The following is a 351,076-nucleotide window of genomic DNA, read 5'->3' on the forward strand; positions in this document are numbered from 1 at the left end:
TCTCGACAGGCTTCACGGTCTCCAACTCCACGGCGGTGTCAGTCACTTGACGTCTCTCCCATGATCGTCAGATCCGCCGTTAGATTTACACTCCCGGGGGATCAGCCGATGATGTCCGTGTAGCCGTGTCCAGTGACGGTGTCGCCGGCGAGGGTACCGGTGACGGTGCACACGCCGCCGTAGAAGCCTACGTCGGCGGCGGACAGCCGACGGTGGGTGATCTCGAGGATGCCATCGAGGCTGGGGACGGTCAGCGTCCAGACACCGTTGCTCTCGGTGCGTCGGGCGCCGGTGATGATGTGGGTGCCGTCGGCGGTGAGTTCGGTGAGCCAGGAGGTGCCGTCGCCTGTTGTGTCCCAGACGCTCAGGTAGCGGCCGGCACCGAGATCGAGGCCGAGCCAGGTGAAGCGCGGGGGATGCGTGCCGGGCGACACCCACTGGCGGTCGAACCAGGTGCGCCCGTTGACCTCGTACGTGGTGCCGTCGGCGGTGAGAGTGCCGGAGGTGGTCAGGCCCGGCAGGGCGTACTGCCCGGTGGTCCCGCCGAAGAAGGGGAAGATCCCGGATCCGCCGCTGTAGAGCACGGGCTCGTCCCGTCGGAGGGTGAGCTGGGCCGATGCGCTGTCCGTGGCACCGGTGAGCTCCAGCTTGTTCAGGTCTCCGGCCATCCCCAAGAGCGGGGTCCGGATGTCGAAGCAGTCCGTGGACAGCGTCACGGTCCCGGGGCTGTCGATGCTCCTCAACTGGCTGGTGTGGCCGTCCGGCTCCTGGAAGAAGGCGACTGTGCTGTGCACGGCGTCGTGCATCGTCATCGTGTGGATCTTGGCCCAGAACACGGTGTCCTCGGCCTGGAGCCTGGCGGTGAACCACCAGGAATCCATTGCCCGAGCAGAGGCTGCGGGGAGTGTTTCGGCGGCGTTGATCAGGGTGGGGTGCGCAGTGTTCATGGTGTCTCCCGAGGTGGGTGGCCGTGACCGGCCGGAGCGGTCGCGTCAGACGGCGGCGATGTCGATGGACTTCTCCTTGAACCGTCCGGCGAACAGTGTCCGCACCGCGTGCTTGCCGATCCGGGTGCCCAGTAGCTGCTGCATGGCGGTCCGTACGGTCTTGTCCCTGCGGCTCTGCGGGACGAACATCGTCAGGCCCTGAGCACGGCCGGCCTTCTGCTGGATGGCGATGAAGGGGCGCAGCCGTTGCTCCCATTCGCGCAGCGCCCGGGTGAGGTTGCCGGGGTTGCGCTGGATGAGGGTGCCCAGGAGGTCGGCGCCGGCCATCGCGGTGGAGGCGCCCATGCCGGAGTAGAGCGTCAGGCACCAGGCGGCATCGCCGAGCAGGACGATGCGGTCGGTGTGCCAGGTCGGCATCTCCACTTGGTGGACGGAGTCGAAGAGGTGGTCGTCGGCCTGCTCGAACTGGTCCAGGAGGTTGTTCAGGATGGGCCCGGCGGGTTCAGGTCCGAAGGCCCGGCGCAGTGAGTCGATGGGAGGGCGCCGGAACTGGGCGTCCTCGTCGTCGGTACGGTAGTTGAACAGCACGCCGGGCTCGTGATCCGCGAAGGGAAACGTCCAAACGGATCGGCCCGGTTCGGCCAGTACGAGCCCGTCGTTGGGCCGGTAGCCGGGGACGGGCTCCTTGAGGATGGTGGCGCCGATGATGTGGTTGAGCGGCCGGAGGTAGTCGCTGTCGGGGCCGAAGGCGAGGCTGCGCGTGGTGGAGCGCAGGCCGTCGGCGCCCACGACGAGGTCGAAGCGCTCGGTGACTTCCGGCGCGACCTGTTCGCCGGTGGCGGTGTGCAGGCTGACGTCGACGCCGTCGGGGTGTTCGTCGATGGCGACCGGTGTGGTGCCGAAGCGGATCTCGGTGAGGGGCGCGACGGCGTCGTACAGGGCGCCCTCGATGTCGCCACGGAGTAGCAGGCGGGGCGCCCCGGGCAGGTCGCCGTAGCCCATGCCAGGCCGGCGGCGGCCTGTCCGGTCGATGTCGTAGGTCTTGCCTTCGTGGTCGGTGCGGTCGCCGATGGCGTCGAGCACGCCCATGCGCTCGGCGGTGGCGCGGCCGGTCTCGAAGAGGCCGACGAAGTATCCGGCGGGGCGGCGTCCGGAGGCGCGTTCGACGATGACGGGTTCCCAGCCGACTTCGCGCAGGCGCATCGCGGTGGCCAGGCCGCCGATGCCCATGCCGACGATCAGGGCGCGGGGTGTGGGGGTGTGCATGGCGTCCTCTCTCGTTCTTCCGTGTCCTTGGCAGGTGTTCTTGATCAGAGGTGGAAGGGCCCAGCGGTTCTTGCTCAGGGCCCTTGCTCCGCCGGCGCGGTCACATGTGGACGGCGGGTGCGGCGTGGGGGTCCTGCTTGGGGGCGCCGGGGCGGAAGAGCAGGCCGCAGACGATCGCGCCGACGGCGAAGAACGCGGCGGACCATGTGTAGGCGGTGGAGTAGCTCTCGAGGGCGGACTGGGCGACCACGTCCGGCGTCGGGGTCTTGCCGGCCATGAAGTCATTGGCGGCACTGGCTGCCAAGGTGCTGAGCAGGGCGACGCCGATTGAGCCGCCGATCTGCTGCATGGTGTTGACGCCGGCGGAGCCGACCCCGGCGTCGGCCGGTGCGACGCCCTTGGTGGCGGTGCTCATGGCCGTCGACATGACCAGGCCGAGACCGACGCCGAAGACGATCAGCGGAGGCAGGATGTGGGCGGCGTAGCTGGAGTCGGTCTCCAGCGCGGTCAGCCACGTCAGGCCGGCGGCGGCGAGGAGCATGCCGAGCGGAATGACCACCTTCGGGCCAAGGCGCGGGGTCAGCATGCTCGTGGCCAGCGTGGCGGCGACCATCGTGGAGCCGATCATGGGCAGGACGGACAGTCCGGTCTGGACCGGCGAGTAGCCGAGGGACTGCTGCAGGTAGTAGGTCAGGAACAGGTTGACGCCAAACATGCCGGCAGCGCAGATGAACATGGCGAGGAAGGCGGCACCGCGGTCCCGGTCGAGCAGGATTCGCAGCGGCAGCAGCGGGTGCTCCACTCGGGTCTGAAGCCATACGAACACCGCCATGAGCACCGCGCCTGCGGCCAGGAAACCCCAGGTGCCCGCCGCGGCCCAACCAGCCGTCTCAGCGTTCGCAAACCCGTAGACCAGGGAGAAGAGCCCGACGGTCACGGTGATCGTGCCGGGCACATCGATCTTCACGTTCCTGTCGCGGGCCTGGTCGGGCAGGAACACCAGGGCACCGATGAGCGCGATGCCGGCGAAAACGAGGTTCACGTACAGGCACCAGCGCCAGTCGAGGTGCTCGGTGAGCAGACCGCCGAGAAGGAGGCCCACGCCGCCGCCCGCACCGGCGACCGCGCCGTAGATGCCGAACGCCTTCGCGCGCTCCTTGGCGTCGGTGAACGTGGTGGTCAGCAGGGCAAGCGCGGTGGGGGCGAGCAATGCGCCGAAGGCGCCCTGCAGAGCCCGGCCGGCGACCAGGATGCCGAAGCTCGTGGCGGCGCCGGCCAGGACAGATGTCGCGGCGAAGCCCGCGAGTCCGATGATCAGGGCGCGCTTGCGGCCGATGAGGTCCGCGATGCGCCCGCCGAGCAGGAGCAGGCTGCCGAAGCCGAGGGAGTAGGCGGTGACCACCCACTGGCGGTTGTCGGCGGAGAAGCCCAGATCGGCCTGGGCTGAGGGAAGGGCGATGTTCACGATGGTGGCGTCGAGCACCACCATCAGCTGGGCGATCGCGATGACCGCCAGGATCAGCCAGCGGTGACTGTGCCGACGGCCATCGGCCCTGTGCCTGGCGTGGTCGGCCTGCGGCGGGCTCGGTGCGTGGGTGAGGGGCGTGCTCATTGGCTTCTCCGAACGGGGGAACACTAAATGGAGATTAAATCTCCGGTTGCCGAGTCCACGATAGCACTAAGATGGAGATACTTTCTCCACTTAGCTGGGTACAGTGGAGCCATGAGCCGCCGAACCCCCTCCGCCCCGCCCTCCGAGAACACGTCGCCCCGCCCTCTGCGGGCGGATGCGGAGCGCAACAGACGCCGCATCATCGCGGCAGCTCAAGAGGTCTTCGCCAAGCGGGGTCTGGAGGTCACGCTCGACGACATCGCCCGCCACGCGGGCGTTGGCGTCGGCACCGCCTACCGCCGCTTCGCCAATCGTGAGGAACTCATCGAGGCCGTCTTCGACGACGCGTTGCAGCACCTGAACGGCCTGGCGGAGGCCGCCCTGGCCCATGAGGACCCCTGGGAGGGACTCGTGCAGCTCTTCCAGGCCGCCGGACAGGACTTCGCCCGGGACCGCGGACTGCGCGAAATCCTGCTGGAGAGCGCGCACGGCAAGGCGCGGGCTACCACCGTCCGGGAGCGGCTCACCCCTGCCATCAGCCTCGTCATCGCCCGCGCCCAGCAGGCCGGTCAGCTACGTGGCGACATCCAGCCGACCGACTTTCCCCTCATCCAGCTCATGCTCGGGGCCGTCGTCCAGCGCAGCCAAACCGTCACCCCCGACCTGTGGCAGCGCTACCTCGTCGTGATCCTCGACGGTCTGCGTCACAAACGCGTCGGCCCGACACCGCTGCCGCAGCCGCCCCTCAGCGAGGCCGAGTTCGACCGGACGCGCACCTGACGCTGCTCTCAGGTTTAGGTTTACCCTTTGTGAGCTTGGTGTTCCTTGATCGATTCGGCGCGTTTGACGGTCTTGCCGACGCCATGGCGTCTGGCTCGGTGTGAGTTCTTGGAACCGAAAGGAAAGCCCGGGTCGGTACGGGTTCGGTGCGGCGTTCCCTGTGCTCCAGTTCCGCCAATGCCGACGGCATACGGCATTGGCTCCAGGTCGAATCTCCGGAGGAACGACTGCCACCAGCGGTCGATGGCCGCCGGCGTGACGCTGTCCGCCGAGGACCACGGCCAGACGGGTTTCGGGGCGCGGTCGCCCGGCAGATGCTCGGCCTCCAGCCGGATCAACGTGCCGTGCAGGATGGGCAGTTCTTCGTGTACGTGGTCGAGCCAGGAGCCGCGATGGGTGAGCCGGGGGCGCATCCGGTCCCAGGCGGTCGCCTCGGCTGTCCCGTAGCGGGTGGTGTCGGTGGATGAGGTGACGTCGGGAGTGTGCCAGGTGACCGGCCTGGCAAGGGTGAGGACGCCGCCGTGTCGGCGGGCCGCCCGCCACGCGGTCCGGAGCGGGTCGGGTCGGCGTCGCGGACCATGACGCGGTCCGAGCGCAGTGCCCGACCAGCACCACCGGCAGGCCGGCCCGGGCGTGGGAGCGGTAGGCGGTGTCATATCCGGAGTTCATGACGATCAGAATCTCGGGATCACCCGGTGGACGAGGTCGCGGAGTTGGCGGGCGGTGACCCGGGTGGCGTCGTCCGCCCGGCCCAGGAGGTGCGGGCCCTTTCCAGGGCGGCGAGGAAGGAGGACGGCCGGCGGGGCACGAACTGCTTCGAGCCGCGGTCCCCGCCTCCGTAGACGTGGCAGAACAGCCGCTCGTCGCTGGTCGGCGCGTCGGGTCGCAGCCAGTGCGACACGTCTACGAAGGGCATGATCCGCCCGTCGGCCGCTCTCGGCAGTGGCAGGCTCGGCCAGGACCCGGCGCAGCCGCGCGGGCTCCAGCCAGCCCCGGTCCAGTGCGCCGTGCAGGGCTCCGTGCCTGCGCCGGTGGACGGCCGCCAGCGACAGCTCCACCAGTGTCCTCACCGGCCCCTCCGCGCAGAGCACCGCGTCGGTGAGTTTGAAGAATGCGTCCGCTGGCTTGCAGAGACGCTCGTAGAACTCGACCCGACAGCAGAACAACAGGCCCAACGGCTCGCTTGCGGGCACATCGACGGGCCGACTCATGCGCAGCGGCCGTTCCCTCGCCTTCGTGACTCGACATCCCGAAGCGTGGAGAACAGGCCGCCTCAGCTGTTTTGGGAAGAGCCGCAGGTCGGCAGGACAGTGACCCGCGATGCAAGACGCCCAATCTTAGCTGCGGTCGCCCAACCAGTGCTGGTCAGCTCCCAGATGAACTGGAGATCATGCGTCTCGTCCCACCCTTTCCGGTGATCGTCCCCGGCGACGGTACAGCGGGGCGGCAGATGCAGAGCTTCCCGTCCCGACTCCGACGCATTCGATCTCGCGGATCAAAAGCTCTGTCCGCCCATCTGATGAGCCGTCGATGGGAGCCCGGGCCGCCGCCGGGCTCGTCGTCGGTCGGGCAGCGATCGCGATACAGACACATGCTGTGTGAGTCGGCGGCGGGCAGAGCTGGGTCAGCAGATCGCAATCCTACCTGGATGTGTCGGCGGTATGCGCCGCGAAAGAGGCGGGATGTACCTGCTCGGCGCTGTCTCGGACGCAATACATGGTCCAGTAGCGCTCGGCGAGCTCGTCTGGGTCGACGACGGTGATCGGCGCCCCGTTCGGGAGTGTCGGTGGCGAAGTGCCGGCAGCCAGTGCCGAGGCTGCCTCTCCGAGCTCGCTGCGGGCGATGATCGATCCCACGGTCAAGGTCCCCGCGTAGACGCCGCGTTCGGCAAGTTCGCCGTACAGGGAGTACCAGTAGTTGCGAGCTGCGGCCATAACAGGGCCCAGCCCGCTCATGAACGGCATCGGCTGCAAGGCTGAATAGCCCTGGGTCAGAAGAAGAGCGCCGTCGCCTCGCTCGAGCATCTCTGGCAGTACCGCTCGGACAACCTCGACCGGGGTGAGGAGCAGCAGCCGGGACAGCCTGACAACAGCCGCCGCATCCAGCTCGGTGGCCGGGACCATGCCGAGCTGGCTGCCGATCGGCCCGTACTCAACCACGTCGATCCGGCCCATCCCGGCCTGGATCGAACGGATGAGGTCGGTGACGTCCTCGTACGCAGCTAGGTCGCCGGGGAACGGGGTAGCGTCGACACCGTCGGCGGCCAGTGTCTTGACCAGAAGGCCGAGGCGCTCGTGACGCCGAGCGACGAGGGCGACTCGGAAGCCTTCTCGGCCGAACCGGCGGGCGACGGACAGGCCGAGGCCCGTTCCGCCGCCGAGGACGGCAATTACGCGATTCACGTGTTGACTCCTCAAGTTACTGATTGGTGGCGGTCGCCGTGAGGGCCGTAGCAGGTGGCAAGGACGGTACGGTGACCGCGACAACACACAGCGAGTTGGGTATTGCTCCCGGCGAAGACCACCCACGCGACTTCATCCGTGCCCCAGCCGCGCATGTACTGCTGTGACGGCGACCAAGGCGCAGGGGCCCGGCCCTGACGTACCGAGCGCCTGCTCCACTCGTTCGTGAAGTTGTACCGGCCGGTGTCGGAGGCAGTTTCCGAACTGGCGACATTGGCACGAGACCATCCGGGGACCAGAGCCGCCGTGCCCCAGGATCAGCTGGGCACGGCAGCGAGGTTCCGCGACGCGATCCAGTCCCGGTGGAACCGGACGGCTTCAGGGTCTGCGTAGTAGACCCGTTCACCCTTGATGCGGCCGTTCTCGTAGGAGATGACACTGCAGAAGGACCACGTTGGCCTCAATCCGTCATTGAGGTCCAGTGTCATCGTCCCCTCGTCGATCAGTACGTCCGTTCCAGCGCTCCGTGCCCTCAAGTTCGTGCCGATGACACGCGGAATGATGTCCTCGATCAACGCGGAATAGAATCGGCGGATCGCGGCCGTTCCGGCAAGGGCTACGCCACAGAATTCGTATTCCGGAGAGTCGTCCAGGGTGGCCATCACCCGTTCGACATCGAGCGCCATTTCGGCCACGACATGCTCGAGGTGCAGGTCGAGCATGGCCTTCTGCTGCGCAGTGGCGGGGGTGTCGTCATTCACGGTAGAACTCCACATCGTCGGGGTGATCGAAAGGAACTCTTCGGCACAGGGGAGGTCGTCACTTGTCCCTTTGGGTTGCTGGGATGCGGCCGATGGCGGGGTTATTGTCCTTCTCCTGGGACCGTGCAGGGCCCTTGAGATGCCGATCGAAGAATTCCCTGATGACGTCGAAGGAATAGATACCCGGGACAGCGTCCGCGGGGGACCTCGTGCCGCTGCTCAGCACCCTGCTCGGAGCCTCGCCCTCAGCTGCCAGTCGCCCGGCGTCGAACAACGGGTGCGTCGAGACGTCGCCGACGCCGGCCCGGTTGAGGAAGCCGTGCCGGTAGCCATCGAGCAAGTACAGCGTGGACTCGACCTGCTGAACGCTGAGCGCCTTGTGCAAGAGGATGCTGTGGCTCGGCGGCACCAGCACATCGGCGTCTCCGTGAGCGATCAGGAAGGGCGGGGCGCCGGCGGCGACCCACGTCACGGGATTCGCCATCTCCGCCAACTCGCGACATTCGGCTGGGGCGCCGCCCAGGAGACGTGCCTCGGGCGAAGGTCCTGAGCCGAACCCGGCCCCATCTGCGGCGGCCAGGATGTCGACCGGCCCATAGGCGTCGGCCACGGCCTGCACCGCGCAGCTTCCCAGTCCGTCCGGCTCTCCCGCGACCGTGTCCACCGTGCCTGTGACGCCGGCCAGCGCGGCCAGGTGTCCGCCCGCGGAAGACCCCCACAATCCCATCGCGGAAGGGTTGATCCCGTATTCCCGGCTGTGCATGCGCAGGTGTCGGACCGCGGACCGTACGTCGATGAGCTGGGCGGGGAAGATTGCCTGCCCGCTCAGCCGGTACTCGATGCTGGCCATGACGTAGCCGTGGGCGGCGAACCAGCGGTGCAGGCCCGAGGTCAGTGTGCGGTCGCCGGCCCACCATCCACCGCCGTGCAGCCAGATGATCGCGGGATCGTTGCCCGTGGGCCGGTCCGGAAGGACCAGGTCCATGAGCAAGGGTCCCGTGTCCCGCTGGGCGAAGACCTGGTCCTTGAGCTCGCGGGTCACCTCGGACCGCCGGAGCGGTAGTGGCGGACGGCGGCCTGTATTGGGAGGACCGGTCGCCTTCCTGCAAGGGAGGACCGTTGGGGCAGGGCAGCTGACATTTCTGTCTCCTCGATTCGGATCGGCCGGGGTCCCGACACCGTCGGCACCCCGGCTCGGACGCTGAGTGTCGCGGGAGGTACTGACCTCAAGGGTGGGTGATCACTCTGATCAAGCCACCCGCCAGTGCCGCGTTCTTCGTGAAATCGGCGTTCATCCGGATGCGCTCAGGGCCGGGTTCCGCCTCCCAGAAGGGGAAGCCGGCGAGGGTCGTCGGGATCAGCGAGCCGACCAGTACTGCCGCCGCCACCCGCGGGATTCGTCCGGCGATGAGGCTGGCACCGGCTGCGCACTGGACAGCGGCGTTCAGGCGGACGAGATCGCGGTCCTCGAAGCGATTCAACGGCGCGACCCGCTTCTTCAACTTCCCCAGGAAGTTTCCGGCCGCGTGGGTGGGGCCCTCGGGATGACGGAATACGAGGGAACCGCCCATCAGGAACACCGTGCCGAGAGCGGCTCGACCGGCGAAGCCACCGACCGACCGCGCCGACGAGAGCAGCGGGACGGCGACCGCGTCGTACTTGCCGGCGGTCATCGTGCACCAGCGGGAGTGATGGTGAGCATCAGCTTGCTCCGCCTCTCTTGTCGATGGCGTTCGAGTCGCTCGCGGTACCGCGGCGAGAGATCGTCCTCGGACCACTGCAGGTCGCCCAGAACCTTGACGTCCACGCTGGACACGCCGTCCAGAGCGGAGAGCCGTTCGCGGGTCTCGTTCGCGAATGAACCCAGGAGGACACACGTCGGCTCCGTCACGCCGACAGCCACCGAGACATGGCAGCCGCCCTCGGGATCGTCGTCGACACGTACGTCCCGTACCAACCCCATGTCTACGAGGCCTGCGGGTGCCCCTGCGTTTATGCTGCACGGATCGATGATCGTGTTCAGGACATCCTGGACCTGCTCTGTGGTGACGCTCACGACACACCGCCCAACTGCGACACGCGGGCCACAGTGTTGCCTCCCCAGGCAGGTGCCAGTTCGGCCGTGTCGAACTCGTCGCCGGACACCCGGTCGCGCAAGTCCTGCTCGTCGATACCGTGCATGCGCAGGAAGTTGCTGCCGAGGATCTTCGCCTTTCGCTCCTTCGTCAGCTCCGGGTACCCGTGGCCCTCGACGAGATCGCGAGGCATCTCGAAGTTCCAGAATGCCTTGAGCAGGGGCTGCGGGTGTGCCGCGTCGCAGCCGGTGGCCCAGATGATCCGGTCCTCGGCGAACGCTGCCAGGAACGCTCCGATGGCCTCGGCGAACCGGCGCGGCGCGGTGTTGACCATGAAGGACGTGCCCTCGAGGTTGACCACCACGTTGGGCAGGCTCTGCAGCATCACCGCGGTCTCCTCGACGAAGGCCATGCCACCGTGCACGATCTCGAAGGTCAGGTCGGGGAACGCCAGCGCGGCACCCTCCACGTCACCGAGCCCGAGGGCTGAGACGGGGCCCGGGCCGAGCGGAAGTGCCTTGTGGATGCCGATCACCTTGAGGCCGCGCTCACGGGCCCGCTGAAGGACTGGGAAGCACACCTCCGGATCGGACAGGTCGAGCCCGAGGGTCCGTCCGTCCACGGTGTCGATCGGGTAGAGCTTGAGCGCCTGCACCTTGTGCACGTCCACCAGTTCGTCGACCCTGTCGACAGCCCCCGGGCGCAGCGGGGCGACCGCACCGTAGATCAGCGTCCGCTCGGGCCACAGCTCCCGCATGCGCAGGCCGGCCGCGAGGTCCGACCCACCGTCCACGAACTGCGAGTAGATGGGCGTCTCGTGGTAGACGATGACGTCCGACCAGCTCTCGGCGAGGATGGCGCGTCCGATGGTCTCCGCGCCCGCCCCGTCCATGTAAGTCTTGCGGTCAAGCGCATACTCCGGCCCGCCGGCCCCGCAGTGGCCGGCGTAGAGTACCTCGCCGATCATCGGCCCGATGTGCGGTTGGACGATGTTCTCCGGACGGAAGTTGTACTGGTGGGCGACGCCCTCCACGACGAGGTGGTTCTCAATCATTACTGCTCCTTGTGGTGGGTGGGCCGATCGAGCAACTCGGTGACGGCCTCGATGGCGCTTGCGGCGTGCTTTGCGTCGGTGTCTCCGTCGGCACCTCCAACGCCGATGCCGCCGATGACCTCGGCACCGTCGACGACGATCGGAAGCCCGCCCGGCACGGCCAGGAGCTGTGAGTCGATGAGGTGGGGCGGGGCTGCGGCGAGCGCCGGAGTGACCGCGAACTGGGCGAAGAGCGCAGTGTCGGTGCCCATGACCGCCGCGGTGTAGGCCTTGCGTCGGGCCGTCTCGATCCCGACGGGCCCGACACCGTCGTCGGCGAGCAGCACCCGGGTGATCCCGCCGCGATCCACGACGGCGACGGCGAGGTGCAGACCCTCGCTCCGCCCGGCAGCGATCACGGCATCAGCGGCCACGCGGGCGGCGTCGAAGGCGAGTGGCGCTCTCATGACGCATCACCGGTCGGCTGCGACCAGGGCGAGTCCGGGGTGGTTGACCTGCCGTGTATGGGCATCATCAATGTCTCCTGCCTGGTGAGGTGGCCGACCGCGCTCGATGGTCGGCTGCTTTCGACTCCCTGGGTGCGGCCCACTGGGCGGTGCACTCCGAGGAAATCCAGATGCGGCATCCTGCTGGGCTGCTTCCCGGAACCCGTCGTCAGGGCCTCTTGCCATGCCGCGTCGTCGGCCTCGGCGGTGGTGGGTACGCCGGTCACGATGTCGATGCGGCTTGGCGGTCGAGCGCCTGGTCTTTCGATGCGGCCGTGAGCGGGCCGGAGTTCTCGGACGGCTCGCCGAACCAGCGCCGCACGACGCACCGGAGGGCTTCGTGCGAGTCGGGTCCAGCATCGCCTGCCCACGCGACGTAGCCGTCGGGACGGATGAGCATCGCCTTCGGCGCATGGCCGCAGGGTGCGACGACGACGTCGATGCGGTCGCTCCAGGGCGCCACGACCTCGCCTGTGGTTCCGTCTGCGGTGTCGAGCAGGACGGGACGGGCTTGGCCGAGGAGGTCGGTGACCTGTCGACCGTCGTCCAGCGTCCAGTCGGGAACGAAGAATCCCGCCAATGCGTGGTGATCACCGGTGTCGTAGCGCACGTCGCCACCGCCAACCATGTGGGCCAGGTAGCTCGCGACGTCGGGAATCGCGAAGACTTCCTCCAGCAGGGACCGGAGCGCGGTCACCTCACTGCCGGGACTCATGAGCGCGAGTTGTGCCATGGAGTGCCTCATGAGGCGTTCACCCACCGCATGTCGCTCCGTGAAGTAGGTGTCGAGCAAGTCGGCCGGTGCCCAGCCTTGGACCGTGGCAGCGATCTTCCAGGCCAGGTTCACGGCGTCCTGCAGGGCGAGATTCAGCCCCGGTCCGCCCATCGGCGAGTGGACGTGCGCGGAGTCCCCGACGAGGAACACGTTGCCGGATCGGTAACTGTCGGCCAGCCGAGTGTTCTGACCATCGATCTTTCGCAGCGCGTGGGGCCCCGGCCCCGGCGGCACGTCGAATTCGATCTCGGTCCCGACGACACGGGCGACGCTTTCCCTGAATTCGTCGAACGTGACCTCCCGCGAGCCGTCAGGCGCTCTGAACTCGACGGTGCCCATCAAAGTCCGACCGGGCTGCGGTTCGATGAGCAGCAGGCAGCCACCCTCGAACCGGGTGTGCCCGAGGTTGGCCTTTCCGACACCGGGAATCTCCAGACCGCCGTCGGGGGTGCGGTTCCGCTCTGGCAGCGAGACCTGGCCACCGCAGCCGACCGTGTCGTGGGTGGTGCCGGGGAAGCCGATGCCCAGCTGCTTCCGGAAGACACTTCGGGCGCCGTCGGCCGCGACGACGATGTCCGCCGTCAGCTCGACCACCTCGTCACCGCGTTCCGCCTTGAGCCAGACCTTTTCGTTCCGCTGGTCGAACTCCAGGAGTCGATGGCCCCATCGGATGTCGACGCCCAGTTCCTCGGCCCGGTCGACGAGGTGACGGATCAGTTTGGGCTGAGGAATGAACTCGGTGTACATCGGGTGGTGGGGCACCTGCTGCAGCGGGACTGGGATTCCACTGAAAGTGAATGCCGTGTTTTTGGTCGGCCTCTTCTGCGTACCGGTGATCCGGGTGTAGAGCCCGCGCATGTCGAGCATGCGCAGGACCTGGCCGACCAGTGCGTTCGCCTTCGGCTCCGGGCTCGGACCGGGACCCGACTCCAGGACCACCGCCGTGATGCCGGCGAGGGCGAGCTCATCGGCCACCATCAGACCGCTCGGTCCCGCTCCTACGATGACCACACTGTGGTGTGGACGAGCCTCCCCCGTGCCGTCCGCGCTACGTCCCCTTGCCTGTGCGATCTGCATCTTCGCCTCGTCTCCTTTGCTCGACGTGGTCCCGAGGACCCGACGAGCGGTGTTTTCGGGGCACATTGCGTACCGATTGGCCGCGTTGTGGCACTTTCGGAACCACAGTCGGCACCCGGCCCCGGGGCAACGCTGCCTTTCGTCACTCAAATGCTAAACAGGCGTCGGCGCTTGTTCCAATGGGTGTAGGTGATGAACAACAATCAGCAGATCTATACAAGGGCTTTCAGTAGTGCGCCGCGCAGCCATTCACATCCAGGATCCCCGGCGTTTCGCGGGTTCCACACCATGTCGACTGCCTGTGATGGAAGAGGTATCGGTGACTCGTGCACCCGAAGGCCGCCCTGCTGGGCAAAGAATTCCGCCAGTCTCCGTTGCAGGAGTGCCACCATTCGGGTATGACGTACCAGGGCGGGAATCATCATGAAGTCGAAGACGCTTATCTGGACGTTCAGGTCGGGCAGCGTGCTTTCCAGGGTCCGTTGGGCGTCAAGACGAATTCCGTTGTATTCGAAGACGACGTGAGGCAGCCCTGTCAAGTCATCGACGGTCAGCGTGTCTCCGATGTGCCGATTGGCGGCATCGGCCACCACGACCACATCCTCGCGATAGAGCCGATCGCGGGGAAGGGGAGTTCCGATGCTCGCCGGCAGCAGGGCGACGTCCGCCGACCACGGGAACGTGGTGAAGTCCGCCATGGAGCTCTGCGGCTCCATGAGGACCTGCACTCCCGGAGCGGAGCTCGCGATTGTGGCGCTCAGTGACGGAAGGACCACCACACACGTTGCGCTCGAGGCGGCGATGCGAAAGGTACGACGGGTCGTTGCGGGGTCGAAATGGCCGGGAGACAGGACCTGGCTCCTGACACTCTCCAGGATCGAATTGACCGGCGCGATAAGCGCCTCGGCTCGCGCGGTGAGGACGCTCTCGCGGCCGACCCGGACCAGAAGCCGGTCCCCCAGCGTACGCCGCAACCGGCTCAACGCGTTGCTCATGGCGGGCTGGGTCAGTCCGACCTCCTGGGCGGCTCGCGTGACGCTCCGGTGCTCGAGCAGTGCCGCCAGCATCGGCAACAGGTTCAGGTCCACCCGGTTGAGGTCGGTCATTTACCCTCCGTTTTCGCCTACTGGGTCGAACTGGGTCTGCTCGGTATATCTCCCGTGACGTCGACCGGTACTTCCCTGCTCCTCCGCTGCTCGCCCTGCGAGGCCTCCGCTCGCCGCGACTCGTATGAAAGGGGGCCGACGACCTGGCGTCGAGCGTTGAGGCGCCGCCATCGCCAGTGGCCGCACAATTCCGTGATCGACGCACGGGGCTTGTCGTTTCTCCGTCGCCGACGAGGCCGAGACCGGGCGCGTTTCCCAATCCTTTCGCCTCTATCCTTTCGCCTCTATAGTTCCTCAGAAAGAGGACGGATCAGTTGCCCGCTGCAGTGGCGAGGCGCGGTACCAGTTTCATCGCGTTGCCACTCATGACCTGATCGTGAATCGCGGGTCGATCGGCATAGTAATCGTCGACGTTGCGTGCGTACCAGCGCGCCACATGTGTCGGCACGGCCGGAAAGTCGGTTCCGAACAGAATCTGATCGACCGGAACGAGGCTTTCGAGCGCGATCAGATTGGTGCGGAAACCGCTCAGGGCCGTCTCGTAGTAGAACGTGCGGAAATCATCGACGATCTCCTCCGGAGTCAGTTCGCAGCCCAGGAGGGGTGCCAAAGCGGCAACTCTGGCCGCGAGCAGCGGCGTACTGCCGCCCGAGTGGGAGAGGATGATACGAGCGCGTGGAAACTGGCGCTTGCACCCACTCGTGACGAGGTCCGCTGCGGCTTTGTACGTCTCGTTCGGCACCTCGCTGACGGGTACCGGCATGAATCGATTCGGCGCCGCATTGCGTCCCGGCGTCTGCTCGCCGTGGACGAACACGAGAGCGGCGCGGCGGTCCAGCTCTGCCCACAACGGTTCGAGCCGTGAGTTGCCCAGCGAGCAGGCATCCGCACCTTGGCCGTAGACGTTGGCGAGCGTGACCCCGTCAGCGCCCAGCTCGTCGAAGGCGTAGGCGAGCTCCTCGAGCGCGTCGTCCACGGTGGTCGGCGTCGGCAGGTGCGCGAAGAAGCCGAACCGGCCGGGGTGCTCCTCGGCTATCTGCGCGGCGAGAGTGTTGACCTCCCGGGCGAAACCGCGCCGGTCCACCGCGGGCAGATCGTGCTCCACGTCGTTGGGCAGAGACAGAATCGCCGTTGCTATGCCCAACTCGTCCATGCACTCCAGGCTTGTTTCCGGCTTCCAGCCGGCCATGGGTAGTGGGCGGTCAGCGGGCCATCCCGACCTGACGATCAGTTCGCGCATCAGGTCACCTGCCCGTCCGCGGGTGGGGAACAGGTGATGATGGAAGTCGACTCGACCAGTGTTTGTCATGCCCATGATTTCACCTTGTCTCGGTGTCACAGCATCGTGTTGCCCGCAACCGGGCTCCGTGCCTTGTGGCCGACCGCGGGGCGGGAGCCGAGCCGACCGCATGGTCTCCGGCCGAGCGGTCAACAACCCTTCGGGCCGGACAGGCCGACGGGCGCGCCGCGCGGGACGGTCCGTGTCGGAGGAGCGCTCACGGTGGACCGGCCCGGAAGGGGCTCCGCCGGCCGTGAGCCTGAGTGCCGTTCGGTGCAGGCCGCGTTGTCGCCGGTCCGCGCACGGACCCCGCGCTGACCGGCGGGACCGCCGCCCCTTCATCGGCGACCAGACGGTCGCCGAGTACTTGCCCGGCCGCGCCCGCGCCGACCACGGCGTGATCGTGGACGCATTCTGCCAAGGCGTTGACAGAGGTCCCGCGGAAGGACGACGGCATTGTCGACTCCTGACTGAGTGGTACTCGTCGTGGGAGCGCGGCGGGCAGTCGCTGCATCGACGCAGATGGGGTCACGACCGGCTCTCCGCGGACGTTAGCAACGAGGAGCAGATATGAAAACAGTTATTGACAAAGTTTCATCAGGGCGTGACCGTGGGCTAGCGACAGTCGAACGGCCGACTCCGCCGTGACCCCGAACGTCCGCCGACCTGACAGCACTGGGCCTCAGTGGCGCGAGCGACCTGGTTGATCTCAGAGGAGAGAGCGTGACCACCGCAAACCCCTCCGTCGACGCCGCTGAAGCGGCCTGGCTCGCCGCTCTGACGGCGCCATCGGGCGACGCGACCGCCGCGTTGCTGCACAAGGAGTTCGTCGCGATCCACGGGCCGACGGGCCTCATCCAGGACCGCGAGACATTCCTCGCCGGCCTGGAGGGACGCCCTCCGACGCTTGAGGCCACCACCCTGCAGACGACCAGGCGGGAGTTCACTGACACCGTGATCGTCAGCAGCCTTCAGCAGCTCTCGATCCCCTTCGTGCCGGACGCTCCGCCGTTCGTCGTCCAGGCGGCGGTGACCCGGGTCTGGGTGCGACACGACGAAGGCTGGCTGCTCGGTCATCTTCAGATGTCTCGTCGGTTCCCGCCCGGGTGACGGTCCGACGCGTCGGACCGTCGATCCGTCGGTTCGATGTATGTTTCGCCGCTGGTCGACACCCGGCACCGTAGGCCGCGGGCCCGCCGGCCGGCACCGGACCATGGTTGGCAGAGGGACGGAGGTCACGGCACTTCCGAGCGCTTCTCCGGCCACGGCCGGGGCCGGTCTCGCCGACCTCACGGTCCGGCTGCCGACGCCTTTGCTAGTGTTTGGGTAACCATGGCCAAGAAGTCATCAGAGCGATCCGCGGCAGCGTCCCAGAGGCGTAGACGTTCGGCGGATCCCCGCAGGAATGACCCCGAACGCACCCGCAGGTCGATCCTCGCGGCTGCCAAGGAGGAGTTCGGCCGGTACGGTTTCAAGGACGCGCGTGTCACTCGCATTGCCCAGGCGGCGGGGGTGGGTCACCAGCTCATCACATACCACTTCGGGAGCAAGCAGGGCCTGTTCGAGGCCCTGCAGGACCAGTGGATCGATCGACATTTTGTGGTCGAGTCGGCCAGCGACAGCCTAGTGGCCAGCGTTCGAGAGTACGTGCACTGGGCCCACGAGGATGAGTCGTGGGCCAGGGCGTTGACCCGCCAGGCGCTCGAAGGCAGTTTCCCGATCAGCGACGAGCGCGTCGCACGGCTGATCGAGCTGATGGAGAAGACCAGGCTTCGTCAGAAGCGAGGCGACGTTCGCGAAGACATCGACGTGGGGGCGGTCAGTCTCGCCTTCTTCGCCGCCTCCATCGCTCCCGCGATCTTCCCGGCGTTCGCGCGCGCGTTTATCGGAGTGGACCCGTCGTCGGCACATTTCGCGGAGCTCTACGCTGAGCAGTTGAGCCGCATGGTTGCCGCGCTGGCGCAAACTGAGCCCAAGCCTGCCTCAGATCCCGGTGAAGCAAGGCCCAGCGCCACGGCGCCTGAGCCGTCCCAGCCCGACAGCAGCGTCTGACAGCTGCGTGCGTGACGTCCGCGGTGCCCAGGATGCGCGCACCCGCGGCCCCCACAGCTGGGGCCGCCGTCCATCCCGCGGGCAGCCCGGTTCCCCAGCCGCGCGTCCACACGCTCATGGCACCTGCCGCAGATCCACGAACAGGTCGGGTTCCGGGTCCTGCCCCCCGCCGTACCGGGCAAGATCTGTGATACCGGCCTCGGCCAGGACATCGGCGTCGATGAGGGCCTTGCCGGACTGTTCGCGCGGCGGGCGGGAGAGGACCGCGAGGGCCGCATCGGCCATGATTTCGGGGCTCCGTGACCGCGACGTCATCTCGTCACCGCCGAGGATGTTGGCCACCGCGGCAGTCGCGATCGTGGTCTGCGGCCAGAGGCAGTTGGCGGCTATGCCGTGATCGGCGTACGCGGCTGCCCAGCCGAGGGTGAGCAGCGTCATCCCGTACTTGGACAGCGTGTAGGCGGGGTGGGCACCCAGCCAGCGCGGGGCAAGGTTGAGCGGCGGCGACAGAGTCAGGATGTGAGCGTGATCCGACCGCCTCAGGTACGGCAGACAGCACCGTGTCAGCAGGAAGGTACCCCTGCTGTTGACCGACTGCATGAGGTCGAAGCGCTTGACCGGCAGTTCCTCGGTGTCTCTCAGGTCGAGGGCGCTGGCGTTGTTGACACAGATGTCGACGCCACCGAACCTTTCGACCGCGGTGGCGACCGCCCGCTCGACGTCGGCCTCCTCGCGGACGTCTCCGACCACGGCGACGGCGGAACCGCCGGCGGCCTCGATCGCGGCGACCGCCGAGTGCACGGTGCCCGGCAATCTCGGGTCCGGCGTGTCGGTCTTGGCCAGCAACACCGCGTTGGCGCCCTCGCGTGCCGCGGCGCGGAGAATGGCGAGTCCGATACCGCGGCTGCCGCCGGACATCACAATGGTCCGGCCCTTCAGCAATGCCTCCATGCCCGGGTGCTCCCCTCATCGGTCTTCCGGTGGGTGTCAGCGGCCCGTGAAGTGCGCGGGCCGCTTCTCCAGGAAAGCGAGGGCGCCTTCACGGAGGTCGTGCGAGGTGCGACAGCGAGCGACGGCCTCGGTGGCGAGACCCAGTGCGGCACTGCCTGCCGCTGCGTCGCCCTCGCTCAGGCGGCGCACGGCCCGAATGGACGCCTTCGCGGCGCGGACCGAGAGCGGCGCGTTCGCCGCGATGGTCTCGGCGACGTCGTCGACGATCTTGCCCAGCTCAGCGGGTTCGACGACTCGGTCGACCAGTCCCATGGCGTACGCCTCGACGGCCGCGATCCGGCGTCCGGTGAAGAGCAGATCGCTCGCCGCGGCCGGCCCCACGGTCTGGACGAGTGCGGCGGTCTGTTCCAAGGGGTAGCCGACGCCGAGGCGGGCGGCTGGGATGGCCAGAACGCTGCGGGTGTCCGCGTAGCGGAGGTCCGCGCCCAGGGCGAGGGCCATCCCCGCACCGAGGCAGTACCCGTGGATGCGGGCGATGACCGGCACCGGGAGCGCGGACAACTGCGTGAACAGAGTCGTGGCCGCGTCGTCCGCCGCCTGTCGTGCGGCATCGTCCTGCCGGCTCGGGAATTCACTGATGTCCGCGCCGGACACGAAGGCCCGCTCGCCGGCGCCACGGAGGACGACCACCCGTACGTCCGAGTCCTCGGACAGCGCCCTCAGCGCGGCGGCGAGTTCAGTCATCATCGCCACGGACAGCGCGTTGTGCCGCGCCGGGTTGCTGATCTCCACGGTGCCCACCGCGTCCCGGACCTCGATGCGGATCCGTGGTGCGGGCGAGGTTGTCATCGCGGTCATCCGGCCGGTCACTTCTCGTCCACGAAGTGGTTGCGCAGTGCGCCGATCCCCTCGATGCGCACCTCGAACTCCGAGCCGTGGCGCAGCAGGATTTTCGGATCGCGTGCGAACCCCACCCCGGACGGTGTGCCGGTGAGGATCAGGTCACCGGGCTCCAGGGACATAACCGTGGTGATGTAGGCCAGCATCTCCGGTATCCCGAACAGGAGCGAGGAGGTGCGGTCGTCCTGGACCACCTCACCGTCGAGCGTGCCCGTGATGGCGAGGTCGGGCCGGACGCCACCGAGTTGGGTGGCGGGCACGACTACCGGGCCCAGGGGGGTGAGACCGTCCCACGCCTTGCCGGCGGCACGTTGCGTCGTGTGGAACTGGAAGTCACGCACTGAGACGTCGTTGGCCGCGGTGTAACCGAAGATGACGCTCCCCGCATCCTCAGCCGCGATTCGACGTGCACGGACACCGATGACCACGGCGAGTTCGCTCTCGTAGTCGATCTGGTCCGATTCGGGTGGCAGTGCTACGTCCGCGAATGGTGCCGCCAGCGACGTGTGCCACTTGGGAAAGAAGTCGGGGTGAGACGGCCCGGTGCCGCGGCCGCCCTCGTGCACGTGTGCGAGGTAGTTCTGGCCGAGACAGATGATCTTGCCTGGCCGTCCGACGGGGCTCAGGAGCTGATGGTCGGGAGCATCGATCACGGTGCCGGCCTCGATGGCCGCCAAGTCGCCCCCGGCCGCTTCGAGCAGCGCGGGGAGGTCGTCGAACACCTGGCCGTTCACCACGGCCAAGCGGGCCTCGTCCGTCCCGTGCCGTCGCAGCGCGACCACGGGACGGCCGCCGTGCGGTACGCGGCCGAGGCCGAGCCCGTTTGTCCAGTCCACCGGTGACAGGTGTGTCTCAGTGGTCACGAGAGTGCCTTCCTGGTTCATGCCTGCGCCTCAGCGCCGCGGCCGGCAGCGGGGGCCGCTTCCGTCCCCAGGCGCACGGCGCCGGTTGCGTTCTCGCCGGCATCGTGCACAGCGACCACGCCTTCCTCCACCAGGTCGGCGATGCGCTTGTCGTCGTATCCCAGTTCTGTGAGGATCGCGATCGTGTCCGCGCCCACCGCGGGTGCGCGGCCACGGGCGCGCGGCGCCCCGTCGGCGACGATGGGGGTGTTCACGATCGTCGGCTGCGCGAAGCGCTCCTCGTCGTGCACGAACAGGCCACGTGCGGCGAACTGTTCGTCGGTGAGGATGTCGCCGATGCTGTTGACCGGGCCGCAGGGAACCCCTGCCGAACGCAGCGCGCTCATCCAGTGATCCCGGGGAGCTGTGGCGAATCGCGCCTGGATGATCTCCGCGAGGGGCGCCCGGTGAAGGAAGCGTTCGTACTCCGTGGCGAAGCGTGAGTCGTCGCGCAGATCGAGCTCCAGGACGGTGCACAGCGCCTCCCACGCCCGGTCGACCGCACCGAGCACGAGGGTCGCGCCGTCGGAGCAGGTGAACGCCTCGTAGGGTGCTGCCAGGCGGTGTGCCGTGCCCAGCGGGGCCGGTTCCACCCCCGTCGCCACGTAGTCGGCGACCTCCCAAAGCGACCAGGCGGCCACCGAGTCCGCGAGCGCGACGTCGATGTACGCGCCACCGCCACCAGCGCGGGCGCGGAGCAGAGCGGCCAGGACTCCTATGGCAGCCCACATGCCTGTCCCTACGTCGGACACGGGGAAGCCGGCCTTGGCAAGTCGTCCGTCGGTGGTGCCGGTGACGGACAGCAGGCCGCTGTAGGCCTGTGCGATCAGGTCGATGCCCTTCGCGTCGCGCATGGGCCCGAACTGCCCGAAACCGGAGATGGAGCAGTAGACGAGGTCGGGGCAGGCTGGCCGCAGGTCCTCGTAGCCCAGCCCCAGCCGCCGCATCGCGCCCGCCCGGAAGTTCTCCACCAGGACGTCGCTGCGCCGTGCCAGAGAGCACACGATGTCGGCACCCGCGGGTGACTTCATGTCGACGGCGAGGCTCCCCTTGTCGCGGTGGGTCAGGTCGAAGGGGACGGGTTTGCGGTCCGGGCCCATGCGTCGTGCGCGCATTCGGTCGCCCGTGATCGGCTCGATCTTGAGGACGTTCGCACCGAGGTCGGAAAGGATGGTCGTGCAGTAGGGCCCGGCCAGGGCACCTGTCACATCGAGGACGCGTACGCCTTGCAGGAAGGCCGATCCGGGTCGGGTGGTCTCCGTCGTCGCTGTCATCGTGCCCTTCGTTTTCCTTCGCCGGTCCGCCGTGGGGGCCGGTGGGCCATAAATGGGACTCTCGGCACAGTTGGGCCGACCTCAGCGGCTGCGGGCGTGCTCACATTCGGCTGGGCCCGGGGCATGTGCAAGCTTCCGCTTCTGCCGGCTCAGGGAGCCCGGCCGGGCGCGGTGACCATCGGACGCGGTGGTTGTCATGAGTTCTCCTCTCACCGGTTCCGGCGTGGGCGATAGGCGTCGAGAACGGGTTCGAGCTCGTCGGGGGTCGCGCCGTGAAGGATCACCCGGTCGACGCCACAGCCGAACTCACGCCTGATACGGGTCGCGCACTCCTGGGGCGTACCCGTGGCACAGGTGTCGAGCCATTCTCCGGGCACGAGTCGGGCGATGTGACGGATCTCCTCCGGCGTCGCCGTGCCCTCGATCGGCTCGGTGAAGGAGGAGACCAGAGGGTCGGTGAGGAACCGTCGCAGGACCGCGGTGTCCCATCCGTTGCCCCCGACGAACTCGTCGCCGATGTACTGCAGGTAGGTGGCCAGGCGGGCAACGGTCTTCCGTAGGCGGACGTCCTCAGGGAGGTGGTCGCCGGCCGTCACCAGGCAGGACCACACCCGGACCGAGGCCGGGTCGCGTCCCGCGGCCTCGGCGGCACCCTTGACGGTCTTGACCGCGTGCCGAAGAGCCTCCTCGCTGAGGAACGTGTGCAGGACGACATCGTCGAAGATCTCTCCGCCGAAGGCCAGGTCGTCCTCCTGGAAGGCGACGAGGCCGAGCGGGACGGGGGTCTCCAGCGGCTCGGAGTCGATCCGAAGGAGCGGGTAGTTCCCCGTCGGCCCGTTGTGGTCGCGGATGGTCTCGCCGTTCCACAGGCGGCGCATCAGCCCGGCCCAGTCACGCATTTGCTCCGTAGTCACGGGCGGCAGCCCGAAGGACCGGTAGACCTGGGCCACACCCGGGCCGATGCCGAGCGTGAACCGCCCCTTGGAGAGCCGGTGCATGGTCACCGCCCAGGACGCGTTGACAACGGGGTGGCGTAGATGGTGATTGGTGGCCGCCGTGGCGACTCGCAGGCGAGTGGTGGCCGTGGACGCGGCGCCTGCCAGGGTCGCGGCTTCCGCGTTCATCTTCCAGCGTTCCGCCAGGAACGCCGTGCCCAGCCCGAGTTCCTCGGCTCGGCGCGCCTCGTCGACCAGGTCCGAGGGACCGGCGGAGGCGCCGGCGAGCAGGTAGAAGCCCAACTCGTCGAGAACGTGCTCATCCATGGTGCAGCTTCTCCCCGATGCTTTCGCCGCGGCTCATGCGTGGATGCCGTCTTGGGGACGGATCATCAGCTTGCCGACGGTGCCCCGGGACTCCAGGTCCCGATGGGCGGCAGCGACGTCGTCCAAGGAATAGGTGGCACCGATGTGAACCCCGATCACACCGTCTGCCAGCCAGTCGAAAAGCTCCGTGGTGCGCTGGAGCATCTCTGTCCGGCTGCTGATGAAGTCGGCGAGCCCCGGCCGGGTGAGAAAGATCGAGCCGGAGAGACCGAGTTGACGCACGTCCAGCAGCGGGGGTTCGCCGCCGGAGGAGCCGTAGAGCACGACGCAGCCACGGGGACGCACACTGGCGAGGCTGGACGGAAATCCGTCGCCTGCCACGCCGTCGAACACGACATCGACTCCGCGGCCCTCCGTGAAGTCTCGGGCCATAGCCGCGATGTCGTCGTAACCGACCAGGACTCGTTCCGCGCCCGCGGAACGGGCGTATTCCGCCTTCGCCTGACTGGACACCACGGCCAGCACCCTGGCACCGCGCGCGCTCAGGACCTGTGTCATCAACAGGCCAACGCCGCCGGCCGCCGACAGCACGAGCACGCTTGCGCCTGTGTCGATCGGCCAGACCGAGGTCGTCAGGTAGTGCGCGGTGAGGCCTTGAGCCAGTACCGCCGCCGCGTGCTCCGTCGACACTTTCGCCGGTACGTGCACGGCGGCCGACGCCGGGACTGCGACCGACTCCGCGTAACTGCCCTCGACGTTGGCCCAGGCCACGCGATCACCGACGGTGAACCCGGTGACACTGCTGCCCACCTCGGTGACCGTGCCCGCTCCCTCACCGCCCATCGGCAGAGGAGGTTTCGGCAGCGCCGGGTAGGCGCCGCGCCGCACCATCACATCGCGGAAATTCACCCCCGCCGCCTCGACACGTACGACCATCTCGCCAGGGCCGGGTCGCGGATCGGACCGCTCGACCACCGTCAGCTTCTCGGGGCCACCGAACTCGTTCACGAAGACAGCTCGCATCAGTGCCCCACCAACCGGACGCCGGTCGACGGCGCTGCAAGGAGCTCGGCAGACAGCTCGGACAAGCGCTCGCGATACCGCGCCACATTGCGCAACTTGACCTCCTCATAACCTCGGACGATGTCGGGCAGGTTCGCCAGTTCCACTGTCCGGGCATGGGTCTCGGGATTGACCACGGCAGCGACAGCCTTCACGGTGTCCTGGTACTCCACGACCAACTCCCGCTCGAGCCGGCGTACCTCGGTGTGACCGAAGGGGTCCCAGAAGGTACCGCGGAGGAAGCGCGATGCCGCGAGCGCTCGGAACACCGGGCGGGACCACGGGCCCAAGGCGATCTTCTTCTTCATACCCAGGGCCCGCAGCACAGGCGGGTGCAGTCGGTACACCATCTGGGCGTCGGCGCCGAACACGGCACGGGTCCGGCTCTCGACCTCCCTGTCCAGGCACAGGCGCGCGACCTCGTACTCGTCCTTGTAGGCCATCAACTTGTACAGATGACGGGCCACAGCCGCCGCCAGCTCCTCGCTGCCCTGCACCCGGGTGGCTTCGGCACTGCGGATCCGTTCGACGAACAGCGCGTAGCTTCGTGCACAGGCCGCGTTCTGGAACGCGACGAGTTCTGGGACGCGGACGCCCACCACCTGGGCGAGGGAAGAGTCCGGGCTGGTCTTCACGAGTTCGGCGATGGCTCGGTACTGCTCCGGAACGGGGCGACGCATGGGTTTGCCACGCAGACCGCTCACCGTCGCGTCCAGGTCCGCCGGCGCAGCGACCGTCTGCCGACCGCGGCGGAATGCCTGCAGGTTCTCCTCCACTTTTACGCCACCATGTCGGATCGCATCCTCGACATGCTCGGGTCTGACCGGGAGCCGACCCGCCTGGCAAGCAGCGCCAAGCAACAGCATGTTGGCGTACTGACCCTCGCCGAACAGGGTCACTGCAAGGTTCCGGGCGTCCAGGAAGACCGCCCGCTCAGCGTCAGTGGCCTCCACGATGGGCGCGGACACTTGGCTGATCGCCGGATACGTGACATCAGGGTCGGTCACCATGCGCCCGGTCGGCACTTGCGAGGTCGAGATCACCGCGACCGTGCGGCCGGGCGCGGCCGCCTTGAGATGACGCGGCTCAGCCGCCACGAGGAGGTCGCAGCCGAGGTACAGGTCGCACACGCCCTCGCCGGCTCGGTTGGCCTCGGGCGTCGGCCGCTCGAAAACCTTGATGTCGGACACCACGGCTCCGCCCTTCTGGGCCAGGCCGGTCTGGTCCAGTGTGCGCACAAACCGTCCCGCCAGGGTCGCTGCGGTGGCGAGCACCTGGGACACCGTGACCACTCCCGTTCCTCCGATGCCGGTGATACGGGTGGTGTGCGATGTCGCGGGCATGACCGCCGGCTCAGGCAGCGCGGCGGAATCAAGAGGCGGTGCCTGCTTCTTCGGAGGGTTCTTGCGGGAAGGCGTGACCGTCATGAAGGCCGGGCAGTCGCCGGAGAGACAGGAGAAGTCGAAGTTGCAGGTGGACTGGTCAATCTGCGTCTTCCTGCCGAACTCGGTGTCGACGGGCTGCACAGACAGGCAGTTCGACTTGACTCCGCAGTCACCGCAGCCTTCGCACACCCGCTCATTGATCATCACGCGCTGTGCGGGCTGGACGGCCTTGCCCCGCTTCCGTTTGCGGCGCAGTTCGGTGGAGCACTCCTGATCGTGGATGAGGACGGTCACCCCCGAAGTCCCCGCCAGCGTCCGCTGCGCCTCCTCAAGGCGGTCGCGATGCCAGCAGTCGACCCCGCGTGGCAGGCTCCCGCGTCGGTGGCGTTCCGGCGCCTCGGTAGTGACGATGATGCGCGTGACACCTTCGGCCAGCAGCGAGCGCGCCATTTCCGCGACGGTGAGTGCTCCAACCGGGTCCTGCCCCCCGGTCATCGCCACGGCCGAGTTGTACAGCACCTTGTAGGTGATGTTCGATCCGGCGGCGACGGCCGCGCGAATCGCCAGGCTGCCGGAGTGATGGAAGGTGCCATCGCCGAGGTTCTGCAGAAGGTGCTTCTGCTTGACGAACGGACTCATGCCGATCCACTGGGCCCCCTCACCACCCATCTGGGTGAGGCCGGTCACGTCTCCTACCAGGTCCGAGTCCATGATTGCGACAAGACCGTGGCACCCGATGCCCGCGCCCACCAGGGAACCGTCCGGCACCTTCGTCGAGGAGTTGTGCGGGCAGCCGGAGCAGAAGTAAGGACTGCGGGAGATCAGGGGCAGTTGCAGGCGCATGGCGGCGGGGCTCTTGCTCCGCCGAGCCGCCGGAAGCCCACGCTCCGTGAGGTGGTCGACCAAGGCGTCGGCGATGGTGTCAGCAGTAAGCTCGCCATTCTGGGGAAACAGTGGTGCTGCCCCGGTGACTCGTTTGCCGAGGACCACCGGCGCGCCCCTACGGCCATAGAGCAGGTCGCGAATGGCCGTCTCGACGAACGGGCGCTTGTCCTCGACCACGATGATCTCGGTGAGTCCCTCCGCGAACTCGGTCACGATCCCTGGCTCCACCGGGTCGATCATGGCGAGCTGAAGCAACCGCACGCCGTGGCGAGCCAGTTCGGCCTCAGTCAGCCCGAGCTTGTGCAGCGCCTCCCGGACGTGGAGGAAGGTGGGCCCGGCCGCGACGATTCCGATCGCATCGTTGGCGCCATGTCCCGTGATGACGTCCAACTCGTTGCGCGCGGCATAGGCGAGCGCCGCCTGGCGGCGCTCGCCGTCTCGGCTGGCCTCCAGGATCCCCAGGGTCGGCTGCAGCATCTTCGCCGTGACCTCGTGCGCGACAGCCCGCCGGGGCCCGACCAGGCGTAGCCTGCCTGGACTGACATCGACGGTCGCCGAGCCATCGGCGACATCGGTGGAGATCTTCAGCGCGATCCACAGACCGCTGGCCCGGGACATCGCCGCGGCGTGCATCCCGAGGTCCAGGACCTGCTGAGGATCGGCCGGATACAGGGTAGGGATACCGAGATCGGCGAGCAGACGTTCCGAGGCGCCCGGCACAGTCGAGGACTTCGCCGCGGCGTCGTCACCCACGAACACCAATGCACCGCCGTTCTCGGGAACGCCCATCATGTTGCTGTGACGCAGCGCGTCGGACGCCCTGTCCAGTCCCGGCGATTTGCCGTACCACATACCGATGACGCCATCGACTGTTCGGTCGTGCGAAGCCGCGGCAAGTTGACTGCCCTGTACGGCCGTGGCGGCCAGCTCCTCGTTGACGCCGGGCTGGAAGACTATGTTGTACTCGCCCAGGAGGGCGTTCTGACGGCCGAGTTCGAGGTCGTACCCGCCCAGCGGTGATCCCTCGTAGCCCGATATGAAGCCGGCTGTACGCCGCCCCTCGCTCCGCTCCAGACGCATGATGTCCAGTGGTAGACGGGCCAGTGCCTGCACTCCGGTCAGCCGGACCCGCTCCGGCTCCACCAGGGGTTTTCCGTCGGCTCCTCGGGAAACGGCCTGAGACATGGAAAGCTCCTTCAGCGGCAGGGCGGCACACGGACTTCACAGCCCTGCAGCCCGGCCACCGCGATTTCGTCGTGAACGGGCCCGTGCAGGGTGGACTTCGTACCCACGGTGTCCAGTTCCCAGCCGTCGTCCCATTGAGTGCCGGGGCCCGTCCGTTCTGGCATCCGGGCAACGCCGGCGGCCGCGACAACTGGTTGGGCTGACGTGTGCTGAAGCGAGTTCGACATGTTTCTCCTTTGATCGGCCCCGCGCAGCAGTGGCCGCAGAGCCGATACAGCAGACGTCCACTGTCTCGTCGGCACCGAGTGCGCAGGGATGCGAATCCCATCGCTCTCGCAGGTCCTTGGTCCGCCGCCCCGGCAGACGCGGCGTGGGTTGAGGCGGATATCCCGGCGACCGCATCGGGCCAACGACTCCGGATGCAGCGTAGAGTCGACCCATCACACGGTCAAGCGGTCCACTATGCAGACCGCCCATTCGGCTCGGCTGCGATCAGGGATACTGCTCGTGGTGCCCTCACGAGAACCACAACCGGAGGAGAGAGCGTGAGCAAGCCGTCGGACACGCGGCAGGGAATGCAGTCGGTGCTGCGGGCCCTCGACGTCCTGGAGGCCGTGGCCCTGTCGCAGCCCGTCGGCATCAGTGCCCTTGCCAGGTCGCTGGGAATTCCGAAGGCGACGGTCCACAGGATCCTGCGCACTCTCGGCGAGGCCGGCTGGCTGGCTCCGCAGGGGGTGCCAGGAGAACAGCGCTGGGTCCTCACTGCCCGGGCGCTCGCGGTCGGAGCAAGGGTCATGACTCAGGATGATCTACGGGAGCGGGCCCGCCCTGTCCTCGAAGAACTCGGCCGACGGACCGATGAGAACATCCACTTGTCCGTCCCGGACGGTGAGTTGCTGGTTCTGATCGACAAGGTGCCGTCCACCCGGCCCGTTCAGACGGTTGCGCAGGTCGGCGAGCGGGTTCCCATGGTCCTTACGGCGTCTGGGTGGGCCTACCTCTCCCGCCTCCCGGCTGCCGAGCTCGCCGGTCGAGTCCCGCCCGTCGTCGATCTTGCCAACGGCGCCCGCCTTACCCGCAACCAGGTTCTCACCGAGTTGCAGGCCGTCGCGGAACAGGGGTTCGCTGTCAATCCAGGGCGGTGGCGACCGGATGTATCCGCGATCGGCTCGGCCATCAACGATCGGGAGGGGCGGCCCGTGGCCGCCCTGTCGATCTCATTGCCCAGCTACCGGCTCACGGACGATCTGCACAAACCCTACGGGCAGTTGGTGATGGAGGCGACGGAGCGGATCTCGGCGGAACTCGCCCGCCGCTGACAAACGCCTGACGACTGTCAGGTGCGGGCCGGACATACCTGGGCATCCGGGTGTCGCTGCGAGAGCGCGCCGGGCGTCGCTGCGGCGCGCGAACCGCGTCCCTCTTCACGTACGGCGCTGTCCTGGCGCATCTCCTGGCGAGTCTGGAGCGCTCGTAGGCGAGCGTTGACAACCTATTGACGGCAGCTCAAATGCAGCCCTACGTTCATCGCGTTCTTCTGCGGAACCTGCCGCTCTTCTCGTGTGTCCCTCCTCGCCCTTCTTGCGGTGATCACGCATGTCACAGGCGCGGAGGCAGACTCAGCACCTTGCCCTGTCGGGGCCACTTCCCTCACTCCACGGCTACAGGGGAGCACCTGTGTCCATTGAGACAACGCCGTCCAAGGGTCAAGATCCAGCGAACGAACTGTCCAGAGGCACCTTGATCGCCGCATGTCTGGCTGCATGCCTGGCCCAGGCTGCCCTCACCGTTCCCGCCTCCGTCTCCGGTCTCCTCCAGACCGCTCTCAAGCCTGTGGGCAACCAGCTTGTCTGGACCTCGAACGCCTTCCTGCTGCCAATGGTCGCGCTGTCCCCGGCCTTCGGTGTGTGGGGCAACCGCCTGGGTCTGAAGCGCCTGCTGGTCGGCGGTGCAGTACTGATCACGGCCGGCGAGTCGGTGACTGCTGCTGGTGATGATGTGCATCAGGTCTGGGCCGGTCAGGCCATCGCCGGGGTCGGTGCCGCCGCGCTGCTTCCTGCCTCACTGACCGTGGTCACCCGCGGTACTGGCACCACCCGGGCTCGGGCCGGTGCCTTCGCCACTTATGCCGCCGCTTTGGGCGGCGGCATCCTCCTGGCCCAGGCGCTGCGTGGCGCCGGCGGAGACGACGGCTCGTGGCGTTGGCCGTTTGCCCTGACAGCCGGCCTCGGCGTTCTGAGCGCCTTGCTCGGTCAACTGCTCACCCGGAACTCCGGCTCGGTGTACGGCCGCTCACTCGATGTCGTGGGCCAGTTGTGCATCGGCGTCGGCCTGCTCGCGCTGCTCTACTCCGTCGTCGAGGGCGGGGCTGGGAGGTGGAGCGAAACCGACGTCATCCTCGGCTTCCTTGTTGCCGCGGTCTTCCTCGGCTTGTTCATCATGGTGGAGTTGCACACGCCAGTTCCGCTGCTGAGACTCGGCCTTTTCGCCGATCGGGCCTACGCGGTCAGCTCCTTCGCCGCCGTCGTCGGTATGTTCGCCTACTCCGGTGTGGTGTACGCGGCCGGCATCCGGGTGGGGATCGTCCAGGACCAGTCCCTTTCCCACCTCATCGGCGCGTTCTGCCTTCTCAGTGCCTTCGCCGTGGTCCTGCTGCCGCTGACCTCGCGGCTTCTGGAGCATGTCAGCTCCCGCTGGACGCTCGCCGCAGGGCTGTTCCTGATCGCGGGCGGCGCCTTCGTCGCGGCAGGCTTGTCGATCAGTGACAAGTCCCTCGGCTCGATCGTCCTTGCCCTGACCCCGGTCGGCATCGGCTTCGCCCTCACCCTGGCATCCACCACGTTTGCGGTGAGCATCGCCCCCGTTCGAGAGGCGGGCATGAGCAGCGCTGCCGTATCCATGCTGCGCAACCTCGGCTACACCGTCGGCCCCGCCATCGTCGGGGGCATCGCCCTGCGTCATGCCGCTTCCCGGCTCGACAGCGATCTGGCGTCCGCCCCGCTGCCTCCCCTTGCGAAGGGCGCTGTTGGCGCCATCGCCGATGCGGGCGGCCCGCTCGCAGTCAATGCCATTCCGCAGTCCTCGCCCGCGGGCGCGGCCCACTCGATCGCGTTCGAGGCGCTTGGCCGCGGCTACTCTCTCGGGTTCACGGTGTGCGGCATCGCGGCCCTCGTTGCTTGCCTCATCGCGGTAGTGGTCCGACCCGGGCCCGGCCCTGGTCCCGAGGACAACGGATCGCCCCGGAAGGCGAGGCAGACATCGGCCTGACTCGCTGCCGCCGGCCCCGGGCGGCGGTCGGCCTTGCTTGGCAGCGTGCCACCGCTCGTCCACCTTGGTGACAGGCACCGTCAGCGCCTTCGTCGGCAGATCTGCAGGCAACGCTCCATGTCGCAGAAGGCGCAGGCATCTGGACAGAGCCTCCCTTGTGGTCCACAATCCAATCCATGGTTCCGTGTTGTGGACCGATGACGCTCCCTCTGCGGCGGAGGAACTACAAGCCCGGACACCGAGCGCGCGGGCCGTCAAGGCGTTCAACCTCGACCGGGCGTGTACCCGGAGGACGGACAAGACCCTCTTGAACGGCCGCCTTCTGCCGGTTCCCGTCGAGGGTGACGGCGGCGGGGCCAAGGCCGTCATTTCCGAATCGGCCGCTTCGATCGGCTGCGCCGCGAGAGACCCCGGTGCCGGCCCGGGAAAGCGTTTCGCGCCCGAAGCTCCACCGACCGGTTGTGCGGGCACTGAAAGCGAATGCCCGGGCAGAAGAGCCGATTTCACACGCCGCCGTGAAGTCGGTGCCGCCACCGCCGTAGATCCATGACCTTTTGCTGATGGAGCCGGGCATCCGAATCCCCTGATGTCCGTTCAAGCAAACCGCCCGAAGGAGTTTGAATGACCACATGGCAACGTCAGTACGACGGCAAGAATGTCCAGCTCGCTCCGTTCGACGGGCTGCGCCCGTTCCACGGAATCTTGCTGAACGCGCCGCAGGACGTCGTCGCAGCGGTGCAGTCGACTGCGCAAGCGCCCTTCGTCGGACTGACCACGGACGGGAATCCGAGTCCGGACCTGTACTCCGCGGATGGCGCCATTCCTTCGGTCAAGCCGATCGTCGACACCGCTCAGACCTTCCTCGACCTAGTCGACCAGCAGGACTACCGGCAGTACGTGCAGCAGCCGTTCGACAGCTGGCACCGCCGTAGCTGGTTCAACGCGGCACCGCTGTATGTTCCGGCAGGAGTCCTGCTGGACGACCTGCGGCCCGAGCAGCGCGAAGCGGCCCTCGCTGTGGTCAAGCAGTGCCTGAGCCCTTCCGGCTACGAGCTCCTGCGCAAGTCGATGCTGGTCAACCAAGCGATGGGGCAGCTCTTCAACATCTACACCGACACTTTCCGCGAATGGGCCCTGTGGTTCACGATCTTCGGCACCCCGTCGACGGACCAGCCGTGGGGCTTGCAGCTGATGGGCACACACATCGACGTGAACTGCACCATCGTCAACGGTACGGTTCTGCTTGAGCCCTTGTTCCTCGGTGCCGAACTCTGCGAGATCAAGTCGGGGCCGCACGAGGGGCTGTCGGTCTACGGAGCTGAACAGGACGCGGGGCTCGCGCTCGGCCGTACACTGAACGGCGGCCAGCGCAACCAGGCCATCCTCCACCCCTCGATGCTCTCAGCCGATCTTCCCCCGGAACTCGGCGGGCCGATCGATGGCCGGCACATCGGCGGTGCGGGCCGTGACAATGAAGTAGTGCCCTACGCGGGGGTCCCAGCGAGCGAGTTCACCGCAGAGCAGCGCGCTCTCCTGCTCGATCTGATCGATGTCTACCTCAGCAGGCTCCCTGAGGAGCGCAGGCGTCGCAGGGAGCTTGAGGTACGGGCTCACCTCGACGAGACACATGTTGCCTGGATCGGGGACCCGGAGAAGGTTCCGTTCTACTACCGGGTGCACAGTCCGACCCTCTGGATCGAGTTCGACCACCATCCGGCGCTGATGCTGGAGGGCCCCTTGGAGCCGACGCACGACCACGTTCACACCATCATGCGGGCACCCAACGGCGGTGACTACGGCATGGCCCTCATGCCGGGATCCGCTGGCTGAAGGCGAAGCCGGGACACGGGAACCAACCGTTTCCTCGGCACGCCCTTAGCAACGGATCAGGGCCTCCTGGCGGCTCGGGGTGCGACCCCATTCCGAGCGATTCCCGGAGGCCCTGTTGCCGTTGTTGTACGCACCCGAGCCCGTTCACTTCAACTCGCCCGCCATGTCGCGCGATTGCGGTATGAGCGTCCTGCGTCTCGGCGGTGTCGCGTGTTCCGGTCAGCGGTGACCAGTCGTCCTGTTCCTTGCTGCGTCGCGTGTCACCGACGGGCTGACCCCGTACCGGAGGCGATAGTCGCGTGCGAAGCGGCCGAGGTGAGTGAATCCGCTGTCCAAGGCGGCGTCCGTGACGCTGGACGGCGGCTCTCCGGTGAGAAGCGCATGAGCCACGTCCAGGCGTGCATCCCGCAGGAAGGCTGAGGGTGATTGGCCATGGCGGAGGCGGAAGCCATTCTGGAGCGTCCGAAGGCTGATGCCTTGGCTCTTCGCCAGCGCGGTGAAGTCGACGGCGGTCTCAGGAGCCGAGCGGATGCGGTGCGCGATGGCGGTGACGGCACGCTCGGCGCGGCTGGTGACCGGCCGCGTCATACGATGGGTGGCGGAGTGGGAGTGTGTGAGGAGCAGCGACGAGATCAGCATGCGCTCAAGCTCTTCACCGATGCGTGGCGGTGGCGATGTGCCGACACTGAGGTCATCGACGGCGGTCACGGCCAGCCGGAGTGTGCTCAACCACGGAGCCGGCGCCGGAGCGGAAAGACCGAAGACGATGCCGTCGTCGCTCTCACCGGTAAGACGGCCCAAGCCTCTTTCGATCGCGAGGTTCGGTATCCGGACGGCAAGCTGGCGCGTTCCTGGCGCGAAACGCAGCCAGAGCCGCTCGGTCGGTGACACGACGCACACCGATCCCGGTTTCGTCAGTCGCACAGTGCCGAGGTCGGTGGAGACATCGACGCGGCCTCGCAGGACGACATGGAGCGCGACATGATCGGTCGGCTCCGAGGCGATGATCTCCACTGCGCTTCGGGTGCTGTGATAGATCAAGGTCGACTGGCCGATCTGCGCGGCATGCATGGTCCAGCCGAACTTGCGAACGGCGTCCGGCTTCAGCACGTGCGGCGAAAGCGGCGAAATAAGCCGGTTGCTGGCTTGCTCGGCTCGTCCCACATCGTCGGTGCGCACGAGCAGATGTCGCTCCAGCGGTGGTGACTCAGGGCGGCTGTCCGGGTCCGTGACTGACATGAGCTGCTGTACCTCGGAGCTTTCCGACGGGACGTTTTCTCGGAATGAACGACACGGAGCATGGCGCAGTTTAACGACCAGAAGAAGTTGATGCACCCCTCACGACAAGGGCTGAATCGCTGCTTCCTTTTGCCGGATTGCCGGCGCGGACAGTGACTTAAGTGCCATGTCGACCCATGCCGGCGGTCACGCAATTCGGCTCTGGCGGGGATCTTGTGACGACGAGTGTGTCGAATCGCCGCGGCCTACGACGGAAGCGGCGAGGCCCCGGCCCGCTCAGGCGGCTAACTCGCCATCGCGTGGGCCGCGGATCTCGTGGAAGAAGTTCGGCACGTGGCACGCGGCGGCGTCGAGGTGCCCTCCGGCGGAAGTAGGTCTCCTTGATCGGACGGTCGCGTAGGCCTGGCCCCGGCGGCAGAGTGCAGCCGTTCTCAACGGGGTGCGTCGAGTGGATAGCCGGACGCCAACCGGATAGCGGCCAGCGTGTGGAACTCGCAGGGTGTCAGTGGTCACGGCAGGAGGCAAAGATGCCATCGACAAGTGTGCCGCCGCAGCCAGCACGGCGTGCCGCCGGCGTTGTTCCGGACGATCGCGCGAGCCGCACCGCCAGGCCTGCCGGGGACGCACACTGCCGAGTCGGGCACCCGATTTGTGCCGGCCATGGGCGAAGCGGGAACGGGGACACCTCAGGCTCCGGCTCCGCTTCGGCCGCCGACGGGCCAGGTCACTGTGGTGGTGGCCCGGCAGCGTCTCCTGACCCGGTCGGCCGCAAGCCTGCCCGGTATCGGGCCTACGCCCTACCACGTCCGCGTAGCCGCCCGGTCTGCCGCCCGAGGCGCCTGTCACCTGCGCGATACCTCATCATCCATGCACTCCGGCTGCGCAATGCCGGCAAGCGAGAGGAACATCCGACGTGCCACTGCGGTCAAAGCCCCCGGTGTCCGATATCGACCTCTTCACCGACGAGGCCCTTCGCAATCCGTACCCGCTCTACGACGAGCTGCGGCACATTGGCCCTGTCGTCCACATGCCGCAGCACGGTGTGTACGCGATCCCCCAGTACGAGCCCGTGCGGGAGGCGAGCCTGAACTGGGAAGTGTTCACTTCGACCCGCGGAGTCACGTTGAACGACGGGTTCAACAAGGCCACAGAGGGCGTCCTGATCTGCAGTGACCCGCCGGACCACCGTACGATGCGCAAGGTCTTTGAGCGTCCCTTGCTGCCTGCCGCCTTGAAGAGCATAGAGCCGGCTCTCAAGGATGAAGCCGCGAAGGTCGTGCAGCGGCTGGTCGAGCAGGGCCGCTTCGACGCCGCCACGGAACTCGCTCAGCACCTGCCCCTGACGATCGTTTCCAAGCTCGTCGGGCTCGGGGACCGCGGCCGCGAGCAGATGCTCGACTGGGCCGCCGCCAGCTTCGATGCGAGCGGCCCGATCAACAAGCGCACGACCGCGGCGTTGCCCAAGGCCCAGGAGCTGATCGGGTTCGGGCTGAACGAGGCACGGCCGGGCACGATCGACCGTGACGGTTGGGCCGCCGCGTTGTTCACGGCGGCTGAGCGGGGCGAACTGCCCGCCGAGAAGTGCCCGTTCATGGTGCTGGACTACACCGCGCCCTCGTTGGACACCACGATCCTGGCCACCGGCAGCATCATCTGGCTCTTCGCACAGCACCCCGACCAGTGGGACCTGGTGCGGGAGAAGCCTTCACTGATCCGTCACGCGATCAACGAGGGGCTGCGGCTGGAGTCTCCGATCCAGCGGTTCACCCGGCTCACCACACGTGAGCACGAGCTGGGCGGTGTCGTGATCCCCGCAGGAGCCCGGGTGATGCTGCTGTACGGGTCGGCCAACCGCGACGAGCGGAAGTACCCGGCAGCAAACACCTTCGATGTGAACCGGAAACCGAGTGACCATGTTGCCTTCGGCACTGGGGAACACGCGTGCGTCGGCATGAACCTCGCCAGGCTTGAAATCCGTTTGCTGCTGGAGGAACTGGTACCACGAGTGGAGCGCTTTGAGCTGGTGTCAGCCGAGCGGAGGGTCAACAACATGCTGTGCGGCTTCGACAAGGTCGAGGTACGCGCGGTCCCCGCCGCAGGCGCATGAGCCCGCAGCTGACGGCTACTCCCCCTCTTGCTGGAGTGTCAACGATGGCACGAGCCACCCCTACTCTGGACCTGCGCGTCGCGGACCGCCACAAGGCGGCCGACGGGGTCGTGGCCCTTGAGTTGGTTCGGCTGGATGGCGGCGAACTGCCCGCCTGGGAGCCGGGTGCACACATCGACCTGCACCTGAAGCCCGGATTGACGAGGCAGTACTCGCTGTGTGGCGATCCGAACGACCGTGCCCGGTGGCGCATCGCGGTGCTGCGCGAGCCGGAGGGGAGAGGCGGATCGGCGTTCGTCCATGACGAGCTCGTACGGGACAGCGTGGTGACGGCAGGCGAGCCGCTCAACAAGTTCGCGCTCGAACCCGCTTCCCGCTACATCTTCATCGCAGGTGGTATAGGAGTCACCCCAATCTTGGCGATGGCGAGGTCGGAACGGGCCGCGAGCACGGACTGGGAGTTGCACTACGGCGGCCGGAACACACGGTCGATGGCCTTCACGGACGAAGTCGTCGAGTTCGGTGGGCACCGGGTGACGCTCTATCCGCAGGACCAGGTGGGTCTCCTCGACCTGGAGAAGATCCTGGCGATGCCCCGTCCCGGCACGCTCGTCTACTGCTGCGGGCCGCAGCCGCTGCTTGACGCGGTCGAGCAGCAGTGCAGGACCTGGCCGCACGGGCACCTGAGGGTGGAGCGGTTCCAGCCGAAGGACATCGCCGACCTCACCCAGGATGGCAACTTCGAGGTCGAGTTGCGTGACTCCAGGATCACAGTCCAGGTGCAGGCCGGCGAGAGTGTGCTCGACGCGGTGCGGGCAGCGGGTGTTCCGGTTGTCTCTTCCTGCGAGGAGGGCACCTGCGGAACATGCGAGGTCGCGGTTCTGGAGGGCGAAGTAGAACACCGCGACAGCATCCTCTCCGAGGACGAACAGGCTGCCAACGACACGATGTTCATCTGTGTCTCCCGAGCCCGCTGCCCGCGCCTGGTTCTCGATCTGTGAGCGACTTCTGCACCCGGTCGTGGCAACGGCCGTGCTGACCCGCACTTCCCATCATTCGCCGAGGACGGTGTCATGACTCACTCAGACCGCGCCGATCACAAGCCCCCCGTGCTGGTCATCGGCGGCGGGCCCGTAGGTTTGACGGTGGCCTTGCTGCTTGCCAGACACGACGTGCCCACGGTGGTGCTGGAGCAGCGTCGCGAGCGTTCCGACGCGCCGAGGGCGCACGTGATCAATCCTCGTTCACTGGAAATCTATCGGTCACTGGACTTCGACGTGCCCGCCATGATCGAGGGCTCGGCGGCTCCGCAGGACGACACCGTCTCCCATTTCGACTGGCGGATTACGGGGGCACGTTTCGGCAGCGTCCCCTTCGAGCGGCACGACGACACTCACACACCCCACCCGCGGATCAACCTCAAACAGCCGGACCTGGAGCGGATCCTGCTGCGTGAGGTGGCGCGGTCACCACTCGTGGACCTCCGTGTCGGTCACCGCGTCACCGGGCTCGTGGACGAGGAGAAGATCGCCGTCGCGACTGTTCTGGACGACGACAAAGAGTACGAGATCAGCGGTGAGTACGTCCTGGCGTGCGACGGAGCCAACAGCGAGGTGCGTGAGCGACTGGGCATCGAGATGCACGGTCAGCCGGACGTCCAGTCCTGCTTGACCATTCACTTCGAGGGCAGTCTGCGCAACTTGGTCGGTGACCGGCCCGGCATGTTCTACTGGGCGGTAGGCGCGAAGCTCCCCGGCCTCTTCCTCGCCTATGACATCGACAAAACCTGGGTCTATATCAGCCTCATGGCTCCCAAGGTGGTGCCGTCCGCGGAGGAGGCCCGCGACATCGTCCACGACGCGCTCGGCACCGACCGGGTGGACATCGCCGTCCGGCACGTCAGCCCTTGGCTCATGACGGCCCAGGTGGCCGATCGCTACCGTGACGGCCGTGTCTTCCTCCTGGGCGACGCGGCGCACCGATTCCCGCCGAGCGGCGGGCTGGGGCTCAACACAGGCATCCAGGACGCCCACAACCTCGCCTGGAAGATCAAGGCCGTCATGAGCGGGTGGGCCGGCGATCAGCTCCTCGACACCTATGAGGCAGAGCGCCGCCGGGTAGCCGAGATCAACACCGAGCAAAGCCTGGCCAACGCGGCATCCGCGGTTCAGGTGTTCCAACTGCGCGAGAACTCCCCGCAGGAGGAGTGGGACCGGGCCATCGCAGGGATGTACGACAGTCTCAACAGCCTAGCCCTGCAGATCGGTTTCACCTACGCGGAGGAGCCCGCCCCGCACAAGAGCGTGCAGGAGTACGTGCCGCGAGCGGTGCCCGGCGACCGCTTGCCGCACGCCTGGCTCGATGGGCCGGGGGAGCATCGCTCGACCCTGGACCTGCTCGACCCGCGCTCCTTCACCCTGCTGCTCGGCCAGGGCGGTGCGGCGCCCGAGGCGGACCTGGGCGACGCCCCGCTCACGGTGGTCGCCCTCGACGCCGAACTCGGGTTGCCGTCCTGGTGGATGGGGCTCACTGGCCTGGACGGAGCCGGCGCGGTACTGGTGCGTCCTGACGGTCACATCGTCGCCAGGACGACTGACGCCGGGGCGGCAGGGCAGGACTCGTTGCGCCGCAGCCTTCGAGCACTGCTGGGCAGCTGACAGGCAGTACTCGCAAGAGGTGGCCGGTGACCCGGTACAGGCACTTCGGGACGGATGGTCGGAGGCCCTCGGGCCTGGCCGGCTTCGCCGGCTGCGCGAGGGTCTCGCCGGGTACGTGGGGAACGTGAGCCGGGTCGACGGACTCGGGCCACTGTGGTGACCGGGACCGCAGCGTTCCGCACGGCTCGCCGCGAACACGGACAGCACCGACCGCGGCGCCGGATGTGTGTGCCAGGCCGAGGGATCCCTCGTCGCTGATCAGGGCAGGACCGTTGGCCGCCGGTCAGGACCGTCGGTTAAGGTCATTCCTGTGGCAGAGGAGGAAGCGCCGTCCGGTAGGTCAAGGTCGCCGCGCCGTCACCAACAGCGTCGTCGGCAGGCCACCGAACCCGGTCGCCGACGAGACCCCGTGGGCACGCGCAGGGCGATTCTCGAAGCGGCGAGTCAGGAGTTCGCCACCCACGGTTTCGAGGAGGCGCGTGTCAGGCGCATCGCCTCGGCGGCCGGTGTGGGGCATCAGCTGATCACCTATTACTTCGGAGGAAAGCAGGGGCTCTACGAAGCCCTCACCGAACATTGGATGGCCGCGGCGATGCCGCTCGTGCACGAGGACACCCCGTTTGCGGAGGTCGTCCGCCAGTACGTCCACCTGGCCTGGGAAGATCCTTCCTGGTCTCGCATGCTGATGCACGAAGATCTCGGCAGTCGGCCGCCCGCGGAGGACGAGCGGGCCGCCGAGCTGCTCAAGGCCGTCGCGAAGCTGCGAGAGCGCCAGGCGAATGGAGAGGTCCGTGGCGACATCGACGTCGGATTCCTCGGCCTGGTGTTCTTCGCGGCCACCATCGCCCCGAAGGCCCTGCCCTGGATCGCCCGCGAGCTGACCCAGCAGGACCCCACGTCGCAGGAATTCATCAACGACTACGCCGAGAACATGGCCCGGATCATGTCGGCACTGGGCGAGCCCTCCACGACGACCGACGCCGAAGGACGAGACACGGCCCCCTGAGACCGTCGTCTCAGCGGGCCGAGGGCGAGTGCCGGAACCAACCGACGGTGAGGCAGGTGTTCAGCCCGGCGGCAGCCGACGAGCCATCGGCAAGGGGCGAGCATCCAGCCCTCCCCCGGCCTCACCTCAGACCCTGGTGACAACGGTCTGAGTGACGAAGCATGTCGCGTCCGGAACGAAGGCGAGGCGGGACGCCTGCGGGCAGGAAACGAGGGCCGTGCCTCCTGCGCCGCCTCCACCAGGACGGAGCCGCGCCCGCCAGGGCCTTGCCGTCTTCTGGCGTGGATATCACAGATCCACCTCCAGGTGGGGGGAACGCGCCCGCGAGGAGCACAAAGTAAACATGCCGTCCGCGCGCTCCGCGTCGGTCAGGACATCGTCCCGGTGGTCGGGTTCGCCGGCGAGCACACGTACAACGCACTCCCCGCAGATGCCCTGCCGACAGGAGTAGGGCGCGTCCACGCCGTTGTCCAGCAGGACGTCGAGGATGGTCTCTTCCCCGCCGATCCGGTACTCCGCCCCGGTGGAGGCCAGGCGCACGGTGAAGGCGCCCGAAGCCGGTGCTCCGTCCTGCAGGTCGGCGGCCGCCGCGGAGAAGCGCTCCTTGTGCAGAGCGGACGGCGGCCATCCCAGCTCCGCCGCACGTCCGAGCACATGGTCCATGAAGCCGCCCGGACCGCATGCGTACAGCGCGGTGTCGGACTGAGGCGGTCCCAGGTCACGGGCCAGGTCCAGGCGCTGGCCGGCCGGCTCGTCGTCGAAATGCAGACTGACCCGCGGGTTGTTCTGCAACTCGGTGGCGAACGCCGCCTCGGCGCGGGTCCGGGCGCAGTAGTGCAGGTGGTAGTCGCCGCCGGCGGCGTCCAGTGCCAGGCTCATCGCCAGCAGCGGGGTGATGCCGATGCCCCCGGCGAGGAGGACGTGCCGCCTCACCGGGGCCAGACCGAAGCGGTTGCGCGGCGCGGAGATCCGTACGGTGTCGCCCTCGGCCAGGGCGTGCATCGCGCGCGACCCTCCACGTGAGGCCTGCTCATTGAGTACAGCCAGGCGATACTGCTTGCGCACGCCCGCAGGACCGCACAGGGAGTACTGCCGGATCAGGCCGTCCGCGCCGGCCATCACGTCGATGTGCGCCCCGGGCTCGTAGTCCCAGAGCTCCGCACCATCGGCTCGGGCCAGCTCGAAGACGGCGATCCTGGGAGTGGGGTCCTGGCGGGTCACGACGACCGACTCGGTCCAGGTGGTGGTCATTCGCGGGTCACGCTCCCGCCGTGGCGGCCTCGGTCCTCGCGGCGGTGAAGACGCCGGACTCGACACGGCGGATCTCTTCACCGGCCGCATGCACGCCCAGCGGATCCCGTCCTGACTCCACGTCGTCGACCATGGTGCGCAGCATCCGGCGGAGCATCACGACGCCACGGTCGGAGGGGGCCAGTGTCTCCTCCGAGTGCTGGGTGATGTCCCCCTGTGACCGCTGGGCCTCGAAGTCACCGGGGAAGCGCCGGCTCTCCTCCGGGCTGAGTTCCCACGGGAACTTGCCGTTCTGCTTGATGCCGAGAGCCAGACGTGCGACCCGACCGGGGTCTGAGGCGCGGGCGGAGAAGAATGCCCGGTGGTGGGTGTCGTCGACCGGGACGACCCAGATCAGCATGTCGTGCGGGGCGTCAGGGATGACGTTGACGAAATCCGGGAGGGCGATGACGTTCGGCAGCTGGACTTCCACCCGCCACTCCAGATCGACCGGTTCCTGGTCGGCGTCGTCCTGGTAGGCCTGGACATACTTCACCCCGTAGTCGGTACGGGCATAGGTGAGGCGGTCGGCGATGGTCCGGTGGTCGAAGTAGCTCTCGGGAAATCCGGTGGTCCCCACTCCTTCGAACTGGTAGCCGCTGTGCGCCGAGTGCAGCCAGGCGGCGTGTACCGGGTCGACCGCGTTCTCGTAGGCCTGGAGCCAGTTGAAGTCGCCCACCGCACCGGTGACCTCTGAGCCCGGGATCGGCCAGGTGCTGTGGTACGTCTCCCCTTCCTGAAGATGCTCGAGGCAGTCCCAGCGTGGGAGGGCGGGTTTGCGCTCGGGCGGTCCCATGTAGACGAAGACGAGACCGTACCGCTCCTCGACGGGATACCACGGCTGGCGGGCGAGATGGCGGCGCAGTCCGCCACCGGCCTCGCATGCCTGCTCCACGCAGTGGCCCTGCACGTCGAACTTCCAGCCGTGGTAGCAGCAGCGGATGCCGTCCTCCTCGATCCGCCCGTAGTACAGGCTGCTACCGCGGTGTGCACAGCGTTCGAAGACGACACCGGGGCGTCCCTGGCCGTCACGGAAGACGATCAGGTCCTCTCCCAGGATCCGGGTGCGGTGCGGAACGTCACTGGTCAACGCGGCGGAACTGGCGATCGGCTGCCAGTAGCGGCGCAGCGCCCCGCCCATGGGCGTGCCCGGTCCGACCTCGGTCAGTCGTGCGTGGTGGGTGGGACGCGGCCGCCCGTGGCCGGTTCCCGTGTCGATCGCGGTGTCGCTCATTCTCGACCATCTCCTCGTTGGTGCAGGCGGCAGGAAGGCCGCGGACTCAGGTCCGTATGGGGGCGCGGCTCCTGAAACTGGGATGTGAGAGGTCGGCCTGTGCCATGGCTGGGCCGGGTCGTCCGGCGGCACGCCGACGTAGTCGGTCAGGCCGCGGTGCAAGGTCGCCCATAAGACGGTTTCATCCGGTTCTACGGCCTGGATGAAAAACTGTCAACGCCTCTGACCTCGCTGGATGAAAAACTGTCCATCCCCTGTGCGCCGAAGCGAGCGGCTGTTACGTTGGGTCCGTGCTGAGGTAGGGGCCGGGTCCGGACCGCGCCGTTGCCTCGTGATCCCCCTTCCACCGTGCGACGCGCACCACAGGAGAGTCCGGCACTTGCCCGTGCGGTCCCGCCACCACGTGCCCTCCTCCCCCGCAGACCGCCCCCAAGATCGAAGATCGGGGTCCGTAGAAGGAGACGATGATGTCTGGACCTTCCTCATGACCGCCGGAAGCGACGAGTACGACTACGTCGTCGTCGGAGCCGGCTCCGCCGGGTGCGTCATGGCATCGCGACTGTCGGCAGCCGCCGACGCGACCGTTCTGCTGGTCGAGGCCGGGCCGCCGGCCGACCGGAGTTGGATGGTCAGGTTTCCGCTGGGGGTCGGCCTCCTGTCCGGCCGTGAGGACATCAGTTGGAGCTACCGGACGGAGCCCGAGCCGGGACTGATGGATCGTCAGGTACCGGTGCCGCGCGGTCGTCTGGTCGGCGGCAGCGGTTCCATCAACGGCGCGACACATGTGCGGGCGCACCGCCTGGACTATGACGACTGGGCGAACAACGGTGCGCCGGGCTGGGGTTGGGACGACCTCCTGCCGTACTTCCGCCGCTGTGAGACCAGTTGGCGCGGCAGTGACGAGTACCACGGTGGCAGCGGGCCCATCACGGTCTCGACCCGGTCGGGCGTCGGCGTCTTCGGGCACCGCCTGGCGGGTGCCGCGCGCACACTGGGCATCGGTTTCCCAGCCGACACCCAGGCCGGAGACCCGACGGGCGTGGGGCCGAACGAGGTCGCGCTCCGACGTGGCCGGCGGCACAGCACCGCCGCCGCCTACCTGCGCCCCGCGCTGCGCCGACGCCCGAATCTGACGCTGCTCACCGGCGCGCTGGTGGACTCGCTCGTCCTCGACGGCGGCCGCGCGACCGGTGTGCGCGTCGTCGAGAACGGCCGACAGCGGACCGTGCGTGCGGCCCGCGAGGTCGTGCTGTGCGCGGGTACCTTCAATTCCCCGCAGCTGCTGATGCGTTCGGGTATCGGGCCCGCCGACCAGCTGCGCGAGAACGGCATCACCCCGGTGGTCGACCTCCGGGGCGTCGGGGCCAATTTGCAGGAACACCCGTCGGCTCCGGTGCTGTTCAACGTGACGGAACCGGTGACCTTCCACGAGCACCTCCGCGCCGACCGCCTGGTGCGGAGCATGGCTCGCTGGCTCGTGGCCGGAACCGGTCCCATGGCCGAGATGCCGGAGTTCCTCTCCGTCTACACGCGTTCACGCGAGGGCCTCGACCGCCCCGACGGATTCCTCGGAATCATCGCCGGAGGATTCGACGCCCGGCCCTGGTTCCCCGGGCTGTCGCCCCTGACCTCCCGCCACTGCCTGGCCCTCAACGCAGTGTGCAACCCGGTGAGCCGCGGCAGGGTCGAACTCGCCTCCGCCGACCCCATGGCGGCGCCCCGCATCACGTTCAATCTCCTCACCGAGCACGCGGACCTCGTCGCCCTGCGCGAGACCATACGCACCACGCGGGAGATCCTGGCGGCCCCCGAGATGGCCCCGATGATCTCGGCAGAACTCGCCCCCGGTCCCGACGTACGCAGCGACCGCGAGTACGAGGAGTTCCTGCGCGCCCACGCTGGCCCGGCCAACCACTCCTGCGGCACCTGCGCCCTGGGCACCGGCGAGGACGCCGTGGTCGACCTCGACCTTCGGGTCCGCGGCGTCACAGGCCTTCGAGTGGTCGACGCGTCGGTGTTCCCGAGCGTCCCGGGAGCCAACATCAACGCCACCATCATCGCCATCGCCGAGAAGGCGTCGGACCTCGTCCTCGGCGTGCCCACCACTGGTCTTGATCCACTTTCACGGACATCGAAGATCAGGGGTATCGGCCTCAGGAGGACGCTGTCCGTCATCAGGTCGCCAAGGACTTCGACCTGACCGAGACCGCGGTGCGCGACCGGATGAAGCAGGCCAGGGTGATGCCGACGAACGCTTGGCGCACGATCTGACGCGGATGTTCCTAAGACCCCAAGGCCCACACAGCCACCGTGGCCGGCATGCCGACCTCACGGTTCGCGGGCTTCGCCGCGACTCTGGCGAGGGCCGTCGCCAACCCGCAGCAGATCGACCCCCTCCTCCCGGTGGTCGGCCCGCTCATCGGCGAGCACATGTACGCCACCCACAAGCGGGTGAGCGGCCCCGCGTACAGCCTGGACCGCGCCCCCTACATGAACGGGGCCTGCCCCCGGCCACCACCGCGCGGGGCGCCCTCTCCGCTGGCCATCACCCGGCAGCACAGGGCTGGTTCCTGGCTGAACAGCGCGCCAGGTGTCACCGGGGCGGGCACGGCGGCTGACGCCGCCAACGCCTGCCATCGATCGGTCGGCGACGTCCCGCCCTTACGTCATTTGTCTCGCCGCGAGCCGCTCAAAGCGGCGTATCGAGAAGATCACCGGCGCGTCGAACCGACGGGACACCGAGTCCATCAGATCAGTGAACCTGAGTGCTCGCCTTGAAAGCCTGGCCCGTCGACGGGGAGAGTGTCCCCCATTCCGCTCCGTCAGCTGTGACGCAGGCCGCTCGTGCCGGCATCGGACTCACACGGGCCCATGGGCTTGGCCGGGGCGAGGACATCCGCAGGGTCGGCGGGGAAGCCGGTGACATCGGCGCCGAACCGGTTCGCGGCCGGACCCTACAGGTCAATGGCCTGCTCATCGCCCTTCCGGCCAGCCGGTGTAAGCCTCGGCGAGGTAGGCCGACCCGGCGGTGGAACCGGTCACCGCGGCCAGCTCGCCCTCCTGGCGCCGGAGGTCGAACGGGGTGGAGCCCGGCAGCGTGTGCAGCATGGTGGTCATCCAGTAGGAGAAGTGCTGGGCCTTCCAGACGCGACGCAGTGCCCGCTCGCTGTAGGCCGTGAGCGGTGTGGTGGCACCGTCCGCGACCGCCTTCTTGAGCTCCTCGGCCAGCACGCGTACGTCGGCGAGGGCCAGGTTGAGGCCCTTGGCACCGGTCGGTGGCACCGTGTGCGCGGCGTCGCCAGCCAGCAGCAGCCGCCCGTGGTGCATCGGCTCCTGGACGAAGCTGCGGAAAGGCAGCACGGTCTTGGAGGTGATCGGCCCCTCCATGAGACGGTGGCCGTTGGCCCCGACCCGTGACTGGAGCTCGTTCCAGATCCGGTCGTCGGACCAGTCGTCGGCGTCCTCCGAGGGATCGCACTGGAAGTACATCCGCTGGAGGCTCTCGGTGCGCTGGCTGATCAGCGCGAAGCCTCTCGGGGAGTGGCTGTAGATCAGCTCTGGTGCGCTGGGCGGTGCCTCGGTGAGGATCCCGAACCAGGCGAAGGGGTATTCGCGGAAGTACTGCGTGCGCGCGGCTTCCGGCACCGCCAGGCGGCACAGGCTCCGCGATCCGTCGGCGCCCACGAGGAAGTCGGCGCGAACCTCGTGGCCGACGCCGTCGGCGTCGGTGAACCGCATGACCGGAGCATCGGAGAGGATGTCGTCGACCGACACGTCGGTGACGCCGAACCGGACGTCGCCCCCGTCGCGCATCCGGGCGTCGGCGAGGTCGATGAAGACGTCTGTCTGCGGGTAGAGCTGGGTCGAGGCACCGACCAGGCTCTGGAAGTCGATCCGATGGCTGCCCCCGCCGAAGGCCAGTTCGATGCCGTCGTGGCGGTAACCGTCCCGGTGCACCCGGTCGGAGACGCCGGTGCCGACCAGCAGGTCGACCGAGTCCTGCTCAAGTATCCCGGCGCGGTGGGTCTCTTCGATCTCCCGGCGGCTCCGCAGATCGACCACTACCGAGTCGATCCCGGCACGGGCGAGCAGGTGGGAGAGCATGAGCCCGGCGGGGCCGGCCCCGACGATTCCGATCTGCGTGCGGCTTTGAGTACGCGAGGAGGTCATGGCGCATTCTTGAGCCGCCGGGCCGGCCTCGGCCACCATGTTCTTCCGTCCAGTGGAAGCCGGTCAGCCGACGACCGGTCCGGGGATACTGCGCCCGATACCCCGGGCCGCCACCTGCAGGGCGCCGACCAACCGTACCCGGTCCTGTTTGAGGCTGGGTACCACGACCCCGAGCGCCGCCACGACGTCACCACCGGCCCGGATCGGCACGGCCGCCGAGCACGCGCCCAGAGTCATCTCCTCCACCGTCGTGGCGAAGTCGTCCTCGCGTATCTTCTCCAGCTGGCGACGCAACCGGCCTGGCTGGCTCACCGTGTACGGCGTCATCCGTGGCAGGTCGTCGAGCACCTCGCCCTGGACATCGGCCGGCGCGTGCGCGAGCAGTATCTTCCCGACTCCCGTCGCGTGCAGCGGCAGGCGTGAGCCGATCGCGCTGACCACCGGCACCGAGGCATGTCCGGAGAGCCGGTCGACGTACAGCGCCTGTCGGCCGTCGCGTACCGCGAGGTGCACGGTGGCCCGAGTCGCGCCGTACAGATCGTGAAGGTACGGCGAGGCGATCTGCCCGAGCCCCGTGTGCACCGGCGCGAGCAGGCCGATGTCCCAAAGTCGGCGCCCGACAACGTACTTCCCCGACTCGGCGCGGCTCAGCGCCCCCCAGGCGACGAGTTCAGCGACGAGACGGTGCGCGGTCGCGGCAGGAAGGTCGGCCCGGGCGGCGAGGTCGGTGAGGCCGAGCTGACGGTGCCGCTCGTCGAAGGACCCAAGAATCGCCAGCGCACGGCTGGTCACTGAGCGCCCGGGTCTCGCAGCGTTGCCTGCCATGGCCGGCATCCTCCGATCGATGGACGGTGAGCGCGGGCAGCGGCTCATCACCGCTCCGCACGGACTGCCTGCCGCGGCCGACAACTGCCTCCCGTACGGCCTGTACACCGGTCGGCCGAACCGTGCTGTGACGCGGCCGCATCATCACGCCGGCTGCGATTTCCGCTGCGGCGAACGGCGACGAAGTTCACCGGCGGCCAGGCGTGAGTGGTGTGGCCCAGCCCGACCATAGGTGGATCGCCTTTCTCAGGTTCGCGTGACGAGGTGGTCCGCCGGAGCGCGGAGCTCATCAGCGGCGGAGGCCACGCGCTGGATGAGGGCGAGGAACAGGGTCTGCTCCTCGGCGGAGAGCGGCGCCAGGAAAACCTGGTTCATCCGCGCGGTGCGCACTGTCAGCTTGCGGTGGACACGTGCGCCGTCGTCGGTCAGACGCAGCAGGAAGCGTCGGCCGTCCTGCGGATCACGGACCTTGTCGAGGAACCCGCGCCGGATGAGTCGGCTGATCACCTCGGCGATGGTGGAGCGGTCGAGGCCGACCCGGTCCCCCACCGTGCGCTGATCGAGACCGGGTTCGGCGACGAGTGTGTTGAGTACGGCGAACTGCGGTGAGGTGATCTCCTCGGAGACCATCGTGTTCCACAGCAGGTGGTGCGCCTGCTGGAGCCGCCGGGCGAGGTGCCCGGGGTGGGAGTTCAAGTCCACCGCCGCCATCTGTGCTCCTCGAATCAGGCATCCGCGCGGCGATCCTCCCGCGGATTCATTCAGTGCACTGAACGATAACAGGCGACTGATGTGTGCGCTGCAGGTTCTTTGCGGGTCGTACACGCTTGACCAGGTTTTCCCTGAAGTCTTGACGGCCATCCCGGGAAGTGGCAGCGTACGGAAACCTCACCAGAACAATCAGTACACTGACTATCCCGCCCACGGAGAGATGAGGCTGCACCGATGGACAAGGTGGTGCCGACAGCCGCTGAGGCGGTGACCGACGTGCCGGACGGCGCGTCGCTGGCGGTCGGCGGATTCGGGTTGAGCGGCGTACCGAATGTACTGATCCATGCGCTGTACGAACGCGGGGTCGGCGGACTGGGCGTGGTGTCCAACAACTGCGGAGCGCTGGACTCGGGACTCGCGGTGCTGCTGACGGCCGGCCGGATCGCACGCGTGACCGGGTCGTACATCGGGGCGAACAAGGAGTTCGCGCGGCAGTACCTGGCCGGTGAGCTGGAGGTCGAGATGATCCCTCAGGGCACGCTGGCCGAGCGGCTGCGCGCCGGCGGTGCCGGGATCCCCGCCTTCTACACCCCGGCCGGTGTCGGCACGCAGGTCGCCGACGGCGGGCTGCCGTGGCGCTACGACGGGAACGGCGGAGTGGAGCTTGCTTCGCCGCCGAAGGAGGTCCGCGAGTTCGACGGCACCGAGTACGTGCTGGAGCGTGGCATCCGCACCGACTTCGCCCTCGTACGGGCCGCCAGGGGTGACCGGCACGGCAACCTCGTCTTCAGCAAGTCCTCGCGGAACTTCAATCCGCTGGCCGCGATGGCCGGGCGCGTTACGATCGCCGAGGTCGAGGAACTCGTCGAACCCGGCGAGATCGATCCGGACGCGGTGCATCTGCCGGGCATCTTCGTGCAGCGGGTGGTCGTGCTCGCCCCGGAGCAGGCGGCGGACAAGCAGATCGAACGGCGCACGATTTCCACGCCTTTGGCACGAGGGACGGTGAGCGGCTGATGGCCTGGACACGCGAGGAGATGGCCGCCCGCGCGGCCCGTGAGCTGGAGGACGGCCAGTACGTCAACCTCGGCATCGGCCTGCCGACATTGATCCCCAACTGCCTCCCGGCGAACGTCCAGGTGGTCCTTGAGTCGGAGAACGGCATCCTGGGCACCGGTCCATACCCGACGGAGGACCAGGTCGACCCAGATCTGATCAACGCGGGCAAGGAGACCGTCACGGTCCTGCCGGGCGCTTCCTTCTTCGACTCGTCCCTGTCGTTCTCGATGATCCGCGGCGGGCACATCGACGTCGCCGTGCTCGGTGCCATGCAGGTCTCCGAGAAGGGGGACCTGGCGAACTGGGCCGTCCCCGGCAAGATGATCACCGGTATCGGCGGCGCGATGGACCTGGTGCACGGCGCCCGCTCCGTCATCGTCGTCATGACACACACCGCGAAGGACGGCTCACCGAAGATCCTGACCACGTGCGCACTGCCGCTGACGGGCAGGGCGTGCGTCAACCGGATCATCACCGATCTCGGTGTGCTGGACGTGACCCCCGACGGGCTGGCGCTCGTGGAGAGGGCGCCGGGCGTCACCGTGAAAGAGATCGTCGCGAAGACCGCCGCCGAGGTCCGCGTCGCGGAAGAACTCGAAGAGATCACCGAGGAGGTCGCGTCATGAGTCTGCGTGACGTCTACATCGTCGATGCCGTCCGCACTCCCATCGGCCGCTACAACGGCGCCCTTGCCTCGGTCCGCCCGGACGACCTCGCCGCCCACGTCATCCGCGAACTCCTCGCCCGTACGCCCGACCTCGACCACTCGCGCATCGAGGATGTCTGCTTCGGCAACGCCAACGGCGCCGGCGAGGAGAACCGCAACGTCGCCCGCATGGCCGCCCTGCTGGCCGGCCTGCCCACCTCCGTGCCCGGTGCGACCGTCAACCGGCTGTGCGCCTCCGGCCTTGAGGCCGTGATCCAGGCGGCCCGCGCCATCGCCTGCGGCGACGCGCACATCGTCCTTGCCGGCGGCGTGGAGTCGATGACGCGCGCCCCGTACGTACTGCCCAAGAACGACAAGCCTTTCCCAGCCGGGCACACCGAGCTGTACTCCACCACCCTGGGCTGGCGCATGGTCAACCCGAGGATGGAACCACAGTGGACGATCCCGCTGGGCGAGTCGGCCGAACTCATCGCCGACAAGTACAAGATCGGCCGTGAACAGCAGGACGAATTCGCCCTCGGCTCCCACCGCAAAGCGGCCAAGGCGCAGGCCGAGGGCCTGTTCGACGCCGAGCTCGCTCCGGTACCCGTACCTCAGCGCAAGGGCGATCCGGTGCTCCACACGGCCGACGAGTGCGTCCGCCCCGACACCTCTCTCCAGAAGATGGCCCAGCTCAAACCGTCGTTCCGCAAGGAGAACGGCACCGTGACAGCGGGCAACGCCTCACCGCTCAACGATGGCGCTGCCGCGCTGCTGCTGGTCGATGAGCAGGGTCTGAAGGCCACCGGCCGCCAGCCACTCGCCCGTGTCTCGGCGACCGGAGTCTCCGGCATCGACCCGCACTACTTCGGACTCGCCCCCGTGGAGGCCACCGACCGCGCCCTTGCCAAGGCCGGGAAGTCCTACGCCGACCTGGACGTACTGGAGCTGAACGAGGCGTTCGCCGCCCAGGTCCTCGGCTGTGTGGCCGAGTGGCCGGAGTTCGACCCGGCGATCCTCAACCCGCGGGGCGGCGCCATCGCCCTCGGTCACCCGCTCGGCGCCTCCGGCGCGCGTCTCGCCGGCACCGTCGCGCACCAGCTCGCCCGCAAGGGCAGCGGCACCGGCGTCGCCGCCCTCTGCATCGGCGTCGGCCAGGGCCTCGCCCTCGTCCTCGAACGCTGATCCAAGGCCCACGCGCATCAGGACAAAGGAGTTCGGCCGCCCATGGCCCTCACCCAGCACGACATCGACCAGGAAATCGCGGCCGAGCACGCCGCGTACCAGAAGCGGGTCGCCGACGGCGCACCCGTCGAACACCACCCGCGCCGCGACTACGCGCCGTACCGCTCCTCGGTGCTGCGCCACCCCAAGCAGCCGCCAGTGGCCATCGACGTCACCAAGGACCCGGAGCTGGCGGAACTGTCCTCCCCCGCCTTCGGGGAGCGCGACATCACCGAGATCGACAACGATCTCACCCGGCAGCACACCGGCGAGCCCGTCGGGGAGCGCATCACCGTCTCCGGCCGGCTGCTCGACCGCGACGGCCGTCCCGTGCGCGGCCAGCTGGTGGAGATCTGGCAGGCCAACTCGGCAGGGCGGTACGCCCACCGGCGCGAGCAGCACGACGCCCCGCTGGACCCGAACTTCACCGGTGTGGGCCGCACCCTCACCGACGCGGACGGCTTCTACCACTTCACGACGATCCGGCCGGGCCCGTACCCGTGGCGCAACCACGTCAACGCCTGGCGGCCGGCACACATCCACTTCTCCGTCTTCGGCTCGGCATTCACCCAGCGGCTGGTGACACAGATGTACTTCCCGAACGACCCGCTCTTCCCGTACGACCCGATCCTGCAGTCCGTCACGGACGACGCGGCCCGGCAGCGGCTGGCCGCCACCTACGACCACAGCCTGTCGATGCCGGAGTTCTCCCTCGGCTACCACTGGGACATCGTGCTCGACGGGCCGCGGGCCACCTGGACGGAAGAGGGGCACTGACCGCCATGACGAAGATCGACACCGGGGCCCCGGAGCGCGTGCTGCCCACCCCCTCGCACACCGTCGGCCCCTTCTACGGCTACGCACTGCCCTTCCCCGGCGGCGAGGACATCGCGCCCGCCGGCCACCCCAGGACCATCACCCTCCAGGGCCACGTGTACGACGGCGAGGGCGAGCCGCTGCCGGACGCCTTCCTGGAACTGTGGGGCCCGGACCCGGACGGCAACCTGCCCCGGGTCGACGGCTCGATGCGGCGCGACCCGGCGAGCGGCGGCTTCCTGGGCCGCAACGGCGTGGAGTTCACCGGCTTCGGCCGCATCCAGGTGGATGCCAACGGCCACTGGGCGGCGCGTACGCTGCGGCCCGGCGCCCGCGGGCAGAGCGCGCCGTACATCAGCGTGTGCCTCTTCGCACGTGGTCTGCTCGTCCACCTGTTCACCCGGATCTACCTGCCCGGCAGCAACGCGGCGTGGTCCACGGACCCGCTGCTGTCCCGGCTGGACGAGAAACGACGCGGCACGCTGATCGCCGACGACGAGGGCAACAGCACCTACCGTTTTGACATCCGCCTTCAAGGCGAGGACGAGACGGTCTTCCTGGAGTTCACGTGACATCAGCCGACACCGAGGGCATCGCTGGCCACGGAGGCGGTCTGCTCGGCCACGGAGGCGGTCTACTCGGCCCCGGCTGGACGGGCTCCCCGGCCGCCGCCGAGACGGGCGACACCGCGTTCCTGCGGGCGCTGCTCGACGCGGAGACGGCACTGACCCGGGCCCAGGCGTCCCTGGGGCTCGCCCCGCACGAAGCCGTGGCCGCGGTGTCGGAGGCGGCCGTCCAACGCCTCGACCTCGCGTCCCTCGCCGAGCGGGCGCGGGCCGGCGGGAACCCGGTGATCCCGCTGGTCGCGGACCTGACCCGGGCGGTCGGCGATCCGTACGGCACGTATGTGCACCGGGGCGCAACCAGCCAGGACATCATGGACACGGCGATGATGCTGGTCGCCGCGCGTACCCTGGCCCCGCTCCTCGCCGATCTCGACCGCACCCAGCGGGCCCTGGCCGGCCTGGCCGCCGAGCACCGCGACACCCCGATGCCGGGCCGCACACTCACCCAGCACGCCGTACCCACCACGTTCGGCCTCAAGGCCGCCGGATGGCGGTCGCTGGTGCTGGACGCCCGGGACCGGGTGACATCGGCACGCGACTCGCTGACCGCCCAACTCGGCGGCGCGGCCGGGACGCTGGCGGCGTTCACCGCGTACGGGGCCGACGACGCGACCGCGCTCCCCGCCGCCTACGCCCGGGAACTCGGGCTGCGGGCGCCGGTGCTGCCCTGGCACACCCTGCGCACACCGATCGCCGACCTCGCCGGATGCCTCGCCTTCACCACCGGCGCGCTGGGCAAGCTCGCAGCGGACGTCCTCATCCTCTCCCGCACCGAGATCGCGGAGGTCGCCGAGGGCAGCGGCGGCGGCTCCTCCGCCATGCCGCACAAGGCGAACCCGGTGCGCTCGACGCTGATCGCGGCCGCCGCCCGGCGCGCACCACAGCTCGCGGCCACGCTGTACGGCGCGCTGGTGGCCGAGGACGAACGGCCGGCCGGGGCCTGGCACGCCGAGTGGGAACCGCTCAGGGACCTGCTCCGGCTGGCCGGCGGTGCCGCCCGGGACGCCGCCGAACTCACCGAGGGCCTGCGGGTGCACCCGGACGCCATGCGCGAACACCTCGGACTCACCCACGGACTGATCGTCTCCGAGCGGCTCTCCGCCGAGCTGGCCCCCGTACTCGGCCGCACCCGCGCGAAGGAACTCCTCACCGAGACCGCCAAGCGTACGTATACCGAGGACCGGTCCCTGGCCGAACTCCTCGCCGAGAAGCCGGAGCTGACGGACCTCGACCTCGGCCGGCTGACCGACCCCGCCCGTTACACCGGCTCCGCCGGAGCCCTCACCGACCGCGCCCTGGAGCGACGTTGACCTCCTCCGCCTCCGACAAGATCCTCAACCACCGCGCAGAAGGATCCAAGACCGCTCCCCCGCTGCTCCTCGGACCCTCGCTCGGCACGTCCTACGCCCTGTGGGACAAGGTGGCGCCCGAACTGTCCATCACACACAGGGTCCTGCGCTGGGACCTGCCCGGGCACGGCGGCTCGGCGGCCGGGCTGACCGGCCCCGGCGCGACAGTGGCCGACCTGGCCGGCCTGGTGCTGCGGCTCGCCGACGCCCTCGGCATCGAACGGTTCGCGTACGCCGGAGTCTCACTCGGCGGTGCGGTGGGCCTGCACTTGGCACTGCACCATCCCCAGCGCGTGTCGTCCCTGGCCGTCATCTGCTCGTCGGCCCACTTCAACGGGGCAAAGGCGTGGAAGGAACGCGCTGCGCTGGTTCGCCGCGAGGGACTCGCCAGGCTCTCCGAGTCCGCGGACGCACGCTGGTTCACCCCTGGCTTCACCGTTCCTCGGCTGGTGGACGACCACCGAAGAACGGACCCGGAGGCGTACGCCGCCTGCTGCGACGCACTGGCCGCATTCGACCTGCGCGACCGCCTTCCGGAGATCACCGTCCCCACACTGGCCATCGCCGGACGCCAGGACCCGGCCACGCCGCCCGCACATCTGCGGGAGATCGCGGATACGGTACCCGGCGCGGCCCTCGTGGAAATCCCCGGCGCCTCACACCTGGCGCCCGCCGAACGCCCTGAGGCCGTCCTGACGGCGCTGCGCGCCCATTTCTCCGGCGACGCCCGGCGTGGCATGGAAGTGCGCCGGGAGGTTCTCGGCGACGTGCACGTGGACCGCGCGCAGTCCCGGCAGACCGGATTCACGGCCCGGTTCCAGGACTTCATCTCCCGCTACGCATGGGGCGAGATCTGGACGGATCCGACACTGACACGTCGTGAACGCAGCATGATCACCATGACGGCGCTCGTCGCGCACGGCCACCACGACGAGCTGGCCATGCACGTCCGCGCGGCGCGCCGCAACGGCCTCACCCCGGAGGAGATCAGCGCAGTGCTGCTACAGACGGCCGTCTACTGCGGCGTCCCGGCAGCCAACTCGGCGTTTGCGGCGGCACAACGGGCACTCGCACAGAACGACGGAGACCGGGCCTGACAAACAATGAGGGCGGAACGCGGATCTGCGTTTCGCCTCCACCCGGGCACGCGTCCAACTACTTTCGCAAGTATGCTCGATTCGCCGACATCGGCGGTAACGGCAGAGCCGATTGTCTGGTCGTCTACGACGGCCGGGCAGTCCGAGCCTGTGAACCGCGGCGGCAACTGTCCACGGACCACGGTCACAGTCCGCAGGGGCTTGACCCAGGATCGTGGACACCGGTTGTTATGCGGCAGTGGTCAGAGTAACTGATCGTTGTTCGAAGGCGTTCGGGCTGATCTGGCCGATGCTGGAGTGCCTCCTTCTGGTGTTGTAGCGGGTGGCCCGTCGGAAGACCGCGAGGCGGGCTGCTCGGGCTTCTGACCAGCGTTTCCCTCCCTGAAGCGTCTCGCGTTTCAGGGTCGCGTTGAACGACTCGGCGGCGTCGTCCGCGCTCGTGCCCACCGCGCCGCGCGATCTGACCACGCCGAGGCCGGCGCAGACCTGGGCGAACTCCTTCGAGGCTTATTGCGCCCCGTTGTCGCTGTGGAAGGTTGCTCCGCGCAGGCCGTCGGCGCCCCGGGCCGCCGCCGCAGCCTTGAGCGCGTCGGTGACCAGCCCGGTGCGCATGTGGTCGGCGATCGACCAGCCCGCCAGGCGTTTCGAGCGCAGGTCCAACACCGTTGCCAGGTAAAGGAATTTGCCGTTCCCGATGGGGAGATACGTTATGTCGCCCACGTACTTCGTGTTCGGCGTCTTCGCGGTGAAGTCGCGCCGTAGCAGGTCGGGAACCGGTGTCGCAGAGGGCTCGGGGATGGTGGTGCGGACCTTCTTGCGCAGGTGGAAGCCGACGATGCCTCGCGCACGCATGACCCGTGCGACGCGTTTGTGATTGACGCGTACTCCGGCGTCGCGAAGCTCGGCGGTGACCCGCGGGGCGCCGTAAGTCCCGTCGGACTCGGCGTGGATGGCGGTGATCTGCTCGGCGAGGCCGGCATCCGCCCGGACCCGCCCGGCCCGCGCGTCCGCGCCGGCGATCCACCGGTAGAACCCGGACCGCGAGACGGCCAGGATCCGGCACAGCCGCTTGACGCCGAAGGCGCCACGATGATCGTCAACGATCTGGAAGCGGCTGCTCACCAGCTGGTCTCCGCCGCAGAATACTTCGCGGCCCTCCGCAGGATCTCCCGCTCGAACTCGAGTTCCTTCACTCGCGCCCGCAGCTGCCGGTTCTCCTTCTCCATCGCGCCGGCCTCGCCGGCGCCGGGCCGGGCGGCCTGCTCGGCGTCCCGCACCCAGGTGCGGAGCGTCTCGTGGTTGACGCCCAGGTCCTTGGCCACCGACGCGTACGTCCCACCCGGGCCGGCGTGGTACAGCGCGACGGCATCAGCCTGGAACTCAGGCGAGTACTTCGACGTCCCCAACGGGAACTCCTGTTCTTCGGATCCTCACGATCCAATGATCAGGGTGTCCCCGATCAAGGGCTAACCCCCGTCGCGCTCATGACCCTTCTCGCGCTGCGCCCGCCGCGACCGCGGCGCACGACTCCTTCACTCTGAGCTTCTTCCTCACGTTCCTGATCAACGAGCAGCCGTTTCCCGCCCTGGATGTGCTGGCAGCCGGTGCGTTACCGCCTCTGCTGGCCGGAGAGACGGGAACGCCGTCGTGGTGGCTGGGCGCGGGCGTGGCCGCGGGCACCGCGGCCGGACTGCTGGTGCTCGTGGTGCGGGCCCGTACCGCCCGGCCCCGGCTGACCACGGCACTGCGGCAGGCACTCGGGCCGCAGGCGGTACCACAGCGACGGCGGCACGGCCTGCAGCGCGGCCTGGTGCGCGGCTGACGAAGCTGCCGTGGATCCCTGGCGAACAGGAGTGGCTGCGCATTCTGGAGGTGGCCCGGCAGGAGCCGGTCCGCAACCGTGTGATGCTCGCGCTGGCCTACGACGCCGCGCGCTGCGGCGCGAGGAGCTGTGCTCGCTACGGACCGATGATCTGGATCCAGCCCACCGCACGCTGCGGATACGGGCGGAGACGACGAAGAATCGGCTGGAGCCGGTGGTGCCCTGCTCGGCGTCGACCGGCGTGCTGATGTCGGCCTACCTCGCCCACCGGGCCACCGTCAGCCGGGCGCGAGGGCCGCTGTTCCTGTCGGAGTCGCGCCGCAACTACGCACAGCCGCTGAGCCTGTGGACATGGTCGAAGGTGGTACGCCAGATCGCCGTGACGGCCGGTGTCCCGCGCTTCTCCACGCACACCACCCGGCACCTGTGTCTGACCGATCTGGCCCGGATGGGATGGGAGTTGCACGCGATCGCCACCTTCGCCGGCCACCGCCACACCGGCTCCACCCTCCAGTACATCCATCTGTCCGGCCGGGACCTGGCCGTCGCTGCCGGCTCTCGCCGCAAGGGACGAAGACGGATGCTGGTCCTGGCCGATCGCCCCGCGTCGCTATGACACCACCATCGCGGTCCGGCCCGCGAGGCGGAGGCCGTGCACGAACTGGGGGTACGCAATGTGCGCCGACTGCAGTACCAGGACCCGTCCGCCCCCGGCTGGCGAAAGATCCACCGACTGCTGAAACCGGTGGAGGCGGTCAACGCCGCGCTGGACTCACCTCCCACCCCGCACCGCCGACGCGCCATGCTTGACGTGATCGCCGTGCTGCTGACACACAGCGCCGAGACCGGCCGGACCTTTTGGGGCTGTAGCACACAGGAGTGGATCCAGCTGCTCGGCCGCACTCAGACCGAGTTCCGGCAGCACGCACCCGCCTGGGCCTCCTCAAACGCCTGGAAGCGTTCAGTGATTTCGAGGTCCACCAGGCCGTTGACGAGTCGTCCCTGGGCCGTGCCGGCAAGCGTCCCGCAGCTGGCGAGCAGAACCTGGTAGCGGCTGGTGAAAACCACAGTGTCGATGTCCTTGGCGCTGACCTGGGTGCGCAGGACACTCGCCGTGTCCGTGGCCCGGTTGAGGTACCGCAGGAGGCGCTTGTAAGCGTTCGCCTCTGGAAGCCGGAGGTTGAGGGCGCTGGTGTGGATCTCTGCGAGTAGGCGGCGGATGTATTTCCGGTCAGCCCGCCAGGTCGGGGGGTTATGAGCATGGCGCTGATCCTGTCAGGGAGGACCGACAGCGTCGTCCTGGTGGGGGCGGCCCTCGCCGACTGCGGAGTTCACACCACGCAGCGTACGCACCGACAGGAGCCGGGCCTCCTTCTCCGCGTCGTTGATGCCACTGATCAAGGAGTGCCGGTCACCGTAGTTGCGGGGGTTGAAGGTGCGGTCCAGGCTGGTCACGTGGATCAGGTATCCGCCCGCCTCCGCCGCGTCGACCAGGGCCACGCCCCGGCCGGTCTCACGGGCGATCCTGGACACCTCCCACAGCACGAGCACGTCGCCGGGTTCGCCAAAGGCGCCGGACGTCAGGTCGGCCAGCAGCTTCTCGAAGTCGTCGCGCACCTTGGTCGCGAACTTGGAGGCCGAGCCGGTGTCCCTGTACGGCTCGCCCCACGCCCACGGGCCGTGGTCGGCTTCGGTAGCGATGTTGTCGCGGTGCTGGTCAGTGATGCTGCGCGCGGTCTTGCCCTTGCCCTTGGACACACGCAGGTACTCGCGTGCTGCCCTTGTCACGGCTCCCGTGGCCATGGCCCCTCCCCGTCCCTTACGGTCGCGTTATGTCTCCTTCACAATCAACCGTAGGTGTAATTCTGACCGTGGACGACGACCCGGGTGTGTCCCGTGCCGTCGCCCGGGACCTGCGGCGCCGCTACGGCCAGTCGTACCGGATCGTGCGCGCGGAGTCCGGCGAGTCCGCGCTGGACGCGCTGCGCGAGCTGAAGCTGCGCGGCGATCTCGTCGCCGTGATCCTGGCCGACTACCGGATGCCGCAGATGAACGGCATCGAATTCCTGGAACAGGCCCTCGACGTGTACCCGGTCGCCCGGCGGGTGCTGCTGACGGCGTACGCGGACACGAACGCGGCGATCGACGCGATCAACGTCGTGGACCTCGACCACTATCTGCTCAAGCCGTGGGACCCGCCGGAGGAGAAGCTCTACCCGGTGCTGGACGACCTGCTGGAGGCGTGGCGCGCCAGCGACCACCGTCCCGTGCCCAGCACCAAGGTCGTGGGCCACCGCTGGTCGGCCCGGTCCTCGGACGTACGGGAGTTCCTGGCCCGCAACCAGGTGCCGTACCGCTGGTACTCGGTCGACGAGCCGGAGGGCGGGCGGCTGCTGGCCGCGGCCGGGCAGGACGGTCAGCGGCTCCCGCTGGTGATCACGCCGGACGGGGCGGTGCTGGTCGAGCCGGAGGCGCCCGAGCTGGCCGCGAAGGTGGGCCTCGCGACGACACCGACGGCCGACTTCTACGACCTGGTCGTCATCGGCGGCGGCCCTGCCGGGCTCGGCGCGGCCGTGTACGGGGCCTCGGAGGGGCTGCGGACGGTGCTGGTGGAGCGGTCGGCGACCGGCGGGCAGGCCGGGCAGAGTTCCCGGATCGAGAACTACCTGGGTTTCCCGGACGGCGTCTCCGGCGCGCAGCTCACCGACCGGGCCCGGCGGCAGGCCGCCAAGTTCGGTGCCGAGATCCTCACCGCGCGTGAGGTGACCGGCCTGGAGGTCAACGGGGCGGCCCGGGTGGTGCGGTTCGCGGACGGCTCCGCGGTGGCGGCGCACAGCGTGATCCTGGCGACCGGGGTGCAGTACCGGCAGCTGGCCGCCGACGGCTGCGAGGGCCTGACCGGCTGCGGCGTGTTCTACGGCTCCGCGCTGACCGAGGCCGCCTCCTGCCAGGGGCAGGACGTGTACATCGTCGGCGGCGCCAACTCGGCGGGCCAGGCGGCGATGTATCTGGCCCGGGGCGCCAAGTCGGTGACGCTGCTGGTGCGCGGCCCGGATCTGTCGGCGTCCATGTCGTACTACCTGATCCAGCAGATCAACGAGGCGCCGAACATCTTCGTGCGCCCCCACACCGTCGTCGATACCGCGCACGGCACGGACCGTCTGGAGCAGCTGACGCTGCGCGACTCGGTGACCGGTGAGACCGAATGCGTCGACGCCCAGTGGATGTTCGTGTTCATCGGCGCGGCCCCGCTCACCGACTGGCTGGACGGCACGGTGCTGCGCGACGGGCGCGGGTTCATCCTGGCCGGGCCGGACCTGACGGCCGAGGGCCGGCCCCCGGCGGGCTGGGAGCTGGACCGGCCGCCGTACCACCTGGAGACCAGCGTTCCCGGCGTGTTCGTGGCGGGCGACGCCCGCGCCGAGTCCGCCAAGCGTGTCGCGTCGGCCGTCGGCGAGGGAGCCATGGCCGTGATGCTCGTCCACCGGTATCTGGAGCAGTCATGAGCGGTCGTGCGATGCCGTGCAGTCCCAAGGAGATCGGTTCGCTGTTCCTGTTCGAGAAGCTGGATCAGGAACAGCTGGGCCGGTTGTGCCGCGAGGGGCGGGTGGAGCTGTTCGAGCCCGGCCCGGTGTACACCGAGGGCGAGCCCGCCACCTGTTTCTACGTCATGATCGAGGGCACCGTCGTGCTGTCCCGCCGGGTGGCCGGCGACGACATCGAGGTCACCCGGACCTCGCAGCGCGGGGTGTACGGGGGCGCCATGCAGGCCTATCTGGGCGACCGGGTGCGGCAGGTGTACAACAACTCGATGCGCGTCACCGAGCCGACGCGGTTCTTCGTGCTGCCCGCCGACACGTTCGCGAGCATCATGGGCGAGTGGTTCCCGATGGCGGTGCATCTGCTGGAGGGGCTGTTCTTCGGTTCGAAGAACACACAGGCGGCCGTCGGACAGCGTGAACGGCTGCTGGCACTCGGCTCGTTGTCCGCGGGTCTCACACATGAGCTGAACAACCCGGCGGCCGCCGCCGTGCGGGCCACCGCGACCCTGCGCGAGCGGGTGGCGAAGATGCGGCACAAGCTGGCCGTGATCGCCGAAGGCCCGTTCTCCCGTGAGGTGTTGGCGGACCTGGTGGAGATCCAGGAACGCACCGCCGAACGGGTCGCCAAGGCGCCCGCGCTCAGCCCGCTGGAGGCCACCGACCGGGAGGACGCCCTCACCGACTGGCTCGACGACCACGGCATCGACAACGGCTGGCAGCTCGCGCCCACCTTCGTGCAGGCGGGGCTCGACGTCGACTGGCTGGAGCAGGTCGGGGCCGCGGTCGGCGAGGAGATCCTGCCCAATGCGGTCGGCTGGCTCAACTACACCGTCGAGACCGAGCTGTTGATGAACGAGATCGAGGACTCCACCACCCGCATCTCGCACCTGGTCGACGCGGCCAAGCAGTACTCGCAACTGGACCGGGCGCCCTACCGGGTGGTGGACGTGCACGAACTCCTCGACAGCACGCTGCTGATGCTGTCCGGCAAGATCGGCCCGCGGATCGAGGTCGTCAAGGAGTACGACCGGACGCTGCCGCCGGTGCCGGCCTACCCGGCGGAGCTGAACCAGGTGTGGACCAATCTGATCGACAACGCGGTCGCGGCCATCAACAGCGCGGGCGGCGAAGGCAGGCTGACGGTCCGCACGGCGCCGGACCACGAGCGGATGCTGGTCGAGTTCCGCGACACCGGGTCCGGTGTGGCGCCGGAGATCCGCGACCGTATCTTCGACCCGTTCTTCACGACCAAGCCGGTCGGCGAGGGTACCGGGCTCGGCCTGGACATCTCCTGGCGGATCGTCGTCAACAAGCATCACGGCACCCTCCGGGTGGAGTCGGTGCCCGGCGACACCCGCTTCCAGGTGCTGCTCCCGCTGACCGCGGAGACCCCCGCCGAGACCCCCGAGGAGTCAGCATGACCGACGCCGCCATCGACCCCGCCGTCCCGCCGAGCGGCACCGGCTGCGTGGAGTGCGACGAGACCGGCGGGTGGTGGTTCCACCTGCGGCGCTGCGCGGTGTGCGGGCACATCGGCTGCTGCGACGACTCGCCCTCCCGGCACGCCACCGCCCACTACGCGGCCACCGGCCACCCGGTGATCCGCAGTTTCGAGCCGGGCGAGGAATGGTTCTGGAACTACGCCACGAACGAGTTGTACGAGACCGGCCCCGAACTGGCGCCGCCGACCGCCCACCCGGCCGACCAGCCGGTCCCCGGCCCAGCCGGCCGAGTCCCCGCCAACTGGGCCCAGAGCCTCCGCTGACCCGTCACCACGCACAACCGGACACCGGGCGGTGCCGACTTGCGGCTCCGCCCGGTGGCGCGATCAGCCACAATGCACCCGCGGCCGAAACATGGTGAGGTCGCGGCAGTCGGCGAAGTCGACGTGGGTGCCGCGTACGCTCACCCGGCCGCCGTCTCCGTACGCGGTGACCGTCACCCCTTGGCGCAGCCCGTTGGGGAGACGGGCGCCGAACCACACGCCCGTGACCGGGGCGTCGGCGGGCCGGGCGGGCTGCTCGGGGGCCGCGTGGGCGGTGCAGGCGGGCGGGGAGGCGAGGGTTCCGGTCGCGGCGGCGAGGGCGAGGAAGCCGCGTCTGCTCCGAGGCTGGGTCATGGCGGGCACCGAGGGGGTGCGGCGGGGGGTCGACGTGGGTTTCCGGGGACGTCGATGCGGTCGATGTCCGACGCGTAGCCCGAACCACTGTCGAAGGTACGGGAGTTGGCGTCGGCCTTCAGCCTCACGGGCGCGCTGACGGTCTCGACGGTGCCCCGGTCGCCGAGGGAGCAGAACGTGTGCCGACCGGCGCCGCCGGAGCCCGCGCGTAGCTCGACGGAGCGGGCGTCGCCGCTGATGCAGGCGATCCGCACCAGGCAGATACCGGGCCGGTCGACGACGTCCTTGAAGCGGAGCGTGCCGCCGAGGCAGAGGTCGCCGGCCTTCTCGCCGCCGGAGCAGGCGGCGCAGCCGGCGACGGAGGCGTTGCCGGCGAGGGTGTCGGCGGCCGACTCGGCCTCGTAGCCGGTCGTGGTGAGCGCGCCGCCGCGGGGGTGACGGTGAACAGCCGGAAACCGTGGGCGGGCAGCGCCTCGGTGATCCGGTCACGGTGCGTACCGGGATCCTCGTGGTTCCCCAGGTCGCGGACAACCGCGTTGCCGGTGAAGCCGAGCGGGGACCGTTCGGCGGTGACGGCGGCGGGGCAGCCGACGCGGTCTTCGGCCGTCCCGGCGACCCGGCACCCGGTGGGCTGCCGCGCCACCGGGTGAACGGCGGCCGGCCGACTGTGTGTCAGCCGCATTGCAGTGACGGCCCGCGAGAAGGTGGCCTCGCCCGAACCCGGGCGGCCCGAACCCGGGCGATTCAACGCCGAACCGTCACAGATGGGAGTGGAGATCGGATGATCTCAGCAACCGTGGGCAGGGGCGCGGTACTCGGAGCGGTGACGCTGTCGCTGCTCGGCGTGCCCGCACAGGCCGTGCCCGGCCAGGCCCGCGCCGAGGCCACGGCCGCGCTGCCGGCCCCGGACACCGCGGCGCTGCGCGAGGTGCTGCGCTCGGCGGTGACGCAGGGCGCCCCCGGCGCCATGGCCCGGATCGACGACAGCGGAGCCTTGTACACGGCGGCGCGGGGCTTCGCCGACCGGGGCACCCAGCGGGCCATCGACGTCACCGACCGCTTCCGTGTCGGCAGCGTCACCAAGACCTTCTCGGCCGTCGTGCTGCTGCAACTGATGGACGAGCGCAAGCTCAGCCTCGACGCGTCCGTCAACCGCTACCTGCCCGGCCTGCTGCCCGACGACCGGATCACGGTGCGGCACCTGCTGAGCCACCGCAGCGGCCTGTACGACTACACCAACGACCTGTTCGCGAAGACCGTCTCCGGCTTCGAGGCGGTGCGCCACAAGGTCTACACCTACCGCCAGTTGGTGAACCTCTCCCTGAAGCAGCCGCGCACCAACGCCCCGGGCGCCGCCTACTCCTACTCGAACACCAACTTCGTGGTGGCCGGGATGCTGATCGAGAAGCTCACCGGGCACTCGGTGCGCTCCGCGTACGAGAAGCGCATCTTCAAGCCGCTGAAGCTGAACGACACCTCCTACGTGCACCCCGACGTGAAGATCCCGGGCCGTTACGCCCGCGGCTACCTCACCCCCGACAGGGCCGGGGCCGCCCTGGTCGACTCGACCGAGCAGACCGCCTCCTGGGCGCAGAGCGCGGGGGCCATCATCTCCAGCCCCCGGGACCTCAACACCTTCCTGTCGGCGCTCGCCGGCGGCAAGCTGCTCTCGTCCGCCGCGCTCGCGGAGATGGAACGCTTCACAAAGGTGAACAGCACGACGGCGTACGGTCTGGGGCTGCGCCGCCGCGACCTGTCCTGCGGCGTCTCGGTCTACGGCCACACGGGCGTCGTCCAGGGCTACTACACCTACGCCTTCACCAGCAAGGACGGCCGGCGCAGCGTGACGGCGCTCGCCAACACCTCGAACAACACCACGGTGCTCAACACGATGGCGGGCACGCTGGAGTCGGCGTTCTGTGGAAAGCAGTCGAATCCGAAGCGGGCCAAGGCGGTCTTCGAACGCGCCGAGGACGTCGCTCCCTCGGTGGTGCGTCACTGAGCGACCCGCGGGAACCCTCGTGCGCCGCCCGGGCGTTGTCCACAGGGACCCACCGGGCCCGATCCTCCACTTCTCCTGGGCGGCGCGATGAGCGAGCTGGTACCCGGGGGCAATCTGCCCCTGCCGGACGGCATGCTGACCCTGCGGGTGCCCGGCCCCTTCGACGTGTCCGCCCTCGTCACCGGTGCGAGCGGAAAGGTCGGCGGCGACGCCGACTTCGTGTTCTACAACCAGCCGGACGCCCCGGGCGTCCGGCTGCGCGGCGACACGCTGAGCGTGGAACCGGCCCGGCTGCGTGCGGGGGCGGTCCGGGTCACCGTGGCCGTCAGCGCCGCCGAGCCCGGCACGCCCCTCGGCCGGCTGCCCGCCGCCGCCCTGCGGGTCAGCGACCGACAGGGCCGTCCCCTCGCCCGGTTCGAACCGCCGCGCCCCGGGCCCGAGACGGTGCTGCTGCTCGCCGAGCTGTACCGCCGGGGCGCGGTCTGGAAACTCCGGGCGATCGGGCAGGGGTACGCCGACGGACTGGCCGGGCTCGCCCGGGACTTCGGGGTGGAGGTGAGCGACGATGCCCCGGCGCCGGCTGCCCCGGCCGCCGCACCCAGCGACCTCACCACCTCCGCCGCACCCGCCGGCCTCACCGCCCCCGGCGCACCCGCCTCCGGCCCCACCGCCACACCCAGCGGCCTCACCATTTCCGCCGCACCCGCCTCCGGCCTCACCGCCGCACCCGCCGGCCTCACCACCTCCGCCGCACCCGCCTCCGGCCGCGCCACCCCCGGCGCCGGCCTCACCGCCCCCGGCGCGCCCGGCCTCGCCGTCTCGTCCGCGCCCGATCCGGAGGGCTGTCTCGCCCTCGTCAACCCCGCCCGCGCCCGGGCAGGTGCGCCGCCCGTGGTCCTCGACGCCCGGCTGACCGCCGCCGCGCGCGCCCATGCGGTCACGATGGCCGAGGCGGGCCGCCTCGCCACCGACAGCCGGGACGGCACCTCGCTCCACCAGCGGATCACCGCGACCGGATTCGCGTACGCGACGGTCGGCGAGCACCTGGTCTCGGGACCGCGCACCCCCGCCGAGTTCGTCGCCTACTGCCTGCGCACCGAGCAGGCCCGGCGCACTCTCCAGGACCCGGCCCTCACCCACGCCGGACTCGCGTACGCCATCGGCCCCCGCACGGGCGACACCTACTGGACGGCGGTGTGGGCCAGGCCCCTCACCCCTGAGAACCTGGCGCGCACCCGCGCGGACGTGGTCGAGCTGACCAACCGCGAGCGGGGTCGGGCGCGGCTCGCGCCCCTGGCCGTGGATCCGCGGCTCACGGCCGCCGCGCAGGCGCACAGCGCGGACATGGTGGCCCGCGACTTCTACTCCCACACCTCGCCCGAGGGCACGCAGCCGTGGGACCGGGCCGCCGCCGCGGGCTCCCGGCGGCGCACGATCGGCGAGAACATCGCCTGCGGTCAGCGCTCCGCCGCCGAGGTGGTGGAGGGCTGGATGAACAGTCCGGGCCACCGCGCCAACATCCTGAAGCCGGACTTCACCCACATCGGCGTCGGCTTCGTCGGGGGCGGCCGGACGGGCACGTACTGGACGCAGCTCTTCGGTGCCTGAGCGCGACCGTACGACCACACTGCGTGATCTTGGCGGAACGGAGCGCTCCGGGACACCATGCCCCCATGAAGGGTGATCTCTTTTCCAGTGAGCACATGGTGCGCCCGGCCGTCGAGCCCGGCATGTCCGTCGAGAACGCCAAGTGCATCAAGTACGCGGTAGACGGCGAGATGCTCGCCCGCCAGGGGGCGATGATCGCGTACCGCGGCGGCCTCCAGTTCGAACGCAAGGGCCAGGGCGTGGGCGGCATGCTCAAGCGCGCGGTCACCGGGGAGGGACTGCCCCTGATGACGGTGCGCGGGCAGGGCGAGGCGTGGTTCGCGCACGAGGCGCAGAACTGCTTCGTCGTCGAGGTCGAGCCCGGCGACCAGTTCACCGTCAACGGCCGCAACGTGCTGTGCTTCGACGCCTCGCTCTCCTACGAGATCAAGACCGTCAAGGGTGCCGGCATGACCGGGGGCGGCCTGTTCAACAGCGTCTTCAGCGGGCAGGGCCGGCTCGGCCTGGTCTGCGAGGGCACCCCGCTGGTCATCCCGGTCGCCCCGCAGTACCCGGTGTACGTGGACACGGACGCGGTGGTCGGCTGGACCGCGCGGCTTCAGACCTCGCTGCACCGCTCGCAGTCCGTCGGCTCGATGCTGCGCGGCGGTTCCGGCGAGGCGGTGCAACTGCTGCTCCAGGGCGAGGGGTATGTCGTGGTGCGTCCGAGCGAGGCGACCCCGCAGAAGGCACAGCACTGACGCGCCCGCCGGCGCGGGCCGCGCGGCCCGCGCCGGCCCCGGGCGGTCTTGATCCGTTCGAAGGGAGTTGACCTGCCCGGCGCCCCCGGGTGAAGGTGCCCATCGGCGCGGTTTCCCCCGCCCTCCACCGCGCCGGAAAGGGTGACAGCCTTGATCGGCATCCCGGACATCGAAGCCGCGGCGCACACCATCGCCCCTCACGTCGTACGCACCCCGACCGTGCCGAGTCCCGGCCTGTCCGCGCTGCTCGGCGCCCCGGTCACCGCGAAGCTCGAACTGCTCCAGCGCACCGGCTCCTTCAAGGCGCGCGGTGCCACGGCGAAACTGCTGTCGCTGAGCGAGGCCGAGCGCGCGGCCGGGGTGGTCGCGGTCAGCGGCGGCAACCATGGCGTCGCCCTCGCGGTGATGGCCGCCGCCCTCGATGTGAAGGCGACGGTCGTCATGCCTCGGACCGCGCCCGCGCGTTCGATCGGGATCGCACGGGAGGCCGGGGCGACAGTCCGGCTGACCGACGGCATGGACAGCGCGTTCACGCTGGTGAAGGAGTTGCGGGACGAAGGTCTTACCCTGGTCCACCCGTTCGACGACCCCCTCGTGATCGCCGCGCAGGGCACGGTCGGGCTGGAGTTCGCGGACGACGCCGACGAGCTGACCGACGTGATCGTCAGCATCGGCGGCGGCGGGCTGATCGCCGGGGTGGCCGCGGCGCTGCGCGCCCGCCGGCCTGACGTGCGGGTGTGGGGTGTGGAGACGGAGGGCGCCCAGGCCATGTCCGAGGCGCTGGCCGCGGGCGGGCCGGTGCCGGTCACGCTGTCCTCGGTGGTCACCACGCTGAGCGCCCCGTCCGTGTCGCGGCTGACCTACGACCATGTCAGCGCGTTGGTCGAGGAGGTCCTGGTGGTGTCCGACCGGGAGGCCGTGCGGGGCTGTCTCGACCTCGCCGAGCACGCCAAGGTGTGGGCCGAGCCGGCCGCCGGCTGCCTGCTGCCCGCGGCCCGTCGGGTACGGGAGCGGGCGGGCGACGGCGCGCGGCTCGGACTGGTGGTGTGCGGGGGCAATGCGACGCCCGGGGAACTCATGGGCCTGGCGGAGCGGTTCGGGCTGCGCTGACGGGCGGCCCGGCGCCGCGATACCCGCCGCCTTCACCTGTGGGACAGCCCGCGGAAACCGCCCGTTCGACCGGAACGCGCGGGCCACGCCGACGGGTTGAACAAACGGCGGGAATCGCCCCCGAGTTGCGGCCGCGTTGAACACTGGGCGTCGCGCCCCGCGTACTCCTGGGAAAGACCGCGCAGGGGTTCAGCGAGGGATGGCCATGGCCAAGACACACGTCCGCGCGCACGAGTGGGTGGCCGGACGGTACCGGCTCCTGGAGGTCGTCCAGCGCGGGACCAACCGCGTCTGCTGGTACGCCGAGGACGTCGGGACGGGCCGGCCCCGCCTGGTGACCCGGGTGGAGCTGCCGGCGGACGGGACGCCGGAGACCGGGCGGCGGACCGCCGCCCGGCTGCTGCGCACCTGCGGGGTCATGGCGCGACTGCGGCCCGGCCGGGTCGCCGCGGTCGTCGACGCGGTCGAGGAGGCGGGCGCGCTGTGGACGGTCGCCGAGTGGATCGACGGCACACCCCTGGACGAACTCCTCGCCCGGCAGGGCGCGCTTCCCTACCCGCGGGCCGCCCGGATCGGCCTCGAACTGCTCGACGTACTGGAGGCCGCGCACGGCGAGGGCGTCACCCACGGCGAACTCAGCCCCGGCCAGGTCTTCGTCCGGGACGAGGGCCCGGTCGTGGTCACGGGGTTCGGCTGGGCGGGCACCACCCTCGTCCCCCGGGTCACCGCACCGTCGTATGCCTCCCCCGAGCAGGCCCGCGACCAGCGGATCGGCCCGGCCGCCGACCTGTGGGCGCTCGGCGCCATCCTCTACACCATGACCGAGGGCCGGCCGCCGTTCCGTGACCGGGGCGGGCCCGAGGCCACGCTCGGGGGTGTGGACCGGCTGCCGCTGCGCACGCCGCTGCGCGCGGGCCCGCTGACGTCGGCGGTGCAGGGGCTGCTGCGCAAGGAGTCATGGGAGCGGCTGCCGCGGACCGAGGTCCGCGAGGCCCTGACCCGCGTGCTCGCCGAGGACACGGGGGACGGTGCGCCGACCGGTCCCGGGTCCCGGCCGCGCGTCCGCCGGGGACGGAGCGGACGGGCCCTGGCCGCGGGGACCGCGCTGGCCGTCGTCACCGTGTCCGGGGCCGTCCTGTACGCGACCCGGGGCCTGCCCGCGACCGAGCCCTCCGCCGCCGCCCCGCCGCCCGAGACGTCCGCCGCGGCCACCCCCACCGGCTCCTCCCCCGCAGCCCGCCCCACCGGCTCCTCTCCCGCGGCCACCACCGCCCCGACCGCCTCCGCCACCGCGCCCGCCCGCCCCGGGCCGGGCGTCCTGCCGAACGGCTACCGCGGCCACACCGCCCCGGAGGGCTTCACCGTGGCCCTGCCCGACGGCTGGAAGCGGCTGCGCACCACACGCGGCAGCGACCTCTCCTACCGCGTCACCTACGGACCGGGCGGATCCGACCCGCGCACCCTGGCCGTCACCTACAGCCGGCGGCTCGGCCCGGACCCGGTCGCCGTCTGGCGGGACGACGTGCAGCCCGGCCTGGAGCGGATCGGTGGCTTCCGGCGGATCGGCGCCATCAGGGCGAGCACGTACCAGGGGTACGAGGCCGCCGACATGGAATGGCTCTCGGGTACCGGAAGCGACCGGGTGCGCACCTTCGGCCGGGGTTTCCTGCTCGGCGGCCACCACGGCTACTCGCTGCGCTTCACGACCGCGGCCGGCGCCTGGGACGCCGCCGACAGCCGGTCCGCCCTCACCACGTTCCTGCGCACGTTCCGCGCGCCGAAGGACTGAGCCGCCCTCACCGGACCGCGTGAACGCCGGAGGCCGGCGAGGCGAGTTGCGCGGGATGCGGGGCGCGGGAAATTCCGGCACCCGACTGAGCAACTTGCGCTCCACAGGGGTACTAGAAGGCACTACGTCGACCGTCCTGGGAGGTGCTGAGGTGGCATCCCGTGTGCACAAGACCCTGGTGGTGCAACTCCGGGCGGGCGGCACGGACCGCTTCCCCGTGCTCGCCCATCTGACCTACGACGCCGGTGATCCGTTCGCCGTCACGGCGGTGTTCGCACACGACGGCCATGTCCTCGCCCGCTGGCGGCTGGACCGCGAGATGCTGGCCGACGGCCTGCGTGGGCCGGTGGGCATGGGCGACGTGCGGCTGCGCCCGGTCTCCACCGGGATGTGGCAGGAACTGCGCATCGACCTCCTCGGCGACGTCAGGCCCGACGGCGGCCGGCACCACGCGGTGGTGTTCGCATGGGCGCCCGCCGTCGCCGCGTTCCTGCGGGAGACCCGCGAGGTCGTGCCGCCGGGGCGGGAGGAGGTGCCGGTCGACGATGTCGTGGCCGAGATCCTCGCCGCGGGCTGAGCGGCGCGCCTCATATGCGGGCTCAGCGCGAGGTGTGGCGGCGGCGCACCCACAGCGGTACCAGGTACCAGCACAGGACGTACCAGGCCACCACCGCGGCCACCAGCCACACCACGGCGGGGTGGTGCTTCGTGGCCACCCGGAGGATCAGCAGCAGCGAGGCGGACATGGTGGCCAGCAGCAGGAACAGGCCGACGAAGGTGAGCCGGGACGCCCAGTCGACCGCCCGGGGTTTCACGCGTCGCCCCGAGACGATGCGGTGCAGCGAGACCGGTCCGATCAGGGCGCCGGTGGCGCAGGCGCCGAGCACGACGGTCACCGTGTAGATGACCCGGTCGGCGTGGGCCAAGTGGTCGTACTTGCCGCTGAAGACGACGGTGAGCAGGAAGCCGAACAGGATCTGCACACCCGTCTGGGCGACGCGGACCTCCTGGATGAGGTCGCCCCACATCCGGTCGGCCCGTTCCTCCGCGCTCTCGTCCCGCCCCGTCCGGCCACCCGCCTGCGTCATGCGGTGCGGGTAACCGCACCACCGGTCGTTCAAACGGCGGAGGCACCTACCAGCGGTCCTCCACCCGGGCCTTGATCCGGCGCTCGTACAGGGCCCCGATCGCCGCGAGGGTCTGCGCGGACAGGGGCGGCAGTCCGGCGGCGGCCGCGTTGGCACGGGCCTGGTCGGGCGTGCGGGCGCCCGGGATCACGGTGGTCACGCCCGGCTGTTCGACGATCCAGCGCAGGGCGAGCTGGGCCGGTGTGTATCCCTCGGGGGCGAGGGCGGCGAACTCACCGGCGGCCTCGACGCCGGTGTCGTAGTCGACGCCGGAGAACGTCTCACCCTGGTCGAAGGCTTCGCCGTGCCGGTTGAACGTGCGGTGGTCGTTGGCGGCGAAGACCGTGTCCTTGGTGTACTTGCCGGACAGCAGGCCGGAGGCCAGCGGCACCCGCGCGATGATGCCGACGCCCGCCTCCCGGGCGGCGGGGAGCACCTGGCGCAACGGCTTCATGCGCAGCGGGTTGAGGATGATCTGCACGCTCGCCACGTTCGGCCGGGCGATCGCGGTCAGTGCCTCGGCGCAGGTCTCCACGCTGACGCCGTACGCGGCGATCCGCTCCTCGGCGACCAGGGTGTCCAGCGCGTCGAAAACCTCGTCCGAGGAGTACACGGGCGTCGGCGGGCAGTGCAGTTGCACCAGGTCGATGCGGTCGACTTCGAGGTTGCGCCGCGAACGGTCGTTCCACGCGCGGAAGTTGTCCAGAACGTAGTTCTGCGGGATCTGGTCGACGCGGCGGCCCATCTTCGTGGCCACCAGCACCCGCAGGTCCGGCCTGCCGCGCAGGAAGCCGGCGATGGTCTGCTCGCTGCGTCCGTCGCCGTAGACGTCGGCCGTGTCGAAGAAGGTCACTCCCGATTCGGCCGCCGCCTCCAGCACGGCGCGGGCCTCCTTGTCGTCCACGTCGCCCCAGTCGGCGCCCAGCTGCCATGTGCCGAGGCCGACGACCGATGCCCGCTGCCCCGACCTGCCGATTACGCGTTCGTCCATACGGTCAGTCTGTCATCCGCCGCCGACCCGCACGGAACGGCCCGCTCCGCGGCGCACCACGGGCCGGCCCGGACCGGTCCTCGGGACCCGACCGGGCCTGCGCGACGGGCCCGTTGGGATCGTGACCGGCGGTGCGGGGTGTGGGTCGCGGGCGATGCCGTACATGACACCGACCGACGAGCGCGGCGAGGGCGCGTTCGCCGTCCGGGCCCGCGTCGGGGCCGGTGAGCCGGCCGGCCCGGCGGTCACCGGGCGCGGACGGCGGCGCGCGGCACGTCGCCGTAGCCGCCGCGCGGTGCGTGTGCAGCGCGCGGCCGGTCGGGCCTCGGTGGTGCGCCGCCGCGGGCCGCGGCCGGTCAGGCCTCGGTGGTGCGGCACTCCGGGTGGCCCCAGCCCTGGGGGTTCTTGGCGATGGGCTCGCCGGCCGCGTAGGGGCGGCCGCACACGCAGCGGCCGGCGAACTTGGCCTTGATGGTGCGGGCGGAGGATCCGCCGCCGGACCGGCGGGGCGCCTTGCGCCGGGGGGCCGCGGACGGGGTGTCGGGCGACGGCGGCGGCTGGGGCGAGCCGAGGGCGCTGCCCGCCGGCTCCTGGGCCAGGGCCGCCTGGCTGGCCGCCCGGTCGGCGAAGTCGTTCAGCGGGTCGCCGTCGACCTGATGGGCGGGGACGTAGCGGAAATCGACCGTGCGGCCTTCCAGCAGCCCGTCGATGCGCACCACCAGGTCCTGGTTGGCGACGGGCTTGCCGGCCGCCGTACGCCAGCCGTTGCGTTTCCAGCCGGGCAGCCAGGTGGTGACGGCCTTCATCGCGTACTGCGAGTCCATCCGGACCTCAAGCGGGACGCCGGGATCGGTCGCGGCCAGCAGGCGTTCCAGGGCGGTCAGTTCGGCGACGTTGTTGGTGGCCCTGCCGAGCGGTCCCGCCGCCCAGCGGGCCGGCGCCTCCGCCTCGTCGGACACCACCCAGGCCCAGCCGGCCGGGCCGGGGTTCCCCTTGCACGCCCCGTCGCACGCGGCCACCACACGTTCACGCATGGGCACGATCATGCCATGGCCGCGCGGGCCGTCCGTGCGGGGCCGGTCGCGGAGGGCGGTGACCGGGCCGAAGTGACCGCGGAGCCGTCCCGGCGGCGGCTCGCGCGCCGAACCGGCCTGCCTGCCCGAGACTGGAAGCGGCGGGCGGGCTGCGACGGGACGGGGCACGGCATGACGGACTCGACGGCGGCAGGCACGATGCGGGCGTGGTCGGTGACCGCTCCGGGGCCGGTGGAGGGGGAACCCCTCCACCTCGTGACCCGGCCGGTGCCGGTCCCCGGGGACGACGAACTGCTGGTGCGGGTGCGTGCCTGCGGGGTGTGCCGCACCGACCTGCATGTCACCGAGGGGGACCTGCCGGTGCACCGGCCCGGGGTGACACCCGGGCACGAGGTGGTCGGGGAGGTGGCCGGGGCGGGCGCGGCCGTCGAGGGCTTCACCGTGGGCGACCGGGTGGGTGTGGCCTGGCTGCGGCGCACCGACGGCACCTGCGCCTACTGCCGGCGGGGCGCGGAGAACCTGTGCCCGCGGTCCGAGTACACCGGCTGGGACGCGGACGGCGGGTACGCCGAGTACACGACCGTGCCGGCCGCGTTCGCCTACCGGCTGCCGGAGGCCGTCGCGGACGTGGTGCTGGCGCCGCTGCTGTGCGCCGGGATCATCGGCTACCGCGCGCTGCGCAGGGCCGCGCTGCCGCCGGCCGGCCGGCTCGGCCTGTACGGCTTCGGGGGCAGCGCGCATCTGTGCGCGCAGGTGGCGCTCGCCCAGGGCGCCACGGTGCACGTCCTGACCCGCGGCGCGCAGTCCCGGCGGCTCGCCCTGGACCTGGGTGCCGCCTCGGCGCGCGACGCGTACGAGGCGCCGCCCGAGCCGCTGGACTCCGCCGTCCTGTTCGCCCCGGTGGGCGATCTGGTGCCGGTCGCCCTGCGGGCGCTCGACCGGGGCGGTGTGCTGTCCGTCGCGGGCATCCACCTCAGCGATGTGCCGGCGCTGCACTACGAGACCGACCTGTTCTACGAGAAGGAGCTGCGCAGCGTCACCTCCAACACCCGTGCGGACGGCCGGGAGTTCCTGGACCTGGCCGCGCGGCACGCAGTCCACGCGACGACCCACCCCTATCCGCTCTCGCGGGCCCCGCAGGCGCTCAGGGACCTCAAGGCCGGCCGCTTCGACGGTGCGGCGGTCCTGGTCAACGACTTCTCCTGAACCCGAGCGCCGGCCACGACCACCGGGTCCGGACCGCGGCCGGGCAGGTCGTGCCCGGTCCGCTCCCCCGGCGTCCCGCGCCGCCGACGGACGTCGGCGCAGGGCGCCCGGACCGGGCACGGGTCCGGGCGGGTCACTCGCCGGCGTGCGCCTTCCTCAGCTCGGCGATGTCGAGCTTGCTCATCGCGTACATGGCCCGGGTGGTGCGGAGCGCCTTCTCCGGGTCGGCGTCGTTGAGCATCTCGACGAGCCCGTCCGGGACCACCTGCCAGGAGACGCCGAACCTGTCCTTGAGCCAGCCGCAGGGCCCTGCCGTGCCGCCGTGCTCGGTGAGTTTCGCCCAGTAGTGGTCGACCTCCTCCTGGTCCGCGCAGAGGACCTGGAAGGAGATCGACTCGTTGAAGACGAACTCCGGGCCGCCGTTCAGCGCGACGAACTTCTGGCCGTTGGCGGTGAACTCGACGGTGACGACGGAGCCGGCCGGGCCGGGACCGGCCTCGTTGTAGCGGCCGATCCGGCCGATGCTGGAGTTCTTGAAGATCGACACGTAGTGGTGGGCGGCCTCCTCGGCCTGCCCGTCGAACCAGAGACAGGTGGTGAATCCGTCGGCGGTCATGGGTACCTCCTGGGACGTGGAACACGGTCACCCATACCGACCGTCCCACGCCACGAAACTCATCGGCCCGCGATCCGGCACGTCCCGCGGAGCGTCAGGCGGCCAGGCACAGCCCCCGGGTGGGCGCGGCGGACGGGCGGCGGGCCGCGGCGGTCTGCCGGGCCAGCTCGCTGTGGGCCCGGGACAGCAGGTCACCGAGGCCCAGCCCGAGCGCCCGGGCCGCCGCCGCGAGGACCTCGGAGGATGCCTCCTTGCGTCCGCGTTCGACCTCGGAGAGGTACGGCAGGGAGATCCGGGCCGTGTCGGCGACGTCCTTCAGCGTGCGCTCCTGCGCCTGGCGCTCACGGCGCAGGACGTCCCCGACCAGGTCGCGCCACAGGGGTTCGCCGGGCGCGGGGGCCGGGGTGTCGGGGCGGTCGGCCCGGGGACGCAGGGGCACGACTCGGGCATCGTTCGGCGTGTGGCTGCTCATCCGATCAGCCTAGAGTTCCCGGGAGGCCGGGAAGGGGCCCGGTGTTGTGCCCTGGGTGGAATCGTGGGCGGAAAGGGGTCCGGGGACCGTGCTGCGAGACACGTTCGACGAGGCCGCCGAGCTGTATGAGCGGGCGCGGCCCCGCTATCCGCGGTCGCTGGTGGCGGCCCTCGGCCGGCAGGCGGGCATCGGCTCGGGCAGCCGGGTGCTGGAGATCGGCCCGGGGACGGGCAAGCTCACCGTCGACCTGGCCGAGGCGGGCTGCCGGATCACCGCCGTGGAACTGGGCCCGGCGCTCGCAGCCGTCGCCCGGCGACGGCTGCGGGCCCACCCGACGGCGAAGGTCGTGGTGGCCGATTTCGAGCGGTGGGAGCTGCCGGCCGAGCCGTTCGACGCGGTGGTGTGCGCGACCGCGTTCCACTGGATCGACCCGGCGCTGCGCGTGGTGAAGGCGGCTCGGGCGCTGCGCCCCGGCGGGTGTCTCGCCCTGGTCACGACCCACCATGTCGCGGGCGGCACCGAGGAGTTCTTCGAGCGGGCGCAGCGGTGCTACGAGCGCTGGGACCCGGCCACCCGGCCGGGTCTGCGGCTCGTCCCGGAGTCCGAAACGGCCACGGACAACCGTGAGTTGACCGATTCACCGGACTTCGGCGACGTCACGGTGACCGGGCATCCGCAGGAGATCACATATACGTCCGACGCCTACGTCGACCTCCTGCTCACCTACTCCAACCACCGGGCGATGGAGGGGGCCGGCCGGCGTGGACTGCTGTCCTGCATCCGCGAGTTGATCGACACACGGTACGGCGGCAGCATCACCAAGCGGTATCTGCACGAGCTGATCACGACGCGCCGCCGGACGGACTGAGTCCCGCGGCACCCATTTCGCGCCACGCCGTCGCACGGGGCGCATGCCCCGATGAGCCTCGGGTAGGCGAACCGCGAACGAGGAATGGCGTGCCGGTTCACGGGTACCGGAGCCGGCACGACAGGGCACTTGGACCGCGGTCGCGGCACCCGCGCCGCGGATCCGGACAACGCACGGGACGTTCGTGGGGAGAGGGCAATGGACACCGCCGGGATCCGGTCGGAAGCAGTCGTCGTCGAGAAGACCGCCGAGGACGGAGCGGGCGAGCAGCCACTGCCGGGGATCGAGGATCCGAAGTCGGTAGCGCCGCGTGACGCGCGGGAACTGTCACGCCAGTTCTTCCAGCGACTGACAGAGCTGGAGGAGGGCACGCCGGAGTACCAGTACGCGCGCAACACGCTCATCGAGATGAACATGTCGCTGGTGCGGTTCGCGGCCGGCCGGTTCCGGGGCCGCGGCGACGACATGGAGGACATCGTCCAGACCGGGATGATCGGTCTGATCAAGGCGATCGACCGGTTCGAACTGTCCCGTGAGGTGGAGTTCACCTCGTTCGCGGTGCCGTACATCGTCGGCGAGATCAAGCGGTTCTTCCGCGACACCACCTGGGCGGTGCATGTGCCGCGGCGGCTTCAGGAGTTGCGTGTCGAACTCGCCAAGGCCCGTGAGGAGTTGTCCAGCCGGCTGGACCGCGATCCGACGGCCGCGGAGCTGGCCGCGCTGATGGACATCTCCGAGGACGAGGTGGTCGAGGGTCAACTGGCCGCCAACGGGTACAACTCCGCGTCTCTGGACGCGGCGCTCACCGGTGACGGCCCGGAGGACGGCGAGGCGGTCCTCGCCGACTTCATCGGCATCGAGGAGGAGGGGCTGCGGCTGGTCGAGGACTTCCAGTCCCTGGCCCCGCTGATCGAGGACCTCGGCGAGCGCGACCGGCAGATCCTGCATCTGCGGTTCGTGGAGGAGGCCACCCAGGCGGAGATCGGCGAGCGGCTCGGTTGCTCGCAGATGCATGTCTCACGTCTGATCAAGCGGGTCATCGCCCGGCTGCGCCGGGGCATGCTGGGCGAACTCGGCTACGCCTGAGGCCGGGATCGGCGCCGCGCCCCGGCCGGGCGGATCGGTGGCCTCAGCGGGCCAGGGTGAGCAGGGCGCGTACCCGTTTGCCGACGGGTACGCGCTCGGCGGTCACCTCGGCGGCCAGGGCGTGCACGATCTCCAGGCCGTGCCGTCCGACGCGTTCTGGGTCACGCGGGTAGCGCCGGGGCAGTGCCACGCTGCTGTCGTAGACGGAGACCGTGACCGCCGCGTCGGTGCCCTCCAGCTCCAGGATGTACGGGCCGTTGCTGTGCCGGTCGGCGTTGGTGACCAACTCGCTGACCACCAGGAGCAGTTCCCCGTCGGTACGGTCGTCGATGGTGGCCCGCCAGGCGGTCCTGAGCTGTTGGAGGAAGAGCGCGGCGAAGGACCGTGCCGCTGCGATGCATCCCGGCTCGCCGGTGTAGTGCGCCGCCCGCCGAAGCGGTTCCACGGGCACATCGAAACCAGTCGATATCACTGCCCCGTCCAGGTGCTCGTACATCTTGTCTCTCTCGGAGGCCGATCTGGCCGGTCACTGCTGCTTCAGTGCTCGTACCCCGAGCGGGACCCCGCAGTCCCGTCGCGCGTTCGCCCACCGCGCACAGCGGAGATCATGACGGCACCGAGGGACACCTGGAGGGTATCCGGTCCGGGGGCGGCGGACCGGGCCCACCGGCGAACCCCGGCGCAGGCCCGTTCGGCGGGGCCGCCGCCGAGGGCCGGGCGGGCGGTGGCCCGCGACCGCGGCCCGGACGGCACACCCCGCGGCCCGGACGGCGCACCCCGCGGACGGACCACCGAGCGGGCGGCCGGCCCGGAGGCTGCTTAGCGTGGCAGCGTGCGCTCCACAACCGTCGCCGACCGGGCCGTGAGCCGCCACGGCTGGGTCCAGGCCGTGGCCGCGGTGCTGGCGGCGCTTGCCACCATGCTGGGGATGGCGGCGCTCGGCCTGTGGGCGGCCGGGGCCGCACGGCTTCCGGACGGCGCGTTCGCCCGGGTCGTCGTGGCGACCGTGGTGACGGCGGTCGGCGGCAGCATCGAGCTGTCCGGGAACGCCGGGGTGTTCGCGCAGACGCGGGCGGGGCTTGCGGTGCTCCCGCTGTCGGTCACCCTGACCGGGGTGCTCGTGATCGCCTGGGCGTTCCTGCGTCCGCTGCGGCACCGGGCGGTCACCGGCGCCGGGCAGCTGGCCGGGTGGGCCGCCCGGATCGCGGTGCTGTGGCTGCTCGCGCTGATCGGTCTGGCCCTGGCCGCCCGACACACCTTCGCCGTCGACGTCCGCAACGGCACGCTCAGCGACCTCACCGGCCTGCTCGGCGTGGCGCCGACGCTCGGGTTCACCACGAACGTGCCGCTGACGGTGCTGTTCGGTCTGCTGTGGCTGGCCGGTGTGCTGCTGCTGGCGCTGCTGGTGTCGCGCGCGCCGCCGCTGCCCGGCCGGCCGGCGCGGTTCCAGGAAGCGGCGCGCCCCGCCGCGTCCGCCGCCGTCGCGCTGCTGCTCGCGTACGTCGTGCTGGGTGCGCTGGCCGCGTTGGTGACGGCGGCCACGCGCGGGCACGCCGCGCAGACCTTCGCGGTGCTCCTGCTGGGTCTTCCGAACCTGGCCTGGCTCGCGCTGACCCTCGGTCTGGGTGCCACCTGGCACGGCCGGGTGGACGGCCCGTTCGGGCTGCCCCTGCCGCACGTCCTGGACGAGGTGCTGCGCACCCCCGACGTCTCCACGCTGAACCTGCGCACGCTCACCGAGCACGACGGCAGGGCGTGGTGGCTGCTGGTCGCGGCCGTCGTGCTGGTGCCGGCCGCCGCGTTCGTGACGGCGGTGCGGTCACCGGTCGGCGCCCCGCCGCGGCGGCACGCGCTGTCCTTCGCCGTGGCGCTCGCCGCCGCGGCGTTGATGACCGGTCTCGTCGGCCGGATCTCGGCGCACTACGGCCTGTCGGTGCTGGGCATCGGCGATCTGGGCGGCGGGCTGTCCGGAGAGCTGCTGCTGCGGCCCGAGCTGGGGCCGGCGGTGGGCATCGCGGCGCTGTGGGGGCTTGTCGCCGGGTTCCTCGGTTCATTGCTGGCGCTGCCGGTGCGGCGGCGGGCCGGGACCGGGCGTGGGCGCGGTACGCGAACGCGGTGACCCGGGCCGGCCGGGCGCGGGTCCGTGGCCGGCCCCGGGTGTCTCATGGGTCGCCGTCCGGTGCCACGGCGCCGGACGGGTCATGGCCGGCCGGCGGGTGGTCCGGGTGCTCGCGGTCGGTGGCGTAGGTGCTCAGCCGTCTGCCGTCGGCGTACAGCCACCGGCCCTGGCCGGCGTCGTACAGCCACATCGACTCCCCGTCGATCACCACCCCGATCCGCAGGCCGCGGGTGCGTTCGCGGAAGGCCTCGCCGTCCAGGGCGCCGCCGGCGAGGTCCGCGACGGCCGCCCGGTAGTCGGCGAGGGCCCGTTCGGCGCGGGTGAGCAGCGGGCGCGGATCGGCCGTGTCGCCGGGCGGGCCGCCCTCGTCGGGCGGATCCTGCGGGAGGGCGAGGAGATGACGGCCGTCGACCCAGGCGATCCAGTCGTTGGCGCACCGGATGTGCGCCCAGTCGCCGCGCCGTTCGACGAGCTGGACCGGCAGCAGCGGGTCGAGGAGCACCGTGGGCCGGGTGGGGTCGGGCGTCTCCCAGGCGGGGAGCCCGGACCGGGGGGCGACATGGGTGGGCCTGAAGCCTGGGCCGGTCATCGCGCACCGCCCGCTTCCGTGCCACGACGGTCCCGGGCCGTCGCGCGGTCGCGGAACCGGGGACCCGTCCGGCGCCGGCGTCCCCGGTTCCGCGGTACGCGCGCACACCTCGGCAGGGGGCCCGGGTCGGTCTCCGGGACCGGTCCGGGCGCCGAAGGGGCGACCAGCCGCTCCACCATGCCGGGAATTCTACCGATTCACCCATATGTGTGCCGCTCGGTCGGGGCGCGGACGGGCCGGTTCCGGACGGCCGCCGCGGCATGTCAGGCGACGGGCAGGACGAGCCCCGGGACGGTGCGCTGCATCCGCAGGGCGTCGACGGACTCGGCGAGCAGTTCGTACTCCGTGGTGTCGTCGCCGGTGGCGATCCGCACCAGCCGTCCGCCCGCCAACTCGTCCGCCACCAGCTCCTGTTGGACGTCGTCGGCACACCAGGCGCGAAGCAGTCCCGGCACGTCGGGCACACTGTCCGCCACCGGGACGAGCGCGCCGGGCGGCACATGGGGGTTCTCGGGGCGCGGATCGAGGCGTTCGGCGATCCAGGAGGCCCGGTCCCGCAGCCACCACAGGGCGAGGGCCAGGGTGGGCGCACGGTAGGTGCCCAGCGGTACGCCGATGCGCTGACCGTCGCACATCCCGTACGCCGTGACATGGCACAGGAATTCGTCGTGCACGCTCACTCCCCCGTCGCCTCGCTGGTCCGTGCCGGCTGGTCCTCGCCTTCCGTGCGGCCCGCATGCGGTGAAGTGCCCCTGACGTTCGAGTATCTTCACTACTGAAACACTGTCACCATGGCTTTCCGGCCACTCTCCTGGCATGTTCGGGCTCTCGCATGGCCTGAATGCGATCCCTGATGCGGGGCCGTCGTCATGACCTGAGAGGTAATCGACCCGGCCCACGGCGACGGGCAGGGTGGTCACACCGGATCGGCACACCGGCGATCCGGCTCCCGACCAGCAGGGACGACCTCGATGGAGGCTGATTCGCCATGTCCGTGAACACCGAAGGTCACCGCGGCGCCGCCGCTCGCTACTTCGAGGCATGGAACGCCACCGAGCCCGAGGCCCGCGCCAAGGCGGTCGCCGCGGCCTGGGCCGTGCAGGGCGGCTACACCGATCCCCTCGCCGACGTCCGGGGGCACGAGCAGATCGCGGCCGTGATCGCGGCGGCGCAGGGGCAGTTCCCCGGTTTCGTCTTCCGCCCGCTGGGCGCCGTGGACGGACACCACGACACCGCGCGGTTCTCCTGGGAACTGGTGAACGAGGCGGACGGCTCGGCCCCGGTGTCCGGCTCCGACGTGGTCACCCTGGACGAGGAGGGCCGGATCATCCGGGTCCTGGGCTTCCTTGACCGGGTGCCCGCCGGGGCCTGACGGCCCGCCCGCCGGACGGACCCGTACGACGGCTCCACGCGACGGCTCGTCGCGCGCGGGAGCCGTCGGCCCGGCCGGCGCCGCACGGGGGCGGGCGCCGGCTTCGGGGGATCCCTACGCGGTGACGATCGCGTCGATCCGGGCCAGTTCGTCCGCGTCGAAGTCCAGGTTGCGGACGGTCGCGACGCTGTCCTCGATCTGCTGCGGGCTGCTCGCACCGACGAGCGCGGAGGTCACCCGGCCGCCGCGCAGCACCCAGGCGAGGGCGAGCTGGGCCAGGGTCTGGCCGCGGCCCTTGGCGATCTCGTCCAGGGCGCGCAGCTTGCCGACCAGTTCCCCGGTCACCGACTCGGCCGTCAGGAAGGGACTGTCGCCGGCCGCCCGTGAGCCTTCCGGGATGCCGTCGAGGTAACGGGCGGTGAGCAGGCCCTGCTCCAGCGGGGAGTAGACGATCGAGCCGACCTCCAGCTCGTCCAGGGCGTCCAGCAGTCCCTCGTCCTCGGGGCGGCGGTCGAGCATCGAGTACCGCGGCTGGTGGATGAGCAGCGGGGTGCCCAGCTCGCCCAGGATGCGGGCGGCCTCACGGGTCTGCTCGGCCGAGTAGTTGGAGACGCCCACGTACAGGGCCTTGCCCTGCTGGACCGCGGAGTGCAGCGCGCCCATCGTCTCCTCCAGGGGAGTCTTGGGGTCGAAGCGGTGCGAGTAGAAGATGTCGACGTACTCCAGGCCCATCCGCGCAAGGCTCTGGTCGAGCGAGGAGAGCAGGTACTTGCGCGAGCCCCACTCGCCGTACGGACCGGGCCACATCAGATAGCCGGCCTTGGTGGAGATGACGAGTTCGTCGCGGTACGGCCTGAAATCCGCCGCCAGCGCCTCCCCGAGGGCTGACTCGGCGGCGCCGGCCGGCGGACCGTAGTTGTTCGCCAGGTCGAAGTGGGTGACGCCGAGGTCGAAGGCGCGGCGCAGGATGGCGCGCTGGGTCTGTGCCGGACGGTCGGGGCCGAAGTTGTGCCACAGGCCGAGGGACAGGGCGGGGAGCTTCAGGCCGCTGCGTCCGGTGCGCCGGTGGGGCATGTCGGCGTAGCGGTCGGGGTGTGCGGTGTACAACGCGACTCCAGAGGGGTTGGCACACGATCGGTCCCACTCTTGCCCGGCCCGCGGGCAGCGGTCCAACAGGCGAATCCGATGGAATTCAGCGATTAGGCTTCTCAATCATGGAACTGCGTCACCTCCAGCACTTCGTCGCGGTCGCCGAGGACCAGCACTTCACCCGGGCCGCGGAGCGGCTGATGGTCTCCCAGTCGGGTCTTTCGGCGTCGGTCCGGGCGCTGGAGCGCGAACTGCGGGCGCCGCTGTTCGTGCGCACCACCCGCCGGGTGACGCTGACCGAGGCCGGGCGCGCGCTGCTGGCCGAGGCGGAACGGATCCTCGCCCAGGTGCGGGCCGCGCACGAGGCGGTCGCCGCCGTGCAGGGCGTACTGCGCGGGACGCTGGCGCTGGGCACCGAGCAGTGCATCGCCGGGGTGCATGTGGCGGCGCTGCTGGCCGCGTTCCGGCGGCGCCACCCGGACGTGGAGATCCTGCTGCGGCAGGCGGGCTCCGGCGCGCTGGCCGAGGACGTCGCGGCCGGCCGGCTCGACCTGGCCTTCGCCTACCGCACCCAGGACGACACGGACCAGTTGCGCTCGGTGGCGCTGACCAGCGAGCCGATGACCGTGCTGTGCCATCCCAGCCACCGGCTGGCCACGGCCGGGGCGGTGCTGGTCCCGGCCGACGTCGGCGGCGAGGTCTTCGTCGACTTCCACCCGGACTGGGGGCCGCGTCGCACCACCGACCGGGTGTTCGCCGCGGCCGGGGTCCGCCGTACGGTGTCGCTGGAGGTCAACGACGTGCACAGCCTCCTTGACCTGGTCGACGAGAACCTGGGGATCGCCGCCGTGCCCCGTCACTTCCGCCACAAGCGTTCCGCGCTCACGGCGCTGCCGCTGAAGGGCACCGGCGAGGCGGAGTACGAGACGGTCGCGCTGCTGCCGTCCGAGCGGGCCACCAGCCCCGCGGCCCGGGCCCTGATGACCCTGCTGGAGACAGGGAGCCCGGTACCACACCAGGACGAAGCCCACCCCTGCTGACCGCGCCGGCCGCAGAGTCGTATCCGCTCCGCACGGAGACCGGACGCCGACGGACCCTCGGACGGCGCCGGGAACCGGGGCCCCGTCGGACGAAGCGGCTCGGCGCGTCCTGCCCGGGCCCGGTGCCGCCGGACCACTTGCCGTGCGACACGCGCGTCGTCCCGTGCCGGGGCAAGGCGCTCGCGCTCCGGCAGGAACGGACCGCCACCCGGCCGCGCGGCGCCGGGCCGCTTTGGAAGCCGGATTCCGGACGCATGACGGTGGGCGATGCGCGATGGTGGACGTATGCATGCCAGGGACATCCTCATCGACGGCTACGGCCGCATCCAAGAAGAAGTCCATGCCGCCCTCGACGGCCTCGGGCCGGACGAACTGAACGCCCGCCCGGCCCCCGACGCCAACTCGGTCGCCTGGCTGGTCTGGCACCTCACCCGGGTCCAGGACGACCATGTCGCCGACGCCTTCGACCTCGACCAGGTGTGGCCGGCCCAGGGCTGGGAGAAGCGTTTCGGCCTGGGCCTGCCGCGCCATGACACGGGCTACGGCCACAGCGCGGCGAAGGCCGCCAAGGTACGGGTCGACGCGGCCGGCCTGCTGACCGGGTACTACGACGCGGTGCACGAGCAGACCCTCGGGGTGCTGCGCGAACTGCCCGCCAAGGACCTCGAACGGATCGTGGACGAGCGCTGGGACCCGCCGGTCACCCTGGGCGTCCGGCTGGTCAGCGTCCTGTCCGACGACCTCCAGCACGTCGGGCAGGCCGCCTATGTGCGGGGGCTGCTGCGCAGCGCCGCGACGTAACCCGGCAGGACGACGTCCTCCTGGTGTCTGTGCCGACGCGGGCCGCGGTCATGCGGAGGTGTCCTCGGGCCGGTGGTGCGGCACCGGCGGGCGGGACCGGACGGCGGGCTGGAGCAGGTCCCAGCGGTTGCCGTACCGGTCCTGGAAGACGGCGACGGTGCCGTACGGCTCGTTGCGCGGCTCCTCCAGGAAGGTCACGCCGCCCGCGCGCATCCGGGCGTGGTCGCGGGCGAAGTCGTCGGTGTGCAGGAAGAAGCCGACCCGGCCGCCGGTCTGGTCACCGATCCGGGCGCGCTGCTCCGCGTCCTTCGCCCGGGCCAGCAGCAGGCCGGTGCCGTGCTGCTCCGGACCCGGCGCGACGACGACCCAGCGGGAGCCGTCGGGCCGGGGGGTGTCCTCGACGAGCCGGAAACCGAGGGCCCGGGTGTAGAAGCCGATCGCCTCGTCGTAGTCGTCGACGACGAGGGTGACCAGGGCGATATGTCTCATCGGGGCCTCTCGGTGGGGTGGACGGTGGCCGAGGTTATACGTAAAACGCGAGGGGCGCCAGTCACCTTCGGCAGCCGCTCGGACAGGGCGACCGGCGCTGTCCGGGCCGGGTTCGGGTCAGCGGCTCTCCTCGCCCTGGGCGACCTCCACCCGGTGGTGGAAGTCGATCGTTCCGGACCCCGCGGCGACGCAGGAGACGGCGGCGCAGGCGGCCAGCAGGACAGCGATCCAGGGGACGGCCCGGTGGGCGGCGTGCGGCGCGGACAGAAGGGCCTGGACGCGCCGGGGCACGGGGCCGGTCGTCGCGGCGGGCGCGAAGTCCGGGCGGGCGGAGCGGGCGTTCTGGCCGGCGAGGGCGGCTCGGGCGATGGCGCGGGCGGTCAGCCGCCGGTCGCCGACGGCGCCGGCCGCGGCCTCGTCGGCGGCCCGTTCGGCCGCGAGCCTGATGCTCTCGCGGACCGGGCGCAGCGCGGGGTGGCAGTGTGCGGCGAGTTCGGCGGCGGCGAGGAAGAAGTGGTGGCCGGCCGCGTTGTGCGCCCGTTCGTGGGCGAACAGCGCCTCGCGTTCGGCGGCGTCCAGGCTACGCAGCATGGCGGTCGTGACGACGATGCGATGCGGTCTGCCGGGCAGCGCGTAGGCGTCCGGCCGCGGCGAGTCGACCACGCACAGGTCGCCGGCGGCGGGACCGTGCGCGGCCTCGGTGCGGGCGGTCCGGAAGGCGCGCAGTTGGCGCAGTACCGAGCGCACCAGCGTCCACGCGCACACGGCGAGCACGCCGACGGAGGTCGCGGCGAGCGGCACGACGAGGAGGTCGGAGGCGGTGCGCAGGGGGTGGACCAGCTCGCCGAGCGCGGCGAAGAGGGGCAGTTTGAGCAGTCCGGTCAGGACGAACGCGCCGAGCGCGGCCAGGGAACAGCCCGCGAGGACGACCGTCGGGACCGTGATCGCCCAGAGCGCCGCGGCGGGCGCTAGCCGGTCGAGGGCACGGCGGGCCAGCGCCGGCACGGCGAACGGCAGCAGCAGCGGAAGCAGCAGCGCCGCGGTCATCGCTCACCGGGTTCGAGCAGGTCGCGCAGGACGCGTTCGTCGTCCGGGCTGAGCTGGGCGACGAAGCGGGCCAGCACCGTCTCCCGGTCGCTGTCGCGGTCGAGTTCGGTGTGCATACGGCGGGCGGTGAGGCCCTGCGCGTCCTGGACCGGGACGTACGCATAGCCGCGGCCCTGGCGGTGCCGGTCCACGACACCCTTCTCGTGCAGCCGGGACAGGATCGTCGTGACGGTGGTACGGGCCAGGTCCGCGCCGAGGCTCCGCTGCACCTGACCGGGCGTCTGCGGCCCGTCGGCGGCCCACAGGGCGGCCATGACGCTCGCTTCCAGCTCGCCGGCCGGCCGGCGTTCGTCCTTCGAGTCGCCCATGGGAACGCCCCTCACCTCCGTCTTCGCCCACCGTCCAGCGGAACGTCCACACGATTGCATTGACGTGCTCCCTGGCCAAAAGTCCAGGGATTCCGGCGCGGGTCGTCTGACCCTTCCGGGGGCTTCCTGCTTCACCGCGCTGTGCGGGCACGTGTGCCCGTCTTACCGGCACTCCACAGGCGTTTGGCGTCTCCACCCGCCCGGCGGCGACGATACGGCGTCCTTCGAAGAGGACGTTGCGGGCTGCGTTGTGGTCGCGGTCGTGCACAGTGTGGCACTCGCCGCACGTCCACTGCCGGACGTGCAGGGGCTTGGGGCCGTCCCGGAATCCGCAGGCGGAGCAGACCTGGGAGGACGGGAAGGCCCGGTCCACCTTGGCGAAGGTGCGGCCGTGCTTGACTGCCTTGTACTCCAGCATGCCGACGAACGCGGACCATCCCGCGTCGTACACGGACTTGGCGAGCCGACCGCGCCCGAGGCCGGACACCGCGAGGTCTTCCACGTACACCGCTTGGTTGTCGCGAATGATCTGTGTGGATGCCTTGTGGTGCCAGTCCCGGCGCCGGTCGGCGACCCTGGCGTGCTGGCGTGCGACCTTGATGCGGGCCCTGGCCCGGTTCTTCGATCCCTTGGCCTTGCGGGACAGCTCCCGCTGAAGGCGCTTGAGCTTCTTCTCGGCCCGGCGCAGGAAGCGGGGGCTGTCGATCTTGCTGCCGTCGGACAGGACGGCGAAGGCGGACAGGCCGAGGTCGAGACCGGCGTCGGTCTGAAGGCCGGGGAGGATGTCCGGCTCGGTGTCCACGACGAAGCTGAGGAAGTACCGGCCGGAGCTGTCTTTGGTGACGGTCAGGGACGTGGGCGCGGCCGGAAGCCGGCGGGACCACGTGACCTTGAGGTTGCCGACCTTGGCCACGTACACCGTGCCGTCGCCCTTCAGGGAGAAGGCGTTGGTGTTGAGACGGATGGACTGCCGGGTGTCCTTCTTCGACTTGAACCGGGGAGGGCCGACCTTGCGGCCCTGCCGCTTGCCCTTGATCGAGTCGAAGAAGTTCTTGTAGGCGGCATCAAGGTCCCGCAGGGACTGTTGCAGGACGACCGCCGACACGTCGGCGAGCCAGGCGCGTTCCTCGGTGCGCTTGGCCTGGGTGATGCGAAGCCGGGACAGCTCGGCCGACGTCACGTACGGCAGTCCTGCCGCGTGTGCTTCCCTCCGGTCGCGCAGGCAGTCGTTCCACACCACACAGGCGCACCCGAACGCACTCGCCAGCGCACGGCGCTGGGCGGCATCCGGGTAGGCCCGATAGTTGTAGCGGAGCTGCATGACCAAGACCCTATCCACCACTGATCGCATGGATGAGCAAAACGGACTACAAGCGGGGCAGGCACGTCATCTCGGCGATGCATGGGCACGTGGTCTCCGTGACGAAGTACCGCCCTGGAATCGTCAGCGACGAGATGCTGACACGCTGCGAAGAGATCATGCGGACTCGTATGTCTCCGCATCATGCGGCGGAGCACCGTCGGCGATCGTCCGCCAGTACATCGAGCAGCAAAAACGTCCGCTCCAAGATGCACATCAGAGCAGTCTTGAGATGCATTCATCCCCGGCGTGAACGCCAGGGCTTTCTGCAAGAGTCCCGGTAAGCGGATCACCATCGTACGGCCGCGCCCGCACGCCCATCATGAAAGGCAGGGCGACCGGGACGGCGAGGAGCGACCGAGGTGCCGGATCAGGCCCGCCTCCCGCAGCCCGGCGAGGGCGTCGACGTGCTCGGCGATCGAGTCCTGCCGCATCCGGCGCAGATCAACCACGTCGAGGTGGTCGCGGACGGTCCTGCGCGGGTTCTTCTGGACGTGGCCGCGCAGCCGGCCCGGCCGGGCCGCGGTGCCCCATGCGCCGTGCAGGCCGCGGTACGGGCCGGCCCTGGTCACGATGCCGAGGTCGTCCGGGGTAGGGGCCGAGCGCGCTGCCGGCCGCACCCGCCCCAGGGCGGGTGCGGCCGGTTCACGGGCGAGCAGGGCCTGGGGGTGCGGGCCTGTCGCCTTGGTGGGGTGCGGGACGCATGCCCCGCGGTGTCAGCAGTAGAGGTTGGCGCCGGGTGTGACGCCGAGGATCTGGGTGAAGCGCTGGTAGGCGTCGACGCGGCTTTGGACCTGGGCGGGGTTGCGGCCGTCGCATTCGAGGGAGCCGTTGATGGAGCGGATGGTCTGGCCGAAGCCGGCGCCGCCCACCATGGCGTTGTGCGGGGTCATGGTGCCGGGTCCTGACTGGGTGTTCCAGTACCACAGGCCGGTCTTCCAGGCGACGGAGGCGTTGTTCTCGACCTGCCAGGGGTTGTTCAGCAGGTCGATGCCGAGGGCGTCGCCCGCGGCCTTGTAGTTGAAGTTCCAGCTGAGCTGGATCGGGCCGCGGCCGTAGTAGGCGGCCTGGCCGGCGGGGCAGCCGTAGGGCTGGTTCCAGTCGCAGTAGTGGGGGTAGTTGGCGGTGTTCTGCTCGACGATGTGGACGAGGCCGCCGGTCTCGTGGTTGACGTTGGCGAGGAAGGCCGCGGCCTCCTGCTTCTTGACGGTGTCGCCACCGGTGGTGGCGAAGCCGGGGTAGGCGCCGAGCGCGGCGGTCAGCCCGCTGTAGGTGTAGAACGGGTTCCGGCTCGGGAACATCTGGTTGAACTGCGCCTCGCTGACCACGAATCCGGCGGCGGAGGCGGTGGGGGCCGACTGGAACACCAGCGCGGCGCATCCGAGGGTGAGTGAGGCCAGCAGTGCGGCGATACGGCGCCTGAACATGCGTCAACTCCTCTGCGGGAGCACGGCCGTACCCGGTGGGGCACGGCCGTGGTGGGGGGTTGGGGCACACTCAACCGCGTTGGTCTGTACCAGTCAAGGGTGTAGACCAGTCAAGCGCGAACGAGCGCCGGTGCGCAGCACGTCCGGGGCCGGCCGACGCCGGGCAGGCGGTGCGCCACGACGTCTCGCCGGGCGCCCGGGGTCGCCATCTCCTACACGAACGGCAGACCCCCGGATCGGCACCTCGCTCCCCCCGACCGGGAGAATCGCCGCATGACCATCGCAGCGCATCCGCTCGTCGCCCGCGCCCGCCGTATCGCGGACGAGTTGCTCGCCCCCGCGGCGGAACGCGTCGACCAGGAGGGCGTGCCCGCGGGCCACATCGAGGCGATCAAGGACTCGGGCCTGCTCGGAGTGGGCGCACCGGTGGCGTACGGCGGCTCGGCGGCACCCGCGGCCGTCGTCCGGCGGACCGCGGAGATCCTGGCCGGGGCGTGCTGTTCGACGTGGTTCGTGCAGACCCAGCACCACACGCCGGTGCTCACCCTGGCGAAGAGCGAACGTCCGGTGCGTGAGCGGCTGTTGGGCCCGCTCTCCCGCGGTGAGCTGCTGTCCGGGGTGGCCTACGCCCATCTGCGGGCCCATCCGCGCACCCCGGTACGGGTGACACGGGAGCGGGGCGGCCGGCGGTTCACGGGCACGGTCCCCTGGTACACCGGCTGGGGGCTCAACGACGTCATGCTGCTGGCCGGGGTGACCGACGCCGACGAGGCGCTGTTCGCCTTCGCCGAGGCGCGGGAGCAGTCGGGGCTGCGGGCCGCACCGCCGATGCGGCTGGCGGCGCTCACCGCCTCCCGCACGGTGTCGCTGGAGCTGACGGGTCTGTGGCTGCCGGAGGAGGCGGTGGTGCTGCGGATGCCGTACTCGCGGTGGGCGGCGACCGACCGGCCGAAGACGCTGAACACCAGTCCGGCGGTGTTCGGTATCGCGGAGGCGGCGCTCGCCCTGCTGGACGACGGCACCGCGGGGCCGCTGCTGGCCCGGCTGTCCGAGGTCCGCGGCCGGGCCTACGCCCTCGCCGACCGGCCCGTTGCGCACGGGGACCCGAGGGAGCGGCTGGCGGTGCGCGCCGAGGCGTACGAACTGCTGCGCACGGCCACCACCGCGGCGGTCGTCGCCGGCGGCGGGCGCGCCATGTCGCTCGCCTCGCCCGCCCAACGGCTCGCCCGCGAGGCCCTGTTCCTCCTGGTCCAGGGCCAGACGGCGGAATCCCGCCGAGCCCACCTGGACGCCCTCACCGCAGCAGCGCCCTGACCGAAGCCCGCCGCCGACCCGCCCGCACCGGTCTCCACGGTGGCGCAGCGCCCCCGCGAGCGGGATACGCCGTCCCGGCTTCCGAGTCGGTCACAGGCCCGACGAGTCGTCGGCCACCGTCACACCGGGCGCGTCCCGGGGGACGTACGCCACGTGCAGACGGTCGTCCTCGGCGCGGGCCGGCACCGGGATCCGGTCGGCGAACAGCGCGCCGGTGCAGTAGTGCTTGACGCCGTCGAGGACGTACGAGCCGTCCGGCCGGGGCCGCAGCCGGGTACGGATGTCCCGGACGTGCCGGGCGCCCGCCTCGGACTGGACGTTGCCGAAGCGGCGACCGGCGAGCAGTTCGGCGAAGAAGAACGTGCGCTGGTCCGCGGGCCCCCTGACGGTGGATCACCTGCACGTAGGCGAAGTGGCTCTGCAGGATGGGCGAGGGCGGCGTCGGCCGAGCCGAGCAGCCGGAAGACCTCCGCGCGGGTTTCTACGGTTCCGCGCGGGTTTCTGCGGACATCGGCACCGCCGTGCTCGGCGGGCACGGTTCACGGTGAGCAGACCGGAGGCGCGAACCGGGTCATCTCCCGCCGCGGGAACCGGCGTTCGGCGTCGCGGGTGGCGGCGGCGCGCCGGAACTCGTCGGCCGGCGACATGGCGACCGCGACGGCCTCGGCATCGTCGGCGATCACATGGGCGGTCACCGTGCTCAGCCCGCCGCGGCCAGCAGCGGGGTGCGGCCGAGGGCGGCCGAGAACCGGTCGACCGCCTGCCCCAGGGCCTCGGCGGCGGCCGGCGCCACGGTCAGTGAGCCGTCCTCGTGCACGGTGATGTCCTTGTCGAGGGTGAACCAGCCCTGGACTATATGGTCGGCGCCCATGGAGGTCAGGACGGGGCGGAGCGCGTAGTCGATGGCCAGGACGTGGGCGGTGGTGCCGCCGGTGGCGAGCGGCAGCACGGTCTTGCCGGCCAGCGCGTACTGCGGCAGCAGGTCCAGGAACGCCTTGAGGACGCCGGAGTACGCGGCCTTGTAGACAGGTGTGCCGACGACGACACCGTCGACGCGGGCGAACAGCCCGGTGGCCGCGGCCACGGCCGGGTGGCGCAGGTCGGCGCCGAGCAGGGCCTCGGCGGGGAGGGTGCGGACGTCGAGCGGGATCACCTCGTGGCCGTGGGCGATCAGCCGCTGGTCGAGATGGCGCAGCAGACGGCCGGTGCGGGAGGAGGCGGACGGGCTGCCGGAGACGGACAGGACGGTGGCCATGGGGTCCCTCTTTCTGGGGCCGGGGCGCCCGCACGGGACGGGCCCCCGGGCGGGCGCGGTCAGGAGTACCAGGTGGTTCCGGCAGTTCGCCGTCCAGGACCCGGCGGCCGGCCTTGCGCAAGGGAGTCAGGGACGCCGGTCCGGCGGGCGGGAGACACGGGAGATTCAGGCGTGCGGTACGGGCCCGGCGCGGCACCGCCGGGGGTCCGGTGCGGTGCGGGAGACGTGCGGCGGATCGGTACGGGGATCAGGCCACGGCGCGACAGGAGGCGCTGGAGACGCGCGCGAGGTCGACATGGCGTCGCCGCGTGAGGTCCAGTCGCATCTGCATGCCGTCGATCGTGACAGCCGCCCGCGAGAGCAGTCAAGGAATACCCGACCGGTCTCGCATCGCGGACCAGGGCTTCCGCACTGCGGGCTCGCCGCCTTCTCTCCCGCGCGGATCTGACGCACAGTCGCACGGGCCACAGGGGACCGACCACTACACATAAAGGTAAAATAAGAGCAGAATGCATATAAGCGGCTCTTACCGCATAGGACGCGGTCCAGCCTGCAAGTCAAGAAGGAGACGAGTCATGGCCGATGTCTCGCGCACCAGAGGTGACTTGACGAGCCACCCTGATGTCTCCGAAATGCGGGAACGCTACGCCCGCATGCTCGGCGGTCGCGATGTGGCACTCGTGGACGGACCGGTGTTCCTGCTCGGTCTGTACTGCGCGGCGTCCCCGTGGATCCTGCACTACACGACCAGCCAGCCCGCGCTCGTGGTCCACAACCTGATCATGGGCATCGCGATCGGGCTGCTGGCCCTGGGATTCACCAGGGCACCGGAGCGGATGTACGGGCTCAGCTGGGCCATGTGCGCCCTGGGTGTCTGGATGATCATCGCGCCGTGGATCGTCGGCACGAGCCCCGACGCCGGCGTCGTGGCCAGCAACGTCGTCATCGGCGCACTGGCCTTGTTCCTCGGGCTGATCTGCGCCGGTACGGCGGCCAGGAGCAAGCCCAAGCTGTAGCGGCACCGAAGCGCTCTTCGGAAGGGAGGACGCGGTGCCGGTCCGGGGCGGCCGGACCGGCACCGCCGACCGCTCAGCGGCCCGGCACCAGCCAGGGCTCCTGAGGCAGCGGACTGCCGGTCTCGATCAGGGACTTGACGCTGTCGGCGTATCCCGGGGCGACGGACACGGCCCGTGCGGTGATTGACACTCCCGGCGGCGGAACCTAGCTTGGCCGAATTAGTAAGGTTTCCTAACTTTGCGAGGCTGGAGACGCCGTGTTCCCTCTCCCCGCCGCCCGGCACCGCCTCGCCGCCTCCGCCGTGGCCCTCGGCCTGCTCTGCCCGCTCGCCTCCGGTGCCTGGGCCGGACCCCACGATGCGTCCCCGGCGGCGCAGCACCCTCCGCCGCTGACCCGCGTCCCGGCGGCGGCGGGCACGGACACGCCGCTGGCCGGCTACGCGATCCAGTCGACCGCGAAGGTGGCCGACTCCCCTGCGGCCGTGTCCTCCCCCGGCTATCACGCGGCCGGCTGGTACCCCGCGGGCCCCCGCTCGACCGTGCTCGCCGCGCTGCTCGCCGCCGGCGTGTACGCCGACCCGTTCTTCTCCACCAACCAGCGGAAGATCCCCGCGGCGGACTTCCGCGTCCCATGGTGGTACCGCACGGACTTCACGGTCACCGACACCTCCCGGCGCACCTATCTCGACTTCAGCGGCGTGATCTCGGCGGCGGACGTCTATGTGAACGGGCACCGGGTGGCCGCGGCGAAGGATGTCACCGGCGCCTACACCCGGCACGAGCTGGACCTCACCGCACTGGTGCGCACCGGCACCAACACGGTCGCCTTCCGCGTCCTGCCCAACGACCCGACCCGGCAGCTCACCATGGGCTGGCTGGACTGGCTCCAGCCGCCGCCGGACGCCAACATGGGCATCGTGCGCGACGTCCGTCTGCGCCGCGGCGGCCCGGTCGCGCTGCGCGACGCCCATGTGCTGACCCGGCTGGACGTGCCCTCGCTGGCCACCGCCGACCTCACCGCCGAGGCCCAGGTCCGCAACGACTCCGACGCGCCCGTCACCGCCGAGGTCACCGGCAGCGTCGCCGGGATCGCCCTGCGCAGGACCGTACCGCTCGCCGCGCACGAGACGACGACGGTCGCCTTCACCCCCGCGGACGTCCCCGGCCTGCACCTGGCCTCACCCCGGGTGTGGTGGCCGGCCGGTCTCGGCGGTCAGCCCCTGTACGACCTCGATCTGACCGTGTCCGTGTCCGGCACCGCCTCGGACACCGCGCACGAGACCTTCGGGATCCGCGACGTCCGGGCCCCCCTGAACGCCGACGGCGCCCGCGCGTACCGGATCAACGGGCGCAGGCTGCTCATCAAGGGCGGCGGCTGGTCACCGGACGAGTTCCTGCGCTGGGACCGCACCTACGCCGAGGACCGCCTGAAGTACGCACTCGACCTGGGCCTGAACACCATCCGTCTGGAAGGCCACATCGAGCCCGACGAGTTCTTCGTCCTCGCCGACCGGCACGGTGTCCTCACACTGCCCGGCTGGGAGTGCTGCGACAAGTGGGAGGGGCAGGTCAACGGCGACGAGCTGGGCGAGCGGTGGAGCGCCGCCGACTACCCGGTCGCCAAGGCGTCGATGGCCGCCGAGGCCGCCCGGCTGCGCAACCACCCGAGCGTGATCTCCTTCCTCATCGGCAGCGACTTCGCGCCCGACGCCACGATCGAGCGGAACTACCTTGACGCCCTGACGGCCGCCGACTGGCCGACCCCGGTGGTGCCCGCCGCCTCCGACAAGTCCTCCCCACGGCTGGGCCGTTCGGGCATGAAGATGACCGGGCCCTACGACTGGGTGCCGCCGGCGTACTGGTACGCCAAGCGCGAGGGCGGGGCCACCGGCTTCAACTCCGAGACCAGCGCGGGCCCGGACATCCCCACCCTCGACACCCTGCGCCGGATGCTGACCCCCGCCGAGCTGGACACCCTCTGGAAGGACCCCGGAGCCCGGCAGTACCACCGCTCCCCCTCGGCGACGTTCGGCACCCTCGGCATCCACAACGCCGCGCTCGTCGGCCGCTACGGCGCCCCGAGGGACCTCGCCGACTATGTGCGCAAGGCGCAGCTCGTGCAGTACGAGAACGTGCGGGCCCAGTTCGAGGCGTACGGGCGGGCCGCCACGGACGCCTCGAAGCCCGCGACCGGGCTGGTCTACTGGATGTTCAACAGCGGCTGGACGTCCCTGCACTGGCAGCTGACGGACCGTTACCTCGACCAGGGCGGCGCCTACTTCGGTGCGAAGAAGGCGAACGAACCGCTGCACGTCCAGTACTCGTACGACGACCGCTCGGTGGTCGTCGTCAACAACCGCCGCTCGACGGCCGGTCCGCTCACCGCGCGAGCCACGCTGTTCACCACCGACGGCACCCCGAGGTACGACCGGACCGTGTCCGGGGTGCGTGTACCCGGCGGCGGGGCGCACTCCTCGGTGCTCACCCTGCCCGCGTCGGTGAACAAGCTGACGCCGACGTATCTGGCCCGGCTGGTCCTGACCGACGCGGCGGGCCGGGAGGTGAGCCGCAACGTCTACTGGCTCTCCACCCGGCCCGACACCCTCGACTGGGCCCGCACCGACTGGTACCACACGCCGACCACGAGCCACGCCGATCTGACCGGGCTCGGCCGGATGGCCCGGGTCCCGGTGGCGGCAACGGCGGCCACGGTGTCGGCGCGCGGCACGTCGACCACGACGGTGACGCTGCGCAACGCGGGCCGCGGGCGGACGCCGTCGCTGCTGACGGACGTCCATCTCGTCGACGCCGCGGGCGTGCCGGTGCTGCCGGTGCGCTGGTCGGACAACCAGGTCACGCTGTGGCCGGGCGAGACGGCGACGCTGACCGCCGTCTACCGGACGGCCGATCTGCGCGGCTCGGCGCCGCGGGTGCGGGTCTCGGGCTGGAACACGCCCGCACGGACCGTGCCCGCGCACTGATCGCGGGGGCGGCCCGGTGTCGCCCGAGGAAGGGCGCGGGGCGCGTCCGGCGGGTGAACACAAGGCCCGGACCCTCGGCGGGGCGGACTGTCTCCGGATCCAGCGGGCACATTGCACAGCAGCGGGGGAACGCGACGAAGAGGGGTGGAGATGGAGATCTCAGGCATCATCAGTGCCATCGTCATCGGTGTCGTCATCGGTGTGCTGGGACGGCTGGTCGTCCCGGGCCGGCAGCGCATCGGCGTCGTGCTGACGATCGTCGTCGGCATTGTGGCCGCGCTGCTGGGTTCGGCGATCGCCGCGGCATTCGGCGTCGCCGACACCAAGGGACCCGACTGGATCGAGTGGTTCATCCAGATCGGCCTCGCCGCGGTCGGCGTGGCGGCCCTGGACCGGACACGGGCGCGCCGCTGAACCACCGGCGCCGGCGCCCGCGTTCGGCCGTGACCGGGCCCGGCCCGGCCGCCGGCGGGCGCTACCTCCCGTACAGGTAGGGCGTCGTGGTGGTCAGGGCGTGGAAGCCGAGGCGTTCGAGGACACGACGGCTCATCGGCAAGGCGTCGACCTGGAGATGGCGGTAGCCGCGGGCCGCGGCGGCCCGGGCGCGGTGGGCGACCAGGGTGCGGTAGAGGCCGCGGCCCCGCCAGTGTTCGAGGGTGCCGCCGCCCCACAGCCCGGCGAACCGCGTCCCGGGCACCGGCTCCAGCCGGGCGGCGCTCACCGGTTCGTCCCCGGCGAGGGCGACGACCACGATGAGCGAGCCGGGGTCGGCGGCGAGCCGGGCCAGCAGCCGGTGGCGCAGCCCGCTGCCGTCCGCGCCGAACACCTTCTCGTGCACCTCGACCATGCGCTCGACGCCGGCCGCGTCGTCGGCCCGCAGGACGCGGACGCCCTCCGGCGGTGCGGCGCCGGCGGTCAGCGCCACCACCTCGGCGGTCTCCGCGACCATCAGTGTCTCCTCCGGTTCGGGCGTGAACCCGGCGGCCAGGAGCCGGGATCCGAGGTCGGCGGGGAGGTCGTGGCCGTGCAGCTTCCACTCGAACGGGCGGCCCAGCGCGCCGTAGTACGCGATCTGCGCGGCGATCGCCGCGTCGGCGTCCGTCCCGTCCGTGCTGTCCAGGCCGGACCACAGGACGCCGTTCCAGCCGTGGTCCGGGGCGACCTGCCGGACCACCTCCGCGGTGCGCTCGATCCGGGCACCCGGCCCGTCGGGCCGTGCGTCCCTGCGCATGTCCTGGTCGTATCGGGCGAGTACCGCGGCATGATCCATGCGCCCACTTCAGCAGCGAAGAGCCGGCACGGCAACGGAATTGATCGCGGTCAGCGCCCGGCGCGGGCGTCCGTCTCCGGACGGACCGCCACGAGATACGCGCTCAGCCGGTCGCGGTGGCGCTCACCACGGTCGCCCTGCCGGACCGGCACGCTTTCCCGGCGGACCGGCACGCCTTCCCGGCGGGGCGTCACGGCGCGCCGTCCACCGCATCGCGTGGCCCCGGCGGGTCCGACGGCCGTGGCGTGCGCCCGGAACCGTGCCCCGAGAAGGGGCGTACGCCGTGGTGAACGTGGTGAAGGAGGCGAACCGCCGTACCTGCGGCGGTGGATGGAGCCGGCTGCCGGAGCGTCGGGGGCGGGCGGCAAGCCGTTCGGCTCGGTCCTGATCCCCGCGGACGGTACCGTCCTCGCTGCCCGATGTGCGCGGCGGCGCATGCCCCGGGCCGGGCTCGGCCGGATCGGCTATGCGGCGTTGTCCGGGCAACTGGTCGGCCGGCTCCTGAGGTTCCACGGGGCCGGGGTCTGTCCGGCGCGTCGGCCCTGAGCACGCCGGCCGGCTCGGGCGGTGTCGCCGGGCCGTGCCGGAAGGGCCGTGGGCCACGTCCGGTCCCCCGGGGTTCCGTCCTGCGGGGTTCCGTCCTCCGGGATCGTGGCCGGGGCCTCCGCCGGTCGGCGTCCGGCGGAGGCGGCGGCCCCGGGGAGGGTCAGCGCCGTGCTCCCGGGCGGTAGCGGCGGTACAGAGCTGCGCCCGAGAGCAGCAGCGCCCCGCTCGCCGCGAGCGCGGGGCCGGTCAGGTCCGTGCCCGTGTGAGCGAGGGCGACGTCGGCCGTCTGGGCGGCGCCGAGGGGCTCCGGTGCGACGGAGTGGTGCGCCCGGGGCGGGACCGTCGTGGGCGGCTCGGCGGGCGGCTGCGGGGTGGGCTTCGCCGGGTGCCCGTTCACGGACTCGTTGCCGACGGCCGGGTTGCCGACGCCGACCACGTTCACGGTGTTGCCGCTGACATTGACGGGGACATGGACCGGCACCTGGATGGTGTTCCCGGACAGCAGGCCCGGCGAGTCCGATCCTCCGCCCTGGGCGCTCGCCCCGCCCGAGGAGGCCGCCCTGTCCGAGGATGCCGCGTGGCCGGACGAGCCGCCCGCGCCCGATCGGGTCGCCCCGCCGCTCCCGGCGCCGGTGCCGCCCTCGTTGGCGCACGTGTTGCCCGCGGCCGGGTTGAGGAGCCCCGCCACGTTCACGGTGTTCCCGCACACGTTCGCCGGGACATGCACCGGGAGCTGGATGCTGTTGCCGGAGATCACGCCGGGCGAGCCGACCGCGGCGCCGTCCGCCGCGGAGTCCGCGTGCGCCGGCATCGTCACGGCCATCGCGCCGGAGGCGGCGGCGACGGCGATCACACCGTTTCGGGTAAGCCGTTTCATCGGCTCCCTGCCTTCCTGACATGGTCACGGGCGCTCGCCCGCACCGGATTAAACGCGGCTGAGCCATCCGAGTTATGGCTTATCGGCCTTTCACTCCATCGAGCGACACGGTTGTCGAACCCTTCGTGAAGCCCCTCGAATGCGCCCTCCACCGCGTCCGGAGGCGAGCATTCCGCGGGCCGCCTATGGTGATCGGGAGCGCTGCCCCGGCCCGCAGCGGGGCACCCTTGGAGGCATCGATGCTGGCCAAGCTGTCCACGCGGCCCACCGTCCGGAGCTGTGCGGGTGCCGGAGCCGTCGCGCTGGCGCTGCTCGGCGCGGGACTGACCTCGGGGACCACCGCACCGCCCCAGCCCGATCTGACCCGGTTCTACCGTCAGAAGGTCACCTGGTCGGCCTGCGGGGGCACCGCGGCCGCCAAGAACCTGCAGTGCGGAAAGGTAACGGTCCCGCTCGACTATGCGCTGCCCGGCGCGGGCACCCTCGACCTGGCGCTGGCCCGCCGCCCGGCGACCGGGAGGTCGCAGGGCTCCCTGCTGCTGAACTTCGGCGGCCCGGGCGGCGCGGGCATCAGCACGCTCGCCGCCTCCGGCAAGGACTACCTGGCCCTGACCGACGGCTACGACGTGGTCACCTTCGACCCGCGCGGCGTCGGCCGGTCCTCGCCCGTCAGCTGCGGCGACGGCACCGGCGAGGCCTCGGCCGCGGCGGGCAACGGCGCCGGCCGGCCCGATCCCCAGGCGCTGCTCGCGCTGCTGCGCAAGGCCGCGGCCGAGTGCGCCCGCTACTCCGGCCCCGTCCTGCCCCACATAGGCACCGTCAACGTCTCCCGAGACCTGGATGTCATCCGCCAGGCCCTCGGCGACGACAAGCTCAACTACCTCGGCTTCTCCTACGGCACCCGGATCGGCGCGGTCTACGCGGCCCAGTTCCCGGGGAAGGTGGGCCGGATGGCGCTGGACGGCGTGGACACCCTCACCGAACCCCTGTCCGAGCAGGGCCGGGCGGGCGCCGAGGGGCAGCAGACCGCGCTGGACGGCTTCCTGGACTGGTGCGTGAAGGACCGCGGCTGCCCCTTCGGCCGGGACCGGCGCACGGCCGGGCAGCAGGTCGAGAAGCTGGTGCGCTCGCTCGACGCGCGTCCGGTGCCGACCGGCTTCGGCGGCCGGTTCTCCGGCCGGGATCTGGTGGGCGCCATAGGGCAGGGCCTGTACAGCAAGGAGCTGTGGCCCTCGCTCGAACGCGCCCTGCTCTCCCTGGTCGACAACGGCGACACGCGTGGGGTGCAGACCTTCGCGGCCGGCGGGGCGGCGCCGGCACACCGTTTCGGCGGCGGACTCGTGGACGAGGCGGACGTCCCCCTGGACAACCTGTCCGCGGCGCTGATGGCCGTCAACTGCGCGGACGACCCGGACCGCCCCGGCGCCGGGCAGATCACCAAGGACATCGCGCGACTGCGCGCCGACTACGAGAAGGCGTCACCGGTCTTCGGCCGGTACCGGCTCGCGGAGCTGCTGATGTGTTACGGGCGGCCCAAGGGCACGGATTTCATCCGCGACCGGGTCAAGGACGTCGACACGCCGAAGATGCTCCTGGTGGGCACCCGCGGCGACCCCGCCACGCCGTACCGCTGGACCGTGGAGACCGCCCACAGGCTCGGCGCGTCGGCAGTGGTGCTCGACAACAAGGGCGAGGGCCACACCGGTTACTCGTCCTCCAAGTGCGTCCACCGCAAGGTCGACGACTTCCTGCTGTACGGCTCCCTGCCCGCCGACGGGAGTTCCTGCCCGGCGGACCGGGCCGAGTGACACCGCGCCCGGCGCCGGCCGGCGGTGACCCGGGCGGGTGACGGGCGCCGCGGCCGGCACAACCTCCCGGCCCTCCCGGCCGTCACACCCTGTAGGCGGGTGTGACCCGCCGTTGGGGTACCGACCGACCCAGGGGGAAATCCATGATGCGCATCCGTACCGCCGCGGCCGTGCCGGCCGTCGCTTTCGCCGCGGCGTCCCTGCTGCTCGTCGCGCCGCACGGCGCGGCGGCCGCCCGCAACACCGTCTGCCCGGAGCGGTCGCTGACCGTGCGGGCGGCGGTGGTGCCCGCCGATCCGGCCGTGGTGCGGATCGATGTCACCAACCGTTCCGGCCGTGCCTGCACCGTCGGCGGCTACCCCACGGTCACCTTCGGCGACCTGGACGGCGCGGCCGTGCCGGTGCCCGACGGCGCGGACGGCAGGTACCGCATCGGTGCCGGCCGGACCGCGTACGCCGCCGCGCGGACCATCGCCGACCCCGCGGACCCGCAGGCCCGCCGGGTGGACGCGATCGCCGTGGCCGCGGACCCGGCCCACCGGGGGCGCGCGTTCACGGCGGCGGAGATCGACGCGGGCGAGGCCGTGCGGGTGTGGGAGCCGGTGACGACCTGGTGGCAGCCGTCGGCGGCGGCCGCGGACCGGGCGATCGGGCTCAGCTGAGCGTCAGCTCGGGCGCGTACATGTCCAGCCAGAGTGCCAGGTCGAGGGTGCGCTCCAGGCCGCGCCGGGCCGCCTGGGAGCCCGCGGGCAGCTCCCGGTGGGTGGCCAGGTCGAGCTTGTCCCGGTCGACGAGTTCGAAGACCGGGTGGTCGGGCCTGGCCACCAGGTCCTTGGCCTGTTCCTGGAGGGCGAGGCCGTACTGGGGGTCCTGGGTGGACGGGTAGGGGCTCTTGACCCGCTCGTACACGGACCGCGGGATGACGTCGGCGCTCGCCTCGCGGAGCAGGCTCTTCTCACGGCCGTCGAAGGACTTCAGCGACCAGGGCGTGTTGTAGACGTACTCGACGAGCCGGTGGTCGCAGAAGGGCACCCGGACCTCCAGGCCGACGGCCATGCTCATCCGGTCCTTCCGGTCGAGCAGGGCGCGTACGAAGCGGGTCAGGTGCAGATGGCAGATGCGGCGCATCCGGTACTCGAAGTCGCTCTCGCCGTCGAGGCGGCCGATGCCGTCGACGGCGGTGCGGTAGGCGTCGGCGATGTACGCGTCCAGGTCCAGGTTCCCGGCCAGGTCCGGGCGCAGGACGTCGGTGTCCTTGCCGAAGTGCCGGTTCGACATGGCCAGCCAGGGGAAGGTGTCGGCGCCTCGCACCTCCTCGTCGAAGAACTGCTGGTAGCCGCCGAAGACCTCGTCGGCGGACTCGCCGGACAGGGCGACCGTGGACTGGTCGCGGACGGCCCGGAAGAGCAGGTAGAGCGAGGAGTCCATGTCGCCGAAGCCCGCGGGCAGGTCACGGGCGCGCAGCACCTTCGCCCGCACGGCGGGATCGGCGAGGGCCTCGGCGTCGAGGACGATGTCGTGGTGGTCGGTGCCGGCGAGGCGTGCCACGTCGTGCACGAACGGGGTGTCCGGGGTGGCGCGCAGTCCGTCGGGCACGAAGTGGTCGGTCTGTCCGACGAAGTCGACGGCGAAGCTGCGCACCTTCTCGCCCTGCTCGGCGAGTTGCCGGGCGGCGAGCGCCGTCATGGCGGAGGAGTCGAGGCCGCCCGAGAGCAGGGTGCAGCGCGGCACGTCGGCCACCAGTTGGCGGCGCACGATGTCGTCGAGGAGGTCGCGGACGCGGGCCACGGTGGCGGCCCGGTCGTCGGTGTGCGGCCGGGTCTCCAGCCGCCAGTAGGTGCGGGTGTGCAGGCCGGAGCGGTCGACGGTGACGACGGTGCCGGGCTCCACCTCGCGCATGCCTTCCCACACGGCGTGTCCGGGCGTCCTGACCATGGTGAACAGCTCGCGCAGCCCGTCCAGGCCGACCCGGGGCCTGACCAGCGGGTTGGCGAGGATCGCCTTGGGTTCGGAGCCGAACAGGACGCCGTCGGGCGTCGGGTGGCAGTAGAAGGGCTTGATGCCCATGCGGTCGCGGATCATGACGAGCTTGCCGTGGCGGCCGTCCCAGATGGCGAAGGCGAACATGCCGTTGAGTCGTTCGGCGAGTGAGTCGCCCCATTCGAGGTAGCCGCGCAGGACGACCTCGGTGTCGGAGTCGGTGCGGAAGCGGTGCCCGCGTCCGGCCAGTTGCTGCCGGAGTTCGGTGAAGTTGTAGGCCTCACCCGAGTAGACCAGCGCCACGGTTCCCTCGGGTGTGGTGACCGTCATCGGCTGCCGTCCGCCGGGCAGATCGATGATGGCGAGCCTGCGGTGGCCCAGGGCGGCGGGACCGTCGATCCAGGTGCCGCGGTCGTCCGGGCCGCGGCAGGCCATCGTCTCGGTCATCGCATCCAAAGTCGCGGCCTCGGTATGCAGGTCGCGGTCGAAGGAAACCCAGCCGGTGATGCCGCACATGCCTTTCCTCCTGCCTCCGGACCGGCGTCGGTACCTCGCTCACCTGCGTTTTCGTAGGCGGGTTCCGTCGACCACCGAACCAGTTGTATGGAGCATCTATGTTACGAGCGTGGGTCCGCGGGGCCGGGTCGGTCAACGCGGGCTTAACGTGCGCGGGCCCGACGGGCCCGCGCTTTCGGACGCGGTTTACCCGGGCGAGGCCCGCGTTCCGGGGCCCTGCCGGGCCCGGCCCGCCGGGAACCGGCCACGGGCAAAAACTTCCCCAAACCACCCGACGCCACCGTCCGCCACCGCATCGCCCACCGATTCAGGTGACGATGGGTTTCCTTTCGGATGCACCCGGTCTCCGGGATGCGCCCGGTTCCGCGGTCGCTCGTCGCCGCGGGGCACGGCCGGGTTCCTGGAAGCTGCGGGCCGCGTGGGCGATCTCGCTGTGCGGCCCCGCCCCGCGGACGGACCGCCTTCCTGATCCCCCAACGTCCGGCGAAGACCACGAGGCGGGCGCAGGGAGCACCAGAGGGCCCAGGCCGACCACGACGACCGGGCCGCGCGGCGCGTGCCACCGGTCGGGTTCGACCGTCGCGTCGCGCACCGCCGCCGACGGGATCCGGACCGCCCGCACGCGCCGGACCGTCAGCCGCTCCCGTCCGCCGAGGCGGACGACCAGGTCCCGACCGCCGGGGACCGGCCGAGCCGTGCGCGCGCCCCCGCACGGCGAGCGGATCGCGGCCCTCGGGGTGACGCCGCTCGCCCGCGCGGAAGCGGTCGGGCAGCCACCGGTCGAAGCACGGCGGGCCGCGCGGCGCGTGCCACCGGTCGGGTTCGACCGTCGCGTCGCGCACCGCCGCCGACGGGATCCGGACCGCCCGCACGCGCCGGACCGTCAGCCGCTCCCGTCCGCCGAGGCGGACGACCAGGTCCCGACCACCGGGGACCGGCCGAGCCGTGCAGCCGACGGCGCCGCACCCACCGAGCCCGCCACCACCTTCCTGCTCAGGTTCGCCTCCCGACCCGCACCCGTCGGCCGTGCCGGACCGGCGAGGGCCCGCTCGGGACATGCGGGCACCCACAAGGCATGCCCATGAATACCCCATATGCCCGATCCATGAATCCGCCCTATCGTGCTCTTATGGAGCACGCACTCAGCCCCGCGATCCTCGCCGAACTGCGGCGCCCGCGCCCGTATCCCGCAGTGTCCGTGCTGACGCCGACGCACCGCCGCGAACCCGACAACACCCAGGATCCGGTCCGGCTGCGCAATGTGCTGGCCGAGGCCAAGAAGCAGCTGGAGTCCGACCCTGCGGTGACCCGGGAGCGACGCGCCGACGTCGCCGACCAGCTCGACCGGGCCCTCACCGAGGTGGACCTGACGCACTCCGAGGACGGCCTGGTGATCTTCGCCGCGCCGGGCGAGCACCAGGTGTGGTCGCTGGCCCGTGCCGTCCCGGAGCGGGTGGTGCTGTCGGACACCTTCCTGACCCGCAACCTCGTCTCGGCGCGGGCGGCCGAGCGGGCGTTCTGGGTGCTGTCGGTCTCCGCCGACCACGTCACCCTGTGGAACGGCGCGGGCGACCGGGTCGTCGAGGCACGGGCCGGCGGTTTTCCGCTGTCCCGCAACCGGGAGAACTTCGACGCCGAACGCCAGGAGCGGATCGGCAACTTCCCGAGCACCTTCCGCGACGAGGGCACCCGCCACTTCCTGCGAGAGGCCGATATCGCGATGACCGCGGTGCTGCGCGAGCACCCGAGGCCCCTGTACGTCACCGGCGAGAAGGCCGCGCTGTCCCTGCTGGACGAGGTCGGCGGGCTCGCGCGGGAGGCCGTCCACATCCCGCACGGCGGGCTGGCGAACAACACCCCCGAAGCCGTGTGGCAGGCGATCCGGCCGGTGGTCGACGCCGAGGCCGCGAAGGCCGCCGACCGCGTGGCCCGGGAGCTGGACGCGGCCCGTGGCCGCAAGGAGTTCGCGGCCGGTGTCGACGAGGTCTGGCAGAACGCGCGCGAGGGCCGGGTCCGGCTGCTCGCCGTCGAGGAGAACTACCGGGTGACCGTCCGCGACGACGGCGACCATCTGGTCCCCGCCGAGAGCGGCGACCTCGACGCCCGCGAGGACGTCGTGGACGAGATCGTCGAGCAGTGCCTGGAGACCGGTGCCGACGTGCGCTTCGTGCCGGACGGCACGCTGGACGACGCGCGTGGCATCGCGGGGGTGCTGCGGTACTGACGGCATGCCGCACGGCCCTGCCGGCCCGCTCCCCCGGCGCGTACGCTACGGCGTGATCATCGGCCGGGAGAGAGGGCGCGCATGGGTGAGGTGCTGGGTGTCGCGGTACTGGGTGCCGGACACATGGGGGCCGACCATATACGTCGCCTTGCTCACGTGGTGAGCGGCGCCAGGGTGGCCGCCGTGGCAGATCCCGACACCGGGCGGGCGAAGGAGGCGGTGGCGGGCCTTGACGGCGTCTCGGTGCACGCGGAGGCGGCGGCCGCGCTGGACGCGCCCGGTGTGGGCGCGGTCCTGATCGCCTCGCCCGGACCCGCGCACGAGGAGGCGCTGCTCGCCGCCTTCGACCGCGGGCTGCCGGTCCTGTGCGAGAAGCCCATGGTGCCCGACTCCACAGGGGCGCTGCGGGTGGTGGAGGCGGAGGCCGGGCTGGGCCGGCGGCTGGCGCAGGTCGGGTTCATGCGGCGCTACGACACGGAGTACCAGCGCCTGAAGTCCGTGCTGGACGGCGGCAGTCTGGGCCGTCCGCTGATGCTGCACTGCACCCACCGCAACGTCTCCTCGCCGCCCGGCTTCACCAGCGCCATGCTGATCGACAGCTCCGTGTCGCACGAGATCGACGCGGCCCGCTGGCTGCTCGGACAGGAGCTGACCGCGGTGACCGTGCTGCGTCCCATGTCCTCCTCGGGTGCCCCTCGGGGCCTGACCGACCCGCAGTTCGTGGTCTTCGAGAGCGAGCGGGGCGCCCTCGTGGACGTGGAGGTGTTCGTGAACTGCGGCTTCGGCTACCAGGTGCGCTGCGAGGCCGTCTGCGAGGCGGGCAGCGCCCGGATCGGCGAGGAGCACACCATGGTGGTCACCGCCCGGGGCGGCGCCCGCGAGGACGTGGCGCAGGACTACATCGTCCGGTTCGCCGACGCCTACGACCGTGAGCTGCGGGCCTGGGTCGACGCCACCCGCCGGGGACGGGTCACCGGCCCGAGCGCGTGGGACGGCTACGCCGCCTCCGTCGTCGCCGAGGCCGGGGTCCGGGCGCTGAAGACGGGCCGCCGTACGACCGTCGAACTCGCCCCGCGGCCCGGCCTGTACGCCGAACCCGGTCACTGACCCCGCGCCCCGCCTGCCCACCGGTCCGGCCCGTCGGCCAGGGGGCGAGCCGTCACCACGGGCCCGCGGGGCACGGGTCCGCGAGTCGCGGATCGCAGATCGCGGATCGCGACCAGAGGGCGGGCCGTCACCTCGGACCCCGGAGCCGCTGGTCGCGGGCGCGGGGCGCGGGCCTTGTGGCGCCGACCCCGGGCCCGCCGGGGCGCGGCCAGGGGGCGGGCCCCGGCATATCGGCGGACCTCGCAGCCGCTGGTCGCGGGCGCGGGCCTCGGGCCTTGTGGCGCGGGCCCCGGGCCCGCCGGGGCGCGGCCAGGGGCAGGCCGTCATATCGGCGGACCTCGCAGCCGCTGGTCGCGGGCGCGGGGCGCGGGCCTTGTGGCGCCGCCCCCGGGCCCGCGGGACGCGGCCAGGGGCGGGCCGTTATATCGGCGGGCCGCTGGTCGCGGGCGCGGGCGGCCTTGTCGTCACACGCCGCCGAACAGCGCGCCGAGCCCGCGTTCGACGGCCGTCACGACGTCCTCCTCGCCCGCCGCCACCACGGCGTAGCTGCGCCGCAGGAAGCGGCGCAGCGCGCCGGTGCCGAAGCCGAGCAGGGCGACGCCGTGCGGCGAGTGGAACTCCAGCAGCGTGCACGTGGCGCCGCACGGCCGCACGCGCACGTCCCCGTTTCCGGCGGGGCCGGCCAGCCCCGCGTCGAGCAGGGAACGGGCGAAGGTCCAGGTGACGCCTTCGCCGTCGAGGGCCGCCTCCGGTGGGAAGTCGACGAACACTGCGAGCGGATCCTGCACGGTGTACCGAAGCGTGGCGGACACGGGGACCTCCCGGTCCTCGGCCGTGATCAGTCGCGCGCGGGCGGGCTGCCGGATGCTGGTGTCCATGTAGGTACGAGCACGACGGACCCGGCCGTATGACACGTTGCGGGGCACCGTGCGACGTGACGTGCATCACTGTGCGAAACAGGCTTGAGCACGAAGGAAGGCCCCCAGGTCGAACACGTGGCCGGACGCCGTGCCGACAGCCCTGACGGTCCGTCAACGCGCGTAGCCGGACTACGACTTGCCGGCCCCGTCGGGTACGCCGATGACACCGGCCGACCACGACGTGAAGACTCTGGCATATGCCAGAAGCACCACCGTATCGTGTGTTGCCAAATCCCTTACAGCGCGTCGCGGGCTGTGCAACAGTCGTAACCGGTCCCCCGGCCCTCCTCGGCCGTACCGTCCCCGCATCGGAGTGCGTCATGCCGTCCCACCTCTCTGCGGACCGCCCAGCCGCCCAGCCGCCGGGGCGCGGCTCGGTCGAGGCGCTGATATCGCAGACGCGGCGCCTGAAGGGCGAGGTGGACGCCGTACGCAGAGACACGCACGGCGACGGCACGGACCCGCACGAGCGCTGGCAGCGCGCGCTGTACGACCTGGCGCTGCACCAACTCGACGACCTGGACGTGCACTTGGCACAGCTGCGGGACGGCCCGCCGCCGGTGCCGCCCGCCCCGGCCGAACCCGCGCACCGCTCCGCGGAACCGGTGGTGCCCGCCCAGGCGCCGACCGGCTCGCTGCTCAGCCGGGTCGGCAGCGCCGAGTGGAACCTGCTGACGGACGAGGTCAGTTGGTCCGGGGAGCTGTACCGGATCCTCGGCCGTGATCCGTCCACGCCCGCGCCCACCCTGGACGAACTGCCGTCCCTGGTCCTCGAAGAGGACCGCCCCAAGCTCACGGCGATGGTCACCGACTGCCTCGTCGACGCCAAGCCGATCGACGGGGAGTTCCGCGTCGTACGGCCCGACGGCTCCGAGCGGACCGTGCACATGATGGGCGAGCCCGTGCTGGACGCCGACGGCGGTACCACCTCGATGTGGGCCGTACTGCGCGACGTCAGCGAACTGCGCCGCAGCCAGCGGACGGTGCGGGAGAGCCAGGACTCGTTGCAGCGCCACCGGCAGCGGACGCAGACCGAGCACCGGTTCGCGGCCGAGTTGCAGGATGCCGTGCTGCCCCCGTGGCACGGCCTGCCGGGACCCGCGCACCGAGGGCCGGGATCCCTGGACGTCGCGGCCCGCCGGCTGCCCGCCGCGGCGACCGCGCCGACCGGCGGCGACTGGTACGACGCGCTCCAACTCCCCGACGGCGACACCGTGCTGGGCGTCGGCGACCTCACCGGACATGGCGTCACCGTCGGCTCGGGCAAGGCGATGCTGATGGGCGCCGTGCGCGGGATGGCGATGGCCGGCACCCGGCCCGGCCCGCTGATGAGCTGGCTGAACCAGTTGCTGGAGACCACCGCACAACCCGCGCTGGGCAGCGCCGTCTGCTGCCGCTACCGCCCCGCCGACCGCACCCTGGAATGGGCACAAGCAGGACACCCCGCCCCGCTGCTGTACCGCGACGGGACGGGATGCCTGCTGGACGCACCCGAGGGAGTCCTGCTCGGCGCGACACCGACAGCCGCCTACGGACAGGCCGTCACGACCCTCGAACCGGGCGACCTGCTCCTGCTGCGGACCGACGGTCTGACCGGTGGGCACGGCGGAACGGACGCCGTGGACCGCCTCCTCGGCCTGGCCCCGCGTCTCGCCGCGGCGCGCACCGCACAGGACTGCGTGCGGGTGGTCGTGGAGGAGTTCGGCGTGGGCGACCGCAAGGACGACGCCTGCCTGCTCATCGCCAAACTCTCTTCCTAGGGAGCACGGACAAGAGCACCGACAAGAGCACCGACAACAAGGAAGAACCAGAATCCGTCCTCAAGCCTGCGCGCTGCTGCCGCCCTTCTTCTTCTGCTTCGGCAGGGCCAGTTGGATCTCCTCCCGCAGTTCATTGATCTTCGGAGAGTCGGCGTACTCGGCGGTCAGGCGGTACATCTGGCGTAGCCGGTCCCAGGTGCGGTGGGAGGAGTTGGCTCCCATCGACATCAGGGCCAACCGGGCGTAACGGTCCGCCTGTTCGGGGTCGTCCGCGATGAAGCACGCGGACGCCATGGACAAGAAGTCGAAGATCTTCGACCGCTGCCGCCCGTCCACCCGCAGGGCCAGGGCCTTCTCCGCGAAGTGCTGGGCGTGCACGGCCGCGCCCGGCTCGAACTCGGCCAGGGTGCGGTAGGCCAGGGCCTGCATGCCGTACAGATCCTCCTCCTTGAACGTCTGCATCCAGCTCGGCGGCGGCACGTCCCCGCGGTCCGAGACGAAGAGGTCCTCCGCCTGGCCGAGGGTGCGGCGCATCGCCTGCCCCTTGCCCATCGACGCCTGTGCCCAGGCCTCGATGGTGTGGAGCATGGCCCGGGTGCGCGGCAGCACCTCGGGGCCCGAACCGGTCCGGGCGAGCTTCATCAGGTCGAGTGCGTCGTCGGGCCGGCCCAGATGCACCATCTGGCGAGCCGCTCGGGAGAGCGCCTCCCCGGCGCGGGGCCGATCGCCGCCCTCCCGGGCCGCGTGGGCGGCGATGACGAAGTACTTCTGGGCCGTTGGCTCCAGGCCGACGTCGTGCGACATCCAGCCCGCGAGGACGGCGAGATTGGCAGCGACGCCCCACAGGCGCCGCTGGAGATGGTCGGGGTGGCGGTAGGCGAGCATGCCGCCCACCTCGTTGAGCTGGCCCACCACCGCCTTGCGTTGCAACCCGCCGCCGCGGGCCGCGTCCCACGCCCGGAACACCTCGACCGAACGCTCCAGTTCCTCGATCTCCTGCGACCCGATGGGGGCGGCCTCGTAACGGTCGAACCCAGCGGGGTCGGCGTGCAGGGAGTCGTCGAAAGCAGGGGCGTCGGCCCTGAGTGTGGGGTCGGTGTGCAGCCAGTCGTGCATGGCACTGCTGAGTGCGGATCCCGCGGCGAGCGCTGCACCCGCGCCCACCAAGCCGCGTCGGTTGAGCATGAGGTCCATTCCCGTGAATTCGGTGAGGACCGCGGCAGTCCGTTCGGGCGCCCACGGCACACCGTCGGGATGTTGTGCCTTCCCGCCGTCGGGCCGTTTCCCCGTACGCCCGTGCCGCACCAGACCGAGGTCCTCGATGGTCACGACACGGCCGAGACGCTCGGTGAACAGGGCAGCCAGCACCCGCGGCACCGGATCGCGCGGGATCTCCCCCGTGTCGATCCACCGCCGCACCCGGGAGGTGTCGGTCGCCAGCTGGGGGTGGCCCATGGCCGCCGCCTGCCGGTTGACCAGCCTCGCGAGTTCGCCCTTGGACCAGCCGGCCAGGCCGAACAGGTCCGCGAGGCGGGTGTTTGGTTGTCCGCTCACGTCAAGCCCCCAGGTTCTCGGCTGAGTTGACAGTAGTCCTCGTGGGGTTGCCGGGCGACTATTCGCCAGGGTTCGCCAGGGTGCGCCAGATGGTGTGCCACTGGGCAGCGGGTGTCGGGTAGGAACGCGCCACCCCGACCCGGTGGCCGCTCGGCTGAACGGGCGCATTCCCCAGGATGCTCCCGGGCGACCGGGCCGGGTGGGCGCGCGCACCAGGCAGACACCGCAGGTACACGAAGGGATCTGTATCGCCCATGTACGCAGCATCGTCCTCCGTGTCCGCCCCGCCCCGGCCGCCGCGCTCCCGCCCGGCGGGCGGCGGCCCCTACCTCGCTCCCGCGCATCCGGGAGCCGCCGTACCGGGCATGGGGCGACCACCGCGCGCCATGGGGCCGGCCGGCCAACCGCTCAGCGGGAGACTCGACTTGTCCGGCCCCCAGGGCGCCCAACTGCGCACGGCGATCGCCTCGGTGCACCGGATCTGCCCGGAGTTCGCTCCGGTGCAGGTGCTGCGCCGCAGCGGGCGGGCCGTGCTCCTCGTCGGCACGACGGGGCGCAGCACGGTCGTCGCCAAGTGCCTGCTGGACCACTCACCGGCCTGGGCGGAGCGCACCCGCCACGAAATAGCGGCATACCGCTCGTTCGTCCGGCACCGGCCGCCGGTCCGGGTGCCCAGACTGATCGCGGCGGACCCGGACAACTGCACACTGGTGATCGAGCGGATGCCGGGCCGGGTGGCGGCGCTGCAACGGCATCCCGCGGAGGCCCCGCCCCGGGCCGACATCCGCGCGGCGCTCGGCGCGATCTGCCGGCTCAACGCCTGGCGGCCCCCGGCGGGCACGTTCGACGCGCCCCTCGACTATGCGGCCCGTATCGCCCGGTACCACGAGCTGGGGCTGCTCACCGACCGGGACCTGGGCGACCTGCAGAAGCTGCTGCACGGCATCGCGCAGGCGGCGGGCCGGCAGGGCATGGGCCAGTTCTGTCACGGCGACGCCCTGCTCTCCAACATCCTGCTGTCGCCCGCGGGTCCCGTGCTGGTGGACTGGGAACACGCGGGCTGGTACCTGCCGGGGTACGACCTGGCCGTGCTCTGGTCGGTGCTCGGTGACGCCCCGGCGGCCCGGCGGCAGATCAGCCAGATCGCCCAGTCGGCGGGCCCCGTCTCGCGGGACGCGTTCCTGGTGAACCTGATGCTCGTGCTGACCCGGGAGATCCGGACGTACGAGACGGCCGTGCAGCGCTCGATCAACGACGCCACCCCGGTGCCTGCGGGCCCGGCCCAGCCGGGGGGCACCCCGTGCGGCGAGGAACAGCGGCTGCTCCTGAGGAGGCTGCACGACGACTGCCAACTGGCCCGCCGGGCCGTGCGCGCGGCGGTCGGCACCCGCTGACGAAGCAGCGGTCCGCGGGGCGCCCAGGACCGCGGGCCGAGCCGACCGTGTGCGTCGGTTCGGCCCGCGGCGTCCGATGCCGTGCATCGCAGGGCACAGGGCCGTCCGCGCACCGGACGTACCGTGGCGGGCCCGACGGCGCGGCGCGAGGTGCGTCGGGCGTCGCGGGTCTTCCCGCCGCGCGAGGCCGGGTCATTGGTGTACGCCACTGACGCCCCGCAGGCCCGCGCACCACCGGCACGAAACTCCCGCGCGCCCCGTCTGACGTGGGAATTCGCGCCGTGTTGGGCATGATTGACGGATCGTCGGCAAGCCGGTACCACTGAGCAACGCTCAGCCCCGCACCCCCACCGCGCCGGACCGTCCCAGGAGGCCGCATTGCGAGGATCCGCCACCGACCCCACGTCCGCGCCCGGCGGCAGACGCACGCGCAGGGCGGCCGGAGGCATCGCCGCCGCGGCGCTGCTGCTGCCGCTGCTCGGCGCCGCCCCGGCCCCGTCCGCGGCCGGCTCCGCCACGGGCGGACTCCAGCGCGCCTTCGCCTCGGCCGCCGCCGAGTACCACGTACCGCAGAGCGTCCTGCTGGCCGTCTCCTATCTCCAGTCCCGCTGGGACACGCACGCCGGGGCGCCGAGCGTGACCGGCGGCTACGGCCCGATGCACCTCACCGACGCGCGCACCGCGCTCACCGCAGTGGGCCACCACAGCGAGGGCACCGAGGACGCCCGCGGTGACGGCGCCCGCCCCGCCCGGCACCCGGAGGCGGGCGTGCCCGACGCGTCCGCGCTCCCGGCCCGTCTCGAAACGCTGCCGCGGGCGGCCCGGCTGACCGGGCTCCCGGCGGCCGAGCTGCGCACCGACCCGGCCGCCAATGTGGCCGGCGGCGCCGCGCTGCTCGCCACCGCCCAGCAGGAGCTGCACCGCCCCCTCAGCCCGGACCCGGCCGACTGGTACGGCGCGGTGGCCCGGTTCTCCGGCGCCGCGGACACCGCGACCGCGGCGGCGTACGCGAACGACGTGTACGACGTGCTGCGCGCCGGCGCGGAGCGCACCACGGACGACGGGCAGACGGTCGCGCTGGCCGCGCGGCCGGGCCTGGCCGCGGACACCGGGCAGCTGAAACGGGCCGGTCTGGCGCCGGCCGCCGAGGACGGCACGGAGTGCCCCGCCGCGGTGTCCTGCACCTGGGTGCCGGCGCCGTACGAGGAGTTCGGGGACGACGACTACGGCAACCATGACCTGGGGGACCGGCCGGCCTCGCAGAGCATCAGATACATCGTCATCCACGACACCGAGGGTGCCTGGGACGGCGTTCTCGACCTGATCAAGGACCCGACCTATGTGTCGTGGAACTACACGATCCGCTCCACGGACGGGCTGATCGCCCAGCACGTCAAGGCCAAGGATGTGGCGTGGCACGCGGGCAACTGGTACGTCAACGCCAAGTCGATCGGCATCGAGCACGAGGGGTTCCTCGCCTCGCCGGACGCCTGGTACACGGAGGCGATGTACCGGTCCTCGGCCCGGCTGGTGGGGTACCTCGCCGCGAGGTACGGCATCCCGCTGGACCGGCAGCACATCCTCGGCCATGACAATGTGCCGGGTCCCACCACCTCCACCGTGCCGGGCATGCACACGGATCCGGGTCCCTACTGGGACTGGCGGCACTACTTCGAGCTGCTGGACCGGCCGTTCAAGCGCACGGCCGGCACGAAGGGCGGTCTCGTCACGATCCTGCCCGACTACGCGCGCAACCGGCCGGTGTACACGGGGTGCACCACCGCGGGCGAGCCGTGTGCGGCGCACGGGTCCAGCGAGGTGCGGCTGTACTCCGACCACGACGAGAACTCCGCGCTGATCAAGGACATCGGCCTCGGTACGGCGCCGACCACCGGGGTGAACGACCTGTCCTCGCGGGTCTCGACCGGGCAGCAGTACGCGGTGGCCGACCGCTGGGGCGAGTGGACGGCGATCTGGTACCTGGGCCAGAAGGCCTGGTTCAGGAACCCGGTCGGGCAGCCTGCGGCCGTGGCCGCCATCGGACGTGTGATCACGCCCAGGGCGGGGCTCGCGAGCGTTCCGGTGTACGGCAGGGCGTACCCGGAGAAGGACGCCTATCCGGCGGACGTGCCCGCGCAGGCGGTGTCGTCGTTGCCGTACACGATCCCGGCGGGTCAGAGGTATGTCGTCGGTGACGAACTGCCCGGCGAGTACTACTACGCGGTCACGTTCACCGCCGGCTCGCACCGGGTCGTGGTCGGCAAGGACCTGTACTACCAGATCCAGTACGGTCACCGGGTGGCGTATGTGCGGGCCGCCGACGTGGACGTGCGGTCGTCGGCCGGATAGCGGCTCTGCGGGCCGAAGGACCGCCGGTCAGCCCTGTTGGAAAAGCTCCGCCGGGAGCGGCTTCAGCAGGGCGTACAGGTCGTCGGTGATGGGGCGGTCCCAGGCGGCGATGGTGACCAGGACGCCGTCGCTGCGGTCGAACTGGACACACGAGATGCGGGTCTCGGAGAGCTTCAGGCGGCGCACGATCAGCAGGTTGTCGCCCTGGAGCACCGGCATGTCCTCGCTGCCGGTGACGGTGACCTCCTCGTCGTTCTCCAGCGCCAGCAGCAGCTGGGCGACCTCGAAGGGGATCTCCCCGTCGGCGGTGTCGCGGGCCGGGGAGCCCTCCGGGAGATTGCCGATGATCATGGCGGGGCCGCGGCCGCCGAACAGGTCGTAGCGCAGGAAGACGCCCTGGCAGGTGCCGTCGGGGGCGGGCAGCAGACCCGCGCCCAGATTGCCGGGCCAGTCGCCCGGGTCCATGGCCAGCACGTCGAAGTCGGGCCCGGCGGGAGTGGCGCTGCGGCGGCGGAGGAACGACATGCCGCCATGGTACGTGCCCGGCCCCGGTCGACGGCGCCCGGGCGGCGTCCCATCAGGGGAGCCGCGCCGCCCGGACCGCCCTGCGCGGACCGGGCCGGGCGGCGCCCGACCGGGCGGGGACGCCGGCCCGGGTCACTCCTCCGGAGGGGGCGCGTCCTCCTGGGAAGACGGGGGCACGACGGCGATCGGACAAGCCGCGTGCAACAACACGGCATGAGTCACCGAACCCATCATCCGGGCCGGCGCGAACAACCGCCGCCGATGCCGCCCCACAACCACCAGCCCAGCACCCCCGGAAGCCGCGACGAGGCTGCCCGCGGCGTCTGCGGGCAGTACGCGGGTCTCGGCGCGGACGTCCGGGTGCCGGGCGCGGTGCGGGGTGAGGAGTCCCTCGGCGAGGGCCCGGGTCTCGTTCTCCACGGCGTCCTGGTCGATGACGGGCGGCACGAGTTCGCCGGGCGCCATCAGCGGCTGCGCGGGCCACCGGTAGGCGGCGATCACCTGGAGGAGCGCACCGCGCAGATCGGCCTCGGTGAATGCGAACGCGAGCGTGACGTCGTCGGGGTGGTCGACGTCCACGCCGACGACCACCCGGGACCCCGGCCCGGCCGGCGGCTCGCCCTGGTCCCCCGCTGCCGGAGCCGCGGGGGTGGTTCCCGCACCGCGGCCGGGCCGGGGCACGACGACGACCGGGCACGCCGCGTCGCGTGCGGCGGCCATGCCGTTGGAGCCGAGCAGCAGGCTGGCGAAGCCGCCCCGCCCCCGGGAGCCGAGCACCAGCACCTGCGCCTCGGCGCCCAGCGCGGGCAGCACCGCGGCGGGCGCGCCCTGAAGGGTGACGTACTCGACGGGCTGTGCCGTCGCGAGCCCGCGCAGCCGGGTGCGCACCTCGTCGAGGACCCGGTCGTCGTCCGGTTCGGGCGGGCCCGCGGCCGGGGCCTCGGGCCGGCCCCACGGCGCGTACTGCCGCACGTGCACCACGCGCAGGGGTGCCGCGCGCCGCCGGGCGGCGTCGAGGGCCCAGTCCAGGGCGCGCAGGCTGTCCTCCGAGCCGTCGACCGCGGCGATGACCGGCTGGGTGTTCGTCGTCCTCACCTCCGGGATGCGACCTTGCCTTCCGGGGTCAGCCTCGCTCAGGCCCCGGTCCCGGAAGGGTCCTGTCGGTCGCGTGTCCGGAAATCGGCGCGGAACACCCCCGGATCGGCTCGCCGCCGCGCGGCTCAGGTCAGGTCGAACTCGCCTTCCCGCGCGCCGGACACGAAGGCGCCCCACTCGGCGGGCGTGAAGATCAGGGAAGGGCTCCCGGGACGGCCGCTGTTGCGCATCGCGATGAACCCCTCGACGAAGGCGATCTGGACATCGCCAAGGCCTCGGCTGCTGGACTGCCACTGCGCGGTGCTGAGGTCCAGTTCCGGCTTGTCCCAGCCCATGCGCGGCGGCTGCTGGATGGTGCTCTCGGCCACGTCCGTGCTCCTCCCGATTCGTCGTCCGCGGTCAGCCTAGCGACCGGTTCCGACCGCCAACAGGCCACGTCCGGGGGACCTTTCAGGAGTCGGGGGGCCGCGAGCCCACCAGCCACATGGAGAAGAACTGCGAGCCGCCGCCGTAGGCGTGCCCGAGCACTCTCCTGGCCCGCTCCACCTGGTGTTCCCCGGCCTGTCCGCGCACCTGGAGCGCGGCCTCCGCGAAGCGGATCATGCCGGAGGCGCCGATCGGGTTGGTGGACAGCACGCCGCCCGACATGTTGACGGGCAGGTCGCCGTCGAGTCCGGTCACGCCGGACTCGGTGAGCTTCCAGCCCTCGCCCTCCTCGGCGAAGCCGAGGTTCTCCAGCCACATGGGTTCGTACCAGGAGAACGGGACGTACATCTCGACGGCGTCGATGTCCCGGCGCGGGTCGGCGATGCCGGCCTGCCGGTAGACGTCGGCGGCGCAGTCCTTGCCGGCCCGCGGGGAGACGAAGTCCTTGCCGGCGAAGAGGGTGGGTTCGCTGCGCATGGCGCCGCCGAGCATCCAGGCGGGCGGCCGGGGCGCGCGGGCCGCGCCGGCCCGGTCGGTGAGGATCATCGCGCAGGCGCCGTCGGAGGAGGGGCAGGTCTCCGAGTAGCGGATGGGGTCCCACAGCATCGGGGATGCCTGGACCTTCTCCAGGGTGATGTCGTGTTCGTGCAGATGCGCGTACGGGTTCTTCAGCGCGTTGCGCCGGTCCTTGTAGGCGACCAGGGAGCCGATGGTGTCGGGGGCCCCGGTGCGCCGCATGTAGGCGCGTACGTGCGGGGCGAAGAAGCCGCCCGCGCCGGCCAGCAGCGGCTGCTGGAAGGGGATCGGCAGGGACAGGCCCCACATGGCGTTGGACTCGGACTGTTTCTCGAAGGCGAGGGTGAGCACGGTGGTGTGCACGCGGGCGGCGACGAGGCCGGCTGCGACCAGGGCGGTGGAGCCTCCGACGGAGCCCGCGGTGTGCACCCGCAGCAGCGGCTTGCCCACGGCGCCGAGCGCGTCGGCCAGGTACAGCTCCGGCATCATCACGCCCTCGAAGAAGTCCGGTGCCTTGCCGATGACCACGGCGTCGACGTCGGACCAGGTCAGTTCGGCGTCGTCCAGGGCGCGGCGGGCCGCCTCGCGGACCAGGCCGGCGATCGACACGTCCCGGCGGGCCGCCACGTGCTTGGTCTGGCCGATCCCTACGACGGCCACGGGCTCCTTGCTCATCGGGGATCCCCTTCGAGGACGGCGACCAGGTTCTGTTGCAGACAGGGACCGGACGTGGCGTGGGCGAGCGCACGGTCGGACGCTCCGCGTCCGATGCGGGCGGCGGCCTCGCCGATGCGGATGAGTCCGGCGGCCATGACGGGGTTGGCGGCGAGTGCGCCGCCGGACGGGTTGACGCACACGTCGTCGCCGAGCCGCAGCGCCTTGCGCAGCACGACCTCCTGCGCGCTGAACGGCGCGTGCAACTCGGCTGTGTCGACGGGCCGTTCGAAGGCGCCGGCGCGCTCGGCGGCGAGCCGCGCGGAGGGCGAGTCGGTCAGGTCGCGCAGGCCGAGCGCGTGGGCCTCGACGCGGTGGTCGATGCCCCGGATCCAGGCGGGCCGCGGGCACAGCCGGCGGGCCCGGTCGCCCGCGGCGAGGACCACGGCGGCGGCGCCGTCCGTGACGGGCGGGCAGTCGCCGGTGCGCAGCGGCCGTACGACGTACTCCCCGTGGGCGACGGAACCCCGCAGCCGGGCATGGGGGTTGGCGGTGGCCGCGGCCCGGTTGCGGGCGGCGATCGCGGCCAGCGCCTCCTCATCCGTCTCCCCCGCGTCGATGAGCGTCTGCGCCTGGAGCGCGGCGAGGGCCACGGTGTCCGGCCACAGCGGGGCGAGGTAGTACGGGTCGAGCTGGCGGGTCAGCACGTCCCGGACGGAGCCGGGCGAGGACTTCCCGTAGGAGTAGACGAGGGCGGTTTCGGCCTCGCCGGTGAGCAGTTTGGTCCAGGCCTCGTACAGCGCCCAGGCGCCGTCCGCCTCGACGTGTGACTCGGAGATCGGCGGCCAGGCGCCGACGCCGTCCAGGGCGAGGGTGAAGGAGAAGGCCCGGCCGGCCAGGTAGTCGCTGGATCCGGAGCAGGTGAAGCCGATGTCGGAGGTCTTCAGGCCGGTGCGGTCCAGCACCTCGTGCAGCACCGGCATGAGCATCTCCACCTCGGAGTTCTCCTCGTCGGCGGCGCGGTGCCCGGTCTGGGCGAAGGCGACGACGGCGATCCGACCGGGGTCCGGCACAGGTGCGCGGGTCACAGCAGCTCCTTGTAGGTGTCGTAGTCCGCGTCGGGTTCGCCGGTCGGCCGGTAGTGGTCGGGGTGGCGGGCGCCCTCGGTCCACACCGGTTCGACGCGCAGGCCCATGCGCACCTGGTCGTAGGGGATGCCGCCGATGCGGCCGTGCAGGGCGAGGCCGGCGCCGTCGAGGGCGATGTGCGCGTACACATAGGGCACGTCGATGTCGAGGTTCTTGGCCTTGATGTTGACGATGCAGAAGGTGGTGACCGTGCCCCGGGGCCCCACCTCGACCTGTTCGGCGGTGGCGACGCCGCAGGTGGGGCAGGCGCCCCGGGGCGGCACGTACACCTTGCGGCAGGACGGGCAGCGTTCGCCGACGGTGCGGCGTTCGGCGAGCGCCCGGATGTGGGCGGACTGGGCGCGGCCGGGCGTGTAGGTGTAGTCGAGGCGGGCGGGCGCGACGATGCCGGTGACGGGGTCCGTGAACGCGCCGCTGTGCCCGGCGGGTCGGGCGGCGGGGCCGTCGTACGGTTCGAAGCAGGCGATGTCCGTGATGGCGCCGGTGCGCTCCTCGGCCCAGCGGATCCGGACCCGCATGCCGGTGTGCACGGTGTCGGGGCCGGGCGCGTCCAGGGCGTGCAGCAGGGCGGTGTCGGCGCCGTCGAGGCGGACCAGGGCCCAGGCGAAGGGGGTGCCGAGGGGCTGGCCGGGCCGGGGCCGGTGGTTCCAGGCCCAGGTGGTGACCGTGCCGGTGGGGGCGACCTCGACGAGGTCGCGGATCTCCTCGGCGGTCACGGGGTCGTATTCGACGGGCGGGACGAGGGTACGGCCGTCGTCCGTGCGCACCCCGAGCACGACGCGTTCGCGCAGGCCGGTCAGGAAGGCGCTCTGGACGGGGCCGAGGGAGCGGGTGAAGGGGAATTCCAGGACGAGGGGGGCCTTGAGGACGTCGGGCATCGGCGGCTGTCTCCTTCGCGGGTCGGGCGGGCCGGCACGGGTCAGGCGCGCTTGTAGACGGGGGGCCGCTTCTCGGCGAAGGCGCGGGCGCCCTCCTTGGCGTCGGCGGTCTCGAAGAGCGGTCCGCCGCGTTCGAGTTCGGCGGCGAGGCCGTCGGTCTCGGTCATCTCGGCGGTCTCGTACACGGACGCCTTGACGGCCTCGACGGCGAGCGGGCCGCAGGCGTTGATCCGTTCGGCGATCTCCAGGGCGCGGGCGAGCGCGGTGCCGTCGGGGACGACATGCCCGACGAGTCCGATGCCGGCGGCCTCGCGGGCGCTGTACGGCCGTCCGGTGAGCAGCATCTCCAGGGCGTGGGTGCGCGGGATCTGGCGTTGCAGCCGGACGGTGGAGCCGCCGATCGGGAACAGTGCGCGCCGGACCTCGAACAGTCCGAAGGTCGCGGACTCGCCGGCCACCCGGATGTCGGTGCCCTGGAGGATCTCCGTGCCGCCGGCGACGCAGTGCCCCTCGACGGCGGCGATCACCGGTTTGCGCGGCCGGTGGTGGCGCAGCATCGCCTTCCAGTGCAGGTCGGGATCGGCTGTGAGCCGGTCCCGGTAGTGCTCCCCCGCCATGCCCCGGCCGGCCAGGGCCTTGAGGTCCATCCCGGCGCAGAAGGCGCCGCCGGCCCCGGTGAGCACGATCGAGCGGACGGTGTCGTCGGCGTCGGCCTGGAGCCAGCCGTCGTACAGGCCGACGAGCATCGGCAGCGAGAGCGCGTTCTTCGCCTCGGGCCGGTTGAGCGTGAGGACCAGTGTGGCGCCTTCGCGCCGCACGGTGAGGTGTTCCGTGCCAGCCATGACCCATCTCCCCTCTGCCGGAACGAGAACAGGTTGCAGTAGGCGGGTGGGCACTTCAAGGGTTTTCTGACAGTCAGTCAGATTTCTTCGCGCGAAGCCTTCACAGTTGCGGCGCCCTTTGCTCTGATGACCGGCGAACCGTCGGATGCCAGGTACGCCCGGGTCAGGAGGAACCGTGGAGTACAACCTTGCCGACCTGTTCGAGTCGGTCGTCGACGCGGTCGCGGACCGCGAGGCGCTCGTGTACCTCGACCACCCGGGTACGGGCGCGGAGCGCCGTCTGACGTACGCGGAGCTGGACGCGGCGGCGAACCGCATCGGGCACCATCTGCTCGACAGCGGGATACGTCCGGGCGAGCATCTGGGGCTGCACCTCTACAACGGCGTCGAATACCTCCAGACGGTGCTCGGCTGTCTGAAGGCACGGATCGTCCCGGTCAACGTCAACTACCGTTACATCGAGGATGAGTTGGTCTATCTCTACCGGGACGCCGACCTGGTGGCGCTGGCCTTCGACTCGGAGTTCACGGGCCGGGTGGCGGCGGCGCTGCCGCGGGCCGGGGGGCTGCGGCATCTGGTGCGGGTGGGCGAGCCGGCGCCGGGCGCCGCCGGCGTGCCCGCCGTCGCGTTCGCGGACGCGGAGGCCGCCGGTTCCCCGGAGCGCGGCTTCCCGGCGCGCTCGGGCGACGACCAGTTCATCATCTACACGGGCGGTACGACGGGGATGCCGAAGGGCGTGATGTGGCGTCAGGAGGACCTGTTCTTCGCGGGCCTCGGGGGTGGCGCGCCGACCGGAGAGCCGGTGGGGGCACCGGAGGAACTGGCGGAGCGGGTCGCGGCCGGCGGTGCGGGGATCACCTTCTTCCCCACTCCCCCGCTGATGCACGGCACCTCCACCCTCACGGCGTTCATCGGCTTCAACTTCGGGCAGCGCGTGGTGATCCACCGCAAGTTCGTGCCCGAGGAGGTGCTGCGGACCATCGAGCGGGAGAAGGTCACCAGCGTGTCGCTGGTCGGGGACGCGATGCTGCGGCCGTTGATCGACGCGTTGCGGGGCCCCATGAAGGGCACGGACTGCTCCTCGGTGTTCAGCGTCTCCTCGTCGGGGGCGATCATGTCGGAGACGGTGCGCCGGCAGTTCTGCGAACTCGTCCCGAACGCGATGCTGTTGAACAACTTCGGGTCCTCCGAGTCCGGGTTCAACGGCACGGCGACCGATGACTCGGGCCAGGAGCGCGGATTTCGCATCCAGGTCAACTCCCGTACCCGGGTGGTGGATCCGGCGACCCATGAGCCGGTGGCGGCCGGTGCGGTGGGGCGGGTGGCGCAGTGCGGACATGTGCCGCTCGGCTACTACAACGACCCGGTGAAAACCGCCGAGACCTTCTTCGAGAAGGACGGCGAGCGCTGGGTGCTGCTGGGCGACATGGCGACCGTGGACGAGGCCGGCGTCGTCACCGTGCTCGGCCGCGGCTCGCAGTGCATCAACACGGGCGGCGAGAAGGTCTACCCGGAGGAGGTCGAGCAGGCGCTCAAATCGCATCCCGACGTGTACGACGCGCTCGTGGCCGGGGTGCCGGACGCCACCTGGGGCAACCGAGTGGCGGCGGTCGTGCAGTTGCGGGAGGGCGCCGCCGCGTTGTCCCTGGCGGACGTGCAGCGCCACTGCCGCACCCAACTGGCCGGCTACAAGATCCCCCGCCGGCTCGTGCTCACGGAGACCATCCAGCGCTCCCCGAGCGGCAAGGCGGACTACCGGTGGGCGCGGGAGGTGGCGAGGGCCGCGGACCGGTAGGGCGGGGACGCCGCGGGTGCCGGAACATACACCGGCGCAAAGCGGGGCGCTCGGGCCGCTACACCGGCTCGGCGTGGCGCGGTCGGGCTCGTGCCGAGGAAGCCGGCGATCCGGCGCACGAGCCGTTCCGGGTCGTGCGGCCGGGGCCAGTGGCCGGCATCCGGCCGGATGTCGCACACTGCGTTCGGGAAGGCTGCGGTGCGGGGGGGGGCGCCGTCGAGTTCCCCGGCGTACACGAGGTCGGGGGCGTACACGAGGTCGGGGGCCGCCGGGCCGCGCAGGGCGGCCCGGGTCGTCGGTCTGCTCGTCGGCCGCGGTGTCACCGGCGGGCGCGGCCTCGTCCCGGCGGCCGTGGAAGAACGACGCGCAGGCCGGTTCATTTCTGCTCTCGCCCGCAGCCGGGCCGCCGGCCGACGGGGTGGCGGTGATCAGGACCAGCCGCCGCTGTCGCGCCCGGGTCCGCGAGAATGTGCAGGCAGACCTCTTGCCCGGGGCCGTCCGGGGCTGAATTACTGATCCCGGACACGGCAACCGAATGATCGGTCGTCCGAATTGACGCGATCGGTGAGGGAGAGGTGCCCCATGACGGAGGCGAGGGAGCTGTTCGACGCGGGAGAACGGCTCGACGCAACGGCCCTGCGGGCGCTTCAGCTGGAGCGGCTGCGGACCACGCTGCGGCGCGCCTACGACAACGTGCCCTTCTACCGCCTGGCCTTCGGCAAGGCCGGTGTCCGCCCGGAGGACTGCCGGTCCCTGGACGACCTGGCCCGCTTCCCCCTCACCAGCAAGGCGGACCTGCGCGAGAACTACCCGTACGGGATGTTCGCCGTGCCGCGCGACCGGATCCGCCGCATCCATGCGTCGAGCGGCACCACCGGACGCCCCACGGTGGTCGGCTATACGGACAACGACCTTTCCGTGTGGGCCGACATGGTGGCCCGTGCCATCCGTGCGGCCGGCGGCCGGCCCGGGGACACGATCCATGTGGCGTACGGCTATGGGCTGTTCACCGGCGGTCTCGGCGCCCACTACGGCGCGGAGCGGCTGGGGTGCACGGTCGTCCCCGCATCCGGCGGGATGACCGCACGGCAGGTCCAGCTGATCCGGGACCTGGAGCCGCGGATCATCATGGTCACGCCCTCGTACATGCTCACCCTGCTCGACGAGTTCGAACGGCAGGGTGTGGACCCGCGCGGCACGTCGCTCAGGGTCGGCATCTTCGGCGCCGAGCCGTGGACGGAGGAGATGCGCGGGGAGATCGAGGAGCGGTTCGGGATCGACGCCGTCGACATCTACGGGCTGTCCGAGGTGATCGGACCGGGCGTCGCCCAGGAGTGCGTGGAGACCAAGGACGGCCTGCACATCTGGGAGGACCACTTCTATCCCGAGGTCGTCGACCCGGTCACCGGCGAGGTGCTGCCCGAGGGCGCGGAGGGCGAACTGGTCTTCACCTCGCTCACCAAGGAGGCCATGCCGGTGATCCGGTACCGCACCCGTGATCTGAGCCGGCTGCTGCCGGGCACGGCCCGGGTGTTCCGGCGGATGCAGAAGATCACCGGCCGCAGCGACGACATGGTGATCCTGCGCGGTGTCAATCTGTTCCCGACGCAGATCGAGGAGATCGTGCTGCGCACCCCGGGCGTCGCCCCGCACTTCCAGCTCCGACTCACCCGGGAGGGACGCCTCGACGCCCTCACCGTGCGGGCCGAGGCGCGGCCCGGCGGGACGCCCGAGGCACGCCGGGAGGCGGCCCGGGTCATCGCGGCGGCCGTCAAGGACGGCATCGGCGTGTCGGTCGCCGTGGAGATCGTCGAACCGGAGTCGCTGGAGCGGTCGGTGGGCAAGATCCGCCGGATCGTGGACCTGCGCCCACGCTGAGCGCTCCGCCGGCCTGGCCGTGCTGCGCCGTCGGGCGTCCGCGGCGGCACCGTGGCCGGCCGCGCCCGGACCTAGTGCAGCTGCCCGCCGCCGAACCGTTCGCGCAGTTCCCGCTTGAGGATCTTGCCGCTGGCGTTGCGCGGCAGCCCGGTCACGAACAGCACCCGCTTCGGCGCCTTGAACGGGGTGAGCTTCTTGCGGGCGTGGGCGATCAGTTCGGCCTCGGTGACCTCGCCGCGCGGCACGACCACCGCCGTGACGGCCTCGACCCAGCGCTCGTCGGGCAGTCCGATCACGGCGGCCTCGGCGACCGCCTCGTGGGTGTACAGGGCGTCCTCGACCTGCCGCGAAGCGATCAGCACGCCACCGGAGTTGATGACATCCTTCACCCGGTCGACGATCGTGAGGTATCCGTCGGCGTCCCGCACCGCGAGGTCGCCGGAGTGGAACCAGCCGTCGCGGAAGGCCGCTGCACTCTCCTCGGGCTTGTCCCAGTAGCCCTCGCACAGCTGCGGCGAGCGGTAGACGATCTCGCCGGGCGTGCCGTCGGGCACGTCCGCGCCGTCCTCGTCGACGACGCGCGCGTCCACGAACAGCACGCTGCGGCCGCAGGAGTCGAGCCTGCCCTTGTGTTCGTCGGGGCCGAGCACGGTGGCGAGGGGTCCGATCTCGCTCTGCCCGAAGCAGTTGTAGAAGGCGAGGTCCGGCAGCCGTTCGCGCAGCCGCTCCAGGACCGGTACGGGCATGATCGACGCCCCGTAGTACGCCTTGCGCAGACCGCCGAGGTCCCGGGTCGCGAAGTCGGGCCGGTTCGCCAGCGCGATCCACACGGTGGGCGGCGCGAACAGGCTGTCCACGCGGCCCGCCTCGATCAGGTCGAAGAGGGTGTCGCCGTCGGGCGCGTCGAGGATGATGCCGCTCGCTCCGACCGCGAGGTACGGCAGCAGGAACACATGCAGCTGGGCCGAGTGGTACAGCGGCAGGGCGTGCGCGGGCCGGTCGCCGGCGCTCAGGTCGAGGGCGGTGATCGCGCTCAGGTACGCGTGGACCAGGGCCCGGTGGGTCATCATCGCGCCCTTGGGCAGCGCGGTGGTGCCGGAGGTGTACAGCAGTTGCACCAGGTCCTCGGCGCGCGGTTCCAGGCCGTCGTACGGGGGTGTCGCCGCGAGCGAGGCGAGAAGCGAGTCGTCGGTGTCGCGCAGCGGCAGCACGGGGACGCCGTCCGGGAGCCGTCCGGCCAGGGCCGGGTCGGCGAGCACCAGGGAACTGCCCGACTGTCGGACGATGTAGGCGAGGTCGTCGCCGGTCAGATGGTGGTTGACCGGCACATGGACCAGGCCGGCGCGGGCGCAGCCGAGGAAGGCGATGACATAGGCGTCGGAGTTGTGGCCGTAGGCGCCGACCCGGTCGCCGGGGGCGAGGCCCCGGGCACGCAGCAGGCCGGCGGCGCGGGAGACGGCGTCGTCGAGTTCCGCGTAGGTCCAACGGCGCTCGCCGTACTCGACCGCGATCCGCGCGGGTGTGCGCCGGGCGCTGCGCCGCAGCACCCCGTCGACCGTGCTGCCGTGTCCCTGCGTCATGGCACCCGATCCTCGGGCCGGCGCGCGGGGAGGTCAAGATTCCGCGGCCGGTTCGCCGGGCCGCGCCCGGTCACACCGGGCGGCCCCGGCCCTGCCAGTAGGGGTCACGCAGCCGCCGCTTGTACAGCTTGCCGTTGGGGTCGCGGGGCAGTTCGGCGACGAAGTCGACGCTCTTCGGCCGCTTGTAGCCGGCGAGCCGTTCGGCGCAGTGGGCGAGCAGGGCGGCAGCCAGGTCCGGGCCCGGCTCTTGCCCGGGGGCCGGTTCCACCACGGCCTTGACCTCCTCGCCCCAGTCGTCGTGCGGGACGCCGAAGGCGGCGGCGTCGGCGACGGCGGGGTGGGCGAGCAGCGCGGACTCGATCTCGGCCGGGTAGATGTTGACGCCGCCCGAGATGATCATGTCGATCTTGCGGTCGCGCAGGAAGAGATAGCCGTCCTCGTCCAGGTGGCCGAGGTCGCCGACGGTGAAGAAGTCGCCGATGCGGTTCTTGCGGGTCTTGGCCTCGTCCTTGTGGTAGGCGAAGCCGCCGGTGTTCATCTTCAAATAGACGGTGCCGAGTTCGCCGGGCGGCAGCCGGTTGCCGTCGTCGTCGAAGATCGCGAGTTCGCTGATCGGCCAGGCCCGGCCGACCGTGCCGGGTTTCTTCAGCCAGTCCTCGGCGGTCGCGAAGGCGCCGCCTCCCTCGCTGGCCGCGTAGTACTCCTCGACGGCGTGCCCCCACCAGTCGATCATGGCCCGTTTCACATGGTCGGGGCAGGGCGCGGCGCCGTGGATGGCGTGCCGCATGGAGGAGACGTCGTACGACTGCCGTATGTGTTCGGGGAGCGCCAGGAGACGGTGGAACTGTGTGGGGACCATATGGGTGTGGGTGCACCGGTGGGTGTCGATGAGGCGCAGCATCTCCTCGGGCGTCCACTTGTCCATCAGCACCAGGTGGTGCCCGATGTGCAGGGACGCGCCGGCGAACTGGAGCACGGCCGTGTGGTAGAGCGGCGAGCAGACCAGGTGGACGTTGTCGTCGAACGGCTTGATGCCGAAGATGCCGAGGAACCCGCCGAGGTAGGCCTCCTCGGGGGGCTTGCCGGGCAGCGGGCGCCGGATGCCGCGGGGCCGGCCCGTGGTGCCCGAGGTGTAGTTCATCACCCAGCCGAGGGTGCGCTCGGCGGGCGTCGACTCGCTGTGTCCGTCGAGGAGTTCGGCGTACGGCCTGAAGCCTTCGACGGTGCCGGCCGCGTACCGGTGGCTCGCCGGGAGGCCGGCCTCGTCGGCGGCGCGGCGGGCGGGGCCGGCGAACCGCTCGTGCGCGATGAGCACCTTGGCGCCCGAGTCGGCGACGATCCAGGCGATCTCGGGGCCGACGAGGTGGTGGTTGACGGGCACGAGGTAGAACCCGGCCTGGCTGGTGGCGAGATAGGCAGTGAGGAACTCGACGCCGTTGGGCAGCACGACGGCGAGGGCGTCGCCGCGCTCCAGGCCCGCGGCGCGCAGGCCGTGCACGAGCCGGTTGGCGGCGGCGTGCAGCCGCCCGGCGGTCCAGTGCTCGCCGTCGGGGGCGACGAGGACGGTGCGGTCGGGGTGTCGGGCGGCCTGGGCCCAGAAGCCGGTGGGGGGTGTGTTCACGACTGGCCGCTCCTTCCGGCGATGCGGTTGATGCGGTCGACGGCCCGCTCGAAGCCGCGGGTGAGGTCGTCGAGGACGGCCCGGACGTCGCGCCTGGTGGTCATCCGGCCGACGATCTGGCCGACGGGGGTGCCGAGCAGCGGCTCGACCTCGTGCTTCTGGATGCGGGAGACCGCCTCGGCGACCAGCAGGCCCTGGAGCGGCATGGGAAGGGTGCCTGGCCCCTCCGGGTCGTCCCAGGCGTCGGTCCACTCGGTGCGCAGCTGGCGCGCGGGCTTCCCGGTGAGGGCGCGCGAGCGGACGGTGTCGCCGGACCCGGCGGCGAGGAGCTTGCGGGTGAGAGCGGGGGATTGCAGCTCCGCCTCTGTGGTGGTCAGCCATATGGAGCCCAGCCACACTCCTTGGGCGCCCAGGCTCAGTGCCGCCGCCACCTGCTGGCCGCTGCCGATGCCGCCGGCCGCCAGCACGGGCAGCGGATCGACGGCGTCGACCACTTCGGGGGTCAGCACCATGGAGGCGATGTCCCCGGTGTGACCGCCCGCCTCGTAGCCCTGTGCCACGACGATGTCGATGCCCGCGTCGCGGTGCTTGCGGGCGTGCCGGGCGCTGCCGGCGAGCGCGGCGACGAGCACGCCCCGCTCGTGGGCGCGGGCCACGACGTCGGCGGGCGGGGAGCCGAGTGCGTTGGCGAGGAGCCGGATGGGGTAGTCGAAGGCGACGTCGAGCTGGCTGCGGGCGACCTGCTCCATCCAGCCGGTGATGCGCCAGCCGGACGGCTCGCCCGCGGCGAGTTCGGGCACGCCGTACTTGGCGAGGGTGTCCGCGACGAACCGGCGGTGACCCTCGGGGATCATGGCCTCGACGTCGGCCTCGGTGACACCCTCGACCTTCTTGGCGGGCATGACGACGTCGAGGCCGTAGGGCCGGCCGTCGGTGTGCGCCTCGATCCAGTCGAGGTCGCGTTTGAGGTCGTCGGGGGCGGTGTAGCGGACCGCGCCGAGCACGCCGAAGCCGCCGGCCCGGCTGATGGCCGCGGCGACGGCGGGGAACGGCGTGAAGCCGAAGACGGCGTGCTCGACTCCCAGTTGCTTGCTCAGCTCCGTCTGCATGGGCGCAGGATGCCGCAGTCCTCGGAACGACGGAAGCCCTTTTCTGATACAGCGTCAGATTCTTTGGAGAGCGCGCGCACCGTTGACAGATTCCGCGCCTGACAGGAAAGTTTCACCGCGCACGGCAAGCCCCGAAAGATACTTTCAGATGGGAGGGCCCCACATGACCGACGATGCTCCGGGCACAACGGCGGCCGGGCTGACCCGGCGCCGACTGGGCATCGGCGCCATGACGCTGGGCGGCGCGCTGACCCTCGGCCCCCTGCCCGCGGGTCCGGCCGCCGCCGCCCCCGCGGCCGGCCACCCCACCCTGCGGTACGGCTCGGCCGAACGCGCCGGCCTGCTTTCCGAGCATCTCGGCCTGCTCGTGGCCGACGCCGAGACGTTCCTCGGCCCCTCCCCCGCGCACCCCTGGTACGCGGGCGCCGTACTGCTCGCCGGGCGCGGCGGCACCGTGGCCCTGCACCGGCCCATCGGGATGGCGGTGCGCTACGCGGCCTACGACGAGAAGACCGACACCGGCGTGGAGTTCCCGGCCGGCCGGCAGATCCCGATGGACAAGGACACGGTCTTCGACCTGGCCTCCGTATCCAAGCTCTTCACCTCGCTGCTCGCCGTCCAGCAGCTGGAGCGGGGCGCCGTCGAACTGGAGCGGCCCGTCGCCTCGTACCTCCCGGAGTTCGGCGCCGCCGGCAAACAGGAGGTGACGATACGTCACCTGCTCACCCACACCTCGGGACTCCGCGCCTGGATCCCGCTGTACGACGCTCCCGCCTACGAGGACAAGCTCCGGCTCATCTGGAACGAGGCGCCGGTCGGCCCGCCGGGCACCGCCTACCTCTACTCGGACCTGAACCTGATCTCCCTCCAGCTCGTCCTCGAACGGGTCACCGGCCGCCCGCTGGACGTCCTCCTGCGCGACGGGATCACCGCCCCGCTCGGCCTGCGCCGCACCCGCTACAACCCGCCCGCCTCCTGGAAGCCGCGGATCGCGGCGACGGAGGACGCGCGCAGACCGTGGTCCGGCCTCGACCGGGGACTCGTATGGGGCGAGGTGCACGACGAGAACGCCTACAGCCTGGGCGGTGTCGCGGGCCACGCGGGGGTGTTCTCCTGTGCCTGGGACCTGGCGGTGCTCGCCCGCACGCTGCTCAACGGCGGCGCGTACGGGCGCACACGCATCCTGCGGCCGCAGTCCGTGGAGCTGATGTTCACCGACTTCAACACCGGCTTCCCGGGCGACGAGCACGGCCTCGGCTTCGAGCTGTACCAGCACTGGTACATGGGCGCGATGGCCACTCCGCGCACCGCCGGGCACACCGGCTTCACCGGCACCTTGCTGGTGCTCGATCCGACCACCGACTCCTTCCTCGTGGTGCTCGGCAACTCGGTGCATCCCGTGCGCACCTGGCGGTCCGGTTCCGCTCCCCGGGTCGCCGCCGGCACCCATCTGGCGCGGGCCGTTGCGGTCCGGCCCGCCAAGGGCCGTACGGCCTGGTTCTCGGGCCTGGTGAACGCCACGACCGCCACGCTGGCCCTGCCCCCGCTCGACACCTCCTTCGGCGGGGCGCGGCTGCGCTGTGCCCTGTGGTGGGACACCGAGCCCCGCTCGGACGCGCTGGTCCTGGAGGCCTCCACGGACGGCGGCGGCTCCTGGCGTCCGGTGCCGTTCACCACGGGCCGGCGCGGCGAGGAGTCCCGGGAGCACCCGGACGGTACGGCCACCGGCTGGTCGGGCCGCGTGTGGCACCGGCTGACCGCGGACCTCCCGGCCGACCGGCGGCTCGTCCTGCGCTGGCGGTACACCACCGACCGGCTCTATGTGGGCCGCGGCGCCTACGTCGACGCGCTGCGCGTCGAGGCCGGCGATGCCATGCTCTTCGACGGCGCGCGCCCGGCGGACGCGGCCCGCCTCACGGCGGCGGGCTGGCGGCCGTCGGCCGACTGACGGACCTGGCCGGGCCAGGCCGCGAGGCCCGGCCCGCACCGCCGTGTCCCGCCCTCTCCCCCGTCTCCCCCCGTCTCCCCCTCTCCTCAGGCCCGCTCCAGCACCGCCATCGCCGCGTTGTGCCCCGGCACTCCGCTCACCCCGCCGCCGCGCACCGCTCCCGCCCCGCACAGCAGGACGTTGGCGTGCCGGGTCTCCACGCCCCAGCGGCCGGTGCCCTCCTGGGCGTAGGGCCAGGCCAGCGCGCGATGAAAGATGTTGCCGCCGGGCAGTCGCAGGTCGCGCTCCAGGTCGAGCGGGGTCTTCACCTCGATGCACGGGCGGCCGTCGGCGTCGGTCGCCAGGCAGTCGACCAGGGGCTCGGCGAGGTGGGCGTCGAGCTGCGCGAGCGTCGCCTTCAGCAGTTGACGGCGTACGGCGTCGTGGTCGCCCGCGAACAGCCGGGCGGGGGTGTGCAGGCCGAACAGGGTGAGGGTCTGGTAGCCGCGGGCGACCAGGTCGGGGCCGAGGATCGAGGGGTCGGTCAGGGAGTGGCAGTAGATCTCGCTGGGCGGTGCGGCGGGGAGCCGGCCGGCGGCGGCCTCGGCGTGGGCGGCGGCCAGCTGCTCGTAGCCCTCCGCGATGTGGAACGTGCCGGCGAACGCCTCCCGCGGGTCCACGGTGAGGTCACGCAGCGCGGGCAGCCGCTTGAGCAGCATGTTGACCTTCAGCTGGGCGCCCTCGGCGGGGGCGGGCCGCGGGTCGCCGGTGAGGGCGGCCAGCTCCTGCGGCGAGGCGCCCACGAGGACGTGCCGGGCGGCGACGACGCCCTCGCCGTCGGCCGTGCGGTAGGCGATCTCGGCACGGTGTCCGTCGGTGTCGATACGGACGGCCTCGTGCCCGGTCGCGAGGGTCGCGCCCGCCGTGCGCGCGGCGGCGGCCAGCGCGTCGGTGAGGGCGCCCATGCCGCCGACGGGCACGTCCCAGGCGCCGGTGCCACCCCCGATGACGTGGTAGAGGAAGCAGCGGTTCTGCGGCAGGGCGGGGTCGTGGGCGTCGGCGAAGGTGCCGATGAGGGCGTCGGTGAGGACGACGCCCCGCACCAGGTCGTCCTCGAACTCCCGCTCGATCGCGACCCCGATGGGCTCCTCGAACAGGGCGCGCCAGGCGTCCTCGTCGTCGATGCGGCGGCGCAGCTCGTCGCGGGTGGGCAGCGGTTCGGTCAGGGTCGGGAAGACCCGCTGGGCGACCCTGCCGGTCATGCCGTAGAACCGCTGCCAGACCGTATACTCGCGCGCGCCGCCGGTGAGCCGGGCGAAGGCCTCCCGGGTGCGCCGCTCGCCGCCGCCGACCAGCAGCCCGGTGGGGCGCCCGGCGCGCACCGCCGGGGTGTAGGAGGAGATGGTGCGGCCGCGGACGCGGAAGGTGAGGCCGAGGTCCCGCACGATCTTCCGGGGCAGCAGGCTGACCAGGTAGGAGTAGCGGGACAGCCGGGCGTCGACGCCGGTGAACGGGCGGGTCGACACGGCCGCGCCCCCGGTGCGGCCGAGCCGTTCCAGGACCAGCACGGACCGTCCGGCCCGGGCCAGATAGGCGGCCGCGACCAGCCCGTTGTGGCCGCCGCCGACGATGACGGCGTCGTACGCGCGGGATCCCTCGTGTGCAGGCATGGTTCTTCGTAACACGTGATGATCTACGTGGGCCAGAGGCGTGCCGGGGCGGAGTGGCGCGGGGCTGTGGTGGCGCCCCGAAGGGGCGCGGGGAACCGCGCGCCCAGCCACCGCACCGCCGCACCCGGCTGCCGGTGTGCCGTGCCACGGTGAGCGCCCGACCCGGCAGGTCCCATCAGGCGTCGACCGGCGGCGCGGCGGCCAGCCGGCGCCGTGCCGCCGCGTGGATCTCGGACGGGCCGCGCGCCCATTCGATGGTGCGGCCGACCGCCAGTGCCGCCGGCCGGTCCCAGCAGCAGCGGACCGCCGCCGGGCGGCGGATGCCGAGTTCGGCCCGCGCCCAGTCCGGGAGGAGCCCCACCGAGGCGTTCATCAGATGGCGCACGACCAGCCGCTCCCGTCCGCTCCGGCCGAAGCCGCGGAGGAACCGCACGGAGTCCAAGGCCGCCGGCGTCGCCCTGAGTTGGGGGCGCATGCGATCCAGGTGGCGTTCGACCTCGCGCACGCTGCGGGGCACCTGACGCGCGCCCAGCAGTTCGGCGACCGGGGCGACCTGGCGGTAGTACGTGTCGCACTCGGCGGGCGTGAGCCGGCACCGCTGTGGCGCGTACGCCTGGTAACCCGCCAGGAAGCTGCGCACCTCGGCGGTGTGCACCCAGGTCAGCAGCTCGGGGTCGTCCGCGCGGTAGGGCCGGCCGTCGGGGGCTGTGCCCCGCACCCGGGTGTGGATGCGGCGTACCAGGGCGATCGCCTCATGCGCGGCCGGTGCCGAGCCGAAGGTCGTCGTGGTGACGAACCGCGCGGTGCCGGTCAGCCGGCCGACCGGGTCGGCGCGGAAGTCCGAGTGCTGGTCGACCCCGGCCATCGCCAGCGGGTGCAGTGACTGGAGCATCAGCGCCGCGAACCCGCCGGTGAGCATGCCCGTCGGATGTCCGTGCACCCGCCAGGCGGGGTCGCCCGGCGCGATCCCGAGCAGCCCGGGATCGCCCGCGGGCCCCTCGTACCGTTCCAGTTCGAGGTCACCGCCGTGCACGGTCGCCTTGAGTTCGTCCGCGATCCGGGTCCGCAGCCCCATGACCACCTCCGCGATCCCGTGCACGGATCCGATGCCACGTGCCGCTCCGCCCACCATTGTCCCCGGCCGGCGCGGCGACGGCCCGGCCCGCTTCGTACCGCGATCGCGTCGCGGATCAGCTCTCCTTCCACACGAGCAGCGTCAGTACGGAACTGCTGACGGTGACCGGGGAGTCGGACTGGTTGAGCAGACGGACGCGCATGCCGCGTCCCTTCGCGAGCCGCTTCGTCAACGGGATCACGGCGAAGGCGCCGCCGGCGGTGCCGATGATCTCGTGAATGGGGTGGTCGGCCTCGTGCTGGTCGCCCTGGTACTCGGACATGCGGGCCTGGACGACCGCGCCGGCCGGCAGCCCGGTGAGGTACAGGCTGATGCTGCCGGTGAAGCGGGCCGGGCCGCGCGCCCAGACACTGCCGTCGGTGGCGTGGTCGCCGGTCTCGTCCGACCACTCCTTGGTGAACTCGATCGAGTCCCAGGAACCCGGGCTCAGCTTGTAGGGCCTGGCGAGCCCGAGGTTCACGTACTGGGGCATCTCGTCCTCCTCGGAGGTGTCGCCCGCGGCCCAGGCGCGCAGGCCCGCCTCGGACAGATAGGCGATGGATCGGTCGACGGGCAGGCTGGTGAACTGCCAGATGAGCGGGGCCCGTCCGCTGGGCCTGGGCCGGGCCGCGGCCTCCGCCTTGCTGTACGGGGCGGCGCCCCAGGGATAGGCCGGGTACCAGAGGGGGACGCCGTCGGGCACGCGGCCGGCGGCGAGGTCGTCGCCGCTGGTGTAGACGCCGACGCGCTGCCCGGGGAACGCGGCCCGTACGGCGGCGATCCAGGCGGCGGCCCAGGCCTTGATCTGGGCGGCGCTGCGGCCGCTGTAGTTGCGGCCGTCCGCGTAGCGTTCGAGGTCCAGCCAGTGGGTGAACCCGTTCTTGGCGTGGGCCCGGACCGCGCCGATGTAGTTCGCGGCCTCCTGGTCGACGTCCTGGTTGGGCCAGGCGAAGTGGTAGGCGCCGGGCACCAGGCCGGCCCTGATGATCCCGGTGATGTGGCTGTCGAACTTCGCGTCCCGGGAGTGCCGGCCCTCACTGGCTTTGGCGAAGGCGAACACGACGCCTTCGCCCTTGTGGGCGGCCCAGTTCTGGGTGCCCTGGTAGGCGGACACGTCCATGCCGCGGCAGGTGGCCATCCGCACCTCCTTCTGTGTCCGGCGCAGCGCGGACACCAGGCCTGCCGAACCACGCCCAGGCCGCAACTGACGTGTCCGTGAGACTACTTGAAACGATCCTCAGCGCCGCACCCGTGGCATCCCCAGGCCGATCCACGAGATGATCTCGCGCTGGATCTCGTTGTTGCCGCCGCCGAAGGTGAAGATCACCGCCGAGCGGTAGCCGCGTTCCAGCTCGCCGTGCAGGACCACGCCCGCCGAGCCCTCCTTCAGCGGGCCCGCCGCGGAGACGACCTCCATGAGCCAGGCGTAGGCGTCGCGGCGGGCCTCGGATCCGTACACCTTGACCGCGGAGGCGTCCTGCGGGGTGAGGGTGCCGTCCTCGACGGCGTTCACCATCCGCCAGTTGAGCAGCTTCATCGCGTCCAGCCTGGTGTGGGTCCTGGCCAGCCGGTTGCGCACCCAGGAGAGGTCGATCACGCGGCGGCCGTCGGCGAGCTTGGTTTCTCGCGCCCAGCGCTGGACGTCGTGCAGGGCGCGGATCGCCGTCGTGCCGTGCGCGGCGAGGGTGACGCGTTCGTGGTTGAGCTGATTGGTGATCAGCCGCCAGCCCTGGTTCTCGGCCCCGACCCGGCGGGAGACGGGGACCCGGATGTTCTCGTAGTAACTGGCCGTCGTGTCGTGCGAGGCGAGGGTGGTGATGAGGGTGCAGGAGTAGCCGGGATCGGAGGTCGGCACCAGGAGCATGGTGATGCCCTTGTGCGGCGGGGCGCCCGGGTCGGTGCGCACGGCCAGCCACACCCAGTCCGCGGTGTCGCCGTTGGTGGTCCAGATCTTCTGCCCGTTGACGACGTACTCGTCGCCGTCGCGCACGGCGCGGGTCTTCAGGGAGGCGAGGTCCGTGCCGGCGTCCGGCTCGCTGTAGCCGATGGCGAAGTCGATCTCGCCGGAGAGGATCCGCGGCAGGAAGTACGCCTTCTGTTCGTCGCTGCCGAACCGCATCAGGGTCGGGCCGACCGTGTTCAGCGCCATGAGCGGCAGCGGTACGCCGGCCTGCGCGGCCTCGTCGAAGAAGATGAACTGCTCCATCGCCGTCAGCCCGCGCCCGCCGTACTCCTCGGGCCAGCCCACGCCGAGCCAGCCGTCCGCGCCGAGCCGCCTGATCGTGTCACGGTAGAACCGCTTCTGCGCGGCCGGGTCGGCGTAGCGGGCGTACGCGTTGTCCGGTACCAGGTCGGCGAAGTAGGCACGCAGTTCGGTGCGCAGCCGTTGCTGCTCGGGGGTGTGGTCGAGGTGCACGGCGCCTCCAGGTTTCCCGTTGGCCGGTCCTGACGGCGCACACCGTAGAACGTGTTACAGAAATTGGGAATGGCGGCCCTCGGAGAAGTCATGCGAAACCCGGAGGCCGCGAGCGCGGGCGCAGGTGCGGAAGCGCAGGACTGCAGAGGGGGCCGGGGCAGTCGCGGAAGTCAGCCGAGTGCCGCTGCGAAATCGGCGCAGGCCCGGGCGCAGGCGCGGCACGCCTCCGCCGCCGCCCGGGCGCCGGACCGCCCCTCGAAGGCCTCGGCACTGTCGAGGCAGACCGCGCGGCACCACTCCAGCTGGATCCGCAGCCCCGTCTGGTCCTGGCAGTTCTGCTCGGTCAGCATGCGGCAGGTGGTGTCGCACACCTCCGCACACAGGATGCCCTGCCGCCGCACCCGCTCCGGCCCCTCGGTCCCGTCCGCATCCAACAGGCTCGCGCGCACCGCGCAGGCCCGCGCGCACTCGGTGCACGCCTGCGCACACGCGAAGCGGTCCTCCAGGAAGCGGTACAGCTCCTGCTCGGAAGTCGTCGGTGCCACAGGGCCCGGGTAGCCCCGTCGGGACGGGTCAAACCCGGGACCGGTGCGGGTTGGGCGGGTGCGGACGGCTCGGGCCGGGGGCCGGTCAACATCGTTGGGACAGCGTCACTTTACGTAGGCGACGGGCGACGGAAAGCGTCCGGTTCATCCCGTTATGGCAGGGGTATGCCAGTGCTATGAGTACCGTATCCATGCAGATGGCCGCACCGAGTGGCCTGCTGAGTCTCGGGCTCTTCGTGGTGGCTGTGGCCGTCCTGGCGCTGCTCGCCGGGGGCTTCTGGCTTGGCTCCCGTGTCAAGTACCGCGAACCGCCCCGGCCGCGCCCCCAAGAACAGCCGCATCTGCCTCCGGGCGGTGCGGTGCGCGAGGTCCGGCAGAACCGGGAGTCCGAAGAGGTGCCGAAGACGCCCGAAGGCGGCCGTCCGCTCACCCCGTACGAGCTGAGCAACCAGCAGACCCGGCCCAGCGAGTCGAAGGACCGGCCGCGGTGGAGCAAGGGTTCAAGCGGCTCGTTCGGTGGGGGCGGGCTGGGCGCCCACTGACGCCTACGGCGTTTCGGCGGTCGTCGTGCTTGGTGTGCTTTTGTGCGGGGTCGGGCGGTCGCCGTGGTGCGGTATGCCGTCCGGCGGGTGCGGGTCCGTTGCGGCTGAGCGCGCCGTTCCCCGCGCCCCTTCAGGGCGCCATCACAACCCCCGTGCCACCCCTACCAGGCCCGGCGGTCACCGTGGTGCTGTACGCCGGCCGGCGGGTGCGGGTCCGTTGCGGCTGAGCGCGCCGTTCCCCGCGCCCCTTCAGGGCGCCATCACAACCCCCGTGCCACCCCCACCAGGCCGGGCGGGCGGCGGGTGCGGGTGTGGTGGGGCTGAGCGCGCCGTTCCCCGCGCCCCTTTGGGGCGCCGCCGGTCGGCTTCAGGTGGGGGGGCGGGGTGCGTCGAGGCAGGCTATGTGGGCCATGTTGTCGCGGTCCTCGGCGTCCTCGCTGGGGGCGGTGGCGAACCAGGCGTCGAGGATCTCCTTGAGGACCGGCTCGGAGGTCAGGCGCAGACCTAGGGCCAGCACGTTGGCGTCGTTCCAGCGGCGGGCGCCCTCGGCGGTGTAGGCGTCCGTGCACAGCGCCGCCCGTACGCCCGGCACCTTGTTCGCGGCGATCGAGGCGCCCGTTCCGGTCCAGCAGCACACGACGGCCTGGTCCGCCGTCCCGGCGGCGACGTCCCGGGCCGCCGCCTCGGAGCAGACCGCCCACTGCGGGTCGGCCCCGGGCACCAGGGCACCGTGCGGGCGCACCTCGTGCCCGCGCCGGCGCAGCTCCGCGACGACGAGCCGGGCGACGGGTTCGTCCATGTCCGAGGAGACTGAGATCCGCATGCCGCGGAGCCTAGCCGACCGGGTGACCCGCCGCCCGGGGCCGGACCGGGATGCGACCGGGGTCAGTGCGCGGCGAGGGCGCGGGCGGCCGCGACCAGGTCCGCGTTGTGCCCGGCCGGGGTGGCGTCCGGGAGGTGGATGCCGTCCTCGAAGCCGATGCGCATCTGGTGCCCGTCGTGGACGGCGGCGCGCAGCACCGGCCAGGTGGTGGCCGCCTCGCCGTGGTAGAGCAGCGGGCAGCCGACCCCGGCGGCGCGGATGCGGGCGGCCATCTCGCGCGCGTGCGCGACCGCCGTGTCCGCGTCCTCGTCCATCGGCTCGATCAGCACGCGCGCGTTGTCCGCCAGCGTCGGCGAGGCGAGCAGCGCGGGCACGTCGTCCGTGCTCCACACGGCGCTCTCCAGCGTCATGCCCCGGGCGGTGACGAGCGCGGCGGTCTCCGCCGCGCCCTCCTCGCTGAAGGCCACCGAGGCGAAGTCCGGCAGCACCTCCCACGCCTTGACCAGGTCGTACCGCTCCTGGGGTCCGGAGCAGGTCCACAGTCCGGTGGTGGTGCCGACGACCGCGGCGGGCGCCGCGGAGCGGATGGCGCGCAGGACGTCGGCGAGGGCGTCGGGCTCGATCGTCTGGCCGCCGTCCGCGGTGCGGACGTGGAAGTGGACGACGTCGGCGCCCGAGGAGAGCACCGCGGCGGTGTCCGCGGCGATCTCCTCGGGGGTCAGCGGCACGGCGGGGTGCTCGGTACGGGTACGCCCGCCGTTGATGGCTGCCTTGAGGAACATGGGTGCTTCCTTGCGAAGGGGTGGGTGGCCGGAAAGGGCCGCGGTCACGCTGGGGTGGAGGCCGGGTGCAGCAGGTTCTCGACGGTGCGGGTCGCCCCGGTGAGGGCTCCCAGCCGCTCTCCCCGGTGCAGCGCGGCGATGAGATCCGGCTCCTCGGCGTCGTCGGCGAGGGCCTCGTCGACGACGGCGGCGAGCCGGGCGGCCGGCGCGACGAGCAGGCCGTTGTCGTCGCCGAGGACCAGGTCGCCGGCGCGCACCGGTACGCCGCCGCAGCTGACGGGCGCGTTCAGGGCTCCGTCGGCGATGCCGTGCAGCTTGGTGGTGAGCAGCGAGGTGCCGTACGCGTGCACCGGCAGGCCGATCTCGCGCAGGGCGCCGATGTCGGTGCAGACGCCGTCCACGACGGCGCCGGCCGCGCCGCGGGCCGCCAGGGCGTGCGCCACGACCTCGCCGAGCGGGGCATGGCGGCGGTCGCCGCCGCAGTCCACGACCACGACGTCGCCCGGTCCGACGAGGGACGCGGCATGGTGCAGCAGGGTGGAGTCGGTGGCGGTGATCCGTACGGTGACGGCGCGGCCGACCATCCTGCCCCGGCCGGTGATGCGGCGCAGCGCCGGATCGCAGAAGCCCTCCTCCAGGTAGTGTCCGAGGGTGGGGAAGTCGACGTCGGCGAGGCGCGCCGCCAACAGGGCGTCCAGGGGCGGTATCTGCGCCAGATCGCGGATGTCCAGGGGCATGATCGTCACCTCGGTCCGATGATGATGCGGCGGTTGCGCAGGACGGGCAGGATGGTGCGGGCCCGGTCGATGCGGTGCTTGTCCGCCTCGACCACGCACAGGGCGCGTTCCTCCTCACCGAGCGAGGCGCGCACGACCCCCAGCGGGTCGATGGCCATGCTCATGCCGATGCAGTCGGGTGTGGTGAGCGAGGCGGCCACGACCCAGCAGGTGTTCTCGATCGCGCGGGTGCGCAGCAGCGTCGTCCAGTGGTCCTCCTTCAGCGGGCCGCGCACCCAGGCCGCGGACACGGACAGCAGGTCGGCGCCCATCTCGACGAGGGTCCGGGTGAACTCCGGGAAGCGCAGGTCGTAGCAGTTGACCAGGCCCACGTTGAACTCCCCGATCCGCACCACGCAGGGGCCCTCGTCGCCGCGCTGCACCTGACGGGACTCGCGGTAGTCGAAGGCGTCGTAGAGGTGCATCTTGCGGTAGCGGCCGAGGAGTTCGCCGTCCGCGGCGACGGCGGCGATGGTGTTGTACGGCAGGGAGTCGCCGCTCGGTTCGTAGCCGCCGGCGATCACGGCGATGCCATGGGCGGCGGCGATCCGCGACAACTCGCCGAGGAAGAAGGGCCAGTGGGCCTCGGCGGTGCGGTGCAGTGGCCCGGCGGCGGCCTCCGCGGGGATCATCGCCTCCTCGGGGAAGACGATGAGTTCGGCGCCCGCGGCCACGGCTTCACCGGCCATGGTCTCGACGACTGCGAGGTTCCCCGCGATGTCGGCGGTGGGGGCGTACTGGGCGGCGGCGACCTTCACGGTCGTGTCTCCTTGCTGTGGTGGTGGTCGGGCGGGGCCGGGAGCGGGGCGGTCATTCGGCGAGCACGCGGGAGGCGTCCGGGTCCCAGTGCGCCCACACCCGGCCGCCGGGGGCCGGATGGGCCGCGTCGGTCGGATGCGTCTCGGCGACGAACGCGCTGCCGTCGTCGAGGGTGAGGTGGTGGCGGACGGCGCTGCCGAGGTAGACCGACTGCCGCAGGGTGCCCCCCAGCGCGGCGCGGCCGGCCGGGATTGCGCTCTCCTCGCGGCAGACCCGGATGTGTTCGGGGCGCACCGCGAGGTGTGCCTCGCCCGTGAGGTCCGTGCGGGGCACCGGCAGGGTGCCGAGCCCCGGTACGGCGAGACGGGTGCCGTCCGTGGCGCCGGTGAGGAAGTTGGAGGTGCCGATGAAGGAGGCGACGAAGCGGGTGGCGGGCCGCTCGTAGACGCCCTCGGGGGTGTCGATCTGGACCACCCGGCCGCCGTTCATGACGGCGATCCGGTCGGACATGGTCAGCGCCTCCTCCTGGTCGTGGGTGACGGTCACGAAGGTGACCCCGACCTCGCGCTGGATCTTCTTCAGTTCCAGTTGCATCTCGGCGCGCAGCTTCTTGTCGAGGGCACCGAGCGGCTCGTCGAGCAGCAGCAGAGAGGGGCGGGCGATGAGCGCGCGGGCGATCGCGACGCGCTGCCGCTGGCCGCCCGAGAGCTGTGCGACGGCCCGGTCGCCGAAGCCCGTCAGCCGGACCAGGGCCAGCGCCTCGTCCACCGCGGCGGAGATCTGCGCCCTCGGCCGCAGCTTGCGCACCTTCAGCTCGAACGCGACGTTGTCGGCGACGCTGAGGTGCGGGAAGAGGGCGTAGCTCTGGAAGAGCATGTTGAGGTCGCGTTTGTGCGCCGGGAGACCGGTCGCCGGGGTGCCGCCGAGTTCGATGCTGCCCTCGGTGGGCTCCTCGAAGCCGGTGATCATCCGCATCAGGGTGGTCTTCCCGCAGCCCGACGGGCCGAGGATGGAGAAGAACTCGTTCCGTTGGATGTCGAGGGTCACACCGCGCACGGCGTGCATGGTGCCGAAGGCCTTTCCGACGCCGGAGAGACGGACGGCCACGGTCTTGGGGTCGGCGGACACAGAGTGCGGCGATGCCATGTCAGGACGCCTTGACCTTGGTCCAGCCCTGCTGGAAGTACTGCATCGCGGTGCCCGGGTCGAGCAGGAAGTCCGCCTTGGCAATGGCCGCGTCGGGCGCGTAGATGGCGGTGTTCTTCAGGGCCGCCCTGTCCTTGATCAGCTTGCGGGCGGCCTGGTTGGCGCTGGCGGAGGAACCGTCGTCGGTGGCCTTGGCGGCGACCTCGGGACGCAGCGCGTAGGAGATGAACTTGTACGCCGACGTCAGGTTCTTCGCACCCTTGGGGATGGCGAAGCCGTCCGTCCAGATGGAGCCGCCCTCCTCCGGGATGACGTAGTGCACATGGGGGTCGGACGCCACGACCTTGGCCATGGCGGTGCCGCTCCACGCCTCGGCCGCGCACGCCTGGCCCGTGGACAGCAGCTGCGGGTAGTTGGTGGAGTTGTAGCCGGCGAGGATCTTCTTCTGCTTCTGCAGCGCCTCGGTCGCCTGCGCGATCTCGTCCTTGTCGGTGCTGGTGGCCCGGTGTCCGGTGACCTGGAGGCCGGCGATGTAGGCCGCGAGCATGTTGTCGAGCATGTACAGCTTGCCCTTGTACGTGCCGTCGAAGAGCGTCTTCCAGCTGGTCGCCGACTTGATACAGGTGTCGTTGTAGGCGAAGCCGGTGGTGCCCCAGATCCACGGGACGCTGTACTTGTTTCCCGGGTCGTAGGACGCGGTGCGGAACTTGGGCGCCAGGTTGCCAAGGCCCTCGATCTTCGAGTGGTCCAGCTCCTGGATGAGGTGCTGCCCGATCAGCTGCTGCACGGTGTACTGGCTGGGTTCGACCAGGTCGTACCCGGAGGAGCCGGAGCCCAGCTTGGCGGTCATGGTCTCGTTGCTGTCGAAGGTGTCGATCGTGACCTTGATGCCGGTCTCCTTCTCGAAACCCTTGACCACGGAGTCGGGGATCTCCCCGGCCCAGGCGTAGACGTGCAGTTCCTTGCCGCCGCCGGAGGACGAGACGGCGTCGGAGCCGGAGCCGGAGCAGCCGGTGGCGAGCACGGCGGTGACGGTGAGCACGCCGGTGGCGAGAAGGGTTCTCGGGACGGTGGTACGGGGCATGACGAGACCTTTCGGGAACGTGCTGGGGTGTGCGAGGACGTACGGGGCGCGGGCATGAGTGCGGGCGCGGGCGGGGACGGCGCAGGGCCGGGGCGGGATGGCGCGATGGGCGTGGGACGGGCGGGGCGGGGCCGTGCCGGGGCGCGGAGAAGCAGGGGTCGCGGAGGAACAGGCGTCGCTTAGGAGCAGGGGGCGCGCGATGAGCGCGCGGTGCGCAGGAGCGCGGCGGCCGGTCAGGTGCGGTCGTCGACGAGGACGCGGCGCATCTGTCGCAGCCCGGCGCCGAGGATGATCAGGAAGGTGAACAGCACGAGGAGGGTGCCCAGTGCGTTGATCTCCGGGGTGAGTCCCGTCTTGAGCAGGGAGTACACCCGCAGCGGCAGGGTCGTGGTGCCGACACCGCCGGTGAAGGTGGACATCACGATGTTGCCGAAGGAGATCGTGAAGCACAGCAGCCAGGAGGCCAGCAGGGCGTGCTTCAGCAGCGGCAGGGTGATCAGGCGGAACCGCTGCCAGGCGCCGCAGCCGAGGTCGGCGGCGGCCTCGTCGAGGGACGGGTCGAGGGCGCGGTGCGCGCCGATCACGATGAGGGCCGCGTAGGGCAGGGTCACCACCAGATGGCCGAGGACGAGCGAGGTCAAGCCGAGGCTCGCCCGCAGGGTGCCGAACACGGACAGCAGGGCGACGCCGAGCACGATCTCCGGGATCACCAGCGGCAGGAACAGGCTGCCGGAGAACAGCGCCCGCCCGCGCGGGCCCAGCCGGGCCATGCCCATCGCGGCGAACAGTCCGCCGAGGGTGGCGAGGGTCGCCGAGACCACCCCGGCCTCGGCGCTGACGCGCAGCGCGGTGAGCAGATCGGTGTCCCCCGCCAGCACGCCGTACCAGCGGGTGCTGAACCCGCCCCATCTGTAGGTGAGATCGGAGTCGTTGAACGAGAGCACCACGACGACGACGATCGGCACGTACAGGAAGACGATGACGCCCCGGGCGAGCCAGCCGGTCACGGCGTCGGGCAGGCGCCCGGTGCGGGCGGCGCGGCTTCTCATGACGCCTTCCTCCTCAGCCGGCGGGCCGCGGTGCCGAGGACCGCCACCGACACGGTCATCAGGGCGAGCAGCACGACGGAGGCCGCCGCGCCCATGGGCTGGTTGCGGAACTCGGTGTAGAGCGTGACGATCAGGTTGCCGACGAGCTGGTCCTTGCCGCCGCCGAGCAGGACCGGGATCACGAAGACACCGAGTGTCGGGATGAAGGTGAGCAGCGCCGCGGCGAGCAGACCGGGCCGTACGAGGGGCAGCAGCACCTTGGTGTGCACCCGCCACCAGCCGCAGCCCAGGTCCTGGGCGGCCTCGCCCAGCGACGGGTCGACGCCGCGCAGGGTGGCGTAGATGGGGAAGACGGCGGTGGGCAGGAAGGCGTAGACGAGACCGATGAACGAGGCGCCCTGGCTGGGGATCCACTGGGCCGGTCCGTCGGTCAGGCCGACCGCGTCGGTGAGCGCGTTGACCGGGCCGCCCGGGCTGAGCAGGTTGATCCAGGCGAAGGTGCGTACCAGGAAGTCCGTCCAGAACGGCACGATGATCAGCAGGAGCAGGATGCCCTGCCGCCGCGGCGGCCGGCCGGCCAGGTAGGTGGACACCACATAGCCGAGGACCAGACAGACGGCGGTGTTCAGGGCCGCCATGCCGAGGCTGTAGCCGAAGACCTTCAGGTACACCGGGTCGATCAGCTCGCGGTAGTTGGCGAGGGTGAAGCCGCCCTGTACGCCGCCGTAGGCGTCCGGCGCGGCGAAGCTGTTGCGCACCACCAGGGCCAGCGGCAGGAGCACCAGTGCCACGACGGTGACCCCGGCGGGCGCCAGCAGGGCGAAGGTGGCCCCGTGGTACCGCAGGCGGCTCCGGGACGCCGGGGCGGTCGGCGGCGCGGTGGCGAGCGCCGGCGGCGCGGCGGTGACGGTCACCGCGGACGCCGCGCGGCGGACGGGGGTTCCTGCATGGGCTGTGCCTCCTCACGAGCGGACCCGCACGGCCCAAGTGATCACCCGGCCGTGGTGTGCGCACCAGCTTCCGCCCGCCCGTGCGGCCCTGAACAGGGGCATTGACATCGAATCCAGTGGAAACGCAGCCTGAATTCCGCGCATCTCGCAATCGCCGCGCAACAACGGAGGGTGATGATGGCGCGAGGCACGGGAACGGAGGTATCACGGTGATCGACGACCTGGACCGGCAGATCATCGACCAGTTGCGCGTCGACGGCCGGCGGTCCTTCGGGGAGATCGGCCGGTCGATAGGCCTGTCGGAGGCCTCGGTGCGGGCGCGCTTCCAGCGGCTGCAGCGGCGCGGCGCGATGCAGGTGGTGGGCATGACGGACGCCGTCCGGCTCGGGGAGGTGGAGGTCCACCTCGCGGTGCGGGTGCAGCACATCCCGGTGGCGCTGGTCGCCCGGGAGCTGTCACGGATGCCGGAGGTGCGCTATGTGGCGTCCTGCGTGGGCCCCTACGATCTGATCACGGATGTCCGCTGCCGCGATCTGGCGCATCTGTCCGAGTTGCTCACCGAGCGGGTGCGGCGGGTGAACGGCGTCGCGCACGCGGAGGCGCTGACCGTGCTCGAAGTGGTGAAGGACAGCTATCTGTGGGCGGGCTTTCGTGATCTGCCCGCCTCGCCCGACCAGCGCATCCTGCCGCCGTGACCCGGGCGGCGGCCGCCCGGCGGGCCGTTCAGTCGTCGGCGACGGCCTGTCCCACGGCGCTGTTGAGCCCGTTCCAGGAGTAGTCCTTGAACAGCTCCAGGAGCAGCAGCACCTGTACCCGGGACACCCCGGGCAGCATTCTGATCTCGTCGAGCAGCTGCACCAGCTGGGCCTGGTCCCGGCAGGTCCCCTCCAGGAAGATGTCCTGGCTGCCCGCGCAGAGCGCCACATGGTTGATCATCGGCATGTCGGCGAGGCTCTTGGCGACCGCGCGAGGGGTGAGGTCCCGCACCCGGATCATCAGCCGGACGGACTGGTGGCCCAGGGTGAGCGGGTTGCACAGCGCGACGATGCGCAGCGCGCCGCTGTCCTGGAGCCGCGACACCCGCTGACGCACCGTGGCCTCGGAGACCCCCAGCTCGCGGGCGAGCGTCGTGTAGGGGGTGCGTCCGTCGCGGGTGAGGGCCCGGACGATGTTCCGGTCGACTTCGTCGATCAACGAGGCCACCTCCTTCCGGCGCGGTGCCTTCTTGCGCTTCATGCGCTTCTTGCGCCTCTTACGCTCCGTGTGCTCCCGACCGTACGCGACCGCCATGGGCGCGGTAGGCGGGGGGTCACGGAAGCGGCGCGGAGCAGAAGCGCCCGCCGGGAGGCCGCTCCGGCCGCGCGAACGGGGCGGAGCCGGCCTCCCGGCGGGCGGGGCGGCACGGGTGCCGCCCCGTCGGCGCGCGCGGCCGGGTCCCTGCGGTCAGGAGGTGGTGGCGGTGGTGCGGAAGTAGTGACCCTTGTCGAGGTCTTCGAGCAGGCCGGGGCCGGTGGGCCGCCAGTCCAGCAGCTCGCGGGTCAGGGCGTTGGACGCCGGGGCGTCGAGTCGGAGGAAGCCGCCCAGCCAGGCGAAGTGCTCGGCCGCGGCCTTCGGGGCCACGGAGGTCACGGGCACATCGAGGTGGCGGCCGATCACCTCGGCGACGTCACGGATCGCGACGCCCTCCTCCGCGACGCCGTGCAGCACCGTCCCCGCGGGTGCCTGCTCGACGGCCAGGCGGAACAGCCGGGCGGCGTCGAGGCGGTGGACGGCGGGCCAGCGGTTGGTGCCCTCGCCCACATAGCCGGAGACGCCCTTGGCGCGGGCGGTGGCGACCAGGGCCGCCATGAATCCCTTGTCCCCGTCGCCGTGGCAGGTCGGGGAGAGCCGCACCACGCTGGAGCGCACGCCGCGTGAGGCGAGGCCGAGCACCGCCGCGGCGGTGGCCGCGCGCCGGGACACCGGCGAGCCGTCGGCGGTGGGCACGTCCCGCTCGGTCGCCACCTGCCCCGGCTTGAGACCGGCGAAGCCGGAGGCGAGGACGAAGGGACGGTCGGTGCCCGCGAGGGCGTCGCCGAGGGCGTCCACGGCGCGGCGGTCGGCGTCGGCGGCGCCCTCGAAGTCACCGCTGAAGGCGATGTCGTGCTTGAAGGCGAGATGGATCACCCCGTCCGACGCGGCGGCTGCGCCGGCCAGGACGCCGAGGTCGTCGAGGGTGCCGCGGACCGTTTCCGCCCCGGCGGCGGTGAGGGCGGCGGCGGAGGCGTCGGAGCGGGCGAGCCCGACGACCCGGTGGCCCGCGTCGATCAGTTCGGGGACGAGGGCGGAGCCGATCCAGCCGGAGGCTCCGGTCACGAAGATACGCATGGGAGAGACCCCAGAAAGTTGACGTCAGTGACTGTCATCGACACTAACACGCGATGTCAGGCACTGCCATCACGTAGGATCCGCCCATGGGCAGATGGGAGCCGAACGCGCGCGGGCGCCTGGCGGAGGCGGCCTTGGCGCTGTACAGCGAGCGTGGCTACGAGCAGACGACGGTGGCGGAGATCGCGGGGCGGGCCGGCCTCACCGAGCGGACCTTCTTCCGGCACTACGCCGACAAGCGCGAGGTGCTGTTCGACGGCTCGGGCGCGTTGCAGGAGCTGTTCGTGAACGCGGTCGCCGGGGCCGCGCCGGCCGCGGCACCGATCGACGCGCTCGCCGCGGGGCTTGAGGCGGCCTGCGCGGTGTTCCACGGCCGCCGCGAACACGCCCGGCGGCGACAGGCCGTGGTCATGGCGAACCCGGAACTGATGGAGCGCGAACTGATCAAGCTCGCGTCGCTGTCGGCCGCGCTCGCCGACGCCCTGCGCCGGCGCGGCGTCGCGGAGCCCGCGGCGAGCCTGACCGCCGAGGTGGGGGTGGCCGTCTTCAAGGTCGGTTTCGAGCGCTGGACCGCGGCGGCCGAGGAGCGCGAACTGTCACAGGTGCTGCGCGAGTCGCTGGCCGAGTTCCGGGCCGTGGCCGCGGGCGGCGGGGCCGATCCGGCGCTCCGGTCGGGGCCCGCGGCCCGCTGACCGCCACCCGTCTCGCCGCCCGCCGTGACCTTCGCTGTCCCAAGGCCGATACTGCCAGGGGAACACATGCGCCAAGCACGTACGACCGCCCCGACCACCTGACAGGCCATCACCACGAGAGCACCGAGTCCGCGCCGGCACCGCCCGGGCCCGCTGCCGAGCGCCGCGGCCCGCCGCGCCGGCCACCGGGCCCACCCGTACCGACCAGCTGAAAATGCAGGTCAGAGGGCCATCTGTTAGCGTCAATTGGAGGTACCCATGAGGATGCTCATCAACGTCCCGGAGACCGTGGTGGCGGACGCGCTGCGGGGGATGGCGGCAGCCCATCCCGAGCTGACCGTGGACGTGGAGAACCGGGTGATCGTACGGCGGGACGCCCCGGTGGCCGGACAGGTCGCGCTCGTCTCCGGCGGCGGGTCCGGGCACGAGCCGCTGCACGGCGGCTTCGTGGGGCCCGGGATGCTGTCGGCCGCCTGCCCGGGTGAGGTGTTCACCTCGCCGGTGCCCGACCAGATGGCGCGCGCCGCCGCGGCCGTGGACAGCGGGCAGGGCGTGCTGTTCGTCGTGAAGAACTACACGGGCGACGTCCTCAACTTCGACATGGCGGCCGAACTGGCCGAGGACGAGGGCATCCAGGTGGCGAAGGTGCTCGTCAACGACGACGTGGCGGTCACCGACAGTCTCTACACGGCGGGGCGGCGCGGTACGGGAGCCACCCTGTTCGTGGAGAAGATCGCGGGGGCCGCGGCCGCCGAGGGGCAGCCGCTGGAGCGGGTGGAGTCCATCGCGCGGCAGGTCAACGAGAACGCCCGCAGCTTCGGCGTCGCCCTCAGTGCCGTCACCACCCCCGCCAAGGGCAGCCCCACCTTCGATCTGCCGCCCGGCGAGCTGGAGTTGGGCATCGGCATCCACGGCGAGCCGGGCCGCGAGCGGCGGGCCATGATGACCTCCGGTGAGATCGCCGACTTCGCGGTGGGCGCGATCCTGGACGACATGCCCCCGCGCAACCCGGTCCTTGCCCTGGTCAACGGCATGGGCGCGACCCCGCTGCTGGAGCTGTACGGCTTCAACGCCGAGGTGCAACGGGTGCTCGGCGAGCGGGGCGTGACGGTGGCCCGCACCCTCGTCGGCAACTACGTCACCTCCCTGGACATGGCGGGCGCCTCGGTCACCCTGTGCCAGGTCGACGAGGAACTGCTGCGTCTGTGGGACGCGCCGGTGCGGACGCCGGCCCTGCGCTGGGGGATGTGACCCGGCGTTCGCAGCGACCAACGTACCTACGACGCAAGGAGATCCCGTGCTCGACGCCGATTTCTTCCGCCGCTGGATGGCCGCCGCCGCCGCGTCCGTCGACCGTGAGGCGGACCGGCTCACCGCTCTCGACTCGGCCATCGGGGACGCCGACCACGGCGCCAATATGCAACGCGGGTTCACGGCCGTGACGGCCGCTCTGGAGAAGGCGGCGCCCAGCACACCGGGCGACGTCCTGACGCTCGCCGGGCGGCAGCTCATCTCGACGGTCGGCGGCGCGTCCGGGCCGCTGTACGGGACGCTGCTGCGGCGCACGGGCAAGGCGCTCGGCGACGCGGCCGAGGTCAGCGAGGAACAGCTCGCCGACGCGTTGCGGGCGGGCGTGGAGGGGGTGATGGCGCTCGGCGGGGCCGCGCCGGGCGACAAGACCATGATCGACGCGCTGATTCCGGCCGTCGACGCGCTCGGCGACGGCTTCGGCGCGGCACGGGCCGCCGCCGAGGCGGGAGCCGTGGCCACGGTCCCGCTGCTGGCCCGCAAGGGCCGGGCCAGCTACCTCGGGGAGCGCAGCATCGGGCACCAGGACCCCGGGGCCACCTCGTCCGCGCTGCTGATCGCCGGGCTCGCGGAGGCCGCCGATGAGTGACGAGCAGCGGGTGGGCATCGTGCTGGTGTCGCACAGCGCCGAGGTGGCCGTCTCGGTCGCCGAACTGGCCAAGGGCCTGGCGGGCGGCGCCGCGGGGGTGCCCGTCGCGTCGGCGGGCGGTACGGAGGGCGGCGGGCTCGGCACCAGCGCCGAGCTGATCTCCGCCGCCGCGGCGGCCGTGGACCGGGGCGCCGGGGTCGCCGTCCTCACCGACCTCGGCAGTGCGGTGCTGACGGTGAAGGCGCTGCTCGCGGAGGGCGACGAACTCCCGGACGGCACGCGGCTCGTGGACGCCCCGTTCGTCGAGGGCGCCGTGGCGGCGGTCGTCACCGCGTCCGCGGGCGGCGACCTGGACGCGGTGGAGGCGGCGGCGCAGGAGGCGTACACCTACCGGAAAGTGTGAGCCCCCCGCCCGGGGCGGGTGGCCTTCAGGCGAGTCCGGACGCCACGAGGGCGAGGGCCGAGCGCAGGGTCGCCGCCAGCTCGGCCTCCGCCGTCGTGGCGTCGGCGGCCCCCTCGTCGATGCGCCAGGCGTAGTGCTCGATCGCCGCGCGCAGCGCCGCGTTGAACATGGCGGCCTGGACGGTCGGCCCCAGTTCGTCGGCGGGGACTCCGGCGCGTTCGGCGAGGGCGTGGGCGAACGCCGGCTCGGCCTCGTCGTACGACTGGAGCCAGATGGCCCGCAGCCCCGGCTCGTCGCGGGTCAGCCGGACCAGTGCGCCGAGGGTGGCGCGGTCGGGGCCGGTCACCAGGCGGCTGTCGGCGGGTACCGCGCGGATGAGGACGTCCTCCAGCGGCCGGCCGGGGCGCCAGGCGCGCAGACCGGCGGCGACCCCCTCGATCCCGGCCTCGAACAGCGGCCGTACGCAGGCCTCCTTGCTCGGGAAGTAGCGCCACACCGTGCGCGCGGAGACGCCGACGGCCCGCCCGATCTGTTCCCCCGTGGTCGCGGCGACGCCCTGTGCGACGAACAGGTCGACCGCGGCCCGCGCGATCTCCAACCGGATCTCCGCCTTGCGCTCCTCGGTCAGGGGTGGTCGTCCCGTGCGTCCGCTGGCTGCGGTCATCTGTCCCTCCGGCTCGGGCTGCTGCTGCCACGGGAATTCTCCACCCCGACTTTATGTCACTCACAGACAATAAGTCGTAGGGTGGGCGCGTGCGCCGGGCGCTCGGCCCGGCGCGTCACGTGAGCAGGACCAACTGATGGGGAGCGGATCATGGCCAGCGGACTGGACGGCCGGAGCGTCGTCGTCACCGGCGCGGGATCGGGCATCGGGCGGGCCGCGGCGCTGGCCTTCGCGGCGGAGGGCGCCCGGGTCGTGGTGGCGGACCTCGACGCCGAAGGGGCGGGCGCGGCCGTCGAGGAGATCACCAAGGCGGGGGGCACGGCCGTGGCCGTGATCGGCGACCTCAGCGAGCAGGCGGTGGTGGACCGGCTGGTCGCGACCGCCGCGGAGCGCTTCGGCGGGGTGGACGTCCTGGTGAACAACGCCGGGATCATGGACCGCATGTCGGCCCTCGCGGAGGTGAGCGACGCCGAGTGGGAGCGGGTCCTGCGGGTCAATCTGACCGCCCCCTTCCTGCTCACCCGGGCGGTGCTGCCGCACATGCTGGCGGCGGGGCGGGGCGTCGTCGTGAACACCGCATCCGAGGCCGGCCTGCGGGGCAGCGCGGCGGGCGCGGCGTACACGGCCTCGAAGCACGGGGTGATCGGCCTGACCAAGTCCCTCGCGGTGATGTACCGCAATCAGGGCATCCGCGCCAACGCGATCGCCCCGGGCGGGACCAGGACCGCCATCACGGTGGACACGCAGGACGGGGCGCACGGACCGGCCGCCCTCGGCCCGTACTTCGGCAACATCGGCCGTGCCAGTGAGCCGGAGGAGCAGGCGGCCGCGATCGTGTTCCTCGCCTCGGACGCGGCGAGCAACATCAACGGCGCGATCCTCCCGGTGGACAACGGCTGGTCGGCGGTCTGACGCCACCCAGGGCCCCTGGGCGCGCGCACCACGGCACACGGCACGGGAATATGTTCGCGCCCCACGGCGGCGGCCGACAGGGGCCGGGGGCCGGGTCCGTGTCGGCCCCCGGCCACCCCGGCCACCCGCGCACGGCGCGGGATCAGCGACGACAGCGTTCCGCGCCACAGGCGCGAACTCCCCTGTGTTTCCGGAGAGTTCGGCCGTGAGGAGCTTCAGCATACGTAACGCCCCTGGGTGGTCACCAACACGGCCCTCTTGATGAGGTCGCACCGGCCGTGCATATTGGTCCGGACCATTGCCGTGTTGCCGTTCCCGGGGAGGCACAGCCGTGCGACGCGTTCCCGTACCCCACGCACTGGTCCTGGCGGCACTGGCGCTGGTCACGGCCTGCGGCTGGGGCGGCGCGGCGGACGACGGGGCCGAACGGCCGCCCGGCGCGCCGACGGGCGTGACCGCACAGCCCGGCAGCGCCACGAGCGTGCACGTCATGTGGAACGCGGTGTCGAGCGAACCGGGCATCGACTCCTACGAGGTCTATCGCGGCACCACAAAGGTCGGCGAAGTGCCGGGTTCCGAGCACATGGTGGACGTCACCAGGCTCAGGCCGTCCACCATGTATGTCTTCACCGTGCGGGCCCGGGACGGCGAGGGACGGCTCGGCCCGAGCAGCCAGGAGGTGCGGGCGCGGACACCGGCCGCCGTCGCCGCGGACCGCTCCGCGCCCGCCCGCCCGGCGAAGCCGACGGGCCGGGCCGTCGGCAGCCGGGCGGTCCAGCTGTCCTGGGGCGCGGCGCGGGACGACCGGGCCGTGGTGTCGTACGACGTCTACCAGGCGACCACGAAGGTGCACAGCGTCGGCGGCGGCCAGACCGCGACCGTGGTGACCGGACTGCGCCCCGGCACCCGCTACACGTTCACGATCCGGGCCCGCGACGCGGCCGACAACGTCTCGCCCGCGAGCACCGCCGTCCGGCTGACCACACCGGGCACCGACGACGGCGGCGACCCCGCGCCGACCGGCTTCCGTGTGACGAGCCACCGCGCGGACGGGGCGTACTACCTCGATCTGTCCTGGGTAGCGCCGCGCACCGACGGCGTGGTCACGGAGTACCAGATCCAGCTCGACCGCGGGCAGCCGACCTCGCTGGTGTGGGGTGCCACCCCGCCCGAGGGCCGGGCCACGCACAGCTTCTACGTCGGCCGTGAGGCCGGGGCCGGCCACCGGGTGCGGATCCGGGCGAGGCTGCCGGACGGCACCTGGGGCGGGTTCTCGGCGGAGCGGACGGTGACGACGGGTCCGGCACCCGGCGCCGCTCCCTAGACACGCGGAAGGTGCCCCGGACGGAGCATCCACTCACCCGGACGGTACCGGTCCGGCTGCGGGACGGCCCGGGGCCGCGTGGGATGCGGGGGAGGCAGCACGGACGTTTCCCGACCCCCGGCGGCGCATGGGACGTTCCGCCAACCGTGCCGCCGGAGGGCAGCCCAATGCGCACTACTCGACTCCTCTCCCGCTCCGGCCCGGTCCTGGCCGCCGCCGCGGCGCTGCCGATCGGGCTCGCCGGGCCGTCCCCCGCGGCCTCCGGCATCTCAGTGAGCACGAACGGGTCCACCGTGTCGGTGGTCACCAGCGCCTGCACCCAGATCAACGGCAGTTGGGGCAATGCCTCTCTGCTCACCGGGAGCCAGGCGAACTTCGCCGAGGGACGCCAGGCGGCGCTCACCGGCACGACCGTCAGCCAGTCCGCGGCCTGGTCGAACGTCACCCCGGGGACCTACACGGTCGTCGTGGTGTGCTCGAACGGCGGCACCGCCGGTTCCCAGTCCGTCATCGTCTCCTCCGCGAAGGCACCGAATCCCTCGCAGGCCCCCCAGGGCGCCGCGACTCCCGCCCCGCAGCGGGGCGTCGCGGGCGGTGAGGGCGGCACCGTGCACGACTACGGACCGCTCACCCTCGGCATCGGCGCGACCCTCCTGGGCGGCGGCGTGATCGCCACGGCCTGGTACCTGCGACGCCGTTCAAAGCCCCGCCGCCTCTGAAACCCACCCGCCCCGGGCGCGGGGAACTGCGCGACCAGTAACGACGGTGCCGCAGACCGCCGACGGCCGACGGCCGACGGCGGCACATCGCGGCACGCCCGGCGGAGCGCTCACGCCTCTGCGGCCGGCTCCCTGCGCCCGGGGAGTCCGTCGGGCGGCAGGGTCCCGATCTCCGCCAGGGCGTGGGCGAGCCACCGGGTCCAGAAGATCTCCAGGTCGATGCCCGCGCGCAGCACCAGGTGGCGCAGCCGGTCCTGCGGTTCGGCCCTGGCCGGCGGGAAGTCGCGGCGCTCGATCTCCTCGTACTCGGCCAACTGCCGCCGGTGCAGGTCGAGATGGCGACGCAGATCGGTTTCGAGGCCGGCCGTGCCGACCACCGCGGCGGCACGCAGCCGCAGCAGCAGCGCGTCCCGTTGCGGCTTCGGATCCTGGGACGCGGCGGTCCAGCGGGCCAGCTCGGCGCGGCCGGCGGGCAGCACCTCGTAGCTCTTCCTCTGCCCGCGGGACGGCTGCTCGGCCGGCCGGGCCCGGATCTGCCCCTCGGCCTCCAGCCGCCCCAGCTCCCGGTAGATCTGCTGATGCGTCGCCGACCAGAAGTAGCCGATCGACTTGTCGAACCGACGGGTCAGCTCCAGCCCCGACGAGGGCTTCTCCAGCAGGGCGGTGAGGATCGCGTGCGGGAGTGACATGGCCCCATCCTAGGGCCGCGCCCCTACAGCGTCGCCGCCAGCTCCGTGCCCTGCCTGACGGCGCGCTTGGCGTCCAGTTCGGACGCGATGTCGGCGCCGCCGATCAGATGCGCGTCGCGCCCGGCGGCGACCAGCCGCCGGTACAGGTCCCGGCGTGGCTCCTGCCCGGTGCACAGGACGACGGTGTCGACCTCCAGGACCGTGCCGCGCCCGTCGACGGTGATGTGCAGCCCGGCGTCGTCGATGCGGTCGTAGCGGACGCCGGGCACCATGGTGACGCCGCGCCGCCCGAGTTCGGCGCGGTGGATCCATCCGGTCGTCCTGCCGAGGCCGGCGCCGACCTTCGTGCTGCTGCGCTGGAGCAGGTGGACGGTGCGGGGCGGGGCGGGCCGCCGGGGCGCGGTCAGTCCGCCGGGCGTCCGGTAGTCCGGGTCGACACCCCAGTGCCGGAAGTACGTCGCCGGGTCTTCGCTCGCCCGGTCGCCGCCGTCGGTGAGGTAGGCGGCCACGTCGAAGCCGATGCCGCCCGCGCCGATGATCGCTACGCGGTCGCCGACGGGGGCGCCGTCGCGCAGCACGTCCAGGTAGCCGACGACGCGCGGGTGGTCGACGCCTAGGATGTCGGGGATGCGCGGGGTGACTCCGGTGGCGACGACGATCTCGTCGTACCCGACGAGATCCTCGGCCCGCGCCCGGGTGCCGAGCCGTACGTCACCCGCTGTTCGTCGAGCCGGTGGCGGAAGTAGCGCAGCGTCTCGTCGAACTCCTGCTTGCCGGGCACCTTGCGGGCCACGGTGAGCTGTCCGCCGATCTCGCTCGCGGCGTCGAACAGCGTGACGTCGTGGCCGCGTTCGGCCGCGCCGACGGCGCAGGCGAGCCCCGCAGGTCCGGCGCCGACGACGGCGATCCGCTTGCGCAGCCGGGTCGGGGCGAGGACCAGTTCGGTCTCGTGGCAGGCCCGCGGGTTGACCAGACACGAGGTGATCTTCCCCTCGAACGTGTGGTCGAGGCAGGCCTGGTTGCAGCCGATGCAGGTGTTGACGGTCTCGGGGCGGCCCGCGGCGGCCTTGGCGACGAAGTCGGGGTCGGCCAGCATCGGGCGGGCCAGCGACACCAGGTCCGCGCCGCCGCCGGCCAGCAACTCCTCGGCCAGTTCTGGGGTGTTGATGCGGTTGGTGGCCACCAGCGGCACGGCCACCTCGCCCATGAGCCGCCGGGTGACCCAGGCGTACGCGCCGCGCGGCACCGAGGTGGCGATGGTCGGGATCCGTGCCTCGTGCCAGCCGATGCCGGTGTTGATGATCGTCGCCCCCGCGGCCTCGACGGCTCGGGCGAGCGTGACGACCTCGTCCAGCGAGGAGCCGCCCGGGACCAGGTCCAGCATGGACAGCCGGTAGATGATGACGAAGTCCTCGCCGACCGCCTCGCGCACCCGGCGGACGATCTCGACGGGCAAGCGCATGCGGTTCTCGTACGGGCCGCCCCAGCGGTCGGTACGGTGATTGGTCCGCGCGACGATGAACTCGTTGATCAGATAGCCCTCGGAGCCCATGATCTCCACGCCGTCGTAACCGGCCCGGCGGGCCAGGCGGGCGGCGCGCACATGGTCCTCGACGGTCCTGACGACATCGGCGTCCGTCAGCTCGCGGGGCGGGAAGGGGCTGATCGGCGCCTGGAGGGGGCTCGGCGCGACGAGGTCCCGGTGGTAGGCGTATCGCCCGAAGTGCAGCAGTTGCAGGGCGATCCGGCCGCCCTCGCGGTGCACCGCGGCGGTGACGACGGCGTGCCGCCCGGCCTCCTCCTCGGTGGTGAGCTTGGCGCCGCCCTCGTAGGGCCGTCCCTCCTCGTTGGGCGCGATGCCGCCGGTGACGATGAGCCCCACTCCCCCGCGCGCCCGGGCGGCATAGAACTCCGCCATCCGCGCGAACCCGCCCTCGGCCTCCTCCAGGCCGAGGTGCATGGAGCCCATGATCACGCGGTTGGGCAGTGTGGTGAAGCCCAGGTCGAGGGGGCTCAGCAGATGCGGGTAGCGGCTCATGGGCCCGGCCCTCCGTGCGGGGGATGGTCGTCCCAGTTGCAGAGGACGGCCGGCGCTTTATGCAACTAGTTGCATAAACGAGGAGGGGTGAGCCGCGCCACGGACGACGCCCCGGTCGGCGGGCGGCCGGCCGGGGCGTGCGGGTGAAGGGACGTCAGCGGCTCTCCAGCCGCAGATGCAGGTCCCGTTCCTGGTCACCGGAGGCCGTACAGGTCTCCTGGACGGAGAACAGGGAACCCAGGGTGGTGCAGAACCGGTCGACGGCCCAGTAGCCGCCCTGGACGTCCGCGAGGACGGGCGACCTGAGCGGGGCGGGCGGTGCGGGCACCTCATGGGCGTCCGCCACGTCGTAGGTGCCGAGCCACACCATGGGACGCGTCTCGTGGAGCTGCTGCGGCACCTCGTCGGCACCTCGGTCGGACGTGAAGCAGGCCCTCAGGGCGTCGAACACGATCCGGGCGTCCTCCTTGGAGCACCCGCTGATCTCCACCGTGACGGATTCCGGGTGCGACCGCTGCATGTTCTTCATGATCGCTCCTCTCGTGGCCGCGCTGCGGTGGAACGGGGGTACCCCGCGCAACCGCGCCCATCCCTCAGCAAAGCACCACCCGCCGCCGAGCACTACCGGTGCCCGGCGGCGCACCGGCGCGCAGGTTCATCCGCGGGAGAACCGGTACGTCTTGCTGTCCGTGAGCACACAGAAGCCGGGCGAGACGACGATCACGCGCAGGGTGCCGGTGCGCCGGTCGTAGTCGATGCCCTCCGCCTCGAAGCTGCCGGAACAGGCGCTGCGCAGCGGGAGTTGACGCAGCGCCGTGACATGGCCGGACACGTCCGACGTGCCGTTCGGCTCGGCGGACAGGTCGATCTGCAGGAGCGGCTTGGTGACGCCGAAGAGACTGCCCTCGGGGTCGTCGGACGAGCACAGCAGGGTCGTGGGTCCGGAGAAGTCGCAGCCCTGGACGTCGCGCACGGCATGGTCCAGGTTGACGGTGGTGGCCCGCGGAAGGTTCGCGGACGGCGACGTGCCCGGGTTGACGCCCGGGGTCGGGAAGACCAGGAGGCGGCTCATCGTGCCGTACTCGCCCGCCAGCATCCACTGCCCGTCCGGCGAGACGGCGACCCAGGAGTTGTTCAGCGCCTCGCCGGGATCGAGGGTGTGCACGTACTCGGACCAGGCGCCGCCCGGCGCCTGGACGCGGAACATCTTGGTGGTGCCGGAGTCCCGCTGGTAGGGCTCGATGTAGTAGCCGTCGTAGGAGGCGTCCGGGTCGCCCACATGGTTCCAGCCGCGGGTGGCCACGGCGAGCGGGATGGTGCCGATGCCGGTGTACCGGTTGGGGCTGCCGGACGGGATCTCGACGGAGGTCAGGCCCTGGCTCTCGGTGAGCGGGTCGGCGCGGTCGGAGCCGGCCTCGGTCCAGGTGTCGGCGGCGGAGGCGGGCGGGGCGGCGGACACGGACACGACGACGGCGGCGGCGAGGGCGATAAGTCCGGTCAGGACTGCGTGACAACGTTGCCGGGCGGACACGGGCATGGATGCCGACTCCTCGGTGGTGGGGGGTGGCTGGCGTGTTCGGCGGACAGTCTGGCCCGAGCGCGATGGGCATGTACAGACCAATGGAGGAACGCGGGGGTGAACACGCGCGTGGCGATCCGTGAACGGACTGATCGACTGAACGGGTGAGCGAGTGAACCGGTGATCGTCGGGCAGCGATGCGCGACCGGCACCGGTGGCCGACGATCCGGTTGCTGGTCGGTTCGCCGTACACGGACCCCCGTGTTGAGGGATGGTGGAGATAGCGGACGGCGGCGTCGGAGAGTCGGGTGTGGGCGCGGAACACATGGGGAGCCGGCACGGGTGGTGCTGTGCCGCAAGGACGGTCTAAGGCGGTGCGTGCGATGAGTGCAGCCGAGGCTCCCGTGGCCGAGGGCGGCGGCCCGGTCCGGCCGAGCGGGCTGCTCGACGTGCTGGGCGTGGCCTCGGTCGTGCTGGACGTCGAGGGGCGCATCGTGCTGTGGAGCCCCCAGGCGGAGGAGCTGTTCGGCTACTCGGCACGGGAGGCCCTCGGCCAGTACGCGGCCCGCCTGATGGTGCACGACAAGCACATCGCACTGGTCCGGAAGCTGTTCGCCGATGTGATGGCGACCGGCCGGAGCTGGGCCGGCGCGTTTCCCGTCCGGACCAAGGACGGCGGCACGCGCCTGGTCGAGTTCCGCAACATGCGGCTGACGGACGACCGGGGCGACGTGTTCGCGCTGGGGCTCGCGGCCGACCGCTCCACGGTGCGCCGGCTCGAACAGGACGTGGCCCTGTCGGAGCGGATGGTCACGCAGTCACCGATCGGGCTGGCCGTGCTGGACACGGAGCTGCGGTACGTCTCGGTCAACCCGGCGCTGATCCGGATCAACGGCATCCCGGCCGAGGAACTCCTCGGACGCATGCCGCACGAGGTGCTGCCGCTGCTGGACTCCGACGCCCTGGAGAACGCGCTCCGCCGGGTCCTGGAGACCGGTTGCCCGCTGGTCGACCAGGCCACCGTGGGCCGGACGCCGGCCGACCCGGGCCAGGAGCACGCCTGGTCCGTGTCGCTGTACCGGCTGGAGGACGCCATGGGCCGGGTGCTCGGCGTCGCGGCGTCGGTCGTGGACATCACCGAGCAGTACCGGGCCCGTGTCGAGACCGAGGCCGCGCGGCGCAGGCTGGCCGTCGTCGCGGACGCCTCCGCCCGCATCGGCACCACCCTGGACCTGAACCGCACCGCCCGTGAACTGGCCGACGTCGCCGTGCCGGAACTGGCCGACATCGCCGCCGTGGACCTGCTCGACGCCGTCGTCGAGGGCCGCCGCAGCACCCTCGGCCCGGCCGAGTCCGCGGTGATCCGGCCCCTCGCGGTCCGCGCGGAGCGGGAGACGGACGCGCTGCGGGCCGCCGACCCGCCGGGTGAGCCCGTACGGTACGCCCCCGACCGGCTGGTCACCGCGTGCGTACGCACCGGAAACCCGGTCGTCGTGCCGCGGGTGACGGACGGCGACCTCGACCGGATCGCCCGCTCCCCCGAGGCGGCCGCGCTGCTGCGCCGGGCGGGCGTGCACTCCTACCTGGCGGTGCCGCTGATCGCACGCGGCGAGGTGCTGGGCGCCCTCGACCTGAAGCGTGCGGGCAATCCGCTGCCCTTCGGCGAGGACGACGTGCTGCTGGCCCGGGAGCTGGCCGCCCGCGCGGCGGTGCAGATCGACAACGCCCGCTGGTACCAGAACGCCCGGGACACCGCCCTCACCCTGCAGCGCAGCCTGCTGCCCGGCCGGCCGGCCGTGACGACCGGCCTTGAGGTCGCCTCCCGCTACCAGCCGGCGGGCGCCGCCGTCGAGGTCGGCGGCGACTGGTTCGACGTGATCCCGCTGGAGGGCGGCAGGACCGCGCTCGTCGTGGGTGACGTGATGGGCAGCGGCATCGGCGCGGCGGCCACCATGGGCCGGCTGCGCACCGCCACCGCCACCCTGGCCTCGCTCGGCCTCGACCCCGACGTGCTCCTGCGGCACCTCGACAAGATCGCCGCGGGTCCCGACCACTCCATCGCGACCTGTGTGTACGCCGTCCACGACCCCCGGCTGGGCCAGTGCCGCATCGCCAACGCCGGGCATCTGCCCCCGGTCCGGGTCCGCGCCGGGCAGCCGCCGGAACTGCTCGCGCTGCCGACCGGTGTGCCGCTGGGCGTCGGCGGTGTCGCCTTCTCCACCACCGCCGTCGACTTCGCCCCCGGCGACCGGCTGGTCTTCTACACCGACGGCCTGGTGGAGACCCGACGGCACTCGCTGGACGAGCGGCTGGCCGCGTTGCTGGCCCTGCTGGAGGGCCCGGACCGCCCGCTGGAGGACGTCTGCGACCTGCTGCTGCAGACGCTGCACCACCCCGACAACCACGACGACGTGGCGCTCCTCATCGCGCGCTCCCTGGATCCCGGGACCGCCGGTGAGCGGTGAGCGGTGAGCGGTGAGCGGTGACGCACGGTCCCGCCGCCGAGCACCGCCCGCCCGGCCACCGCGCCGAGCACCGCCCCCGGTCCCGGCCGCCTAGGGGCCGACCCCGATCACCACGTGCGCGTGCAGCTCCGCGCAGACCGCGAGGGAGGTGGTCAGACCGGCGCGGGCGAAAATCAGGGCGGCCTCCTGTGCCTGCTGCTCGCTGGTCTCGATCAGGAGGCAGCCACCGGGGGCGAGCCAGTCGGGCGCGGCGGTGGCGACGCGGCGCAGCACGTCCAGGCCGTCCGCGCCGCCGTCGAGGGCGCGCAGCGGCTCGTGCTCCCGAGCCTCCGCGGGCAGCAGCCCCACCTCGCCGCTCGGGACGTACGGCACGTTCGCGGCGAGGATGTCGACGCGGCCCCTGAGCGTGCGGGGCAGCGGCTCGAACAGGTCGCCCGCATGGGCGTGTCCGCCGTACTCGGCGAGGTTGCGGCGGGCGCAGCGCACCGCGGCCGGGTCGACGTCGGCGGCGTGCAGTTCGACCCGGCCGAGCGCCGCGGCCAGGGCGGCGCCGACGGCGCCGGAGCCGCAGCACAGGTCCACGACGACCCGGGCGCCCGGCGAGCGGGCGAGGGCCTGGTCGACAAGGAACTCGGTGCGGCGGCGTGGCACGAAGACGCCGGGTTCGACGGTGATCCGCAGTCCGTGGAACCCGGCCCAGCCGAGGACGTGTTCGAGGGGCAGTCCGGCGGCGCGCCGGTCCACCATGGCGCTGAGTTCGTCCGGGGTGCGGGCGGTGGCGAGGATCAACTCCGCCTCGTCCTCGGCGAAGACGCAGCCGGCCGCGCGCAGCGCGGCGACGACGGTGGAGGGGGTGAGCAGGGGCATGGAGGCCGAGAGCCTTTCGGTGACCTGGGGCCGAAGGGCGCTCCCGCGGGCACCGGTTACCGGCGACGCACGCCGCGGTGAGGGGTGAGCACCCGAGCTGACACAGCGGTAATGGGTCTCACCTCCTTCAGGGCACGGCCTGGACGTTCCACGGCCGGACGGCCACCCTACCCCAACGGTCGGACACCGACGGCCGCTTCGGGCCCCCGGGGATCTCGCCCGCTCCCCCGCCGCCCCGGACTGAACGGGTCACGGTCAGACCGGCACGGCCTCCCGGCCGTCCGCCAGGCGCTGCGGCACCCGGACCGCGAGGAACACGGTTCTGCGCCGCAGCCGGAAGCCCAGCGACTCGTAGAGCCGGATGGCGTTGGTGTTCTCCGCGCTCGCGTGCAGGAACGGCGTCTCGCCGCGGGCCCGGATGCCGTGCGCCACGGCGAGGATCAGCCGGGTCGCCAGGCCCTCGCCGCGGAAGCGGGGATCGGTGCAGACCGCGCTGATCTCGGTCCAGCCGGGCGGGTGCAGCCGCTCCCCCGCCATGGCGATCAGGGCCCCGCCGCGGCGGATGCCGAGATAGGTGCCGAGTTCGACGGTGCGCGGCAGGAACGGGCCCGGCTTGGTGCGTTCGACCAGGTCGGTCATCTCGGGGACGTCGGCGGGCCCGAGGCGGACCGCCTCCGCGTCCGGGGCGGCGGTGAGTGAGTCGTCGACCAACTGGACACCCGCCATCCGGAAGGTGACCTCCCATCCCTGCGGCACCTGTCCGCGAAAGCCGGCCAGCGGCACCTCGGCGCCCGGACCGGCGAGCGCCGCGAGGTCCGCCCAGTCGTCGGCGTCGGGATCGTCGGGCAGCGCCAGCCACGGGGACACCTCGGCCGGGTAGCGCAGCACTCGGCCGCGGCGCTCGGCGAAGCGGGTGTGCGGGCCGGTCAGCGATGCCAGGGCCGGGTTGTCGAGGACGTGTCCGGTGCCGGCGCCGGCCGGCGGGTTCGGTTCGCTCACCGGGCGACCTCGATCACGATCTTGCCGCGGGCGTGGCCGTCCTCGACGGCGCGCAGTGCCGCTGCGGCCTGTTCCAGCGGGAAGGTCCGGGTGACGTGCGGGTCGAGCACGCCGGTCAGCACGAGCTGAGCCACCGCGTCGAGCACGGCCGCGGTGCGGGCCCGGGTGACCCGGGCGCCGCCCAGCGCGGCGACGGTCTCGGGCGGGGCACCCGCGGTGATCAGCCGGGTCCGGTCGGTGAGCAGGGCGGCCACCTCGGTCAGCACCTCGCCGCCGACCAGGTCGTAGACGGCGTCGATCCCGTCGGGCGCGGCGGTCCGTACCCGGTCGGCGAGGTCCGGGCCCGAGGGCACGTGCACGGCGCCCAGCGACTCCACGAAGTCCTTCTTGCCCTCGCCCGCCACGCCCACCACGCGCACCCCGAGGGACCGGGCGATCTGCACGGCCGCCGCGCCGACGCCGCCGCCCGCCCCGGTGACCAGCAGCGTCGCTCCGGTGGGCAGGTCGAGCTGGCGGATGCCGTCGTAGGCCGTGGCCGCCGCGACCGGCAGGGTCGCCGCGTCGGTGAAGGACAGCCCGGCGGGCTTGTGCGCGGTGACCGCCGCGGGCAGCAGCGCGTACTCGGCGTACCCCCCGGCGACGGTGTTGCCGAAGACCTCGTCGCCGACGGCGATCCCGGTCACGCCCTCGCCGACCTCCGCCACGACGCCGGAGACCTCGCTGCCGAACACGGCAGGGAAGGCGCGTTCCGCGACGTCGCCGGGGCGGCGCAGGCCCTCGCGCAGCTTCCAGTCGACGGGATTCACCCCGGCGGCGCGCACCGCGACCAGTACCTCTGCGGTGCCGGGCCGGGGCCGGGCGACATCCGTGAACGCCTCGGTCTCCGGCCCCCCGTACCGTGTGAAGACGTACGCCTTGGGCATTTTTTCCTCACTCTCCTTGCGCTGTCACCGGCGTACCGGTGCCGGCACTCAGCGCCAAGGACGGGCGTGCGGCGGCTATTCCCCCTCCGGCGCGCAGTTCACGAAGCCGCAATGTTCGGGGGACTGACCTGGGACGGAGCACGGCCGGCGGCGGCGTTACGGTTGCCTCATGAATGTCACCCGAGGCTTCACCGGGCGTCCGCGCGTCCTCGATCCGGGACTGCCGCCCGGCCAGTACGACGCGGGGGACGACTGGCCCGTGCTCTCCGCGGAGGTCACCCCGGACCTGGCGCCCGCCGACTGGTCCTTCCGCGTGGACGGGCTGGTGGCCGAGCCGCACACCTGGGACTGGGACGGGGCACACGCGCTGCCCGCGTCCGCCTACGAGGGTGACATCCACTGTGTGACCGGCTGGTCGAAGTTCGGGGTGCGGTTCGGCGGTGTGTCACTGGACTGCTTCCTCAGTGTGGTCCGGCCCCATGGGTCCGCCACCCATGCCGTCGCGTTCTCGCACACGGGCTACACCACGAACCTGCCGCTCGCCGATCTCACCGGCGGGCGCGCCTGGATCGTCTGGGAGTACGACGGCACGCCGCTGGCGCCGGAGCACGGTGGCCCGGCGCGGCTGCTGGTGCCGCACCTGTACTTCTGGAAGAGCGCCAAGTGGATCGCCGGTCTCACCCTCCTCGACCAGGACGAACCCGGTTTCTGGGAGGGCAACGGCTACCACGCGCGTGGCAACCCCTGGGAGGAGCAGCGGTACTCCGGTGACTGAGACCTTCGCTCCCCGCACGCGCTTCGCGGTGCCCGGACGCATCGTCGTCGGCCGTCAGGCGGCGTCGGTGTGGCAGACGGCCACCGTCACCGAGGTGCGGCGCGAGACCCCGCGCGCCGCCACCTTCCGGCTCGCGGTGCCGCACTGGGCGGGGCATCTGCCCGGCCAGCATCTGATGCTGCGGCTCACGGCCGGCGACGGCTATGTGGCGCAGCGCCACTACTCGATCGCGTCGGCGCCGGACGACTCCGGGTACATCGAGCTGACCCTGGACCACATCGAGGGCGGCGAGGTGTCCGGCTGGTTCCACACGGTGGCGAGGCCCGGGGACACGGTCGAGGTGCGCGGCCCGCTGAGCGGCTTCTTCGCCTGGCCGGGCGACCGTCCGGCGCTGCTGATCGGCGCCGGGTCCGGGGTCGTACCGCTGATGTCGATGGTCCGGCACCACCGGGCGCGCGGGCTCACCGTGCCGCTGCGGCTGCTGGTGTCCGCGCGCCGTCCCGAGGAGCTGATCTACGCACGGGAGCTGGGCGCCGAGACCACCCCCGTGTTCACCCGGAGCGCACCGCGGGGTGTGCCGGTCGGACGTCTGGCGGCCGCACATGTGGCGCCGCTCCTGGCCGAGCAGCCGTCCGGTGGGTGGGAAGCCTATGTGTGCGGCTCCAACGGGTTCGCCGAGCATGCCTCGCGGCTGCTCGTCGAGGCCGGTCAGCCGGTGGACCGCATCCGCATCGAACGCTTCGGCTGAGGCGGGGATTGCCGCTCCTCGGACGGGTCGGCGGGTCGGCCCCGTCCCGGGTCGACGTTCCCTGGGTGCGCGGCCCCTCCCGCGGGCCGCTCCCGCGGGCCCGGTTCGGGGGCGCGTCCGCGGGTGTCGAGCGCCGCGGCGGGCTCCCTCGCCACGACCGCACCGTCCCCGATGGGCGCGAGGTGGGCGAGCCACACCGAACGGGGTACGAGAGCGGTGTGGGCGCTCGCAGGCGTGGGCGGTGCGCGGACCGCGGCGGCAGGATGCCGTCAGATGGCCGGCTCCGGTGACGGCGAGGAGGTCGACATGCGGGTCCTGGTGCGTGGCCGGCACCGGCGCGGCAATCCCTTGCGGCGCCGGTCGGACGTCGTGGAGGCGTGGACGGCGCTGGGTGTCGCCGTGCTGCTGGTCGTGGGCGTGCCCCTGGCCGGGGTGTGGGCGGGTCGGTGGGCCCACGACGAGGCGGCGGCGATCGCCGCGGTGCAGCGGGCCGACCGGCACACCGTGCGCGCACGGGTGGTCGGGGGCGCGGCCCTGCCGCTGCCAGCGACCGAGGACGGACAGGCGGGCGCCCGCCGGGCCATGGTGCGCTGGACGGAGCCCGGTGCCCGGGAGCGCACGGCCGTGGCCCGCGTCCCGGCGGGCGCGCGCACCGGGCAGGTGGTGGACGTCTGGTTCGACTCCCGCGGACGCGGCGTCGGCGCGCCGCCCGACGACACCGCGGTCCGGCAGCACGGTGTCGTCGTCGGCATGTGCGCGGCGGGCGGAGCGGCGGCGGTGATCCTCCTCGGCCACGGGGTCGCGCGCCGTGTCGCGCTGCGCCACCGGCTGACGGAGTGGGAACGGGAGTGGGCCCGCACCGGCCCGGACTGGAGCCGCGGACGGACCTGAATCCGCCGGCCGCACCGACCGCGGGCCGGGCGCCCCACCCGCGGGACCGGTCGCCTCGCCTGCGCGACCGGTAGGCCCGGTCGCCCGGCACGGTCACCGGCCCTCCCGGGCGGTCGGCCGCCGTCCACAGCAAGCGGTTCCTGCGGCTTGACCAGGGGTTCGACGGGGCGGTCACGGGGGCCGGCGGCCCGCGCACGGCTCTGGCGATCGCCGCGACCACCGACGTACGGTGTGATCGCCCGCGCTCACCCTTCACAAAGGCGGCTGCCGATGGCCCTGTTCGACCTACCGCTCGACGAACTCCGTGCGTACCGCAGCCCGTCCGCGGAGCCCGAGGACTTCGACGCCTTCTGGTCCAAGACACTCCAGGAAGCGCGCGAACACGACCTCGACGCCCGCTTCGAACCGGTCGACACGGGTCTGTCCACGGTGCGGGTCCACGACGTGACGTTCGCCGGGTACGGCGGCCATCCGGTCAAGGGCTGGCTGGTGCTGCCCGCCGACGCCGCCGAACCCCTGCCGCTGGTCGTGCAGTTCGTCGGCTACGGCGGCGGTCGCGGGCTGCCGTACGAGCATCTGCTGTGGGCGTCGACGGGCCGTGCGCACTTCGTGATGGACACCCGCGGGCAGGGCAGCGGCTGGGGCGGCGGGGGCGGCACCGCCGATCCCGTGGGGGCGGTGCCCGCGTACCCGGGGTTCATGACCCGGGGCGTGGACGCGCCCGAGAACTACTACTACCGGCGGGTGTTCACGGACGCCGTGCGCGCGATCGAGGCGGCCCGGTCGCATCCGCTGACGGACGCCTCACGGACCGTGGCGGTCGGCGGCAGCCAGGGCGGTGGCATCACGCTCGCCGTGGGCGGACTGGTGCCCGACCTGGTGGCCGTCGCCCCGGACGTGCCGTTCCTGTGCGACTTCCCGCGGGCGACGAAGCTGACGGACCGTCACCCCTACCGCGAGATCGGCCTCTACCTCAAGACGCACCGCGGGCGCTCCGCGGACGTGCTGCGCACCCTGTCCTACTTCGACGGCGTGCACTTCGCGGCCCGGGGCCGGGCCCCCGCCCTGTTCTCGGCCGCGCTGGAGGACCAGACCTGCCCGCCGTCCACGGTGTTCGCCGCGTACAACGCCTGGGCGCACGACGACAAGTCGATCGAGGTGTACGAGTTCAACGACCACGAGGGCGGCGGCCCGTTCCAGGACGCGGCGAAGGTGCGCTGGCTGCGCTCGTACGCCTGAGCGCGGGGCGCCGCGCTCCGGTGCCGGGCCGTTCAGGACGGCCGCCGGGCCACGACCAGGCGGGCGCGGGGGCTGCCGTCGGCGCGCCGGCCGAACTCGGGCAGGGCGTACAGCCGCGTGCCGAAGCCGGCGCGCTCCAACTCGTCGAGCACGGTGCCGAGTCGGAAGGCCCGGTAGTACATGACGAACGGCGGGCGCCATACGGCGTTGCGCACCCGCATCACCGTGTCGAAGCCCAGCAGGATCCAGAACCAGGCACTCGTGGGGCGGGGCGGGGCGAGCACCGGGAACGCGAAGCCGCCGCCCGGCCGCAGCACGGAGTGGACCTGCCGGAACAGCCCCGGCAGTTCGCGCGGCAGGAAATGACCGAACGCGCCGAAGCTCACGACCAGGTCGAAAACGGGGGCGAACGGCAGGGCACGCGCGTCACCGCGCACCAGGTGGCGGCGCGGCCCCGCCGGGTGGGCGTGCCGGGCGGCCACGGCGAGCATGCCGGCGCTGAAGTCGACACCGGTGACGCTCCGCCGGCACACCCGCGCCAGCATCTGTGTCCCGGCGCCCGTGCCGCAGCACAGGTCGAGCCCGTCGTCGAACGGGCCGAGCCGGCCGAGCGCCGTGGCCACGGCCTCCAGGATGTCGTCCGGGGTGCGGAAGGGGGTGTGGTCGAACTTCGGGGCGAGCAGGTCGTAGCCGTGCTCGACCGACGACAGCGCCTGGACGGCGAGTTCGCGCAGGCTGGGACCCTCGGGGCGGAACATGCGCTCAGCCTAGGGGTACGCGCCGGTTCAGCGCCGCTCGTACGCGTGCACACCAGCGCGGGTGCGCCTCCTCTCGACCGGCGAGCGGGCCGCGTCCGGGTCGCCCTCGTCCATGGCCTGGATCTTGATCGGCGGCTCGTCGCGGATGGCGGTTGGCCCGGCGGGGTGGCCCAGCGGCGAAGGCGCGCAGCGCGACCTTGATGCCGTCAAGGCGAGCCAGTGGTCCGGGACGGTGGGTGCCTGTTCCGTGGACGCTGTGAGGGGCGGTGCGCCGTGCGGCGGCGCCACCGGAGGGCGGCGGGCCGACGCACGGCCGGGCGAGCGGCACCGGCACGGGCATCGGCGTCCGTGTCGACAGCGGTGACCGCGGGCGCGGTGTCGATGTGGGAGGCGCCGGTGCGGCGGGCGGACGGGCCGGTTCGGACGGTGTCGAAGGCGGTCATCGGGTTCTGACGAACAGGGCCGGACGGAATCGACACAGCGTGCAGGACGTTTCTTTCAGCGGCGTCGCGCAGCGCGTGGTAAAGTTCCGGCAGCACTTGTGTACGCCCCGTCGTGGGCGCCGGTGCACTTCTCTTCAGTTGTTCTCTCCTCGGTTCGCCGATGCGGCCGCCGTCTTCCGTTCGGAGCCCCGGCTTCCCGCACACCTCGTCGGCAGTGGCCGTGGCCCTGCCCTCGCCGAGGTGTCGTCCGCCGCCCAGGCGCGCTCGCGCGCCCTCCTCGCGGCTCTCTCCCTCCCTTTCCTCCCTTTCCTCGCCCTTTCCTCCGCCTGATGCCAGGCCCCGCGTCCGTGAAAGGACCACCCACATGACCGTCACACTCGAACACCCTTCGCTGCCCGCACAGCCCTCGGCCGACCGGTCCGTCACCGGTGTCCTCGACATCGACGCGCAGGGAAAGGGCCGGCTGCGGGCCGAGGACTGCCTGCCCACACCGTCCGACCCGCAGGTGCCGGCCGCGCTGATCGGCCGGAACGGCCTGCGCAAGGGCGACCTCGTCGAAGGGGTCCGCGGGCCGCAACGCGCGCTCACCGCCGTCGACCGCGTCAACGGCCGCGCACCCGCAGAGCAGCGCGGCCGGCCCCACTTCCGCGACCTCACCCCCCTGCATCCGCACGAACGGCTCCGGCTTGAGCACCCCGCCTCCGGGCAGGCCGGCCGGGTCGCCGATCTGTTCACGCCCGTCGGCAAGGGCCAGCGCGGGCTCCTGGTGGCCCCGCCGAAGACGGGCAAGACCGTGCTGCTCCAGCAGTTCGCCGCCGCCGTCGCCGGCAACCACCCAGAGTGCCGCCTCATGGTGGTACTGCTCGACGAGCGCCCCGAGGAGGTCACCGAGATGCGGCGCTCCGTGCACGGCGAGGTGTACGCCTCGACCTTCGACCGGTCGCCCAAAGAGCACATCGCGCTGGCGGAACTCGTGATCGAACGGGCCAAGCGGCTCGTCGAGGACGGCGCGGACGTCGTCGTCCTGCTCGACTCGCTGACCCGGCTGTGCCGGGCCCACAACAACGCGGCGGCCGGCAGCGGCCGCACCCTCAGTGGCGGCGTCGACGCGGCGGCGCTGCTCGGCCCCAAACGGTTCTTCGGCGCAGCCCGCCAGGCCGAGGAGGGCGGCTCGCTCACCATCCTCGCCACCGCGCTGGTGGAGACCGGCTCCCGCGCCGACGAGTTCTTCTTCGAGGAACTGAAGAGCACCGGCAACATGGAGCTGCGCCTGGACCGGCAGCTCGCCGCGCGCCGCGTCTTCCCGGCCGTCGACCTGCCCGCCTCCGGCACCCGCCGCGAGGAACTTCTCCTGACGCCCGCCGAGTTGACGGCCGTACGCGGCCTGCGCCGGGCCCTGCGGGGCAGGGACGGCGGGCCGGCGCACGTGGAGACCCTGCTGGAGCGGATGCGGGAGACCCCCGACAACGTGACGTTTCTGCGCCGCGTCCAGCCGACGCTGCCGTCCGGGTGAGCCGTCCGGCCGAACGCCCCGGCGGGGCGGGCCGCCAAAAGCGCAGCGCGCGCACCGCGGCGCGGCGGCCGACGTGCCGGACAGGTGTCCCGGTCCGCACGGGCGATGACGGGCCGGAGGTGCCCCGTGTGAGGCATCCGGGTTGCTCGCGGACTCCATGCGGCCCAGGCAGCGCGCGCCACGGCAGCTCCGTTCCTACGTTTCTCATATGGAAATCGGACCTTCTTCCCGGTGGGTCGTGTCGGCCTGCGCCCTCTGTGTGGCGGGCATGCTGACCCTCACGCCCACCGTGGCCGTCGCCCAGCCGAGAACCGCCGCCCCCTCTCCGTCGGGCGCGCCCGAAGCCGCGGTGCCCGAGCCCTCGGTGCTCTTCGGCGACGGCACCCAGGTCAGACCGCACCGCGACGCGCCCGAACTGCCGGACCTCACCGCGCTGTCGTGGCTGGTCGCCGACGCCGGCACCGGCGAGGTACTGGCCGCGCACGACGCGCATCTCAAGCTGCCGCCGGCCAGCACCCTGAAGACGCTGTTCGCCCTCACCGTGCTGCCGGTCCTGCCGGGCGGCGCCCGGCACACGGTGACCGCGAAGGAGCTGGCGGACATCGGGCCGGGCAGCAGCCTGGTCGGCATCCAGGAGGGAGAGAGCTACCAGGTGTCCGACCTGTGGCGCGGCGTCTTCCTCAGCTCGGGCAACGACGCCGTGCATGTGCTGGCCTCGCTGGGCGGCGGCTGGGATGCCACGGTCACCCGGATGCAGGCCAAGGCCCGCGCCCTGGGTGCCCGCGACACCCAGGTCGTCTCGCCCGACGGCTACGACGCCCCCGGCCAGGTGTCCTCGGCGTTCGACCTGGCCGTCTTCGGCCGGGCCGGACTGCGCAACCCCGACTTCGCCCGCTACTGCTCCACCGTGTCGGCCGGCTTCCCGGGCCTCGGCGGGTCGTACGGGATCGAGAACACCAACCGGCTGCTGACCGGCGCGGACGGCGTGGAACGCTACCCCGGCCTGCTCGGCATCAAGAACGGCTACACCAGCGATGCCGGCAACACGCTGGTGGCCGCCGCCCACCAGGGCGACCGCACCCTCGTGGTGACCGTGCTCAATCCCCAGGAGGACGACGGCCTCACCGTCTACGAGGAGGCACGCGCGCTGCTGGACTGGGGTTTCGCCGCCGCCGGGCGGGTCGACCCGGTCGGCTCGCTGGACGCGTTGCGGGACAAGCCACGGCCGGCCGCGGCCCCGTCGGCCGCGCCGTCCCCGGCGGCGGTCGCCGCATCCGTGCCCGACACCGACTCCGGCTGGTCGGAGACCGGCGTCATCGCGGGCGTGGCCGGGCTGGGCGCGGGCGCCGTGGCCCTGGCGCTGCGGGCCAAGAACCAGCGGGGCGCGCGGGACTGACCCACCGGCAGACCGAGCAGCAGGCCGAGCGTGATCCAGGTGTAGAGGTTGCTGCCGAGGAACCCGTCGACGCCGGAGGCGTCGTCGAACCACAGCCACACCACGCTGGTGCACAGCACCGCGTACAGGGCGGCCGCGATCCGCGGGTGTCCGGTGCGGACCAGCACCGCGAAGGAGGGCAGCAGCCACACCAGATGGTGCACCCAGGTGATCGGGCTGACCAGGCAGGCCACCAGACCGGTGAGGGCGAAGGCCGCCGTCCACTCCCCGGCCGCGGCGGCCCGGCGTGCCCGCCAGGCCCACACGCACAGCACCAGCAGCACCGCCGCCGCCCACAGCGGGCGGCCCGTCTCGCCGAGGCGGGCCAGCACGCCCTGCACCGACTGGTTCGAGACATAGTCGAGGCGCCCCACCCGGGTGGTGTCCCACAGCGCCTCGGTCCAGTAGAAGCGCGAGGCCCGCGGGTCCACCCAAGCCGCGAGGGCGGTGGCCGCGAGAGCGACGGCCGTCGCTCTCGCGGCGGCCCGCCGGCGGCCGGTCAGCAGCAGCAGGCCGATGAAGACGGCGGGCGTCAGCTTGACGGCGGCGGCCAGGCCGATCCCCACGCCCGCCCAGCGGCCTCGGCCCGTCGCCAGCAACCGGGCGTCGACCAGGACCAGGGCCAGCAGCAGCAGGTTCACCTGGCCGAAGCTGAAGGTGTCGCGCAGCGGTTCGAACAGCACCAGCAGGCACGCGGCCAGCGACCAGCCGAACCAGCCGTGGCGCCGCCAGTCCGGTCCGGCCAGCAGGCGCAGCACGACGGCCAGCGCGCCGAGGTTGAGCAGCAGACAGACCGCGATGGCGGTGTGCGGTCCCAGCAGGGCCATCGGCAGCATGGCGACCGCCGCGAACGGCGGGTAGGTGAAGCCGTACGGCGTACCGGGGACCCGGTAGTCGTAGAGCCCGCCGCCGTGGTGGACCCAGGCGTCGACCGCCCCCTGGTACACCCGCAGGTCGAAGAAGTCGCGCAGCAGCGGCACGGTGGCCGTGAACGCGGTCACGGCGGCGGCGAGGACCAGGACCAGCAGCAGCCGGCCCCGTTCGGTGCGCGGCGGCCTCATGCGGCCCGGCCCAGCGCCGGGGCCTGTGCGGCCTGGTGGGCCTGCCACAGCACCACCACGGCGAGCACGCCGCCGGAGACGGCGAGCAGCAGTTGCCCGGTGTCGGCGGGGGCTCCGCTGGGCAGCACGGCCAGGGCGAGCGCGGCCGTCACCGCGGCCACCCGGTGCCGCACCTCGGTGCTGGGCGCGGCGGCCGCGATCAGGAACAGACCCCACAGGGCGTACCAGGGGCGGATCGCCGGGCCGAAGGCGGCGACCACCGCGAGGCTCAGACCGAGCGCGTACACCGGGCGCGGGCGCAGCCGCAGCCAGATGAGCAGGACGGCGACGGCGGTGGCGGCGAGGCCGAGCGTGTGCCAGAAGGGGACGGCAAGCGGCGCCAGATCGCTGCCGAGGTGGGCGAGCAGCGCGCCGGTGGCCCGGCCCAGCAGGCTGGTGAGCGCCCAGTTGTGTGAGGAGACCGGGGTGTCGAGGGCGCCTATCCAGCCGTATCCCGTACCGGCCACGGCCGTCGCGAGGACCGTGGTCGCCCCGGCCGCGCCCGCCGTGGTCAGCAAGGCACGCAGCGGACCGCGGCCGGCGCGCGCCTGGAGCACCACGACGGCGAGCAGGCCGAGCGCGGCGGGCGCCTTGACCAGGGCGGCCAGTGTGACCAGGACGGCGCCGACGGCGGGCCACCGGCCGAGCGCCGCGACCAGGCCGGCGCCGAGCAGACCGAGCATGATCGCGTCATTGTGGGCGCCCGCGACCAGGTGCAGCAGGACCAGCGGGTTGAGGGCGCCGAGCCACAGCGCGGCGGCCGGGTCGGCGCCGCTGTGCCGGGCGAGCCGGGGCAGCGCCGCCGCCATCAGCGCGACGCCGAGGAGCGCGACGAGGCGCATGCCGACGAGCCCGGCGGGCAGTTCGCCGCCGGTCACACCGGACAGGGCCGAGGCGACGGCGAGGAAGGCCGGGCCGTAGGGGGCCGCGGTGTTCTGCCACACGGGGGCCACCTCGTCGGCGAGCGGGCCGCCGAACTGCGCGGGCCCGTACGAGTAGACGTCCATGTGGGCGTCGACCATGGCGCCCTGTGCGAGATAGCTGTACACGTCCCGGCTGAACAGCGGCGGGGCGAGCAGCAGCGGGCTCGCCCAGATCACGAGGACCAGCAGCAGGGCGCGCGGGCTTGGCGGTTCCGGGCCGCGCACGACCCGGCCGAGCAGCGCCCAGGCCGCGATCAGCAGGACGACGCCGAAATACACCCCGACCAGGCCGAGGGCCGCCCTCGCCGAAGCGGGGGCCAGGAGGTCCCGGACGGGCAGGGCCCCGGCGCTCTCACCACCCAGCGCAAGGAAGGCGGTACCGGCCAGGCCGAGCATCTGGCAGCGGCGGAGATCGACGGGGAAAGCCATGGCCAACACTCGGCAAGCGTGTCAACGCCGGGTGGCCGCGAGGCGACGGGCCACTCACCGGGGGGAGACCTGCTCGTGACCGGCGTGTGACCGGGTCCGCGCCCTGTGCCGGTCAGAAGACGGACAGCCCGGTGAGCGTGGTGAAACGGTCGAGGGCCGCCACCCCCGCCACGGAGTTGCCGCGCTCGTCGAGGCCCGGGCTCCATACGCACAGGGCGCACCGGCCCGGCACGACCGCGATGATCCCGCCGCCCACGCCGCTCTTGCCGGGCAGGCCCACCCGGTAGGCGAAGTCGCCCGCCGCGTCGTAGGTGCCACAGGTCAGCATGATCGCGTTGATCTGTTTGGCCTGGCTGCGGGTGAGCAGCCGGGTGCCGTCGGCGCGGACGCCGTGCCGGGCCAGGAAGGTGGTGGCGAGGGCGAGGTCGGCGCAGGACGCGGCGACGGAGCACTGCCGGAAGTACTGGTCGAGCAGGACGGGGACCGGGTTGTCGATGTTGCGGTACGCGGCCATGAAGTGGGCGAGGGCCGCGTTGCGGTCGCCGTGCCCGCTCTCGGAGGCGGCGACCTCAAGGTCGAAGTCCAGGTCCGGGTTGCCGCTCTCGGCGCGCAGGAAGGCCAGCAGTTCGCCGGCCGCGTCCCCGGTGCGGGTCTGGAGCCGGTCGGTGACGACGAGGGCGCCCGCGTTGATGAACGGGTTGCGCGGGATGCCGTTCTCGTACTCCAGTTGCACCAGGGAGTTGAACGGATTGCCGGAGGGCTCGCGGCCGACGTGCTCCCACAGTGCGTCGCCCTCGCGGGACAGGTCGAGGGCGAGCGTGAACACCTTGGTGAGGGACTGCGCCGAGAACGGCCGGCGCCACTCCCCCACCCCGTACACCGTCCCGTCCGGTTCGGCGAGGGCCATGCCGAAGCTGCGCGGGTCGCGGGCCGCGAGCGCCGGGATGTAGTCGGCGGGGCGCCCGCGGCCCGGGGTGCGTTCGATCTCCTCGGCGATGCGCTCCAGGACCGGCAGGAAGGCGGGTGACGACGTCGTTGCCATGATCGCCATTGTGCCGCCGGAGGGGTCGGGGTGCCTCGCCGCGGCTCAGGCGGTGCGTGCGCCGTTGCCCGCGACGATCTCCGGGCGCAGCAGGTCGGCCAGAGTGGCGGCGGGCAACAGACCTTTCTCCAGGACGAGTTCGGCCACACCGCGGCCGGTGGCCAGGGCCTCCTTGGCGATGTCGGTGGCGGCCGTGTAGCCGATGTGCGGGTTGAGCGCGGTGACCAGCCCGATGGAGTTCTCCACGGTGGCGCGCAGCTTCTCGGTGTTCGCGGTGATACCGGCGACGCACCGCTCGGCGAGCGTGACGCAGGCGTTGCGCAGATGGGTGATGCTCTGCGACAGGGAGTGCAGGATGACCGGCTCGAAGGCGTTGAGCTGGAGCTGTCCCGCCTCGGCGGCCATGGTGATGGCGATGTCGTTCCCGATGACCTCGAAGGCGACCTGGTTGACCACCTCGGGGATCACCGGGTTGACCTTGCCCGGCATGATGCTCGAACCGGCCTGCACGGGCGGCAGGTTGATCTCGCCGAGGCCGGCCCGCGGCCCGGACGACAGCAGACGCAGGTCGTTGCAGCTCTTGGAGAGCTTGACCGCGATCCGCTTGAGCACGCCGGACATCTGGACGAAGGCGCCGCAGTCCTGGGTGGCCTCGATGAGGTTGGCGGCGGTGACCAGCGGCAGCCCGGTGATCTCGCACAGGTGGCGGCGGGCCGACTCGGCGTACCCGGCGGGCGCGTTGAGGCCCGTGCCGATCGCCGTGGCGCCGAGGTTGATCTCGTGGATCAGCTCGACGGCCTCCGCGAGCCGGCTGCGGTCCTCGTCGAGCATCACGGCGTACGCCGAGAACTCCTGCCCGAGGGTCATCGGCACCGCGTCCTGAAGCTGGGTGCGGCCCATCTTCAGCACGTCGCGGAACTCCATGGCCTTGCGGGCGAAGGCGTCCTGGAGGACCGCCATGGCCTTGAGCAGGCCGCGCACCGCGAAGACGGTCGCGATCTTCACTGCGGTCGGGTAGACGTCGTTGGTGGACTGGCCGAGGTTGACGTCCTCGTTGGGGTGCAGATGCCGGTACCGGCCCTTGTCGTGCCCCAGCAGTTCCAGGGCGCGGTTGGCGACGACCTCGTTGGCGTTCATGTTGGTCGAGGTGCCGGCGCCGCCCTGGACGACGTCGACGACGAACTGGTCGTGCAGTTCGCCGGCCCGGATCTCCCGGCAGGCGGCCACGATCGCGGCGGCCTTCTCAGGTGCCAGCAGCCCTAGTTCCTCGTTGGCGAGGGCGGCGGCCTCCTTGACGGCGGCGAGGGCGTCGATCAGGTGCGGGTAGACGGATATCGGGGTGCCGGTGATGGCGAAGTTCTCCGTGGCGCGCAGGGTGTGGATGCCCCAGTACGCGTCGGCGGGGACGTCGCGGTCCCCGAGCAGGTCGTGTTCACGGCGGGTGGCGACGGCGGTCATGACGCGGCGGGTCCTCTTTCGGGAGGGTGCGGGTGGGCGGCGGGGCGTTCGCCCGTCCGGGGTGTCAGGCGCGGGCCGGCAGGGGCAGGGGGTCGAGTGCGCGCACCGGGCGTACACGGCCGACCGGTGCCCCGCCGCCGAGCAGGGGCTCACCCGCGAACCGGGTGAGCAGCGCCGGGTCGACCCCGGCGCGGGTCAGGGCCGCCGCGGCGACCGGGATCCGGGCCCGGGACGCGCCGTCGGCGATCTTGACGGCGATCGCGCGGCCGTCCGGCAGCGCGGCGACCTCGACCCCCTCGAATCCGTCCTTGGCGAGCAGCCCGGGCACGGCCCGCATCAGCGCGGCCACGTCCCGCCCGGACCCGGAGGCCATCTCGGGGTGCTCGCGCATCGCGTCGGCGACGCGCGCCTCGGGCGTGCCGGGCGCGGCGGTGGCGATCCGGGCGGCGGCGCGGGCCAGCCCGTGCAGGGAGACGGCGAACAGCGGGGCGCCGCACCCGTCCACCGTGACCCGGGCGATCCGCTGCCCGGTGAGGTCCTCGACGGTCTCGGCGATCGTCTGCTGGAGCGGGTGGGCCGGGTCCAGGTAGTCGGGCAGGGACCAGCCGTTGACGCGCGCGGTGTGGAGCATCGCCGCGTGCTTGCCGGAGCAGTTCTGGGCGAGCCGCGAGGGCGGCCGTCCCTCGCGCACCCAGGCGTCGCGGACGACGGGGTCGTACGGCATGTCCGGCACGTTGCGCAGATCGTCCTCGGTGAGATGGGCCCCTTCGAGGATCCGCCGGGCACCGGCGAGATGGCGTTCCTCGCCGGAGTGGCTGGCCGCGGCCAGCGAGAGCAGGGCCCCGTCGAGCGGCAGCCCGGCCCGCACCATGGCCACGGCCTGGACGGGCTTGACGGCCGAGCGCGGATAGAACGCGGCCTCGATGTCGCCGAGTCGGAAGAGGACCGCGCCGTCGGGGCCGAGCACGACGACGGAACCGTGGTGGATGCCCTCGACGATCCCGCCGCGCAGGACGTGGGCGACGGGGACGTGGCGGGGTGCACGGACGACGGGCGCGTCCGCGGGCGAACTGTTGTACATCACTGCCTGGTCATGGGTGAGTCGGGACGGAGCGGCGCGGGGTTGACGCGTCGGCTCCGGTGGACGTGAGCGGAGTTGACGCGTCGGCTCCGGTGGACGTGCGCGCCGTCCGGCCGCGGATGGTGTACCGGCCCGCGACGGGCGCTGCGACGATCAGCGGCAGGCACAGCACGGGCGTGGCCTGTCCTCGGGAACCGCTCGCTCACGCCTCGGGTCCGCCGTCCGTGGGGAGGTCCGCGCGGCCGCGGCGCACGATGTCGGCGAGGGTGTTCTCGACGCGGTCCAGATGGTGGGACATGGCGTCCACCGCGTCATGCTCACAGCCGTCGATCAGCGCCTCGACGATCGCCCGGTGCTCGCGGTTGGACTGCTCGCGCCGGTCGCCGAGTTCGTTGAGGAACGCGGACTGGCGGGCCAGCGCGTCCCGGATCTCCTCGATGACCCGGCGGAAGACGGGATTCTGGGCGGCCTCGGCCACCGTGAGATGGAAGAGGGTGTCCATGGCGACCCACGCGGTGGTGTCCGTCTCCCGTTCCATGCGGTCGAGGAGGTGCGCGAGGTGGTCCAGGTTCTCCGGGGTGCGGCGCACCGCCGCGTATCCGGCGACCGGGATCTCCACGTGACGGCGGACCTCCAGCAGGTCGCTGGCCGCGTAGTCGCCGAAGGTGGGGTCCTCGACGGCGTTCGCGACGACGAAGGTGCCCTTGCCGGTCCGGGAGACCGTGAGGCCCATCGTCTGCAGCGCCCGCAGGGCCTCGCGGAGTACGGGCCGGGAGATTTCGAGCGTGCGGCACAGCTCCGCCTCGGAGGGCAGCTTGTCGCCTATCGCGTAGGTGCCGCGCTCGATGGCGCCGCGGAGGTGGGCGAGCACCGCTTCCATCGCGCTGACGCGCCGCGGTCCCGCACCACCTGTCTGGCTGTCTGACAGGTTCACGGGAGAGATGTTCCGGGTGACACCGGCGAAATGTCAAGGGCGCCGATCTCCACGGGGCGGACCAGGTCTGGGAGCGCCTGGCCGGGCCGGGGGCCGACGGGGGTCATGGGGTACGGCAGGGGCATGGGGTCCGGCAGGGGGTCATGGGGTCCGGCAGGGGGTCATGGGGTCCGGCGGGAGGCATGGGGTCCGCCAGGGGTACGGCGGGATCAAGGGGTACGGCGGAGCCAAGGGGTTCCGCAGGCCGACGGGGTCCAGCGGCCAAAGGGTCCAGCGGGCAGAGGATGCGGCGGGCAGAGGGCGCGACGGGGCCAGGTGCCCCGCGCTCGCCCGGCCGCGCGGGGTGCCTGGGGTCTCAGCTGCCGAGCACGCCCGTGGCCAGCAGGCCGAAGAGGACTACGCCGATGACGATGCGGTAGAGCACGAAGGCGTTGAAGGAGTGCCGGGCGACGAACCTCAGCAGCCAGGCGATCGAGGCGTAGGCGACGCCGAAGGAGACCACCGTGCCGATGGCGAGGGGGGCGGCGCCCACGCCGGCTCCCAGGGCGTCCTTCAGTTCGTACAGGCCGGCGCCGGTCAGGGCCGGGATGCCGAGGAAGAAGGACAGGCGGGTGGCGGCCACCCGGTCCAGGTCCAGGATGAGCGCCGTGGACATGGTGGCACCGGAGCGGGAGAAGCCGGGGAAGAGCAGGGCGAGGATCTGCGAGCAGCCGACCAGCATCGCGTCCTTGAAGGAGGTGTCGTCCTCACCGCGCTTGTGCCGGCCCATCTGGTCGGCGGCCCACATGACGCCGCTGCCGACGATCAGCGAGCCGGCGACCACCCACAGCGAGCCGAGCGGGCCGTCGATCAGCGGCTTGGCGGCCAGACCCACGAGGACGATGGGGATGGTGGCGTAGATCACCCACCACGCGAACTTGTAGTCGTGGTGCACGCGCTCCTCGCGGTCGCGCAGACCGCGGCCCCAGGCGGAGACGATCCGCACGATGTCCTTGAAGAAGTACACGAACACGGCGGCGATGGCGCCGACCTGGATGACGGCGGAGAACCCGACGACGGACTTGTCGTCGACCGGGATGTCCATGAGCCCCTCGGCGATCTTGAGGTGGCCGGTGGAGGACACGGGAAGGAACTCGGTCACCCCCTCGACGACTCCGAGGACGACGGCCTGACCGACGGAGATGGCGCTCATGTGATCCAGTTCTGAGGAGTTGGTCGACAGTGCTGTAGACAGTCTTACTACGCTCGGGCGTACCGCAAGCACCCGCGCCCGGACGTCCGCCCGGCCGCCGACGGGCCGGGACCGGGCGACCCGCGGTGTGCGCCGCGCGGGCGCCCCGCAGGAGGGCAGGGTCGGGCCGCGACCCCACCGTACGGTCGGCCGGACGGCGCGGCGCCGCACGCGGTCCGGCACCGGCCGGTCCCTCGGCGGTTCACAACGACTTCTTACTCTGCACGCCCGTATCGTCCGGTTTTGCCGAACCCGGGGCGTGGCGTGCCGACGGGACGACGCAGCCGCCCTCGCGCCCCGGCGGCCCGCTGCCCCTCGGCCGGCACGGCCGCGTTCCGGACTCCTGCGCCGGTGTCCGGCATCGTCATCGCGTTGCTCGGCGCGGTGGTGCCGGCGCGGTGGGCGGCGCGGCTCACCGTCGCGGAGGTGCTGCACGGCGAATGACCCCGAACGGCGGCGAAGGGGCAGGCTCCGGGGCCGCATGCAGCCGCACTAGTTGCACGCTCAACAATTGGCCGGATCGGTGTTACCGTGCGGGTATGGCAGTCAAGACGGCCGAGGCCCGACTGGAGGATCGCTGGCGGGACATCCTGTCGGTCCACGCACGCACCATGTGCGAGATCGACCGGGCCCTGCACCCCTACGGCCTGGGCGCGAGCGACTTCGAGGTGCTCGACATCCTGGCCGCCGAGTCGCCCCGGCAGGGCGACCAGTGCCGGGTGCAGAACCTGGTCGGGCGCGTGCATCTCAGCCAGAGCGCGCTGTCCCGGCTGATCGGACGGCTGGAGAAGGACGGTCTGGTGGAGCGCTCGGTGTGCGCGGAGGACCGGCGCGGTGTGTGGGTGGCGCTCACCCGCAAGGGCCGCGACCTGCATACCGAGGTGCTGCCGCGGCAACGGGCGGTGCTGGCCCGGACGCTGACCGACCCGGCCGGCTAGGCCCCGTCACGGCAGGCCGGGCCCCACCCGCCGGGCCGCCGGCTGCCCGCGAGCCGGCGACGCGGGGTCGAGCAGCGGGTTCGTGTTGCCGATGCGGGTGCGGACCCTGCGGCAACCGGGGTGACGGGCCGGCCCGGCGAAACCGCCGTGCGCGCCCGCGGCCGGCCGACGCGACCCGCAGGCCGCGCGCCCGGCACCGTCCGGCCGCAGACGGCCGGCCGCGGCGCACAGCCCGTCCGGCACGGGGCCCCGGGCGCCGACGCGAGACACATACGGCAGGACCCCACCGGCAGCCAGGTCCTCGACGCGGAACACCGTCATCCATGGGACATCCCGAGCCGCCGCCCGGACCGGTGCGCACGCCGGGGCCCGCGCGGCGTGGTCGACCTCCGCCGTTTGGTCTCGGCGCTCGGAGACCGCCGAGGGGGGTGGGCGGGTTCGGCGCCCCTCGTTCTCGTCCGGAGTGCCCCGGCCGGTCGGGTCCTGCGTCGGGCCGGGGCACTCCAACTGGGCCAGTACGCAACCCGGTTGGCGCTCAGTCGATTTGACAGCCGTTCCACGCCCGCAGCACGCTACGCTCATGAAATCCATTTCCAATAGGAACGGCTAGACATGCGCGTGGCATTCGTCGGCAAGGGTGGCAGCGGCAAGACCACCCTGTCGGCCCTCTTCTCCCGCCGTCTGGCCCACTCCGGCGCGCCGGTCGTGGCCATCGACGGGGACATCAACCAGCACCTGGCCCACGCCCTGGGCCTCGCCGAGGAGGAACACCTCACGGTGCCGCCGCTGAGCACACGCACCGGCGAGATCAAGGACTATCTGCGGGGCACGAATCCGCGGATCGCCTCGCGCGAGGCCATGGTCAAGACGACCCCGCCCGGCCGCGGCTCGCGGCTGCTGCGGCCGGGCGGGGACGACGAGATCCACTCCCGTCATCTCCAGGTGGTCGGCGGAGTACCGCTCATGGTCACCGGAGCGTTCGACGAGAGCGACCTCGGCGTGGCCTGCTACCACTCGAAGCTGGGCGCGGTCGAGCTGTATCTCAACCATCTCGTGGACGGGCCCGGCGAGTACGTCGTGGTCGATATGACGGCGGGCGCCGACGCCTTCGCCTCGGGCCTGTTCACCCGGTTCGACCTCACCTTCGTGGTGGTCGAACCCACGCGCAAGAGCGTCTCGGTGCTCCGCCAGTACCGGGAGCACGCGGCCGAGTTCGGCATCCCGGTCGCCGTGGTCGGCAACAAGGTCACGGACGCGGCGGACCTGGACTTCCTGCGCCGGCACGTCGGCGAAGGGCTGCTCACCCACTGCGAGTTGTCGCCCTTCGTGCGCGCCCAGGAGCAGGGCCGGGGCCAGGGGACGCTGGAGCGGCACAACGCCCTCGCACTGGACCGGCTGCGCGCCGCCGTGGACGCCCGGCCCAAGGACTGGACGGCATTCCAGCGGCACGCCGTCGACTTCCATCTGCGCAACGCCGCCGCCTGGGCCGACGCCGCCACCGGCCATCGCCTGGCCGACCAGGTCGACCCGGAGTTCGAGCACGGCCCGGCGGCCCTCGGGGCCCTCGTCTGACCGGGACCGCCCGGCCCGCTCTCCTCGCAGCACCGTCCCTACATCAACGCAACAGAACAGGACACCTCATGTCGCTCGACGTCTCCCCGCAGCTGCTCGCCGAAGCCGAGAACGGCGAGGTACGGGAGGAGGACTTCGTGGCAACCGTCCGTGCCTCCCTGCCGTACGCCTATGACCTCATCGCCCGTCTGACCGCCGAACTGCAAAGCGGCACTGCGGACTTCGCGGACAACCAGACTCCGCCGCCCTCGGAGCGGGAGCGCGGGCAGCTGCTGCGGGCACTGTCCAGTGACGCGATCCGCGGCTGCCTGGAGCGCCACTTCGGCGTCGCCCTGGCCTTCCAGAACTGCCACCGCGTCGCGGCCTTCCGGCCCGGGGCCCGCGGCGGGGCGGTCCACAGCCGCTTCACCTCGCCGCGCGCCCAGATCCTCAACCAGTCACCGGAGCTGCGGGACTGCTGAGACCGCACGGGGCCGGGCCGTCCCGGGTCAGCCGTCGAGGAGTTCGGCGAACCGCCGCACGTCGATGTTCCCGCCGGAGACGATGACGCCGACTCGGCGGGGAAGCGGGTCGATCCGGTGCGCCAGCAACGCGGCCAGGGCGCTCGCGCCGCTCGGTTCGACCACGGTCTTCATCCGCTCGAAGGCGAACCGCATCGCCTCCCTGATCTGGTCGTCGCTCACCAGCGCGATGCCGTCCAGCAGGCGCCGGTTGACGGAGAACGTGAGTTCCCCGGGGATCTCCGCGGCCTGACCGTCGGCGATGGTGCGGGGCACCGGGACGGCGATGCGCCGGCCGGCCTCCAGGGACCGCTTGGTGTCGTCGCCGGTCTCCGGCTCCACCCCGACGACCCTGATCCCGGGGAGCAGCGCGGTGGCCGCCACCGCGCTGCCCGCGATCAGCCCGCCGCCCCCGACCGGCACCACCAGCGCGTCCAACTCCCCTACATCTTCGATGAGTTCGAGGGTCGCCGTGCCCTGTCCCACGATGATGTGCGGATGTTCGTACGGCGGCACGAGCGCCAGCCCGCGCTCCGCGGCCAGCGCCTGCCCGATCGCCACCCGGTCGCCGGTGTACCGGTCGTAGGTGACGATCTCGGCGCCGTAGCCCGCGGTCGCCTCGCGCTTCGAGCGCGGGGCGTCCTCGGGCATCACGATCACCGCGGTGGTGCCCAGTTCGCGGGCGGCCAGCGCGACGGCCTGCGCGTGGTTGCCGGAGGAGTAGGCGGCGACGCCCTTGGCGAGCCGGTCCGCGGGCAGCCGGGAGACGGCGTTGTAGGCGCCGCGGAACTTGAACGCGCCGATGCGCTGGTGGTTCTCGCACTTCACATGGACCTCGGCGCCGACGAGCCGGTCCAGGGTGCGTGAGCGCAGCACGGGGGTGCGGTGGGCCACTCCGGCGAGCCGGGCCGCGGCGTCCCGGACGTCCTGGAGGGTGACGGGCATCCGGTCGGGCATGTGCGTCCTCCGTTCCGTGCGGCGCGGCGGGGCGCCGGTGCGTCCGGCCCCGTCCACGGAAGAACCTTGCACCGCGGTGCCCGTCCGGGCAATGCCCGCCCGCACCGGGGCGGGTGCCGAGACCGCGCCGCCCGGGAGTGTCCCCGGCCGATCCGCGTGCCCCGGGGTACGCGCCGCTCGCCGTGGCGGTCACCATAGGGTTCAACCGGAGGAAGAGGAGTCAGTTGAACACCGGCAGCTACTACGAGCGCATCGACGAGCACCGATACAAGCCCACCCCGCATGCGAGCGGCGCCTGGGGCCCGGACGAGCAGCACTTCAGCCCGCTCGGCGGGCTCGTCGTGCATGCCGTCGACGGATATCTGGCCGGGCGCCCGGACACCGGCCTGGTTCCGGCCCGGATCAGCTACGACATCCTCGGGCGTCCGGCGCTCGACGAGTGCGAGATCCGGGTGGAGACCGTGCGCCCCGGCCGCACGATCGAACTGCTCGAAGCCGTCGTCCTGATCGCGGGCCGCCCGGTGGTCCGGGCCCGCCTGTGGCTGCTGGCCGGGCTGGACACCACGGGTGTCGCCGGCGGCGCGGGCGACCGGCTCCCCGCGCCGGACGGGTGCGACCGGTGGGCGATGAGCGAGCTGTGGCCCGGCGGCTACATCGCCTCCCTGGACGTCCGCACCGTCGTCCCGCCCCGGCCCGGCCGCACCACCGCCTGGGTCACCACGGACCTCGACCTGGTCGCCGGCGAGCGGGCGAGCGCGCTCGCCCGCTACGTCACCCTCGTCGACACGGCCAACGGCATCGCCGTACGCCAGTCGCCCACGGCGTGGATGTTCCCCAACGTGGACCTGACCCTCCATCTGCACCGCAGGCCCGCGGGCCGCTGGGCCGGCCTCGACACGACCGTCGTCTTCGGCCCCACCGGGCAGGGGCTGACCAGCACCGTCCTGCACGACGCCGACGGGCCGCTCGGACAGGCCCAGCAGATCCTCACCGTCCGGCCGCTGCCGGACAACGGCGCCTGACCGCCGGGCGCCACGGAAAGGGCCGTTCGGCACTGGACCGGCCCCGCGCACCCGCGGCAGCCTGGACGCGAAGGGGGCTGCCCACGGGAGGTGGACACGGTGGAAGCCAAGCAGTGGACCGTGCAGATCTACATCACCGAGGAGGGCGACGACACGCACGCGCGTGCCGTGCTGACCACCCGCGACGCATCCGGGCTCACCGGGCGGGGGCTCGCCCGGCGCAATCCGGTCGACCGGCCGATCCCGGAGGTCGGCGACGAACTGGCCGCAAGCCGGGCCCTGGAGGATCTCGCCGTACGGCTGCACGACGTGGCCGCCGACGACATCGTGCAGATGGCCGGCCCCGTCCACCGCTGAGACCACCGGGTGGCGAGACCGCGGCGCGCTCGCGGGCACCCCCGCGGTCCGCGGGGGCCGGCGGGTCAGTCCGGGAGCATCAGCAGGAACGTCTCGCCGGGACGGACGCCGACCGTGCGGTCGGGCAGCCGCAGCTCGACCGGCGGAAGGTCGGACGGCGGGACGGCGACCTCCAGCTTGCCGTGCTCCAGGCGCAGCCGGATGCCCCAGTGCCCCTGGTAACGCAGCGAGAACCCGTACGACGACAGCTGCGGCAGCGGCACCGGATCGAGCCACAGCGCCCCCTGCCGGGTCTCCAGTCCGGTCAGTCCGCGCTGGACGAGGTCCAGGGTGCCGGCCATGGCACCCAGGTGGATGCCCTCGCCAGTGGTGCCGCCCTGGAGGTCGGCGATGTCGCCGCGGAGGGCCTCCTGGCAGAACATCCAGGCGTCCGCGCGCCTGGCCCGGGCCAGGATCCAGCCGTGGACCAGGCCACTGAGGGTGGATCCGTGGCTGGTGCGGCGCAGATAGTACTCGACGGTGCGCCGCCAGGTCTCCTCGTCGAGCCGATGCCCCAACCGCTCGAAGAGGGAGCACAGTTCGGCGGGTGAGAAGAGATAGCCGAGCATCAGCACGTCGGCCTGCTTGGACGCCTTGTAGCGGTTGACGGTGTCGCCCTCGGCCTCCAGGATCCGGTCCAGGCGCCGGATGTCGACATAGCGCTTGCGGTAGTAGTCCCAGTCGAGTTCGGCGAGTTGGCCGTACCCCTCGAACTGGCTGATCACTCCGTCGTGGAAGGGCACGTGGAGGGTGCGGGACACCTCCTCAAAGCGTTCGGGCTCGTCGTCGGCGAGGCCGATGCGCTCGGCGAGTTCGCGGCGCCGCGGCTCGGGCAGGGTGCGCAGCAGGTCCACGGCGCGGGCCAGCACCCAGGCGGCCACCACATTGGTGTACGCGTTGTCGTCCAGGCCGGGTCGCGGCGCGTCGGGATAGGCGTCGTGGTACTCGTCGGGGCCGACCACGCCGAGGATGCGGTGCCTGCCCCGGTGCGCGTCGTGGCGGGCGGAGTCCGCCCAGAAACGGGCGATCTCCAGCAGCATCTCGGCGCCTTCGGAGTGCAGGAACTCCGTGTCGCCGGTCGCCTCGCAGTACTGCCACACGTTGTACGCGATCGCCGAGCCGACATGCCGCTGGAGATGGGAGTGGTCCGGCAGCCAGTGCCCGGAGCGCGGGTTGAGGTGCAGTCGCTGCGCCTCCTCGCGGCCGTCGCTGCCGCTCTGCCACGGGTACAGCGCGCCCCGCCGGCCGATCGCGCGGGCCGCCGCGCGGGCCTGGCCGAGGCGCCGGTGCCGGTAGCGGAGCAGGGCGCGGGAAACCTCCGGGAAGTGCAGGTTGAGGTAGGGCAGCACGAACAGTTCGTCCCAGAAGACATGGCCGCGGTACGCCTCCCCGTGCAGCCCGCGGGCGGGCACGCCCACGTCCAGGTCGGCGGTGTGCGGCGAGAGCGTCTGGAGCACATGGAAGAGGTGCAGCCGCAGGATGTGACCCGCCCGGCCGGGGACGTCGAGGCCGGTACGGGTCCACAGCTGGTCCCAGGCCGTGCGGTGCCCGGCGAGCAGTTCGTCGAAGCCGGCCGCGGCGCCGACCCGGTCGGTGGCGGCGCGCAGCGAGTCGCTGATCGCCAGGTCGTGGGAGGTGTGCAGGGCGACGGTCTTGTCGACGCGGACGGTGCGGCCCGGGGTGAGGCTCAGGCGGAGCCGCTGCACGGCCCGGGGGTGTTCGTGCGCGACGGTCACCGGCACGTCCGTGGTCAGACGCGCGGCCAGGCCGATGCGGATGTCCGAGGTGCGGGTGCGGCAGCGCAGCCAGACCGTGTCGGGGGCGGTGGCACCGGTGAGCACATGGGTGAGGTGGTGGCCGTCCAGATCGCGGTAGCGGGCCACGCCCGAGTTGCTGACCCCGGCGTCGAGGGCGGCTTCGACATCGAGTTCCCCGGCGAAGCCCTCGGCGGTGAACTCGGTGCGCAGCGCGGCCAGATGGGGGTCGGTCATGTGGACGAGGCGCAACTGCCGCACGAACAGCACCCGGCCGTCGCCGAGCCCGTAGCGGGTGTGCCGCTCCAGCAGGCCGGAGTCCAGATGCAGGACCTTGCGGTGGCCGAGCACCGTCGCGGTGTCGGGGGTCAGCCAGTCCTGCCCCGCGGGACGAAAGCGCAGCGGCAGCCAGTTCGGCAGGTTGACCATGTCCTCGTTCTCGATCTGCCGGCCCGCCACCTCGGAGGTGAGCCGGTCGTAGCAGCCCGCCGCGTATGTGCCGGGGTAGTGCACGTCGTCGGCCACGCACTCGGGCAGCGCCCCGCGCGTGGCGAAGTAGCCGTTGCCCAGGGTGCACAGCGACTCCCTGAGACGTTCGTCAGCGGGGTCGTAGCCGTCGTACTCCCAGGTCCAGCCGGTCACTGCGGCCCCCTTCGTCGCATCCTGCGGGCCCGTCCGGTCCTTGTCCTTCTCCCCCACTGTCCGGGCAGCGGACGCGGTGCGCCACCGGCGCGGGCGGTTCGCCCGGCACCGGGGCCGAACGACCCGCAGTGCGGTCCGTGCGGCCCGTGGCGTGCGGCCGGGAACGCGGACACGCTGGCAGAAAGAACCCCACGGCGCTGGGCGCCGCCCCGCCGCGGGCAGCGAACGAAAGGAGCCGATGCGATGACCTCCGCCACCACCATGAACACGGCCCTCGCGGCCGAGCACCGCGAACGGCTGATGCGGATCGCCCGCGAGGTCTCCTTCGAGGCCGGCACCCGGCTGTTCGAGGAGGGCCGACGGGCCGACCGGCTGTGGATCGTGCGCACCGGTACCGTCGCCCTCGACCTGCATGTGCCGGGCCGGCGTGCGGCCGTCGTCGAGTCGCTGGGTCCGGGCGAACTGGTCGGCTGGTCCTGGCACTTCCCGCCGTACCTGTGGCAGCTGGGGGCCGAGGCGGCCAGTCCGGTGCGGGCGTACGAGTTCGACGCGGGGACCGTGCGGTCGATGTGCGCGCAGGACGCCGAGTTCGGGCGGGCCGTCGCGGTCTGGGTGGGCCGGGTGGTCGCCCAGCGGCTGCATGCGTCGCGTATCCGTCTTCTCGATCTGTACGCGCCGTATGGCAGCGGCACCTGACGGGGGTCTTTGGCGGGGGCGCCCAAGGGGGTGGGGGGTTCGGGGGGGTCGGCGGGTGCGGGAGCGTTGGGGTTGAGCGCGCCGTTCCCCGCGCCCCTTCGGGGGCGCCCAAGGGGGCGGGGGACTCGGGGGGGCGGCGGGTGCGGGAGGGTTGGGGTTGGGCGTGGCGTTGCCCGCGCTCCTTCGGGCTTGGCGTTGCCCGCGCTGCTTCGGTTAGGGGGAGGGTAGGGGGGCGTGCCAGGTTAGGGTGGCGCCGCCTGTGGGGGGCTTGGTCAGGTCCAGGCCGCCGCCCAGTTGCTCGGCCCGTTCCGCCAGGTTCCTCAGGCCACTACGCCGGCCCCCGGGCGGGATGCCCACGCCGTTGTCGGCGACGGTGAGCCGTACCTCCCGGCCGTCCGTGCTCAGCACCACCTCGGCCCGGTCGGCGTGCGCGTGCCGGGCGACGTTCGTCAGGGCCTCGGAGAGCACGGCCACGACATGGTCGGCGACGTCCCGCGGCACATCGGTGTCGACCAGGCCCTCCATGCGCACACTGGGCGCGAACCCGAGCACCGGCGCGGCCTCCCCGGCCACCCGTACCACGCGGGCCCGCAGCCCCCCGCCGTCCGCCGCGCCCTCGCGGGCGCGCAGCCCGAAGATGGTCGACCTGATGATCTTGATGGTCTCGTCCAGGTCGTCCACGGCCCGCAGCACCCGCTCGGACGCCTCCGCATGCTCGATGAACCGGCCCGCGCTCTGCAACGTCATCCCGGTGGCGAACAACCGCTGGATGGCCAGGTCGTGCAGGTCGCGGGCGATCCGGTCGCGGTCCTTGAGCACCGCGATCTCCTGGGCGTCCTGGCGGCGCTCGGCCAGTTCCAGCGCGATCGCGGCCTGGGCGGCGAAGCCCTGAATGGTCTCGGTCTCCTGCGCCGAGAACAGCGCCTGCCCGAGCTCGCGCACCAGCAGGACCACACCCCGTACGCCGCCGCCCGTGCCGATGGGGACGGCCACGGCGGGCCCGAGCCCGTTGAACCGCGGGGGCTGCTGGGACACCCGGTCGTCGTCGGAGACGTCCGCGCTGGTGACCGGCGCGGCGGCGGAGTAGGCAAGCCCCATCAGGCTCTCGTCCATGGGCAGCACCAGACCGCGGTGCGCGTCCGAGTCCGTCCCGACGGCGATCTCCACGGTGAGCAACCCGGTGTCCTCCATCGGCAGCGCCACCGCCGCCAGGGCCGAGCCGGTGATCTCCCTGGCCCGGTCGGCGATCAGACCGAGGGCCTGGGCGCGCTCGCTGCCCGCCATCAGGCTGTGGGTGATCTCCGCGTTGGCCTCCAGCCATCGCTCGCGCAGCCGGGACTCCTCGTACAGCCGGGCGTTGTCGATCGCGACGCCCGCCGCCACGGCGAGCGTGGACAGCACCGACTCGTCCTCCTCGTCGAATTCCGCCCCGCCGCGCTTCTCGGTCAGGTACAGATTGCCGAAGACCTGGTCGCGTACCCGGATCGGGACGCCGAGGAAGGTGTTCATCGGCGGATGGTTCGGCGGGAAGCCGTAGGACGCCGGGTGCAGGGAGATCTTCGCCAGCCGCAGCGGCTCGGGGTGACGGATCAGCTCGCCCAGGATGCCGTGCCCCTCGGGGAAGGGGCCGATCCCGGCGATCTGCTCCTCGGTGACGCCGACCGTGTGGAAGGCCGACAGCCGCCGCCCGTCGGGTCCGATCACGCCGAGGGCGCCGTACTCGGCGTCGACCAGCACCAAGGCGGCCTCCACGATGGAGTACAGGGCCTGTTCGAGATCCAGTTCCCGGCCGACCGAGAGCACCGCCTCCAGCAGGCTGTGCACGCGATCACGCGTGCCGCGGGCCGCGTCGATACGGGCCTGCAGTTCCTCCAGCAGTTCGTCCAGCTTCAGCTGCGGCAGCCGGACACGGGCCTCCTGGAACTCGTCTGAGCTTCCCACCAGCGTTCCTCCCGCTCCCCTCGTGGGCACCGCCCGGCCCGTCATGTGCCACGGTAATGGTCCACGGCCCCAGGCGGTACAGGTCACGCGAATCCCGCGGGGCCGCACGGCGCACCGGACAGGGCCGGTCGGCCCTGGTGGCGGCCGCTCGGCAGCCGCGACAGTGGGATGAGGAGCGGCACCGATCCCCCGCGGTGCCGCTCCGTCCGTACCCGGTGCCCCGGCGCGACCCGAACCCGGTGCCGCGGCACCGCCGCTCCCCGCCCGACCGTCCCGGGCGGGGCCGGCCGGCGGGACTCCGGCCGGCCGGGCGAAGGTCGCTTCCTGGGCCGAAAGACCCTAGCGAAACCACCCGCGGCGCGGTTCGAATGATCTGTCCGATCCGTCCACGGCCGCTCGCGATGTCACCGCAGCACCGCGAAGCGCGCCGCGCACCCGTACGGAAAGCTGCGATGACCAGCAACGACGACCGACCGCGCCGGAGCGTGGAACTCGACCGGGCCGAAGCCCTGCGGCTGCTCGGCAGCGTGCCGCTGGGCAGGATCGTCTTCACCCGGCACGCGCTGCCCACGATCCGCCCGGTCAATCACGTCCTGGACGGCGGTGACATCGTCATCCGCACCCACGAGGGCGCGGAGCTGACCTCGCACGCCCGGTGGGCCGACGGCTCGGGCGTGGTCGTCGCCTACGAGGCCGACGCCATCGACCCGGACACGCGCCTCGGCTGGAGCGTGGTGGTCACCGGCTACGCCCGGCTGGTCACCGACGCGGACGAACTGGCCCGCTACCAGCGGCTGCTGCACCCGTGGGTGGCGCGCACCATGGACCACGCGGTCCGTATCCGGCCGGACCTGGTCTCCGGCGTCCGTCTCACCGCGGACGGTGCGCCGCCGCCCCGGTCCGTACCCGGGTGACGCGGTTCAGGGAGCGAGGTCCAGCCCGTAGAGGGTGCGGCCGCCGACCAGTTCCCGCCCGGTGACCAGTTCCGGCGCGATGCGTACGAAGACCTCGTGCGGCGAGGGCGCCCAGGAGCGCGGGCCGCTGCGCACCAGCCGTTCGTGTTCGGCGGCGTCGGTGACCACGGTGGCCGCGCCGGTGACCACGACGCTCCAGCCGGACTGCCGGTCCGGGTCGAGCTGGTCGGCCTCGAAGGCGACCACCGCTCCGTGGATCGCCCGCACGAGTTCCGAGGCCGCGGAGGTGCGCAGCAGCACGGTGCCGTCGGCGTCCAGGGAGAAGTTCACGGGAAGCACCGCCGGCAGCGCCTGACGCGTGTGCACGATGCGGCCGACGGGCACCTTCGCCAGCAGCCGCAGGCACTCCTGCCGGTCCAGCTCGCGGAATCCGTCGTTCGCGTACATCTGCGTCCCGCCTCTCACCTGGGTACGGCCGTGCTGCCGCGTCCATCCTGCGCGGGGGTACGGACCGGGCACGAGGGCCGTCGGTCCCGGGGGGTCCGGCGAAGGACCCGGACCGGATCGATCCGGGGCCGGCCCGGTCCCCGTTCAGACGGTGATCCGGCGTCCGGTGAGGGTGTAGGGGTCGATGCGCACCCACAGGTGCCGGTGGCCGCCCGCCCACGGCGTGCTGTAGGCCCGGTCCGCGAGCCGGCGTTCTTCCTCCGGGTCCGTGACGGCTCGGGCGTGTCCGCGCGCCAGTACGCTCCAGCCCTGGCTGAACGCGTCGTCGATGCGGTCGACCTCGAAGGCGACCTGACAGCCGGCCGCCAGCGCCGGTGTGGTGCCGTGCTCGGTCCGGAAGACGATCGTGTCGTCGACGACGCTGTAGTTGACGGGCACGATCACCGGGCCCGAGGCCGTGGGCACGCCGAGCCTGCCCACGCCGTGCGACGCCAGCAGGGAGCGGCACTCGCCCGCGCTCAGGTCCGTGAACTCGGGGGTGCGCGCGGCCCGTCCGGGGCCCGGCGGCAGGTCCACCGTGCCGCCCGTGAGGTCGTTCACCGTGGTCTGCAGAACCTCGGCCAGCCGCATGAGGGAGCCGCTGCCCGGTGCCGCGCCGGGGTGTTCCTCCAGGTAGCGGAGGTAGCTGGGCGCCATGCCGGCCCGCGCGGCCGTCTGCCGCCGCGACAGGCCGAGCTGGGTGCGCCGGGCCGCCAGCCGCCGGCCCAGATCGCCCAGGGGCGTACCCTCCGCCACGTTCGTCAGGGAGTGTTCGGCCATGGCCGTCACGTCCTTTCGTCAGGCGTCCCGAACGGCCACGTCGTGCGGTTCCGCACCGAGCGCCACCCTGAGCGGGCGGTCCCGGCGGCCCACGCCGGCCGGCCGCTTCGGGGCCGGGACTGCCCCCCGGATTCAGCTTGTGCGCGGGCCCGGGGTCGCGCTTGGGCCGGTCGGGTCCCGTTGTCCGGCCGACGGGGCCCAGCCGTCCGCGGGCCGCAGGGACCGATGGACCCTGCGGGCCCCTCGTCGGGTACCGACCGGCCCTTCCGCACGACCGGCTCCGCGGGCTTCCCTCATTCCATGACGCAGAACCGGACCGGTTCCGGCCCGTCGCCCACGGCGCGGGTCGTCGACGGGGCGACGGTCGTGACGCTGCACGGTGAGATCGATCTGCTGGTCGCCTCCCGGCTGTCCGCACGGCTCGACGCGCTGACCGCCGGGCCCCGCCCCGACCTGGTGCTCGACCTGCGCGCGGTGGAGTTCATCGACTGCGCCGGGCTCGGCGTGCTGTGCCGGACCCGCAACCGGGTGTACGACCGGGCCGGCCGGCTGCGCCTGGTGACCGACAGCACCGCCTTCCGGCGGCTGCTGAAGGCCACGGGTCTGATGGACGTCTTCGAGGTGTACCCGCGGCTCCCGGCCTTCGGCGACGACTGACGCGGCCGGGACCCGGCCGGCTCGGCCGGAGCGCGCTCCCTGTGGACGGGGGGCGGTCGTCCGTGCGGCGGGGCAAGGAGGTGCCGCATGCGATTCGAGGACCGTACCGACGCCGGACGCCGCCTGGCCCGGCGGCTGGAGCCGCTGCGCGGCGCGGACGTGATCGTGCTCGGGCTGCCCCGTGGCGGCGTCCCGGTGGCGTACGAGGTGGCCCGGGAGCTGGCCGCGCCCCTGGATGTGCTGGTGGTGCGCAAGCTCGGCGTGCCCTGGCAGCCCGAACTGGGATTCGGCGCGATCGGCGAAGGGGGCGTGCGGGTGCTCAACGACGACGTCGTCGCGGACACCGGCCTCGGACCGGGCGAGCTGACCGCCGTCGAGGAGTCCGAACGGGCGGAACTGGAACGCCGGCTGCGCCGGTACCGGGCCGGCCGCGCCCCGGTACCGGTGCCCGGGCGGACGGTGGTGATCGTGGACGACGGCGTGGCCACCGGTGCCACCGCGGAGGCCGCCTGCCGTGTCGTGCGGCACGCGGGTGCGGCCCGGATCGTGCTCGGCGTCCCGGTCGGTGCGCAGCGCACGCTCGCCCGGCTGCGGGGCGTGGCCGACCAGGTCGTGTGCCTGGAGACGCCGGGCCATCTGGGCGCGGTCGGCGCCTGGTACCACGACTTCACCCAGACCGGTGACGACGAGGTCGCGGCGCTGCTCGGGCGGGCCGCGCGGCCCGCACCCGCCGCCGGGCCGCACCCGCCGAACCGGGAGGTCGAGGTGCCGGCCGGGAAGGTGCGGCTGGCCGCCCGGTTCGTGCTGCCCGACCGGGCCCCGGCCGTGGTGGCCTTCGCGCACGGCAGCGGCAGCGGCCGGCACAGCCCGCGCAACCGGTATGTGGCCGCCGTCCTCAACCGGGCCGGTCTGGGCACGCTGCTGCTCGACCTGCTCACCGAGGACGAGGAACGCGACCGGCACAACGTGTTCGACATCGTGCTGCTGGCCCGCCGGCTGCAGGGCGCGTCCGCCTGGCTGCGCCGGGAGACCGGCCTGCCGGTCGGCTACTTCGGCGCGAGCACCGGTGCCGGGGCGGCGCTGGAGGCCGCCGCCGACGATCCGGGCGTCGGCGCCGTGGTCTCCCGCGGTGGCCGTCCCGACCTCGCCTCCCCCGCCGCGCTGGCCCGGGTCCGGGCGCCGACGCTGCTGATCGTCGGCAGTCTCGACACCCGGGTGCTGAGCCTGAACCGGTTGGCCGCGGACTGGTTGCGCTGTGAGCACCGGCTGGCCGTCGTGCCGGGGGCGAGTCATCTGTTCGTCGAACCCGGCACCCTGCCCACGGCCGCGGTCCTGGCCCGCGACTGGTTCAGCGGACACCTCGGTCATCCGGGGGCTGCGAGGCCCGAGCCCGGGACGTCCGATGCGGAGGGGCCGGGAGCCGAGTCGTCCGGCGCCGACGGACCCGACGCGGGCCGTCCGGGCGCCGACCGTCCGCCGCCGCGCTCGGCCTGACCTGGCCAAGCTCCCTCGACCAGGGTCGCGTCGGGCGGCACCGTGAGCGGCCCGCCGCCGACGCATGGCGCTCTGAGCGGCGCGCGGGCCGAAGGCGGAGACGTCGAGGGGCGACCGGTGCGGCGGGCGCGGTGTCCGGGCGGCCGTTCTCCGCGCTGTGGAGCCTGTCACGGCGTCCGGTCCGCTCGCCGGTGGCCCGTCCACCCTGTTCGCTCTCTGTGTTTTGTCTGCTTTATCTGTTCTGTTCGCTCTGTTCGGTTTGCCGTGTGGCGCCGGACAATGGACGTACCGCGGGAGTGCTCCGCGGGGACCGGGAGCCGGAGGGCGAGGCGAGAGGTTCGTGAAAGAGACGCTGTCCCTCGGCCGGATCGCCGGCGTGCGCGTCGGGCTGCACTGGAGCGTGCTGGTCATCGTCGTGCTGGTGACGCTCGTCCTGGCCCGGGGCCGCTTCCCCGCGGCCCATCCGGGCCACTCCGCCACGGTCTACTGGGCGCTCGCCCTGCTGACCGCGGTGGTCTTCCTCGCCTCCCTGCTGGTGCACGAACTCGCGCACGCGGTGGTCGCGCGGCGCAACGGCGTCCAGGTCGACGGCATCACCCTGTGGATGCTGGGCGGCGCGGCCCGGCTGCACGGCGAGGCACCGTCGCCGGCCGCGGAGCTGCGCATCGCGGGCGTGGGACCGCTCACCAGCGCCCTGGCCGGCGGTGTGTTCGTCGGCCTTGCGGAGTGGCTGGCGGCGCTGCGGGCCTCCGGGCTGCTGGTCGAGGCCGTGGCCTGGCTGGCCGCGATCAACGTCGTGCTGGCCGTGTTCAACGCACTGCCCGCCGCCCCGCTGGACGGCGGACGGCTGCTGCGGGCGTTCCTGTGGCACCGCACTGGTGACCGGCTGCGGGCCACCCGGGGCGCCTCGGCCGCGGGGCGGGGGCTCGGCTGGTTCCTGGTGGCGGCCGGTTTCGCCGCCGTCCTGTTCGCGGGGAACCTCTCGGGCCTGTGGTCGGCGCTGATCGGCTGGTTCCTGATCGCGGCGGCGACCGCGGAGGTGCGGCAGGCGGAGATGCAGGGCGCGCTGAAGGGCGTGCCGGTCGGCCGGGTCATGACCGCGGACCCGGTCACGGTCCCGTCCTGGACGACCATCGCCGGCTTCCTCGCCGAGGGGCCCTTCGGCCCCTACCGGCACTCCGCCTTCCCCGTCGTCGCACCGGACGGCTCGGTGGCCGGCCTGTTCACCATGGCCATGGCCAACCGGGTTCCGGACCGTGCCCGGTCCCGGACGACGGTGGGCGACGTGATGCGCCGCCTGCCGGACGTCGTGACCGTCGCCCCCGACGAGCCGGTCGTGGACCTGCTGCCCCGGCTCCAGGACAGCGGCATCCGCCGGGCCCTGGTCCTCGACGGCGACCGGCTGGTCGGCATCGTCGCCCTCGCCGACATCACCCGCGCCCTGACCTGGCCGACCGCGACCCCCCGGCAGCCGTTGTGACCGGGCATCTGTCACCCACCGCCCGCCGCTTCCGCCGCAGGGCGGGCGAGCGGGCGCCTTGAGCCCTGTCGTCGAACCGCCCGGCCGCCCCGCGACGCCCGGCACGCTCCCCACCGTCCTCGAACAGGAGCAGGCCCATCCGGCGCACCGGGCGCCGCCGCGACCGTGTCCGTCCCGCAGGCCCCTGCCCGGCACGCCAGGGCACGCTCGCGTAGGCTCCCGGCTTCGCCGCAAGCGCCGTCAGCCGGTCCAGCTCCACTCCGCGACCTCGGGCAGGTCCGCGCCGTGCTCACGGATCCAGGCGTGATGCCGGGTACGCGCGTCCACCATCGCCTGACGCACCCCGGCGGCACGCACGGCGAGCCCCGGGACCCGGTCGATGACGTCCATGACCAGCCGGAAGCGGTCGAGGTCGTTGCGGACCACCATGTCGAACGGGGTGGTCGTGGTGCCGGACTCCTTGTAGCCCCGTACGTGCAGCTGCCCGTGGCCGTGGCGGCGGTAGGCGAGCCGGTGGATCAGCCACGGGTAGCCGTGGTACGCGAAGATCACCGGCTTGTCGGTGGTGAACAGGCCGTCGTACTCGAAGTCGGTCATGCCGTGCGGGTGCTCCTCGTGGGGCAGCAGCCGGGTCATGTCGACGACGTTGACGACGCGCACGGCGAGCTGGGGCAGATGCCGGCGCAGCAACTGCGCGGCGGCCAGCACCTCCTGCGTGGGCACATCACCCGCGCAGGCGAGCACCACGTCGGGTTCGTCGCCGTTCTCGGTGCCGGCCCAGTCCCAGACCCCGGCGCCGCGCGCGCAGTGCACGCGGGCCTGGTCCATGGACAGCCAGTCGTAGCACGGCTGTTTGCCGGCCACGATGACGTTGACGTAGTCGCGGCTGCGCAGGGCGTGGTCCGCGACGGACAGCAGCGTGTTGGCGTCCGGCGGCAGATAGACGCGGACGACCTCGGGGCTCTTGTTGAGTACGTGGTCGACGAAGCCGGGGTCCTGATGGGAGAAGCCGTTGTGGTCCTGCCGCCATACGTGGGACGTCAGCAGGTAGTTGAGGGAGGCGACCGGCGCCCGCCACGGCAGTTCGCGGGACGTCTTGAGCCACTTGATGTGCTGGTTGACCATCGAGTCGACGATGTGCACGAACGCCTCGTAGCAGGAGAACAGCCCGTGCCGGCCGGTCAGCAGATAGCCCTCAAGCCAGCCCTGGCACACATGCTCGGAGAGGATCTCCATCACCCGGCCGTGCCGGTCCAGGTGTTCGTCCACCGGAAGGGTCCGTTCCTGCCAGGCCTTTCCGCTGGCCCCGAAGACGGCCTCCAGCCGGTTGGAGGCGGTCTCGTCCGGGCCGACCAGCCGGAAATCCCGGCGGTCCCGGGTGTCCGCCATGATCTGTTCGAGGAGGCCGCCGAGGACCCGGGTCGGCTCGTGCAGGCCCCTGCCCGGCTTGTCCACCGGTACGGCGAAGTCGTCCAGGGAGCCGATCGGCAGTTCGCGGACGAGCAGGCCGCCGTTGGCGTACGGGGTGGCGCCGAGCCGCGCCCGGCCGGCCGGGACGCAGGCGAGGACGTCGGCGACCGGCCGGCCGTCCGCGTCGAACAGGTCCTCGGGCCGGTAGGAACGCAGCCATGCCTCCAGTTGCCGCAGGTGCCCCGGGTTCTCCCGGACGCCGGGCAGCGGCACCTGGTGAGCGCGCCAGGTGCCCTCGACCGGTACGCCGTCGACCTCGGCGGGCCCCGTCCAGCCCTTGGGGGTGCGCAGCACGATCACCGGCCAGTGCACGCGCTCGGTGCTGCCCTGCTCCCGGGCGGCGCGCTGCGCCCGTGCGATGCGGTCCAGGGCGTCGTCGAAGGCGGCGGCCAGGGCGCGGTGCACCTGCGCCGGGTCGTCGCCGGACACATGGATCGGTTCGTGTCCGTAGCCGCGCAGCAGCGCGTCCAGTTCGGGCTCGGGCAGCCGGGCGAGCACGGTCGGGTTGGCGATCTTGTAGCCGTTGAGGTGGAGGATCGGCAGGACGGCGCCGTCGTGCACCGGGTCGAGGAACTTGTCGGAGTGCCAGGAGGCGGCCAGCGGGCCGGTCTCCGCCTCGCCGTCGCCGATGACGCAGGCGACCAGCAGATCGGGGTGGTCGAACGCGGCCCCGTAGGCGTGGGCGAGGGAGTAGCCCAGTTCACCGCCCTCGTGGATCGAGCCGGGCGTCTCCGGGGCGACATGGCTCGGCACGCCGCCGGGGAAGGAGAACTGCCGGAACAGCCGCGCCATCCCGGCGGCGTCCCGCGGCACGTCCGGATAGGTCTCGCTGTAGCTGCCCTCCAGCCAGGAGTTGGCCACGACGGACGGCCCGCCGTGCCCGGGGCCCCACACGCACAGGGCGTCGAGGCCACGCGCCTTGATCACCCGGTTGAGGTGGGTGTACACGAGGTTGAGGCCGGGTGAGGTGCCCCAGTGGCCGAGCAGCCGCGGTTTGATGTGCTCGGGGCGCAGCGGCTCGGTCAGCAGCGGGTTCGCGAGCAGGTAGATCTGCCCGGCCGCGAGGTAGTTGGCGGCCCTCCAGTGCGCATCCAGGGTGCGCAGTTCCTCGTCGGAAAGTACGGTGGCGTCCTGGTGTTCGGCAGGGGACATGGGGGCTCCGGAAGTCATCGGTACGGGTCATCGGGGGTGGAGGCGGCATGGCCGGCAAGCAGGCGGAAAGGCTGCCGCGCAAGACGTACGAGAAGGAACTGCTGCGGCTGCAGACGGAGTTGGTCAAGCTCCAGGAGTGGGTGCGCACGCGGGGCGCGCGCCTCGTCGTCATCTTCGAGGGGCGGGACGCGGCGGGCAAGGGGAGCACCATCAAGCGGGTCACGGAGTACCTCAACCCGCGGGTGGCGCGGATCGTGGCGCTGCCCAAGCCGACCGAGCGCGAACGCACCCAGTGGTACTTCCAGCGGTACGTGGAGCATCTGCCGGCCGCCGGGGAGATCGTGCTGTTCGACCGGTCCTGGTACAACCGGGCCGGTGTCGAGCATGTGATGGGTTTTTGCACCAAGGAGGAGTACCAACTGTTCCTGCGGCAATGCCCGGTCTTCGAGCGGATGCTGGTGGAGGACCGGATCCTGCTGCGCAAGTACTGGTTCTCGGTGAGCGACACGGTGCAGGAGGAGCGGTTCCGGCGGCGGCTGGACGATCCCGTGCGGCGCTGGAAACTGTCGCCGATGGACCTGGAGTCGAACACCCGCTGGGAGGCGTACTCCCGCGCGAAGGACGAGATGCTGGTGCACACGGACATCTCCGAGGCGCCGTGGTACGTCGTCGAGAGCGACGACAAGCGCCGGGCGCGGCTGAACATGATCGCCCATCTGCTGGACTCGGTGCCGTACCACGAGGTGCCCCCGCCGGTGCTTGAGCTGCCGCACCGGCCGCCGCCGACGGGGTACGAACGCCCGCCGCGCGATCTGCAGACCTACGTACCGGACCATGCGGCGAGCCTGTGAGCCGCTCATCCCGGCTGCGGGACGACGGCGACCGGGCAGGCGGCGTGGTGCAGCACGCCGTGCGCGACCCGGCCGAGCCTGAGGCCGAAGTGACCGTCGCGGTGCCTGGCCCCGACGACCAGCAGATCGGCGCCGCCGGAGAACTCGGCCAGCACCCGCCGGGCCGGGCCCTCGACGGTGTGCCGGTGCACCTGCACGTCGGCCGGTGCCTGCCGCAGCGCCTCCTCAAGCGCCTCCGCGGCCAGTTGCGCGTACAGCCGGGCGGGTTCGTCGGCGAACAGCGGGCTGTCGGCGCTCGCCAACGCGGGGGTCCGCCAGGCCCGTACGACGTCCAGCGGCACCCCGCGCAGCCGTGCCTCGTCGAGGGCGAAGCGCACGGCCGCCGAGTCGGCGGGCTTCTCGCCGACGCCCACGACGACCCGGCCGCGCGTCCCGGAGCCGGCCTTGTCGTCGGGGCCGCGGCGCACCACGATCACCGGGCCGTGCGCGCGGCCGGCGACCGTCGTCGCGACCGAGCCGAGCAGCGCCTCGGCCAGGCCGCCGCGCCCGCGGGAGCCCACGACCACCGCGGCGGCGGAGCGGCTCTCCCGGATCAGCGCGTACTCCGGTTCCTCGGGCACCGACTCGGCGGTCACCTGCAACCCGTCCTGGCGGCGCCGGGCGCGCAGCACCGCGCTCGCGAGGATGTGTTCGCCGGTGACCTGCCCGGACGGCCTGCCGAGGTCCTGGGCGAGCGCGGCGCCCTCGTACCGCTCCCACAGGGAGCCGTACACCACTTTGAGCGGCGCCCGGCGCAGCGCTGCCTCGTCGGCGGCCAGGTCGACCGCCCGCAGGCTGTGCTCGGAGCCGTCGACGCCGGCGACGATCGGCCCGTCCATCGCGCTCACCGTCCCACGCTCGAATCGAGGGCTCCCCGAGCAGGGGTGGGGGCACCCGGGGTGCCCGGGGTGCGCGGGCCGATGACGCGGGCCATGTCGGTCCACCTCCGCGGTAGGGGGGATGCGGAATGCCGTCCGGTGCCATCCTGGTGGTCGCGGGGCGCCGCGCGGCAGGGGCCGCTGGTCCCGCGACGGGTCCGCCCGGCCCGTGCGGCGGCCTCGGCGAGGGGGCCGGTCGGCCCTAGTGCCGACGGGACGGGCGTGATGATCCTTGTCGTGGGCAGCCGGCCGTCTGCCCTCCACCCGGGAACGAGGGACGCATGACCGAGACACGCACCTTCACGGAGCAGGACCCCATCCGCGTGTTCCTGCTGGACGACCACGAGGTCGTACGGCGCGGGCTGGCCGATCTGCTCGACTCCGAGCCCGACATCACGGTGGTCGGCGACGCGGACACGGCCGAGCACGCGCTCGTCCGCGGTCCGGCGCTGCGCCCGGACGTCGCCGTGCTCGACGTGCGCCTCCCGGACGGTGACGGCATCACGGTCTGCCGCGAACTGCGCGACCGCATGCCGGACCTGGCCTGTCTGATGCTGACGTCGTTCGACGACGAGGACGCGCTGCTCGACGCCATCATGGCCGGTGCCTCGGGCTATGTCCTCAAGCAGATCAAGGGCTCCGACCTGGTCTCCGCGGTGCGGACCGTCGCCTCCGGCCAGTCGATGCTGGACCCGGCGACGACGGCCCGGCTGATGCGTTCCCTGCGCGCCGACCCCGCGGAGACTCCGGCCGTGCCGTCCGAACTGGCCAGTCTGTCGCCGCGCGAGCGGGACATCCTCGCCCTGATCGGGGACGGGCTGACCAACCGGGAGATCGGCAGGAGGCTCTATCTGTCGGAGAAGACCGTGAAGAACCACATCTCGCGACTGCTGGCCAAGCTGGGCGTGCAGCGGCGGGTGCAGGCCGCGGTGCTCGCCTCCCATCTGGATCAGCCGGAGCCGGGCGGACGCCCGGCCAGGTGACGGCCCCGAAGGCCCGGGGCGTTCCCGCGGGGCCGTCCGGGCCGGCGGATCAGGCGCCGTGGTGGATCTCGACGTGCCTGGCCTCGGCCTTCTCGCTGCCCAGCCCCACGCTGACGGTGAGGATCCCGTCGGTGTAGTCGGCCCTGACGTCGTCCTCGTCGGCGCCGGGCGGCAAGGTGACGCTGCGGCTCATGGTGCCGTAACGGATCTCGCTGCGGTTCTTCTCCACGTCCCGTTCGCTGCGTTCGGCCTTGACGGTCAGCATCCCGTCGCCGATGACCACGTCGATGTCCTCCGCGGACATACCGGGCAGCTCCGCCCGCAGGACGTAGCGGCCCTCCTCCAGGTAGTCCTCGACACGGACCGTGTACAGGTCGCCCATGGTCGGCATCGCGAACCGCGCGGGGAAGGTCTCGAACCAGTCGGGGATCTCCGGGAAGGAGAACCTCTGCCTGCGTGTCAGTGACGTCATCGCCGTACCTCCTCGTCCGTGGTTGCGCCTGCTAGCTCCCAGTGCACCGCGCGGCCCGTCGGCCCGCTGAGGCCGAACAGCCCATGCCCGGGGCCCCAAGGTCCCTTTGCGGCCCGGCGTGCGCGGTCATGACCCGTCGGGGCGCACGATCACCACGGGACAGCGCGCGTGCTGGGCGATGTGCTGGCTGACGGAGCCCAGCAGGGCGCGGGCGAAGCCACGCCGCCCGTGACTGCCGACGACGAGCGCCTGAGCGCCCTCCGCCGCCCGCAGCAGCACGTCCACCGGATGGCCGCGCACCAGCAGTGCCCTGACCGAGCCCGCCGGTTCGGACCCCAGGGCCTCGCGCAGTTGCTCGGCGAGCCGTTGCCGGGCGTTGTCCTCGTCGAAGTCGCTGTCGACGGGGGGAGCCGACCAGGTCTCGATCCCGGGCATCTCCCATGCGGCCACCGCGTCCACACGGCCGCCGACGAGTCCGGCATAGCGTACGGCCCAGCGCACCGCCGCGTGCGAGGACGGCGAACCGTCGACGCCCACCACGATCCGCGGCCCCGCGACCTCCGTGTCCATCCGTCCCACCTCTCCCGCTGACCGCTGCCCGCTGCCCGCCGCGCCGTGCGTCGCTCTTCCACCCTCTTACGCCCCCTTCCATACCCTTCCTCCCCCTTCCTCCCCTTTCCTCCATTCCTCCACGCTGCACCGCTCCCGGCCGCACCGCCGCGGAAGAGCGGCCCGAAGCGGCGCATCCGGGTGGCCCGGCGCGCGGGGTCAGCCCGCCCGGATCGCCGGCCGCGACCAGGTGACGGCGAGCCGCTCACCCTCGTCGACGACGTCGGTGCCCAGTTCGGCGCAGGCGCGCACGAGCCGGTCGGCGATCCAGGCGTACTCCGCCCGGTCGGCGAGCCGGGTGTGGCAGTGGTCCAGGGCGAGGGGAACCGCCTCGGTGCGCAGCGGGCCGTGCCCGTCGAGGGTGACCAGCCAGAGCAGTCCGAAGTCGTTGCGGAGCGCCGGGTGGACGGCGTAGTCGTCGATGAAGTCGCCCAGATCGAACAGGACGTGCCGGGTGAAGCCGTGGAAGACGTGTGCCGAGTGCCCGACGACCAGGCCGGCCCCGGACCCGGTGAGCGCGGGCGCGGCACGCAGGACGTGCGGGACCGGGCGCGCGGTCATGTTCGGCCCCCAGTGCGCGCTGACCAGCACCAGGTCCGTCTCCTCGGCCAGGACGCCGATCGTGCCGGTGAGCCAGGCGGGTACGTCCTTGCGCCAGAGGTCGGCGTAGGCCACGCCGGGGCGGTCGGTGTCCGCGGCGAACTCGGGGGGATGGTCGGTGACGGCGACGATGCCGATGCGCAGCCCGCCGACGTCCAGGCGCAGCGGTGCGCGGGCCTCGGTGACCGTCGGGCCGGCCCCGACGCTGCGGATGCCCGCCCGGGCCAGCCGGGTCCGGGTGTCGAGGAGCGCGTCGGGGCCGTAGTCGAGGGCGTGGTTGTTGGCCAGGACCGCCACGTCGACGCCCAGTGCGGCCAGTACGTCGGCGGCGCGCGGCGGGGCCCGGAAGAAGAAGGTCTTTCCGGGCAGGTCCACCGGGGCGCCGCGGTCGGAGACGCAGCATTCGAGGTTGACCAGGAACAGGTCCGCGTCCCGTACGGCGTGGTGCACCGCGGGGGTGAACAGGGGGCGGGGCGCCTTGTGAGCGAGCGCCTGGGCGACATCACGGCCCAGCATGGCGTCGCCCGCCAGGGCGAGGGTGACGGCCATGACACGCACCTCCGCTCGCTCGCCCGGTGCCGCCCGCCCCGCGGGCGGGCCCCGCTGCCGGGCGGCGGTGCCGGTCCCCGGATCGGGCTGCGTCCGCGTGCCGGGGCGGGAGCCGGGCCCGCGCGGCCGTCCGGGGATACGCGACGACGGACACCGCCGTCCCCGCGTTCCCCCGCGCGGGCCCGCCCGCCCGCGATCACCGCCGCTCCGCGCCGTCATGCTGTACGGGCGGAGCGAGGTGCCGAGGAGGCAAGGAGCGCCCGACGGACGGGCGCCCGCACCGCGGATCTCCCGGGCCTGCGGACACCCTCGCACCCGGTTGCGTCACCCCCACAGGGGCCGAACGGCCCGCATCCCGGGGCCGATCGCCCCCACCGTGCCCCGTGCATCCCGCCGGCCCTCGCCGTGTCCGCGCCGGTCAGTGATCGGCGGGGCCCGGGGCGGTGCCCGGTCCGCCCCCGGCGCTCGCTCCCGCACCGGCGCCGTGGCCGGCCAGCACCAGTTCCTTGGCGCGCCGGAACTCGTCGTCCGAGATGTCGCCGCGGGTACGCAACTCGGAGAGCTTGGTGAGTTCGTCGGCGCTGCTGGGGTGCGTCGCGCCCGCGGCGGTCCGGCGGACGTAGCTGTCGAACGCCTCCTGCTGCGCATGCGCCTGCGTCCGCTCGCGGCGCCCCATGTCCTTGCCGCGGACGATGAGGTAGACGAAGACGCCGAGGAAGGGCAGCACGATGACGAAGATCAGCCAGCCCGTCTTGGCCCAGCCGTTCAGGGCGTCGTCGCGGAAGATGTCCAGGACGACCCGGAACAGCAGGACGAACCACATGATCCACAGGAAGAACCAGAGCATCGTCCAGAACGCGCTCAACAGCGGATAGTCGTACGCGAGGTACGTCTGCGCGGTCATTGCCGTCCTCCGTCCCGGGCAGCCGCCCACCGGGTACCGCTTTCGTCGTGTACCGCTTCGTCGCCAGCGTGCACGGGGCGAAGGCGCGACGGCCTCACCCGGGACGGGTGAGCGTACGCGTCGGTAACGGGCGTTCGGACCCGGCTGAGGGAGGGCGTGCGGTGCCGGCGCGGGCCCCGGTCACCAACCGCTCGACTCGACCGCGATCACCGGCACCAGGTCGTTGCGCAGGGTCTCCAGGAAGGTGACGGTCTCGGCCGCCACCGAGCGGTGCTGCACGTCGTTCAGGACGTCGTGGTGGGCCCCGCGGACCACGGCGAGGCGGGCGCGGGGAAGGGACTTGGCGAGGTGGGCGACGGCGTCGCGGTCCGCCAGCGGATCCGCGTCGCCGATCAGCAGCAGGGCCGGGACGGCGATGCCGCCGCCGTACGCCGCCGCGAGCAGCGCCTCGGGCACCGGGGCGGCGAGCCGGCCGCGCCGCACCAGGGGGTCGTGGGTGAGGGTGTCCCGGTGGACGGGGCAGGAGGTACGTACGTCCAGTTCGTCCTCCCAGCCGCCGCCCGCCGCCGCGGCGCGGCCCGGCAGCCCGGCGAGGACGACGGCCCGCGGCAGCCGCGCCGCGGCAAGGTCCGTCCGGCTCAACAGCGCGGCGACCGCGGCGGCGCCGGTGTCGGCGGCGACCAGGACGACGGGCTGGACCACGCCGTCGCCGGACGCGGTGGCCGCGACGGCGTCGGCGAGCCGGGCGCCGAAGCGGGCCAGCGACCCGGACAGATCGTCCGGGTCGATGTCGGGGGTGTCCACGACGCGGACGCGGTAGGCGTCGGCGGCGAGCCGCCTGCCCAGCCGGGCGTAGGTCGCCGGGCTCTCGCCCCTGCCGGGCACCACGACGACGGTGCCGCGGGTGCGGATGCCGTCGGGGGCGTGGTGGTCGGCGTGCCCGGCGGCCTCGCCCGGCTGCTCGGTGTTCTCGGTCATCTCGCGCTCACACTCCTGTGTGCTCGGGCTCGGTCGCGGGCCGCAGGACCGGGACGGACGCCACGTCGTCGCGACGCCTTCCGGGACGCGGTTCGGCGTGGATCACGGCGCGCTGGTCGGGGACGGCGGGACCGAAGGGGGTGACTGGGTGGGTGGCGACGGCGCGGACCCGCTCCCGCAGTGGCGCGGGCGCGGTCTCGGCGGGGCCGCCCCCGCGCGGTGCCTGCTGTGCGTCGAGGCCCCTGGCAGGGGCGCCGTGCCGGGCCGTGCGCCGGGCCGGGCGGCGCACGTCGTCGCCGGTCCGCCGCGGCGCGCGCCGGGCCCTGACCGAGTGCACGGGGCGGGACAGCCCGGTCCGGAGTGCCTCCGGCCCCGGCGACAGGCACCGCACCGAGCCGGGAACACGGAGCGGCACAGCCCGACCGGCGGCGGGCACAGCCACCGCCCAGCGACAGGGCACGCGCCCACCCACAGACGCCGTACCCCACTGAACCCGGACGCCGTGCGGCCCGGCGGCGCCGGCCGTGCGGTGCCGGATCCGGGCGGTGAAGTCGCCGGCGGCCACGAACGGGTACTGCGGCTCGTTCGCGGGGGCGGCCCTCATGCCTGGGCGGGACGGTTGTGGCGGTTGACGGGGACCGGCAGTCCGAGGTTGCCGCGCAGCGTGTCGGCGGTGTACTCGGTGCGGAACAGCCCGCGCTTCTGCAGCAGCGGGACCACGCCGTCCACGAAGAGGGCGAGGTCGTCGTCGGTACGGAAGGCGAGGTTGATGCCGTCGAAGGTGCCGGCGCCGAACCAGTGCTCGATGGTGTCGGCGACGGTCTCCGGCGCCCCGACGAACGGCGACCGGCGGAACTCGCTCACCGACTCCGCAACCTGACGCAACGTCAGGTTCTCCGACCGGGCCCGCTCGATGAGCTTAGCGGCGCCGGTCCGGCCGCCCTTCTCGGCGAGGTGCGCCACGTCCGGGAACGGCGCGTCCAGGTCGTGTGCGCTGAAGTCGTAGGCGCCGAAGGAGCGGCCGAGGAGCGCGAGGTTGCGGTCGAAGTCGTTGTCCTCCTCGAAGATCTCCCGCTCGCGCCGCCGGGCCTCCTCGTCGGTCGGGGCGACGACCGGGCCGCCGTGGATGAAGATCTTGATGTGCTCGGGGTCGCGGCCGTGCGCGGCGGTGCGGCGCTTGATGTCCGCGTAGTACTCCTGGGCCTGCTCCAGCGAGCCGCCGGGCGCGTAGATGCCCTCGGCGACCCGCGCGGCGAGGTCACGGCCCTCGTCGGAGACCCCGGCCTGGAAGATCACCGGCTGGCCCTGCGGGGAGCGGGAGATGTTGAGCGGCCCGGCGACCTTGAAGTGCTCGCCCTCATGGTGGAGTTCATGCAGCTTGGCCGGGTCGAGGAAGACGTTCCCGGCGACGTCGGCGGGGAACGCGTCGTCCTCGTAGGAGTCCCACAGCCCGCGGGCGACCTCGACGAACTCCAGGGCCCGGCCGTAGCGGGTGGCGTAGTCGGGGTGCTCGTCGAGCCCGAAGTTGCGGGACGCGCCGACGTCGAAGCTCGTGACGACGTTCCAGCCGGCCCGGCCGCCGCTGATGTGGTCGAGGGAGGCGAAGCGGCGGGCCAGGTTGAAGGGCGAGTTGTACGTCGAACTCGCCGTGCCGACCAGCCCGATGTGCCGGGTGTGGGTGGCGACGGCCGACAACAGGGTGAGCGGTTCCAGCCGGTTGAGGTAGTGGGCCGGGTAGGTGGCGTTGATGAACTGGCTGTCGACGATGAACAGGGCGTCGAACAGGGCATGTTCGGCGGCCTGGGCCTGGCGGATGTAGTAGTCGATGTCGATGCTGGCGTTCTTCGCGACGCGCGGGTCCTTCCACAGGCCGTGCTGTCCGGGGCCGCCGACGCCGTAGGGGTGCAGCGCGAGGTGGATCGTGCGGGACATGGCGTTCCTCTCCATGGTGTGGTCAGACGTTCAGCAGCGCGCGCAGCGCGGCGCGGCCGGCCCGGTCGGTGGGGGCCGCGCGGAGGGTGGGCGCGGAGCCGACGAGCAGGCGCGTGTACGGGTGCCGGGGGTGGTTGACGACGTCACGGGCGGCCCCGGCCTCGACGAGTTCCCCCCGGTACAGCACGGCGATGCGGTCGGAGGTCCCGACGACGGAGCCGAGGTCGTGGGAGATGAGGACGAGGGCGACGCCGGCGGCCCGCAACTCCTTGAGGATCTCCAGGACTTGTACCCGGTTGGCGGAGTCGAGGGCGCTGACCGGCTCGTCGAGGATGACCAGTCGTGGCTCGGTCACCAGGGCGCGGGCCACCGCGACCCGCTGCCGCTGCCCGCCGGAGAGTTCTCCGGGCAGCCGGTCGAGCAGGTCCGCGGGGAGCCGGACGCGGTCCAGGAAGGCACGCGCCCGTTCGGCCGCCGCGGCGGCCGGGACGCCTTGGACGAGCAGCGGCTCCGTCAGGGACTGCGCGACGGTGAGGTCGGGGTCGAGGCTGCGCAGCGGGTCCTGGAAGACGTACTGGACGAGACCCCGGCGGCGCAGCCCGCGCCACTGGCGGCGGCCGTATCCGCGGACGTCCTCGCCTGCGATGCGGATCGAACCCGCCGAGGCGGGCACCAGGCCGAGCACGGCACGGGCGAGGGTGGTCTTGCCCGAGCCGGTCTCCCCGATGACGCCGACGGTCTCGCCGGCGGCGACGGCGAGCGACACCCCCGTCAGCGCGGGCCGGGACGGGCGGCGCGGGCCGTAGCGGACGTCGAGGCCGGTGACCTCCAGGACGGGGTCGGTCGTTCGCTGCTGGTCGCCGGTCACGATGCCTCCCGGGATGTCAGGAACTTCTCCAGGCCGTACTGCTCGTGTTCGGCGATGAGCAGCCGGGTGTACTCGTGCCGGGGGTCGTGCAGGACCTCCCGTGTCGGACCGTGCTCGACCACCTCGCCTTCGCGCAGGACGACGACCTCGTCGCACAGCTGGGCGACGACGGCCAGGTCGTGCGAGACGACCACCAGGGAGAGGCCGGCCCCATCGCGCAGGTCGGCGAGCAGGTCGAGGATCTCCGCCTGCACGGTCACGTCGAGGGCCGTCGTGGCCTCGTCGGCGATGAGGACACGCGGGTCGGCGGCGACGGCCGCGGCGATCAGCACCCGCTGGAGCATGCCGCCGGACAGTTCGTGGGGGTACTGGGTGTAGACCAGCTCCGGATCGTGCAGCCGTACCGCGGCCAGCAGTTCCTCGGCCCGGTGCCGGGCCGCTCGCCGCTTCAGTCCCTTCTTGACCCGGACGACCTCGGCGATCTGGGGGCCCACCCGGATCGACGGGTTGAGGTAGGACGCCGGGTCCTGGAAGACCGCACTGATCGTGGCGCCGCGCAGGGCGGTCCACTGAGCGGGCGTCAGGGTCGCGATGTCGGTGCCGGCGATCTCGATCGAACCGCCGGACACCTCGAAGTGCGGCGGCAGGATGCCGAGCGCGGCCCGGCAGGTGAGGGTCTTGCCACTGCCGGACTCGCCGACGATGCCGACCACCTTTCCGGGGGTCAGCTCGAAGCTCACCCCATGAACGATCTCCCGGCCGCCGGCCCGGTCACTGATCCGGATGTCACGCACGGCAAGCACCGGCACGGCCGCGGCACCGACCGGGGCGAAGACCCCGGCGACACCGCCCGAGACACCGGTAGCGCCGCCCGCTCCTGCACCGACGGCACCCCCCGCACCGACAACAACGACACCGTCCGGCCGGGCAGCAGCGACAACGTCCGGTCCGGCAGCGGTGCCAGGAGAGACCCCAGCGGCGACAGCCGAACCGGCGGCGGCGCCCGCGGAACCGGCAGCGGCGCCGACCGACCCACCAACGGCACCATCCGACCCACCGGCAGCACCCACCGCAGCAGCAACAGCGTCGCCCGGTCCACCAGCAGCAACAGCCGACCCACCAACGGCGACAGCCGAATCGGCGGCGACGCCAGCGGAACCGGCAGCGGCGCCAACCGACACGCCAGCGGCACCCACCGCAGCAGCAACGGCGCCGTCCGGTCCACCAGCGCCGACAACCGACCCACCAATGGCAACAGCCGAACCGGCGGCAGCGTCGGCCGACGCGTCGGCAGCGACGTCCGACCCACCACCAGCACCCACCGACGGGCCAACCGCACCACCCAACCCCCCAGCAGCACCCACCGGAGCATCACCAGCACCGTCCACCCCACCACCGGCACCCACCCGAGCATCACCAGCACCGTCCACCCCACCACCGCCGCCCGCCGACGTGCCGGCGTCGTCCGGCTCGCCGGCGTCGCGGAGCGAGTCCGTGTTCTTCGAGAGGGTCGTCATCGCGCACCTCCGGCGGAGACGGGGTCGGCCGCGGCGCGGCGGTTGGCGCGGGCCTTGCGGGAGTTGACCAGTGCGCGCCCCGCCTCGCCGGAGACGTCGCGGATCGCGTCGGCGAGCAGGTTGGCGGCCCAGACGGTCGCCATGATCAGCAGCGCGGGCACCACCGGCGCCCACGGCTGGTGGCTGAGATAGCCCAGGTCCGAGGCGAGCAGCCCGCCCCAGGTCGGCTCGGGCGGCTGCACCCCGATGCCGAGGAAGGTCAGGCTGGAGACGATGACGAAGCCGACGCCGATCGTCTGGGCGAACGCGACGGCGAGGGGCGGGAGCACCTTGACCCACACATGCCGGCGCACCACCCAGCCGATGGACGCGCCGGAGATGAGCGCCGCCTCCACGTACTGCGAGCGGGCGACGGAGAGCGTGGCTGCACGGGCGACCCGGTAGAAGAGCGGGGAGACCAGCGCGCCCGTGACGAGCATGGCCTGGGTGATGCCGTTGCCGAGCAGCGCGATCACGGCGACCGCGAAGAGCAGGAACGGCAGCGCGACCAGCGTGTCGGCGAGGCGCAGGGTGACCCACTCGAAGACCCGGCCGAGGTAGACCGAGAGGATGCCGGGGATCGCGCCGACGACGAGGGCCATCACGGCGACCTCAAGCGACCCGAGCACGCTGACGCGGGAGCCGTCGAGCAGCCGGCTCAGCACATCGCGGCCGAGGTAGTCGGTGCCCAGCCAGTGCGCACCCGACGCGGCGGCGAGCGTGTTGTCGCTGGTGGCCAGGGGGTCCTGGGGGGCGAGCAGGGGGCCGAGGAGCGCGAGCAGCGCGATCACGGCGAGGATGCCGACGGCGATCCGGGCGGAGGTCAGGGCGAGGACGCGGCGCACCATGGTCACACCCCCCGCCGGGCGGCCGGCGTCACCCGGGCCAGCACCAGGTTGACGACCAGGTTGAAGGAGACGACCAGGACGATGGACACCACGAGCACCCCTTGTACGGCGGGCACGTCGCCGGCCTGCGCGGAGTCGTTGGCGAACCGGCCGAAGCCCTGCAGGCCGAAGATCCACTCGGTCACGACGGAGGCCCCGACGAGCGCGGGGAACTTCAGGCCGAGGGTGGCGAGCACGGGCCCGAGGCCGTTGCGCAGGACGTGCCCGAAGAAGATCCGCCGGGGGCTCAGCCCGCGGACGACCGCGCCGGTCACGTAGTTCTCGCGGTAGGCGGCGATGAGACTCGTGCGCAGTTGGCGTGCGACGTCGGCGACGACGTCGAGGCTGAGCGCGAGCGCGGGCAGGGTGATGTGGGCGAGCCAGGGGCCGATCCCCTGCCGCGCCGGTACGTATCCGGCGGACGGGAACAGGTGCAGCCCCACCGCGAGGACGGCCACCAGGACGATGCCGACGACGAACGCCGGCATCACCGAGATCACGGTGACGAATCCGGTGATCGCCCGGTCGATCCACGTGGTGCGGCGCAGCGCCGCGACCGTGCCGAGGACGAAGCCGATGAGCACGCCGAGGATCAGGGCGAACGTCGCGATCGACAGGCTCACGCCGAGGCCGAGGCCGATGAGCGTGGAGATGTCGGCCCCGTTGACCCAGCTGGCGCCGAGCTGTCCGTGCAGCACTCCGGTGAACCAGTCCCCGTACTGCGTCAGGAACGGCCGGTCCAGCCCCCATTGGGCCTCGACCCGCTGGATCGCCTCGGGGGTGGCATTCTCGCCGAGTTGGATCCGTGCCGGGCTGAGCCCGCTCAGCGACCGGAGCGCGAACGTCACGAACGTCGCGACCAGGAACACGGGCACGAAGATCCCGACCGACCGGGCGACGGTGGCCAGGACGCGGCCGAGCCCGTACCGTGCCCGGATCGCGGCGGCCCCCCGGCGGCGGGCCGGTGTCGCCGGTGCCGCGGTCGTCGTCATGGGGATCGCCCCCTTTCTGTTGCTGTCTGTCGTGGACGGGTTGTCGGTGGTGGCGGGCCGGGTCAGCTGCCGCCGATGGTCACGCCGGTCCAGTCGAGGTGTGCCGGGTTCTTGGGCAGGGCGGAGACCGACTTGCTCTTGGCGAAGAGGTTCGGCGAGGAGTACGTGAACACCAGCGCCCTGCTCTGCAGACCGGCGCGGGTCGCCGCCTGCAGGACCTTCGGGTAGGCGGGCGCCTCCAGCGGAGTCCGGCGCACCTTGGCGACGGCCGCCTCGAAACCGGCGGGCTCGTACGGCGAGCTGAGGTTCAGCGGGCCGTCGGGGCCGAAGTGGGCGGTGAGCGTCTGTACGGCGGAGTCACGGCCCGTGGTGCTGTACAGGGAGAACGTCAGGTCCTTGGCGAAGAACGGCGTGGACCAGTTCTTGTCGATCTTGATGGTGACCTTGATCCCGACCGCGGCGAGCTGCGACTGGACGATCTCGGCCGCGGGGTCCTCGGCGGGTATGACGAGGTCGAGCCGGATCTCGCCGCTGCGGTAGCCGGCTTCGGCGAGGAGTTGCTTCGCCTTTGCGGGGTCGTACGGGTAGGCGTCTGCCGACCGCGGGTCGTAGGCCACGTATCCCTTGGGGAACGGCTGGTCGGTGGCCTCCCCGTAGCCGAAGGTCAGTTTGTCGACGAACTCCTTGCGGTTGACGGCGTGGCGCACGGCGTCCACGATCTTGTCGTCGTCGAACGGCGCCTTGTTGACGTTGAGGCTGATGTTGGAGGCGTTGAACCCCGGCTGGATGAAGACGTCCAGGCCGGCCTGCTCGGCGGACTTGGCCTGGCTGGGGTCGATGTCGGCGAAGTTGTAGACGCCGGTCTGCAGGCCGGAGACGACGGTGGCGGCGTCGGGGGCCGAGGTCAGTTCGACGTTGTCGATGTGGATGTTCTTCGCGTCCCAGTAGTCCGGGTTCTTCTTCAGCAGCACCTTGGTGCCCGGTACCAGTTGTTCGACGACGAACGGTCCGGCGCCGACCGGGTTCTGGTCCAGCTTCGACGGGTTCGCCGCGGCCTTGGGGCTGGCGATCTGCAGGACGCGCTCGCCGAGCAGTTGGGGGATCTGGTAGTCGACCTGGGTGAGGTGGACGACGGCGTCGAGGCCCTTGGCGTCGACCGACTCGATGGAGGTGAGGTCGCCGAAGAGGGCCGAGTTCTGCTGTTTCTTGGCCCGCTCGACGGCGGCCTTGACCGCGCTCGCGTCGAGAGGGGTGCCGTCGCCGAACTTCAGGCCGGGGCGGAGGTGGAAGGTGATCTGGTCGCCCCTGGCGTTGTACTTCCAGCTCTCGGCGAGGTCCGGGACGGCCTTGCCGCTCGCGTCGGTGCGGGTCAACGAGGCGTATACGAGGGCGAGTTCACGGAACTGGGCGCCGCTGCCCGAGACCACCGGGTCCCAGTGGGCGGGGAAGTAGGAGGAGGCCCACTTCAGCGTGGCGTTGCCGGACGCGGAGGCGGTGTCGCCGCCGCAGCCGCTCAGGGCGGGGGCGAGCAGGGCGAGGAAGGCGGCGGCGAGGGCGGCGGGCCGCAGGCGGCCGGCCCGTCGGGACGGGCGTGCGCCGGGTCCGGAGCGGCGGAAGGTGACTCGTGCGGGCATCTCATTCTTTCTGTGACGGTCCCGGGCCGGGGCGGGCGGTCCGGGCGCGCGGGACGGCCCGACGGGCGGGTGAGGGCGTCGGCACGCACCCGGGCGGGCGGGGCCGGAGAGGCTCGGTGGCACACGTCGGACGCCGCCGGAGCGGCGGGCAGGGCGGGTTCACCGCCGGGCGGGTACCGGTGGCCGTGCGTGTGCTGCGCGGCGGTGGGCGACGGGCGGCAGGAGGACGGACACGAACGCGCCCGCCCCGTAGGGCGTGGGCGTGGGTGGCGGCCGGCGGTCGGCGTCCGTGGGCGGAAGTGGACGGCGGTCAGCGACAGAGGGCGCTACAGGTGCGCCGCAGGTCCACATAGCGGCACACCACACCGGGGTGCGTCGTGAGCATGCTGTTCATCCTGGGGGCAGCCGCAAGCCACTGTCAATGGACACCAATTGATGTCTCATTCGGTGGAACGGATCCAAGGGGTGGCACACGAAAAGCCCCCTGACGGTGGGTCAGGGGGCCGGTGGGTCCGGACGGACGGGAACCTGCGCCGCGGGCGGCACCCGCCGACGGAGCGCGGGCGCGGCAAAGGACACCTCGCGGCATCCTTACCGCTTTACTCCGGTTACTCCGGCTGCTGCTCGGTGCCCAGCACATACAGCTCGGGCAGGTTGACGACGATCGCCTCCTGGGTGCTGCGGGCGATGACCACGACCGCCTCGGTGTCGGGGCTGGGGTTCTCCTCGCGATGCGGCACGAACGGCGGTACGAAGACGTAGTCGCCGGGTGCCGTACGGATCCGGATCTCCTCGGGCGCCCCGGAGGAGTCGTCGAGGAAGACGAACTCCGGGTTGCCCGCGACGACATGGATGGCGGTCTCCGAGGCGCCGTGGTGGTGGTTGGAGGAGGCGGTGCGGGGCGAGACATGGGTCTGGCCCATCCAGATGCGCTCCGAGCCGACGGTGGCGCCGCTGACAGCGGCGAAGCGGCGCATGCCCTCGGTCTGCGCGGTGCCGTCGTCGAGCGCGCCGGCGCGGATGTGGTGCAGCCGCGCCCGCAGCGGCTCGACGGGTCCGGCGGGCCGGGTGAGGTCGGGGTGGAACGCGTCGCGTCCGCCTTCCTGGCGGGACGCGGCGGCGGGGGATGTCTCGTGCGAGGTCATGGCGGTTCCTGCTCGTCGAGGTGCGGGGGCGGCCGGGCCGGGCGGGACACACGGCCGAAACGGAACGGATCAGGCAGCTCGCGCAGCCCAGGCGGCTCGGGCGGCCTCGACGGTTGGGATACCTGGACGACCGCGGCGTCGCAGGTGCCGTCCGCCCGTCGGCGCGTACGCGCACGATCCTGCGGTGACGGTAGAGAGCCCGCCAAATGGATGTCAAGATGTATCCAATGCCGCCTCGCCCGTTCGGCTGCCGGGACGCGGTCCGGCGCCGCGGCGGGCGACCGACGAGACGGAAGACGGTACAGATGCATATCTCGGCGAAGGCCGACTACGCGGTGCGGGCCCTGGTGGAGCTGGCCGCGGACAGCACGCGCCCCCTGACCTGTGAGGGGATAGCCGCGGCCCAGGAGATCCCGTTCCGGTTCCTCAAGTCCGTCTTCCGCGAGCTGCGGGCCGCCGGACTCGTGCGCAGCCAGCGCGGCTGCGAGGGCGGTTACTGGATCGGGCGGGACGCCGCCCGGATCACGGTGGCCGAGGTGATGACGGCGGTGGACGGGACGTTCTTCACGGTGCGCGACGAGGCCCCGGCCGATCTGGTGTATCCCGGGACGGGGCGCGCGGTACCCGGCGTATGGCAGGACGTGGAGGCCGTCGCGCTGGCGCTGCTGCGGCGCACCACCATCGCCGAACTCGCCCGGCGGGGTGCGGCGGGCGCGCAGGACGGGGCCGGTGCCGGGGCCCCGCGGCGGGCGGTCGGCGTATGACGGATGCGTCGCCGGACGCCGAACCCCTGGTCGCGGTGACCGAGTTCACCGACCCCGCCTGCCCGTGGGCCTGGGGCTCCGAGCCCGTTGTAAGGCTGCTGCGGACGGTCTTCGGGGACCAGCTACGGTGGCGGCGGGTGTTCGGCATCCTCTTCGACGACACCGACGACCCGGCGCCCGATCCCGCGGCCGAGGCCCGCTGGTACGAGGGTTTCGTGCGGGACGTCACCGCGCACACCGGCGCGCCGCGCCCGGCGCGGCTGCACTGGCTGACCCGGACCAGCTGGCCCGCCTCCCTCGCCGCCGAGGCCGCGCAGCGGCAGGGCGCGCAGCCGGCCGAACGGGTGCTGCGCCGGCTGCGGGAGAGCACGTTCGTCGCGGGGACGCCCGCGGACTCGGCGGCGGGCGTGGCCTGGGCGGTGCACGGGGTTCCGGGGCTCGACCCCGATGTGCTGCGCGCCGACTCGGCCTCGGCCGGGGCACGGGCGGCCGTCGCGGCCGACCACGCCGAGACCCGCAGGCCGTGCCGCGAGGTGCGGCTGCTCGACGCCCCCGGACCGCATCCGGGCCGGGCCAAGGAACTGGCCGACGGTGTGCGCTACGCGCTGCCCACGCTGCTCTTCGACGGCCCCGGCGGACGGGTCTGCGTGCCGGGCTGGCGTCCGGCGCGGACCTACCTGGACGCGGCAAGGGCCGCGGCCGGCGCCGCATTGCGTACGGCGGGACCGGTGCGGGCCGAGGCGGCGCTGGAGCGGTGGCGCACCCTCACGCTGCCCGAGCTTGAACTGCTCACGGGCGGGCGCACCCCGCCGGCCGGCGCGGTCGAACTGGCCACCGCGCACGGGGTGTTGTGGCTCCATCCGGAGGAGGCGGCCTGCCACCCGGCGCTGCGCGAGCCGCACCCGGAGGCGCCGGCCGGGCCCGGGGGGACGGCGGCGGGGGCGGCGCCGGTCTCGCCGGATGAGACACCATGAGGTGTCCATTGACAGGGCCGTGACGGCGACGTGAGGATGTTGACCATGCATCCGCTGCACCCCGGCGTCGCCTGTCGTCACGTCGACCACCGACGCACCTCCAGCGCCCTCTGTCGCTGAGCGGCTCCGACGTCCCGGGGCCCCGGCGTCCCGGTGCGACGCTCCTCTTGCGTCCGACCGGTCGCCCCTCGCACCCGCCCGGACGCGGGCGCCGCAGCCCCGGGCCGCCCACCCGATGCACGACCGTCCCCGGACACTGCTGCCCACCGCGCCGACCGGCCGCGCGCCCACCGGACCGCACACCCAGTCACCCGCACCGACGGCCCGCCGCCGCGCCGTCGGTGGCCCGTGACGGTCGACGACCACTCCGCTCCTGTCCCGCACCGGCCCGGTCCAAGGGCCGGTGGCCGTACTGCCCGAAGGGAAGCCGTGTGACCGCCTCCGCCAGCCCCCGCCTCCATCCTCGTGCCGCCGGTCCCGGGTCCGCCGAGATCCTGCGCAGCACCCTGCGGCGCCATGCCGCGGGCGTCACCGTGATCACCGTCCCCGGCCCGGCCGGCTTCACCGCGACCTCCTTCACCTCGGTTTCCCTGCGGCCGGCACTGGTCTCCTTCTGCGTCGGGCTCACGGCGTCGGCGGCACCGGCCGTGCGGACGGCGGACCGGTTCGCGGTCCACCTGCTCGGCACCGGGGACACCGCCCTCGCCGACCGGTTCGCCACCAGCGGCATCGACCGGTTCGCCGGTGTCCCCTGGCGCCGCGACACCGCCGGGGTGCCCCTGCTCGACGGGGTGAGCGCCTGGCTCACCGCGCGGGTCACCTCGCGCCAGACCCTCGGCGACCACCTCTTCGTGGTCGGCCAGGTCGACGACGGCACCGTCGTCGACGAGGCCACGCCGCTGGTCCACCACGCGGGTTCCTTCGCCTCGGCGCTGCCGCTCGACTGACCGCCCGCCCGCCTGCCCGGCCACCCGCCCGGACGCGGGCGGGCCCAACGAGGCGCTGTCCCCGGCGCGCTGTCCCCGGCCGGACTGAGTACGCATGCTCAGGACACCGGCCGGTACGGCTCCTACGGTCACTCCCGACGGGCGGCCACGGACGTGCGGGCCGCGGGACTTCGGGGGAACCATGAGCGCCGGCGACCACCACTTCGACCACCACCACGCCTACACCGTGGCCCCCGCTCGGGAGCGATGGCCGGCCGCCTACCTCACCGTGGTGGGGCTGCTGGCCGGCTGCGGCGGCCTGATCGACGCGATCGTCTTCTACCTCTCGATCTTCGCCACGGACAACTGCTCGGCCCAGAACCCCGCGTTCCGGTGCACGACGCCCGGGATCCTGACGATGCTGGGACTGCCCTGGCTCGGTCTCCTCCTGGCGGTGGCCGCCTCGGCGGTGCCCGGCCTCGTCGTGTACCGCGGCGGCGGCTCGCCCTGGTGGTTTCTGCCACTCGGGGCGGCCCTGTACGTCGCCTCGCTGGGCGGCACCTGGCTGGTGATGACGTCCTGACCGGACCCGCGCATCAGGACGTCAAGAGAACGACGAGAAAACACGCGCCCCGCCGACGGCTGCCACCTGCGGTCTTACCGAAAACCCACCTTCTTGGGGAGAGGCGGCACACAGCGTGCGGCGACCGGTCGGCGCCCGTGCTCGCGCGACCGGCCGGCGCGGTGCACTGTGGGAAACATGTTCTCCTCGCAGCAGCTGTTCGCGCGGCCCTGGCAACCGTGGCGGCCGAGCCGCCTGCTGCTGTTGGTCCCGGTGGGACTCATCGTCGTCATCACCGTGGCCGACACCGTGTCACCGGCCGACATCGTGCTCGGCCCGCTGCTGGTCATCGCGCCCGCGGTCACCGCCTGGTTCGAGGGCCCGGTGCTGACGGGGGTCATCGGGGCCACCGCGGCGGCCGCCCAGGCCTTCATCGGCTGGCGTTTCGGCATGCTGTGGTCACGGAACACCATGATGCAGATCGTCGCCCTGATCGTGCTCTCGCTGCTGATCATGGTGTTCTGCGCGGTGCGTGAGCGACGCACCCGCGAACTGGCCCAGGTGCGGTCCGTGGCCGAGGCTGCCCAGCGGGTACTGCTGTGGCCGCTGCCCCAACGGCTCGGCACCCTGCAACTCGCCTGTGTCTACATGGCCGCCGAGGAGGAGGCGGAGATCGGCGGCGACCTGTACGCCGCCGCCCGCAGCGCGGAGGGCACCCGGGTGGTCATCGGTGACGTACGCGGCAAGGGCCTGTCGGCCGTCGGGGAGGCGGCCCTCCTGCTCGGCGCGTTCCGCGAGGCCGCGCACCACAACGCGGCCCTGCCCGACCTGGCCGTCTCGCTGGAACAGAGCGTGACCCGCTATCTGGCCGATTTCGAGCCCGTGGAAGAGGCGGGTGAGCGGTTCGCCACCGTCCTCCTGGTGGAGATCCCCGACCGTGATCCCTTCGCCCTGCTGAGCAGCTGCGGTCATCCGGCGCCGCTGCTGCTGACCGCCGACCGCCCGGTGACCACTCCCGACCTGGTTCCCTCCCCTCCGCTGGGGATCGGCCTGACCAAACCCGATGACATCTCGGTGGCCGTGCTGCCGTTCGCCGCTGGGGACACGCTGCTGCTGTACACCGACGGCGTGGTCGAGGCCCGGGACCGCGGCGGCGCCTTCTACCCCCTCGCGGAGCGCGCCGCCCAGTGGGCCGGGCACTCCCCGCAGTCGCTGCTCCACCACATCCAGCGCGATCTGCTCGCCCACACCGGCGGCCTGCTCGGCGACGACGCCGCCCTCATCGCCATCCGCCGCGGCCCGGCCCCGGACCACCTCACCGGGCCGGCCCGGCTGCTCCCCCACGCCCGGTGAAGCACCGCCCGCCGCCGGTGGGGGTACGCGCGGCGGACCGCGGGAGCGGACCGGCCGAGGTGGGTCCTTCCGGAATGGGCCGCGCCGTGCGCCCGCCCCGGTCGTCGAGAGGTGCATCGCTGGTCATGCTGGTGAGTGCGGCACCGTTCGCGGGCCGCCCGGTCAGGGCGAGGATTCTCTTTCCCCGGCCACCTCCGTGTCCGACGTTCTGAAGGAGGCCCCCGCGATGACGGCATGGACGAACGACGAACTGACCAGGATCGGCACGGCCGACGAGCTCCAGATGGCCCCGGCCCGCGGCGACGGCACGCTCCGCGCGCCGGTACCGGTGTGGGTGGTGCGCGACGGCGACGACCTCTACGTCCGCTCCTACCGCGGCGACGACGGCGTGTGGTGGCGCACCGCCCGCGCGAGCCACGAGGGCCACATCCGCTCCGGCGGCGTCGACCGGGACGTCGCCTTCGCCGAGGAAGCCGATTCCGCCGTCAACGACCGCCTCGACACGGCGTACCGCACGAAGTACGGCCGCTACGGCGGCGCCTACGTCGACCCGATGGTGGCCGCCAGGAGCACCACGCTGAAGCTCCTTCCACGGTGACCGGTGCCCGTCCCGCGTGAACCCGCGTGATCCCGCATGCGATCGTTATGATGCGCGCATCGTTCAAACGAACATGGCTCGCACGGTGGGAGGGGCTCATGCGGGAGCCGGTCGACGTCAGACGGCAGCGGATCCTGGCCGCGGTCCAGGCCAGGGGCGCCGCACGGGTGAGTGACCTCGCCGCGGAGCTTCAGGTGTCGGTGGTGACGGTGCGCCGTGACGTGGAGGAGCTGACCCGCGCGGGCCGGCTGCGCCGCGGGCACGGCGTCGTCCGGTCCGTGCTGCCCGCGCCGCGGCCGCCGGGCGAGGTACCGGACGGGGACGCCGTCGCCGTGGTGGTGCCCGAGCGGCACACGTATCTGTACGAGGCGCTGCACGGCGCGCGCACCGTGCTGGAGGATGCCGGGGTGCGCATCGCGCTGCACATCGCGCCCCAGGCGGCCGGGGCCGAGCGCCCGCTGGTGGAACGGGCGCTCGCGGACGGCGCGCGGGGCCTGCTGCTGGCGCCCCGCTGGCGGTCCCTCGCGGCGGAGGAGGCCGACTACGCGTGGCTGGCCGCGCTTCAGGTGCCCGCCGTGCTGATGGAGCGCAGGCCCCGGCCCGGCACCGCGCTGTCCGCCGCGGACTCGGTGTGCTCGGACCACCGGCACGGCGCGCGGCTGGCCGTGGAGCATCTGGTGGCGCTCGGCCACCGGCGGATCGTGTTCGCCACCCGGGACGACAGTCCCACCGCGCGGACGCTGCGGGCGGCGCTCGCGGAGATCGCCGACGCGCATCCGCTGGTGGAGGACTGGGCGTGGACGCTGAGTTCGCCGTCGGCCGGCCAGGGCGGGCCGTACACGGTCCGGCAGACCGCGGAGCTGTCCGCGCTGCTGCGTGAGAAGCGGGCGACGGCGGCGGTGCTGCACGGCGACGTCGACGCGCTGATGCTGATCCAGCAGCTGGCCGAGAACGCGGAGAATGCGGTGCGGGTGCCCGAGGACTGCTCGGTGGTGGCGTACGACGACGTGGTGGCCGGCATCGGCACGATTCCGTTGACGGCGGTCGCCCCGCCGAAGGCGGAGGTCGGCCGGGTGGCGGCCGAGCTGCTGCTCCAGCGGTTGGACAAGGCGCGCGGGGCCGCGTGGTCGGTGCGGCGCGTCGCATTGCTGCCGACGCTGGTCGTGCGGGGTTCGACCGCCGCGCACACCGAAACCGCCGAGTGAGCGTTTGACCGCTCTTTTTCTTCTGATCGGTCTATTGACCGCTTATGGTGGGCCGATCAGTGTTCCCGTGTCCCGAACCGCGTGTCCCCGGACAATGCCCGGTCGACACAGCCGTCGATCCGTGCTCGCCGCGCCGGCCGCCGTACCGCTGACAGGAGCCGTGAGCGCTGTGGCTGGTGCTCGCCGCGGGTAAGAACCGGGACGCGCTCTTCAGCAGTTCCCTGCTGTCCGCGCACGACTTCTCGTTCGTGCAGAACCTGCGGGACCTGTTCGCCATGGACGGCGGGCAGTACGGCCGGTGGTACCTCAACAGCCTGGTGTACGCGGTGGTCGGCGCCGTGGCCTGCGGCTACGCGTTCGACAAGTACCGTTTCCGGCACAAGGAGGCGGCACAGCGGCTTGCGGTCCGGTCGGCCCGTTGTGAGGCCGGGATTCTCGCGCCGGTCGTCCCCGGCGGGCCCCGCCATCGCCCCGTGGGGGAGGTCAGCCGAAGCGGCCGGCCACGTAGTCCGCCGTCCGCTGGTCCTTCGGGGTGTGGAAGACGTCGTCGGTGGCACCGTGCTCGACGACGGCGCCGGGTGTGCCCTGCTCGGCGAGGAAGAACGCGCACTGCTGGGAGACCCGGGCGGCCTGCTGCATGTTGTGGGTGACGATCACGATCGTCACCTGGCCGGCCAGGTCGTGGATGGTCTCCTCCACCCGGCGGGTGGAGGTGGGGTCGAGCGCCGAGCACGGTTCGTCCATCAGCAGCACCCGGGGCCGTACGGCCAGCGCGCGGGCGATGCACAGCCGCTGCTGCTGGCCGCCGGACAGGGCCCCGCCGGGCCGGCGGAGCCGGTCGCGGACCTCCTTCCACAGGCCGGCGCGGGTCAGGGACTCCTCCACCAGTTCGTCCTTGGCGCGGCGGCTCACCTTGGTCCCGGTCAGCTTCAGCCCCGCCACCACGTTGTCGTAGATCGACATGGCGGGGAACGGGTTGGGCTTCTGGAAGACCATGCCGATGCGGCGGCGGGCGTCGGTCAGCCGCCACCCGGGGTCGTAGATGTCCTCGCCCTCGAAGCGCACCTCGCCGCCGAGGGCCGCGCCGGGGATCAGCTCGTGCATCCGGTTGAGGGTCCGCAGAAAGGTCGACTTGCCGCACCCGGAGGGACCGATCAGGGCGGTCACCTGGCCCGCGGGCATGGTCAGCGACACCCGGCTGAGCACCTGGTGGCTGCCGAACCACGCCGAGACGGCCCGCGCCTCAAGGGTGGCGGGAGCGGCGGGCGGGGCGTCGGTCACGGGGAGTACGGCGGTGTCGGTCACGGTGGGCTACCTCGGTTCGGGGCGGCGGTGCGCCGGGTCAGAGCAGGTTGGGGAGCAACTCGGTGGTGCGGGTGGCGACCTGGAGGCCCAGCACGGCGACGACCGGCGCGAAGACGATCCAGGTCTGGTGGCGGCCCCAGCGGTGCCACGCCCACACCGCGGCGACCGCCGTCAGGAGCAGCGCCTGGAGCCACATCACCAGAGGCCAGGGGATGCCGGAGGGGCGGGCCAGCGGCTCCTCGGCGGCCGGCAGGGTGCCGGCGCGGATGACCGCGGCCGGGCTCTGGAACGGCGCGGACACCAGGTCGGCGTCGACGCGCAGCACGCCGCCGGGCGCGAAGCGCGGGCCGGTGGCGGTCACCAGCACCAGCCGGCCCTTGCCGGCGGCCAGGGTGGGCGGCGCCGGGTCACCGGCCCGGCGTACGTCGCTGACCCGGAACGCGGCCTTGCCCTGGCCGGTGGTCACGGTGAGGGTGTCACCGGCGGCGAGGTCGGCCAGCCGGCCGAACGGACCGCCGTACGCGGCGGCCCGGCCCATCAGGACGCTGGTGCCCGCCTGGCCGGGCAGCGGGGTGTCCCGGCGGTGGCCTGGCCCGTCGGTGAGGACGCTGGAGTCGGTGCCCTCCAGCACCACCTGGCTCAGGCCGAGTTTCGGCACGTCGATCAGGGCGAGCGGTGTGCCGGGCGCCAGCAGGTCGCCCTGCGGGTCGGTCTGGGACACCGGCGCGGTGCCCAGGGCGAGTTCGCCCCGCAGCTCGTCGAAGGCCGCGTGCTGCGCGCTGTGCTGCTGGATCCCGCTGACCAGCAGGAGCTGGGCGGTGATGCCGAGCAGCAGCGCGGCGAGGCTGAGCAGGCCACCGCGGGCCAGATGGCGGGCGGCGGTGACGCTGCGGACACGGGTGCGCGGCGCGGCCGGGGCGAGCGTGGTCGGTGCGGCGACGGTCACGGCGGCCCGCCTCCTTCGCTGGTCGTCGGGTGGAGCCGGCGGGGGGACCACGGGGGCGCGTGGTCCCCCCCCCGGCGCGGGTGGGTCAGGTGGACTTGATGGTGTAGTTGGCGCCGGCCTTGTGGTTGACCGTCGAGGAGCCCGCGTAGGAGGCGTGCAGCACGTGCTTGCCGCGGCTCAGCCTCGGCAGGGTGATGGTCACCTTGCCGCGGCTCAGCGTGCCGGTGGCGCGCAGCTTGGTGCCCTCGTAGATGCGGACGGTGCCGGTCGGGGTGGTGCCGGTCGCGGTGACCTTGACCGAGACCTTGGCCCGGGCCGTGTGGCTGACGGTGGCGGGCGCGGCGGAGGTGACGGTCGGCGTCGCCTTGGTGATCTTCAGGGTGGCCGTCGTGGCGGACGCGTTGAGCTTGGTGTTGCCCGCGTAGGAGACGGACAGCGTGTGCGTGGCGACCTTGAGGTGGTTGGACAGGGAGACGGTGACCTTGCCGCCGCTGAGCGTGCCGCTGCCGAGGACGGTGCCGCCCTCCTTGACCGTGACCTTCCCGGTGGGGGCGACACCGTGCGAGCCGGTGACGGTGACGGCGACCTTCGGCGTCCTGCCGTAGGCGGTCGTCGCGGCGGTCGCCTTGGTGGCGCTCAGGTACTTGACGGAGCCCTTCCACGTGGCGGCCGGGCCCGTGCCGTTGAGGTTGGCGGCGGCGACGCTCGCGCTGTAGCCGCCGACGGCCAGCCCGGAGAAGGTGTACGAGGTGGTGCCGGCCGGGACGTCCTTGGTGGCCACGACGGCGCCGTCCGAACCGGTCAGCGTGACGCGGTAGTCGGTGAGCGGCAGTGCGGTGGCGGCCGGGGCGGTCCAGGACAGCTTCAGGCTCGCGTCGCCGGTGGTGGCCTTGAGGGCGGGCGCGGCGGGCGTCGACACGTCGAGGCCGGACTGCTCCAGGCCGCCCAGCTTGGCGTGTCTGGTCAGGTTGACGGAGCCGTTGTACGACTCGTTCACGAAGCCGAAGTCGGCGATGACCTTCTCCGCGGCGTCGGAGGCCATGGCGGCGGTGTGGCTGCCGCTGGTGACGAAGACGTCGTAGAGGTCCTTGTCGAAGAAGATGCCGGTCGGGTCGATCGCCCGGCTCGGCACGACGTTGTAGACGTCACGGCCGAAGGTGGCGTTCTCGTAGTAGGCGTCGACCGGGGCGAGCTTGCCGTTGACGGTCGTCACCGGGGAGGTGGCGCCCTCGTCGCCGGGCAGCTTCACGGAGGCCAGCTGACCGCCGGCGGCGGCAGCGGACTTGCTGTAGTCCGGGGAGACGCCGTTGATCTGGGCGATCCAGCTGCCCACGGAGAACGGCACCAGCGCGCCGTCCTGGGTCAGCGCGGCGTCGGCCTGGTTCTCCTGGACGGCCGCGACGGTCGGGGAGAGCGTGGCGTCGCTGAGGCCGATCGACGACAGGAAGAACTTGCGGGTGCCGGAGCCGCTCTGCGGGATCTTCGGGTACACGGTCTGGCCGTTCACCTTGGTGAGCGAGCCGGAGTAGATGTCGTGCAGCTGCTCCACCGTCAGGGTGCCGAGCGCCGAGCCCCGCACCGCGACGCCGACCGCGTCCCGGGCGAACGGAATGTAGGTGAGGGCGCTGCCGGAGGCGCTGGGGCCGCTGGAGGAGCGGGCGAAGTCGACCTGGCCCTTGATGGCCACTCCGGCCGAGTCCGGGTACTTGTCGCCGGACAGGGACTCGGTCAGGGCCAGCCGGCCGGCACCGGATCCGTTCGGGCGCAGGAAGGCGGGGCCGCCGGAGCGGGTGGTGATCTTCGACGTGGTGGAGCCGGTGCCGGGCTCGATCGCGTCGTAGGAGGCGATCCCGGCGCCGCTTGCCGCCTTCACGGCGGTGCCGGTGTAGCTCTTGCCGTTCACGGTGTCGCCGGCCAGGGCGTTGAGCACGTCCTGGGTGGTGTCGGAGCCCACGCCGACGAGCTGGCGGAAGGTCCCGGCGGGAGTGGGGTCGGCGTACGCCGGGCTGGTCAGAGCCAGGCCGCCAGCCACCACGGCGGCGGCGAGCGCCGCCGTAGAGCGCGTTGTGCGCATCGAGTGTCTCCTGACGGTAGTGCGTAGCTGGAGCAGTGGCTCCAAGAGGGATCTGGCAGGGTGGTACCGGCCGTCCGCCCCGACTGCCTTTCGGGGCGGAGGGCCGTCTGGGGAGCGCCGCGCGGGCGCTGGGCCTCAGGGCAGCAGGCGCCTGAGCCGTTCGGGCAGCGTGATGGCCGGTACGACGGTCAGGGTCCGGCCGCCGGGCAGCGGCACCCGCAGCGGGAGCCGTGGCCTGCTGCCGCCGGCGAAGGGCGCGCCCACCCCGGCGACGGCGCCGAGCGCGGCGCCGACCGGGACGGCGTAGCGCAGCGGGTTGCCGGGGTCGTCGGGCGTGGTGCCGGTGGCGGTGGTCTGCACGGCCTTGCCGCCGTCGAAGGAGGCCGCGGCGCTGGGCCGGGCGCCGACGCCGCCGGGCGCGGTGCCGTCCGCGCCCGCCGCACCGCCGGTGCCGGTGCCAGTGCCAGTGCCGGTGAGGGAGCTTCCGCCGCCGCCGTCGGGGATGGTCTCGGAGCCGCCGCCGGCCGAGCCGGTACCGCCGTCCCCGGTGCCGTCGCCGGGCGCGGCCGAGGAGGCAGGCCCGGTGTAGTGGAGCAGCGTGTCGGCCGCGCCTGCGGTGCGGGCGCGCAGCTCGGCGGAGAGCGGTGCGTAGCCGTCGGGCAGCCGGCCCGGGTCGGCGCCGCTGATCTGGCCGCTGCCCGCCGCATACGTCAGCAGGGCCGCGTAGTCCTTGCGGGCGGCGGCGTCCAGCGTGCCGGGCCGGACCGCCGCGTACACCAGCTGGGCCAGCGGGTAGGCGCCCGGTGCCTTTGCGGTCGCCGGGGAGATCTCGGCGACGCCCTTGCCGGAGGCGCTGTGTGCCGCCGCGGTCAGGGCCGCGGCGCTCGGGGCGACGAAGCGGCCCGCGGCGTTGCGCAGCTTGGCGCTCTGCAGCCCGTAACGGGCGGCGGAGGCCGCGTCGGTGACGGTGATCACGAACCGGGAGCCGACCGTCTGCGGGCCGGGGTTCTTGAAGGCGGGCGGATTGGCCAGCACGTCCCAGCTGGACTTCCACAGCGTGTCGGCGCGCCGGGCGTGCAGGGCGCCGGAGTGCATGCTCTCGACGTAGGGGTGGAAGTCGGTCATGCACTGCCGGACGGTGGCGTCGGTGCCCGGCGGGATCGTGCACCACGGGTCGCTCTTCGGGTAGCTGTCCACATGGGACGGGTCGAAGCCGAAGCCGCTCGGGTTCAGGTCCGCGTTGGTGCTGTAGTAGGGGTTGACGCGCATGCCCCAGTCGTCGGACACCCCGGCCAGGAAGCGCCGGGCGTCCCGGTCGGACGTGATCCACTGCCACAGCGCGCGGGCGGTGTCGGTGTGCCCGAGCGAGGTGATCAGATCGGTGTCGGTGGCCGGGGTCTCGGCGACCGAGAGGTGGGCGAACTCCTGGTTCAGGGCGACGAATTCGGGGTCGCTCGCGAGGCCCGCCGGGTTGCCCTTCGCCCAGCCGTAGCCCTTGGCCGCCCGGTCGCCGAGCACGGCGCCCCAGGGCGAGTTGCGGTAGGACTCGGTGAGCAGCTTGGCGACCAGGCGCGGGGTGAGATTGATCGAGTCCACCTTCGTGCCGGCCAGTGTGCGGATGTCGTCGGGTGCGCCGGCCTTGGGTCTGCGTTCGATGGTGAAGCCGATGACGGCGCCGGAGAGCGCGACCGGCGCGTAGGTCGTGGTGCCGGGCGGGGCCGTGGCGCCGTCGTCGGCACCCAGCGCGCGGGTGGTGAAGGCCAGCCCCAGCGAGCCGTCCGCGCCGAGCCGGGCGCGGGTGTCCGGCTCACCGAGCTGGGTGAAGCCGTAGACCCGTCCGGCCGGGCACAGGGCCGACTGCCAGCTGGTCATCGCGTCGGCGGCCAACTCGCTGCCGACGGTGGGGCGTTCGTGGGCGCCGAGGGCGCAGTTGGTGCCGACGGGGTTGAAGCCGAGCGGGATCGCGATGCGGTTCTTCCAGTTGCTGGAGGACACCGGGGAGCCCGCGTTGACCTGGCTGTGGTCGGCGTAGGGGCGGCCGTCGAGGTCCAGGTGGCCCTGGGGGACGATCACCAGCCAGCAGGGGCGCGGCCGGGTGCTGCCGCCACTGGTGACCGGCGCGCCGCAGCCCAGGTGCGGCGCCTCGTTGGCGGTCTGCACCTCGACGTACTCGCGGCCGGTGCCGTCGGCGCCGGTGCGGGCGAAGTCGACCTCGTTCGTGGTGTTGCGGTTGAAGAAGGCGTTGTTCTGGGTGCCGGTGGTGATGACCGTGCCGTCCACCGACTTGAACGGCACCTCGGCTGGGGCATTGGGGTTGGCCGCCCCGAACCGGTCGTCCTGGCCGTAGTTGGTGGGGTCGGCGCTGTAGAAGACCTGGCGGGTGTCGTCCTGTCCGTTGCCGGGCCAGTTGCCGCGGTCGGTGGTCGGGGAGGCGCCGTACTGGCACTGGGTGCGCGGCGGTCCCGGATTGCCCGGGACGGTGCCGTCGTCGTCGCCCCAGCACTGCATGATCTGCACGAAGTCCGTGTTGAACAGCGTGCCCGCGAAGGTGGTCGGGGTGCCGCCGGTCCAGGAGACGGTGACGGCCTGGCTGGTGAGGCGGGTGGTCCGGTCGACGGTGAACTTCATGTCCTTGAACTCGCCGCGGCCCGAGACAGTGACGGCGGAGTCGGCCAAGTCGCCGGCGCCGGCCGCGGCCGAGGAGGGGGCGGCGGCCTGGGTCACGGCGAGCCCGGCGAGGGCGCCGACCGCGGCGCCGGCGACCAGGCGGACGAGGGCGCGACGCAGCCGCGTCCGGATCGGCTTCACCGGGAGCCCTCCTTCGTGCCGTCGCCGCCCCGGTGTGCACCGGCGTCGGGCCGGGAACGCGCGCCGACCAGCCGGGACACCGTCGACGGCAACAGCAGCAGGCCGAGGACGAGGAACGCGGCGAGCAGCATCAGGGTCTGGGTGCCGCTCCAGCCGTGCCGGCCGGCGATGGCGACGGGCTGGGCGAGGGCCACGGTGCCGTCCGCGGCGGCGCCGCTGCCCCCGGAGGCCGAGCCGCCGGGCGCCAGGGTCTGTCCGGTGTCGGGGTCGACGGACGGCCGGGCGCCGCCGGAGCCGGCCGCGGCGCTCCCGCCGGCCGCGGCACCGCCGCCCGTCGAGCCGCCGGTGGCCGTGCCGCCGGTGGCACCGCCGTTCGCCGAGCCGCCGGCCGAGCCGCCCGACGTGCCGCCGGAACCGGCGGAACCGCCCGACCCGCCACCGGACTTGGCGCCGCCGCTGCCCGAGGTGCAGGGCGCCGCGCCCTTCTTGTCGCAGTCCGCCGGGTAGGGCGCGGTCTGGGCGAGCTTGTTCTGCCCACTGGTGGTGAAGGTCGGGTTGTTGCAGCCCTTGATGTTGATGTTCTGCGCCTGGACGCCGGGGATCCGGCGGATCTGGTCGAAGCCCGCCTCGACCAGGTTGATGGGCAGGGGTGAATAGCCGAGCTGGGGCGCCTGTTGCTGGCCCTGGCACATGAAGTAGTAGGAGAACGCGCCGAGCGTCTTGCCCTTGGCCTTGGTGAAGGTGCCCTGCACCGTCAGCGGCAGGATCATGTACGAGTAGCTGGAGAGCGGGTAGTTGCGCCTGTCGGTGTCGTTGTAGACGCCGTCGAGCTGCTGGGTGAGGTAGTCCGGGCTGCTCCTATTGGAGTTGATCTTCGCCTTGAGCAGGGAGACCGCGACGTTCTGCGGGGTGGGTTCGGTGTAGTAGCCGGAGTGGTTGAGGACCTTGGCGACCGGGTAGTGCGCGTTGAGCGCGTAGGAGTAGTTGACGTAACCGATCGCGCCCTCGCCGTAGTTCTGGGCGACGTAACCGGCCACGCCGAGGTCGCCGGACTGGGCGATCATCCCGGAGACGGTCGGGAAGTAGGAGGTCTGCCCGCAGGCGCCGGAGCGTCCGACGCGTCCGCAGTACGCCTGCCACAGCGCCTTGTGCTGGTTGGCCATCCACATCGTGAACTGCGCGGTGGAGCCGGAGCCGTCGGAGCGGACGACGGGGACGATGGGGCGGCGCGGCAGCTGGAGTCCGGGGTTGTCGGCCTTGACGGCCGGGTCGTCCCAGGTCTTGATGACACCGGTGAAGATCTTCGTGACCACGTCGCCGGACAGGCGCAGGTTGGTGACCCGCTTGCCGTTGACGGTCAGGTGGTACATGAAGACGGTGCCGCCGGCCACGATCGGCATGTAGGCGTACGAGCCGGTGGCCGGCCGTTCGGCCGCCGATCCGTCGGTGGGGTGCGTCTGGAAGGGGATGTCCGAGACCGCGAAGTCGACGGTACCGCTGAGGAACTGGCGGCGGCCGTCGGAGGAACCGGTACCGGCGTAGCTGATCCGCATGCCGTACTGGTTGACGGCCCGGCGCCACTCGTCGACGGCGTTCTCCGCCCAGGTGGAACCGGCGCCCGCGATGGGCGTGTAGCTCTCGGCGGCGGCCGGTGCGGCCAGGGGTCCGGCCAGCAGTCCGGCGAGCATGCCGAACAGCGCGCCGAGGATCCCGAGCGCCCGCAGGCGGCGCGGGCGGGTGAGGTGGCTGAGCATCAGTCGTCTTCTCCGGTGGTCTCTACGGGGGCGGGGGCGGGGGCATCGGCATGCGGACCGCGGACGGCCGGGGGTCCGACGGACCGGCCGTCCACATGCGGTCCGCCGCCCGGCAGCACATCGGCGAACCGGCCCCCGCCATCGGCGCGCTCGCCGTCGACGGCCCGACCGTCCCCGGCCCCGACGGACTCGGCCGCGACGGTCTCCACATCGACAGGCTCGCCCCCGACGGGCACGGTGTCAGCGGACTCAGCCCCGACAGACTCGACCCCAAGGGGCTCAGCGGCACCCGGTTCGGCGTCCACGAACTCAGCCCCGACGGGCTCGACGTCGGCGGCCCCGGCCCCGGCGGACCTGCCATCGCCGGCGGCGGCGGTGTCGGCGGGCTCGGGGTTCGGGAACGAGGGGAGGCCGGGGGCGTGCAGGTGGGCGAAGCGCTCGGTGTCGCGGTGCGAGGCGCGGGCGGTGCGCCGGGTCTGACGGCGGCTCAGCTGCCCGGCGCCGCGTCCGCCGATGACGCGGGCGATCGCGAACAGCACCAGTACCAGCGCCATCAGCACCGCCGCCGCGCCGAAGCCGCGGGCGATCATCGTCGGTTCGGGCGACTTGACGAAGTTGAACACGGCGAGCGGCAGGGACACCATGGGCCCGTCGGTGGGGTCGGCATTGACCGCCGCCGTGAAGCCCGCGGTCAGCAGGACGGGCGAGGTCTCGCCGATGCCGCGCGCGGTGCCGAGGATGACGGCCGTGGCGAGTCCGGAGCGCGCGGTCGGCAGGATCACGTGCCACACCGTCCGCCGACGCGACGCGCCCAGCGCCTCCGCGGCCTCGGTCAGGGTCCCGGGCACCAGCCGCAGCACCACGTCCGCCGCGCGGATCACGATCGGCAGCATCATCACGCTGATCGCGAAGCCCGCCGCGAGCCCGGACTTCTGCATGCCGAGACCGAGGATCCACACGGCGTACACCATGAGCCCGGCGACGATCGAGGGCAGCGCGGTCATCGCCTCGACGATGGTCCGCACGAACCGGGAGAACCGCCCGGGGACCTGGTTGAGGTAGACGGCGCAGGCGAGTCCCAGGGGCACGGTGATGGCGAGCGCGATGGCTATCATCGTCAGCGTGCCGAGCATGGCGTGCGCGATACCGCCGTGGGTGAGCGGGTCGAGCGGCCCCGAGGACTGCATGTCCTCGGTGAAGAAGTTGCCGTGCGGCAGCGCCTGGCGTCCGCGCCACGCGGTGAAGCCGACGACCAGGGCGAGCGCCGAGAACAGCAGCCCGGCCGCCGTCCACAGCACGACGGTCATCACCCGGTCCCGTACGGTCTGGCCGTCCTCCTCCAGGCCGGTGAGCACCGCGTAGAGGGCGAGGAAGACCAGGTACGCGGTGACGGCGAAGCCCAGCGTCCCGGAGAACGGGGCGAGTTGGCCGAACAGCAGCACGGTGACGCACAGCGCGGAGAGCGCGGCGCCGGTCGGGGCGAGCACGCCGGAGCGGCTGAGGCCGCCGATCCGCCGGGGTTCGTCGGGCCGTTCGGCCGGTGCCGGGAGCGGTGCCGCGGCGGCGCTCTGGGCCACGGTGTCGTTCAGGACGGTCATGTCATGCCTCGCTCTGCGCGCCGGACCGGGAGCGGGCCACGATGGACGAGGCGGTGAAGTTGACCGCCAGCGTGAGCAGGAACAGCGCCAGGCCCGCCGCCATCAGCGCCGACATTCCGAAGGTGGAGGCGTCGCCGTAGTGCAGGGCGATCAGCGAGGAGACGGAGTTCGAGCCGGTCTGCAGGACGTGCGGCTGGATGACGAAGACCGGCGAGATGATGAGGTAGACGGCGATGGTCTCGCCGAGGGCCCGGCCCAGCCCGAGCATGGTGCCGCCGATGATGCCGCCCTTGCCGTACGGCAGGACGACCGCGCGGATCATCCCCCACCGGGTGGCGCCGAGAGCGTACGCCCCTTCCCGCTCGCCCGCCGGGGCCTGCGCGAACACCTCGCGCATCACCGAGCACTGGATGGGCGCCACCATCAGCGCCACGACGAGTCCGGCGACGAACGTGGAGGCGGTGTACACGCTGTCGGAGGCCAGCGGCTCACCGGACTGGGCGCCGTCGACCGCCAGGAACGGAATCCAGCCGAACCAGTCCGACAGCCACCGGGACAGCCCGATGACGTGCTGTTGGAGGAAGAACAGCCCCCACAGTCCGTACACCACCGAGGGCACGGCGGCCATCAGGTCGACCAGGGTGATCAGGGTGCGGCGCAGCCGGCGCGGTGCGACGTCCGAGATGAACAGGGCGGTTCCGACGGCCAGCGGCACGGAGATGGTGACCGCGACGGCGGCGATCAGCAGGGTGCCGGTCAGCACGGCCGCGATGCCGAACCGGTGCACGTCCGGCTGCCATTCGGCCGTGGTGAGGAACGAGAATCCGGTGGCCCGCAGCGCCTGTCCCGCCCTGAGCAGCAGGAACAGCCCGACGGCCGCCATGATGGCCAGCACCGCGACTCCGGTGGCCGTCAACTGGTACCGGAAGATGCGGTCTCCGAGCCCCCCGGCCGTATGCGGCCGCCGAGGCACGGGTCTTTCGGACTCCAGGCTGCCGGAGCCCTCGTACGCGGACACCACGTGCGTCCCCCCAATGCCGGTGCAACTCTCCCCGCACGACGCCGAGAAGGTGCCGTGCGGGGAGAGTCAATGGCCGAATACTTTCGGCCCGCCCCGCCATATGTGGAGAATCAGTGAACGAATCATGTCTTTTCAGCGGGGGAATTGTGTGGCTCCACCACACGGTTGCCCGAAGCTACCGGACACCCTCGCCACGCCCCGCCGGGCGGCGCCCGGCCCCTGGAACCGGCCCCGCGCCCGCCGGTCCGCGTGCTCCCGTACAGCCGGCCCCCGAGCGCGGAAGGTAAGAGAAAAGTAAGAGGACCCGGGTCCGCGCCGGCCGTTTCACCTGCGCGGACACACAGAGGGTCACTGCGCCCGACGGCCGTGGCGGCCGGATCGGGATGCCGCTCCCGGCGACCCGGTTCACTCTGATGGAGGCATGGCAAGGCCCGATGGCCCATGCCCGGCCCAGGGGGGCATCCGTCGACCCGAACGGGAGTCACCATGATCTTCACCTTCCGCAGCCGCACTGTCCGGACGGCCGCCGCCGGCGCCCTGACCGTGGCACTGGTGTCCGCCGGGTCTGTGGCGGCCCATGCCGCCACCGACCCCGCCCCGAAACCCACCACGACACACAGGTCCCTGCCAGAACGCGCCGCCTCGCTCACGGCCGAGGTCAGTCCCGCCAGCGTGAAGCCCGGCGAGGAGATCCGGATCACCGGTCGCAGCACCGGTCTGCCTGCCGGCGACCCGGTGATGCTGCAGCAGGAGAAGAGCGGCGAGTGGACCACACTTCCGATGGACTCCGCGGTCGAGGAGGGCGAGTCGTACACGCTCACCACCCGGCCCACCGCCCCGGGCATCCAGCACTACCGCGTGGCGTCCGGCACCACGCACTCCCCGACCGTCTCCGTGACGGTGAGGTAGGGCCCGGCCAGGCGCGTTTGCGCCGCGCCGGAACCGAACGCGCGCACCGGCCGCCGTCACTCCGTGTGGCGGCGGCCGGTACGGGCGTTGTCGCACACGGGCAATGCCACGGTGAGCCCATGACCGGTTGTCACACGGGGAAAATCCGGTTCATCACTCCGCAAATCGATCACTAGATCGGTGTAACCGGCACGGATGCCGGGCCGCGAAGGGATCTAACGTCCGGAATGTACGCGGGCCGCACCGCACTCGGACCAGAAAGGTCTTCAGGCACCCATGCCCATTCCGGATACCGGCGTCCTGCCGGAAGCAGAACCAGACACCCTCGTCGTCTCCCCCCAAGTCCTCCCCCAGCCCGCCGACACGCTGCTCGTGCCGGTCGAGGAACTGCCCGCGGCGGAATCGTCCCCCGACGCGGTCCACCGCCGTGTGCGCGACGAACTGCTGCTCGACGGCAACGCCCGGCTCAACCTCGCCACCTTCGTCACGACGTGGATGGAACCGCAGGCGCGGCACCTCATGGCCGAGACCGCGGAGAAGAACCTCGCGGACCGCGCCGAGTACCCGCAGATCACCGCCATGGAGAAGCGCTGCGTCCAGATGCTCGCCCGGCTGTGGCACGCACCGCACCCGGAGCGGGTGCGCGGCTGCTCCACCACCGGCTCCAGCGAGGCCGCCATGCTCGGCGGCCTCGCGCTCAAGCGCCGCTGGCAGGCCCGGCGCCGCGCCCAGGGCAAGGACGTCACCCGTCCGAACCTGGTGATGGGCGCGAACGTCCAGGTGTGCTGGAAGAAGTTCGCCAACTACTTCGAGGTGGAGCCGCGTTACGTCCCGATGGGGCCGGGCCGCCACCACCTCACCCCCGACACCCTGACCGCCTACTGCGACGACAACACCATCGGGGTGGTGTCCGTCCTCGGCTCCACGTTCGACGGCTCCTACGAACCCGTCGCGGACATCTGCATGGCCCTCGACGGCTACCAGGCCGCCACCGGCACCGACATCCCGGTGCACGTCGACGGCGCCTCCGGCGCGCTGGTGGCGCCGTTCCTCGATCCCGGTCTCATGTGGGACTTCCAACTCGAACGCGTCGCCTCCGTCAACGCCTCGGGGCACAAGTACGGCCATGTCTTCCCCGGCCTCGGCTGGGCCCTGTGGCGGGACGCCGACGCCCTCCCGGACGACCTCGTCTTCGAGGTGGACTACCTCGGCGGCACGTCCCCGACCTTCACCCTCGCCTTCTCCCGCCCCGGCGCCCATGTCGTCGCCCAGTACTACAACTTCCTGCGGTACGGCTTCGAAGGGCTGCGGAACCTGGCCGGACAGTGCCGCTCGACGGCCCGCGCGCTGGCCGCGCAGATCGCCGACATGCCGCCGTACGAACTGGTCACGGACGGTTCCGAACTCCCCGCCTTCGCCTTCCGACTGGCGCCCGGCACCCAGGACTTCACGGTCTTCGACGTGTCCCAGGCGATGCGCGCCCGCGGCTGGCACCTGCCCGCCTACACCTTCCCCGCCCCCTGCCAGGACGTCTCCGTGCTGCGCCTGGTGGTGCGCACCGGCTTCACCGACGAACTGGCCCGGCTGTTCGTCTCCGACCTGTCCCAGGTGACCGCGCAGCTCCGGGTTCCCGATCCGCGCCGACGCACCGCGGTGCTCCGTCCCGCCGCCGCGACCTGATCCCCCGTCCCCGCTTCCGGTCCGGAACCTGACGGACAGACGCAGACGGACGCAGACGGACGCAGACGGACGCGGATGGACGCGGATGGAAGCCGACGGAAGCGGACGGTTCCGGTCGCCGCGGCCTGCACCACCGGTCGCGGCGGCCGGCCTCGCGACGCTGTGCACGGGACACCCGGCGTAGTGGCTGCGCACACACATCAGCTCATACCTATAAATCCCCAGCACATATCCGCTGGACCTGCTTCTTCCTACGGTGTGCCGACACCCACCGTCCCCACCGCACACGAGGAAGTGGCGCACATGGCCCCCGCAGCATCCGCTCCACCGACCCAAGCCAGGCTCCCCCGCATCGTCGCCGCCAGCCTCATCGGCACCACCATCGAGTGGTACGACTTCTTCCTGTACGGCTCGGCCGCCGCGCTCGTGTTCAACAAGCTCTTCTTCCCGGACTCCGACCCGCTCGTCGGCACCCTGTTGTCGTTCCTCACCTATGCGGTCGGATTCGCGGCGCGACCGCTGGGCGCCCTGGTGTTCGGGCACTACGGGGACCGGCTGGGGCGCAAGCGGCTGCTGGTGCTCAGCCTGCTGATGATGGGCGCCGCGACCTTTGCCATCGGTCTGCTGCCGACGCACGCGAGCATCGGAACCGCGGCGCCCGTGCTGCTGACCGTGCTGCGACTCGTCCAGGGCTTCGCGCTGGGCGGCGAATGGGGCGGCGCCGTGCTCCTGGTGTCCGAGCACGGGGACGCCCGGCGGCGCGGGTTCTGGGCCTCGTGGCCGCAGACCGGGGCGCCCGCCGGACAGTTGCTCGCGACCGGTGTGCTGTCACTGCTCACCACGCTGCTGTCGGACTCCGCGTTCGGCAGCTGGGGCTGGCGCATCCCGTTCCTGCTGTCGGGCGTGCTGGTCGCCGTCGGCCTGTGGATCCGCCTGTCCGTCGACGAATCGCCCGTGTTCCAGGAGGCGTTGGCGCGGGCGGAGGCCCGCAGGGCGACCGCGGCGGCCGACCCGGAGAAGCTGCCGCTCGTCTCCGTGCTGCGGCACCACTGGCGCGACGTCCTGGTGGCGATGGGCGCGCGCATGGCGGAGAACATCAGCTACTACGTGATCACCGCGTTCATCCTCGTCTACGCCACCACCTCGGCCGGTGTCTCCAAGCAGACGGCCCTGAACGCCGTGCTCATCGGGTCGGCCGTGCACTTCGCGGTCATCCCGGCCTGGGGCGCGCTGTCGGACCGGGTCGGACGCAGGCCCGTCTACCTGCTGGGCGCGGCCGGGATCGGCCTGTGGATGTTCCCGTTCTTCTCCCTCATCGACACGGGCTCGTTCGGCAGTCTGATTTTGGCCGTCACCGTGGGCCTGGTCCTGCACGGCGCGATGTACGCGCCGCAGGCCGCCTTCTTCTCCGAGATGTTCGCGACCCGGATGCGTTATTCCGGCGCGTCCATCGGCGCCCAGTTCGCCTCCGTCGCGGCCGGTGCGCCGGCGCCGCTCATCGCCACCGCGCTTCTCTCCGAGTACGACAGCTCCACTCCGATCGCGCTGTACGTGATCGCGGCGGCCGTGCTGACGCTGGTGGCCATCGGGGTGGCCAAGGAGACCCGGCACCGCGACCTCGCCGAGGTCGACTCCGGGACCGCGGCCGGCCGGGAGCAGACCGCCGACCGGGCGGCGGACGCCCGCACCGTCTGACCCGCGTTCCGGTTCGCGCTCCGGTCGCACTGACCCCGTACGGACGTCCGTACGGGGTCAGTGCCGTGACGGCACGGCCAACCGGTGCAGCCGCAGGGCGAGTTGGATCTCCAGGGCGCGGGCCGGTTCCTGCCAGTCGTCGCCGAGGAGCCGTGCGACCCGGTCGAGCCGCTGGGCGACCGTGTTCACATGGACGTGGAGTTCGTCCTTGGTGCGGGCCGGGCTCATGCCGCAGGCGAAGTACGCGTCGAGCGTGCGCAACAGCTGTGTACCGCGCCGTTCGTCATAGGCCGCCACGGGGCCGATGGTGCGCTCGACGAAGCCGGTGACGTCCCGCTCGCCGGCGAGGAGCAGCCCGAGGAAGCCGAACTCCTCGGCCGCGGCGCCGTCTTCCGAGCGGCCGAGCAGGCGCAGCGTGTCGAGGCAGCGACGTCCCTCGGCGTAGGCGGCGGCCACGGCCTCGGGGCGGGCGAGCAGGTCGGCGACCGGGGCGGACGCCCCCACCGTGACCGGCTCGTGGACGGCCGCGCCGAGGTGGCGGGCGGTGCGTCGGGCCACGTCGGTGGCGGTGTCGCCGCGGCCAAGCGGCAGCAGCAGGACGGTGCCGCCGTCGCGGGCGGCGGCCAGGCCGTGCCGGGTCGCGGCGAGGTGGGAGGCGGCGGCGCCGAGGCGGCGGCGGGCGGCGGCCTCGTGTTCGGCGTCGGGCGCGGCCCCGCCGAGCCGGGCGGCCAGGACGACGTGCACGGCGTCGAGGTCGGCGTGCAGCCGGGAGGCGCGGTCGCGCAGCAGGCGCGGGTCGCGGTCGCGGGCGTCGAGGAGGTCGTCGAGGAGTTCGCCGCGGACCCGTTGCTCGGCGTCGGCGGCCGAGCGGCGGGCGAGCAGCAGCAGCGAGGTGACCGACGCGGCACGTTCCAGGGTGCTCTGGTCGACGGGGTCGAGTCCGGGGTGGCCGCGCAGCACCAGCGCGCCGAGGAGTTCGCCGCCCGCGGCGACCGCGGCGATCCAGTCGGCGCCGTGGGGCACCGCGTGGCCCTCCGCCCTTGAGGCCTCAAGCGCCGCTGCCGGTGCGTCCCCGGTCTCGGCGAACTCGACGGTGGCGGCCAGGACTTGGGAGACCGCGGCGGCCACGTCGTGGACCCCACCGCCCCGCAGGACGAGTTCGGCGAGCCGGTCGTGGACGTCCGAGGCCCGCTCGATCACCGCGCTGCGGTCCCGGATGATCTCGTTGGCCCGCTCCAGGTCGGCCAGCGCGGACCGGGTCTCGGTGAGCAGGTTCGCGGTGTCGATCGCGGCGGCGGCGAGCGCGGCGAAGGAGCCGAGGAGCGCGATCTGTTCGCGTTCGAAGACCCGCGCGCGGCGGTCCGCCGCGAACAGGACACCGATGACATGCGGACCGAGCATGAGCGGAACACCGAGGATGGCGACCAGGCCCTCGTCACGCACGCCTGTGTCGATGGTGAGCGTGTGCCGGAAGCGGTCGTCCTTGAAGTAGTCCTCGGTGACGTACGGGCGGGCGGTCTGGGCGACGAGCCCGCCGAGCCCCTCCCCCATGCCCAGGCGCAACTGCTGGAAGCGGGCGGCGACCGAGCCCTCGGTGACCCGCATGTAGGTGTCGCCGCGTGCCGGGTCGTTGAGGCTGAGGTAGGCGACGTCCGTGCCGAGCAGCGAGCGGGCGCGCTGCACGATCGCCTGCAGGACCGCGTCCACGTCCCGCAGTCCCGCGAGGTCGTGGGCGGTCTCGAAGAGCGCGGACAGCTCCGCCTCGCGCCGCCGCCGGCCCTCCAGTTCCGCGCGGACCCTGAGCGCGAGGAGCTTGGCCCGCTCCAGCGCGGCGATCCGGTCGGCGGGCCGGCCCTCGGCGCGGGCGAGCAGCACCGGCTGCTCGTAGGCCTCGGCCGGGGCACCGCGGGCCAGCAGGTCGAGGAACGCGGTCCCGGCGTCGCCGTCCGGTGTGCCGGCGGCACCGGCCGGGAGCTGCGCGGCGGTGGCGGGGCGCCCGGTGGAGTGCAGGTGATCGCGAGACATGCTTCCAGGATTCCGCATCGCCCGTCGATCGCGTCCGGCCTGTGGAAAACTCCCCGGTCCGCGGTCGCCGGGCCGGTCAGTGCGCCGGTCGGGCCGGTCGATGCGCCGGTCGCCGGGCCGGTCAGTGCGCCGTCCAGCCTCCGTCGAGGACCAGCGAGGTGCCGGTGACGAAGGCGGCCTGCGGGCCGCAGAGGTAGGCGACCGCCTCGGCCACCTCCTCCGGTTCGATGAGCCGTTTGACGGCGCTGTCCAGCAGAAGCACCTCGGACAGCACGCGCTCCTCGGGGATGCCGTGGGCCCGCGCCTGGTCGGCGATCTGCTGCTCCACCAGGGGGGTGCGCACATAGCCGGGATTCACACAGTTCGAGGTGACACCGTGGCCGGCGCCCTCCAGGGCGGCCGTCTTGGACAGGCCCTCCAGGCCATGTTTGGCGGCCACATAGGCCGACTTGTAGGCGGAGGCGCGCAGTCCATGGACGGAGGAGATGTTGACGATACGGCCCCAGCCCTGACCGTACATGTGCGGCAGCGCGCCCCGGATGAGCCGGAACGGGGCCTCCAGCATCACGGTCAGCACGGTGTGGAACACCTCGGGCGGGAACTCCTCGATGGGGCGGACCAGCTGCAGCCCGGCATTGTTGACCAGGACGTCGGTGCCGGCGGCGGCGTGTTCGGCGGCGTCGAGGTCGGTCAGGTCCAGGACCTGCGGTTCGATGGTGCCCGCCGACTCGCGGGCCCGCTCGGCCAGCGCCTCCAGACCGGCCGTGTCCCGGTCGACGGCGCGCACCTTGGCGCCGGCGGCCGCGAGTCGCAACGCGCAGGCGCCACCGATGCCGCCCGCCGCACCGGTGACGAGGGCGGTGCGGCCGGACAGGTCGAGCGAGGGGGTGTGCGGACCGGGCAGGGCGCTGGGCGAGGTCATGGCTCGACCCTAAGCAGCACCCCGACCCGACCACATGTGGTCACACCCCATACTTCATTGAAAACTCGTAGGGATAAACCATGTGGGTTCATCGGACAGGGCCTGCTTGATCCGGAACAACTGGCGTTCGTTCATCGTCGGCATGGCGTCCACCTCGAACCATCCGACCTCCAGGGACTCGTCGTCGTTGACGCGTGCCTCACCGCCGACGGCCCGGCAGCGGAAGGTGATGTCCATGAACTGACAGATGTCGCCGTTGCCGTAGGTGACCACATCGCCCGACTTCACCATCGCGACCCGTTCCGGGACGCACCGGACGGCCGTTTCCTCGTACACCTCCCGCGCGGCGCAGTCGGCCGGCTGCTCGCCGGGGTCCGGGATACCGGAGGGCACCGCCCACTTGCGGTTGTCCGCGCGGCGGCCCAGCAGCACTCGGCCGCGGTCGTCCAGGACGACGGCGCTGACGCCCGGAAGCCACAGCAATTGGTGGCCCGCCGAGCCCCGGATGGTACGGATGAAGTCAGGAGTACCCATGGATCGACCCTAACGGGCCCGTCGGCGTTCCTCCCGCGCGAGCGACGGGCGCGCAGCGGCCCCGATCGCCCAGCCGAGACCGCCCGCGGCGACCAGCACCAGGGCCATCTCGGGCAGGATGCCCAGCCGGGTGGCGGGGGTCTGCGAGGAGCGCAGCGGGATCTTCTGGACCAGGTGACCGGGCACGAACATGCCGGTCCTCTGGGTGATCTTCCCGTCCGGCATGATGATCGCGCTGACGCCGCTGGTCACCGGCACGGTCACGGTCCGGCTGTGCTCCACGGCGCGGACCCGGGACATGGCGAGCTGCTGGTAGGTCATCTCGCTGCGGTCGAAGGTCGCGTTGTTGCTCGGCACGGAGATCATCTGCGCGCCGTGGGTGACCGTGTCCCGTACGGCCCAGTCGAAGGCGGCCTCGTAGCAGGTCGCGAGACCGACCCGGGTACCGCCGATGTCGAAGACGCCCGGCTTGGTGCCCCGGCTGAAGTCCTGGCTGACCATGGTCGTCCAGCTGTCGTTGACGGCGTCGAGGAGCGAGCGCAGCGGCAGGTACTCGCCGAACGGCTGGATCTGCCGCTTGTCGTAGGTCTGGGTGGGCCCCTTGACCGGGTCCCACAGGATCTGCTCGTTGAACACTTTGCCGTCGCGCGCGACGACCCCGCCGACCGAGATGGGCACGCCGACCGCCTTGGCCGCCTCGTCGATGACGAGGGCCGCGTCGGGGTTGCCGAAGGGGTCGATGTCGGAGGCGTTCTCCGGCCACAGCACGAAGTCGGGCCGGGCGACCTTGCCCGCCTTGATGTCGGCGGCCAGCTTCCTGGTCTCGCGCGCGTGGTAGTCGAGCACGGCGCGCCGCTGGGCGTTGAACTCCAGGCCGGAGCGCGGCACGTTGCCCTGGACGACCGCGACGGTCACCGTGCCGTCCTCGGCCTTGTCGCTGACCAGCGTCCGGGCGGCCAGCGCCCCCGCCACCGGTACGGCCACGCTCAGCAGGGCCGCGGCGGCGGTCCCGCTGCGCACGGCACGGGTGCGCCGCCCCTCGGCCGCCACGCGCACGGCCTCGTACAGTCCGAATCCGCACAGGACGACGGCGAAGCCGAGCACGGGGGTGCCGCCGACCGCGGCGAGCGGCAGGAAGACGCCGTCCGCCTGGCCGAACGCGATCTTGCCCCAGGGGAAGCCGTGGAACGGTACACGCGCGCGTACCGCCTCGCCGGTCACCCAGACGGCCGCCGCCCACACCGGCCAGGCGGGCAGCTTCGAGACCGCCGCGACACCGAGCCCGACCAGCGCGACGAAGACCGCCTCCACGGCGACCAGGGCGAGCCAGGGCCCGGGACCGACCTCGACACCGGTCCACACCAGCAGCGGCAGCAGGAAGCCGAGGCCGAAGAGGTAGCCGAGGCCGAGGGCCGCCTTCCAGCCCCGGCCGCGCAGCACCCAGCCGAACCCGGCGAAGGCGGGCAGGGCGAGCCACCACAGGGTGCGCGGCGGGAAGCTGACGTAGAGCAGCACGCCGCAGAGCGCCGAGACGACGGCCGGGGCAAGAGGCAGCAGTCGGGCGCCGCGCGTGGACCACGGGCGCGCCCGGACCCGGTCCGGCTGGTCCACGGATGGTGCGGTGACGGTCACCCCGGGAGTGTACGGCGGGTGACCTTGCGGCCGACAACGCGGTCCATGAGAGGGCCCACGGCACCGCGGGGTCGCTTCATGTCATGACGACGGTGGTCCCCGGGGTCACGGCGGATCGGGCGCCCCTGGCCGCGACGGGGGTCTCAGTGGGCGGTACCGGGTGTGATGGTGCGCAGCCGGGCCTTGATCACCCGGACCGCCGACTCCGCGTTGTCCACGGTGATCGTGAACGTGTGGCCGTCCCACAGCCGCAGCACCACGCCCTCGCCGCGGCGCACGACGACCGCGGTCCCCTTCTCGGGCCGCCAGCGGTACCCCCAGCCGCCCCAGTGGCGCGGGGTGACGTGCGGGGCGAACTCGGCGCCGGCGACATGGCTGAGCGGGATGCGGCGGCGCGGCAGCCCGATGTGGCCGCAGCGCACTTCGAGGGACTCCTGGTCGAGCTTCAGGTCGACGTGCACGAACGCGAGGGTGCCGAAGAGGACCAGCAGCCCGGCCGCGATGCAGCCGACCACGGACATGACGAGCGCGGCGGTGCCCGAGGTCCAGGCGGAGTCCACGGCGAGTTCGATGCCGAGCGCCATGCAGGCCGCGCCGACGAGCGCGAGCAGCCACTGGACCCGGTTGGTGGCGCGGCCGGTCCACACTTCGGGGTGCGAGGCGTCGGCGGTGTCCTCGTCGTGGGGGTGGTCCTGCATGCCTACGAGGTTACTCAGGATTCGCCGTGCGGGTAGCGCGTTGCGCACAGTGGCAGCGCCGGGTTGCGGGGAGCGGCCCGCTGTGCCGGCCCGGCCGCCCTGTGGTCAGCGGGCGGGGCTCGCGGCCACGAGCAGGCGGCCCTCGGCGTAGTTCAGCGCGGGGGCCGGCAGCCCGCCCGCGCGGCCGCTCAGCAGCACCGTCACGGTGCCGTCGGCCGGCGCGTCGGGTGCGGGCCGCTCGCCGATGCGGCGCAGCGTCTGGGCGGCCACCGCGCCGGCGCTGCCGTGCAGGACCAGCGGCGGGGCGTCGGCGCGCCGTACGGCCGCGCGGATGCGTTCGGCGACCAGTTCGTAGTGGGTGCAGCCGAGGACGACGGTCGTCACGTCGTGCGGGGTCAGCCCGGCGGCCGCGCCGACGGCGGCGTCGATGGCGGCCTCGTCGGCGTGTTCGACCGCTTCGGCCAGTCCCCAGCACGGCACTTCGGCGACCGGTACGCCGTCGGCGAACTCCTCGATGAGCCCGCGCTGGTAGGGGCTGCCGGTGGTGGCGGGTGTGGCCCAGATCGCGACGGGCCCGCCGCCGGCCGCGGCCGGCTTGATCGCCGGTACGGTGCCGATCACCGGAATGCCGGGCTCCAGGCGGGCGCGCAGGGTGTCCAGCGCGTGCACGGTCGCCGTGTTGCAGCCGACGACGAGGGCGTCGGGGCGGTGCGCGGCGGCGGCCTCGGCCACGGCCAGGGCGCGCTCGGTGAGGTCTCCCGGGGTGCGCGGGCCCCACGGCATGCCGTCGGGGTCGAGGGAGAGGACGAGATCCGCGTCGGGCCGCAGACGCCGCACCGCGGCGGTGGCCGCCAGCAGGCCGATTCCGGAGTCCATGAGCGCGATCTTCACCCGGCCACGATAGACGATGGGTCCCGGCGGGCCCGTCCGGTGGGGCAGACTGCGCGGGTGAGTGCCCTCCTGTGGATCGCTGCCGTATCGCTGGCCGCCTGGCTGTGGCTGTTGCTGTGTCAGGGCCGCTTCTGGCAGACGGACGTCCGCCTTCCGCCGCGCCGGGACCCGGGCGACTGGCCGTCGGTGTGCGTGGTCGTGCCGGCCCGCGACGAGGCCGCGGTGCTGCCGTCGAGCCTGCCGTCCCTGCTGGCACAGGAGTATCCGGGGCGGGCCGAGGTCTTCCTGGTCGACGACGGCAGCTCGGACGGCACCGGAGAGCTGGCCCGGGAACTGGCCCGGCGGCACGGCGGGCTGCCGCTGACGGTGGACTCGCCCGGCGAGCCGCCCGCGGGCTGGACGGGCAAGCTGTGGGCGGTGCGCCACGGCATCGTGCTGGCACGCGCGCGTGACCCCGAGTACCTGCTCCTGACGGACGCGGACATCGCGCACGCGCCGGACAGCCTGCGGCACCTGGTGGCGGCGGCGCGCACCGGCGGCTTCGACGTCGTCTCGCAGATGGCCCGGCTGCGCGTGGAGAGCCTGTGGGAGCGCCTGGTGGTGCCCGCCTTTGTGTACTTCTTCGCGCAGTTGTATCCGTTCCGCCGGATCGGGCGGCGCGGGGCGCGCACGGCGGCCGCGGCGGGCGGTTGTGTGCTGCTGCGCGCGGAGACGGCGGAGCGGGCGCGCATCCCCGACGCGATCCGGCACGCCGTCATCGACGACGTGGCGCTCGCGCGGGCCGTGAAGGGCGGCGGGGGGCACATCTGGCTGGGGCTCGCCGAGCGGGTGGACAGCGTGCGCCCCTATCCGCGGCTGCACGATCTGTGGCGGATGGTCTCGCGCAGCGCGTACGCGCAGCTGCGGCACAACCCGCTGCTGCTCCTCGGCACGGTCGCCGGGCTGGCGCTGGTGTACCTCGTGCCGCCCGTGGCGCTGGTCGCGGGCGCGGCGACGGGGAGTACGGCCGCCGCGGTGACCGGTGCCCTGGCGTGGCTGGTGATGACGGGGACGTATGTCCCGATGCTCCGCTACTACCGTCTGCCGCCGTGGCTCGCCGTGTCGCTGCCGCTCACCGCGTTCCTGTATCTGCTCATGACGGTCGACTCGGCGGTGCAGCACTACCGGGGGCGCGGAGCGGCCTGGAAGGGCCGTACGTACGCGCGTCCCGACGCCGTGCCCGACGAGGGCTGAGGGTCCGTCACTTGCGGCCGGGTGTCCAGTTCATGCCCCATCCGTAGGCGTGGTCGACGGTCCGTTGCGGGCTCACGCCGCGCTCCGGCACCAGGTACCGGGCCTCGCGCCGGACCACCAGGTCGGCGCCGGTGTTGGTGATCAGGGCGAGCGCGCACACCGTCGAGGGCACCGTGCACTCGTCGAGCGAGAACTCGACGGGCGCGCCGTACTGGGGCTGCAGGGTGACGGTGGCGTGCAGGTCGGCGAAGGAGGAGGCGCCCTCGTAGATGGTCACGAAGACGAGGATGCGCCGGAAGTCCCGGGTGTGGTCGAGGTTGACGGTGAGGTTCTCGCCGCTCGCCGAGGCGCCGGTGCGGTCGTCGCCGTCGAGGTGGATGTACGGGGGCCGGTGCAGCGAACCGAAGGCGTTGCCGAGGGCCTGGACGACCCCTTTGCGGCCGTCGGCGAGTTCGTACAGGGCGCACAGGTCGAGGTCGGTGTGCGCGGCGCCGCGCCGGCGGCCCCATCCGGAGAGCTGCTTGTGGACCTGCCAGTTGAGGTTGACCCGCAGGGCGCCGGACGTGCCGCCCTGCTTGGCCAGCGAGACGGAGGGGGCCGCCTTGGTGAGCGTGACCTTGCTGAGGCGTACGGGCGCGGCGGCCGGCGGCGGGGGCAGCGGGACCGGCGGACCCGCGGGCGGCGGTGCGGTCACCGCGGGCGGCGGGCTCTGCGGACGCGGCGGGGTGCCGGGTGATGGTGTCGTCGAGGGGGCGGGCGGTGCCGCGTGCTGCGGCTCGTCCACGGTGATCCCGAAGTCCGTGGCCAGACCCTCAAGTCCGCTGCTGTAGCCCTGGCCGACGGCGCGGAACTTCCAGCCGCTCTGGCGGCGGTAGAACTCGCCGAGCACGAAGGCGGTCTCGACGGTCGCGCCCGTGCTGTCGAAGCGGGCGACCGTGTCGCCCCGGGCGGCGTCCGTAACCGCGATGTACAGGTCGGGCACCCGGCCGAAGGGCCCGCCGTCAGCGGAGGCGGCGAGGACCACGCGTTCGACGGCGGGCTCCACGCGCGCGAGGTCCACGAAAAGGGTGTCGGTCACCCTCCCCGCGGCATTGCGTTTGCCTTCGTGGCGGACCGCCCCCGAGGAGTGCGCGGGCTGGTTGTAGAAGACGAAGTCTCCGTCCGAGCGCACCTTTCCCGCCACCAGCAGGAGGGCCGAGGCGTCCACGTCCGGGACCCCTGGTCCCGGACGCCAGCCCAATTCGACCCGCAGCGCCGTCGTGGGCACCGGCGCATTCGATCCTTTCGGCATTGACATGTCCGCCCCCATCACCTGGTCGCCGCCGGGCCGTGTCCCGGCCGTCCCTTGCCTGTCACTTGCCGTCTCTTGCCATCCCTACCCCGCCAACCTATTGCGGGGGGCGGCGAACTCCCAGGAGCGGCACGGAATCACCGCCGTCCAACCCCCGGTAACCTGCCGGGAACTCGGCCTTTACACGATTCAAACGCGGACCGCCGCCCCTTTTTCCCACGTTCGCTCGGATTGGGGATCCCGCGTCATCGCCGACACGGAAAACAACCCTCTTATCGGTCTCCCCAACCAGCACATCGTGGGCTTAACTTATGTGCCATGACCTCCCCCCGCTCCACTTATGGCGGCGGCTACTACTCCGCCTCCTTCCCGGACACCCCGATCTACGACTCGCTCGTGGCCGAGCGGGGCACCCCGCAGATCGCCCCGATCCGGGTCCCCGCGGCCTACGACACGCCCGGCAGCAACCTGCCCGCGCTGCCGTCGGCCCTGCCCGCGCTCCCGGCGGGTCCCTCCCAGCCCGCACCCCACTACGGCTACCCGCAGGCGCCGCAGCCCGCTCCGTTGCAGCAGGCACCCACGGCGTACATCCCGCAGCAGGCCACCGCCCCGCGCGGCTACCCCGGTCAGCAGCCCCCGCGGCCGATGACGCAGGGCACCGGCTACGAGGCGATGCGCCCCGCGGCCCCCCGGCCCGCGCCGGCTCCGTACCAGGACCCGTACAACAACCAGCAGCAGTACCGCGGCTACTGACCGGTCTTCCCTGGCCGCCGGTGCCTGCTGGCACGATGACGCCATGGGGAACGGCACGCTGCACTCGATCCACGTCCATCCGGTCAAGGCGTTCCGGGGCGTTTCGCCCCGGGAGGCCGCCGTGGAGCCCTGGGGGCTGGCCGGAGACCGGCGCTGGGCGCTGATCGACGACGGGGGAAAGGTCGTCACACAGCGCGAGGAACCACGCCTCGCGCTGGCCGCCGCCGAGCCCGTGGCCGGCGGCGGCGTCCGTCTGTCCGCGGCCGGGAGGGCGCCGCTGACCGTGCCGGTCCCGGCGCCCGGGGGCACGGTGCCGGTGACCGTCTTCGGCACCAAGGTGGAGGCCGTCCCCGCGGACGCCGCCGCACACGCCTGGTGCGCCGGCTTTCTGGGGGCGGACGTCCGCCTGGTCCACCTGGACGACCCGGCCACGCGCCGCCCGGTCGACCCGGACCACGCACTGCCCGGTGAGACGGTCAGCTTCGCCGACGGCTATCCGCTGCTGGTGACCACGCTCGCCTCCCTCGACGCCCTCAACTCCCTGGTGGCCCAGGGCGATCACGCACAGGAGGGCCCGCTGCTCATGAACCGCTTCCGGCCGAGCGTGGTCGTGGCCGGCACGCGGCCCTGGGCCGAGGACGACTGGTCGGGCATCGCCATCGGCGAGGTGGTCTTCCGGGTCGCCAAGCCCTGCGGGCGGTGCGTCGTGACGACGACCGACCAGGGCACCGCCACGCGCGGCGTGGAACCCCTGCGCACGCTGGCGCGCCATCGCCGCATCGGCCGCTCGCTGGTCTTCGGCCAGAACCTGGTGCCCCGCTCGACCGGCACCATCCGGGTCGGCGACCCGGTGCGCATCCTCGCCTGAGCACACCGTGGAAGGGCCGTGATGCGCCGTCGGCCGACCGCTGCGGCGTCGAGGCCGGTCGGGCCCGCGCGGCGGAGCAGCATGGCGATATGGCCCGACGCCCCTTCGGGGCGCTCGGCCGGGCGCGATTTCAAGATCTTCAGGGCACTTCCGGGGCGTGGTGCGGGGCGGGGACGTCGAGACGCCGCGCCCCTGGCCGGACGCCGGAACGCGGCGCCGGGACCCTCGCCGGACGCGCTGCCGCCGAGCCGGGGCCGCCTCCTGACGGACGGTCCGTGCCGGCTCGATCCCGTCCTCGTGGGAACCCGGCGCCGTCACCCGGTCGTTGCGAAGTCGTGAGAAGTTCATGAGAGGTCCCGGTCGAAGAGGCGCGGGAGCGGAGGTGATTTCGCTCTCTCTTCGGCCGGGCCCGCGGATGAACGCTCCGCGAGGGGTTATCACGGAGCGGGAAGGGGGTGCGGAAGGTTGCGGGCAATCAGCGGTCTGTGGCGCTGGCGGCACAACCCACTGCGCCGCACGACCGATCTGGCCGAGGCCTGGCTGGCCCTCGGAGCGCTGCTGCTGATCGCGGTGGCCGCACCCGTGGCCGGCTCGTTCGTCGGCACCGCGGCGCAGGACGCTCTCCAGCGGTCGGTGCGGGCCCAGCAGCAGTCCCGGCATCTGATCACGGCGACCGTGGTGCGCAAGCTGGGCGACGCCGTGCCGGAGCCCGCCCCGGACGCCCCCCTCGGCCAGGACCCGCGCAGCCGCGTCCTGGCCGAGTGGACCTCCCCGGACGGCACCCGGCAGCACGGCCCGGCCCTGTCGCGCCTGACCTCCCCGCACCCGGGCGACCACTTCACGCTGTGGACGGACGCACACGGCCGCGTGGTCGCCCGCCCGCTGGACTCCGTGACGGCGACGACCCACGCGGTGCTGGCCGGGTTCGGCGCGGCGCTGCTGACGGCGGGAGTGGTCGAGGGCGCCAGACGGATGATCGTCTGGCGCATGGTCCGCCGTCGGTACGCGCGCTGGGACCAGGCATGGGACCGGGCGGGCCCGGACTGGGGCAAGGCAGGCACCGGCAGTTGACAGCCTGCCGCCTCTGGTCATCCCACCGCCCGCGCGCACGCTACGGTGGACCGGCCGAGACACTCGGCGACGACCCGCGCGCGACGCGCCGCAGGGGCCGCGGCACCGGCCGTGCGCCCCGAGGCGAAGGAGCCACGTACCACGAGGTGGGGGCACAGCAACGCCATGGCACAGGGCACGGTCCAGGTGACGCACACCGGCACATCGCGCTGGCGGCGCCGCACGGGTGAGTACGCTTCGCTCGCCGCCGCCCTGGAGGCCGCCGCCGACGGCGATGTCCTCACCGTCGCTCCCGGCACCTACCGGGAGAACCTGGTGATCCAGCGGGCGGTGACGCTGCGCGGCCCCGAGGGCTCGCCGGGCTCGGTGCGGATCGCCCCCGTCGACGGGGTGCCGCTGACGGTGCGCGCCTCGGCCGTGGTGCACGACCTCCTCGTGGAGGGCCAGGATGCCGCCGCGCCCGCGCTGCTCGTCGAGGAGGGCACCCCCGAACTGCGGGACGTGCGGGTCGTCACCCGGTCCGCCTCGGGCCTGGAGGTGCGCGGCACCGCCCGCCCGACCGTGCGGCGCTGCACCGTGGACAACCCCGCGGGCATCGGCATCGCCGTACTCGACGGCGGTGCCGGGGTGTTCGAGGACTGCGAGGTGGTGGCGGCCGGTCAGGCGGGCGTCGCGGTGCGCGGCGGCGCGCACCCCCGGCTGGAGCGCTGCCGGGTGCACCACGCCTCGGGCGTGGGCCTGACGGTGACGGGCGAGAACTCCGCGCTGGAAGCGGTGGGTTGCGAGGTCTACGAGGTGCGCGGGGCCGGTGCCCAGGTCACCGCGCGGGCCACGGCACACCTCACCGACTGCGATGTGCACCGCACGGCGGCGGACGGTGTCACGCTCGACACGGACGCCGTGCTGACCCTCGCCGACTGCCGCATCCACGACATCCCGGAGAACGCGGTCGATCTGCGCTCCCGTTCGGTGCTCACGCTGACCCGGACGACGGTGCGGCAGTTCGGGCGCAACGGCCTGTCGGTGTGGGACCCGGGCACCCGCGTGGACGCCAACCAGTGCGAGATCTTCGACAGCACGGGCGACTACCCCGCGGTGTGGGTGAGCGACGGCGCGACCGCGGTGCTCGACTCCTGCCGGGTGCACGACGTGCCGGACGCCCTGTTCGTCCTGGACCGCGGCTCCCGCGCGGACGTGGTGGACAGCGATCTGTCCCAGGTGCGCAACACCGCCGTGTCGGTCAGCGACGGGGCGACCGCGCAGCTCGACGACTGCCGCATCCGGGAGGCCGCCACCGGCGCCTGGTTCCGCGACCACGGCAGCGGCGGCACGCTCAACAACTGCACCCTGGACGGCACCCAGACCGGCGTGATCGTCACCAAGGGCGCGGATCCCACGATCGAGCGGTGCACGGTGGACGGTCCCGCGGAGGCCGGCTTCTATGTGTCGGCCGGGGGCCGCGGCAGCTTCCTGGGCTGCCGGGTGACGGGCAGCGGCGGCTACGGCTTCCATGTGATAGACGGCTGTCGTACGACGCTGAAGAAGTGCCGCACGGAGCGCTGCGCGCGCGGCGGCTACGAGTTCGCGGAGGGCGGCCCCGACGCGGGTTCCGGCACGGGACCGGTCGTGGAGGACTGCACCAGCGACGAGAGCGGCGGCGGGCTCAGGCCGCCCGTGGCCCGGGAGACCGCCGTGCAGGCGACCGGTGCCTCGGCCGGACTGCTGGGCTCGATCCCCGGGCAGCGCAGCAGCGAGCAGGAGCCGCTGGTCGCCGCCGCGGAGCCGGAGCGGCCGGCGCGGACCTCCCAGGACGTGCTCGGTGAACTCGACGCCCTCGTGGGCCTGGAGAGCGTCAAGCGGGAGGTCCGCGCGCTCACCGACATGATCGAGGTGGGCCGGCGCCGCCGTGAGGCGGGTCTGAAGGCGGCCTCGGTCAAGCGCCATCTGGTCTTCACCGGCTCCCCCGGCACCGGCAAGACCACGGTGGCCCGGCTCTACGGCGAGATCCTCGCCTCCCTCGGTGTGCTGGAGAAGGGGCACCTCGTCGAGGTGTCCCGGGTCGACCTGGTCGGCGAGCACATCGGGTCCACCGCGATCCGCACCCAGGAGGCCTTCGAACGGGCGCGCGGCGGTGTGCTGTTCATCGACGAGGCGTACGCGCTCTCGCCGCAGGACGCCGGCCGGGACTTCGGCAAGGAGGCCATCGACACCCTGGTCAAGCTGATGGAGGACCACCGGGACGCGGTGGTGGTGATCGTCGCGGGCTACACGGCGGAGATGGAACGGTTCCTGACCGTCAACCCGGGTGTGGCCTCCCGCTTCTCCCGCACCATCACCTTCGGCGACTACGGGCCCGACGAGTTGCTGCGGATCGTGGAGCAGCAGGCCGACGAGCACGAGTACCAGCTGGCGCAGGGCGCGTCGGAAGCGCTGCTGAAGTACTTCACGGTGCTTCCCAAAGGTGCCGCGTTCGGCAACGGCCGCACCGCCCGGCAGACGTTCGAGGCGATGGTGGAGCGGCACGCGAGCCGGGTCGCCCAGCTCACCGAGCCGAGCACGGACGACCTGACGCTGCTGTACCCGGAGGACCTGCCGGATCTGCCCTGAACGCAGCCGGCCCCGGTCAGGCCGCCGGTTCGGGGCGCTGGCCGGGTACCTCCGGCCGCAGCCGGGCCAGCAGCCGCTCCCGTTCCTCGGCGAACGCCGGGTCGGCCTGGTAGTCGGAGTGGCCGAGGATGGGCGCGGGCAGCGGATGCCGGGGGGTGCGGCCGTAGGCGAGGGGGTCCTTCAGCGGCCCGCGGTCCACGTCCGGGCCGCAGTCGCCGGGCAGCCGCACCGGGCCGCCGATGGGGTCGGTGAGTCGGTAGAGGTTGCGCCAGCAGGCCACCTCGCGGTGCAGGGAGCCGAGTTCGGCGGGGCCGAAGTAGGCGGGGAACCAGCGGCCGTACAGGCGCTCCAGCGGGGAGCCGTAGGTGAGCAGGGCGACCCGCTTGCGCACGGACGGCGTCAGCTGCCAGGCCGCGGCTGCCGCGAGGACGCTGCCCTGGGAGTGCCCGGAGATCACCAGGCGTCCCCCGGTGCGCTGCGTCCAGGTCGCCATCCGCCAGGTCAGGTCGGGCACCGCGCGCTCGGCGTAGCAGGGCGGCGCGAAGGGGTGGGCGGCGCGCGGCCAGAAGGTGCCGACGTCCCACAGGATGCCGATGGTGCGCCGTGCGGAGGCGTCCTTGTAGGCGCGCCGCCCCCAGGTGACGAAGAGGACGAAGCCGAGCCCGATCAGCCAGGAACCCAGTGCCTGCGCGGTCTCGGCCGCGCCGCGCACGACGGCGTAGGTGTGCGCGGCGGCCTGCCCGGGGGTCTTCCCGGTGTCCAGGCCGCCCACCAGTGCTCCGGCGCCGAGCAGCAGCGTGGTCACGGAGACGACGGCGACGAGCAGGGGCGCCCGGTCGGTGAGCGCGGCCATCGCCCGGGTGCGCGCGATACGGCGGGTGGTGGCCGGGTCGGCCGGCTCCTTCGGGTAGTCGAGCCGCACCGTGCTCCGTTCGGCGCTGCTGAGCCGCCAGGTGCGCCAGGACAGCCAGCCGACCAGCGCCAGCAGCGCCACCAGGAGCGGCGGGATGACGGATGCCTGCCAGGTCAGCAGCACGGGCGGGCCGTCGATGGAGGAGCCGGTGCCGTCCAGCCAGTCGGCGACGCGCTGGGCGACGCCGCCCGACATCACGCCGCCCAGCGCGCAGGCCAGCAGCGCGACGGCGGGCCCGCCCAGTCCGCGCATGGCGGCCCGCCGGCCGGCCGTGGCGTCCGCCTGCCCGGCGCGGCCGCGGCCGGGGAGCGGGGTGCGGTGCAGCAGATGGGCGACCACGGCGATGACGATCACCAGCAGGCCCTGTACCAGCACGAGGACGCCGAAGGTGGTGTCCCCCGACAGCCGCCCGGCCGACTGCCAATCCGGCCGGGACCAGCCCGCGTAGGGCAGTGCGAGGCCGAGCAGGACGAGGGCGGCCAGCGGCAGCCGGCGTACCAGGTGTTCGTCGAGTTCCCGGTCCAGGCGGTGCTCGCTGCGGCCGCGGCGGCACACCACCCAGAGCACGGCCGCCGCTGTGCCGCACAGCGCGGCGATCAGCAGCAGGCCGAGCGTGTCGAGGACGCCGGAGCCGCCCGGCCCGCGGTCGAAGCGGGCGGCCGGGGCGACGACCGCCGCCGCCACCGTCAGCAGGCCCGCGGCGGTGTGGGCGGCGCGCAGCCGGGCCACCAGCCGGCGCCCGTACCAGAAGCCGGGGCTGCCGAGCGCGGTGGGTCCGGTCTGTTCGTCCGGCTCGGGGTGGTGCGGCAGCGGCGGCTGGGACTCATAGGCGCTCCAGGTGCGCCGTGACAGGTACCAGAGCAGGTAGGTCAGGGCGGCCGGCACCAGGGCGGCCAGGGCGAGCCGGCGCCCGGGCAGGCTCCACCAGCCGTCGCCGGAGGCGGCGGGCGAGAGGAAACCCAGCCAGGAGTGGCGCGCGGCGCACGCCTGGACGCCGGCGCACTGCCAGGCCACGAGGTCCAGGGCGACCTCGCAGGCCGCCGCCACCAGCAGCACCGTCAGGGTGAGGCCCGCGAGCCGCACCAGCAGCCCGTACAGCCGTACCGTCCGCCGGTGGCCCCGGGTGGCGGGCCGCATCCAGTGGGCGAGGTTGACGACCATGAAGGGCAGCAGCAGGAGCCACAGGGCGCGGGCGCTGTTGCCCGAGGTGAGGTTGCACCAGACGTAGGCCTCGGGGACCGGTCCGTCCCGGTACTCCTCGGGCCGGTCCTCCGCGTCCACGTCCGCGGCGCGGCGGAAGACGGCGGCCGTGTCGTCACCGGTGATCCGCACCGTGCACGGATCGTCGAGCATCTCCTCGGGTGTGGTGCCCCCCACCCCGTGGACCAGGAGTTCCAGGTCGGCCGGTGCCGTCCCGGGCGGCGTCCCGGGGCCGTCCGCCCCGTCCGTCGCGGTCTGCTGCTGCGCACGCTCCACTGTTCTGGCTCTTCTTCCATGACGCGCCGACGGCTTGTGCCCGAGCGGCGTCCAGGATCTCTCCGCTGCGGGTGCCGCGTACACCTCTCGTCACCGAATCTCCCCGGTCCGGGTGCCCGCCGGTAGAACGGACGGTGTCCGAAGGGTGGGTACGCGTCGGTGCGGGGGGTGGCGCAACGGGGAGCGACCCGTGGCAGGATGGGACGTCCGCGCACCGGAGGCGTGAGGGAACATCCTGGTCGCAGCGGGTGCGACGGGCGTGTCGGACGGCTGAGGCGAAAGGACCGGAGCGTACGTGAGCGAGAATCAGAACCTCCTCGCGGAGCAGCGCCGCGCCCTGATCCTGGACGAGGTCCGGCGCCGCGGCGGCGTCCGGGTCAACGAACTGACGCGCAGGCTCGGTGTGTCCGACATGACCGTGCGCCGCGACCTGGACGCGCTGGCCCGCCAGGGGGTCCTGGAGAAGGTGCACGGCGGTGCGGTGCCGGTCATCGAGGCGAGCACGCACGAGCCGGGTTTTGAAGCCAAGTCGGGGCTGGAGCTGAGCGCCAAGGAGGACATCGCGCGGGCCGCCGCCGAGCTGGTCGGGCCGGGCACCGCGATCGCCCTGTCGGGCGGCACGACGACCTATGCGCTGGCGCACCAGCTCCTCGAAGTGCCGGATCTGACGGTGGTGACCAACTCGGTGCGGGTCGCGGACGTCTTCCATGCCGCGCAGCGCACCTCGGGGCAGCGGGTGGGCGCGGCGACGGTCGTGCTGACCGGTGGGGTGCGTACCCCGTCCGACTCCCTGGTGGGGCCGGTGGCCGACCAGGCGATCGCCACGCTCCACTTCGACCTGCTGTTCCTCGGCGTGCACGGGATATCGGTGGAGGCCGGCCTGTCGACGCCGAACCTCGCGGAGGCCGAGACCAACCGGCGGCTGGTGCACTCGGCGCGGCGGGTGGTGGTGGTCGCGGATCACACCAAGTGGGGGACGGTGGGCCTGAGTTCGTTCGCGACCCTGGAGCAGGTCGACACGCTGGTCACCGACGCGGGGCTGCCGGCGGCGGCGCGTGCGGAGATCTCCGAGCATCTGCGCCGGCTGGTGGTGGCGGGGGCCCCGGCCGAAAACGCCGCAGACAACTGACGTTCCGTCAGCTAGGCTGGACGGGTCAGTACGGCCAACTCCCCGTTCGCCCCAGGGATTTCGCGAGGAGATTCGCGGTCATGGCTCACGGTCTGCGCCCGGTGGGGATCGACTTCGTCGAAACGGCCCCCGTACGCCTGGTGTTCACGCGCGAGATGGCCGCCGCGCCGGACGCCGTCTTCCGGGCGCTCGCCGATGACGTGTCCGGCTGGCCGCAGTGGTTCTCGGCGGTGGCGTCCGCCCGGGTGACCGAGGGCGGCCGGGAGATCCGGCTGCGGGGCGGCACGCGGTTCCAGGAGTCGGTGGTGGCGGCACGGGCTCCCGAGGTGTACGCGTACCGCGTCGACGTGACGAACACGCCGGGCGCCCGCGCCTGGATCGAGGAGTGGCGGCTCGCCCCGGCGGGCACCGGCACCCTCGTCCGGATGACGTTCGCCCTCGACGGGACGGGACTCTTCCGCGCCGCCGCCCGGCTGGCCCGCCCCGGCGTCGGCCGCGCGTTGCGCGACGCGGTCACCGCGCTGGACCACCGCCTGACCGACCGAAGACCACCGGATCCCACCCCCGCGTAGGAACACCTCCGAGGCCGAACTCCGTTTGGCACCGGCCCGGTTGGCGGTGGGCCCGGCGTCCGCGTTCCGTGACCGCTCATCGAACGGGCGACGCCGCGTCCCAGACCGGGCCCGCGCGACACGCGTCCCGGCAGGAGGACTCGTGGACCCGTTCGCCGACGCCGCCCGCGACGAGGGCGGCCCCGCAGCCGACGACGACCGTCACGACCCGGCCGACGGCGACCGTACGCGCCCCGGTCCTGGGAGCCGCAAGTGTCACCCGGCAGGGGGACGTGTCCTTAAGTACCGGTGCTCAGATCCGGCAGCGGCCGTCCTCAAGGCCGCACGTCAGCGCGGCCATGCCCCCGTGGCCAGCAGGGTGTCGATCGCGGACGTGTACGGCCCGATGTCCAGGCCCTGCTCCTTCAGCCAGGCGTCCGAGTAGTACTTGTCGAGGTAGCGGTCCCCCGGGTCGCACAGCAGGGTGACCACGCTCCCGGTGCTCCCCGCGGCGACCATCTCGGAGACGATCTTGAGCGCGCTCCACAGGCCGGTGCCCGTCGAGCCGCCCGCCTTGCGGCCGATGACCCGGTCCAGGGCCCGTACGGCGGCGACGCTGGCCGCGTCCGGGACCTTCATCATGCGGTCGATGACGCCGGGCACGAAGCTCGGCTCCATGCGGGGCCGGCCGATGCCCTCGATGCGCGAGCCGCAGTCGCAGGTGACGTCCGGATCGCCGGTGGTCCAGCCCTCGAAGAAGCACGAGTTCTCCGGGTCGGCGACGCAGACGCGGGTGTCGTACTGCATGTAGTGCACATAACGCGCGATCGTCGCCGAGGTGCCGCCCGTGCCCGCGGTGGCGACGATCCACGCCGGCTCCGGGAACCGCTCCAACTCCAGCTGGCGGAAGATCGATTCGGCGATGTTGTTGTTGCCGCGCCAGTCCGTGGCCCGCTCGGCGTAGGTGAACTGGTCCATGTAGTGACCGCCGGTCTCCACCGCGAGGCGGGCCGACTCCTCGTACATCTTCCGCGAGTCGTCGACGAAGTGGCACCGCCCGCCGTGGAACTCGATGAGGCGGCACTTCTCGGCGCTGGTCGTGCGGGGCATGACCGCGACGAAGGGGACGCCGATCAGCTTGGCGAAGTACGCCTCGGACACGGCCGTCGAACCGCTGGACGCCTCGATCACCGGCCGGCCGGGCCGGATCCAGCCGTTGCACAGGCCGTAGAGGAACAACGAGCGCGCCAGCCGGTGCTTGAGACTGCCGGTGGGGTGGGTCGACTCGTCCTTCAGATAGAGGTCGATGCCCCAGCCCTCGGGCAGCGGGAAGCGCAGCAGATGGGTGTCGGCGGAGCGGTTGGCGTCGGCCTGCACCTTGCGGACGGCCTCCTTCAGCCAGCCGCGGTAGGCGGCGTCGCTGCGGTCGGCGTCCAGGGTCTCACCGGTCCGGATCTGCGGGGTGATGCTCACGACGTGGCTCCTTCACACTGCGTACCGCCGACGCCCGCGGCGGCCGGCACCTCGATCATAGGCAGCTACCGCACCGCTTCCCACCTGCATAAACAGCCCTTTGGGCAGCTCAAAGGCGGCACGGGGGCATGATGCGCCGGACGCGCTGGGGGCGCATTGCGCCCCATGCTCCCCGTGCGACCCCTGTGCGGGCCTCGCGCACTGGTGCTCGGCGCCGGGTGCGGGCAGACTGCTCCGGGTGCGGGGGCCGTACTCCGTGCGAAGGCGCACAATGGATCACGGAACGAGCCGGACGACACCGGTCCCGCCCGGGGCGGGGCGCAGGGCCGGCGGGCGAGAGACGCGAGGGGGCGGGGAAGGATGGCGGAGCCGGAGTTCACGGCCACGGGCGTCCGGATAGACAAGCGGCTGCGGTCGCTCACCCGGGCCGGGCAGGTGCGGATCAGCGACGGCAGGGTGGAACTGCTCACCAGCTACGGCAGCGAGATCGACAGCGCGCCGGTGCAGGCGGTGCGCGCCTCCAAGCCCTGGTTCGCGCCGGACGACCGGGCGCTGGCCGACCTCAACGGCCACCGGTACCTGCTGACGCTGGGCGATCAGGACAGCGCGCCCGGCCGGACCGGCCCGCCCGCGGCGCGCCGGTTCATCGAGGCGGTGCGCCGGGCAGCGGGACGCGGGGACTGAGTCGCGGCGAGTTGCGCACTCCTGTGTCCTGGGTCACTCTGGTCTCACGTCACTCTGGGTTTACCGGCGATAACGCTGTGAACCAGCCCGCCGGACACAACAGCAGGCGACCGTGGACTCGGGGCGCCTCGCTGGATCCGTACTCCGTGTTCTTCCGGACCTCATGTCGGGGAGTCGCAGCCGTGATCAGTCACCCAAGCAGGCACTGCACGGTGGAGCTGCAAGCCCTGCCGTCGCGGATCGGCCAGATCCGCAGAATCGTATCTGCGCAGTTGCGCTACTGGCATCTGGATCCGTTGATCGACCGGGCGGCGCTCGGTGTCACGGAGTTGCTGACCAACGTCCACCAGCACGCCCGGCCCGACAAGTCGTGCACCGTGGTGATCGAGCTGCTGCCCGACCGGCTCACGGTCTCCGTGCGCGACCACGATCCACGACTGCCCGTGGCGGCCGACCTCAAGGACGTCGCACCGCTGGACACCTGCGGGCGCGGGCTCGCCATGGTGGCCGCGCTGAGCGAGAGCTGGGGCGCGCGACCGGACGGCGACGAGGGGAAGGTCGTGTGGTTCACGCTCCCGGCGGGCGCGGAGGCGAAACCGCGGCGGGCGGGCGCTCCGCGCCGTACGGCCCGGGAACGGCCCGCCCCCCGCCTCCCGGAGGTCGAACCCGTCGGCTGCGCACCCGCCGCCGCGCCACGTGCTCCCGCCCGGTCGGCCGTTGCCGGCTGACCGGGCGGTGACCTCCCCCGCACCCGTCACTCGGCGGCGATGGCCCGCAGCACGTCCAGGCGGGCCGCCCGCCGGGCCGGACGCAGTCCCGCGAGCCCTCCGGCGGCCAGGCCCACCAGCGCGACCACCCTGAGCCGCCCCGGCGCGAGCGCGAAGGCGAAGGCGAAGGCACTGTCGCTCGCGCCGTCCGCCGCCCGCACCAGCACCCAGCCGAGGAACCATGCCCTCGGCGCCGAGGCCGCGCAGCGATCCGCTGACCGTGCCGAGGCCGAAGGCGGATGCCGACCCGCGGGGCGCGGTGTGCGGTTCGGCTCGGTCAGGCCGGCTCGGTCAGGGCTGTCAGCGGGTCGTCCAGGACCGGTTGCCAGGCCAGTTCCGCCGCGCCGACCAGGCTGTTGTGGTCGAGGGTGCAGGGCAGGATCGGGACGCCGCCGCTCTGGCCCCACAGGCTGCGCTCGGCGACCACCGCGCGCAGCCGGTCCGGGTCGGCGTCCAGCAGGGTGCGGTGCAGGCCGCCGAGGATGATCCGGTCCGGGTTGAGGATGTTCACCAGGCCCGCGAGGCCGAGGCCCAGACGGTCGATCAGCGCCTCGGCCGCGGCGCGGACGGCCGGGTCGGCGTAGTGGTTGCGGACGAGGTCGTCGGCCTGCTGGAGCAGGGACACCTCGGGGCCGGGGGTGCGGCCCGCCTCCACGAGCAGCGCCAGCGGATCCGCCTCCACATCGAGGCAGCCGCGGCTGCCGCAGTGGCAGGGGCGGCCCTCGGGGTTCACCGTGAGGTGGCCGACCTCCAGCGCCAGGCCCGAACTGCCCGTGTGCAGACGCCCGTCGAGGACCAGCGCGCCACCCACCCCGCGGTGGCCGGTGGCCACGCACAGCAGGTCGCGCGCGCCACGGCCCGCGCCGTGCCGGTGCTCGGCGAGCGCGGCGAGGTTGACGTCGTTGGCCGCGAACGCCGGGCCGGTGATTCCGGCGGCCCGCACGCACTCGGCGAAGATGCGGCGCACCGGCGCGCCCACCGGCCAGGCGAGGTGCAGCGGGTTGAGGGCGAGACCCTCCGGTTCGGCCACCGCGGACGGCACGGCGAGCCCGGCGCCCACGCAGCGGCGGCCCGTGGCCCGGAGCAGTTCGGCGCCCGTCTCGACCACCGAGCCGAGCACCTTCGCCGGGTCGGCGGCGACGGTCCCGCAGCCCGGAGCGGTGGCCACGATCCGGCCGCCGAGGCCGACCAGCGCGGCCCGGAACCCGTCGGCGTGCACCTGCGCGGCGAGCGCCACGGGCCCGTCCTCGGCGACCTCAAGCCGGTGCGAGGGACGGCCCTGGGAACCGGCCGCCGCGGCCGGCCTCGGGTCGACCCGGATCAGACCCAGCGCCTCCAGCTCGGCGGCCACCGCGCCGGCGGTCGCCCGGGTCACGCCCAGTTCGGCGGTGAGCACGGCCCGGGTCGGCGCCCGTCCGGTGTGCACGAGCTCCAACGCGGGTCCGAGCGCCCCGCGCCCGCGGTCCAGCCGCGTCCTTGAGGTGGTCCCTTCCCCCGCCGCCCGGGGGTCCGCCTTGCCACTCATGGGGCTGAGTCTCCCATGATCCCCATGCGCTGCGGCCGGTAAGCGCAGCCTAGAAGCCGCTCACCCGCAGGGTGACGTTCAGCCGCCCGGTCAGGCCCAGCGCGGGCGGTGCCGTGCCCCGGGTGCACCCGGGGCACCCCGTGGTACGCGAGGCGGGACGCGCCGCCGAAGACGAACAGATCGCCGCTGCGCAACTCCACGTCCGTGTACGGCTTCGCCCGCGTCGCGGTGTTGCCGAAGCGGAAGACGCAGCTGTCGCCGAGGCTCAGCGACACCACCGGCGCGTCGGAGTCCTCGTCGGCGTCGCGGTGCATGCCCATGCGGGCGTCGCCGCCGTAGAAGTTGATCAGCGCGATGTCGTACGGCGCCGGCGCGACGGCCGCCGGGCCGAGCGCGTCGGCCACCGCCCGGCGGCCCAGCTCGTCCAGCCAGGCGGGGAAGGGCTTCACCGGTGCCCCGTCGCCGTCGACGGCGGTGCGCGCGTAGCCGTACGGATACCAGTGCCGGCCCAGGCACACCTGGCGCGCAGTCATGGTGCCGCCACGGGGCGTGCGGACGGTACGCAGTCCGGCGGGGGGACGCGCCCACTCGCGGCATGCCGTCAGCAGCTCGCGCCGGCGGCCGGCGTCCAGCCAGTCCGGCACGTGCACCGCGCCCGGCGCGATCTGGAGCCGCGCTCTGGGGAACAGTTCCGCCTCCATGGGTTCCATCCTGCCCGACCGGCCCCGGCGTCCGCAGGGGCGCGGGGAACGGCGCGACCGGCCACGATGCCGCCGCGGCCGGCCGACGGCGCGGCACGGCCCCGCCCGCCCGGCACGGCCCGGACCGGCACGGCCCGCGGAGCGCTTAGCCTGGATGCACGATGAACGACCGTATGACCACCCCATGGGGCGCGTTCGCGCTGTCCCGCTTCCCCGAAGATCCGCGTGACCGGCTGCGTGCCTGGGACGCGTCCGACGCGTATCTGCTGCGGCATCTGGCCGCGCAGCAGGTCCCGCTGTCCGGCACGGTCGTGGTCGTCGGCGACCGCTGGGGCGCGCTGGTGACGGCGTTGGCGGAGCACCGGCCGGTGCAGATCACCGACTCCTTTCTCGCTCAGGAGGCGACCCGGGCGAACCTCGCGCGGGCCGGGGTGCGGCCGGGTGCCGTGCGCCTGCTGACCACCCAGGATCCGCCGCCCGACCGCGTCGACGTGCTGCTGGTCCGGGTGCCGAAGAGCCTTGCCCTGCTGGAGGACCAGTTGCTGCGGCTCGCGCCCGCCGTGCACGCGGGCACGGTCGTCGTGGGCGCCGGCATGGTCAAGGAGATCCACACCTCGACGCTCCGGTTGTTCGAGCGGATCCTCGGCCCAACCCGTACCACGCAGGCCGAGCAGAAGGCGCGGCTGATCCTGTGCGCTCCGGACCCGTCCCTGGAGCGTCCCGCCGGCCCGTGGCCGTACCGCTACACGCTGCCCGACGGCATCGGCCCGGCCTCCGGGCGCCCCGTCGTCAACCACGCGGGCGTGTTCTGCGCCGACCGGCTCGACATCGGCACCCGGTTCTTCCTGCGGCATCTGCCGGAGCGCCGGGGCGCCCGCAGGGTCGTGGACCTGGGCTGCGGCAACGGCGTCGTCGGCACGGCGGTGGCGCTCGCCGATCCGGAGGCCGACGTGCTGTTCGTGGACGAGTCGTTCCAGGCGGTGGCGTCGGCGGAGGCGACCTACCGGGCCAACGGCGTGCCGGGCCACGCCGAGTTCCGGGTCGGGGACGGACTGTCCGGGGTGGCGGCGGACAGTGTGGACGTCGTGCTCACCAATCCGCCGTTCCACTCCCATCAGGCGCTCACGGACGCGACCGCGTGGCGGATGTTCACCGGTGCGCGGCGCGCGCTGCGGCCGGGCGGCGAGCTGTGGGTGGTCGGCAACCGGCACCTCGGCTACCACGTGAAGCTGCGGCGCCTGTTCGGCAACAGCCGACTCGTGGCCGGGGACCCGAAGTTCGTGGTGCTGAAGGCCGTCAAACGGTAGCCGCCGCGCCCAACCCCCAAGGCGTGCCGCCGAGTTCGCGTCGACCCTGCTTGCCGTAGGCGTGCGGGTCGGGGCCGGACGACGGACACGGTGACGTCCGGGGTGGACCGGGTCGAGGCCCCAACGGGCGGTGGACGCAGCCGAGTCCGGGGCGGTGGACGCAGCCGACGAGGGTGATGCGGGGCGTGACACCGCACACCCCGGCGGGCGCCACGAGGGGCGACTCGCCGGGGTGCGGGCGCGGGCACACGAGGCCCACACTCTCGGAGCCGACGAACCGGCAGATCAAGTCGGCGCGAACACGCGAGACCCACACCCTCGGAGCCGACGAAACGGCGGGTCAGGTCGGTGCGGACACGTGAGGCGTGCCGCCGTCAGGTGCCCGGGCGGCCGAGGACGCGGACGATCCGCGTCACCTCGCGGGCCATGGCGTCCCGGCCGACGCCCAGGTACGTGCGTGAGTCGACGGCCTCGGGGTGGGCGGCGAGGAAGTCGCGGATCGCGCCGGTCATCGCCACGTTCAGGGCGGTGCCGACGTTGACCTTGGCGATGCCGCCCGCGACCGCCGCGACCAGTTCGTCGTCCGGCACCCCGGAGGAGCCGTGCAGGACGAGCGGGACGGGCACGGCGGCGGCGAGCCGCCCGAGCAGACCGTGGTCGAGGGCCGCGGTGCGGCTGGTCATGGCGTGCACGCTGCCGACGGCGACGGCGAGGGCGTCGACGCCGGTGTCGGCGACGAAGGCGCGGGCCTCGTCGGGGTCGGTGCGGGCGCCGGGCGCATGGGCGTCCAGCGGCGCCCCGCCGCCCTGCCCCGCCTTGCCGCCCACCTCGCCCAACTCGGCCTCGATCCACAGCCCCCGGGTGTGCGCCCAGTCGGCGGCGACCCGGGTGGCGGCCAGGTTCTCGGCGTACGGCAGGCGGGCCGCGTCGTACATCACGGAGCCGAACCCGGCCCCGGACGTCTGGCGCAGCAGATCGTCGCTCTGCACATGGTCGAGGTGCAGGGCGACCGGTATGCCGGCCGCTTCCGCGGCGGCGACGGCCGCTCGGGCCAGCGGCAGCAGCCGGCCGTGACGGAAGCTGACCGCGTTCTCGCTGACCTGGAGGATCACGGGCGCGCCGGCCGCTTCGGCCCCCGCTACGACGGCTTCGATGTGCTCCAGGGTGATGACGTTGAACGCGGCGACGGCGGAACGTGTTCCGGCGGCGCGGGCGACCAGGTCGCCGGTGGCTGCGAGGGGCACGGTTACTCCTTACGGCGCGCGGGTCAGGGGGCGAGGATCACGGAGCGGGTGAGATGGCGCGGCCGGTCCGGGTCGAGGCCCCGGCGGGCGGCGACGGCCACCGCGAGCCGCTGGGCGCGGACGAGTTCGGCCAGCGGGTCGAGCGTGCCCTCGATCCATCGGCCGCCGGTACGGCGCACCTGTTCGGCGAGGCCTTCGGGCGCCTCGCCGAACATCCAGGTCGCCGTGGTGCTCGTGGTGACGCTGATGGGGCCGTGCCGGTACTCCATCGCCGGGTACGCCTCGGTCCAGGACAGTGCGGCTTCGCGCATCTTCAGCCCGGCCTCGTTCGCGAGGCCGACGGTCCAGCCGCGGCCGAGGAAGGTGAACTGCGTGCAGTCGACCAGCCCTTCGGGCAGCGGGGCGGACAGCGCGGCACGGGCGTCGGCGACGACGGCGTCGGTGTGCAGGCCCAGGTGGGCGCGGAGCAGGGTGAGCGCGGTGGTGGCGAACCGGGTCTGCACGACGGAGCGTTCGTCGGCGAAGTCCAGCGCTACGACCTCGTCGGCGGCCGTCCGCACGGGGGTGTCCGCATCGGCGGTGACGGCGGTGGTGCGGGTGCGGCCGCGCAGCCGTTCCAGCAGGTCCAGCACCTCGGTGGTGGTGCCGGAGCGGGTGAGCGCGACGACCCGGTCGTATGCGCGGCCGTAGGGGAACTCGGACGCGGCGAAGGCGTCCGTCTCGCCCTGGCCCGCGCCCTCGCGCAGAGCGGCGGCGGCCTGCGCCATGAAGTACGAGGTGCCGCAGCCGACGATCGCGACCCGCTCCCCCGCCGCGGGCAGCGCTCCGCCGTGCCGCGGCGCCGCCTGTGCCGCCCGCGTCCAGCACTCGGGCTGGCTGTTCAGCTCGTCCTCGACATGGGTCATGCCGTACCCCTCCATCGTTCTGCGTGTTCCTGCAAGATATAGCGAACTTTCGAGCACAATCAAGCATTCATTGGCGTGATCGGTGCGCTAGGGTCACCGCAGGACGGACAACGGGACGGTATGACGGAGGCTGCGGATGTCGCGCGACGCCCGCTGGAAGGCGCTGCTGGAACTGCTCGTCGAGCGTGGCCGGCTGGACGTCGAGGAGGCGGCGGCCGAACTGGAGGTCTCGGCGGCGACGATCCGGCGCGACTTCGACCAGCTCGCCGAGCAGCAGATGCTGGTGCGCACCCGGGGCGGTGCGGTGGTGCACGGCGTCTCGTACGAGCTGCCGCTGCGCTACAAGACCGCCCGCCGGGCCTCGGAGAAGCAGCGCATCGCCCGTGCGGTGGCCGCTCTCGTCGCGCCCGGCGAGGCGGTGGGCCTGACCGGCGGCACCACCACGACGGAGGTGGCCCGCGCCCTGGCCGTGCGCGCCGACCTCGCCACCGGTTCACCGGCGCTGACGGTCGTCACCAACGCGCTGAACATCGCCAACGAGCTGGCCGTGCGGCCCCAGTTCAAGATCGTGGTGACCGGCGGGGTCGCACGACCGCAGTCGTACGAACTGATCGGCCCGCTCGCGGACGGGGTGCTCGGTCAGATCACGCTCGACGTGGCGGTGCTCGGGGTGGTCGCCTTCGACATCGCGCACGGCGCCGCGGCGCACGACGAGGCGGAGGCGGCCACCAACCGGCTGCTGTGCGAGCGTGCCGAGCGGGTGGTGGTCGCCGCCGACTCCAGCAAGCTGGGGCAGCGGGCGTTCGCCCGGATCTGCGCGGCCGAGGACGTGGACACACTCGTCACGGACGCGGCGGTGGCAGCGCAGACGGTGCGCCTGTTCGAGGAGGCGGGGATCCGGGTCCTCGCCGTGTGAACGGCGCACCGGGGCGCACCGGGCGGCGGTGCGGGAGGCGCCGCCGGCGGTGCGCGAACGGCACGGCGGATGGCGGCTGCCGCCTCAGATGCCGCCGAGATCAACGCGTACGAACCCGGCGCCCCGCTGGTCGTTGCAGCCGAGCAGGGGCCGGCCGACGGGGTCCGGCCAGACCAGCTGGGCCTGGAGGGCGACGCTGACCACCGTCAGCAGCAGGTCGACGTCGCTCGCGGCGTCGAGACGTATCGTCACCCACTGCGAGCCGGGCACAATACGGATCGCTCCGGTGTCGCTGAGGTCCTTGGCGAACCGCCGGATGGCACGGTCCGTCAGCAGCAGGTCGACATCCCGCTCCGAGTGGAAGTGGGCGATCTCGCCCTGCGTCGAGCGGAGTGCCTGGCCCAGTCCGCAGCTCGGCACGGCCCGTCTCAGATCGGGCCAGGTCGCCAGTTGCGCGAAAGCGCGCGAGGCCAACGTCATGGGCCCATCATGGACTGCTCACCGTTCGGCAACCAGCACGTGCGCAAGCATTAACCGACCTGTATCCCATACTCCGAACACACGAACCGGTGACGAGCACGCATACGGCGAGCGGCGGGGCCCGCCGTGCCGCACGCTGGAGGCCGGAAACGGCCCGCGCCCGCACACCCCGGCCGGGCCCCCGAGCGGACCCCGAGCGGACCCCGAGCGAAGGAGCGGCCCCGTGACGGAGCAGACGGAACCGACCGCGGATCCCACGGCGGTCCGGGTCGCCCTGTGGCGGGCCCTGCACATGCTGGTCGACGCGCCGCCGCATGCGCTGGACGACGAGGTCGGCCTGCGGCTGGCGGACCCCGGCGGGGACTGGCGGGCACGCCCGGACATGGATCCGCAGGAGACCCGGCTCATGCGCGCGTCGATCGTGGCACGGGCCCGCTTCGTCGAGGACCTGGTGGTCGAGCGGGCCGCCGAGGGCGTCGGCCAATACGTGCTCCTCGGTGCCGGGCTCGACTCCTTCGCGCAGCGCAGACCACAGACCGCGGCGGGCCTGACGGTGTACGAGATCGACCGGGCAGGCCCGCAGTCCTGGAAGCGGCGGCGGCTGGCCGAGACGGGGTACGGCGTCCCACCGTGGCTGCGGCTCGTGTCGGTCGACTTCGAGACCCAGTCGTGGTGGGAGCGGCTGGGTCAGGCGGGTTTCGAGCCGGACCGGCCCGCCGTCGTGGCCTCCACGGGCGTCACCATGTACCTCACCCGGGAGGCCGTCGAGGCCATGCTGCGCCAGGCCGCCGCCCTCGCGCCCGGCTCTACGCTCGCCACCACGTTCATGCCGACGCTGGAGCGGGTCGAGCCGGAGGAGCGCCCGCTGCGCCGGGCGATGGAAGAGGCGGCGCACTCCTCCGGGACGCCCTTCATCAGCTTCTTCGTCCCGGAGGAGCTGGTGGCCCTGGCCCTGCGGGCCGGCTTCGGCCGAGCCCGGCACGTACCGGCGACGGAGCTGTCCGAGCGCTACTTCGCCGGCCGGACGGACGGTCTGCGGCCGTCCAGCGGTGAGGAACTGCTGGTGGCGACGGTCTGACGATCACCCGGCACCGGCAGGGCCGCCTGCGGCCGCCACCGCCCTTGCCCCGTCCCCGCCGCGCCCCTAGCCTGCCTTTGTGCCGCTAATAAACAAAACCCGTACGCACAGCGCCGTGCCGGGTGACACGCTGACCCGGCTGCGCGTGGCGATCACCGCGTTCTTCGCCCTCGATGGTTTCGTCTTCGCGGGCTGGGTCGTCCGCATCCCCGCCATCAAGGAGCAGACCGACGCCTCCGCGAGCACGCTGGGGCTCGCCCTGCTCGGCGTCTCGGCGGGTGCCGTCGTCACGATGACCCTCACCGGACGCCTGTGCCGCCGCTTCGGCGCCCATCCGGTCACCGTCGTCTGCGCCGTCCTGCTCTCGCTCAGCGTGGCCCTTCCCCCGCTGACCCACTCGGCGCTCGCACTGGGCGGCGTCCTGCTGGTGTTCGGCGCCGCCTACGGCGGAATCAACGTCGCCTTCAACAGCGCCGCCGTCGACCTGATCGCCGCGCTGCGGCGGCCCGTCATGCCGGGCTTCCACGCGGCCTTCAGCCTCGGCGGCATGATCGGCGCCGGGCTCGGCGGCCTGGTCGCCGGGTCCCTGTCCCCCACGCGGCATCTGCTCGTCCTGACCGTCGTGGGGCTGCTGGTGACCGCCGCCGCGGGCCCCACGCTGCTGCGGCACGAGCCGCCGCGCCCGCCCGAGCGCGCCCAGGGCGTGCCGGAGGAGGCGCCGCGGCGCCTCGACGGCCGGACCCGCGGTCTTGTGGTCGTCTTCGGTCTGATCGCGCTGTGCACGGCCTACGGCGAGGGCGCCATGGCCGACTGGGGCGCCCTCCACCTCGAACAGGACCTGGACACCTCGCCGGGCGTCGCGGCGGCCGGTTACTCGTGCTTCGCGCTCGCCATGGCCCTCGGGCGCCTGACGGGTACGGCGCTGCTGGAGCGCCTCGGCCGCACCCGGACCGTGGTCGCGGGCGGCACCGTCGCGACGGCCGGCATGCTGGTGGGCTCGCTCGCCCCCTCCGCGTGGGCGGCGCTGACCGGCTTCGCCGTCACCGGCCTGGGCCTCGCCAATCTCTTCCCGGTCGCCGTGCAGGGGGCGGGGACGCTCGCCGGTCCGAGCGGCGTCGCGATCGCCTCCACCCTGGGGTACGGCGGCATGCTCCTCGGGCCGCCCGCGATCGGCTTCATGGCCGACTGGTTCTCGCTGCCGGCCGCGCTCACCAGCGTCGCGGTGCTGGCGGCCGTGGCGGCGCTCATCGGCGTGACGACCCGGCGCGCCGTGACCGGCTGACCCGGTGGAGCGGCCGGTACGCCGTCGAGGGGACAGCGGCCGGTACGCCGTCGACGGGACCAGCGGGGGCAGGGCCTCCGGTCGTTCCACGGCCCCGAGCCGAACGCTCCCGTTCACGCCTCACGCCGAACGATCCCGTTCCACACCCCCTCACGCCGAACGATCCCGTTCCACACCCCGCGCCACACGCATCGGGCGGGCGCGATGCCTCGGAACGACCGGGCGGCGGGCGCCCGCCAAGGGGCTCGCGAACTCCGGGCGGTCGCAGCACCGTGGCCCGTGCCAAGGCGCCGTGCGATGCCAAGGCGCCGTGCGATGTCACTGGGGTGTGCCGTGCCGCCCCGTCCGGCACACTCGCCCCATGGAGACTGCGGAGTTCGTTCGGATCCTGGACCGGGAGGGCCGGTTGCTGGCCGCGGCGGCCGAGGCGGCGGGTACCGACGCCGAGGTGCCGACCTGCCCGACGTGGCGGGTGCGCGATCTGCTGCGGCACACGGGGGCCGTGCACCGGTGGGCTGCGGGGTTCGTCGCCGACGCGCACACCGGCCCGCGCCCGCTCGGGGACCTGCCCGACCTGGACGGGGACGCCCTGGTGACCTGGTACCGCGACAGCCACCGCCGGCTCGTGGACACGCTGGCCGCCGCACCGCCCGATGTGGCGTGCTGGACCTTCCTTCCTCTGCCGTCCCCGTCGCCGCCGGCCTTCTGGGCGCGCCGGCAGGCCCATGAGACGACCGTGCACCGCTACGACGCCGAGGCGGCGCGCGGCGGTCCCACCTCGCCGGTCGACCCCGAGTTCGGGGTCGACGGAATCGACGAGTTGCTGTGCGGCTTCCACGCCCGCGCGAGGAGCCGGGTGCGCACCGACGAGCCACGTCTGCTGCGGGTGCGGGCCGAGACGGCGGACGCCGCCGGCGGCGCGGTGTGGAGCGTGCGGCTGTCGGACCGGCCACCGGTGACGGTGCGGGCGGCGTCGGGGCGGGCGGATGCCGAACTGGCCGGTCCCGCCGACCGGTTGTATCTCGCGCTGTGGAACCGGGGTACGGTGCCGAGCGTCACCGGGGACGCGGCGCTGGCCGCGCTGTGGCGGGAGAAGTCGGCGATCTGACGGCGGCCGGTCAGCCCGCCAGCATCCGGGTCAGCACCGCGCGCTGCACCGGCAGCACCTGTCCGTGCAGCGCGCGCCCCTTCGCCGTGAGGGCCACGCGCACGCCCCGGCGGTCCTCCGCGCACATGGCGCGTTCGACGAGGCCGTCCCGTTCCAGGCGGGCGATCAGCCGGGACAGCGCGCTCTGGCTGAGGTGGATCCGCTCGGAGATCTCCTGGATGCGCAGCGAGCAACCGCGGTCCGCCCCGGCGGCCTGGGACAGCAGGTCCAGCACCTCGAAGTCGCTTGCGCACAGGCCGTGTCCGTGCAGTGCGCGGTCGAGTTCGCACTGGGTGCGTGCGTGCAGTGCCAGGATGTCCCGCCAACGGTCCACGAGTGCCTGCTCGGCCTTCTTCCCCGCCATGAACGCACGGTAGCAGAGAAGCGACATTGTTTCGTCCACATTAAATGCGCTTACATTCAATGTATGTGCATGTAATCCCGCGGCATGACCTCTCCGCTCACCGCCGCGTCCGAGGGACGCTGGACGCCGCGGCTGTGGGGCACGCTGCTCGCGCTCTGCGCCGCCATGTTCCTCGACGCGCTCGACGTGTCGATGACGGGTGTGCGCGGCCGGCACACCGGGGGGCGCTGGTGAACGCGAGGTCCGCGGCGGACGAGGCGGGTGAGGCTGGCGGTGCAGGCAAGGCTGACACCGCCCGTGTGGCGGTCCGCGACCGAACGCTCCACCGACCCGGCCGCGGCGCACCGTGGACCGGCTCGACGCGGCTCTGCCGGTCGCTCCCCGGGTCTGCCGGCTTCGCCCGGCCGGCGGCCCGGGGCTCAGCCCAGCCAGCCCGGGCGCACCAGCCCCGACTCATAGGCCAGCACGACCAGTTGGGCGCGGTCGCGGGCGCCCAGCTTGACCATGGTGCGGCTCACATGGGTCTTCGCGGTGAGCGGGCTGACCACCAGCCGACGGGCGATCTCCTCGTTCGAAAGGCCGATGCCGACCAGGGCCATCACCTCCCGTTCCCGCTCGGTGAGCCGGGCCAGTTCGTCGGCGTCCGCGGGCTGCTTGGACCGGGCGGCGAACTCGGCGATGAGGCGGCGGGTCACCCCCGGCGACAGCAGTGCGTCGCCCTCGACCACCGCCCGCACGGCGCGCACCAGTTCATCCGGCTCGGTGTCCTTGACCAGGAAACCGGAGGCACCGGAGCGGATCGCCTCGAAGACGTACTCGTCGAGTTCGAAGGTGGTGAGCATGACCACCTTGACGTCTCGCAGTTCCGGCTCCCCGGTGATGCGGCGGGTGGCGGCCAGCCCGTCGAGCAGCGGCATGCGGATGTCCATCAGGACGACGTCCGGGCGCAGTTCGCGCACCCGGGCCAGCGCCTGAGCGCCGTCGGCGGCCTCGCCGGCCACCTTGATGTCCGGCTGCGCGTCGAGCAGTGCCCGGAACCCGGCCCGCACCAGGACCTGGTCGTCGGCGAGCAGTACACGGATCACCGGTCGCGCTCCTCGGACTTGATCTGCAACGGCAGTACGGCGAGCACCCGGAAGCCGCCGTCGGGGCGAGGGCCCGCCTCGATCGTGCCACCCAGGGCGGCGGCCCGCTCGCGCATCCCGGCCAGGCCGTTGCCGCTGCCGCCGGCGTCGGCGCGGGTCGCGGGTCCGTCGTCGTCGATACGCAGCCGCAGGCAGCCGGCGTCGTGGTCGAACCGCACGCGCGCGTGCCGCGAACCCGAGTGCCGCACCACGTTGGTGAGGGCCTCCTGGACGATGCGGAACGCGGCCAGATCGGCGCCCGGCGCGAGCCGCGGCGCCGCGCCCTCGATCTCGACGGCGAGCCCCGCGCCCGCCGCCTGCTCCACCAGTTCCGGCAGCCGGTCAAGGCCCGGCGCGGGGGCGCGTGGCGCGGCGCCCGGGGCACGCAACGCGTCCAGCACCTGTCGCACCTCCCCGAGTGCCTCCCTGCTCGCGGACTTGATCGTGGCGAGGGCCGCGCGGGCCTGCTCGGGGTCGCTGTCCAGGAGCGCGAGCCCCATGCCCGCCTGGACGTTGATGACGGAGATGCTGTGCGCGAGGACGTCGTGCAGTTCCCGGGCGATCCGCAGCCGCTCCTCGTCCGTGCGCCGCCTGGCGGCCTGGGCGCGGTCGGCCCGCTCCCGCACCCACTGTTCGCGCCGCACCCGGGCCAGTTCGGACAGCGCGCCGATGGCCAGGACCCAGGTGGCGATCACGATCTCCTGGTCGATGCTCCCGCCCGTGTCGCCCGGCGGCGGAAGATGGCGGTAGAGCCAGAGCGCGATCAGCACGTGCCCGGCCCACAGGAGCCCGACGGATGTCCAGGCGGCCCTGCGGTGACCGACGACGACGGCGGTGACACAGCTCGCGGCGACGGTCAGGAAGACCGGCCCGTACGGGTAGCCCGCGCCCAGGTAGACCAGGGTGGCCGCGGCCGTGCCGAAGACGACGGCCACCGGGTGGCGGTGGCGCCACAGCAGCAGACCCGAGGCGATCACGAGCAGGACGCGCGCATAGGCGTCCAGCGGCTCCCGATCGGGCTGGCCGTGCGCCGCGAAGTTCGAGCCGACCAGGACGAAGGCGGTGAGCAGCGCGGTGGAGCGCCACGGCAGGCGGGCGGCCGGCGGCTCGGCGTCGTCCGTCCGCTGCCACCACGGCGGCCCGTACCGCCACCACTGCGCCGGACCGTGCCCGCGCACACGCTGCTCCTCCATGACGGCCACGCTAGACGCAGCGGGCGGTGGCGGACGTCAGCCGAGCGAGGTGACCCCCCGTACTCCCGCAGAAGTACGTCCAGGACGCCCTGGGCGCCGTACGGGCTCCGTGGCGCACCGTTCGGGCGTGGGATGCGCGGCCCACCGTACGGGCCTGGTGGAGCCGTGATCCGCCGCACAGGACGCGTCCGTCGCACGCCGCACAGGACGCCTCGTCCGCCGTACAGGACGCCTCGCCCGTCGTACGGGATCCGTTCGCGTGCCGCCTACCGCAGCCCCACCGCGTGCGCCAGTCCCGTCGCGGCGTGCTCGAAGAAGCGCTCGCGGTCCTCCACGACCCGGTTGAACTGGCCGAACACTTCGAAGCTCACCAGCCCGAAGAGCTGTGCCCAGGTCGCGACGATCGCCGTGGCCGCCTCGGGCGGCAGGTCCGGCGCGAGGTCGGCGACCAGCCGCTCGGCCTCGGGGTGCAGTTCGGCGGGCAGGCCGAGGCCGACGAGGCCGTGGCCCCGGTGGGCGTCGCGGATGATGCCGATGAGGACGGCGCCGACCCGGGAGGCGGGCGGGACGGTCGTCCGGGGAGCCGTGTAGCCCGGCACCGGCGAGCCGTAGATCAGCGCGTACTCGTGCGGATGGGCGAGCGCCCAGCCGCGCACGGCCGTGCACACCGCGATCCAGCGGGGCACGGGCCCGGCGTCGGCGGCCGCCTCGTCGCGGGCCCGCTCCGCGCATGCGCCGACGGAGTCGTACGCGTCGATGATGAGCGCGGTCAGCAGGTCGTCGCGGCTCGGGAAGTAGCGGTACACCGCGGAGGAGACCATGCCGAGTTCGCGGGCCACGGCCCGCAGCGAGAGCTTGCCGGCCCCCGCGGCGGCGAGCTGTCTGCGGGCCTCGTCCTTGATGGCCGCGGTGACTTCCATCCTGGCCCGCGCACGGGCGCCCTGTGCGGTCCTCATACGCAGCAGTGTGCCACGAAGTCAGAGCACTGCACACAAATGAGAGCGCCGAACCGAAAAGAGAGCACCGCTCTTGCAAGGGAGTGTCGGTCTGCAGCACACTGATGTCGGGCGAGAGCACTGCTCACACCACGTGCCGCAGCCCGCATCCCGCCGCGAGAACGTCGCTTCCAGGAGGAAGTAGCCATGACCACACACGTCCAGAAGCCCGGCTGGTTCACCGTCAACGTCATGAACCGCGCGGTGTCCTGGCTGACCCGCCGCGGCATCAGTGTGTGGGGCTCCCGGGTCCTGGCGGTCCGCGGCCGCAAGAGCGGCGCGTGGCGGACCACCCCCGTGAACCTGCTGACCGTGGACGGCCGGCAGTATCTGCTCGCCCCGCGCGGCCACGTCCAGTGGACCCACAACATGCGCGCGGCCGGCGGGGGCGAGCTGCGCCTCGGCCGGATGGTGGACGTCTTCACCGCGACCGAGGTCGCCGACGACGAGAAGGTTCCGCTGCTGCGCGCCTACCTCAAGCGCTGGAAGGCCGAGGTCGGCGTCTTCTTCGGCGGCGTCGGCCCCGACTCGCCCGATGCCGAGCTGCGCCGCATCGCGCCGAACCACCCGGTCTTCAGGATCACCGTCACGAAGTGACCGCGTCGTCCGCCGTCGCCTCGACCACCGGGGCGGGCCGCCGGTCCAGCGCGGTCAGGGCGCGCTGGGCCATGGGGTGGTTGCGGACCAGCTCGCCCAGGGACGTGGACCCCCGGGTGATGTCCCGGAAGGCGTTCCAGGCGGGGCGGAACCCGGTGAGCGCCGCGTGGAACAGGCCGGGCCTGCGCTCGAACAGGGCGAGCATCCGCCGGCCGACGCTCATCTCCACGCCGAGCCCGGCCTTGACGGCGAACGCGTAGTTCAGGGCCTGGCGGCGGGTGTCCACCGCGTCGTGCGCCTCGGCGATCCGCACCGCCCACTCCCCCGCGAGCCGTCCCGAGCGCAGCGCGAACGAGATGCCCTCGCGGGTCCACGGCTCCAGCAGCCCGGCGGCGTCGCCGCAGACGAGGACCCGGCCGCGGGACAGCGGGGAGTCCTCGGCGCGGCAGCGGGTCAAGTGCCCCGAGGAGACGGCGGGCTCGAAGCCGGCCAGCCCGAGCCGGGCGACGAAGTCCTCCAAGTACCGCTTGGTGGCGGCGCCTTCGCCGCGCGCCGAGATCACCCCGACCGTGAGCGTGTCCCCCTTCGGGAACACCCAGCCGTAACTGCCGGGCATCGGCCCCCAGTCGATGAGGATCCGTCCCTTCCAGTCCTCGGCGACCGTCGCCGGTACCGGGATCTCCGCCTCCAGGCCGAGGTCGACCTGCTCCATCTTCACCCCGACATGTGCCCCTATGCGGCTGGCGCTGCCGTCGGCGCCCACCACGGCGCGGGCGAGGACGGTCTCGCCGCCCTGGAGCACCACCGCGACCGTGCGCCGGTCCGGCACCGCGGAGCCGTGCTGCTCCACCCGGGTGACCGTGGCGCCCGTGCGCAGCTCGGCGCCCGCCTTCTGGGCGTGCTCGACCAGTTGCTGGTCGAACTCCGGCCGGTTGATCAGACCGAACAGCATCTGCTTGGAGCGGCGGGTGCGCGTGAAGCGCCCGTTGTGGGAGAACGTGACGGCGTGCACCCGGTCCTTGAAGGGGAGTTCGAAGCCGGGCGGGAGGGCATCGCGCGAGGGGCCGATGATGCCGCCGCCGCAGGTCTTGTAGCGGGGCAACTCGGCCTTCTCCAGCAACAGCACGCGCCGTCCCGCGACCGCCGCCGCGTAGGCGGCGGAGGCCCCCGCGGGTCCCGCGCCCACCACGACGACGTCCCACACCCGCTGTACGTCGTCCGCCGAAGAGTTCTCGCCGCTCACGATGGTCTACTGCTCCGATCAAGCCGCTGCCGCTGCCGCTCCCTGGGCCGCGCGACCGCGCCCGACCAGGAGGGACCTCATGTCCCCCCGCATCCTACGGCGGACGTCGCCGCAGGCCACTGTGGGAGGATCGGTGTACTCACCGCTACAACGTCGCACCTACGAGGAGCGTGCCCATGTCGTCGAATCCGGTCGCCGAGACCGTCGCCTCGCTGCTGCCGAGGGCGCGGGCGGAACTCGCCGAGCTGGTGGCCTTCAGGTCGGTGGCCGACTTCGACCAGTTCCCGAGGAGCGAGAGCGAGGGCGCGGCGGCCTGGATCGCCGGCGCGCTGCGCGCCGAGGGCTTCCAGGACGTGGCCCTGCTCGACACCCCGGACGGCACCCAGTCGGTGTACGGCTGCCTGCCCGGACCGGAGGGTGCGAAAACGGTTCTGCTGTACGCCCACTACGACGTGCAGCCGCCGCTCGACGAGGCCGCCTGGACCACTCCGCCGTTCGAGCTGACCGAGCGCGACGGACGCTGGTACGGGCGCGGCTCGGCCGACTGCAAGGGCGGCGTGATCATGCACCTGCTGGCCCTGCGCGCGCTGCGGGCGAACGGCGGCGTCCCGGTGACCGTCAAGGTCATAGCCGAGGGCTCCGAGGAGCAGGGCACCGGCGGTCTGGAGCGGTACGCCGAGCAGCACCCCGAACTGCTGGCGGCGGACGCCGTCGTCATCGGCGACACCGGTAACTTCCGGGTCGGCCTGCCGACCGTCACCAGCACGCTGCGCGGCATGACCCTGGTACGGGTCCAGGTCGACACGCTGGAGGGCAATCTGCACTCCGGACAGTTCGGCGGCGCCGCCCCCGACGCGCTGGCCGCGCTGATCCGGGTCCTTGACTCGCTGCGCGCCGAGGACGGCTCCACCACGGTCGACGGGCTGGGCGCCGAGGGCCGCTGGGACGGCATCGAGTACGCCGAGGAGCAGTTCCGCGCGGACGCCAAGGTGCTGGACGGCGTCGGGCTGATCGGCGAGGGCAGCGTCGCCGACCGCATCTGGGCCCGGCCGGCCGTCACGGTCCTCGGCATCGACTGCCCGCCGGTCGTGGGCGCCACCCCGTCCGTGCAGGCGAGCGCCCGCGCCCTGGTCAGCCTGCGGGTGCCGCCGGGCGTGGACGCGGCCGAGGCGAGCAAGCTGCTCCAGGCCCACCTGGAGACGCGCACGCCGTGGGGCGCCCGGGTGCGCACGGAGCAGATCGGGCAGGGCCAGCCGTTCCGCGCCGACACCACCAGCCCGGCCTACCGGGCGATGGCCGACGCCCTGGCGGTGGCCTACCCGGGCGAGAGCATGCAGTACGCCGGTCAGGGCGGCTCCATCCCGCTGTGCAACACCCTCGCCCATCTGTACCCGCAGGCCGAGATCCTGCTCATCGGGCTGAGCGAGCCGGAGGCCCAGATCCACGCCGTGAACGAAAGCGTCTCGCCGCAGGAGTTGGAGCGCCTGTCGGTGGCGGAGGCCCTGTTCCTGCGCAACTACGCCGCGGGCTGAACCGTTCTGCCCGTGGCAGAGGGTCCTCGCTCCCGGGCGGGGGCCCTCCCTACGGTCGGCGGATGGACGTCATCGAACTGCTCCCCCGCCTCCATCTGCTGCGCTTCCCGGTCGGCCAGGCCTACCTCTGGTCCGACGACGACACCGCGACGCTCATCGACGCGGGGACGATCGGCTCCGGCCGAAGGATCGCCGACGCGCTCACCGCGCTCGGGCGGGCCCCGTCGTCCGTACGACGGATCGTGCTGACCCACTTCCACGAGGACCACGCGGGCGGGGCGGGCGAGTTCGCCGCGCTGAGCGGCGCCGAGGTGCTGGCGCACCACCTGGAGGCACCGGTGGTCCGGGGCACGGCCCCGGGACCCGAGCCGCGCTTCGATGACGGGGAACGGCCGCTGCACGCCCGGGCCGCAAAGCTGCTGCCGCCGGGCGAACCGGTGCGCCCCGGCCGGGTCACCGAGTTGTCGGACGGCGATGTCCTCGACTTCGGCGGCGGCGCCCGGGTCGTCCACGTCCCGGGGCACACCCACGGCAGCATCGCCGTCCATCTCCCCGAGCACGGTGTGCTGTTCACGGGCGACGCGGTGGCCGCCGCGCCCGGCACCGGCGAGGTGATACCGGGTGTGTTCAACCTCGACCGCGCCCGCGTGCTCGCCTCCTTCGGCCGGCTCGCGGGCCTCGACGCGGAGGTGGCCTGCTTCGGTCACGGCGATCCCGTCACGGCGCGCGCTGCGGCGGTGCTTCGCGAAGCGGCGGACCGGCACGGCGTGGGACGGTGACCGTCGAGGCAATACCCCACTGCGGAGCGGGAGGCGTTCGTGCGCGCCTGCGCGGGGGCACGACCGGAGGGGGTGGCCGGTGCCGCCGCCGCGCTGCCGACTCGTCACGCTCCCTGCCCCTGCGGCGGCTCACCGCTCAACACCTGGCGCGCCCCGCGGCCCGCCCGTCCTCCAGGCGCCCTGGAGCGCACCCATGGCGACGGCGGAAAGCCACACCTCTGCCCGGCCGGTGATCGTGGCGTCAGCCGAGCGGGACGCCGGCCTCCAGGTACAGCGCGGCGCCCCGCTCGCGCGCCCGCAGCGCCCACCGCAGCCGCTCGTAGCGCACGGGCGGCAGCAGCGCGGCGGCCTCCTGCTCCGTGACGAAGCGCCAGGCGCGCAGTTCGGGTCCGGGCAGCAGCAGGGAGCCGGCCTCGGCGGACGCGAGACGGCCGCCGTCGAACAGCAGCCGCAGCCCGCCGTAGCCGGGCGGCGCGGGCGGTTCCCAGTCCACGACGAGCAGCCGCGGCACGTCCGCCAGCCGTATCCCGGTCTCCTCGGCGACCTCGCGCATGCCGGCCCGGGCGGGGGCCTCGCCGGGTTCGACGACACCTCCGGGGAACTCCCAGCCGGGCTTGTAGGTGGGGTCGACCAGCAGGACGCGGTCCTGCTCGTCGAAGAGCAGCACGCCGGCCGCGAGGGTCTCCGCGGTGGGTTCTGGGGTCTGCACGATGTCACAGGGGGCGACGGTGCCCTCGGCGACGGCCTCGGCGATGCGGACCGCCGTCTCGTACGGGGTGAGCGCGCTGGTGTCGACGGGGTGGGCGTCGGCGGCGAGCCAGGAGCCGAGGGCCGCGCGGTACGGCTCGATGTGGTCGTACGCCCACTGGCGCACCCGCATCTCGCCGTCGGGCAGGTCGGGCGGGACCTCCCGCCCGGCTATGCGCGCGCGCAGGATCGTTTCGGCTGGGGCGAGCAGCAGATGGCGCACGGCGATGCGACGGGCGGCGAGGCCGCCGAAGATCTCGTCGCGGTACTCCTGGCGCAGCAGGGTCATGGGGACCACGAGGGTCCCGCCGAGTTCGGCGAGCATGGCGGCCGCCGTGTCGATCACGAGGCGGCGCCAGATCGGCAGATCCTGGAAGTCGCCGACCTCGGCGAGGCGCTTGGGCGGCAGCAGGTGCGTGAGCGTTCCGCCGATGACCTCGGGATCGAAGAGCGCGCTGTTCGGGATCAGTTCGATCAGTTCCCGTGCGGTGGTCGTCTTCCCCGCACCGAACGCGCCGTTGACCCAGACGATCACGGTTCCCCCTCTTCTGTCGGCCCCCAGAGGCTTGCCCGCTCCACACTGCCACGGAAACCAGCCGCAGCTGAGGGGCCGCGCCACGGGGGCCGGGGCGGGGCCTACTCCTGCGCCGCCGGGAGGTGGTCGGCGGGGGCGAGGCCGTCCTGGCCGACGAGGTGGTCGACAGAGCCGAACGTGTCCGGGACGTGCAGATCGCCGAGGGCGTCCTTGCCGGCGCCCTGGGACGGGCTGATCGCGGCCACGACGAGCCCGGTGGCGAGGGAGGCGATGGCGAGCATGCTGCGTTTCTTCATGCCCGGTTCAACTGTCCGGGCGGCCAGGGGTCACGCGGATCACCGCGGTTCGCCCGTCGGGCGCGCCGCCGCGGCAGAGCGGCTCGCCCGACACAACCGAACGCACGACACCGCTCCCTGCTCCGAAATGCCCCATGGATCAAGGGATATGACGAGATACCGGACGCCCGTACCGCCCCCCTTCCAACACAGTCGGACACGTCCTACCGTAAACGCCCATCGATGACACGTACATGGCGTCATTGCCAACTTTCGCGAGTCGGAGGAACGTAACGATGCGTCACCCTCACACCCGCACCATCCCCCGAAGAGTGGTCGGGGCGCTCACCGCCGGTCTGCTGTGCGCGGCGGGCCTCGCCGTCCCCGCCGCCGCGGCGGCCCCCGCAGAGGCGCCCGTCGCGCCCGCCCCCGCCGACGGCCTGGCCCTCACGCCGCCGATGGGCTTCAACAACTGGAACTCCACGCACTGCCGCGCCGACTTCGACGAGGAGATGGTCAAGGGCATCGCCGACCTCTTCGTGACGAAGGGCCTCAAGGACGCCGGGTACCAGTACGTCAACCTCGACGACTGCTGGGCCCTGCCCAGCCGGGACGCCGACGGCGAACTGGTCCCCGACCCGGTCCGTTTCCCCGGCGGGATCAAGGCCGTCGCCGACTACGTCCACGCCAAGGGGCTCAAGCTCGGCATCTACACCAGCGCCGGCACGAAGACGTGCAACAGCGCGGGCTTCCCCGGCGCGCTCGGCCACGAGTACAGCGACGCCCGGCAGTTCGCCGACTGGGGCGTGGACTATCTCAAGTACGACAACTGCAACAACCAGGGCGTGGACGCCAGGGTCCGCTACACGACCATGCGGGACGCCCTGAGGGCGACCGGCCGGCCCATCGTCTACAGCATCTGCGAATGGGGCCAGAACAAGCCCTGGGAGTGGGCGGCGGACCTCGGCGAGCTGTGGCGGACGACCGGGGACATCAGCGACAGCTGGGGCTCGATGCTGTCGATCCTCAAGCAGAACCTGCCCCTCGCGCCGTACGCCGGTCCCGGCCGCTGGAACGACCCCGACATGCTGGAGGTCGGCAACGGCGGCATGACCGACACCGAGTACCGCTCGCACTTCTCGATGTGGTCGATCATGGCGGCGCCGCTCCTCATCGGCACCGACCTGCGCACGGCGTCCCGGGCGACCTTCGACATCCTGGACAACAAGGAGGTCATCGCCGTCGACCAGGACCCGCTGGGCAGGCAGGGCACGGTCGTCTCGTCCGAGGGCGGACGCTGGGTCGTCGCCAAGGAGATGCAGGACGGCAGCCGCGCGGTGGCCCTGTTCAACGAGTCCGGCACCGCCCAGCGCATCTCGACGACCGCGCGGGCCGCAGGTCTCCCGGACGCCCCCGGCTACACCCTGCGCGACCTGTGGCAGCACAGGAGCTACAACACCGCCGGCACCGTCTCGGCGACCGTCCCGGCCCACGGCACGGTCCTCATCCGGGTCCAGGTGGACTCCCGCTGGGCCGCGCACCCCCCGGCGGTCGAACTCGGCCTGGACGGCGGCCCGTACGTCGAGGCGGGCACCCCTGCCGCACTGACGACCTCGGTCACCGACCTCGGCCGCACCCCGGCCCGGCAGGTGTCGGTGGCGCTGACCGGCCCCGAGGGCTGGGCCGTCACCCCGACGTCGGCCACCGGGACGGCGACGCTCGCGACGGGCCGGTCGCTGCGCACCGGGTGGCGGGTGAGCGCGCCGCCCGGCACACCGGCGGGGTCCTACGCCCTGACGCTTAAGGCCCGGTACCGCGCCCCGTCGGGAACCCGTGCCGAGACCGCGCTGCCGCTGACGGCGTCCGTCGTGGTGCCGCCCCCGTCCGGGACGTCGTACCTCGGCGATCTGCCATGGCTGTCGGCCACCAACGGCTGGGGTCCCGTGGAGCGCGACACCAGCAACGGCGAGAGCGCGGCCGGCGACGGCAACCCCCTCACGCTGGGCGGCGTGGGGTACGCCAAGGGGCTCGGCGCCCACGCGGAGAGTTCCGTCGACTACTACACGGGCGGGGCCTGCGAGACGGTCACCGCGGACGTCGGCGTGGACGACGAGAAGGGCGCGAACGGCACCGTCGCCTTCGAGGTCTGGGCGGACGGCACGAAGGTCGCCGCCACCGGGGTCCTGACCAACGCGATGCCGGCCCGGCCGCTGACCGCCGACGTGACCGGTGCCCAGGTGGTCCGGCTGGTGGTCACCGACGGCGGCGACGGCATCGACTCGGACCACGCGGACTGGGCCGACGCGCGAATCGCCTGCTGAACCGGACGCCCCCGCGCGTGCCTCTTCGCCCCGGCATCAAGTTTCGCCCCGGCATCACCGTTAACTCCGGCATCAGCGTTCGCTCGGGGCATCACCGTTCGTTCCGCCAGGATCACCGTTCACCCCGGCATCACCGTTAGCCCCAGCATCACCGTTCGCTCCGCACCGGACAGAGGTGTCAGACGCCCGCCGCGGTCGCGTCCGGCCGCCTCGCCAGTGCGGCCGCGGCGGCACCCACCAGACCGGCGTCCGTGCCCATCTGCGCCGGCGTCACCGTCAGCCGCCGCACGAAGGAGAGGGTCGCGTAGTCACCGAGGGCCTTGCGCAGCGGCGCGAAGAGGATGTCGCCCGCCTTGCCCACGCCGCCGCCGATCACCGCGATGTCGATCTCCACGAGGGTCGCGGTGGCCGCGATGGCGGCGGCCAGCGCCTGCGCGGCACGCTCGAAGGAGGCCACCGCGACGGGGTCGCCGGCGCGGGCGGCCGCCGCGACCGCGGCGGCCGAGGCGTCCCCGTCGGGGCCGGGCCGCCAGCCGCCCTCCAGCGCGCGCCGGGCGATGTTGGGGCCGCTGGCGATCCGCTCGACGCAGCCACGGGAGCCGCACGGGCAGGGATCGCCGTCGAGGTCGACGCTGATGTGACCGATGTGACCCGCGTTGCCGGTGGGTCCCGGGTGCAGCTGGCCGCCGAGGACGAGGCCGCCGCCGACGCCGGTCGAGACCACCATGCACAGCGCGTTGTCATGGCCGCGGGCGGCCCCCTGCCAGTGTTCGGCGGCCGTGATCGCCACGCCGTCGCCGATCAGCTCCACGGGCAGCCCGCCGGTCGCCGCCCGCACCCGCTCGACCAGCGGGAAGTCGCGCCAGCCCGGCACGTTCACCGGGCTCACGGTGCCCGCGGAGGCGTCCACCGGCCCGGCGCTGCCGATGCCGACGGAGCGCGCACGGCGCCACAGGGGGGATCTGGCGAGTTCGCCGAGCACCTCCGTCACCGCCCGCATGACGGTCTCGCCGTCCTGCTGGGCGGGCGTCGAGCGCTGAGCGCGGACCTGGATCCGTCCGTGGCCGTCCACCAGCGCGCCGGCAATCTTGGTGCCGCCGATGTCGAGCGCAGCCACGAGGTCGGTGTGCATCAGAGTCGAATCTCCCCGTCAACCATGAGAAAGCAGAGCGAGACGCAGCCCCGTCTCGCGGTGGGGGCGCAGGCCGGTGATTGCGGTGAACAGTGTCTCCCGCATCTGACAACGTTGTCCAGGCTCTATGCTCGACGCCACATCCTCATACCGACCCATTCACCTACGCACCCCCCGTGGACGACAGGACAGGACGCAGCATCGTGCCAGAGACCACTCGCCGCGCCGACCGATTCTCCGGATCCCGCTACGGCAACCGTCCCACGATGAAGGACGTGGCGGCGCGGGCCGGTGTCGGGCTCAAGACGGTCTCCCGCGTGGTCAACGGCGAGCCGGGAGTCACCCCGGACACCGAGCGCCGCGTGCAGGAGGCCATCGACGCGCTCGGCTTCCGCCGCAACGACAGCGCACGCGTGTTGCGCAAGGGCCGGACCGCGAGCATCGGCCTGGTCCTGGAGGACCTCGCCGACCCGTTCTACGGACCGCTCAGCCGCGCCGTCGAGGAGGTGGCCCGTGCCCACGGCGCCCTGCTGATCAACGGCTCCAGCGCGGAGGACCCGGACCGCGAGCAGGAGCTGGCGCTGGCCTTGTGCGCACGGCGGGTGGACGGGCTGGTGATCATTCCCGCCGGGGACGACCACCGCTATCTGGAGCCGGAGATCAGGGCGGGCGTCGCGACGGTGTTCGTGGACCGCCCGGCCGGGAAGATCGACGCCGATGTCGTTCTGTCCGACAACTTCGGCGGCGCCCGCGACGGCGTGGCCCATCTGATCGCCCACGGCCACCGCCGGATCGGCTTCATCGGCGACATGCCCCGCATCCACACCGCGGCCGAGCGGCTGCGCGGCTACCGGGCGGCCATGGAGGACGCCGGGATACCCGTCGAGGACGGCTGGATGTCCCTGGGGGCGACCGACCCGGAGCGGGTGCGCCGGGCGGCCGAGGAGATGCTCGCCGCGTCCTCTCCCGTCACCGCGGTCTTCGCGGGCAACAACCGGGTGACAGTGACCGTGATCCGGGTGCTGGCCGAGCACACCCGGCCCGTCGCCCTGGTCGGTTTCGACGACATCGAACTCGCCGATCTGCTCCGCCCGGGTGTCACGGTCGTCGCCCAGGACTCCGCGGCCCTCGGCCGTACCGCCGCCGAGCGTCTCTTCCGGCAGTTGGACGGCAGCCTCGTCGCCCCGGACCGCGTCGAGCTGCCGACCCGGCTGATCACCCGCGGTTCGGGCGAGCTGCCGCCGTCCGGCTGAGGCCGCTGTCCGGCTGAGGCCGACGACCGGCGCCGGCCGGCCGACCGCGCACACCGGCCACCCCAGCCGGGCGCGGCGTCCCGCAGGGCGAGCGGCGGGGATGAAGGCGCCGTGAGTCAGGCGCGCCGCGGCGCGGCGAAGTGTTCCAGGTCCGGCCGGGTCAGACCGGTGAGCCGGTGCACCTCGTCGGGGTCGAGGGCACCGCAGTCCAGGCCGCGCAGCAGGTATCCGCCGAGCGCCTTGGCGGTGGCGGGCTCGTCCGTGATCTCGCCGTTGTCGCCGATGTCCCGGATGTCGCCGCCGACCCGGTCGGCGTACCGGGCCAGTCGCGCCGCCGCCTGCGCGAAGCCCTCGCGGTAGAAGGCGAACACGGCGGCGTAGCGGGTGGGGAGGTGGCCGGGGTGCATGTCCCAGCCCTGGTAGTAGGCGCGGGCCAGGGCGCGCCGGGTGAGGCCGTAGTGCAGCCGCCAGGCCGCGTGGACCTGCTCCGCCGACCCGACCGGCAGGACATTGGTGGAGCCGTCGGACACGCGGACACCGGTGCCCGCGGCGGCGACCTGCATGACCGCCTTGGCGTGGTCGGCGGCCGGATGGTCACCGGCCTGGTAGGCGGCGGAGACACCGAGGCAGGCGCTGTAGTCGAAGGTGCCGTAGTGCAGTCCGGTGGCCCGGCCCTCGGCGGCCCGGATCATCCGCGCGACGGTCGCGGTGCCGTCGGCGGCGAGGATGGCCTGGCTGGTCTCGATCTGGATCTCGAAGCCGAGCCGGCCGGGTGTGAGGCCCCACGTCTTCTCGAAGGCGTCCAGGAGCCGCACCATGGCGCTGACCTGCTCGGCGTAGGTCACCTTGGGCAGGGTGAGGACCAGTCCCCGCGGCAGCCCCCCGGCCGCCATGAGACCCGTCAGGAAGATGTCGAGGGTGCGGATGGCCCGCTCGCGCACCGCCGACTCCAGGCACTTGACGCGGATGCCCATGTACGGCGCCGCCGTGCCGTTCTCGTACGCCCCGGCGATCAGCCGGGCGGCGCGGGCGGCCGCCTGGTCCTCCTCGGCGTCCGGGCGCGGTCCGTAGCCGTCCTCGAAGTCGACCCGCAGGTCCTCCACGGGCTCGCGCTCCAGCTTGGCGCGCACCCGGTCGTGCACGGGTCCGGCGAGTTCGTCGCCGAGGCCGAGGACGGCGGCGAAGGATGCCGCGTCGGGGGCGTGTTCGTCGAGCGCCGCGAGGGCCCGGTCGCCCCAGGAGCGGAGGGTGTCCGCGGCGAACGCGTCGCCGGGGACGTAGACCGTGTGGACGGGCTGCCGGGTGCCGGGGTCGCCCAGGTAGCGGCGCGCCAACTCGGCGTCGACCGCGGCGAGGGAGGCGCCGATCTCCTCGATGACGGCACCCGCGAGGCTCGTCGCCGGCTTCTCCTGCTGGCCCTGGCCCATCCGCACCCTCCGTCTTCCGCCCTACGGAGTCTTCCGCCCTACGGAGCCTTCCGCCCTACGGAATCAACAATCCGTTGAACGAAGTTATCCGGGGGCCTTCCTGATGGTCAACAGCATGCCCGCGGACGGCCACGTGACCATATCGCCATGTTCACGCCCACCCCGTAGGGCGGTATCACGCGTCCGTAGCACCGATTCGTCCGGCCGTTCCCACCGAAGGAGCCCCCGTGCCGAACCACAGCCGAGTCACGCGCCGCCTGGGTCTCAAGGCCGCCCTGTCCGCGGCGGTGACCGTGCCCCTCTCCAGTACAGCACTGTCCGTACCCGCCGCCTCGGCGGAGCCGGAGCCGGACCGCCGGCTGGAGGTCATGTCCTTCAACCTGCGCTTCGCGAGCGCCACCGAGCCGAACAGCTGGACCGCCCGCAGGCCGGTCATGCGCCGCCTGCTGCGCCGCGAGGCCCCGCACGTCATCGGCACACAGGAGGGTCTCTTCCCGCAACTGCTGGACATCGACGCCGATCTCGGGCCGCGCTACGACTGGATCGGCACCGGCCGCCTGCACGGCAGCCGCGACGAGTCCATGGCGGTCTTCTACGACGCCCAGCGCCTCACCCCGGTCGAGTACGACCACTTCTGGCTCTCCGACACCCCGGACGTGATCGGCTCGAACACCTGGGGCGCGGCCTTCGCCCGGATGGTCACCTGGGTCCGCTTCCGGGACCGGCGCTCCGGGGGCCGGGAGTTCTACGTCCTCAACACGCACTTCGACCATGCGAGTCAGTACGCGCGCGAGCGGTCCGCCGCCCTGATCGCCGGGCGCGTCCACGGGTTCGACCGCTCGCTGCCGCTCGTGGTGACCGGTGACTTCAACGTGGCCGCCCACAAGAACACGGTCTACGACACGCTGCTTAACGCGGGGCTGGTCGACACGTGGGACACGGCGGGCGAGCGCGGCCCGCTGTACGCCACCTTCCACGGCTACCGGCCGCTGACGCCGGACGGCGACCGCATCGACTGGGTCCTGGCCACACCGGGGGTCACCACCCGGCGGGCGTCGGTCAACACGTTCTCGGCGGACGGCCAGTTCCCGAGCGACCATCTGCCGGTGCAGGCGTCCCTGACCCTGGGGTGACGGCCCGGAGACGAACCGAGGCCCCCGCGACCGGCGTTCAGCTCCAGCGGTCGCGGGGGCCTCGTACGGCCCGCGGGGATCAGCCCTTGCGGGTGTTGATCTCCTCGGTGAGTTGCGGGACTACGTCGAAGAGGTCGCCGACGACGCCGTAGTCGACCAGGTCGAAGATCGGGGCCTCCGGGTCCTTGTTGATCGCCACGATCGTCTTCGAGGTCTGCATGCCCGCACGGTGCTGGATCGCACCCGAGATACCCGACGCGATGTACAACTGCGGCGACACCGACTTGCCCGTCTGCCCGACCTGGTTGGTGTGCGGATACCAGCCCGCGTCCACCGCCGCGCGCGAGGCGCCCACCGCCGCGCCGAGCGAGTCCGCCAGCGCCTCGATCACCGCGAAGTTCTCCGCGCCATTGACACCACGCCCGCCGGACACCACGATCGCGGCCTCGGTCAGCTCCGGACGCCCCGTCGACTCACGCGCCGTACGACCGGTGACCTTCGTACCGGTCGCCTGCTCGGAGAAGGACACCTCCAGCGCCTCCACCGCGCCCGCGGCCGGGGCGGCCTCCACCGCCGCGCTGTTCGGCTTGACCGTGATGACCGGAGTGCCCCTGGAGACACGGGACTTGGTCGTGAAGGACGCCGCGAACACCGACTGCGTGGCCACCGGGCCCTGGTCGCCGGCCTCCAGATCGACGGCGTCGGTGATGACGCCCGAACCGATACGCAGCGCCAGCCGGGCCGCGATCTCCTTGCCCTCCGTGGAGGACGGAACCAGCACCGCGGCCGGGGACACGGCCTCATAAGCGGCCTGCAGGGCGTCCACCTTGGGCACGACCAGATAGTCGGCATACTCGGACGCCTCGTGCGTGAGGACCCGCACCGCGCCGTGCTCGGCCAGCGCCGGCGCGGTGCCCGCGGCACCGGCGCCGAGCGCGACCGCGACCGGCTCACCGATCCGGCGGGCCAGAGTCAACAGCTCCAGGGTGGGCTTGCGGACGGCACCGTCCACATGGTCGACATAGACGAGGACTTCAGCCATGGGATTGCTCTCCTGCGTACGGAAGTTGAAGGGGGCGGTCGGCGGATGCGGGCTCAGATGAACTTCTGGCCCGCGAGGAACTCGGCGAGCTGCTTGCCGCCCTCGCCCTCGTCCTTGACGATCGTGCCCGCGGTGCGGGCCGGACGCTCGGCCGCGGAGTCGACCGCCGTCCAGGCACCCGCCAGTCCGACCTCCTCGGCGTCGATCTCCAGGTCGGACAGGTCCCAGGACTCGACCGGCTTCTTCTTCGCGGCCATGATCCCCTTGAAGGAGGGGTAACGGGCCTCACCCGACTGGTCGGTGACCGACACGACCGCCGGAAGCCGGGCCTCCAACTGCTCGGAGGCGGTGTCCCCGTCGCGGCGGCCCTTGACCGAGCCCCCCTCGACCGAGACCTCCGACAGCAGGGTCACCTGAGGAACACCCAGGCGCTCCGCCAGCAGCGCCGGAACGATCCCGCCCGTGCCGTCGGTCGAGGCCATACCGGAGATCACCAGGTCATAGCCCGCCTTCTCGATCGCCTTCGCCAGCACCAGCGAGGTACCGATGGCGTCGGTGCCGTGCAGATCGTCGTCCTCGACATGGACCGCCTTGTCCGCACCCATCGACAGCGCCTTGCGCAGCGCGTCCTTGGCGTCCTCGGGCCCCACCGTCAAAACGGTGACCTCGACGTCGTCGTCGGAGTTCTCGGAGATCTGCAACGCCTGCTCGACCGCGTACTCGTCCAACTCGGAGAGCAGACCGTCCACGTCGTCCCGGTCGACGGTCAGGTCATCGGCGAAGTGCCGGTCGCCCGTGGCGTCAGGCACGTACTTCACAGTGACAACGATCCTCAAGCTCACGCCGGCTCTCCTACTGCCTCGTCTGTTCTGGGCTGCCTCTTGCAGGCAGCATAGGCGCCTGAAGCGGCCGATCCCGGTCGGGGCGTCCGCACACCCCGAACCAGATATTACTCATCAGTACACTCAGTTCTTTCCCACTGAGCAAGCGCTTTGAACTGTGACCTTCGCAACGCAGCGTAACCGGACCCCGACGGCTTTGCCCAAGCAGCGCAGAGCGCTCAGTCCCGGAGCGCGTTGAAGCCGCCCTGGTGGTACAGGAGGGGACGGCCGGCCCCGGCGGCGTCGCCCAGCTCGACCTGCGCGAGCACGATGCGGTGATCACCGGCGGGCACCCGCCCCACGACCCGGCAGACGAGCCAGGCGAGCACTCCGCCGAGCACCGGCACACCCTCGGGACCCTCACGCCAGGCGGTGGACGGCCCGAACCGGTCGGCGCCGCTGCGGGCGAAGGTCGCGGCCAGCTCGTGCTGGTGCTCACCGAGTATGTGGACGCCGACGTGGCCGGTCTCGGATATCGCCGGCCAGCTGGAGGCACCGGTGCCGATGCCGAAGGAGAGCAGCGGGGGCTCGGCCGACACGGAGGTGAGAGAGGTGGCGGTGAAACCGACCGGACCGAGGGCGCCACGGGCGGTGATGACCGCGACCCCCGCGGCATGCCGCCGGAAGGCGGAGCGCAGCAGTTCGGGGGAGGCGAGCCGGGCAGTGCCGAGGTCGGGCGTGGCCGTCATGGAGTTGTCCTTCTCGGGGAGGGGACGAGCGGGTCGGTGGCTGTTCAACAGCCCGGACAGCGCGCGCTCGCGGTGCGCGCGAGGTCGACGTGCGCGCGCCCGAAGAGAAGGAGTTCCGTGCCCATGCGGTCACATTGACGACGGATGGTACGCACCGTCAAGAACGTTCCTGTGCATGGGAGATGTCTCACCCTCACCGGCACGGCCGTCACACCGCCTCTCCCAGCGCCGCGATGACATCGGCCTTGCGCGGCTGCCCGGCGGCCCGCCGCACCACATGGCCGTCCGCGTCGAGGACGAGCACGGTGGGGGTCTTGAGGATGCCGAGTTCCCGTACGAGGTCCAGGCGGGACTCCGCGTCGATCTCCAGGTGGGCCACCCCGGGAACCATGTCGGCCACCTCGCCGAGAATGCGCCGGGTCGCCCGGCAGGGAGCGCAGAAGGCGCTGGAGAACTGCACGAGCGTCGCCCGCTCTCCGAATTCGCCGCCCAGTTCGGCCGCCCCGAGCCGCTTCCCCTCGTCCCGTCCGCGCACCTGCACCCTCCCGCTCCGCCGCCTGTGCAGCACTCCGTAGAGGCTCGCCGCCGCGAGGACCGCCACGCACACCATCACTCCGGTCATCTCTTTGGCAGCGTTCACGAGACTGCAAAGATTCCCGCCTCCCGTACCTGTTTGCGCTGCGGAATGCTTGATCCATGGACATCGACGTGAGGGGGCCGCGCTTCGGGGCGGCCGTGACGACGGTTGTGCTGGCCGTGGTGCTGATCACCGGGAGCGGCTGGCTGTCGGCCTGGCAGACGCTGGCGTTCGCGCTGGGCGCGGCGGGCGGGGTGAGCCGGTCGCCGTACGGCTGGCTGTTCCGCCGGGCCGTCCGCCCGCGGATCGGGCCGCCGACCGCGTTCGAGGCGCCCGAACCGCCGCGGTTCGCCCAGGCGGTGGGGCTCGTCTTCGCCGGTCTCGGCCTCGTCGGGTACACGCTGGGCCCCGCCTGGCTGGGGCTCCTGGCTACCGGCGCGGCGCTCGCCGCCGCCTTCCTGAACGCGGCGTTCGGCTACTGCCTCGGGTGCGAGCTGTTTCTGCTCCTACGGCGCATCGGCGTACGCGCGGAGCGCAGGGGGGCGTGAAAGGCCGAGGTGACCGCTCCGCCGACGTGACGAGAATCTCGCCGCGTCGGGGCACCAGGGCTGGCTCCCCGTCCGTTCTTCGGGCACGATCTGCGAGACGCCGTAAACCTACGGCCGCGTAACTTGTCCGCCGGGAGCGCCTTTCCCCGGCAGAGCAGGAAGGGTTCGTCCCACCCATGGCAGAGCTGGTCTACCGTCCCGTCATCGGTTGCGCCAAGACGCTGTTCAAGGTCTGGGACCTCAAGATCGACTGCAAGGGTTCGGAGAACATCCCGCGCTCGGGCGGCGCCGTGCTGGTGAGCAATCACATCAGCTATCTGGACTTCGTCTTCAACGGGCTGGCGGCCCTGCCGCAGAAGCGGCTCGTGCGCTTCATGGCGAAGGAGTCCGTCTTCCGGCACAAGATCTCCGGACCGCTGATGCGCGGGATGAAGCACATCCCGGTGGACCGCGGGCAGGGCGAGGCGGCCTACGCGCACGCGCTGGACTCCCTCCGGTCCGGCGAGGTCGTCGGGGTGTTCCCGGAGGCCACGATCTCGCAGTCCTTCACGCTGAAGAGCTTCAAGTCGGGCGCCGCGCGTCTCGCCCAGGAGGCGGGCGTCCCGCTGGTCCCGATGGCCGTGTGGGGCACCCAGCGACTGTGGACCAAGGGCCACCCGCGCAACTTCAGGCGCAGCCACCTGCCGGTCACCATCCGGGTCGGCGAGCGGATCGAGGCGCCCCGCGACCAGTACGCGGGTGCGATCACGCGTCGGCTGCGCGAGCGGGTCCAGGATCTGCTGGAGGCCGCTCAGCGCGCCTACCCGGGGCGCCCGAAGGGCGCCGACGACCACTGGTGGCTGCCGCCCCACCTGGGCGGCACGGCCCCCACCCAGGAACAACTACGCACCGCCGAGGCCCACTGACCCCCGGCCACCAGCGCCCCAAAGGGGCGCGGGGAACTGCGCGACCAGCCACGACAACCCCGCACCCGGCCGACGGCAGACCGCGGCACTCCCAGCGAAGCGCTCAGCGGACAGGTCGGGCGTGTTCTGGATCAGGTCCATGCCCGCAGAGCATAGGAATGCGATCACCCGAGAGTCAATGACTTTTCAGGTGACCGCATATTTATGTATGAAGCAAGCCATGCCCCTGGCCGCTCTACTGGTGGGCCATCTCCTCCTTGAGCGCCGCCACGAACGCGTCCACGTCCTCCTCGGTGGTGTCGAAGGCGCACATCCAGCGCACGACACCCTCCGCCTCGTCCCAGAAGTAGAACCGGAACCGCTTCTGCAGCCGCTCGCCCACCTGGTGCGGCAGCCGGGCGAAGACACCGTTGGCCTGCACCGGATGGCAGATCTCCACCCCGTGCACCGCGCGCACGCCCTCGGCGAGCCGCTGTGCCATCTCGTTGGCGTGCCGCGCGTTGCGCAGCCACAGGTCCTTGGCGAACAGCGCCTCCAACTGCACCGAGACAAAACGCATCTTGGAGGCGAGTTGCATGGACATCTTGCGCACGTGCTTCATGCGGCGTACCGCGTCCTGGTTGATGACGACGACCGCCTCGCCGAACACGGCACCGTTCTTCGTCCCGCCCAGGGAGAGGATGTCGACGCCGGCGGCATTGGTCAGGGTCCGCATGGGCACGTCCAAAGACGCCGCCGCGTTGGCCAGCCGGGAGCCGTCCAGGTGCACCGTCATGCCGTGCGCGTGGGCGTGCTCGCAGATCGCGCGGATCTCGCCGGGCGTGTAGACGGTGCCCAGCTCCGTGCTCTGGGTGATGGAGACGGCCTGCGGCATCGCCCGGTGCTCGTCCTCCCAGCCGTACGCCTGCCGGTCGATCAGCTCCGGAGTGAGCTTGCCGTCCGGCGTGGGCACGGTGAGCAGCTTCAGTCCCGCCATCCGCTCGGGGGCGCCGCCCTCGTCGACGTTGATGTGCGCGCTCTCGGCGCAGATCACCGCGCCCCAGCGGTCGGTGACCGCCTGGAGCGCGACGACGTTCGCGCCGGTGCCGTTGAAGACCGGGAACGCCTCCGCCGTGGCCCCGAAGTGGCTGCGGACGATCCGCTGGAGGTTCTCGGTGTAGGCGTCCTCGCCGTAGGCGACCTGGTGACCGCCGTTGGCCAGCGCCAGGGCCGCGAGCACCTCGGGATGCGCCCCGGCGTAGTTGTCACTGGCGAAACCGCGGACCTGCGGGTCGTGATGGCGACGGGCGTCGGTCCTCGGAGGGTTCACGGCTTCTCGGTCAGCCACAGACGGTGTCCGTTCACTTCGGCGGCGGGCTTCCGCCAGATCTCGGCGATGGCCTCGGCCAGGTCCCCGACGTCCGTGAAGCCCGCGAACTTCGCGTTGGGGCGTTCGGCGCGCATCGCCTCGTGCACCAGTGCCTTCACCACCAGGATGACAGCCGCCGACGTCGGTCCTTCGGCGCCCCCGGCCTTGCGGAAGTAGTCGGCCATGGCCAGCGTCCAGGCCTCGGCGGCGGCTTTGGCGGCGGCGTAGGCCGCGTTGCCCGCGGTGGGCCTGCTGGCACCGGCGGCGCTGATCAGCACGTACCGGCCGCGCTCGCTGCGCTGAAGCGCCTCGTGGAAGGCGAGCGAGGTGTGCTGCACGGTGCGGATGAGCAGCAGTTCGAGGAAGTCCCAGTCGTCGAGGCTGGTCTTGGTGAAGGTCTCGCTGCCGCGCCAGCCGCCGACGAGGTGCACGAGTCCGTCGACCCGGCCGAAGTCCTTCTCGATGTGGGTGGCCCAGTCGCGGGTGGACTGCAGGTCGAGCAGGTCCACCGTGTCGCCGGTGACCCTGGCGCCGCCGGAGGCGTAGCGGGCCGCGTCCACGGCCTCCGAAAGCCGCTCCGGGTCGTTGTCCGCTCCGACGACCGTCGCCCCCGCCTCGGCGAGCCTGCGCAGCGCCGCCCGGCCGGCGGGTCCGCCCGCACCCGCCACCGCGATGACCGCGCCGCTCAGTTCCCCGTTCCCGTTCCCCATCTTCGCCTCCTGAGCCTGCCGGCCCTGCCGGGCCTCTTCGGTACGGGCCTCTACGGTACGGTCGCTCACGCGGCGACCCGCTCGGCGCCGTCCCCCGTGATGCCCCGGGTCGAGGCGATCACGTTCTTCAGCTTCTTGGACAACGCCTCATAGAACATGCTCAGCGGAAACTCGTCCGGAAGCACGTCGTCCACGAGTTTGCGCGGCGGCAGGGTCAGATCGAGGGCGTCCGGGCCCTTGGCCCACTTGGAGCCCGGGTGCGGGGCGAGATAGGCGGAGACGAGTTCGTAGCCGGCGAACCAGTGGACCAGCTTGGGGCGGTCGATGCCGTCGCGGTAGAGCTTCTCGATCTCGGCGCACAGCTGGTTGGTGACCTGCGGGGCGCGCTCCCAGTCGATGGAGAGTTTGTTGTCGGTCCAGCGGACGACGTCGTGGCGGTGCAGGTACGCGAAGAGGAGCTGACCGCCAAGGCCGTCGTAGTTGCGCGCGCGCTCGCCGGTGACCGGGAAGCGGAACATGCGGTCGAAGAGCACCGCGTACTGCACGTCCCGGGCCTGCGCCACGCCGTCGGCCGTGAGCTTCACGGCCTCCTTGAAGGCAGTGAGGTCGCAGCGCAGCTCTTCGAGGCCGTACATCCAGAACGGCTGCCGCTGCTTGATCATGAACGGGTCGAACGGCAGGTCACCGTGGCTGTGGGTGCGGTCGTGCACCATGTCCCACAGCACGAAGGCCTCCTCGCAGCGCTTTTGGTCGTGCACCATCGCGGCGATGTCCTCGGGCAGCTCAAGGCCCAGCAGGTCGACGGCCGCCGCGGTCACGCGGCGGAAGCGGGCGGCCTCGCGGTCACAGAAGATGCCGCCCCAGGAGAACCGTTCCGGCGCCTCGCGCACGGCGATGGTCTCCGGGAAGAGGACGGCCGAGTTGGTGTCGTAGCCCGCCGTGAAGTCCTCGAAGGTGATGCCGCAGAACAGCGGGTTGTCGTAGCGGGTGCGCTCCAGTTCGGCCAGCCAGCCGGGCCAGACCATGCGCAGCACGACCGCCTCCAGGTTGCGGTCGGGGTTGCCGTTCTGCGTGTACATCGGGAAGACGACCAGGTGCTGGAGGCCGTCGGCGCGCTGTGCGGCGGGCTGGAAGGCCAGCAGCGAGTCGAGGAAGTCGGGCACCCGGAAGCCGTCGTCGGCCCAGCGGCGCAGGTCCTGGACGAGCGCCCGGTGGTAGGCGGCGTCGTGCGGCACCAGCGGGGACAACCGCTCGACGGCGCCGATGACGCCGCGCACGGCCGCCACGGCGTCGGCCGGGTCCGGGGCGCCCTCCGCGTCGAAGTCGATCGACCCGTCCTTGGACTGCCAGGGCCGGATCCGTTCCACGGCATCCTTGAGCACGGGCCACGCCGGGTGCTCGATCACCCTGGACGCCGCAGAAACCTGCTCCCCCGCACCCGCCTGCACAAGAATTTCCGTCATGTCCCAACCTCCACGGGAGAACCTCGCGTAAGGACACCGTATGCATTCGGGGTTTCTCCTAGCAAGAGGACCATCAGGAAATTATCCTGCGACACCGCCTCGCAACCGCTATTTTTCCTGCGTTCAATCGTGACGACCCTCACTTCCGTCTCGGGCAACGGTTCCGCACACGGCCGGCGGCGGGGCAGCGGCGCGGGAAAGGCGCGGACGCGCGGGGCAGGGATCCGGCTGGTCAACCGTGTGGTGGACTCGCCCACGCCAGAGTGACGGCCACCCGGGGGTACAGGCCGAGAACCGCGCCGCCCGTCACCCCGATCCCCCGTGTACGCGCGGGTTCAACGGCAGACCCGGCGGTTAGGCTGCGATTCCGCCGCGTGGACAACGACGTCCGTCCGGTCCGCGCGTGTGCCGAGCCGCCGTCGACGGAAAGCGAGTCGAACCTTGAACCTCCTTACCATCGGTCACCGCGGAGTCATGGGTGTCGAGCCCGAGAACACCCTCCGTTCCTTCGTCGCCGCCCAGCAGGCCGGCCTCGACGCCATCGAACTCGATCTGCACCTGAGCAAGGACGGTGCCCTCGTCGTCATGCACGACGCGGAGGTGGACCGCACGACCGACGGCACCGGCCCGATCGCCGAGAAGACCCTCGCCGAGCTGCGCACGCTCGATGCGGGCCGGGGCGAGCGCGTCCCGGTGTTCGAGGAGGTCCTGGACGCCGTGAAGGCGCCCCTGCAGGCCGAGATCAAGGACGTGGCGGCGGCCCGCGCGCTGGCCGACGTGATGCTCCGGCGGGACCTGGCCCGCCGGGTGGAGGTCTCCTCGTTCCACGACGAGGCGATCACCGAGATCGCACGGCTGGTGCCGGGCGTGCGCACCGCGCTCATCGCCGGCCGCTACGGCACGGACGTCGTGGCACGCGCCGTCGGCGCCGGCGCCGCGACGGTCTGCCTCGACATCCGGCGGCTCACCCTGGAAGTCGTGGAACACGCCCGCGAGGCGAACCTCAGGATCATCGGCTGGGTGGTCAACACCCAGGAACACCTGCGGCTGGTGCGGGCCCTGGAACTGGACGGCGCGACGACGGACTACCCGCAGATCAAGCGCACCGGCCGGTTCACAGCGTGAGCGTCAGTCGAGTTCCTTGACCAGCAGCTCGAACCGCAGGTCGTCGCGGCGCGGGATGCCGAAGCGCTCGTCGCCGTACGGGAACGGCGTCATCCGTCCCGTACGGCGGTAGCCGCGGCGCTCGTACCAGGCGATGAGGTCCTCGCGCACGGAGATCACCGTCATATGCATCTCCGTGACGGCCCAGGTCTCGCGGGCCTGCCGCTCCGCCTCCGCGAGGACCAGTTTGCCGAGCCCCGTTCCCTGCCGGCTGGGGCTGACGGCGAACATCCCGAAGTAGGCGTGGTCGCCGCGGTGTTCGAGCTGGCAGCAGGCGACCGGGCGGCCCTCGCGCCACACCGTCAGCAGCCTGCTGTCGGGCGACTTGATCACGTCAAGCACGCCCTCGGGGTCGGTGCGCCGGCCCTCCAGGATGTCCGCCTCGGTGGTCCACCCGGCCCGGCTGGCCTCGCCGCGGTACGCCGATTCGATCAGCGCGACCAGTACGTCGACATCGGCGTCGGTGGCGTCGCGGAAGGTGAGTCCGGTGGCGGCGGTGTCCATGGGCAGGGGTCTCCGATCTGGGACGCGGCTCGGCTCGGACGAGAGTAACCCCGCCACGAGGCCCCGTCGTCGGCCCCCCATCGGCTCCCCGTCGTCCGCCCGGGGCGGTCCCTGTGGCGTCCGGCCCACAGTGCCGGTGGGCCGGTGGGCCGGATCCGGGCCCGGAGTCCGGCATCGGCGCGGCCTGCGGACCGGCCTGGCCCGGTCGCCATCGCCGTCGCCGCGCCCTCCCCGACGGGTCTCGCCGGCTCCGCTCGAAGAGCGGAGGGCGTGCGTCGCGTCGCGGGCGGGATGCCGGCGGCAGGGCCTAGGGTGCGGGCGCATGGTGCATGTACTGAGCAGTCGGACGCTTCTGCGGCCCACCGACCCCGAGCGTTCCCGGGTCTTCTACGGCGAGCAACTGGCGCTCGCCGTCTACCGCGAGTTCGGCACGGGTCCGGAGCGCGGGACGGTCTACTTCCTCGGCGGCGGCTTCCTGGAGGTGTCCGGGCGGTCCGACACCCCGCCGTCCCCGGCGCTGCAGCTGTGGCTCCAGGTCGAGGACGCGGCGGCGGCGCACGCGGAGCTGCGCGCGAAGGGCGTGGAGATCGTCCGCCCGCCGGTGCGGGAGCCCTGGGGCCTGATCGAGACGTGGATCGCCGACCCGGACGGCATCCGCATCGTGCTGGTCCAGGTACCGGCGGACCATCCCCTGCGGTACCGGCCGGGGATCTAGCAGGTCCGGTCTGCCGCCTGCCGTCGGCCGGCCCGGCACACGTGCTCGGGCCCGTCCCGGCCCCGAGAAAGCAGCGGTGAGCGGGGGTTCAGGCGCGCAGGGCGCCCATTCGGCCCTCCAGCCGGCTCAGCAACTCGGCGAGCAGTCCGGCCAGTTCGCCCTGGCCCTCGGGGGCGAGGACGGACAGGACGGCCGTCTCGTAGGCGAGCTGTTCGGGCAGGATGCCGTCGACCAGGGCCCGTCCGGAGTCGGTGAGGCGGACATGGGCGACGCGGCGGTCGCGGGTGTCGCCGCGCCGCTCGACCAGGCCGCGTTCGGTCAGCTGCTTGAGGCGTTTGGTGACGGCGGCGCCCGAGGAGAAGGTCTCCCGGGCCAGTTCGCTCGGGGTCAGCTCGTGCCCGGTGCGGCGCAGCGCGCCGAGCAGGTCGAACTCGGGGCGGCTGAGGCCGGCCCGGCGCAGTGGCGCGTCCTCGGCCTGCTGGAGCAGGGCGGCGCAGCGGTTGATGCGCCCGATCACCTCCATGGGGCCGGTGTCCAGGTCGGGATGGACGGTCCGCCACTGCCGGACGACCGCGGCGACCGTGTCGCCGCCCGCCGCGTCCCTGCCGCCCGCCGTGTCGTACCCGGCCGCGGGTCGTCCGTTGGTCGCCGTCATGGCCGTCCGTCCTCCGTTGTCGCTGTCGTCCGGGTCCGCGGCACCGCACCCGGCTGCCCGGTCGGCTGCTCGGCGCTCGGGCCGGCCCCGGCGTGCGGCCCCTGGTGCCGTACCGTCGCGGCGAGCGTACGGTGTCCGGACTGCTCGGCGAGCACGACCCGCTCCTGAGGCAGGGCCCGCTGCCACCACTCGCCGGACGCAGCGTCCACCGTGGCCCGCAGGTCGGCGAGGGCACCGGCGAGCGCACGCCGGGCGGTCTCCAGGTCGCGGGGCGCGGGCCGCGGCTCGGCGAGCAGCCTCGCGGCGCGTTCCCGGGCCCGCTCGACGGCCGTCAGCGCGTGCTCGATGCGGTCGCCGGCGCGGCGGTTGGTGACGACGACGGCCGCCGCGAATCCGACCAGGGCGCCGACGAGGGTGTCCAGCACCCGGTCGGTGATCAGCTCCGTGGAGTCCTGTGTCCGGGCGAACTCGGTGATGAGCAGCGCCATCGGAGTGACGCATACGCTGCCGAGCCAGTAGTTGCGGCCCATCAGGGCCTCGGCACCGAAGGTGCAGGCGAGGCAGCACAGCACCAGGGCCAGCGGGTGCAGGTGCGCGACGGGCACGACCGCGGCGAAGACCAGGACACCGACGAGGTTGCCGACGACGCGTTGGACGCCGCGCCGCCAGGTGAGGACGACGTTGGCCTGGTAGAGGGAGGCCGCGGTGACCAGGGCCCAGTAGGGGCGGCCGACACCGAGGGCGAGGGAGGCGTACCCCGCGAGGGCGCAGCCGAGGGCGGTACGGACGGCGAGTGGGGCGAGTGGGGCGAGCCTGAGCCGCAGCGGGCGGCGCGGGGCGGCGCTCTCGGCGGCCACGCCGAGCAGTTCCTCTTCGGCCGCCGCCGGGAGGCCGGCCCGCGGCACCCGTCCGGTGCCGCGCAGGGCGCGGGCCCAGGCGCGCAACTGGTCCGGGTCCGCGTCCGCGGGTGCGGCGAGCGCGACCTCGGCGCGGACGACGAGGCGTTCCAGAGCGCGCCGGGTGCGGTCGGCGCTGGCCCCAGTGGACAGCAGCGACTGCCAGGCGCTCTGCACGGCGGCGGCCGTCGCCGCCCTGGCCGCCGTATGGCCGTCGCCGGTGCCGCGGGTGGCGGCGTAGCCGGCGGCGGTGTGCAGGGCGTGGGCGGTGGCGCGCCGCTCGGGGCCGTGCGGGCGCAGCAGTCCGGGTGCCATGCCGACCAGCCAGGCCAGGGCGCCCGCGGCCAGGGCCAGACCGACGTGGCCGGGGACCTGGCCGAGGGTCTGCGGGGTGAACAGCGCGGCGGAGCTGATGAAGGTCAGGATCACGTTCCCCGGCGGGCCGATGCGGGCGGCGTCGCAGAGCGTCTTCTGTACGGCGGCCATCAGCGCGCCGACGGTGACCAGGACCACGGGGTCGGTGGTCAGGGAGGCGGCGACGAGGGCGAACGCGAGGCCGCCGGTCATGCCGAGCACCAGCCAGGCCAGGACCCGGGCGCGGGCGGCGTAGGGGCGGTTGTGGGCGTAGAGCGCGCACAGGGACCCGGCCATTGTGTACATGGCCAGGTCGAGGCGGCCGAGCGCGAGCAGGGTCAGGTTCGGCGGGCCGGCCGCGGCGACCGCGCTCAGCGCGGGCTTGAACCAGATGTCGGACGGCCGGCCGAGGCGCAGCACCCCGGCGAGGGGAAGTCGGGTCGCACTGCTCATTCCGCTAACTTAGCATGTATTTTACCTGTAAAGCACATGCCGGCCCGCGCAACCGTCCTGTCTCAGCTGCTGTGCTCTGCCGAATGCTCCCCGTGTACGCCTTTGCGCTTGCGTGCGCGCCTCGTGCCCGGGGCATCGCACCCTCGACGGCGCGGCGAGCGCCGGGCGGGGACCGGGAACGGGGAGGCGCGTGTGCACGGACCGGCTTCACCGGGCTGGCTGCTGGTCGCGCTGTGCGCGCTCACCGGCGGCTACTGCCTGCTGCGGATGCGCAGCGCCGTGCCGGAACAGCGGCGCTCGGCGGGCGGCGAGGCGCTCATGGGCTTCGGCATGGCGGCGATGGCCGTGCCCGCCACGGTGTTCACCCCTCCGTCGTGGGCGTGGCCCGGGTACGCGGCCGTGTTCGGCGCGGCCGGGCTGCGCGCCCTGTGGGCGGCGCGCAGCAGGCCGCACCATCTGCACCATGCCGTGGGCGCCGCCGCGATGGTCTACATGGCGGCCGTGATGGCCACCGCCCCAGGCTCCGCCCACCACGCGCACGGCGGCGGGGTCTCCCTGGTGACCGGGCCACTGCTCCTCTACTTCACCGGCTATGCGCTGCTGTCGGGCGTGCGCCTGGTCCCGGTCGCCGCGGCGGCGGGCGGCGGCGCCGGCTGGGGCGACCGTCCGGAACTGGCGCTGGCCTGCCGGTTGTCGATGGCCATCGGCATGATGGCGATGCTGATGACGCTCTGACCGGAACCCCCCGAGCGCGCCCCGACGCCCGGCGCAAACGTTGCCTGCGTCACTTTGCGGCGACGGACCGTACCCCTGAGCGGTCCGCCGCTCATAGGGTACTGACCATGATGGTCCCCGCGGCACTGCTGCTGCTCGGCGCGCTGACCGCCGTCGTCGCCCCCCGGCTGCTCGCGCGGGCCGACTGGCCGGACCGGGAACCGGTGGTCGCCCTGTGGGTGTGGCAGTGCGTCGTGGCGGCCGTCCTGCTGTGCTGCGCCCTGTCGATGACGCTGAGCGCGGCCGCCGCCTGGCAGGCCGTCCGCGGGCATGTCTTCGCCCCGGCGCCGCGCGCGGTCGTCGACGCCTACGCCCTCGGCACGGCCGGCTCCTGGGCGGCGGCGACCGCGCTGGCGCTGGCCGGAGCGGGCCTGTGGAGCGGCGCGATGCTGGTCCGCGAGGTGCTGCGGGCCCGGGCGAGGCGCCGCCGACGACGAGCCGAACTCCTCGTGCGCTCCCCGCTGTTGCCCGGCGAGGAACCGGTGGGCGGCCGGCTCGTCGTGCTGGAGGGCGAGCGGCCCGACGCCTGGTGGCTGCCCGGCGCGGCACCGCAACTCGTCGTCACCACGGCCGCGTTGCGCCGACTGAAGGGGCGGCAGCTGGATGCCGTGCTCGCGCACGAGCAGGGCCACGCCACGGCCCGGCACGACTGGCTGCTGCACTGCTCGGGCGCGCTCGCGGGCGGTTTCCCGCAGGTGCCGGTGTTCGCCGCATTCCGCGACGAGATGCACCGGTTGGTCGAACTGGCCGCCGACGACATGGCGTCGCGTCGCTTCGGCCGGCTCACCACCGCGCTGGCCCTCGTCGAACTCAACGAGGACCGCGGGGTGTTCGGCCCCGGCCCCGCTGCGCAGGCCCATGTCCCGCAGCGTGTGCACCGGCTGCTTTCGCCCCCGGACCGGCTGACCGCGATGCGCCGGCTGCGCCTGACGGCCGCGGCGGCGCTGGTGCCGGTGATCCCGGTGCTGGTGACACTGGTGCCGGGGCTGCGGGCGCTCGGCTGACCCGGTCCGCCCGCCCGCGCCCCGCGTCCGCGAAGATCACCCCATGCGTCGAACCCCCACGGACTCCCCGCCCCGTCCCGCGGACCACCGCACCGCGGCCCGCACGGCCCGCGTCGCCCTCGCCCTGGCGGCCTGCTCCGCCGTGCTGCTCGCCCTGGTCGCGGCCGAGTGGCGTCCCCTGGTCACGCTGGATGGCGACATCGCCCGCACCACGCACCGCTGGGCCGTCACGGAGCACGGCCTCACCCGTGTCTCGCGGATCCTGACGGACTGGGTCTGGGACCCGCTGACCATGCGGCTGGTGTGCGCGGCGGCGGCCGGGTGGCTGGTGTGGCGCCACCGGGCCTGGTGGACCGCCCTGTGGCTGGTGCTGGCCTGCGCGCTGGGTACGGCGCTCCAGCAGTCCCTGAAGGCCGCCGTGGGCCGCCCCCGGCCCGTCTGGCCGGACCCCGTGGACTCGGCGCACTACGCGGCCTTCCCTTCCGGGCACGCCATGACCGCCACGGTGGTCTGCGGGCTGCTGCTGTGGCTGCTGCGCCACCTGGGCGCGGGGCGGATCCTGTGGCGCACGGCCGTCGCCGTGACCGTGGTCTGGGTGCTCGGTGCCGGGCTGACCCGGGTGTGGCTCGGCGTGCACTGGCCCTCGGACGTGCTGGGCGGCTGGCTGCTCGGCGCGCTCGTCGTGTCGCTGGCGGCGCTGGTGTACACGAGGGGCCTGGAGCGGGCCGGCGGACCGGGCGCCGCGCATCGGTAAGATCACCGCATGCGTGCCGTGCTGTTCGACTTCTCCGGGACCCTCTTTCGCGTCGAGTCCACCGAGTCGTGGCTGCGGGCCGTCCTCGCCGAGGCGGCCCTGACGCTGACCGAACCGGAGCTGACCGAGACGGCGCGGGCGCTGGAGGCGGCCGGTGCGCTGCCGGGCGGCGCGACCCCGGCGCGGCTGCCCGAGGACCTGGCCGAGGTGTGGGCCGTCCGCGACGAGAGCGCCGAGTTGCACCGGGCGGCCTACACGGGCCTGTCGCGTCGCGTGCCGCTGCCCGATCCCGGCCTGCACGACGCGCTGTACGAGCGGCACATGTCCCCGGCCGCCTGGTCCCCGTACCCCGACACCGCCGAGGTGCTGCGCACGCTCAAGGAGCGCGGTGTGCCGGTCGCCGTGGTCAGCAACATCGGCTGGGATCTGCGTCCGGTGTTCCGCGCGCACGGCCTGGACGCGTACGTGGACGCGTACGTCCTGTCGTACGAGCACGGCGTCCAGAAGCCCGACCCGCGGCTGTTCTCCGTGGCCTGTGAGACGCTCGGCACCCCACCGGCGAAGGCGCTGATGGTCGGCGACAGCCGGCCGGCGGACGGCGGCGCTGCGGCGCTGGGCTGCCGGGTGCACTTCGTGGACCATCTGCCGGTGGCCGAGCGGCCGGACGCGCTGCTGCCGGTGCTGGACCTGGTGGGCCGGCCCGGCCGGGCGGTTCAGCCCCGGTAGTCCTCGACCTGGGACGACGGCCGCACCCGCGCGTCGTCCGGGTTCTCGCCGAACTCGGACTTGGCCCGGCGCCGGCGCAGCAGGTCCCAGCACTGGTCGAGTTCGCGCTCCAGCTCACCGAGCCGCCGCCGCTCCGTGGCGCCGTCGATCTCGCCGGACGCGAGCGATTCCCGCAGCTTGCGCTCGTCCTCGACCATCTCGGTGATCCTCGCCAGGATCACCCGGTCCTGATCCATCTCCACCCGCCTCCTCGGCACGTCGCCCGTGCCCACTGTACGGACGGGCGGGCCGCTGTGCGAGACGAGTCGAGACGAGCACGGAAAGGGTGCGGCCCCCTCCTGCCGGACATGCCGGACGGTGCACGCCGCCCGCCGAGGCGATCCCCCGCGTCGCCCCGGACGGACGGCAGCCCTGGACAGGCCCGCGCATCGGCCGGGCCTGTCTGCGTTGAGTATAGTTGGCTGGCAGCCAGTCAACGCAGGAGTTACAGCATGTCCCCGCGCAGCGCCTCGGTCAATGAAGAGTTGCGGCGGCGTTCGCGCGAGCGGCTTCTGCAGGCGGCGGTCGAGCTGGTGGGCGAGCACGGATTCGAGGCGACGACCCTCGGTGCCATCGCGGACCGGGCGGGCTCGGCCCGCGGACTGGTGTCGTACTACTTCCCCGGCAAGCGCCAGCTCGTGCAGTCAGCCGTGCACCGGTTGATGCACCGCACGCTGGAGGAGGCGCTGGAGCGCGAGCCGCACACCGAGGACGGCCGGGAGCGACTGGCGAGGGCCATCGACGCGATCCTGGGGCTGGCGCGCGACCGGCCCGTCCTGATGCGCCAGCACATGGCCGGACTGCTGCAGGCCGAGGGGTTCGTGCAGTGCCCCGAGCAGCGGCGGCTGTCCGAACTGCTGGGCGACACCGTGAGCCGGTACGGCTCCCACGACGTCACCGCCGACTACCCCATGCTGCGCGCGCTGCTCATGGGCGCGATGTACGCGGCGCTGGTGCCGGGCGTGCCGATGCCGGTCCCGGTGCTGCGGGCCGAGTTGTTCAAGCGCTACCGGCTCGACTGGGAGATGGGCATTCCGCCGGACGCCGAGCCGGCGCCGGGTGGCACGTGTGCCTCGGATCTGTCGCGGTTCTTCGCCACCGGCGCGGAACCGGGGGGCCGGCCCGGGGAATCGGGCCGGCCCGGTCTACCGGATCCGGCTCATCGGTCGAAGTAGTCCGGCTGCGTCTGGACGTTGAGTTCGTCCAGCCGGATCCGGGCCGCCGGATCCGTGCGCCGGTCGCTGAGCTTCAGGACGTCGAAGCCCTTGGCGATGTCGTTCGAGTAGATGTAGCCGTTGTAGTAGTACGCCGACCAGGAACCGCCGACCACGAGCTGGTCGGTGGTGAGCGGGCCGCGCTCGAAGTAGCCGATCTCCTTCGGCTTCGACGAGTTGGTGAAGTCCCAGACGGAGACGCCGCCCTGGTACCAGGCCTGGACCATGATGTCCCTGCCCTTGACCGGGATCAGCGAGCCGTTGTGGGCGACGCAGTTCTCGGTGTCCGCCTGGTGGCGCGGGATCTTGTAGTAGCTGCGGAAGACCAGCTTGCGGTGGTCGCCCTTGCCGACGATGTCGTAGATGCCGTCCGCACCGCGGTTCGGGCCGATGGCCGCGTTGCAGGTGGCCGCGCCGCCGCCGCCCAGCTCGTCGGTGAACACCACCTTGTCGGCCTTCTGGTTGAAGGTCGCCGAGTGCCAGAACGCGAAGTTCACGTTGTCCTGGACCTGGTCGATGACCTTCGGGTGCTCCGGGTCCTTGATCGACAGCAGGATGCCGTCGCCCATGCAGGCGCCGGCCGCCAGGTCCCGCGAGGGCAGGACCGTGATGTCGTGGCAGCCGGTGGTCTTGGACACGCCCGGGTTGGTGGGCGCGCCCGGGTTGCCGCCGCCGCCGGAGCCTTCACCCGGGAAAAGCACCGGGAAGTCGACGACCGCCGCCTTCTCCGGGTGGCTGCGCGGCACCTTGATGACGGAGATGCCGTCGTGCGGCGGCTGGCAGTCGGGGTAGGTGGCGCTCGGCGAGTACGAGGAGACGTAGATGTAGACGTTCTTGCGTTCGGGCACCAGCGAGTGGGTGTGCGAACCGCAGGCGGTCTCGACGGCGGCGACGTACTTCGGGTTCTTCTTGTCGCTGATGTCGAAGACCTTCATGCCCTCCCACGAGGACTTCTCGGTCGCGGGCTGGGTGGTGCTGTTGCAACTGCTGTCGCTGCGCGAGGAGTCGGTGGACAGGAAGAGCAGGTTGCCGGAGACCGAGACGTCGTTCTGCGAGCCCGGACACAGCACCTGGGCGACCGTCCTCGGCGCCTTCGGGTTGCTGATGTCGAAGACGCGGAAGCCGTCGTAGTTGCCGGCGAAGGCGTACCTGCCCTGGAAGGCGAGGTCCGAGTTCGTCCCCGGGAGCGCGTCCTTGGGGATGTTGGTCAGGTGCTCGATGTTGGCGGAGTGGACGACCTCGTCCTGGCCGGGTATCTCACCGCTCGCGATGGCGTCGCGCACCTCGGCCCGGGCGCTCGCGGACACGTCGTCCCGCGCGGCCGTGCCGTCCCCCGGGTCGGGGGTCGCGGCGGCCGGATGGGCCGTCAGCAGCGCCGCGAGGAGCCCCACGGCCGCAGCGGCAACACCCAGGTGTCTGCGCCGCGTTCGGGCTTCGTTCAACAGGATCACTGTTTCCTCCCTGGTTCCGTTCACGTCGGAACGGGTCACGCACCCTCGAAGTATCGTCTTCATCATGCACATATCAACAGGGGGCAACGAACTCGTAATGAAGGTTTTTGATCAGTCAGCCGCCGAAGCGTGCTAGGACGTTCATCGGCACTCACCATGTGTCGGCCAGCAGTCACCCACCACGCCTGCCACAGGAGGTCGTCGTGCCCCACCGCCGAGCGTCCCTAGCGTCCTTCGCCACGGCCTCGCTGGCCGCGCTCGCCGTGCTCGGGCTCACCGGCTGCGACTCCGGTTCGGACGCCAAGCCGCCCGCGTCGAGCGGGCCTTCGGTGATCGTGCCGGGAAAGCCGGGCGAGCAGAACCGCACCCTGTCCGCCACGGACGCCGCCGAGCAGCGCGCCGAGGACGACTCCCCCAACTCGGCGGACGTCGACTACGCACGGATGATGATCCGGCATCACTCCCAGGCCCTGGAGATGACCGAACTCGTCCCGGACCGCGCCGAGTCGTCGAAGGTCAAGCGGCTGGCCGAGCGGATCGCCGCGGCCCAGGGCCCGGAGATCGCCGCCATGCGGGACTGGCTGACGTCGTACGGCAAGGACGAGCGGCCCGGGGGGCACGACCACGCCGCGATGCCGGGGATGGCGACCGAGGCGCAGCTGAAGAAGCTGCGCGCGGCACGCGGCACGGCGTTCGACGAGCTGTTCCTGACGCTGATGATCACGCATCACGAGGGCGCGCTCACCATGGCGACCGACGCCAAGGCGCAGGGCAACAACATCCGGATCGAGGAGATGGCCGACGACGTGGTCGCCCAGCAGACCAGCGAGATCGCCCGCATGCGGGACATGCGATGACGCCGGCCACCGCCGCCCACGGCGGCCCCGACGGGCCGCCACCACACGCCGGACGCACCGACGCCATGCCCGAGGCTCGACCGACGCCACGGGCCAGGCCGGACAGCCGCCGCGCCTGAAACGGAACCGCCCCACCCTCGAACGGTCCGGCGCCACGCGTGACACGGCGTCGCCCCCACCGCCAGACCGGACCGACGACACGCGTGAGATGGGGTCGATGCCCCACATGGCGCGAGGCCGGTGCCTCGCACGGCGCGGGGTCGGTGCCTCACGTGGCGCGGGGCCGGTGCCCCACACGGCGCGGGGCCGGTGCCCCACATGGCGCGGGGCCGGTGCCCCACATGGCGCGAGGTCGATGCCTCACACGGCGCGAGGTCGATGCCCCCACATGGCACGAGGCCGGTGCCCCACATGGCGCGAGGCCGGTGCCCGACATGGCGCGAGGCCGGTGCCTCACACGGCGCGAGGTCGATGCCCCCACACGCGCGAGGTCGATGCCTCACACGGCGCGAGGTCGATGCCCCCACACGGCGCGAGGCCGGTGCCCCACACGCGCGAGGTCGATGCCCCCACACGGCGCGAGGCCGGTGCCCTACACGCGCGAGGTCGGCGCCTCACACGGCGCGAGGTCGATGCCCCCACACGCCGCGAGGCCGGTGCCCCACGGGGTGCGGGGTCGGCGCCGTGCGCCACACGGGGTCGAGTTACGCGTCGGAGCGGATCGATGCCGTGCGTGAGACGGGACCGACCCGCCCTCAGCCCGGGACCGACCCCACTCGTCGGACCGGACCGACGCCACGCCTGGGGCGAGGGCCGGTGCCCAGGCCAGTGGTGGGGTCAGCGGCGTGCGTGGCGTGGGGGCAGGAGGCCCGCGTCACGGGCCTGTGCGATCAGGACGAGCGACTTGCGGCGCCCGTACCCGGTCGCGGACATCACCGCGAGGACGGGGTCCGCGCCCTCCTCCTGGGCGGCCAGGTACGCGCGCGCGACCTGCCGGCGTCCCTCGTCGCCGCGCGGCCAGGCCGGGCGGGCCCGTGCCGCCGGCGCCGTCCCGCCCTCGGCGCCCGGCTCCGCGCCGAGGCCGCATGCCTGGAGCAGCGGCTCCTCGATCCAGTCGGCCAGCACCGTCAGGTCGTCCGGGGACAGCGCGGGCCGGGCCCGGACGTCCTCGAAGAAGACGCATCCCTCGCAGACCACGGCGAGCACATCGATCCGGGCGCCGTCGGCGAACGCAAGCCGGACGGTGAACCACGACGCGGCACTCTCGCCCTCCCGTACCTCCCACGCGGGCCCCACCGACACCGTGCCGTCCGCGGGGCGACGGTCGGAAAGATCAAGAAAGGATGCTTCCAGCACATACGCAAAGTAACCGCATGATCACATCCCGGCGGCAACAGACACGCACGCCCGTCACCCCGCCGAACCCTGTCAGCGGACCCCGGGCGGTGCAATGCTGGAGCCACCAGCACCCCTGCACCTCTTGGGGTTAGGAGTCCGCCGTGTTGCGTGTCGCCGTCGTCGGTTCCGGGCCGAGCGGGTGCTACACCGCCCAGAGCCTGGTTCAGCAGGACCCCGACGTGCTCGTGGACGTCCTGGACCGACTGCCGTGCCCGTACGGACTGGTGCGCTACGGAGTGGCCCCGGACCACGAGAAGATCAAGTCGCTGCAGCAGAACCTGCGGGCGGTCCTGGAGGAGGACCGGGTGCGGTTCCTGGGCGGCGTCCGGGTCGGCGGCCCCGGCGGGCCGGACGTGACGCTGCTGCGCGGGCTGTACCACGCGGTGGTGTACTGCGTGGGGGCCGCCGCCGACCGCCATCTCGGCATTCCGGGCGAGAACCTGTCCGGCAGCTGGTCGGCGACCGAGTTCGTGTCCTGGTACAGCGCGCACCCGGACGCCGCCGACGCCGGCTTCCTGCGGGACGCCCGGTCGGCCGTGGTCATCGGCGTCGGCAATGTCGCGGTGGACGTCACACGGATGCTGGCCCGCGGCACGGCGGAGCTGAGCCCGACCGACATGCCGCAGAACGCGCTGACCGCGCTGGCTGCGAGCCGGGTGTCCGAGGTCCTGATGGTCGGCCGGCGCGGGCCCTCGCAGGCGCGTTTCACCACCAAGGAGCTGCGCGAGCTGGGCGGGCTGCCCGGCACCGATGTCGGCGTGGACCCCGCCGAGCTGGCCATGGATCCGGCGTACGCCGACCCGTCCGGGCTGCCCGCGCCGCGGCGCCGCAATCTGGAGGTACTGCGCGACTGGGCGGCGCGGGAGCCCGGCGGCGCGGCGCGCCGGATCGGGCTGCGCTTCTTCCTGCGCCCCGTGGAACTGCTCGGCGACGGCGGGCGGGTGGCCGCGGTCCGCTTCGAGCGTACGGCGCCGGACGGCCGTGGCGGAGTGACGGGGACCGGCCGGTTCGAGACCGTCGAGGCCCAGTTGGTGCTGCGGTCGGTCGGCTATCGCGGGGTGCCGCTCGCGGGGCTGCCGTTCGACGCGGCCGACGGCACGGTGCCGAACGAGCGGGGCCGTGTGCTGCGCGACGGCATGGCGAGTCCGGGTGAGTACGTGGCCGGGTGGATCAAGCGCGGCCCGACGGGGGTCATCGGCACCAACCGTCCGTGCGCCAAGGAGACGGTCGCCGCCCTGCTCGCGGACGCGCCCGCGCTGCTGCGCCGGGAGGTGCCGCGTGATCCCGCGCGGGCACTGCGGGCCGAGGGGATCGAGCCGGTCGAGTGGGCGGGCTGGCGGGCGATCGAGCGGGCCGAGGCGGCACTGGGGGCGCGGCTCGGCCGACGCGTGGTCAAGCTGGCCGACTGGGACTCGCTCCTGGCGGCGGCTCGCACGGCCGCCCCGTAGTCGCCGTCGGGCTCCCGTCGCCGGGCGTGCCCCGGCCGGCGCAGGACAGCGATCGACGAAACCGCCTTTGCGAAGGCCGGTTCAGTCGTCGGCGACCAGCCGGGCGGCCTGCCGGGCGGCAGCGGCGAGAACGCTGTCGAGCAGTCCCGGGAAGAGAGCGTCCAGGTCGCCGTTGCGCAGGCCGTTCATCTTGGCCGTGCCCCGGTAGACCTGCCGGATCACCCCCGACTCGCGCAGCACCCGGAAGTGGTGCGTGGTGGTCGACTTGGTGACCGGCAGGTCGAACTGCGAACAGGACATCTCATCGTCCACGGCGGCGAGTTCGCGCACGATCTGCAGTCGCAGCGGATCGGAGAGCGCGTGCAGCACGCCCTCCAGGCGGATCTCGTCACGCCCGGGGTGCTCCAGCTCGCGGCTGGTCACGGAGGTACTGGTCACGGCGGCTCACCTTCGTCGTCGATCCCTCATTGTACGAGAGGCATCATAGTTTGACATTCCCCGTACTACGATGTCTATCGTACGAAGGACGACCGGCCTCATGACGACGATTGGAGTCCACCGTGAGTGCGCTCTTCGAGCCCATCACCCTGCGCGAAACGACCATGGCCAACCGGGTCTGGATGGCGCCGATGTGCCAGTACTCGGCCGAGCCGGAGGGCCCCGAGCAGGGCGCGCCGCACGACTGGCACTTCGCGCACTACGCGGCGCGGGCGACCGGCGGCACCGGCCTGATCCTCACCGAGGCCACCGCGATCTCGCCCGAGGGCCGGATCTCGCCGTACGACCTCGGCATCTGGAACGACACCCAGGTGGCCGCGTTCCGCCGGATCACGCGCTTCCTCGTAGGCCAGGGCACGGTGCCCGGTATCCAGCTCGCGCACGGCGGCCGCAAGTCCTCGACGGACCGGCCGTGGAAGGGCGGCGCTCCCGTCGGACCCGAGGCGCACGGCTGGCAGCCGCTCGGGCCGAGCCCGGTCGCCTTCACCACCGGCCATCCGGTGCCCCACGAGCTGACGGTCGATCAGATCGCGGAGATCGTGGACCAGTTCGCGGCGGCGGCCGAGCGCGCGCTCGCCGCGGGCTTCGAGGTCGCCGAGGTCCATGGCGCGCACGGCTACCTGATCAACGAGTTCCTCTCGCCGCACTCGAACCAGCGCACCGACGCGTACGGCGGCTCGTACGCGAACCGGATCTGCTTCGCCCTCGAAGTCGTCGACGCGGTGCGTGCGGTGTGGCCGGACGACAAGCCGCTGTTCTTCCGCACCTCCGCGACGGACTGGCTGGAGGACGGCGGCTGGACCGCGGACGACACGGTCCGCTTCGCCGGCGAACTGCACGCCCACGGCGTCGACCTGCTCGACGTGTCAACCGGCGGCAACGCATCCGGCGTCCGCATCCCCACCGGCCCGGGGTACCAGGTGCCCTTCGCCGCGCGCGTGAAGGCCGAGACGCCGCTGCCGGTGGCCGCGGTCGGCCTGATCACCGACGTCGAGCAGGCGGCGAAGATCGTGGCCAACGACGAGGCGGACGCGGTGCTGCTGGGCCGTGAACTGCTGCGCAACCCGTCCTGGGCGCGGCACGCCGCGCGGCAGCTGGGCGCCACGGTGCGGGTGCCGGACCAGTATCACCGCTCGGTGTGAGCACGACGGGGCGCCGCACGGCCGCAACGGCCCCACCGGCACGCCGTATCCACGCGGGTTGAGGTGCAGCCGGTCCCCGACGTGCCGAGCGGCCCGCACCCGGCCCCTGTCGCCCGGGTCGCGGGCCGCCCGGTCGAACCCGGGCACCGCGTGCGGAGCCGGCCGTTCACTCACCTCCGGACACCTCCCGCTCCGCGGGAGCGGACCCAGTACAAGCGGACGATCAACGTCGACAGCGTCTAGGCGACCTACACAAGTACGCGTCGTCCGACCTCACCTACAGGTGAGCCCGCCGGGCCATGAGAGAGCGCTGAGGGCCGTCACCGCGGATGGCGGCCCTCAGCGCTGCCCCGGCCGCTGACCGCTCCGGTCAGTTCGTGCTGGTAGTCCGTGTACGCGGTGCGCAGCGGGGTGCCCGGCCAGTCGGCGGGCAGCAGGGCGGGCGGCAGCACGGGGTCGGTGAGGAGGTGGCGTACGACCGCGGCGTAGCCGGTGAGGCGGTCGGCGGGACGGTCCGTCCGGGCCACGTGGGCGAGCAGGGCGCGGCCGGTGGCGGCCCAGGCGTCGAGCGGCCACAGGAGGGCGACCAGGTCGCGCGGCGGGCGCTGAGGGCGTGCGGTGTAGTGCTGGGCCACGCGCTCCAGGTCGTCCGGCAGCGGGCGGGCGAGGTTCGCGGGCCGCAGCCATACGCCCTCGCGGAGTTCCGCCAGCCGCAGGGAGGTCAACCGGCCGCGCAGGTCGGCGCGTTCGGCGGGGCCGCGGCCGGTCGCCGTGATCACCACCATCTCCCAGTCGCCGTCCCACGCACGCGTGCCGGGATGCAGCGCGTCGTCCTGACGGCGCTGGCGGGCCAGCAGCCGGTCGCTGAGGCCGTAGACGGTGTCCGTGCGCCGCAGGTCGCCGGCGCTCACCATCCGGCTGAGCGCCGCCCGCAGGGTGGAGCCGCCGACCCCGAAGGGCTCGACCAGCCGCACGAGGTCCTTGACCGGCAGCCGCGGCGGATGGGCGCCGAGCAGCAGACTCAGCACCACCGACCGGGCGGACAGCGGCCTCAGGGCCGGCTCGCCGGGTTGCGCCGGCACGTTCATCCGCATGGGCACGTACTTTACGGGCGGCTTCCTGCTGTAGGGGCGACTTCCTGTTGCAACATTGCTACGACCGCAGAGAGAGTGCAACATGGCCGTATGGTCTCGACACCCGCTCCCGCGCACCCGCGGCACGCCACCCATGACGTCACCAACCAGGCCCCTCCGTCGGTCCCGTACGACGCCTCCGAGGACCCGGCCCTGCTGGAGGGGCTGCGCCGGGAGGGTGCGGGCTGGGCCGAGGAGGAGGTCCGGCTCCTCGGCCGGCGGGCCGGCAGCGCCGAGGCACAGGAGTGGGGCGAACTGGCCAACCGGCACGAGCCCCTGCTGCGCACCCACGACCGGTACGGCAACCGGATCGACGAGGTCGAGTTCCACCCCGCCTGGCACCATCTGATGCGGGTCGCGGTCGGCGCGGGCCTCGCGGGCGCGCCCTGGGCCGACGCCCGGCCCGGCGCGCACGTCGCCCGCACGGCGGGCGGGCTGGTGTGGGGGCACACGGATGCCGGACACGGCTGCCCGACGTCGATGACGTACGCGGCCGTCCCCGCGCTGCGCGCCCAGCCGGACCTCGCCAAGGTCTACGAACCGCTGCTGACCGGCCGGGAGTACGACCCCGTGCTGCGCGTACCCACCGAGAAGCCAGGCCTGCTCGCCGGGATGGGCATGACCGAGAAGCAGGGCGGCTCCGACGTCCGGACCAACACCACCGCGGCCACCCCCACCGCCGAGCCCGGCGTGTACACGCTGCGCGGGCACAAGTGGTTCACGTCGGCGCCGATGTGCGACGTCTTCCTGGTGCTGGCCCAGGCCCCGGGCGGCCTGTCCTGCTTCCTGGTGCCGCGCGTGCTGCCGGACGGCAGCCGCAACACGTTCCGCATCCAGCGGCTGAAGGACAAGCTGGGCAACCGCTCCAACGCCTCCTCCGAGCCGGAGTTCGACGAGACCGTGGCCTGGCTGGTCGGCCCGGAGGGCCGGGGCGTCAAGACGATCATCGAGATGGTCAACTGCACCCGCCTGGACTGCGTGATGTCGTCGGCCACCCTGATGCGCAAGAGCCTCGTCGAGGCGGGGCACCATGCCCGCCATCGCAGCGCGTTCGGCGCGCGGCTGCTCGACCAGCCGCTGATGCGCAACGTCCTCGCCGATCTCGCGCTGGAGTCGGAGGCCGCCACGACGCTCACCCTGCGGCTGGCCGGTGCGGCGGACCGCGCGGTGCGCGGGGACGAAGGGGAGCGGGCGTTCCGGCGGATCGCGACCGCCGTCGGCAAGTACTGGGTCACCAAGCGGGGTCCGGCCTTCACGGCGGAGGCCCTGGAGTGCCTGGGCGGCAACGGCTACGTGGAGGAGTCGGGCATGCCGCGGCACTACCGGGAGGCACCGCTGCTGTCGATCTGGGAGGGCTCGGGGAACGTCAACGCGCTCGATGTGCTGCGGGCACTCGGCCGGGAGCCGGGGGCGGCGGACGCCCTGTTCGCCGAACTCGCCCTGGCGCGCGGGGCGGACGCCCGGCTGGACGCGGCCGTCGCCCGGCTCAAGGACCGGTTGGCCGAGACCGACCAGGTGGGCGCGCGCCGGCTGGTCGAGGCGATGGCCCTGGCGCTCCAGGCCTCCCTGCTGGTCCGGCACGCCCCGGCCGCGATCGCCGACGCGTTCTGCGCGTCCCGGCTGGGCGGGGACTGGGGCCACGCCTTCGGCACGCTGCCCGCCGGGGCCGACCTGAACGCGATCCTGGACCGCGCGCTGCCCGGCGGGGCCTGACCACGGGACGGTTCGGACCACCGGCCCGTCCGGCGCTCCGGACCGGCGGCCCCACTGCCCCGCGTGCGCCATCACGCCCGGCCCGCCGCCCCGCCGGCTGCCGGCGCCCGCCTCACCCGGTACGGCCGTATCGGGCCGTGGCCGCGCCGGGTCCCACCACCCCAAGCGGCACCGCCTTCCGGCCGAGCACGCAGGGCAAGGCCATGAAACAGGGGACACCGCCCCCGACCGCCCCGGCACGACCGCCCACGCGATGGCAGTGACGCGAGCCCGAATCGGGGAGACGGGGCAGTTCCGGCGGGCGAGCCGCGGACCGGTCGGGAGCGTGACGGGCGGGTCGGGACGTCCGGGCTGTGGCCCCGGTCTCCGACTGGTGGACCGGGTCACGGAGGGACGCCGGGTGGTGGGCCTCGGGGGTGGCGCGTGCTCGACGGGCCTGGACATCGGGAGCCCGGTGATCGCAACGGGCCAAGCCGTGCGGAGGTGAGCGCCGAGCGCCACCCGGTCCGCCACCGTGTGGGCACGGCGTCCGAGCGGGTCGCGCCGTCGGTGCCATGGCCGTACCACGGTCGTCGCGCGCAGCGCCCGGACCCGGCGCCCGGGGTGGCTGGCCGGAATCCGCCTAGGATGTTCCTACGGACGGCTGGCCGCACCGTCCTGACCTGCGGTGATTGCGAGGCAGGGGTGACTGTCAGTGGTGGGGTGCAGACTGGCCGGTGTCTGAGGACCAGCTGTGCGACGACACCCCGGAGGTGATCGGCATGACAGAGGTACTGCTCGCCGTGGGCACCCGCAAGGGCCTGTTCATCGGGCGACGGCGGGAGAACGCCTGGGAGTTCGACGAGAGCCCCTACTTCAACGCGCAGGCGATCTACTCGGTCGCCATCGACACCCGCGGCGGCAGCCCACGCCTGCTCGTCGGCGGCGACAGCGCCCACTGGGGCCCGTCCGTCTTCCACTCCGACGACCTGGGCCGCAGATGGACCGAACCCGCCAGGCCCGCGGTCAAGTTCCCCAAGGACACCGGGGCATCGCTGGAGCGGGTGTGGCAGATGCACCCGGCGGCAGCGGAACCGGACGTGGTGTACGCGGGCACGGAACCGGCGGCGCTGTACCGCTCCGAGGACCGCGGGGAGAGCTTCGAACTGGTCCGGCCCTTGTGGGAGCACCCCACCCGGGGCCGATGGGTGCCGGGCGGCGGCGGGGAGGGACTGCACACCGTCGTCACCGACCCGCGCGATCCGAAGGCGGTGACCGTGGCGGTCTCCACGGCCGGCGTGTTCCGCACCACGGACGGCGGTGCGAGCTGGACCCCGTCCAACTCCGGTGTGTCCGCGGTGTTCCTGCCGGATCCGGACCCGGAGTTCGGCCAGTGCGTTCACAAGATCGCGCAGGACGCGGGCAGCCCGGACCGGCTGTATCTGCAGAACCACTGGGGCGTGTACCGCAGCGACGACTCCGGCGCGCACTGGACGGACATCGGCGAGGGGCTGCCGTCCACCTTCGGCTTCGCGGTGGCGGCCCACCCGCACCGCGCCGGCACCGCGTACGTCTTCCCGATCAACGCCGACGCCGACCGGGTGCCCGCCGGCCGCCGCTGCCGGGTCTTCCGCACGGCGGACGCGGGCAGAAGCTGGGAGCCGCTGACGGCCGGCCTGCCGTCGGAGGACCACTACGGGACGGTGCTGCGGGACGCGCTGTGCACCGACGGCGGCGACCCGGCGGGCGTGTACTTCGGCAACCGCAACGGCGAGGTGTTCGCGTCGGCCGACGACGGAGACAGCTGGCGCCAGTTGGCGTCCCATCTGCCGGACGTGCTGTGTGTACGGGCCGCGGTCCTCGGCTGAGGCCGCGGCCGGAGAAGGAGGGGGTTGGCCGTGCGGGCCACCGGTCCGGTCAACCTCGGTCGGTCCTCGGGCCTCCGCTTGAACACCGACCGGCGAGCGGCAGCGGGGTGATGCCCGCGGCACCACGGCCCTTGCGTGACATCGCGCCGCCCGACCGCGCAGAACGGGAAAGGGCGCGCCCACGACCTCGTGGGCACGCCCCGCCGCTGCGCGACCGCGGTGCGGTGCGTCAGCTCAACGGTTCCACCCGGAGGTTGCGGAACCGCACCTTGTTCCCGTGGTCCTGCAGACGGATCGCCCCGGCCGACGGCCCCTCCGGCGCACCGGCGCCGGTCGGCCCGTCGATCGCGACGTCGTCGTGGACCTTCTTGCCGTTCCACACGACCGTCACCCGCGCGTCGGCGGTCTTACGGCCGCTGTCGTCGAACCGCGCCGCGCGGAACGTGATGTCGTATGTCTGCCAGGTCTCCGGCGCCGTCGCCGCGTTCACGTCGGGGGCCTTCTTCAGGTAGATCGCCCCGGCTTCGTTGGTGTCGAGCGTGGTGTCACCGTACGAGTCGAGGATCTGCAACTCGTAGCGGTCCTGAAGGTAGACGCCGCTGTTGCCGCGGTTCTGGCCGGTGACGTCGTCCGGTAGCAGTGGAACCCGGAACTCCACGTGCAGTTCGAAGTCCTGGTAGGCCTCCTTGGTGCGGATGTCGCCGCAGCACACCTCCATCGACTGCTCGGCGGCGAGCGGCCACGCCACGGACCGCCCGTCCGTGTGCTGCCACTGCGCCTGGGAGGCGGTGGTGCCGTCGAAGAGGGTGACCGTGGCGCCGTGCGGACGCACGGTGATCAGGTCGAGGTTGACATGACCTGTGTCTCCGGCGTCGAAGCGGTACGCGAGGGTGTTGTGGCCCGCGCGCAGGCTGACGCGTTCGGTCCGGGTCGACCAGGTGTCCCATGTGCCCGTGGAGGGGAGTTTTGTCTGGCGTAGCTTCTCCCCATTGGCGTACAGGGAGAGGGACTTGGTGCCCTGGAAGGGGTTGGGGCCGTTCGAGTAGCGCAGGTTCACGTCGTACTCGCCGGCCTTGGGGACCGTCACGTCGAACGTCGTGGCCACCTTGCCCTCGGTGGCGTAGCGGTCGACGAAGCCGCTGCCCGAGTACCCGGTGTGGTCGGTGTTGATGCCGGCCTTGCCGGTGAGGCGCGCCTCCTCGGCCTCGTACAGCGTGGCGGGCGGCGGCTGCTTTCCCGGCAGCGCGTTGAGCGTGTACCAGGCCTCCGTGCTCCATAGCGTCTCGCCGGACGCGGAAGCGAAGGGGCGCGGCGAGCGCACATGTACGACGCGGCCGGGCTTGAGCCCGTCGAGACGCAGCCGGACCGTGCGGCCGTCGTCGGCCAGCGTCGCCGAGCGGACGGTGAGCCGCTCCTCGGCGATCTTCGGCCCGCCGTAGTCCGATGTCGGGGTGTAGCGCCACTGCTCGGCCTGATAGCGGGAGGCCAGCTTCTCGGCGGTGGCCTCGGACACCGGCTGGGTGTACTCCAGGTCGAAGCCGCCGGGCACGGCGCGCATCTCCTTGATGTCGAAGGTGTTGCCGCCGTTCGGCGTCAGTTTCTGCAGGCCGAACCTCAGCTTGCCTTCCTGACCCCAGTTGCCGTCGGCGCCCAGGCCGCCCGCGTAGATCGCGCCGTCGGGGCCCAGGCTGATCCGGTTGACGCCGGCTTCGAGCCCCTGCGTGTAGCGGAACACGGCTCCCTGGTACTGGCCCTTCACCTTCTCCAGATAGCCGCGCTGGAGCCCGCCGTAGGTGACGTCACCGAAGAGCATCTGCCCGGCGAACCGGCCCTTGGTCAAGTACAGAGGAGTGCTCGGGGAGTTGGCGATCTCGTTGTGCGGCAGCCACAGCACCGGCTGGGTGACGGGACGGTCGTCGAACGGGCCTGACGGCTCGGTGTAGTGGTTGAAGAAGCGGTCCTGCTTGATCTGGACGAGCTTGTTGGCCGGCAGCCAGCCCCCCTGGTTGTCGGTGGTGAAGATGCCGCCGCCCGGACCCCAGCCGATCCCGTTGGGCGTGCGCAGACCGCCCGCGATCGGATGGATCTTCCCCGTCTTCTTGCTGACCCGGTACGTGGTGCCGCGGCCCGGGGCCGGCTGCGGGGTGGTGGTCGCCCCGCCGTAGTTGATGGCGACGGACAGGTTCACGTAGAAGTAGCCGTCGCGGTAGAGCAGCCCGAAGGCGAACTCGTGGAAGTTCCCGCCGTAGGGCCAGGTGGCCACGGTGCGGTATTCGTCGGTGACGGAGTCGTGGTCGGTGTCGACGAGTTGGGTCAGCTCGTGCTTCTGCGACACGTAGAGGGAGCCGCCGACGTACTTGATGCCCATCGGCTCGCGCAGCCCGCTCGCGACCTTCTTGACGGTCACCTTGTCGCGGCTGGTGTTCCCGGTGACATGGTCGAGGAGGTACACCTCGCCCGCCTTGTTCTGGGACCCGCCCCACGTGCTGAGGGCGAGCCGGCCGTCGGGCAGCCAGTCCATACCGGTGACCTGCGGCTCGAACCCGTCCGGGCGTAGATCGGTGAGGTTGAGGTCGGGGCGCACGTCGGTGAGCGGCAGTCCGTCACCGGGGCTGTCCGCGCCGGCCTCGCACTCCTTGCGGCCCGGCGATGTGACCCGAACGACCCCGGCGTCGGTGGTCAGCGACTCGCGCGGCACGACGGTGAAGCCGGTGGCGCCCGGCGGCATCCAGGCGAGCGTGAGCTGCTGCCCGCCGGTGCGCTCGAAGTAGTCGATGCGGAACGGGTGGGAGCCTGCGGTGAGTTCGACGGCACCGTCCTTGGGCTCGGCGGCGTGCAGCCCGTCGTGGTCGATGACCGCACGGTCGTCGATGGTGAGCCGTGACCCGTCGTCGCTGGTGAGACGGAAGGTGTACGTCCCGCCCGCGGGGATGACGAGGTAACCGGAGGCCTGCGCCGAGAAGTTGTCGGCGAATCCGCCGAAGTCGTCGGTCGAGGACCAGTCCACGGTCGGCATCAGCTTGTCGTGGTTGGGCGTCTGGCCCGGCTTGAGCGTGCACAGCTTGGTGAGCGGGACCTGGGTGTCGAAGACACGCAGGGTGACACCGGGTTCCTGGGGCGGGATGTCGGCGGGAGCGGCGGCGGACGGGGACGCGGCCGCTATCCCGCTCGCGAGGAAGCCGCCGACGAGCAGAGCGGTGAGCTGTCTTCGGGCGCGGCGGAACGGATGTGGATGCATCGGTCCTCCAGGACGGGACCGGAGGCCGCCGGATCGCACTCCGGTCGAGCTATACGGAAACGCGGGTGCTGATGCCGAAGAGTCGGTACGCCTACGGTTGCGCCGTCACGCTAGGGGACTTCTGCCGAGTACGTCCATACTTTGTCATCAGTGAGTTCAAAGTCCGGCCGCCCCAGCCCGGTTGGACGCCTTCGGGACTCGGTCGCAGGCAGTCGCGCACGGAAGGAGAACACGAGGTCGTTGCCCACGGCGATCACCACGTGACCCGGGCCCGGCACGGCGAGGATGTCGCGGTCGAAGCGGGCGAGGGCGGCGGCGCCGATGCCGTCGGCGAGCATGCGGTTTCCGCCGATGCCCTGGTTGACCACGCAGCGCATCTGTCCGCCGCGGGCGGCCAGGCGCCCGGCGAGCAGGTCGGTCCAGCGTGAGTTCACCCTGAATGGTCGGCGAAATCATCCATCAGACGCCACAGCAAGAGGATGTTTCCCCCCGCCTGCCGCACACTCCCCGAGTACAGAATGTCAGGATCGTCTTCATATACCCGGACCGCAGGGTCGTGCCGTATGAGGACGTCATCGTACCGCGCAGGTGTAAACGGTTCTGCGCCGTTACTGAGGCTAAATCTGAAACGGCGCTCGCCCGGCGCCCAACGGAGAATCCCGTGGCCGTCCGCCAGTGAATAACTCGCCGCTGTGGCGCATTGCCTTGCCGCCTCAGTGATCGACAGTTCCTGACATCTCCGTGTGACATCACCTCGTAGATCAGGGGACCGTTCCAGCCAGTCCCCGGCCATGACCAGGGTTCGTTGAAGTACTTCATCATCACTGAGGTTCCCCAGTTCAAGATGCCTTTCCCAGCACCTGTCGCATACGCTCCCGGCGAAAAGGACGGTGCTGACCACGTTCCGCCGCACGTGCACATGTTTCTTTCCCGGCCGCAATTCTCCACTTGCCCTTGCGGCTGCGGAATTGGTCAGCGCCCTGCAGACTTCGCACGGTCGCCGCATCTTCAACCAGAACATTCCTGGATCGTAGCTTCACCGCCTCCCAGGGGCAGGGGGCTTCGCGGCGATCCGGCGGGGATCGCGCATCCGCCCCGCACATCGGCCGGCGCGGTGAACTGCTGCGGCTCCGGATCCGAGCAGGCGGAGCCGATGTCCTCGCAGCGGCGCCGTCCGGGCATCGCGGGCGGGCAGGCGTCCGCGGCCGGCAGGGCCGTCAGGAAGGCGGCCAGCCCTGCAGGGCCATGTCGGCCACCTGCTGCAAGTCGTCACGCGTAGCGCCGCTGGCGGCTTGGACGGCGATGCCGTTTGCCACGGCCATGACGTAGCGGGCGAGCAGCCCGGGATCGGTACCGGGCGGCAGGTCTCCTTCGTCGACGGCTTGCTGGAACCGGTCACGGAGAAGGGAAGTGGCCTCGTTGCGCCAGGCGATGAGGGCGTCGCGGGCGCTGCGTCCCGGGTCGCCGGCGGCGAGGGAGCCCTGGACGCCCAGGCACCCGGTCGGGCAGCCGGGGCGCGTGGTGGCCCGAACGGAGCCGTCCAGAAACGCGGTGGCCACCTGCCGGGCCGTCGGCTCCCGCAGGGCCCGGGCTCCGTACGAGGCGGGGCCTTCCGTGTAACGCTCCAGGGCCTTGCGGAACAGGTCCTCTTTGTTGCCGAAGGCCGCGTACATGCTGGTGCGGGTGATGCCCATGGCCTTGGTCAAGTCGGTGAGGCTGGCGCCTTCGTAGCCCTGTTCCCAGAAGACTCGCATGGCGCGTTCGAGGGCCTCGTCGGCGTCGAAACCTCTCGGTCGGCCGATCGGCGCCTTCTGTCGCGTCTCCATGCCATCGATCATACCTCTTCCGTACCGGCCGGTGCAGATGTGCTACGGTCTCTTTCAGTACCGATCGATACCGAAATCTGAGGAGGCCATGCACATGGGGCAGCTCGAAGGCAAGACCGCCGTCATCACCGGTGGCAGCACCGGGATCGGCCTGGCAACCGCCGTCCGGCTGGCAGCCGAGGGCGCGCACGTGTTCATCACCGGCCGGCGCAAGACCGCGCTGGACGCGGCCGTGGAGATCATCGGCCCGGCGGGGGCCACCGCGGTGGTGGGTGACATCTCCAACCCGACCGACCTGGATCGCCTGTACGACGCGGTCCGCGCCCGGGGCCGGGGCCTGGACGTGCTCTTCGCGAACGCGGCGAGCGCCTCGTTCGCGACACTGGAGCAGATCACCGAGCAGCACTACGACCAGACCTTCGATGTCAACGTGCGCGGCACGCTGTTCACCGTGCAGAAGGCGCTGCCTCTGCTCAACGACGGCGCATCGGTGATCCTGAACTCCTCGGTCCGCGCCGATGACGGTGTCGCGGCGTTCGGCATGTATGCGGCCTCCAAGGCGGCGATCCGGTCCTTCGCCCGGACCTGGGCCAACGAGCTGAAGGACCGGAACATCCGGGTCAACGCCATCTCCCCGGGCACCATTGACACTCCCGGGCTCGACGCTGTCGTCAGCACGGCGGACGCGCCCGTCACCAAGTCACAATTCGCCGCAGGCACCCCACTCGGCCGGATCGGGCACCCCGACGAGGTCGCCAGCGTCGTGGCTTTCCTCGCCTCGGAGCAGAGCAGCTTCATCCTCGGAGCCAACCTGTACGTCGACGGCGGCGAGACCCAGATCTGACCGTTTGAGGAGCCGGACGACGTCGAGGGTCCATGTACCACCAGCAGACCAGGAAGCCGGTGGTACTTGGCCAAGGAGACCTGGACCCAACGGGGCCGTGGCTTAAGGCAGTTGCCAGTTCACCGGCTGGGCGCCCTGGCCGGTCAGCAGGTCGTTGGCCCGGCTGAACGGGCGGGAGCCGAAGAAGCCGCGGTCCGCCGACATCGGAGACGGGTGCGCGGACTCGATCGCCGGCAAGTCCCCGAGCAGCGGCCGCAGATTACGCGCGTCACGGCCCCACAGGATCGACACCAGCGGCTTGCCGCGCCCGGCCAGCGCGCGGATGGCCTGCTCGGTGACCTCCTCCCAGCCCTTGCCCCGGTGCGCACCCGGACTGCGCGGGGCCGTCGTGAGCGCCCTGTTGAGCAGCAGCACGCCCTGCCGCGTCCACGGCGTCAGGTCGCCGTTGGACGGCCTGGCCAGCCCGAGGTCGGAGTGCATCTCCCGGAAGATGTTCTCCAGACTGCCCGGCAGCGAACGCACCTCCGGCGCCACCGCGAAACTCAACCCGATCGCCATACCGGGCGTGGGATAAGGATCCTGACCCACGATCAGGACGCGGACGTCGTCGAAGGGCTGCTGGAAAGCCCGCAGGACATTCGCCCCGGACGGAAGATACGTCCGGCCCGCCGCTATCTCGGCCCGCAGGAAGTCCCCCATCGCGGCGATCCGTTCGGCCACCGGCTCAAGAGCCTTCGCCCAGCCTGCTTCCACAAGTTCATGCAAAGGTCGTGCTGCCACGGCGCGTCACTCTACTCGCCCGCACCGGGGCCGAGCATATGCAGGGAGGCCTCCGCACACGGGCCGTCCCGCAGGCGCTACTCTTCCTCCTCGTCGAGGTCTCCGTGCCGGTCGAGCAGATCACGCAGCCGGTCACCTGGAAGGAGGGGAGCTTGTTCCGCCCAGTGCCCAAGCCACTCCGCCATGGTCATCGTCCTCGGTCCGCCCTTCGTCCCCGGCACCTTGATCCCGGAACTCCCGCACACGCGGTCGGTCTGCCCTTCTGCGTCGCCTCCGAGGTGAGGCCACTCACCACGGCCCCGCACACCCCGGGCGCACATCGCGAGTCCGCCCCTGCGTCGCCCGTGCCGGCCGACCGTGGATTCTTCGGCTCCCGTCCGTTCAGCCGGGCCGATGACCTGCTGATCCAGCAGGGGGGACAGCCGGTGGACCGGCGCCTGCCGTGAGCCGTACCGCGGCCGGGGCCGGATTCCTCGCCGTCGACTCGGGGGCGTCGGGGCTTCGGGTCACGGTCGGGGTGGCCGGGCGGGGGCCGACGGCCCAACGGGAGTCGCGGGAACCGGTCAGGACCGGGGCGCGGGGCATCGATCCCGGGCATCTGCTGGAACAACTCCTGCCCATGGTCCGCGCGTTGAGCGCGGAGACCGGGGTGACCGAACCGGCCGCTGCGGCCGTCGGCGCCGCCGGGTTCGCCACCCTGGGCGACGCGCTGCGCGCCGAACTGCCGGGCGCCCTCGCGCGGGAGCTGGGCGTACGGTCCGTCGTGCTCGCCGCCGACGCGGTGACCGCCTATGTGGGCGCCCTCGGGCCGCACCCCGGTGCCGTGGTGGCGGGGGGTACGGGGCTGATCGCCGTCGGCACCGACCTGACGGGCTGGCGGCGGGCGGACGGCTGGGGTCATCTGCTCGGCGACTGCGGCAGCGGTGCCTGGATCGGCCGGGCCGGTCTTGAGGCGGCGCTGCGCGCCCACGACGGACGCGACGGCGGCTCGGCCGCGCTGCGGGCCTGCGCCGAGGAGCAGTTCGGCCCGCTCCCCGGACTCCCCGCACTGCTGTATCCGCGCTCCGACCGGCCCGCGGTCCTCGCTTCCTTCGCGCCCCACGTGGCCGCCTGCGCTGAGCGGGACACCGTCGCGGCGGGCATCCTGCGCGTGGCGGCCCGGGACATCGCCGACTCCGCCGCCGCGGTCTGCCCGGCGTCCGGCTCGCCCCGAGTCGCCCTCACCGGCGGCCTGTTCCGGATGGGCGACCCGCTCCTTCGCCCCCTCGGACAGGAGTTGGCGAAGCGGCTGCCGCACGCGCCGCGCGTCCCCGCCCAGGGCGATCCGCTGCACGGTGCGGTGCGGATCGCCACGGACCTCGCGACCGGGCGGCTCACCCTGCCGAGCGATGAAAAGATGGTGTACTTGGTGACTCTCTGACGCTCACGGAAGCACGCAGAGGCTCCTTCTGGTCCGTACGCGACTCATCAGACAAAACCGGACGGATACCGCTCACCTGCACCCTCCCCGAACAGGGGAGCCCAGGAAGCCAGTAACATGCGGCGCCATGAGCTCCCCCACTGGGCCCGCGTCCGGCCTGCCAGTACGAATGCCGCGACCCCGCCAGCCCGGACGGCACCGCCGCCCCGAACCGCTGGTGGCTCCCGAGGGCGCGCCCGCGCTCGTCCTCGCGGTGCCGGGCACGCCCAGCGCCGTCACGCGCAGCCTCGCCGAGGACGTCGTGAGCATCGCCCGCTCCGAGCTGCCCGGCCTGGACGCCCGGATCGGGTACGTGGACGGGGACGACGCGGAGTTTCTGACGCTGCAGTCCGTGCTGACGCAGGCCGCCGAGGAGCGCACCGCCCGCTACGAGCAGGCCGTCGCCGCCGGTGCCGAGGTCAGGGAGCCCGACGGCCCGGTGGCCGTCGTCGTGCCGCTGCTGGCCGGCCCGGACAGCGCGTTGCTGCGCCAGGTCCGCCAGGCCGTGATGGAGAGCAAGGTCGCCGCCGAACTGACGGATGTGCTCGGCCCGCACCCGCTGCTCGCCGAGGCGCTGCACGTGCGTCTGTCCGAGGCGGGTCTGGCCCGCGCCGACCGCGCGCGCCTGTTCACCGTGGCGACCGCCGCGGACGGCATCATCCTGGCCTCCGTGGGCGGTGACGAGGCCGTGCAGGCGGCCGGCATCACCGGCATGCTGCTCGCCGCGCGGCTGGCCGTGCCGGTGATGGCGGCGGCCCTGGACCAGGACGGCTCGATCGCGTCCGTCGCCGAGCAGTTGCGTACCTCCGGTTCGCAGCAGCTGGCGCTGGCTCCGTACCTGATCGGCCCCGAGATCGACCCGGGCCTGCTGGCGGCGGCCGCCACCGAGGCGGACTGCCCGGCCGCGGAGGCGCTGGGCGCGTACCCGACGATCGGCAAGCTCGCCCTGGCCCGGTACACGACGGCGCTCGGCATCACTCCGCAGCAGCCGCAGAGCACCCCGGCCCGCTGAGCCGGACCGGCACGGCGGCCGTACGCTTCGGGGCCCGCTCCGCAACGGAAGCGGGCCCCGCGCCATACCTGAAGGCAGGCACGCATCGAGCCCGCGCAGTGCGGGCAGGACGCGGCGTGTGTCAGCCGAAGACCACGCAGGAGGCGGCGGGCACGTCCACCGAGCCGTCGTAGCGGGGCAGTCCGGTGTCCGGGTCGACCGCGAACCAGGTGATGTTGCCGGAGCGCTCGTTGGCGGCGTACAGGAAGCCCGCGTTCTCGGCCAGCGCGCGCGGCCAGTGGCCGCCGCAGGGCACCGTGCCGGTCAGCCGCAGCGCCGCGCCCTCGACGGCGAACACGGACAGGACGTCCTCGCCGCGGGTCGCGGTCCATACGAACCGGCCGTCGGGCGAGGCGACGATGCCCGACGGATAGGCGTCACCGGCCGGCGCGCCCGGCAGGACCGGCGTCTCGGTCAGCGGCCGCAGGGAGCCCGCCTCGGCGTCCCAGCGGCACACGGTGACGGTCGGGGTCAGCTCGTTGACGACGTAGGCGAACGCGCCGTCCGGGTGGAAGGCGAGATGGCGGGGGCCGCAGCCGGGACGGAGGGCGATCTCACGGTGCAGTACGGGCATCCCGCCGTCCAGGGTGCACACCCGCACCGAGTCCGTGCCGAGGTCGACGCTGACGGCCCAGCGGCCGCTGGGGTCCGGCTGCACCTGATGGGCGTGCGGGCCGCGCTGGCGCCGCTCGTGCGGGCCCGCGCCGATGTGCTGGAGCACGCCGGAGCGGGCGCCGGCCAGTGCGCCGTCTGGGCGCACGGGCACGGCGGTGACGCTCCCTGAACCGTAGTTGGCGGTGAGCACGTGGCCGGCGTGCAGGCTCAGATGGGTGGGCCCGCTGCCGTCGATCGGCACCGGCGGTCCGGCCAGGACCGGTTTGTCGTCCTTGACCCGGTACGCGGCCACCGCGCCGTCGGCCGTCTCGCTGACGGCGTACAGCGTCTCCCCGTCGGGCGACAGGGTCAGGTACGAGGGGTCGGGGACGCCGTCGACGCTGCCGAGCACGGCGAGTGCGCCGCTGTCCGGGTGGACGGCGGCCGTCACCAGCCCGGGTCCGCCCGCCGCCGTGAACGACCCGATGAAGGCCCTGTGCCGCCTGTAGCCGTCTGCCACCGCTGTCCCCTCTCGTACGTGTCGCGTCCGCGGCTGACGGTAGCAGTCGATCTTTGCGGTCTAGACCAAGTGCGCGGTGGGGGGCGTGCGCCGTTGGGGTGCGGAGTGGGGGGCCGTGCGGGTGCGTTGGGGCTGAGCGCGCCGTTCCCCGCGCCCCCTGGGTGGGCTGCACCTCACGCGCGACCGCAGAAGTCCCCGGGGACGGTGGGGGGCGTGCGCCGTTGGGGTGCGGGATGTGGGGCCGTGCGGGTGCGTGGCTGGGCGCGCCGTTCCCCGCGCCCCCAGGTGGGCTGCACCACGCGCGCGACCGCAGAAGTCCCCGGGGACGGTGGGGGGCGTGGGCTGGGCGGGCGGGGCGGCACTCGGACGGCGCAGTTCGGGTGTTCGGGTGCGGGAGGGGGTGCGGGGCCCAGTTCCCGGTCGTGCGGGGGCCGGCGGCGGCCCGTTGCGGCGTCGGTTCGGCGGGCGCCGTATCGCGTCCGTTCCTACCGTGGTCGCAGCACAGCACAGGAAGGCGCCCCTATGCCCACCCACCCGATCCACCCGCACCGGCAGCCCGGGCTGTCCCACCCCGTCCGGCGCGCCGGCGCCTGTGGCTCCCCATGACCACCGTCCAGGCACGGGAGACCGAGCCCGTCGCGGACGAGCGGCGCTGGAAGGCGCTCGCGGTGTGTCTGACGGCGGGCTTCATGACCCTGCTCGACACATCGATCGTGAACGTCGCCCTGCCCTCGATGGAACGCGGGCTGCGTGCCGCCCAGGCCGACCTGTCCTTGGTGGTCTCCGGCTACGCCCTCACGTACGGCTTGTTCCTCGTGCCCGCCGGACGGCTCGGTGATCTGCGGGGCCGCCGGCAGACCTTCCTCATCGGCGTCGGCTTGTTCACGCTGGCCTCGGCGGCCTGCGGGCTGGCCCCGACGGGCACCTGGCTGGTGGTGTTCCGGTTGCTGCAGGGTGTGGCGGGCGGTCTGATCGCACCGCAGGCGACGGGGCTGATCCAGCAGATGTTCCAGGGCACCGAACGGGCCCGCGCCTTCGCCGCGTTCGGCAGTGTCGTCGCCATCTCGACGGCGGTCGGACCGCTCGCGGGCGGCCTGCTGATCGAGGTGTCCGGCAGCTGGCGCTGGGTGTTCTACGTCAACCTGCCGATCGGTCTCGCGGTGTTCGCGGCGGCGCTGCGGCTGCTGCCGAGGACCGTGCCGCGCGGCAACGCCGGTGAGGGTTTCGACGTAGCGGGCGTGCTGCTGCTCGGTACCGGCGCGCTCGCGCTGATGCTGCCGCTGGTGCAGGAACAGGCGTGGCCCGGCCGGGGCAAGTGGGCCCTGGTACCCGTGGCGGCGCTGCTGCTCATGGCGTTCTGGGCGTGGGAGCGGCGGCAGGGCGGGCTCGGCCGGGGCCCGCTCGTGGACCTGCGGTTGTTCACGCTGCGGTCGTTCTCGCTGGGCGCGCTGCTGAGCCTCGTCTACTTCGCCGGATTCACCTCGGTGTTCTTCGTCTACAACCTGTTCCTGCAGAACAGCCTGGGCTACAGCGCGCTGGCCGCCGGGATGGCCGCGATGCCGTTCGCGGTCGGCTCCGCGGTGGCGGCGCTGATCGGCGGCCGACTGGTGGTCCGCCATGACCGCAGGCTGGTGGTGTTCGGGCTGGCCGGGGTGGCGGTGGGGCTGGTGGGCGCCATCGCGGCCGTGCAGCGGGTGCCGGGCCCGGGCATCGGGTGGGCGGCGGCGCTGCCGCTGCTCGTCGCCGGGGTCGGCTCCGGTCTGACCGTCTCCCCCAACACCACCCTGACGCTCGCCCAGGTGCCGGTGCGGCGGGCCGGGGCGGCCGGCGGGGTGCTGCAGACCGGGCAGCGGATCGGGGCGGCGGCCGGGATCGCCGCCGTGGGTGCGGTGTACTTCGCGCACCTCGCCAACCACGGGCGCGCCGTGGACGCGCTCCGGCTGGGCTTCGCGGCCTCGCTGCTGTTCGTGCTGGCGGCGCTGGTGCTGGCCGTCGCGGACCTGCGGGAACTCGGACCGGACGGCTGACCGACAGCCACCTGACGTCGGACCGGACGGCTGACCGACCGGCGGGGGATGCCCGATCCCCGACGAGGGACCGGCCACCACCCGCCGCCACCCGTCGACGGACCGACCGCCACCCGACAGCATCCGTCGACGGACCGACCGCCACCCCGCCACCCGACGACGGACCAACCGCCACCCGCCCGGCGAACCGGCCGTCGCCCCACAGCACCCGACGACGGACCGGCCGCCACCCGACAGCACCCGTCGACGGACCGGCCCCGCCCGCCGGTGCCCGCCCGCTCGGGTCGCTACGAACGGCGTCGGGGCCGGCCCCGCCTGGTTCCCTTGGGCGCGGCGGTACGGCCCTGGCGGGTGCGGCCGGTGGAGCCGCCCGCCGTGGGCTGCTGCCGGCCGGCGGCCTCGGGGCGCTTCCCCTTCGGCAGGGGCTGTCCGGGCTGGACGGTGCCCCGGCCGCGGGTGCTGTTGACGGTGCGTCCGCGCACGATCCCGATGAGGTCCTCGACCAGGTCGGTGGTGGCGTCCTCGGGCCAGCACAGGGCGACGGCCGACTGCGGGGCGTCGACGACCGTGCGATAGGTCAGGTCCCTGCGGTGGTGCAGGCGGGCCAGTGACTGGGGGACGACCAGCAGGCCCACGCCGGCCGCGACGAGTTCGACGGCGGCGGCGGTGCCGGCGGGCCGTTCGAAGGCCGGCTCGCCGGGTGGGGCGTCCCAGCCGAGGACGTCGTCGAGGGGATGGCAGACGACCTCGTCGGCGAGGTCCGCGAGGGTCACCTCGTCCGCGGCCGTGATCAGGTGGTCCTTGGGGACCACCACGACCGTCGTCTCGGTGTACAGCGGGATCGCGCTGAAGAACGTCCGGTCGACCGGTAGCCGGACGAGCCCCGCGTCGGCCGCGCCGGCCCGCAGCACGTCGGCCGCCTCGCCGGCCGGTACCTGGACGAGGGTGAGCGGGATGCCCGGCAGGCGCTCGTGCCAGATCCGCGCCCACTTGGCGGGCGTCGCTCCGGGGACATACGCGAGCCGGAACGACGGTGTCTCCTCGGGGCCTGTCACCGGGCCAAGCCTACCGGCCGCGGGCGACGCCCCCGTACCCGGCCGATACCCTGGGCCTCATGAAGTCGCAGCAGAACCCCCAGACGATGAAGCCCGCGACCGCGGCGAAGAAGCTGGGTGTGTACCTCCCCGCCACCCCCGCACCGTTCCAGGAGGGTGTCGTCACGCGCGCCGAGCTCGACCGGCTCCAGGCCGAACCGCCCGAGTGGCTGCGCGAGCTGCGACGCGACGGCCCGCACCCGCGTCCGGTGGTCGCGGCGAAGCTGGGCGTGTCCATCGCGGGCCTCGCCCGCGGCGGGGTGACCGAGGCGCTCACCACCGAGCAGATCGAGTCGCTGAAGCGGGAGCGGCCCGAGTGGCTGGAGCGGGAACGCGCCACCCAGGCCGGGGTCCGCAAGGAGGCGGCACGCCTGAAGGAACAGCGCAAGGAGCAGGCCGGGCGGGGCTGACCGCCCCGCCCGGCGCGCGTTCAGCCGTCCGACGGCACCTTCAGCTTGTCCCAGCCGACCTTGCCGGGGATGCCGTCCGCGTCCTTGCCCTTGAAGCCCGGCTTGCGCTGCCAGGCCGCGAAGGACGTGCGGTCCGCTCCGGGCCCGGCCCCCGCTCGCAGTGGCCGCACCCCTCGGCGACGAGCCGGCGGCCCACGGCGGTGATCACCGCCGCCTTCGGCCCGATGGGGAAGAAGCCGCCGCCCGGGAAGGGTGCGTACGACGGTTTGGGCGCCGGCTCGGGCTGTGCGGCTCCCCGGAGCCCATCCCCCCGCCTCCGCCGCCCTTTCCGGCCGACCGGGCGGCGATGTGCCCGCGCATCCCGTCCATGGTGAAGCCGCGCGGGTCCTGCTTGCCCGGCTGCCACTCCTTGTGGCCGATCACCGAGCGCTCGCTCCAGCCGTAGTGCCGGCAGATGGCGGCGGCGACCCACGCGATGGCGTCCTTCTGCGCCTCCGGCCACGGGCCCCTGCCGTCGGCGAGATCGACGCACTCGAAGCCGTGGAAGTGCCGGTTGCCGTCGGTGCCGGCCTCGTTGTCGGGCGGCGAGGCGGGCCGCGGGGGTGGTCCGGTGCTGCGGCCAGCGGTCGAAGACGGCGCATCCCACAGGCGTGGGGGGCGTTGTCAGTGGCTCGTCCTACAGTTCCCATCACTTGATCACTGCGGTGCGGGGAGGCACACATGGGGTGGGTGACGGCGGGCGACTACGAGGTCGCCCTCGACGGCGGGAAGGTGGTATGCCGCAACGCGGCCGGACGGCAGTTGAAGTCGGTCCCGGCCAAGCTCGCGGACGATCCCGCGGTCGTGGGACTGCGGCAGCTCGCCGAATGGCTGGAGCGGCACGAACAGCGGTGCCTGGCCGACGTGGAGCGGTGGATGGTGCGCTCGCTGCCGGTGCCGCTCGCCGTCCTCGGCCGGGTGTGGCCCGATCCGGCCTGGCAGTCCGCGCTGCGCGACGTCGTCGTCACGGGAGCCGACGGGCAGGTGGCCGGCTTCCTGCGGGACGCCGGCCCCGAGCGCGGGCTCGGTCTCGTCGACCTCGACGGCGACACCGTGCGCACCGCGCCCGAACTCGTCCGCATCCCGCACCCCGTGCTCCTCGCCGATCTGGAGGAGCTGCGGGAGTTCGCCGTCGAACTCGGCGTCGAGCAGCGCGTCCAGCAGCTCTTCCGCGAGGTGTGGCACCGCCCGGTGGCCCTCGACGCCGAGGGCACGGAGGTCGCGGACTACGCGGGCGGCGCTTACAAGGAGCTGCGCTTCCTGCATGGCCGGGCCACCCAGCTCGGCTACCGGGTGCGCGCGGGACACGCGGTCTGCTCCCTGCTGGAGGAGGGCCGCGGCACCGAGGCCCGGGTTTGGGTCGGCGACTACGACGGCTACGAGGAGACGGAGACCGGTCCGCTCCAGTGGGCCGACCCGGCGGGGCGGGTGCTGAAGCTCCGTCAGGTGGGTCCGGTCGCCTGGTCGGAGGGCATGCGGATGGCGGCCGCGCTGTACGCCGGGCGGGACATCGAGGACGAGGAGCGGGCGGCATGACGGCCACGACGTGCAACGACACCACCACGGCCGCGCTGCTGGAGGCGGGCGCCGTCCTGCCGCCGGGCAGCACCGAGCGCGAGGACGCCGACGTCCTCACCGTGCGCGCCTACGGCCACCCGGCCCTGGGCGAGCGGCGCGTCGTCCGGCTGGTGCCGGGCACCCTCGGCGAGGCCGAGGACCTCGCGCTGGAGTTCCTAGGCCTGGTCCGCGAACCCGAGACGCCCGAGGTCGGGCAGGTGCGCCGGGAGACGCTCGGCTTCCCCGCCTGGGCGCTGGTCAACGACCCGGCCAACGGACACCACGCGCTCGCCCTGGTCAAGGACGTGGAGCGGCTCGCCCGCCAGGCCAAGTCCCGGCCGGGCGCCGCCAAGGAGGGCTTCGAGGCGCTCGCCGACCGGCTCGGCCGGACCGTGCCGCACTTCCTGCCCACCTTCCACGAGCAGGCGGCCCGGGTCTTCCTGGAGCACGAGAACACGACGTACGCCGCGGCGTTCTTCGGCAAGGCCCGCGAGGCCGAGCGGGTGCACGCGCTCGCCGTGGACGAGGAGCGGCAGCGCGCCGTGTTCCTGGAGTTCGCGTTCGCCGGCGCGCTCACCGTCAAGGCCCTCAAGGAGCATGTGAAGGACCTCGCCCGCCGGCTCGAACCCGCCACGGCGTGGGCGCAGTTCCGGCAGCTGACGGTGGAGCGGTGCGCGGCCGGCATGCCGCCGTACGCCTCGCTGCCGCAGGACGCCCGCGGACTCATCGCGGCGGCCGGACTGCCCCGGGTCACCGAGGAGTGCGCCCTGGTCGCCGACCTGATCGCCTCCCCCGCCGCCGTCCGGGCCCCGGCGTCCTTCTGGACCGCCTGTCGCGCCACGCTCGCGGTCCTCGCCGCACAGCGGCCGGCCGTCCGGGCCCGGCTGCTGGAGATCATGCCGTCGGGTCTTGGCCGCTCCGTCGAGGACGACGAGTTCTGGCTCTCCCTGCTCACCGAGAGCGGCGCGGACCGGCTCCTGACCGGTGAGGACGCCACGGCCGACACAGCCGACACAGCGGGCACAGCCGACACCGGCGACACCGCAGACACCGCCGCCGCAGACACGGCCGACGGGGTCGACGCGGCGGACTGGCTGAGCCGTTGGGCGGCCTTCCGCAAGCACAGTGGCAGCATCTCCCGCCGCTCCCCCGCCACGCTCGCGCTCGTGCGGCGGATGGCGCCGCGGCTGCGCGCGGCCGGCCGTCCGGTCGATCTGTTCACCGGCCGCTGGCACGCCGGCGCCGACCTCGACCTGCTGGACCTGTGCGTGGCCGAGGGCGTCCCGCTGACTCTGCCCGGCCCCGAGGTGACCGTGCACCTGGCGCTGGACCGCTGGTTCTCCGACGATGCGCCGGGCCGGCGCGACCTGGTGGCCGTCGCCGCGGATCCGCGGCTGCGCCGCCTGCTGCACCAGGCCGTCGGCGCCCTGGGCAACGGCCGGACGGCGGACGAGGTGCTGCGCGGCGCCGCCGCCCACCCGGTGCTGGGCGAGGTGCTGCACGAGTGGCTGGAGAAGGCCGCCGAGCGGTACACGCGCGCGGTGGGCCTGCCCGCTGCCCGCGCCGAACTCGACCGGATGCGCCCCTTCCGCACGGTGGCCGCCGAGGTGGGCTCCGCCGCCGTCGCGCGGGTCGCCGGGCACGAGGTCGCGCCCCTGCTCGGCAGGACGCTGCGCGCCGGCATCCTGGACGAACTGGGCTGGCCCGCCCTGGAGGACGCGCTGCGGCTGCTGGACACCGAGACCAGGAAGGGCGAGGACAACACGCTGACCGTGCACGAGGCCTGGCCGGCGCTGATCCTGGCCCGCCGGCACAAGGCGGTCGTGGTCGGTCCCGAGGAGATCCTGCTGGAGCACGACCTGCGGCTGCCCACGGAGCTGGACCGCTGGCAGCGCCCCCGGTTCCGGTACGTGGACGGCGAGTTGCTCGTGATGTGGCGCAAGGGCAGCAAGCAGTCCGGCTACTGGTCCAGCCGCCCCGCCGAGGTGTTCACCCTCGGCGGTGAACAGATCCCCACCTGGTGGTCCGGCCACGACATCGGCAGCCCCTCGCTCCCGCTACCCGGAGGCGGGCGCGCCACCGGCGGGCGCACCCTGCACGCCGGGGACACCGTCCTGCCGCCCGGCCGCCCCGTCCTCGGGGACGGCACCTCCTACTGGCGGCAGGGCCGGCAGGGGCGGCAGACCGTCTGGCTCGAATACGACCCGGCCACGGGCACCCACGGGCGGTCGTCCCTGCCCGCCCTGCTGCGCTCGGGCATCCGCGAGGAGGCGGCCCTGCGGCCCGCCTCCTGCGAGGTGCTGCCGCTGCAACCCGGCCTGGAACACAGCCCGTTCGGCACGGACGGCACGGTGCTCGGCCGCTGGGTCCGTACCGAGGGACAGGGCGCCGAGGCCCGGACGACCGCCGGGACACCGGACGGGCGGACGGTCGCCCTGCGAGCGGACCGCGACGGCCGCACCGCGGGCATCCCGCTGGGCGCGCTGCGGCTGCCCGGCGGGGCCGAGCCGGTCGCCGTGCAGTCGCACCTCAAGATCGCTCTGTTCGCGGCCGACGACACCTCCCCGGGCGGCGAACTCGGCCGGGTCACCCAGCACGAACAGGGCGGCGAGTTCGCCGCCGGCACCCCGTTCGTCCCGCCCGTCGCCTTCTGGCACGCGCTGCGTCCCCGCGACGAGCGGGGCTCGGCGGTGCTGCGCGTCCTGACCGACGGCCTGGCGGCCGATCTGCTCGACCGCGCGGCGACCGCGCTGGCCGGGCGGCAGGAAGCGCTGGACCGTGCCGGGGACCGGGCTGCCAGGGCCGCCGTGCCGGCCGCGGACGAGGTCGTCCTCGGTGCCGTGGCTCCGGCCCTGCCGCAGCTCACCGACCCGCGGCTGCTGACCGGCGTGGCCACCCTGGTCCGCACGGCGCTGCGCCTCACCGAGTCCGCCGCCGTCTTCGCGACGCCCCCGCAGGAACGGCCGCGGGAGCCCCGCAACCGGACCGAGGGCATGTTCGCCGACTACTGCCCCCGGCACGGCGAGGACCGCACGCTGCACGAGGCCACCGACGGGCTCGCGCCGCTGAACGGCTGGTGGGGCCGGGCGCAGTGGAGCGTGCTGCGCCAGATCCGGGCGGTGAACCACGTGCTGTCCGGGCGGCCCGCCGACGGCAGGCCGCTGCCCGACCGGGAACGGCTCGCCGCCCTGACCGACGGCTGGCACAGCGAGGCGTACACCGTGCCCGGCATCGGCATGGTGTGGCCGTCCGTGCTGACCGCGCTGCGCCCGCTCGCCTACCGTGCCGCCTCGACCGCCCTGCCGGACGCGGAACGGGAGGCGCTGCTCCTGCTCCTGGAGGCGATCGCCGAAGGACCGCTCGCGGATCCTGCCGGTGCGCTTCGCGAGGTCGTGCTGAGCGAGCCGCACGACAAGCAGCAGCGCGCCGGCCAGGTGCTGCGCCGCGGCGCCCGCACCGTGGTGGTGCTGGGCTGCCAGAGCGTCGACTCCCAGCACGATCGCGTCAACTGGCTGGCCCTGGACCACGACCCGTCCGGCGGGTTCGGCGCGGTCGCCCACTTCCTGCTGGACAAGGAGACCCGGCACGCCTCGGATCTCCCCGCCGAACGGCTCACCGCCGTCACCGCCCTGATCCGGGACAAGGGCGCCGCACCGTGGCGGCCGGACGCGCCGACCGCGCTCGCCGCCGCGACGCGCGAGGGTCTTGGCCCGCTCCAGGCCGCCGTGCTGCTCGCAGGCCGGCCGCAGCGGCCCGGCGCCGAGGCGCTGGCCGCCCTCGGGCTCAAGCCGCGGCAGAAGGACCTGGCCGACGGCATGCTGGGTGCCCTCGGGTTGCCGGAGGCGGCGGCGCTGGTCGGGGCCCTGCTGCCCGCGGACCCCGCCGACCTGTGGACGGTCGGACCCGACACACAGGCCGCGGCCCGGGTGTGGGCCGAGCGTTTCGGCTCGCTCGTCCGCCTGCCCGAGGAGGTGGCCGGCGACCTCCCCGGCGTGCCCGTCGGCGCCGCCGAGGCCGTGCTGAACCCCGGCCGGACGCCGTGGCTGAGCCGCACCACGGTTCAGCGGCCCGACAAGGACGGCAACCTGACCGCGGACGACCCCGCGGCCCTCCCCGGCCGCTACGACCTCACCCGGGCCGTCGACGCGCTCGCCGCGCTCGCCTACGGCCTGCCGTACGGGCATCCGTTGCGCGCCGCACTGCCGGACGGCCTGGCCGCCCTGCGCCGGCGCGTCGCCGACCCGGAACTCCTCCTCGACCTCGACGTGCAGTGGACCGAGAAGGGCGGGTCGACCTCAGCCGAACTGCGCAAGGCGTACGGCCTTCCCGAACGGGGAGGCGCCGACGCGCAGGGCTTCACCCGGGTCGGCGACGCGCTCGTGCTGCGCCCCTGGTACCAGAGCACCGAGACCGTGCTGGTCCGCCCGGCCGGGCTCACCGGCCCGGACGACGCCGTCTTCGGTCTCGTCGCGGGGCTGGTGGGCCAAGGCCGCGGCGGCGGACTGCGGGCGCTGCGGGCCGTCCTGGGCGAGGAGCTGGGCCGGGCGCTCACCGCCGGCACCACGGGCCCCGCGGGATACGCCCAGGACCCGGCCGTGGGCGCGCCCGCGCTGGTCGCCGAGGTCGCCGCCGCGCACGGCCTGAGCGAGGACGCGGCGGCGCTCTACCTCCAGTTGCTGGCCCTGCCCGATCCGACCGACCGCAACTGCGCCCGCTGGACCGGCTGGAAGCCCGCCCGGACGAAGAAGGCCCGCGCCGAACTGGCCGCGACCGACCTGGTCGTGACGGCCAAGCGGCCGCGCGCCGGGCGCACCCTGTTCCTGCCCTGCGGCTGGCACGACCTCAAGTCCCCGGCGCTGCCGGTGGAGACCTGGAAGGAAGGGCTCTACCCGATACCCGGCCACACCCGCGCCGTTCCGCTGCTGCCGGTGCCCGAACTGTTCGCCCGCGCCTGGCACCGGGTGCGCGCCGGCGACGCGCCCGCGTACGAAGAACTCACCACGCGGGCCACCCGCAGGGGGCGCCGCCGATGACCCCGCCCTCGTCGGCCGGCCCCGCCGACGAACGCCCCGCGGGACCGGGCGCCGCCGCCGTGCGGCGCCCGGTGCCCCGGGCCGAGAACGACCGACGTCCGCACCACCCCGAAGGACCCCGCCGATGACCGCCGCACTCGCCCCCGACCCGACCCGGCAGATCGTCCCGCCCGAGGACCGTCACGCCGCCGAACTGGCCTTCCTCGCCGCGTACGACAGCGGGCCGCGACCGCCCGCGTGGCGGCTCACCCCACGCGCCGTCGTCACCTTCGTCATGGGCAGCGACGGCCGGGCGCTGCGGCTGCCCGACGACGCCGACGTGCCGGACGGGACGCCGCGCCGGCTGGTGGTGGAGGGCAAGTTCGTCGGCGACCGGGCCCTGGTGGAGCGGTGCGTCGTCACCCTCGCCGGGGAGCGCGGCCTGCTGCTCGTCGGCGAGCCCGGCACCGCCAAGTCGATGCTCTCCGAACTGCTGTCGGCCGCCGTGTGCGGGACCAGCGGGCTGGTGGTGCAGGGCACCGCGGGTACCACCGAGGACCAGCTCAAGTACGGCTGGAACTACGCCCTGTTGCTGGCACAGGGGCCCAGCCGGGCGGCGCTGGTGCCCTCCCCCGTGCTGACCGCGATGGCCCGCGGCGGCATCGCCCGCGTCGAGGAGGTCACCCGCTGCCTGCCCGAGGTGCAGGACTCCCTGGTGTCGCTGCTGTCCGAGCGGCGCATCGCGGTGCCCGAACTGGCGGGCACCGACGACGCCCTGGCGCACGCCGCGCCCGGGTTCAATCTGATCGCCACCGCCAACCTGCGCGACAAGGGCGTCTCCGAGATGTCCGCCGCGCTCAAACGCCGCTTCAACTTCGAGACCGTGGGCCCCATCGAGGACCTCGACACGGAGACCGCGCTGGTGCGCGGCCAGGCCCGGGCGTCGGTGGAACGGGCGGGTGCGCCCTTCCAGGTCGACGACGCCGTGCTGGAGGCCCTGGTCACCGCGTTCCGGGACCTGCGGGAGGGGCGGTCGGCGGAGGGCTGGGAGGTCGAGCGGCCGTCCACCGTGATGAGCACCGCCGAGGCGGTGGCCGTGGCCGGTGCGCTGGGGCTCGCCGCCGCGTACTTCCCCGGGGACCGCGATGTGCTCGGGCTGCTGCCGGGGCACCTCCTGGGGGTCGTGCGCAAGGACGACCCGGCGGACGCGGCCCGGCTGCGCGGGTACTGGGACGGTCCGGTCCGGCGCCGGGCCGAGCAGGGGTCGGCGACCTGGCGCACCCTGTGGGACCTGCGCACGGTGCTGGAGGGCTGACGGCCGTGCCCCTCACCACCGCCTCCCCCGAAGAAGCCGTCGCCGCCCTCACCGGTCCGGCGGCGCCCTACCTCATCGGCGTACGGCATCATGCGCCGTCGCTGGCCGCGGCCGTGCCCGCGCTGCTGGCCGCGGCGCGGCCGGACGTGCTGCTCGTCGAGTTGCCCGCGGAACTGCAGGACTGGCTGCCCTGGCTCGCCCACGAGGAGACACGGGCCCCGGTCGCCCTCGCCGCCGCACCGGCCGCCGGGGGCGGTGGTCCGGCGTTCTATCCGTTCGCCGACTTCTCGCCCGAGCTGGCGGCGGTGCGCTGGGCGATGCGGCACGCCGTACCGGTCGTAGCCTGCGATCTGCCGCTCGCGGACCGGGCGTGGAGCGTGGACCGGACGCTGCGGCACCCGCGGGCGGACGCCACCACCGGTCCGGACGCCGACGGAGGCTCGGAGGCCGACGGACCCGACAGAGACGACAGAGACGACAGGGCCGACGGATGGGGGATCGCGCCGGAGTCCGGGGCGCCCGGTCTCGCCGGGGCGCTGCGCTCGCGGCTCACCGGCCGTCCCGGTGACGATCTCTGGGACCGGCTCGTGGAGGCCGCCGCACCGGGTTCGCCGCCGGAGGCGCTGCGGCGGGCGGCGCTGCTCGCGGGGTGGGCGCTGCGCGCGGACGCGACGGCCTCGGGCGGTGTCCCGGAGCTGGATCTGCGGCGCGAGCGGTGGATGCGTGCGTGTCTGGCCGCCGCCACCGCCGGGGGTGAGCGGGCCGCCGTGGTGGTGGGCGCCTTCCACGCCCCGGCACTGGCCGCCCCGCTCACCGCACCGGAACAGCCGCCGGCGGACGGGGGATGCCCGGCGGACGGGGTGGGTCCGGCGGACGCAGCACGCCCAGCGGACGCAGCACGCCCAGCGGACGGGGCACGCCCGGCGGACGGTCGCGGACCGGGGTCCGCGGACCCGGCGCGCCCCGTCTGGACGACCTCGCTCATCCCCTACGCCTACGCGCTCCTCGACGAGCGTTCCGGTTATCCCGCGGGGATCCGTGACCCGGAGTGGCAGCATCTGGTCCTCGGCGCGGCGGGCGACCCGGCCGCGCTGACGGACGCACTGACCCGGGCGGCCGTACGGATCTGTGCGGAGCTGCGGGCCCTCGGTCATCCGTCGGGTCCCGCCGACGCGCGCGAGATCAGCCGGCTCGCCGGTGACCTCGCGCGGCTGCGCGGACTGCCCGCGGCCGGCCGGGGCGAGCTGGTCGAGGCGGTGCAGACGGTGCTCGCGCAGGGCGAGCCGTACGGGCGGGGACGGGCCGTGGCCCGGGCGATGGAGAAGGTGCTCGTCGGCGCCCGCACCGGCCGGCCCGCGCCCGGCGCACCGCGCAGCGGCCTGGGCCCGGCGGTGGAGGCGGAGTTGGCGGACCTGGGACTGCCCGGCCCCGGTGCCGGCGGAGCGGGCGGCGCCCGGGACCTCCGGCTCGATCCGCTCCGTTCCGAGTTCGACCGCAGACGTGAACTCCTGCTGCGCCGGCTGACGGTGTGCGGCGTGCCGTACGCCGAGGCCAAGGAGGTCGCCGGCACGGGCGGGGCCGAGGCGCTGACCTCCCGCTGGGAGGTGCGCTGGACCCCCGCCACCGCGGCGATGCTGACCGCGGCCGGGGTCCGCGGGGTCACGCCCGCCCAGGCAGCCGAGGGCGTGCTGCGCGAGCGGCGGCGGGCGGAGCGGGACGAGGGCGGGCCCACGGCCGCGCAGACCCTCACCGGGCTGACGCAGGCGGCGGAGTGCGGTCTGTCCGGGCTCACCGACGAGCGGCTGGCCGACACCGCCGCCGTGCTGCCACAGTCCGGGACGCTGCCCGAACTCCTCGCCGGACTGGCCCTGTCGGACCGGCTGCGGGCCGGCCACGTGCCCGGTCTCGACGCCACTGCGGAACGGACCGAGCGGGCGCGGGCCGCGGCCGAACTGCTCACCGCCGCCGCGGTACGTCAGGTGGACGGACTCACCGGCTCCGAGGATCCCGCTGACGCTCGCGCCCTGCTCGAACTCGCCCATCGCGCCGACGTGCTGGGCGGCATACGGCTGACCGACGCCCTGGCCCGGCTGGCGGCAGGCGGCTCCCCGCTGATGCGCGGTGCCGCCGGGGCCGTACGGGTGCTGCTCGGGCAGGAGGAACCCCGTGCCCTCGGCGCCCGTGTCGCCTCCTGGGTCGACGGGGCCTGCGACCCCGACTCCCGGTCGGCCCTCACCGCCCGGCTCGCCGGGCTGCTCACCGCGGCGGGCCCGCTCCTGGAGTCCGCGGCTCCCGCGCTTGAGCCCCTGCTCGACCGGGTGTCGGAGCTGTCCGACCGGGACTTCGTCGACCGGCTCCCGGCGCTTCGCGGCGGCTTCGACACGCTCAGCCCGGCGGCCCGCGACCGGCTCCTCGGCACCGTCGAGGAGCGGCTCGGCACCAGCCACCTGGCGGACACCGACGGCGTCGACCCGGTCGCGCTGGCCACCTGGACCACGGCGGACCTCGCGGCCCGTGCGGCGCTGGCCGCGCTGGGGCTGCTGCCGCCGCCCGCGGACTCCCCGCACGAGCAGTCCGCGCCCGTACCGGCCGGCGGCGGCGCCCCCGAGGACGCCAAACACCTCACCCCCGTGGACCGCTGGCGGCTGGTGCTGGGCCGCCGCAGCGACCGGCTGCCCGCGTCCGCGGCACCGCTGGCGACCGCGCTGGACGAGCTGTACGGCGCCGGACGCGGCGAGGGCAGCCGGGGCGAGCCGGCCGGTACGGGCCGGGGCGGCGGCCGGGAGGCGCCGTATCCCGGGGTGCGGGAGTGGTCCGAGGAACTGGCGGCCCTGTTCGGTCCGGGCATCCGTGAGGAGGTGCTGGCGGCCGCCGCCGCGGCGGGCCGGCAGGATGTGGTCGGCGAGCTGGACGCGGACAGCGTGCGGCCCTCCGTGGATCTGCTGCGCTCCGTGCTCCGGCACGCGGGCGGACTGCCCGAGTCCCGGCTGGCCGCGCTGCGTCCGCTCGTACGGCGCCTGGTCGAGGCGCTGACCCGGGAGCTGGCCACGCGGCTGCGTCCCGCACTGCACGGCACGGCGCTGCCGCGTCCCGGGCGGCGGCCCGGCGGCGGGCTCGACCTGCCCCGCACGCTGCGGGCCAATCTGGCGACCGCGCGGCGCGGTCCGGACGGCACGGTGCGGATCGTGCCGGAACACCCCGTCTTCCGCAGCCGGGCCCGGCGCGCCGCCGACTGGCGTCTGATTCTCGTCACCGACGTGTCGGGGTCCATGGAGGCGTCCACGGTGTGGGCCGCCCTGACCGCGTCGGTGCTGGCCGGGGTCCCGACGCTGTCCACGCACTTCTTGGCGTTCTCCACGGAGGTCATCGACCTCACCGACCACGTGGCCGACCCGCTGTCCCTGCTGCTGGAGGTCAGCGTGGGCGGCGGCACCCACATCGCCGCCGGGCTGCGGCACGCACGCGAGCTGGTCACCGTGCCGTCCCGCACCCTCGTCGTGGTGGTCAGCGACTTCGAGGAGGGCTACCCGCTCGGCGGGCTGCTCGCCGAGGTCCGCGCCCTGGTCGGCGCCGGGTGCCAGGTTCTGGGCTGTGCGAGCCTCGACGACTCGGGCCGGCCGCGCTACTCCACCGGCGTGGCGGGACAGCTGGTCGCCGCGGGGATGCCGGTCGCCGCCCTCAGTCCGCTCGAACTCGCCCGCTGGGTAGGGGAGAAGATCGCATGAACCAGGGGCTTCCCCCGGTCGCGCCGTCCGTGACCGCCGAACTCGTCGGGGCGCTGACCCCGCGGCTGCGCAAGCGGCTGGACGCGGGCGTCACCAAGTTGGCCGGCCGGCCCGTCGTCCGCGACGGGGATACGGTGCGCATCGCCGTCGACGACACGACCGACCTCGAACTCCACGCCCCCGGCGGCACGGTGACGAGCGCGGACGCCGTCCGCTGCGGCTGTCTGCTGGCCCCCGACTGCCTGCATCGCGCCGCCGCGGCCTCCGCGGCCCCGGTGGCCGCACCCGAGCCCGCCGGGGAGGAAGGGACGGCCGGGGCACCGGGGGCTTCCGGGCAACCGGGAACGGGGACGCCCGGGGCACCGGGGGCGACCGCCGCTCCCGAATCGACCCCCGCCGGGGACGCTGCCGTCGGCTCCGGTCCGGCGCGGTCCTCCGGAGACGGCGCGGTGGCGGCCGGTCCGGAGGGGCCCGAGACGGCCACGCCCGGTCAGCGGGACGCAGCCCAGGATCTGCGGCACGCCACCGCCGCCGTGCTGGAGGCGGGCGCGGACGGCGCCGGTGCCGTGCTCCAGGCGGAGCTGCTGCGCGCGGCGCACACCGCACGGCTCGCGGGACTGCCCAGGGCGGCCGCCGCGGCGGTCTCCGTGGTCACCGCGGTACGCGCGGCCCGCTCCGCCGACCCGGCGTACCGCCTCGCCGACCTGGTCGCCGCACTGCACGAGGTGCTGACCGTCGCGCATCTCGTCCCGTACGCCACGGGCGCCGAGCTGGCCGCCCTGCGCGGCACCGTACGCCAGCCGTACACGCCGGACGGCTCGCTGCGCCTGTACGGCGTCTTCTCAGAACCGGTGCTCACCGCGACCGGGTACGCGGGCGCCGTCACCTGGACCGCCGACGCGCAGGGGCGCCTCTACTCGGTGTCCGACGTGGCCCCGGGCGGCGCCGGCCGGGCGATGGGCACCGCCGACCGGACCGTACGCATCGGGGACACCGCTCTGACGCACCGCGCGCTGGCCCGGGCCGGGCTCGCGGTGTCCGGCGCGACCGTCTCCCCGACCGGCCGGCTCGGTGCGGGCTCGGCGGTACGGGCGGTGCGTGCCTCCGGTGCCGCCTGGAGCGAGCCGCCCCTCGCCGGGCTGTGGGCCGTGCCCGTCGCGGACCAGGTGGGCCGGGCCCTGGACGGCGGCCATGACCTGCTGTTCCTGGACGTCACGCTCGTCGGCACGGTGCGCGAGGCGGCGGGCGAGGCCCTGTTGGCGGAGTGCGGCGGGCTGACGCTGCGGCTGGCCGCCGCCCACGACCACCCTGCGCTCCCCGACCGCGACAACCTCCGCCTGCTGGCCGCCGCGCGCGGCAGCAGGCTGCGGATCGTCGCCCGGCTCACCCCGGCCGCGCACCCCCGGGCCCTGCTGCTCGCCGCGGGCCACCCGACGGATCCGGACACACGGGTGGACATGGGCCTGGACCGTCTGCTGCGCGCGGATCTGCCCACCGGCCCGCCGCCCGCGGCCGGCGCGCCCCCGCCCGCACCCGACGAGGCCCCGCTGCACCTGCTGCGCCGCCGGATCCAGCAGGCGGCGTCCGGCGGGCGGCGCGTGCTGGCCTTTTCCGCCGGTGACACGGCGGACCGACGCCGGCTGCGCCGGCACGGCCTCGCGACCGCCGCCGACCTCGTCGACGCCCTGCACTCGGCCGCGGCGGACCGCACCCGCGATCCCTTCGGCCGCCTGCTGCCGGCCGACCGGGACCGGTTCGCCCGCCGCTGGCTGGCCGCCGCCCGGTACACCGAGGAGATGGACCGGGCGCTGTGCGCCGCGGCCTGGGGTGCGGGCCGCCGCTCCCCCGTCTCGGCGGCCCGCACGCACTGAGCACATCCAGACATGTGATGTTGCTCGGTTGAAGTCTCGGTCAGGCGCGCGGCGCACGGATATGGGTACAACTGCGTATACGGACCGAGCGAGAGGACCACGTGGCACGATCACCGGAGGCGGCCTACGAGCGCATCGCGTCCGTGGCCGTGGCGGCACTCCACGAACGCGACCCGGGGCGGCTGTGGCCGCTGCTGGCCGACGCCCTGCCGGGCCTGTGCGGCGGCGACGCGGTGATCTTCAAGCTGGACGACTGGAGCGCGGGCAGCGGGACGGTCGGCCTGTCCGGCGACACCGCGGCGGTATTCGCCCGGCTCGGGGCCGCGGATCTCGGGCTGCTCAGGACGGGACGGCCGTTCGCCTCCCACTATCTGACCGGAACCGGCCGGGAGCCGGTCACCGCACGGCAGTTGGCGGGTCCGGCCTGGCCGGCGAGCGCGACGGCCAGGCTGCTCGGCCGGACCCTGGACGCGGACCATGCGCTGGCGGTACCGCTGCCGCAGGCGACCACCCCGATCACCGGGTGCATCGTCTACCGCTGCGGTACGGACTTCACCGACGACGACATCCTGCTCGCCCGGCGCGCACAGCCGCTGCTGGCCGCCGTGGACCGGCAGCGGCAGCTCCTGGAGCAGTGGCGGCGGCTGCTGCCCGGCGCCGCATCCCCCGACGAGCGGGCGGCGGACTGTGCGCTGACGCCGCGCGAGACGACCGTGCTGCTGCTTCTCGCCGACGCCCTGACGGCCGCGGCGATCGGCCGCCGCCTCGGCATCTCCGACCGTACGGTGCACAAGCACATCGAGAAGATCTACCGGAAGCTGGGCACCCGCGACCGGGTCGGCACCGTGCTCCGCGCCCAGCAGCTGGGCCTGCTCCCGCGGACCGGGACCACCGGGGGCGGCACACCCCGCGGCACACCATCGGGCAAGCGCCGCCCCGCGTGACGGCGTCACGGGGCACGCGTCACGGGGCACGCGTCACGGGGGCACGGGTCACGCGGGCGCGTCAGCCGTGGTCGGCGCAGCAGGGCGTGGGGTTGGGCACCTCGAAGGGTGCGAGTGTCCCGCCGACGGCCGGGACGAGGGCGAGGGTCAGCACGCCGTCGCGCCACTCGGGTCGCACATGGTCCCGGGTGAGCACCGAGGTCTCGGGGTCGGGCCCGTCGGCGAAGGGCGCGCCGACCACGACGACCCGTTCGATGGCGCTCGTGGCCAGCAGCTCCGCCAGGACGACGGTGCCGGTGAGCCGGTCCGCGCCGGGGTAGAGCACGGCCCGCCCGCCGCTGCGACGGGCGTGTTCCGCGGCGCCCGGGGCCGCCATGCGGGCCGACTCGGCCGAGCCGTGCGTCAGGTCGCCGAGCACGGCGCCCAGGCCCGGGTCCGGGTCGGCGTGTTCGGTCAGGCGCTGCCATGCCGCCCGGGCCGCCGCGGCGTCCGGCAGGGCGAACGAGAGCGTCGTCCCGCGGCGTTCGGCGGTGCGGATCAGATGGGTGCAGGCGATGGTGCCTTCCGGGAGCTGGAGGCCCTCCGTGAGGCGGTGCACGAGGTGGTCGGCCTCGCGCAGGCTCGCCGTGCCGGCGTCCACCCCGATGACAGAGTGGACGCCGGACACATGGTGGGGTGCCGTCATGCGGGCAGGACCCACATCGGGTTGGAGTAGAACCACAGGTCCTTCCACGGGTCGGCGTCGCCGACGACGTCCATGGCCGGGCCCACCGGGTCCACGGCGGCGCCGTTCAGGCCGACGCCGGAGCGGTTGCCGTCGGTGCCGCGCAGCCGCACGTACAGCGGCTTGTCCACCCGGCCGAGGGAGTAGGTCAGCCGGACGGTACCGGTCGACTTGTTCACCTCGAAGGACTTCACGACCTTGGTGTCCGGGGTGGCGAAGGAGTCCTTGTCCGCGACCCGGCCGGTGACGGCGCCCTGGATGACGTCCACGCGGGCCAGCTTCGGCACGAACTGGGACCAGTTGGGGCCGTTGGCCAGGCTGATCTCGATGACCAGGTCGACCTGGCTGCCGCGGCGCACCAGCAGCGAGCCGCCGAGCGTGACCGCCCTGGACCCGGAGCGCACCTGGGCGTTCAGGCCGCTGATCAGTCCGCCGTGGTCGACCCAGACCCGGCCGGCCCGGATGCCGTCCATGACCGCCTGGTACGAGAACGACGAGGCGCCGACGTGGGTGCGGGAGTACTGGCCCGGCCAGAAGTCGCCGTCGGTCAGGTTCAGCCCGCCGCCGTAGACGGGGTCCGCGTAGCGGCCGTTGGCGTTGAAGTCGCTGTTCGGGCCGCGCACGGAGGTGTCGGCGTAGACCTCGTGGGAGTCGGAGTTGGCGGTGATCCACCAGGGCTTGCCCTCGGCGAGCAGGCTGTCCCACAGGCCGCCGACGGTGGCGGTCATCCAGTCGAAGCCGCCCCAGGTGCGGTAGCTCTCCAGCGGGTAGTCGGGGAACGAGTCGGCGCTGGGGCTGCCGTCGTAGTACCCGCGGCCTTCGCCCGGTCCGTTCGGGGCGGCTATACCGGCGGCCTGGTGGCCGGGTGCGCCCTCCATGCCGACCGCGATCGTGGGCTGGGCGTCACGCCAGCCGCGTATCTCGTGCGGGGAGTCGATGCCCTTGCGGGCCGGGTGGTTGGCCAGGAAGAGGGCGTCCTTGACCTTGCGGCGGCGCACCTGGTCGGCGAGGAAGTTGAGGCCGGCGATGGCCAGCGCCTCGTTGGCCGGGGTGTTGCCGCCGGCCTTCTTCACGGAACCGTCGAAGGAGTTCTCGAACTCCTTCAGCACGGCGACCTCGTTCTTGCCCGGGTGCACGAAGACGGTGCCGTGCTCGGCGGCCGGGATGTTCCACTCCAGGCCCTGGAAGACCAGGGTGTCGTCGATCTTGTCACGGGCGTCGACGATGTCCGGGTTGACCTTCTCCACACCGATCTTGGCGTGCGTCTCGCTGCCGTGGTCGGTGATCACCATCCAGTCGAGGCCGTGCGCGTTGGCCTGGCGGACGTGGTCGATGACGCGGTACTTGGCGTCGGAGCTGTGCTGGGTGTGGATGTGGTGGTCACCGGCGAGCCACAGGTAGCCCTTCGGACGCGAGCCGTGCGACGAGGCCGCCGCGGCCGGGGACGCGGCCGCCTGGCCGGCGCCGGTGAGTACGCTGCCGGCCGCCAGGCCCGCGCCCAGCAGGCCGGTGCGGCGGAGCATGGAGCGCCGCGACAACTGACTGGGCGTCAATTCGGCGTCGGGAACCGACATGTCGAGGGCGGGCGGCAGGGACGTGGGCTCGTCGCTGCCGTGGTGGTGATGGTGGTGGTGACCCTGGTCATGTCTGTGGCCGTGGCCCATTTCAACTCCCGCTGGCAACAGGGATGTACACACTTGGGACGTGGGGAGTCTGCAAAGCTGTGATGAACGGCGGGGATCGGGACCATGGTGTGACCAAGAAGGCCGGATGTGCAGCGGGCGCTTTCGGCCACCGGCCCGTACTCCCCGCACACGCCGACCGACCACCAGACCGACGCCACCGGCGCCCGCGCCTCTTCACGTCACCGCAGTCCGCACCGCCCCGGCCCGTGCCACCACCGTCGCTGATCTCCCCCTCCACCCCGAGCCGCACCGGACCGACAAACACCGACAAACGCGGAACCCAACCCCACGAACGACACCCCGACCCCCACGCCCCACCCACCGACAGCGCCGAAAGCAGCAACAGCCGAAAGCAACGCGGACGGCAGGAACCGGAAGCGACACGGACGGCAGGAACCGGGAGCTGGGAGCAACGCGGGCTTCGGGTAGCCAGAAGAGACGCGGACGGCAGGAACCGGGAGCGACGCGGGTGGCAGGTGCCGGGAGCGACGCGGACGGCAGGTGCCGTGGGAGCCGCGAGCGGCGCGGGCTTCGGGAGCCAGAAGAGACGCGGACGGCGGGAGCCGGGAACCGCAGGCGGCGGGAGCCGGGAGCGTGGCAGACGGCCACAGCCCGGCGGCCGACGGCACGCGCGCGGTGGCCCTCGAACCCCGGACGAGCGGTCCGGCAGCCAAGCAGCCGTACGCCACGTCCAGCGAGCCGCCCGACGGGCCGGCCTCCACGACCGGTCGATGCGAGGTGCGCCCCCGACAACCCAGCCCGATAGGCGCGACCACCCACCTCGTCCCACGCCACCGCCGATCAGCTCAACCGACGGCCCCGGCCACACCCGAACCGCAGGCCCCCGCAGCCGACCCACGGCACAGGAAGCCGCACACCACCCGGCCACCCGAGGCAACACACCACGCGCCGTCCCCCATGGACACCCGCAACCCCGCACCGGAATCCACCCCGACCGCTTGAGCCCCGGTGCCAGGAAGCCACCCGGGCCGCACGAACCCCCGTGTCCGGAAGTCGGCCCGGGGCGGAGCCCTATGGTTCGGGTTGCATCGACGCCCGGAGGCGGGCGCTGGCCATGCGCATGTGTTCGGCCATCGCGCGGTCCGCGGCCTCCGGGTCGCGGGCGCGGATGGCCTGCAGGACCGCGTCGTGCTCGCAGAGCGTGCCGCTGACGGTGCCCTCGATGTCGCTGACCCGCTCCATCCACACCTGGAGCAGCGCGCGGATGCTGTGCAGGATGTCGCTCAGCACGGAGTTGCGGGCGATGCGCGCGCACTCCAGGTGGAAGGCGATGTCCGCGTCGATGAACGCCCCCACGTCGCCCCCGGCGTCCCGCATGCGCCGCAGATGGTCCTCCAGGACCGCGACGTCCTTGTCGGTGGCGCGCTCGGCGGCCAGCCGGGCGGAGACGCCCTCCATGTAGGTGCGCACCTCGACGAGGTCCTGGGTGCGGCGCTGCCCGAGCATCAGCCCCCAGTTGATCGCGCGGGGCAGGAACTCGGAGGTGCCCTCACGGACGTAGGAGCCCGACCCGGGGCGGATCTCGATGATGCCGAGCACGTCCAGCGCGGACAGCGCCCCGCGCACGCTGGAGCGCGCCACACCGAGCGCCTCGGCCAGCTGGCGTTCGGCGGGCAGCCGGGTGCCGGGCCGGATGTCACCCGCGGACAGATGGTCGAGGAGCCGCTTGGCGACCTCGCTGACGGAGGACTCCCGCACCACGGGGCGCAGGAGCTGGGCCAGATCGGGCGCGGCGGCGGGGGGTTGCTGATCAGGCTGACTGGTCACGGTCACCAGTCAACCAGATGCCGTAGGCACGCGGCTGACCAGCCAGTTCATCGGCCCGGGGCCCGGTTGTGTCAAGAGGTGAGAAGCCCGGACATCTGTGACTCTCCGCACACTGGTAAATTGGTGACCAATTTGCATCGTGGGCTTAGCGTGAAGGTGAACCGGCCGGGCGCGGCTGACGCGTACCGCCGGTGTGACCCACCCCGGACGGAGTTGTCCGGGCGAGCCGAGGAGTCGACATGGGTGCCGACGCGCCATCCGCGGCAGTCGAGAGAACTGCCATCAAGAAGATCTCAGTCCGCCTCGTGCCCTTCGTGGCACTGATGTTCTTCGTGAACTACCTGGACCGCACGGCCGTCTCGTTCGCGGAACCGAACGGGATGGGGGAAGACCTCGCCCTGACCGCCGCGCAGTTCGGTCTGGCGTCCGGGATCTTCTTCATCGGCTACATCGTGCTCGAAGTCCCCAGCAACATGGCCCTGCACCGCTTCGGCGCCCGCCGCTGGCTGGCCCGGATCATGGTGACCTGGGGCATCGTGTCCCTGCTGTTCACCTGGGTGAACAGCAGCGGCCAGCTCTACACCCTGCGCTTCCTGCTCGGTGTCGCCGAGGCCGGTTTCTTCCCCGGCGCCATCCTCTTCCTCAGCCAGTGGGTGCCCGCACGCCACCGCACCAAGATCCTCGGCCTGTTCTATCTGGCCCAGCCGCTGACCACGGTCTTCGGCGCCCCGCTCGCCGGCTGGCTGATCGGCCGCCACGGGCTGTTCGGCCTTGAGGGCTGGCGCGTGATGTTCCTGTTCGTCTCGCTGCCCGCGATCGTGCTGGGCGTCATCGCCTGGTTCTACCTGATCGACCGGCCCGCCGACGCCAAGTGGCTCACGCCGGCCGAACGCGACTGGCTGACGAAGGAACTCGCCGCGGAGAACGCCCACAAGGCCGGTCACGAGGACAAGCACGCCAAGAGCGACCTCAAGGCCGCCTTCGCCAACGGCCGCGTCTGGGGCCTCGCGCTGGTCTACTTCGGCTTCGTCTACGGCCTGTACGCGCTCGCGTTCTTCCTGCCGACGATCATCAACGGCTTCCAGGAGCAGTACGACACCACGTTCAGCGTGATGGACAAGGCCTGGATCACCGCCATCCCCTATCTGCCCGCGGCGGTCGTGCTGTTCTTCTGGACCCGGCACGCCACCCGCCACGGCACCCGCACCTGGCACGTGGCGGGCCCTGCCGTCGTCGGCGGCGTCTCCATCCCCCTCGCCCTCTACATGGGCTCCCCGACCGCCACGGTCGCCGTGATCACCGTGACCGCCTGTGCGATCTTCGCCGCCCTGCCCGTCTTCTGGTCCGTGCCCTCGCGCTTCCTGACCGGGGCAGCGGCAGCGGCCGGCATCGCCCTCATCAACACCGCGGGGAACGTCGCCGGATTCGCGGCCAGCTACATCACCGGGTGGCTCAAGGACTGGAGCGGCGACTACTACGTACCGCTCTACCTCGTCGGCTTCTTCATGCTCCTGTCCGCCGTCCTGATGATCTGGCTCGCCACCCGCCATCGCACCGCCGAACCGGCCCCCGGCCCCGAGCAGCAGCCCCTGGAGGCCCTTCGATGACCCGCCTGATCAATGACCCCGCGGCCTTCGCCGACGAGGCACTCGAAGGCTTCGCCGCCGCGCACCGGCGCTGGGTGCGCCCCGTCACCGGCGGTGTCGTACGGGCGGGCGGGACCCCGGCAGGACAGGTCGCGGTGGTCATCGGCGGCGGCTCCGGCCACTACCCGGCCTTCTCCGGCCTGGTCGGCCGGGGCCTGGCCCACGGGGCGGCGGTCGGCAACGTCTTCGCGTCGCCGTCCGCGCAGCAGATCCGCTCCGTGGCCCAGGCCGCGCACGCGGGCGCCGGGGTACTGCTGATGTACGGCAACTACGCGGGCGACGTCCTGCACTTCGGGCAGGCCGCCGAGCGCCTGGCCGCCGACGGCGTCGAGGCGCGTACGTTCGCCGTCACCGACGACATCTCCAGTGCGGCCGTGGAGGAGTCGGCCAAGCGGCGCGGCATCGCCGGCGACCTGCCCGTCTTCAAGGCGGCCTCGGCCGCCGCCGAGCAGGGTCTGCCGCTCGCGGAGGTGCTGGCGGTCGCCGAGCGTGCCAATGCCCGTACCCGCTCCTTCGGCATCGCCTTCTCCGGCTGCACGCTGCCCGGCGCCGACCACCCGCTGTTCACCGTGCCCGAGGGCCGGATGGCCGTGGGCCTCGGCATCCACGGGGAGCCCGGCATCGGCGAGGAGGCCCTGCCGACGGCCGACGAGGCGGCCCGGCTGCTGGTCACCCGCCTGCTGGCCGAGTTGCCCGGCGATGTCGTCTCACCGTCCGGCGAGCGCGCCGCGGTGATCCTCAACGGGCTGGGTTCGGTCAAGTACGAGGAGTTGTTCGTCGTCTACCGCAAGGTCGCCGAACTGCTCGGCGACGCGGGTGTGGAGATCGTCGACCCCGAGGTCGGGGAACTCGTCACCAGCTTCGACATGGCGGGCGTCTCGCTCACCCTGACCTGGCTCGACGACCGGCTCGCACAGCTGTGGCGGGCCCCGGCCGACACCCCGGCCTACCGCAAGGGCGCGTTCGCCGCCCCGGAGGCCGCACCGGTCCCCGAGGCGGCGGCAGCGACCGGGACGACGGCCGACGAGACGGCCGACGACAGCCTGCCCGAGGCATCCGACGACTCCCGGCGGGCCGCGGGCACCGTCCTGGCGGCGCTGACCGCGATCGCCGACACCGTCGACACGCACGTCGAGGAACTGGGCCGGATCGACGCGGTGGCCGGCGACGGCGACCACGGCATCGGCATGCAGCGCGGCGCCACCGCAGCCCGGCAGGCCGCCGCCACCGCGTACGGGCTCGGCGCGGGCGCCGGTACCGTCCTCGCCCGAGCCGGGGACGCCTGGGCCGACAAGGCGGGCGGCACCTCGGGCGCCCTGTGGGGCACCATCCTGCGCTGCCTCGGCACGGCGCTCGGCGACCGGGCGGCGCCGGACGCGGACCGGGTGGCCGCGGGGGTCGCCGAGGCGTCCGCCGCCGTCCGCCGGCTGGGCGGCGCCGAGGTCGGGGACAAGACGATGGTCGACGTCCTGGTCCCGTTCGCCGACACGCTGACCGCCGCCACCGCGTCCGGGCTCGCCCTGACCGAGGCCTGGGACCGGGCCGCCGGCGCAGCGCAGTCGGCCGCCGCCGCCACCGCCGCTCTGCTGCCCCGCAAGGGCCGGGCCCGGCCACACGCCGAGAAGTCCCTCGGCACCCCGGACGCGGGCGCGCACTCCCTCGCCCTCATCACCCGCGCCGTCCACGGCGCCCTGCTCAGCCAGTCCACCCACCAGCACTGAGGAAAGCCGAGATGACCGACAAGCTCCGCATCGTCGTCGGATCCGACGACGCCGGCCACCAGTACAAGGAGGCCCTCAAGCGGGACCTGCAAGGCAGCCCCCTGGTCGCCGAGGTCACCGACGTCGGCGTCGACGCCGACGGTCACACCGCCTACCCCACGGTCGCCATCGCCGCCGCCGAGATGGTCGCGCGCGGCGACGCCGACCGGGCGCTGCTGGTGTGCGGGACCGGCCTCGGGGTCGCCATCGCCGCCAACAAGGTCAAGGGCATCCGTGCGGTCACCGCGCACGACTCGTTCTCCGTCGAGCGCGCGATCCTGTCCAACAACGCGCAGATCCTCACCTTCGGCCAGCGGGTCATCGGCCTCGAACTCGCCCGGCGGCTGGCCGCCGAGTGGCTCACCTACCGGTTCGACGAGACCTCGCCGTCCGCGGCCAAGGTCCAGCTCATGAGCGACTACGAGAACGACGAGGCAGCCGCCTGATGCCTGCCGCCGCACCACCGCCCGTGCTGCTGGGGGTGAGCCTGAAGATGTACTTCGGGCACCAGCAGACCCTCAACTGGGCGCGCCGGATCTCGGCCCTGGCCGAGCGGCATCCGGCCCTCACCTCCGGCGCCGCCCGGCTGTTCGTCCTGCCGTCGTTCCCGGCGATCGTCCCCTCGGCCGGCATCCTCGCCCCGTACGGCATCACCTACGGTGCGCAGGACATCGCCGCCGAGGACCGCGGACCGTACACCGGCGAGGTCGGCGGCCCCGCCCTGAAGGAGATCGGCTGCCGCTACGCCGAGGTGGGCCACGCCGAGCGCCGCCGTCTGTACGGCGAGGGCGACACGGTCGTCGCCGCGAAGACGGCCGCCGCCCTGCGCAACGGGCTCACCCCGGTCCTGTGCCTGGGCGAACGCGACCAGGCCGACCCGCGCGACGCGGCGGAGCGCACGGTTGCCGAGGCCGAGCGTCTGCTCCAGGGCCTGGACGGCGCCGTGGTCCTCGCCTACGAACCCCAGTGGGCCATCGGCGCGCCCGAACCGGCCTCCGCCGAGCACATCTCGACGGTGTGCACGGCCCTGCGCGGCTGGCTCGACTCCCGTCCGCAGCACGCCGGTTCGACCGTCATCTACGGCGGCAGCGCCGGACCTGGCCTGCTCACCCGGCTCGCGGGCGGCGTCGGGGGACTGTTCCTCGGCCGCTTCGCCCACGACCCGGCGAACGTCGAGGCCATCCTCGACGAGATCTGTTCCCCGGCCGCCACGGCGGTGGCCTGATGGCGTACGGCATCAGCACATACGCGTACTTCTGGCGTATCTCCGAGCGTGCCCCCGAGCCGCTGTCCCTCACCGACATGCTGCGTGACACCGCCGAACTGGGCGGCCGGGTCTTCCAGATCTGCGACTACGCGCCGATCGAGTCCTACGACGCCGCCCAACTCGCCGATGTCCGCGCCACCGCCCGGGACCTCGGTCTGCGCCTGGAACTCGGCACCCGCGGCATCCGTGCGGAGCGCCTGGACACCTACCTCCGCCTGGCCCGGGAACTGGACGTCACCCTGGTCCGCTCGATGCTCAACACGGCCGACCACCGGCCCGGCACCGCAGAAGCGGTCACCCTGCTGAAGCAGGCCGTCCCCCGGTACGCCGACGCCGGCGTGACCCTCGGCCTGGAGACCTACGAGCAGGTCGCCACCGACGATCTGCTGGCTGTCGTACGCGGGGTCGACAGCCCGCACCTCGGAGTGGTGCTCGACCCGGGCAACAGCGTCGCCCTGCTGGAGCGCCCCGCCGACGTCGTGGCCGCCACCGCGCCCTACGTGGTGAACATCCACGTCAAGGACTTCGCCTTCACGCGCCGCGACGGCTGGGTCGGATTCACCTACGCCGGCTGCCCGTTGGGCGAAGGGCTCCTCGATTACGCCGGCATGATCGCCGCCGTACGGCCCGCGGAGCGCGGCATCAACCAGATCGTGGAGCACTGGCTCCCGTGGCAGGACGAGGGCTTCGAGGCCACCGCCCGGCTCGAACACCAGTGGACGCAGCACAGCATCAACACCCTTCTGAGGAGCGAGTAATGGCCACCGAGATCCAGACCCGGGCCGACGTCGTGACCGTCGCCGTCATCGGGGCCGCCGGCAAGATGGGCCAGCGCGTCTCCAACAACCTGGTCAAGAGTGACTTCCGGGTGCTCTTCAGCGAGGCCTCGCCCAAGGGCCAGGAGCTGATCCGCGGGCTGGGCCGGGAGCTGACCGCGTCCGCCGACGCCGCCGCGGCGGCCGACGTGATCATCCTCGCGGTCCCCGACGTCGTCCTCGGCAAGGTCTCCGAGGAACTGGTGCCGCTGATGAAGGCGGGCGCCGTGGTCCTCACCCTCGACCCGGCCGCCGCCTACGCGGGCCTGCTGTTCGCCCGCGACGACATCCACTACGCCTGCGCCCACCCCTGCCACCCGTCGGTGTTCCTGGAGCGCACCACCAAGGAGGAGTGGCAGGACACCTTCGGCGGCATCGCCGCCCCGCAGGAGGTCGTCGCCGCGTACGAGGGCGGGGACGAGGCCAAGCAGAAGCTCGCCGAGTCCGTGATCCGCGTGATGTACGCGCCGGTGGTCGACGTGCACTGGGTCACCGTCAAGCAGCTGGCCGTGCTGGAGCCCACGCTCGTCGAGACCATCGCCTGCATGGTCGGCGCCCTGCTGACCGAGGCACTGCACGAGACGGTGCACACGGTCGGCGTGCCGGAGAAGGCGGCCCGCGCCATGCTCCTCGGCCACACCCAGGTCGCGCTGGCCAACACCCTCAAGGGTTCCAACCCGTTCTCGGACGCCTGCCTGATCGCCATGGACTACGGCCGCGAGTCCATCGTGCGCGACGACTGGAAGAAGGTCTTCGAGGACGAGGAGTTGGACAAGGTCATCACGCGCATGCTGAAGATCAAGGAGATCAGGCGCTGACCCGCGCGATGTGCTGAGGCCTGTGCCGCACCCCGCTGCGAGGGGCGGTACGGGCCTCGGTCTGCCCCGCCCTCGTCACCCCGTCCCGTCATCCGCACAACCGGCCGTCCCCGTGCGGCCGCCACCAGGAGAGTCATGCCTTCCTCGCCTTCGCCCCTCGACTGGACCGAGTTGGACCAGCGGGCGGTGGACACCGCGCGCGTCCTGGCCGCCGATGCCGTACAGAAGGTCGGCAACGGCCATCCCGGTA

General features: G+C 72.6%; 303 protein-coding genes and 13 pseudogenes. 144 read left to right on the forward strand and 172 right to left on the reverse strand.

Features of this window, described 5'->3' with window-relative positions; translation table 11 throughout:
- Positions 1-101: 101 nt before the first annotated feature.
- The 3 genes from ACFYTE_RS12130 to ACFYTE_RS12140 all read right to left on the reverse strand — a co-directional run bounded on the left by ACFYTE_RS12130 (position 102) and on the right by ACFYTE_RS12140 (position 3,825).
- Positions 102-947: a lipocalin-like domain-containing protein gene (locus ACFYTE_RS12130; RefSeq protein ID WP_388708394.1), complete on the reverse strand. Its 846-nt coding sequence runs from the start codon at positions 945-947 to the stop codon at positions 102-104.
- Positions 948-992: 45 nt separating this feature from the next.
- Positions 993-2,213 (reverse strand): FAD-dependent monooxygenase, encoded by a 1,221-nt coding sequence (locus ACFYTE_RS12135; RefSeq protein WP_388708397.1) that lies wholly within the window; start codon positions 2,211-2,213, stop codon positions 993-995.
- A gap of 100 nt (positions 2,214-2,313) precedes the next feature.
- Positions 2,314-3,825 carry an MFS transporter gene (locus ACFYTE_RS12140; RefSeq protein ID WP_388708399.1) on the reverse strand — a complete coding sequence of 504 codons (1,512 nt, stop codon included), beginning with the start codon at positions 3,823-3,825 and terminating at the stop codon, positions 2,314-2,316.
- 111 nt (positions 3,826-3,936) lie between these two features.
- Here ACFYTE_RS12140 and ACFYTE_RS12145 point away from each other — a divergent pair, with 111 nt between their 5' ends.
- Positions 3,937-4,605 (forward strand): TetR/AcrR family transcriptional regulator, encoded by a 669-nt coding sequence (locus ACFYTE_RS12145; RefSeq protein WP_388708402.1) that lies wholly within the window; start codon positions 3,937-3,939, stop codon positions 4,603-4,605.
- A 20-nt stretch (positions 4,606-4,625) separates the two neighbouring features.
- Here the strand turns inward: ACFYTE_RS12145 and ACFYTE_RS12150 are convergent.
- From ACFYTE_RS12150 to ACFYTE_RS12200, 11 genes and pseudogenes are all read right to left on the reverse strand, one after another.
- Positions 4,626-5,816: pseudogene (locus ACFYTE_RS12150) on the reverse strand (transposase).
- Between the two features lie 429 nt (positions 5,817-6,245).
- On the reverse strand, positions 6,246-7,007 hold the full coding sequence (locus ACFYTE_RS12155) for an SDR family NAD(P)-dependent oxidoreductase (RefSeq protein WP_388708405.1): 762 nt from the start codon (positions 7,005-7,007) through the stop codon (positions 6,246-6,248).
- A 317-nt stretch (positions 7,008-7,324) separates the two neighbouring features.
- Entirely contained in the window at positions 7,325-7,768 is a 444-nt protein-coding gene (locus ACFYTE_RS12160) for a hypothetical protein (protein ID WP_388708408.1), read from the reverse strand.
- Between the two features lie 58 nt (positions 7,769-7,826).
- Positions 7,827-8,810 carry an alpha/beta hydrolase fold domain-containing protein gene (locus tag ACFYTE_RS12165; RefSeq protein WP_388708410.1) on the reverse strand — a complete coding sequence of 328 codons (984 nt, stop codon included), beginning with the start codon at positions 8,808-8,810 and terminating at the stop codon, positions 7,827-7,829.
- Positions 8,811-8,994: 184 nt separating this feature from the next.
- On the reverse strand, positions 8,995-9,441 hold the full coding sequence (locus tag ACFYTE_RS12170) for a DoxX family protein (RefSeq protein WP_388708413.1): 447 nt from the start codon (positions 9,439-9,441) through the stop codon (positions 8,995-8,997).
- A complete protein-coding gene (locus tag ACFYTE_RS12175) occupies positions 9,438-9,824 on the reverse strand; it encodes a metal-sulfur cluster assembly factor (protein ID WP_388708416.1) in 387 nt (128 codons plus the stop codon). Before ACFYTE_RS12175 ends, ACFYTE_RS12170 begins: the two co-directional genes overlap by 4 nt.
- On the reverse strand, positions 9,821-10,897 hold the full coding sequence (locus ACFYTE_RS12180; RefSeq protein ID WP_388708419.1) for an amidohydrolase family protein: 1,077 nt from the start codon (positions 10,895-10,897) through the stop codon (positions 9,821-9,823). Before ACFYTE_RS12180 ends, ACFYTE_RS12175 begins: the two co-directional genes overlap by 4 nt.
- The gene (locus tag ACFYTE_RS12185; protein WP_388708422.1) at positions 10,897-11,343 is read right to left on the reverse strand and encodes a heme-binding protein; all 447 of its coding nucleotides are present in this window, start codon (positions 11,341-11,343) and stop codon (positions 10,897-10,899) included. The genes ACFYTE_RS12180 and ACFYTE_RS12185 overlap by 1 nt, the downstream gene beginning before the upstream one ends.
- Before the next feature lie 262 nt (positions 11,344-11,605).
- Positions 11,606-13,234: an FAD-dependent monooxygenase gene (locus tag ACFYTE_RS12190; protein ID WP_388708424.1), complete on the reverse strand. Its 1,629-nt coding sequence runs from the start codon at positions 13,232-13,234 to the stop codon at positions 11,606-11,608.
- A 212-nt stretch (positions 13,235-13,446) separates the two neighbouring features.
- Entirely contained in the window at positions 13,447-14,340 is an 894-nt protein-coding gene (locus ACFYTE_RS12195; RefSeq protein WP_388708427.1) for a LysR family transcriptional regulator, read from the reverse strand.
- A 310-nt stretch (positions 14,341-14,650) separates the two neighbouring features.
- Positions 14,651-15,655 carry an amidohydrolase family protein gene (locus tag ACFYTE_RS12200; protein ID WP_388708429.1) on the reverse strand — a complete coding sequence of 335 codons (1,005 nt, stop codon included), beginning with the start codon at positions 15,653-15,655 and terminating at the stop codon, positions 14,651-14,653.
- A gap of 687 nt (positions 15,656-16,342) precedes the next feature.
- Here ACFYTE_RS12200 and ACFYTE_RS12205 point away from each other — a divergent pair.
- Complete coding sequence (locus ACFYTE_RS12205; protein WP_388708432.1) at positions 16,343-16,729, forward strand: nuclear transport factor 2 family protein; 387 nt, start codon at positions 16,343-16,345, stop codon at positions 16,727-16,729.
- A gap of 222 nt (positions 16,730-16,951) precedes the next feature.
- Positions 16,952-17,671, forward strand: coding sequence for a TetR/AcrR family transcriptional regulator (locus ACFYTE_RS12210; protein ID WP_388708435.1), 720 nt, complete (start codon positions 16,952-16,954; stop codon positions 17,669-17,671).
- 114 nt (positions 17,672-17,785) lie between these two features.
- Here ACFYTE_RS12210 and ACFYTE_RS12215 read toward each other — a convergent pair whose 3' ends face one another.
- From ACFYTE_RS12215 to ACFYTE_RS12245, 7 genes are all read right to left on the reverse strand, one after another.
- Complete coding sequence (locus ACFYTE_RS12215; protein WP_388708438.1) at positions 17,786-18,622, reverse strand: SDR family oxidoreductase; 837 nt, start codon at positions 18,620-18,622, stop codon at positions 17,786-17,788.
- Between the two features lie 36 nt (positions 18,623-18,658).
- Entirely contained in the window at positions 18,659-19,480 is an 822-nt protein-coding gene (locus tag ACFYTE_RS12220) for an enoyl-CoA hydratase-related protein (RefSeq protein WP_388708440.1), read from the reverse strand.
- 8 nt (positions 19,481-19,488) lie between these two features.
- A complete protein-coding gene (locus ACFYTE_RS12225) occupies positions 19,489-20,385 on the reverse strand; it encodes a fumarylacetoacetate hydrolase family protein (RefSeq protein ID WP_388708443.1) in 897 nt (298 codons plus the stop codon).
- Positions 20,386-20,402: 17 nt separating this feature from the next.
- Positions 20,403-21,698 carry a CaiB/BaiF CoA transferase family protein gene (locus tag ACFYTE_RS12230; RefSeq protein ID WP_388708446.1) on the reverse strand — a complete coding sequence of 432 codons (1,296 nt, stop codon included), beginning with the start codon at positions 21,696-21,698 and terminating at the stop codon, positions 20,403-20,405.
- Between the two features lie 209 nt (positions 21,699-21,907).
- The gene (locus tag ACFYTE_RS12235) at positions 21,908-22,960 is read right to left on the reverse strand and encodes a TIGR03857 family LLM class F420-dependent oxidoreductase (protein WP_388708449.1); all 1,053 of its coding nucleotides are present in this window, start codon (positions 22,958-22,960) and stop codon (positions 21,908-21,910) included.
- Positions 22,961-22,993: 33 nt separating this feature from the next.
- On the reverse strand, positions 22,994-23,983 hold the full coding sequence (locus ACFYTE_RS12240) for a quinone oxidoreductase family protein (RefSeq protein ID WP_388708452.1): 990 nt from the start codon (positions 23,981-23,983) through the stop codon (positions 22,994-22,996).
- Entirely contained in the window at positions 23,983-27,477 is a 3,495-nt protein-coding gene (locus ACFYTE_RS12245; RefSeq protein ID WP_388708454.1) for an indolepyruvate ferredoxin oxidoreductase family protein, read from the reverse strand. The genes ACFYTE_RS12240 and ACFYTE_RS12245 overlap by 1 nt, the downstream gene beginning before the upstream one ends.
- Before the next feature lie 545 nt (positions 27,478-28,022).
- On the opposite strand from ACFYTE_RS12245, the gene ACFYTE_RS12250 reads away from it, so the two are divergent.
- The 3 genes from ACFYTE_RS12250 (at position 28,023) to ACFYTE_RS12260 (ending at position 32,574) form a co-directional block, all read left to right on the forward strand.
- The gene (locus ACFYTE_RS12250) at positions 28,023-28,796 is read left to right on the forward strand and encodes an IclR family transcriptional regulator (protein WP_388708457.1); all 774 of its coding nucleotides are present in this window, start codon (positions 28,023-28,025) and stop codon (positions 28,794-28,796) included.
- A gap of 358 nt (positions 28,797-29,154) precedes the next feature.
- Positions 29,155-30,744: an MFS transporter gene (locus ACFYTE_RS12255; RefSeq protein WP_388708460.1), complete on the forward strand. Its 1,590-nt coding sequence runs from the start codon at positions 29,155-29,157 to the stop codon at positions 30,742-30,744.
- A 621-nt stretch (positions 30,745-31,365) separates the two neighbouring features.
- Entirely contained in the window at positions 31,366-32,574 is a 1,209-nt protein-coding gene (locus ACFYTE_RS12260; protein ID WP_388708461.1) for a DUF3500 domain-containing protein, read from the forward strand.
- A 219-nt stretch (positions 32,575-32,793) separates the two neighbouring features.
- Here ACFYTE_RS12260 and ACFYTE_RS12265 read toward each other — a convergent pair whose 3' ends face one another.
- A complete protein-coding gene (locus tag ACFYTE_RS12265; protein ID WP_388708463.1) occupies positions 32,794-33,813 on the reverse strand; it encodes an AraC family transcriptional regulator in 1,020 nt (339 codons plus the stop codon).
- A gap of 937 nt (positions 33,814-34,750) precedes the next feature.
- On the opposite strand from ACFYTE_RS12265, the gene ACFYTE_RS12270 reads away from it, so the two are divergent.
- The 4 genes from ACFYTE_RS12270 (at position 34,751) to ACFYTE_RS12285 (ending at position 39,583) form a co-directional block, all read left to right on the forward strand.
- On the forward strand, positions 34,751-35,920 hold the full coding sequence (locus ACFYTE_RS12270) for a cytochrome P450 (RefSeq protein WP_388708465.1): 1,170 nt from the start codon (positions 34,751-34,753) through the stop codon (positions 35,918-35,920).
- A 44-nt stretch (positions 35,921-35,964) separates the two neighbouring features.
- Complete coding sequence (locus tag ACFYTE_RS12275; RefSeq protein ID WP_388708467.1) at positions 35,965-36,921, forward strand: PDR/VanB family oxidoreductase; 957 nt, start codon at positions 35,965-35,967, stop codon at positions 36,919-36,921.
- Positions 36,922-36,993: 72 nt separating this feature from the next.
- Complete coding sequence (locus ACFYTE_RS12280) at positions 36,994-38,577, forward strand: FAD-dependent monooxygenase (RefSeq protein ID WP_388708468.1); 1,584 nt, start codon at positions 36,994-36,996, stop codon at positions 38,575-38,577.
- A gap of 409 nt (positions 38,578-38,986) precedes the next feature.
- On the forward strand, positions 38,987-39,583 hold the full coding sequence (locus ACFYTE_RS12285) for a TetR/AcrR family transcriptional regulator (RefSeq protein ID WP_388708470.1): 597 nt from the start codon (positions 38,987-38,989) through the stop codon (positions 39,581-39,583).
- Between the two features lie 288 nt (positions 39,584-39,871).
- Here ACFYTE_RS12285 and ACFYTE_RS12290 read toward each other — a convergent pair whose 3' ends face one another.
- Together ACFYTE_RS12290 and ACFYTE_RS12295 are read right to left on the reverse strand one after the other, a co-directional pair.
- On the reverse strand, positions 39,872-40,834 hold the full coding sequence (locus ACFYTE_RS12290) for a PDR/VanB family oxidoreductase (RefSeq protein WP_388708473.1): 963 nt from the start codon (positions 40,832-40,834) through the stop codon (positions 39,872-39,874).
- 7 nt (positions 40,835-40,841) lie between these two features.
- Complete coding sequence (locus ACFYTE_RS12295; protein ID WP_388708476.1) at positions 40,842-42,107, reverse strand: Rieske 2Fe-2S domain-containing protein; 1,266 nt, start codon at positions 42,105-42,107, stop codon at positions 40,842-40,844.
- Between the two features lie 484 nt (positions 42,108-42,591).
- Between ACFYTE_RS12295 and ACFYTE_RS12300 the strand changes: the two genes are divergently transcribed.
- The gene (locus ACFYTE_RS12300) at positions 42,592-44,307 is read left to right on the forward strand and encodes a GMC family oxidoreductase (protein WP_388708479.1); all 1,716 of its coding nucleotides are present in this window, start codon (positions 42,592-42,594) and stop codon (positions 44,305-44,307) included.
- 773 nt (positions 44,308-45,080) lie between these two features.
- On the opposite strand, the gene ACFYTE_RS12305 is transcribed toward ACFYTE_RS12300, so the two are convergent.
- The 3 genes from ACFYTE_RS12305 to ACFYTE_RS12315 all read right to left on the reverse strand — a co-directional run bounded on the left by ACFYTE_RS12305 (position 45,081) and on the right by ACFYTE_RS12315 (position 47,813).
- A complete protein-coding gene (locus ACFYTE_RS12305; RefSeq protein WP_388708481.1) occupies positions 45,081-46,277 on the reverse strand; it encodes a 4-hydroxybenzoate 3-monooxygenase in 1,197 nt (398 codons plus the stop codon).
- 63 nt (positions 46,278-46,340) lie between these two features.
- Positions 46,341-47,102 (reverse strand): IclR family transcriptional regulator, encoded by a 762-nt coding sequence (locus ACFYTE_RS12310; RefSeq protein WP_388708484.1) that lies wholly within the window; start codon positions 47,100-47,102, stop codon positions 46,341-46,343.
- Positions 47,103-47,348: 246 nt separating this feature from the next.
- The gene (locus ACFYTE_RS12315; RefSeq protein ID WP_388708486.1) at positions 47,349-47,813 is read right to left on the reverse strand and encodes a MarR family winged helix-turn-helix transcriptional regulator; all 465 of its coding nucleotides are present in this window, start codon (positions 47,811-47,813) and stop codon (positions 47,349-47,351) included.
- A 234-nt stretch (positions 47,814-48,047) separates the two neighbouring features.
- Here ACFYTE_RS12315 and ACFYTE_RS12320 point away from each other — a divergent pair, with 234 nt between their 5' ends.
- The 7 genes from ACFYTE_RS12320 to pcaD are packed head-to-tail and all read left to right on the forward strand — an operon-like array spanning position 48,048 to position 54,630.
- Complete coding sequence (locus ACFYTE_RS12320; protein ID WP_388708489.1) at positions 48,048-48,830, forward strand: CoA transferase subunit A; 783 nt, start codon at positions 48,048-48,050, stop codon at positions 48,828-48,830.
- Complete coding sequence (locus tag ACFYTE_RS12325) at positions 48,830-49,498, forward strand: 3-oxoacid CoA-transferase subunit B (protein ID WP_388708492.1); 669 nt, start codon at positions 48,830-48,832, stop codon at positions 49,496-49,498. Before ACFYTE_RS12320 ends, ACFYTE_RS12325 begins: the two co-directional genes overlap by 1 nt.
- Before the next feature lie 2 nt (positions 49,499-49,500).
- Positions 49,501-50,703: a thiolase family protein gene (locus ACFYTE_RS12330; protein WP_388709105.1), complete on the forward strand. Its 1,203-nt coding sequence runs from the start codon at positions 49,501-49,503 to the stop codon at positions 50,701-50,703.
- A 42-nt stretch (positions 50,704-50,745) separates the two neighbouring features.
- Entirely contained in the window at positions 50,746-51,519 is a 774-nt protein-coding gene (gene pcaH / locus ACFYTE_RS12335; RefSeq protein WP_388708494.1) for a protocatechuate 3,4-dioxygenase subunit beta, read from the forward strand.
- A gap of 5 nt (positions 51,520-51,524) precedes the next feature.
- Positions 51,525-52,130 carry a protocatechuate 3,4-dioxygenase subunit alpha gene (gene pcaG, locus ACFYTE_RS12340; protein ID WP_388708496.1) on the forward strand — a complete coding sequence of 202 codons (606 nt, stop codon included), beginning with the start codon at positions 51,525-51,527 and terminating at the stop codon, positions 52,128-52,130.
- A gap of 41 nt (positions 52,131-52,171) precedes the next feature.
- Positions 52,172-53,494 (forward strand): 3-carboxy-cis,cis-muconate cycloisomerase, encoded by a 1,323-nt coding sequence (pcaB, locus tag ACFYTE_RS12345; protein ID WP_388709107.1) that lies wholly within the window; start codon positions 52,172-52,174, stop codon positions 53,492-53,494.
- Positions 53,491-54,630 carry a 3-oxoadipate enol-lactonase gene (gene pcaD, locus ACFYTE_RS12350; RefSeq protein WP_388708499.1) on the forward strand — a complete coding sequence of 380 codons (1,140 nt, stop codon included), beginning with the start codon at positions 53,491-53,493 and terminating at the stop codon, positions 54,628-54,630. The genes pcaB and pcaD overlap by 4 nt, the downstream gene beginning before the upstream one ends.
- A 228-nt stretch (positions 54,631-54,858) precedes the next feature.
- On the opposite strand, the pseudogene ACFYTE_RS12355 reads toward pcaD, so the two are convergent.
- Positions 54,859-56,036, reverse strand: a pseudogene (locus ACFYTE_RS12355) (IS3 family transposase).
- Between the two features lie 185 nt (positions 56,037-56,221).
- Between ACFYTE_RS12355 and ACFYTE_RS12360 the strand changes: the two are divergent.
- Entirely contained in the window at positions 56,222-56,452 is a 231-nt protein-coding gene (locus tag ACFYTE_RS12360) for a hypothetical protein (RefSeq protein ID WP_388708501.1), read from the forward strand.
- Between the two features lie 31 nt (positions 56,453-56,483).
- Entirely contained in the window at positions 56,484-57,068 is a 585-nt protein-coding gene (locus ACFYTE_RS12365; RefSeq protein ID WP_388708504.1) for a tyrosine-type recombinase/integrase, read from the forward strand.
- A gap of 287 nt (positions 57,069-57,355) precedes the next feature.
- Here ACFYTE_RS12365 and ACFYTE_RS12370 read toward each other — a convergent pair whose 3' ends face one another.
- Both ACFYTE_RS12370 and ACFYTE_RS12375 read right to left on the reverse strand, forming a co-directional pair.
- Positions 57,356-57,520 (reverse strand): hypothetical protein, encoded by a 165-nt coding sequence (locus ACFYTE_RS12370; protein WP_388708506.1) that lies wholly within the window; start codon positions 57,518-57,520, stop codon positions 57,356-57,358.
- Positions 57,521-57,727: 207 nt separating this feature from the next.
- Complete coding sequence (locus ACFYTE_RS12375; RefSeq protein WP_388708508.1) at positions 57,728-58,255, reverse strand: recombinase family protein; 528 nt, start codon at positions 58,253-58,255, stop codon at positions 57,728-57,730.
- Between the two features lie 29 nt (positions 58,256-58,284).
- Between ACFYTE_RS12375 and ACFYTE_RS12380 the strand changes: the two genes are divergently transcribed.
- The 3 genes from ACFYTE_RS12380 to ACFYTE_RS12390 are packed head-to-tail and all read left to right on the forward strand — an operon-like array spanning position 58,285 to position 61,759.
- Positions 58,285-59,958, forward strand: a complete 1,674-nt coding sequence (locus ACFYTE_RS12380) for an FAD-dependent oxidoreductase (protein WP_388708511.1) — start codon at positions 58,285-58,287, stop codon at positions 59,956-59,958.
- Positions 59,955-61,415 carry an ATP-binding protein gene (locus tag ACFYTE_RS12385; RefSeq protein WP_388708514.1) on the forward strand — a complete coding sequence of 487 codons (1,461 nt, stop codon included), beginning with the start codon at positions 59,955-59,957 and terminating at the stop codon, positions 61,413-61,415. Before ACFYTE_RS12380 ends, ACFYTE_RS12385 begins: the two co-directional genes overlap by 4 nt.
- Positions 61,412-61,759, forward strand: coding sequence for a UBP-type zinc finger domain-containing protein (locus tag ACFYTE_RS12390; RefSeq protein WP_388708516.1), 348 nt, complete (start codon positions 61,412-61,414; stop codon positions 61,757-61,759). The genes ACFYTE_RS12385 and ACFYTE_RS12390 overlap by 4 nt, the downstream gene beginning before the upstream one ends.
- A 63-nt stretch (positions 61,760-61,822) precedes the next feature.
- On the opposite strand, the gene ACFYTE_RS12395 is transcribed toward ACFYTE_RS12390, so the two are convergent.
- Positions 61,823-62,113 carry a hypothetical protein gene (locus ACFYTE_RS12395; RefSeq protein ID WP_388708518.1) on the reverse strand — a complete coding sequence of 97 codons (291 nt, stop codon included), beginning with the start codon at positions 62,111-62,113 and terminating at the stop codon, positions 61,823-61,825.
- A gap of 781 nt (positions 62,114-62,894) precedes the next feature.
- Between ACFYTE_RS12395 and ACFYTE_RS12400 the strand changes: the two genes are divergently transcribed.
- The 6 genes from ACFYTE_RS12400 (at position 62,895) to ACFYTE_RS12425 (ending at position 69,939) form a co-directional block, all read left to right on the forward strand.
- Positions 62,895-64,115, forward strand: coding sequence for a serine hydrolase domain-containing protein (locus tag ACFYTE_RS12400; protein ID WP_388708520.1), 1,221 nt, complete (start codon positions 62,895-62,897; stop codon positions 64,113-64,115).
- A gap of 87 nt (positions 64,116-64,202) precedes the next feature.
- The gene (locus ACFYTE_RS12405) at positions 64,203-65,723 is read left to right on the forward strand and encodes a CAP domain-containing protein (protein WP_388708523.1); all 1,521 of its coding nucleotides are present in this window, start codon (positions 64,203-64,205) and stop codon (positions 65,721-65,723) included.
- A gap of 65 nt (positions 65,724-65,788) precedes the next feature.
- A complete protein-coding gene (locus ACFYTE_RS12410) occupies positions 65,789-66,463 on the forward strand; it encodes an AIM24 family protein (RefSeq protein ID WP_388708525.1) in 675 nt (224 codons plus the stop codon).
- A gap of 150 nt (positions 66,464-66,613) precedes the next feature.
- Entirely contained in the window at positions 66,614-67,573 is a 960-nt protein-coding gene (locus tag ACFYTE_RS12415; protein WP_388708527.1) for a threonine/serine dehydratase, read from the forward strand.
- 199 nt (positions 67,574-67,772) lie between these two features.
- Positions 67,773-69,362: a serine/threonine protein kinase gene (locus tag ACFYTE_RS12420; protein WP_388708529.1), complete on the forward strand. Its 1,590-nt coding sequence runs from the start codon at positions 67,773-67,775 to the stop codon at positions 69,360-69,362.
- A 151-nt stretch (positions 69,363-69,513) separates the two neighbouring features.
- Positions 69,514-69,939: an SsgA family sporulation/cell division regulator gene (locus ACFYTE_RS12425; protein ID WP_388708532.1), complete on the forward strand. Its 426-nt coding sequence runs from the start codon at positions 69,514-69,516 to the stop codon at positions 69,937-69,939.
- A 22-nt stretch (positions 69,940-69,961) separates the two neighbouring features.
- Here ACFYTE_RS12425 and ACFYTE_RS12430 read toward each other — a convergent pair whose 3' ends face one another.
- From ACFYTE_RS12430 to ACFYTE_RS12440, 3 genes are all read right to left on the reverse strand, one after another.
- On the reverse strand, positions 69,962-70,450 hold the full coding sequence (locus ACFYTE_RS12430; RefSeq protein ID WP_388708535.1) for a DUF6328 family protein: 489 nt from the start codon (positions 70,448-70,450) through the stop codon (positions 69,962-69,964).
- A gap of 46 nt (positions 70,451-70,496) precedes the next feature.
- The gene (locus ACFYTE_RS12435; RefSeq protein ID WP_388708537.1) at positions 70,497-71,480 is read right to left on the reverse strand and encodes an aldo/keto reductase; all 984 of its coding nucleotides are present in this window, start codon (positions 71,478-71,480) and stop codon (positions 70,497-70,499) included.
- 356 nt (positions 71,481-71,836) lie between these two features.
- The gene (locus tag ACFYTE_RS12440; RefSeq protein ID WP_388708540.1) at positions 71,837-72,526 is read right to left on the reverse strand and encodes a ribonuclease H; all 690 of its coding nucleotides are present in this window, start codon (positions 72,524-72,526) and stop codon (positions 71,837-71,839) included.
- A gap of 186 nt (positions 72,527-72,712) precedes the next feature.
- Between ACFYTE_RS12440 and ACFYTE_RS12445 the strand changes: the two genes are divergently transcribed.
- On the forward strand, positions 72,713-73,720 hold the full coding sequence (locus tag ACFYTE_RS12445; RefSeq protein ID WP_388709109.1) for a zinc-binding alcohol dehydrogenase family protein: 1,008 nt from the start codon (positions 72,713-72,715) through the stop codon (positions 73,718-73,720).
- A gap of 133 nt (positions 73,721-73,853) precedes the next feature.
- Here ACFYTE_RS12445 and ACFYTE_RS12450 read toward each other — a convergent pair whose 3' ends face one another.
- Positions 73,854-74,336, reverse strand: a complete 483-nt coding sequence (locus tag ACFYTE_RS12450; protein ID WP_388708543.1) for a VOC family protein — start codon at positions 74,334-74,336, stop codon at positions 73,854-73,856.
- Between the two features lie 94 nt (positions 74,337-74,430).
- On the reverse strand, positions 74,431-74,808 hold the full coding sequence (locus ACFYTE_RS12455) for a helix-turn-helix domain-containing protein (protein WP_388708545.1): 378 nt from the start codon (positions 74,806-74,808) through the stop codon (positions 74,431-74,433).
- Between the two features lie 88 nt (positions 74,809-74,896).
- Here ACFYTE_RS12455 and ACFYTE_RS12460 point away from each other — a divergent pair, with 88 nt between their 5' ends.
- Positions 74,897-75,676 (forward strand): class I SAM-dependent methyltransferase, encoded by a 780-nt coding sequence (locus ACFYTE_RS12460; RefSeq protein WP_388708548.1) that lies wholly within the window; start codon positions 74,897-74,899, stop codon positions 75,674-75,676.
- Positions 75,677-75,874: 198 nt separating this feature from the next.
- A complete protein-coding gene (locus ACFYTE_RS12465) occupies positions 75,875-76,762 on the forward strand; it encodes an RNA polymerase sigma factor SigF (protein ID WP_388708551.1) in 888 nt (295 codons plus the stop codon).
- A 43-nt stretch (positions 76,763-76,805) separates the two neighbouring features.
- On the opposite strand, the gene ACFYTE_RS12470 is transcribed toward ACFYTE_RS12465, so the two are convergent.
- Positions 76,806-77,258 carry an ATP-binding protein gene (locus tag ACFYTE_RS12470; RefSeq protein WP_388708554.1) on the reverse strand — a complete coding sequence of 151 codons (453 nt, stop codon included), beginning with the start codon at positions 77,256-77,258 and terminating at the stop codon, positions 76,806-76,808.
- Between the two features lie 336 nt (positions 77,259-77,594).
- On the opposite strand from ACFYTE_RS12470, the gene ACFYTE_RS12475 reads away from it, so the two are divergent.
- On the forward strand, positions 77,595-78,881 hold the full coding sequence (locus ACFYTE_RS12475; RefSeq protein ID WP_388708556.1) for a streptophobe family protein: 1,287 nt from the start codon (positions 77,595-77,597) through the stop codon (positions 78,879-78,881).
- A 43-nt stretch (positions 78,882-78,924) separates the two neighbouring features.
- Here ACFYTE_RS12475 and ACFYTE_RS12480 read toward each other — a convergent pair whose 3' ends face one another.
- The gene (locus tag ACFYTE_RS12480; RefSeq protein ID WP_388708558.1) at positions 78,925-79,470 is read right to left on the reverse strand and encodes a hypothetical protein; all 546 of its coding nucleotides are present in this window, start codon (positions 79,468-79,470) and stop codon (positions 78,925-78,927) included.
- 263 nt (positions 79,471-79,733) lie between these two features.
- Positions 79,734-80,144 (reverse strand): hypothetical protein, encoded by a 411-nt coding sequence (locus ACFYTE_RS12485; protein WP_388708561.1) that lies wholly within the window; start codon positions 80,142-80,144, stop codon positions 79,734-79,736.
- A gap of 314 nt (positions 80,145-80,458) precedes the next feature.
- On the opposite strand from ACFYTE_RS12485, the gene ACFYTE_RS12490 reads away from it, so the two are divergent.
- On the forward strand, positions 80,459-80,842 hold the full coding sequence (locus ACFYTE_RS12490) for a nuclear transport factor 2 family protein (protein WP_388708563.1): 384 nt from the start codon (positions 80,459-80,461) through the stop codon (positions 80,840-80,842).
- Between the two features lie 114 nt (positions 80,843-80,956).
- Here ACFYTE_RS12490 and ACFYTE_RS12495 read toward each other — a convergent pair whose 3' ends face one another.
- Positions 80,957-81,949 carry an aldo/keto reductase gene (locus ACFYTE_RS12495; RefSeq protein WP_388708566.1) on the reverse strand — a complete coding sequence of 331 codons (993 nt, stop codon included), beginning with the start codon at positions 81,947-81,949 and terminating at the stop codon, positions 80,957-80,959.
- Between the two features lie 107 nt (positions 81,950-82,056).
- Here ACFYTE_RS12495 and ACFYTE_RS12500 point away from each other — a divergent pair, with 107 nt between their 5' ends.
- Both ACFYTE_RS12500 and ACFYTE_RS12505 read left to right on the forward strand, forming a co-directional pair.
- A complete protein-coding gene (locus ACFYTE_RS12500; protein ID WP_388708569.1) occupies positions 82,057-82,971 on the forward strand; it encodes a LysR family transcriptional regulator in 915 nt (304 codons plus the stop codon).
- Between the two features lie 285 nt (positions 82,972-83,256).
- Positions 83,257-83,772 carry a DinB family protein gene (locus tag ACFYTE_RS12505; RefSeq protein WP_388708572.1) on the forward strand — a complete coding sequence of 172 codons (516 nt, stop codon included), beginning with the start codon at positions 83,257-83,259 and terminating at the stop codon, positions 83,770-83,772.
- A gap of 48 nt (positions 83,773-83,820) precedes the next feature.
- On the opposite strand, the gene ACFYTE_RS12510 is transcribed toward ACFYTE_RS12505, so the two are convergent.
- From ACFYTE_RS12510 to ACFYTE_RS12525, 4 genes and pseudogenes are all read right to left on the reverse strand, one after another.
- On the reverse strand, positions 83,821-84,261 hold the full coding sequence (locus ACFYTE_RS12510; protein WP_388708574.1) for a VOC family protein: 441 nt from the start codon (positions 84,259-84,261) through the stop codon (positions 83,821-83,823).
- A 117-nt stretch (positions 84,262-84,378) separates the two neighbouring features.
- The gene (locus ACFYTE_RS12515) at positions 84,379-85,308 is read right to left on the reverse strand and encodes a M48 family metalloprotease (protein ID WP_388708577.1); all 930 of its coding nucleotides are present in this window, start codon (positions 85,306-85,308) and stop codon (positions 84,379-84,381) included.
- Complete coding sequence (locus ACFYTE_RS12520) at positions 85,305-85,676, reverse strand: BlaI/MecI/CopY family transcriptional regulator (protein ID WP_388708580.1); 372 nt, start codon at positions 85,674-85,676, stop codon at positions 85,305-85,307. Before ACFYTE_RS12520 ends, ACFYTE_RS12515 begins: the two co-directional genes overlap by 4 nt.
- Before the next feature lie 79 nt (positions 85,677-85,755).
- Positions 85,756-86,997, reverse strand: a pseudogene (locus ACFYTE_RS12525) (RNA-guided endonuclease InsQ/TnpB family protein); the annotation flags it as partial.
- A gap of 32 nt (positions 86,998-87,029) precedes the next feature.
- On the opposite strand from ACFYTE_RS12525, the pseudogene ACFYTE_RS12530 reads away from it, so the two are divergent.
- Positions 87,030-87,164, forward strand: a pseudogene (locus ACFYTE_RS12530) (IS200/IS605 family transposase); the annotation flags it as partial.
- Positions 87,165-87,386: 222 nt separating this feature from the next.
- On the opposite strand, the pseudogene ACFYTE_RS12535 reads toward ACFYTE_RS12530, so the two are convergent.
- Both ACFYTE_RS12535 and ACFYTE_RS12540 read right to left on the reverse strand, forming a co-directional pair.
- Positions 87,387-87,635: pseudogene (locus tag ACFYTE_RS12535) on the reverse strand (aldo/keto reductase); the annotation flags it as partial.
- 117 nt (positions 87,636-87,752) lie between these two features.
- A complete protein-coding gene (locus tag ACFYTE_RS12540) occupies positions 87,753-88,463 on the reverse strand; it encodes a chitinase (protein WP_388708583.1) in 711 nt (236 codons plus the stop codon).
- Positions 88,464-88,736: 273 nt separating this feature from the next.
- On the opposite strand from ACFYTE_RS12540, the gene ACFYTE_RS12545 reads away from it, so the two are divergent.
- Entirely contained in the window at positions 88,737-89,777 is a 1,041-nt protein-coding gene (locus ACFYTE_RS12545) for an acyl-CoA dehydrogenase family protein (RefSeq protein WP_388708586.1), read from the forward strand.
- A 93-nt stretch (positions 89,778-89,870) separates the two neighbouring features.
- On the opposite strand, the pseudogene ACFYTE_RS12550 reads toward ACFYTE_RS12545, so the two are convergent.
- The 3 genes and pseudogenes from ACFYTE_RS12550 to ACFYTE_RS12560 all read right to left on the reverse strand — a co-directional run.
- Positions 89,871-90,424 (reverse strand): annotated as a pseudogene (locus ACFYTE_RS12550) (acyl-CoA dehydrogenase family protein); the annotation flags it as partial.
- Between the two features lie 53 nt (positions 90,425-90,477).
- Positions 90,478-91,032, reverse strand: coding sequence for an NADPH-dependent FMN reductase (ssuE, locus tag ACFYTE_RS12555; protein ID WP_388708589.1), 555 nt, complete (start codon positions 91,030-91,032; stop codon positions 90,478-90,480).
- A gap of 247 nt (positions 91,033-91,279) precedes the next feature.
- A complete protein-coding gene (locus ACFYTE_RS12560) occupies positions 91,280-91,363 on the reverse strand; it encodes a putative leader peptide (RefSeq protein WP_388709111.1) in 84 nt (27 codons plus the stop codon).
- 244 nt (positions 91,364-91,607) lie between these two features.
- On the opposite strand from ACFYTE_RS12560, the gene ACFYTE_RS12565 reads away from it, so the two are divergent.
- The 3 genes from ACFYTE_RS12565 to ACFYTE_RS12575 all read left to right on the forward strand — a co-directional run bounded on the left by ACFYTE_RS12565 (position 91,608) and on the right by ACFYTE_RS12575 (position 95,443).
- Positions 91,608-92,048, forward strand: a complete 441-nt coding sequence (locus ACFYTE_RS12565; protein ID WP_388708592.1) for an SPW repeat protein — start codon at positions 91,608-91,610, stop codon at positions 92,046-92,048.
- A 257-nt stretch (positions 92,049-92,305) separates the two neighbouring features.
- Positions 92,306-95,029 (forward strand): sugar-binding domain-containing protein, encoded by a 2,724-nt coding sequence (locus ACFYTE_RS12570; RefSeq protein ID WP_388708593.1) that lies wholly within the window; start codon positions 92,306-92,308, stop codon positions 95,027-95,029.
- Between the two features lie 150 nt (positions 95,030-95,179).
- A complete protein-coding gene (locus ACFYTE_RS12575; protein WP_388708596.1) occupies positions 95,180-95,443 on the forward strand; it encodes a GlsB/YeaQ/YmgE family stress response membrane protein in 264 nt (87 codons plus the stop codon).
- A 61-nt stretch (positions 95,444-95,504) separates the two neighbouring features.
- Here the strand turns inward: ACFYTE_RS12575 and ACFYTE_RS12580 are convergent, their stop codons facing one another.
- Both ACFYTE_RS12580 and ACFYTE_RS12585 read right to left on the reverse strand, forming a co-directional pair.
- Positions 95,505-96,299, reverse strand: coding sequence for a GNAT family N-acetyltransferase (locus tag ACFYTE_RS12580; RefSeq protein ID WP_388708599.1), 795 nt, complete (start codon positions 96,297-96,299; stop codon positions 95,505-95,507).
- A gap of 706 nt (positions 96,300-97,005) precedes the next feature.
- Positions 97,006-97,722 (reverse strand): chaplin, encoded by a 717-nt coding sequence (locus ACFYTE_RS12585; protein ID WP_388708601.1) that lies wholly within the window; start codon positions 97,720-97,722, stop codon positions 97,006-97,008.
- Between the two features lie 239 nt (positions 97,723-97,961).
- Between ACFYTE_RS12585 and ACFYTE_RS12590 the strand changes: the two genes are divergently transcribed.
- Both ACFYTE_RS12590 and ACFYTE_RS12595 read left to right on the forward strand, forming a co-directional pair.
- A complete protein-coding gene (locus ACFYTE_RS12590; protein WP_388708603.1) occupies positions 97,962-99,530 on the forward strand; it encodes an alpha/beta hydrolase in 1,569 nt (522 codons plus the stop codon).
- 146 nt (positions 99,531-99,676) lie between these two features.
- Positions 99,677-100,192 carry a DUF4232 domain-containing protein gene (locus tag ACFYTE_RS12595; RefSeq protein WP_388709113.1) on the forward strand — a complete coding sequence of 172 codons (516 nt, stop codon included), beginning with the start codon at positions 99,677-99,679 and terminating at the stop codon, positions 100,190-100,192.
- Here the strand turns inward: ACFYTE_RS12595 and asnB are convergent.
- Positions 100,185-102,026, reverse strand: a complete 1,842-nt coding sequence (gene asnB / locus ACFYTE_RS12600; protein ID WP_388708606.1) for an asparagine synthase (glutamine-hydrolyzing) — start codon at positions 102,024-102,026, stop codon at positions 100,185-100,187. The two genes, ACFYTE_RS12595 and asnB, sit on opposite strands and share 8 nt — an antisense overlap.
- A 695-nt stretch (positions 102,027-102,721) precedes the next feature.
- On the opposite strand from asnB, the gene ACFYTE_RS12605 reads away from it, so the two are divergent.
- The 3 genes from ACFYTE_RS12605 to ACFYTE_RS12615 all read left to right on the forward strand — a co-directional run bounded on the left by ACFYTE_RS12605 (position 102,722) and on the right by ACFYTE_RS12615 (position 105,357).
- On the forward strand, positions 102,722-103,111 hold the full coding sequence (locus ACFYTE_RS12605; protein WP_388708608.1) for a hypothetical protein: 390 nt from the start codon (positions 102,722-102,724) through the stop codon (positions 103,109-103,111).
- Positions 103,112-103,155: 44 nt separating this feature from the next.
- Entirely contained in the window at positions 103,156-104,250 is a 1,095-nt protein-coding gene (locus tag ACFYTE_RS12610; protein WP_388708610.1) for a chemotaxis protein, read from the forward strand.
- A 123-nt stretch (positions 104,251-104,373) separates the two neighbouring features.
- The gene (locus ACFYTE_RS12615; RefSeq protein WP_388708613.1) at positions 104,374-105,357 is read left to right on the forward strand and encodes a Gfo/Idh/MocA family protein; all 984 of its coding nucleotides are present in this window, start codon (positions 104,374-104,376) and stop codon (positions 105,355-105,357) included.
- Between the two features lie 464 nt (positions 105,358-105,821).
- Here ACFYTE_RS12615 and ACFYTE_RS12620 read toward each other — a convergent pair whose 3' ends face one another.
- The gene (locus ACFYTE_RS12620) at positions 105,822-106,235 is read right to left on the reverse strand and encodes an SsgA family sporulation/cell division regulator (protein WP_388708616.1); all 414 of its coding nucleotides are present in this window, start codon (positions 106,233-106,235) and stop codon (positions 105,822-105,824) included.
- A gap of 362 nt (positions 106,236-106,597) precedes the next feature.
- On the opposite strand from ACFYTE_RS12620, the gene ACFYTE_RS12625 reads away from it, so the two are divergent.
- Entirely contained in the window at positions 106,598-108,037 is a 1,440-nt protein-coding gene (locus tag ACFYTE_RS12625) for a PP2C family protein-serine/threonine phosphatase (protein ID WP_388708618.1), read from the forward strand.
- Between the two features lie 60 nt (positions 108,038-108,097).
- Here ACFYTE_RS12625 and ACFYTE_RS12630 read toward each other — a convergent pair whose 3' ends face one another.
- Entirely contained in the window at positions 108,098-109,591 is a 1,494-nt protein-coding gene (locus tag ACFYTE_RS12630) for a hypothetical protein (RefSeq protein WP_388708621.1), read from the reverse strand.
- Between the two features lie 254 nt (positions 109,592-109,845).
- Here ACFYTE_RS12630 and ACFYTE_RS12635 point away from each other — a divergent pair, with 254 nt between their 5' ends.
- The gene (locus ACFYTE_RS12635; RefSeq protein WP_388708624.1) at positions 109,846-110,985 is read left to right on the forward strand and encodes an aminoglycoside phosphotransferase family protein; all 1,140 of its coding nucleotides are present in this window, start codon (positions 109,846-109,848) and stop codon (positions 110,983-110,985) included.
- A gap of 378 nt (positions 110,986-111,363) precedes the next feature.
- Positions 111,364-113,334 carry an N-acetylmuramoyl-L-alanine amidase gene (locus tag ACFYTE_RS12640; protein ID WP_388708626.1) on the forward strand — a complete coding sequence of 657 codons (1,971 nt, stop codon included), beginning with the start codon at positions 111,364-111,366 and terminating at the stop codon, positions 113,332-113,334.
- Positions 113,335-113,361: 27 nt separating this feature from the next.
- On the opposite strand, the gene ACFYTE_RS12645 is transcribed toward ACFYTE_RS12640, so the two are convergent.
- The 7 genes from ACFYTE_RS12645 to ACFYTE_RS12675 form a co-directional block, all read right to left on the reverse strand.
- Complete coding sequence (locus ACFYTE_RS12645; RefSeq protein WP_351740368.1) at positions 113,362-113,859, reverse strand: hypothetical protein; 498 nt, start codon at positions 113,857-113,859, stop codon at positions 113,362-113,364.
- Positions 113,860-113,991: 132 nt separating this feature from the next.
- Positions 113,992-114,954 (reverse strand): universal stress protein, encoded by a 963-nt coding sequence (locus ACFYTE_RS12650; RefSeq protein WP_388708629.1) that lies wholly within the window; start codon positions 114,952-114,954, stop codon positions 113,992-113,994.
- 125 nt (positions 114,955-115,079) lie between these two features.
- Complete coding sequence (locus tag ACFYTE_RS12655) at positions 115,080-115,322, reverse strand: DUF397 domain-containing protein (RefSeq protein WP_388708631.1); 243 nt, start codon at positions 115,320-115,322, stop codon at positions 115,080-115,082.
- 82 nt (positions 115,323-115,404) lie between these two features.
- A complete protein-coding gene (locus ACFYTE_RS12660) occupies positions 115,405-116,571 on the reverse strand; it encodes a thiolase domain-containing protein (RefSeq protein WP_388708634.1) in 1,167 nt (388 codons plus the stop codon).
- Positions 116,568-117,638 (reverse strand): thiolase domain-containing protein, encoded by a 1,071-nt coding sequence (locus tag ACFYTE_RS12665; protein WP_388708637.1) that lies wholly within the window; start codon positions 117,636-117,638, stop codon positions 116,568-116,570. Before ACFYTE_RS12665 ends, ACFYTE_RS12660 begins: the two co-directional genes overlap by 4 nt.
- Positions 117,635-118,576, reverse strand: a complete 942-nt coding sequence (locus ACFYTE_RS12670) for a Zn-ribbon domain-containing OB-fold protein (protein ID WP_388708640.1) — start codon at positions 118,574-118,576, stop codon at positions 117,635-117,637. Before ACFYTE_RS12670 ends, ACFYTE_RS12665 begins: the two co-directional genes overlap by 4 nt.
- Before the next feature lie 41 nt (positions 118,577-118,617).
- Complete coding sequence (locus ACFYTE_RS12675) at positions 118,618-119,418, reverse strand: crotonase/enoyl-CoA hydratase family protein (RefSeq protein WP_388708642.1); 801 nt, start codon at positions 119,416-119,418, stop codon at positions 118,618-118,620.
- Between the two features lie 175 nt (positions 119,419-119,593).
- Here ACFYTE_RS12675 and ACFYTE_RS12680 point away from each other — a divergent pair, with 175 nt between their 5' ends.
- Positions 119,594-121,213: an acyl-CoA synthetase gene (locus tag ACFYTE_RS12680; protein ID WP_388708645.1), complete on the forward strand. Its 1,620-nt coding sequence runs from the start codon at positions 119,594-119,596 to the stop codon at positions 121,211-121,213.
- 582 nt (positions 121,214-121,795) lie between these two features.
- Positions 121,796-123,091 carry a phenylacetate--CoA ligase PaaK gene (paaK, locus tag ACFYTE_RS12685; protein WP_388708647.1) on the forward strand — a complete coding sequence of 432 codons (1,296 nt, stop codon included), beginning with the start codon at positions 121,796-121,798 and terminating at the stop codon, positions 123,089-123,091.
- Between the two features lie 71 nt (positions 123,092-123,162).
- On the opposite strand, the gene ACFYTE_RS12690 is transcribed toward paaK, so the two are convergent.
- The 3 genes from ACFYTE_RS12690 to ACFYTE_RS12700 all read right to left on the reverse strand — a co-directional run bounded on the left by ACFYTE_RS12690 (position 123,163) and on the right by ACFYTE_RS12700 (position 127,401).
- Complete coding sequence (locus tag ACFYTE_RS12690; RefSeq protein WP_388708650.1) at positions 123,163-124,671, reverse strand: acyl-CoA synthetase; 1,509 nt, start codon at positions 124,669-124,671, stop codon at positions 123,163-123,165.
- Between the two features lie 70 nt (positions 124,672-124,741).
- Positions 124,742-126,292: an acyl-CoA synthetase gene (locus tag ACFYTE_RS12695; RefSeq protein WP_388708653.1), complete on the reverse strand. Its 1,551-nt coding sequence runs from the start codon at positions 126,290-126,292 to the stop codon at positions 124,742-124,744.
- Complete coding sequence (locus ACFYTE_RS12700; RefSeq protein WP_388708656.1) at positions 126,289-127,401, reverse strand: nitronate monooxygenase; 1,113 nt, start codon at positions 127,399-127,401, stop codon at positions 126,289-126,291. The genes ACFYTE_RS12695 and ACFYTE_RS12700 overlap by 4 nt, the downstream gene beginning before the upstream one ends.
- Before the next feature lie 163 nt (positions 127,402-127,564).
- On the opposite strand from ACFYTE_RS12700, the gene ACFYTE_RS12705 reads away from it, so the two are divergent.
- A complete protein-coding gene (locus ACFYTE_RS12705) occupies positions 127,565-129,349 on the forward strand; it encodes a serine hydrolase (protein ID WP_388708658.1) in 1,785 nt (594 codons plus the stop codon).
- A gap of 86 nt (positions 129,350-129,435) precedes the next feature.
- On the opposite strand, the gene ACFYTE_RS12710 is transcribed toward ACFYTE_RS12705, so the two are convergent.
- From ACFYTE_RS12710 to ACFYTE_RS12730, 5 genes are all read right to left on the reverse strand, one after another.
- Entirely contained in the window at positions 129,436-130,998 is a 1,563-nt protein-coding gene (locus ACFYTE_RS12710) for a phytoene desaturase family protein (RefSeq protein ID WP_388708661.1), read from the reverse strand.
- A gap of 175 nt (positions 130,999-131,173) precedes the next feature.
- On the reverse strand, positions 131,174-132,097 hold the full coding sequence (locus tag ACFYTE_RS12715) for an oxygenase MpaB family protein (RefSeq protein WP_388708664.1): 924 nt from the start codon (positions 132,095-132,097) through the stop codon (positions 131,174-131,176).
- 91 nt (positions 132,098-132,188) lie between these two features.
- Complete coding sequence (locus ACFYTE_RS12720) at positions 132,189-133,250, reverse strand: glycoside hydrolase family 25 protein (protein WP_388708667.1); 1,062 nt, start codon at positions 133,248-133,250, stop codon at positions 132,189-132,191.
- Positions 133,251-133,349: 99 nt separating this feature from the next.
- Entirely contained in the window at positions 133,350-134,528 is a 1,179-nt protein-coding gene (locus tag ACFYTE_RS12725; protein WP_388708671.1) for an acyl-CoA dehydrogenase family protein, read from the reverse strand.
- Between the two features lie 170 nt (positions 134,529-134,698).
- The gene (locus ACFYTE_RS12730) at positions 134,699-135,073 is read right to left on the reverse strand and encodes a ferredoxin (protein ID WP_388708673.1); all 375 of its coding nucleotides are present in this window, start codon (positions 135,071-135,073) and stop codon (positions 134,699-134,701) included.
- A gap of 176 nt (positions 135,074-135,249) precedes the next feature.
- Between ACFYTE_RS12730 and ACFYTE_RS12735 the strand changes: the two genes are divergently transcribed.
- The gene (locus tag ACFYTE_RS12735; protein ID WP_388708675.1) at positions 135,250-135,615 is read left to right on the forward strand and encodes a DUF6479 family protein; all 366 of its coding nucleotides are present in this window, start codon (positions 135,250-135,252) and stop codon (positions 135,613-135,615) included.
- A 367-nt stretch (positions 135,616-135,982) separates the two neighbouring features.
- Here the strand turns inward: ACFYTE_RS12735 and ACFYTE_RS12740 are convergent, their stop codons facing one another.
- The 8 genes from ACFYTE_RS12740 to ACFYTE_RS12775 form a co-directional block, all read right to left on the reverse strand.
- Complete coding sequence (locus ACFYTE_RS12740; RefSeq protein ID WP_388708677.1) at positions 135,983-136,438, reverse strand: RpiB/LacA/LacB family sugar-phosphate isomerase; 456 nt, start codon at positions 136,436-136,438, stop codon at positions 135,983-135,985.
- Positions 136,439-136,500: 62 nt separating this feature from the next.
- Positions 136,501-137,220: a 3-keto-5-aminohexanoate cleavage protein gene (locus ACFYTE_RS12745; protein WP_388708680.1), complete on the reverse strand. Its 720-nt coding sequence runs from the start codon at positions 137,218-137,220 to the stop codon at positions 136,501-136,503.
- Positions 137,221-137,264: 44 nt separating this feature from the next.
- Entirely contained in the window at positions 137,265-137,957 is a 693-nt protein-coding gene (locus ACFYTE_RS12750; RefSeq protein WP_388708683.1) for an RraA family protein, read from the reverse strand.
- Between the two features lie 5 nt (positions 137,958-137,962).
- Entirely contained in the window at positions 137,963-138,754 is a 792-nt protein-coding gene (locus ACFYTE_RS12755) for a carbon-nitrogen hydrolase family protein (RefSeq protein WP_388708685.1), read from the reverse strand.
- Between the two features lie 52 nt (positions 138,755-138,806).
- Complete coding sequence (locus ACFYTE_RS12760; RefSeq protein ID WP_388708688.1) at positions 138,807-139,901, reverse strand: ABC transporter ATP-binding protein; 1,095 nt, start codon at positions 139,899-139,901, stop codon at positions 138,807-138,809.
- 1 nt (position 139,902) lies between these two features.
- The gene (locus ACFYTE_RS12765) at positions 139,903-140,985 is read right to left on the reverse strand and encodes a PotD/PotF family extracellular solute-binding protein (protein ID WP_388708691.1); all 1,083 of its coding nucleotides are present in this window, start codon (positions 140,983-140,985) and stop codon (positions 139,903-139,905) included.
- A 233-nt stretch (positions 140,986-141,218) separates the two neighbouring features.
- Positions 141,219-142,034 carry an ABC transporter permease gene (locus tag ACFYTE_RS12770; RefSeq protein ID WP_388708693.1) on the reverse strand — a complete coding sequence of 272 codons (816 nt, stop codon included), beginning with the start codon at positions 142,032-142,034 and terminating at the stop codon, positions 141,219-141,221.
- The gene (locus tag ACFYTE_RS12775; protein ID WP_388708695.1) at positions 142,031-142,948 is read right to left on the reverse strand and encodes an ABC transporter permease; all 918 of its coding nucleotides are present in this window, start codon (positions 142,946-142,948) and stop codon (positions 142,031-142,033) included. Before ACFYTE_RS12775 ends, ACFYTE_RS12770 begins: the two co-directional genes overlap by 4 nt.
- Before the next feature lie 245 nt (positions 142,949-143,193).
- Here ACFYTE_RS12775 and ACFYTE_RS12780 point away from each other — a divergent pair, with 245 nt between their 5' ends.
- A complete protein-coding gene (locus ACFYTE_RS12780) occupies positions 143,194-143,679 on the forward strand; it encodes an Lrp/AsnC family transcriptional regulator (RefSeq protein ID WP_388708698.1) in 486 nt (161 codons plus the stop codon).
- Between the two features lie 28 nt (positions 143,680-143,707).
- Here the strand turns inward: ACFYTE_RS12780 and ACFYTE_RS12785 are convergent, their stop codons facing one another.
- Together ACFYTE_RS12785 and ACFYTE_RS12790 are read right to left on the reverse strand one after the other, a co-directional pair.
- Entirely contained in the window at positions 143,708-144,220 is a 513-nt protein-coding gene (locus tag ACFYTE_RS12785) for an Lrp/AsnC family transcriptional regulator (protein ID WP_388708701.1), read from the reverse strand.
- A 207-nt stretch (positions 144,221-144,427) separates the two neighbouring features.
- Positions 144,428-145,351 (reverse strand): SDR family oxidoreductase, encoded by a 924-nt coding sequence (locus ACFYTE_RS12790; protein WP_388708704.1) that lies wholly within the window; start codon positions 145,349-145,351, stop codon positions 144,428-144,430.
- Positions 145,352-145,437: 86 nt separating this feature from the next.
- On the opposite strand from ACFYTE_RS12790, the gene ACFYTE_RS12795 reads away from it, so the two are divergent.
- The 4 genes from ACFYTE_RS12795 (at position 145,438) to ACFYTE_RS12810 (ending at position 148,343) form a co-directional block, all read left to right on the forward strand.
- Positions 145,438-146,043, forward strand: a complete 606-nt coding sequence (locus tag ACFYTE_RS12795; RefSeq protein WP_388708707.1) for a helix-turn-helix domain-containing protein — start codon at positions 145,438-145,440, stop codon at positions 146,041-146,043.
- Positions 146,044-146,301: 258 nt separating this feature from the next.
- A complete protein-coding gene (gene dhaK, locus ACFYTE_RS12800) occupies positions 146,302-147,294 on the forward strand; it encodes a dihydroxyacetone kinase subunit DhaK (RefSeq protein ID WP_388708710.1) in 993 nt (330 codons plus the stop codon).
- Between the two features lie 46 nt (positions 147,295-147,340).
- A complete protein-coding gene (gene dhaL / locus ACFYTE_RS12805) occupies positions 147,341-147,940 on the forward strand; it encodes a dihydroxyacetone kinase subunit DhaL (protein ID WP_388708713.1) in 600 nt (199 codons plus the stop codon).
- Positions 147,933-148,343 carry a PTS-dependent dihydroxyacetone kinase phosphotransferase subunit DhaM gene (locus ACFYTE_RS12810; RefSeq protein ID WP_388708716.1) on the forward strand — a complete coding sequence of 137 codons (411 nt, stop codon included), beginning with the start codon at positions 147,933-147,935 and terminating at the stop codon, positions 148,341-148,343. Before dhaL ends, ACFYTE_RS12810 begins: the two co-directional genes overlap by 8 nt.
- 25 nt (positions 148,344-148,368) lie before the next feature.
- Here the strand turns inward: ACFYTE_RS12810 and ACFYTE_RS12815 are convergent, their stop codons facing one another.
- Positions 148,369-149,007 (reverse strand): TetR/AcrR family transcriptional regulator, encoded by a 639-nt coding sequence (locus ACFYTE_RS12815; RefSeq protein ID WP_388708719.1) that lies wholly within the window; start codon positions 149,005-149,007, stop codon positions 148,369-148,371.
- Between the two features lie 150 nt (positions 149,008-149,157).
- Between ACFYTE_RS12815 and ACFYTE_RS12820 the strand changes: the two genes are divergently transcribed.
- From ACFYTE_RS12820 to ACFYTE_RS12830, 3 genes are all read left to right on the forward strand, one after another.
- A complete protein-coding gene (locus tag ACFYTE_RS12820; protein ID WP_388708722.1) occupies positions 149,158-149,919 on the forward strand; it encodes an SDR family NAD(P)-dependent oxidoreductase in 762 nt (253 codons plus the stop codon).
- A gap of 331 nt (positions 149,920-150,250) precedes the next feature.
- Entirely contained in the window at positions 150,251-151,243 is a 993-nt protein-coding gene (locus tag ACFYTE_RS12825) for a fibronectin type III domain-containing protein (RefSeq protein ID WP_388708725.1), read from the forward strand.
- A 167-nt stretch (positions 151,244-151,410) separates the two neighbouring features.
- The gene (locus ACFYTE_RS12830) at positions 151,411-151,962 is read left to right on the forward strand and encodes a hypothetical protein (protein WP_388708728.1); all 552 of its coding nucleotides are present in this window, start codon (positions 151,411-151,413) and stop codon (positions 151,960-151,962) included.
- Between the two features lie 110 nt (positions 151,963-152,072).
- Here the strand turns inward: ACFYTE_RS12830 and ACFYTE_RS12835 are convergent, their stop codons facing one another.
- The 4 genes and pseudogenes from ACFYTE_RS12835 to ACFYTE_RS12850 form a co-directional block, all read right to left on the reverse strand.
- On the reverse strand, positions 152,073-152,651 hold the full coding sequence (locus tag ACFYTE_RS12835) for a PadR family transcriptional regulator (protein ID WP_388708731.1): 579 nt from the start codon (positions 152,649-152,651) through the stop codon (positions 152,073-152,075).
- 23 nt (positions 152,652-152,674) lie between these two features.
- Positions 152,675-154,689: pseudogene (locus ACFYTE_RS12840) on the reverse strand (FAD-dependent oxidoreductase).
- Positions 154,690-154,843: 154 nt separating this feature from the next.
- Positions 154,844-155,218 (reverse strand): hypothetical protein, encoded by a 375-nt coding sequence (locus tag ACFYTE_RS12845; RefSeq protein ID WP_388708735.1) that lies wholly within the window; start codon positions 155,216-155,218, stop codon positions 154,844-154,846.
- A 126-nt stretch (positions 155,219-155,344) separates the two neighbouring features.
- Positions 155,345-156,226 (reverse strand): hypothetical protein, encoded by an 882-nt coding sequence (locus tag ACFYTE_RS12850; protein WP_388708738.1) that lies wholly within the window; start codon positions 156,224-156,226, stop codon positions 155,345-155,347.
- 365 nt (positions 156,227-156,591) lie between these two features.
- Between ACFYTE_RS12850 and ACFYTE_RS12855 the strand changes: the two genes are divergently transcribed.
- Positions 156,592-158,673, forward strand: a complete 2,082-nt coding sequence (locus tag ACFYTE_RS12855) for a SpoIIE family protein phosphatase (protein WP_388708741.1) — start codon at positions 156,592-156,594, stop codon at positions 158,671-158,673.
- Between the two features lie 90 nt (positions 158,674-158,763).
- On the opposite strand, the gene ACFYTE_RS12860 is transcribed toward ACFYTE_RS12855, so the two are convergent.
- The 3 genes from ACFYTE_RS12860 to ACFYTE_RS12870 form a co-directional block, all read right to left on the reverse strand.
- On the reverse strand, positions 158,764-159,540 hold the full coding sequence (locus ACFYTE_RS12860) for a putative protein N(5)-glutamine methyltransferase (protein WP_388708744.1): 777 nt from the start codon (positions 159,538-159,540) through the stop codon (positions 158,764-158,766).
- A 255-nt stretch (positions 159,541-159,795) separates the two neighbouring features.
- Entirely contained in the window at positions 159,796-160,539 is a 744-nt protein-coding gene (locus tag ACFYTE_RS12865) for a GNAT family N-acetyltransferase (RefSeq protein ID WP_388708747.1), read from the reverse strand.
- On the reverse strand, positions 160,536-161,462 hold the full coding sequence (locus ACFYTE_RS12870) for an NADP-dependent oxidoreductase (protein WP_388708749.1): 927 nt from the start codon (positions 161,460-161,462) through the stop codon (positions 160,536-160,538). Before ACFYTE_RS12870 ends, ACFYTE_RS12865 begins: the two co-directional genes overlap by 4 nt.
- Positions 161,463-161,631: 169 nt before the next feature.
- Here ACFYTE_RS12870 and ACFYTE_RS12875 point away from each other — a divergent pair, with 169 nt between their 5' ends.
- The 4 genes from ACFYTE_RS12875 (at position 161,632) to ACFYTE_RS12890 (ending at position 165,115) form a co-directional block, all read left to right on the forward strand.
- Complete coding sequence (locus ACFYTE_RS12875; RefSeq protein WP_388708752.1) at positions 161,632-162,237, forward strand: sulfite oxidase-like oxidoreductase; 606 nt, start codon at positions 161,632-161,634, stop codon at positions 162,235-162,237.
- Complete coding sequence (locus ACFYTE_RS12880) at positions 162,230-162,985, forward strand: ferredoxin reductase (protein WP_388708754.1); 756 nt, start codon at positions 162,230-162,232, stop codon at positions 162,983-162,985. Before ACFYTE_RS12875 ends, ACFYTE_RS12880 begins: the two co-directional genes overlap by 8 nt.
- A gap of 273 nt (positions 162,986-163,258) precedes the next feature.
- A complete protein-coding gene (locus ACFYTE_RS12885; RefSeq protein WP_388708757.1) occupies positions 163,259-163,876 on the forward strand; it encodes a hypothetical protein in 618 nt (205 codons plus the stop codon).
- Between the two features lie 270 nt (positions 163,877-164,146).
- A complete protein-coding gene (locus ACFYTE_RS12890; RefSeq protein WP_388708758.1) occupies positions 164,147-165,115 on the forward strand; it encodes an acetylxylan esterase in 969 nt (322 codons plus the stop codon).
- A gap of 32 nt (positions 165,116-165,147) precedes the next feature.
- Here ACFYTE_RS12890 and ACFYTE_RS12895 read toward each other — a convergent pair whose 3' ends face one another.
- Positions 165,148-165,873, reverse strand: a complete 726-nt coding sequence (locus ACFYTE_RS12895) for a class I SAM-dependent methyltransferase (RefSeq protein WP_388708761.1) — start codon at positions 165,871-165,873, stop codon at positions 165,148-165,150.
- 807 nt (positions 165,874-166,680) lie between these two features.
- Here ACFYTE_RS12895 and rho point away from each other — a divergent pair.
- Positions 166,681-167,829 (forward strand): transcription termination factor Rho, encoded by a 1,149-nt coding sequence (rho, locus tag ACFYTE_RS12900; protein ID WP_388708764.1) that lies wholly within the window; start codon positions 166,681-166,683, stop codon positions 167,827-167,829.
- Positions 167,830-168,097: 268 nt separating this feature from the next.
- A pseudogene (locus tag ACFYTE_RS12905) lies at positions 168,098-168,922 on the forward strand (D-alanyl-D-alanine carboxypeptidase family protein); the annotation flags it as partial.
- Positions 168,923-168,957: 35 nt separating this feature from the next.
- On the opposite strand, the gene ACFYTE_RS12910 reads toward ACFYTE_RS12905, so the two are convergent.
- From ACFYTE_RS12910 to ACFYTE_RS12940, 7 genes are all read right to left on the reverse strand, one after another.
- Complete coding sequence (locus ACFYTE_RS12910; protein WP_388708766.1) at positions 168,958-170,325, reverse strand: glycosyltransferase family 87 protein; 1,368 nt, start codon at positions 170,323-170,325, stop codon at positions 168,958-168,960.
- On the reverse strand, positions 170,322-171,716 hold the full coding sequence (mptB, locus tag ACFYTE_RS12915; protein WP_388708768.1) for a polyprenol phosphomannose-dependent alpha 1,6 mannosyltransferase MptB: 1,395 nt from the start codon (positions 171,714-171,716) through the stop codon (positions 170,322-170,324). Before mptB ends, ACFYTE_RS12910 begins: the two co-directional genes overlap by 4 nt.
- Before the next feature lie 112 nt (positions 171,717-171,828).
- On the reverse strand, positions 171,829-172,767 hold the full coding sequence (locus ACFYTE_RS12920) for a glutaminase (protein WP_388708771.1): 939 nt from the start codon (positions 172,765-172,767) through the stop codon (positions 171,829-171,831).
- Between the two features lie 36 nt (positions 172,768-172,803).
- The gene (gene aspA, locus ACFYTE_RS12925; RefSeq protein ID WP_388708773.1) at positions 172,804-174,216 is read right to left on the reverse strand and encodes an aspartate ammonia-lyase; all 1,413 of its coding nucleotides are present in this window, start codon (positions 174,214-174,216) and stop codon (positions 172,804-172,806) included.
- 64 nt (positions 174,217-174,280) lie between these two features.
- A complete protein-coding gene (locus ACFYTE_RS12930; protein ID WP_388708776.1) occupies positions 174,281-175,297 on the reverse strand; it encodes an asparaginase in 1,017 nt (338 codons plus the stop codon).
- A gap of 202 nt (positions 175,298-175,499) precedes the next feature.
- The gene (locus ACFYTE_RS12935) at positions 175,500-176,177 is read right to left on the reverse strand and encodes a FadR/GntR family transcriptional regulator (protein ID WP_388709115.1); all 678 of its coding nucleotides are present in this window, start codon (positions 176,175-176,177) and stop codon (positions 175,500-175,502) included.
- Positions 176,178-176,586: 409 nt separating this feature from the next.
- Positions 176,587-177,423, reverse strand: coding sequence for an undecaprenyl-diphosphate phosphatase (locus tag ACFYTE_RS12940; RefSeq protein ID WP_388708779.1), 837 nt, complete (start codon positions 177,421-177,423; stop codon positions 176,587-176,589).
- Positions 177,424-178,001: 578 nt separating this feature from the next.
- On the opposite strand from ACFYTE_RS12940, the gene ACFYTE_RS12945 reads away from it, so the two are divergent.
- From ACFYTE_RS12945 to ACFYTE_RS12955, 3 genes are all read left to right on the forward strand, one after another.
- Positions 178,002-178,400 (forward strand): MarR family winged helix-turn-helix transcriptional regulator, encoded by a 399-nt coding sequence (locus ACFYTE_RS12945; protein WP_388708782.1) that lies wholly within the window; start codon positions 178,002-178,004, stop codon positions 178,398-178,400.
- A gap of 612 nt (positions 178,401-179,012) precedes the next feature.
- Positions 179,013-179,972: an adenylyl-sulfate kinase gene (locus ACFYTE_RS12950; protein ID WP_388708785.1), complete on the forward strand. Its 960-nt coding sequence runs from the start codon at positions 179,013-179,015 to the stop codon at positions 179,970-179,972.
- A gap of 68 nt (positions 179,973-180,040) precedes the next feature.
- Positions 180,041-180,433 carry an SCO5389 family protein gene (locus ACFYTE_RS12955; protein WP_388708787.1) on the forward strand — a complete coding sequence of 131 codons (393 nt, stop codon included), beginning with the start codon at positions 180,041-180,043 and terminating at the stop codon, positions 180,431-180,433.
- A gap of 27 nt (positions 180,434-180,460) precedes the next feature.
- On the opposite strand, the gene ACFYTE_RS12960 is transcribed toward ACFYTE_RS12955, so the two are convergent.
- A complete protein-coding gene (locus ACFYTE_RS12960; protein ID WP_388708789.1) occupies positions 180,461-181,429 on the reverse strand; it encodes a pyridoxal-phosphate dependent enzyme in 969 nt (322 codons plus the stop codon).
- 224 nt (positions 181,430-181,653) lie between these two features.
- Here ACFYTE_RS12960 and ACFYTE_RS12965 point away from each other — a divergent pair, with 224 nt between their 5' ends.
- Both ACFYTE_RS12965 and ACFYTE_RS12970 read left to right on the forward strand, forming a co-directional pair.
- Positions 181,654-182,451, forward strand: coding sequence for a thioesterase family protein (locus ACFYTE_RS12965; RefSeq protein WP_388708792.1), 798 nt, complete (start codon positions 181,654-181,656; stop codon positions 182,449-182,451).
- A 99-nt stretch (positions 182,452-182,550) separates the two neighbouring features.
- Positions 182,551-182,808, forward strand: a complete 258-nt coding sequence (locus ACFYTE_RS12970) for a DUF1876 domain-containing protein (RefSeq protein WP_351740508.1) — start codon at positions 182,551-182,553, stop codon at positions 182,806-182,808.
- 65 nt (positions 182,809-182,873) lie between these two features.
- Here ACFYTE_RS12970 and ACFYTE_RS12975 read toward each other — a convergent pair whose 3' ends face one another.
- Positions 182,874-185,243: a glycoside hydrolase family 65 protein gene (locus ACFYTE_RS12975; protein ID WP_388708794.1), complete on the reverse strand. Its 2,370-nt coding sequence runs from the start codon at positions 185,241-185,243 to the stop codon at positions 182,874-182,876.
- A gap of 243 nt (positions 185,244-185,486) precedes the next feature.
- On the opposite strand from ACFYTE_RS12975, the gene ACFYTE_RS12980 reads away from it, so the two are divergent.
- Positions 185,487-185,939, forward strand: coding sequence for a Crp/Fnr family transcriptional regulator (locus tag ACFYTE_RS12980; protein ID WP_388708796.1), 453 nt, complete (start codon positions 185,487-185,489; stop codon positions 185,937-185,939).
- 213 nt (positions 185,940-186,152) lie between these two features.
- On the opposite strand, the gene ACFYTE_RS12985 is transcribed toward ACFYTE_RS12980, so the two are convergent.
- On the reverse strand, positions 186,153-187,880 hold the full coding sequence (locus ACFYTE_RS12985; RefSeq protein WP_388708799.1) for a GAF domain-containing protein: 1,728 nt from the start codon (positions 187,878-187,880) through the stop codon (positions 186,153-186,155).
- A gap of 452 nt (positions 187,881-188,332) precedes the next feature.
- On the opposite strand from ACFYTE_RS12985, the gene ACFYTE_RS12990 reads away from it, so the two are divergent.
- On the forward strand, positions 188,333-188,794 hold the full coding sequence (locus ACFYTE_RS12990) for a pyridoxamine 5'-phosphate oxidase family protein (RefSeq protein WP_388708802.1): 462 nt from the start codon (positions 188,333-188,335) through the stop codon (positions 188,792-188,794).
- 6 nt (positions 188,795-188,800) lie between these two features.
- On the opposite strand, the gene ACFYTE_RS12995 is transcribed toward ACFYTE_RS12990, so the two are convergent.
- Together ACFYTE_RS12995 and ACFYTE_RS13000 are read right to left on the reverse strand one after the other, a co-directional pair.
- Positions 188,801-189,241 carry a pyridoxamine 5'-phosphate oxidase family protein gene (locus ACFYTE_RS12995; protein WP_388708804.1) on the reverse strand — a complete coding sequence of 147 codons (441 nt, stop codon included), beginning with the start codon at positions 189,239-189,241 and terminating at the stop codon, positions 188,801-188,803.
- Between the two features lie 144 nt (positions 189,242-189,385).
- On the reverse strand, positions 189,386-190,060 hold the full coding sequence (locus ACFYTE_RS13000) for a helix-turn-helix domain-containing protein (RefSeq protein WP_388708806.1): 675 nt from the start codon (positions 190,058-190,060) through the stop codon (positions 189,386-189,388).
- A gap of 300 nt (positions 190,061-190,360) precedes the next feature.
- On the opposite strand from ACFYTE_RS13000, the gene ACFYTE_RS13005 reads away from it, so the two are divergent.
- The 3 genes from ACFYTE_RS13005 (at position 190,361) to ACFYTE_RS13015 (ending at position 193,691) form a co-directional block, all read left to right on the forward strand.
- A complete protein-coding gene (locus ACFYTE_RS13005) occupies positions 190,361-190,717 on the forward strand; it encodes an STAS domain-containing protein (RefSeq protein WP_388708809.1) in 357 nt (118 codons plus the stop codon).
- 87 nt (positions 190,718-190,804) lie between these two features.
- The gene (locus ACFYTE_RS13010; protein ID WP_388708811.1) at positions 190,805-192,211 is read left to right on the forward strand and encodes a phosphoribosyltransferase family protein; all 1,407 of its coding nucleotides are present in this window, start codon (positions 190,805-190,807) and stop codon (positions 192,209-192,211) included.
- A gap of 340 nt (positions 192,212-192,551) precedes the next feature.
- Positions 192,552-193,691 carry a site-2 protease family protein gene (locus tag ACFYTE_RS13015; protein ID WP_388708812.1) on the forward strand — a complete coding sequence of 380 codons (1,140 nt, stop codon included), beginning with the start codon at positions 192,552-192,554 and terminating at the stop codon, positions 193,689-193,691.
- Positions 193,692-193,931: 240 nt separating this feature from the next.
- On the opposite strand, the gene ACFYTE_RS13020 is transcribed toward ACFYTE_RS13015, so the two are convergent.
- Positions 193,932-196,313 (reverse strand): phosphoketolase, encoded by a 2,382-nt coding sequence (locus tag ACFYTE_RS13020; protein WP_388708814.1) that lies wholly within the window; start codon positions 196,311-196,313, stop codon positions 193,932-193,934.
- Positions 196,314-196,360: 47 nt separating this feature from the next.
- Here ACFYTE_RS13020 and ppk2 point away from each other — a divergent pair, with 47 nt between their 5' ends.
- Positions 196,361-197,164, forward strand: coding sequence for a polyphosphate kinase 2 (ppk2, locus tag ACFYTE_RS13025; protein WP_388708817.1), 804 nt, complete (start codon positions 196,361-196,363; stop codon positions 197,162-197,164).
- Positions 197,165-197,169: 5 nt separating this feature from the next.
- Here ppk2 and ACFYTE_RS13030 read toward each other — a convergent pair whose 3' ends face one another.
- Complete coding sequence (locus tag ACFYTE_RS13030; RefSeq protein WP_388709117.1) at positions 197,170-198,042, reverse strand: universal stress protein; 873 nt, start codon at positions 198,040-198,042, stop codon at positions 197,170-197,172.
- A gap of 320 nt (positions 198,043-198,362) precedes the next feature.
- Here ACFYTE_RS13030 and ACFYTE_RS13035 point away from each other — a divergent pair, with 320 nt between their 5' ends.
- Positions 198,363-199,064, forward strand: coding sequence for a response regulator (locus ACFYTE_RS13035; protein WP_388708818.1), 702 nt, complete (start codon positions 198,363-198,365; stop codon positions 199,062-199,064).
- A gap of 49 nt (positions 199,065-199,113) precedes the next feature.
- On the opposite strand, the gene ACFYTE_RS13040 is transcribed toward ACFYTE_RS13035, so the two are convergent.
- From ACFYTE_RS13040 to ACFYTE_RS13105, 14 genes are all read right to left on the reverse strand, one after another.
- The gene (locus ACFYTE_RS13040; RefSeq protein ID WP_388708821.1) at positions 199,114-199,536 is read right to left on the reverse strand and encodes an Hsp20/alpha crystallin family protein; all 423 of its coding nucleotides are present in this window, start codon (positions 199,534-199,536) and stop codon (positions 199,114-199,116) included.
- A 126-nt stretch (positions 199,537-199,662) separates the two neighbouring features.
- Positions 199,663-200,106, reverse strand: a complete 444-nt coding sequence (locus tag ACFYTE_RS13045; protein ID WP_388708824.1) for a universal stress protein — start codon at positions 200,104-200,106, stop codon at positions 199,663-199,665.
- 198 nt (positions 200,107-200,304) lie between these two features.
- On the reverse strand, positions 200,305-201,294 hold the full coding sequence (locus ACFYTE_RS13050; protein ID WP_388708826.1) for a CapA family protein: 990 nt from the start codon (positions 201,292-201,294) through the stop codon (positions 200,305-200,307).
- A 418-nt stretch (positions 201,295-201,712) separates the two neighbouring features.
- Positions 201,713-202,198: an SHOCT domain-containing protein gene (locus ACFYTE_RS13055; protein WP_388708828.1), complete on the reverse strand. Its 486-nt coding sequence runs from the start codon at positions 202,196-202,198 to the stop codon at positions 201,713-201,715.
- A 180-nt stretch (positions 202,199-202,378) separates the two neighbouring features.
- Entirely contained in the window at positions 202,379-203,176 is a 798-nt protein-coding gene (locus ACFYTE_RS13060; RefSeq protein WP_388708830.1) for an alpha/beta hydrolase, read from the reverse strand.
- 7 nt (positions 203,177-203,183) lie between these two features.
- On the reverse strand, positions 203,184-203,591 hold the full coding sequence (locus ACFYTE_RS13065) for a hypothetical protein (RefSeq protein WP_388708833.1): 408 nt from the start codon (positions 203,589-203,591) through the stop codon (positions 203,184-203,186).
- Positions 203,592-203,776: 185 nt separating this feature from the next.
- On the reverse strand, positions 203,777-205,108 hold the full coding sequence (locus ACFYTE_RS13070) for an LLM class flavin-dependent oxidoreductase (protein WP_388708836.1): 1,332 nt from the start codon (positions 205,106-205,108) through the stop codon (positions 203,777-203,779).
- 22 nt (positions 205,109-205,130) lie between these two features.
- Positions 205,131-205,976, reverse strand: coding sequence for an ABC transporter ATP-binding protein (locus tag ACFYTE_RS13075; protein ID WP_388708839.1), 846 nt, complete (start codon positions 205,974-205,976; stop codon positions 205,131-205,133).
- The gene (locus ACFYTE_RS13080) at positions 205,973-206,785 is read right to left on the reverse strand and encodes an ABC transporter ATP-binding protein (RefSeq protein ID WP_388708842.1); all 813 of its coding nucleotides are present in this window, start codon (positions 206,783-206,785) and stop codon (positions 205,973-205,975) included. Before ACFYTE_RS13080 ends, ACFYTE_RS13075 begins: the two co-directional genes overlap by 4 nt.
- A complete protein-coding gene (locus tag ACFYTE_RS13085) occupies positions 206,713-207,399 on the reverse strand; it encodes a hypothetical protein (RefSeq protein WP_388708844.1) in 687 nt (228 codons plus the stop codon). Before ACFYTE_RS13085 ends, ACFYTE_RS13080 begins: the two co-directional genes overlap by 73 nt.
- Before the next feature lie 90 nt (positions 207,400-207,489).
- Entirely contained in the window at positions 207,490-208,380 is an 891-nt protein-coding gene (locus ACFYTE_RS13090; RefSeq protein ID WP_388708846.1) for an ABC transporter permease, read from the reverse strand.
- Positions 208,381-208,382: 2 nt separating this feature from the next.
- The gene (locus ACFYTE_RS13095; protein WP_388708849.1) at positions 208,383-209,411 is read right to left on the reverse strand and encodes an ABC transporter permease; all 1,029 of its coding nucleotides are present in this window, start codon (positions 209,409-209,411) and stop codon (positions 208,383-208,385) included.
- 62 nt (positions 209,412-209,473) lie between these two features.
- On the reverse strand, positions 209,474-211,045 hold the full coding sequence (locus tag ACFYTE_RS13100; protein WP_388708851.1) for an ABC transporter substrate-binding protein: 1,572 nt from the start codon (positions 211,043-211,045) through the stop codon (positions 209,474-209,476).
- Between the two features lie 608 nt (positions 211,046-211,653).
- Complete coding sequence (locus tag ACFYTE_RS13105) at positions 211,654-212,190, reverse strand: cupin domain-containing protein (protein ID WP_388708854.1); 537 nt, start codon at positions 212,188-212,190, stop codon at positions 211,654-211,656.
- A gap of 305 nt (positions 212,191-212,495) precedes the next feature.
- Here ACFYTE_RS13105 and ACFYTE_RS13110 point away from each other — a divergent pair, with 305 nt between their 5' ends.
- The 8 genes and pseudogenes from ACFYTE_RS13110 to ACFYTE_RS13145 all read left to right on the forward strand — a co-directional run.
- Complete coding sequence (locus tag ACFYTE_RS13110) at positions 212,496-212,954, forward strand: RrF2 family transcriptional regulator (RefSeq protein ID WP_388708856.1); 459 nt, start codon at positions 212,496-212,498, stop codon at positions 212,952-212,954.
- A complete protein-coding gene (locus tag ACFYTE_RS13115; RefSeq protein WP_388708859.1) occupies positions 212,951-213,928 on the forward strand; it encodes a DsbA family protein in 978 nt (325 codons plus the stop codon). Before ACFYTE_RS13110 ends, ACFYTE_RS13115 begins: the two co-directional genes overlap by 4 nt.
- A gap of 431 nt (positions 213,929-214,359) precedes the next feature.
- Entirely contained in the window at positions 214,360-214,875 is a 516-nt protein-coding gene (locus ACFYTE_RS13120) for a flavin reductase family protein (protein WP_388708861.1), read from the forward strand.
- A gap of 181 nt (positions 214,876-215,056) precedes the next feature.
- A complete protein-coding gene (locus ACFYTE_RS13125) occupies positions 215,057-215,437 on the forward strand; it encodes a hypothetical protein (RefSeq protein WP_388708864.1) in 381 nt (126 codons plus the stop codon).
- Positions 215,438-215,614: 177 nt separating this feature from the next.
- Positions 215,615-216,769, forward strand: coding sequence for a PP2C family protein-serine/threonine phosphatase (locus tag ACFYTE_RS13130; protein WP_388708866.1), 1,155 nt, complete (start codon positions 215,615-215,617; stop codon positions 216,767-216,769).
- A 226-nt stretch (positions 216,770-216,995) separates the two neighbouring features.
- Positions 216,996-217,367 carry a DUF2255 family protein gene (locus ACFYTE_RS13135; RefSeq protein ID WP_388708869.1) on the forward strand — a complete coding sequence of 124 codons (372 nt, stop codon included), beginning with the start codon at positions 216,996-216,998 and terminating at the stop codon, positions 217,365-217,367.
- 98 nt (positions 217,368-217,465) lie between these two features.
- Complete coding sequence (locus ACFYTE_RS13140) at positions 217,466-218,572, forward strand: substrate-binding domain-containing protein (RefSeq protein ID WP_388708872.1); 1,107 nt, start codon at positions 217,466-217,468, stop codon at positions 218,570-218,572.
- Between the two features lie 167 nt (positions 218,573-218,739).
- A pseudogene (locus ACFYTE_RS13145) lies at positions 218,740-219,012 on the forward strand (carbohydrate ABC transporter permease); the annotation flags it as partial.
- A 43-nt stretch (positions 219,013-219,055) separates the two neighbouring features.
- On the opposite strand, the gene pstB reads toward ACFYTE_RS13145, so the two are convergent.
- From pstB to pstC, 7 genes are all read right to left on the reverse strand, one after another.
- A complete protein-coding gene (gene pstB / locus ACFYTE_RS13150) occupies positions 219,056-219,853 on the reverse strand; it encodes a phosphate ABC transporter ATP-binding protein PstB (protein ID WP_388709119.1) in 798 nt (265 codons plus the stop codon).
- 61 nt (positions 219,854-219,914) lie between these two features.
- A complete protein-coding gene (locus ACFYTE_RS13155; RefSeq protein WP_388708874.1) occupies positions 219,915-220,823 on the reverse strand; it encodes a sortase in 909 nt (302 codons plus the stop codon).
- Positions 220,824-220,908: 85 nt separating this feature from the next.
- A complete protein-coding gene (locus tag ACFYTE_RS13160) occupies positions 220,909-222,897 on the reverse strand; it encodes an Ig-like domain repeat protein (RefSeq protein ID WP_388708877.1) in 1,989 nt (662 codons plus the stop codon).
- Positions 222,898-223,032: 135 nt separating this feature from the next.
- The gene (locus ACFYTE_RS13165; protein WP_388708879.1) at positions 223,033-225,705 is read right to left on the reverse strand and encodes a hypothetical protein; all 2,673 of its coding nucleotides are present in this window, start codon (positions 225,703-225,705) and stop codon (positions 223,033-223,035) included.
- Positions 225,702-227,459, reverse strand: coding sequence for a phosphate ABC transporter substrate-binding protein PstS (locus ACFYTE_RS13170; RefSeq protein WP_388708882.1), 1,758 nt, complete (start codon positions 227,457-227,459; stop codon positions 225,702-225,704). Before ACFYTE_RS13170 ends, ACFYTE_RS13165 begins: the two co-directional genes overlap by 4 nt.
- A complete protein-coding gene (pstA, locus tag ACFYTE_RS13175) occupies positions 227,459-229,057 on the reverse strand; it encodes a phosphate ABC transporter permease PstA (protein WP_388708884.1) in 1,599 nt (532 codons plus the stop codon). The genes ACFYTE_RS13170 and pstA overlap by 1 nt, the downstream gene beginning before the upstream one ends.
- Position 229,058: 1 nt before the next feature.
- Positions 229,059-230,075: a phosphate ABC transporter permease subunit PstC gene (gene pstC, locus ACFYTE_RS13180; protein WP_388708887.1), complete on the reverse strand. Its 1,017-nt coding sequence runs from the start codon at positions 230,073-230,075 to the stop codon at positions 229,059-229,061.
- 489 nt (positions 230,076-230,564) lie between these two features.
- Between pstC and ACFYTE_RS13185 the strand changes: the two genes are divergently transcribed.
- The 3 genes from ACFYTE_RS13185 (at position 230,565) to ACFYTE_RS13195 (ending at position 234,362) form a co-directional block, all read left to right on the forward strand.
- On the forward strand, positions 230,565-230,987 hold the full coding sequence (locus ACFYTE_RS13185; protein ID WP_388708890.1) for a hypothetical protein: 423 nt from the start codon (positions 230,565-230,567) through the stop codon (positions 230,985-230,987).
- Between the two features lie 276 nt (positions 230,988-231,263).
- Positions 231,264-232,667, forward strand: a complete 1,404-nt coding sequence (locus ACFYTE_RS13190; RefSeq protein WP_388708892.1) for a glutamate decarboxylase — start codon at positions 231,264-231,266, stop codon at positions 232,665-232,667.
- A 303-nt stretch (positions 232,668-232,970) separates the two neighbouring features.
- On the forward strand, positions 232,971-234,362 hold the full coding sequence (locus ACFYTE_RS13195; RefSeq protein ID WP_388708895.1) for an MFS transporter: 1,392 nt from the start codon (positions 232,971-232,973) through the stop codon (positions 234,360-234,362).
- A gap of 57 nt (positions 234,363-234,419) precedes the next feature.
- Here ACFYTE_RS13195 and ACFYTE_RS13200 read toward each other — a convergent pair whose 3' ends face one another.
- The 6 genes from ACFYTE_RS13200 to ACFYTE_RS13225 form a co-directional block, all read right to left on the reverse strand.
- Complete coding sequence (locus ACFYTE_RS13200; protein ID WP_388708898.1) at positions 234,420-236,387, reverse strand: helix-turn-helix domain-containing protein; 1,968 nt, start codon at positions 236,385-236,387, stop codon at positions 234,420-234,422.
- Positions 236,388-236,508: 121 nt separating this feature from the next.
- Positions 236,509-237,309 (reverse strand): 3-hydroxybutyrate dehydrogenase, encoded by an 801-nt coding sequence (locus ACFYTE_RS13205; protein WP_388708900.1) that lies wholly within the window; start codon positions 237,307-237,309, stop codon positions 236,509-236,511.
- Between the two features lie 54 nt (positions 237,310-237,363).
- Positions 237,364-237,843, reverse strand: coding sequence for an NUDIX domain-containing protein (locus tag ACFYTE_RS13210; RefSeq protein WP_388708902.1), 480 nt, complete (start codon positions 237,841-237,843; stop codon positions 237,364-237,366).
- A gap of 9 nt (positions 237,844-237,852) precedes the next feature.
- The gene (gene lnt, locus ACFYTE_RS13215; RefSeq protein WP_388708905.1) at positions 237,853-239,475 is read right to left on the reverse strand and encodes an apolipoprotein N-acyltransferase; all 1,623 of its coding nucleotides are present in this window, start codon (positions 239,473-239,475) and stop codon (positions 237,853-237,855) included.
- A 143-nt stretch (positions 239,476-239,618) separates the two neighbouring features.
- On the reverse strand, positions 239,619-240,173 hold the full coding sequence (locus tag ACFYTE_RS13220) for a hypothetical protein (RefSeq protein ID WP_388708907.1): 555 nt from the start codon (positions 240,171-240,173) through the stop codon (positions 239,619-239,621).
- A 105-nt stretch (positions 240,174-240,278) separates the two neighbouring features.
- Entirely contained in the window at positions 240,279-241,064 is a 786-nt protein-coding gene (locus ACFYTE_RS13225) for a glutamate racemase (RefSeq protein WP_388708909.1), read from the reverse strand.
- A gap of 39 nt (positions 241,065-241,103) precedes the next feature.
- On the opposite strand from ACFYTE_RS13225, the gene ACFYTE_RS13230 reads away from it, so the two are divergent.
- Complete coding sequence (locus tag ACFYTE_RS13230) at positions 241,104-242,297, forward strand: glycosyltransferase (protein WP_388708912.1); 1,194 nt, start codon at positions 241,104-241,106, stop codon at positions 242,295-242,297.
- A 7-nt stretch (positions 242,298-242,304) separates the two neighbouring features.
- On the opposite strand, the gene ACFYTE_RS13235 is transcribed toward ACFYTE_RS13230, so the two are convergent.
- Positions 242,305-243,606 (reverse strand): TerD family protein, encoded by a 1,302-nt coding sequence (locus ACFYTE_RS13235; protein WP_388708914.1) that lies wholly within the window; start codon positions 243,604-243,606, stop codon positions 242,305-242,307.
- 300 nt (positions 243,607-243,906) lie between these two features.
- On the opposite strand from ACFYTE_RS13235, the gene ACFYTE_RS13240 reads away from it, so the two are divergent.
- The 4 genes from ACFYTE_RS13240 (at position 243,907) to ACFYTE_RS13255 (ending at position 248,887) form a co-directional block, all read left to right on the forward strand.
- Positions 243,907-244,341 (forward strand): DUF6643 family protein, encoded by a 435-nt coding sequence (locus tag ACFYTE_RS13240; protein WP_388708916.1) that lies wholly within the window; start codon positions 243,907-243,909, stop codon positions 244,339-244,341.
- 43 nt (positions 244,342-244,384) lie between these two features.
- Positions 244,385-245,209 (forward strand): MOSC domain-containing protein, encoded by an 825-nt coding sequence (locus tag ACFYTE_RS13245; RefSeq protein ID WP_388708919.1) that lies wholly within the window; start codon positions 244,385-244,387, stop codon positions 245,207-245,209.
- 465 nt (positions 245,210-245,674) lie between these two features.
- Entirely contained in the window at positions 245,675-246,280 is a 606-nt protein-coding gene (locus ACFYTE_RS13250) for a hypothetical protein (protein ID WP_388708922.1), read from the forward strand.
- 165 nt (positions 246,281-246,445) lie between these two features.
- Complete coding sequence (locus ACFYTE_RS13255; protein WP_388708925.1) at positions 246,446-248,887, forward strand: right-handed parallel beta-helix repeat-containing protein; 2,442 nt, start codon at positions 246,446-246,448, stop codon at positions 248,885-248,887.
- A gap of 16 nt (positions 248,888-248,903) precedes the next feature.
- Here the strand turns inward: ACFYTE_RS13255 and ACFYTE_RS13260 are convergent, their stop codons facing one another.
- Entirely contained in the window at positions 248,904-251,276 is a 2,373-nt protein-coding gene (locus ACFYTE_RS13260; protein WP_388708927.1) for a hypothetical protein, read from the reverse strand.
- 295 nt (positions 251,277-251,571) lie between these two features.
- On the opposite strand from ACFYTE_RS13260, the gene ACFYTE_RS13265 reads away from it, so the two are divergent.
- Positions 251,572-252,405 carry a DeoR/GlpR family DNA-binding transcription regulator gene (locus tag ACFYTE_RS13265; protein ID WP_388708929.1) on the forward strand — a complete coding sequence of 278 codons (834 nt, stop codon included), beginning with the start codon at positions 251,572-251,574 and terminating at the stop codon, positions 252,403-252,405.
- Positions 252,406-252,485: 80 nt separating this feature from the next.
- Positions 252,486-252,977, forward strand: a complete 492-nt coding sequence (locus tag ACFYTE_RS13270) for an SRPBCC family protein (RefSeq protein ID WP_388708932.1) — start codon at positions 252,486-252,488, stop codon at positions 252,975-252,977.
- Between the two features lie 327 nt (positions 252,978-253,304).
- Here ACFYTE_RS13270 and ACFYTE_RS13275 read toward each other — a convergent pair whose 3' ends face one another.
- Positions 253,305-254,429 carry a PLP-dependent cysteine synthase family protein gene (locus tag ACFYTE_RS13275; RefSeq protein WP_388708934.1) on the reverse strand — a complete coding sequence of 375 codons (1,125 nt, stop codon included), beginning with the start codon at positions 254,427-254,429 and terminating at the stop codon, positions 253,305-253,307.
- Positions 254,430-254,789: 360 nt separating this feature from the next.
- Between ACFYTE_RS13275 and ACFYTE_RS13280 the strand changes: the two genes are divergently transcribed.
- Both ACFYTE_RS13280 and ACFYTE_RS13285 read left to right on the forward strand, forming a co-directional pair.
- Positions 254,790-255,113, forward strand: coding sequence for a hypothetical protein (locus tag ACFYTE_RS13280; RefSeq protein WP_388708936.1), 324 nt, complete (start codon positions 254,790-254,792; stop codon positions 255,111-255,113).
- A 182-nt stretch (positions 255,114-255,295) separates the two neighbouring features.
- Positions 255,296-255,841 carry an ATP-binding protein gene (locus ACFYTE_RS13285; protein ID WP_388708938.1) on the forward strand — a complete coding sequence of 182 codons (546 nt, stop codon included), beginning with the start codon at positions 255,296-255,298 and terminating at the stop codon, positions 255,839-255,841.
- 26 nt (positions 255,842-255,867) lie between these two features.
- Here ACFYTE_RS13285 and ACFYTE_RS13290 read toward each other — a convergent pair.
- The 3 genes and pseudogenes from ACFYTE_RS13290 to ACFYTE_RS13300 all read right to left on the reverse strand — a co-directional run.
- Positions 255,868-256,059, reverse strand: a pseudogene (locus ACFYTE_RS13290) (hypothetical protein); the annotation flags it as partial.
- A gap of 98 nt (positions 256,060-256,157) precedes the next feature.
- On the reverse strand, positions 256,158-257,405 hold the full coding sequence (locus ACFYTE_RS13295; RefSeq protein WP_388708941.1) for an ROK family protein: 1,248 nt from the start codon (positions 257,403-257,405) through the stop codon (positions 256,158-256,160).
- A 49-nt stretch (positions 257,406-257,454) separates the two neighbouring features.
- Positions 257,455-258,106, reverse strand: a pseudogene (locus ACFYTE_RS13300) (alpha-ketoglutarate-dependent dioxygenase AlkB family protein).
- A gap of 173 nt (positions 258,107-258,279) precedes the next feature.
- On the opposite strand from ACFYTE_RS13300, the gene ACFYTE_RS13305 reads away from it, so the two are divergent.
- Complete coding sequence (locus tag ACFYTE_RS13305; protein WP_388708944.1) at positions 258,280-259,413, forward strand: methyltransferase; 1,134 nt, start codon at positions 258,280-258,282, stop codon at positions 259,411-259,413.
- A gap of 374 nt (positions 259,414-259,787) precedes the next feature.
- Here ACFYTE_RS13305 and ACFYTE_RS13310 read toward each other — a convergent pair whose 3' ends face one another.
- The gene (locus ACFYTE_RS13310) at positions 259,788-260,657 is read right to left on the reverse strand and encodes a ketose-bisphosphate aldolase (protein WP_388708948.1); all 870 of its coding nucleotides are present in this window, start codon (positions 260,655-260,657) and stop codon (positions 259,788-259,790) included.
- A gap of 23 nt (positions 260,658-260,680) precedes the next feature.
- A complete protein-coding gene (locus ACFYTE_RS13315) occupies positions 260,681-261,562 on the reverse strand; it encodes an SIS domain-containing protein (protein ID WP_388708951.1) in 882 nt (293 codons plus the stop codon).
- Positions 261,563-261,698: 136 nt separating this feature from the next.
- Between ACFYTE_RS13315 and ACFYTE_RS13320 the strand changes: the two genes are divergently transcribed.
- Positions 261,699-262,478: a DeoR/GlpR family DNA-binding transcription regulator gene (locus ACFYTE_RS13320; protein WP_388708953.1), complete on the forward strand. Its 780-nt coding sequence runs from the start codon at positions 261,699-261,701 to the stop codon at positions 262,476-262,478.
- A gap of 84 nt (positions 262,479-262,562) precedes the next feature.
- On the opposite strand, the gene ACFYTE_RS13325 is transcribed toward ACFYTE_RS13320, so the two are convergent.
- Positions 262,563-262,958 carry a luciferase family protein gene (locus ACFYTE_RS13325; RefSeq protein WP_388708956.1) on the reverse strand — a complete coding sequence of 132 codons (396 nt, stop codon included), beginning with the start codon at positions 262,956-262,958 and terminating at the stop codon, positions 262,563-262,565.
- Between the two features lie 223 nt (positions 262,959-263,181).
- On the opposite strand from ACFYTE_RS13325, the gene ACFYTE_RS13330 reads away from it, so the two are divergent.
- The 3 genes from ACFYTE_RS13330 to ACFYTE_RS13340 all read left to right on the forward strand — a co-directional run bounded on the left by ACFYTE_RS13330 (position 263,182) and on the right by ACFYTE_RS13340 (position 266,426).
- A complete protein-coding gene (locus ACFYTE_RS13330; protein ID WP_388708959.1) occupies positions 263,182-264,036 on the forward strand; it encodes a class I SAM-dependent methyltransferase in 855 nt (284 codons plus the stop codon).
- Between the two features lie 115 nt (positions 264,037-264,151).
- A complete protein-coding gene (locus ACFYTE_RS13335; protein WP_388708962.1) occupies positions 264,152-265,318 on the forward strand; it encodes an MFS transporter in 1,167 nt (388 codons plus the stop codon).
- 361 nt (positions 265,319-265,679) lie between these two features.
- On the forward strand, positions 265,680-266,426 hold the full coding sequence (locus tag ACFYTE_RS13340) for a maleylpyruvate isomerase family mycothiol-dependent enzyme (RefSeq protein WP_388708965.1): 747 nt from the start codon (positions 265,680-265,682) through the stop codon (positions 266,424-266,426).
- Positions 266,427-266,436: 10 nt separating this feature from the next.
- Here ACFYTE_RS13340 and ACFYTE_RS13345 read toward each other — a convergent pair whose 3' ends face one another.
- Positions 266,437-266,829, reverse strand: a complete 393-nt coding sequence (locus ACFYTE_RS13345) for a MarR family winged helix-turn-helix transcriptional regulator (protein WP_388708968.1) — start codon at positions 266,827-266,829, stop codon at positions 266,437-266,439.
- An 84-nt stretch (positions 266,830-266,913) separates the two neighbouring features.
- On the opposite strand from ACFYTE_RS13345, the gene ACFYTE_RS13350 reads away from it, so the two are divergent.
- Positions 266,914-267,063 carry a hypothetical protein gene (locus tag ACFYTE_RS13350; protein ID WP_388709129.1) on the forward strand — a complete coding sequence of 50 codons (150 nt, stop codon included), beginning with the start codon at positions 266,914-266,916 and terminating at the stop codon, positions 267,061-267,063.
- A gap of 185 nt (positions 267,064-267,248) precedes the next feature.
- Here ACFYTE_RS13350 and ACFYTE_RS13355 read toward each other — a convergent pair whose 3' ends face one another.
- The 3 genes from ACFYTE_RS13355 to ACFYTE_RS13365 form a co-directional block, all read right to left on the reverse strand.
- Entirely contained in the window at positions 267,249-267,914 is a 666-nt protein-coding gene (locus ACFYTE_RS13355) for a response regulator (protein WP_388708970.1), read from the reverse strand.
- Positions 267,911-269,146, reverse strand: coding sequence for a sensor histidine kinase (locus ACFYTE_RS13360; RefSeq protein WP_388708973.1), 1,236 nt, complete (start codon positions 269,144-269,146; stop codon positions 267,911-267,913). The genes ACFYTE_RS13355 and ACFYTE_RS13360 overlap by 4 nt, the downstream gene beginning before the upstream one ends.
- A gap of 266 nt (positions 269,147-269,412) precedes the next feature.
- Entirely contained in the window at positions 269,413-270,102 is a 690-nt protein-coding gene (locus tag ACFYTE_RS13365; protein WP_388708976.1) for a TetR/AcrR family transcriptional regulator, read from the reverse strand.
- A 186-nt stretch (positions 270,103-270,288) separates the two neighbouring features.
- On the opposite strand from ACFYTE_RS13365, the gene ACFYTE_RS13370 reads away from it, so the two are divergent.
- Positions 270,289-270,738: a nitroreductase family deazaflavin-dependent oxidoreductase gene (locus ACFYTE_RS13370; protein ID WP_388708978.1), complete on the forward strand. Its 450-nt coding sequence runs from the start codon at positions 270,289-270,291 to the stop codon at positions 270,736-270,738.
- Here the strand turns inward: ACFYTE_RS13370 and ACFYTE_RS13375 are convergent.
- Positions 270,728-271,981: a geranylgeranyl reductase family protein gene (locus tag ACFYTE_RS13375; protein WP_388708981.1), complete on the reverse strand. Its 1,254-nt coding sequence runs from the start codon at positions 271,979-271,981 to the stop codon at positions 270,728-270,730. The two genes, ACFYTE_RS13370 and ACFYTE_RS13375, sit on opposite strands and share 11 nt — an antisense overlap.
- A gap of 176 nt (positions 271,982-272,157) precedes the next feature.
- On the opposite strand from ACFYTE_RS13375, the gene ACFYTE_RS13380 reads away from it, so the two are divergent.
- A complete protein-coding gene (locus tag ACFYTE_RS13380) occupies positions 272,158-273,513 on the forward strand; it encodes a dipeptidase (protein ID WP_388708984.1) in 1,356 nt (451 codons plus the stop codon).
- 62 nt (positions 273,514-273,575) lie between these two features.
- A complete protein-coding gene (locus ACFYTE_RS13385) occupies positions 273,576-274,292 on the forward strand; it encodes an MBL fold metallo-hydrolase (protein ID WP_388708986.1) in 717 nt (238 codons plus the stop codon).
- Between the two features lie 241 nt (positions 274,293-274,533).
- Here ACFYTE_RS13385 and ACFYTE_RS13390 read toward each other — a convergent pair whose 3' ends face one another.
- Entirely contained in the window at positions 274,534-275,574 is a 1,041-nt protein-coding gene (locus ACFYTE_RS13390; protein WP_388708988.1) for an NUDIX domain-containing protein, read from the reverse strand.
- A gap of 101 nt (positions 275,575-275,675) precedes the next feature.
- Positions 275,676-275,870 carry a hypothetical protein gene (locus ACFYTE_RS13395; RefSeq protein WP_388708991.1) on the reverse strand — a complete coding sequence of 65 codons (195 nt, stop codon included), beginning with the start codon at positions 275,868-275,870 and terminating at the stop codon, positions 275,676-275,678.
- Positions 275,871-276,145: 275 nt separating this feature from the next.
- Here ACFYTE_RS13395 and ACFYTE_RS13400 point away from each other — a divergent pair, with 275 nt between their 5' ends.
- Positions 276,146-278,170 carry an NPCBM/NEW2 domain-containing protein gene (locus ACFYTE_RS13400; protein WP_388708994.1) on the forward strand — a complete coding sequence of 675 codons (2,025 nt, stop codon included), beginning with the start codon at positions 276,146-276,148 and terminating at the stop codon, positions 278,168-278,170.
- 178 nt (positions 278,171-278,348) lie between these two features.
- Here ACFYTE_RS13400 and ACFYTE_RS13405 read toward each other — a convergent pair whose 3' ends face one another.
- Positions 278,349-279,302 (reverse strand): ROK family protein, encoded by a 954-nt coding sequence (locus ACFYTE_RS13405; protein ID WP_388708997.1) that lies wholly within the window; start codon positions 279,300-279,302, stop codon positions 278,349-278,351.
- Between the two features lie 203 nt (positions 279,303-279,505).
- On the opposite strand from ACFYTE_RS13405, the gene ACFYTE_RS13410 reads away from it, so the two are divergent.
- Positions 279,506-280,555, forward strand: coding sequence for a LacI family DNA-binding transcriptional regulator (locus tag ACFYTE_RS13410; RefSeq protein WP_388709000.1), 1,050 nt, complete (start codon positions 279,506-279,508; stop codon positions 280,553-280,555).
- A gap of 116 nt (positions 280,556-280,671) precedes the next feature.
- On the opposite strand, the gene ACFYTE_RS13415 is transcribed toward ACFYTE_RS13410, so the two are convergent.
- Positions 280,672-281,982 (reverse strand): DUF6986 family protein, encoded by a 1,311-nt coding sequence (locus ACFYTE_RS13415; protein WP_388709002.1) that lies wholly within the window; start codon positions 281,980-281,982, stop codon positions 280,672-280,674.
- A 227-nt stretch (positions 281,983-282,209) separates the two neighbouring features.
- Here ACFYTE_RS13415 and ACFYTE_RS13420 point away from each other — a divergent pair, with 227 nt between their 5' ends.
- On the forward strand, positions 282,210-283,115 hold the full coding sequence (locus tag ACFYTE_RS13420) for an endonuclease/exonuclease/phosphatase family protein (protein ID WP_388709005.1): 906 nt from the start codon (positions 282,210-282,212) through the stop codon (positions 283,113-283,115).
- A 79-nt stretch (positions 283,116-283,194) separates the two neighbouring features.
- Here ACFYTE_RS13420 and ACFYTE_RS13425 read toward each other — a convergent pair whose 3' ends face one another.
- The 4 genes from ACFYTE_RS13425 to ACFYTE_RS13440 all read right to left on the reverse strand — a co-directional run bounded on the left by ACFYTE_RS13425 (position 283,195) and on the right by ACFYTE_RS13440 (position 286,349).
- Entirely contained in the window at positions 283,195-284,157 is a 963-nt protein-coding gene (locus ACFYTE_RS13425; protein ID WP_388709007.1) for an electron transfer flavoprotein subunit alpha/FixB family protein, read from the reverse strand.
- Between the two features lie 53 nt (positions 284,158-284,210).
- The gene (locus tag ACFYTE_RS13430) at positions 284,211-284,999 is read right to left on the reverse strand and encodes an electron transfer flavoprotein subunit beta/FixA family protein (RefSeq protein ID WP_388709009.1); all 789 of its coding nucleotides are present in this window, start codon (positions 284,997-284,999) and stop codon (positions 284,211-284,213) included.
- 218 nt (positions 285,000-285,217) lie between these two features.
- Positions 285,218-285,727, reverse strand: a complete 510-nt coding sequence (locus tag ACFYTE_RS13435) for a flavin reductase family protein (protein WP_388709011.1) — start codon at positions 285,725-285,727, stop codon at positions 285,218-285,220.
- 208 nt (positions 285,728-285,935) lie between these two features.
- The gene (locus ACFYTE_RS13440; protein ID WP_388709121.1) at positions 285,936-286,349 is read right to left on the reverse strand and encodes a TlpA family protein disulfide reductase; all 414 of its coding nucleotides are present in this window, start codon (positions 286,347-286,349) and stop codon (positions 285,936-285,938) included.
- Positions 286,350-286,423: 74 nt separating this feature from the next.
- On the opposite strand from ACFYTE_RS13440, the gene ACFYTE_RS13445 reads away from it, so the two are divergent.
- On the forward strand, positions 286,424-286,852 hold the full coding sequence (locus ACFYTE_RS13445; RefSeq protein ID WP_388709012.1) for a DUF4395 domain-containing protein: 429 nt from the start codon (positions 286,424-286,426) through the stop codon (positions 286,850-286,852).
- 176 nt (positions 286,853-287,028) lie between these two features.
- Positions 287,029-287,757, forward strand: coding sequence for a lysophospholipid acyltransferase family protein (locus ACFYTE_RS13450; RefSeq protein WP_388709014.1), 729 nt, complete (start codon positions 287,029-287,031; stop codon positions 287,755-287,757).
- 235 nt (positions 287,758-287,992) lie between these two features.
- Here ACFYTE_RS13450 and ACFYTE_RS13455 read toward each other — a convergent pair whose 3' ends face one another.
- The 3 genes from ACFYTE_RS13455 to ACFYTE_RS13465 all read right to left on the reverse strand — a co-directional run bounded on the left by ACFYTE_RS13455 (position 287,993) and on the right by ACFYTE_RS13465 (position 291,278).
- On the reverse strand, positions 287,993-289,066 hold the full coding sequence (locus ACFYTE_RS13455; protein WP_388709016.1) for a threonine aldolase family protein: 1,074 nt from the start codon (positions 289,064-289,066) through the stop codon (positions 287,993-287,995).
- Complete coding sequence (locus tag ACFYTE_RS13460) at positions 289,063-289,815, reverse strand: SDR family NAD(P)-dependent oxidoreductase (protein WP_388709123.1); 753 nt, start codon at positions 289,813-289,815, stop codon at positions 289,063-289,065. Before ACFYTE_RS13460 ends, ACFYTE_RS13455 begins: the two co-directional genes overlap by 4 nt.
- 65 nt (positions 289,816-289,880) lie before the next feature.
- Positions 289,881-291,278: a DUF6421 family protein gene (locus ACFYTE_RS13465; protein WP_388709018.1), complete on the reverse strand. Its 1,398-nt coding sequence runs from the start codon at positions 291,276-291,278 to the stop codon at positions 289,881-289,883.
- A 441-nt stretch (positions 291,279-291,719) separates the two neighbouring features.
- On the opposite strand from ACFYTE_RS13465, the gene ACFYTE_RS13470 reads away from it, so the two are divergent.
- Positions 291,720-292,403: a glycerophosphodiester phosphodiesterase gene (locus ACFYTE_RS13470; RefSeq protein WP_388709020.1), complete on the forward strand. Its 684-nt coding sequence runs from the start codon at positions 291,720-291,722 to the stop codon at positions 292,401-292,403.
- Positions 292,404-292,406: 3 nt separating this feature from the next.
- Here the strand turns inward: ACFYTE_RS13470 and ACFYTE_RS13475 are convergent, their stop codons facing one another.
- Positions 292,407-292,946, reverse strand: coding sequence for a GNAT family N-acetyltransferase (locus ACFYTE_RS13475; RefSeq protein ID WP_388709022.1), 540 nt, complete (start codon positions 292,944-292,946; stop codon positions 292,407-292,409).
- A 322-nt stretch (positions 292,947-293,268) separates the two neighbouring features.
- On the opposite strand from ACFYTE_RS13475, the gene ACFYTE_RS13480 reads away from it, so the two are divergent.
- Positions 293,269-293,661, forward strand: a complete 393-nt coding sequence (locus ACFYTE_RS13480) for a VOC family protein (RefSeq protein ID WP_388709024.1) — start codon at positions 293,269-293,271, stop codon at positions 293,659-293,661.
- An 88-nt stretch (positions 293,662-293,749) separates the two neighbouring features.
- Here ACFYTE_RS13480 and ACFYTE_RS13485 read toward each other — a convergent pair whose 3' ends face one another.
- Positions 293,750-294,316, reverse strand: coding sequence for a MarR family winged helix-turn-helix transcriptional regulator (locus tag ACFYTE_RS13485; protein ID WP_388709026.1), 567 nt, complete (start codon positions 294,314-294,316; stop codon positions 293,750-293,752).
- Positions 294,313-296,019, reverse strand: a complete 1,707-nt coding sequence (locus ACFYTE_RS13490; RefSeq protein ID WP_388709028.1) for an FUSC family protein — start codon at positions 296,017-296,019, stop codon at positions 294,313-294,315. Before ACFYTE_RS13490 ends, ACFYTE_RS13485 begins: the two co-directional genes overlap by 4 nt.
- Positions 296,020-296,211: 192 nt before the next feature.
- Between ACFYTE_RS13490 and ACFYTE_RS13495 the strand changes: the two genes are divergently transcribed.
- From ACFYTE_RS13495 to ACFYTE_RS13510, 4 genes are all read left to right on the forward strand, one after another.
- Positions 296,212-296,754: a DUF5134 domain-containing protein gene (locus tag ACFYTE_RS13495; RefSeq protein ID WP_388709030.1), complete on the forward strand. Its 543-nt coding sequence runs from the start codon at positions 296,212-296,214 to the stop codon at positions 296,752-296,754.
- Positions 296,755-296,861: 107 nt separating this feature from the next.
- Positions 296,862-297,797 (forward strand): M56 family metallopeptidase, encoded by a 936-nt coding sequence (locus ACFYTE_RS13500; protein WP_388709032.1) that lies wholly within the window; start codon positions 296,862-296,864, stop codon positions 297,795-297,797.
- 43 nt (positions 297,798-297,840) lie between these two features.
- The gene (locus ACFYTE_RS13505; RefSeq protein WP_388709034.1) at positions 297,841-298,551 is read left to right on the forward strand and encodes a phosphatase PAP2 family protein; all 711 of its coding nucleotides are present in this window, start codon (positions 297,841-297,843) and stop codon (positions 298,549-298,551) included.
- A gap of 9 nt (positions 298,552-298,560) precedes the next feature.
- Complete coding sequence (locus ACFYTE_RS13510; protein ID WP_388709036.1) at positions 298,561-299,277, forward strand: HAD family hydrolase; 717 nt, start codon at positions 298,561-298,563, stop codon at positions 299,275-299,277.
- Here ACFYTE_RS13510 and ACFYTE_RS13515 read toward each other — a convergent pair.
- Entirely contained in the window at positions 299,265-299,513 is a 249-nt protein-coding gene (locus ACFYTE_RS13515; RefSeq protein WP_388709038.1) for a DUF2630 family protein, read from the reverse strand. The genes ACFYTE_RS13510 and ACFYTE_RS13515 overlap by 13 nt on opposite strands.
- 255 nt (positions 299,514-299,768) lie before the next feature.
- On the opposite strand from ACFYTE_RS13515, the gene ACFYTE_RS13520 reads away from it, so the two are divergent.
- Positions 299,769-300,491, forward strand: a complete 723-nt coding sequence (locus ACFYTE_RS13520; protein WP_388709040.1) for a TetR/AcrR family transcriptional regulator — start codon at positions 299,769-299,771, stop codon at positions 300,489-300,491.
- On the opposite strand, the gene ACFYTE_RS13525 is transcribed toward ACFYTE_RS13520, so the two are convergent.
- Positions 300,476-301,981, reverse strand: a complete 1,506-nt coding sequence (locus ACFYTE_RS13525) for an LVIVD repeat-containing protein (RefSeq protein ID WP_388709042.1) — start codon at positions 301,979-301,981, stop codon at positions 300,476-300,478. The genes ACFYTE_RS13520 and ACFYTE_RS13525 overlap by 16 nt on opposite strands.
- Before the next feature lie 203 nt (positions 301,982-302,184).
- Here ACFYTE_RS13525 and ACFYTE_RS13530 point away from each other — a divergent pair, with 203 nt between their 5' ends.
- Positions 302,185-302,838, forward strand: a complete 654-nt coding sequence (locus ACFYTE_RS13530; RefSeq protein ID WP_388709044.1) for a DUF305 domain-containing protein — start codon at positions 302,185-302,187, stop codon at positions 302,836-302,838.
- Between the two features lie 837 nt (positions 302,839-303,675).
- Here the strand turns inward: ACFYTE_RS13530 and ACFYTE_RS13535 are convergent.
- Entirely contained in the window at positions 303,676-304,140 is a 465-nt protein-coding gene (locus ACFYTE_RS13535) for a DUF6214 family protein (protein WP_388709125.1), read from the reverse strand.
- 197 nt (positions 304,141-304,337) lie between these two features.
- On the opposite strand from ACFYTE_RS13535, the gene ACFYTE_RS13540 reads away from it, so the two are divergent.
- Positions 304,338-305,684, forward strand: a complete 1,347-nt coding sequence (locus tag ACFYTE_RS13540) for an FAD-dependent oxidoreductase (RefSeq protein ID WP_388709046.1) — start codon at positions 304,338-304,340, stop codon at positions 305,682-305,684.
- 81 nt (positions 305,685-305,765) lie between these two features.
- Here ACFYTE_RS13540 and ACFYTE_RS13545 read toward each other — a convergent pair whose 3' ends face one another.
- The gene (locus ACFYTE_RS13545) at positions 305,766-306,122 is read right to left on the reverse strand and encodes an ArsR/SmtB family transcription factor (RefSeq protein ID WP_388709048.1); all 357 of its coding nucleotides are present in this window, start codon (positions 306,120-306,122) and stop codon (positions 305,766-305,768) included.
- Positions 306,123-306,244: 122 nt separating this feature from the next.
- Here ACFYTE_RS13545 and ACFYTE_RS13550 point away from each other — a divergent pair, with 122 nt between their 5' ends.
- Positions 306,245-307,324 (forward strand): NADH:flavin oxidoreductase/NADH oxidase, encoded by a 1,080-nt coding sequence (locus ACFYTE_RS13550; protein ID WP_388709050.1) that lies wholly within the window; start codon positions 306,245-306,247, stop codon positions 307,322-307,324.
- Positions 307,325-307,644: 320 nt separating this feature from the next.
- Here ACFYTE_RS13550 and ACFYTE_RS13555 read toward each other — a convergent pair whose 3' ends face one another.
- The gene (locus ACFYTE_RS13555) at positions 307,645-308,418 is read right to left on the reverse strand and encodes a PaaX family transcriptional regulator C-terminal domain-containing protein (RefSeq protein WP_388709052.1); all 774 of its coding nucleotides are present in this window, start codon (positions 308,416-308,418) and stop codon (positions 307,645-307,647) included.
- A 90-nt stretch (positions 308,419-308,508) separates the two neighbouring features.
- Between ACFYTE_RS13555 and ACFYTE_RS13560 the strand changes: the two genes are divergently transcribed.
- Both ACFYTE_RS13560 and ACFYTE_RS13565 read left to right on the forward strand, forming a co-directional pair.
- Complete coding sequence (locus ACFYTE_RS13560; RefSeq protein WP_388709054.1) at positions 308,509-310,170, forward strand: acyl-CoA dehydrogenase family protein; 1,662 nt, start codon at positions 308,509-308,511, stop codon at positions 310,168-310,170.
- Positions 310,171-310,931: 761 nt separating this feature from the next.
- Complete coding sequence (locus tag ACFYTE_RS13565; RefSeq protein ID WP_388709127.1) at positions 310,932-312,017, forward strand: WD40/YVTN/BNR-like repeat-containing protein; 1,086 nt, start codon at positions 310,932-310,934, stop codon at positions 312,015-312,017.
- 229 nt (positions 312,018-312,246) lie between these two features.
- Here the strand turns inward: ACFYTE_RS13565 and ACFYTE_RS13570 are convergent, their stop codons facing one another.
- The 3 genes from ACFYTE_RS13570 to ACFYTE_RS13580 form a co-directional block, all read right to left on the reverse strand.
- Positions 312,247-315,255, reverse strand: coding sequence for a family 16 glycoside hydrolase (locus ACFYTE_RS13570; protein WP_388709056.1), 3,009 nt, complete (start codon positions 315,253-315,255; stop codon positions 312,247-312,249).
- A gap of 110 nt (positions 315,256-315,365) precedes the next feature.
- On the reverse strand, positions 315,366-315,689 hold the full coding sequence (locus ACFYTE_RS13575) for a hypothetical protein (RefSeq protein WP_388709058.1): 324 nt from the start codon (positions 315,687-315,689) through the stop codon (positions 315,366-315,368).
- A gap of 783 nt (positions 315,690-316,472) precedes the next feature.
- On the reverse strand, positions 316,473-317,081 hold the full coding sequence (locus ACFYTE_RS13580; protein WP_388709060.1) for a TetR/AcrR family transcriptional regulator: 609 nt from the start codon (positions 317,079-317,081) through the stop codon (positions 316,473-316,475).
- A gap of 94 nt (positions 317,082-317,175) precedes the next feature.
- Between ACFYTE_RS13580 and ACFYTE_RS13585 the strand changes: the two genes are divergently transcribed.
- A complete protein-coding gene (locus ACFYTE_RS13585) occupies positions 317,176-317,925 on the forward strand; it encodes an SDR family NAD(P)-dependent oxidoreductase (protein ID WP_388709062.1) in 750 nt (249 codons plus the stop codon).
- Positions 317,926-318,027: 102 nt separating this feature from the next.
- Here the strand turns inward: ACFYTE_RS13585 and ACFYTE_RS13590 are convergent, their stop codons facing one another.
- Positions 318,028-318,705, reverse strand: a complete 678-nt coding sequence (locus ACFYTE_RS13590; RefSeq protein WP_388709064.1) for a uracil-DNA glycosylase — start codon at positions 318,703-318,705, stop codon at positions 318,028-318,030.
- 233 nt (positions 318,706-318,938) lie between these two features.
- Between ACFYTE_RS13590 and ACFYTE_RS13595 the strand changes: the two are divergent.
- From ACFYTE_RS13595 to ACFYTE_RS13605, 3 genes and pseudogenes are all read left to right on the forward strand, one after another.
- Positions 318,939-319,151 (forward strand): annotated as a pseudogene (locus ACFYTE_RS13595) (hypothetical protein); the annotation flags it as partial.
- Entirely contained in the window at positions 319,148-320,125 is a 978-nt protein-coding gene (locus ACFYTE_RS13600) for an N-acetylglucosamine kinase (RefSeq protein WP_388709066.1), read from the forward strand. The pseudogene ACFYTE_RS13595 and the gene ACFYTE_RS13600, both read left to right, overlap by 4 nt.
- Before the next feature lie 127 nt (positions 320,126-320,252).
- Positions 320,253-321,176, forward strand: coding sequence for a sirohydrochlorin chelatase (locus tag ACFYTE_RS13605; protein ID WP_388709068.1), 924 nt, complete (start codon positions 320,253-320,255; stop codon positions 321,174-321,176).
- Between the two features lie 121 nt (positions 321,177-321,297).
- On the opposite strand, the gene ACFYTE_RS13610 is transcribed toward ACFYTE_RS13605, so the two are convergent.
- Positions 321,298-322,329, reverse strand: a complete 1,032-nt coding sequence (locus ACFYTE_RS13610) for a lactonase family protein (protein ID WP_388709070.1) — start codon at positions 322,327-322,329, stop codon at positions 321,298-321,300.
- 602 nt (positions 322,330-322,931) lie between these two features.
- Between ACFYTE_RS13610 and ACFYTE_RS13615 the strand changes: the two genes are divergently transcribed.
- The gene (locus ACFYTE_RS13615) at positions 322,932-324,356 is read left to right on the forward strand and encodes an MFS transporter (RefSeq protein WP_388709072.1); all 1,425 of its coding nucleotides are present in this window, start codon (positions 322,932-322,934) and stop codon (positions 324,354-324,356) included.
- A 287-nt stretch (positions 324,357-324,643) separates the two neighbouring features.
- Here ACFYTE_RS13615 and ACFYTE_RS13620 read toward each other — a convergent pair whose 3' ends face one another.
- Positions 324,644-325,411, reverse strand: coding sequence for a LysR family substrate-binding domain-containing protein (locus ACFYTE_RS13620; protein ID WP_388709073.1), 768 nt, complete (start codon positions 325,409-325,411; stop codon positions 324,644-324,646).
- Positions 325,412-325,470: 59 nt separating this feature from the next.
- Here ACFYTE_RS13620 and ACFYTE_RS13625 point away from each other — a divergent pair, with 59 nt between their 5' ends.
- Positions 325,471-325,860 (forward strand): DUF5997 family protein, encoded by a 390-nt coding sequence (locus ACFYTE_RS13625; protein ID WP_388709074.1) that lies wholly within the window; start codon positions 325,471-325,473, stop codon positions 325,858-325,860.
- 20 nt (positions 325,861-325,880) lie between these two features.
- On the opposite strand, the pseudogene ACFYTE_RS13630 reads toward ACFYTE_RS13625, so the two are convergent.
- A pseudogene (locus ACFYTE_RS13630) lies at positions 325,881-326,451 on the reverse strand (peptidoglycan-binding protein); the annotation flags it as partial.
- A gap of 129 nt (positions 326,452-326,580) precedes the next feature.
- On the opposite strand from ACFYTE_RS13630, the gene ACFYTE_RS13635 reads away from it, so the two are divergent.
- The 6 genes from ACFYTE_RS13635 to ACFYTE_RS13660 all read left to right on the forward strand — a co-directional run bounded on the left by ACFYTE_RS13635 (position 326,581) and on the right by ACFYTE_RS13660 (position 340,323).
- Positions 326,581-327,435 (forward strand): DUF4132 domain-containing protein, encoded by an 855-nt coding sequence (locus ACFYTE_RS13635; protein ID WP_388709076.1) that lies wholly within the window; start codon positions 326,581-326,583, stop codon positions 327,433-327,435.
- Positions 327,432-332,489 carry a hypothetical protein gene (locus ACFYTE_RS13640; protein WP_388709078.1) on the forward strand — a complete coding sequence of 1,686 codons (5,058 nt, stop codon included), beginning with the start codon at positions 327,432-327,434 and terminating at the stop codon, positions 332,487-332,489. Before ACFYTE_RS13635 ends, ACFYTE_RS13640 begins: the two co-directional genes overlap by 4 nt.
- A gap of 124 nt (positions 332,490-332,613) precedes the next feature.
- Positions 332,614-333,783, forward strand: coding sequence for an AAA family ATPase (locus tag ACFYTE_RS13645; protein ID WP_388709080.1), 1,170 nt, complete (start codon positions 332,614-332,616; stop codon positions 333,781-333,783).
- 5 nt (positions 333,784-333,788) lie between these two features.
- Positions 333,789-337,508, forward strand: a complete 3,720-nt coding sequence (locus ACFYTE_RS13650) for a DUF5682 family protein (RefSeq protein ID WP_388709082.1) — start codon at positions 333,789-333,791, stop codon at positions 337,506-337,508.
- Entirely contained in the window at positions 337,505-339,379 is a 1,875-nt protein-coding gene (locus tag ACFYTE_RS13655; protein ID WP_388709084.1) for a hypothetical protein, read from the forward strand. Before ACFYTE_RS13650 ends, ACFYTE_RS13655 begins: the two co-directional genes overlap by 4 nt.
- A gap of 101 nt (positions 339,380-339,480) precedes the next feature.
- Complete coding sequence (locus ACFYTE_RS13660; RefSeq protein ID WP_388709086.1) at positions 339,481-340,323, forward strand: LuxR C-terminal-related transcriptional regulator; 843 nt, start codon at positions 339,481-339,483, stop codon at positions 340,321-340,323.
- A gap of 61 nt (positions 340,324-340,384) precedes the next feature.
- Here the strand turns inward: ACFYTE_RS13660 and ACFYTE_RS13665 are convergent, their stop codons facing one another.
- From ACFYTE_RS13665 to ACFYTE_RS13675, 3 genes are all read right to left on the reverse strand, one after another.
- Positions 340,385-341,008, reverse strand: coding sequence for a hypothetical protein (locus tag ACFYTE_RS13665; RefSeq protein WP_388709088.1), 624 nt, complete (start codon positions 341,006-341,008; stop codon positions 340,385-340,387).
- Complete coding sequence (locus ACFYTE_RS13670) at positions 341,005-342,711, reverse strand: PHP domain-containing protein (protein WP_388709090.1); 1,707 nt, start codon at positions 342,709-342,711, stop codon at positions 341,005-341,007. Before ACFYTE_RS13670 ends, ACFYTE_RS13665 begins: the two co-directional genes overlap by 4 nt.
- A gap of 1,053 nt (positions 342,712-343,764) precedes the next feature.
- Positions 343,765-344,526 carry a FadR/GntR family transcriptional regulator gene (locus ACFYTE_RS13675; RefSeq protein ID WP_388709092.1) on the reverse strand — a complete coding sequence of 254 codons (762 nt, stop codon included), beginning with the start codon at positions 344,524-344,526 and terminating at the stop codon, positions 343,765-343,767.
- A gap of 233 nt (positions 344,527-344,759) precedes the next feature.
- Here ACFYTE_RS13675 and ACFYTE_RS13680 point away from each other — a divergent pair, with 233 nt between their 5' ends.
- The 6 genes from ACFYTE_RS13680 to ACFYTE_RS13705 are packed head-to-tail and all read left to right on the forward strand — an operon-like array spanning position 344,760 to position 350,826.
- Positions 344,760-346,127 carry an MFS transporter gene (locus tag ACFYTE_RS13680; protein WP_388709094.1) on the forward strand — a complete coding sequence of 456 codons (1,368 nt, stop codon included), beginning with the start codon at positions 344,760-344,762 and terminating at the stop codon, positions 346,125-346,127.
- The gene (locus tag ACFYTE_RS13685; RefSeq protein WP_388709096.1) at positions 346,124-347,887 is read left to right on the forward strand and encodes a dihydroxyacetone kinase family protein; all 1,764 of its coding nucleotides are present in this window, start codon (positions 346,124-346,126) and stop codon (positions 347,885-347,887) included. Before ACFYTE_RS13680 ends, ACFYTE_RS13685 begins: the two co-directional genes overlap by 4 nt.
- Positions 347,888-347,898: 11 nt before the next feature.
- Positions 347,899-348,372, forward strand: a complete 474-nt coding sequence (locus ACFYTE_RS13690) for a ribose-5-phosphate isomerase (protein WP_388709098.1) — start codon at positions 347,899-347,901, stop codon at positions 348,370-348,372.
- Complete coding sequence (locus ACFYTE_RS13695; protein ID WP_388709100.1) at positions 348,372-349,151, forward strand: triose-phosphate isomerase; 780 nt, start codon at positions 348,372-348,374, stop codon at positions 349,149-349,151. The genes ACFYTE_RS13690 and ACFYTE_RS13695 overlap by 1 nt, the downstream gene beginning before the upstream one ends.
- On the forward strand, positions 349,151-349,951 hold the full coding sequence (locus tag ACFYTE_RS13700; RefSeq protein WP_388709102.1) for a sugar phosphate isomerase/epimerase family protein: 801 nt from the start codon (positions 349,151-349,153) through the stop codon (positions 349,949-349,951). Before ACFYTE_RS13695 ends, ACFYTE_RS13700 begins: the two co-directional genes overlap by 1 nt.
- Positions 349,951-350,826: a phosphogluconate dehydrogenase C-terminal domain-containing protein gene (locus ACFYTE_RS13705; protein ID WP_388709103.1), complete on the forward strand. Its 876-nt coding sequence runs from the start codon at positions 349,951-349,953 to the stop codon at positions 350,824-350,826. Before ACFYTE_RS13700 ends, ACFYTE_RS13705 begins: the two co-directional genes overlap by 1 nt.
- Positions 350,827-351,076: the final 250 nt, after the last annotated feature.

This window comes from Streptomyces sp. NPDC004629 (assembly GCF_042873595.1).
Classification (GTDB): domain Bacteria; phylum Actinomycetota; class Actinomycetes; order Streptomycetales; family Streptomycetaceae; genus Streptomyces.

Coding starts and splice junctions, on each gene's coding strand:
- ACFYTE_RS12130 (WP_388708394.1), bottom strand. CDS start 947: ATGAACACTGCGCACCCCACCCTGATCAACGCCGCCGAAACACTCCCC.
- ACFYTE_RS12135 (WP_388708397.1), bottom strand. CDS start 2,213: ATGCACACCCCCACACCCCGCGCCCTGATCGTCGGCATGGGCATCGGC.
- ACFYTE_RS12140 (WP_388708399.1), bottom strand. CDS start 3,825: ATGAGCACGCCCCTCACCCACGCACCGAGCCCGCCGCAGGCCGACCAC.
- ACFYTE_RS12145 (WP_388708402.1), top strand. CDS start 3,937: ATGAGCCGCCGAACCCCCTCCGCCCCGCCCTCCGAGAACACGTCGCCC.
- ACFYTE_RS12170 (WP_388708413.1), bottom strand. CDS start 9,441: ATGACCGCCGGCAAGTACGACGCGGTCGCCGTCCCGCTGCTCTCGTCG.
- ACFYTE_RS12180 (WP_388708419.1), bottom strand. CDS start 10,897: ATGATTGAGAACCACCTCGTCGTGGAGGGCGTCGCCCACCAGTACAAC.
- ACFYTE_RS12185 (WP_388708422.1), bottom strand. CDS start 11,343: ATGAGAGCGCCACTCGCCTTCGACGCCGCCCGCGTGGCCGCTGATGCC.
- ACFYTE_RS12190 (WP_388708424.1), bottom strand. CDS start 13,234: ATGCAGATCGCACAGGCAAGGGGACGTAGCGCGGACGGCACGGGGGAG.
- ACFYTE_RS12195 (WP_388708427.1), bottom strand. CDS start 14,340: ATGACCGACCTCAACCGGGTGGACCTGAACCTGTTGCCGATGCTGGCG.
- ACFYTE_RS12200 (WP_388708429.1), bottom strand. CDS start 15,655: ATGGGCATGACAAACACTGGTCGAGTCGACTTCCATCATCACCTGTTC.
- ACFYTE_RS12210 (WP_388708435.1), top strand. CDS start 16,952: ATGGCCAAGAAGTCATCAGAGCGATCCGCGGCAGCGTCCCAGAGGCGT.
- ACFYTE_RS12215 (WP_388708438.1), bottom strand. CDS start 18,622: ATGGAGGCATTGCTGAAGGGCCGGACCATTGTGATGTCCGGCGGCAGC.
- ACFYTE_RS12220 (WP_388708440.1), bottom strand. CDS start 19,480: ATGACCGCGATGACAACCTCGCCCGCACCACGGATCCGCATCGAGGTC.
- ACFYTE_RS12230 (WP_388708446.1), bottom strand. CDS start 21,698: ATGACAGCGACGACGGAGACCACCCGACCCGGATCGGCCTTCCTGCAA.
- ACFYTE_RS12235 (WP_388708449.1), bottom strand. CDS start 22,960: ATGGATGAGCACGTTCTCGACGAGTTGGGCTTCTACCTGCTCGCCGGC.
- ACFYTE_RS12240 (WP_388708452.1), bottom strand. CDS start 23,983: ATGCGAGCTGTCTTCGTGAACGAGTTCGGTGGCCCCGAGAAGCTGACG.
- ACFYTE_RS12245 (WP_388708454.1), bottom strand. CDS start 27,477: ATGTCTCAGGCCGTTTCCCGAGGAGCCGACGGAAAACCCCTGGTGGAG.
- ACFYTE_RS12260 (WP_388708461.1), top strand. CDS start 31,366: ATGACCACATGGCAACGTCAGTACGACGGCAAGAATGTCCAGCTCGCT.
- ACFYTE_RS12265 (WP_388708463.1), bottom strand. CDS start 33,813: ATGTCAGTCACGGACCCGGACAGCCGCCCTGAGTCACCACCGCTGGAG.
- ACFYTE_RS12275 (WP_388708467.1), top strand. CDS start 35,965: ATGGCACGAGCCACCCCTACTCTGGACCTGCGCGTCGCGGACCGCCAC.
- ACFYTE_RS12280 (WP_388708468.1), top strand. CDS start 36,994: ATGACTCACTCAGACCGCGCCGATCACAAGCCCCCCGTGCTGGTCATC.
- ACFYTE_RS12290 (WP_388708473.1), bottom strand. CDS start 40,834: ATGACCACCACCTGGACCGAGTCGGTCGTCGTGACCCGCCAGGACCCC.
- ACFYTE_RS12295 (WP_388708476.1), bottom strand. CDS start 42,107: ATGAGCGACACCGCGATCGACACGGGAACCGGCCACGGGCGGCCGCGT.
- ACFYTE_RS12300 (WP_388708479.1), top strand. CDS start 42,592: ATGACCGCCGGAAGCGACGAGTACGACTACGTCGTCGTCGGAGCCGGC.
- ACFYTE_RS12305 (WP_388708481.1), bottom strand. CDS start 46,277: ATGACCTCCTCGCGTACTCAAAGCCGCACGCAGATCGGAATCGTCGGG.
- ACFYTE_RS12310 (WP_388708484.1), bottom strand. CDS start 47,102: ATGGCAGGCAACGCTGCGAGACCCGGGCGCTCAGTGACCAGCCGTGCG.
- ACFYTE_RS12315 (WP_388708486.1), bottom strand. CDS start 47,813: ATGGCGGCGGTGGACTTGAACTCCCACCCCGGGCACCTCGCCCGGCGG.
- ACFYTE_RS12320 (WP_388708489.1), top strand. CDS start 48,048: ATGGACAAGGTGGTGCCGACAGCCGCTGAGGCGGTGACCGACGTGCCG.
- ACFYTE_RS12325 (WP_388708492.1), top strand. CDS start 48,830: ATGGCCTGGACACGCGAGGAGATGGCCGCCCGCGCGGCCCGTGAGCTG.
- pcaH (WP_388708494.1), top strand. CDS start 50,746: ATGGCCCTCACCCAGCACGACATCGACCAGGAAATCGCGGCCGAGCAC.
- pcaG (WP_388708496.1), top strand. CDS start 51,525: ATGACGAAGATCGACACCGGGGCCCCGGAGCGCGTGCTGCCCACCCCC.
- ACFYTE_RS12375 (WP_388708508.1), bottom strand. CDS start 58,255: ATGGCCACGGGAGCCGTGACAAGGGCAGCACGCGAGTACCTGCGTGTG.
- ACFYTE_RS12380 (WP_388708511.1), top strand. CDS start 58,285: ATGTCTCCTTCACAATCAACCGTAGGTGTAATTCTGACCGTGGACGAC.
- ACFYTE_RS12385 (WP_388708514.1), top strand. CDS start 59,955: ATGAGCGGTCGTGCGATGCCGTGCAGTCCCAAGGAGATCGGTTCGCTG.
- ACFYTE_RS12390 (WP_388708516.1), top strand. CDS start 61,412: ATGACCGACGCCGCCATCGACCCCGCCGTCCCGCCGAGCGGCACCGGC.
- ACFYTE_RS12395 (WP_388708518.1), bottom strand. CDS start 62,113: ATGACCCAGCCTCGGAGCAGACGCGGCTTCCTCGCCCTCGCCGCCGCG.
- ACFYTE_RS12400 (WP_388708520.1), top strand. CDS start 62,895: ATGATCTCAGCAACCGTGGGCAGGGGCGCGGTACTCGGAGCGGTGACG.
- ACFYTE_RS12405 (WP_388708523.1), top strand. CDS start 64,203: ATGAGCGAGCTGGTACCCGGGGGCAATCTGCCCCTGCCGGACGGCATG.
- ACFYTE_RS12410 (WP_388708525.1), top strand. CDS start 65,789: ATGAAGGGTGATCTCTTTTCCAGTGAGCACATGGTGCGCCCGGCCGTC.
- ACFYTE_RS12420 (WP_388708529.1), top strand. CDS start 67,773: ATGGCCATGGCCAAGACACACGTCCGCGCGCACGAGTGGGTGGCCGGA.
- ACFYTE_RS12430 (WP_388708535.1), bottom strand. CDS start 70,450: ATGACGCAGGCGGGTGGCCGGACGGGGCGGGACGAGAGCGCGGAGGAA.
- ACFYTE_RS12435 (WP_388708537.1), bottom strand. CDS start 71,480: ATGGACGAACGCGTAATCGGCAGGTCGGGGCAGCGGGCATCGGTCGTC.
- ACFYTE_RS12440 (WP_388708540.1), bottom strand. CDS start 72,526: ATGATCGTGCCCATGCGTGAACGTGTGGTGGCCGCGTGCGACGGGGCG.
- ACFYTE_RS12445 (WP_388709109.1), top strand. CDS start 72,713: ATGCGGGCGTGGTCGGTGACCGCTCCGGGGCCGGTGGAGGGGGAACCC.
- ACFYTE_RS12450 (WP_388708543.1), bottom strand. CDS start 74,336: ATGACCGCCGACGGATTCACCACCTGTCTCTGGTTCGACGGGCAGGCC.
- ACFYTE_RS12455 (WP_388708545.1), bottom strand. CDS start 74,808: ATGAGCAGCCACACGCCGAACGATGCCCGAGTCGTGCCCCTGCGTCCC.
- ACFYTE_RS12465 (WP_388708551.1), top strand. CDS start 75,875: ATGGACACCGCCGGGATCCGGTCGGAAGCAGTCGTCGTCGAGAAGACC.
- ACFYTE_RS12470 (WP_388708554.1), bottom strand. CDS start 77,258: ATGTACGAGCACCTGGACGGGGCAGTGATATCGACTGGTTTCGATGTG.
- ACFYTE_RS12480 (WP_388708558.1), bottom strand. CDS start 79,470: ATGACCGGCCCAGGCTTCAGGCCCACCCATGTCGCCCCCCGGTCCGGG.
- ACFYTE_RS12490 (WP_388708563.1), top strand. CDS start 80,459: ATGTCCGTGAACACCGAAGGTCACCGCGGCGCCGCCGCTCGCTACTTC.
- ACFYTE_RS12500 (WP_388708569.1), top strand. CDS start 82,057: ATGGAACTGCGTCACCTCCAGCACTTCGTCGCGGTCGCCGAGGACCAG.
- ACFYTE_RS12505 (WP_388708572.1), top strand. CDS start 83,257: ATGCATGCCAGGGACATCCTCATCGACGGCTACGGCCGCATCCAAGAA.
- ACFYTE_RS12510 (WP_388708574.1), bottom strand. CDS start 84,261: ATGAGACATATCGCCCTGGTCACCCTCGTCGTCGACGACTACGACGAG.
- ACFYTE_RS12515 (WP_388708577.1), bottom strand. CDS start 85,308: ATGACCGCGGCGCTGCTGCTTCCGCTGCTGCTGCCGTTCGCCGTGCCG.
- ACFYTE_RS12520 (WP_388708580.1), bottom strand. CDS start 85,676: ATGGGCGACTCGAAGGACGAACGCCGGCCGGCCGGCGAGCTGGAAGCG.
- ACFYTE_RS12540 (WP_388708583.1), bottom strand. CDS start 88,463: ATGTTCAGGCGCCGTATCGCCGCACTGCTGGCCTCACTCACCCTCGGA.
- ACFYTE_RS12545 (WP_388708586.1), top strand. CDS start 88,737: ATGACCATCGCAGCGCATCCGCTCGTCGCCCGCGCCCGCCGTATCGCG.
- ssuE (WP_388708589.1), bottom strand. CDS start 91,032: ATGGCCACCGTCCTGTCCGTCTCCGGCAGCCCGTCCGCCTCCTCCCGC.
- ACFYTE_RS12560 (WP_388709111.1), bottom strand. CDS start 91,363: ATGCAGATGCGACTGGACCTCACGCGGCGACGCCATGTCGACCTCGCG.
- ACFYTE_RS12565 (WP_388708592.1), top strand. CDS start 91,608: ATGGCCGATGTCTCGCGCACCAGAGGTGACTTGACGAGCCACCCTGAT.
- ACFYTE_RS12575 (WP_388708596.1), top strand. CDS start 95,180: ATGGAGATCTCAGGCATCATCAGTGCCATCGTCATCGGTGTCGTCATC.
- ACFYTE_RS12580 (WP_388708599.1), bottom strand. CDS start 96,299: ATGGATCATGCCGCGGTACTCGCCCGATACGACCAGGACATGCGCAGG.
- ACFYTE_RS12585 (WP_388708601.1), bottom strand. CDS start 97,722: ATGAAACGGCTTACCCGAAACGGTGTGATCGCCGTCGCCGCCGCCTCC.
- ACFYTE_RS12590 (WP_388708603.1), top strand. CDS start 97,962: ATGCTGGCCAAGCTGTCCACGCGGCCCACCGTCCGGAGCTGTGCGGGT.
- ACFYTE_RS12595 (WP_388709113.1), top strand. CDS start 99,677: ATGCGCATCCGTACCGCCGCGGCCGTGCCGGCCGTCGCTTTCGCCGCG.
- asnB (WP_388708606.1), bottom strand. CDS start 102,026: ATGTGCGGCATCACCGGCTGGGTTTCCTTCGACCGCGACCTGCATACC.
- ACFYTE_RS12610 (WP_388708610.1), top strand. CDS start 103,156: ATGGAGCACGCACTCAGCCCCGCGATCCTCGCCGAACTGCGGCGCCCG.
- ACFYTE_RS12615 (WP_388708613.1), top strand. CDS start 104,374: ATGGGGGCCGACCATATACGTCGCCTTGCTCACGTGGTGAGCGGCGCC.
- ACFYTE_RS12620 (WP_388708616.1), bottom strand. CDS start 106,235: ATGGACACCAGCATCCGGCAGCCCGCCCGCGCGCGACTGATCACGGCC.
- ACFYTE_RS12625 (WP_388708618.1), top strand. CDS start 106,598: ATGCCGTCCCACCTCTCTGCGGACCGCCCAGCCGCCCAGCCGCCGGGG.
- ACFYTE_RS12635 (WP_388708624.1), top strand. CDS start 109,846: ATGTACGCAGCATCGTCCTCCGTGTCCGCCCCGCCCCGGCCGCCGCGC.
- ACFYTE_RS12645 (WP_351740368.1), bottom strand. CDS start 113,859: ATGTCGTTCCTCCGCCGCCGCAGCGCCACTCCCGCCGGGCCCGACTTC.
- ACFYTE_RS12660 (WP_388708634.1), bottom strand. CDS start 116,571: ATGAGCAAGGAGCCCGTGGCCGTCGTAGGGATCGGCCAGACCAAGCAC.
- ACFYTE_RS12670 (WP_388708640.1), bottom strand. CDS start 118,576: ATGCCCGACGTCCTCAAGGCCCCCCTCGTCCTGGAATTCCCCTTCACC.
- ACFYTE_RS12675 (WP_388708642.1), bottom strand. CDS start 119,418: ATGGCTGGCACGGAACACCTCACCGTGCGGCGCGAAGGCGCCACACTG.
- paaK (WP_388708647.1), top strand. CDS start 121,796: ATGACGGAGGCGAGGGAGCTGTTCGACGCGGGAGAACGGCTCGACGCA.
- ACFYTE_RS12690 (WP_388708650.1), bottom strand. CDS start 124,671: ATGACGCAGGGACACGGCAGCACGGTCGACGGGGTGCTGCGGCGCAGC.
- ACFYTE_RS12700 (WP_388708656.1), bottom strand. CDS start 127,401: ATGCAGACGGAGCTGAGCAAGCAACTGGGAGTCGAGCACGCCGTCTTC.
- ACFYTE_RS12705 (WP_388708658.1), top strand. CDS start 127,565: ATGACCGACGATGCTCCGGGCACAACGGCGGCCGGGCTGACCCGGCGC.
- ACFYTE_RS12710 (WP_388708661.1), bottom strand. CDS start 130,998: ATGCCTGCACACGAGGGATCCCGCGCGTACGACGCCGTCATCGTCGGC.
- ACFYTE_RS12720 (WP_388708667.1), bottom strand. CDS start 133,250: ATGGCCACCTGCCGCGGCATGGACGTGTCCGCCTACCAGGGCACCCAG.
- ACFYTE_RS12735 (WP_388708675.1), top strand. CDS start 135,250: ATGAGTACCGTATCCATGCAGATGGCCGCACCGAGTGGCCTGCTGAGT.
- ACFYTE_RS12740 (WP_388708677.1), bottom strand. CDS start 136,438: ATGCGGATCTCAGTCTCCTCGGACATGGACGAACCCGTCGCCCGGCTC.
- ACFYTE_RS12745 (WP_388708680.1), bottom strand. CDS start 137,220: ATGTTCCTCAAGGCAGCCATCAACGGCGGGCGTACCCGTACCGAGCAC.
- ACFYTE_RS12750 (WP_388708683.1), bottom strand. CDS start 137,957: ATGCCCCTGGACATCCGCGATCTGGCGCAGATACCGCCCCTGGACGCC.
- ACFYTE_RS12760 (WP_388708688.1), bottom strand. CDS start 139,901: ATGGCATCGCCGCACTCTGTGTCCGCCGACCCCAAGACCGTGGCCGTC.
- ACFYTE_RS12765 (WP_388708691.1), bottom strand. CDS start 140,985: ATGCCCCGTACCACCGTCCCGAGAACCCTTCTCGCCACCGGCGTGCTC.
- ACFYTE_RS12770 (WP_388708693.1), bottom strand. CDS start 142,034: ATGAGAAGCCGCGCCGCCCGCACCGGGCGCCTGCCCGACGCCGTGACC.
- ACFYTE_RS12785 (WP_388708701.1), bottom strand. CDS start 144,220: ATGAAGCGCAAGAAGGCACCGCGCCGGAAGGAGGTGGCCTCGTTGATC.
- ACFYTE_RS12790 (WP_388708704.1), bottom strand. CDS start 145,351: ATGCGTATCTTCGTGACCGGAGCCTCCGGCTGGATCGGCTCCGCCCTC.
- ACFYTE_RS12795 (WP_388708707.1), top strand. CDS start 145,438: ATGGGCAGATGGGAGCCGAACGCGCGCGGGCGCCTGGCGGAGGCGGCC.
- dhaK (WP_388708710.1), top strand. CDS start 146,302: ATGAGGATGCTCATCAACGTCCCGGAGACCGTGGTGGCGGACGCGCTG.
- ACFYTE_RS12810 (WP_388708716.1), top strand. CDS start 147,933: ATGAGTGACGAGCAGCGGGTGGGCATCGTGCTGGTGTCGCACAGCGCC.
- ACFYTE_RS12815 (WP_388708719.1), bottom strand. CDS start 149,007: ATGACCGCAGCCAGCGGACGCACGGGACGACCACCCCTGACCGAGGAG.
- ACFYTE_RS12820 (WP_388708722.1), top strand. CDS start 149,158: ATGGCCAGCGGACTGGACGGCCGGAGCGTCGTCGTCACCGGCGCGGGA.
- ACFYTE_RS12830 (WP_388708728.1), top strand. CDS start 151,411: ATGCGCACTACTCGACTCCTCTCCCGCTCCGGCCCGGTCCTGGCCGCC.
- ACFYTE_RS12835 (WP_388708731.1), bottom strand. CDS start 152,651: ATGTCACTCCCGCACGCGATCCTCACCGCCCTGCTGGAGAAGCCCTCG.
- ACFYTE_RS12845 (WP_388708735.1), bottom strand. CDS start 155,218: ATGAAGAACATGCAGCGGTCGCACCCGGAATCCGTCACGGTGGAGATC.
- ACFYTE_RS12850 (WP_388708738.1), bottom strand. CDS start 156,226: ATGCCCGTGTCCGCCCGGCAACGTTGTCACGCAGTCCTGACCGGACTT.
- ACFYTE_RS12855 (WP_388708741.1), top strand. CDS start 156,592: ATGAGTGCAGCCGAGGCTCCCGTGGCCGAGGGCGGCGGCCCGGTCCGG.
- ACFYTE_RS12860 (WP_388708744.1), bottom strand. CDS start 159,540: ATGCCCCTGCTCACCCCCTCCACCGTCGTCGCCGCGCTGCGCGCGGCC.
- ACFYTE_RS12870 (WP_388708749.1), bottom strand. CDS start 161,462: ATGCCCAAGGCGTACGTCTTCACACGGTACGGGGGGCCGGAGACCGAG.
- ACFYTE_RS12875 (WP_388708752.1), top strand. CDS start 161,632: ATGAATGTCACCCGAGGCTTCACCGGGCGTCCGCGCGTCCTCGATCCG.
- ACFYTE_RS12885 (WP_388708757.1), top strand. CDS start 163,259: ATGGCCGGCTCCGGTGACGGCGAGGAGGTCGACATGCGGGTCCTGGTG.
- ACFYTE_RS12890 (WP_388708758.1), top strand. CDS start 164,147: ATGGCCCTGTTCGACCTACCGCTCGACGAACTCCGTGCGTACCGCAGC.
- ACFYTE_RS12895 (WP_388708761.1), bottom strand. CDS start 165,873: ATGTTCCGCCCCGAGGGTCCCAGCCTGCGCGAACTCGCCGTCCAGGCG.
- rho (WP_388708764.1), top strand. CDS start 166,681: ATGACCGTCACACTCGAACACCCTTCGCTGCCCGCACAGCCCTCGGCC.
- ACFYTE_RS12910 (WP_388708766.1), bottom strand. CDS start 170,325: ATGAGGCCGCCGCGCACCGAACGGGGCCGGCTGCTGCTGGTCCTGGTC.
- mptB (WP_388708768.1), bottom strand. CDS start 171,716: ATGGCTTTCCCCGTCGATCTCCGCCGCTGCCAGATGCTCGGCCTGGCC.
- ACFYTE_RS12920 (WP_388708771.1), bottom strand. CDS start 172,767: ATGGCGATCATGGCAACGACGTCGTCACCCGCCTTCCTGCCGGTCCTG.
- aspA (WP_388708773.1), bottom strand. CDS start 174,216: ATGACCGCCGTCGCCACCCGCCGTGAACACGACCTGCTCGGGGACCGC.
- ACFYTE_RS12930 (WP_388708776.1), bottom strand. CDS start 175,297: ATGTACAACAGTTCGCCCGCGGACGCGCCCGTCGTCCGTGCACCCCGC.
- ACFYTE_RS12935 (WP_388709115.1), bottom strand. CDS start 176,177: ATGGAAGCGGTGCTCGCCCACCTCCGCGGCGCCATCGAGCGCGGCACC.
- ACFYTE_RS12940 (WP_388708779.1), bottom strand. CDS start 177,423: ATGAGCGCCATCTCCGTCGGTCAGGCCGTCGTCCTCGGAGTCGTCGAG.
- ACFYTE_RS12945 (WP_388708782.1), top strand. CDS start 178,002: ATGGCAGTCAAGACGGCCGAGGCCCGACTGGAGGATCGCTGGCGGGAC.
- ACFYTE_RS12950 (WP_388708785.1), top strand. CDS start 179,013: ATGCGCGTGGCATTCGTCGGCAAGGGTGGCAGCGGCAAGACCACCCTG.
- ACFYTE_RS12955 (WP_388708787.1), top strand. CDS start 180,041: ATGTCGCTCGACGTCTCCCCGCAGCTGCTCGCCGAAGCCGAGAACGGC.
- ACFYTE_RS12960 (WP_388708789.1), bottom strand. CDS start 181,429: ATGCCCGACCGGATGCCCGTCACCCTCCAGGACGTCCGGGACGCCGCG.
- ACFYTE_RS12980 (WP_388708796.1), top strand. CDS start 185,487: ATGACCTCCGCCACCACCATGAACACGGCCCTCGCGGCCGAGCACCGC.
- ACFYTE_RS12990 (WP_388708802.1), top strand. CDS start 188,333: ATGACCAGCAACGACGACCGACCGCGCCGGAGCGTGGAACTCGACCGG.
- ACFYTE_RS12995 (WP_388708804.1), bottom strand. CDS start 189,241: ATGTACGCGAACGACGGATTCCGCGAGCTGGACCGGCAGGAGTGCCTG.
- ACFYTE_RS13000 (WP_388708806.1), bottom strand. CDS start 190,060: ATGGCCGAACACTCCCTGACGAACGTGGCGGAGGGTACGCCCCTGGGC.
- ACFYTE_RS13005 (WP_388708809.1), top strand. CDS start 190,361: ATGACGCAGAACCGGACCGGTTCCGGCCCGTCGCCCACGGCGCGGGTC.
- ACFYTE_RS13010 (WP_388708811.1), top strand. CDS start 190,805: ATGCGATTCGAGGACCGTACCGACGCCGGACGCCGCCTGGCCCGGCGG.
- ACFYTE_RS13020 (WP_388708814.1), bottom strand. CDS start 196,313: ATGTCCCCTGCCGAACACCAGGACGCCACCGTACTTTCCGACGAGGAA.
- ppk2 (WP_388708817.1), top strand. CDS start 196,361: ATGGCCGGCAAGCAGGCGGAAAGGCTGCCGCGCAAGACGTACGAGAAG.
- ACFYTE_RS13030 (WP_388709117.1), bottom strand. CDS start 198,042: ATGGACGGGCCGATCGTCGCCGGCGTCGACGGCTCCGAGCACAGCCTG.
- ACFYTE_RS13035 (WP_388708818.1), top strand. CDS start 198,363: ATGACCGAGACACGCACCTTCACGGAGCAGGACCCCATCCGCGTGTTC.
- ACFYTE_RS13040 (WP_388708821.1), bottom strand. CDS start 199,536: ATGACGTCACTGACACGCAGGCAGAGGTTCTCCTTCCCGGAGATCCCC.
- ACFYTE_RS13045 (WP_388708824.1), bottom strand. CDS start 200,106: ATGGACACGGAGGTCGCGGGGCCGCGGATCGTGGTGGGCGTCGACGGT.
- ACFYTE_RS13050 (WP_388708826.1), bottom strand. CDS start 201,294: ATGGCCGTCACCCTCGCCCTGGCGGGCGACGCCATGCTGGGCCGTGAT.
- ACFYTE_RS13055 (WP_388708828.1), bottom strand. CDS start 202,198: ATGACCGCGCAGACGTACCTCGCGTACGACTATCCGCTGTTGAGCGCG.
- ACFYTE_RS13060 (WP_388708830.1), bottom strand. CDS start 203,176: ATGACCGAGAACACCGAGCAGCCGGGCGAGGCCGCCGGGCACGCCGAC.
- ACFYTE_RS13070 (WP_388708836.1), bottom strand. CDS start 205,108: ATGTCCCGCACGATCCACCTCGCGCTGCACCCCTACGGCGTCGGCGGC.
- ACFYTE_RS13090 (WP_388708846.1), bottom strand. CDS start 208,380: ATGGTGCGCCGCGTCCTCGCCCTGACCTCCGCCCGGATCGCCGTCGGC.
- ACFYTE_RS13095 (WP_388708849.1), bottom strand. CDS start 209,411: ATGACGACGACCGCGGCACCGGCGACACCGGCCCGCCGCCGGGGGGCC.
- ACFYTE_RS13100 (WP_388708851.1), bottom strand. CDS start 211,045: ATGCCCGCACGAGTCACCTTCCGCCGCTCCGGACCCGGCGCACGCCCG.
- ACFYTE_RS13105 (WP_388708854.1), bottom strand. CDS start 212,190: ATGACCTCGCACGAGACATCCCCCGCCGCCGCGTCCCGCCAGGAAGGC.
- ACFYTE_RS13110 (WP_388708856.1), top strand. CDS start 212,496: ATGCATATCTCGGCGAAGGCCGACTACGCGGTGCGGGCCCTGGTGGAG.
- ACFYTE_RS13115 (WP_388708859.1), top strand. CDS start 212,951: ATGACGGATGCGTCGCCGGACGCCGAACCCCTGGTCGCGGTGACCGAG.
- ACFYTE_RS13125 (WP_388708864.1), top strand. CDS start 215,057: ATGAGCGCCGGCGACCACCACTTCGACCACCACCACGCCTACACCGTG.
- ACFYTE_RS13130 (WP_388708866.1), top strand. CDS start 215,615: ATGTTCTCCTCGCAGCAGCTGTTCGCGCGGCCCTGGCAACCGTGGCGG.
- ACFYTE_RS13135 (WP_388708869.1), top strand. CDS start 216,996: ATGACGGCATGGACGAACGACGAACTGACCAGGATCGGCACGGCCGAC.
- ACFYTE_RS13140 (WP_388708872.1), top strand. CDS start 217,466: ATGCGGGAGCCGGTCGACGTCAGACGGCAGCGGATCCTGGCCGCGGTC.
- ACFYTE_RS13160 (WP_388708877.1), bottom strand. CDS start 222,897: ATGCGCACAACGCGCTCTACGGCGGCGCTCGCCGCCGCCGTGGTGGCT.
- ACFYTE_RS13170 (WP_388708882.1), bottom strand. CDS start 227,459: ATGCTCAGCCACCTCACCCGCCCGCGCCGCCTGCGGGCGCTCGGGATC.
- pstA (WP_388708884.1), bottom strand. CDS start 229,057: ATGACCGTCCTGAACGACACCGTGGCCCAGAGCGCCGCCGCGGCACCG.
- ACFYTE_RS13185 (WP_388708890.1), top strand. CDS start 230,565: ATGATCTTCACCTTCCGCAGCCGCACTGTCCGGACGGCCGCCGCCGGC.
- ACFYTE_RS13190 (WP_388708892.1), top strand. CDS start 231,264: ATGCCCATTCCGGATACCGGCGTCCTGCCGGAAGCAGAACCAGACACC.
- ACFYTE_RS13195 (WP_388708895.1), top strand. CDS start 232,971: ATGGCCCCCGCAGCATCCGCTCCACCGACCCAAGCCAGGCTCCCCCGC.
- ACFYTE_RS13200 (WP_388708898.1), bottom strand. CDS start 236,387: ATGTCTCGCGATCACCTGCACTCCACCGGGCGCCCCGCCACCGCCGCG.
- ACFYTE_RS13205 (WP_388708900.1), bottom strand. CDS start 237,309: ATGACCTCGCCCAGCGCCCTGCCCGGTCCGCACACCCCCTCGCTCGAC.
- ACFYTE_RS13210 (WP_388708902.1), bottom strand. CDS start 237,843: ATGGGTACTCCTGACTTCATCCGTACCATCCGGGGCTCGGCGGGCCAC.
- ACFYTE_RS13220 (WP_388708907.1), bottom strand. CDS start 240,173: ATGCAGGACCACCCCCACGACGAGGACACCGCCGACGCCTCGCACCCC.
- ACFYTE_RS13235 (WP_388708914.1), bottom strand. CDS start 243,606: ATGGGGGCGGACATGTCAATGCCGAAAGGATCGAATGCGCCGGTGCCC.
- ACFYTE_RS13240 (WP_388708916.1), top strand. CDS start 243,907: ATGACCTCCCCCCGCTCCACTTATGGCGGCGGCTACTACTCCGCCTCC.
- ACFYTE_RS13245 (WP_388708919.1), top strand. CDS start 244,385: ATGGGGAACGGCACGCTGCACTCGATCCACGTCCATCCGGTCAAGGCG.
- ACFYTE_RS13255 (WP_388708925.1), top strand. CDS start 246,446: ATGGCACAGGGCACGGTCCAGGTGACGCACACCGGCACATCGCGCTGG.
- ACFYTE_RS13270 (WP_388708932.1), top strand. CDS start 252,486: ATGGCTCACGGTCTGCGCCCGGTGGGGATCGACTTCGTCGAAACGGCC.
- ACFYTE_RS13280 (WP_388708936.1), top strand. CDS start 254,790: ATGGCGGAGCCGGAGTTCACGGCCACGGGCGTCCGGATAGACAAGCGG.
- ACFYTE_RS13295 (WP_388708941.1), bottom strand. CDS start 257,405: ATGAGTGGCAAGGCGGACCCCCGGGCGGCGGGGGAAGGGACCACCTCA.
- ACFYTE_RS13305 (WP_388708944.1), top strand. CDS start 258,280: ATGACCACCCCATGGGGCGCGTTCGCGCTGTCCCGCTTCCCCGAAGAT.
- ACFYTE_RS13315 (WP_388708951.1), bottom strand. CDS start 261,562: ATGACCCATGTCGAGGACGAGCTGAACAGCCAGCCCGAGTGCTGGACG.
- ACFYTE_RS13320 (WP_388708953.1), top strand. CDS start 261,699: ATGTCGCGCGACGCCCGCTGGAAGGCGCTGCTGGAACTGCTCGTCGAG.
- ACFYTE_RS13325 (WP_388708956.1), bottom strand. CDS start 262,958: ATGACGTTGGCCTCGCGCGCTTTCGCGCAACTGGCGACCTGGCCCGAT.
- ACFYTE_RS13340 (WP_388708965.1), top strand. CDS start 265,680: ATGGAGACTGCGGAGTTCGTTCGGATCCTGGACCGGGAGGGCCGGTTG.
- ACFYTE_RS13345 (WP_388708968.1), bottom strand. CDS start 266,829: ATGGCGGGGAAGAAGGCCGAGCAGGCACTCGTGGACCGTTGGCGGGAC.
- ACFYTE_RS13350 (WP_388709129.1), top strand. CDS start 266,914: ATGACCTCTCCGCTCACCGCCGCGTCCGAGGGACGCTGGACGCCGCGG.
- ACFYTE_RS13360 (WP_388708973.1), bottom strand. CDS start 269,146: ATGGAGGAGCAGCGTGTGCGCGGGCACGGTCCGGCGCAGTGGTGGCGG.
- ACFYTE_RS13365 (WP_388708976.1), bottom strand. CDS start 270,102: ATGAGGACCGCACAGGGCGCCCGTGCGCGGGCCAGGATGGAAGTCACC.
- ACFYTE_RS13370 (WP_388708978.1), top strand. CDS start 270,289: ATGACCACACACGTCCAGAAGCCCGGCTGGTTCACCGTCAACGTCATG.
- ACFYTE_RS13380 (WP_388708984.1), top strand. CDS start 272,158: ATGTCGTCGAATCCGGTCGCCGAGACCGTCGCCTCGCTGCTGCCGAGG.
- ACFYTE_RS13385 (WP_388708986.1), top strand. CDS start 273,576: ATGGACGTCATCGAACTGCTCCCCCGCCTCCATCTGCTGCGCTTCCCG.
- ACFYTE_RS13395 (WP_388708991.1), bottom strand. CDS start 275,870: ATGAAGAAACGCAGCATGCTCGCCATCGCCTCCCTCGCCACCGGGCTC.
- ACFYTE_RS13400 (WP_388708994.1), top strand. CDS start 276,146: ATGCGTCACCCTCACACCCGCACCATCCCCCGAAGAGTGGTCGGGGCG.
- ACFYTE_RS13405 (WP_388708997.1), bottom strand. CDS start 279,302: ATGCACACCGACCTCGTGGCTGCGCTCGACATCGGCGGCACCAAGATT.
- ACFYTE_RS13415 (WP_388709002.1), bottom strand. CDS start 281,982: ATGGGCCAGGGCCAGCAGGAGAAGCCGGCGACGAGCCTCGCGGGTGCC.
- ACFYTE_RS13425 (WP_388709007.1), bottom strand. CDS start 284,157: ATGGCTGAAGTCCTCGTCTATGTCGACCATGTGGACGGTGCCGTCCGC.
- ACFYTE_RS13435 (WP_388709011.1), bottom strand. CDS start 285,727: ATGACGGCCACGCCCGACCTCGGCACTGCCCGGCTCGCCTCCCCCGAA.
- ACFYTE_RS13440 (WP_388709121.1), bottom strand. CDS start 286,349: ATGACCGGAGTGATGGTGTGCGTGGCGGTCCTCGCGGCGGCGAGCCTC.
- ACFYTE_RS13445 (WP_388709012.1), top strand. CDS start 286,424: ATGGACATCGACGTGAGGGGGCCGCGCTTCGGGGCGGCCGTGACGACG.
- ACFYTE_RS13450 (WP_388709014.1), top strand. CDS start 287,029: ATGGCAGAGCTGGTCTACCGTCCCGTCATCGGTTGCGCCAAGACGCTG.
- ACFYTE_RS13460 (WP_388709123.1), bottom strand. CDS start 289,815: ATGGGGAACGGGAACGGGGAACTGAGCGGCGCGGTCATCGCGGTGGCG.
- ACFYTE_RS13465 (WP_388709018.1), bottom strand. CDS start 291,278: ATGACGGAAATTCTTGTGCAGGCGGGTGCGGGGGAGCAGGTTTCTGCG.
- ACFYTE_RS13475 (WP_388709022.1), bottom strand. CDS start 292,946: ATGGACACCGCCGCCACCGGACTCACCTTCCGCGACGCCACCGACGCC.
- ACFYTE_RS13480 (WP_388709024.1), top strand. CDS start 293,269: ATGGTGCATGTACTGAGCAGTCGGACGCTTCTGCGGCCCACCGACCCC.
- ACFYTE_RS13485 (WP_388709026.1), bottom strand. CDS start 294,316: ATGACGGCGACCAACGGACGACCCGCGGCCGGGTACGACACGGCGGGC.
- ACFYTE_RS13490 (WP_388709028.1), bottom strand. CDS start 296,019: ATGAGCAGTGCGACCCGACTTCCCCTCGCCGGGGTGCTGCGCCTCGGC.
- ACFYTE_RS13500 (WP_388709032.1), top strand. CDS start 296,862: ATGATGGTCCCCGCGGCACTGCTGCTGCTCGGCGCGCTGACCGCCGTC.
- ACFYTE_RS13505 (WP_388709034.1), top strand. CDS start 297,841: ATGCGTCGAACCCCCACGGACTCCCCGCCCCGTCCCGCGGACCACCGC.
- ACFYTE_RS13510 (WP_388709036.1), top strand. CDS start 298,561: ATGCGTGCCGTGCTGTTCGACTTCTCCGGGACCCTCTTTCGCGTCGAG.
- ACFYTE_RS13515 (WP_388709038.1), bottom strand. CDS start 299,513: ATGGATCAGGACCGGGTGATCCTGGCGAGGATCACCGAGATGGTCGAG.
- ACFYTE_RS13520 (WP_388709040.1), top strand. CDS start 299,769: ATGTCCCCGCGCAGCGCCTCGGTCAATGAAGAGTTGCGGCGGCGTTCG.
- ACFYTE_RS13555 (WP_388709052.1), bottom strand. CDS start 308,418: ATGCGGATGAACGTGCCGGCGCAACCCGGCGAGCCGGCCCTGAGGCCG.
- ACFYTE_RS13560 (WP_388709054.1), top strand. CDS start 308,509: ATGGTCTCGACACCCGCTCCCGCGCACCCGCGGCACGCCACCCATGAC.
- ACFYTE_RS13565 (WP_388709127.1), top strand. CDS start 310,932: ATGACAGAGGTACTGCTCGCCGTGGGCACCCGCAAGGGCCTGTTCATC.
- ACFYTE_RS13570 (WP_388709056.1), bottom strand. CDS start 315,255: ATGCATCCACATCCGTTCCGCCGCGCCCGAAGACAGCTCACCGCTCTG.
- ACFYTE_RS13580 (WP_388709060.1), bottom strand. CDS start 317,081: ATGGAGACGCGACAGAAGGCGCCGATCGGCCGACCGAGAGGTTTCGAC.
- ACFYTE_RS13585 (WP_388709062.1), top strand. CDS start 317,176: ATGGGGCAGCTCGAAGGCAAGACCGCCGTCATCACCGGTGGCAGCACC.
- ACFYTE_RS13605 (WP_388709068.1), top strand. CDS start 320,253: ATGAGCTCCCCCACTGGGCCCGCGTCCGGCCTGCCAGTACGAATGCCG.
- ACFYTE_RS13615 (WP_388709072.1), top strand. CDS start 322,932: ATGACCACCGTCCAGGCACGGGAGACCGAGCCCGTCGCGGACGAGCGG.
- ACFYTE_RS13625 (WP_388709074.1), top strand. CDS start 325,471: ATGAAGTCGCAGCAGAACCCCCAGACGATGAAGCCCGCGACCGCGGCG.
- ACFYTE_RS13635 (WP_388709076.1), top strand. CDS start 326,581: ATGGGGTGGGTGACGGCGGGCGACTACGAGGTCGCCCTCGACGGCGGG.
- ACFYTE_RS13640 (WP_388709078.1), top strand. CDS start 327,432: ATGACGGCCACGACGTGCAACGACACCACCACGGCCGCGCTGCTGGAG.
- ACFYTE_RS13645 (WP_388709080.1), top strand. CDS start 332,614: ATGACCGCCGCACTCGCCCCCGACCCGACCCGGCAGATCGTCCCGCCC.
- ACFYTE_RS13655 (WP_388709084.1), top strand. CDS start 337,505: ATGAACCAGGGGCTTCCCCCGGTCGCGCCGTCCGTGACCGCCGAACTC.
- ACFYTE_RS13665 (WP_388709088.1), bottom strand. CDS start 341,008: ATGACGGCACCCCACCATGTGTCCGGCGTCCACTCTGTCATCGGGGTG.
- ACFYTE_RS13670 (WP_388709090.1), bottom strand. CDS start 342,711: ATGGGCCACGGCCACAGACATGACCAGGGTCACCACCACCATCACCAC.
- ACFYTE_RS13680 (WP_388709094.1), top strand. CDS start 344,760: ATGGGTGCCGACGCGCCATCCGCGGCAGTCGAGAGAACTGCCATCAAG.
- ACFYTE_RS13685 (WP_388709096.1), top strand. CDS start 346,124: ATGACCCGCCTGATCAATGACCCCGCGGCCTTCGCCGACGAGGCACTC.
- ACFYTE_RS13690 (WP_388709098.1), top strand. CDS start 347,899: ATGACCGACAAGCTCCGCATCGTCGTCGGATCCGACGACGCCGGCCAC.
- ACFYTE_RS13695 (WP_388709100.1), top strand. CDS start 348,372: ATGCCTGCCGCCGCACCACCGCCCGTGCTGCTGGGGGTGAGCCTGAAG.
- ACFYTE_RS13700 (WP_388709102.1), top strand. CDS start 349,151: ATGGCGTACGGCATCAGCACATACGCGTACTTCTGGCGTATCTCCGAG.
- ACFYTE_RS13705 (WP_388709103.1), top strand. CDS start 349,951: ATGGCCACCGAGATCCAGACCCGGGCCGACGTCGTGACCGTCGCCGTC.